A 379,550-nucleotide genomic window follows, 5' to 3' on the forward strand; every position below is an offset into this window, starting at 1 on the left:
CGGACCGCACGGGAGGCATAGAAAGGACGGAATCCTCGTCTCTTTTGGCGGCGCATGCGGGAACCCCTTCCCACCCTTCACGACAGATAGCTTGCGAAGAACCGCAATTTTGCCGGAAGAGCTCTTGCGAAACCCTCTCCGCCGGCTGTCAAAGCACCGGGCCGTGCTTTAGAAACGGCAAAAGAGACGCTTAGACATCAACCCGATTGCCCCAGGCCTGTTTGCATGACCAGAACGCCAGCCCATATAAAGATCGATCTGCCCGTACTTCCCGTCAGCGACGTTCTGGCCGAGATTGCCCAAGCGTTGGACGGGTCAAAGCGTGCCGTTCTATCGGCTCCTCCGGGTGCGGGCAAAACAACGCTGGTGCCGCTTCATCTCCTGCGTGAGGAATGGCGGGGCGACGGCAAGATCATTCTTCTCGAACCACGCCGGCTTGCCGCCCGGGCCGCGGCTGGACGCATGGCTGATCTTCTTCAGGAGAATGTTGGAGAAACCGTCGGCTATCGTATGCGGCTCGACAATCGCATCTCCTCAAGAACCCGGATTGAAGTGGTGACTGAGGGTGTCTTTGCCCGGATGGTTCTGGACGACCCGGAACTTGCCGGCGTTTCGACGGTGATTTTCGACGAGTTTCACGAACGTTCACTCGATGGCGATTTCGGACTGGCACTTGCGCTCGACGTTCAGGAGGGACTGAGAGACGATCTGCGCATCCTCGTGATGTCCGCCACCCTTGATGTGGAACGCATCAGTGCGCTGATGGGCGATGCCCCTGTCATTCAGAGCCTCGGCCGCACATATCCAATCGACATCCGCTACGAGGACCGCTGGCAGGGTGTGCCTGTAGACGAGAAAGTCACAAAGGCGATTACCGAAGCTCATGCATCGGAAACAGGCTCCATTCTTGCCTTCCTTCCGGGGCAGGCAGAAATTACTCGCACGGCCAACCGGCTGGAGGGGCGCTTTTCCGACGATACAGATATCATCCCGCTTTACGGCAATCTTTCGCAAAAGGAGCAGGATGCGGCGATCAAGCCGGCACCGGCCGGACGGCGCAAGATCGTGCTTGCCACATCGATCGCAGAAACATCTATCACCATAGATGGCGTGCGTGTGGTGATTGATAGCGGGTTGCAGCGACTACCGGTTTTCGAACCGGCAACGGGAATCACGAGACTGGAGACAGTGCGGGTTTCGCGCGCCTCCGCCGACCAACGGGCGGGCCGAGCCGGACGAACGGAACCCGGCGTTGCGATCCGCCTGTGGCATCCGGGACAGACGGCAGCGCTCAACGCCTTCACGCCACCGCAAATTCTGGCGAGTGATCTTTCCGGCCTTGCACTCGACCTCGCCCATTGGGGCGTTCATGATCCTTCCGCGCTTTCATTTCTGGATGCCCCTCCCGAAGCGGCATTGAAGGAATCGATCGCGCTTCTCAAAAATCTGGGCGCACTCGATGAAAGCGGCGCGCTGACGCGACGCGGCCACCTGATGCGCAGCCTCTCACTACCGCCAAGGCTTGCGGCAATGGTAATTGCAGCGGGGAGCGAAGGTGCGGGAAAAAAGGCGGCGATGCTCGCTGTCATGCTGACGGAACAGGGACTGGGCGGAACCGACATTGATCTCGATGAAAGATTGCGCCGCTTTCTTTCCGAGAGAAGCGAAAGAGCGCAAGCGGCACGCAAGCTGGCTTCGAGACTTCTAGATGCGATCGGCGATGCGCAGACTATGAATGAACAGCCAAGCGAGGCTGGCCCCTTGCTGCTCCACGCCTATCCGGACCGGATTGCGCTTCAGCGAGGAGCGCGCGGTCGTTATGTGATGGCGAACGGCCGGGGTGCAGAACTTGCCGAAACCGAACGGCTGGCGGCGAGCAGGATGCTGGTGGTTGCCGATATTACCGGGCGTGCGGCACAGCCGCGCATCCTTTCCGCAGCAAGCATCGAGCGCACCGATATAGAAGAGCGGATGCCGCATCTTATTGTGCAGCAGGACCAGCTGCTGTTTGACAAGGCAAGCGGTCAGGCGCGTGCACGCCGCGTCACGCGCCTAGGCGCCATCATCCTCGACGAAACGCCCCTGCCCCGCCCGGAGGGTGAACAGGCGGCGCAGGCACTTGCCAACGGCGTTCGGGAATTTGGTGTCGGAATTCTTCCGTTCACAAAAGAAACCCAGCAGTTGCGCGACAGGATAGGCTTTCTGAATGCCAGCATCGGCGACCCCTGGCCGGATGTCAGCGATGCTGCATTGCTTTTACGGCTGGATGAATGGTTCGTGCCCTTCCAGCACGGCGCCCGCAGCCTTCAGGATATCCGGCCCGGCAGCCTTTCCGAGGGACTTTTAGCCCTGGTGCCTTATGAGGTCGCACGCGATCTCGGCAGGCTTGCGCCGACGCATTTCGAAGCGCCGACGGGCCAGCGGCATCCTATTCGTTACGATGCCAGCGAACCGACGCTTTCCATTCGTGTGCAGGAGCTTTTCGGGCTGACGGCTCATCCCGCCATCGCGCAGGGGCGGTTGCCGCTGCTGCTGGAATTGACCTCGCCGGCGCACAGGCCGATACAGACGACACGCGATCTTCCGGGTTTCTGGGCAGGATCGTGGAAAGATGTGCGGGCGGACATGCGCGGGAGGTATCCGCGCCATCCATGGCCTGAGGACCCGGCATCGGCATTGCCGACCAGCCGCGCAAAACCGCGCGGAACGTGATGACGATCAAAAGCACAAAGGAGATGAAGGTGGCTGGCCATCCGATCGAAACAACAAGGCTTGGCCGCGCCAGCCGCAGGATAAGGCTGCAAACCATCGTATGGTTGCGCTGGCTGGCGGTGGCCGGGCAAAGTGCGACGATCCTGCTTGTTGCTTTCGGCTTGAACTTCCCCCTGCCACTTCTGGCTTGCAGCCTTTTGATCGGTGCACTGGCGCTTGCCAACCTGTTTCTCACTGCGCGTTTTCCCTCCACCTATCGTCTGGAGCCGTGGGAAGCGACATTGCTGCTGGCATTCGACCTGCTGCAATTGACGGCGCTCATCTACATCACCGGTGGTCTTTCTAATCCTTTCGCACCGCTGATCTGCGTGCAGGTCATCATCGCCTTCGCGTCGCAGCCGCTTCGGCACTCGCTTATTCTGCTCGCATTTGCCGTCATCTGCTCGACGGCAATCGCTTTTTCGCCGTTTCCGGTTCCGTGGTATCCCGGTGAGGTGCTGCCGATCCAGCTTCTGCTGCATGTGGGCACCTGGGTCGCGATCATTGCCACGACCTCTTTCGCGGCCTTTTATGCCTATCGCGTTTCACACGAGGCCAATCAGCTGGCCGATGCGCTGGCTGCGACCGAACTGGTGCTGGAGCGGGAAAAACATCTCTCGCAGCTAGACGGTCTGGCCGCCGCTGCGGCACACGAGTTGGGCACGCCGCTGGCGACAATCAGCGTCGTCGCCAAGGAAATGGAACGGGAACTCGGAAATGATGAAAGGTTTGGCGAAGACATAGCGCTGCTGCGCAGCCAGAGCGAAAGATGCCGGGATATTCTGCGCCGCCTTACATCACTTTCCACCGATGATGAAGAACATATGCGCCGCCTGCCGCTCTCCTCGCTGATTGAGGAGGTGATGGCGCCGCACCGGGAATTCGGCATCCGTCTCGATCTCGTCGAAAAGAACAACCGGATCGACGAGCCGGTTGGCATCCGGAATGCAGGCGTTATTTACGGGCTGGGCAATCTCATCGAAAACGGCGTGGACTATGCGCGGGAAAAAGTGACCGTGACCGTGGACTACGATTCGCAGAATGTCGCCGTCACCATTGAGGATGATGGACCGGGTTATGCCCATGACGTGCTTGCCCGCATTGGTGAACCCTATGTGACCGAACGTCACAACGATACCCGGGCGGGAGGGCTGGGACTCGGGCTTTTCATTGCAAAGACATTGCTGGAACGCTCCGGCGCCACCGTTACCTTCGAAAATCGCGGTTTGAGCGGAACCGGAGCGCGGGTCACAATCATCTGGCCTCGAGCGCTTATGGACGATAAAAGAGACCGTTGACTTTACCATCCACGTGGAAGCGGCGATAAGAAGAAAAAACCGACTAAGTTGCCGAAAGGCCTGAGACATGACGACAGAAGACCAGACCCCCATCAGCGCGACAACGGATGACGACGACCCGATCGGAGCTGACAGATCGCTGCTGATCGTCGATGACGACGGTCCCTTCCTGCGCCGGCTTGCCCGGGCCATGGAAACACGCGGATTTATCGTCGATACCGCCGAGACGGTCAGCGAAGGCATTGCCCGTTCCAAGGCTGCGCCGCCCAAATATGCGGTCGTTGATTTGCGGCTTACGGATGGCAATGGTCTCGAGGTCATCGAAGCCATCCGGCAGTACCGGGACGATACGCAGATTGTCGTCCTGACGGGCTACGGCAATATCGCAACCGCCGTTACCGCCGTGAAGCTTGGGGCGCTGGATTATCTTGCCAAACCGGCCGATGCGGACGATGTCTTCAATGCGCTGACGCAGCGCAAGGGAGAAAAGACTGAAGTGCCCGAAAACCCGATGTCGGCCGACCGGGTTCGTTGGGAGCATATTCAGCGCGTTTATGAAATGTGCGAGCGCAACGTCTCGGAAACCGCCCGCCGGCTTAACATGCACCGGAGAACGCTGCAGCGCATTCTGGCGAAACGCGCGCCGAAGTAGAGCATTTACAGTATAAGTGAGAAGCGGTTTTACGTCTGGATATGGTCTGGAACCGGGTATCACTCTCCGAAGCTGCGCCCGGTCGTCCACTCCGCCAGCATCAGCCGGGTTGCAGCGGTTCTCGAGAAATCCAGCATCACCGATTTGCGGGTTGCGGGCGGTAATTTATGCTCCGGCGCATCGCGAAGCATATGGGCGCCATAGCCATCCGACAGGATAAGCCCACATTCTTCCGGAAAGATTTCGACCGGCACTTCCGGATGGGTGGCAAAAAACAGCCGGTCGCAATGCAGGCGGTATTCCGGCCATTTGCGATCGACGCGGAAGTCCTCGATCGAGGATTTGATTTCGATAATCCAGATTTCACCCTTTGCCGAAAGGCTGATGAGATCGGCCCGTCGTCCGCTTGCAAGCGGCAGTTCCGGCAAAACCGAATGTCGCATCTCGTGCAAAAGCACCTGAACGCCGCGGCGCACCAGCATCGCCTTGTCCGACTGGCGACCGTCGATTAACGGATTATTGTTGGTAAGCGAAAGAATAGTCATGGATAAAGGCTACTGAGGCGTTTGGCCTATTGTTGCAAAAAGGCAATCAACCGGCAATTTTAAAGTCACATTCGTCCTGCAGCAGCGTATCGGCTTGCCAAGAACGGCTTAATGGAAAATAACCGATTTATCCAATTAAGCCTACTCCTTCGCACAATTTGGCGAATTTTCCGCGAGAACGATATGCGCATCCGTACCTCATTGACTGCACTCGGTCTGACGGCAGCACTGGCTCTGGCCGGCTGCGCCGAAACCACATCCCAATCATCCGGCCAGGTAGCGGCGTCAGTGCCGGTCGCTAACCCGGTTCCGGCAAAGGTCGAAACCGTCCAGATCTTCAACGATGTTTACGGCCCTGTGACCGACGCGGGCTATGCGCTGCCCGCCATCCCGATCAATCGTGTGAACGAGAAGTTCCGTCGTCAGATCGTCGAATTCCAGAATAACGAACGGCCGGGCACGATCATCGTCAATACGCGTGAGCGTTTCCTTTATTATATCCTGCCCGGCAACCGCGCAGTTCGTTACGGCATCGGCGTTGGCAAGGCTGGTTTTGCCTGGGCCGGCGAAGCCTATGTCGCCTGGAAGCAGGAATGGCCGATGTGGCATCCGCCGAAGGAAATGGCCGACCGCAAGCCGGAAGTCGCAAAGTATGTCGAGGCAGGCATGGGTCCGGGTCTTTCCAACCCGCTCGGCGCGCGCGCCATGTATCTCTTCAACGAAAAGGGACAGGACACGCTGTTCCGTATCCACGGTTCGCCTGAATGGGCATCGATCGGCACCGCCGCCTCTTCCGGCTGCATCCGCATGATCAACCAGGACGTTATCGACCTTTACAGCCGCGTCCGTCCCGGCCGCAGCACCAAGGTTGTCGTGATCCAGTAAGATCAGATACCAGACAAAGAAAAAGCCGCCGTGGAATTCCCGGCGGCTTTTTTGTTTCTGGAGCATTCCCAGTAAAAGTGCATAGCGGTTTTAAGGTAGAGCACGTCGAACATTGCGTTCAGACAAGACGTGCTCTGGAGTGCCTGTCGGCCTCAAGCCGCCTGCTTCGCCTTCAGTTCGAGGCGACGGCGGTGCAGAACCGGTTCCGTATAACCGTTAGGCTGCTCCCGGCCTTTCAGCACAAGTTCGACGGCGGCCTGAAAAGCGACCGATCCTTCAAAGTTGGACGCCATCGGCAGATAGGCCGGATCTCCGGCATTTTGGCTATCGACCACGGCGGCCATGCGTTTCATGGTCTCAACGATCTGCTCTTGCGTAACCACGCCATGGCGCAGCCAGTTGGCCATATGCTGCGCGGAGATGCGCAGCGTGGCGCGGTCCTCCATCAGTCCGACATTGTTGATATCAGGCACCTTGGAGCAGCCGACGCCCTGATCGACCCAGCGCACGACATATCCCAGAATACCCTGCGCGTTGTTGTCGAGTTCGCGCTGGATTTCCTCGGGCGTCCAATTGGGACGCGGCACGACCGGCACCGATAGAATATCGGAGAGTTTTGCCCGGCCCCGGCTTTTCAGGTCGTCCTGAACGGCTGCGACATCGACCTTGTGATAATGCGTGGCATGCAGCGTCGCAGCCGTGGGTGAAGGTACCCAGGCGGTGTTGGCGCCTGCCTTCGGATGCGCGATCTTCTGCTCCAGCATGGCGGCCATCAGGTCAGGCATGGCCCACATGCCCTTACCGATCTGCGCATGGCCGGAAAGGCCGCATTCCAGACCGATATCGACGTTCCAGTTCTCGTAAGCCGCAATCCAGGCCGCCTGTTTCATATCGCCCTTGCGGATCATCGGACCCGCTTCCATCGAGGTATGAATTTCGTCGCCCGTGCGGTCGAGGAAGCCGGTATTGATGAAGACGACCCGGTCTTTTGCCGCGCGAATGCTTTCCTTCAGGTTGACCGTGGTGCGGCGTTCCTCGTCCATGATGCCCATTTTCATGGTGTTCGGCGCCATGCCGACAAGCTTTTCGGCCCGCGTGAAAATCTCGTTGGCGAAGGCGACTTCCTCCGGCCCGTGCATCTTCGGCTTGACGACATACATGGAACCGGCACGGGAATTCTGGCGACGGCCGGAGGGGCCGACATCGTAAAGCGCAATCAGCGCTGTGACGACGGCGTCCATGATACCTTCCGGCACCTCGCGGCCATCCTTGTCAAGGATCGCCGGATTGGTCATGAGGTGACCGACATTACGCACCAGCATCAGGGACCGCCCCGGCAGAGTAAGTGCTCCACCATCGGGGGCGGTGTAATAACGATCCGGGTTGAGACTACGGGTGAAGGTGTTACCACCCTTGGACACCTTCTCCGTCAGGTCGCCGCGCATCAGGCCAAGCCAGTTGCCATAAACCAGCACCTTGTCCTCGGCATCAACAGCGGCAACGGAATCCTCGCAGTCCATGATGGTTGTCAGTGCCGATTCGAGAATGACATCCGAGATGCCCGCCTTGTCACCCTTGCCGATTTCCGTCGAGGGATCGATGACGATCTCGGTGTGAAGACCATTCTTGCCAAGCAGGATCGTTGCCGGCTTTTCCGCATCGCCGGTAAAGCCCTTGAATTGCTCGGCATCTTTCAGGCCCGTTTTGCTGTCACCGATTGCAAGCTGCAAGAGGCCGTCAACGATCTTGAATCCGGTCACATCCGACCAGCCTGCCGTTTCGAGCGGAGCTGATTCGTTGAGGAAGTTCCGCGCCCAGGCAATGACCTTTTCGCCGCGTTTCGGATTATAGCCCCTGCCCTTTTCCGCACCATCGGCGTCAGAAATGGCATCCGTGCCGTAAAGTGCATCGTAAAGCGAACCCCAGCGGGCATTGGCGGCGTTCAGCGCATAACGGGCATTCATGACCGGCACGACAAGCTGCGGGCCTGCGACAGCGGCAATTTCCGAATCGACGTTGCTGGTTTCGACCTTGAAGCCGGGTCCTTCCGGCAGCAGATAGCCGATTTCCTTCAGGAAGCCCTCATAGACATCAAAATCCGTCGGGGCGCCATTCTGCCGGTACCAGCCATCCAGTTTTTCCTGCAAGGCGTCGCGCTTTGCGAGCAATTCACGATTCTTAGGGGAAAGCTCGTGGACGATGGCGGAAAAGCCTTCGAAGAAGGTTTCTGCATCAAGACCCGTGCCCGGCAGAACGTCATCCGTCAAAAAAGCATAAAGCCTGTCATCAATGGAAAGACCGAATTTATTGGTGCGGCTCACATGCGCCTCCTCGTTATCTTAAGGGCGCAGATTGGACGCTGAGGCAGGCGCTCGTCAATTGCGAGAGGCAACCAAATATTATTTCCGTTTTGGAAATAATGCCGACGATAATCGTCTTTTTCTACAAAAGCGCCTGCAAATCCTTGATGCGATCGTTCACCAGCCAGCCGTAATAGTTTTCTTCCGGCAAAAGCGGCTGTTCTCCACCTGCGGCGCGCTGACGATTTTTCTGGGCGAGAGCGGCAGCGCGCTGCGCGGATCCGCCGACATTATAAAGCGTGGACGTTACACCAGGATTTTTGGAAACATCCATGTCGGCAATCGACCTGTAGTCGTCGATCGATTTGCGGATGGAAGCTGCCATGAAGGCGAGCGAGCGATCCGGGTCCATGATCGCGGTATAAACGGCGGTCGCATCGTTTTCGTCGAGCTTCTCATAACCTGAGGTTTTCGACACCATGTCGGACAACATCAATGCCGTGAGCGGATTGATCTGGCCGAGACCGAAGGTCTGTCCGGCATAAAAGGGCTGGAAAAATACAGCGCTGAAACGATTGTTCGGATAGGCAACGCCATCTACCGTCTTGCCGCGGAAGCTGTCGTCCCAGACGTCTTCCCGACAGTTCCAAAGGCTATAGGAATCCTTTTTCGACTGGCACCTGGCGAATTGCGAATGCGTCAGAAACTGCGCGATGGTTTCGTCCTTGTAGCCGAAACGGAAGCTGCTGCCGGCATAGGAGGCGGCCTTGACGTAGTAGGATTGCAGGCGGTCATAGGCGTCGACGTTATAGGTATGCTCGCCGACAATCGCCCCGATCATGTGGATCGGATCGATACCGTAGCGCCCGGCAGTAGACTTGATCTTGCCGATCAGTGCCTTGTCGGAAGACAGGAGGTCGATCACCTTCTGGTATTTACGCTCGAAAGACGTATTGGAACCCTTGGTTCGACGTGCGGAAGCCCCCGGAATGCCCGGCTGTTCGGCATTGCGATTGCCAGGCGGGACGACCGTCGCGGCCTCGGCATAAGAAGACGAGACAACGGTGAACGTCAAAGCGGCGGCAAATGCCAGAAGAGTTTTGCGCACGAGCGAATGCCTTTTCTCAAGCCGACCTCTCCCGAACCAAGAGAAAACCGGACCATTCCATAAAGCGGTTCCAACCGGAATGCAGCCTTTCCCATAAACAAAAAGGGGGCTGAATGCGAGACAAGGCCATAAAATAAAAGAGTGCGGCAAATGTGGCCGCACTCTCGTGTCGTTGCTCTCCAAGATATTCAGAGAATATAGCGGGACAAATCCGTATCGGCGGCAAGATCGCCGACGTGCTTTTTGACATATTCCTGATCGATCTTGACGGCAGAGCCACCACGATCGGGTGCGTTGAAGGAAATCTCGTCGAGAACACGCTCCATCACCGTCTGCAGGCGGCGCGCACCGATATTCTCGACCGACGAGTTGAGATGAACAGCCACGTCGGCCAGAGCGTCGATCGCATCGTCCGTGAAGTCGAGATCGAGTTCTTCCGTCGCCATCAGCGCCTTGTACTGGCGGATGAGGCTTGCTTCCGTCTCGGTCAGGATACGGCGGAAGTCCTCCTTCGTCAGCGGCTTCAGCTCGACACGGATCGGCAGGCGGCCCTGAAGCTCCGGCAGAAGGTCGGACGGCTTTGCCACATGGAACGCGCCGGAAGCGATGAACAGAACGTGGTCGGTTTTCACCGGCCCGTATTTGGTCGATACAGTCGTGCCTTCAACGAGCGGCAGAAGATCGCGCTGCACGCCTTCACGCGAGACGCCGGCACCCATGCCGCCATCGCGCGCAGCAATCTTGTCGATCTCATCGAGGAAGACGATGCCGTCATTTTCCACCGACTTCACCGCTTCGCGCTGGATCATGTCATTATCGAGCAGCTTGTCGGATTCGTCGCGAACGAGATCGGTATAGGATTTCGAGACGGTGGTGCGCACCTTCTTGGTACGTCCGCCCATCGCCTTGCCAAACATTTCCGACAGGTTGAGAACGCCGATATTGGCACCCGGCATGCCGGGTATTTCAAAGCCGGGCATGCCCGAACCGCTGTCGGCCACTTCGATGTCGATTTCCTTGTCGTCCAGCTCGCCATCGCGCAGCTTCTTGCGGAAGCTCTCACGTGTCGCGGGTGACGCGGTCGATCCGACCAGTGCGTCGAGCACCCGCTCTTCGGCGCTCTGATGCGCCTTGGCCTGTACTTCCGCGCGCTTCTTTTCACGCACGAGGCCAATGCCGATCTCGACCAGATCGCGGATGATCTGCTCGACATCGCGACCGACATAACCGACTTCGGTAAATTTGGTCGCTTCGACCTTGATGAAGGGCGCGCCGGCAAGCTTGGCGAGACGGCGGGAAATCTCCGTCTTGCCGACACCGGTCGGTCCGATCATCAGGATGTTTTTCGGCATCACTTCGTCGCGCAGGCTCTCATCGAGCTGCTGGCGACGCCAACGGTTGCGCAGCGCAATCGCGACCGCACGTTTCGCATCATGCTGGCCGATGATGTGGCGATCCAGTTCCGAGACAATTTCCCGGGGAGAAAAAGTGGTCATTCTGTCCTCTCGGCTTTCCTGTTCCGGCCGGCCATTCTGGCCCGGCCCACAGGACCCTTGGGTGAGAAATATGCTTACTCGGCGTCGAGGGTTTCGATGACGAGGTTATGGTTGGTGTAAACGCAGATATCGGCGGCGATATCGAGCGACTTGCGCGCCACCTCCTCTGCCGACTTGTCCGTATCCATCATGGCGCGGGCAGCCGCAAAGGCGTAGTTGCCGCCGGAGCCGATGGCGATCGCACCATGTTCGGGTTCCAGCACGTCACCATTACCGGTGATGGCGAGTGTCGTGGATTTGTCGGCCACCAGCATCATGGCTTCGAGGTTGCGCAGATATTTATCCGTGCGCCAGTCCTTTGCAAGCTCTACGGCTGCGCGCATGAGCTGACCGGGATATTGCTCGAGTTTCTTTTCGAGACGGTCGAGCAGCGTGAAGGCGTCCGCCGTTGCGCCGGCAAAACCGGCAATCACTTCACCCTTGCCAATGCGACGAACCTTGCGGGCATTGCCCTTCATGACGGTCTGGCCAAGACTTACCTGACCATCGCCAGCCATGACGACCTTGCCGCCCTTCCTGACTGTAATAATCGTTGTCATCAAACACCTGTCTGCCCTACCGGGCCTGCGGTTAACGGGCCGGCATCCGGCCCTTCTCGGCATCTATGTAAGTTTGCTTTTCACGATTGCAAATCCTGCCCGCACGGCACTGTTTTGCGCAGATCATTCAAGACGATGGAACAACTGGATATTTGTGTCTCGTGCTGATAAGGAACGGCGACATTTTCACGGAGCGGCCAAAGATGGCAGAACGTAAAGGCGAGATCATCCGCAAGACCAACGAAACCTCGGTTTCGGTGCGCGTGGATATCGACGGCACCGGCAAGTCGACAATTTCCACCGGGGTGGGATTTTTCGATCATATGCTGGACCAGCTGAGCCGCCATTCGCTGATCGACATGGATATCGAGGTTCAAGGTGACCTGCATATCGATGATCACCATACGGTCGAAGATACCGGCATCGCCATCGGCCAGGCCATCGCGAAGGCGTTGGGTGACAGGCGCGGCATTACCCGCTACGCCTCGCTCGATCTTGCCATGGATGAGACGATGACCAAGGCTGCCGTGGATATTTCCGGCCGTCCCTTCCTTGTGTGGAATGTCAACTTCTCCGCGCCGAAGATCGGCACATTCGACACCGAGCTTGTGCGCGAATTCTTTCAGGCGCTGGCCCAGAATGCCGGCATCACGCTGCATATCCTGAACCATTACGGCGCCAACAACCATCATATCGCCGAAACATGCTTCAAGGCCGTTGCCCGCGTTCTTCGCGCGGCAACCGAGATCGACCCCCGGCAAGCAGGCCGCGTTCCCTCGACAAAGGGCATGCTGGCCTGACCGCCAAAGCTGTCAGGAAGCCCATGACAAGCTATCTCGTTCTGGAAGCCCCCAACGGGCCGGACAGGGACCACAAGACGACCCGCTTCATAGCAGACCGTTTCGTCTGGCTGGCACTTATTGCGCCCTGGCTGTGGCTGGCCGTAAACCGGCTGTGGCTGGCCGCGATCGTCGTATTTGCAGTTCTCGTTCTGGCCGGTTTCGCATCAATGTTACCCGGATTCGAACCGGTGGGCATTTTGTGCAGCGTCGCCATTGCCCTCATCACTGCACTGGAGGGGCGCGATTTTCTCGTCCGGCACCTGATAGGCAAGGGCTGGAAGATGACCTCGGTCATTTCCGCCCCTGATCTTTCGAGTGCCGAAGAGATATATTTCTCCGATCTTTCCGAAAATACCGAGTCGTCGGGACAGCTGTCGCAGCCGGTATGGACCCCCTCGCCGCAGAAGAGCGGTGACAAAAACTTCGTCAACGATCCCTCCGGATCGTTTCTTTTCGACTTGAATGGAAGGCGCTGACATGCGCGTCGCGATTATCGACTACGGTTCTGGCAACCTGCGTTCGGCCACCAAGGCTTTCGAGCGCGCCGCCCGCGAAGCCGGCATCAATGCAACCATTGACCTGACCGATAAGCCGGATCACGTCGCATCTGCGGACCGCATCGTCCTGCCAGGCGTCGGCGCGTATGCCGATTGCCGCGCCGGTCTCGAAGCTGTGCCCGGCATGCATGAGGCGCTTATCGAAGCCGTCGAGAAAAAAGCTCATCCCTTCCTCGGCATCTGCGTCGGAATGCAGCTGATGTCTTCGCGCGGTCTCGAAAAGACTGTCAGCATGGGGCTTGGCTGGATCGAAGGCGATGTCATTGAAATGACGCCCTCCGATCCGGCGCTTAAAATCCCGCAGATTGGCTGGAATACGCTGGAAATCCGGCATCAGCATCCCCTGTTCGACGGTATCAGAACCGGCTCTGACGGCTTGCATGCCTATTTCGTGCATTCCTATCATCTGGCGGCGAAACATCCGGCGGATGTCATAGCTACCACCAATTACGGTGGCGCGATGACGGCTTTCGTTGGTCGCGACAATATGGCTGGCGCGCAGTTCCACCCGGAAAAAAGCCAGACGCTCGGCCTCGCCCTGATTTCCAATTTCCTGCGCTGGAAGCCCTGACATGATTCTTTTTCCCGCAATCGATCTTAAAGACGGCCAGTGCGTTCGCCTGAAACTCGGCGATATGGAGCAGGCAACCGTTTACAATACGGACCCCGGCGCACAGGCGAAGTCCTTCGAGGACCAAGGCTTCGAGTGGCTGCATGTCGTCGATCTCAACGGCGCCTTCGCGGGCCAGACGGTGAATGGCGAAGCGGTCGATGCCATTCTCAAGGCCACGACAAACCCGGTGCAGCTTGGCGGCGGCATCCGCACTCTCGATCATATTGAGGCGTGGCTCAGCCGTGGGCTTGCCCGCGTCATTCTCGGCACCGTGGCGGTGCGCGATCCCGTTCTGGTTATCGAAGCCTGCAAGCGTTTCCCCGGTCAGGTCGCTGTCGGCATCGACGCCAAAGGCGGCAAGGTTGCTGTTGAGGGCTGGGCGGAAGCCTCAGAACTCGGCGTCATCGAACTTGCCAAACGTTTCGAAGGTGCCGGCGTTGCCGCCATCATCTACACCGATATCGATCGCGACGGCATTCTGGCTGGCATCAACTGGGCCTCTACACTCGAACTGGCAGATGCCGTGTCGATCCCTGTCATCGCCTCCGGCGGCCTTGCTTCCATCGAAGACATCAAGCGCATGTTGCAGCCGGATGCCGCAAAGCTAGAGGGCGCAATTTCAGGCCGCGCGCTTTATGACGGGCGCATCGATCCTGCCGAGGCGCTCGCCCTCATCAAGGCTGCGAAGGAGATAAGCGCATGACCCTCAAAGCCCGCGTTATTCCCTGCCTCGATGTAAAAGACGGCCGAGTCGTCAAGGGTGTGAACTTCGTCGATCTTATCGACGCCGGCGACCCAGTCGAGGCGGCGAAGGCCTATGATGCGGCGGGAGCGGACGAACTCTGCTTTCTCGACATTACCGCCTCGTCCGACAATCGCGACACGATTTTCGACGTGGTATCGCGCACGGCCGACCATTGCTTCATGCCGCTGACCGTCGGCGGCGGCGTCCGCGCCGTGGCTGACATCCGCAAGCTGCTTCTCTGCGGTGCAGACAAGGTCTCCATCAATTCCGCAGCGGTGAAAGATCCTGATTTCGTCGCGCAGGCTGCCGACAAATTCGGCAACCAGTGTATCGTCGTCTCCATCGACGCCAAACGGGTTTCGAAGGACGGGGAAGACGGACGCTGGGAGATCTTCACGCATGGCGGACGTCAGCCAACCGGAATCGACGCCGTGGAATTTGCCATCAAGATGGTCGAACGCGGTGCCGGCGAATTGCTCGTCACCTCGATGGACCGCGATGGCACCAAAAGCGGATACGATATCGGCCTGACACGCAGCATTGCCGATCAGGTTCGCGTGCCCGTCATCGCCTCGGGTGGCGTCGGAACGCTGGATGATCTGGTAGCCGGCGTTCGCGATGGCCATGCGACCGCAGTGCTTGCCGCTTCCATTTTCCACTTCGGCACCTATTCGATCGGGCAAGCCAAGAGCTACATGGCCGAGCATGGCATCGCCATGCGTCTCGACTGATTGCAGGAACCTTTCCATGAGCGCATTTTCCCTTTCCGATCTGGAACGCATCGTCGCGACACGCGCCGCCGCCTCTCCCGATGAATCCTGGACGGCCAAACTTGTTGCGGCGGGCCAGGAACGTGCGGCGAAAAAACTGGGCGAAGAGGCTGTTGAGGCCGTGATCGCCGCCATCGCGAAAGACCGCGACGGGCTGAAAAACGAAGCCGCCGATCTGCTTTATCACCTGCTGGTGGTGTTGAAGATCGCCGACATTCCCCTTGCCGACGTCTTTGCGGAGCTGGAGCGCCGGACCGGACAGACCGGACTTGCGGAAAAGGCAGCGAGGCCGACATCATGAATGTGAAGGCAGGCAGCGGGGAGAGAGGCATGCCGAGCACACTCGATCATTTCCGCCCGGATGAATATTCGCCCTATCACTTCTTCAGCTCGGAAGAATGGGCAAAGTTTCGCGCCGACACACCACTCACCCTTTCCGCCGACGAGGTCAAAAGACTGCGTTCGCTGGACGACCCGATTGATCTGGACGAAGTGCGGCGTATCTATCTGTCGCTGTCGCGCCTGCTGTCATCGCATGTGGAAGCATCGCAGCTGCTGTTCGAACAGCGCAACCGCTTCCTGAACATGGCGGATGTCAACAAGACGCCCTTCGTCATCGGCATTGCCGGGTCGGTGGCGGTTGGAAAATCGACAACGGCGCGTATTTTGAAGGAGCTTCTGGCCCGCTGGCCTTCCAGCCCGAAGGTCGATCTCATCACCACCGACGGGTTTCTTTACCCGAACGAGGTGCTGCGGCGCGAAAACCTGATGGAGCGCAAGGGCTTTCCGGAAAGCTACGACATCGGTGCGCTGCTGCGTTTCCTCTCGGCGATCAAGGCGGGCCAGCCGAATGTGAAGGCGCCACGCTACTCGCATCTGACCTATGACGTGCTGCCCAACGAATTCACTGTCATCGACCAGCCGGATATCCTCATCTTCGAAGGCATCAACGTGCTGCAATCACGCGACCTGCCGGCGGGCGGGCGGATAGTGCCGATCGTTTCCGACTTCTTCGATTTCTCGATCTACATCGATGCGGATGAGGACTTCATTCACAACTGGTATGTGAACCGGTTCATGAATCTGCGACAAACCGCCTTCCGAGACCCGAATTCATTCTTCAATCGCTATGCGTCGATCAGCGAAGAGGCGGCGCTCAGCATTGCCGAGGGCCTCTGGCAGAACATCAACCTGAAGAACCTGCGCCAGAACATCGTGCCCACGCGTCCACGCGCCGATCTTATCCTGCGCAAGGGCAAAAACCACCTGATCGACACGGTGGCCCTTCGCAAGTTGTGAAAGATGCCGCAAAAGCGGCATCTCCATCGCAGCGGTTAAAATCCGTTATTAGGCAAGGTCAGGAATGCGCAGGACCTGACCGGGATAGATTTTATCGGGATGGGTCAGCATCGGTTTGTTGGCTTCGAAGATGATGTTGTTCTTGCCACCATTTGCCTTGCCGTACTGGGCCTCAGCGATCTTCCAGAGATTATCGCCCTTCTTGACCGTGTAGAAAACGGGTTCCTTCGCCGGCGCTTCTGCCACCGTCAGTTCGCCGGCCTCGACCTTGGAAATGCCGAGCGTATTGCCAACGGCGATGACTGCCTTTTCGAAAATCGACTGGTCGGCCACTTCGCCCTTCAGAACGACCTTATCGTTCACCACCTCGACCTGAACCTTGTCGGTGCCGAGATCGTGGGAAGCGAGTTCTTTTTTGACGGCTTCGACATCGGGGGCATCATCTCCACCGATACCAAGCTTCTTTCCCGCTTCCTTGATGAAATTGAACAGACCCATAGCACCCTCCTTGGTTGTAGGAGGTCTACCAGACGATATCTGGAGGTCTATGACAAGTGCGAAACATTTTGCCATCCAGCTGCGACCTAGTCGCCTGACGGCTTGCCACGCATTTTCTTGACATCCGACCGGCCGGATTTCGCCTTGAGGCGGCGCTCGACGGAACCCTTGGTCGGCTTGGTAGCCTTGCGCACCGGCGGCGGCGGCGCTGCCGCTTCAAGAATCAGTTCCTTCAGCCGTTCACGCGCGTCTTCGCGATTGCGCTCCTGGCTTCGAAACCGGCTCGCCTCGATCATGAGCACGCCTTCTTTCGAAACACGCCGCCCGCCCAGACGCAGGGCATTCGCCTTCACCCGTTCCGGCAGGGAGGGAGAATTGGCGATGTCGAAAAACAGCTGAACCGCCGTCGAGACCTTGTTGACATTCTGGCCACCCGGCCCGCCGGCAAGCACGAATTGCTCCGTCAGCTCCCAGCCGGCGATGGTAATTCGGTTGCTGATGTAAAGCGGGGCGCTGGCCATGTTTTTTCTCCGCGCCGGTGATGCCACAGATCGAGAAAAATGAAAACAAGGCACGAAACGAAAGAACCCGGCACAAGGCCGGGTTCCCCTCCTCATCATAAACGAGGCTTATTCATTCTGCAGCAAGCAGCAGACCCGGTGCTGCATCGCGCACCTTGCTGTCGACGTGATCTTCGAACTTGGTGAAGTTCGTAACGAACATCGACACAAGCTTCTTCGCCTGCGCGTCGTAAGCTGCGCCGTCGGCCCAGGTCGAACGCGGGTCGAGGATCGCGGCATCGACGCCTTCCAGCGACAGGGGCACGGCGAAACCGAAATTCGCATCGGTGCGGAATTCGGCACCCTTCAGCTCGCCGGTGAGGGCTGCCGTCAGAAGCGCGCGGGTCGCCTTGATGGGCATACGCTTGCCGATGCCGTAAGCACCGCCGGTCCAGCCGGTGTTGACCAGCCAGCAGTCCACGCCATGCTTGCCGATCAGCTCACGCAGCAGGTTGCCGTATTCCGCCGGGTGGCGCGGCATGAAGGGTGCGCCGAAGCAGGTGGAGAATGTAGCTTCTGGCTCAGTCACGCCCTTTTCCGTGCCGGCAACCTTTGCCGTGTAGCCGGAAAGGAAGTGGTACATGGCCTGTTCCGGCGTCAGCCGGGCAATGGGCGGCAGCACGCCGAAGGCATCCGCAGTCAGCATGATGATCGTCTTCGGATGACCGGCAATGCCCGTTTCCGATGCATTCGGAATGAAGTGCAGCGGATAGGCACTGCGGGTGTTTTCCGTCAGCGAGTTGTCGTTGAAATCCGGAACACGGTTTTCGTCCAGCACGACGTTTTCGAGAACGGTGCCGAAACGGCGGGTCGCGGCATAGATTTCCGGCTCGGCTTCGGCCGACAGCTTGATCGCCTTGGCGTAGCAGCCGCCTTCGAAATTGAAGATGCCGTGTTCGCCCCAGCCGTGCTCATCGTCGCCGATCAGCGTGCGCGACGGATCAGCCGACAGCGTGGTCTTGCCGGTGCCGGACAGGCCGAAGAACACGGCGGAATCACCCTCGGGACCGACATTGGCCGAGCAATGCATCGGCATGACGCCCTTGGCCGGCAGCAGGTAGTTCAGCACCGTGAAGACCGACTTCTTGTTTTCACCGGCATAGGAGGTACCGCCGATAAGGACGAGACCATTGGTGAGATCGCAGGCGATGACGGTTTCCGAACGGACGCCGTGACGCGCCGGATCAGCCTTGAAGCTCGGCAGATTGATGATGGTCAGCTTCTGTTTGAAGCCTGCCAGTTTCTCCCGCTTCGGGCGGATGAGCAGGTTGCGGATGAACAGCGAATGCCAGGCAAGCTCAGTGACGACACGGGTCGACAGGGCGTTTTCCTCATCGGCACCGCCGATCAGGTCCTGAACATAGAGCGTCTTGCCGGCGGCGTGCGCAAGCATGTCCTGACGCAGCAGCTCGAAGTTTTCCGGCGACAGCGGCTTGTTGTTGTCCCACCAGATAGTGTCTTCGGTGGAAGCGTCGCGGACGACGAATTTGTCCTTCGGAGAACGGCCCGTATGCTGACCGGTAACGGCACGAAGTGCGCCATCCGCCGTCAGCTCGGCTTCGCCGTTGCGGATCGCCTCTTCGTACAATTCGCTTTCGTTGAGGTTATAAAAGACGCGGGAGGCCTCGCCCAGTCCGAGTTCCGCAACTCCATTGGCAGGATTATGAACCCCAAGCTCGTTCATGACGCGTTCCTTGTAAATGACGATAAGGCCGTTGAAATTTTCACGGAAAATACGTGGCGGCTTTTAGAAACGCAAGAGTGAAACTTTAAATAACTTAGTGATTTCAATATATTAATCGATTTAAAAGATTTTATTTCTTTTTAAATCGGTTGAAGACGCATTAGAATCCAGCTGCGGCGTTTTCCCGGAATTGGCCTAGTCACACCAGGCGATTTGGTTGTGAGTTTTCCTTTGCCACAATTTGTTCCACCTTTATACTCATGAGAGTGGCTCGCGGCGCGCAACCTTGGCTGGGTGGATGTCGGGAGTTACGAGAAAATGACGATGGAGACCAACTACATGCAGACGATCGCGCTTGTCGACGACGACCGGAATATTCTCACTTCGGTATCGATCGCGCTCGAAGCCGAAGGCTACCGGGTCGAAACGTATACGGACGGCGCCTCCGCGCTTGACGGACTGATTGCCCGTCCGCCGCAGCTCGCCATTTTCGACATCAAGATGCCGCGCATGGACGGCATGGAGCTTTTGCGGCGTCTTCGCCAGAAATCGGATATTCCGGTTATCTTCCTGACCTCCAAGGATGAAGAGATCGACGAATTGTTCGGCCTGAAGATGGGTGCTGACGATTTCATCACAAAACCCTTCTCGCAGCGCCTTCTGGTGGAACGCGTCAAGGCCATCCTGCGCCGCGCCAGCAGCCGCGAGGCTTCCGCTGCGACCGGCGGCAGCACGCTGAAGCCGACGGCTGATCAACAGGCGCGTACGCTCGAACGCGGCCAGCTGGCCATGGATCAGGAACGCCACACCTGCACCTGGAAGGGCGAGCCGGTGACGCTGACCGTTACCGAATTCCTTATCCTGCATTCGCTTGCACAGCGGCCAGGCGTGGTGAAAAGCCGCGACGCGCTGATGGATGCGGCCTACGACGAACAGGTCTATGTTGACGACCGCACGATCGACAGCCACATCAAGCGCCTTCGCAAGAAGTTCAAACTGGTCGATGGTGACTTCGATATGATTGAAACGCTTTATGGCGTAGGATATCGCTTCCGCGAAGCGGCTTGAACGAGCCGCAATCGGGAGAGACCACCGGAATTGTGGTGGCGAGGACATAGACTTGTTGAAGAAAACGCCGGAAACCGTCTCGGACAGTGACGATGTCGAAGATCGCGGCAGCGAACGCCGCCATCGTATCCATCCGCTGACGATCGTCCGACGCATTTTTGGCAATGCGGTGTTTTCCAGCCTCACGCGCCGCATCCTTTTCTTCAACGTGGCCGCGACGGTCGTTCTGGTCGGTGGCATTCTCTACCTCAACCAGTTCCGCGAGGGGCTGATCGATGCGCGGGTGGAAAGTCTTTTGACGCAGGGCGAGATCATCGCCGGCGCCATCTCGGCCTCCGCCTCGGTGGATACCAACTCCATCACCATCAATCCGGAAAAGCTGCTGGAATTGCAGGCGGGGCAAAGCATCACGCCCGCCCCCAATGACGAGGACTTGAGTTTCCCGATCAATCCGGAACGGGTGGCGCCGGTGCTGCGCCGGCTGATTTCGCCGACACGGACCCGCGCTCGGCTTTTCGACGCCGATGCCAACCTGCTTCTCGATTCTCGCCATCTCTATTCCCGCGGCCAGGTCCTGCGCTTCGATCTGCCGCCGGTGACGCCGGAAACCCAGACCTGGGGTGAATGGTTCACCAGCATGTTCAACCGCATGCTGCAACCGAGCAGCCTACCGCAATACAAGGAAGCGCCAGGTGGCGACGGCTCGATCTATCCGGAGGTGATGAATGCGCTGACCGGCGTGCGCGGCGCAGTCGTTCGCGTTACGGAAAAGGGTGAGCTAATCGTTTCGGTCGCCGTTCCGGTGCAGCGCTTCCGGGCCGTGCTCGGGGTTCTGCTCCTGTCCACGCAGGCCGGCGATATCGACAAGATCGTGCATGCGGAGCGCCTCGCCATCATGCGCGTGTTCGGCATCGCCACGCTCGTCAACATCGTACTTTCCCTGCTGTTGTCCTCCACCATCGCCACGCCGCTCCGGCGGCTTTCGGCGGCTGCGATCCGCGTTCGTCGCGGAGCGAGAACCCGCGAGGAGATACCGGACTTTTCGGCGCGTCAGGATGAAATCGGCAACCTTTCCATAGCGCTTCGTGAAATGACGACGGCGCTCTACGACCGTATCGACGCAATCGAAAGTTTCGCCGCCGATGTCAGCCACGAGCTCAAGAACCCGCTGACTTCGCTGCGCAGCGCCGTGGAAACCCTGCCGCGTGCCAAGACGGAAGAGTCCAAACAGCGGCTGACAGAGATCATCTTCCACGATGTCCGCCGCCTCGACCGCCTGATCAGCGATATTTCGGATGCCTCGCGGCTCGATGCCGAACTGGCGCGTGTCGATGCATCGCCGCTGGATCTCGACGTTCTTATGAAGGGTCTGGTGGATATCTCCCGCCAGATCAGCACAAAGAAAAAGAGCGTGGCGATCGACTATGTCGCCGACCGGAAGGCGGGAGCCAAAACCTCCTTCGTCGTGAACGGTCACGATCTTCGCATCGGGCAGATCGTCACCAACCTGATCGAGAATGCGCGCTCTTTCGTTTCCGAGGAAAGCGGCCGCATCACCGTGCGCCTTTCCCGTCACAAGGACCGCTGCATCGTGCAGGTGGAAGACAATGGCCCCGGCATTCAGGCCGAGGATATCGACCGGATTTTCGAGCGCTTCTACACCGACCGACCGGCAAGCGAAGGTTTCGGCCAGAATTCCGGCCTTGGCCTTTCCATCAGCCGCCAGATCGCCGAAGCCCATGGCGGCAGCCTGAGGGCAGAAAACGTCGTCGACAAATACGGCGTGATATCAGGCGCGCGCTTCACCCTGTCGCTGCCGGCGGCCGAAACCCATGAACGCTGAACGCTTCAACCTGCACGCAACCGCCATTGTCGTCGACAACACCGGCATTCTCTTCACCGGACCGTCCGGCAGCGGCAAAAGCGAGCTTGCCTTCAGCTTTCTGACGGAGGCGCAACGATGCGGATTGCCGGCGGCACTGATCGCGGATGATCAGATTTTCGTGTATCGCGACGGCGAAAACATTATCGCCGAGCGGCCGGAAGCGATTGCCGGACTACTGGAATTGCGCGGCAGCGGCATCGTTAACGTCAACAGCGTCCCGAGCGCCGGACTAAATTTCGCTGTTACGACAGTTCTTTCACCGGAAAATCCAAGATTTCCGGAAGATGACGAGGTGTTGTTGCTGCCCTGCGGCGGGCATCTTCCGCTTCTGCGTATTCCGCTTTCCAGTCTTACGCCCTATGGAAAATTTGCTGCACTTGCTCAAAATCTTTTTAAAACGAACGTGAAGTGACCATGATTCAGGCGATTTTAGGCTTGCGATTCGCATTTTCCTCATCAAGATGAAATCCCACCGATGGACAGGATTGCCGCGTTGCGATAGTCGGCAATGAGAGTGCGTGTGCAAGGGAGCATTTCATGATCGGACTAGTGCTTGTCACCCATGGCAAGCTGGCTGAGGAGTTTCGCCATGCGTTGGAGCATGTCGTCGGTCCCCAGAAATTGATCGAGACGGTTTGTATCGGTCCCGAAGACGACATGGATCAGCGCCGGCAGGATATCATCGACGCCGTTACGCGCGTCAATGATGGAAATGGCGTCATTATTCTGACGGATATGTTCGGTGGCACACCGTCCAATCTTGCCATCTCCGTCATGAACAACGGCAATGTCGAAGTCATCGCCGGGGTCAATCTTCCCATGCTGATAAAACTCGCAGGCGTTCGCAGCGAAGACAACATGGACAAGGCGCTCCAGGACGCATCCGACGCCGGTCGCAAATACATCAACGTCGCCAGCCGCGTTTTAAGCGGCAAATAAGAAGTCAGCCCCATGTCGCCTCACTCCCGGGAATTGCCGATCATCAACAAGCGCGGTCTCCACGCCCGGGCATCTGCAAAATTCGTGCAGATGGTCGAGGGTTTCGACGCGACGATTACGGTGTCGAAGGACGGAATGACCGTTGGCGGCACCTCCATCATGGGTCTGATGATGCTGGCGGCCAGCCCGGGATGCAGTGTCTATGTCGAGGCGAGCGGCAACCAGGCGGAAGAGGCGCTCGCCGCACTCGAGGCACTTGTTGCCGACCGCTTCGGCGAAGAAGCCTGACCCCACCTCCATATAAAGACATAAAGACTTCTTTATATCGTTATTGCCAGATCGTTTTTGGCCTGCTAAACCGCTGCTACGTTTAAAAGCCGGGCCAGCAGGCATGGCATTTCTGATCTGGAGAACTTCATGAGCCTTGAGAAGGACTACATCATCGCCGATATCAACCTTGCCGCATTCGGCCGCAAGGAACTGGACATCGCCGAAACCGAAATGCCTGGCCTTATGTCCTGCCGCAAGGAATTCGGCGAGAGCAAGCCCCTGAAGGGCGCACGTATTACCGGTTCTCTTCACATGACGATCCAGACCGGTGTCCTCATCGAGACGCTGAAGGAACTGGGCGCGGACATCCGCTGGGCGTCCTGCAACATCTTCTCGACGCAGGACCATGCCGCAGCAGCTATTGCAGCGGCCGGCATTCCTGTTTTCGCGGTAAAGGGTGAGAGCCTGACGGAATATTGGGAATATACCGACAAGATCTTCCAGTGGACCGATGGCGGCCTCTCCAACATGATCCTCGATGATGGCGGCGATGCCACCATGTACATTCTGCTCGGCGCGCGCGCCGAAGCCGGTGAGGACGTTCTTTCCAACCCCGGTTCGGAAGAAGAGGAAATTCTTTTCGCGCAGATCAACAAGCGCCTCAAGGCTTCCCCCGGCTGGTTCACCAAGCAGCGTGACGCGCTGAAGGGCGTGACGGAAGAAACGACGACAGGCGTTCATCGTCTCTACGATCTTGCCAAGAAGGGCCTCCTGCCCTTCCCGGCCATCAACGTTAACGACAGCGTCACCAAGTCCAAGTTCGACAACAAATACGGCTGCAAGGAATCGCTGGTAGACGGCATTCGCCGCGCCACCGACGTGATGATGGCCGGCAAGGTTGCCGTGGTCTGCGGTTACGGCGATGTCGGCAAGGGTTCCGCCGCCTCGCTGCAGGGCGCTGGCGCCCGCGTGAAGGTCACGGAAATCGACCCGATCTGCGCGCTTCAGGCCGCCATGGACGGTTTCGAGGTCGTTCGCCTGGAAGACGTTGTGTCTTCCGCTGACATCTTCATCACCACCACCGGCAATAAGGACGTTATCCGCATCGAGCACATGCGCGAGATGAAGGACATGGCCATCGTCGGCAATATCGGCCATTTCGACAATGAAATTCAGGTCGCTTCGCTGCGTAACCTCAAGTGGACAAACATCAAGCCGCAGGTCGACATGATCGAGTTCCCGAAGGGCAACCGCATCATCCTGCTGTCCGAAGGCCGCCTGCTGAACCTTGGCAATGCCACAGGTCACCCTTCCTTCGTCATGTCGGCGTCGTTCACCAACCAGGTGCTGGGCCAGATCGAGCTTTTCACCAAGCCGGGTGAATACAAGAACGAAGTCTACGTGCTGCCGAAGCACCTCGACGAAAAGGTCGCACGCCTTCATCTCGAGAAGCTTGGCGTGCGCCTGACAGAACTTTCCGACCTTCAGGCTGATTATATCGGCATCTCGAAGCAGGGTCCGTTCAAGGCAGAACACTACAGATATTAATTTCATAGTTAATATCCACTGAAATTACACAATATGTAGATGCCGTGCGCTTGACAAAGCGCGCGGCATCTTTTTTGCGCGCTCCCTTTCCGCAGATTTATGAAGACGGTATTGTCATCGAACTTGATTCGGACACGCCAAAGGGCGGCGGGGACGAAATGGGATGTCTTGTCGAAGATGCGGCACATAGGACGGAGACAGACCGGGGATGACGGTTCACAATTCGGATCTGCGCGAGCAGACAGTTCAACGCGTTGAAAACACGCATGCTGGCGTGGCATTGGGCGCGGCCATGGCGCGTTGCCGGCTGGCGATCAGTGCTGTGCGGACAGGCTTTTCGCGGCTTCCCGTCCTGATGTCCGGCACGGTTCTCGCCGGCTCTGCAAATGTGGCGCTGGCGCAGGACGGTCTTGTCGCAAAGACCGGCGCGCGGCTGTTTTCATCCGGAGAAACCATCACCTATTCGCTTTTTGTCGGCATGCTTTCGGCAACGCTGTTTTCCGTCGTCTGGCTGGTGCGCCAGCGCGGTAATATCGAGGCGGAGAGCGGTGAATACCGCAAGGCGCTGGCAGAATCCCACCACAAGATCGCGAAATACGAGGCGCTTATCTCCGACAAGAGCCGGCGCATCGTCATCTGGGACGGCGTGGACAAGCGCCCCGAATTTCTGGGGCAGCTGCCCGTAGAGACGGGCGCACCGCAGGCGGATCACGATTTTCTGGCCTTCGGGCGCTGGCTGAAGCCATCATCCGCGAGCCAGCTTGAAAAATCCCTCGAAAAACTTCGCAGCCACGCACAGAGTTTCGATCTGACGATCGAGACGCAGCGCGGCGAAGTCATTGAAGTTCAAGGCCGGGTTTCCGGCGGCAATGCCTTCGCGCGTTTCGTCGCCCTCAACAACCTGCGCGCCGAACTGGCCGAATTGCAGGTGGAGCGCGAGCGCCTGATCGCCTCGGTCTCCACCTTTCAGGAACTTCTCGATTCGATCGAACAGCCCGTCTGGCGGCGCAATGGCGAAGGCGAACTCATATGGGTGAACCACGCCTATGCGCACGCTGTGGATGCGCGCGATGCCGAACAGACCATTCAGGAGAAACGCGAGCTTCTGAACACCGTTACCCGGCAGAAGATACGTGCGGCTGCCACGCCGAGTTCCCCCTACCACGATCGCATTTCGACGGTGGTTTCCGGAAACCGTACCTTCTTCGACGTTGTCGATATCAAGACGGCGGGCGGTTCTGCAGGCATCGCCATCGATGCCACCGAAGCGGAAACCACCCGCGAGGAAATGAAGCGGGTTCTGAAAAGCCACGCCGAAACGCTGGATCATCTCGCAACGCCCGTCGCCATTTTCGACGGCCGGCAGCGGCTGCAATTCTACAATCAGGCCTTTGCCACCCTGTGGGGCTTCGATCTGGTTTTTCTGGAATCCGGCCCAGATAATTCCGAGCTTCTCGACAGGCTGCGCACCGCCGGCAAATTGCCCGAGCAGCTGAACTGGAAAAACTGGAAAGAGACGGCACTCTCCGTTTACCGCTCTCTCGATACCAAGACCGATCTGTGGCACCTGCCCAACGGCCAGACGTTGCGGGTTATCGCGACCGCCCACCCGCAGGGCGGCGCGACATGGGTCTTCGAGAACCTGACCGAACAGGTCGATCTACAGATGCGTTACAACACCTTGGTGAAGGTGCAGGGCGAAACCATCGACCATCTGGCCGAAGGTGTCGCCGTGTTTGGTGCGGACGGACGTATTCGCCTTTCCAACCCGGCATTCAGGGCCCTCTGGGGCGTTACCGCCGAGCAGGCGGAAACTGGAACCCATATCCGCGCCGTTGAGGCCGCCTGCACGCAATCCTACGACAAGCCGGATGGCTGGCGCTCTTTCAGCCAGTTCATCACCAGCTTTGACGATGAACGCCCGTCGAGACAGGGAACGTTGGAGCTGCTCTCCGGCCTGGTCCTCGACTACGCCATTATTCCGCTGCCGGATGCGCAGACCATGCTGACATTCGTCAACATGACTGACAGCGTGCGGGCCGAGCGGGCGCTCAAGGAAAAGAACGACGCACTGCTCAAGGCCGACGAGCTGAAGAACGATTTCGTGCAGCACGTCTCTTATGAGTTGCGCTCGCCGCTGACCAATATCATCGGCTTCACCGATCTCCTGAAGACCCCGGGTATTGGAGAATTGACGGACCGGCAGGCGGAATATCTCGACCATATTTCCACCTCTTCCTCGGTTCTTCTGACCATCGTGAACGACATCCTCGATCTCGCGACCGTCGATGCTGGCATCATGCAGCTGAACTATTCGGAAAACGATCTCAACGAATTGCTCGACGACGTTTCGGTGCAGATTGCCGACCGGCTACAGGAAAGCGGTATTTCGCTCGAGATCGTCGCACCCGCGCATCTCGGCAGTCTGGTGGCGGATCACCAGCGCCTGAAGCAGATCCTCATCAAGCTCCTCACCAATGCAATCAATTTTGCGCCGGAAGGGTCTTCCGTTCAGCTTTCATGCCAGCGCAGCGAGGGTGACTTCCTGTTCTCGGTGGCGGACAAGGGACCGGGTATCCCCGAAGACATGCTCAAGGCCGTGTTTGACCGCTTCGAGACGCGCGGTAACGGCGGGCGGCGGACCGGCGCTGGCCTTGGCCTTTCTATCGTGGAAAGCTTCGTCAGCCTGCATCACGGCACTGTCAGCATCGACAGCCGGCCCGGCAACGGGACCATCGTCACCTGCCGCATTCCTTCGGGTGTGCACCCGCATTCCATCGCCGCAGAATGAGTGACGATATCCTGCCGATCACCCTTTCCCTCAATGGGGAAAAGGACACCATCCGGTTAGGCGAAGATCTGGCGCTGGCTTTGGGAGCTGGCGATTGCCTCGCGCTGATCGGAGATCTCGGCGCGGGCAAATCCACTCTCGCCCGCGCCTTCATCCGGGCGATGGCGGATGCACGTGATCTTGAAGTTCCAAGCCCCACATTCACGATCATCCAGACCTATCCAACACGTATTCCCGTTGCCCATCTTGATCTATACCGACTGTCTGACGTCTCGGAACTGGACGAACTCGGCATCGACGAGATGCTGGAAGACGGTATCTGCCTGATCGAGTGGCCTGATATCGCCGCCGAAATCCTCCCGCAAAACCAGACCATCAGCCTGCGACTGGAACACTCCGGTGACGGGCGTCGGGCTGTAATCGATGCTCCCGCGAAACAGAAAGCACGGCTTGAGCGCGTTTTCGCCATTCGCGATTTTCTTGCGAAAAATGGCAAGGGCGATGCGACCCGCCATTTCCTAAGCGGCGATGCTTCCACACGCGCCTATGAGACCATTTCCACCGATGGTCCGGACCTTATCCTGATGGACTGGCGACGCCCTTTGAGAGGTGCGATCGTTGCTGATGGCAAGACCTATGCGGAAATCGCCCATCTTGCCCAGGATGCCCGTTCCTTCGTGGCGATCGGCAATTATCTGCGAAATAGCGGCTTTCGCGCGCCTGAAATACTGGCGGCGGATACCGATCAGGGCATTCTTCTCCTGGAGGACCTCGGGCGGGAGGGGGTGCTTGCGCCCGACGGAACGCCGATTGAGGAACGTTATCTGCAAAGCGTCGCCTGCCTCGCCGCCCTTCATAAAGCTCCGACACCGCGCAAGCTGCCAGTTGGTGACGGCAGCACCTACGAAGTGCCTCCTTTCGATCGACCGGCGATGAAGATCGAGGTGTCGCTGCTGGTGGAATGGTATCTGCCCCACAAACGCGGCAAATCACTGTCCGATACCGAGAAGCGTGACTATTATGCTCTTTGGGACGGCCTGATAGACGCGCTCAGTGGCTGCGAAAGCGGGCTACTTCTGCGCGATTTCCATTCGCCCAACATTCTCTGGCAAGAGCATAATGCAGGCATCCGGCAAGTCGGACTGATCGATTTTCAAGACGCGATGATCGGCCCGACGGCCTACGATCTCGCCTCCATCGTGCAGGATGCGCGGGTTACCATTTCGCCCGAACTGCAGGAACGCCTGCTTTCGCACTATCTCGACATTAGACGAGACGAGCCGTCCTTCGATGAGGCGTCCTTTCTCAAGGCTTTCGCCATCATGTCGGCGCAGCGCAACTGCAAACTGGCCGGTATCTGGGTAAGGCTGTTGGAACGCGATGGCAAACCCGGTTATATGAAACATATGCCAAGGACGTTTCGCTATCTTTCCGCAGCGCTTTCGCATCCCGAACTTGCACCGCTCAAAGACTGGTGCGTCCATATGGGCATGGAATTTTAAAGACTGAAAGACGGTTGACCACGATGACGATCAAGAACGCGATGGTGCTGGCCGCCGGGCTCGGCACCCGGATGCGCCCGATCACGGATACGATCCCGAAACCGCTCGTCAAGATCGCCGGCAAACCGATGATCGACTACGCGCTCGACGCCCTTGTCGAGGCCGGCGCCGAGAAGATCGTCGTCAACGTCCATCACCATGCCGATCAGATGATCTCCCATCTTGAAACCCGTACCGACGCCGAAATCCTGATTTCCGACGAGCGGTCGCAGCTGATGAATTCCGGTGGCGGACTTGCCAAGGGCCTGAAACTTCTGGAGCCAGGTCCCGTCTTCGTCATGAATGCCGATCTTTTCTGGATTGGCGAGCAGCTGAATGCCGTCAGCAACCTGCGCAAGCTTGCACAATTCTTCGATGCGACGCGCATGGATATGGCGATGCTCTGCGTCGATATGGACCGTACCACCGGTCATAACGGCAAGAGGGATTTCAACCTCTCTTCGGATGGTAGACTGGCGCGGTATCGCGACGGGGACACGAACCCGGTGGTTTATGCCGGGGCCATTGCCATGGATTCGCACCTGCTGGACGATGCGCCGGGGGATGCTTTCAACCTGAATATCTATTTCGACAGCGCCATCGAGAAAGACCGGCTTTTCGGGCTTTCACTGGATGGCCACTGGATCACCGTCGGCACTCCCGATGCGATAGACGATGCCGAAAGTATCATCCGGCAATACAGGGAAAAGCGCTCTGCATGACTTTGACCCATCACGCAAAGCGCGTCCTGACGATCGCTGCGGGAACACCGTTCCTCAAAACGCTCGCGGAAACGCTGTGTGACGGGACACTGACAGCCGGCTATAAATACGACCCTGCGGATCCGCTTTCGCTTGCCAAGGTGACGATCTATGTTCCGACCCGGCGCTCCGCCCGCGTGCTGCGCTCAGAGTTTGTCGATCTTCTGGGCGGCCGTTCCGCCATTTTGCCACTGATCCGGCCGCTCGGCGAAACCGATGACGACAGCGGCTTCTTCGAGATCGAAAATCCTGAGATCATGGATCTGGCGCCGCCGATTTCCGGCACCGGCCGGCAAATCGAGCTGGCGCGCCTCATTCTGGCATGGCGCAACAGCCTGCCGGACGCCATCAGGGCCATCCATTCGGACTCACCACTTGTCGCCCCCGCCAGCCCTGCCGACGCCATATGGCTGGCGCGCGCGCTTGGCGAAGTGATCGATGCGATGGATACGGAAGAAAAGGAATGGGAGGCGCTCGCGCATCTCGATACCGGCGATCACGCCCAATGGTGGCAACTGACGGCGGATTTCCTGAAAATCGCCAGCGTGTTCTGGCCCGCCCGTCTTGCCGAACTCAATCGAACTTCCGCAGGCCGACATCGCAACGGCATCCTGAGGGCGGAGGCGAACCGGCTTGCCAACCTGCCGGACACCGGACCAATCATCGTTGCGGGCTCCACGGGCTCAATTCCGGCAGCAGCAGACCTTATCGCCTCTGTCGCCTCCCTGCCCCAAGGCGTCGTCGTGCTTCCGGGCCTCGATCTCACGATGCCGGAGGAGCAATGGGAGGCTATTGCCGAGGACCCTACCGATCCTTCAAGCCGCACCCATTCGCAATACGGGCTCTACATGCTGTTGCAGAAGCTCGATATCATGCGAGACGATGTCGTTCAGATTGGCGCTATCGATAGCGATCTTGAAAAACGCGCGGCGGTTTTTTCGGCAGCACTTGCTCCTGCCAAATCCACCAGTGACTGGAACCGCTGGCGTGAGGACAAGCAACCCGGATTTTTCGACGATGCTTTTGCGGCAGCGACCCTGATAGAAGCTGCCAACGAGCGCGAAGAGGCAACCGCAATTGCGGTGGCGCTGCGGCTGGCGCTTGAAGCGCCGGGCGCTGGCCGCCCGTCTCAGGCCGCGCTGATCACGCCCGATCGCGGACTGGCCAGGCGCGTGGCGACGGAATTGCAGCGCTTCGGTATCGAAGCCGACGATTCCGCCGGTACGCCGCTTTCCGCCACGCCGCAGGCCGGACTGACGCAACTCGCACTGGAAGCTATCCTCAGGCCCGGAGATCCGGTGCCGGTCATTTCCCTTCTGAAACATCCGCTCAGCCGTTTCGGGCTTTCGCTGGAGGCTTTTACAAAAGCATCAAAGGCGCTGGAATTGATCGCACTTAGAGGCGGCCGCGTCGAAACCGAAATCGGCAATCTGGAGGCGGTTCTCGATGCGCAACTGGCGGCACAGCGCGATGACCGGCATCCGCCTGCCTGGAGGCTGGCACTGCCTGAGGGAAGCGTAGACGCCGCGCGCGATCTGGCACGCCGGATCGCCGTTTCGACAGAGCCGCTTGGCAGCGCATTCGTTCGTCGCGACCGCTCAGGCCGGTCTTTCACGGACAAATTGCCGCTTTCCGATTGGGCCGAGCGGACGGGCCGGGTGATCGAAGCCATCTGCGCGGATGACAACAACGATCTTGCCACTCTCTGGTCCGGCGAGGCAGGCGACAAGCTTTCCGGCCTGTTTGGCGAATTGATGGAAAGCGGCGAAATCCTTGATGCGGATGGTCCGCAATGGGCTGATATCTTCGCGGCACTGGTTGCTGGCGAATCGATCAAGCCGCGATCCATGCGCCATCCGCGCATTTTCATTTTCGGTGCCCTTGAGGCACGACTGCAAAGCGTCGACACTGTCGTGATCGGCGGTCTCAATGAAGGGCTTTGGCCGGGCCAGACGGCAAACAACCCGTTTCTGTCCCGCAACATGAAGACAGCCATCGGCCTGGAACCGCCGGAACGGCGCATCGGCCAGCTGGCGCACGATTTCGAGATGGCGAACGGGACACGGCAGATTTTCTACAGCCGCGCGCTCAGACAGGGCTCGACACCCGCAGTCGCATCGCGCTGGCTGCAACGGTTGCTGGCACTCGGCGGCGAGGATTTTGCCGACCAGCTGAAGAAGCGCGGCGAGACCTATCGCCACTGGGCGGCACTGATGGATGCGAGCATCGACCAGGAAGCAGCAAAGCGCCCTGCCCCCAAACCGCCGGCTGACTTGCAGCCGAAGAGCTATTCCTTCAGCGAAGTGGGCAGGCTGCGCCGTGACCCCTATTCGATCTACGCGCGGCGTATCCTGAAGCTCAACCCGCTTGATGGCTTCAACCGCGATCCCAATGCCGCCGACCGTGGCACGCTCTATCATGCAATCATCGAGCGCTATTCCCGCGAGGGGCATATTCCCGGCACACCGGCATCGCTCGAGGCCATGCAGCGTATTCTGGATGAAAGTTTCGACGCGGAAGATCTTCCTGCACATGTCGATGTCATCTGGCGCCCGCGATTCGAGGCGGTGGCACGCGCCTTTATCGACTGGGAGAAAGAACGACATCCATCCATCCGCCGCAGCTTTTTCGAGGCGCGTGCCGGACAGGAAATCCCCGAGGCAGGCATAAGGCTGACCGGCATCGCCGACCGCATAGATATCAAGACCGGCGGTCAGGCGGATATTATCGACTACAAAACGGGGCTTGCGCCTTCAGTCAATCAGGCGCGCGCGCTGCTCGACCCGCAGCTCGCGCTGGAAGCGGCAGCACTGATGCGGGGCGCCTTCCGCGAGGCGGGTTCGCAGACGCCGGAGAACCTTATCTATGTGCGCCTGCGGCCGGGTACCCGTTTTTTTGCCGACCAGGTGAACAACGAACACTCCAACCGGGGTGGCAAAAAAGCACCGAAATCGGCAATCGAGCTGGCAACCGAATCAATCGATCAGCTGGCCAAGTTCGTGCGTTCGCTGCGTGATGGCGAAAACGGCTTTGCCTCGCGGCTGGTGCCGGAGGAGCAGCAATCCTACGGTGGGGAATATGACCACCTCGCCCGCGTTTCGGAATGGTCGACGGCAGAACCGGGAGACGGCGATGATGATTGACCCTATCGATCACGGGCCTGCCACGGACACCCCGCAAAGCTGGATAGACTGGACGAGCGATCGGCAGCGGCTCGCCTCCGATCCGGCAAGTTCCGCCTGGGTTTCGGCCAATGCCGGTTCCGGCAAGACCCATGTGCTGACCCAGCGCGTCATCCGTCTGCTTCTGGCCGGGTGCCGACCCTCCGCAATTCTGTGCCTCACCTATACCAAGGCAGCGGCGTCCGAAATGTCGAGCCGCGTTTTCGACCGTCTGGCGGAATGGGCTACGTTGCCGGATAACGATCTTGGGGATCGCGTCGCTGCCATCGAAGGAAAGATGCCGGATCGCATCAAGCTGGCCGAAGCGCGGCGGCTGTTCGCCAAGGCGCTGGAAACGCCCGGTGGGCTGAAGATCCAGACGATCCACGCCTTCTGCGAAGCCTTGTTGCATCAGTTCCCGCTGGAGGCCAATGTCGCCGGCCACTTCTCCGTCCTTGATGACCGCGCCGCAACAACCCTGCTGGCCGAGGCACGTCGGTCGCTTTTAACGGCGGTTTCGACGGAGGGAGACACCGATCTCGCGCAGTCTCTCGCTTATGTGCTTGATTTGGCGGACGAAAGCGGGCTCGAATCGCTACTCACCGCCATCATCGCCAATCGCAGCGCCCTTCGTGCCTTTTTGATCGATGCAAAACAGGCTGATGGCATCGATGCCCAATTGCGGCAGGCAATGCAGATAGACGCGGGTGAAACCGAAGAAACGGCAGCGGCGGCATTCTGGCCCTTGCCAGGTCTCTCGGGGCTTTCCCTCGATACCTATCTGACGCTTGCCGATGAAGTGGGCGGATCGCGCGTCATAGATGTCGCTTATGCCCTGCGGGAAGCGAAACGGCAGACGGATTCCGTGCGGCGCATGGAATTCATCGAAGCTGCGCTGTTGACAGCCAAGGGCGAGAAAAAATCCGATGCCTATGTCATCAACAAGGGCATGCAGAAATCCGCACCCGATCTCGTCGACGCGCTGACGCTTGCGCGGGACCATGTCGTGGCCTGTCGCAACCGCTATCGTCTGGTGCGAATGCTGGAGGCGACGAAATGCGCGCTTGTTCTGGCTGAGAGACTGATCGGCGATTTCGAGGATCTGAAAAAGCAGCGAAGCCAGCTCGATTTTGAGGATCTGATCGAGCGCGCCGCCAATCTCCTCAACCGCGATACGGCGGGCGCCTGGGTGCATTACAAGCTAGATCAGGGTATCGACCATATTCTCGTCGATGAGGCGCAGGATACCAGCCCTGTGCAATGGTCGATCATCCAGTCGCTGGCGGCGGACTTCTTCAGCGGCGAGAGCGCCCGCATGGGGCGGCGCACGCTTTTTGCCGTGGGTGATGAAAAGCAATCGATCTATTCGTTCCAGGGCGCACGACCGGAGCGGTTTTCGCAGGAGCGCGACGAGACCAAAAGGCGTGTCGATTCGGTGGAGCAGGCATTTCACCGCATCCGCCTGCCGCTGTCCTTCCGTTCCACGGAAGATGTGCTGGCCGCCGTCGATCAGGTCTTTTCGGACCCTAAAAATGCCAGCGGCCTCAGCGCCGATAACGAGCCAGTCGAACACCGCTCCAACCGCGCCGGCCACCCCGGCACCGTGGAAGTCTGGGATATGGTGGCGCCGGAAACCGCCGAGGACGAAGAAGACTGGACGGCACCTTTCGATGCACTTCGGGAAAGCGCGCCGGCCACCATCGTTGCCCGCCGGATCGCCGCGCGCATTGCCGGCATGATCGGCAACCAGACAATCATCGAAAAGGGCGTGGAACGCGCTATTGAGCCCGGCGATATTCTTGTGTTGGTCAGAAAACGCCATGCTTTCGTCAATGCGCTGACCCGTGAGCTGAAACGGCGCAAGAATATTCCAGTCGCCGGTGCCGACCGTCTTCGCCTGACCGATCACATCGCCGTGCAGGACCTTCTGGCGCTTGGCCGTTTTGTCGTGCTGCCTGAGGATGACCTTTCTCTGGCCGCGCTGTTGAAAAGCCCGCTTTTCAATCTCTCCGAAGACGATGTTTTCGATGTCGCTGCCACGCGATCCGATACGGAGAGCGTGTGGCAAAGATTGCAGACGCTTTCGCAAGACGAGAACAGCCGCTTCTTCGCAGTCGCCAACAAGCTTAAGAACTTTATCGGGCTTTCGAAAACGGCAACGGTGCATGATTTCTTCGCTGCGGTTCTGACCCTGCATGACGGGCGCAAAAAATTCCTGGGTCGTCTCGGCAACGAGGCGAGCGATGTTCTGGACGAGTTCCTGTCCTTTGCGCTTGACCATGAAAGGACCGGCTTGCCCGGCCTGCAAGCCTTCCTATCCGTTCTGGAAACGGATTCGCCGGAGGTGAAACGCGAACAGGACAAGGATCGCGGTGAAGTGCGGATCATGACCGTGCACGCCTCCAAGGGTCTTGAAGCGCCGGTCGTTTTTGTGGTCGATGGCGGTTCGAAGGCCTTCAACCACAGCCATGTCCCTAAACTGCGCTTCGTCGAAGCAGACGGGGACGCCTTCCCCGTCTGGCTGCCTGGCAGCGGTTTTTCCAATCATCTCATTCGCGCCGATGAGGAACGCCTGAAGACGGCCGCGGAAGACGAATATCGCCGGCTGCTTTATGTGGCGATGACACGTGCCGCCGATCATCTGGTCGTTTGCGGTTATCGCGGCCAGAAGGAAAATCCCGAATGCTGGCACGCCATCGTCAAGGCAGCACTCGCCGACAATGAAAAGCACTGCCAACCGCAACAGTTTATGGCCGATGGTGAAGAGTGGCAGGGGCTTGTCTGGCGCAAGTCCGATGCTCGTTCGACCCCCGCTCCGAAAAGGCTGCCTGAACCACAGACGCAAGAAGAATATGCTCTCCCGGCGGGGCTTCTTACCCCCTTGCCCGCCCTGCCATCATTGCCGAGGCCACTCAGCCCTTCCGGCGCGGGCACCATCATTGATGACGGTGCGGACGATCTTGCTGTGCGTTCGCCGCTTTTCGGCGAAAAAGCCGATGTCTCCTCACTGGCATTGCAACGCGGTCGGTTGGTGCATCGCATGCTGCAGGCCCTGCCGGATTTTGCCGAGAGTGAGCGGGAAGAGGCAGCCCGCCGCTATGCCGAACGCGCCGCACGGTTCTGGCCGACTGCCGAGCGCGAACATCTGATACGGGCGGTTTTGCGGGTCATGTCCGAACCAGCGGTGCAGCCGGCATTTTCGCCCAATAGCCGCGCAGAAGTTTCCACTATGGGGACCATGACGATCGGCAGGCAGCATTATGCGGTTTCCGGCCGTATCGACCGGCTGGCAGTGGATGGCGACCGCGTCATTCTGGTCGATTACAAGACGAACCGAGTTCCGCCGCGCGACGCGCACGAGATACCCTTCTCCCACACGGCACAGCTTGCCATCTATCGCGAAATTCTGTCACCGCTTTATCCCGGCAAGGAATTTGTCTGCGCGCTGATTTATACGGAAAATGCCGCTTTTATGACGGTTGGTGACGATGCCATGATGCAAGCCCTTGCCGCAATAAAGACAAAGTGAGATACCGGGGCATTGAAATTTCGACGCGCCCGCATCACATCGATAGTGGAAAAGATTCACTGAAAGGAGAGCCAGATATGGCTACCGTAAAAGTCGACGCCGCCAACTTCCAGTCCGAAGTCCTCGAATCCTCCGAACCCGTCGTGGTGGATTTCTGGGCCGAATGGTGCGGTCCGTGCAAAATGATCGCGCCGAGCCTTGAAGAAATTTCGTCCGAGCTTGCCGGCAAGGTCAAGGTCGCAAAGCTCAACATCGACGAAAACCCGGAACTGGCTGCCCAGTTCGGCGTTCGCTCCATCCCGACTCTTGCCATCTTCAAGAGCGGCGAAGTGGCTGACATCAAGGTCGGCGCTGCGCCCAAGACAGCGCTTTCGGCCTGGATTTCCGGCGCCGCGTAAGCAATTTTCCATGGAATAAAGAAAAGCCCGGCAGCGATGCCGGGCTTTTTTATTCGGGAGCCGTACCGTTCAATGCAAGCGCGTTTCCGGCAAGATAAAGCGAGCCGCCAATCAGGATGCGCGGCGGCGGCCCTTCGGGATCGAAGCGACGCGATAGCTCGTCCAGCGCCTCGGTCAGCGAAGATGTAGGTGCCGCAACCAGACCGGCATCAAAGGCCGCATGGGCAAGCACGACGGGATCGATCGCGGCATCTGTACCGCCGATTGGAACCGTGAAGACATACTCCGCGATATCGGCGAAAGCCTTGAAATAACCCACCGGATCCTTGGTGTTGATCATGCCGGCAATGATGAAGAGCGGGCGCGGTGTCTTTTCTTCAAACCCCGCCATTGCCTCGGCAATGACTTCGCCCGCGCCTGGGTTGTGACCACCATCGATCCAGATTTCCGCATCCTTCGGAGCGATTTCAGCGATTTTTCCGGTTAGGACACGCTGAAGACGGCCGGGCCATTCCACTGTTGTCATGGCCTTTTCGATCATCCGCTCCGTCACCTCAAAACCGGCAGCCTTGACGGCCCGGATCGCGGCAGCGGCATTGGCAAGCTGGTGGCGACCGGGAAGACGTGGCAGCGGCGCATCGGTCAGGCCGAATTCATCCTGGTAGACCATACGGCCGAATTCTTCATGGGCGGAAAAATCCTGCCCATAGACTGATGCCGGGCAACCAAGACGCTCAGCCGTGGAAACGAGGGTATCCAGCGCCGCATCATACTGCTGATGACCAATGACGACAGGGGAACCCGACTTCATGATGCCGGCCTTTTCAGCGGCAATCAATTCCACCCGGTCGCCGAGATAGGCCTGATGATCGAGCGATATCGGCATGATAACGGAAACGGCCGGGTTGTTGATCACATTGGTCGCATCGAAGCGCCCACCGAGTCCAACCTCGACCACGGCAGCATCTGCCGGATGCTCCGCGAAGAGCAGAAACATCGCGGCGGTCAGAATTTCGAAAACCGTTATCATCTGGCCGCCGTTGGCAGCTTCGATGCGGCGCAGCGCATCCGCAAAGACGGCATCATCGACATAACGGCCTTTTTCGCCGGAAACGCCGATGCGATAACGTTCATGCCAGTTCACGAGATGCGGAGAGGTGTGAACGTGCACGGAAAGTCCTGCCGCCTCCAGTAATGCGCGGCAAAAGGCCGTAACCGAACCCTTGCCGTTGGTGCCTGCGACATGAATAACCGGCGGCAACCTTTTCTGAGGGCTGCCTAGTTTTTCCAGAAGACGGGAAATTCTGTCCAGTGAAAGATCAAAACCCTTGGGGTGAAGCTGCATCAGCTTTTCGATGATCTGTTCGGCCTCGCCGATTGCGGGCTTCGTCATATCTTCTGTTCGCCTTTCAGGCGTTGTATTGGCCATTTGTCCGCCGCACCCGAGATGAAATCATGCAACGTGTAACGTCATCCCGAAGGCGCTTCCCGCCTCCGGGCGACATATTTTTCCGTCAGGCCGAAGCCGCAAGCGGAATGACCGCGTTTGCTTCTGCCGGAGCCTTCGTCATGATCTTGAGAAGGCTTGCCAGCGTATCGGGAATTTCGCGGCGATCGATCACCATATCCACCATGCCGTGCTCCAGCAGGTATTCCGATGTCTGGAAGCCTTCAGGCAGCTTTTCGCGAATGGTCTGTTCGATCACGCGCTTGCCCGCAAAGCAGATTTCGGCGCCCGGCTCGGCAATATGCACGTCGCCCAGCATGGCGTAGGAAGCAGTGACACCACCCGTCGTCGGGTTCGTCAGAACCACGATGTAGGGCATGCCTGCTTCTTTCAGCATATTGACAGCAACCGTGGTGCGCGGCAGCTGCATCAGTGACAGAATGCCTTCCTGCATGCGGGCCCCACCGGAGGCCGGGAACATGACCAGCGGGCAACGCTCGGAAATGGCGCGCTCGAACGCCTTGACGATGGCTTCGCCGGCCGCGATGCCGAGAGAACCGCCCATGAACTGGAATTCATGCACAACGGCAACGATCTTCAGGCCTTTCAGGAGGCCAACGCCGGCAAGGATAGTATCTTCCTGCTCGGTCTTCGTGCGGCTGTCGCGCAGACGGTCGGTGTATTTCTTGGAATCGCGGAACTTCAGCGGATCCTGCGCTACCTTCGGCTGCGGCAAGGCCTCATAGACGCCACCATCGAAAAGATCGACGAGACGCGCCTTTGCCGGCATCTTCATGTGGTAACCGGAAGCGGGAATGACCCACTTGTTATCTTCCAGATCCTTGTGGAAGACCATCTCGCCCGTTTCCGGGCACTTGATCCACAGGTTCTCAGGAACCTCCGGGCGGCGGCCAAGCATGGAATTGATCCGGGGCCGTACGTAATTGGTGATCCAGTTCAACTGACTACTCCTGACTGGGCCGCGCGCTTATTCCGCAGCGGCAAGGCGCGACGCACGCACGCCCGTTGAAAGTCCTTTTACCAGCGTCGTGACGGATGGCACGGTATCGGCGGTTGCCTGCCCGTCCTTCGTCAGACTGCCGGCAATCTGGTTGACGATGGCCGAACCGACCACCACGCCATCCGCCACGGCACCGATCGCTTTGGCATGATCGGCCGTCTTGACACCAAAACCGACGCAAACCGGCAGTTCCGTATGCGCCTTGATACGACCGACCGCGCCTGAGATCAACGAGGGATCGGGCAGTGCGGAACCGGTAATACCGTTCATCGATACGTAATAGACGAAACCTGAGGTATTTTTAAGAACGGTCGGCAAGCGCTTGCCATCCGTCGTCGGCGTGGCGAGACGGATGAAATTCACGCCGCGCGCCAAGGCGGGCACGCAAAGCTCATCATCCATTTCAGGCGGCAGATCGACCACGATCAGACCATCGACGCCAGCCGCCAACGCATCGTCCAGAAATTTGTCGACGCCGTAGATGTAGATCGGATTGTAATATCCCATCATCACGATCGGGGTCGCGTCGTCTTCCTTGCGGAACTCGCGGGCGAGATCGAGCGTGGTTTTCAGCGTCTGGCCGCCTTTCAGCGCGCGCTGTCCTGCCAGCTGGATCGCCGGGCCATCCGCCATCGGGTCGGAAAACGGCATGCCGAGCTCGATAACGTCGGCGCCTGCTTCCGGCAGGGCCTTCATGATGCCGAGCGAGGTTTCGAAATCCGGGTCGCCGCCCATGAAATAGGTAATCAGAGCCGGGCGGTTTTCAGCGCGCAGATCGGCAAAGCGCTTGTCCATACGTGCAGTCATGGTCTTACATTTCCATTCCGAGGAACTTGCTGACGGTGTGGACATCCTTGTCCCCACGACCCGAGAGATTCATCAGGATGATCTCATCCTTGCCCATCTTCGGTGCGCGCTTGATGACTTCCGCCAGCGCGTGACTTGGCTCCAGAGCGGGAATGATGCCTTCGAGGCGCGTCAGCATCTGGAAGGCGTCCAGCGCCTCGTGGTCCATGATCGGTACATATTCCACGCGGCCGATATCGTTCAGCCAGGAATGCTCAGGGCCGATGCCGGGATAATCGAGACCTGCGGAGATGGAATGGCCTTCCTTGATCTGGCCATCCGCATCCTGAAGAAGGTAGGTGCGGTTTCCGTGCAGAACCCCCGGCGAACCGGCCGTGATCGAAGCGCAATGCTCCTCACCCGAAAGACCCCTGCCGCCAGCCTCGACGCCGACGATACGGACACTCTTGTCATCAAGGAAAGGATGGAAGATGCCGATGGCATTCGAGCCACCGCCAACAGCCGCAATGACCATATCCGGAAGACGGCCCTCCGCCTCCATCATCTGTGCCTTTGCTTCCTCACCGATGACGGCCTGGAAATCGCGAACCATTTCCGGATAGGGATGCGGGCCGGCAGCTGTGCCGATCAGGTAATAGGTGTCATCGACATTGGTGACCCAGTCGCGCAGCGCCTCGTTCATGGCATCTTTCAGAGTGCCGTGGCCGGCCGTTACCGGCTTTACCTCAGCGCCCAGAAGCTTCATGCGGAAAACATTCGGCGCCTGACGGGCAACATCCGTCGCGCCCATATAAACGACGCAGGGCAGGCCGAAGCGCGCGGCGACGGTCGCCGAGGCAACGCCGTGCTGGCCGGCACCGGTTTCGGCAATGATACGGGTCTTGCCCATGCGCTTGGCAAGCAGGATCTGGCCAAGGCAATTGTTGATCTTGTGCGAGCCGGTGTGATTCAGCTCTTCGCGCTTGAAATAGATCTTGGCGCCGCCCAGTTCGGCCGTCAGGCGTTCCGCGAAATAAAGCGGGCTCGGGCGGCCAGTATAATGAGCGCCGAGATATTTGAGTTCTGCCTGAAATTCGGGATCGGTCTTTGCCTTCTCCCACTCCGCCTGCAAATCCAGAATAAGCGGCATCAGCGTTTCGGCAACGAAGCGGCCTCCGTAAATGCCAAAACGGCCGTCCTCATCGGGACCGGCGCGGAAAGAATTGGGTGTTGGCGCGTCGTTCACTTCAAGCTCCCTTTGGGCCTTTCGACCAATCATTCACCACATCGAAGAATGCATCAATCATCGCAAGATCCTTGACGCCCGGCGCGCTCTCCACACCGGACGACAAATCCAGTCCGCCAGCTCCGGTTTCGGCCAGAGCCTCCGCGACATTGTCCTTGTTCAATCCCCCGGAAAGCATGTAATCGATACTTCCGTCAAGAGAGCGCAGGATGGTCCAGTCGAAGGATACTCCGTTGCCTCCCGGCAAATCGGAACCCGCAGGCGCCTTGGCATCCAGCAGGAAACGGTCGGCTATGCCTATATAGGGATCAATCTTGGCAAGATCAGCGGCGTCGCGAACGGAAAGCGCCTTCATTACCGGAAGTCCGTAGAGTGCTTTGATGTTCAGCACCCTCTCCGGGCTTTCACTGCCGTGCAATTGCAGAATATCCGGTCTCAGCAGATCGACGATCTCGTCCAGATCATCATTGTCGGCATTGACGGTAACGGCGACAACCTTTGCGGCGCCACGGGCGGCTTCCGCCAGCCTGCCGGCGATATCGGGCTCGATGTTGCGGGGGCTCTTTTCAAAGAAAATAAAGCCGACATGGGAGGCGCCGCGCCTGACGGCACGCTCCAGCGCTTCCGGTGTCTTCAATCCGCAAATCTTGATATCCGGTTTCATACCCGCGACCTGACACGAAATGCGACAAGAGTCGAGCCAAATCGCACCCGTTTTCCATGGAATGTTTCACGTGAATCCAGATGGCGATGCACGCCTCCACTTTCAATCAAAATCGATAGCGTGGAGTTTAGAGCCGTGACGTTTCAGCCATTCCTTGGCTTCCTGCGTATGCGGGCAGAGTTTTTCGCACAGGGCCCAGAATTTCGGGCCGTGGTTCATTTCCCGCAGATGCGCAACCTCGTGGGCTGCGAGATAATCGATGACCTTTTCCGGAGCCATGACGATACGCCACGAGAAACTCAGATTTCCATCATGGGAACACGAACCCCAGCGGCTGCGGGTGTCCTTCATGCTGATGGATCGCACGGGCTTTCCGGCCGCGCTCGCGTGAACCGCAACAAGCCTCTCCAGATCAGCCTTCGCTTCCTTTTTCAAAAACATGGCCACCCGTCTGCGGAGGTGTTCGGGCGCTCCGCTGACTTTCAATACCGCCGTGCCGTCCTCGTCTTTGGAGATATGAGTCAGGCCACGCAGGCTGCCAGTGTGATGGATACGATGGGATACGCCGCGAATATCAACCGACGCACCATGACGCAAACCGTCATCTGGGGTGATTTTCGAAAGCTTGCCTTCAATCCAGCCCTGATGCCTTTCGAGAAAATCATCCACCTGGCCATGGTGAAGCCCCATCGGGATCGTCAGCTTCAGAGCCCGGCCGCCGGGTTCGATGCGCAAGGTGATGCGCGTGGCGCGCGGGTTTTCCTTCACCGTAATTGGCACATGACGGCCAGCCACCTCGACGGTGCGCTGGCTGGGCGCTACCTTTTTCGGCGCCGGCGACTTCACGGATTTTCTGAGGAACGAAAACATGGACTGTTCATAGCCGATTCGACACCGGCTTGGCCACGCAAATGCGCGGCATCGCCTGGCTTCCAGCGCTAGACAGTCTGATTCTTGCGGATGAATTCCACCATGCGCGGCACAATCTCCTTGCGGAAACGCGACCCGTTGAAAACGCCGTAGTGACCGACGTCGGGCTGCATGTAGTGCGCACGCTTTTCATCGGGGATGTTCCGGCAAAGATCGTGCGCGGCTTTGGTCTGGCCCACACCGGAAATATCGTCGTTTTCGCCTTCCACGGTGAACAGCGCGACGTTACGAATGGCAGCGGGATCGACCGCCCTGCCCCTATGCTGCATGTTTCCCTTGGGAAGCGCGTGTTCGATGAAGACGGTTTCCACTGTCTGCAGGTAGAACTCCGCCGTCAAATCCATCACGGCCAGATATTCATCGTAAAAATCGCGATGCTTCTCAGCGGAATCGCCGTCGTTCTTGACGAGGTTCAGGTAGAAATCCTTGTGTGCCGTCATGTGCTTGTCGAGGTTCATGGACATGAAGCCGGATAATTGCAGAAAGCCGGGATAGACATTCCGGCCAAAAGCCGGCTGCGGCCACGGTACCTGCATGACGACATTGTCGCGGAACCATTCGATTGGCTTGGCCGTGGCCAGACCGTTGACAGCTGTGGGATTGATGCGCGTATCGATCGGACCGCCCATCAGCGTCATGGATGCAGGCGCGAAACCGTCACCATCGGCTTCCATCAGGGACACTGCGGCCAGAACCGGAACCGAAGGCTGACAAACGGCGACCACATGGGCGCCGGGCCCGATCTCGCGCAGCATATCGATGACGTAGCTGATGTAATCGTCGAGATCGAATGTCCCTTCGGTGACTGGCACCATGCGGGCATCGATCCAATCGGTGATATAGATATCCGCCGATGGCAGCAGCGCCTCGACCGTTCCCCGCAGCAATGTGGCGTAGTGGCCTGACATAGGCGCCACCAGCAACACCTTCGGATCTGGTTTGCGGGCCGCATCGAGTTCTTTTTTGAAATGAACGAGATTACAGAAGGGACGCGACCAAATGATCTCTTCAGTGACGGCAACGGTCCGGTCATCGACGGTGGTAGTCGCCAAACCGAACTCCGGCTTGATGTAACGGCGCGTCAGCCGCTCGAATACCTCAAAGCCTGCATCGAGGCTTCGCCCGAAGGCGGTGCTGGAAAGCGGGTTCAAAGGATTGCTGCATGCCTGGCGCATCATATCGGCACCGGCGCGCAGTGGCGCCATCGCCGCATGGTTCATTTCATAGAGGTGGTAGAACACTGATTACGCCTCCTCGCGGATCAAGCTCTTTTTTTGACCATAGCAGCTTTTCGCAACTGCACAAAATCGAAGGCGCCGGTGGTTTCCCTCCGGCGCCTCAATTTCAGTTGAACGTTTGTTGATAATCAGATGTCGGCAACGAAGGTCTGTTTCTGGGAACCGAGGCCTTCAATGCCGAGTTCAACGACATCGCCGGTCTTGAGGTAACGCGGGGGCTTCTGGCCCATGCCGACGCCGGGAGGCGTGCCGGTGGAAATGACGTCGCCGGGATGCAGAGACATGAACTGGCTGAGATAGGAAACGACATGCGCGACGCCGTAAACCATGGTCTTGCTGGAGCCGTCCTGCATTGTCTGGCCGTTGACCTTCAGCCACATTCCGAGGTTCTGCGGATCGGTGATTTCGTCCTTCGTGACCAGCCAGGGGCCGATCGGACCGAAGGTGTCGCAGGACTTACCCTTGGTCCACTGTCCGGCACGCTCCGTCTGGAACGCGCGCTCAGAAACATCGTGCGAAACGCAATAACCGGCGACGTAGTCGAGAGCATCGGCCTCAGATACATATTTCGCGGTCTTGCCGATGACGACGCCGAGTTCGACTTCCCAGTCGGTCTTCTCAGAACCGCGCGGAATGACAACGTTATCGTTCGGACCGACGATTGCCGAGGTCGCCTTCATGAAAATGACCGGTTCCGGCGGTACGGTCGCACCGGTTTCAGCGGCGTGGTCAGAGAAATTGAGGCCGATACAGATGAATTTTCCGGTTCCGGCAACGCAAGCGCCAATGCGCTCTTCGGAGATTACGGGAAGAGTGCCGAGGTCGATGGCGGCAATCTTCTTCAGGCCTTCCGGAGAAATGGCTTCACCGCCGATGTCTTTGACATGAGCAGACAGATCGCGGACTTTTCCTTCCGCGTCGAGGATCGCAGGTTTTTCCTGGCCAGGCTGGCCAACGCGCATCAATTTCATGGAACTCTCTCCCGGTTGTCAGACAAGGTGATGCATATATGAACGATACATTCATACTTGTCACCCCTTGACTGCTTCGACTTTCGAAAAATACCTTTTCCCTCCCGACAATCAAAAGGACACGCCCGTGACAAATAGCAATTCCCGGCAATCCGAATATCCCGTCGATCCACTCTTCCTCGATCGCTGGTCTCCTCGCGCATTCGATGGAGATGCGATGCCAAACGAGCATCTGCTGACCATTCTCGATGCCGCGCATTGGGCGCCATCGGCATCCAACCAGCAACCGTGGCGGTTTGTCTACGCGCACAAAGATAGCGAGGATTGGCCGCTCTTCGTGGAACTGCTGATGGAAGGAAACCAGCGCTGGGCAAAAAATGCCTCAGTGCTGCTCTTCGTCCTTTCCCGCGACCACAATATTTCACGAGAGGGTGAGAAAAAGCCTTCAGCGACCCATTCCTTCGATGCCGGTGCGGCATGGTTTTCACTCGCCATGCAGGCGCATCTGCTCGGTTACCACGCCCATGGCATGGCAGGCATATTTAAAGACCAGATCGTGGAAAAGCTTGATGTTCCGGATGGATATAAGGTGGAGGCCGCAGTTGCCATCGGCACATTGACCGACAAGGCTGTTCTTCCTGACGATCTGGCAGAACGGGAAGTGCCCAGCAAGCGCCTCCCCCTTTCGGACGTAGCTTTCAAGGGGCGGTTCAGCGGCAAGGCCGATTGATATCCGACAACACAGATGACAAAAGGCCCGGCGGAAAATTGACCGCCGGGCCTTTCGTTAAAGTTTCGTTTCACGTGAATCGTCACGCGAGACGTCCCACAGGATTAAATGTCGAGATTGGCAACGCTGAGCGCATTTTCCTGAATGAAGTCGCGGCGCGGTTCCACCTCATCGCCCATCAGGCGCGAAAACAGGCCGTCGGCATCCGTGGCATCGTTGACCTTGACCTGCAGCAGCGAACGTACATTGGCGTCGAGTGTGGTTTCCCACAGCTGCTCGGCGTTCATTTCACCGAGACCCTTGTAACGCTGCATGGAAAGACCCTTGCGGCCGGCGGCGAAAATAGCATCCAGAAGCGCACGCGGTCCGGCCAGTTCCATAGTGCCGTCCTTGCGTTGCAGAACCGGCGGAGTGACGTAAATATCGCGCGTGCGGGCCGCGAGCTGATCGATATGACGGGCATCGACCGAACCGATCAGGCCCATATCGAGCGTCGAGATTTCCTTGACACCGCGTACCATGCGCTCGAAGCGCAAGCCGCCATCTTCCAGCACCAGGCCGGACCAGCCGCGTTCGGTTTCTTCCGCGATCATGTCCAGACGCCGGGCCACTTCGGCAACGGTTTCCTGGGCACGGGCAGCATCGGCCGAAAGCTCGGGGTTCAGGGCACCCGCAATGGCGGCCTGTTCCACGATGGAGCGGCTGTAGCGGGAATGCAGACCGTCGATCAGCGTGCGCATGCGCACCGCATCGAGAATGACCTCACGAAGGTCAGCGCCGATGCGTACTTCGCCGGAGCCGAGCGTCAGCGACGTATCCTCGATGCCCATCGAGATCAGATATTCTTCCAGCGCCTTCTCATCCTTGAGATACTGCACGGATTTGCCGCGCGTCACCTTATAAAGCGGCGGCTGGGCGATATAGAGATGGCCACGCTCGATCAGTTCCGGCATCTGGCGGAAGAAGAAGGTCAACAGCAGGGTACGAATGTGGGCGCCGTCGACGTCAGCATCCGTCATGATGATGATCTTGTGGTAGCGCAGCTTGTCTGCGTTGAATTCGTCCTTGCCGATCGACGTGCCGAGCGCGGTGATCAGCGTGCCGATTTCCTGGCTGGACAGCATCTTGTCGAAACGGGCGCGCTCAACGTTCAGGATCTTACCGCGTAGTGGCAGGATGGCCTGCGTTTCGCGCGAGCGGCCCTGCTTGGCCGAACCGCCTGCGGAGTCACCCTCGACGAGGAAGAGTTCGGATTTCGCCGGATCGCGTTCGGAACAATCGGCGAGCTTGCCGGGCAGAGAGGCGATATCGAGCGCACCCTTGCGGCGCGTCAGTTCGCGCGCCTTGCGGGCGGCTTCACGGGCAATGGCCGCTTCCACCACCTTGCCGACAAGAATCTTGGCGTCGGACGGATGTTCCTCTAGCCAGGTGGACAGGGCCTCATTGACGAGACTTTCCACGACAGGGCGCACTTCAGACGAAACGAGCTTGTCCTTCGTCTGCGAAGAAAACTTGGGGTCGGGAACCTTGACGGAAAGAATTGCCGTCAGTCCTTCGCGGCAGTCCTCACCCTGCAAGCTGACCTTTTCCCTTTTCATGATGCCGGAAGTCTCGGCATAGGATGTCATCTGACGCGTGAGCGCCGCGCGGAAGCCAGCCATATGGGTGCCGCCGTCGCGCTGGGGAATGTTGTTGGTGAAGCAGAGCACATTTTCGTGGTAGCTGTCGTTCCACCAGAGCGCGACCTCAACCGTGATGCCGTCCTTTTCGCCATGAATGGCGACCGGCTTGTCCACCAGCGGTTTCTTGGCCCGGTCGAGATAACGCACGAAGGCTTCAAGACCGCCATCGTAGAGCAACTCTTCCTGTTTGATATCAGAATGACGCTTGTCGGTGAGCACGATACGAACACCGGAATTCAAAAACGCCAGTTCGCGCAGGCGATGCTCCAGCGTACCAAAATCATAATCCGTCATGGTGAAGGTGTCGGGGCTCGCCAGGAAGGTGACTTCCGTGCCGGAGCGGCCCTCATATTCGCCAATGACCGAGAGCGGAGCATCGGCAACCCCATGGGTGAAGCCGATTTCGTGCAGCTTGCCATTGCGGCGGATTCTGAGCTTCAGCCAAACCGAAAGCGCATTTACGACCGAAACGCCCACGCCATGCAGACCGCCGGAAACCTTGTAGGAGTTCTGGTCGAATTTTCCGCCCGCATGAAGCTGGGTCATGATGACTTCCGCGGCGGAAACGCCCTCGGAAGAATGGATATCAGTCGGAATGCCGCGTCCGTTGTCCGTTACCGTCACCGAACCATCGGCGTTGAGCGTTACCGTCACCAGATCGGCATGACCCGCAAGAGCCTCGTCGATGGCGTTGTCGACCACCTCGTAGACCATGTGATGCAGACCGGAGCCGTCATCGGTATCGCCGATATACATGCCGGGCCGTTTGCGCACAGCATCAAGACCCTTCAGGACCTTGATCGAATCGGCTCCGTATTCAGTGTTGGCGCCGACTTCGCTTGACGATGTTTCGGTCATAAGTACTCTTTCCAAAATTTCCTGGCCAAGTTTCAGTGAGAAGGCCTGAAGCCCGCGAATCACTCAAATCCGACATACGACTATAGAAATTCTACACTCAATCCCAAAGGCCACATGCCTCAGAACGCTGCATAAAGCAGGGGATAGAGGGGTTTCAATCGCAAGAACGGCTTTTTTGTAGCACCGCTGACAGTTCCTCTATCACACTCAGCGGCAGCTTGCGAATATCCCGCGCCAGCCGATTGGCAAAAGCCGTATATTGCGGCGGCAGACCGACCGTGTCGATCGCCACCTTGGGGTCGGAGGAGCCGGCGAGAAAGAACAATTCCTCCGCCTCATCCCAGATGATGTTGAAATATCCGGCGATGCGCTGGAGGAGATCGAAGCTCGGTTTGCCGCGTTTGCCGTGCTCCAGTGCCGAGAGATAAGCGGGGGAAACGCCGATTGCCGCCGCCATCTCCTTCTGTGTCACACCCTTGCGCTCACGAAGCAGCCGCACGGCTTCTGCAAAGGGCGTCATGATTTTTCACCCTTGCGGCGCGCCAACCGGACATAGAGAGCGCCATCGCCGCCGTGATTGGCGGATGCATCCTCATAGGACGAAATCAAGTAACGATATTCCGGTTTGGCGAACCACATGGGCACGGCCCTTTTCAGCGCACCATCGCTGCCGATGGAGCGACCCTTGCCGGTGATGACGAGCACGTGCCGGAGGCCCCGTTCGTGCGCCCGCAATAGAAAGTCGAGCAGAACCGCATGGGCTTCGCTCTGAAACATGCCATGCAGATCGATACGTCCTTCCAGCGGCAACCGCCCGCGCGTCAACTTGCGCTTAATCGGCTTTTCCATCGGTTGATGAATTTTTGGCTTCTTGTCCGGCGTAAAGGGCGAAACGTCCACCGGCTCCGCGAGCATCCTAGGGAAGACGGCGTTTGCCGTTTGCGGGACGACAGGTTCCGCCGCGGCTTCCTCGATATCGTCGAAAGCCAGCAAATCCTCCAGCCTGCCGGAGATGGGTCGGGCTGTTCTTGCGACCTTACCCCACAGAATGCGTTCTTCCTTGCCAAGCTTTCGACTGCCCTTCATCGCCGATACCTTTTCGCAGCAACATGCGGCAGCAGCATATAGAAATCGGCGTCGTTGCGCACTGTGCCTGCAAGTTCCCCGGCTTCAAAACCCGAGCCGGTGAAAATGTCGCCGCGTGCCGGGCCAACGATGGCCGAGCCGGTATCGAGCGCCAGCATCAACCGCGCGAAGGGCTTGCCATTATCCAGGTGGGTCAATGACGGCGCATGGATAAAGAAGGGAAAACCGAAGGTGTGGATGAGCCTGTCCACCGCAAGCGCCCGCCCGGCGACCAGCGGCACCTTGGCGGCGGCGATCGGTCCCATATCCAGGCCGGCAACATCAGCCTCCCGGAAAAAAATATAGGAGCGATTATGCCATAGCACCCCATCCACCTCATCCGGATGGTCGGCGAGCCATTTGCGAATTGTCTGCATCGAGATCGTTTTCGGATCCAGTTCCCCACGATCCAGAAGCAACCGACCGATCGGCGAGAACGGATGCCCGGCCTTGGCGGCATAGGTGATGCGTTTCACCTCTCCATCAGGAAACAGAAGACGGGCAGCACCCTGAACGTGGACGAAAAACAGATCGACCTTCGATTTCGCCCAGGCAATCTCAAGCCCCCTGCCCTGCAGATATCCTTCGTCGATCGCGCGGCGATCGGGAAAATAGGAAATGCCGTCCTCACCCTCTCTGCCAAAAGCATAGGACGGATCGAAACCGCTCGGGCGATTTTCGTCGTCGATATCCACCAGCTCCGGTGGGCGGCGGTAGACCGGATACTTCCAGACATCGTCGCGGACGGACGATACCTCAAGCTCCGGTTCATAAAAGGCAGTTACAAAACCGCGTTTTCCGCCGGGTGGTGAAATTTTGAAAGGTACACAATTCGTCTCGAAAAACCGGCGGGCCTGCTGGGGACTATCCGCTTGTTCCTCATCGGCCAGTTCCAGAAGCGAGGCCAGTTCGCCGGCGGTGAGACCCAGCGCGCCGGTCCTGTAGGGTTTTGAATTCCGAAGATGTGACAGGATCGTCCGCATCGCCGGAAACAGCTTACGCGGATCGTCGTCCTGCCATCCCGGCAGATCACCGAAAGAAACTTCTTCGAACGAAAAGGGCGTGTTCATTGCTCGGATTCAGTGGCGATCAGCTTCCAGTTGGGATCGCGCGAGCGGACATCACGCGAGAAGGTCCAGATGTCGTCCACTTCCGCAACCGCATCGGGATCGCCGTCCACCAGCTTGCCATCCTTGTCATAGGTGGCCGAAATCAGCTGGCTGACTATTCTGAGCGTGATCTGCTCTTCGGAATCGCGGATACCGGCCTGGGTGATATCGGCCTTCTCTATTCCCACGAAAGTGGACTTGACCACCTCGCCGCGACTTTCCCGCTCGGAAATGGCCGCCTCGAACCCGTCGAAAACTTCCTTCGACAGAAGGTTCTTCAACGTCTTGCGGTCACCATCGGCAAAACCCATGACGATCATCTCATAGGCCATGCGGGCGCCGTTCAGGAATTCCTTGGGGCGGAAGGTCGGGTCCTTGGTCATCAGCTCGCGCAGGGATGTATTCAAGGCAGTATCGACGGGTGCCAGAGCATCCGCCTCGGCAAAGCGGTTTTCGTCCTCCGCCTCAGAGCGTTTGGGCAGGGTCACGACCTTGTTATCGTCCGTGACGGGGCCTTTCGCGACATCGCGCGGCGTGTAAGGGTCGAATGGCGGCTTCTCATTGCCGGTTCGGCGACCAAGAACGCTGCGCAGCTGAAGAAAGATCAGCACCGCTGCAACGAGAAAAAACAATGTGATAAAGTCGCTAAAGCCCATCTTTTACCAAAACCGCCATTTAAATTCAAAAACCTGAACATCATATAGTCTGCATCTTATCATCATTCAAATGTGCAGATTCAATCATCGGTGTTCTCGGGAACCGGCAATCTGCCAGAGATGCACACGCAAGGCTAGAAGATGCGTTTTTCCTTTCTCCCCATCGTCATCCTGATGATGCCAATCCTGGAAATTGCCGGTTTCATCATCGTCGGCAAGACAATCGGTCTGTGGCTGACATTGGCGCTCGTCCTGTTCACGTCGTTTCTGGGGTTGCTGATCCTGCGGCTCGGCGGCATCGGCATGGTGAGAAATCTTCAGGCCGCAGGTCGTACCGGCGCCCAGCCTGCCGATGAGCTGGTCAATGGCGCCATGCGCGTCGTGGCGGGCATCCTGCTGTTCATCCCGGGTTTCATCACCGATATACTCGGTCTCCTGCTTCTGTCGAAAACGGTGAGACGTTTTTTCTGGAAGATCCTCGGACCCCGCGTCGTCGTGGCCGGTTCTTTTCGCCAGTCGGGTCAACCCGGCGGCCAGACCGGGCCGCAACCCGGTGACTTTTCCGGGTTCAGCAATGGTCAGGGAAATAAGGGTAGCTCCAAGGTCGTGGACCTCGACGAACAGGAGTTTCACCGCGAAGGGCCCAAGGATTCTCCCTGGTCCCAAAAGCCGGATGATCGCAACCTGCCCAAACCCTGAAGCACGGCAAAGGGTTAGGGAGCCGAGAGCACGAGGGTTGTAAGGCTCAAGTCGAAATGATAGACCGCCTTCCACGAAATCACGCCGCGAGGAAACGTAATGACCGCTGAAAATGGCGCACAGGGCGCAGTTAGTCCTTCCCTCAACATTCTTACCCAGTACATCAAGGATCTTTCTTTCGAAAATCCGGGTGCTCCTCGTTCGCTTCAGGCTCGTGACAATGCGCCGTCGATCAACATCAATGTCAATGTCAACGCAAACCCGATTTCTGGTTCGGATTTCGACGTTGTGCTGACGCTGAATGCCGAAGCCAAGGATGGCGACAAGGTTCTGTTTGCAGCCGAGCTGGTTTATGGCGGCGTGTTCCGCATTGCCGGTTTCCCGCAGGAACATATGCTGCCGGTGCTGTTCATTGAGTGCCCGCGCCTGCTGTTCCCCTTCGCACGCCAGATCATCGCCGATGTCACTCGCAATGGTGGCTTCCCGCCGCTGATGATCGATCCGATCGATTTCGCGCAGATGTTTTCGCAGCGCGTTGCCGAGGAACAGGCCAGAGCCAAGGTTCAGGCCGTACCGAACTGAATTGCACGAGACGCCGCTCTTTTTAGAGTTCAGACAAAAAAAACCCGGGTTCAGCGCCCGGGTTTTTATTTGAGGTTGTCGTCATTTTTCAACGGCGCATCTAAGCGCCAGGCGCACTTAATTCTGGTAACGGTTCCAGATCGCCTTGTCGCCCATGCCGAGAACGAGCTTGCCGTGCGCCGCGATGGTCTCCGCATCCAGTCTTGATGGTAGAGGATGCGGCCTTTGCAACGGCTCATTTGGGACATCATCATCCTCGATAGTGACCGCTTGCTGTTTGGAGCCGGAACCGAAACCGAGCGCTGTCTGGCGCCCACCAATCATTTCTATGTAGACTTCGGCGAGCAGTTCGGAGTCGAGAAGCGCGCCGTGCTTGGTGCGGTGGGAGTTGTCGATCCCGTAACGCCGGCAAAGTGCGTCGAGGGAATTCGGACCCATCGGGTGCTTGCGGCGTGCAAGCGAAAGCGTATCCGTCACCAATTCAGATGAGACCGGCGCAATGCCGAGGCGGGCAAATTCCGCATTGATAAAACCCATGTCGAATGTCGCATTATGCGCCACCCATCGGGCACCTTCAAAAAATTCGCGGATTTCGTCGACGACTTCGGCGAATTTCGGCTTGTCTTTCAGGAAGTCGTCGGTGATGCCATGCACCGCAAGCGCGTCCGGGTGAACCTTGCGATCTTCCGGGTTGATATAAATATGCAATGTGCGGCCGGTCGGAAAATGGTTGTTGAGCTCGATTCCGCCGATTTCGATCACGCGGTCCAGTTTCGATTCAAGGCCTGTGGTTTCCGTATCGAAAATGATCTCACGCATTTTTCTCTCCGTTGCCCGAACCGGCACTTAGTCTCTGCAGAATTTCTCTTACCTGATCCCGCGCAGCTTCGACACCATTTCCGCTATCGATGATAAAATCGGCGCGCCGGCGCTTTTCGGCATCGGGCATCTGCCGGGCCAATATCATTTCGAATTTCTCTTCCGTCATGCCGGGACGGGACAAAACCCGCTGGCGCTGTATTTCCGGCGCGCAACTAACAACGACTACTTTATCGACCCTCGTTTCCGCGCCGGTTTCAAACAGTAGCGGGATATCGAGAACGGCGAAATTTTGATTTTCCTCTCTCGCCTTACGGAGAAAAGCTTCCTGTCTTTCACGAACAAGCGGATGGACGATTGCTTCCAGCATTCTAAAATTAGCCGGATTCTCCCTGAGGATGTTACCGAGTTCAAGACGGTCGACCGTGCCGGAAATGGTCGTGCCCGGAAAGGCGGCTTCGATCATCGGCACGGCTTCTGCTGAATAGAGGTCGTGCACAACCGCATCAGAATCGAGAACCGGTATACCTTCCGCGGCAAACAGTTTCGCCGTGGTCGTTTTTCCCATTCCGATCGAGCCGGTGAGACCGATGACGATCATCAATGTTTCTCCATATCCTCAATGATGAGGCAACGAAGAGTGTCATCAACTTCCGGCGTTTTGCCGAACCATTTTTTAAAGCCGGGTTTTGCCTGATGAAGGAGCATGCCAAGCCCATCGACCGTCGCAATACCCTGTGTCTGCGCCATCTGGAGGATGGGGGTTCTCAACGGCACATAGACGATATCGGTTACAACAGCACTTGCAGCGAGCGGCGAAAAATCAATCTCGGGCGCTTCCGTTCCGTCCATACCCAGCGATGTCGTGTTCACAAACAACCCGGCGTCCTGCATGACTTCATGAAGCGCGCCCTGAGGATGAGAAAAAACCCGTGCACCGAAACGGTCAGCCATTTCACGGGCACGTTCGACCGTGCGGTTCAGGACATGGATTTCGGCAATGCCGCGGTCCCGTAGCGACTGAACGACGGCCCTGCTTGCACCGCCGGCTCCGAACACCACCGCCCGGTCGGTTTTCTCCCATCCGGGATGGCGCTCATCGAGATTGGAAACGAAGCCATAGCCATCCGTGTTGGTGGCATGCAGCCTGCCCTCTTCCATCCAGACGGTATTGGCTGCACCCAGTTCCTCCGCCAGCTCGTCGGGACTATCCGCCAGCTTAAAGGCCGCTTCCTTGTGCGGAATGGTAACATTGCCACCCACCGCTGCACCAGGTCCCTGGTCCTTTAGTGCCGTGATGAAATCGGGGAAGTCATCGGGGGCAACCTCAATGGCCTTATAGGAGCCGGGTATCCCGAATTTCTTCAGCCAGTAGGAATGGATGATCGGTGACCGGGAGTGCTTGATCGGATAACCGACAACGAAGGCGTTTATAGTTAATGTTTCACGTGAATCAGCCATCGATGACATCCATGTCGCGCAGTTTCATTAAGAGAGGCAGAAGCGGCAGGCCAAGAATGGTGAAATAATCCCCCTCTATCGAAGTAAATAGCTGGATTCCTTCGCCCTCGAGCTGATAGGCACCGACACTGCTCAAGGCCTTTTCACCCACGCGTTGCAGGTGGCGAGAGACGAATTCGGCGCTCAAATTTCGCACCGAAAGCTCGGCACTGGAAATCGTCTGCCATACGACATCACCGCCGCGGGCAAGAACGGCTGCACTGTTCAGGCGATGAACCTTGCCGGATAATGAGAGCAGATGTGCTTCGGCTTCGGCCATGGTTTTTGGCTTGTGGTACACCCGGGCACCGAGCGCCATCGTCTGGTCGCATCCAAGAACGAGTGCTTGCGGATGCAGGGCACTTACCGAGAGCGCCTTCGCCTTGGCCAGTTCCAGCGCAACCTCTTCCGGCTTTGCGCCATTTTTTTCCAGCTGCTCGTCGAGCGCGCGCTCGTCAATATCCGCCGGGATCGCCGAAAAGGTCAGCCCCGCATTGCGCATCAACATCTGACGGGATGCGCTGGACGAGGCGAGGATCAACTCTTGTTTCATCGACTGTCTGCTCCGAATGTTGCGATCCGGATTATCGTGTCCTCGGGCGAAGGGCAAGGATTGCCGCGGCCGTTTCCTCTATGGAGCGGCGTGTAACATCGATCAGCGGCCAATTGTTACGGGCACAGAGCGCACGCGCATATTTCAGCTCTTCCATGATGGTAGCGCGATCCGTGTAGCGCCCGCTGTCAAATCCGCCGGTCGTGCCGAGTTCCCGGTTTTCACGTACCTGCGATATGCGGTCCGATGTCGCGACAAGACCAACGATCAGAGGACGGGTGGCGGCATAAAGGCTTTCCGGCAACGGCACGTTTGGAACGACCGGTATATTGGCGGTCTTTATGCCTCTGTTGGCGAGATAGATGCTTGTCGGTGTTTTCGACGTTCGACTGATCCCAATGATGACGATATCGGCTTCGTCATAGCTTTCCGGCATTTGCCCGTCATCATGGTCCATCGCAAAATTGAGCGCTTCGATCCGGGCGAAATAATCCGCGTTCAGCGCGTGCTGCGCCCCGACCCGCCGTCTCGAAGGTGCGCCGAGATAGGTCTGGAAAATGCCGATGATCGGTTCGAGGACGTTGACGCAGGGCACCCCGATCGCGTGACAGCGCAAATCCAGGAACTCGGCCAGCTGCTGATCCACGATCGTATAAAGAACGATGCCCGGTTCCTTGTCGATCAGATCCACCACCTGGGCGAGCTGCTTCTGGTTCCTGATCATCGGATAAACATGTTCCACCGGCATCGAAGCGTGGAACTGCGCCGAGACGGCACGACCGGCCGACATGAGAGTCTCTCCGGTTGAGTCCGAAATCAGGTGCAAATGGAAGAAACTTTTTTTGTTCTCCACGCTGTTTTTCTCTCGCTGTTGATAAACCGGGACAAACTTCCGAATTGTTCCGCGGGCCGAGCCGCCTCGTGGATAAAGTGGGTTTTTTCCACAATCCGCAAGTGGCGTCCTTGCTATCAGGCATGCCTGTGAATTGTCTGGAAACTCTGAACTTGTTCAAAACTGTCCACAGATGATCCACAGGCAACGGCTTCAGAGGATAGAACTTAAATAGCTGAAAATATTATATAAATATCTATTATCCCATTTATTGCGATGAAGCGATGAAATGTCGTGTTCAGGTCTTGGCGCTTACACCCGACTGCGGCATATCGACTGGAAAGATTTTAATCCTTGCTACTCACCGACTCTAAGAAATAGAAAATCTTTTAAATCTCTTAGATTTTATTTTTTGGAAGTTGGGTGGCATGAGCGAGCGTAAGGTTTTAAAGGTGTTGAACGGGCAGACGGTCACACCTCCGCCCATATGGCTGATGCGGCAGGCAGGGCGTTACCTTCCGGAGTACAGGGAAACGCGAAAGAACGCCGGCAGTTTCCTCGATCTCTGTTATAATCCCGAACTGGCAACCGAAGTGACCCTTCAGCCCATTCGCCGGTTCGGTCTTGATGCAGCTATCCTCTTTTCCGATATTCTGGTGATACCGGATGGGCTTGATCGCAATGTTTCCTTCAGCGAGGGAAAAGGTCCGGCCATGGATCCGATCGATGTGGATGGTATCGACAGGCTGGATGCGAGCAACGTGATTGCGCATCTTTCACCCGTTTTCGAAACCGTCTCACGTTTGCGCCAGACCTTGCCTGATGAGACGACGCTTCTCGGTTTTTGCGGTGCGCCCTGGACGGTTGCAACCTACATGATTGCCGGCCACGGAACGCCTGATCAGGCGCCGGCGCGGTTGTTCGGTTATCGGGAGCCGGCAGCCATGGAAAAGCTTCTTGCCTTGCTGGCTGAGGTTTCCGCCGACTACCTTGTGGCGCAGATTGATGCCGGGGCCGATGCGGTGCAGATTTTTGATTCCTGGGCCGGGGTGCTTGGCGAGAAGGAATTCGAGGAATATGCGGTAAAACCCGTCGCCCGTATCATCGCTTCGGTGCGCGCTCGCCGCCCCTCCGCGAAGATCATCGCCTTTGCCAAGGGGGCCGGTTATCTTTTGAAGGATTATCGCCGCAAAACGGGCGCAGACGCCATCGGGCTCGACTGGTCGGTGCCACTCGGTTTCGCAAGGGACTTGCAGAAGGGAGGCCCGGTACAGGGCAATCTGGACCCCATGCTGATGGTGGCGGGTGGCAAGGCTCTGGAGGACGGTATCGACGCTGTGCTGCAGGCTCTGGGACAGGGCCCGCTGATCTTCAATCTCGGCCATGGCATCACGCCGCAGGCCGATCCGGAAAACGTTGCAAGGCTGGTGCAGCGGGTGCGTGCCGGCGGAGCCGGGGCATGAGCGGCGAGAAGCAGACCTCCGCCCGCTCAGGAAACAGGGCTGCCCTTCGCGCAGGTATGGCGCTCGGTGTCTTTGCCGCTTTTGTCGCGCTGTTGTTTTACGCCGATCCGGCCGATCTCTATTTGTGGATCAAGGCGCTTCATATCATCGCGGTGATTTCCTGGATGGCGGCGATTTTTTACCTGCCGCGCCTGTTCATTTACCACACCGATGCACCCACCGGTTCGCAGCAATCCGAAACCTTCAAGGTGATGGAACAGCGGTTGATCAAGGTCATCATGAACCCGGCGATGATGATAAGCTGGATATTGGGGCTTTATCTCGCATGGTCGGTTTATGGTTTTTCCGGCGGCTGGCTACATGCGAAAATCGCACTGGTGGTGCTTCTAACCATCGCCCACGTCTATTTCACCCGCAGTGCCAAACGGTTCGCCCGGGATGAAAATATCAAGCCTGCCCGTCACTGGCGGTTGATGAACGAGGTTCCGACGGTACTGATGATCCTCATAGTCATACTTGTGGTTGTGAAACCCTTCGGTTAAGAGGTCGCAACGATAAATTTCGCGGAATTCGTGCTTTCCTCTTGCAGTAGCCCTATTCAATCGCTATTTTCGGACCACTCATCTCGTGGCATGTGAATTATTCAGTCATCTGCGGCTTCTCCCTCAGCATCTGATTCGCGAACACGCCCTCCCCCGACATTACATTATCAAACGGTCTTTCCTTCATGGCTGAAATGAAGCTTCAGGAACTTAAGAGCAAATCGCCTACCGACTTGCTAACTTTTGCTGAATCCCTGGAAGTTGAAAATGCGAGCACCATGCGCAAGCAGGAGCTTATGTTCGCAATCCTCAAGGTTCTCGCGAGCCAGGACATCGAAATTATCGGCGAAGGCGTCGTTGAAGTCCTGCAGGACGGTTTCGGTTTTCTACGGTCCGCAAATGCAAATTATCTGCCGGGTCCGGACGATATCTACATTTCGCCCTCGCAAATTCGCCGTTTCTCTCTGAAGACCGGCGATACTGTCGAGGGGCCGATCCGTGGACCCAAGGAAGGCGAACGTTATTTCGCGCTTCTCAAAGTCAACACGATCAATTTTGACGATCCTGAAAAGATCCGTCACAAGGTTCACTTCGATAACCTGACGCCGCTTTATCCGAATGAGCGGTTCAAGATGGAGCTGGAGCTTCCGACATCGAAGGATCTGTCGTCGCGTGTGATCGATCTGGTCGCGCCACTTGGCAAGGGCCAACGTGGATTGATCGTCGCCCCGCCGCGTACCGGTAAAACTGTTCTCTTGCAGAACATCGCGCATTCCATCACGGCTAACCATCCGGAATGTTACCTGATCGTTCTTCTGATCGACGAACGTCCGGAAGAAGTCACAGACATGCAGCGCTCGGTCAAGGGTGAGGTGGTGTCGTCAACCTTCGACGAACCAGCTGTACGCCACGTCCAGGTGGCCGAAATGGTCATCGAAAAGGCGAAGCGCCTTGTCGAACATGGCCGCGACGTCGTTATCCTGCTCGATTCCATCACCCGCCTCGGCCGAGCTTATAACACGGTCGTTCCGTCTTCCGGCAAGGTTCTGACCGGTGGTGTGGATGCCAACGCGCTGCAGCGGCCGAAGCGATTCTTCGGTGCCGCACGTAACATCGAAGAAGGTGGTTCGCTGACGATTATCGCGACCGCGCTGATCGACACCGGCAGCCGCATGGACGAAGTCATCTTTGAAGAATTCAAGGGTACGGGTAACTCGGAAATCGTGCTTGACCGTAAGGTCGCTGACAAGCGTATCTTCCCGGCGCTCGATATTCTCAAGTCCGGTACACGTAAGGAAGACCTGCTCGTGCCGCGTCAGGATCTCCAGAAGATTTTCGTGCTTCGTCGAATTCTCGCGCCGATGGGAACGATGGATGCCATCGAGTTCCTGATCGACAAGTTGAAGCAGACCAAGACAAATTCGGATTTCTTCGAATCGATGAATACCTGATCCGGAGTTTTACCGGTTCCATCGACAAAGCTTTAAAGCCGCATCCGTTCATTCGGATGCGGCTTGACTGTTTTAACCGAGGTGAATGATGCCAGCTTCCGCCGATACCATTTATGCGCTCTCCAGTGGAGCATTGCCGGCCGGCGTCGCTATTATCAGGATCAGTGGGCCCGCAGCCTTCCAAGCCTTTGTGACGTTGACCGGTCGTGACCTTCCCGCACCGCGGCAGGCGGTTTTGTGTTCGATTCGAAACCGAAACAATGAGATCATCGATCAGGCGCTGATGGTCGTTTTCCCTGGACCCAATTCCTTTACGGGTGAGAACTGCATCGAAATCCACAGCCACGGCAGCCGTGCGGTTGTCGCATCAATTTTTGCCGAGCTCGAACTGCTTGAAGGATTTCGGCCTGCGGATGCCGGCGAGTTCTCCCGCCGTGCGTTTGAAAACGGCAAGATGGATCTTCTCGAGATCGAAGGTCTGGCGGATCTGCTGCAGGCTGAAACGGAGATGCAGCGGCGGCTAGCGGTTGAGCAGAGCACTGGTAAGCTGTCAGCGCTCTACGATGGCTGGGCAGGCCGGTTGACGCGTGCTCGCGCCCTGATCGAGGCGGAGCTGGATTTCGCCGACGAGGAAGATGTGCCGGATTCCGTTGCCGCGCAGGTGTGGGACGCGATGATGCAACTTCATAGTGAAATTACCAGCCATCTCCAGAACGGCGGAAGCAGCGAGATCATTCGTGACGGGTTCAAGGTGGCGCTGGTAGGGGAGCCTAACACTGGCAAGTCTACGCTTCTTAATGCTCTGAGCGGCCGTGACGTTGCTATTGTCACTGACATTGCTGGTACGACCAGAGACGTGCTGAGCGTTGATATTAATCTCGACGGTTACCTGGTCCGCATATTCGATACGGCCGGAATTCGGGAGACGCAGGATTTGGTCGAAAAGGAAGGCGTAAGGCGGGCCGTTCTGACAGCGGAAACCGCGGATCTTATTTTGATATTGCAAGATAACGATTCGACTCCGAAACAATCGATCATTTCGCTGGAAAATGCTCGCCATTTGCATCTACGGACAAAAACCGCAATTTCCTCTTCTACAGTTGACGCTGTTTTTGATCTCGCCATCTCCGCCAGGGAAGGCGTCGGTCTCGACGAATTGCGTCTATTGATAAAGCGAGAGATTGAAAGCAGGGTTGGTGTTGCGCAGACATTGGTCCCTGCCCGCGCCCGGCACAAAAAACGACTTGAAGAGACGCTGAACTATGTTAGTGATGCGCTCAATTCCGAGACCATGGACCTTACGATAAGGTCGGAATATTTGAGACTCGCAGCAACATCGCTTGGACGCATTACTGGCCGCGTCGATGTGGAAGATTTGCTGGGCGTGATCTTCTCGGAATTCTGCATAGGAAAATGATTCACGTGAAACATTGGTGGCCAATACGGCAAAGCCGATGATTTGGGATAAGGCGCAGGGATATGCACCAGTCATTTGATGTCATTGTTATCGGTGGTGGACATGCCGGCAGCGAAGCTGCGGCGGCCGCTGCACGACATGGCGCTAAAACCGCTCTCGTTACCCATAAGCGAGAGACGATCGGGGTGATGTCCTGTAACCCGGCAATCGGTGGTCTCGGTAAAGGACACCTGGTCCGCGAAATTGATGCGCTGGACGGTTTGATGGGCCGGGTTGCTGATGCAGCGGGAATTCAATTCCGTATGCTCAATCGCAAAAAAGGCCCCGCCGTCCGCGGGCCGCGCACGCAGGCTGATCGACGGCTTTATCGCGAGGCGATGCAGCGGGAAATCAATGCGATTGAAAACCTTAGCATTATTGAAGGCGATGCATTCGATATTGACATGACCAATGGTCGGGTATCTGCCGTTAGAATGGCGAACGGTAGCCGGATTCCTTGTGGTGCTGTTGTGTTGACGAGCGGCACTTTTCTACGCGGCCTTATTCATATCGGCTCCGAAAAGATTCCCGCAGGCCGGGTTGGTGAAAAACCGTCTCTTGGCCTTTCCGAAACGCTTGGCCGTCTGGGCCTCGCCATGGGCCGGCTGAAGACTGGCACCCCTGCCCGGCTTGATGGTCGCACGATCGATTGGAACGCTGTGGATCGGCAAGCGGCCGATGAAGATCCTGTTCCGTTCTCCTTTATGACGGATCGCATTGTCAATCCACAGATCGAATGCGGCGTAACCCGAACGACGCCGGCTGGACACAAGATCATTCAGGATAATATTCATCTGTCAGCGATGTATTCGGGACAGATCGAGGGTGTTGGTCCGCGCTATTGTCCGTCGATCGAAGACAAGATTACACGCTTCGGTGAACGGGACGGTCATCAGATATTTCTGGAACCAGAAGGCCTTGATGACCACACAATTTATCCAAATGGAATTTCGACGTCGCTTCCTGCCTCAGTTCAGGAGCAGTTTATCCGCACCATCCCCGGCCTTGAGCAAGTCAACATCATTCAGCCCGGCTACGCGATTGAATATGACTATGTCGATCCGCGTGAGCTGAAGCCTTCTCTGGAATGCCGGAAAATTCCGGGATTGTTCCTGGCAGGGCAAATCAATGGCACGACGGGTTATGAAGAAGCAGGCGCCCAGGGTCTGGTTGCCGGGTTGAATGCGTCGCTATATGCAGGCAATGCAGACCCTATCCATTTCAGTCGTACCGAATCCTATATCGGTGTGATGATCGACGATCTCACCTCCAAAGGTGTCAGCGAACCCTATCGCATGTTTACGTCGCGAGCCGAATATCGGCTTTCACTTCGCGTTGACAACGCTGATCTGCGACTTACACCTATTGGTCAGATGGCTGGCATTATCGGGCATGACCGCCAAAAACGCTTCGCAGATTTTATCTCAGATCTGGATCGGGGTCGCGAGCTGATGAAGAGCATTTCCATCAGTCCCTCCCAGGCTGCTAAACAGGGATTGAAACTCAACCAGGACGGTCAACGTCGTTCGGTTTATGAAATGCTCGCCTACCCCGATATCACGATGGAAACTCTTACCACTCATTGGCCGGAGCTACGGGCGCTTAATACCAAGGTCGCTGAGGTTTTGGAAATCGAAGCGAGTTACGCTGTCTATATGCAGCGTCAAAACGCGGATATCGTCGATATCAAGCGAGACGAAGACAGAAAAATTCCCAATGATTTCGATTTTCAGTCTTTATCCGGTCTCTCCAACGAACTGAAACAAAAGCTGGAAAAGGCACGTCCAGAGAACATTGCCCAGGCTGCGCGTGTTGACGGTATGACACCTGCTGCGATATCGCTGCTTCTCGCACTTCTGCGGAAAGGCTCCGCATCAGGAAGTGAAAAATTGCGCATGCACCAATAGCGAGTCGGACCATGAAGATAAACGGCCAGAGTGTTTCACGTGAAACACAGGAGAGGCTCGAGCATTTCGTCGAGCTCTTCAAGAAGTGGAACAAAACCACAAATCTGGTTGCGCCTTCGACTCTCACTGAGCTCTGGAGTCGGCATGTCGCGGACAGCGCACAGATATTTCAGCTCGCCCCTCAACCGCAAAAGTGGATTGATCTGGGAAGCGGCGGCGGTTTTCCGGGCGTCATTACAGCGATTTTTCTCGCGGAACTGGGTGATGGTTGGGTCGATCTGGTAGAGAGCAACAATAAAAAGGCTGCGTTTTTGCGAATTGCGCTGAAAGAAACCGGCGCAAGAGGCGCGGTTCATCCAGTCAGAATTGAAAAAGCGCCTGAAATCGTTGAAAATTGCGATGCGGTTTCGGCAAGAGCCCTCGCCGAGATGAATTTACTTTTCGAATATATTCACCCGTGGGCGCAAAATAATCCAAATCTCAGGGCATATTTCAATAAAGGCAGGGATTATGAATCCGAACTGCAGAAAGCGCATGGCCGCTGGCAGTTTGATCTGATAAAACACCAGAGTGCCATTGAGGCAGATTCTGTTGTTCTTGAAATCAGTAACCTCACTAAGAGGCACTGACGAGCTGGTCAGGTGCGGTATGACTTCTGAAAAAAACCGGATTATCGCAGTCGCAAACCAGAAGGGTGGCGTTGGCAAAACAACGACGGCCATCAATCTGGCTACCGCGTTGGCGGCTATTGGAGAGCGTGTGCTGATCATTGATCTCGATCCGCAGGGTAATGCCAGCACAGGATTGGGAATCGACCGCAAAGAGCGCAAGCTTTCTTCCTATGATCTTCTGGTGGGTGATCATACCGTTGCCGAAGTTGCGGTTCCGACAGCAGTTCCGAACCTCGATATCGTCCCGTCAACGATGGATCTTCTGGGCTTTGAGATGCAGGTTGCGAATGTTGCCAACCGCGTCTTTCTGTTGCGTACCGCCATGGAGACGCAGGAAGCCAGAGACTATTCCTATATTTTGGTAGATTGCCCGCCCTCTTTTAATCTTTTGACGATGAATGCCATGACCGCTGCTCATTCTGTGCTGGTACCGTTGCAGTGCGAGTTCTTTGCGCTGGAAGGTCTCAGCCAGTTGTTGGATACGGTCAGCCAGATACGTGGTTCGGTAAACCCGCAGCTTGATATTCAGGGTATCGTTCTCACGATGTTCGATGCGCGCAACAATCTTGCGCAGCAGGTGGTTTCCGATGTGCGGATGCATCTGGGAGAAAAGGTTTACCACACTCTCATTCCGCGCAATGTTCGGGTTTCCGAAGCGCCGTCTTATGGTAAACCGGCAATTCTTTATGATCTGAAATGCGCTGGCAGCCAGGCTTATTTGCAATTGGCGTCCGAAGTGATCCAGAGAGAGCGTCTGCGCAAGGCGGCCTGACGTTTTGCCGGACTATATGGAGTAATATCTTATGAGTGATGATCTTTCCAAGCGTCGACTCGGACGCGGTCTTGCGGCGTTGATCGGCGAAATGGATCAGCCTGTGCCGGTGGGTGAACCGCAGCGCGCCGTTAGTGCGGATCGCGCCATCCCGATCGAGTTCATCGCTCGCAGCCAGAGAAACCCACGTCGACACTTTGACGAAAATGAGTTGCAGGATCTTGCCTCATCCATTCGTCAGCACGGGATTGTTCAGCCTGTGGTCGTGCGAACGATTGGCGTCAACCGTTACGAGATAATCGCTGGTGAACGGCGCTGGCGCGCGGCACAGCTGGCCGGTTTTACGGACGTTCCTGTCATCGTTCGGGATGTAGACGACCGCACGGCTCTGGAGCTGGCTATCGTCGAAAACGTCCAGCGTTCCGATCTGAATCCGCTTGAAGAAGCGATGGGCTATGAGCAGTTGATCGCCGAACATGGCTACACCCAGAACGACCTCGGTGAAATCATCGGCAAGAGCCGAAGCCATGTTGCAAACAGCCTTCGTCTTTTAAAACTTCCCGATCCGGTTCGGGACATGTTGGCGGATGGTTCGCTTTCCGCTGGCCATGCGCGCGCGCTTGTTTCCACTTCCGATCCGTCAGGTCTGGCTCGGACTATCGTTTCCAAGGGGCTTTCGGTGCGTGATGCCGAGCGCCTGGCGCAAAACGACATCAAGTCGCAGGGTGACGTCTTGGAGAAGCGGCCTTCGGCTGAGAAGGATTCCGATACGGTCGCGCTTGAACGCAGCCTCTCGGATGCTCTCGGTCTGGACGTGAAGATTAGCCACAAAGGCGGATCGGGACAAATCCGCATCGGATACCGCACGCTAGAGCAGCTGGAAGCCGTGTGCCGGCTTCTGGAGCAAAAATAAGCAAGTATCTGTTTTAATTGATAAAATACCCGCGTTTAGCGGGTATTTTTATGCCGTGGTGCTCAAAAGTCGATAGCGCGGCCGTTTATTTCGTAGTCACCGAAACGAACAGGTTCCGCGCCGCCGCGACCGCCGGTTTCCTGCGGCAATTGAAGATCCGCCTGTTGTTTGCGCCGTTCTTCCGCTTCCTTTAACGCACGTTCCGCCGCCGGCGAAAGCCGCTTGAGCATTTCTGCGCCGTTGTCATTATCCGCATCCTGCATGAGTAATCCTCCCTATGACGGGATATTGAAATATGTTTGCCGTTCACCAGATTATATAAACAGATGGGCTTTATAAACCCCGGAATATTTCCTGAGTGGTAACAAGGAGAATTTGACATATGAACATGATGCGCACGGCAATGCTTCTGGCCTTCATGACGGCATTGTTCATGGGTGTCGGTTTTCTGATCGGCGGTAAGGGCGGCATGATGATTGCCTTGCTTATTGCCGCTGGTATGAATCTTTTCTCCTACTGGAATTCGGACAAGATGGTCTTGTCGGCCTATCGTGCACGCGAGATCGATGAGGCGAATGCGCCTGAATTTTTCCACATGATCCGCGATCTCTCGCATAATGCCGATCTTCCGATGCCCAAGGTTTATATTTATGATAGCCCGCAGCCGAACGCCTTCGCGACGGGAAGAAACCCGCAGAATGCCGCTGTCGCCGCCTCGACGGGCCTGCTGGAGCGCCTCACCCCTGAAGAAGTGGCTGGTGTCATGGCGCATGAGCTGGCCCATGTGCAGAACCGCGATACGCTGACGATGACTGTGACCGCGACGCTGGCAGGCGCCATCTCCATGCTCGGCAACTTCGCATTTTTCTTTGGTGGCAATCGTGAAAACAACAATAATCCGCTGGGCTTTATCGGCGTACTGGTTGCGATGATCGTGGCGCCGCTTGCCGCGATGCTGGTGCAGATGGCGATCAGCCGTACCCGGGAATATTCTGCCGACCGGCGGGGAGCGGAAATTTGCGGCAATCCGCTCTGGCTTGCTTCCGCACTGCAGAAAATTTCGGGCATGGCGCAGAGCATTCATAATGAGGATGCGGAGCGTAACCCGGCGACGGCGCATATGTTCATCATCAATCCCCTGTCCGGTGAGCGCATGGACAACCTGTTTTCTACGCATCCGAATACGGAAAACCGGGTGGCGGCACTTCACGCTATGGCACAGGAGTTTTCCCCGCGAGGATCGACGCCAGCGCCATCGGGTGATAGACCTCAGCGCAAATCAGGCTCCGTTCCCAATACGGGCTGGGGACGAGGCAAAGAAAACGAGCGCAAGGGACCGTGGTCTTGACATCCGATACTCAAAATAAGCCGTCCCGGTCTAAAAAACCGGGACAGGACCATGCAAGGGGCCGCGAAGACGGCCCTTCGTCTTTCCAGGATAAACCCGGCCTTGCTGCACGCGTTGCCGCAACGCGCATTCTGGCGGCCGTTCTGGAAAAGAAAACCTCGCTGGACGGTATGCTGGACAGCGAAAACGGCAATCCCGTCTATCGCGCGCTATCCCTTGCGGACCGGGCGCTGGTGAGAGCGATCGTCAACAGCGCGCTTCGCCACCTTCCGCGTATCGAAGCCGCCTTGTCGATGCTGCTTGACGGACCGTTGCCGCAGGGCGCCCGGTCGCTTCATCACGTCCTTGTCGTTGGCGCAGCGCAAGTGCTTCACCTTGATGTCCCCGATCATTCTGCGGTCGATCTTGCCGTGGAACAGGCCCATCGCGACCCGCGCAACAGGCGTTTTGCCAAGCTGGTGAATGCCGTCCTCAGGCGATTGGGCCGGGAAAAAGCAGAAATCGAAAAGGCGATCGCGGATGTGCCCGTGCTGCCGGACTGGTTCTACGCTCGGCTTGTTTCAGCTTACGGAGATGAGGTTGCCAAACGGATTTCCGAAGCGCAGCTGACGCCCTCTTCCATCGATCTCACGGTGAAGAACGATCCGGCGGTCTGGGCGGAAAAGCTGGGCGGTACGGTTTTGCCGAATGGCAGTGTCCGTCTCGGTGAATTTGAAGGCCAGATTCCCTCGCTTGAAGGCTTTGCCGAGGGTGCCTGGTGGGTTCAGGATCTCGCGGCCAGCATGCCTGTCAAGCTGATGGGCGATATTTCCGGCAAACGTGTTGCCGATCTCTGTGCAGCTCCGGGCGGCAAGACCGCCCAGCTCGCGCTTGCCGGTGCGAAGGTGACTGCCCTGGACCAGTCCAGCAATCGTCTTCGCCGCCTCAGGGAAAATCTCGACCGGCTTGGTCTTCACGCCGAAACCGTTGAAGCCAATATGCTAAAGTACCAGCCGGAACAGCTTTTCGACGCCGTTCTTCTGGATGCCCCCTGCTCGTCTACCGGCACGTTGCGTAAACATCCCGATGTCTGCTGGACGAAGGACGAGGATGATATTGCCAAGCTTGCCGCTCTTCAGGGCCAGATGTTGCGACACGCGCTCACGCTGGTGGGAGCCGGCGGCATTGTGGTGTTTTCCAATTGCTCGCTCGATCCCTCTGAAGGGGAAGCGATGATTGCACAGGTCCTGGCGGAAAACCCGGACTTCGAGCGTGTTGCCGTTCGCAAGGACGATTGGCCGGGAATGGAAGCCGCCGTCACTGCCGAAGGCGATCTTCGTACAACGCCGGATATGTTCGGCGGCATCGATGGGTTTTTTAGCAGTGTCTTGCGTAAGAAGTAGAAAAAAGCCAAGCTTCCGCGAATCATTGGATAATTGCCGATACGTTCCGATCATCACGGTTCACTCATAAAAACAAAACATGTGAAACGGGAAACACAGCTTGTCAGGGTCCTTTGCAGGCAGCATCAATGCCGCCGGTCTTCTCTCGCGGATGGCGTATCGTCATCTGTGTGTGGGCCTCGCTCCTTTGCGCCTGCGCATATCCCGGTTTGCCAATCGCGTTCCCGATGTTCTCGTGGCGGCGCCGACTGATCTGAGGGCAATCGATCCGTATTTTGCCGAGGAATTGCTGCGGGGCCGGATTGCGCTCGCCGGCCGCGTCGTAGAAACCGGCGGTCTATCGCCATTTCAGGTGGACTATCCCTCGGTGGTTTTTGAAGAGCGGCTGCATGCATTCGGCTGGCTGCGGCATATCCGTTCCGACAGATCGAGTGAGGCCAGCAAGCGGGCGCGCCGTATCGTTGCCGAATGGATGACTATTCACGGCAAGCGGGTTGCGGGGATCGCCTGGTCTCCGGAGATCGCGGCACAGAGGCTGATTGCCTGGCTGTCCCATTCTCCCGTCGTTTTACATGAGGCCGATGCGGGTTTTTATCGTCGTTTCCTGAAAAGTCTTGCGTTTCACGTGCGTTATCTCGACAGGATCGTCAAACATGCGCCGGATGGCGAAGCGAGGCTGCGGATCAGGATTGCGCTGGCCGTCGCATCCATAGCCATGCCGACCCGCCTGTCCCATATTACTCGGCACGGAATGAAGCTGGCGCAGGAAATGGAACGCCAGATTCTTCCAGATGGCGGGCATGTTTCCCGCAATCCGAGGGTCATGCTGGATTTGCTGCTCGATCTTTTGCCGCTTAGGCAAAGCTACATCAATCTCGGTCACGATCTGCCCTCGGGGCTGGTGCCGGCGATTGACAGGATGTTTCCGGCCATCCGGTTTTTCCGCCATCAGGGCGGCGATCTGGCGCTGTTCAATGGCGCCACCGCCACGCTTGCCAATGAACTTGTGTCGGTACTTCGTTACGATGAGACAGCCGGCCGGCCGTCCAAAATGCTGCCGGATGTCAATTATCATCGTCTTGCAACCGATGAGACGGTCATCATCGTGGACACTGGTCATCCAGGCTCGGCGGAGCTTTCGCGTAACGCCCATTCGGGCTGCCTGTCCTTTGAGATGTCCTGTGGCAAGAGCCGGTTCATCGTCAATTCGGGCTTCCCGAAAAATGCAGCACCCGAATATCAGCGAGCGAGCCGCTCGACGGCGGCCCATTCAACGGTCACGCTGGCCGACACGTCGTCTTGCAGACTATCCCGCTCGAGACTGCTCGGGCCGATCATGGTTTCCGGTGTCAGTCAGGTGGAGAGCCGCCGCGGAACGGATGCAAATGGCAATGATGTCCTGTGGGCGTCGCATGACGGTTATTTGCAGAATTTCGGTTGCTATCACGATCGGGAAATTGAGCTGAATGTTGCCGGTACGAAGATAAAGGGCCGTGATCTGCTTCGGGCCGACGAGAATGTGGTGAAGGCGCAATTGCAATCCATATCGGCGGTATCGCGGTTCCATATCCACCCGCACATCCAGCTATACCAACAGGACGAGGAGTCGGTTTATCTGGAGGCAGCGGATGGAACGACCTGGCTGTTTTCGGCGCCGGGACTGGAGCTTTTCGTGACCGAGGATGTTTTTATGGCGGATGCATCCGGCATGCGGCCTTCGCAGCAGATCGAGCTGCCATTCAATCTGGCGAATACTCGGGAGATCCGCTGGATCATCGAACGCAAGGCGTAGAGGATTCCTGGCGAGTTTCAGGCAAAAACCGCCATAGTTTTCGCCGTTCCGCGTCCCCGCTGTTTATTAATATGGCAAGCTGTGTTAACGCGGCGGCAATTGCTGGATCAATCCCAGTCCAGCCTGTCCTCCCCGTTAAACGGAGTATGCCCGATGGCTGTCGTTTCCAAAAAAATCCCCGCTCCCGATAAAGTCAAAATCCGTACAGCCCTTCTTTCCGTTTCTGACAAGACGGACATTATCGAGCTGGCGACTGTCCTGTCCAAGCTTGGCGTCAAGCTGCTGTCGACGGGTGGCACGGCAAAGGCCATCGCTGACGCGGGACTGCCGGTAACGGATGTTTCCGATGTGACCAATTTCCCGGAAATTATGGATGGTCGCGTCAAGACCCTGCATCCCAACGTGCATGGTGGACTTCTGGCTATCCGGGATGATGCTGATCACGTCGAGGCAATGAAGGCTCACGGTATCGAGGCGATCGATCTCTCCGTCATCAATCTCTATCCCTTCGAGGAGGTTCGCGCCAAGGGTGGCGACTACCCCACGACGGTCGAGAATATCGATATTGGCGGCCCGGCAATGATCCGCGCTTCGGCCAAGAACCACGCCTATGTCACTGTTGTCACCGATCCGTCCGACTACCCTGCGCTGGTGGAAGCCCTGCAGGCCGATGACGGTCAAACCTCCTACGCGCTGCGCCAGACCTTCGCCGCCAAGGCATATGCCCGCACCGCCGCTTATGATGCGGTGATTTCCAACTGGTTTGCTGAGGCGCTGGCTATCGAAACGCCGGATTATCGTGCCATCGGCGGTGCGCTGAAGGAAAAAATGCGTTACGGCGAGAACCCGCACCAGAGCGCCGGTTTTTACCTGACCGGCGAAAAGCGCCCCGGTGTTTCCACGGCGACGCTTCTTCAGGGCAAGCAGCTTTCCTATAACAACATCAATGATACGGATGCAGCCTACGAGCTGGTAGCGGAATTCCTGCCGGAAAATGCGCCGGCTGTAGCGATCATCAAACACGCCAACCCCTGTGGTGTTGCGACGGGTCCTACACTTGCAGAAGCCTACCGGCGCGCGCTGGCATGCGATTCCGTTTCGGCCTTTGGCGGCGTCATCGCCTTGAACCGCACGCTCGATGCGGAAACGGCAGAAGAGATCGTCAAGCTCTTCACCGAAGTCATCATTGCACCCGATGTGACGGAAGAGGCAAAGTCCATTATCGCCCGCAAGCCCAATCTGCGACTGCTGGCAGCTGGTGGCCTGCCAGATCCGCGCGCTGCCGGCATTACGGCCAAGACGGTTTCCGGCGGTCTTCTGGTTCAGAGCCGTGACAACGGCATGGTCGAGGATCTGGAACTGAAGGTGGTCACCAAGCGTGTGCCGACACCTCAGGAACTTGAAGACATGAAGTTCGCCTTCAAGATTGCCAAGCACGTGAAGTCCAATGCGGTGATCTATGCCAAGGACGGCCAGACGGCAGGTATCGGCGCCGGACAGATGAGCCGGGTGGATTCCGCCCGTATCGCCGCCCAGAAGGCGGAAGATGCGGCCAAGGCACTCGGCCTTGCTGAGCCGCTGACGCGGGGCTCTGCCGTGGCTTCTGAAGCGTTTTATCCCTTCGCCGATGGTTTGCTTGCAGCTATTGCAGCAGGTGCCACCGCAGTCATTCAGCCTGGTGGTTCCATGCGCGACCAGGAGGTGATCGATGCGGCCAATGAGCACAATGTGGCGATGGTCTTTACCGGCATGCGTCACTTCCGCCATTAAGCAGAAACGGCGCACAGAATTTAAAAGGCCCGGAAAGTGATTTCCGGGCCTTTTGTTTCACGTGGGACAGTCCGATGCACATATTGGAAGCGGGTCAGGTAACCGCGCCCACCTGCCACGGCACAAATTCATTGTCGCCGTAGTCGTAAATCTCACTGACGGTCTTGTCTCCCGAAGCGACTGCAAGAATGTGCTCGAAAATTCGTTTGCCGGATTCCTCGATGGTTTCCGCGCCGGTAACGATCTCGCCGCAGTTGAGGTCCATGTCTTCCTTCATGTGTTCATACATTTCGGAATTGGTGGCGATCTTGATGCAGGGTGCCGGCTTGAATCCCGATACGGAGCCGCGGCCGGTGGTGAAACAGATGACGTTACAGCCGCCGGCGACCTGGCCGGTGACGGCAACAGGATCGTAACCGGGCGTATCCATGAAGACGAAGCCCTGCTCAGTAACGGTTTCCGCGAATTCGTAGACCGCTTTCAGTGGCATGGAGCCACCTTTGGCCACTGCGCCCAGCGATTTTTCCAGAATGGTGGTCAGTCCACCAAGCTTGTTGCCGTGCGATGGGTTGTTGTTCAGCTCATCGCCGTTGCGAGCGGTATAATCCCGCCACCAGTCGATGCGCTGCAAAAGCTTTTCGGCAACAGCAGGCGTGACGGCACGCTTCGTCAGCAGGTGTTCAGCACCGTAAATCTCCGGCGTTTCGGCAAGAACCGTTGTACCGCCGTTGCGGACGATGAGGTCTGATGCATATCCCAGGGCCGGGTTTGCCGATATTCCGGAGTAACCATCCGAACCGCCACATTCCAGCGCCACCTTCAGTTTCGAAAGCGGCTGTTCAGTGCGCTGGGCAGCATTGACCATTGGCAGCATCGCCTTAATCTCGGCAATGGCGGCATCGATCGTTTTTCGTGTGCCGCCGTGCTGCTGGATCGTCATGGTGCGCAGCCGTTCGCCCTCCTCCATCTTGTAATGTTCGAGGATGGGGGCGATCTGGTTGGTCTCACAGCCGAGGCCGATCAGCAGAATACCGCCGAAATTCGGGTGGCGGGCATAACCCTGAATGGTGCGGATCAGAAGACGATAACCTTCCGATTTCGTATTGAGCGCGCAGCCGCCGCCATGGGTCAGTGCCACAACGCCGTCGACATTGTCGAACCCTTCAAGGCCGCCCTGCTTGTTAAAATAATCGGCGATGTAACGCGACACGGTGGCGGAACAGTTCACGGATGCGATGACGCCGATGTAGTTGCGTGTGCCAACGCCACCGAGACCCCGGTCAAAACCCTTGAAGGTCCGGCGCTCGCCCTCGGGCAGCATGCCTTTTTCCTCGATATCGACACTGAACTGATGCGTGTGTTCGGAAGGCACCATGGCGAGATTGTGCAGATGCACATGCCGGCCAGGCTCGATATCCTGTGTCGCGATGCCGATCACCTGTCCGTATTTCAGGACCTCGTCTCCGGATCTGATAAACGTCAGGGCCACCTTGTGGCCGCGTCCGATCAGCTCCCGGGCTGTCAGATCGCCTCTGCCCGTCGCACCACCGGCCGGTATCGACCGGCGTGCCACCGCGACATTGTCGTTGGCGTTCAGCAAAATGGTTGCCTCGGAATTCTCACTCACGGGTTTTTCTCCTCCCCGGTACATTGCCTGCTATGTTTTGAATTCAGCCGTCTACCCAGCGTCTCTTGGAACCTTCCAGATGGGTATGCATGGCCGCCTGCGCCAGCAGCGGATCTTTCAACTCCAGGGCCGCCAAAATCGCCTCGTGCTCCTGAAGGGCGTGGGTCCAGGTATCGCGATCCTCAAATTTCACACGCAATTGTGCCGAAATCGGGCTGTGGCGCTCATCGAAGAGGTTTGCCACCAGCCGGGCCAGAACGCTGTTACCGGATTGTTCGGCAATGGTGACGTGGAAAAGCCGGTCCTGATCGAGAGGTTTGCGCGCGGCCTCGATTTCCTGCTGCATCGTGTTGAGAATCTGGCGAAGGTTTGCAATCGTTTCATCGGTCATGCGGCTCGCCGCCAGTACGATTGTTGCGCCTTCCAGCGCTGCGCGCGCTTGCATCAGTTCGGAGGGGCTGTCGCCCAAGGATTTGGTGTTGTGGGTTGTCTGAAGGGCCTCGGTGGACACATAGACACCGGAACCCATGCGGATTTCGACGGTGTTGTCGATTTCAAGCGCAATCAGTGCCTCGCGCAGTGATGGTCTCGAAACCCCGAGCTTCTGTGCCAGTTCCCGTTCGGCGGGAAGTCGTGTTCCAGGCAGAAACTCTCCCAGATCGATCAGCTCGCGTATCTGGTCCGCAATCTGCTGATAAAGCCTGCGTGGTTCCGCTATTTTGGCCTGACCATTCATGTGTTTTCTGACGAACCTTGTCTGTTATCTGAATTTGGCCTTACCGTAGCGCCAAGCGCATCAATACGCAAGAAATTACTTAAATACATGAATTCACAGTGTTATTTCAAGAAGTCTTTTGAGATGATTTTGCATGTACCAGACGCGGGATTCAAATTTTGGGCTAATTGGCTTGACCATTTTAAAAAAGCGGCCTAACCATTTGGCTCATTATTGCCCCCGGTGGAGCGGGGAGCGCGGGTGGAGGTTTCTTGATGTCGCAGGGCGCATCGACAATTCGAGGCGATTTTTCGCCTGAGGAGACGGCGCGCGGCCTTGGTTCAGGCCTCCTGCGTCTCGAAAACATCAGCAAGGAATTTCCGGGCGTCAAAGCGTTGTCGAATGTGCATTTCGACTTGCGCAGCGGCGAGGTTCACGCTGTCTGCGGCGAAAACGGTGCCGGAAAATCCACCCTGATGAAAATCATCAGCGGCGTTTACCAGCCAAGCGACGGAACCATCCTGCACAAGGGCGTCAAAGTGCAATATGCATCGCCGCTGGAATCCGAAGCCGCCGGCATCGCCATCATCCATCAGGAACTCAACCTCGTTCCGCATCTTTCCGTTGCCGAGAACATCTATCTCGCCCGCGAGCCGCGCCGTGGTTTCCTCGTCGACCGCAAGAAACTGCGGCTTGATGCAAAGCGCTGTCTCGATCGGCTGGGCGTCGATATCGACCCTGACCAGATTGTCCGAGGCCTCTCGGTCGCTCAATGTCAGATGGTGGAAATTGCCAAGGCGCTTTCCCTGGATGCTGAAGTCCTCATCATGGATGAGCCGACCTCCTCGCTGACCGAGCAGGAAACGCGGCTATTGTTCAAGGTGATCCGCGATCTCAAGGCTTCTGGCGTCGGCATCGTCTATATTTCCCACCGGCTCGATGAAATGGCCGAAATCGTCGACCGCGTGACGGTTTTGCGGGACGGGCGTTATATTTCCACCGACGATTTTGCATCGATCACCGTTGACGATATCGTCACGCGCATGGTCGGGCGTTCGCTGGAGGAGAAGTTCCCGGAACGCACGTCGCGCCCTACGGATGATGTTATTTTCTCTGTGGAAGGGCTGACGCGCAAGGGTGTGTTCCACGATGTCGGTTTCTCGCTGCGGCGCGGTGAGATTCTCGGCTTTGCCGGACTGATGGGTGCGGGTCGCACGGAAGTCGCACGGGCGATCTTCGGTGCCGATCCTCTGGATGCTGGCAAGGTCGTTTTCAACGGGCGGGAGCTTTCCATCAGTTCCCCGCGAGATGCCATCGAAGAGGGTATCGCCTATCTGTCCGAAGACCGCAAAAGCGATGGTCTTGCGATAAAGATGTCGGTTGCGGCCAATACGACGCTTGCCAATATCGGCGAGGTCTCCAACCGCTTCGGGCTGATCGACTTCAAGAAGCACGACGATGTCGCCAGACGTTACGTCGATCTCCTCAACATCCGTACCCCTTCGATCGAACAGACGGTGCGGCTGCTTTCAGGTGGCAATCAGCAGAAAATCATCATTGGCAAATGGCTGTTCCGGCAGTCGCGCGTGCTGTTTTTCGACGAGCCGACGCGCGGCATCGATGTCGGCGCAAAATTCGCGATCTACAAGATCATGGACGAGCTGGCTGCACAGGGCATCGGCGTCATTCTCATCAGTTCGGAACTGCCGGAAATTCTGGGACTGACGGATCGTATCGCCGTTTTCCACCAGGGCCGGATCACGGGCGTGCTTGAGACCGCCAAGACCAATCAGGAAGAAATCATGCGGTACGCGTCCGGTTACGGCCGGGCCGCGCAGTGAGGAACGACATGGCTAATATTGCAGAACCCAAGAAGAGCTTCGCTTTCAGCGACCGCCAGAAGGACATCATCCAGAAGTTTGCGGCTCTTGGCAGTCTCGTTGTGCTGGTTATGGTGTTTTCCGCCACCAGCAGCGCCTTCTTCTCCGTCAACAATGCCATGACCATTGCGCTTCAGGTGACCTCCATCGCCCTTCTCGGCATTGGTGCGACCTGCGTCATCATCACCGGCGGCATCGATCTTTCCGTTGGTTCGGTGCTTGCTCTGGCCGGTGTCGTTGCCGCGCTTGCGGTGAAGGAGTTGGGTATGCCGGTGCCGGTCGGCATGCTGCTTGGCATTCTGACGGGGTCGCTTTGCGGTCTCATCAATGGCCTCATGGTCACGCGCTTCAAGCTGCCACCGTTTATCGCGACACTCGGCATGATGTTGATCGCCCGTGGCGTGGCACTGCAGATCACCGGCGCGCGAGCGGTTTCCGGCCTCGGCGAATCCTTCGGTGAACTCGGCAACGGCGCCCTCTTCCGCATCGTCAATATCGGTGATGACGGTTTTCCGAACGTAGTGTTTCCGGGCATTCCCTACCCCGTCATCCTCATGGTGGTTATTGCGCTGGCTGTTTCCTTCATGCTCAACCGCTCCATCCTTGGCCGTCACATCTATGCCGTCGGTTCGAATGCGGATGCTGCGCGTCTGTCCGGGGTAAACGTCGCACGCGTCACCAATTTCACCTACATCCTGTCCGGTACGCTCGCCGGGTTGACCGGTTGCGTGCTGATGTCGCGCCTCGTCACAGCCCAGCCGAATGAGGGCGTGATGTATGAGCTGGACGCCATTGCCAGCGCCGTTATCGGCGGCACATCGCTCATCGGCGGCGTGGGTACGATTTCAGGCACGGCAATCGGTGCCTTCGTCATAGGCATCCTGCGCAACGGTCTCAATATGAATGGCGTGTCCGCCTTCACGCAACAGATCATCATCGGTCTTGTCATTCTGGTCACCGTCTGGATCGACCAGCTGCGCAACCGTCGCTGATACAGGGCTGCGGACCCTATCCGCAAACAAGATCGGCACGGGAGGCCCGGTATGCCGACATCACGGAGGAAGAAATGAACAAGCTTACGACCGCCCTTCTGACATCCGCAATCGCGCTGTGGAGCGTCTCCACCGTGCAGGCCGGCGAAATCGCCGTCATCGTCAAGACCGTCAACTCCACCTTCTGGCAGAACGTTCAGAAGGGCGCCGATGCGGCGATGAAGGACTCTGCCGGCAACACCATGACCTTCCAGGGTCCGGCTTCTGAATCGGCCATCGCCGATCAGGTCAACATGGTTGAAAACGCTGTAAACCGTAAGGTTTCGGGTATCGTTCTTGCTCCTTCCGATCCTGATGCGCTGGTTCCGGCTGTCAAGAAAGCCTGGGAAGCCCGCATTCCCGTGGTTCTGATCGACTCACAGCTCGCCAAGGGTTCCGAGCAATATTATCAGTCCTTCCTGGCGACCGATAACAAGAAAGCCGGCGAACTGGCTGCTCAGGCGCTGATCGACAAGGTTGGCAAGGAAGGCAAGATCGCCGTGATGTCCTACGTCGCCGGTGCCGGTTCGGAAATCGGACGCGTTGGCGGTTTCACCGACTATATCCAGATGCATTCAAACCTCAAGATCGTAGGTCCGTTCTATTCGCAGTCGCAGATGGCGACGGCGCTGAACCAGACAACCGACGTTCTGGCCGCCAATTCCGATCTCAAGGGCATCTTCGGCGCCAACGAACCCACCGCAATCGGTGTAGGCCGCGCGCTCGCCCAGGCCGGTAAGGCAGGCAAGGTTGTCGGCATCGGCTTTGATGGTAACCAGGACCTTCAGGGCTTCGTCAAGGACGGCACGCTGGCCGGCATCGTCGTTCAGGGTTCGTATCAGATGGGCGAAAAGGGCATCCAGACCGTTTCCAAGCTCATCAGCAAGGAAAAGGTCGAAAAGTTCGTCGACACCGGCGTTGTTGTTGTCACCAAGGACAATATCGAGAAGCCGGAAGCCAAGAACGTTCTTTATTAACGCATGACGGCGCGCCGCTCTTTGAGCGGCGCGCATCACAAATTTCAGAAGCGGGATTTCAGTCAATACCGCATACGGTTTTCAACATCCGCTCTACCGAAAAATTCAGGAAGCCCTTGCGATGAAAGTCTCCGATACACGTAAATTGCCGCGCCGTGCCGTTGAAGTCACGATCATGGGTCTTGGTTGCGCGCAGATGGGTAATCTCTACCGCGTTACGCCCTACGAGGAATCCAAAGGCGCGTTTGACAAGGCATGGGAAAGCGGCATTCGCTATTTCGATACCGCACCTTTTTACGGTTACACGCGTTCGGAGCGTCGTCTTGGAACCATGGTGACGGAGCATGACCGAAGCGAATACACCCTCTCCACCAAGGTCGGTCGCGTCATGGTTCCTGATGAAACTGTGGGCCCGGAAGAGGACGCCTATATTGCGCCGCTGCCTTTCCGCCCGGTCTATGATTATTCCTATGACGGTATTCTACGCTCCTTCGAAGCGAGCCAGCAGCGGCTCGGCGTTCTGAAGCCGGATATTCTCTATGTGCACGATATCGGCTCTTTCACGCATGGCGAAAAGCACCAGCACTACTGGGAGCAGCTGACCACCGGCGGCGGCTTCCGGGCACTCGGCAAGCTGCGCGAGGAAGGGTCGACGGGTGCTATCGGCCTCGGCGTGAACGAGTGGGAAATCGTCGGCGACGCCATGGATGTTTTCGACATCGACGTTGCCATGCTTGCCGGCCGTTATACGCTTCTGGAGCAGCAGAGCCTTGCCTTCATGAACCGCTGCGCGGAAACCGGTGTTGCGATCGTGGTCGCCGGTGCTTTCAATTCAGGCATTCTGGCAGGCAACCGCAAATTCAACTATGCCGATGCGCCTGCCGACATCATCACGCGGGTGAATGCGCTTCAGGGCGTTTGTGACGACGTTGGTGTTTCATTGCAGGCGGCTGCGCTGCAGTTTCCGCTCGGGCATCCGGCTTCGGTCACGGTCGTATCCGGCGCGCGCAATGCGCAGCAACTTGCCGCAAACATCGAATGGTTCGAACAGGTTGTTCCGGACGAATTCTGGTCGGAGCTGCAAAAGCGTGGCCTGATTTCCGAAGGCGCACCTGTGCCTGGCACAAAGGCCTGAAGCGATGATCATCGATGCCCACCAGCATTTCTGGCTGATGAAGGATCGTGCCGGGCAATGGCCGCCACCGTCTCTGGCTGCCATCTACCGGGATTTTCTTCCGCAGGATCTGTCTCCTCTGCTGGCAAAGGCCGGAGTTTCCGGAACGGTGCTGGTGCAGACGATGGAAAGTGCGGCCGATACGGATTTCATGCTCCATCTGGCTGGCAGCACCGATTTCATCAAGGGCGTTGTCGGCTGGGTGGACATGAAGTCCGTGGATGCTGCGGCGGAAATCTCCCGGCGGGCAAAACATCCGGCCTTCAAGGGCGTACGGCCGATGCTGCAAGGCATGGAAGATGTGACCTGGATCGACGATCCCGCGCTCGATGCCGCTGTGGATGCGCTGGTGAAACATGCACTGGTGTTCGATGCGCTGGTCCTGCCGCCGCATCTGTCGCATCTTCTCGCCTTCGCGCGCCGCCATCCGCAATTGCCTGTTGTCATCGATCACGGGGCGAAGCCGCTTATCGCCACGGGCCAATATGGCGACTGGCGCAGGGACATGGCAGCTTTGGCGGCCCTTCCCAACCTCCATTGCAAGCTGTCCGGCCTGTTGACCGAGCGTGGCGAGCAGAGACCGGAAGCCGTCAGGCCCTATGCCGAAACCATTTTGGAACTGTTCGGCGGCGAACGCGTGATCTTCGGCAGCGACTGGCCGGTATTGCGGCTGGCTGGCGACTATCAGGAATGGCTGGACTTCTGCCGCGAAATCGTGCCTGAGCACGACCATGCGGCCGTCTTTGGCGGCAACGCCGTTCGTTTTTATTCCCTTCCCAACAGGTGATGCATGCTGGCGATTTTCTGCGAGACCCCCGGTCAACTTGTCCCCAAGGAACTACCAAAGCCCGCCCGTGGCGAAGGTGAAGTGCTGGTGCGTATTCGTCGCATTGGTGTCTGCGGCACGGACCTGCATATTTTCACCGGTAATCAGCCTTATCTTTCTTATCCGCGCATCATGGGCCACGAGCTTTCCGGCACGGTGGAAGAGGCACCGGAAGGCAGCCATCTTTCGGCGGGCGATGTGGTTACCGTCATACCCTATATTTCCTGTGGTGAGTGCAGCGCCTGCCGTAAAGGAAAGAGCAATTGCTGCCGCAACATCGGTGTGCTTGGCGTTCATCGCGATGGCGGCATGGTCGAATATCTGAGCGTTCCGCAGCAATTCGTGCTGAAGGCGGAGGGCTTGAGCCTCGATCAGGCGGCAATGACCGAATTTCTGGCGATTGGCGCGCATGCCGTGCGTCGTGGGTCGGTGGAAAAGGGTCAGAAGGTCCTGATCGTCGGTGCCGGTCCGATCGGCATGGCGGTTGCGGTTTTCGCCGTTCTCGATGGCGGCGAGGTGACGATGATTGACGGGCGCACCGACCGGCTGGATTTCTGCAAGGACCATCTCGGCGTTGCCCATACGGTGACGCTTGGCGAGGGCGACAAGGATCGTCTGTCGGATATCACCGGCGGCGATTTCTTCGATGCCGTTTTTGATGCGACCGGTAATCCTAAAGCCATGGAGCGTGGCTTTTCCTTCGTCGGCCACGGCGGTTCCTATGTGCTGGTTTCCATCGTTGCCAGCGACATCTCCTTCAACGATCCGGAGTTTCACAAGCGCGAAACCACGCTGCTCGGCAGCCGCAACGCCACGCCGGAGGATTTCGAGCGGGTGCTGCAGGCGCTGCGGGAAGGCAAGGTACCGGAGGCACTCATCACTCACCGCATGACACTTGCCGATGTGCCTTCCAAATTCGCCGGGCTGACTGATCCGAAAGCCGGAGTCATCAAGGGCATGGTGGAGGTCGCATGACGACCGACACACCCATCCTGCAATTCGGTACCAGCCGCTTTCTTCTGGCCCATGCGGATTTGTTCATTTCGCAGGCGCTGGAAAAAGGCGAGGCTCTCGGGCGCATCGCAATCGTCCAGACGACCGGCAATGCTGAGAGCCTGAAGCGTGTGGCAGCATTGAACGATGGCACGCCCTATCCGGTGCGCATTCGCGGCATTCGCGACGGGCAAGAGGTGGATGAGGAAATTCCAGGTAAGGCTGTCGCGCGCGCGCTGACGGCGGCGGCCGACTGGGCCGAGGTGAGGCGCATCGCCTGCGGGGCAGGGGTCATTCTGTCCAATACGGGTGACCGCGGTTATGAGCTGGATTCGTTCGACGGGCCGGGTCTTGCCGACGACTTCACGCTTGTACCAAAGAGTTTTCCTGCAAAGCTCTGCCTGTTGCTGCTGGAACGTTTTCAGACCAATCCGGAAGCCCCTGTATCGATCTTTCCTTGCGAGCTTGTTCCGCGCAACGGCGACCGGTTGAAAGAGGTTGTTCGCCAGCTTGCCGACGAATGGCAGCTGCCGGCGGGTTTCGGCTTCTACCTGAATGAGAAATGCCGTTTTGCCAACAGCCTTGTAGACCGCATCGTTTCCGAGCCGATCGATCCGGTTGGCGCAGTTGCCGAGCCCTATGCGCTTTGGGCAATCGAGAAGCAGGAGGGCCTTGTTCTGCCCTGCACCCACCCTGCGGTGGTGCTGACTGATGATCTCGACCACTATGAAAAGCTGAAGCTGTTCCTGCTCAATCTTGGTCATTCCTATCTGGCGGAGCGATGGTTGCGGGATGCCCGTGCGAAAGACGAGACGGTGCGGCAGGCAATGGCCGACGATGCGCTTTCGGGAGATCTGGAAACGCTCTGGCGGGACGAGGTTCTGCCGGTCTTTGCCGCAGAAGGCATGGGGGAAGAAGCGCAAGCCTATATCCTTGCTGTGCGGGAGCGTTTCCTGAACCCCTTTCTCGCCCACCGGCTCGCGGACATTTCAGGCAATCACGATGAAAAGAAACGCCGTCGTTTTGTCCCGGTCATCGCAGCGGCGGAACGTCTGGGGTTAAACGTGCCGCAGCAGAAACTGCGTGCGGCGCTCGCCACCATCAAGCAATAACGGAGTTTTGTATGCAGCGCATGGGAATGGTCATCGGCGTCAAACCGGACATGATTGCGGAATATAGAAGACTGCACGCCGCCGTCTGGCCCGAAATTCTGGCGCTCATCAGCGATTGCAACATACGCAACTACACGATCTTCCTGCGCGAACCGGAAAATCTGCTGTTCGGATATTGGGAATATCACGGCACCGATTTCAGCGCCGATATGGCGAAGATGGCGGCAAGCCCAAAGAACCAGGAATGGTGGTCTTTCACCATTCCCTGCCAGCAACCACTCGAAAGCCGCAAGGAAGGCGAGTGGTGGGCAATGATGGAAGAAACCTTCCATCACGACTGAACGATTTCCTTTGACACTGACCGCGAGTGAACGGCCATGACCAAAATTACTGATCTGCGAGTTTTCGACCTGCGTTTTCCGACCTCCCAGAGCCTTGATGGTTCGGATGCGATGAACCCCGACCCGGATTATTCGGCGGCTTACGTCATTCTCGACACCGACGAACCGGAACTGAAAGGTCACGGGCTGACCTTCACCATTGGCCGCGGCAATGAGATTTGCTGCATGGCCATCAAGGCGATGCGCCATCTGGTGGTGGGAACCGATCTGGCGACGGTGACCGAGAACCCCGGCAAATACTGGCGCCACCTAACTGGTGATAGCCAGCTTCGCTGGATCGGCCCGGACAAGGGCGCGATGCATCTCGCCACCGGCGCTGTCGTCAATGCTGTCTGGGATTTGCTGGCCAAAAAGGCGGGTAAGCCGGTCTGGCAGCTTGTTGCCGATATGAGCCCTGAAGAAATCGCCGATATCGTCGATTACCGTTATCTAACTGACGTGCTGACGAAGGACGATGCGCTTGCGATCCTCAAAAAAGCCGAAAGCGGCAAAAAGGAACGTATCGAGACGCTGAAGAACGAAGGCTACGCCTGCTACACCACATCAGCCGGCTGGCTCGGTTATGACGACGCCAAGCTGCGCCGTCTTTGCCAGGAAGCGATAGATGCCGGTTTCAACCATGTAAAGATGAAGGTTGGCCGTGATCTCGAAGACGATATCCGCCGCCTCACCATCGCCCGCGAGGTGATCGGCCCCGACCGTTATCTGATGATCGACGCCAACCAGGTGTGGGAAGTGGATCAGGCGATTGAATGGGTCAAGCAACTTGCCTTCGCCAAGCCCTTCTTCATTGAAGAGCCGACCAGCCCGGACGATGTCGCCGGCCATCGCAAGATCCGTGCAGCCATCGGCTCCGTGAAGGTGGCAACCGGCGAAATGTGCCAGAACCGTATCATGTTCAAGCAGTTCATCGCCGAAGGTGCAATCGACGTCGTGCAGATCGACAGCTGCCGCATGGGTGGTCTCAACGAGGTGCTGGCGGTTTTGTTGATTGCTGCCAAATACAATTTGCCGGTCTGGCCGCATGCCGGTGGCGTCGGCCTTTGCGAATATGTGCAGCATCTGTCGATGATCGACTATCTCGTGGTTTCCGGCACCAAGGAAGGCCGCGTGATCGAATATGTCGACCATCTGCACGAGCATTTCATCGAACCCTGCGATATTCGCAATGCCGCGTACATGCCGCCGAAGCTGCCCGGTTTCTCCATTGAAATGAAGCCGGATTCTATTGCGACCTACACGTTCAAGGGATGATTGAAGGATAACAGCGCTTCCGTGAGGCGCTGCCACTCCGCTTCGCTGCCGGGAAGGCCGAAACGCATGTCGTTCGGCCTTTCATCAAAAATGCGCACCAGAATGCCGTGCAGGCCAAGGTGATCGAACAGTTCTTTGGCCCGGTGGTCCCGCACCAGGGTAAACAGGGACGTACCGCCGGCAATCTTCAGGCCCGCTTTTTCCAGCAATTCACTCATACGCTGTGCTTCTGCCGCAAGCCGGAGGCGCATGGATGATTGCCATTCCCTGTCCGCCAAAGCCTGCATCGCGATATTGAGCGCCGGCCCGGATACTGCCCAGGGGCCAAGCCTTGCCTCCAGTTCGGCAGCGATGTCGGGATGCGCAAGCGCAAAACCGAGCCGGACCCCTGCCATGCCATAGAACTTGCCGAAGGATCGCAGTACCACCAGCGCGTCGCGCCCTGCGGCATTTGCAAGGCTTTCCGTATGTCCCGTCTCGATAAAGGCCTCGTCTACGACGAGCAGGCCGCCTTTGCGGCGCATCGCCTCGGCCAGCGACAACAAAGCTTCTCGATCCGTGATGCGACCATCGGGGTTGTTGGGATTGACCACCACCGCATAGTCGTAAGCTGACAGACCACTGATATGGTCTACCTCGGTCACTGCCAGTCCGGCCATGCGCGCGGTTCGGGCATGTTCGGCATAAGCGGGGGAGAGCACGGCTCCGCTTTTCGCTCCGCGTTCGAGTGCCAGGTGAGCCAGCAATGGCATCAGCATCTGGGTGCCGGGGGACAGAGCCACATGCCCGGCTGATGGTGCGCCGAAAGAGGCGACGGCCAGCCTTTTCAATTCTTCGGCCGCGTCAGGCTCCGGCAGGCGGGCAAATGCGCTGGCGGGAACGGGAGAATGCGGGTAGGAGTGCGGATTGATCCCGGTCGACAGGTCGATCCACGGTTCCGGCGCTTCAGGAAACATCAGACGCGCCTTGCCGAGATTGCCGCCGTGACGGATCGTAGCCTGCGCCTTTTCCGGTACCTTATCGCCCATGTTCTTCGCTCTCGCTTTTCTGTCGCTCTTGATCGAACGCCTGACTGGATATCCGGACTGGCTGTTCAAACGCATCGGTCATCCCGTCACCTGGATCGGTTCGCTTATCGCGCTGCTGGACAAAAAATGGAACCGGGAGAGTGCTTCATTTTCGCAGCGCAAGGCGGCAGGCGTCGTGGCGCTTTCCGTTTTTCTGGCGCTGACGGTGCTTGTTGCATGGTTAGTGCAATCGGTTCTGCTTTTATTGCCCCTTGGTCTGTTGCTTGTTGCGGTGCTTGGGGCGTCACTTCCGGCCCAAAAAAGTCTGGAACAGCATGTGGAGGCCGTCGCCATTGCGCTGGAACGCGAGGGGATTGACGGCGGGCGCAAAGCTGTCTCCATGATCGTCGGGCGCGATCCGCAGGCGCTGGATGAGGCGGCAATCTGCCGGGCGGCGATTGAAAGCCTGGCTGAAAATTTCTCTGACGGCATTGTCGCCCCTTCCCTCTGGCTTGGTCTTCTGGGGCTGCCAGGCGGTGCGGGTTATAAGGCAATCAACACGGCCGACAGCATGATCGGTCATCGCTCGCCACGCCATGAGGCCTTTGGTTGTGCGTCGGCCCGGCTGGACGATCTGGTCAATTTGCCGGCATCGAGACTGAGCGGCGGTCTTTTCGTGGTCGCCGCGTTTTTCGTGAAGGGTGCATCACCGAAAGGGGCAATTGCCGCGATACGCCGCGATGCGCGGCATCACCGCTCTCCCAATGCCGGCTGGCCGGAGGCGGCATTGGCCGGGGCACTGGGCTTTGCGCTGGCCGGGCCGCGCTCCTATGGCGGGCAGATGATCGAGGCTCGTTTCATGGGCGAAGGCGGAAGAGCGACACTGGTTGCTGGCGATATTCGCACAGCGCTCAGGCTGGCGAGGATCGCAGACTTCCTGCTGATCGCGCTGTTCGGATTGCTGGCAATCCTTATCGCGCTATAGAAAGCAGTCTGTCGAGATCGAGGTGGTTCTCCATATGGGCCGCCAGGCGATCAAGAACGGCATCCACCTGCGCATCATAGTTCAATTCAGTGCCCTGCCCACCAAGCCGCTCAAGCCACGCCCCGCGTTGGCGGTCATCCGCAAACAGGCCGTGGATATAGGTGCCTAAGATGCGGCCATCGGGCGAAATTGCGCCATCGGCATGCCCGTCAATGGTCGAAAATGGCAGGTTGCACGCAGCACCCGTCGTCTCGCCAACATGCATTTCATAGCCGGATAAGGGAATTCCGTCGAAACTCTGTCCCTGCACGGAAACGAGCCTCTTGTCGCCGGTCAAAACCGTCGTCACATCCAGCAGGCCCAACCCCTCGACCGTCATTGGTGGTCCTTCGATGCCGTCAGGGTCGGCAACGGTTTTTCCAAGCATCTGGTATCCGCCGCAGAGACCGAGAACATAACCGCCGCGGCGCACATGTGCCTTGATGTCGATGTCGAGGTCTGCATTTTTCAGCACGGCGAGATCAGCTATGGTGGATTTCGAACCGCAGAGCAGAACCAGCCGGCAATCGGCGGGAATGGTCTCGCCCCGCCGCACTCGGATCAGTTCCACATCCGGCTCCATGTCGAGCGGATCCAGATCGTCGAAATTGGAAATATGCGGCAGGATCGGCACCGCAATGCGGATTTTCGCGCCGGGCTTTTGTTGCGCTGGGCCAGTAAGCCCAAGGGCGTCCTCCGCTGGCAATTTCGCAGCATCGGAAAAATGCGGCAATAGCCCGATGGACGCCCAGCCGGTCTTTTCCGCGATCATCCGCATGCCGTCTGAAAACAGCATAGGGTCACCGCGAAAGCGGTTCACGATGAAGCCCTCTATCATCGCGGCATCACCACGTTCGAGAACGGTTTTTGTGCCCACGAGGCTGGCGATGACCCCGCCCCGGTCGATATCGCCGATCAGAATCACGGGAGCATCTGCGGCGCGGGCAAAACCCATATTGGCGATGTCGTTAGCGCGGAGGTTGATTTCGGAAGCACTTCCCGCCCCTTCCACCAGCACCAGATCGGCCTGTTGTTTCAGGTGCTCGAAGCTCTCCAGCACACGCGGCATCAGCCCGGCTTTCATGTGCTGATAATCGGCAGCTTTGGCATTGCCGACAATTTTGCCCTGTACGACGACCTGTGCGCCGGTTTCGCTCTGCGGCTTTAAAAGCACCGGGTTCATGTGAACCGACAGCGGAACGCCTGCCGCCCGCGCCTGCAGCGCCTGCGCGCGACCGATCTCGCCGCCATCGGCGGTGACCGCCGCATTGTTCGACATGTTCTGCGGCTTGAACGGCATGACGGACAGGCCACGCCTGATGAAGGCGCGGGCAAGGCCAGCCACCATCAGCGATTTGCCGACATCCGAGCCGGTTCCCTGAAACATCAGCACACGTGCAGTCATGTCAGTATTCTATCCCGGCCTGCGCCTTTACGCCCGCCTTGAAGTGATGTTTGACGAGGGTCATTTCCGTCACCATGTCGGCAGCGTCGATCAACGGCTGTTTGGCGTTGCGGCCGGTAACGATGACATGCAGATCGGATCTACGGTTGGAAAGCGTTTCGACGACCTCTTCCAGCGGCAGGTAATCATAGCGGAGCGCAATGTTCAGTTCGTCGAGAACCAGCAATCCGATCGTTTCGTCGGCCATCAGTGCTTTCGCTTCCTCCCAGGCCTTTGTAGCTGCCGCGACATCGCGCTTCAGGTCCTGCGTGTCCCAGGTAAACCCCTCGCCCATGGTGCGCCATTCCACCCTGTCGCCGAACAAAGTCAGGGCCTGCTGTTCACCCGTCGACCATGCGCCCTTGATGAATTGCACGACGCCGACCCGCCGCCCGGTGCCGAGCATGCGCAAAGCAAGGCCGAAAGCGGCCGTGGATTTGCCTTTGCCAGGGCCGGTATTGATCATCAGCAGACCTTTTTCGATCGTCTTTTCCGCGACTTCGGCATCCTGAACCGTCTTGCGGTTGACCATTTTCTGCCGGTGGCGTTCGGCTTCGCTGTCGCTGATATCGCGTGTCATCGCGTTTTCCTTCTCGTCCAGCGGCGCGGGACCGTATGCCCCGCCATTCGGAGCGGCGACTATACTCAATTTGCCGCACCCGGCAATCGACAAGCCGGCAGCATTGACCGTCACGCCCGTTCAGCCTAAGGGTAAGGCACTGACGGTCTTTTCCCGGCAACGGGAAAAGCTAAGAGGGAACACGGTTCCACCCCATAACGGGTCATTCCGTGGCTGCCCCCGCAACTGTAAGCGGTAAGCCCGCACTATGAAGCCACTGGACCATAAAATTGGCCCGGGAAGGTGGTGCAGGGTGTTTTAAAGCCGCAAGCCAGGAGACCTGCCGTTTCAGGAAAAAACGTCTCCCGGGCGGGGTGCTCCGGTCAGCCGGTCGAATTGATTTGCAGCCGCGCTTTTCAGTGCGCTGTTTTCGACATCCGCACCCCGATGAGTTTAAAGGCGCGGAAAGCGGAACGGTTTGGATATTACCACAACATCTTCTTGTGCGGACGGGACAATGGAAGTCAACACAGCTTCCGGCGTGGTCGTTTTTGTCTGCCGAAGCTGTCGCGACGACACCGATCCCAATGCGGAGCCGCGCCCCGGCACCATCCTTGCGGAAGCTGCCATCGCAAAAGCGCGTGACTCCGGCATCGATGTTCGCTCCGTCAATTGCCTTGCCAATTGCAAACGAGGCCTCAGTGCCGTGCTGCGCGGTGCCGATGGCTGGTCCTATGTATTCGGCGGGCTGACGCCCAACGATGCGGAAGACCTGCTCACGGGCGCACAAATGCTGGCCGCCTCCGCAGATGGCCTGATGCCCTGGCGCTGCCGCCCCGACACATTGAAGCGCGGCATGGTGGCGCGCATTCCCCCATTCGATTTTACCGAGGAGAGATCATGAGCACCCTTCTGGACCGCGTTCCCTGCACCATCGTCACCGGCTTTCTGGGGGCTGGAAAAACCACGCTGCTGCGCGGTCTCCTCGAAAAGCTTGATGGCAAGCGGCTTGCCATCATCGTCAACGAATTCGGTGATATCGGCATCGATGGCGATATCCTCAAGGGATGCGGCATTGAGAGCTGCCCGGAGGAAAACATCGTTGAGCTGGCCAATGGCTGCATCTGCTGCACGGTGGCGGATGATTTCCAGCCGGCCATCGAACAGATTCTGAGCCGCCAGCCGAAGGTGGAGCACATCCTCATCGAGACCTCCGGCCTTGCCCTGCCCAAGCCGCTGGTGCAGGCATTTCAATGGCCGGCCATCAAGAGCCGCGTGACGGTTGACGCTGTGGTTGCCGTGGTGGATGGCGCTGCCCTTGCCGAGGGTCAGGTGGCGCATGACATGGAAGCCCTTGCCGCCCAGCGCGCAAATGACGAAGCCCTCGATCACGACGATCCGGTCGAAGAGGTTTTCGAGGACCAGATCGCCTGTGCCGATCTTATCGTGCTGACCAAGGCGGATCTGCTCGATAGCGCCGGTCTGGAAAAGGCGAAGGCTCATATTCTCGAGCATTTGCCGCGGGCCGCAAAGATCGTCGTCGCCTCGAATGGCGTCATCGATCCGGCCGTGCTGATCGGCCTCGGTCTTGCGGTTGAAGAGGATATCGAAAACCGCCGCACCCATCACGATGGTGAACTCGACCACGAACATGACGATTTCGACAGCTTCGTCATCGACCTGCCGGCCGTGACCGATCCGGAAGCGCTGGCGGCTCGTATCGCCGAGACGGCGGCTGCGGAAAATGTTCTGCGCATCAAAGGTTTCGTCGAAGTATCCACCAAGCCGATGCGCCTGCAGGTGCAGGCAGTCGGTAGCCGCGTCAACCATTATTATGACCGTCCCTGGGCGGCCGGTGAAGAGCGCCGCAGCCGCCTCGTCGTCATAGGCGAAAAGGGCCTCAACCGCGAAAAGATCGAACAGATGCTGGCCGCCTGATAGAAATGCACATTCTCGCCACCACATCTTCGTCTCTGGACGACCTGATCGAGCCGGTTGATCTCAACCAGCCGCGATCGGATGTGGTGATGCTGTCTTTTTCGGCAAGCGATCTTGCCGGGCTGGAACAGGCATGGCGGCAGGCAGAGGGCGCGCTTCCGTCCCTGTCCGCTGCCAACCTCTCCGAGCTTCGGCATCCGATGTCGGTCGATCTGTGGATCGAAAAGACGGCCGAACATGCCCGTGTCATCCTTATCCGGATTCTCGGCGGCGCGGAACGCTGGCGCTATGGCGTCGATCAGCTCAGCACGATGGCGCGGCGACGTGGCATAAAACTTATGCTCCTGCCGGGTGAATGCAGTGAGAGAGACGAAAAGCTCGAAGCGGCCTCGACTGTTGATCGCCAGACGTTGGCGTCCGTCCTCGCCTTCTTCCGCGAGGGTGGGCGGGAAAATATGGACCGGCTTGCCATTGGTCTTGCTGCCCTTGTAAGTGGTGGCGCATGGCCAGATATCGAGGCTCAACCGCTGCCGAAAGCCGGCTTTTACCGGCCGGGTAACGGCGTCGTGGATCAGGCGGAAGCCTGCGCCGGTTTTCCCGCCGGTGCAGCTGTCCTTCCCATTCTCTTTTACCGCTCCATGCTTCTTGCTGCCGATGCGGCGCCCGTGGATGCGCTTTTTCACGCGCTCTCTCAGCGCGGTTTTGCGCCATTGCCGATTTTCGTCAGCGGCCTCAAGGATGGGGAGGCGATCCGCTTTCTCGAAACCGTACTGCCCGAACTCCAGCCCGCCGCCATCGTTGCCGCCACGGCTTTTGCCAGTCAAATGGACGACAGCGGTAAAACCCTGTTTGACCGCCTCGGCGTGCCGGTGTTTCAGGTGGTTATGGCGACGACGCGACGGGACGGCTGGGCGGAAAATGCGCGCGGTCTCAACCCTTCCGATCTTGCCATGCATGTGGTTCTGCCGGAACTCGATGGCCGGATTCTTGCTGGCGCAATCTCGTTCAAGCAGGTGCGGACTGATGGCGGTATCAGCCTCATCAATGTACCGGAGGCTGATCGCGTCGAACAGGTGGCAAACCGAATCGCTGCCTTTCTGCAATTAAAACAGTCCACGCCACAGGAACGGCGGATCGTCATTCTGATGCCGGATTATCCCGGTGCTGCGCCGGGGCGCACGGGTTATGCCGTTGGTCTCGATGTGCCGCAAAGCGTGCTTGAAATGCTGCGCGATCTGGCCGCGGCAGGATATGTGGTTTCGGATATTCCCGAAACGGCGCGGGCTTTGCTGGATTGTGTCGAGCAGCAGGAAGCGGCTGTCGGACTTTTAGACTATCGTGATTTTCTTTTGGGTTTGCCTGAAGGGGTTGCCGCCTCCGTGGATAGCACGTGGGGTTCGGCCGAACAGGACGACGCACTAGCCGACGGCGCATTCCGTTTTCGCGTCGCCCGTTTCGGCCAGATATTCGTGGCCCTGGCACCGGATCGTGGGCGAAATGAGGATCGGCGGGTGGATTACCATGACCCTGCCCTGCCGCCACGTCATGCGTTGGTCGCTTTCGGCGCCTGGATGCAGCGTGTCGCAGGGGCGCATGCCATTGTGCATGTCGGTGCGCATGGCACGCTGGAATGGCTGCCCGGCAAGACAGTTGCGCTTTCCCGCGATTGTTTTCCTGAAATCGTCACCGGGTCTTTGCCGGTGGTCTATCCGTTCATCGTTTCCAATCCGGGCGAAGCGGCGGTTGCCAAACGGCGGATCGCTGCTGTCACGATCGGCCATGTTCCGCCTGTGCTGGTAGATGCCGGGCTTTCGCCGGAACAATCGGCTCTTGAACAGCTCGTCGACGAATATGCGCAGGCAGATGGGCTCGACCGCCGCCGCCGCGACCGGCTGGCGAAACTGATCGTAGAGAAGGCGCTGGAAACCGGTCTTGCGGCGGATGCCGGTGTCGGTGCAAAGGACGATGCCGATGCGGCGCTGTCGCGCATCGACGCCTTCCTCTGCGACCTCAAGGACTTCGCTATCAAGGATGGCCAGCATGTTTTTGGCCGCAGCCCCGAAGGCGAGACCGATCTTCTGAGGCTTGAAAGTGCTGCGGCGGAAAAAACGGCGCTGCTTGCCGCGCTCGATGGCCGCCATATTGTCCCCGGTCCTTCCGGCGCACCCGCGCGCGGGCGTCTCGATGTCCTGCCGACGGGCCGCAATCTTTATGCTGCCGATCCGCGCACCATGCCGACGCCGACGGCTTTCGAGCTGGGCCGCATGGCGGGCGAAGAAGCGCTTCGGCACCATCTGCAATCCCATGGCGACTGGCCGAAACATCTGGTTTTTGATCTCTGGGGCAGCGCCAGCCTGCGCAATGGCGGCGAGGATGTGGCGCAGGCGCTGCATCTGATGGGAGCGAGACCGATCCATGACCTGGCGACGGGCCGCGTCACAGGCATCGAGGTTCTGCCGCCGGCCAGTATCGGGCGGCCGCGTGTCGACGTCACATTCCGGATTTCCGGCCTGTTCCGCGACATGTTTCCGGCGTTGATCGCTCTTCTAGACGCCGCCGCCAAGGCTGTCGCGCGGCGGGATGAAGCGCCGGGTGACAATCCGCTGGCGGAAGAGGCGGTGGCACTCGGGCATATACCCGCACGCATCTTCGGTTCGGCACCCGGCACCTATGGTGCGGGCACTGAGGAGAAACTCGCCAGCGGAAAATGGGAAGAACGCGAGGAACTGGGCCAGGCGTATCTGGATGCGGCAAGCCATGCCTTTGGTGGTGCGGATGGGCTTGAGATTTTCGAGGATGCCGGTTTTGTCGAGCTGGTGCGCCGTGCCGATCTTCTCGTTCACACCGGTGACGATCCGGGCCGCGATCTTCTCGACGGCTCTTCCGATGTCGCCTTCATCGGTGGGTTTTCCGCCGCAAAAGCACTCCTTGGCGGCGTTGCCGATATTGTGGCGCTGGATACGACCGATCCCGCGCGTCCGCGCGCGCGATCCATTTCGCAGGCGCTGACGCGCGTTGTTCGGGCCCGCGCCGTCAATCCGCGCTTCATTGCCGGCCAGATGCGGCACGGCCCGCGCGGGGCGGCGGAATTTGCCGAGACGGTTGACCGGCTGATCGGTTTTGCGGAAACCACCCATGCGGTATCTTCCTCGCTGATCGAGGCGCTTTACGACGCCTATTTCGGCAATGAGGACGTGCGCGATTTCATCCTGCGGGAAAATCCGAAGGCGGCGGAGGTCATGGCGACGCGCTTTTTATCCGCCCGTCGTCGCGGGTTGTGGCACAGCCGCCGCAATGCGGTGGATGCGGAACTTGAAATGCTGATCCTGCCCCGTTCTGAAAGGGTCGGCGCATGAGGACGGCCCCTTCCGATCCGGTCCAGCCGTTTGGCCGCCGTGGGACGTGTCCGGCCTTATCGACCCCGATGCTGACCGGTGACGGATACCTGTCGCGCATCGCATTCGAGGCGGATATTGCGCCCCATGATATGATAGCACTTTGCGAACTTGCCGAGCAGCACGGCAACGGTCTGATAGACATCACGGCACGCGGCAGCCTGCAATTTCGCGGCCTGACGCGGGAAAGCGCCTGCGACCTGGAGAATGATGTTCTGGCGCTCGGTTTGCCGCTTCGCGACGGGCTGGCAGTCGAGACCTCACCTCTTGCCGGTCGGGACGATCGGGAAATCGCCGATGGCAGTGCCATTGCGGATGAGATTCGCAGAGAGGCTGCTGCGCTGGCGCTGCATGAAAAGCTCGCCGCCAAAATGTCCGTCATCATCGATGGGGGCGGCCGTCTTTCCATGTGCGATTTGCTGGCCGATATCCGTCTGAAGGCGGTGCGGCTCGATCATCGAGTTTTCTGGCAATTGCTTGTCGGAGGTCCGGAGAGCAAGGCGTTGCGCGCGGGATTTGTTGAGGCCGACAAGGCAGCCGATGTGGTCCTGTTGCTGCTCGTCCATCTGGCCGGCAAAGGACCGCTTGCCCGTGGCCGCGATCTGGATTTGCGGACGATAAAGGCGATTTGCGGAGACCGCCTGGTAGATAGCGAGAGCCAAGGCGAGATGCCTGCGCCTTCCTCGCCCCTGGGGCTGATGGCGGCCGGTGATGGTACCTTTGCTGCCGGTATCACTCCTGCTTTCGCGCAAGTTCGTGCTTCCGATCTGTCGCGGCTCTGTGGACTGGCGCGCGCATTTGATATCGAAACATTGCGGCCGTCGCTCAATCATAGCCTGCTATTTTTCGGGTCGCGGAATGCTTGCGATGCGCTGATGCAAACTGCGGACAGTGCCGGTTTCATCACAAGGGCAGGTGATGCGCGGTCTTCCATCGCTGTCTGTCCCGGCACGCCGGGATGCGCTTCGGCTTTCTTTCCCACACATGATCTGGCGGCCTTTGCATCGCGGGAACTAGCTTCCATGCTCGATGGCTCCTTCACACTGCATCTCTCCGGCTGCGGAAAGGGTTGCGCGCATCCCGCCCCCTCGTTTTTGACCTTTTCCGGCACCGCCGATGGTCTGGCCTTTTCGTTTTCGAGCCGCGCCTGCGACCCGCAGGACGGTATTTTACCTTTCGAGCAACAGAGGACGGCGCTTTCGCGGCTTGCCCGTCTTTGCGAAAAAGAACATAAGCCCGGGGAAAACGCTGCCGACCTGCTTGCCCGTCTGGGTAAGGAGGCAATCGTTGCCGCGCTTCGACAGGATGACCGATGACCGACCATGATTATATTCGCGACGGCAATGCGATTTACGAGCGCTCCTTCGCCATCATTCGCGAGGAAGCGGATTTGTCCGCCTTTACCGAAGATCAGGCGGATATCGCCATTCGCATGATCCATGCCTGCGGGCTGGTGGAAGCGGCCAGCCATTTCCGTTTTTCTCCGGATTTCGTTGTCGCTGCACGTGGTGCTTTGCTGGCGGGCAAGCCCGTTCTGTGCGATGCGGAAATGGTCGCCCACGGCGTGACCCGCGCCCGCCTTCCGGCCAATAATGACGTGATCTGCACCCTTCGCGATCCGCGCACCCCTGAGCTTGCGAAAACGATTGGCAATACCCGTTCCGCCGCCGCGCTCGATCTCTGGGCGGAAAAGCTGGACGGTGCTCTCGTTGCTATCGGCAACGCGCCGACAGCGCTGTTCTATCTTCTGGAGATGCTTGAAAAAGGCGCTCCACGTCCAGCTGCCATTATCGGCATGCCGGTCGGTTTTGTCGGTGCGGCGGAATCGAAGGATGCGCTGGAGGCTAGTTTGCTCGGCATTCCCTATGCCATCGTCAAGGGACGTATGGGTGGATCGGCCATGACGGCCGCTGCCGTCAACGCCGTTGCGAGGGCAGGTCTGTGAGCGCGGCTCTTTTCGAAAATTCCAGGGGTAAACTCGTGGGCGTCGGCACCGGCCCAGGCGATCCAGAGCTTCTGACGCTGAAAGCCGTGCGCGCCATCGAAAATGCCGATGTCCTCGCCTTCTTCTGCAAGAAAGGCAGCAGCGGCAATGGTCGCGGTATCGTTGAGGCCTTCATTCGTCCGGGCACACTGGAAATGCCGCTGGTCTATCCGGTAACCGTCGAGAGCGATAAAAATGGCGAGGATTATCGCGGTGCGATCGCCGCATTTTTTGATCAGTCGGCCATGGATATTGCCGCTCATCTTGATGCCGGGCGGAATGTCGCCGTGCTGTCGGAAGGCGATCCGCTGTTTTACGGTTCCTATATGCATCTTCATCTGCGGCTTGCGCCTTCCTATGAGGCGGAGGTCGTTGCCGGCATTACCGCCATGTCCGGCTGCTGGTCGATGGCCGGTCTACCGCTGGTGCAGGGTGACGATATCTTGAGCGTGCTTCCCGGCACGCTGGCCGAAGATGTTCTGACAGAGCGTCTGTCTGGCACGGATGGCGCCGTGATCATGAAGGTCGGGCGCAACCTGCCGAAGATCCGCCGGGCGCTGGAAAAGGCCGGCAAGCTTAATGAAGCGCTGTATGTCGAGCGCGGCACCATGGCGAACAGCCATGCGGTGCCGCTGATCGAGCGGGACGCATCGCCCGCCCCCTATTTTTCGCTGGTTCTGGTACCTGGCTGGAAAACCAGACCCGCTGGCGGTGAAGCGCCATGACCGGCAGGCTGGTCGTTGTTGGCCTTGGCCCTGGCAGTTCTGCGCAGGTGACACCGGAGGCGCTCGCCGCCGTTGAGGCGTCGGAGGATTTCTTCGGTTACATTCCCTATCTCGATCGGCTGTCGCTCAGACCCGACCAACGTCGCCATGCCTCTGACAATCGCGAGGAAATCTCCCGTGCCGAACAGGCTCTGCGGCTTGCAGCCGGGGGCGGCAAGGTCTGCGTGGTTTCGGGCGGCGATCCCGGCGTTTTTGCCATGGCGGCGGCTGTTTGCGAGGCGATTGAACATGGCCCGCGCGAGTGGCGCGAAATAGACTTCTCGGTCGTGCCGGGCGTGACGGCCATGCTTGCGGTTGCTGCACGAGCCGGCGCGCCGCTCGGGCATGATTTCTGCGCCATCTCGCTGTCGGACAATTTGAAGCCCTGGGGCATTATTGAAAAGCGGCTGATCGCGGCTGCGGAAGCCGGATTCGTGATGGCTTTCTATAATCCCGTCAGCAAGGCGCGCCCGCACCAGCTTGGCACCGCCTTCGATCTTTTGCGCGGACATTTGCCCGGCTCGGTGCCGGTGATCTTCGGCCGTGCGGCAGGCCGTGCGGATGAGCGCATCCGGGTCGTGCCTTTGTCGGAAGCATCGAGCGACATGGCGGATATGGCCACTTGCATCATCGTCGGTTCGGTGGAAACGCGTTTGATTGAACGTTCCGATAAAGACCCGCTGGTCTATTCGCCACGTTTTTCGAAAAGAGAAAGCTGATGGCGGATGGCGGTGAGCGCAGTCGTTATATCCGGCACGTTCGCGCCATTGAGGATTGCGGCGTTCAGCTGTGGCGGCCGCTCGATCATGATAACCGGCAGGCCAAGCCGCCTCGCCGCTTCGATCTTGCCGTAACTGGCGTTGCCGCCGGAGTTCTTGGAAACCACAGTGCCGATACGGTTTTCCTCCAGCATGCGGATCTCTCCATCCAGCGCAAAGGGGCCGCGCGCTGTAATATAGCGAGCATCCGGCACCTTCAGCGGCGGCTCTACCGGATCAACGCTGCGAATGAGATAGCTGTGTTGGGGTGCGGCCTCGAAAGGAAGAAGTTCCTGCCGGCCGAGCGCCAGAAACACCCGCTTGCCTTCATCGCCGAGCGCGATAACAGCCTGTTCGACGGTATCGACCCTCTGCCATTTGTCATCCGGTTGGCGGTCCCAGGCGGGGCGAGAAAGTGCTACAAGCGGAACTTTGGCAAGTCTCGCCGCCTCCACGGCATTTGCGGAAATCCTCGCCGCATAGGGATGGGTGGCGTCGACCAGAATATCGAAATTCCCTGTGCGGATGAAATCCGCCAAACCCGCAGCACCACCGAACCCGCCACTGCGCATCGGCACAGGCTGTTCCACTGGCGAAAGCGTACGCCCGGCCATGGAAAGCAGGATTCGGTAGCCGGAGTCCACCGCCAGCTTGCCGGCCAGAATGCGGGCATCCGCCGTGCCGCCAAGGATGAGTATGGAGCGTGTCATGACGTCTGAATATTCCGGAACGGGCAACGCTTCCACTCAAAAGAAGGCTTCCACTGAAAAGAAAGGCAAGCCATGGCTTTTCATCGTCGGCATTGGCGAAGATGGGCTGGATGGGCTCGGTCGCAATGCCGTGGCGGCAATAGAGGCGGCCGAGATTGTTTTCGGTGGCAAACGCCATCTGGAACTGGCGGCTGCAGCCATTCGTGGTGAGGCGCGCCCTTGGCCGGTGCCGTTCGATGCGGAGATGAGCGATGTCGTGGCGTTGCGAGGTAGACGGGTCTGCGTGCTCGCCTCCGGCGATCCGTTCTTTTATGGCGCCGGCGTCACACTTCTGCGGCGGATACCGTCGGAGGAGACAGTCTGCTATCCCTCACCTTCAGCCTTCTCCCAAGCCGCGGCGCGGCTTGGCTGGGCTTTGCAGTCGACCGAATGCGTGTCGTTGCACGGGCGTTCCATCGATCTTTTGCGACCGCATCTGCATCCCGGAGCGAGGATCATCGCGCTTACTTCTGATGAGCGCGCGCCCGCTCTCATTGCGGAATTGCTGTCTCAATCCGGTTTCGGCCAGTCGGAATTTGTCCTGCTCGAAGCTTTGGGCGGAAAGCGGGAGAGGCGGCGGCAAATCAGGGCGGTCGATTTTACCTTTGACGACATCGATCCTTTGAACGTCGTGGCTATCGATGTCCTCGCTGCTGAGGGCGCACGCGTCCTGCCTTTTGTGCAGGGGCTGGATGACAACCTGTTCGAACATGACGGGCAGATCACCAAGCGTGAAATCCGTGCCGTGACGCTTTCATCGCTGGCTCCGCGCCGGGGGGAGCTGCTGTGGGATATCGGTGCCGGTTCGGGTTCGATTGGTATTGAATGGATGCTGTCGCACTCCTCGCTCCGTGCCATCGCCATAGAGCAGCATCCCGACAGGGCAGAGCGTATCGCCCGCAATGCCGAGGCGTTTGGCGTTCCGGGGCTTGAAGTCATGATTGGTGCAGCACCTGCGGCTTTTGAAGGCCTGCCTCAACCGGATGCGATCTTCATCGGTGGTGGCGGCAGCGAAACGGGTGTGCTGGAAGGCGCTATGGAGGCCCTGAAACCGGGCGGGCGGCTGGTTGCCAATGCGGTGACGCTTGAAATGGAAGCGGTGCTGCTTGCGGCCCATGCCAGGTTCGGCGGTTCGATGATCCGTCTCGATGTGTCGCGCGTTGTTGCTGTCGGCTCCATGTCGGGCTGGCGTTCGGCCATGCCGGTGACGCAATGGAGCTGGATTAAGCCATGGTGACCGTGGCCGGTATCGGTTGCCGCAAGGGCACGGGTTCAGATGCAATTATTGCAGCCGTGCACGCTGCCGAGCTTGCTTTTGGCATGACCGTTGAATGCTTGGCGACTGCGCCGCTCAAGGCAAAAGAAGCTGGTCTTGTGGAAGCGGCGAAACGTCTGGCGCTGCCGCTTGAAATCGTATCGAAGGAACAGCTCGAGGCGGCTGCTTCGAAAACAATGACATTTTCACAGGCAAGCCTTGATCATGTCGGGACGCCCAGCGTCAGTGAAGCGGCGGCACTTGCTGCCGCCGGAGAAAATGCGCGGCTGGTCGCGGCGCGTCTCGTGGTTGGCGATGTGACGGTAGCCATCGCCACGACGAGCGACGCGCGAAATGGCCGCGCCATCGAACATGGAGAACAACAATGACGGTTCATTTCATCGGCGCCGGTCCGGGCGCCGCCGATCTCATCACGGTGCGCGGGCGCGATCTTATCGCTGCCTGCCCGGTCTGCCTTTATGCCGGCTCGCTGGTGCCGAAGGCGCTGATCGAGTATTGCCCGACGGATGCACGCATTGTCGATACGGCAGCACTGTCGCTTGATGAGATCGAGGCGGAATTCGTTGCGGCGGCAAAGGCCGGCAAGGATGTGGCACGGCTGCATTCCGGTGATCTGTCCGTCTGGAGCGCCATGGGTGAACAGATCCGCCGGCTGGAACGGCTGGGTCTCGATTATACCGTGACTCCAGGTGTGCCCTCTTTCGCTGCTGCCGCTGCCACCCTGCAGCGGGAATTGACGGTGCCGGAAGTGGCGCAAAGTCTTGTTCTGACCCGTATTTCGGGCCGCGCTTCGAAAATGCCCGAGGGCGAGACGCTGAAAGCCTTCGGTGCGACGGGGGCGACACTTGCCATCCACCTCGCCATCCATGCCATCGGCCAGGTGGTGGAAGAACTGACGCCGCTTTATGGTTCCGATTGCCCAGTCGCCATCGTTGTCCGCGCCTCCTGGCCGGATGAGCGGGTCATTCGCGGCACGTTGTTCGACATCGAAGGAAAACTGGCGGCCGAACCGGTGGAGCGGACGGCGCTGATCTTCGTCGGGCACGGGCTTGCCTCGACGGATTTTCGCGAGAGCGCACTTTATAGTACCGATTATGTCCGGCGGTTCCGCTCCCCGAAGGAAGATGCGAAGGGCTGATGCGACGGCGTGGAGGCGGTGCGTCCCTTCAGCGTTCCCTGACGATCGAACACCAGAATATCAAGCTCGATGCCGGGCACCTTCAAAGCGGCAGCCGCTGTTACCCAGGCTTTTTCCGCAACGATCGCGCCGAGGTCTATCCCCGCGCGTTCGGCCAGCTCAAAGGCGTGAGCAACCATGTTGGCCTGACGAATGGCGAGGGCAAGATTTTCATCTCCGCCAGCCTCGGTTGCGAGTACCGCCAGCGCATCAAGATCGGCCAGGCCTTTCTTGGAATGCACGTCCAGCATGCCCTGGGCGAGCTTCGTCATCTTGGCGACGCCGCCGGCAATGGTTACCCGTTCGACGGGGTGGCTGCGCAGATATTTCAGCATGCCACCGATAAAATCACCCATGTCGATCAGTGCGGTCTCTGGCAGGCCGTACACTGCCTGCCCCGCCTTTTCCGAGGTGTTGCCGGTCGCGCCGAGCAGATGGGTGCAGCCGGTGGCGCGCGCCACATCGATGCCGCGCCAGATGGAGTGGATCCATGCCGAGCAGGAAAACGGGATGACGATGCCGGTGGTGCCAAGGATGGAAATGCCGCCGACAATACCGAGCCTGCCATTCAGGGTCTTTTCCGCGATTTTCTCGCCGTCCCGAACGGAAATCTCGACTTCGAAATCGGCATCGTTACCGGCTACTTCGCGAATGGCGGTTTCGATCATCTTGCGCGGTACGGGATTGATCGCGGGTTCGCCCGGCGGAAGGGGCAATCCAGGCCGGGTTATGGTGCCGACGCCTTTTCCGGCCTTGAAGGTTATGCCGCTGCCGGGCTTTCCCCGTCGCACGGTGCTTTCGATCAGCGCACCATGGGTCACGTCGGGATCGTCGCCTGCATCCTTGACGACGCCGGCTCTTGCAAAGTTTTCACCTTTTTCCTCGGTGGCGAGAGAAAATGCCGGCCTCGCGCCGCTTGGAAGTTCGACTTCGACAGGGTAAGGAAACTCGCCGGTCAGAAGGGCAGCGCAGGCCGCCTTCGTGGCGGCTGCCGCGCAAGTGCCCGTGGTCCAGCCGCGGCGAAGGGTCTTTCCATCCGTTTCCATATGAATTCCTATAGCCGGGACGGCTATTTCCGTCATCGTTAAAAAAGCAGCCGAGAAGAATGTCGATAGCGCAGGTTTTGAACAGCATCGCCGCAAAAGGTCCGGTCTTTGAGGCCGGGCATGTCTGGCTCGCAGGCGCGGGTCCGGGCGATGTGCGTTATCTGACGCTCGAAGTGGCGCTCGCCCTTTCGCAGGCCGATGTGATCGTGCGCGACGCGCTGGTGAGCGACGATGTCGTTTCCCTCGGGCCCCAGGCTGAAATCGTGTTTGCCGGCAAGCGCGGCGGCAAGCCGTCGGCAACACAGGACGACATCACTGCCTCGCTGATTGATCTCGCCCGACAGGATAAGAAGGTGTTGCGGCTTAAGGGTGGCGATCCATTTATTTTCGGGCGTGGCGGCGAAGAGGCGGAGGCGCTTGTCCGCGCCGGCATCCCATTTCGTATCTTGCCGGGCATGACCTCGTCGCTTGCAGCCCTTGCTTCAGCGCGCATTCCCGCCACCATGCGCGGTATCAGCCGCGCTGTCACGCTTGCCACCGGCCATGCCGCCGGGACCGAAGAGGATCTGGATTGGCTGGCACTGGCGAAGACACAGGAACCCATCGTCGTTTATATGGGGCTTAAGAACATAGGCTCGATCGCGGGTCTTCTGATGCAGGGCGGTCGTTCAGGCAAGACGCCGGTCGCCGTCATCATGTCGGCAACGACCGCGCAGGAACGAATTTTCATCGGCACACTGGAAAGCATAGCTGACGATGCAAAACGGGAAAAATTCGAGGCGCCGGCGCTGATCGTTATTGGCGAGATCGTTTCGATGCGCGACCGACTTGGGGTGCCGACCTTATGACCACACGGGCAATCATCATCGGCGCACCGCGCTCTGGATCCGGCAAGACCAGCGTAACAATCGGCTTGCTCAGGGCCTTTGCCCGGCGCGGCATCAACGTGCGCGGCATCAAGACGGGGCCGGATTATATCGACCCCGGCTTCCATGCCTTCGCCACCGGCACATCCGGCCTCAATCTCGACAGCTGGGCCATGCAGCCGGAATTGCTTCGACACCTGTTGTTGCAACAGGCTGATGGTGCTGACCTCGTTTTGATCGAAAGCGCCATGGGCCTGTTCGACGGTATCCCCGTGGCGGAAAACCGCACTGGTTCTGCGGCGGATCTGGCCCGGCTGTTCGGCATTCCCGTGCTGCTGGTGCTGGATGTGTCGGGTCAATCGCAGACAGCCGCTGCTGTTGCCTATGGTTTTGCCCACTATGATCCTGTTGTCACCATGGCGGCGGTGGTGCTGAACCGCGCCGGCAGCGAAAGACACCGGACGCTGTGCACGGAGGCTATCGAAAAAATCGGTCTGCCTGTCGCAGGATGCGTCATGCGTGATCCGTCACTCATCCTGCCGGAACGGCATCTGGGGCTGGTGCAGGCCAGCGAACATCCGGAAATCGACGCGCATATAGAACGGCTGGCGGATGCGATGGAAAGGTCCATTGATCTCGATGCCTTGCTTTCGCTCGCTGCGCCTGTGGATGTGCCCTCCGGCTCGGTGGAGGCAGCGATTGCGCCGCCCGGCCAGCGCATCGCGCTTGCAGACGACGCGGCTTTCACCTTTCTTTATCCGCACCTCAAGAACCACTGGCATGCAGCGGGGGCGGAGATCGTGCCCTTCTCACCGCTGGCCGACGAGGCACCCGATGAGACCTGCGACATTTGCTGGCTGCCAGGTGGTTATCCCGAACTTTACGCTGGAAGGCTTGCCGATGCTGCCGGGTTTAAAGCGGGCATTGTCCGTTTTGCCGAGACGAAGCCGGTGCATGGCGAGTGCGGCGGCTATATGGTTTTGGGAGCGGCGCTGGAAGACGCCGATGGCGTCACCCATGCCATGACCGGGCTTCTGTCACATGCCACCAGTTTCGCCACGCGCAAGATGAACCTCGGTTACCGGCAGGCTGCAATCGTGGCAGATGGGCCGCTGGGCAAAGCGGGCGAGGTTCTGCGCGGCCACGAGTTTCACTATGCGCGTGTTATCGATCCGGGTCACGATGAGCCTTTCGCTCAGATTGCTGACGGGCAGGGTCGTCCGCTCGGCCCCTCCGGTGGCAGGCGGGGTCTTGTTTCAGGCACTTTCTTCCACGCGATAGCCAAAGCCGGGTAAGCAATTTGGCGTCCGGATGCGGGGTTGCGTCAAAGTGGAGCGGGCTGAGAAAGTTTGTAGTCTGGTGCGATAGGTAAGTGCTATATAGCCACTATCATCCCGAGTTTCCGAAACGCTATTTCAATGAAAAGACTGCGCCTATTCATTTCTGCCGCCCTTGCCGTGGCCATGATACCGGTTCCGCTCGAGATCGGTGCTGGTCAAATGCAGGCTCACGGCGGCGAAGATTATGCAACGCTTGAAAAACTCGGCGCGGCGCTGTTTGATGATGCCAATCTTTCCATGAACCGCACGATGGCGTGTTCCACCTGCCATATGCAGGCGGTGGGTTTTTCCGATGCGCGCGAAAGCGACAAGGTCGGCCGGGACGTCTCTCTCGGCGATGACGGGATGTCGTTGGGCGACCGCAATGCGCCGACTGCAGCCTATGCCCGGTTCACGCCGCCATTCGGCAGGAACGCTGCGGGAGAGTATGTCGGCGGGCAATTCTGGGATGGTCGTGCCTCCCTGCTGGAAGACCAGGCGGGTGGACCACCGCTCAACCCGATCGAAATGGGCATGCCGGATAAAGCCTCTGTCGTCAAACGGCTGAAGGAAAACCCTGATTATGTTGCGGCGTTCGGCACACAGTTCGGCAGCGATGTTTTCCAGAGTGACGAAGGCGCCTTTGCTGCGATGACCAAGGCGCTGGCGAGCTTCGAGCGTTCCGATGAATTCTCCACCTTCGATTCCAGGTATGACCGTTTCCTGCGCGGCGAAGAAAAGCTGACCGATCAGGAGGAGCTGGGCCGGGTTCTGATCTCCTCGACACAGTTCACCAATTGCAATACCTGCCATGAAATCCGTGGCGCCAAGGGTTTGGAAGACGGCCTCTTCACCAACCACAAATATTTCAACATCGGTGTTCCGGCCAACACGTCGGTCAGGGCAGCCAACGGCTCCAAGCCGGATGCGGTCGATCTCGGATTGGCGCAAAATCCCGCAGTGGCCGGCGATCCGGCTCAGCGCGGCAAGTTCAAGGTGCCTACCCTTCGCAACGTCGCTGTCACTGGTCCCTACATGCACAATGGCGTGTTTAAGGATCTGCGCACGGTGGTGCTGTTTTACGTGAAATACAAAAGCAAGAAACCCAGCCGGCAGATCAACCCTGAAACGGGTAAAACCTGGGATGCGCCGGAAGTGCCTGATAACATCGCCATGACAGAGCTGACTTCCGCACCGGCGCTGGACGACAAGCGTGTGGACGCCATCGTCGCCTTTTTGAAGACGCTGACTGACAAAAGATATGAACATCTTTTGCCAAAGGAAGATGGGCAAGCGACCGTGACGCCTGCCCAACCGGTTTCGGTGAGTGTTACGCCGAAAGCGCCTTGAATGCTGCGAGAACCGCGTCACCCATTTCGGAGGTGCTGACCTGACGGGAACCGTCGGACATGATGTCGGCGGTGCGGATGCCCTTGTCGAGCACGTTCGCAATTGCAGTTTCGAGCTTCGTTGCCTCATCAACCATATTGAACGAATAGCGCAGGCACATAGCGAATGACGCGATCATGGCAATGGGGTTGGCGATGCCCTTGCCGGCAATGTCAGGTGCCGAACCGTGCACCGGCTCGTACATGGCCTTGCGCTTGCCGGTCTTGGCATCCGGCGCACCAAGCGATGCCGACGGCAGCATGCCGAGCGAACCCGTCAGCATGGCGGCGACGTCGGAAAGCATGTCGCCGAAGAGGTTGTCGGTCACGATCACGTCGAACTGCTTGGGCTTGCGCACCAGCTGCATGCCGCCGGCATCGGCCAGCATATGCTCCAGCTGAACGTCCTTGTATTTCGCAGCGTGGGTTTCGGTGACGACCTGGTTCCACAAAACGCCAGATTTCATGACGTTGCGCTTCTCCATCGAGCAGACGCGGTTATCGCGCGTGCGTGCCAGTTCGAAAGCGACGCTGGCGATGCGCTCGATCTCGAAGGTGTCGTAGATCTGCGTGTCGATACCGCGCTTCTGGCCGTTGCCGAGGTCGATGATCTGCTTGGGCTCGCCGAAATAGACACCGCCCGTCAATTCGCGGACGATGAGGATATCGAGACCCTCTACCAGCTCCGGCTTCAGTGAGGAGGCTTCGGCAAGTGCCGGGTAGCAGATGGCGGGGCGCAGGTTGGCGAAAAGTTCGAGATCCTTGCGCAGGCGAAGCAGGCCGGCTTCCGGGCGGTGTTCGTAGGGAACGCCATCCCACTTCGGGCCGCCCACGGCGCCAAACAGGATCGCATCGGCGGCAAGGGCCTTTTCCATATCTGCGTCGGAAATCGCGACGCCATGGGCATCATAAGCGGAGCCGCCGACCAGACCTTCCTGCGTGGTGAAGCCGGCATTTTTCGCGCTGTTCATATAGTCGATCAGTTTGCGGACTTCGGCCATGGCCTCGGGGCCGATACCGTCACCGGGCAGAAGGAAAAGCGTGCGGACTGTCATGAGAACCCTCCTTGGGCGGCGCGCCGGAAACCATCATGAAGGGTTTTCGATTGCGGCGAGCGCGGCGTCAAACTCGTTTCCGTCCTGCCGCCTCACAAGTCACATCGCCAGCCGAACGGGATCGGGGGCTTCTTATCCCCGCCTCAACGGCTTTTCAAGCAAAGCAAAAGCCGATCCGGTACGGTTTTGTACGGGATCGGCTTTTAAAAGAGGATAGAAGTGCGGTCAGGCCCAGGGGCGGACCGAGGCATTTGCCTTTTCGAACGTGTCGATGGCGCCGGAATGCTCCAGTGTCAGGCCGATGTCGTCGAGGCCGTTCAGCATGCAATGGCGCTTGAATTCATCGATCTCGAAGGTGATCGTGCCGCCATCAGGGCCGCTGATCTCCTGACGTTCCAGATCGATGGACAGAACGGCGTTCGAGCCGCGCGAGGCGTCGTCCAGCAGCTTTTCGAGATTCTCGGGGCTGACGACGACAGGCAGAATGCCGTTCTTGAAACAGTTGTTATAAAAGATATCGGCGAAGCTGGTGGAGATCACGCAGCGGATGCCGAAATCGAGAAGCGCCCATGGTGCATGTTCGCGCGAAGAGCCGCAGCCAAAATTATCGCCCGCGACGAGGATCTGGGCGTTCTGGTAAGCGGGCTTGTTCAGCACAAAATCGGGATTGGGCGAGCCATCTTCGAGATAACGCGACTCGGCAAAAAGGCCGGTTCCAAGACCCGTGCGCTTGATGGTCTTCAGATAGTCTTTGGGAATGATCATATCGGTGTCGATATTGACGACCGGCATGGGCGCAGCAACGCCCGTCAGCTTGGTGAATTTTTCCATCTGTCGCTTCCCGTGTTTCCCTGGTCACAAAATCCGGCGTGGACTGACGCCCGCCGGATATTTTCTGTCGGGAAATACTGCAAAACGGATCGCTTTAGAAGCGCAAACCCGCATTCTTCGGTACGCCGCGTGCAGCGTTCTCGCATTTTGACAGGATTAACGATCTCAGAGATCGATGATCGTGCCTTTGCCGTCGTTCCAGACGCGCATGTCGCGCTGGTTGCGGGGCTTGACCGGAATGGGTGCCGGCTTCATACGCGCCGAAAGCAGACGGGCGGCGCTGAGAACGGCGAGCACGCCGATAAAAGCGACCGTAAGCGAGGCGGTAAAAAGAGCCACCAAAGCCAGAAGTGCGATGCCGGATGCGGCAATGAAAAATGAACGGATGCCTTGCATGATTCAACCTTTCTTTCCAGACGAATGTGGGCCTTCTTCTTCCGGCTTGCAAGAGGATTCAGTGGATTGTCGTGTTGCAGATGTCACAAAAGCTTGACACAAGTGCGGCATGACTAATTTTTTCGAAAATATTCCTGTGAGACCGCGCCGTTCACTGCTGTCGGTTCCGGCCATCAATGTCAGCGCGCTCGAAAAAATCCGCGATCTCGATTGCGATGGGGTTATTCTCGATCTGGAGGATTCCGTTGCACCCGATGTGAAGGGCGAAGCGCGAGAGAATCTGGGCAGGCTGTTTTCGGATGCGCCTTTTGCGGGACGCGAGATCATTATCCGTATCAATCCGCTGTCAACGCCGGATGGTATGGAGGATTTAAAGCTCGTGCTTTCCTGCCGGCCGGATGCGGTATTATTACCGAAGGTAGAGCAGCCCGCCGATATTAACGATGTGGCCGACCTTCTGGCGGAGGCCGATGCGCCCCAGGGCTTGAAAATCTGGGCGATGATCGAGACGCCGCTCGGTGTGTTGAACGCAGCGTCCATTGCTGACGCTGCCCATACGCCGGATGGACGGCTTGCCGCTTTCGTCCTCGGACTGAACGATCTGCGCAAGGAGACACGGGTTCCTTCCGTGCCCGGGCGAACCTACCTCGTGCCATGGATGATGCAGGTGGTGCTTGCCGCCCGCGCCTATGGGCTTGATGTCATCGATAGCGTGTCGAATGATTTTCGCGATATCGCGGCTTTTGGCACCGAGTGCGAGCAGGGCCACGCCATGGGCTTCGATGGCAAGATGCTGATCCACCCGGCCCAGATCGAGCCCGCCAATCGCCACTTCGGCCCCGATGAGGCCGCTGTCGCTGAAGCCAGGGCGATTATTGACGCTTTCGCAAAACCCGAATCTGTGGAATTGAACGTCATCAACATGAACGGGCGGATGATCGAACGGCTGCATGTGAGCCAAGCCGAAAGGCTGGTCGCCATGGCCGATATCATCGCACAACGAAAGGCGCAAAAGACGTGAAGGTCTATCGTTTCATTACAGGTCCCGATGACGCGAAGTTCTGTCACCGGGTCACCGAAGCTCTGAACAAGGGGTGGGAACTTGCCGGTTCGCCCAGCTACGCCTTCAACGCCGCAAGCGGCGTCATGCATTGCGGCCAGGCCGTGACCAAGGTGGTCGAGGGCAAGGAATACCACCCGGATATGAAGCTCGGCGAGCAATAAGAGGCGTGGCTGTCGGCGGGCTCAGCGCTCCGCCGCGGCCTCGTCGGCGCTTTCCTCGATCCGCTCCATGTCGTCGTCCGACAGGCCGAAGTGATGGCCGATCTCGTGGATGAGGACATGGGTGATGATGTCGCCCAGCGTTTCCTCATTCTCGGCCCAGTAGTCGAGAATGGGGCGGCGATAAAGCGTGATGCGGTTCACCATCTCGCCGGTTTCCATGGTGAAACGTTCGGAGATACCGCGCCCCTCGAACAATCCCAGCAGGTCGAACGGTGTTTCGAGCGCCATGTCCTCGAACACTTCGTCTGTCGGGAAATCCGAGATCTCGATGACGAGATCCTTGGTCAATGCACGGAATTCTTCTGGCAGGTGGCCATATGCCTCGATCGCAAGCGACTCGAAGGCGGAAAGTGTCGGCGCATGGCGGTCCCGCCAATCGTCGGTCTGGTCTATGCGGGCCATTTCTGCTCCTTGTTGAAGGCCCATATAAACACTTGCTGCGCAAATTTCGAGACCTGACTGCGTCGCTTGCCAAAAAAGTATGAAATTCTTGGCGTTAGAGTTACTTTTCAAACATCCGTCATCTTGACATAAACTGATGTCTCGCGTAATTCGCACCCAAATTGATGGCGTATTGCGCCTTCTGTTTATTCCGCCCTTCAAAGGCGGCTTCACCGGCAGACTTTCAAAAGGGCATTCAGTCCTGACGGATTTCCGCTACTCCGACTGATAAAAAGACGGCCAGCTTGCTTTGCGGGCAGAGCCGGAACGAACATGAAAGGATAACAAATGTTCGCAGTCATCAAGACCGGCGGTAAGCAGTACCGCGTAGCGGCCGATGCCGTGCTGACCATCGAAAAGCTGGAAGCAGAGGCAGGCGCAACCGTAGAATTCACCGAAGTTCTCGTGATCGGCGAAGGCGCCGACGCTCAGTTCGGTGCTCCCTTTGTCAAGGGTGCCATCGTCAAGGCTGAAGTTGTCGAGCACAATCGCGGCAAGAAGGTCATCGCCTTCAAGAAGCGTCGTCGTCAGAACTCCAAGCGTTCGCGCGGCCATCGTCAGCATCACACTGTCGTCCGCATCACGGACATCGTTGCTGCCTGATAGGCGCGACACGGGAAACAAGGTTTAAAGGAGAACTCCAATGGCACACAAAAAAGCTGGCGGTTCATCGCGTAACGGTCGCGATTCCGAATCCAAGCGCCTTGGCGTAAAGAAGTTCGGCGGCGAAGCTGTCATTCCAGGCAACATTATTCTGCGTCAGCGCGGAACCCAGTGGCATCCGGGCGCCAACGTTGGCATCGGCAAGGACCACACGATTTTCGCACTGACCGCAGGTAACGTGAACTTCCGTACGAAGGCCAACGGCCGCGTATTCGTATCCGTGGCCCCGAAAGCGGAAGCCGCAGAATAAGCCGGTAAGCGTCATATGCAGCCGGTGTCCCATCGACCCGGCTGAGACGTATCAGGTTCAGTCAAGAAAACAGGGGAGATGGGGTACCACCCAACTCCCCTTTTTCTTTAACCCCCAGGAGGGACTGAACCATGCAAGCTGAATTGTTGAGGGTTGACCAATCACGGTCACCCGAAGAGCGGCCGAGGCCCGATCGGTCGAGGAGCGATTGCCCCGTTTTACTGTCGCAGAGGCTGGTTTTACGCAAGCCTCACGAAGAAGACATCGACGCCCTTGCCCATCTTGCCAACAATGCCAATATCGCGACCATGGTGTCGCGTATGCCGCACCCGTACACGGCCAAAGACGCCGCGGACTTCGTGCGACGCACCAATGCTGGCGAGATCGGCAAGTGCGTCTATGCGATTACCCGCATGGACAATGGCGAGTTTCTGGGTTGCTGCGCGCTTGAGCCGCAGGAAGACGAAAAGACGCTGGAAATCGGTTACTGGCTGGGGGAACCCTACTGGAACCGGGGCTACATGACCGAAGCCACGCATGCGCTGATCGACATGGCCTTCCGCACGCGTGAAATCGACCAGATCGATGCCCGCTGCCGGGTCACCAACATCCCCTCGCGCCGGGTCATCCAGAAGTGCGGTTTCCAGTTCCAGGGCTCCGGCATGGTCGGTTCGCTGGCATTGGGCGGCATGGTACCGGTAGAATGGTACAGGCTGGACCGCAAGACCTGGGTTTCGCTAAAGAGCTGGGGGGACATGGGATGAGCACGATCGAGCTTATCCGTCACCGGGCAACTGCGACGGTCGCGCCGCCCGGCCCCTGCCCGGTCATCGAGACGTCGCGTCTGGTGCTGCGTCCGCAGCGGCTTTCCGATGCTGGCAGCATTGCGGAATCGCTTGGCGATTTTGCCGTGACCAGGATGCTTGCCCGTGTTCCCGCGCCGTATCATCGACAGGATGCGCTGGAATGGCTGGTCCTGCGTACTTCAGGCACCCTGCCCGATTGGGATTTCGCCATCACAAGCGGTGACGATACACTCATCGGCGTCGTCTCGGTCGAATTGCGGCACGGCGAGTGGCATCTCGGCTACTGGCTGAACCGGTTCTACTGGGGCAAGGGTTATATGACCGAGGCGGTGGCCGCCGTGGTCGAGCGGTTCTTCCGCCGCATGCCCGGTGTGGTTCTCCATTCCGGTGTGTTTGCGGATAATCCGGCTTCGCTGCGCGTGCAGGAAAAACTGGGCTTCCGGGTGACCGGCTGCCACCAGATTTACGCCACGGCGCGTGCTGCGATGGTGGCGCATATCGATACGGCGATCACGGCTGAGGATTTCGTTCAGCAGCACCGCTGACAATCAAAACAAGGCCGGTTTCCGCAAACCGGCCTTGTCTCACGCAGGCGCTTCCCGCACGATAGTCTTTGACCTTGTGGAGAAGCGCTTGTATTCGAAACGACGATATTTTTGTTTGGCACAACGCCTTGAGCTGATGTGCCCGCAAACCGACAGAACGGCAGTCCGATGAAATTTCTCGATGAAGCAAAAATCTATATCAAGTCCGGTGATGGCGGCGCGGGCGCCGTTTCCTTCCGGCGCGAAAAATTCATCGAGTTCGGCGGCCCTGATGGCGGCGATGGCGGACGCGGCGGCGACGTCTGGATCGAGGTGGTCAACGGTCTCAACACGCTGATCGACTTCCGCTTCCAGCAGCATTTCAAGGCCTCGATCGGACAGCACGGCATGGGTAAGACCCGCACCGGCGCCAAGGGTTCCGACGTGGTTCTGAAAGTGCCTGTCGGCACGCAGATTTTCGAGGAAGACAACGAGACGCTGATCGTCGACCTGACAAAGGAAGGCCAGCGTTTTCGTCTTGCCGCTGGCGGTAACGGCGGTTTCGGCAACGCCTATTTCAAGTCTTCGACCAATCAGGCGCCGACCCATGCCAATCCGGGCCTTGCGGGCGAAGAAAAGACGCTCTGGCTTCGCCTGAAGCTGATCGCTGACGCCGGTCTCGTTGGTCTGCCGAATGCAGGTAAGTCGACATTCCTCGCGACCGTGACGCGCGCGCGGCCGAAGATCGCCAATTATCCTTTCACGACCCTGCATCCGAACCTCGGCGTTGCGACCATCGATGGCCGTGAATTCGTGCTGGCCGATATTCCCGGCCTGATCGAAGGCGCGCATGAGGGTGTTGGCATCGGCGACCGTTTCCTCGGCCACGTGGAGCGCACCCGTGTGCTTCTGCATCTCGTCTCCGCTCAGGAAGAAAAGGTCGGGCAGGCCTATAAGACTGTTAAGGCCGAACTGGATGCCTATGGTGGCGGGCTGACCGACAAGCCAGAAATCGTGGCGCTTTCGCAGATCGACGTGCTGGACGAAAAAGAACTGAAAAAGAAGGCAAAGGAACTGGAAAAGGCCTGCGGCCGTCCTCCGCTCCTTCTGTCTGCCGCTGCCCACATCGGTATGACGGAGGCGCTGCGCGCCCTTCGCGATATCATCGTCTCGGCAAGCAATGGCGGCGAGACCGCCCTTCCCGACCGCTCAATGCCTGTGGATAGCGAGGCCGAGGAAGAGGACGATCGCCTATGAGCCTCACCCGCAAACCGCTGGGTAGCCACCACCGGATCGTTATCAAGATCGGTTCGGCACTTCTGGTGGACCGGAAAAGCGGGCTGAAGAAAGATTGGCTCGACGCCATTTGCGAGGACATCGCTGCGCTGAAGAAAAACGGCGCAGATGTTCAGGTGGTGTCTTCTGGCGCCATCGCGCTCGGCCGCACGGTGCTCGGTCTGCCCTCCGGCGCATTAAAGCTGGAGGAAAGTCAGGCAGCGGCGGCCGTCGGCCAGATCGCTCTGGCGCGGGCTTGGTCGGAAAGCCTGTCGCGGCATGAGATCGTCGCTGGCCAGATTCTGCTGACGCTGTCCGACACCGAGGAGCGCCGCCGTTACCTCAATGCGCGCGCCACCATCAACCAGCTGCTGAAGATCGGTGCCATTCCGATCATCAATGAAAACGACACGGTGGCAACCACCGAAATCCGCTACGGCGACAATGACCGTCTGGCCGCCCGCGTGGCCACCATGACCGGTGCCGATCTTCTGGTATTGCTGTCTGATATTGACGGGCTTTACACGGCTCCGCCGCATCTTGATCCGGATGCGAAGTTCCTTGAGACGATTGCAGATATTACGCCCGAGATTGAGGCCATGGCAGGCGGTGCGGCTTCCGAGCTTTCACGCGGCGGCATGCGCACCAAGATCGATGCTGGCAAGATCGCGACCGCTGCAGGCTGCGGCATGATCATCGCTTCCGGCAAGACGCTCAATCCGTTGAAGGCCATCGAAAACGGCGCCCGCTCCTCGTGGTTTGCGCCATCAGGCACACCGGTGACGGCGCGAAAGACCTGGATTGCCGGTCAGTTGCAGCCGGCAGGTGAGATTCATGTGGATGCGGGTGCGGAAAAAGCGCTCTATGCCGGTAAAAGCCTGCTTCCCGCGGGCGTGCGGGTGGTGAAGGGCAATTTTGGGCGCGGCGATGCGATTGCCATTATCGGCGTTGAAGGCCGAGAGGTCGCGCGCGGCCTTGCAGGCTACGATGCGGAAGAGGCGCGTCTTATCATCGGTCACAAGTCCAACGAGATCGAGGCGATACTTGGCTATGTGGGGCGTGCGGCGATGATCCATCGCGACGATCTGGTAATGACGGGTGCCGCCGTGAAAGTTAAAAATACTGAAAAGGATGAGGTCCATGCCTGAACAGGCCGTGAAGCAGAGCCATGATATTGATGCACTGATGATGACCATCGGTGCACAGGCAAAATCTGCTTCGCGACCGTTGTCCATCGCAGGTACGGATCAGAAAAACCGTGCGCTTCTCGCCATGGCGTCCGCCATCGAGGCGTCGAGGGAAACGATCCTTGCCGCCAACAGGAAAGATCTGGCGGCGGCGGATAATAGCGGCCTTGCCGCTTCCTTCATCGACAGGCTTACGCTTGAAGATGCGCGGATCGCCGGCATCGCCGAAGGCATCCGCTCGGTTGCCGCGCTGCCTGATCCGGTTGGCGAAGTTATTGCCGCCTGGGATCGCCCGAACGGTCTGAAGATCGAGCGCGTGCGCACGCCGCTTGGCGTCATCGGCGTGATTTACGAAAGCCGCCCGAATGTGACTGCAGATGCCGGCGCGCTCTGCCTCAAGGCGGGCAATGCGGTCATCCTGCGCGGCGGCTCGGATTCGCAACATTCATCGCGTGCTATCCATGCCTGCCTCGTCGAGGGCCTGAAGATCGCCGGCCTTCCCGAGCATGCCATTCAGCTGGTGCCGGTCACCGACCGCGCTGCCGTGGGCGCGCTTCTTGGTGGATTGAATGGCGCGGTTGACGTGATTGTGCCGCGCGGAGGCAAAAGCCTGGTTGCGCGGGTGCAGTCCGAGGCGCGTGTGCCGGTCTTTGCGCATCTGGAAGGTATTTGCCATATCTATGTCGACGGATCGGCCGATCTCGACATGGCGAAACGCATCGTCGTGAATGCCAAGATGCGCCGCACCGGCATTTGCGGCGCGGCGGAAACGCTGCTGGTGGATGTCGCTGTTGTTGCCACGCATCTTGAACCGCTCGTCAAGGGCCTGATCGAGGCCGGTTGTGAAGTACGCGGTTCGCAGGCCGTGCGTAATGTTGTCGAGGGCTTGAAAGCCGCAACGGAAGATGACTGGCGCACCGAATATCTCGATGCGATCATTTCGGTTGCTGTCGTGGACGGTATTTCCGGCGCGATCGAGCACATCAGCACCTATTCGTCCAACCACACGGAGGCGGTGATCGCCGAGGACCCAGGGGTGGTCGAGCGTTTCTTCAACGAACTCGATTCGGCCATTCTGCTGCATAACGCTTCCACGCAATTTGCCGATGGCGGTGAATTCGGAATGGGTGCGGAAATCGGCATCGCCACGGGCAAGATGCATGCACGCGGCCCGGTTGGTGTCGAGCAGCTCACCTCGTTCAAATACCGCGTGCATGGCACCGGTCAGACGCGGACCTGATAGTTGCTGGTCGAAACACGCCTCGACAGACGTTATCTCACCATGCCGCATGTGGAGCGCGGCATGGTCGTCGGGCTGTTTGGCGGCTCCTTCAATCCGCCGCATGCCGGCCATGCCCTTGTTGCCGAAATAGCGCTTCGCAGGCTGGGTCTAGACCAGCTCTGGTGGATGGTGACGCCAGGCAATCCGCTGAAAAGCCGCTCGGAGCTGGCATCTCTGGAGGATCGTATCGCTGCCTGCGAAAGGCTGGTCAGCGATCCCCGCATCAAGGTGACAGCTTTTGAAAAATCGCTGGGGATCAGCTACACGGCCAATACGCTTGCCAAGGTGAAAGCAAAAAATCCGCATGTTCGCTTCATTTGGATCATGGGAGCCGACAATCTGAAAAGCTTCCATCGCTGGCAACAATGGCGAAGGATCGCCGAGACCTTTCCGATTGCGGTGATCGACCGGCCGGGTTCCACCCTCTCCTACCTCTCCTCCACCATGGCGCAGGCCTATAGCCAGGCGCGGATCGATGAGGATGATGCGGGTGTTTTGTGGAAAAAAAAGGCGCCTGCCTGGGTCTTTATCCATGGTCCGCGTTCCACGCTCAGTTCGACGGCGCTCCGCAATAATCACAAATGATGTATGCGACAGCCGTTGAAGGCTCCATATCTTGAAAAGTTAATGCTTTGGTGCCACCTTAATCTGGTGACGCACAGATTCGCGTCGCCAGTGCCTGTTTTGTCATTCTTGGAAAGGGAAAACCTCTGACAACAGTACACGCCAAGGGAAGAGCATTTGTTGCTATCCCGAAGGGTCAGGACAGTGGCGCCGATGCCGCCGACCACGCCCTCGAAACCGTCCTCGCGAGCCTCGAGGACTCCAAGGCTGAAGATATCGTATCTCTCGACATTGCCGGAAAATCGGCGCTTGCGGACTACATGGTGGTGGTCTCCGGGCGATCGAACAGGCATGTCTCGGCGATCTGCGAGCATCTTCTCAAGGATATGAAGGATGAAGGGTTTGGAAGCGCCCGCGTCGAAGGTCTCGAGACCGGAGATTGGGTGCTGATCGATACCGGCGATATCATCGTTCATGTGTTCCGTCCGGAAATCCGTGTCTTCTACAACATTGAAAAAATGTGGGCGACGCCGGAAATGCCGGAAGACACGCTGCATTGATGCGGTGAGCCTTTGACGTCGCACATCGGGCCTCCCGAATATCATTTTTGATTTCGGGTCGATGTGTGTGGTCGGAAAGCAAGCCGGCCGCATAGGAATCCGTAGGCTATGCTGTTAAGAGCGTGACCCTGTTGGGTCACGATGGATGCAGGTTTGCGATGCGGATTTCGATTTTTGCGGTGGGACGGCTGAAATCCGGCCCGGAAAAGGATCTTGCGACCCGTTATATCGAACGCCTTGCCAAAACCGGCCCGGCGATCGGGTTGGAGTTTTCGCGCGTGATCGAGGTCGCGGAAAGCCGGGCATCGAACGCGGAGACGCGCAAGCGCGAAGAAGCGGCGATGCTGGAAAAACATCTGGCTGATGGTACCGTGCTTGTGCTGCTGGACGAGCGCGGCAAGGCGCTGGATAGCCCGGCCTTTGCCTCATTTTTTGGCGATCTGCGTGATAGCGGCAAGCGCGACCTCGTGATCGCGATTGGTGGCGCCGACGGCCTAGATCCTGCACTTTACGACAGAGCGGCGGCCGTTCTTAATCTCGGCAAGCTCACATGGCCGCACCAGATCGTTCGTATTCTGATCGCCGAACAGCTTTACCGCGCCGTCACCATCCTCTCCGGTCATCCCTATCATCGCGTTTGAGCGTGATCTTCATGTGGAAAATTGTCTCAATTTCAACATGAAGCTTCGCGAGACGGAAAGGCGTGGAAGGCTTTGAAGCCAGCCTGTTTCTGGCCTCTTGGAAGATTGGGGCAAAATCCCTAATATCGGCGCTCCTGCTTCGGCATCAAAGAAAGTTCAAATGGACAAGAGGTCTCAACGAAAACGCCACGCTGCCCTTGCGGGCGCGGTTTTCGCTGTCCTTGTCCTGGGGATTTCCCCCGTTGAACGCGCCTTTTCGCGCGACGATGCGGGTGCCGCGCCTGCTGGTGAGGGTGATTCGTCGCCGGAGGCGCTTCAGACGCTGGAAAAGCGCCGTGATCAGAACCGCCAGGATCTGGAAGAACTGGTCGACAGCATCGGACTTTCGGAAGACAAGACGCGAAATCTCGAGGAAAGCATTGCTTCCCTTAATCAGGATAGCGCCCGTATCCGCGACGAGCTGATAGCGTCGGCTGCGCGCCGCAAGGCACTGGAAACCAAGATCAGCGATGGCGAGGATCGTCTGGCCAAGCTTTCGGTCCGCGAAGATGGCGTCAAGGCATCACTGCGCGAGAGGCGTGGCGTGCTGGCGGAGGTTCTGGCGGCGCTGCAGCGTATGGGCAGAAACCCTCCCCCCGCCCTTCTCGTTTCGCCTGATGATGCGCTGGCTTCGGTGCGCAGCGCCATTCTTCTCGGCGCCGTCGTGCCCGGCATTCGCGGTGAGACCGACAAGCTGGTTTCTGCTCTCAAAGAATTGACCGACGTCAGGCAGGCAATCGCTCGCGAAAAGGACGATCTTACGGGTATGATGACGGCAAGTCTGGAAGAGGAAAAACGCCTCGACCTGCTGCTTGCTGAAAACGACCGCAGAAATTCGCAGACGGCCGCGGCGCTGGAGGCGGAACGTAAGCGATCCGAGGAGCTTGCAAGCAAGGCGACCAGCCTTGAGGGTCTGGTCGGTTCGCTTGAAAGTGAGATCAGTTCGGTGCGGGAAGCTATGGAAAGGGCGCGTGCGGAAGAGCAGCGCGTGGCCCGTCTTTCCGAAGCGGAACGTGAGAAGGAGCGTGCCGCAGCCGAGGCGGGAATGCCCGATAAAAACCGTATTGCGCCCGCATATCCCTTCGCGAGTTTGAAGGCAAAGCTGGACCTGCCGGTGGCTGGAGATGTGTTGCGCCGGTTCGGCGATGCGGATGGTACGGGCCACTTTTCCAAGGGAATTGTCGTCGCGACCGGACCTGAGGCCATCGTGACGGCACCCGCAGACGGCTTTGTTGTATTTGCCGGAGATTTTCGCAGTTACGGCCGAATGATCATCCTCAATACGGGTGACGGATACCATGTGGTCATGACGGGAATGGACAATGTGAGGACACGACAGGGAATGTTTGTGTTCTCCGGAGAGCCAATCGCCTCCATGGGTGCAAAAAGAGTAGCGAGTGCAGCAGCATTGGCGCTGGAAACCGACCGGCCAACGCTCTACATTGAGTTCAGGAAAGATGGTGTGCCGGTTGATTCCCAACCTTGGTGGACCGCAAAAAATACCGGAAGGGCGCACAATGATTCGTAAGGTTTCGCTTCTCCTTATCGGTGGGCTTATGGGCGCCACGGCGATGAGTGTGATTTATTCGGCGAGCATGCCGGCACAGGCGGCCGGGCCTTCGACCTATAAGGAACTGTCAATCTTTGGCGACGTGTTCGAACGTGTGCGTGCGCAATATGTGACGCCGCCGGATGACGAGAAGCTGGTCGAAAACGCCATCAACGGCATGCTCAGCTCGCTTGATCCGCATTCGAGCTTCATGAATGCCAAGGACGCCAACGACATGCGCACCCAGACCAAGGGTGAGTTCGGCGGTCTCGGCATCGAAGTGACCATGGAAAATGAACTGGTCAAAGTCATCTCGCCGATGGACGACACGCCGGCTTCGCGCGCAGGCATTCTTGCCGGCGACTATATTTCGGAAATCGACGGTACGCCGGTTCGCGGTCTGAAGCTGGAGCAGGCGGTCGAGAAGATGCGCGGCGCGGTCAAGACGCCGATCAAGCTGACGATCATCCGCCAGGGCGCCGACAAACCGCTCGAATTCACCGTCATGCGTGATGTCATTGCCGTACGCGCGGTCAAGTCCCGTGTCGAGGGCGATGTCGGTTATCTCCGCGTCATCTCATTTACCGAGAAGACCTATGACGATCTCGAAAAGGCGATCAAGAAGATCAAGACGGATGTGCCGGCTGACAAGCTGAAGGGCTACGTGCTCGATCTGCGTCTCAACCCCGGTGGTCTGCTCGATCAGGCGATCAATGTTTCCGACGCCTTCCTCCAGCGTGGCGAAGTCGTTTCGACCCGTGGCCGTAACCCGGACGAGACCCGTCGCTTCAATGCAACGGCTGGCGATCTGACCGATGGCAAGCCGGTTATCGTGCTCATCAACGGTGGCTCTGCTTCGGCGTCTGAAATCGTCGCCGGTGCGCTGCAGGATCTGCGTCGCGCGACTGTGGTCGGCACGCGCTCCTTCGGCAAGGGTTCGGTCCAGACGATCATCCCGCTCGGCGAGGCCGGCGCGCTGCGTCTGACCACGGCGCTTTATTACACGCCGTCTGGCAAATCGATCCAGGGCACGGGCATTACGCCTGATATCAAGGTCGAACAGCCGCTGCCGCCGGAATTGCAGGGCCGTGTCACGACCGAAGGTGAATCCAGCCTGACCGGCCATATAAAGGGCCAGAGCGAAACGGACGAAGGTTCGGGTTCTTCAGCTTACGTTCCGCCGGAAGCCAAGGACGATATCCAGCTGAATTATGCGCTGGACCTGTTGCGCGGTGCCAAGACCGATCCGTCGTTCCCGCCGAACCCGGACAAGGCTGTGGTCAACAAGCAGTAAGATGGATGCGCCGGCCAGCCGGCGCATTTTCTCGATTGCCTAACCGTTTGGACGGATCGTTCATTGCCTTCTGACCTGCGAAAACCGCTTCTGGGTCGACAGAAAAAAAGCGCCGGTATCAACCGGCGCTTTTCCGTCATTATGGTTCTGTCCGCGCTTGCAGTTCTGACGATCGGCGGGCTTTCCGTCTATACGGCCCTGTCGCCCGGCAATCTGCAGAAGACGGCTTCCGGGCCGGACACCCAGCCCCAGCTCCCCGAAGATGCTCCGAAAACGGCAGCAGCCGATGTGGCGGATCCCAACGATACGGCTGGTCTGAAGCCGGAAAGCGGCCGCTCCGGCGCGAATATAAATCGGGCGACGATGCCGGATGGCAATGTGGTATCGGTCTATTCTCCTCGCCCCCGTGACAGCGACGGACCGGTGCTGATGAGCGGCCAGACCTACGGTCAGGATCCGCGCATGGCCACGCGGCCGAATGATGCATTGCTGGAAGAAACCGCATTCGGCAGATTGCCGGTCGTCGGTGCCGATGGTTTGCGGCCGATGGAGCAATATGCCCGGCCATGGTCCGGCGCACGCGGCACCCGGGTGGCGATCGTGGTCGGTGGTCTCGGCCTCAGCCAGACGGGTTCGCAAAAGGCGATCCGGGAACTGCCGCCGGAGGTGACGCTCGGTTTTGCTGCAAGCGGTAACAGCCTGCAGCGCTGGATGCAGGAAGCACGCCGTGAGGGGCATGAAATCCTTCTCCAGATACCGCTGGAGCCCTTCGGGTATCCCGGCACCAATCCCGGCCCGGACACGCTGCTGGCGGGCGATCCCGCGAAGGTCAATATCGACCGGCTGCATCGCTCCATGGCGAAAATTACCAATTATACTGGCATCATGAATTATCTCGGCGGGCGTTTCCTTTCCGAGCAGGCGGCGCTCGAGCCGGTCATGCGCGATATCGGCAAGCGCGGGCTGCTTTTTCTGGACGATGCCTCTTCGGCGCAGTCGCTGAGCGGCGGGATTGCCAAAGCCATTTCCGCGCCGCAGGGCTTTGCCGATGTTCTGCTTGACGGTGAGGTCACCGAAGCCACTATCCTGCACAAGCTGGACGAATTGGAGCGGATCGCGCGACGTAACGGTCAGGCGATCGGCGTTGCCTCGGCTTTTGACGAAAGCATCGCTGCAATCTCGAAGTGGTCGCGGGAGGCGGGCGGTCGTGGTATTGAGATCGTTGGTGTTTCTGCGCTTGTTTCGCAGCAGGCGGGGCAGTAAACCTTCTGCGCGGCCATTCCTTAGCGCCTTTTCGGCGCGCAGACAGTGCGGGTTTCCAATGACAATCAAAGCAGAAGATTTGCCTTACCGTCCCTGTGCGGGGATTATGGTTCTGAACGCCGAAGGCCTTGTCTGGGCCGGCCGGCGCATCAGGGAAGGCAATTCGGAATATGACGGTTCACCGCAATTGTGGCAGATGCCGCAGGGCGGCATCGATGACGGTGAACGGCCTTTGACGGCCGCCATTCGCGAACTTTACGAAGAGACGGGGATGAAAACGGTGACGTTGCTGGCGGAAGCGAGCGACTGGATCCATTATGATCTGCCGCCCGAACTGATCGGCATCGGCCTGAGAGGCAAGTATCGCGGGCAGGCGCAACGCTGGTTTGCCTTCCGTTTCGATGGCGACGAAAGCGAAATCCAGATCGACCCACCTCCAACAGGGCATACGGCTGAATTCGACGCCTGGGACTGGAAGCCGATGGAAAGCCTGCCAGAGCTCATCGTGCCCTTCAAGCGCGCGGTCTACGAGAAAGTGGTTGCGGAATTCCGGCACCTTGCCGGCAAGTAATAAAAAAGGCGGCCACTGGCCGCCTTTTCTTTGGTCGATTGCGAAAGCTTATTCTGCCTCGTTGGCGGAATCGGCGTTGAGTTGGCCGTATTTTTCCGCACCGATCTTGCCGAGCAGTTCGAGCTGGGTCTCAAGGAAGTCGATGTGACCTTCCTCGTCGATCAGCAGTGCTTCGAACAGCTTCATCGAGACATAGTCTCCGGCCTCGGAACAGATGTCGCGCGATTTCTTGTAGGACGTCCGTGCGTCATATTCGCCCGCCAGATCGGCTTCGAGCACTTCCTTGACGTTCTGACCGATGCGCAGGGGAGCCAGGGTCTGGAGGTTGGGATGACCTTCCAGGAAAATGATACGATCGATGATCTTGTCGGCGTGCTGCATCTCTTCGATGGATTCCGCACGCTCCTTCTTTGCAAGCTTGGTGTAGCCCCAGTCATTCAGAAGTCGGTAGTGAAGCCAATACTGGTTTACCGCACCGAGTTCTAGAAAAAGGGCTTCGTTAAGCCGCTCGATGACTCTTGTGTCGCCTTTCAATGTCCGCTCTCCTGTTCTCTTCATGGAATCGCTTCAAGCGGGACATAAAATCAAAAACATCTGCTTCCGTCGAGTGGCGACGGGCGTGATATTCTTCAGTTGTCTGTATGATCAGGTCGACGACAGTCGGGAAACAGCCGCAGCAGCGGCCACGTTTTTCCATGGCATGATACACTTTTGCCGGAACGATAAGCTGCCAACAGTCCTCATCGAGGAGTTCGTTAATGACGTCCCGGATATCGTGGTCGGTGATGTAATTGCAGCTGCAAACCAGCATGATCGACTGCCTGTATGACGCAACACGTTGTTTTCGTTCTTAAACCAAAACAGGACACCCACTGTCAAGAAAAACCTCCGAGGATATCCGAAAGTGAACTCTGGATTCATTCTAAACTATACGAAAACTGTCGTATTTTCATTAGTTTAGCAGTTCCTATATTGCGGTATTTTTCGATCAAGTTTTTGTGCGTGGCGATATCATCAGGGCAAATATCACGAAAAGTTTACCTGCTTCCTTCCCGTTAGAAGGGTGCCGATCTCAGGCGAAATATTGCCCGCCATTTGCGGTCATCGTGGAGCCGGTTATGAAACCAGCCTCGTCCGACACGAGAAACAGGACGCAGCGCGCGATTTCTTCCGGTTCGCCCAGGCGCCCGACCGGGATTTGCGGCACGATCCGCTCGGCCAGCACTTTCTCCGGTATAGCCCTCACCATCTCCGTGCCGATGTAACCGGGGCAGATGGCGTTGACGGTAATGTTGCGGCTTGCGCCTTCCTGGGCGAGCGCCTTGGTGAAGCCGATATCGCCAGCCTTTGAGGCGGAATAGTTGACCTGGCCTGCCTGGCCCTTCTGGCCATTGATGGAGGAAATATTGACGATGCGACCGAAGCCGCGGTCGCGCATACCCGGCCAGACTGGATGCGTCATGTTGAAGACGCCGGTGAGGTTGGTGTCGATCACCTCGCGCCATTGCTGCGGTGTCATCTTGTGAAACATCGCATCGCGGGTGATGCCGGCATTGTTGACGAGAACCTCGACGGGGCCGAAGGCCTCTTCAACCTGGGCTATGCCTTTCACGCAGGCATCATAGTCTCGCACGTCCCATTGAAACGCGGGGATGCCGGTTTCTTTCTGGAAGGCCTCTGCCCTATCGGTCGTGAAGGCGTAATTGACGGCCACCTGGTAGCCGGCTGCCTGCAAGGCGCGGGCTATTGCTGCGCCTATGCCGCTTGTCCCGCCCGAAATTAACGCAACCCGGCTCATATGGCCTCCATTTCCTGAACTGTTTTAGCCGTGCTCAACGGCCACAGAAATGCGGCCAATGGGAGACCGCTTCTACCCTATTGGCCGCTGAACCGGAATTGCTTTTTGGAAGGCCGCACGGCGGTTTTCAGAGCGCCTCGATGCACATGGCAACACCCATGCCGCCGCCGATGCAGAGCGTCGCGAGCCCCTTCGATACGTTGCGGCGGCGCATCTCGAAAATCAGCGTGTTCAGCACACGGGCGCCGGATGCGCCAATCGGATGGCCGATGGCGATCGCACCGCCATTGACGTTGACGATATCAGGATCAAGACCAAGCTCACGCACGACAGCGCAGGACTGGGCGGCAAAGGCTTCGTTGGCCTCAACGAGGCCGATATCGCCGATCGACCAGCCTGCCTTGGCCAGCGCCTTGCGTGAGGCGGGGATGGGGCCGGTTCCCATGATCTGCGGATCGACACCCGCCGTCGCCCAGGAGGCGATGCGCGCCAGCGGTTTGATACCGCGCTTTGCCGCTTCCTGCTCCGACATCAAAAGTGTGGCAGCAGCGCCATCATTGAGGCCGGAGGCGTTGCCGGCCGTTACCGTGCCCTCCTTGTCGAAGGCGGGGCGCAGCTTTGCCATGATTTCCAGCGAAACACCGGTACGGATGTGTTCGTCAGCATCGATGATGATATCTGCCTTGCGGCCCTTGACCGTGAAAGCCACGATCTCATCCGCAAAACGGCCGGCGCTCTGCGCGGCTTCGGCCTTGTTTTGCGATGCGACAGCGAACTGGTCCTGTTCATCACGGGAAAGCTGCCATTGCCGGGCGATGTTCTCGGCGGTTATGCCCATGTGATAGCCGTAAAAGGCATCCGTCAGGCCGTCTTTCAGCATGGTGTCGATCATCTTGAAATCGCCCATCTTCACGCCGCCACGTAAATGGGCGCAATGGGGCGCCATGGACATGGATTCCTGACCGCCGGCAATGATGATGGCCGCGTCGCCGGTAACGATCTGCTGCATGCCGAGTGCGACAGCGCGCAGGCCGGAACCGCATAACTGATTGATGCCGAAGGCGGTTGCTTCCTGCTGAATGCCGGCTTTCATTGCCGCCTGCCGCGCCGGGTTCTGCCCTTCGCCTGCCGTCAACACCTGACCGAGGATGACCTCGTCGATTTCATGGGCTGCGACACCGGCGCGCTCCAGGACGGCGTTGATGACGGTTGCCCCAAGCTCGTGGGCGGGCGTATTGGCAAAGCCACCATTGAAAGAACCGACGGCAGTGCGCGCAGCGCTGGCAATCACGATTGAAGGCGTCATCTGTTTCTCCTCACTTGCGGGCGGAGACTGGCAAAGCTTTGAATACAAGTCAAATGCCGAAAGTTGCTTTAAAAGATGTTGCTAAATCAAGCCGGAATCTTGCGGAAAATTGCTGCGCAAAAAACAAACTGTTGCGATGCACAAAACATTTGTCACGAGGCTTGTTTTGCGCATACACTTCGCGCGGGAAGAGCAATAACACCAAAAAACAAGAAAATACCATCATCGCGAGGAGGCGGGCATGGCAAAACACGACGGCGAAACAATCATTAAAAAATATGCCAACCGGCGGCTCTACAACACCGGAACCAGCACCTATGTGACGCTGGATGATCTGGCGCAGATGGTTAAACGCGGCGAGGACTTCAAGGTTCAGGACGCCAAATCATCCGAAGACATCACTCATGCGGTTCTAACGCAGATCATTGTTGAACAGGAAGCCAAAACCGGCAATACGCTTTTGCCAACGGCGTTTTTGCGGCAATTGATCTCCTATTACGGTGACCAGATGCAGATGGTCGTTCCGACATTTCTCGAACATTCGATGAAAACCTTCTCCGATCAGCAGAGCCAGATGCAGGAGCATATGGCCAAGGCGTTCGGTGACGGGTCGCTTGCCCGGAATTTCCAGGCTCCATTGCAAATGATGGAAGAGCAGATCCGCCGCAATACCGAACTGTTCCGGCAGGCGATGCAGGGGTTCACGCCTTTTGCAATGCCGCAGGCGCCCAAGGAAACGCGCAAGCCGAATGCATCCGAAATCGATGAGCTGAAGTCGCAGCTGCGCGCATTGCAGCAAAAACTCGATCAGCTCTGAAGGAGGCTGGAGCATTTCGGGTGAGACCCCTCAAATGCTCTCTCCGGTTCTTTAGCTTGCCGCCCGTTCCGGGACGCGCAGCAACAGAACAAAGCCCAACCCCAGAAACACGATGAGGGTGGCCATGCCAATATGTGCGGAGCCACTGAGGTAGGTTGCTATTGAAAAGGACAGCGTCGCCATGAAGCTGGTGGCGCGGCCCGATAGCGCATAGATGCCGAAATAGCGTCCCGCCTCGGCAATGGTGATGTTGCGCGCCAGATAGGAACGCGACGAGGCCTGAACGGGACCGAAGGCGAGGCCAATCAATATGCCATAGAGCAGATAGGCCTTTTCCGCGCCGGTTGCGAAGATGCCGCCATTGTCCGCTGTGGGCAATTGGATCCAGCCAAACAGTGTCGAGCCCTTTCCTGTCGAGACGATGCCGACCGTCGCGATGAGCAGAAGAACCAGGCTGATGAGTATGGTGATCCGCGAGCCAAGTTTCTGATCGACGCGCCCGGCCGCAAAGCAACCCACGATGGCGACGACGTTGAGCAGGATGCCGAAGAGGCCGATTTCCATCGTCGCCCAACCGAACATTCCCGCCGCAAATACGCCACCCAGAATGAGCACGCCGTTGACGCCGTCCTGATAAAGCATACGTGCAATCAGGAACCGCAACAGGACGGGTCTGTCTCGAAGTTCGCGCAGGGTTGTCTTGAGCTCCGCAAGACCAGAGCGGATCGCCGCTCCGAAGGGTAGGCCCCTGTCCGCATCCGGGGTCAGCAGAAACATCGGCAGAATGAAGAGCAAATACCAGATTGCAGCTATCGGGCCGGTTATTCTGGCGTCCTCGCCGGTTGCGGGATCGAGACCGAAAAGCGGCTTGATACCGGCGATAGTCAGCCCTGTCTGTGGATTTGCGGCCAGAAGCGTCACCACGGCAATCAGCACCACCATGCCGCCGAGATAACCGAGCCCCCAGGCGAGATTGGAAATGCGTCCGACATTCTGCGGATTGGTCAGTCGCGGCATCATGGAATCGTTGAAGACGATCGAAAACTCCGCCGCGATGGATGCGAATATCATGCAGACGATGGGCAGGATGATCGGCGAACCCGGTGCTGCAAACCAGAGGAATAAAAGACTGACGATCTTGATGGCGGCAAAAAAGGCGATCCACGGTTTGCGCGCGCCGGACTGGTCGGCAATGGAGCCGAGGATGGGCGAGAAGAGGGCGATGATGATCGAGGAGACCGTCGCCATATTGCTCCATGTCGCCTGCGCCGAAATAGGATCATCGGTGAGGCGGGCGACAAAGTAGGGTCCGAAAACGAAGGTCGTAACGACCGTGAAAAAGGGCTGTGCCGCCCAATCGAACATGACCCAGCCCCAGATGCCGCGTTTGGCAACCACTGTTTCCGCATTTGGGGAGGGGACAGTCATTCATCGTCCTATCGGATATGGGGGATAAAATGCGTGATGCCGGCGCAAACGCTTCATTTATGGCCATCCGGGCCAGTCACCCGGATGGCGTTTGTCGAATGGTCGATCAGCGCGTCTGAACGATATCACCAAGCAGCCCTGCCGCCACTGTCAGGCGGGCGAGATTGGTATCGCCGCTTTCGCTCAGTGCACCGAGTTCCGAGACGATGCGATTGACGCGCACGCGGTCGGCCGCATACCAGGCCTGAACCGGGTCCTTTTCCTTCGCATACTCGGTGAGGGCCGAGATGACGATCCGGCGTCTCGACAAGGCGATCTGGTCCTGGCTGCGCAGAAGAGCCAGGCTCTCGTAGTGATCGGCCGGCGTGATGCGCTGGCTGGCATCCAGCAGCCGCGCGACACGGAAGGTCGAGGAGACCGTGGCGTAGCTTTCGGCGGCGCGGGCAAGCGTCGTGCCCGCATTTTCGGCGATACGCATGATCTCTGGCACATAGACCAGCAGGGAAAGCGTATCCAGCTCTTCCAGAAGGCCAGAGGGAACACCGTCGATTTCCGTGACCCCAAGCTCGCGGCGATATTTCGCCGCTGCCGGCGATAGCGTCTTGATGGCAGTTTTCAGGCGCTCGATTTCGGTTGCCATGTCGCTCGTTCCAGCGCCCACGCTCCCGGTTTGCAAATAAAGCCTGCTTGCATCGGAGTAGATGCGGGTGATCGTGGCATAAAGTCCGTTCTGGACTTCTCCGCCGATCTTTCCGTCAAGCGCGTCGACCTCGCTCCAAAGACGTTTGAGGCCGAAACCGTCCTCCACGATCACCGCTGCCTTGACGACATCCGCCGACAGGAGGCCGCTCGCATCGGCGAGTTTCTGCACGAAGCCAGGGCCGCCGCGGTTTACCACGGCATTGGCGAGCGCTGTCGCAACGATTTCGCGGTGCAGGCGATGCGCCTTGATATCGTCTGCATAGTTCTTCTGCATCTTGGCCGGGAAATAGTCTGCGAGCAGATGCTGGAGATAGGGTTCGTCGGGCAGCGGGCTTGCCACCAGAGCGTCGAACAGTGTCAGCTTGGCATAGGAAAGCAACACGCCGATTTCCGGCCGGGTCAGCGGCTTGCCGGTGGCATATCTTTCGCTGAGCTCGGCATTGCTCGGCAAGGTTTCGACCTTGCGGTTCAGTTGGCCGGTTGCCTCCAGCGCGCTCATCAGGCGGCCGAGTTCTTCCCGGTTTGCAAGCCCAAGCCGCTCCGTCAGCGAGATTGCCAGCGATTGCAGGTAGTTGTTGCGCAGCACCAGCTGCGCCACTTCCGGCGTCATGGAGGCAAGAAGCTGGTTGCGCTTCGGCATCGTCAGGCGACCGCTATTGACCGCGGAGGCGAGGGCGATCTTGATATTGACCTCGACGTCGGAGGAGTTCACGCCGGCCGAGTTGTCGATGGCGTCGGAATTGCAACGCCCACCCGCCAGCGCATAGGCGATACGGCCCTTCTGGGTAATGCCGAGATTGGCGCCTTCGCCGATGACCTTGGCGCGCAGCTCGGTGGCGTTGACGCGGATGGGGTCGTTCGCCCTGTCACCCACCTCGGCGTTGGTTTCCACCGCCGCCTTGATATAGGTGCCGATGCCGCCGAACCACAGAAGATCGGTTGGCGCCTTCAGAATGGCGGTCATGATCTCGAAGGGTGTAGCGACGGATTTGTCGATGCCGATGGCAGCGACGGCTTCCGGCGTCAGCGTCACCGATTTTTCGGAACGCGAGATGATCATTGCGCCTTTAGAGAGCGTTGAACGGTCGTAATCCTGCCAGCTTGAGCGTGGCAATTCGAAAAGCCGCTTGCGCTCAGCGAAGGATTTGTCGGTATTGGGATCCGGATCGATGAAGATGTCGCGATGATCGAAGGCTGCGATCAGCCTGATCTTTTCCGACAGCAACATGCCGTTACCGAAAACGTCGCCGGACATGTCGCCGACACCTGCCACTGTGAAGGGCGTGGTCTGGATGTCGGTGTCCATTTCGCGGAAATGACGCTTTACCGTTTCCCAGGCACCGCGTGCGGTGATTCCCATCTTCTTGTGGTCGTAACCGGCGGAACCACCCGATGCGAAGGCATCGTCCAGCCAGAAGCCGGCGTCGTGGGCGAGGCCGTTTGCCGTATCGGAGAATGTCGCTGTCCCCTTATCGGCGGCGACGACGAAGTAGGGATCGTCCCCATCAAGCCGCAACGTATCGGCCGGCGGTACGACGGCGTCGTCGACGATATTGTCGGTGATGGACAGAAGAGTGCGGATATAGGTCTTGTAGGCTTCACGGCCTGCATTGAAGACCTCGTCGCGGGAGCCGCCAACAGGCAGGTTCTTCGGGAAAAAGCCGCCCTTGGCGCCAACGGGAACGATCACCGCATTCTTGACCTGCTGCGCCTTGACGAGACCGAGCACTTCCGTGCGGTAATCCTGGCCGCGATCCGACCAGCGCAGACCGCCGCGCGCCACTTTGCCAAAGCGCAGATGCACGCCTTCTACTTCGGTTCCGTAGACGAAGATTTCGCGGAAGGGACGCGGATCGGGCAGGCCGTCCAGATGTTTGGGATCGAACTTGAACGCCAACAGGTCACGCGGCGTGCCATCGGTGTTTTTCTGGAAGTAGTTGGTACGAAGCGTGGCGTCGATGGCGTTGACATAACGCCGCAAGGTGCGGTCTTCGTCGAGATTGGGAACACCGCTCAATGCCGCTTCGATCGTCTTGTGCATCTCTGCCAGTTTCTTCAGCCGCTTCTTCTCGTCGATGGACGGATCGAAGCCAGTCTTGAACAGCGCGAAAATATTCCGTGAAATGGCCGGATATTTAAAGAGCGTTTCGGAAATATGCTCCTGGGAATAAACGATTCCGGTCTGGCGCAGATAACGCGCATAGGCGCGCAGGACGGACACTTCGCGCACGGTTAGGCCGCAGGCGAGGATCAGCCGGTTGAAGTTGTCATTATCGACCTTGCCCGAGAAGGCAGCAAGGAATGCTTCTTCGAGTTTCTGTCCGTATTGCGGCAGATCCAGCGTCACGCCCTTGGCGACGGCGAGTTCCATATCATGCAGCACGATGTCGCGCTTTTCGCCATCCGAGATGACGCCGATGTCGAAGGTGCGCTCACTGATGACGTTGAAACCGAGGTTTTCCAGCAGCGGCACACGGCGCGACAGTGGCAGATGGCCATCCCGATGGAAGATCTTCAGCGACAGCGTCTCAGCTGACTGGCCTTCCTGCTGGTAAAACTCGATGCGGACCGGCTCACCCTTCACGGTGGCCAGAATATCCGCCATGTCGCCAATCGCCTCTTCCGGCGTGAAGGCTTCCTGATAGGCCTGATCCACCTCCAGCACCGGTGCACCCGGTTCGGAAAGGGCAACGAAATGGTCTATCCAGCGTGCTGCGATATCGCTGACGGCATCCTCCAGCTTGTCCTGCGCGATACGCGGCGTCTTGCCTTCCGTGCGGCCGACGATGAAATGGACGCGGGCGACAGCGCCTTCGGGGAAGGCCGGGTAATAGGCGGAAATATGCCCGTCATAGACCTTGCTCAGATAGTCGCCGATCTTCTCGCGCACATAGGAATTGTATTCCTCGCGCGGCACGAAGATGATGGCCGAGACGAAGCGGTCGAAACGGTCGATACGTGCGAGGACGCGCACGCGTGGGCGGTCGCTCAGTTCCATGATTTGCTCGATGAAGCGGATCAGAAGATCCGTTTCGATCTGGAAGAGATCGTCGCGCGGATAGGCTTCCAGCGTGTTCTGCAGAATGCGGCCGGAGTGGCTGTTCGGATCAAAACCGAAATGCCGCTCGACATCCGCAATTTTGGCACGCAGCAGCGGGATGTGCTTTACCGAACGCGTATAGGCGGTGGCGGTGAAAAGGCCGACGATGCGCAATTCACCGATGACATTCCCATCCTCGTCGAAGCGCTTGATGCCGATATAATCCATATAAGCGCGGCGATGCACGATGGACTTCACATTTGCCTTGGTGACGATGAGGAAATCCGGACCGTCGAGGAAGGCGAGGATTTCAGGCGTCGTCGTCACGGCGTCCTTGCCAAGGCGCAGCACCCGCACATCCGGATCGCTCAAACTGCCGAGGCCGACGCCGTCACCGCGCTCGATTTTCGCGTTCTTTCCCGTTCCGGAATAGGTGTAATCGCGCATGCCGAGGAAGGTGAAATTGTCGTTGCGAAGCCAGTTGAGAAACTCGACGGCTTCCGCGCGCTCGGTCTTGCGCCGCGAGGAGCCGCGTTTTGACAATTCGTCTAGGGCTTCGTCGAGTTTCGACAGCATGGGCCGCCAGTCTCTGTAGGCGGACTGAACCTGCGCCAGCACGAAACGCAATCTTTCTTCCAGCGCCGTTGCGGCCTGCTGGGTCAGTGGGGCGATGTGCAGCTGGATGAGGCTGATATTCCCGGCGGGATCGTCATCAGGCTCCGCAAGGCGATAACCCGCCTGCGCCGTTTCATCCGGCACCAGAATGGGGTGGACCGCGAGATAGAGGCCGCGATAGCTGCTTGTGACCTCACCCATGACGGAATCGTAGAGGAAGGGCATATTGCGGCCGATAATCGTCAGAACCGTTACCGGAATATCTCGCGGGGTGACGCCCTCCACCTGGGCGATGCTGATATGGGGCGCGTCTCCAGTCCAGCGCGAAAGAGCCTCGAAACTGTGCGCCGCGCTTGCGGCCAGCATTTCGGCGGAATAATATTCTATGTCGTCGGCGCTTGCTCTTCCATAGAGTATACCCGGATCAAGAAATGGCGCGTTTTCGGCAATTGCCTGCTGTCGTGCTTTTTCGATCTGTTTTTCGCGTTTTGGATTATTTCTGTAGCCCATTTGATGTGGATTCCTCCAAAAATCACACTTTAACGTAAAAAAGCACCGTCAATTTGCGGATTTTGCCTTTTCATTCGAATCGGATATTGGCGTGTAATTACGAAGAGTTTAAGAGGCTTTCGTGTTTCTTCAGTTGGGAAGTGAAATTTTTTTGCTTCTTATACGGTAGGGACCGGTTACGAAGCATTTGACAGTATTCCGGTAGCCCATTTATAGGTGGTTCTTTGGCCGCCATGTGATGTTGCGGCCACGGTCGAAGCAAATTATTGATTTGTGCCTATTTTTGTGGTACACCAACGATACTGATCCACAGCGTGGCATTTGTGTGCCCAAAAACACCACGAAAGCAACACCTCTTTTGCACGCGGTTTCCGTGACATATCGAGCGTTTACGTTATCGAAGCCCGCAATGCGGGAAGGTGTGTTTTTGCGTGCACGGCTGGACCAGTGCGGAGTCACCTGACGGTTCCCCCGTCTCATCAGGGCCTGACCGACCCAACCCCGGCGTTGCCGGGTATGTAACAGGGAGTTTTTAGAACGAATGACGACCCAGCAGAAGAAATCTCCAGCACATCACGGTTTCAAAACCGGTGAAGCGATTGTGTATCCCGCTCATGGTGTCGGTACCATTTCTGCCATCGAGGAACAAGAAGTTGCCGGCATGAAGCTTGAGCTTTTTGTCATCGATTTCGAAAAAGACAAGATGCGTCTTAAAGTTCCCGTCGCTAAAGCCGTGAGCATCGGCATGCGCAAGCTTTCCGAAGGCGATTTTGTCGAGCGGGCGCTGAAAGTGGTGCAGGGCAAGGCGCGTGTGAAGCGTACCATGTGGTCGCGCCGCGCCCAGGAATATGATGCGAAAATCAATTCCGGCGATCTTATCGCGATTGCTGAAGTTGTTCGCGATCTTTACCGTGCGGAAAACCAGCCGGAGCAGTCCTATTCCGAGCGTCAGCTTTACGAAGCTGCTCTTGATCGCATGGCGCGCGAAATTGCTGCTGTCAACAAGATGTCTGAAACCGAGGCTGTCCGCCTGGTGGAAGTCAACCTTGCCAAGGGTCCGAAGCGCGGCAAGGCCGTCGAAGAGGACGATTCTCAGGAAGAAGCCGCGTAATCACCGGCTTTCTCTTTTTTTAAAAAAACCCGCCAAGAATGGCGGGTTTTTTTGTGCCTGATCTACAGGATGCGAATTTTCGTACCCTTGCGCATATGAGGCAGAATGCGCCTCATGTCGCGGGGATGGAGAGCGACGCAGCCGGCGGTCGGCTCATATCCCGGGCGGATCATATGCATGAAGATTGCCGAACCGCGGTTCCGACTTCTCGACGTGATGTTCCAATCGAGCACGAGGCAAACGTCATAAAGGCCGTCCTTTCGCATCATCTCCTCGTGGCTCAGTGCGAAAGGGGACTTGACCAACCTGTTGTAACTGGCGCTGCGTGGCTCGTCGCACCAAAGCATGGATTGCTGCGTCCGTTGCATCGGCAATGTCGTGGCGATGGCGGGGTTACGGTCGCCGCGATAAAATCCGTGCAGCAGGCGCGTGACGGAAATCGGTGACTTTCCATCTCCCTCGCGTTTGAGCACGGTACGGCCGTTGCGCCCGATCGCTGCGGGAAAGGTGAGATGCCCGAGCTGAACGATGGCCCGGCTTATTTTCAAAGGCGCCGGCCGAACCATGAGCGTCGATGCGCGTTTATGTTGCTTTACGGGCTGTCTGCTCATGTTTTTCACGAGATTTTGCTTTGCAGGTTATCTAACGTGAAGTCATAGCACTTCGTAATATCATGGCAATGGGTTGACCTTTTATCGGCAAACCGCTGAATTGGCTGACAATTAGAGCGCCGTGCCTTATTTCGGAGGCACAATGGATGCTCTAACTCTTTTAAACTACGCATTGCGCTTTCCGAAAATCAACGGCGATTTTTGGGCCGATGCGCTAAAGTAAGAAAGGCTGAGAATCCGAATGACGGCTCGCACTATCCTTTTGGTGGACGACGACGACGATCTTCGGGAGACGCTGACTGAGCAACTATCTCCCTATGAGGAATTCTCGCTTCTGAGCGGGGCAAACGCTGCGCAGGCGATGCAGACCGCAAAGACTGCCCAGGTCGATCTTCTGATCATGGATGTCGGTCTTCCTGACATGGATGGCCGCGAGGCGGTGAAACTGCTGCGCAAGGGTGGCTTCAAGGCACCGATCATCATGCTGACCGGGCACGATACCGATTCCGACACTATCCTCGGTCTCGAAGCGGGCGCCAATGATTATGTGACGAAGCCATTCCGCTTCGCCGTCCTTCTGGCCCGCATCCGGGCGCAGCTGCGTCAATACGAGCAGAGCGAGGATGCGGTTTTCACCGTTGGCCCTTATCAGTTCAAACCCAGCCAGAAGCTGCTGACGACTGAAGACGGCAAAAAAATCCGGCTGACGGAAAAGGAAGCGGCGATCATCCGTTATCTGTACCGCGCCGGGAGCGCCGTCGTTACCCGCGACGTCTTGCTGGAAGAGGTCTGGGGTTATAATTCCGGAGTGACGACGCATACGCTCGAAACGCATGTGTATCGTCTGCGCCAGAAGATCGAGCGAGACCCCTCCAATGCCGAAATTCTGGTGACCGAGAACGGCGGATACAAGATCGTTCCCTGAACGAACGCCCTTTCTGCGTCCGAGAGGACGCAGAATATTCTAACATCTTGTATTTTGAAGGCCGATATCCGAAAACCGCTGTAGTGGTGCAGGCGGTTTTCTGGAGTAGCAATCGACATGGCCTTGACGGATGACATCATGCTTCTGGGGCAAGTGCCGTTGTTTGCGGGCTTCAGCGACGATCAGTTGCGGCTGATCGCCTTCGGCGCGGAACGCCGCCGCGTGGCGGCGGGTCAGACTTTGTTCCGGGAACATTCCCCGGCCGAGTGCGCCTTTGCGGTGACGTCAGGCCATTTCGAGCTATTTACGGCCGGGCGGGATGGAAAACCCGCGTTGCAGGCGACACCGGGCAAGGGGGCGCTTCTTTCGGAGCTGGCGCTTTTCACGCTCTGTGAGAGGAAATTCACCGCCATTGCCGCGGAGGATTCCGAGGTCATCCGGATAACGCGCATTCTCTTTCACCGGCTGGTGGAGGAGTTTCCCGAGGTTGCCGATATCGTGACGGCACGCATTCGCGATAATATCGCCGCACTCGCGGCGGGCGCGGCACGTTTGCAGAACCGCTTCTCCTGATTTTAAAGAGCCAGCGCTTCAGAAACGGAAATGGGCCGTAACCGGAACGTGGTCGGATGGCCGGTTCCAGCCGCGTGCTTCGCGCAAGATATCGATCTTTTCAAGCGAAGGGCCGAGATCCTGCGACGACCAGATATGGTCGAGACGGCGGCCACGGTCTGCGGCTTCCCAATCCTTGGCGCGGTAGCTCCACCAGGTATAAATCTTTTCACTATCAGGCACGTTCAGCCGCATCAGGTCGAGCCAGTTGCCCTTCTTCATGATATCGAGCATGCCGTCAGTTTCCACCGGTGTATGGCTAACGATCTTCAGCAGTTGCTTGTGCGACCAGACGTCATTTTCAAGCGGCGCGATGTTGAGATCGCCCACGAGAATGGAAGAAGTGCCGGGCACGCCGTCGGCGCGAAGCGCCTTCATCTCTTCGATAAAATCCAGCTTGTGGCCGAATTTCGGGTTTATCGACCGGTCGGGTTCGTCACCGCCAGCCGGAACATAGAAATTATGCAGCCGTATGCGGCGCGATCCAACCTGAAAAATCGCGGAAATGTGTCGTGCATCGCCTATACCGCAATAGTCCTGACGGTGATCTTCTGTCAGCGGAATTTTCGAAGCGATCGCCACACCGTGATAGCCCTTCTGGCCATGGATGATGACGTGCTCGTAACCGAGCGCCTTCAGCGGCTTCATCGGAAACTCGCCATTCGGGCATTTCGTTTCCTGCAGGCAGAGAATGTCGGGTTTGTAACGCACCAGAAACTGCTCCACGATCGGCATTCTGAGCCTGACCGAGTTGATGTTCCAGGTGGTTATCGAAAACGACATGCATGTGCTCCGCTTCTATAGCCTCGAAGCCGATTGTTTCGAGGCATGTTTCCGGGGCGCAGGCTTATAACATCGCGATGAAAACGGGAATGCATTTTAGCGGCAAAATGAAAAAGGCGACCGAAGGGCCGCCTTTTGAACTGTCGCCGTGGACCGCCCGGCCTTTAGCCGCGTTTGCGGACTTCTTCGTAGTTGATGTTGAAAACGCGTTCGTCGAGGTTAACGCCCGTCTGCACGTTGAAGATCATGACAGTTGTGTCCTTGTTCTGGGCATCGGTCGTCGTCCATTGCCTCAGATCGAAGGTTTTCGGGTCAAACATCAGGGTAATGGTGGAATCGCCGAACACGCTCTTGTCACCCAGTACGATGGTGGTCAGGTCCGACTCTTCCTTCACGTTCCGGACCTTCTGGTTGCTCAGATCGATCTTGTCGGACAAAAGCAGGCTGAGCGGGGTCTTTGACAGTGGATATAAATCCCATGTCTTCAGCTTCATGTTGCCGATGACGACATTCTTGCCGTCGGAGATGACCCGCATGGGCGAGGGGTCTTCATAATTGAATCGAAGCTTGCCGGGCCGTTCTATGTAAAATTTGCCGCCGGTCTGTTCACCGCGCGGGCCAAACTGGACAAACTCTCCCATCATGGTTTTGACCGACGAGAAGTGATTGGCAATTTTCTGCGCGGTCGCGCTGTTACCGGCAGCCTGAGCAAATGCGTTGAGCGGCGACAGGCCGGCCATGACCGCAGCCATGGAAAACGCCGTCAGCACGCCACGTCGCGTCACGCCGTTCTCTGGTGTGTTTGCGGTGGCAATCTCGCCGGTGGTGAGGTCGTTCATTCTGTTCTCCTTCATCGCAGCGATTTTCCGCATAAAGGCGGCGGCTTCATGACGTTGAAAGCGTGTATTAACGCTTCTTCGCCCCGCTTGGTTGCCGTCTTCGCCTCACGCATGTCGTTATCCCGAAACCACGACAGCCTTTTGGGCGACGTGCATTACCGCTCGATGATGTCTGCTTCCGTTGGTACGAGTATTTCGCGTTTTCCGGCATGATTGGCGGGGCCGATGATGCCCTCCTGCTCCATGCGTTCGATCAGCGAGGCGGCGCGGTTGTAGCCGATGCCGAGACGCCGCTGGACGTAGGAAGTGGAGGCCTTGCCGTCCCTCAGCACGACAGCCACGGCCTGATCATAGGGGTCTTCCGAATCGGAGAAATTGCCGGCGCCGGCCGGGCCGCCGCCATTGCCTTCCTCATCGTCTTCCTCGGTGATCGCTTCCAGATATTCCGGCGTGCCTTGCGTCTTGAGATAGGCGACGATCTCTTCCACTTCATTGTCGGAGACGAAGGGACCGTGCACGCGCTGGATGCGGCCGCCACCGGCCATATAGAGCATGTCACCCATGCCGAGCAGCTGTTCTGCGCCCTGTTCGCCCAGAATGGTGCGGCTGTCGATCTTCGACGTTACCTGGAAGGAGATGCGGGTCGGGAAGTTCGCCTTGATGGTGCCGGTGATGACGTCGACGGACGGACGCTGGGTTGCCATGATGACATGGATGCCAGCGGCACGCGCCATCTGAGCGAGGCGCTGTACGGCACCTTCGATATCCTTGCCTGCCACCATCATAAGATCCGCCATTTCGTCGATAATGACGACGATATAGGGCAGGGGCTTCAGGTCGAATTCTTCCGTCTCGTACATTGCCTCGCCGGTCTGGCGGTCGAAGCCGGTCTGCACCGTGCGGGTGAGGATTTCGCCCTTGTCGATCGCCTGCTGCACACGGCTGTTGAAGCCATCGATGTTGCGCACACCGATCTTCGACATCTTCTTGTAGCGCTCCTCCATCTCGCGCACCGTCCACTTCAGCGCCACGACAGCTTTTTTCGGATCGGTAACGACGGGCGAGAGCAGATGCGGAATACCGTCATAGATCGATAGTTCGAGCATTTTCGGGTCGATCATGATCAGGCGGCATTGCTCTGGCGACATGCGGTAAAGCAGCGACAGGATCATGGTGTTGATGGCGACCGACTTGCCCGAACCCGTGGTACCGGCAACGAGAAGATGCGGCATCTTGGCAAGATCGGCGATGACGGGTTCGCCGCCGATGGTCTTGCCGAGCGCCATGGCGAGCTTGGCCTTGCTGTTTTCAAAGTCGCGGCTGCCGACCAGTTCACGCAGGAACACGGTTTCACGCGTCTGGTTCGGAAGCTCGATGCCAATGGCGTTGCGGCCAGGCACGACGGCAACGCGCGCGGCGATCGCGCTCATGGAGCGGGCGATGTCATCGGCAAGGCCGATGACGCGTGAGGATTTTATGCCGGGTGCTGGTTCCAGTTCGTAGAGCGTGACGACCGGGCCGGGGCGGACGTGAATGATTTCACCCTTGACGCCGAAATCCTCGAGAACCCCTTCCAGAAGGCGGGCATTCTGCTCCAGCACTTCCTCGTTCAGCGTATGGTCGCGAACGACGTTCTTGGGTTCCGCCAGAAGATGCACGGTGGGCAACTGGAAACCGTCTGCGGCAATAAAGGAGGCCTGCGCTTCCCTTGCCACGCGCTCGCTGGGCTTCGGGCGTGCGGAAGGGGCGGTTATTCTGGGCTGGCCGCGCCCAGGTGCCTGTCTTGCCACGAACTTCGGGTCGTTCTCGTCCAGGCTGTGGTCGTCCGAGAGAATGCCGTTGGGCAACCGCCGACCGTCTGCGTCCAACGACGGTTCGTCGTCCCCGTCCGCATCATGATCGGGCGCGATGGAGGGAGGCGACATCTGGCGACGGGATGCGGCGCGTTCTTCGAAAGACGGTTCCGCGCGCTGGTCGAGGCGGTTGATCGCCGTCTTGAGGCGGGAGGGTTCGTTCAGCGTGCCGAATTCATATTCGTTGAAATCGTAAGGGTGTTCGAATTCGCCGTGCAGGGATTTCGACTTCAGGCCGAACAGGCGGCGAAGGCGGGCCTGCGAGATGTACCAGTAATGTGCGATTGCGCCGAAGGCGAGAATATTGGCGAAGAAGCCTTCGCCCTCGTCATCGTCTTCTTCCTCGACCTGACGGGTGGCACGGGCCTTGTTTGCGACCGGCGCGCGTTCTTCCTGTTCCAGGTCATCTTCCGGGCGTCCCACGAGACCGGCGGCAAACAGCATCATCAAGGCGGCGGGAGCAGCGAATATAGCGCCCAGCACCGTCGCAATCGTGCCGGTGGGGTAAGCGCCGATGAAGAGAGCAGGGAAGCGCAGGATCATATCGCCGATGACGCCACCGATGCCGTTCGGCAGCGGCCATGTCACGGGCGCGGGAAAACAGCCGAGCGAGGCGGCGCAGACGATGGCGCCGGCGATCCAGGCGACGAGGCGGGCGGGTATCCGGTTGAACTTGCGACCGGCGATCAGGGCGATCGCCCAGGCAATCACCGGCAAAAGCGCGATGATTGCGGAAAGGCCGAGGAACTGCATCACGATATCGGCGAAGATTGCGCCGCCGTAACCGAGAAGATTGGTGGGTTGGTTGCCTGTTGCATAGGACAGGCTCGGGTCCGCCACGTTCCATGTGGCAAGTGCGGTAATCCCCAGCGCAATCGTGGCAAGCAAGGCAAAACCGGCAAGAGCCATGACCTGCCGCACGAAAAACGCCGTCAGCACGAAACGCGTGTGACGACCGTCGAATGTCGGAGAATTCATTCTGCCCATGTCCCTGAACCCGTAGTTTTTGTGGTTTCGGCAAGATCCGGCAGTTGACCAGATCCCGGATTGACAGGGAAAACTAACAGCTTGCTGGTTAATGTCGTGTTAACCATGCGGTTTTTTAAAAGCCGCTTCCGGATTTGCGGCAAAGAAAAGGCCCGCCGAAGCGGGCCTTCTTTTGGGAGAGGGGATGGAGAACCCCTTTTCCCGGATATCAGGAGTGGTAGGCGGCTTCGCCGTGGGTCGCAAGGTCGAGACCTTCGCGTTCCGCTTCGACCGGAACCCGCAGACCAACGATCACGTCGACGATCTTGTAGAGGATTGCCGAGACGACTGCGCACCATACGATGGTGATGGCGACGGCAACGAACTGCGTCCAGAGCTGCGAGGAGATGGAGAAGTCCGCCTTACCCGTGCCGCCAAGCAGCGGCGACGTGAAGATGCCGGTGCCGAGGGCGCCGATGATGCCGCCGATGCCGTGGACACCGAAGACGTCAGCTGTGTCGTCGTAGCCGAACTTGTTCTTCACAACCGAGACGAAGAAGTAGCAGATCGGCGAGACGATGAGGCCGAGAACGATAGCGCCCATGGGTCCGACGGAACCGGCCGCAGGCGTTACGGCGACGAGGCCGGCGATCATGCCCGAAGCTGCGCCCAGCATGGAAGCCTTGCCGCGGGTGAAGCTTTCAACCAGCGACCAGGAAACGATGGCTGCTGCAGTGGCGAGGAAGGTGTTCATGGTTGCAAGAACCGCACCGCCAGATGCTTCGAGGTTGGAGCCGGCGTTGAAGCCGAACCAGCCGAACCACAGCATGGCTGCGCCAACCAGCGTCAGCGTCATGGAGTGCGGGGCCATCATGTCCTTGCCGAAGCCAGTACGCTTGCCGACCATGATCGCGCCGATCAGACCGGCGATACCGGCATTGATGTGGACGACCGTGCCGCCGGCGAAGTCGAGAGCGCCCATGCCGAAGATCAGGCCATTCGCGTCCCAGACCATGTGAGCGATCGGGAAGTAGACGAAGGTGGCCCACAGGATGGTGAACAGGATGACTGCCGAGAACTTCACGCGTTCCGCAAATGCACCGATGATCAGCGCAGGCGTGATGGCCGCAAAGGTCATCTGGAAGGCGATGAAGGTGTATTCGTAGATCACGACGCCCTGGGAGAAGGTTGCCGAGGTGCTGTCAAGCGAAACGCCGGACAGGAACAGCTTGCCGAAACCGCCGAAATACGAGCCGGTGCCGCCGCCGAAGGCGAAGGAGTAACCGTAGATTACCCAGACGAGCATCATGACCGCGCCGATGACCGTGCACTGCATGAGAACGGAGAGCATGTTCTTGGTGCGCACGAGGCCGCCATAAAACAGGGCGAGACCCGGAATGATCATGAAAAGCACGAGGATCGTCGCGACATACATGAATGCGGTATCGGCTTTTTCCGGAACGGGGGCCGCCGCTGCTGCTGCCGGCGCGGCATCCTGCGCAAAGGCGATTGCCGGGGCCATCAGGGCCGCCACACCGGCACCCAGTTTGCCGAGCGTTGAAAACTTGTTGAGTTGCATAGCTAGAAAACTCCCTGTCAGCCGTGCTTCAAAGCGCTTCTGTGTTGGTTTCGCCGGTACGGATGCGCACGGCCTGTTCGATAGAGTAAACGAAGATCTTGCCGTCACCGATCTGCCCGGTTTTTGCAGCCGACGCGATTGCCTCGACAGCCTTGTCGACGACGTCTGATGCAACCGCGATCTCGATCTTCAGTTTGGGAAGAAAGCTCACCGCATATTCCGTGCCGCGATAAATCTCGGTATGTCCCTTCTGGCGTCCGTAACCCTTTACCTCGGTCACGGTCAGGCCTTGGATGCCGACGCCGGTGAGCGCTTCGCGCACTTCATCCAGCTTGAACGGCTTGATAATGGCCATCACAATTTTCATCTGGTTTCCCATCCTTTGTTTGTCCTCGGCACGGAGCCGACTCTCCTCGCGCTGGCAGATCAGTAACAGCGACTACGGACATACATTCAAAGGGCGTGCCAGTTTTGATGCGGCATCTAAGTTATTGAAATATAAAAATTATATGACGGGCGTCTGAAAAACGGGCATTGGGTGGCGCAATTTTCGTCTATTAAATGTGCGATTTTTCAAAAAAGCGCATTATTTAAGCATTTGCCCTTTTGCGGATCAAACCTTCCTGTGCGACGGAGGCGATCAGTTCACCCTGTCTGGTGAAAATATTGCCACGGGTCAGACCGCGTGCTCCCGAGGCGCTGGGGCTGTCCTGCGTGTAGAGCAGCCAGTCGTCCAGCCGGCAGGGACGGTGGAACCACATGGCGTGATCGAGGCTCGCCACCTGAATGGCCGGATCGAAGATCGTCGTTCCGTGGGCATAGAGCGACGTGTCGAGCAACGTCATATCCGAGAGATAAGCGAGAATGGCCGACTGGAAACGTGGATCGTCCGGCACATCGCCGACAGCGCGAACCCAGATATCCTGCTGCGGTTCCAGCTTTTCTTTCGAAATATAATGTGTCAGCGAAACCGGCCGGATCTCTATCGGGCGCTTGTTGCTCCAGTATTTTCGGATCGAAGCGGGTGCGTTGGCGAGGAAGGCCGCCTGCATCTCATCTTCACTCATCAGCCTTTCGGGCGGCGTCACATCCGGCATTTTTATCTGATGATCGAATCCGTCCTCGACGATCTGGAATGACGCCGACATGGAGAAGATTGCCTTGCCATGCTGGATGGCGACCACGCGCCGGGTGCAGAAGCTAGCACCGTCGCGAATGCGCTCCACCTGGTAGAGGATGGGCACCAGCGGGTCGCCGGGGCGCATGAAATAGGAATGCAGTGAATGAACGAAACGGTCGTCATCCACGGTTCGTTGAGCTGCGATCAATGCCTGCGCGATGACCTGGCCGCCGAAAACGCGCTGCCAGCCGATTTGTGGGCTTTCACCCCGAAACAGGTTTTCTTCCAGCTTCTCGAGATCGAGTGTGGATATCAGATTGGCCATCGGATCTGACGTTTGCGAGGGATGCGACATTTTTTCGGCCTGCTCCGGCTGTAGGAAGACGTCACATGGTCTATAGTGCGCCGATGATGCGTGCACAAGATTTGAGGAGAAGCGCGATGGTGGACGTGGTGGTGGCAGGCGGCGGTTATGTCGGCCTTTCCGTTGCTGTCGCAATTAAGCAGGCAGCCGGACATCTTAATGTGCAGGTGGTTGAAGCCGCTCCCGAGGATGTCTGGAAGAAGGACGTCCGCGCCTCCGCCATTATCGCGGCGGCCACGCGTATGCTCGACGTTTTCGGCATATGGAACGAGATCGAGCCGGAGGCCCAGCCGATCCACAAGATGATCGTCACCGATTCGAAGACCGCCGATCCGGTTCGCCCGGTGTTTTTGACATTCGACGGCGCGGTGGAGGAGGGCAGGCCCTTCGCTCATATGGTCCCGAATGTCGCGATGGTGGGTGCGCTGCGAGGCCTGTGTGAGCGCCTCGGCGTCGAAATCCGCCATGGTCTCAGTGTTTCCGGTTTTTCCGCCGGCCCGCAATCGACGGCTATTTCACTTTCCGACGGCTCGTCGCTTGAGGCGCGACTGCTCATAGCCTGCGATGGGGTCCGCTCGGCTTTGCGGGATATGGCAGGAATAAAAACCGTACACTGGAATTACGATCAGTCCGGGATCGTCACCACCGTTGAACACGAGCGGCCGCATGAGGGCTGCGCGGAGGAACATTTTCTGCCGTCGGGGCCTTTCGCCGTGCTTCCCTTGAAAGGGAACCGCTCCTCGCTTGTCTGGACCGAACGTACGGCCGATGCCGACAGGCTGGTTGCTGCCGACGATCTGGTGTTCGAGGAGGAACTTGAACGCCGGTTCGGCCACAAGCTCGGTCCGGTCCGTCCCGTCGGTCCCCGTCGCGCCTTTCCGCTGGGCTTGACGCTGGCGCGTTCCTTCGTCGCGCCACGTTTTGCACTTGCCGGCGATGCGGCGCATGGAATTCACCCGATTTCCGGTCAGGGCCTCAATCTCGGCTTCAAGGATGTTGCGGCACTGGCCGAAACCGTGGTCGAGGCCGACCGCCTCGGCCTTGATATCGGCTCTCTCAACGTTCTCGACCGTTACCAGTCCTGGCGGCGTTTCGACACGTTGCGGATGGGTGTGACGACGGATGTGCTGAACCGGCTTTTCTCCAATGATGTCGGTCCCATTCGCGTCATGCGTGATTTCGGTCTGGGTGTGGTCGATCGTTTGCCGGGTCTCAAATCCTATTTCATCGGTCAGGCTGCCGGTACGACAGATGCGGGCGCGCCGCGCCTGCTTGCCGGCGAGGCGCTCTGATACTGCCGTTCCTGCCTGTGCCGGAGCGGCTTTTCAGCGATTGCCGCTTGACAGTCGATTCCGGTATTTTCCGCCGGAAGCCGGTGCCGCAAAGCTGAATCCGGACAAGGACTTATCCGGATTCACAATCTGGTATAGGGCAGGCATCTGCCAACCAGATGTTGCGGAGAACAAAAGCTGAATCCATTGGAGTCAGCGATTCGTATTCGATTCGTTCGCAGACTGTTCCGTATCCGAATCAATTCCGGTTTCGCCGGATTCTTTTTAATATTTCAAGTATCTGAATCAAAAAGGAAAATTCCGGCGAGGAAGGACCTGTTACCACTTTGCGGACAAGGCCTATTGCCTTTGTCGGCGGGCATTGCCATGTGTGTTGCGTGTGCGGCCCGTATCAGTGAATGGCGGGCGGTACAGCAAGCAGATGAAGTCGATTCACGGATAGTACGTTGAATTTTCGCCCCATGATCCTGAGCGGCCGCGGTGTCACGGCCGTTCTCGGCCCCACCAATACCGGCAAGACCCATTACGCCATCGAGCGCATGGTGGCACATGGCAACGGTGTCATCGGCCTTCCGCTGCGCCTTCTGGCGCGTGAGGTCTATACCCGTCTTGTCGAAAAGGTGGGCGCGCCGAATGTGGCGCTGATAACCGGCGAAGAAAAGATCGCCCCTCCTAAAGCCAAATATTCCGTCTGCACGGTGGAAGCCATGCCGCGCGAGACGACGGCCGCATTCGTCGCCATCGATGAAGTGCAGCTGGCGGGTGATCTGGAGCGCGGGCATATCTTTACCGACCGCGTGCTGCATCTGCGCGGGCGGGAGGAAACGCTGCTTCTGGGTGCGGGCACGATGCGCCCGATCCTCGAAAAGCTGCTGCCGGGAATTACCGTGGTCGAACGTCCGCGCCTGTCGCAGCTTTTTTATGCGGGCCAGAAGAAGATAACCCGCCTGCCGCAACGCACGGCAATCGTCGCCTTTTCGGCTGAAGAGGTCTATGCCATTGCCGAGCTGGTACGCCGCCAGCGTGGTGGCGCAGCCGTTGTGATGGGCGCGCTTTCGCCGCGTACGCGCAACGCCCAGGTGGGGCTCTACCAGTCCGGCGACGTAGAATATCTCGTGGCGACTGATGCCATCGGCATGGGCCTCAACCTTGATGTCGATCATGTCGCCTTTGCGCAGGACCGCAAGTTCGACGGCTATCAGTTCCGCAATCTCAATCCGGGCGAGATCGGCCAGATCGCCGGCCGCGCCGGCCGCCATCTTCGCGATGGCACCTTTGGCGTGACGGGGCGCGTCGATCCATTTGACGACGAGTTGGTGGAGCGTATCGAAACCCATCAGTTCGACTCGGTGAAGGTGCTGCAATGGCGGACGAAAAATTTCGATTTTTCCTCCATCACCAATCTGCGTCTGAGCCTCGAAGCTGCCCCGGCGATCCAGGGACTGTCACGGGCCTTGCCGGCGATCGACCAGCAGGCGCTCGAATATCTGTCGCGCTACCCTGAAATCATCGACGTGGCGACGACGGAGGCGCGGGTGGAAAAACTCTGGGAGGCCTGCGCGCTTCCGGATTATCGCCGCATTGCGCCCGCTCAACATGCTGATCTGATCTCAACGCTCTATTTCGATCTGGTAAAACGTGGCACGGTGAACGAAGATTTCATGGGCGAACAGGTGCGCCGCGCCGATCGTACCGATGGAGAGATCGATACCTTGTCTGCAAGGATTGCGCAGATCAGAACATGGACTTATGTATCGAACCGCCCAGGATGGCTTGCCGATCCGACACACTGGCAAGAAAAGACGCGGGAAATCGAAGATCGATTGTCCGATGCTCTACATGAAAGGTTGACGAAACGCTTTGTTGATCGCAGGACATCTGTGCTCATGAGGCGCCTGAGAGAGAATGCGATGCTTGAAGCTGAAATCAGTGTAAATGGTGATGTCTTCGTAGAAGGACATCACGTCGGCCAGTTGGCCGGGTTCCGGTTCACGCCGGTGCCGGGAATGGAAGGGCCGGATCAGAAGGCCGTGCAGGCTGCTGCGCAGAAGGCGCTCGCGCTCGAATACGAGGCGCGTGCCGCGCGTCTGCACGCCAGCGGAAACGGTGATCTCGCTTTGAGCTCCGATGGTCTGGTTCGCTGGTTGGGCGAACCGGTGGCCCGCCTTTCGGCAGGCGACAATATCATGAAGCCGCGCGTGATCCTCTTTGCCGACGAGCAGTTGAGCGGCAATGCCCGCGATCATGCGCTGGCGCGCGTCGAACGTTTCGTCAATCATCAGATTGCGACCGTGCTGAAGCCGCTGGACGATATTTCGCGCGCCGAAGACCTTCAGGGTCTGGCGAAGGGGCTGGCGTTCCAGCTGGTCGAAAATCTCGGTGTCCTGTTCCGCCGCGACGTCACCGAAGACGTGAAGTCGCTGGATCAGGATGCGCGTGCCTCCATGCGCCGCTACGGCGTGCGTTTCGGCGCCTATCACGTCTTCCTGCCCGCGCTTCTCAAGCCCGCTCCGGCGGAGCTTGTCACGCTGCTCTGGGCGCTGAAGAACGATGGTCTCGGCAAGCCGGGTTACGGCGATCTCATTCCGGTGCTGGCCGCCGGTCGCACCTCTGTCGTGACGGACCCGACCTTCGAGCGGATGTTCTACAAGCTCGCCGGTTTCCGTTTCCTCGGAAAGCGCGCCGTGCGTATCGACATTCTCGAGCGTCTGGCCGATCTCATCCGTCCGCTGTTGCAGTGGAAGCCCGGTCAGCAGCCGCGTCCGGAAGGCGCTTATGACGGCCGCCGTTTCACGACGACGACCGCAATGCTTTCCATTCTCGGCGCAACGCTCGACGACATGGAAGAAATCCTCAAGGGTCTCGGTTATCGTGCCGATCAGGTAACGGCGGAAGAGGCGCAGGCCTTCCTCGCCAACCAGACCGGTGCTGCCGCTCCGGCCGCTTCTGAAGCGGTGACGGAAGACGAGAGCGCAGAGACCGAACACGAGGAACCGGCTTCGGAAGAGCAGGTTCCCGAGACGACCACTGTCGAAGCTGCTGAAGAAGCGCCGGTTGCGGAAGCTGTGGGCCAAGAGGCTGCTGTTAGCGAGGCTGCGCCGACGGAAAGCGCCGAGGCTGCCGAGCCGAAGCCTGTTCTTCTGTGGCGTCCGGGTGGTCGCAACGAAAACCAGCGTGGTGAAAACCGTCGTCCCGGCAACCGCGGTCAAGGCCGTGGCGAGGGTCGCGATCAGGCGCCACGCGAACAGGGTGAACGTCGTGGCGAAGGCCGTCGCGATAATCGTGACGGAGCAAATCGCGAGGCTGCCAATCGTGGCGGTGACGGCGAGCGCAAGCGTGATGGCGGACGTCCCGACCGTGGCAACAACCGCAATAATGATCGTCAGGATCGCGGGGAGCGCAAGGACAGGCCGGACCGCAACGACCGTGGCGGGAAACCGCAGGGTCAGCAGCGTTTCGAAGCCAAGCCGCCGCGTAAGGAAAAGCCGATCGATCCGGATTCGCCCTTCGCCAAGCTTGCTGCTCTCAAGGAGCAGCTGAAGAAGTAAGCTATGGGGAGCAACGAACAGCCACTCGAAAGCACGCGTCAGCGTCTGGACAAGTGGCTGTTCTTTGCCCGCATGGCCAAATCCCGTTCACTTGCCCAGAGCTACATTCAGTCGGGCAAGGTCAAGGTCAACGGTGTCTCCATTCGCCAGCCCAGCCATCTGGTAAAGGCTGGTGACAGGCTCGATATCGGTTTCGAGCGCATGGACAAGGTGCTTGTCGTCAAATCCGGGGGCGAGCGGCGCGGGCCCTATGAAGAGGCCAAACTTCTCTACGACGATCTGACGCCGCCGCGCGAGCCTTCCGACAGGCTGAGCCCGCTGGAGCAGGCGATACGTCAGCCGGGAAGCGGTCGCCCCACCAAAAAAGAGCGCAGGGCGCTCGACAGGTTCCTGTCGGACAGCGACGGAAACAAAGAATAGAATAAACCTTCAAGTCTTAGCGGTTTTTCAGAATTGTTTATCCTTGCTATCTGAAGGCAAAGGCATTACCTCACTTGCAAAATTGCCCTGTCTGAATTCCGGGCGACGGCTTGTGTTCCGAAGCCCACAGACCCGGCCTGCATATTCTGGAGTTCATCATGACATATGTCGTGACCGACAATTGCATCCGCTGCAAATACACCGATTGCGTTGAAGTCTGCCCTGTCGACTGCTTTTACGAGGGTGAAAATTTCCTCGCTATCAATCCTGACGAATGCATCGATTGTGGTGTGTGCGAACCGGAATGTCCTGCCGAAGCGATCAAGCCCGACACTGAGCCGGGTCTCGACAAGTGGCTGAAGCTGAATACGGAATATGCGGCGATCTGGCCGAATATCACCATCAAGCGCGACCCCTTGCCGGAAGCCAAGGAAATGGATGGCGTGACAGGCAAGCTCGAGCTTTATTTCTCTGCCGAGCCGGGTAAGGGCGACTGAGTTCTCAACGACTGGTGTCCTTGGTATCATGATTTTAAAAGCCCTCGCAGCGTCAGCGTGAGGGCTTTTTGCCGACCTTCAGCGAGTTATCCGCCGCGGCCTGATTGCAATGTGGTCGATAGCAGGGTCAAAAGCGCCACGCTGTCTTCCAGGCTTTGGCGCTGGCGGCTTTGCAATATGGCCGCTTGCAGGCGGTTCATCTCACGGGCGATCGCCGCTGGCTGCCAGGTTCGCAACGCTCTCTCGATCACCGGTTTCCTGCGAAAATGGATGTGGCGTCCAAGCGTTTGCATGACCTGCCCGGCCTGCTGCTTTTTCTCATCCATTTCGGCACGCATCTGATCCAGCAACTGAAATTGCTTGAGGCATCCCTGAAGCACGAGAAAGATCGGCGTCTTCGACGAGACGATCTTCTGGGTGGCGTGGAAAAAGGCGTTTCTGTCGCCCTTCAGGATGGCATCGACGGCGTCGTCAGCCGAAACCGTGCTGGCATCGCCGATGATTGCCAGCACATCATCTTCCTCGATCACCTCTGCGCCACGGCAATAGAGCGCAAGCTTGCGGATCTCGTTGCGCGAGGCAATCCGGTCGCCGCCCAACTGCTCGATCAGCCTCTGCCGTGCGGCCGGGGCAATGCGCAGATTGTCGGCAGACAGTTCCTGATCGATCAACGCATTCAACGAACGGGCGTCATCCGCATAACACGGGATTGCTGCGATAGAGCGAGCGGGTTCTGCGATCTTGCGCAGGCCCGTGCCTTTTTTGATGTCGCCGGCCTCGATGATGAGAAAGCTGGCTTCGGGCGGCGTCTCAGCCAGAATCTGGAGAGCATCCACCAGCGCCTTTTCAGCCGAGGCACTTTTGATCCAGACGAGTTTTTCGCCACCGAAAAGGCCGATGGCGTTCACCTCGTCGAGAAGGCGGCCGGGATCGCCCTGCAGGTCGGATGCGCTCAGCTTCAACGATGCAAAGGCGTCATCCGGGTCAATGCCGGTCTTTTTGGCGATGAGGTTGGCCCGCTCCGACACGAGGCCGCGATCCGGGCCGTAGAGCACGAAAACGCGAAAGCGCTCCGCCGGATTTTCGGCGAAGCGCTCAAATTCATGCGATTTTATCTCTGCCATGGCCGCCGCTCTCAGCGGCCAAGGGTGGCAGCGATATCGGTACGGATGATTTCAGCCAGTTCCCGGGCCGCACGGTTTTCTGCGTCGCGGATCGCCCTGATCTTGGCGAATTCCTGCTGTGGCAGATCCACCTGCGCCGTTACGCTACGCCGCGCGGAGCGCAGGATCTGGCCGTCGGAAATACGCGTCAGGACGTAATTACCGTTCATCACAACACGGCCTGGGTAAGGGCCGTTATAATTGCTGTTGGTACGGGTCGTCAGATCGTAGTTCTCGACTTCCGTGGACGTGGCGCTCGAGCTTACGGATAACTTGACGTTGTACTGAGCCGTAGCCGGTTCACCCGCACCGCCGGACACCAGGAAGATCAGCTGATTGCGCACTTCCTGCGTTATGCGGTCGCCGGCATTAGAGATGCTGACAGCCGCCAGTCTCTCCTTGGTTCCGGAAGCCTCGCCGTAAAGCGGGCGAACCTGGCAGCCTGCCAGAAGACCGGCCATCATCACGACGGAAACTGCTGCCGCAACGCGGCTCCATCTCGAAAAAACGTCAGACAACAATGTTCACAATCCTCTGCGGAACCACGATGACTTTTTTGGGCTCGCCACCGGCAAGAATGGATTTGACGGCATCCAGCGCAAGGGCAGCCGCTCGGACCGCATCTTGATCCGCATCGCGCGCGATTGTCAATTCGCCGCGCTTCTTGCCGTTGACCTGAACGGGCATGACCACATCGTTTTCCTCGACCAGCGAGGGTACAAAAGTTGGCCACGGCGTCTGGGCGACGAGACCCTCGTTGCCCAGCGCCGACCAGCATTCTTCGGCCAGATGCGGCGTCATGGGGGCAATGATGCGAATGAGGATTTCGACGGCATCACGCGCCGCCGCCTTGACGTCATCAGGCTTGCCACCAGCCGCGACATCCGCCAGCGGAGCTGCGAGCGCGTTGACCAGTTCGTAGATGCGGGCGATCGCCTTGTTGAAGGCAAGCTTGTCCAGATCCTCCTGAACGGCCTTCAGCGTCTTATGGGCCGCCTTGGATACTGCCAGGCCCTCGCCCTCGCTCGCGGGCTTCGGCGTGACGCTCTTCAGTTCGGTCGCGACTTCGCCGATGATGCGCCAGACGCGCTGTACGAAGCGGTTTGAGCCTTCCACACCGGCTTCGGACCAGATGACGTCGCGGTCGGGCGGGGAATCCGACAGGACGAAGAAGCGAGCGGTATCCGCACCGTAGGATGCGATGATGTCATCCGGGTCGACCACGTTCTTCTTCGACTTCGACATCTTCTCGATCGAGCCGATTTTCACTTCCGCGCCGGAGGACAAGAGGAATGCCCGGCGGGCGCCGTCAGTCTCTTCGATGCGCAGGTCGGCGGGCGCTACCCATTCACGGGTCAGGCCTTCACCGTGGCTGTAGGTCTCGTGCACAACCATGCCCTGCGTGAAGAGGCCCTTGAAGGGCTCCTTGACGCCGACATGGCCGGTCTCGCGCATGGCGCGGGTGAAGAAGCGCGAATAGAGCAAGTGCAGAATAGCATGCTCGATGCCGCCGATATACTGGTCCACCGGCAGCCAGTGGTTTGCGGCCTTCGGATCCGTCGGCTCATCTTCCCAAGGCGCGGTGAAGCGCGTGTAGTACCAGCTGGAATCGACGAATGTGTCCATCGTGTCGGTTTCACGGCGTGCGTCATGGCCGCATTGCGGGCAGGCAACGTGACGCCATGTGGGGTGGCGATCCAGTGGGTTGCCGGGCACGTCGAAGGTCACGTCGTCGGGCAGCTTGACCGGCAGGTCCTTCTTCGGAACCGGAACTACGCCGCAGACTTCGCAATGGATGACGGGTATCGGGCAACCCCAGTAACGCTGGCGGGAAATGCCCCAGTCGCGCAGGCGGAAATTGACCTTGCGCTCGGCCTGCGGCGTGTTGCCCAGCGTCTGGGCAGAGAGCTTCTGCACGACCGCCTCAAAGGCGTCAGTCGTGTTCATGCCGTTCAGGAAGCCGGAGTTGATCATCACGCCATCATCGGTGAAGGCGACGTCTTGAATGGTGAAGCTGGCAGCGTCGGGGCCTTCCGGTGCAACGACGGCCACCACCGGCAAATCGTATTTACGGGCGAAATCCAGATCGCGCTGGTCACCCGAAGGGCAGCCGAATATCGCGCCGGTGCCGTAGTCCATCAGCACGAAGTTGGCGACATAGACCGGCAGTTCCCACGTCGGGTCCAGCGGATGCACGACCTTGACGCCGGTATCGATACCCTTCTTTTCCGCTGTTTCCAGCGCTGCGAGAGACGTGCCATGGCGGCGGCACTCGTCGCAGAACTCGGCAATATCAGGGTTCTTCTCCGACAGCTCTCTTGCCAGCGGATGGTCGGCGGCGATTGCCAGGAAGGATGCGCCGAACAGAGTGTCGGGACGCGTGGTATAAACAGTGATGTCGGCAAAGCCTTCCGGCACTGTGCCAGCAACGGTCTGCCAGCGCAGCGAAAGGCCTTCGGAGCGGCCGATCCAGTTCTTCTGCATCAGGCGTACTTTTTCCGGCCACTGATCCAGCGTGTCCAGCTCGTCCAGCAGATCCTGGCTGAAATCGGTGATTCGGAAGAACCACTGCGTCAATTCGCGCTGTTCGACCAGCGCGCCGGAACGCCAGCCGCGGCCGTCGATGACCTGCTCATTGGCCAGAACGGTATGGTCGACCGGATCCCAGTTGACCTTGGACTGCTTGCGGTAGACCAGACCCTTTTCCATGAAATCGACGAACAGCGCCTGCTGGCGGTGGTAATATTCCACATCGCAGGTCGCAAATTCGCGGGTCCAGTCCAGCGACAGGCCCATGGATTTCAGCTGGCCACGCATGGTGGCGATGTTCTGATAGGTCCAGTCCTTCGGGTGAACCTTGTTCTGCATAGCCGCGTTTTCGGCAGGCATGCCGAAGGCGTCCCAGCCCATGGGGTGCAGAACGTTGAAGCCGCGCGCGCGCTTGTAGCGCGCAACGACATCGCCCATCGCGTAGTTGCGGACGTGGCCCATGTGAATGCGTCCCGACGGGTAGGGAAACATCTCTAGAACGTAATACTTCTCGCGCGGATCGCTGTTGTCGGTCACGAAAACCTTGTCTTCGTTCCATTTCTGCTGCCAGCGCGGCTCGGCGTCGCGAGGATTGTAACGTTCGATGGCCATTGTTTAGAATTCCGGGTATCGAGGGGAAAAATTTGCGCTGACCTTCACCATGAAACGACCGGGGCGTCAAGTTTGGCGGGGCCTCCGGGCGTTCAATCTTGGCCAGCGTGCCTCAAATGGTGCTAAACCCGCTTGGCATCAAGGCAATCGGCGTCTAGTTAGCGTTCAGAATGTTTCAAATAGAGGTCCTGTGATGGAAATCGAAGCACGTCTTGAGGATGTCAGGCAACGCATAGCGGAGACAGCGGAAAAGTCCGGCCGCAAGGCGACGGATGTTTCTCTCGTCGCCGTCTCGAAGACGTTCGATGCGCAAGAGATCCAGCCGGTGATCGACAGCGGCCAGCGCGTGTTCGGCGAGAACCGCGTACAGGAAGCGCAGGGCAAGTGGCCTGCGCTTAAAGAAAAGACATCGGGTATAGAGCTGCACCTGATCGGGCCGCTGCAATCCAACAAGGCGGCGGATGCAGTTGCGCTGTTCGACGTCGTACAGAGCGTTGATCGGGAAAAGATCGCCCGTGCGCTTTCTGAGGAATGCGTCAAACAGGGCCGCAGCCTTCGTTTTTATGTGCAGGTCAATACCGGGCTGGAGCCACAGAAGGCTGGCATCGATCCACGCGAGACCGTCGCCTTCGTGGCTTTTTGCCGGGACGAGCTGAAATTGTCGGTAGAGGGCCTGATGTGCATTCCGCCTGCGGATGAAAATCCCGGTCCGCATTTTGCGCTTCTGGCGAAGCTTGCCAGACAATGCGGCCTCGAGAAGCTTTCCATGGGCATGTCGGGGGACTTCGAGACTGCGATAGAATTCGGCGCCACCAGCGTGCGTGTCGGCTCGGCAATCTTCGGTGCCCGCTAGAGCATTTCCGGCAAAGCGCATAGCCGGTTTACTGGAAGTGCCCTGAAGCTCTGAAAACAAAAAACCCGGCACGACGGCCGGGTTTTCATAAACGGAAAGACTTTCGATCAGTAGTGATCGTCCTCGTCTTCGTCCTTCGGAGCCGATTTCAGCGAGCTGAGCTTCTTGAAGACGGCGTCCGCGTCGATCTGCTTTTCTTCTTCGTCGCGCTGGAAGTTGTAATCCAGACCTTCCGTCGCCGTTGCCGGCTGCAGCGTGTTGCCAAGCTCTTCTGCTGTCGGCAGCGGGCGGCCGCGCGATGCGCGTTCAACTTCAAGATCGAGATCGATCTGGCTGCAGAGACCAAGCGTTACCGGGTCCATCGGGGTGAGGTTTGCCGAGTTCCAGTGGGTGCGGTCGCGGATCTGCTCGATGGTGGATTTGGTGGTGCCAACAAGACGCGAAATCTGCGCGTCCTTCAGCTCAGGATGATTGCGGACCAGCCAGAGAATGGCGTTCGGACGATCCTGACGCTTGGAAACCGGCGTGTAGCGCGGGCCACGGCGCTTGGATTCCGGCACACGAACCTTTGGCTCGGAAAGCTTGAGCTTGTGGTTCGGGTTGCCTTCAGCGCGGGCGATCTCGTCGCGGGAAAGCTGTCCGGTCGCGATCGGGTCGAGGCCCTTGATGCCCTGCGCGGCTTCACCGTCGGCGATTGCCTTGACTTCGAGCGGATGCAGTTTGCAGAACGTGGCGATCTGATCGAACGACAGCGCGGTGTTGTCTACCAGCCATACAGCCGTAGCTTTTGGCATGAGCAATTGTTGAGCCATAGATACAGTCCTTCTGTCCGTCCGCGCCGGGGTCGCGGGCGTGGTATCAACCACTGATTTCCGGGATATTGGCGCTCTATAACCGGATTGCATCATAATTGCAATTCTTTGCGAAACAAATGCCTTTGTCTAATTGCCGTGTGCATTTGAACTGCTATGAATTCAACACATGCCTGAGGTGGGAGTCTCAAGGTCGCGCATATCAAGCCATATCTGGTTCCAGGAGGAGTTCATGTCTGCCAAAATCTACCCCGTGCTCAAATCGGCGAAAGCCCGCACGCTCATCGACAATGAGCGTTACCAGAAATGGTATCAGGAGAGCGTCGAGGATCCCGAGAAGTTCTGGGACAAGCACGGCCGGCGGATCGACTGGTTCAAGCCCTATACCAAGGTCAAGAACACGTCCTTCAAGGGAAGAGTGCCGATCAAGTGGTTCGAGGACGGCCTGACGAACGTCTCCTACAACTGCATCGACCGGCACCTGAAGACGCATGGCGAACGCACGGCGATCATCTGGGAAGGTGACAATCCCTATATCGACAAGAAGATCACCTACAATCAGCTCTATGACTATGTCTGCCGCCTGGCGAACGTGCTGAAGAAGCATGGTGTCAAGAAGGGCGACCGGGTCACCATCTATATGCCGATGATACCCGAGGCGGCCTATGCCATGCTCGCCTGCGCCCGCATCGGCGCCATTCATTCGGTCGTGTTCGGCGGCTTCTCGCCGGAAGCGCTGGCCGGCCGCATCGTCGATTGCCAGTCCACCTTCGTCATCACCTGCGATGAAGGCGTGCGTGGCGGCAAGCCGATCCCGCTCAAGGAAAATACCGACAAGGCGATCGATATTGCCGCCAAGCAATATGTCATCGTCAACAAGGTTCTGGTCGTGCGCCGCACCGGCGGCAAGACCGGCTGGGCGCCCGGCCGCGACATCTGGTACCATCAGGAAATCGCCACGGTGAAACCGGATTGCCCGCCGGTGAAGATGAGGGCGGAAGATCCGCTGTTCATCCTCTACACGTCAGGCTCCACCGGCAAGCCGAAGGGCGTGCTGCACACCACGGGCGGCTATCTCGTCTATACGTCGATGACGCATGAATACGTCTTCGACTACAAGGACGGGGAGGTCTTCTGGTGTACCGCCGATGTCGGCTGGGTCACCGGCCATTCCTACATCGTCTACGGGCCGCTGGCGAACTGTGCGACGACGCTGATGTTCGAAGGCGTTCCCAACTTCCCGGATCAGGGACGGTTCTGGGAAGTCATCGACAAGCACAAGGTCAACATCTTCTACACCGCACCGACGGCGCTCCGATCCCTGATGGGGGCGGGCGACCAGTTCGTCACGCGTTCGTCGCGCGAAAGCCTGCGGCTTCTCGGCACGGTGGGCGAGCCGATCAATCCCGAAGCGTGGGAGTGGTATTACCATGTGGTCGGCGAGGACAAGAGCCCCATCGTCGATACCTGGTGGCAGACGGAAACGGGCGGCATTCTCATCTCGCCGCTGCCGGGTGCGACGGACCTGAAGCCGGGTTCGGCGACGAGGCCGTTCTTCGGCGTGCAGCCGCAGCTGGTCGATGCCGAAGGCAACGTGCTGGAGGGGCCGGCCGACGGCAATCTCTGCATCATTGATAGCTGGCCGGGCCAGTCGCGATCTGTTTACGGGGATCACCAGCGCTTCGTCGACACCTACTTCTCGACCTATAAGGGCAAGTACTTCACCGGTGACGGCTGCCGGCGCGATGAGGACGGTTATTACTGGATCACTGGCCGCGTCGATGACGTGCTTAACGTCTCCGGCCACCGCCTCGGCACCGCCGAAGTCGAGTCGGCACTTGTTTCGCATCATCAGGTTTCGGAAGCGGCGGTCGTGGGTTACCCGCATGCCATCAAGGGGCAGGGCATTTATTGTTATGTCACGTTGATGGCAGGCCAGAGCGGCGACTATGCGCTGCGCGAGGAGCTGGTAAAGCACGTCCGCAACGAGATCGGGCCGGTTGCGACGCCAGACAAGATCCAGTTCGCGCCAGGCCTGCCGAAGACCCGTTCGGGTAAGATCATGCGGCGTATTCTGCGCAAGATCGCGGAGGATGATTTCGGCGCGCTTGGGGATACATCGACGCTTGCAGATCCCGCGGTGGTCGAAGATCTCATCGCCAACCGGCAAAACCGCACGGCGTCCTGATTTTCTGGAAGAGGCTGCTTTGGCAGCCTTTTTCTTTTCTGTATTCGCATAAACAAAAACACCCGGAGGCTGACCTCCGGGTGTTTTAATTTTATCCAGACAGGATTACTGGCCGCGGATCTTCTTCAGGTCCGCCAGAACGGCGTCAACGACGTCGGCACCGATTTCAGCCTTGTGCTTTTCGTAGACGACCATCGACTTTTCGCGGATACGTGCCTGCTCTTCCGCAGACAGCGAGTTCACTTCAAGTCCTGCAGCCTTGATCTTTTCCAGCGACTTCTGGTTCAGTTCGCGGATGACCTTGCGCTCTTCGTCACGGCCGACGACTGCGCATTCGCGCAGGGCCGTCTGTTCTTCGGGCGTGTAGCTGTCGAAGATCGGCTTGGAGAAGAGGAAGAGGAACGGCGTGTAGGCGTGGTTCGTCTCGGTGATGTACTTCTGCACCTCGTAGAACTTGGAGGTGTCGATCGTCACATAGGGGTTTTCCTGTGCGTCGATCGCGTTGGTTTCAAGTGCCGAGAACACTTCACCGAAAGCCATCGGCGTTGCATTGGCGCCGAGGTTCTGGAAGGTGTCGAGGAAGATGTTGTTCTGCATCACGCGAACCTTCAGGCCGGAAAAGTCTTCCCACTTGTTCACGGCGTGCTTGGAGTTCGAGAGGTTGCGGAAACCGTTTTCCCAGTAGGCCAGGTTTACGAGGCCCTGTTCTTCCAGCTTCTTGTTCATCATGTCGCCGAAGGCGCCATCCATCACGGCATCGGCTTCCTTGGCGTTGGAAAACAGGAACGGCAGGTCGAAGACGCCGAGCGACGGGATCAGGCCGACGAGCGGTGACGAGGACGTAACAACCGCTTCCTGAACGCCGGAGCGTAGGGCCTGCGTCGCCTGAAGGTCGCCGCCGAGAGCGCCGCCCCAGAATGCCGTCAGCTTCAGCTTGCCGCCCGACTTGTCGTCGAGGCAGGCCTGCATGGCCTTGATGCCGTTGCCGACCGGGTGGTCCTGGTTGATGCCGTTCGAAACGCGGATGTTGCGGCTGTTGAATTCAGCCATTGCCGGGGCTGCGGCGCCCACCGCGAAAGCGATGGCCGTGGTGGTCAGAAGAAGCTTTCTCATAATATCCTCCCTTGGATTTTGGTTGAGAAGTGGCGATTAACGAAGGTACTGCAGCGGAACCATCACGATGTCCGGGAAAATCACGAGCAACGCCAGAACGATGGTTTCTGCAACGAGGAAAGGCCATACACCGATCGTGACCTTGCCGAGCGGGATGCGTCCGACGCCTGAGACGACGTTCAGCACGACACCGACCGGCGGGGTAATCAGGCCGATGGCATTGTTGATGATGAAGAGGACGCCGAAATAGACCGGGTCGATGCCTGCCTGCTTGACGATGGGCATCAGAACGGGCGTCAGGATCAGGATGGTCGGTGTCAGGTCGAGCGCGGTTCCTACGATGAAGACCAGCACCATCATGGCAACCATCAGAAGCATCGGACGATCGATCAGCGGTTCGATATAACCGGCGACTTCGTTTGGAATGTTCGCAGCCGTGATGAGCCATGCGGAGACGAGGGCTGCGCAGACAAGGAACATGATGATCGAAGTGCTCTTGGCAGCGCGCAGAAGAACGTGGAACAGATCCGCCGGCTTCAGTTCGCGGTAGATCACCATGCCGACGAAAAGAGCGTAGCCGGCAGCGACAACGGCGGCTTCCGTCGGCGTCATGATGCCTGCCTTGATGCCGCCCAGAATGATGACCGGCATGCCAAGCGCCCAGCCGGCGCGGACCGTGGCAACCAGACGTTCCTTGCCCGAGGTCTTGGGCAGGGGCTTGATGTTATCCTTTCGGACCACGATCAGCCAGGCGATGATCAGCGAAATGCCCATCAGAATGCCGGGTACGATACCAGCAAGGAAAAGCTGGGTGATCGAAACGTTGGCGGCGACGCCGAAGACGATGAAGGCCATGGAGGGCGGAATGACCGGGGCAATGATGCCGCCTGCAGCGATGAGGCCGCCGGAGCGCGGAATGTTGTAACCGGCTTTCGCCATCATCGGGATGAGGATTGCGGCAAGGGCTGCGGTGTCGGCAGCGGCCGAACCGGAGATGCTGGCCATGATGATGGCCGCGACAATCGCCACGATGCCGAGACCGCCCCTGATATGGCCCACAAGCGCAATCGCAAAGTCGATGATGCGGCGGGAAAGACCACCGGAGTTCATCAGTTCGCCAGCCAGAATGAAGAAGGGGATGGCGAGCAGCGTGAAGGTGTCCGCGCCCGAAATCATGTTCTGGGCGATGATCGCGGTGTTGAACATGCCCATGTACCACATGAGCACGACGCCACAGAACATCAGCGAGAAAGCGACGGGAACGCCAATCGCCATGGCTCCGAGAAGAGAGCCGACAAAAACGAAAAGTGTCATGGTATCAGCGCTCCGAAAGCTGTTCGATCGTGAGGTTCTCGCCGGCGAACTGGGCGATTTCATCCTCTGTCACGCGGCCCGTCACATAACGGTAGAGGCGTTCCAGAGCGATGATGAACATCAGACCGCCGGTGAACATGCCGATGCCGTAGACCCAGATCATCGACAGCTTGGTGACAGGCGCATGCATGCTGGCGTTGATGGCAGACTGCTTCCATGTTCCCCAGAAGAAGATGGCGGAACAGCCCAGAATGATAATGTTCGACAAGACCATGCACACGACACGGGCGCGGCGCGACAGGAACATCACGAGAGTTTCGATGCCCATATGGCTGTTTTCACGGAAGGTCAGTACGGCGCCGATGAAGGTCAGCCATACGAAGAAGTATCGCGACAATTCTTCCGAGATATTGATGCCGGAATTCATGGTGTAACGCATGACAACGTTGACGAAGACCATGATCGACATGCCGGCGAGCAGCAGGACGAGAATGATTTCGAGAATCCGGTAAAAGAGATTGATGGTCTTTTGCATTTTCCCCTCCCGAAGAAATATCTGGAGCATTTTCGACGAAGGATCGCCCTCAATGCTCCACCTATGGGTTTTCGCAATTCTGGGCGCAAAACCGCGATGCAGTTTTGCTGGATTGCCTAGAGCAGCCCGCGTTTCGCTAGGTTGCGCATGAGGGCCGCGGTGCCGAATGTCCATTCCGGGCATTCGTCTGTCGTCGTGACCCAGTTGATCAGCTTGCCGAGCTTGGGCGTGGAGATTTCGACACGGTCGCCCTTGGAGTGGGTGAAGCCGAGACCCGGGCCATGGCGGTCCTTTACCGGCGCGAACATCGTACCAAGGAAAAAGACGGCGCCGTCAGGATACTGATGGTTGCGGTTCAAGAGCTGGGAAGCGAGGTTTTCCGGCGTGCGGCTGATCGCCTGCATTGCGCTTGCACCGGTCATGGTGAAGCCGTCCTCGCCTTCGACCAGAAGCGATATCTGCGCCTTCTTCACGTCTTCGATGGTAAAGCGTCCATCAAACAGGCGGATGAAGGGACCGATTGCGCAGGATGCGTTGTTGTCTTTTGCCTTGCTGAGCAGGAGGGCGGAGCGGCCCTCGAAGTCACGCAGGTTGACGTCGTTGCCGAGCGTCGCGCCAACGATACGGCCGTCGGAGGCAATGGCCAGCACCACTTCCGGCTCCGGGTTGTTCCACTGCGACTTCGGGTGAACGCCGATCAGCGCGCCGCAGCCGACGGAGGCCATGGCCTGCGCCTTGGAGAATATCTCCGCATCCGGACCGATGCCAACTTCCAGATATTGCGACCACAGGCCCATTTCCTGTAGCAGTTTCTTCACTTCCGCTGCTTTTTCCGAACCGGCCTCAAGTCCCTTGAGATTGTCGCCGAGAACCGGCGCCAGCCGTCCGCGTATTTCCTGCGCGCGAAGTGGATCGCCCTTGGCCTGCTCCTCGATCACGCGTTCCAGCATGCTGTCGGCGAAGGTCACGCCTGCAGCCTTGACGGCCTGAATATCGTTGGGGGCGAGAAGTTCACCAGCGGAGCCATCCAGAAAGGCCTCGAGCGCGCCAAGCGCCACGAATGTGCCGGTGTCTGCAAGGAGCTCCAACAGATCCGTCTTTTCCAGAAGTTCCGACATGGTCGGCGAAAGAGAGGTGAGGTCGTAAAGCACGCCGCCTTTGAGCAGAACGGGGCAGGGGCCGCCTTCGCTTTTCGACCATACGCGGCCGACGAGCAGGGCGTTTTCAAAGTCTTCAGGCAAAATAGCGGTAGCGTCGATGGACCTTGAGCCGGTCATATATATCCTCCCCTTCAGCCCTCCGACAGCCGCCTCCTGCGGTCATATTGTCTGGATGTCTGACAACCTAATCTCATTCTTCTTAGTATGACTTTTACAGCGAGTCTAGCGGCACCGCAGACAAAATTATCGTCTTTCGCCTCTGGATTGCCGGAAAGCAGCGAAACCTGTCCTATAGCTTTGCCGTTTAAGCTTCTGTTTGCGGCTCAGAAGATATCCAGTTCCAGATTGACCCGGCTTGCTGCCCCGAGCAGATGTTTGCGCATCGCATCCTTGGCCGCAGTCGCATCGGCGCGTTCGACGGCTTCGAAGATTGCCACGTGTTCGGCGATCGTCACCTCGAGGATTTCCCCGAAAATAGCACGGGAGAAGGCGATGTTGATAGCCGAGCTGATGCGTTCTGCGATAAAGCCGAGAAACATCAGGAAATATTCGTTCTGCGTCGCTTCCGCCAGAATACGGTGAAAGTCTAGATCGGCCGCAACGCCCTCCGTCGACCAGTCGTCGGTTGTTCGCATCTTTTCCAGTGCCGCCGCCAGCCGCGCCAGCTGCTGCGGGTTGCGGTGGAGTGCTGCCAGACCCGCCGCCTCGATTTCCATCGGCATGCGAAGCTGGAAGAGATCGCGGAAATTTTCCGGATCGTTCAGACGGGACCGCTCGATGCGAATGGACAGTCTCTGCCGGGGATCGGTAACGAAAGCGCCCACGCCTTGCCGTGTTTCGACAAAACCTTCGTTGCGCAATTGCGCGATCGCTTCACGGATGACCGAGCGGCTGACGCCGAAGGTTTTGGCCAGAACATGTTCCGTCGGCAGCCTGTCGCCCGGCCCGAGTTTCGAATCATTGATTTCGCGGGCGATCTCCGCGGCGATCCGGCCGGGCAGATGATCGTTGCGATGTATCTGACTGAACTCCAGCGTCATGATTGCTCCCGTTCCACAGAAACGATTGGTCCGTTTTTTCCCGCGGCAGGCGACTTCCTCCTTCGCCGTCAGCGGGGTTTTCAGAGGCGGCGTATTCCGCCGCCTTTGCTGTTTCTCGATTAGCTATCCGGTTGCAGGGTTATCTGGCAACCGGGATTCATCCGCAAATCGGGGTCAAAGGCATTTTTCAAACCCGTGATCATCCGGCGCTGCACATCAGATAGCCGGCTTTCGAAATCGGAGCGTTTCAGGCGGCCGATGCCGTGCTCGGCGCTGATGCTGCCGACGTAACGGTCAAGGACTTCGTTGACGAGGGTTTTCGATTTGTAGATGAAGGCTTCGCGCTCCTGCGGCGTTGCTCCGTTTGGCGGCAGCACGTTGAGATGGACGTTGCCGTCTCCGACATGGCCATAGGAAACCGCCAGGCATTCCGGCAGTTTTTCCGCCAGTTCAGCCTCTGCTTCGGCCACGAACGCCGCAAGTTTTGACAGCGGCACGGAAATATCGGTGCGCATATGGCTGCCGCGTAGCGCCTGACCCTCGTTCATGCCCTCGCGGAAAAGCCACAGCGATTGCGCCTGTGCTCGCGAGGAGGCGATGACGCCGTCCAGCACCAGACCGTCTTCCATGACGCCCTCGAGGAACCGTCCCATCAGGTCGGCAGTGTCTACTAGCCCCGAGCCGGAAATTTCCATCAGCACGTAGGCCGGATAATCTCCGGCGATCGGCATTTTAAGGTCGGGGATTGCTTCGATTGCGAGCGTGAAGGCGACGGGCGGCATGAATTCGAAGGCGGACATCAGGTCGCAGCATTCGCGGCGGGCGCGGCGATAAAGCTTGATGGCGTCATCCAGCGAATTGAGGCCGAGCAGTGCCGTCTCGACATGTTCTGGATTGGGGTAGAGCTTTACGGACACGGCCGTTATGATGCCGAGTGTTCCTTCCGCGCCAATGAAAAGCTGCTTCAGGTCAATGCCACGATTGTCCTTACGCAGCGTCGACAGGCCATTCCAGATGGTGCCATCAGGCAATACCACTTCGAGACCGAGCACCAGTTCGCGGGTCATGCCGTAACGCAGAACGTTGATGCCGCCAGCATTGGTGGAGACGTTGCCGCCGATGCGGCAGCTGCCCTGCGCGCCGAGCGACAGCGGAAAGAACATTCCCTTGTCCTGAACCGCATCCTTGAATTCCGACAGAATGCAGCCGGCTTCAACGACAGCCGAAAAATCGTCGCTGTCTATGGTGCGGATGGCGTTCATGCGCTCGAGGCTCAGCACGACCTGACGCTTTGGCTCATCGGGAATGCCGCCGAGCACCAGCCCGGTATTGCCGCCCTGAGGGATGATGGCGAGACCGAGTTCAGCGCAGGCGCGAACCGTATCGGAGACTTCCTTGGTCGAACGGGGGCGGATGACGGCTACCGCCGAACTGGTGACGTCGCCATGCCAGTCGCGGCAATAGCGCAGCATGTCTTCCTGCGATGTCAGCAGCAATGCCTCGCCCAGCCTGTTCTTCAGCGAGAACCGCAATTCCTCGATATCGTGTTCGCTCACGATCGTCATTCCACCCTCTCCGTCCAATCCGCCCTAAAATATCCGGGCAAAGGTCTTTCGCCCTTGCTTTTGCCGGTTTGTGAAAAAATACTATTTTCAATCAAACCATATAAGGTTATCAGACAACCTTACAAGCTAATTTATCGGTTCACGAGCCGATGATGTTTTTTCGGTCTCGGGAGAATGACCGGGCCAAAGAGGAGGAAGATATGCATATCGCAATCATCGGTGCTGCAGGCATGGTTGGCCGTAAGCTGACGCAGCGTCTCGTCAAGGATGGATCGCTTGGCGGCAAGTCGATTGACAGATTCACGCTTATCGACGTGTTTCAGCCTGAAGCGCCCGCCGGCTTCTCCGGTGCGGTTGATGCGCGCGCAGCCGATCTGTCCGCGCCGGGCGAAGCCGAAAAGCTGGTCGAAGCCCGCCCCGATGTGATCTTTCATCTTGCTGCCATCGTATCCGGTGAAGCCGAACTTGATTTCGACAAGGGCTACCGTATCAATCTCGATGGCACGCGTTATCTCTTCGACGCCATCCGCATTGCCAACGGCAAGGACGGTTACAAGCCGCGCGTGGTCTTCACCTCGTCGATCGCCGTATTCGGTGCGCCGCTCCCTTATCCGATTCCGGATGAGTTCCACACCACGCCGCTGACCAGCTACGGCACGCAGAAAGCGATCTGCGAGCTGCTGCTCTCCGACTATAGCCGTCGCGGTTTCTTCGACGGTATCGGCATTCGCCTGCCGACGATCTGCATTCGCCCCGGCAAGCCCAATGCGGCTGCTTCCGGCTTCTTCTCCAATATCCTGCGCGAGCCGCTGGTTGGTCAGGAAGCGGTTCTGCCGGTGCCGGAAAGCATTCGCCATTGGCACGCTTCGCCGCGTTCCGCTGTTGGTTTCCTTCTTCATGGCGCGACGATCGACGTGGAAAAGGTCGGTCCGCGCCGCAACCTGTCCATGCCCGGCCTCAGCGCCACCGTTGGCGAACAGATTGAAGCGCTGCGCAAGGTTGCCGGCGAAAAGGCCGTTGCCCTCATTCGCCGCGAGCCGAATGAGATGATCATGCGCATGTGCGAAGGCTGGGCGCCCGGTTTCGAAGCAAAGCGCGCCCGTGAACTTGGCTTTACGGCTGAAAGCTCCTTCGAAGAGATCATTCAGGTTCATATCGAGGACGAACTGGGAGGTTCACTGAAATGAGTGTCGGCGGGGAGGAGAAGAAGCGGTCGGTTGCCTTTATCGGCACAGGCCTGATGGGCGGGCCGATGGCCCGGCGTCTGCTGGGCGCGGGCTTTTCGGTTGCGGTGTGGAACCGCAGCGTCGAAAAGGCTGAGGCGCTGGTTGCCGATGGCGCGGTTCTCGCGGCATCGCCGGCCGAAGCCGCCAGGGGTGCCGATATCGTCATCACCATGCTGAGCGACGGCAAAGCCGTGGGCGAGGTGCTGTTCGAGGCGGGTGTGGCGGACGCGCTGGAAAAAGGCGCTGTTGTCATCGACAGCAGCTCCATTGCGCCGCCTATTGCGCGCGAACACTCCTCCCGGCTACGGGCAATGGGCATTCATCATGTCGATGCGCCGGTCTCCGGCGGTGTGCCGGGCGCAACGGCGGGTACGCTCGCGATCATGGCCGGTGGCGATGAGGCGCTGATCTCTGGTCTTTCGGATTTCTTCGCGCCGATGGGCAGGCTCACCTATGTCGGCCCCTCCGGTGCGGGCCAGCTTTGCAAACTCGCAAACCAGCAGATCGTCGCCATCACCATCGGCGCGGTTGCCGAGGCGATGATGCTTGTGGAAGCGGGCGGGGCATCCCGCGAAGGGTTCCGTAACGCCATACGTGGCGGTTTTGCCGAAAGCCGGATATTGGAATTGCACGGCGAACGCATGGTGAAGCGCGATTTCGCGCCAGGCGGACCCTCCAAGTTCCAGCTCAAGGATCTGAACGGGGTGCTGGCGACGGCGAAGGATTTGTCCCTGACGTTGCCTTTGACCCAGCAGGTAACGCGGGAGTTCGATGATTTCGTCAGCGATGGTGGAGCCGATATCGACCATAGCGGTATCCTGCTTTACCTCGAAAAACTCAACAACCGGGAACAGGGCTGAGGCGGTCTCATGAGCGACGACAAGACACCCGTGCGGCGGCTGCGATCCCAGGACTGGTTCGACAACCCTGACCATCTCGACATGACGGCGCTCTATCTGGAGCGCTTCATGAATTATGGCGTGACGCCGGAAGAGCTGCGTTCCGGTAAGCCGGTCATCGGCATCGCGCAGAGCGGCAGCGACCTGACGCCCTGCAACCGCGTCCATGTCGAACTGGTCAAGCGGGTGCGCGATGGTATCCGTGATGCGGGCGGCATCCCCATCGAGTTTCCGACCCATCCGATGTTCGAAAACTGCAAGCGACCGACAGCGGCGCTTGACCGCAATCTTGCTTATCTCAGCCTGGTGGAAGTGCTTTACGGTTATCCGCTCGATGGCGTCGTGTTGACCACGGGCTGTGACAAGACCACGCCTTCGGCGCTGATGGCGGCAAGCACGGTTGATATTCCGGCTATCGTCTTATCCGGTGGGCCGATGCTCGACGGATATCATGACGGCGATCTGGTTGGTTCCGGCACGGTCATCTGGCGCATGCGCCGCAAATACGGCGCCGGCGAAATCACCCGCGAGGAATTCCTGCAGGCGGCGCTCGAATCCGCTCCTTCGGTCGGTCACTGCAACACCATGGGCACGGCCTCTACCATGAATGCCATTGCCGAAGCGCTCGGCATGTCGCTGACCGGCTGCGGCGCAATCCCGGCCGCTTACCGCGAACGCGGCCAGATGGCCTATCGCACCGGCCGCCGTGCCGTCGAACTGGTTGTCGAGAATATCAAGCCTTCGGATATCATGACGCGCGAGGCGTTTTTGAACGCGATCCGCGTCAATTCGGCGATCGGCGGTTCGACAAATGCCCAGCCGCATCTGGCGGCGATGGCGAAACATGCGGGCGTCGAACTTCGCGAGGAAGATTGGCAGGTTCACGGTTATGACATTCCGCTCATCGCCAATGTCCAGCCCGCCGGAAAATGGCTGGGCGAGAAATATCACCGTGCCGGCGGTACGCCCGCCATCATGTGGGAGCTTCTGAAGGCAGGCAAGCTTGACGGGAGCTGTCCGACCGTGACCGGCAAGACCGTGGCGGAAAATCTGGACGGGCGGGAATCGACCGACCGCGATGTGATACTGCCTTACGATAAGCCGCTCAAGGAACGGGCCGGTTTCCTCGTCCTCAAGGGCAATCTGTTCGATTTCGCCATCATGAAGACGAGCGTGATCTCGGCGGAATTCCGGCAGCGTTATCTGAGCGAGCCGGGTCGTGAGGGGATTTTCGAGGGCAAATGTGTGGTTTTCGATGGTTCGGAAGACTATCACGCCCGTATCAACGATCCGTCTCTCGATATCGATGAGCGCACCATTCTCGTCATTCGCGGGGCCGGACCGCTCGGCTGGCCGGGTTCGGCTGAGGTCGTCAACATGCAGCCGCCGGACGCGCTGTTGAAAAAAGGCATAACCAGCCTGCCGACAATCGGCGACGGCCGGCAATCGGGAACCGCGGATAGCCCGTCGATCCTCAATGCCTCGCCAGAAAGTGCCGCCGGTGGAGGACTGGCATGGCTTCGCACGGGTGATGTAATCCGCATCGACTTCAATCAGGGCAAGTGCGACGCGTTGGTACCGGATGCAGAGCTTGCTGCCCGAAAGGCCGATGGCATTCCTGCGGTGCCTGCGGATGCCACGCCCTGGCAGCGCATCTATCGTCAATCGGTGACCCAGCTTTCGGACGGTGCGGTTCTGGAAGGGGCCGCGGATTTCCGCCGGATTGCCGAGAAGATGCCCCGGCACAACCATTGACCATTCATTTGCAAGCGCATGACGAAAGATCCCCGGCCAAGACCGGGGATTTTTCTTGTCCAGCCGGTTTCACTATTAATTGCGACCTCCTAATGTACACCCAACATCCGCATTACAGGGGCAGGGCATGACAGATATTTCGATGATTGAGGCAGCGCGCCAGCGCATCGGCGAACATGCGGTGCGGACACCGCTTCTGTCGTCGCATTTTCTGGATGAGATTGCCGGGCGAAAGCTGTTCGTGAAGGCCGAGTGCCTGCAAAGAACGGGTTCGTTCAAATTTCGCGGCGGCTGGTCGGCGGTATCCGGTCTGCCGGCCGATGTGCGCGCCCGTGGCGTGATCGCCTTTTCCTCGGGCAACCATGCGCAGGGCGTCGCGCTTGCTGCTCGTCTGCACGGCGTTCCTGCCGTCATCATCATGCCGTCCGATGCACCAAAAATCAAAATCGACAATACCCGCGACTATGGTGCGGAAGTGGTGCTCTACGACCGGGCGAATGACGATCGCGACGCCATTGGCGACCGCCTGTCGAGCGAGCGCGGACTGACCCTTATCAGGCCCTACGACGAACCGCTGGTGATTGCAGGGCAGGGGACTGTCGGGCTGGAAATCGCCGAACAGGGCTTGGAACTCGGTATCGATGCGGCCGAGGTTCTCGTGCCCTGCGGCGGCGGCGGCCTCACATCCGGCATCTCCCTTGCCCTTGCGGCGAAAGCGCCGAACTACAAGGTCAGGACGTCAGAACCCGAGCGGTTCGACGATGTGGCGCGCTCACTCGCAGCGGGCAAGATCGAGCGGAATGCAACGACTTCCGGTTCGATCTGCGATGCAATCGTCACGCCTCAGCCCGGTAACATCACCTTCCCGATTATGGTTGGGCTTTGCGGAAAAGGCATTGCCGTGACCGAAGAGGAAGCACTGCGGGCCATGGTTCTCGCCTTCAACAGGCTGAAGGTCGTCGTCGAGCCGGGCGGCGCGGTGGCCTTGGCGGCGGCGCTGTTTCACGGGAAAGAGCTGGAGAGCGAAACGGTGATTGCGGTTGCCTCCGGCGGCAATGTCGATCCGGAGATCATGGCGAGCGCACTGTCCCGTTTCGGCTGAGATCAGATGGGATCAGGCCTCGAGCCGAGCCGCAACCTCGTTGGCTATCGCCAGCGAGGCGGTGAGGCCGGGGCTTTCGATGCCGAAAAGATTGACGAGACCGGCAAGGCCGTGGCTTTCCGGCCCGTCGATGCGAAAATCCATGGCCGGTTCGTCGGGTCCTGAAATCTTCGGCCGGATGCCCGAATAGGCCGGGATCAGCGCGTGTTCCGGTAGGCCCGGCCAATAGCGGCGGATCGCGTCGCCAAAACCCTCCATGCGGCGGGGATCGACGGCATAATCAATGGTGTCGACCCACTCCACATCCGGCCCGAAACGGGCCTGACCGGCAAGATCCAGCGTCAGATGCACGCCAAGGCCGTGGGTGTGCGGAGCGGGGTAGATGAGCCGTGAAAAAGGCGACTTGCCGGTCAGCGAAAAATAGCTGCCTTTGGCGAAACGCGCCTCCGGGATTGTATGCTTCGGCAATCCCTCGATCTGTTTTGCCGCCAGCGGTGCCAGAAGGCCGGCGGAGTTGACGAGCAGCCGGCATGTCAGGCTGAGAGGTTCCTTGCCGCCAACGTGAACGCGGAAACCGTTGCCGGTCGTTTCCGCCCTTTCGAATGGTGCATTCAGGGCGAGGGCTGCGCCATGGTCTTGCGCGTCGCCGAGCAGCGCCAGCATATAACCATGGCTATCAATGATGCCGGTCGAAGGTGAAAGCAGGGCCGCTACGCAGGTGAGCGCAGGCTCGAGCGACAGCGCCTGCGTGGCATCGATCAGTTCGAGGTCGTCGCAGCCATTGGCGTTACCCTTTTCCTTGAGTGTCGCCAACAGAACCGTTTCGTCCGCATTCGCTGCCACGATGAGTTTGCCGCAGCGGCGGTGCGAAACGCCATGGCTCTGGCAGAACGTATAAAGCCGCTCCCTGCCTTCAACGCAAAGGCGTGCCTTGAGGCTGCCTTCAGGATAATAAAGCCCGGCGTGAATAACCTCGCTATTGCGTGAAGAGGTGGCGGAACCGAATTCCTTTTCGCCTTCGAGGATGATGACGGAAAGACCACGCATCACCAGCTCGCGGGCCGTCGCCAGTCCGATCACCCCGGCTCCTATGATGATGGCGTCTATATCCGTCATGGTCCTTATCCGAGCCTGCCAATGATTTTGAACGGAAATGCCGTCTGCGACGTTGATCCTGCGCAATGGGTAGATTGATGCTTGTCCGGCGGCAAGTCGCGATCCGTATTTTTCCCAATGCGCCGAACTTATGGAATTTTATCTCTACTGAAACAGTGGGGAATAAAGCTATTCTTTACGGGAAATAAGCAGTGCCCGCTTTGACGGGCCGAGCAAGGAAGGGAGTTGTACAATGTCTTATTCCAAGGCCGGAAAAGCAAAAGACTTTGTCTCGCAGCCCCAGTCGCAGCGAAACTGGAGAGATTCGGTTCACGCGGCTCTTGTCGGCGTGTGCGTGGCTTTTGTCGCGGCGGTCATACTCGGTCTCGTTCCCTGATCCTCCCAGATTTTCTCATCAGGAAACTTGAGAAAAAAAGGCCGGTCGCTCCTCCGACCGGCCTTTTTATATTCATTCACACCTTCAGATAATCCTCCGCCAGATCGACCCAGAAGGCGGTTCCGATTGGCAGGATATCGTCGTTGAAGTCGAATTTCGGATGGTGCAGCGGCGGGTCGTTTTCGGTGCGCGCGGTGCCGAGGAAGAAGTAGCAGCCGGGCCGTTTTTCAAGCATGTAGGCGAAGTCTTCCGCGCCCATGGACGGGCGCTGCATTTCAACCACCTTTTCCGCCCCGGCGAAACGACGGGCCAGACCGGCGACATATTCTGTTTCCGCCTTGTGGTTGACTGTCGCATTGTAGCCGCGCTCGTAATCGAGCGTGACACTCATGCCATAGCTGGCCGCCTGGCCTTCGGCTATCGCCCGGATACGCTTTTCCAGTTCGTCGCGCACACCCGCGTCAAAGGAACGGATGGTGAGCAGCATTTCCGCCTTCTCGGGAATGACGTTGCTCGCAACACCAGCATGGAATGCGCCAACAGTGACGACCGCCGACAGTTGCGGATGGATGTTACGGGACACCACCGTCTGCAAGGCCATGATGATACTGGCGCCCGCAACAATAGGGTCGGCCGCATCCTGCGGTTCGGCGCCGTGGCCGCCATATCCGTTGACGGTGATCCTGCATTCATCGACGGCGGCAAGGATCGGGCCGTCACGCAGGACGAATTGTCCGAAGGGCACGCCGGGATCGTTATGGAGGGCAAAAACCGCATCGCATGGGAAGCGGTCGAACAGTCCGTCCTCGATCATGATGCGGGCGCCGCCGAAATTCTCCTCCGCCGGCTGGAAGATCAGATGCAGGGTCCCATCGAAATTCCTGCGTTCGGCGATGATCTTCGCGGCTCCCAGGAGCATGGCCGTGTGTCCGTCATGGCCGCAGGCATGCATGACGCCATCATTGGCGCTTGCATATTCCGCTCCGGTTTCCTCACGGATCGGCAGGGCATCGATATCGGCGCGAATGCCGAGCGTGCGGGCACTGTCGCCATTGCGGAGCGTGGCGACGATACCGGTTCCGGCAAGTCCGCGCGTTACTTCGTAACCCATTTCCACCAGCTGCCCGGCAATGAAATCCGAGGTCTGGAATTCGGAAAGACCGATTTCGGGATGCCGGTGCAGGTGGCGGCGGATTGCCACCACATCCGGCATATGGTTGGCGAAGGAGGCAATGTTTGCGGTCTGTCTGGTCATTTTCGAAGTCCCTGGTTACGCCGCTTTTTTCCAGCGCTTTTTGCAAATTTCATAGCAGCATATACGCGGGCATGTAAGGGGCGTTCCCGGAGCCGGAATGCCTTGAAATTCATCGCTTGCATCGTATCGCGACAGGTGGCATGGAACTATAGACGTCCTGGGGCATTAGCGTTTCGGATGTGGCGCAGGCCTTCTCGGCCTCGCGTTGCCCTTCAGGTGTCAAAGGGGGACTATCTGACGTTGCGCGAACAATTTTCGCCGTGGGGGAAGGTGCGAAATCCGGTTGGAACGGCATTGCCGGGCCATAGGGCGAAATTTTCCTGTCGTCGAAAATCCATTGTCCGCAGAGATCCCCGGCTTTGCATGGTCGGAGGGATCGCGCAGCAAAACGCCGTGCTTGCGGATATTCGCCGTTTGACGATGCGTTGCACACAACGTCTGATCCGGTTCACCGAAGGTTCAGGATAAGTCATAAATATAGCGTGGCCCGATTTCGTGCGTATTCCCGCCACGGACGAAACGCCGGTCAAGTCGAACAATTCTCCATAAAGTTCAGAATACGAGCCGATGTCATTTCATATTACCCCGACCGCCGCCGCCCGTGATTCCGAGACGAAGCAGATCGATCACAATGATTCGATCCGCGCGTCCTATATGACGGTCGAGGAACTGCATGATGCCGGTGCCGCGCTTTCGCGCGACGGTGCCGATACCCTTCCCGGCTTCATGGAGTTCGACTTCTTCGAGCGCCACCGTGAGAACGAGAAGGAAATCCTGCGGGTCTACCGCACAACGGCCGTCGACGCGGAAAATGGCGCGACGATAACGCCGGCGGCGGAATGGCTGCTCGACAACCACTACGTCATCGAAGAGGCGATCCAGGAAGTCCGCCGCGATTTCCCGCGCAAGTTCTATCGCCAGCTGCCGACAATGACGGTGGGCGGCGTGACGATCCCGCGGGTCATGGCGCTCGGCTGGCTTTATGTCGCCCATACCCACAGCACGGTCTCGCGCGAGAATATGACGGCGCTGGTGGATGGCTACCAGACGTCGAAGACGCTGCAGATCGGCGAATTGTGGGCGCTGCCCTCCATCATCCGTTTTGTCCTCATCGAAAATCTTCGCCGCATCTCCATTCGCGTGGAACGCTCGCGCCGCATGCGCCAGAAGGCGAATGAAGTCGTCGACGAAATCATTCGCCTGAACGATGCGGAAGCCTCCGCGGCACTTCTCAAGCAGGTCGATTCGCTGGTCGATGACCCAACCTTTGCGACGCAGTTCCTCTATCGCCTCAGAAACGGCTCGCAGACTTCGGGTTTTGCGGTGGCCTGGCTTGAAGAGCGCCTGCATGCTGCGGGCACCGACGCTGAAAACGTCATGATGTCGGAACACAACCGGCTGGCCTCAGGCAATGTGACGATGGGCAATATCGTCAAGAGCCTGAGGGAAATCGACGATACCGAATGGTCGGTGTGGTTCGAGGAAGTCAGCCATATCGACAAGGTCCTGCGCGAGGAAACCGATTACGAGATTCTCGATTTCGGTTCTCGCAACACCTATCGCAACACGATCGAGCTTCTGGCGCGTCGCTCCCCCAAGACAGAGGTAGAGGTCGCGCGTGCCGCCGTGGAAATGGCGAGATCCGGCGAGCCTGCCGAGGTGTCTGAAAACCATCGCGTCAATGTCGGCTCCGTACTCGTCGGCGAGCGCCGGTTCGAGCTTGAAAAGGTGCTCGCTTACAGGCCGCTGGTCTCGCAGCATATCGTCCGGTCTATGCGCAAGTTCAACTGGCTCGCAATTGCGGCGCCAGTGTTTCTCATCACCGCGCTCGTCATGCTTGCCGTCGGCTGGTTCCTGGCCGAAGCTGGCATGCCCTGGTATGTGGTGACCGCATTCCTCTTGATGTTTGCATTGCCTGCTTCGGAAGGCGCGACCGGTCTGTTCAACACGCTCGTCACTTTCTTCGTGAAGCCGTTCCGGTTGGTCGGATACGAGTTCAAGAACGGTATTCCACAGGACGCCCGCACGCTTGTTGCCGTGCCCTGCATGTTGACCAGCCGCGACAGCGTCGACGAGATGATGCGCAATATCGAGGTGCATTATCTCGCCAATCCGCATGGCGAGATTTATTTCGCGCTGGTCAGCGACTGGCGCGATGCCCAATATGAGCAGTCCGGCGACGATCTCGAGATTCTCGAATATGCCAAGCGCGAACTGGCGGCGCTGAACAGCCGTTATGCCTTCGATGGCAAGACGCGTTTCTACCTGCTGCACCGCCGCCGCATCTACAACCCGTCCGAAGGCTGCTGGATGGGCTGGGAGCGCAAGCGTGGCAAGCTGCATGAACTGAACATGCTGCTGCGCGGCGACAAGGACACGACATTCCTCGGTGGCGCCAATATCGTGCCGGCCGATGTCAAATACGTCATGACGCTTGATGCCGATACGCGCCTGATGCGCGATGCGGTGACCAAGCTCGTCGGCAAGATGCATCACCCGATCAACCGCCCCGTCATCGATCCGGTCTCGGGACGTGTGGTTGAAGGTTATGGCCTGTTGCAGCCGCGCGTTACGCCTTCGCTGACGACGGGCAAGGATGCCTCCGTCTTCCAGCGTGTCTTCTCGATCAATCGCGGTATCGACCCTTACGTCTTCACCGTTTCCGACGTTTATCAGGACCTGACCTCCGAAGGCACCTTCACCGGCAAGGGTCTTTACGACGTGGATGCCTTCGAGGCGGCGCTTAAGGGCCGGATCGAGGAAAACTCCATCCTCAGCCACGATTTGCTCGAAGGATCCTTTGCGCGCTGCGCGCTGGTGACCGATGTGGAACTGGTCGAGGATTTCCCGACCCGCTACGAGGTGGAAGTCTCGCGCCAGCATCGCTGGGCGCGTGGCGACTGGCAGCTGCTTCCCTATATTCTCGACCGCGCCCGTGGTGTTACCGCGATCGGCCGGTGGAAGATGGTCGATAACCTGCGCCGTTCGCTGACGCCGATTGCCTGGTTCTTTGCCTCGATCCTCGGCTGGTATTTCATGGACCCGCTCGGTGCGCTGATCTGGCAGATCCTGCTGATCTTCTCGCTGTTCGTCGCTCCGACGCTCTCGCTGCTTTCCGGCCTCGTGCCGCGTTCCACTGATATCGTGCCTCAGGCGCATTTCCACACCATCTGGTCGGAAATCCGCGCCACCAATGCGCAGGTTGCGCTGCGTATCGTCTTCATTGCCGATTCTGCCTGCATGATGACGGATGCAATTGTCCGTTCGCTCTACCGTCTGCTCGTCAGCCACAAGCTGATGCTGGAATGGCGCACCGCCGCCAGCATGCAGTCTAGCGCCCAGGGCGGCATCACCTATTATTTCCGCCAGATGTGGCATGCGCCTGTTGTGGCCATGCTCGGCCTGTTGTTTGCGGCGCTGCCCGGTGACAACGCCTTCCTGATCGGCATTCCCTTCACATTGCTCTGGGTTCTGTCTCCCGCCGTTGCCTGGTATGTCAGCCAGTCGGCGGAAACCGAAGACCGGCTGTTCGTTTCGGAACACGTCTCTTTCGAGCTTCGCAAGATCGCGCGTCGCACGTGGCGTTATTACGAAGCCTTCGTGACGCCGCAGGAAAACCACCTGCCGCCGGACAACTTCCAGGAAACGCCGGAGCCGATTGTTGCCTCGCGTACATCGCCTACCAATATTGGCGTTTACCTGCTTTCCATCATTTCGGCGCGCCAGTTTGGCTGGATCAGCTTTGCCGATACGCTGGAGCGGATCGAGAACACGATCCAGACCGTAGAGAAGATGGAGAAACATCGCGGCCATCTCTACAACTGGTACCATACGGACACGCTGCAGACGCTTGGTCCCCGTTACGTTTCGGCGGTGGACAGCGGTAATCTCGCCGGTCACCTGATTGCGGTTTCGTCTGCCTGCCGCCAGTGGGCAGAAGCGCCTTCCGCGCATCTTCAGGGTAATCTCGACGGTATCGGCGATCTCGCCGGTATTCTGCGCGAAACGCTGAAAGCGCTGCCTGACGACCGCAAGAACCTGCGTCCGCTGCATCGCCGCCTTGAAGAACGCATCATCGGTTTTTCGAACGCTCTTGCCTCGGTCAAGCGCGAGCATGAATTCGCATCGATCCGCGTCATCAATCTTGCGGTACTCGCGCGCGACATCCAGAAGCTCGCTACCAATGTCGATCACGAAGTGAAGTCTGCGCAGAGCGCGGAAGTGACACGCTGGGCACAATTGCTCGTGGATTGCTGCGAGGCGCATATTTCAGACAGCGCCATCGACCTCACCAATATGGAGCCGCTACGCCAGCGTCTTGCATCGCTGCGTGACCGCAGCCGCAACCTCGCTTTCTCGATGGATTTCACGTTCCTTTATCGCAAGGATCGCCGTCTTCTGTCGATCGGCTACCGCGTCGAAAGCAAGGAACTGGACGAGGCCTGCTACGACCTTCTGGCGTCCGAATGCCGCCTGACCAGCCTGTTTGCCATCGCCAAGGGCGATCTGCCGACCGAGCACTGGTACCGTCTCGGCCGCCAGGTCGTGCCGATCGGTGCGCAGGGCGCGTTGGTCTCCTGGTCGGGTTCGATGTTCGAATATCTGATGCCTCCGCTCGTCATGCAGGAGCGTCAGGGTGGCATTCTCAACCAGACCAACAATCTGATCGTCAAGGAACAGATGAACCACGGCCGCCGTCTCGGCACGCCATGGGGCATTTCCGAAGCGGCGTTCAACGCCCGCGATCACAACATGAACTACCAGTACACCAATTTCGGTGTGCCGACGCTTGGCCTCAAGCGCGGTCTCGGCCAGAATGCTGTCATCGCACCCTATGCGTCGATCCTCGCAAGCCAGTACGATCCTGACGGTGCGCTGGAAAACCTCGACAAGCTGCGCAAGCTTGGCGCGCTTGGACAGTACGGCTTCCATGATGCCGTGGATTTCACGCCGACACGTGTGCCTGACGGCAAGGTCTGCGCGGTGGTCTACAACTATTATGCCCACCACCACGGCATGTCGATCGCGGCTGTCGCCAACGTCGCCTTTGACGGTGTGTTGCGCGAACTCTTCCATTCCGACCCGGTAATCGAGGCGGCCGAACTCCTGTTGCAGGAAAAGGCACCGCGCGAAGTGCCTGTCATGAGCGCCAAATACGAGCCGGAAACCCCCGGCAAGGAACAGGCAGACCTGCTGCGTGCGGAAGTGCGCTCCATCGCCGACCCGGCCGTGCGCGACCGCGAAGTGGTGTTCCTGTCGAACGGCCATTATTCGACGATGCTCACCTCAACGGGTGCTGGATATTCGAAATGGAACGGTCAGGCGATTTCCCGCTGGAAGGCCGACCCGACCGAAGATCGTTGGGGAACCTTCATCTTCCTGCGCGATACCACCAATGGACAATGGTGGAGTGCGACGGCTGAGCCGCGTGTCATCGAAGGCGAAAAGACAAAGACGATCTTCACCGACGACAAGGCCGAATTCCACAAGAATGTCGGCGATCTGCAGAGCGTCGTTGAATGCATCGTCGCCACCGAGCACGATGCCGATGGCCGCCGCGTCACGCTGCTCAATGTCGGTTCCGAGGATCGTTACATTGAAGTGACCTCCTATATGGAGCCGGTCATTGCGTCGGAAGACGACGACAACGCCCATCCGCTGTTCTCGCGCATGTTCGTGCAGACGGAGATCGGCCGGCGCGGCGATGTCATCCGCGCCTGGCGTAACCGCCGCAGCCCGAATGAGCCCGGAACGATCATCGCGCATCTTGCTGCCGATAACGCCGGCCCATCGCGCCCGACGGAGTTTGAGACGGACCGTGCCAAGTTCATCGGCCGCGGCAGATCGCTCGGTGAAGCGGCTGCATTCGATACCGGTGCCACGCTTTCCAACACCGATGGCTTCACGCTCGATCCAATCCTGTCGTTGCGCCGCACTGTGCGCGTACCGGCCGGCAAGAAGGTGAGCGTGATTTTCTGGACGATTGCCGCGCCGAGCCGCGAGGAAGTCGACAAGGCGATCGACCGTTATCGCCATCCGGACGCATTTGCCCATGAACTCGTGCATGCATGGACGCGCACGCAGGTGCAGATGCGCCATGTGGGTGTCACTTCGCAGCAGGCCGCCGCTTTCCAGCATCTCGGCCGTTATCTGACCTATCCGGACATGCATCTGCGCGCGGATTCGGAAACGCTGAAAACGGGCCTCGCTTCGCAGCGGGCGCTCTGGCCGCTTGCCATTTCGGGCGATTTTCCGATCTTCAGCCTGCGTATCAACGACGATATGGACATGGATATTGCCCGTGAGGCGCTCAGCGCCCACGAATATCTGCGTTCGCGCGGCGTGATCTTCGATCTCGTCATCGTCAACGAACGGGCCGCGTCGTATGCACAGGATATGCAGCATGCGCTGGATCATATTTCCGAGGCACAGCGTCGAATCAATCCCGCCGATGGTGGTAGGCCGCATGTGTTCTCCGTTCGCCGCGACTTGATGGACGAAGAGACCTGGAGCGCGCTTCTGGCGGCCTCCCGTGTCGTGCTGCATGTGAGGAATGGCAAGATTGTCGACCAGATCAACCGCGCCGTGTCGCTTTTTGCGGCGCATCGCGGTCCTGACGGCGCGACTGAGGCCGCGCAGGCTCGCCTGCCGGTGCCTGCGTTCCCCGTCGCTGAGGCTGTCGAGGATGCGGGCGATCTCGATTTCTGGAACGGTTTTGGTGGTTTCGCCAAAAGCGGAGAGGAATATGTCGTGCGCCTGCATGGTGGGCAATCCACGCCGCATCCTTGGATCAACGTCATCTCGAACGAAAGTTTCGGCTTCCATGTGTCGGCGGAAGGCGCTGGTTTCACCTGGAGCCGCAATTCCCGTGACTATCAGCTGACACCCTGGAGCAACGATCCGGTCATCAACCGGCCGGGCGAGGCCTTCTATGTTGCCGATGTGGAAACAGGAAAGCTCTATACGCCCTGTGCTGCCCTTTCGCGTGATCCGGAAGCCCTGTTCGAAACCCGTCACGGTCTCGGTTACTCCGTAATGACCGGCAAGACGGATAAGCTTGAAGTTGAGGTGACGCAGACGGTAGACCGTGAAAAGCCGGTCAAGTTCTCGCAGCTCATCGTACGCAACAAGGGTTCGAAAAGCCGCCGCCTGAAGGTCTATGCTTATGTGGAATGGGTGCTGGGCAATAATGGCCAGAAATCTGCGCCGTTCATCCTGAGCAGGCACGATGCCGGCAGCAATGCGATTTTTGCTTCCAACCCTTACAGCATCGACTATAGCACCCGCACTGCCTTCCTGACGCTCGACAGCGAGGCAAGCGGCTTCACCACCAGCCGCCGTGAATTCATCGGCCGCTTCGGTTCTGCACAGGCTCCGCAGGGCATTGTGTCCGGTGCGGCACTCAGTGGCAGCACCGAGGTGGACGGCGATCCCTGCGCCGCCTTGATGCAGGAAATCCACCTGAAGCCCGGTGAAGAACGGCATATGACCTTCATTCTCGGCGATGCCGACAATGCGGAGGAGGCGGCAACGCTGGTCGAACAAGTCCGTGCGGCGGATTTCCAGTCGGTGCTGGAGGGCAGCAAGGCGTTCTGGACTGGCTTTACCGGCCAGTTGCAGGTTACCACGCCCGATGCCGGCTTCAACCACATGGTCAATAGCTGGTTGCCCTATCAGGCGCTGGCGTGCCGCATCCTGGCGCGCACGGCCTTCTATCAGTCGAGCGGCGCCTTCGGCTTCCGTGACCAGCTTCAGGACACGCTGGCATTCCTGCTCTACCAGCCGGATCTCGCTCGCAAGCAGATCCTGCGTGCGGCAGGCCGCCAGTTTGCTGAAGGCGACGTCCAGCATTGGTGGCTGCCTTTGACCGGTGCAGGTGTCCGCACGACGATCTCTGATGACGTGGTCTGGCTCGCTTATGCGATCAACCAGTATGTCTCGGCTACGGGCGATGCGGCCATCCTTGATGAAAGCATCCCCTTCATCAAGGGACCGGCATTGATGCCGGGGCAGCACGATGCCTTCTTCCAGCCGGAGACGAGCGACAAATCCGCTAGCCTCTACGAACACGCGGCTCTGGCGCTTGATCTCGCGATCCATCGCACCGGCGAAAACGGTCTGCCGCTGATCCTCGGCGGTGACTGGAACGACGGCATGAACCGTGTCGGCATCGGCGGCAAGGGCACCAGTGTCTGGCTTGGCTGGTTCCTGGCCGGAGCGCTTCGCGACTTCATCGCGATCGCCGAAAAGCGCGGTGATACAGACCGTGTCGGCAGGTGGTCGGCGCATCGCGAAAAGCTTCGCAATGCTCTCGAAACTGCGGGTTGGGACGGCAGCTATTACCGTCGCGGTTATTTCGATGACGGCACGCCGCTCGGTTCCGCCACCAGCGAGGAATGCCAGATCGATTCACTTGGCCAGAGCTGGAGCGTTCTTTCCGGCGAGGGTGAGGAAGGCCGGTCACGGCAGGCGATGGACGCCGTCATTGAGCATCTGGTCGATGAAAAGGCCGGTATCATCCGTCTGTTCACCCCGCCATTCTCGCGGGCGCCGCATGACCCGGGTTATATCAAGGGATATCCGCCGGGTGTGCGCGAAAACGGCGGACAATATACCCACGCGGCGACCTGGGTAGTGCTTGCCCTTGCCAAGCAGGGGCGTGCGCAGGAGGCGTGGAACTGCTTCAAGCTGCTCAACCCCGTCAACCATGCGCTCGACGCGGCATCGTCCGAAACCTATCGGGTCGAACCCTATGTGGTGACCGCCGATGTCTATGGTGAGGGCGCTTATGCGGGTCGCGGCGGCTGGAGCTGGTACACGGGTTCCGCCGGCTGGCTCTATCGCGCCGCGATCGAGGGCATTCTCGGTATCATCCGAACCGAAGGCAAGCTTCACATCGCGCCGTCGCTGCCCGAAGACTGGAGCGGCTTCTCGGTGAAGATCACGCTGGACGGTAAAGCAAAGGACATCGTCGTCAGCCGTAAGGCCGGCACGGCGGAGGTCTCCGTGTCCGTTGACGGCAAGCCCCTGTCGGCTGACGATCGGGTGATCCCGTTCGACTGATACGACCGGCTCTACGTTTGCTTTTAAAATCAGGCTCCTGCGGTGACGCAGGGGCCTTAATTTTTATTGTGGCTGCCCTGGTATTGTTTGTCTGCACGGAGGCGCGGTAACAGCTTTGTCCTGGCGGGTATCTCCAGCATCATCTCATGAGAGAAATGACACAGCCTCGCGAAGGTCTTGCAAGCGCCAACGAGAATGTAAGCCGTGCTCCTCTCGACGTGGCACGCAGGCAGAGCAGTTTTACAGAGCCATGTTTCTGCGCTGTTGGATCGCTGAATGCTGATGGCTAAGGCTAAGGCTTGGCCCTTTCCTGCATTATCAAGGCACATGTCTGCTGCTTCGCAGACTTTGGAGAAAGGACAAAGAAAAAGGGCGGACACCACGGTGCCCGCCCTTATTATATTCCGTAAGCCAGAGTGTCAGGAGGCGATGGCTTTAGGCCGGGGCTGGCCCTCGTCCTCTGTCAGCAGGCCGCTGGTGCGCAGCAGCGAGGTGAAGCGTCCGCCACGCTGGCTGAGCTCGTCGAACGTGCCCTTTTCAATGATACGGCCCTGATCGAGGAACAGCACCTGATCGGCATCGCGCACCGTGGAAAGGCGGTGGGCGATGATGAAGGTCGTGCGGTTCATTCTCAGCGCGTCCACGGCGGCCTTAACCCGAGCTTCCGTTTCCACGTCCAGCGCGCTGGTTGCCTCGTCAAGGACCAGGATGGGAGCGTTCTTCAGGATAGCACGCGCAATGGCGATACGCTGGCGCTCGCCACCGGACAGGCGGTTGCCGCGTTCACCCACCTGGGTCAGGTAGCCGGTGATACGGCTGTCGATGAAATCCGTCGCAGCAGCAGCTGCTGCTGCTTCCACGACCTCCGCGTCGGTAGCAGATTCGCGACCAAGGCGGATGTTTTCGCGGATGGAGCGGTTCAGAAGGCCGGCATCCTGGAACACCGTGGCGATGGAGTTTCTGAGCGAGTTCTTCGTCACCGTCGAGATGTCGGTTCCATCGATCAGAATCTGGCCTGAATCCGGATCATAGACACGCTGCAGAAGATTGATGAGCGTGGTCTTGCCCGCGCCCGTCGGTCCGACGATGGCAATCGTCTGGCCGGCCTTGGCCGTAAACGAGATGTCGTGGACGCCCTGCTTGGTGTTGGCGAAACCGAAATTGACGTTGCGGAACTCCACGGTGCCGGAGACATTGGACAATTCGCGGGCGTCGCCCGGTTCTTCCCGTTCCTTGACGGAATCCTCCAGCACGAAGAAATCCTCGAGCTTTGCGCGCGCCTCGAAAATCTGGGTCACGAACTGACGCATCTGATCGAGACGGCCGATGAGAAGATTGGCGAAACCGATGAAGGCAATCACGTCACCGACGCGCAATTCGCCGTTCTTCACCAGCACGGTGCCGATGACGAGGATGATCATCATCGAAACGGTGGAGGCAGTGCGGTTCAAGGCACTTGCGAAGGCCCACCAGTCGAGCACCGGATATTGGGCGCTCAGCAGTTTTTCGGTGAAGGATTTCAGCGCCTTCGTTTCAGCCTCGATGCGGTTGTAGCTGTGCAGGACGGACACGTTGCTGATGGAATCGCTGACATGGGCAAAAACGCTGTGATAATGCTCCTCGACCGAAGCCTGGCCATCCTTGGTGCGGCCCATCACCCACTTGCCAATGAACCAGTAGACGATGCCAAGACCGATCAGGACGAAGCTGAGGCGCAGGTCCATGGCAATGGCTGTCGGAATAAGCAGTACGAGCGCGACGAAAGTCGCCAGATGCGTGCGCATGAATTCGAGCCAAAGGCCGAACAGCGTCTCGCTGGCGCGCAGAAGCGTATGCAGCGCGTTCGAGGTGCCTCGCAGATGGTGCCAGGAGAGCGGCATGGAGATGATCCGGCCGAAGGCTTCCGTCAGCAGGGTCGCGCGGCGACCATGGGCCAGCCGGTCGGCCTCGCGGGCGACAGCGACATAAGCCACGGTGTTGAAGACGCCGAAACCCGCCCACAGGATGAGGATGGACGTGACATCGGAGCCGGAGGAGATGGCGTCGATGATCCGTCCAAACAGCACGGGTTCGGCAATGGTGATCGCTGCAAGAATGATGTTGGCGATGACAACGATCAACACCCGCCATTTATGTACGGTCAGATAGCGCAGGGCGCGTGTGTAAACCTGAAACAAAGTCAAATTTTCAATCCAGTCCAGCGTCGGTTTCGAGCGGTTGATTGTTCGGTCTCAATACAATGCTGTTTTAGCAAGGTTGCATGAGACGGCGAAATTTGTGTAATTATCGCTCTTTCAGTCTGAATGGCGGCTTAACAAACCGAGCACGCGTGCGAACCGAAAAAAAACTGAACCCGATGTTTCTAGGGGACGCCGTCACAAGATTTTGCATGTTCGTTTCAGGGATTGCTAACGACGATATGTTCAGTCTGAACCGACCGGCGCCCGAGTAACATGACGTCCTCGCGGGACCATGTCCTTCATGTCATCCCTTCCAGCCAAGCTCCGGGCATGTGTCTTTATGCATGATATTCTTCACTTCATCTCTGCGTGCTACCAGGCGGGAAACGCTGATCGTGTTCGCTCCGAATTTGTAACACTTATTCGCGAATATGGTTTCGAATATTTCCTCGTCAGCCGGCGGATGACCGGGGAGCTTGCTTCCACCGGCCAGATTCTCGCACAACATCTCCCGGAAGGGTGGATCGAGGTCTACCGCGCCAAGAAATATAATCTCGTCGATCCCGTCCGTAAGGTGATCGGCATGGTGCACAAGCCGTTTCAGTGGAAAGAGGCGCTTGAGGGCCTGCCCCGCGCGATGCATCGAAAAAGGGCGAATGTGTTTTTTCACGATGCCGGCCGTTACGGTCTGCAGGGTGGGTATGCCTTTCCGGTGCACGGGCGCGCGGGATTCATCGGCGCGGTGTTCCTTGGCGGCGAGGACCGGCAATTGCCTTCGTTGCACGTTGAGCTGCTGGATGCGGCCACGCGCGCGGTGTTCTGGCGTCTGCTCGATCTTTCAGGCCAGGTCCATAACCTCAACAACGCGCCGAATGTTTCCGCTCTTGAACTTACAAGGCGGGAAATGGAAGTTCTGACGCTGATGGCTGATGGCATGACCTCAACCGAAATTGGACGCCAGCTATCGATCTCCAATCACACGGTCGACTGGTATATCAATGGAATCCAGCGTCGGTTCAGCGCCAAGAACAGGCAGCATACTGTAGCACTCGCCTTTCGCAACGGCCTGCTGAGCTAGTTACGACAGTACGCTTCTCTCCCGAATTGCCCTTTTCAAGACCGGGTTTTGCTGCTTAATTCCGCAGTGCAGCAGAAATTCTGTTTTGGCGTGTGGGGAGACCGTCTTGAAAATATCGAAAATACTTGTTGCCAACCGATCCGAAATTGCGATCCGAGTTTTCCGGGCAGCGAACGAGCTGGGGATAAAAACCGTCGCCATTTGGGCGGAAGAGGACAAGCTGTCTTTGCACCGCTTCAAGGCGGATGAAAGTTATCAGGTCGGCAGGGGGCCGCATCTCGCCAAGGATATGGGACCAATCGAGAGCTACCTCTCGATTGAGGAGGTCATCCGCGTGGCCAGACTTTCCGGCGCGGACGCGATCCATCCCGGTTACGGCCTTTTGTCCGAAAGCCCCGAATTCGTTGAGGCCTGTAACAAGGCTGGCATCACCTTCATCGGACCCACGGCAGATACGATGCGCCAGCTCGGCAACAAGGTTGCCGCCCGCAATCTGGCGATCTCGGTCAATGTTCCCGTTGTTCCTGCAACCAAGCCGCTGCCGGATGACATGGCCGAGGTGGAGCGGCTGGCCGAAGAGATCGGTTATCCCGTGATGTTGAAGGCCTCCTGGGGCGGCGGCGGTCGCGGCATGCGCGCCATCCGCAAAAAGGAGGATCTGGCACGCGAGGTCACCGAGGCCAAGCGCGAGGCGAAGGCCGCTTTCGGCAAGGACGAGGTCTATCTCGAAAAGCTGCTCGAGCGCGCCCGCCACGTCGAGAGCCAGGTTCTCGGTGATACCCATGGCAATGTCGTGCATCTGTTCGAGCGCGATTGTTCGATCCAGCGCCGCAATCAAAAAGTGGTTGAGCGCGCGCCGGCACCCTATCTCAGCGAAGCGCAGCGTCAGGAACTGGCCGCCTATTCCTTGAAGATCGCGGCTGCGACCAATTATATCGGCGCCGGCACGGTCGAATATCTGATGGATGTCGATACCGGCAAATTCTACTTCATCGAGGTCAATCCGCGCATTCAGGTGGAGCATACCGTCACCGAAGTCGTGACCGGCATCGATATCGTCAAGGCGCAAATCCATATTCTGGAAGGGGCCGCCATCGGCACGCCGGAATCGGGTGTGCCGAAACAGGAGGATATCCGCCTCAACGGCCATGCGCTGCAGTGCCGTATCACCACGGAAGACCCGGAGCACAATTTCATTCCCGACTACGGCCGTATAACGGCGTACCGCTCGGCGTCCGGCTTCGGCATTCGTCTGGATGGCGGGACGTCCTATTCGGGGGCGATCATTACCCGTTATTACGATCCGCTTTTGGTGAAGGTAACGGCCTGGGCGCCGCAGCCGGATGAAGCGATCAGCCGCATGGACCGCGCGCTGCGCGAATTCCGAATTCGCGGTGTTGCGACCAACCTGACCTTCCTCGAGGCCATCATTGGCCATGCGAGTTTCCGCAACAACACCTATACGACCCGCTTCATCGATTCGACGCCGGAGCTGTTTGCACAGGTCAAGCGTCAGGACCGCGCTACGAAACTGCTCACCTATCTTGCCGATGTGACGGTGAACGGGCATCCGGAAACCAAGGGCCGCGTTAAGCCACCGGCAAATGCGGCACAGCCGGTGGTTCCCTACATCGATGCGCCGACGCCTGATGGCACCAAGCAATTGCTCGACCGGCTGGGGCCGAAGGGCTTTGCCGACTGGATGCGCAACGAAAAGCGGGTGCTGGTAACGGACACGACGATGCGCGACGGCCATCAGTCGCTGCTGGCCACGCGCATGCGTACCCATGACATTGCCGGCGTCGCAAGCGTCTATGCCAAGGCCTTGCCGCAGCTTCTGTCTCTGGAGTGCTGGGGCGGCGCCACTTTCGACGTTTCCATGCGCTTCCTGACGGAAGACCCGTGGGAGCGCCTGGCGCTGATCCGCGAGGGTGCGCCGAACCTGCTGCTGCAAATGCTGCTGCGCGGTGCGAACGGCGTCGGGTACAAGAACTATCCAGACAATGTCGTGAAATATTTCGTCCGTCAGGCTGCGAAGGGCGGTATCGACCTGTTCCGCGTGTTCGACTGCCTGAACTGGGTGGAGAATATGCGCGTATCGATGGATGCGATCGCCGAGGAGAACAAGCTCTGCGAAGCGGCCATCTGCTACACGGGCGATATCCTCAATTCCGCGCGTCCAAAATACGACCTGAAATATTATACCAACCTCGCCGCCGAGCTGGAGCGTGCAGGCGCGCACATCATCGCCGTCAAGGATATGGCGGGACTTCTGAAGCCTGCCGCTGCCAAGGTGCTGTTCAAGGCGCTGAGGGAGGCGACCAGCCTGCCTATCCATTTCCACACGCATGACACATCCGGCATTGCGGCTGCGACCGTCCTTGCCGCCGTCGATGCGGGCGTGGATGCGGTGGATGCCGCCATGGATGCGCTTTCGGGCAACACGTCCCAGCCCTGCCTCGGTTCCATCGTGGAAGCGCTGGCCGGATCGGAACGCGATACGGGTCTCGATACCGAATGGATCCGCCGCATCTCGTTCTACTGGGAGTCGGCGCGCAACCAGTATGCGGCTTTCGAAAGCGATCTGAAGGGCCCTGCCTCGGAAGTCTATCTGCATGAAATGCCCGGTGGGCAATTCACCAATCTCAAGGAGCAGGCGCGCTCGCTCGGTCTTGAGAGCCGCTGGCACGAGGTCGCGCAGGCCTATGCCGACGCCAACCGGATGTTCGGCGATATCGTCAAGGTCACGCCGTCCTCCAAGGTTGTCGGCGATATGGCGCTGATGATGGTGAGCCAGGATCTGACGGTCGCCGACGTGGAAAATCCTGATCGCGAAGTGTCCTTCCCGGACTCGGTGGTTTCGATGCTGAAGGGCGATCTTGGACAGTCGCCAGGCGGCTGGCCGGAAGCCCTGCAGAAAAAGGCGCTGAAGGGTGACGCGCCCTATACGGTTCGTCCAGGCTCTTTGCTGCCGGATGCCGATCTCGATGCGGAGAGAAAGGCGATCGAGACCAAACTCGAGCGTTCCGTGAACGACTTCGAATTCGCATCCTATCTGATGTATCCGAAGGTGTTTACCGATTTCGCGCTGACATCCGAGACCTACGGTCCGGTATCCGTGCTTCCCACCCATGCGTATTTCTATGGCATGGAGGACGGTGAAGAGCTGTTTGCCGATATCGAGCGCGGCAAAACGCTGGTCATCGTCAATCAAGCCTCTTCCGGCACTGACGATAAGGGCATGGTGACGGTGTTCTTCGAGATCAACGGCCAGCCGCGCCGCATCAAGGTGCCGGATCGCGCTCATGGCGCATCCGGCTCTGCGGTGCGCCGCAAAGCGGAACTCGGCAATGGCACACATATTGGTGCGCCGATGCCGGGTGTCATCAGCCGCGTCTTCATCAATCAGGGTCAGGAGGTCAAGGCCGGCGACGTGCTGCTCTCCATCGAGGCCATGAAGATGGAAACCGCGCTTCACGCCGAACGCGATGGCAAGGTCGCCGAGGTTCTCGTGCGCCCGGGTGACCAGATCGACGCAAAGGATCTGCTGATCGCCTACGCGGAATGATGCCCACACGGCATCGCTAGCCGCGATATTTTGTCTTTCGTTATAAACGCCCGCCCTCCCGGCGGGCGTTTTGCTGTTGCACCTTCACTAAAACTCAAATATGCATGTTCGTGCACGTTTGTTCCTGTTTATGCATGAGTCCCGATGAGCGATCATTTTGTCAGCGAGCGGCAGGCGCTCATCCTTGCACAGTTGCGGCAAAGCGGCCGCGTGCTTGCACAGGATCTGGCCCAGAATTTCGGCGTTTCGGAAGACACGGTCCGCCGGGATCTGCGGGATATGGCGGCGCGCGGGGAGTGTCTGCGCGTCTATGGCGGGGCGTTGCTTTCCGATAGCAAGACGGTGCCGCTGAAGACACGGATCGCCGAGGATGCCGATCGCAAGGCTTCGTTGGCGCGGGCAGCAATTCCGCTTTTTGAGCCGGGCATGGTCGTCTTTATCGATGCCGGCTCCACCAATCTGGCCATTGCAAGAGCTATCCCCGCCGGTCTCAAATTGACGGTGGTAACGAATACGCCTGCTATTGCCGCTGAACTCACGGGGCGGGCCGATATCGATTTGATCATGATCGGCGGCAAGGTCGATCCGGCCGTCGGTGCGGCCATCGACGCCTTGGCGTTGCGGCAACTCGAGCTGATGCGGCCCGAACTGTGTATTCTTGGCGTTTGCGGTGTTGCGGCTGAGACCGGCCTGTCGGCGGATATTTTCGAGGATGCCGTGTTCAAGCGGCTTGCCTGCAGCGCCAGCCAGCGGATTGTTGCCGCCATCACCACGGAAAAGCTGGGCCTCAAGGCGGCGTTTCACGTGCACGACTTTTCTCCGCCTCTTTCCCTGGTGCTCGAACATGACGCCGACCGCACATTGGTCGAGGCGCTGTCGGCAAAAGGCGTACAAGTTCATTTCGGCGACGATGACGCCGTCCAACTCTCTCACGGTCAAGTCTGAAGGATATTACCGATGAACGGCCCCACGACATTTTCGCCGACGGTCAAGCGCTCGTCCTATCTGACGCGGCACAGGCTCGGTGTATCCCTGCTGTTTTTGATGAACGGTTTCATGATGGGATCGTGGGCGCCCAAAATACCGGAATTTGCGGCGCGCTTATCCCTCAGTGAAAGTGCGCTTGGCCTGATCATTCTGGTTTTCGGCGTCGGCTCGCTGGTTTTCATGCCGATCGCCGGTTCCCAGATCGCCCGTTTCGGATCGCGAACGGTCAGCCTTGCGAGTGCGGCTATTTTCTTGCCGACACTGCTTTTCATCTCCTGGGCAGACACGATCTGGGCAGGTGTGATTGCGGTTTTCCTGTTCGGCGGGCTGACAGGGGCGATGGATGTCGCCATGAACGCCAATGCGGTGGCGGTCGAGCGTGACATGCGCCGCGCCATCATGTCGTCGTGCCATGCTTTCTGGAGCCTGGGCGGCCTGATCGGTGCCGGTCTTGGCGGTTATCTCATCACGACCATTGGCGTGCAGGGGCATGCGATCGCGTTGACGGTCATCGCCCTTGTTTTGCTCGTCGTCGCGTGGCCGCGCGTTCTTGCGGATCGCCCGCATGCCGAGGAGGAGCGTCCGAAAGGTGGCTTGCCGCTGACGCCCTTGCCGTGGATTATCGGTCTGATGGCGCTGTTTTCGATGATTCCGGAAGGCGCGATCCTCGATTGGGGTGCCCTTTATCTGCGCAATGAACTCGGCGCTTCCGTGTCCCAGTCCGGTTTCGCATTCGCGGCCTTTTCCATGACCATGGCGGCCATGCGTTTTGCCGGCGATCTGGTGCGCGACCGGTTCGGCGCGGTCAATACCCTGCGGTTCTGCTCGGTCATGTCGATTGCGGGCCTTCTGATTGCGGGTCTTGCGGGAAATTCCACGTTTGTGATCATCGGCTTCGCTATTGCCGGCATCGGTATTTCCAACATGGTGCCGATCGCCTTTTCGGCGGCGGGGAACATGCCGGGATTGGCACCCGGCATCGGCCTGTCGGTCGTCACCACCATGGGTTATTCCGGGATTCTGGTAGCACCCTCGGCCATCGGCTTCATTGCCGAACATACCGGCCTGGCCAGCGTATTTCTCGCTCTGCCGTTGTTGCATGTGGTGGTTTTGCTGCTTTCGCGGCTCGCCCGGCATGCGGATGGTGCGGGCAAGGAATAGGCGTCTCGAATTTTGCCATGATTGCGGTAAAGTAGAAGCTCTTATGCGTTGGGTGTTGACAAGCAGGCCCCCTTGTTTCACCTCAATTGCCAGACCTTGCCGCAAGCTCCAGAGACCGCCATGACGTCACACGCCGATTACGATCCAAAGCCCCGCCGTGCATCCGTTGCCGTCGACGTAGGGGGCGTCATCGTGGGTGGCGGTGCGCCTGTCGTCGTACAATCCATGACCAATACCGACACGGCGGATATCGACGCCACCGTGCAGCAGGTGGCGGCACTCTTCCAGGCCGGTTCTGAAATGGTGCGCATCACCGTCGATCGCGATGAGAGCGCTGCCGCTGTGCCGAAAATCCGCGAGCGGCTGCTGCGCCTTGGCATGGACGTGCCGCTGATTGGCGATTTCCACTATATCGGCCACAAGCTTCTGGCCGATCATCCGGCCTGTGCCGAAGCACTGGCGAAATACCGCATCAATCCCGGCAATGTCGGCTTCAAGGACAAGAAGGACAAGCAGTTCGGCGAAATCGTCGAAATGGCGATCCGTTATGACAAGCCGGTTCGCATCGGCGTGAACTGGGGGTCGCTCGATCAGGAATTGCTGACGACGCTGATGGACAAGAACAAGGAGCAGGGTTTTCCGCTCTCTGCCCGTCAGGTCACCCGCGAAGCCATCGTCCAGTCGGCACTGATTTCCGCAGAGCTTGCCGAAGAAATCGGCCTGCCGCGCAACCGCATCATACTGTCTGCCAAGGTCAGCCAGGTACAGGACCTGATTGCCGTTTATTCGATGCTGTCGGAACGCTCCAACCATGCACTGCATCTCGGTCTTACCGAAGCCGGCATGGGTTCCAAGGGCATCGTCGCCTCGTCTGCTGCCATGGGTTATGTGCTGCAGCACGGTATTGGCGACACGATTCGCGTCTCGCTGACGCCGGAGCCGAACGGCGACCGCACCCGCGAGGTGCAGGTGGCGCAGGAATTGCTGCAGGTCATGGGTTTCCGCCAGTTCATTCCGGTGGTTGCGGCATGTCCCGGCTGCGGGCGCACCACCTCTACCGTCTTTCAGGAACTTGCCCAGAATATCCAGAATGACATTCGCAAGAACATGCCGATCTGGCGTGAAAAATATCCCGGTGTGGAAGCGCTCAATGTTGCTGTCATGGGCTGCATCGTTAATGGCCCCGGAGAAAGCAAACATGCCGATATCGGCATTTCACTGCCCGGAACCGGCGAAAGCCCCGCTGCACCGATCTTCATCGATGGCGAGAAGGCGCTCACCCTGCGCGGTCCCAACATCGCCGCGGATTTTGAAGCGCTTGTGATCGATTACATCGAAAAGCGTTTTGGCCGGAAAGATGCGGCGGAGTAAAAACTACCGTGAAAATGCCGAAATTCCACTGTCATACCGCCTGAACCCTTCGGAGCATCAAAACACATGATCAAAAAAATCGCGATCGTTGCCCTTTGCGGGACCTATCTTTCCGCGTGCACCACCACCGATCCCTATACGGGTGAGCAGAAGATGTCGAACACGGCGGGCGGCGCTGGTATCGGCGCTGTCGTCGGTGCTCTCGGTGGTCTGGCTGTCGGCGGTTCGCCGGTCGGTCGCCGCAACGCAGCCCTCATCGGCGCCGGCATCGGTGCACTCGCCGGTGGCGCAATCGGCAATTACATGGATGGTCAGGAATCCGAGCTTCGCGCCCAGCTTCAGGGCACTGGCGTTTCCGTTAGCCGCCGTGGCGACAGCATCGTTCTCAACATGCCGTCGAACATCACCTTCGCGACGGATCAGGATCAGGTCATCCCGCCCTTCTATCAGACACTCGATTCCGTCGCTATCGTGCTGAACAAGTTCAACCGCACGCTCATCGACATCAACGGCCATACCGACTCCACCGGCAGCCAGCAGCACAACCAGGCGCTTTCCGAGCGTCGTGCGGCGTCTGTTGCAAACTATCTCGGCGCACGCGGCGTCGACCAGCGCCGTATTTCGACTCTCGGCTTCGGCCCCTCGCAGCCGATCGCTTCGAACGCAACGCCGGATGGCCGCGCCCAGAACCGTCGCGTCGAAGTGCTGATTTCGCCGCTCAAGGGCTGATTGGCTGAAAAACGGTGAGCCGGGAAACCGGCTCAGCTTTTCCGTTCGGCGATGAATCTGGCGGCCGCGATGAGTATCGCGGCCTTTTCGCCGTAGGGGGCCAGAAGTTCGGAGGCTTCTGCCACCTGTTCCTGAAGCTTGAGGCGCGCCCAGTCTTCACCGCGTAGTGCCACCAGCGTTCCCTTGCCGCGTGCGGCGTCCTTGCCGGTTGCCTTGCCCATGGTGGCGGCATCGGCGGTCAGATCCAGGAGATCGTCGGCAAGCTGGAAGGCAAGGCCGATCTTTTCACCGAAGAGGCGCAGTCTTTGCCTTTCGGAAACATCGCTGCCGGCGATGATCGCGCCTGCCTCGCAGGCGAAGCGCAGCAGCGCACCGGTTTTCATAGCCTGCAATGTAATAATGCCGGTCTCATCAGGTGCGTTCTTTTCCGCAGCCAGATCGAGCGCCTGACCGCCCGCCATGCCGCCGATGCCTGCGGCGCGGGCGAGCGAGAGCACGAGAGCCGCCTTGCGGTCTGCCTGGAGAGGATTTTCGTCCGATGCGATAATGTCGAAAGCGAGTGTCAGCAGGCTGTCGCCTGCGAGAATGGCGGTCGCCTCGTCGAATTTGCGGTGCACTGTCGGCTGGCCGCGGCGCAGGTCGTCGTCATCCATCGCTGGCAGATCGTCGTGCACCAGCGAGTAACAATGCAGGCATTCCAGCGCGGCACCGACATGATGGGCTGCTTCGGCATTTCCGCCGAGCAAGGCCGTGCTTTCTATGACCAGGAAGGGCCGCAGGCGTTTGCCGCCGTTCAGTACACCATGACGCATGGCGTCGAGCAGGTTTTGCGGGCGCGTAATCTCATCCGCACGCGCCTCTGCGGAAAGCAGGCGACCAAGCAGGGATTCGGTCTGTGCCGCGTTATCGCGCAGCTTCGTTTCGAAATTCGTCATCTGAGCGTCCATGCCGCGCTCTTTGGCATGGCGCGCGGGGTCAGGCAACCTTTTCGTGATTCCTGAGGTCAACTGTTTGACCGGACTCGCCTTGAAGGCGGCAATGGAATATGAAAGGCTTCGATTGGTGCGGGGCTTTGACGAATATTGAGCAGTACGCCTGAAAGCGACGCAGATTACGCCGTGCTGGCGGAAGACCGGAGCAGTCCGAAGGTGGATTTTCGCACGTTGGCAAAGCGTATCATCATGACCTTGCTGGCTTTGCTGATCCTGCCCTATCTGCTGATCCCGGTTTATGCCCTGCCTTTCATGCGGCCGGTCTCGACGCTGATGCTTGCCGATCTGGTGACACTTCAGGGTTATGACCGGCGCTGGGTGCCGCTCGAGGATATTTCGCCGCGCCTTGTGCAATCCGTGATGATGTCCGAGGACGGACAATTCTGTTTCCACGGCGGCGTTGACTGGAACCAGATGCAGTCCGTGGTCAACAACGCGCTCGAAGGCGCGTCCACCCGTGGCGCCAGCACCATTCCCATGCAGACGGCCAAGAACCTGTTCCTCTGGAACGGTCGCTCGTTCTTGCGCAAGGGGCTGGAGTTGCCGCTGGCGATTGCTGCCGATTTCGTCTGGTCCAAAAAACGGATGATGGAGATTTATCTCAACGTTGCGGAATGGGGACCCGGCATTTACGGCATCGAGGCCGCAGCACAGCACCATTTCAAGGTACCGGCGGCAAAGCTAAGCTCCCGCCAAGCGGCACTGCTTGCCGTTTCCCTACCCAATCCCATCGATCGCGTTGCCAGCAAGCCGGGGCGTGGTTTGCAACGGCTTGCCGGCCTTATCGAACGGCGTGCCCGAGCATCGGGCGGTTATGTGGGATGCGTGCTGGACTGAGCCCAGCCCGCCGTCTCAACCCTTCTTGAAAATATAGTCGGTTTCCTGACGCAGGGTCTCGCCGGGACGCAGGATCGCGTAGGGGAAATCGGGATGATTGACGGCATCCGGCCATATCTGCGTTTCCAGACAGAAACCGGCAAAGGGGCCATAATGGCGGCCATCGAGGCCTGGAACGGGAACATTCAGCTTGAAGGCTGAATAAAATTGCACGCCGGGTTCGGTGGTGTGAACCTCAAGGGTAATGTCGGAGGCGGGCGAATAGGCGCGGGCAACCTTGCGCTTGGCGCGACGCTCGGGCGAAAGGCAGAAATTATGGTCGTAGAGCACCTGCTCGCCATCCTCCGTTCGCCGCATCGGCGTCGGGTGGCGCAGGTCGAAGACGGTGCCTTCGACGGAGCGGATTTCGCCTGTCGGGATCTGTTTGTCGTTGGTTGGCAGATAAAAGTCAGCGGCGATGCTGATCTCATGTCCAAGTGCGGTATCAGCACCGTCGAGGTTGAAATAGGAATGCTGGCAGATATTGGCGATGGTCGGTTGGTCGGTCACCGTTTCATAGACCACCGAAAGCACGCCGCCGTCGCGGATCGTATAGGTCGCGGTCACCGTGCAATTGCCGGGATAACCGGCGCGGCCGTCGGGATCGATGATCTGCAGAACCGCATGGCTTTCGCCGTGTTCCATCAGCATCCAGTTACGTTTGCCCATCCCGTCGCTGCCGCCATGCAGGTGGCTGACGCCTTTTTCGTTCAGTTCCAGCTGGTATTCGTGCCCGTCGATCGAGAATTTTCCGTCACCGATACGGTTGGCATTGCGACCGGGTGTGGCGCCGAAATAGGATGAATATTTGTAGTCCTCGAATGTATCGAAGCCGAGAACGAGCGGCGGCTGGTGCCCATCGAGGCGCAGGTCCTGAATGACGGCGCCCCAGGTGATAACCTTGGCCGTCAGCCCGCCCTTCGAGATGGTGACGCGCTCAACCTTTTCGCCGGTTGCCGTGAAACCAAAATTCTCCCGTGCCGCCGCGTCGCTCATTGCGTCATTCTCCCGATATCTTTGAATTGCCGGCGGACGTTGCGTCATTTTCCGGCAATTCGCAATCCCGCAATTTACGCCGCTAGTTTGCCGATTGCTTCGAGGTCATAAGGCGTCGTCTGATATATCTCGTTGATCCAGTTGCCGAAAAACAGATGGGCATGGCTGCGCCAGCGGTTGAGCGGGGCAAGCTCCGGATCATTGTGCGGAAAATAATCATGCGGCAGCTTGATTGGGACGCCCGAGTTCACATCGCGGAAATATTCATCCGAAAGCGAGGTTGAATCATATTCGACGTGGTTGAACATATAGAGGCGGTTGCCCTCTTTTTCATGCACCAGACATACGCCCATTTCCTCTGACTCCATCAGGATTTCGAGTTCCGGGTGTTTTTCGATGTCGGCGCGGCGCACTTCCGTCCAGCGTGAGACCGGAACCTGAAAGTCGTCGGAAAAACCGTTGAGATATATCGACGAGGGGCAGAGATTGCGGTGACGATAGACACCGAAAGCCTTTTCCTTCAGTTCGTATTTCGGCACACCATGGAAATGATAGATGGCGGCCATCGCGCCCCAGCAGACGTTCAGCGTCGAATGGACGTTGGTTTGCGTCCAGTCGAAAATCTTTTGCATCTCGTTCCAGTAGGTCACGTCTTCATAATCAAGCATCTCGATGGGCGCGCCTGTGATGATGAAACCGTCGAACTTGCGGTGGCGCACTTCCTCCCATGTCTCATAGAAGGACAGAAGGTGCTCTTCCGGCGTATTCTTGGCACGATGGCCGCCAATGCGGATCAGCGAAAACTCCACCTGCAGCGGCGATGCGCCGACGAGGCGCGCCATCTGCACTTCCGTCTTGATCTTGTTCGGCATGAGATTGAGAAGCCCGATCTGGAGCGGGCGGATATCCTGCCGGATGGCCGCCGTTTCTGTCATGACCCGCACGCCCTCATGAACGAGGGTGTCGAAGGCGGGAAGCGTATCGGGAATCTTGATCGGCATGTCGAACTCTCTTTTCGGATGACGTAAAGAACGTTGCGAAAACAAAAAAACCGGCAGCGAAATCGCAGCCGGTCCCAGGAAATTACCCTTTTCCTCGACCCTTTAGCGACTTCTTTAAAGTGGCTGCAAGCCGGTCGGCAAATCACCACTGAGGCGTTTCATAATCCCGAAGCCGACGAAAATCAATATCGGCTTATTTCATCGGGTTTCTGCCTTTCCATTTTTGCCTGAGGTGCGATAAGGCAGGGCATGGATAGAGAACGCTTCACCATTCTGCTTGGCGGCGATGTCACCGTTACCGACCGCCTCAAAGCGGCGGTTGAGGGTAGCCGTGTGATTGCGGCCGATGGCGGCATGCGCCATGCCGCACCGCTCGGGCTCACACCCGAGCTCTGGGTGGGGGATTTCGATTCCACCGACAAGGACCTGCTGGACGCCTGGCCCGATGTGGTGCGACAGCCCTATCCCGCTGCAAAGGCTGTGACCGATGGCGAAATTGCGGTGTCGGAGGCACTTGCCCGCGGCGCGCGTTCTCTGGTGCTTGCCGGTGCGCTTGGTGGAGCGAGAAGCGACCACGCACTTCAGCACCTTCTTTACGCGGTGGCGCTTACTGAGCGTGGTCTCAACGTTACGCTGACCTCCGGCGAAGAGGAGGCCCGCCCGCTGCTGGCAGGGTCGTTCGACCTTGATCTGCCACCCGGTGCGCTGTTTTCCGTTGCCGGGTTTACCGACCTTGTGGGGCTCGATATCGGCAATGTGCGTTATCCTCTCAAGGATTTCCCGCTTGCTTTCGGCTCTTCCCGCACTATTTCCAATGTCGCGAATGGCGGCCCTGTGCATTTCTCGCTGAAAAGCGGAAAAGCCATCGTGCTCGCCCGCCCTTATGATCTGACCGGAGCCTGACGCCTTGGCACCCCCAATTTTGAAACTCGATGACATCAAGCTGACCTTCGGCGTGACCCCGCTGCTCGACGGCGCCAATCTTCAGGTGGAGCCGGGCGACCGCATCTGCCTTGTCGGACGCAACGGTTCGGGCAAGTCGACCCTGATGAAGATCGCCGCTGGTCTGGTCGAGGCGCAGTCTGGCGAGGTTTTCCGTCACCCCTCCGCCACCATCCGTTATCTGGAACAGGCGCCGGATTTTGCCGGTTACGACACCGTGCAGGCCTATGCCGAGGCGGGGCTGGGACCTGGCGACGATCCCTATCGCGTTACCTATATTCTCGAGCATCTGGGCCTGACGGGACAGGAACATCCGGATAGCCTGTCCGGCGGCGAAGCGCGGCGCGCGGCCCTTGCCCGCGTCATGGCGCCTGAACCCGATATTCTGATGCTGGACGAGCCGACCAACCATCTGGACCTGCCCACCATCGAATGGCTTGAAGGCGAGTTGCAGCAGACGCGTAGCGCGCTGGTGCTGATCTCGCACGACAGGCGTTTTCTGGAGAAGGTTTCGACCTCGACCGTGTGGCTGGATCGCGGCCAGTCCCGTCGTCTCAATCGCGGTTTTGCGCATTTCGAGGAATGGCGCGACAAGGTGCTGGAAGAGGAAGAGCTGGAGCAGCACAAGCTCGGCAAGGCCATCGAGCGTGAAGAACACTGGATGCGTTACGGCGTGACCGCGAGACGCAAGCGCAACATGCGCCGCGTGGGCGAGCTTCAGGCAATGCGTGCGGACTATCGCGGCCACAAGGGACCGCAGGGCAGCGTGCAGGCGACGGCTGCGGAGGTGCGGGAATCCGGCAAACTGGTCATCGAGGCAGACGCAATCACCAAGTCTTACGGCGAGCGCGTGATCATCGCGCCGTTTTCGCTACGGGTGCATCGCGGTGATTGCATCGGTCTCGTCGGGCCGAACGGTGCCGGCAAGACAACGCTTTTGAAGATGCTGACCGGCCAGCTTCAGCCCGATAGCGGCACGGTAAAGCTCGGCACCAATCTGGAAATCGCGACGCTTGACCAGAAGCGCGAGGATCTCAATCCAAACGATACGCTCGCTCATTACCTCACCGACGGTCGCGGCGACAATTTGCTGGTCAATGGCGAGTTGAAACATGTGACGGGTTACATGAAGGACTTCCTGTTCCAGCCGGAACAGGCCCGCACGCCCATCCGCAACCTCTCCGGTGGTGAGCGCGCCCGTCTTATTCTTGCGCGCATTCTGGCGCGGCCTACCAACCTGCTGATCCTTGACGAGCCGACCAACGATCTCGATATCGAAACGCTCGATCTGTTGCAGGAAATCGTTGCGGGCTTTTCCGGCACGGTCATTCTCGTCAGCCACGACCGCGATTTCCTCGACCGTACCGTCACCTCCACAATCGCGCCCGCCAATCCGGACCAGCCGGATGGACGCTGGATCGAATATGCCGGCGGCTATTCGGACATGATGGCGCAACGCAAGGGTGCCGCAGAAGAAAAGCGCAAGGCGGAGAAGCAGGAAAAGGCAAAGACCACCCCTTCCGCCTCCGCGTCGCAGGACCCTTCAAAGGCCAAGGGCAAGCTTTCTTTCAAGCAAAAATTTGCGCTCGAAAACCTTCCAAAGGAGATGGAGAAGGCGCAGGGCGAAATCGCCAAGCGTGAGCAGCGCATGGCCGACCCCAATCTGTTCACCAAGGACCCGGCTACCTTCAATACGCTGGCGCAGGAAATGACAAAGCTGCGCGAAAAGCTCGAAGCCATGGAAGAGGAATGGCTGGAGCTGGAGATGCTGCGCGAGGAAATTGAAGGGTGACTTGGTCGCGATTTCTTGACTGAGGTCTCATCCACCTTTGACAGGGAGGCGGAATTGCCGTTTCCTGTGCGGGTTCGGAGGAGTTCAGAAAATGCGCATGATCTTCGTCAATCTGCCGGTCAAGAATATCGAGACATCGAGAAGCTTCTTCACGGCTCTCGGTTTCACCTTCAATCCGGAATATTCGGATGACCGCACGCTCTGCATGATCGTTGAGGAGAACATCTTCGTGATGCTTCTTCAGGAGGAGCGTTTTCGCGATTTCATCAATGGCGATATCGCCGACGCCACACGCAGCACCGAGGTCCTGACCTGTCTCACAGCGGGAAGCCGTGAGGAAATCGACCGGATGATCGAAACGGCGCTTGCCTCCGGTGGCAACACCTGGAAACCGGTTCAGGATCACGGTTTCATGTATGCCGGTAGTTTTCAGGATCCCGACGGCCATGTCTGGGAACTGGTGCACATGGTGCAGCAGGCCTGACGGCAGCCATCTTGCCAATCAGAGACAGCGGGACTACATCATCATCTTGATCTAACGGGGTGTCTTTTGTGCTTGCGTGCAAAAGGCTGAGAGGCTTGCCAACCCGAAGAACCTGATCCGGTTCATACCGGCGGAGGGATTAGACGGCTTAAGGCAAGCGGCTATTTCCCTTTTCGTTTTTTGAGGAGATACCCGTGCGCCGTCGTCTTTTCCTGAATTCCCTCGTTGCCGTTTCGTTGTTTCTGCCCGGTCTTGCCACTGCTCAGGACAGACAGGAACTGACTGTCTACACCTATGAAAGCTTCGTTTCCGAATGGGGTCCCGGCCCCAAGGTGAAAGAGGCCTTCGAGAAAGTGTGCAATTGCACGGTCAATTTCGTCGGTGTGGCGGATGGCGTGGCGCTGCTCAACCGCCTGAAGCTTGAAGGGGCGGCGTCGAAGGCGGATGTCGTTGTTGGTCTCGACACCAATCTGGTCGCGGAAGCGAAACAGACCGGCCTCTTCGATATCAGCGGTATCGATGCATCGGCGGCCAAGGTGCCGGGCGGTTACAAGGACGACGTTTTCGTCCCTTACGACTACGGTCATTTCGCCGTTGTCTATGACACGCAGACGATAAAAAATCCGCCGACGAGCCTGAAGGATCTGGTGGACGGCGATCCTTCACAGAAAATCGCCATTCAGGACCCGCGCACCTCCACGCCGGGGCTTGGCCTGCTGCTCTGGGTGAAGTCCGTTTACGGCGACAAGGCACCGGAAGCCTGGGCGAAGCTCCGGAAGCGCATTCTCACCGTCACGCCGGGCTGGTCGGAATCCTATGGCCTTTTCACCAAGGGTGAGGTGCCGATGGTGCTCTCCTACACCACGTCGCCTGCCTATCACATGGTCTCGGAAAAGACGGATCGCTATCAGGCCGCGGGTTTTTCCGAGGGGCACTACATTCAGATCGAGGTTTCCGGCCTTCTCAAAAACGCGCCGCACAAGGAACTGGCGAAGCAGTTCCTCGCTTTCACGCTCACATCAGGATTTCAGGATGCCATTCCGGAAAACAACTGGATGATGCCGGTCGCGGCAACGTCCACGCCCCTGCCCGAGGCATTTTCCAAACTCGTCGTACCGCAGAAGACCTTCCTGATGGACCCGGAAGAGGTGGCGAAGAACCGCAAGGCCTGGATCGATGAATGGCTTGCGGCCATGAGCATGAACTGAGCAAGAGGCACGCCCGCGCATGATGCTGCGTCGCGACTACAGATGGTCGATCATTGGCGGAACGGCGGCGTTTGCCGCCGTTTTCCTGTTCATGGCGCTTGCTGTCTCAGCACTCCTGTCTTTCGATGCCGGCACATCCGCCGCCGGAATCGTGGATGCCTACACGCTGCGCATCCTGCGCTTCACGCTCTATCAGGCAACGTTGTCCACTGTTCTTTCCATTGTTCTCGGCCTGCCGGTGGCGCTTGCGCTCTCCCGCAGACAGGATTTTCCGGGGCGGATTTGGATTATCAGGTTGATGGCTGTGCCGATGGGGCTGCCGGTCATCGTCGGCGCCTTCGGCATCATCACGATCTGGGGCAGGCAGGGTGTTTTGAATACTGCCCTTGTTTTTGCCGGTGCGGAGCAGCCCTTCAGTATTTACGGCCTCTCCGGCATTCTCGTCGCCCATGTGTTTTTCAATCTGCCGCTTGCGGTGCGGCTGATGCTGGCCGGGCTGGAGCGGATTCCGGGCGAATATTGGCGGATGGCGGCAAGTCTTGGCATGGGGCCGGTTTCGGTTTTCCGCTTCATCGAGTGGCCGGCCGTCTCGCGGCTTGTTCCCGGTATTGCCGGGCTTGTCTTCATGCTGTGCGCCACCAGCTTCACGCTAGTGCTTCTGCTGGGCGGTGGACCGGCGGCAACGACACTTGAGGTCGCAATCTATCAGGCGCTGCGGTTTGATTTCGATCCGCAACGGGCAATCGCGCTTTCGGTTTTGCAGATTGCAATCACAGCAGTTCTGCTCGGCCTTCTTGCCTTTTTGCCATTGCCCGAGGCGGAAATTGCCTCGCTTGGCCGCCCTGTTCGCCGTTTCGACGGCAAGCGTGTTGGCGCGCGCCTGTGGGACGGAGCGGCAATCATTTTTGCGGTTCTGCTGGTCGGCCTGCCGCTTGTTGCCATAACCGTCTCGGGTTTGGGGGCCGATCTGCCGCGTCTTTTGTCCGCGCCGATCTTCCTGCGTGCGGCGGCGACCAGCCTTGCAATCGCTGCGCTCTCCGCAACTCTCGTCGTGCTCTGCTGCTTTGCGATCATCGGTGCGCGACAGGCCGTGGGTTCCAAACGGCGCGCGGCTCAACCCTTGCGCCTTTTGTCCGCCACGCTCGGGGCGGGGTCATCGCTGGTGCTGCTGGTGCCGCCCGTCGTGCTGGGAAGCGGGTGGTTCCTGTTGCTGCGGCCCTTTGGAGATGTCAGTTTTTATGCTCCCGTTCTCGTGGCGCTCATCAACATGCTGATGGCGTTGCCGCTTGCCATGCGGGTGCTGGAGCCAGCCTTCACCAGCCATTTTTTACGCACGTCCCGGCTCTCCGCCAGCCTTGGGCTTCAGGGACTGACGCGGCTGCGGTTCGCCGATCTGCCGGTACTGCGGCGGCCGCTGCTGATGGCGTTTTCCTTTGCCATGGCTCTGTCGCTCGGTGATCTCGGGGCGGTCGCCCTGTTCGGATCGGAAAATTTCGTCACGTTGCCATGGCTGGTCTATAGCAATATGGGCAGCTACCGCTCCAATGATGCAGCCGGATACGCGTTCATCCTTGGCGTCGTCTGCCTGCTGCTTGCCGCGGGCGGCGTTTCACGGCAATCCCAATCAGCAAGGGCGAGCATATGACGGGTGACGAATTTGCCGTGGGGCTGGACAAGGTCAGGCTGCGGCTCGGGACGCAGGATTTCGATCTCGATTGTACATTCCCGCAAGGCCAGATGACCGCCGTTGTCGGTGCCTCCGGTTCTGGCAAGTCGACGCTCCTCAATCTCATCGCCGGTTTTGAATTGCCCGATTCCGGGCGCGTCCTGATCGGCGGGCGGGACATGAAGGCGCTCGATCCTTCCGAACGACCGGTCTCCTCGATCTTCCAGGATAATAATCTTTTCGCCCATCTCGATATCTTCACCAATGTCGCGCTCGGCATCAGCCCCGGGTTGAAGCTGCGGGCGGAAGACAGGCAGAGGATCGACGTGGCGCTCACACGCGTTGGTCTTGCGGGTTTTGACAAACGTTTGCCGGGCACGCTTTCCGGCGGGGAAAGGCAAAGGGCGGCGCTGGCGCGTGCGCTGGTCCGGAAAAAACCGGTCATGCTGCTGGACGAGCCTTTCGCGGCGCTCGATCCGGGGCTGCGGGCGGGCATGACCTCCCTGCTTCTCGACTTGCATGCCGAAACAAAAAATACGGCGATTATTGTTACGCACCATCCAGACGACATAAAAAAGCTGGCGCAGCGGGTGGTTTTTCTTGATCGTGGCCGCGTTGTCTATGCTGGCTCGACCACAGATTTCTTCGCCACACAAAATGTGAAGGCGGTCGACAGTTTTCTGAACGGCTGATCGCCTTATTTTCGACGCGTGCCGCTGGCAATCGCTTTAGATAACTTCAATGGCGTTAATTTGCACTTGCCAGTTTCAAGTCGTTGCCCGAGAAAAGACGAGAATTATTGCGTTCTTAAGGAATATTCCGGACTTGATGGATCGTTTTTACCGTTTCGACATTCATGGCTCGTTGGGGCGAATCTGTTATTCTGGTCTGCAATTAACGGATGATCAGGAACGTTAGGGGCAGGCATAGAGAATGAGAAATAGCATGACTGCGCAGTGGAGGCTTTTCTCCCGTTCAGGCCTTCGCCGTTCGGGCAGGATGGCTGCCGTGTGTTCCGTGCTGACGGCGTCTGCCGTATTCCTGTCATCGTGTCAGTCTCTTTTCAGCCCGGCCTACCAGTCCACCTTGCGGCCTTCGGACAATCCGCAGACCGTGGAAGAGGTGCAGAAGAACGATCCCCGTGCGCAGATGGGCGCGCGCGAACATCCGCGTATTGTGGCGAGTTATGGTGGCGAATATCGTGATGCCAAGACGGAGCGGCTTGTCGCCCGTATCGCCGGCGCGCTGACGGCTGTTTCGGAAAATCCGCAGCAATCCTATCGCATCACCATCCTCAACTCGCCTGCTATCAACGCTTTTGCGCTGCCGGGTGGGTATCTTTACGTGACGCGCGGGCTTCTGGCTCTCGCCAACGATGCCTCGGAAGTGGCCGCCGTGCTTTCGCATGAGATGGGCCACGTTACCGCAAACCACGGCATCGAGCGCCAGCGCCGGGAAGAGGCGGAGGTGATTGCAAGCCGTGTGGTCGCCGAGGTTCTGTCGAGCGATCTCGCCGGCAAGCAGGCGCTTGCGCGCGGCAAGCTGCGGCTTGCGGCTTTTTCGCGCCAGCAGGAATTGCAGGCAGACGTGATTGGTGTGCGCATGTTGGGTGAGGCCGGCTACGACCCCTTCGCATCGCCGCGGTTTCTGGATTCCATGGCAGCCTATGCGCGTTTCTCCTCGGCTGATCCCGAAAATGACCAGAGCCTCGACTTTCTTTCCAGCCACCCCAACACGCCGCAGCGCATCGAGCTTGCACGCCGGCATGCCCGCGCCTTCGGTCAGGACGGTCAGGTCGGGGATCGTGGTCGCGACTGGTTTCTGGATGGCATAGATGGCCTGCTTTACGGCGACAGCCCGCAGGAGGGTTATGTCCGGGGCCAGACCTTCCTGCACGGAACGCTCGGTATCCGTTTCGATGTGCCGGAAGGTTTCGTCATCGACAACAAGGTCGAGGCCGTTCTTGCGACGGGTCCGGGCGATGTGGCGATCCGTTTCGACGGCGTGGCCGATCCGAAACAGACCACTCTTGCCAATTACCTTACCAGCGGCTGGGTTGCCGGCCTGATGCCGGAAACCGTGAAGGAAACGCAGATCAACGGTCTGGAGGCTGCGACAGCCCGTGCGACGGCGGACAAATGGGACTTTGACGTTACCGTCATCCGTGTTGGTCAGCAGATATTCCGCTTCCTGACGGCCGTGCCGAAGGGTAACACGCAGCTCGATTCCATCGCCAACGTATTGCGCACGAGTTTCCGCAAGATGACGCCGCAGGAGATCGCATCGTTAAAACCTCTGCGCGTGCGCGTGGTGACGGTCAAGCCCGGTGAAACCGTGGCAACGATTGCCGCACGTATGATGGGGACCGACCGCAAGCTCGACATGTTCCGCATGATGAATGCGATGAGCGCCACCGCCACGCTTCAGCCCGGCCAGCGGGTGAAGATCATTGCGGAATGAGATGCTAACAAAAAACCCCGGATTGTGATCCGGGGTTTTTCGCTTCAGACGTTATCGATAATTACCGCCACTCGCGAACATCGACGAAATGGCCGGCGATTGCCGCCGCCGCTGCCATGGCGGGGGAGACGAGGTGGGTGCGGCTCTTATAGCCCTGGCGGCCCTCGAAGTTGCGGTTCGAGGTGGAGGCGCAACGTTCGCCAGGCTTCAGGCGGTCGTCATTCATGGCAAGGCACATGGAGCAGCCCGGTTCGCGCCATTCGAAACCGGCTTCGAGGAAAATCTTGTCCAGACCTTCCTTTTCCGCCTGTTCCTTCACGAGACCGGAGCCGGGCACGATCATGGCCGAGACGGTGGGCGCGACCTTGCGGCCGTCGACGATCTTTGCCGCTGCGCGCAAATCCTCGATACGGCCATTGGTGCAGGAGCCGATGAAAACGCGGTCGATGGCGATATCGGTGATGCGTGTACCGGGTTTCAAGCCCATATAATCCAGCGCACGCCACTTGGAAGTACGCTTGTTTTCTTCCTCGATATCATCCGGATTGGGAACGATGCCCTCGACGGACGTCACGTCCTCAGGCGATGAGCCCCAGGAGACGATCGGCGGCAGATTGGCGGCGTCCAGCACCACGATCTTGTCGTAATGGGCGCCTTCATCGGATTTCAGCGTTTTCCAGTAGGCGATGGCCTGTTCCAACGTCTCGCCCTTTGGCGCGCGCGGCTTGTCCTTGATGTAGTCGAAGGTGGTCTCATCAGGCGCGATCAGACCTGCACGGGCGCCGCCCTCGATGGTCATGTTGCAAACCGTCATGCGGCCTTCCATGGAGAGCGAGCGGATCGCCTCGCCGGCAAATTCAATCACGTGGCCGGTGCCGCCTGCTGTGCCGATCTCACCGATAATGGCGAGGATGATGTCCTTGGCGGTGACGCCTTCCGGAACCTTGCCATCGACACGCACCAGCATGTTCTTGGCCTTTTTCTGGATCAGCGTCTGGGTCGCCAGCACATGCTCCACTTCCGACGTGCCGATGCCGTGCGCCAGCGCGCCGAAAGCACCATGGGTGGAGGTGTGGCTGTCGCCGCAAACAATCGTCATGCCCGGCAGGGTGAAGCCCTGTTCCGGGCCAACGATGTGGACGATGCCCTGACGCTTGTCGCGCTCGGAATAATATTCGACACCGAAATCCTTGGCATTCTGCGCAAGCGCTTCCACCTGGATACGGCTTTCCTCGTTCTTGATGCCTTCCAGCCGGTCGGCTGTGGTTGGCACGTTATGATCGACGACGGCAAGCGTGCGGGTGGGCGAATGAACCGGACGGCCGGCGATGCGCAGGCCTTCAAAGGCCTGCGGGCTCGTCACCTCATGGACCAGGTGACGGTCGATATAGAGAAGACAGGTTCCGTCCGGGTCACGATTGACGACGTGGTCGTCCCAGATCTTGTCGTATAAGGTGCGGGGTGCGCTCATGGCTCTATGCCTTGTCATGGAAAGGTAAAATCAGGGTTCAGTAAGGCGGTGGACAGCGGGTGCTGTCAGGCGAGCCTAAGTCGGCTGTTGAGCGCCCCGGAAATGCGCGCAAAAAACCGTGCCGGCAGACGCTTGTGGTCCTGCAGCACATAAACATTCTGCGCGAGACATCCGAATTTAGATCCCATAGCGGTCTTCATAGCAGATTGCCGGTTTCGCGGCAATATGAATGCACGCAGCCCGTAAAATGGTGACCCGGCGGCTTTGATGTGCGCCGCATCATGCACTCAGAGCTCTAAAATGCCGGTTTCGCAGCCTTTTCGGCATTGGTTATGATGCAATGCAACTTGCGTATCTTGCGGCGCACATATAGATGGGTCCCCTTATCATTTGCATTTCGACGAGCAATCGAAGGGAGGGAAAAGCACATGGTATCGGAAAAATCCCTAATCTCGAAGATCACCTGGCGGCTGATGCCGTTTCTTGGCCTTCTCTATCTCATCGCCTATATCGACCGGCAGAATGTCAGCTATGCCAAGCTGCAGATGGTCGATGCGCTGAGCCTCAGCGAATATGCCTACGGACTTGGCGCTTCGCTGTTCTTCATCGGCTATTTCCTCTTTGAGGTTCCGAGCAACCTTTTCCTCAACCGTTTCGGCGCCAGCAAATGGTTCGCCCGCATTCTGGTGTCCTGGGGTGCCGTCACCATCGCGCTTGCCTACACGCAGAATGCGACGATGTTCTACATCCTGCGCTTCCTGCTCGGGCTTTGCGAGGCCGGTTTCTTCCCCGGCGTGCTGTTCCTGATGACGCTGTGGTTCCCGCGCGATTATCGCGGCCGCATGATCGGCCTGTTCATGATCTTCAGTGCGCTTGCCAATGCCATCGGCGCACCGCTTGGCGGCATGCTGCTCGATCTCGATGGTTTCCTCGGTTATGCCGGCTGGGAATGGGTGTTCCTGGCGACGGGTATTCCCGCCGTGATCGCCGGTATTGTTACCTTCTTCTATCTGGACGATACGCCGGAAAAGGCGAAGTTCCTGACGCAGGCCGAGAAGGACTGGTTGAAGAACCGCCTGGCCGAAGAAAACAAGGGCATGGAAGAGCATGCGGAGGACGGCTTCAAGGCGCTGATCAATCCGCGCGTGCTGTTCATGGCGCTTTGCTATGTCGGCTTTCCGCTGGCGGCCTATGGTCTCAGCTACTGGCTGCCGACGATCGTAAAGAGCTTCGGCGTTTCCAACACCGCCAACGGCTTCATCAACATCATCCCCTGGGTGATCGTGGCCGTCGCTCTCTTAGTCGTGCCACTGGCGGCTGACAAGGCAAAAAACAAAACGCCTTATATCGTCGGCCCTGCCTTCGTCGGCGCGTTTTGCCTGCTGATGTCGGCGCTGCTCAGCGATCCGGTATTGCAGTTTGCCTTCCTTTGCATCGCCGCTGCGGGCATTTTTGCCGGCCAGCCGGTGTTCTGGAGCCTGCCCGGCCGCTTCCTCAAGGGAGCCGGTGCCGCTGCCGGCATCGCCGCCATCAATTCCGTCGGCAATCTCGGTGGTTTCGTGGCGCAGAACGTGGTGCCCTGGATCAAGGACCAGACCGGCAGCACCATTGCGCCGATGTTCTTCCTTGCCTTCTGCCTGGCGCTGGCAGGTGTGCTCGTCATCATCGCGGCGCGAAAAATGGGCAATCAGGCCGAGGCCGCCTGATCTGCAAGATTGCGGCAGCCGGCATAATTTCCGAACCGCCGCATATGTAAAAAATCATGGCCCGGATATGTCCGGGCCATGATCCATTTAAACGGTAACCGATGAAATTCTCTTCGAGAGAAATTACGCCGTAAACCAATCGCTGCCGGTCAGGTGAACGCCGGAGAGAATGATCTTCTCACCCTTGTGCTCGCCAGTAACGTTGTAGCTGAGGACGGTATCGTTATCATAGGTCGAAACCGCCCAGTTATCGATCACTGTACCGACCAGCTTGAGCTTGTCCATGGAGGCGTTGAAGCCTTCGATGGTATCTGTGGCAAAGCTCTTCGCCATGTCACCCAGATTGAAGACGAAGGTATCGGCGCCACCGCTTGCGATGATGTGGTCGATGCCCTTGCCACCGGTGACCAGCGACGAAGCGAGCTTTACACCGCTCAGGTCGATAGAGTCGTTACCCGCACCGGCATCGATCTTGACGGAGGTGTAGCTGCCGTCGGTGATACCAGCACCACCATTCACAGCGCCGGTATTGGCGGCAAGACCGCCCGTGCCCGCAGCCGACGTGTCATTGAAGGCAGCGCCGGCCTTGACGGTGATCGTGTCGTTGCCTGCGCCGGTGTCGATGTTGAAATTGTTGACCCAGGTCTTTTCGTTCGAAACGACAGATACGGTAACCGTGTCGTTGCCTGCGCCGGTCGTGATGTTACCGCGCTTGGCATTGAGAACTTCAACGGTGGACGAACCGGTGCCGCCGAGGTGAACGTCTACCTGTACGAAATCCTTGAACTTAAGGTTTTCAGAGGTGTCAGACTGGGCGAGAGCGTTCTTCACCGAATTCCATGCCGAGGATACGTCAAATGTGAAGCCGTTTGCGTTGGGGTCGTAGCCGACATCGACAGTGCCACCAGCACCGGTACCGGCAACCGCCACAGCGCCAACACTGACAGCGCCTGAATCGAGCGTAGAGCCGTTTTTGACCTGTGCTGTGGATTCCGTGAGGAGCTTATATGCTTCCTGATCGATCAGGCTGGTGAGCGACGAAACCGATGCCGCGCCGCCATTACCGAAAGTTACTTTTAACGCCATTTTACTCTCCTATAAATTTTTGAGAATTCGATGTATCGAAATTAAATTTAATAAATATTGCGGGTGATAATTAGTACATTATAAATGGCAAGACAATATGAGAAATTGTTTTTTTTGGAAAAATTCTCGCTCTTGGTGTATTTTCGAATCGTTTCTAAGAAAACATGTAATGTAAGTCTTTTATTCCTGCAGGAACGTCTTTCTAAGCCTGTCCTGGAACGGTTTGACAAAATAGGAAAGAACGCTTCTTTCGCTTGTCTGTATGAAGACTTCGGCCGGCATGCCCGGATACAACCGTCCACCTGGTATATGGTCCATTCCAGTTTTGCTCGGCTTGATGCGCAGTGCGTAAAATGACGCCCCGCTTCGGGAATCTGTCTGCAAGTCCGGGGCGACGACTGCGACTTCAGCGCTTACATCCGGCGTCGTGCTCTGATTGAAAGCCGTGAACCGAATGGTCACTGGCTGCCCGACATAGATTTGGTCTATGTCGTTTGGAAGAACATTGGCGTCGATTGCAAGATCTTCCTTTGCCGGCACCACCAGCATAAGCACTTCGCCCGGCTGGATGACGCCGTTTATGTTGTGTACCGACAGCTGGTAGATACGCCCCGCAATCGGCGAGCGAATATCGAGGCGGTCGAGCTGGTCGCGTGTTGCCGCAAGCCGTTCCTCGTATTCCGCAACGGTGGCTTCGATTGACGTCAGATCTTTTGTGACCTCGGACTTGCGGTCCTCGTCAAGCTGAAGCGACTGCAAGTCCATTTCGCTCAGCTTGCCTACCGTCTGCGCACGCGCGGCCATATACTGGCCCTGCTGACCTTCGAGATTGGAAAGCTGCCGCTTGAGAAGGTTGAGGCGCTGAAGCGTTACCAGCCCCTTGGCATATAGCTCCCGTGTCTTTGAGACGTCTTCCCTTACGATAGCAAGTTCATTGTTGGTCGCCTCAATCTGCACGTCCATGCCCCGCGCTTCATCGGCTAGCTGATCCTTGCGCGTTACCAATTGCTTCTTCATGCCGATCAGTGCACTGCGACGGCTGTTGAAAAGGTTCTGCTCACTGTCGATGAATGTTTTGGCAGCTTTCGAATTGGTCAAGACGGCCAGATCTTCCGGCGTTGTGAAAGAGGTGGCGTCGGAGATTTCGGCACGCAGACGCGCGCGGCGTGCATAAAGCTGCGCGAGCGTATTTTCGACAATGGACAGGTTTGCCTGAACGATCGTGCCACTCAGCCGCAGCAAAACCTGACCGGCCTCCACCGTGTCACCTTCCGCAACATTGATCTGGCTGACAATACCGCCGGAAAGGTGCTGAATTTTCTTGGAGTTGCCTTCGACAACGACCCGGCCCGTGGCGACGACCGCCCCCGAAAGCTTCGCGAGAGCCGCCCAGCCACCCAGGCCGAAAAGAAGGCCGGCAGCAAGAACGACTACGGCGGTTGAGTGTTTGACGATAGATGTTTTCGTCACGCCGGTTTTTTCTCCCTCAACCATTTTCACCCACCCGGCTTTCCAGCTTACGTACTTCTTCTTCTGTTTCCGGCACCTGGCGAATATTTTGACGCAGGATTTGCGCAAGCACCTCTTCCTTGGTGCCGAAGCGAAGCATGCGGCCATTGCTCATCACCATCACAAGATTGACGCTTTCGATGGCGCTCGGACGATGGGCAATGACGACCACGATGCCGCCTCGCGCCCTTATGTCGCCAATGGCGTTGCGCAAGGCTGCCTCGCCTTCGCTGTCCAGATTGGAGTTCGGCTCATCGAGGATGACAAAGAAGGGATCCCCGAAAAGCGCCCGCGCCAGGCCGATGCGCTGTTTTTGCCCGCCTGACAATGCCTCTCCTCGGTCGCCGATATAGGTGTCGTAACCGTGGGGCAGGTTCAGGATGAGATCATGAACCTGAGCGGCCTTGGCTGCCGAAACGATGGCTTCCGCCGTTGCGTCACGGTCGAAGCGCGCGATATTTTGCGCGACCGTGCCTGGCATCAGCTCCACCTGCTGGGGCATGTAACCGATGGATTTACCGAGAACCTCGAAATCCCACTGGTTCAGTCCGGCGCCATCGAAGCGCACGGAGCCGCGCTCATAGGGCCAGATACCGGTTATCAAACGTGCCAGCGTGGATTTACCGGAAGCGCTCGGCCCAATGATGCCAAGGCCATCGCCCGCGTTCAACGTGAAGGAAATATCGGCCACGGTATCTCGCGCACCATTGGGCGGACCGCCGGTCACGCGATCGATGGCAACGGTATATTTCGGTGGCGGCAGGGAAAGCGGCTGTGCGGGTTCCGGTACGAGTTCGAGAAACTCGTTGATGCGTTTCCAGCCCTGTCGCGCAGTCATGAAGCTGCGCCAGTTTGCAATTGCGTGTTCGACAGGGCCCAGCGCTTTGGCCGAGAGGATGGAGCCTGCGATGATGCTACCCGCTGACGCATGCCCCTCGATAACCAGCAGGGCGCCGATTGCCATCACACCCGACTGTAACAAAAGGCGGAATGTTCGGGAAATTGCGGCGAGCATGCCCGCCGTGTCCGACGTCGAGAGTGTGACGGCGCGGTAATTGGAGTGCAGATCGTCCCACATCGACGTCACCGCATTCATCATGCCCATGGTTCTTATGGACTCGATGTTGCGCTGGCTGCTGCCGACGAGTGCATTTCTCTGTCCGCGCACGGTGTAGGCCTGTTTGGTCGCCCTTTCGGTCAGCCAGTTGGTTATGAGCGTCAACACGACAAGGACCAGGGCGCCGCCAAGCACGGCAAAACCGATCCAGGGATGCAAGGCAAAACAGATCAGCAGATAGATGGGCAGCCAGGGAATATCAAAGAAAGCTGCTGGTCCCGGCCCGGACAAGAATTGACGTATCTGATCGAGATCGCCGACGATCTGCAGCCCGTCTACCTTGCCATAGGCGGCAAGTGGTGCGCTGATTGATGCCCTGAAGAGCTTCTGATTGAGCTCGTCGTCCATATTGTCCGAGATGCGAGCCAATATCCGGCCGCGCAGAGCATCGAACCCCACGAGAAAGGCATAGAGAATAACCAGCAGAACAACGAGAGCGACAAGAGAAGGAATACTCTTGCTCGGCAGAATCCGGTCATAAACCTCCAGCATGAAAAGTGAGCCGGAAAGGTTGAGAATATTCATGAGTGCGCTGGCAAGGCCGACAGCGAAGAAAGCGCGCTTATTTTTTGTTAAAAAAGAATTAAAAAAAAACATATCAACACCTAAAACTGCGCGAAAATTGCACAATAAGTGAAACTAGGCAATGCTATTAGAGAATGTTCTAAATAAATTAGGCAAAGAGATAAGTGGCAATACGACTTTGATCTTGATCTGTCGATACGGAGATGGGGTCGAAGGCTGGACGTGACGCTATGTCGCCCACCAGAGTGTTATGGCGCATCGATGCAACAAAAAAGGCGGTCCAAAGACCGCCTTCTCCGTAAATCCATCAAAATGGAAATCTTATTCCGCTGCAGTTTCCGCAGCCTTTGCTGCTTCTTCCGCTGCCTTGGCTTCTGCTGCTTCGGCTGCTGCCTTTTCGGCGGCGAGAGCCTGTGCTGCTGCTACCTTTTCAGCTTCCAGACGTGCCTTTTCTTCGGCGACTGCCTGGCGCTCGGATTCGTTCAGCTTGCGGGCGCGCGTACCGGTGTTTTCAACGATACGGGCAGCCTTGCCGCGACGATCGCGCAGGTAGTAGAGCTTCGCGCGGCGAACCTTACCGCGGCGAACGATTTCAACGCCTTCGACCAGCGGGGAGTAGATCGGGAATACGCGCTCGACGCCTTCGCCGTAGGAGATCTTGCGAACGGTGAAGCTCTCGGAAAGGCCGCCGCCTGAACGGGCGATGCAAACGCCTTCGTAAGCCTGAACGCGGGTACGGTTACCTTCGGTAACGCGCACGTTGACGCGCAGCGTGTCGCCCGGAGAAAACTCAGGCAGGGTGCGCTTCGCTTCGATCTTGGCAGCCTGTTCGGCTTCCAGCTGCTGAATGATATTGGTCATGTTAACCTCTGATTTCTTCTGAAACAGCCAGAGCGCTCAACGTTTCGTCTGTCGGTCAATGCCTTCAGACCATGCCGTGCGGCAGGAGCGGGTTCGCCATTCTTTGCTTGCGGTTAAAGGGGAAAACCCCAATTCCACGCGGGCACATACACGAGGCAGCGGCATTTGTCATCCCTTCATGACAATATTTTATCAATTGTGGGCGACGTACGGGCTGTTGCGAAGGTGCGTTTCCCCGGTTATGGCATGGAAACCTTGGGAGGGGCCATGTCCGTACTTATTATCATGATGCTGTTTGCGACCGGCTTTCTATCTGGCGTGGTCAATGCGATCGCCGGTGGCGGCACCTTTTTGACCTTCGGGGCGATGACGCTTGCAGGCCTGCCGCCGATTGTCGCCAATGCCACGTCGGCGATCGTGCAGTTTCCCGGTTACATCACCTCCGTGATCGCCTACGGGCCTGAAATCCGCGCCCACTGGCGCGAGGCGATCCTCCTGTCGGCCGTCTCCATCGTCGGCGGGCTGGCGGGGTCGCTTTTGCTCCTGTCGCTCGACAACCCCTCCTTCCGCCAGCTTGTGCCATGGTTGCTTCTGGCCGCAACCGTTGTTTTTGCCGCTGGCCCGTGGCTGCGACCGAAGGCCAGTGCCGAGCGTTCACCCGGTAATGTGCCGAGCCTCTTCTTTCAGTGGCTCGCCTCCATCTATGGTGGTTTTTTCGGGGCGGGCATGGGCATCATGATGCTGGCCATCCTCGGAATGACCTCGGGTGGCAGCTATCATCATCTGAATGCCCTGAAGAACCTGCTCTCGGTGGTGATCGCGATCATCGCCATTACGATCTTCGTCAGCGGCGGCGTCGTTTCCTGGTGGGCCGCCCTCATCATGTTCCCGGCGGCCGCGCTTGGCGGATATGTGGGAGTGCACACGGCAAGGCGGGTGCCGCAGTGGATCATCCGCTGGCTGGTCATTGCAGTCGGGCTGGTGCTGACGGCCTATTATTTCGTCTCGGTTTAAACCTTGGCCTTTTCCAGCAGGTCGGGCCGTCTTTCCTTCGTCAACGCCAGCGCCTGCTCGTGCCGCCATTTGTCGATGACGGCGTGATTGCCCGAGGTGAGAACGGCTGGGATGTCGCGGCCTTCCCAGACCTGCGGACGGGTGTAGTGCGGATGCTCCAGAAGCCCACCCTCGAAGCTTTCATGCACGCCTGAGAGATCGTTGCCCATGACGCCCGGCAGAATGCGGACAATGGCGTCCAGAAGCGTCAGCGCGGCCGGCTCGCCGCCGGAGAGAATGTAATCGCCGATCGACACTTCCTCCAACCCGCGCGCATCTATGACCCGCTGGTCGACGCCTTCGAAGCGTCCGCACACGATAATCGCGCCGTCGCCTGCCGCCAGTTCGCGCACTCGGTCCTGCGACAGTGGCCTGCCGCGCGGGCTCATCAGCAGACGCGGTCGCGTATCTCCATCTGAAACATTGTCGATGGCTGCGGCCAGAATGTCGGGTTTCAGCACCATGCCGGCGCCGCCGCCTGCCGGGGTGTCGTCCACGCTTCTGTGCCTGTCGGTGGCGAATTCACGGATCTGCACGGCCTCAAGCGACCATTGCTCGCGCTCCAGCGCCTTGCCCGCCAGCGAATATCCGAGATGCCCGGGAAACATTTCCGGGTAGAGCGTCAGAACTGTAGCCTTGAACGTCATGGCCTTATTTCTTGCCGAAAGGCGATGCGCCGGTTTCGTCTTTGTCGTCCGGATTGTCGATCAGGCCGGCAGCCATGGGATCGATGAGAATGCGTCTCGCCTCCAGATCGATTTCAAGCACGGCTGCTTCCGAAAAGGGGATTAGGGAGGGACGGCGGCCCGCACCTTTCAGCTCCAGGAGATCGCCTGCGCCGAAATCGTAAACGGCGCTGACGGCGCCATAGCTTTTGCCTTCGGCATCGACGGCTTCCAGCCCTTCGAGGTCGGCATAATAAAATTCGTCGTCGTCCAGCTCGTCATCCGGCAGATTGTCGCGTTCGATGAACAGTTCGAGCCCGTTCAGGCTTTCCGCCGCATTGCGGTCGTTGATACCCCTGAAGCGGACGACAACCACATTCTTGCCCTCGCGCACTTCCAGAATTTCGAAGACACGGCCATCGGCGCTCACCAGATTGCCGTAATCGCCGAGCGCCATCGGTTCGTCCGTATAGGTGCTGACGCGGACTTCGCCGCGCAATCCCTGTGCGCCGCCGATCTTTGCCATGAGTATCGGGTTTTCCAGCTTTGCCATCGGGCCGTCCGTCTTCTGGTGTTGGTTGCGTCTGGTTTACAGCATCAGCGTGAAAATCGGAATCGATTTTCACAGGGCACGATGCGCAGATCCAACGCGTTAGAGCATAGTTCCTGACGCTCTAAAGTTTGTTGATACCAAAATAAACAAAAAACGGGCGGCATGGAAAACCACGCCACCCGTTCTCTAAAATTCTATTGCAGATTATTCTGCAGCAGAAGCTTCTGCTGCGGCAGCAGCTGCGTCTTCAGCCTTCTGCTTCTTTTCTGCAACGCGTTCCAGAGCGCGCTTGCCCGGCAATGCCTTTTCCGGGTTGCTGCGAGCGGCGCGATCGGCAAGGCCTGCCTCTGCGAGGAAGCGCAGAACGCGGTCGGTCGGCTGTGCGCCCTTGGCGATCCATTCCTTGATGAGGTCAGCCTTCAGCTCGATGCGCTGCGGGTTGTCCTTGGCGAGCATCGGGTTCCAGGAACCGACCTTCTCCAGGAAACGGCCGTCGCGGGGCGAACGGGCGTCAGCAACGACGATCTGGTAGTACGGGCGCTTCTTGGAACCACCGCGTGCGAGACGAATTTTAAGTGCCATGTTATTTACTCCTTGAGATAGCTTGTCCGCCGGTTAGGCGGTCTTTTCATTACCGCCATGTTCGGCGGCTATTGCTTCATGATGCCGGATGACTTCCTTGATGACGAAGTTTAGAAACTTCTCGGCGAAATCCGGATCCAGATTTGCATCCTTTGCCAGACGGCGAAGGCGTTCGATCTGGTATTCCTCGCGCGCCGGGTCCGCCGGCGGCAAATTGTATTTTGCCTTCAGCACGCCCACCGCCTTGGTACAGCGGAAACGTTCGGCAAGAATGTGAACCAGTGCGGCATCGATATTGTCGATCGACTGGCGGTATTCGGAAAGCTGGGCTTTCACTTCTGCGTTGTTCACTGGCGTCGCCCTCACTTCTTTTTCGGGAAGCCGGGCAGGCCCGGCATGCCGCCGAGACCCGGCAGCTTTGTCCCGCCCAGACCGGGTAGCCCGCCTGGCAGACCACCGAGACCGGGCATTGCGCCCGGCTTGCCAAGACCGGCAGCTTCAGCCTGCTTTTGAAGTGCTTCGAGCTGCTTCGGGTCGATGTTCGACAGATCAGGCATGCCGCCGCCCATCATGCCACCAAGCCCCATCTTGCCCGCAAGGCCGCCCATCATCTGCTTCATGATGCCGCCCTTGCCCTTGCCGCCCATGGCTTTCATCATGTCGGCCATGCCACGGTGCATCTTCAAGAGCTTGTTGATTTCGGCGGCATCGGTGCCGGAACCGGCGGCGATGCGCTTTTTGCGGCTGTGTTTGAGGATATCGGGATTGGCGCGTTCGGCCTTGGTCATCGACGAGATGATGGCGATCTGGCGGTCGAACATCTTGTCGTTGAGGCCTGCGGAAGCCATCTTGTCCTTCATGCCGGCCATGCCGGGCATCAGCCCCATGATACCGCCCATGCCACCCATCTTCTTCATCTGGGCAAGCTGGTCGGAGAGATCGTTGAGGTCGAACTTGCCCTTGGCCATCTTTTCGGCCATGGCGCGGGCTTTTTCGGCATCGATATTCTCGGCGGCCTTCTCGACCAGCGAGACAATGTCGCCCATGCCAAGAATACGGTCGGCGATACGGCGCGGATGGAACTCGTCGAGTTCGTTCATGCGCTCGCCGATACCGATCAGCTTGATCGGCTTGCCGGTGACGGCGCGCATGGAGAGGGCCGCACCGCCGCGTCCGTCGCCATCCATACGGGTGAGCACGAGGCCGGTGATGCCGACGCGTTCATCGAAGTTGCGCGCGAGGTTGACGGCGTCCTGACCGGTCAGCGAATCCGCGACGAGCAGGATTTCATGCGGGTTGGACTTCTTCTTGATGTCGGCCATTTCCAGCATCAAGGGTTCGTCGATATGGGTGCGGCCGGCGGTGTCGAGAATGACGACGTCATGGCCGCCAAGCTTTGCGGCCTGCACGGCGCGCGCGGCGATATCTGTCGGCGACTGGCCGGCGATGACCGGCAGCGTGTCGACGCCGGTCTGCACGCCCAGCTGGCGAAGCTGTTCCTGTGCGGCCGGACGGCGCGTGTCGAGAGATGCCATCAGCACCTTCTTCTTGTCGCGGTCGGTCAGGCGCTTGGCGATCTTGCCTGTGGTCGTGGTCTTGCCCGAACCCTGCAGACCCACCATCATGATGACGACGGGAGCGGCTGCATGCAGGTCGATCGAGACGCCTTCGGTGCCGAGCATCTCGACAAGTTCGTCATGCACGATCTTGACGACCATCTGGCCGGGCTTGATGGATTTCAGAACGGCTGCGCCGACAGCCTTTTCACGCACCTTGTCGGTGAAGGAACGCACGACTTCCAGCGCAACGTCCGCTTCCAGAAGCGCACGGCGAACCTCGCGCAGGGCGGCGGCAACATCGGCTTCCGTCAGCGCGCCACGGCCGGTCAGTCCATTCAGAATGGAACCAAGGCGGTCCTGGAGGTTTTCAAACATCGTTTCTTCCTTCTTCGTTCCGGGATCTCCGAAACGTCGGTGCTTTCGCTGCCAAAAACAAGACGCAAAGCCAAAAAGCACCCGAGGGCGCATCGCGCTGTCGGGTGTTGACCTCCGGGATCTCTTTATACCTTTGCGGGTCCCGGTCGGCGGCTTGGAGTCGTGAAACTGCCAGCTGATTGGCCGCGATAAACAGGAAAGTGCCGTGAAAGTCAAGACAGTGCCGGTTTTCATGCGGCAAAGCATGCCTTGTCATCTTTACGTGATCAGACGAAAGCTGCGATGGCGGTGCTTGAACGGCGTCGCCTGGCTTCTTATACCTTTCACATGAAACGTCGAAACTTCTTTCGTTTTTCCGCACTTGGTCTGCTTGCTCTTGCGGGCGGCGGCCTGTTTGCGCGCCGCTCTAACGCCAGCGCCTATTATAGTGGGCCGGTCTCCGATCATTTCGACGGGGTGCGTTTCTTCAATCCCGGCGGCTCGCCGCCCGGCAATTTCATGGGCCTCCTGAAATGGCGCTTCAACGGCGAGCGCGCCACGTGGCCGGAAAACTATCCCAGCCCGTTTCCGTTCGCAAAGCCGGAGCCCCGCATCGACGGCAAGGACATTCGCGTCACCTTCGTCGGTCACGCCTCCTTTCTCATCCAGACGGCAGGGCTGAATATTCTCATCGATCCGGTGTGGTCGCAGCGTACCAGCCCGTTCAGCTTCGCCGGTCCCAAACGCGTCAACCCGCCGGGCATCCGTTTTGAGGATTTGCCGCCGATCGATCTGGTGCTGGTGACGCATAATCACTACGACCATCTGGATATGGAAACGCTGAAGCGCCTGCATGTCGCGCACAAGCCGCTTTTCATCACGCCGCTTGGCAATGACTCCATCATCCGCACCGGCGTCGAGGCAGCGCGCATCAAGGTGGGGGACTGGGGCGATGTCCTTGAGATTGGTTCGGTCAAAATTCATTTCGAGCCGTGCCACCATTGGTCGGCGCGTGGGCTGAATGACCGGCGCATGGCGCTGTGGGCGGCCTTCGTCATCGAAACGCCTTATGGCAAGATTTATCATATAGGCGATACCGGCTTCCACGACGGCCTCAATTATCACGCCGCGCGCAAGAAACACGGTGAGTTCCGTCTCGCCAACCTGCCTTTCGGCGCCTATGAGCCGCGCTGGTTCATGAAGGGCCAGCACCAGAACCCGGCGGAAGCCGTGGAAGGCATGAAGATCTGCGGTGCGGCACATGTCTGCGGCCACCATTGGGGCACTGTGCAACTAACCGATGAAGCGGTCGAAGCTCCTCTTGTCGCGCTGAAGGCAGCGCTTGCTGAGCAGGGGATAGACGAGAGCCGCTTCCAGCCCATGCGGCCCGGCGAAGTCTTCGACGTACCTTCCGCCTGAGCGGCTCAGCGGTTTGCGCCGCAACAGTCTGGTAATTTGCCGTCCTTTCCGCCATATAGAGCGAAAGTGCGGGCAAAGCCCGTCTTTATTCCGGTTTCAGGTGGTTTTCAGGTTCAGTACGATGGCGGATACGGTCGAATTTGCGAAGATGAACGGGCTTGGCAACAAGATCCTCGTTGTCGACATGCGCGGCCGCAGGGATATGGTGACGCCTTCGGCGGCCATCGCGCTCAATGCCGATCCCGCCACGCAGTTCGATCAGATCATGGCGATCCACGATCCGCGTGTCGGCGGCACCGATGCATTCATCGATATCCTTAATTGCGACGGCACGAAGGCGCAGGCCTGCGGCAACGGCACGCGCTGCGTGGTGCAGGCGCTGTCCTCTGAAACCGGCAAGACCACCTTCACCTTCCAGACGGTGGCGGGCATCCTGAACGCCGTTGAGCATGAAGACGGCATGATTTCCGTTGATATGGGCCTGCCGCGTTTTCGCTGGAGCGACATTCCGCTTTCTGAAGAGTTCCACGATACGAGCCGCATCGAGTTGCAGATCGGGCCGATCGACGCGCCAATCCTGCATTCGCCCGCCGTCATGTCCATGGGAAACCCGCACGCCATTTTCTGGGTGGATCGCGATCCGATGGAGTTCGATCTGGAGCGCTTCGGCCCGCTTCTGGAAAACCACCCGATGTTCCCTGAAAAGGCCAATATCACCCTGGCGCAGGTTATTTCCGACAGTGCGCTTCGCACCCGCACCTGGGAGCGCGGCGCCGGGCTGACGCTCGCCTGCGGTTCTGCCGCATGTGCCGCTGCCGTTTCCGCTGCGCGCACCGGCCGCACGGGCAGGAAAGTCACCATCGATGTCGCCTCCAGCCCCGTGCGTGTGCCGCTGACAATTGAATGGCGCGAGGACAACCACGTCATCATGACGGGGCCGGCCGAATGGGAATGGTCCGGCATGGTCGATCCCATCAACGGCACCTGGTCGCGCGATGCCGTGGCTGAGCAGGGGGCCATATGAGCGGCGTCGAGGTCATAACCTTCGGCTGCCGTCTCAATACCTATGAATCGGAAGTGATGCGGGGGGAGGCCGAAAAGGCCGGGCTCAACAATGCCGTCTTGGTCAATACCTGCGCGGTGACGGGCGAGGCGGTGCGCCAGGCGCGCCAGGCCATCCGTCGGGCAAGGCGCGACAATCCGCATGCGCGCATCATCGTGACCGGCTGTGCTGCCCAGACTGAAAAACAGATCTTTGCCGAGATGCCCGAAGTGGATGCGGTGCTGGGCAATGAGGAAAAGCTGAAAAGCGCCTCCTATCGCGCACTGCCGGATTTCGGCGTTTCGGCGGAAGAAAAGCTGCGCGTCAACGACATCATGAGCATCAAGGCGACGGCGCCGCAGATGGTCAAGCACATTGACGGGCATGTCCGTGCCTTCATTCAGGTGCAGAACGGCTGCGACCATCGCTGTACCTTCTGCATCATTCCCTATGGGCGGGGCAATTCCCGCTCCGTGCCGATGGGCGCTGTGGTCGAGCAGGCGCGCAGGCTGGTGGAAAGCGGCTATTGCGAAATCGTCCTGACCGGGGTGGATGCTACCAGCTACGGTGCCGACCTGCCGGGCGAACCTTCGCTAGGGCTTCTTGCCAAAACATTGCTGAAGCAGGTGCCGGAAATCTTGAGACTTCGGCTATCCTCGATCGACAGCATCGAGGCCGACCACCATCTGATGGATCTGATTGCCGGTGAGGCGCGTTTCATGCCGCATCTTCACCTGTCCCTCCAGCATGGCGACGACATGATCCTGAAACGCATGAAACGCCGTCATTTGCGGGCCGATGCCATCCGTTTCTGTCACGAGGTGCGGTCGCTCCGGCCGGATATCGCATTCGGTGCTGATATGATCGCAGGTTTTCCGACCGAGAACGAAGAGATGTTCGAAAACGCCGCGACGCTTGCGGAAGAATGCGGCATTTCCAGCCTGCACGTATTTCCCTACAGCCCGCGTTCCGGCACGCCGGCGGCGCGTATGCCGCAGCTCGACCGTGCGCTGGTGAAGGAGCGGGCGGCGAGGCTTCGCGAACGTGGCGAGGCACTCAGGCTCGTGCATCTGCAAAATATGGTTGGTTCGACGCAAACGATCCTCGTTGAAAACACCGGTTTTGCGCATACCGACAATTTCACGCTGGTGGCGGCGCCCGATCTTCTCACGCGCACTCTTGCGCAGGTTGAGATTACCGGCCACAACGGCAAACATCTGAACATGAAGCTTCTCGCAGCGGACGCGGCCTGAAGCGGCACAGGAAAAGACACGGGAACGACCATGGCCCTCGGCTTCATCAAAAAAGTCTTTTCTTTCGGCAAGGACAAGGCCGGGACTGACGGCAAGCCGCAAGAGGATTCCGCGCTTGAACGCGCCAGAGAAAATGTCTCTTTCGATGAGGCGCTGAGCGAAGCCGAAGCGCATCCCATTGTCGAAAAAGACCCTGTTTCCGAACTCGAGATCGAGACGGCCGGTGGGCCCGCTCCGGATGCCGATGCGGCCCTTTCCGATGACCAGGAGGAAGAGGACGCGCCACTTCTGCCCGGTGCCGAGCAGGCCGGAGACATCGGCGTTGTTCCGCTGTCGCTGTTGCAGGCCGAAGCCGCCGCCGAAGAACAGGCCGAGGTTTTGCCCGAAGCTGCCGATGCCGTGCTCGATGCAGATGCGATGGATGCGCTGCTCGATGAGGCGGAGGCTGCCGGTGCCGTTGAGCCCTCTGCCGTTTCGCCGATCTTGCCGAAAGGTTTTGCGGCGGCAAGCGAGCGCGAAGAGCCTGTCGCCGAAGCGCCGCAGCCGAAGCTCAGCTGGTTCCAGCGCCTGCGGGCCGGGCTTGCGCGCACCTCCTCGCAACTTACCACCCAGATTTCGGCGCTGTTCACCAAGCGCAAGCTGGATGAGGATACGCTCGACGAACTGGAAGACCTTCTCATCCAGTCGGATCTGGGTGTCGAGACCGCCATGCGCATCACCGGCGCCCTGTCTTCGGAACGTTACGGCAAGGATGTCAGCGGCGAGGACGTGGCGCGCATCATGGCAGGTGAGATCACCAAGGTCCTGAAACCTGTCGCCAAGCCGCTGGAACTCGATCTTTCACACAAGCCGCATGTCATTCTCGTCGTCGGCGTGAACGGCACCGGCAAAACCACGACCATCGGCAAGCTCGCCTCCAAGCTCTCGGGCTCTGGCCTCAAGGTCATGCTCGCGGCCGGCGATACGTTCCGTGCGGCGGCAATCGAGCAGCTCAAGATCTGGGCGGATCGCACCGGCTCGCAATTCATCGGCACCAAGCTCGGTGCGGATGCCTCGGGTCTCGCTTACGACGCCTATGAGCAGGCGCGTGCGCAAAAAAGCGATGTGCTCATCATTGATACTGCCGGCCGTTTGCAGAACAAGACGGAGCTGATGGCGGAGCTGGAAAAGATCGTGCGCGTGCTCGGCAAGCTCGATCCCGATGCGCCGCATACCGTGCTTCAGACACTGGACGCCACGACCGGGCAGAACGCCTTGAACCAGGTGGAGATATTCCGCAATGTTGCGGGTGTTTCGGGCCTGATTATGACAAAATTGGATGGCACGGCGCGGGGCGGTATCCTCGTGGCCATTGCCGCCAAACACAAGCTGCCGGTGTATTTCATTGGTGTGGGTGAAGGCGTGGACGATCTGGAGCCCTTCGAGGCGGAAGATTTCGCCAAAGCCATTGCGGGAGTTTGAGTATGGATATTGAAAGCAATTCCAAGGAAAGCGAAAAGATGGTGGCGGAAATCAGCCCGCTCCTGAAATTCGTGCTCGAGCTTGGCCCGCTTATGGTGTTCTTTTTCGCCAATTCCCGCGGCGAATGGCTGGCCTCCACTTTTCCGGTACTGACGGAGTTCGGCGGGCCGATCTTCATCGCCACCGGCCTGTTCATGATCGCAACCGCAATTGCGCTTTCCGTCTCATGGATGCTGACACGCAAGCTGCCGATCATGCCGCTGATATCAGGCATCGTGGTTCTCGTGTTCGGTGCGTTGACGCTGTGGCTGCAGAACGATACCTTCATCAAGATGAAGCCAACCATCGTCAATGCGCTGTTCGGCGTCATTCTGCTGGGCGGCCTGTTTTTCGGCCAGTCGCTGCTTGGCTATGTCTTCAATTCGGCCTTCAGGCTGAACGATGAGGGCTGGCGCAAGCTGACGCTGCGCTGGGGCGTGTTCTTCCTCTTTCTCGCCGTGCTGAACGAGGTGGTCTGGCGCATGTTCTCAACCGACGCATGGGTTGCGTTCAAGGTGTGGGGCACGATGCCGATCACGATCATCTTCACCATGGCGCAAATGCCGCTCGTCATGCGTCATTCGCTCGAACCGCTGAACAAGGACGAAAAATGACAGTTGCAGAGATGCCGGCTTCCCGTCCGCGCTCGTTCAAATGGTTCGGTGTCGCCGCCGGACTTCTTCTCCTGCAGATCGTCATCCTCTATGCCATGGGCCGCATTCCCATTTGCGAATGCGGTTATGTGAAGCTGTTCGAACCCGGTGTGAACACGCCGGGCAATTCCCAGCATCTTGCCGACTGGTACACGCCCTCACACATTATCCACGGCTTCCTGTTTTACGGGCTCGCCTGGCTGCTGTTTCGCAAGAAACCCCTTTCCATGCGGCTTTCTTTTGCGGTTTTGATAGAGGCAGCGTGGGAAATTCTCGAAAACTCGCCGCTCATTATCGATCGTTACCGCACGGCGACCATGGCGCTGGGTTATACCGGCGACAGCATCCTGAACTCCGCTATGGACACCGTTTTCATGGCGCTGGGTTTCCTCTTCGCCGCCCGCGTGCCGGTGTGGCTGACGGTTGTGATCGCCATCTTCTTTGAAATCTTCACCGGCTGGCTGATCCGCGATAATCTGACGCTGAACGTAGTGATGCTTGTCTGGCCCGTCGAAGCGATCAAGCAATGGCAGAACGCGCTCCCGCCAATGTGAAGATATCTGCCCGTACGTGCGTCGGAAAGGCACGAAAACCCTGCGTTATATGCAAGTTTTCTTAAGGGCATTGCGGTAGTGTCCGGGCTCAAAGGCTCGTCTTTCCGTCCGGCAGAACACTGTGCAAGATAATTTCGCCTACCTTCTCCCCTTCATCATGCTGACATTCGGTGTGGTATTCCTGTTCCTGCAGAGGACCGGCCACGCTTCGGCGCGATATTGGGGTTTCGGATATCTTTCGGCGGCGTTTGGTTTTGCCGCACCTCTGGTGCTTGGCGGCTTGCCCTTCGAAGTACAGGCGATCGTCTCGAACCTGTTGTTTTTCTCTGCCTTTTTTCTCTACGGCCATGCGCTGCTTACCCATTTCGGACGGCCGCTTTATACGACGACGCGACTGTCGATCGTGGCTGCGGCGGTTTTGCTGGTCTCGTTCCATGTCTTCGTCACACCGGATCTGAAACGTGAGCTGGTCATCGGTGATCTTGTCTGCGCCCTGCTGCTCGCCATCCCGGTCTGGATCGTGCGGAAGCGACCCCTGGCGCTTGCAGACAGGCTGATGGTGGCGATTGCGTCACTCGTGGTGCTCGAAACGCTGGTGCGCATCGGCATGTTGCTGGTGATGACGCCGAACGGTTCGATGATCGAACTCAGTGAATTCTTCGAATCCGATTATGCTTTCTACATGCAGCTTGCCGCGAGCATATTCGGCTTTCTGCTTGCGCTATCCGTACTCGCGAGCCAGATTTCCGTGACTGTCGACCGGCACCTGCAAGCGGCTGAGCACGATCCGCTGACGGATGTGCTGAACCGCCGTGGATTCGACCGGCGCGTTCCCGATTTTCGCAGCGGGACACCGATAGGCGCAGTAATTGCGTGCGACATAGACCATTTTAAGCGTATCAACGATGACTATGGCCACGCCGCCGGTGATATCGTTCTCATCGGCCTTTCAGACCTTCTCAGGAAAAGCGCGCGTAGCGACGCTCTGGTGGCGCGTTTCGGTGGCGAGGAATTCGTGGTTTTCCTGCCCGGCCACACCGCCGCCGCGGCCGGTCACCTTGCCAATGCCATGCGTTTGAACCTTCTGTCGCTGGATTGGCGTAGCCGTGGCGTGGCCACCAAGGTCACGGCGAGCTTCGGCGTTTCAGCTGTCGCGAGAGGAGATCATTCAATTCACGATGCGATCAAACGCGCCGATGACAGCCTGTATGCGGCAAAGCGTGGTGGCCGCAATCAGGTCGTGCTTGAAGGGATGGGTTTGCAGGCGACAGCCGAAGGGCCGTCGCTAAGGGTGATTTCCAAGGTATAATACCGTTCGGCGCGCGGGCTACTTTCCGGCCGCAGCGGTGATCGCCGGCAATAAATCCCGCTCGACGCTGCGGGCATCGAAGGGGCCGACCTTTTTGTAGAGGATCGTGCCGTCGGCGCCGACCAGATAGCTTTCAGGGATACCATAGACACCCCAGTCGATCGCGGCCTTGCCGTTCGGGTCGACGCCTATCGCGGCAAAGGGATTGCCGAGTTCGCCGAGAAAACGAAGCGCGTTGTCCGGTTTGTCCTTATAGTTGATGCCGACGACGGTGATGCGTTTGTCTTTCGCCAATTCCTGAAGGATGGGATGCTCCTGACGGCACGGAATGCACCAGGAGGCGAAGACGTTGACCAGCGTCAGCTTACCCTTGACGGCGGCCTCGTTGAGGGCCGGCAGGTTTGAGCCTTCCAGCGGCGGCAGCGACAGTGCGGGCGCCTTGGTTCCGATGAGCGCCGATGGAATGGCGCTGATATCCAGCCCGTTGACGTCCTGATCGTAGAGCATCTTGCCGGCGATAATGGCAAAACCGCCGAAAAGCAGAAGCGGCAGAAGCGCCAGGGCATATCGTGTGCGCCCCGTGCTTTTGGCTTTGGTGTTCTGGTCCTGGCTGGCCTGCGTCATCGGGTTTCACCCGCAGAAGCGGCTTTTGCCCTGCGGCGCACGCCGGATGCTTCCAGTTCTTTCAGTTCCCGTTTGCGCGCCTGACCATCCAGGATGACCCAGGCGATGAGACAGAGGACAACAAGGCCGGTCGCCGCATAGGACATGCCGATATAAAAGGCGTGTGTCATGTTGTCATGCCTCCCGGTTTGCCATGCGGGCGGCAAGCCGCCGTTGGGCTGCCACGCGCCGGCGCCAGATTTCGTTACGCATTGCGGCGATGTGCAACGTGAAGAACAGTAGCGTGAAGCCGATCGCCATGGTCAGAAGCGGCCAGAGAAACTCCGAATCGATTGCCGAGCCGCCCATGCGGATGACGCTTGCCGGCTGGTGAAGCGTGTTCCACCATTCAACTGAAAACTTGATGATGGGAATATTCACAAAACCAACGAGGATGAGCACGGCGCTGACACGGGCGGCCCTGGAAGGGTCGTCCATGGCGCGGTTGAGCGCTATCAGGCCAAGATACATCAGAAAAAGCACAAAGACGGACGTCAGCCGCGCGTCCCATACCCACCAGGTTCCCCACATGGGTTTACCCCAGAGCGAGCCGGTAACAAGCGCAATCAGCGTGAAGGCGGCGCCTATGGGTGCGGCCGCCTTGTGGCTGACATCCGCAACCGGATGACGCCAGACGAGCGTGCCGATCGCTGAGACCGCCATGACCGTATAACACATCATCGAAAGCCAGGCGGAGGGGACATGCACATACATGATGCGCACGGTATAACCCTGCTGGTAGTCGCCATCTGTCGTGAAAGACAGATAGAGACCGGCGGCCAGCACCAGTGCCGTCAGGACCGCAAGCCAGGGCAGAATGCGTGCCGAGAGCGCCAGAAACCGCGTGGGATTGGCGAGATCACTGAATTTGGTGATGGTGAAAGTCTGCTGGTTCATGCCGTTTGTGTAACCCGAGAATGGCTGCCCCGCAATTGATCGCCGTCAATCGTAGATCGGCAATTGCGGTTTCATCAATCCATAACATTGCGCAATGCCAAAGCGGCAAAGAAAGGACCGGTCACGGCTGAAAATAACGTGATCGCGCAGAGAATGAGGAAGGGCGGCAGAAAGGGTGCCGGATCCTGCACCGCCGCATAGGACGCGCTGACGCCGAAGATCAGTACCGGAATGGCCAATGGCAGCACAAGGATGGAGACCAGAAGGCCGCCGCGCGGCAAGGCAACGGCGACAGCGGCACCCACCGCGCCGATGAAGGTAATGGCGGGCGATCCGACAAGGAGTGTGAGCATCACCGCGCCGATCGCCACTTCGTCCATGTTCATGAACAGGCCGATGAGCGGCGAGGCGATGACCAGTGGCAGACCCGTTCCCACCCAATGTGCCAGGCATTTGACGAGCACGGTCAGCACAAGCGGGTTTTCCTGCATGAGTATGAGGTCTAGCGAGCCGTCATCCCGCTCTGCCTGAAACAGCCTGTCGAGGCCGAGGAGGGTGGAGAGCAGCGCGCCGATCCAGACAATGGCTGGGCCGATGCGTGCAAGCAGATTGAGATCAGGCCCGACACCGAAGGGGATGACGGCGACAACGGTCATGAAGAACAAGACGCCGATCAGCGCGCCACCGCCGGCGCGGATGGAGAGTTTCAGGTCGCGGAGGAAGAGGGCGGTCATTGGAGGCGCCTCGGTAGGCGGGCATACCCCGCACACGCACCCATCACGCCCAAGCCTCCACACCTGCAAAGCCCGTCATCTGCAATTCCCGCGCATTGTCGAGCCCAAGCGGCTGATGGGTCGCAGCCATGACGATGCCGCCTCTCCTCAGGTGGCTCTTGACCAGATCCGTAAACATGCCGTCCGCTGCTTTGTCGAGCGCCGCTGTCGGCTCGTCGAGAATCCACACCGGCCGCCACGCGATCAAAAGTTTTGCCATGGCAAAACGTCGCTGCTGGCCTGCGGACAGGTAACCGAAGGGCAGGTGGGTGATGCCCGCAAGGCCGACGATGTCTGCCGCCTCATCGATATCGACACCGGCGCCGCCGGTGAAGTCACCGAGAAAGTCTTTCCAGAACCGCAGATTCTCCGAAACCGTCAGTTCCGTTTTCATTGCGTTGCGATGGCCGAGATAATGGCAGGCCTCCGATGGACGCATGTCCGCTTCTATTCCTTTGCCGGCTATCTTTACCCAGCCCTGCTCGGGGCGCAGCAGGCCGGCTACAGTGCGCAGAAGCGTGGATTTTCCCGAGCCGTTGCGGCCGGTCAGCACCAGCGCTTCGCCGTCACTTAACTTGAAGGAAATGTTCATGAATATGAAATCTTCGCCGCGTCGCACGCCAAGATTTTCCGCGGTCAAATCCATGCTGCGTTTCCGTATAAGATTTTCATCGTCTCGCATAAAAAAATCGATTTGATTTCCTGAATGGTCTGGCACGTTTCTGAGAAATTATCTATATGGGTGTCAACCACGCCAGCGGCCGGCGTGAACATCATCTTGCGCCGGACTTGACGATTGCGAGGAGCAATTTTCACGTGCGGACAGCGGAAATGGTCGTACCCGCATCCTGATGTGCATGAGTGCATAGGTGTCCGCACGCACGTGTTGGCTATCAGAGTAAGCGGGGTTTTTTATCCATGCCCAAATCACTCGACAGTTTTCATTGTCGTTCCGTCCTTACCGTTGATGGTAAGGACTACGTCTATTTCAGCCTTCCCAAGGCTGAGGCAAACGGCCTGAAGGGCGTTTCCAAGCTCCCCTATTCCATGAAAGTTCTTCTGGAAAACCTGCTTCGTTTCGAGGACGGCCAGTCCGTCACCAAAGAGCATATTCTGGCCGTTGCAGAGTGGCTGAACAATAAGGGCCTGACCGAAAACGAAATCGCTTATCGTCCCGCCCGCGTTCTCATGCAGGACTTCACCGGCGTTCCGGCTGTGGTCGATCTCGCCGCCATGCGCGATGCCATGGTGTCGCTCGGTGGCGACCCGGAAAAGATCAATCCGCTCGTTCCCGTCGACCTCGTGATCGACCACTCTGTTATCGTTGACGAATTTGGCACGCCGACGGCGTTTGCCCGAAACGTCGAGCTTGAATATGAGCGCAATGGCGAGCGTTACCGCTTCCTGAAGTGGGGCCAGCAGGCATTCAAGAACTTCCGCGTGGTTCCGCCCGGTACCGGCATCTGTCACCAGGTAAACCTCGAATATCTCGGCCAGACCATCTGGACCAAGGAAGAGGACGGCGAAACGATCGCTTACCCGGATACCTGCGTCGGCACCGACAGCCACACCACCATGATCAACGGTCTTGGCGTTCTCGGCTGGGGCGTTGGCGGTATCGAGGCTGAAGCAGCGATGCTCGGCCAGCCTGTCTCCATGCTCCTGCCCGAGGTCATCGGCTTCAAGCTGACCGGCAAGGTGAAGGAAGGCGTGACTGCGACCGACCTCGTGCTGACCGTCGTGCAGATGCTGCGCAAGAAGGGCGTGGTTTCCAAATTCGTCGAATTCTTCGGCCCCGGCCTCGATTCGATGACGCTGGCCGACCGTGCCACCATCGGCAATATGGGTCCCGAATATGGCGCTACCTGCGGCTTCTTCCCGGTTGACGGCGAGACCATCAACTATCTGACCATGTCCGGTCGCACCAAGGACCGTATCGCGCTTGTCGAAGCCTATTCGAAGGCGCAGGACATGTGGCGGACGGGCGACGGTTCCGACCTCGTCTTCACCGACACCCTTGAACTCGACCTCGGCGACGTCGTGCCATCCATGGCCGGTCCGAAGCGTCCGGAAGGCCGTCTGCCGCTCGAAACCATTGCACCGAATTTCGCGGCGGCTCTCGAGAACGACTACAAGAAGCCCGGCCAACTCCACAGCCGCTATGCGGTTGAGGGTGAGGAGTTCGATCTCGGCCATGGCGATGTGGCGATTGCCGCCATCACCTCCTGCACCAACACGTCCAACCCTTCCGTTCTCATCGCTGCCGGCCTTCTCGCCCGCAATGCGGTTGCCAAGGGTCTGAAGTCCCAGCCGTGGGTGAAGACCTCGCTGGCGCCGGGGTCGCAGGTCGTTGCCGAATATCTCGACAAGTCGGGTCTGCAGAAGGATCTCGATGCGATTGGCTTCAACCTCGTCGGTTTCGGCTGCACCACCTGCATCGGCAACTCCGGCCCGCTGCCCGCACCGATCTCCAAGACGATCAACGACAAGGGCCTGATCACGGCCGGCGTCCTCTCCGGCAACCGCAACTTCGAAGGCCGTATCTCGCCCGATGTTCAGGCGAACTATCTCGCCTCGCCGCCGCTCGTCGTGGCCTACGCGCTTGCCGGCACAGTCCAGAAGGACCTGACGAAGGAGCCGATCGGCGACGACCAGAACGGCAATCCGGTCTATCTCAAGGATATCTGGCCGACTTCGCAGGAAATCCAGGAATTCATCCTGAAATACGTCACACGCGAACTTTACGAATCGAAGTACGCTGATGTCTTCAAGGGTGACGCGAACTGGCAGGCCGTTCAGGTTCCCCCGGGCCAGACCTATGCCTGGGACGACAAGTCGACCTATGTTCAGAACCCGCCTTACTTCGTGGGCATGGGCAAGACTGGTACGGGCCTTACGAACATCAAGGGCGCCCGCGTTCTCGGTCTCTTCGGCGACAAGATCACAACCGACCACATTTCCCCGGCCGGTTCGATCAAGGCTGCTTCGCCCGCCGGCGCCTATCTGACGGAGCACGGCGTGGGCGTTGCCGACTTCAACCAGTACGGTACGCGTCGCGGCAACCATGAAGTCATGATGCGCGGCACCTTCGCCAATATCCGCATCCGCAACCACATGCTCGGCCCGAACGGCAAGGAAGGTGGCTACACCATCCACTATCCGTCGAAGGAAGAGATGTCGATCTACGACGCTGCCATGAAGTACAAGGCGGAGGGCGTTCCGCTCGTCATCTTCGCCGGTGTCGAATATGGCAACGGTTCTTCCCGCGACTGGGCGGCGAAAGGCACCAACCTGCTCGGCGTCAAGGCAGTCATCGCACAGTCCTTCGAGCGTATCCACCGCTCCAACCTCGTCGGCATGGGCGTCGTTCCCTTCGTCTTCGAGGAAGGCACGACCTGGGCAAGCCTTGATCTCAAGGGTGATGAAGTCGTCGAGATCGATGGTCTCGAAGGTGAAATCAAGCCGCGTGAAAAGAAGATCGCCAAGATCACCTACAGCGACGGTTCGGTGAAGGAAGTTCCGCTTCTTTGCCGCATCGATACGCTGGATGAAGTGATCTACATGAACAATGGCGGCATTCTGCAGACGGTTCTTCGCGATCTGGTTGCCTGACAAAGCTCAGACCAGCAAAGGACGCCGGGATTTTTCCCGGCGTCTTTGCGTTTCATCATCTCTTTTTTTGTGATTGCCACTCACCCCTTCGTGACTTTCTATTGAAGTGGAATAGACGTTATTTTCCGGTTTGAATCCGGTTGGGTTGATCGCATCAATTCGTCTGGATATCTGCTCCGGACAAAGGTTCTTGTAATGCCGCTGAAATTGCCCCTGTCGATATGTCTTCTCGGCACGTTCCTCGTCACATCCGCGCATGCGCAGGAAGCTGTGAAGGGCGTTGTCGAGTTGTTTACATCGCAGGGATGCGCGTCCTGCCCGCCGGCGGACGAAGCGTTGCGCAAGATGATCCAGAAGGGTGATGTGGTCGGCCTCTCCTACCATGTCGACTACTGGAATTATCTTGGCTGGACAGATTCCCTGGCATCGAAGGAAAATACAGAGCGGCAATATGGCTACATGCGCGCCCTCGGCCGCAACGGTGTCTATACGCCGCAGGCCATCCTGAACGGTCGCGACCACGTCAAGGGTGCGGATGTCCGCGGGATTTACGACAGGCTGGATGCTTTCAAGCGGGAGGGCCAGGGGCTGAACGTGCCGGTCGCGTCCAAATTTGCCGGTGACGAGGTGGAGATCGATATTGGCGCCGGTAGCGGCAAGGCCGATGTCGTGGTCGCCTATTTCACGCGCGAACAGACGGTGGATGTGCAGAAAGGCGAAAACCAGGGGAAGAAAATGTCCTACTGGCACAGCGTCTATGACGTGCAAACGGTTGGAATGTGGGATGGTTCACCGATGACGGTGAAGCTCCCGGCGAGCGTGGTGGCAAAGGTGAAAAAGGGCGGCTGCGCCGTGCTGTTGCAAACGGCAAATGCCAGCGGCGATCCGGCGGCAATCGTCGGCGCAAGTATTTTACTGGGGAATGAAACACCCTGATCGCCTGTCTGGCGATGGAAGATCCGATCCGGGCATTGGGGGCTGGGGGTAAAGGGTCAATGCACCGGATCGGGTCATCTTGGTGCCTAGGCATCAATTGACAATAGGACTATTCCATTCAATTCGGGCCATGGTTTGACCGAAATACGGCAGGCCGTGCTAAAATGGCTGCCTAAATGGTTACCTTTTTTACCCCTGCTTTTTTCTAAGGCAACGTCCTTATGGGCATCGGAGGGCGTCTTTCTGCGTCGCAGACGCCGGGTTTCGCTGCCGTCCTAAGACCGTAAAACCCGCCTCCAAAGTTGCGATCTCATGTTCAATGGCTGTTCGAGACTTGCAATTTTGTCTTCTCCGGCTCACATTAATCGGACGACTTGGGTGGAATCGGAGGTATTGGATGACCGATCAACCGGATGTGCAGCAGGTTCAGACCGCTTCACGCGACAGTTCCACCGTTGTCGATCTCCGCGAGTACAAAAAAGATAAAGACCCTCTGCCAATTACATTCCACCGGCGTGAGCTGGATGCGATCCTGCGCATCTATGGCCGCATGGTGGGAGAGGGCGAGTGGCGCGACTATGCCATCGACCACTTGAAGGAAAAGGCGGTATTTTCAGTCTTTAAACGCTCGGGTGAAATGCCGCTCTACAGGATCGAGAAGAACCCCAAGCTGGCGGCGAAACAGGGGGCCTATTGCGTGGTGAATACGGATGGCCGCATTCTCAAACGTGGCCACGAGCTGCCGCAGGTTCTCAAGGTTTTCGACAAGGTCCTGAAGCTCATCGAGTGAGATGAGACGGGACGAGCTACCCTGCCGCAGCTTCGTGCGGACACGCGGGTGGAGAGGCGATCAAGTCTCGAATTTCGGTAAATAAAAAGGCGGCCGAATGGCCGCCTTTTGCATGTTTGCCAGTTGGGTTGCTGCCCTTACTTGTCACGGTTGCCCATGAACTGCAGGAGGAACATGAACAGATTGATGAAGTCGAGATAGAGCGTCAGCGCACCCATGATCGCCTTGCGGCCAGCCACGGCAACTTCGTCGCCATCGAAATACATTTCCTTGATCTTCTGCGTGTCATAGGCGGTGAGGCCAGCGAAGATCAGCACACCAATCGCGGAGATCGCGAACTGCAGCGCGGAAGAGGCGAGGAAGATGTTGACGATGGACGCGATGATCAGGCCGAACAGACCCATGATCAGGAACGAACCCATGCCCGAAAGGTCTTTCTTCGTGGTGTAACCGTAAAGCGAGAGCGCGCCGAACGAGGCAGCGGTCACGAAGAACGTCTGTACGACGCTCTGGCCGGTATAGACCAGGAAGATCGAAGACAGGGACACGCCCATCAGCGCCGCATAGACCCAGAAGGTCATCTGGGCGGCAGAAACGCTCATGTTCTGGATACGGAAGCTAAGAAAGAACACCAGTCCGAGCGGTGCGAGCATCACAACCCAGCGCAACGGCGATGCATAGAGCAACTGGGCGAAAGCCGGATTGGTGGTCGCGAGCGTGAAGGTAGCGAACGCCGCAACACCGGTGATGACCAGAGCCAGTGCCATAAGGTTGTAAACCTTGAGCATGTAGGCACGAAGACCTTCATCGATCATCGCACCAGTCTGTGCACGGGTCTGGGCCATGCGGTTCTGGTAGTTATTGAAGTCAGCCATTGTTTCCTCTTTTGAGCTCCGTAATTGCTACGGTGTCGGGATACCTCCCGGGCGCCGCTGCGGAGCTTCAGCAAGCCTGCCCAAGAATATGATGGCAGAACGTGTCCGATACAAGGCCTTTTGCAGTCGAAAAGACACCATATGCGCGAAAAGCGCTCACGTTTCAGCGATCATTACAAAGAATTAATCGTTAAAGTTAAGCAGCGCACAACCGAAGATTATTCACCCGCCTGCCGCAAAACCGGAGCGGCCTTCTGCCCGAGAATTCGCCATGTACCCATGAGGCCGATGCCTACCGTCATGACGAGGGCGACGACGACCGTGCCGATCGCCACATCCGGCAGGAAACTGGAGGGCAGCTTCATGATGCGGGAAATGACGAACCAGGCGGAGACGCCGCCGGCAAAAAGCGCAAAAACGGCGGTGGCGAGACCGAGCATCATATATTCATAGGAGAAGGCGCGGATCAGCAGGCTGCGTGTACCGCCCAGTGTTTTCAGGATCACCGCATCATGGGTGCGGGCACGGTTTCCGGCGGCAAGAGCGCCGGCGAGAACGAGGACGGAGGCTATGAGCGCAACGGCCGCTGCTGCGCGTATGGCGGTGGCAAGCTGGCCGACCAGCCGGTTGACCACATCGAGCGCGTCCTTCACGCGTACGCTTGTTATCGTCGGGTAGGCGTTGGTGACGGCGCGCAATATCTGGCCCTCCTCGCTTGCGGATGCGGAGGGGTCAGCGAGTGTGGCAAGCCAGGTATGTGGTGCGCCACGGAAGGTATTGGGTGAAAACACCATGACGAAATTGATCGACAGCGATTCCCATTCGACATTGCGCAGATTGGCGATCTTTGCCGTGATGCTGCGGCCGAGCACGTTGACGGTAACGGTGTCGCCGATCTTGAGGCCCAGTTCCTGCGCCTCTTTCGCCGCAAAAGAGACCAGCGGCTCGCCGCTATAATCCGGTCCCCACCATGTTCCTTCGGTCAGCTTGGCGTTTTCGGGAGCATCCTGCGAATAGGTTATGCCCCGATCACCGCGCAGCAGCCAGCGACCGGATGGCGGCACGTCTATCTTCGTCACGTCCTCGCCATTGAGCGCCAGAATGCGGCCGCGCAGCATCGGCACCTCGGTCAGCGTGCCCTGAGGCGCTTCTTGCCTGAGAAGATCGCGGAAACCCTGCAACTCGGTGCCCTGAATATCCACGAAGAAGAAATTCGGCGCTCGTTCCGGCAGGCTGTCGGTCAGTTCGCGGCGCAGATTGCCGTCGATAAGCGTCAGGGTCACCAGCAACGTCAGCCCGAGGCCGAGGGAGAGAACGACGGAGGGGGTGAGCGCACCCGGCCGGTGAATATTGCCGATCGCCAGGCGAAGGGCGGCGGAATGAACGCGCGGGCTGCGTTTGGCGATGGCCTTGACGCCCGACGCCACCAGTCGCAGCACCACAAACGCGAAGGCGATGGCGGCAAGGAAAACCGAGGCGATGAAACGTTCTTCTGCCGAAAAGATGGCAAGTATGGCCAGCGCAGCCAACAACAAGCCCGTCACTGCGAGATAAGGCCAGGACGGCCAGCTGCCCTCCTCGAACCCCTGCTCTCGAAAAAGGGCGGTCGCGGGAACTTCGCGCGCCTGGCCGAGTGGCACGATGGCGAAGGCAAGTGTCGTCAAGATGCCGAACAGGGCGGCAAGACCAAGTGCTGCCGGATAGAAGGCAAGCTCTTTCGGTACCGGAAGCACACCCTCCAGAAACCGCATGGCGATCAGCGGGGCGATGGCGCCCACAGCGAGGCCTATGATGATGCCAACGGCGGCAATGAACACGATCTGGAAGAGATAGGTCATGGTGACCACGGAAGCCGGCGCGCCGAGGCATTTCAGCGAGGCGATCGTGGTGCGCTTGGAATCGAGGAACGCGCGAACGGCGTTCGCAACGCCGACGCCGCCAACGATGAGGGCAGTCAGGCCCACCAGCGTCAGGAATTGCGAGAAGCGGTTGACGTTTTCGGTAAGCGATGGCGCTGCCCGGTCACTCGTGCGGATGGACCAGCCGGCATCGGGAAACGTCTTGTTGGCCGCATCGGTCATCGTTGCCCGCGCTGCAGGATCGTTCAGCATGATCTTGTAGGCGTGTTCGACCAGACTTCCGTTCTGAACGAGGCCTGAGGCGAAAAGCGCATCGCGGCTGACCATCAGCCTTGGGGCAAAACCGAAGCCGTCGGACAGGGCATCCGGCTCGTCGACAACCGTGCCGGTCAGTTTCAGCTTCACATTACCGAGAAGGATGTCGTCGCCGACCTTGATGCCCAGCCGCTCCAGGAGAAGCGGCGCGGCCACGGCGCCATAGGTATCGCCGTTCGCAGCCAGAAGCTCGCTCAGAGGCCGGTTTGGATCTGCCACGAACGCGCCGTAAAGCGGATAGGCGCCGTCTACGGCCTTCACTTCCGTCAGCGTCTGTTCGGAACCATCGGCAAGGCGCGCCATGGAGCGCAGCCCGGTGGAAACCGCAATTTTGCCGAGGCCATCGAGGTAGGCCCGTTCCTCTGCGGTTGCCTCCCTGTTGCGCAGCTCGAAGCGCACATCGCCAGCCAGTATCGATTGGCCTTCCGTCGCAATCGCGCTGGTGACGGCACGTGACACGGAGTTGACGGCGGCAATGGCGCCGGTTCCGAGCGCGATGCAGGCGAGGAAAATATAGAAGCCACGAAGGCCGCCGCGAATTTCGCGCCGCGCGAGCCTCAATGCGTTTTTGATGTTGGCAACAGACGGGAGAATGGAGCCGATCATGCCGATACCGCCCTGGCCATATGGGCAGCGGCGCTGTCACCCTCTATCTCGCCGGAGCGCACTTTGATCTGTCTTGAACAACGAGCGGCCAGTGACGGATCATGGGTGACAAGGATCATCGTCATGCCGCGTTCGGCCTGTTTTGAGAAAAGAAGATCGGCGATCTGCTGGCCCGTATCCGCATCCAGATTACCGGTCGGTTCGTCTGCAATCAACACGGCGGGGGAGGGTGCAAGCGCGCGGGCGATCGCAACACGCTGCTGTTCGCCACCGGAGAGCTGGCCGGGATAATGGTTGAGGCGTTCGCCGAGACCGACAGCAACGAGTTCCCGTTTGGCGATCTCGAAGGGGTTCGGCACGTTGGCCAGTTCCAGCGGAACGGCTACGTTTTCCAGCGCCGTCATATTGGCGATGAGGTGGAAAGACTGGAAAACGATGCCGATATTCTTGCCGCGGAAATCCGCGAGAGCATCCTCGCCGAGCTTATGCAATTCCGTGCCCGCTATGACGATCTCGCCGCTATCCAGCCTTTCGAGACCGGCAAGCACCATGAGAAGTGTCGATTTTCCCGAACCGGAAGGGCCGACGATGCCCACCGCCTCGCTTTCGCCAATGGCAAGATCGATGCTCTTGAGAACGTGAACGGAGGCGGCGGCGTTGCCGAGCGTGAGGTCGGCCTTCTTAAGCTCTATGATGCTTTTCGTCACAATTCTCGTTCCTATATATGATGAAAACAGTCTGGCGGTGTCGATGCGCACGGTATTTCAGACAATGCAAACCAAGTTAGGAAAGCCGTGATGAGATTTAAAGCTGCCCTGTTTCACTTCATCGTCATTTTCGCCGCCGCCTTTTCCGCCTCGGCGGCCATGGCGCAGGAGCGGACATTGCAACTGGTTGGCCTGGGCGACAGTCTCATGGCGGGTTACCAGTTACCCCCCACCGATGGCTATACGGCACAGCTTGAAGCTGCATTAAAGGCCAAGGGCATCAATGTTACCGTCACCAATGCCGGTGTGTCCGGCGATACGTCCTCAGGCGGTCTGGCTCGGGCGGAGTGGTCGGTTCCCGATGGCACGGACGGGGTCATTCTGGAACTCGGCGCCAATGATGCGTTGCGCGGTATTGCGCCGGAACAGACGGAAAAGAACCTCGACGCCATCATTTCCGGCTTTCAGAAACGCAACATAGCGGTGCTGCTAGTCGGCATTATGGCTCCGCCGAACATGGGTGACGATTACGCCAAGCGCTTCAACCCGATCTATCCGAAGCTTGCAGAAAAATACAACCTGCCGCTTTATCCGTTTTTTCTGGATGGCGTGGTGACGGATGATAAGTTGAAGCTGGAGGACAAGATGCATCCCAATACGCAGGGTGTGGCGATGATGGTGGAGAAATCTTTGCCGGCTGTTGAAAGCTTCATCAAGACAATCGGTGCGCAAAAAAAATAAGCACTTGCGCCCGCCTGCATTGCATGATTCGCTATGCTTGTTCTGCCAAGAGATTCGGGGAGCTCGCCATGCCGAGACTGTTTATCGCCCTCGAAATTCCGCGCAATGCGGCTATGAGCCTGTCATTGTTGCGCGGTGGTCTGCCGGGAGCCCGGTGGATCGATGTGGAGAATTATCACATAACCCTGCGTTTTATCGGCGATATCGACGGGAGAACCGCCGATGAGGTCGTTGACAGGCTGGACCGGATCGACAGGCCGGAATTCCAGCTCAGTCTCAACGGGATGGGTTCCTTCGGCTCCAAGAAACCGCATTCGATCTGGGCGGGGGTTTCCCCCTCGCCGGAAATGAATGCGCTTCAGGCGGAGGTCGAAAGAATCTGTCAGAGGATCGGCCTGCCGCCGGATCCGCGCAAGTTCATGCCGCATGTGACGCTGGCCCGGTTGCGCTCTTCACGGCTGGACGATGTGGTGCAGTATCTTTCCGGGCGCGGCAATTTCCGCACATCCGCCTTCACGGTCGGTCGTTTCGTGCTGATGTCGTCCAAGGAATCGGTGGGTGGCGGACCCTACATCGTGGAAGAGGTGTTCCCGCTTCACGAAGCGCGGTCCAGCGCCATCTTCTCGAGCAACGAGCTGCATCCTGCAAAAAGCATGTTGTAGACGGCCAGAAATCCGTCGTCGCCACCGAAGTAGGGATCGGGGACGTTTTCGTGGCGTCCCGAAGCGTAGTCCAGGAACAGGTGGATTTTGTGCTTCCGGTTTTCGGGCGCCTTTCGGAGCAGTTTCGCGAGATTTCCTCCGTCCATGGCAAGGATGAGATCGAAGGTTTCGAAATCGGCCTGGCTGACCTGCCGCGCACGCTGCAGGGAAATATCGATGCCATGCTTGCGGGCGATTGCGATGGATCTGCGATCCGGGGCGGTACCGGTGTGCCAACCGCCGGTGCCGGCGGAATCGACAGTGAGTTGGCGAGACAGGCCTCCGGTTTCGGCAAGGTTTGTCAAAATGCCTTCGGCAAGCGGTGAGCGGCAGATATTGCCCATGCAGACAAAAAGAACGGCTGTATGTTTCATTGAATATGCGTCGATCCGGTCGTTGAGGCGTTAATGTTTGTCCGAAACAGCGGATCGCATGTCAAGCGGAGGCAAGATGCATGAAATATCCCAGACTTGAACCGGAAGCCGTCCGGCAGGCGCTTTTAAAACTCGAAGGCTGGTCCTTGCGCGAGGACGGGGCTGCAATCGTCCGGTCGTTCAAATTTGCGAGTTTTGCGGAGGCTTTTGGTTTCATGGCGGAGTCCGCACTCGTGGCAGAAAAGCTCAATCATCATCCAGAATGGTCCAACGTCTATTCGCGCGTCAGGGTCTGCCTCACCACCCACGATTCGCAAGGCGTGACCGAGCGGGATTTCCTGCTCGCGGAGGCCATGCAGAAGGCGGCAACGGGCCGTGGGAATTGAACGGCGGGCTTTAACTCCCATATAATAACCGTGACCGGAGGACCGTCGATCATGGATGATGTGAAAATCGGTGAAATTCTTTTGCCCGGGGAAACGGGCAGCCAGGGCGAACGCGAACGCGTCGTGCGCGCCAAATTCTGGCCGAAGCTTAAGCGTGTGATGACCAAGGTGCCCTTCGCGCGCGATGCGGCAGCAGCCTATTATTGCGCGATCGACCGGGATACGCCGCTGCGTGCCAAGGGCATTATTCTGGCCGCGCTCGCCTACTTCATCATGCCGTTTGATGCCATACCGGACATGCTGGCGGTCGTTGGTTTTACCGACGACATCGCGGTCATTACGGCCGCGCTTGCGATGATCCGCGCCCACATCAAGATGGAGCATTACGATGCAGCGGATGCTATGCTGAAACGGCAGCAGGAGGCCGAATAACACGTCTGTGATGACGAGGCTCCTCGGAGCCGGGCAGGTGACAAATTGTTGCCTGAATTTGTGTGTCATAGACATGACGGGGAGGGCGTGCCACGCCTTTCTTCTCAGGGCGCGGGCGTAGCCGATCTGTAACACTTCAAGACGTTTTCGGCATTTTATACGTGTTGTTGACGGTTTGGTAACCGCTTCCTGACCACAATGAGAAAAGACGATCCGCACCTGAACGTGGCCGATCCATAAACATGGAGCCCGCCGCTGCTTCGGGCCAATGGAAGACAATAACCCGGCAGGAAATTCTATGTTTGTAAGAAGTGTAGCAACCGCAGTGGCCATTTTGCTGACCAGCGTCGGCGTAGCATCTGCACAGTCGCCCACGCGCATCCAGCAGTTTAATGCATGGGGCGCCTATTCGTACAAATCGGGCAACAGCACCGTCTGCTACGTTCTTTCCATCCCCACTTCCAAGGAACCGGCGAGCGTCGATCACGGCGATATCTTCTTCATCGTGTCGCAGCGTCCGGGCCAGAATATTTCCTACGAGCCGCAGGCCATGGTGGGTTACCCACTGAAGCAGGGCTCCAAGGTCAATGTCACGATCGACAACAAGAACTTCGTGATGTTTACCAAGGACAAGGCTGCCTGGGTTGAAAATGCTGCCGAAGAACCCGCTCTCGTGGCCGCGATGAAGGGCGGCAAGTCGATGACGGTGAAGGCGGTGTCCGGCCGCGGCACTGCGACTTCCTATTCCTATTCGCTTTCTGGCATTTCGGCTGCTTTCAAGCAGATCGAAAGCTGCAAGTAATCCTGACGCTTCGTCAGCTTCGTGATTGGCCGGTCATCGACCGGCCATTTGCGTTTTTGCTTGTTTGATGCTAAAGGCGCGGCAACATTGACAGGCGGATGCGCGAAAAGTGCTCCGCCTTTGATTTTCTCGACATGCAGACGATTTTCCGCCTTTCCTAAAGGCCGGTCGTGCGATGCATTGGATGATGGGATAGCGTGATGTCCGTATTGCATGCCCCTGCCGGTCTGGCAGTCAAAACTCCCCTGATCGCCAATAGCGATCTCATGTCCGGCAAGCCGTCGCTGATCGGCATGACGCGTGAGGAAATGGGCGAGGCGCTGGCCGAGATCGGCGTGCCGCAGAAGCAGGTGAGGATGCGTGTCAGCCAGTTGTGGAACTGGCTATATGTGCGCGGCGTCTCGGATTTCGACAACATGACCAATGTTGCCAAGGAACTCAGGGAAAAGCTGAAAGCAGCCTTCACCATTGCCCGCCCGGAAATCGTCGAGGAGCAGATTTCCAACGACGGCACCCGCAAATGGCTGATGCGTTTTCCGCCGCGCGGTGCGGGACGTCCTGTCGAGATCGAGACGGTCTATATTCCCGAAGAAGGACGCGGCACGCTTTGCATTTCGAGCCAGGTGGGCTGTTCGCTGACGTGTTCCTTCTGTCACACCGGCACGCAGCGTCTGGTGCGGAACCTGACGGCCGAGGAAATTCTCTCCCAGCTTCTGCTCGCCCGCGACCGGCTCGGCGATTTTCCTGACGGTTCGACGCCGGTCGGCGCCTACGTGCCGAGTGAAGGCCGCAAGGTCTCCAACATCGTGATGATGGGCATGGGCGAACCGCTTTACAATTTCGAGCATGTGAAGACCGCACTTCTGATCGCCACCGATGGTGACGGCCTGTCGCTCTCCAAGCGTCGCGTGACCCTGTCCACCTCGGGCGTCGTGCCGGAAATCTTCCGCACGGGCGATGAGATAGGCGTCATGCTGGCAATTTCACTGCATGCGGTGCGCGACGATCTGCGCGACATGCTGGTGCCGATCAACAAGAAATACCCGCTGAAGGAGCTGATCGAGGCTTGCCGCAACTATCCGGGTGTCTCCAACGCCCGCCGCATCACCTTCGAATATGTGATGCTGAAGGATGTGAACGACAGTCTGGAAGACGCCAAGATGCTGGTGCAGCTTCTGAGGGGCGTTCCAGCCAAGATCAATCTCATTCCTTTCAATCCGTGGCCAGGCACGAATTACCAGTGCTCCGAATGGGCGCAGATCGAGAAGTTCGCGGATTTCATCAATCAGGCGGGTTACGCTTCGCCGATCCGTACGCCGCGCGGCCGCGATATTCTCGCTGCCTGCGGCCAGCTGAAATCGGAATCCGAGCGCATGCGCAAAACCGAAAGGCTGGCTTTCGAGGCGATGATGATTGCCAACCACGGTGCAGACGACTGAATCGACGCCAATCGCGGCAGAAAGCTTGGTTCGTTACGGTTCTTTGATTGATTTCGGGCGGTCTTGTTTCTAATAAGACGGCAATAAGAAACCAACTGGAGGATACCTATGCGTGCATTCATTCTGGCGCTCGCAGCCGCGAGCGCCCTCGTTCTGCCGGCCAAGGCTGAAAACGTCACCGTTGCCGTCACCGCCATTGTAGAACATCCGGCGCTTGACGCCGCACGTGACGGCGTCAAGGCAGCGCTTGCCGAAGCCGGTTACAAGGAAGGCGAGAACCTCAAGTTCCTCTACGAGTCCGCGCAGGGTAATCCAGGCACCGCAGCGCAGATTGCGCGTCAGTTCGTGGGCGAAGCCCCCAATGTCATCGTGCCGATCTCCACACCGTCCGCTCAGGCCGTCGTCGCGGCGACGCGCGACATTCCGGTTGTCTTCACGGCTGTTTCCGATCCGGTTGGTGCACAGCTCGTCAAGGACATGCAAAAGCCCGGCCGCAACGTGACCGGACTTTCCGACATGCTGCCGGTTGCTGAGCATCTGGCGCTGATCAAGGAAATTTCGCCCAACGCCAAGTCCATCGGCTTTATCTACAACTCCGCCGAGGCCAACTCCGTCTCGACGCTTGCAGCGCTGAAGGCTGAGGCTGAAAAGGCCGGCCTGAAGGTCGTTGAATCTGTCGCCACAAAATCCGCCGAAGTGCAGGGCGCGACGCGCGCACTGGTCGGCAAGGCCGACGTGATCTACGTGCCGACCGACAATACCATCGTTTCCGCTTTCGAGGCGGCAGCTGGCGTTGCGAGTGAGGCGAAAATTCCGCTTTATGCCGCCGATACGGATTCCGTTGCGCGCGGTGCGGTTGCGGCTCTCGGCTTCAATTATTACGACGTTGGCAAGCAGACCGGTGCTGTCGTTGTTCGCATTCTCAAGGGTGAGAAGCCCGGCGACATTCCGGCAACCGTTGCCGTCGGCACCGATCTGGTGATCAACAAGAAGGCTGCTGAAAAAGCTGGCGTCACCTTCCCCGAAAGCGTGACGAAGCGCGCCACCAAGGTCATCGACTAAACCGGACTTCGGGCGGCGGTCACTCGCCGCCCGCTTTGCGCGGCACGCAACGGTGCCCGTATCCGCCGACGCGGCGGCAATAACAAGGACATTACCGTGAGCCAAATCGCTTTCTGGGGTGCCGTGGAACTGGGACTGGTCTTCGCCTTCGTGGCGATCGGCGTCTATCTCGCTTTCCGGGTACTTGATTTTCCTGATCTGACCGTTGACGGTTCCTTTCCGCTCGGCGCAGCCGTTGCAGCCGTGATGATCATCGCCGGTCTCAATGCCTGGGTCGCGACGGCGATTGCAATGGTTGCGGGCGCCGGTGCTGGCATCGTTACGGCCACGCTCAACGTTCGGTTCAAGATACTCAACCTGCTTGCGTCGATCCTTACGATGATCGCGCTATTTTCGGTGAACCTTCGGGTGATGGGAAAACCGAATGTGGCGCTGCTCAATCAGGATACGATGATCTCGCCGTTCTACGGGCTCGGTCTTTCCGAATATCTCGTGCGGCCACTCTTTATCGGCGTTCTGGTATTGCTCGCTGTCATTCTCGTCTGGCGTTTCCTTGAGAGCGACGCGGGCCTTGCCATGCGGGCGACGGGCGCGAACGCGCGGATGGCGCGCGCCCAAGGGGTGAAGACCGACAACCAGATCTATCTTGGCATGGCGCTTTCGAATGCACTGGTCGCGCTCGGCGGCGCGCTTTTTGCGCAGACCAATGGCTTTGCCGATGTGACTGCCGGTGTCGGCACCATCGTCGTCGGGCTTGCGGCCGTCATCATCGGCGAAACGCTGTTTGGCTCGCGGGGCATTCTGATTGCGCTCATCGGCTGTGTTTTCGGCTCCATCGCCTACCGCCTTGCCATCCAGCTCGCTTTGTCGAGCGATGTGCTGGGTCTCAAGGCCTCCGATCTCAATTTCGTTACGGCGGTACTGGTAGCCATCGCATTGATCCTGCCTCGACTGCGCCGCGGGGGAGCAACATCGTGATTTCCCTTTCCGACATTCAGGTCATCTTCGGGCGTGGCACACCGCTGCAAAAGCAGGCGCTGGCCAAGATCGATCTTACCATCGAGGATGGTTCCTTCGTTACTGTGATCGGCTCCAACGGTGCCGGCAAATCCACACTTCTCGGCGTTCTCGCGGGCGATGTCCTGCCGACGGCCGGAAAGGTGATGGTTGGTGGCGCCGATGTCACACGCAAAACGACCGCCAGCCGGGCTGGGCGGGTGGCGCGCGTGTTTCAGGACCCATTGGCTGGCAGCTGTGGCGCGCTCACAATTGAGGAGAACCTTGCGCTTGCGGCGTCTCGCGGAGAGCGTCGCGGCTTGTTGCCGGCGCTTGGGCGCGGCAGGCGGGATTTCTTCCGAGAGCGTATCGCTTCGCTCAATCTCGGTCTGGAAAATCGTTTGAAGGACCGCATGGATCTGTTGTCCGGCGGGCAAAGGCAGGCGGTCTCGCTTGTCATGGCAACGCTTTCCGGTTCGGACGTGTTGCTGCTTGACGAACATACGGCAGCACTCGATCCCGGCATGGCGGAGTTCGTGATGGAGCTGACCCGCAAGGTGGTTTCCGAGCGCAAGCTGACGACGCTGATGGTTACCCATTCCATGCGTCAGGCGCTGGACTATGGCGACCGCACGATCATGCTGCACGCCGGTGAGATCGTGCTCGATGTGTCCGGCGAAAGCCGCAAGGGTCTTCAGGTCGAAGATCTTATCGACATGTTCCGCAAGATACGCGGCCAGACGCTTGATGACGATGAGCTATTGATCGGCTGATGAGTTATCCGAAAGGCGCCTGCGGGCGCCTTTTTTATTTGTGCGTCATCGCGTCTGGGTGAGGAAAATCTTGACGGCGAAAAGCGAAAATACACCGGCGATCGTATAATCCAGCCCGCGCAGAACCTTCTTGTTGCGCTGGAGCCAGGCCGACAGCACATCGGCGGCAACGACGATGCCGATGCCGATCGGCAGCGCCACGATGATTGACCAGAGCCCAAGGAAAATAAGCTTGCCGGTGACATGCGGATCGGATGCGCTGACGAATTGCGGCAGGAAGGTCATGAAAAAGATGATGACCTTTGGATTGAGCAGATTGACCCAAATACCGTTCAGCAAGGCGGATTTAAGTGAGAATTGCTGTTTTTCGCCCGTGGTCTTGACCATCACGAAATCCGAGCCCTTGCGGATCGCCTGAATGGCGAGCCAGACAAGATAGGCGGCCCCGCCGGTCTTCAGGATGAGGAAGGCTGTCGGCGATGCGACGATGAGGGCCGCGACGCCGAAGGCAACCAGCATTGTATGCACGGTAATGCCGAGATTGGTGCCCACAAGGGTCATGAAACCCGCTGCCCGGCCCTCGCGTATTGACCGGCTGATCCATAGCGTCATGTCAGGCCCGGGCGTGACCGCCAGAAGCAGGATGGCGACGGTGAAGGCGGCAAGTGTTGGCAGGCTCGGAACGAAATCCATCGCGGCACCCGTAAAGCTGGAGACTGCCGTTGCTTAACGCGAATTCGCGTTTCTGCCAATGTTTTTGCGCGCCGGGACATTGGTACGAAAACCGGGGATGATCAAAAGTGGATAGCCGCCGCAACTTTCAAAGTGCGGCGGCGTCGGGCGATCAGTTTTTGAGGAAGCTGGTGAAGGCGGCGGAATATTCGGTGTGCCAGCGCGACAGTGGCGGACGATTTTGGACGATGTCTTGAGCTGCCCACAGAATGCGTTTCTCGTCCGTCGGGCGATCCACTTCGCCATCCGGGCAGAGAATGTAGAAATCGCCCCTGGCGATGCTCTCGATCATGAAATCAACGGTTTGCTCGCCGGTCCAGGCTCCTGCTGGTTTTTCCGTCCTGCCATTTGCCGTGAGGCCGGTAAAGACGAAACCGGGGATCAGGAGATGGGCGGAAACCGCGCTGTTCGGAATATTGCGCAGCTCGTGCTGTAGCGCTTCCGTGAAGGCTTTGACGCCGGCCTTCGAGACATTATAGGCCGGATCGCCCGGCGGGGTGGTGATGCCCTGTTTCGAACCGGTATTGATGATGAGCGCGGCCTCGCCATGGGCGACCATGCCCTGCCCAAACACCCGGCTGCCGTTCACGACACCCATCAGGTTGACGTTGATAACTTTTTCCCAGTTGGCCTGAGCGCCGAAGATGGCGCTGCCCGGCTGGATGCCGGCATTGTTCATCAACACATGAACCCGCCCGAAACGCTGGATGACAGCGCGTTCCAGCGCCTCCAGCTCATCGAGTTTCGACACGTCGGTCGGTATTGCAACGATCTGTGCTTCGCCGTCCTTTGCGATGGTCAGAATATCAGCATGCGCTGCGGCAAGCTTGTCACCGTCGAGATCGACGAGGACGACGCTCATGCCGAAACCGGCGAATTTCCGGGCCGCGGCAAGTCCGATACCGGAGGCCGCGCCGGTGATGACGGCGACATTATCTTCCTTGAATGCGGGGTGGATGGTCGTCATAGGTTTTCCTTTCGCGTCGTTTTGTGCTGTTTCCAGCCGTTTGCAACGTTGCCTGAACCCTGAGTGGCTTCATTCACGGTCTTCAAGTTGATCGCGCCGCTTCATGTTAAAGCGCGAAATCGCATAATGCATGTGACAATTCGTTCGTTCCAGTCATGACGCGCTGTTGCGGGGATCTGACCTTTCGCAAATGCCTATTGCCCTTTCGTCCTATTCGTTGTTTTGTCGGGCATCTTTTCCGAAAATCGCTTCACAGTTTTCGGGTTGCACTGTAAAAGTGCCGAAATCCCAAGGAAATGGCGGTACCCCGATGCCGTCATCATGCAGATGGACATCATAATGGCACTCCCGAAAGACGTTAAGAAAGTCGTTCTCGCCTATTCCGGCGGCCTCGACACCTCGATCATCCTGAAGTGGCTTCAGACGGAACTCGGCGCTGAGGTCGTGACCTTTACCGCCGATCTCGGCCAGGGCGAAGAGCTTGAGCCGGCGCGCAAGAAGGCCGAGTTGCTGGGCATCAAGGAAATCTTCGTCGAGGACGTCCGCGAAGAGTTCGTGCGTGATTTCGTTTTTCCGATGTTCCGTGCCAACGCCGTTTATGAAGGTGTCTATCTGCTCGGTACCTCCATCGCCCGCCCGCTGATTTCCAAGCACCTGATCGAGATCGCCAAGAAGACCGGTGCCGATGCCATTGCGCATGGCGCCACCGGCAAGGGCAACGACCAGGTCCGTTTCGAGCTTTCGGCCTATGCGCTGAACCCGGATATCAAGATCATCGCCCCATGGCGCGACTGGACTTTCAAGAGCCGGACCGACCTTCTGGAATTTGCCGAAAAGAACCAGATTCCCGTGGCCAAGGACAAGAAGGGCGAAGCGCCGTTCTCCGTCGACGCCAACCTGCTGCACTCCTCGTCCGAGGGCAAGGTTCTGGAAGACCCGGCTAAGGAAGCCCCGGAATATGTGCACATGCGCACCATTTCCCCGGAAGCAGCGCCTGACAAGGCAACCGTTATCAAGGTCGGTTTCCGCAAGGGTGATGCCTGCTCCATCAACGGTGTGGAAATGTCGCCTGCCACGCTTCTGGCGACGCTCAACAATTATGGTCGCGAAAACGGCATCGGCCGTCTCGATCTGGTCGAGAACCGCTTCGTCGGCATGAAGTCGCGCGGCGTCTACGAAACGCCCGGCGGCACCATCCTGCTGGCTGCGCATCGCGCGATCGAATCCATCACGCTCGACCGGGGTGCCGCGCATCTGAAGGACGATCTGATGCCGCGTTACGCCGAACTCATCTATTACGGCTTCTGGTTCTCGCCCGAGCGCGAGATGCTGCAGGCCCTGATCGACAAGAGCCAGGAGCATGTGGAAGGTGAAGTGACGCTGAAGCTCTACAAGGGCAATGTCATGGTGACCGGCCGCGAGAGCGCGAAGTCGCTCTATTCCGACGCGCTGGTGACGTTCGAGGACGACCACGGTGCTTATGACCAGAAGGACGCAGCTGGCTTCATCAAGCTCAATGCCCTGCGCCTGCGCACCCTTGCGAAGCGTAATCTCGGCAAGTAATTCTGCTTAAGTATGAATTGGAAAAACCCGCAGGTGGCAACGCCTGCGGGTTTTTTCATGTCTCTCTTCTGGAAACGGCGCGAAAGCCGATGTAGCTGGCAACGGCCACGAATTCCATAACCGGAATGATGATGCCGAAGCTGGTCAGCGGGGAACCTATGAGCGAGGCCATTGCCCCACCCGCAAAGCCAGATCCCATCTGGATGAAACCCATCATGGCCGATGCCGAGCCGGCGATATGCGGGAAGGGGGCGAGGGCCGCCGTGACCATCGAAGGCGTCAACAGCGCGATCCCGACGGTCGCCACTGCGACGGGGCCCATGATGGAGAGGAAGGATGGCGGCACGAGGAAAACCAACAGCATGATGAGAAGACCGCCCGTGCCGGAAAAACAAAGGCCAAGCACGACGGAACGCCGGTCGCCCAGTCTCGGCGCGATGTAACGCAACGCAATCGACCCGAAGAAATAGGCGCCTGTTTGCATCAGCATGCCGACACCGAAGGCCGTGGGGGACATGCCGACTTCGTTGATAAGGATGAAGGTCAGCATGGTGGCTTGCGCATAAAGTGCGCCGATGGAGCCGCCGAGCACGAGGGCGGCCAGAAGAAAACGCGGCTGCTTCAGCAATGTGCCATAGGCCGACAGAAGGTGTCGGGGTCGGATCCTGGTTTTGTCAGGCACCGTCGTTTCACGCAGAAAAAGCACCACCGAAAGGATGGCGATAGCTCCGAGACCGGCCATGAGGAAAAACACCGATTGCCAGCCAAAAGCCGCAAGTGACAGACCACCGATCGTCGGCCCCATCGCAGGGCCGATCGCCAGCATGATGCCGATGAGGTTCATGATGCTGGAGGCTTCCGGGCCGGTGAACTGATCGCGCACCACGGCGCGCGCAACAGTCATGCCGACGGAAGCGCCGATGCCCTGAACGAGGCGCGCGAACAGCAGCACTTCGATGGTTGGGGCCAAGAGGGCGAGCACACCACCGCCCAAAAAGATCGACAGGAAGACGAGGCTCGCCTTGCGCCGCCCGAAGGCGTCGGATGCCGGCCCGGCAAGCAATTGGGCAAAGGCAAAACCGGCAAAATAGAGCGACAGGCTGAGTTTTATGGCGGAGTCGGTGGTTGCGAAAACCCGTGTCAGTTCCGGCATGGCCGGCGTGTAAATCGACATGGAAATGGGCGCCAGCGCTGTCAGCAATGCTCCGAGCAAAGCCGTGCGTTTTCTGGACATGATCGTTTTCGACATTGCGATCAGCCGTTCTGGCCCTGCTGTTCCGGTTGCAGATTGTTGCGAAGCGTCTGCAGGAAGCTACGGAAAAGCGCGACTTCCTCTTCGTTCAGTCCCTGTGTGGCCTGAAGAACGAGCTGGTCGATTTCATGACCGACAGCTTCCAGCATGTCCGCGGAGGTTTTCGTCAGGACGATACGTTTGGAACGCCTGTCCTGCGGGTCCTGCTGGCGTTCTATCAGATTGAGTGACTGCAACTTGTCGAGATAGGCGCAGATCGTCATGGGTTCGATGCCGAGACGGGCGGCGATGTCAGCCTGTTTGCTGCCATCGATAACCGCAACTGTCAGCAATGCTCTTGCTTCGCCGGGGGTAAGGCCCAGTCCGGCTTCCGAGATACGGCGCTCAAATGCACTGTTCAGCAGGCGTGCGCCGCTGTTCAGCAAAAATGCCAATGAATCTTTTTCGCGTGTGCCCATGCTTCGCCTTTTGGTAAGTCAGCCTTACTAAGTTTCGGACGATAAGCAATGGCGCATAAATCATATTATCGAAAATTGCGTAAAGTATTCGTCAGTTTGATTGCGGGACGTCCAACAACATTGCCTGTCATCGTCACGTCGAAGCAAAAAAAGACAATACGTCCTGCATTTTTTCCACTTCATCCGTCGTGCCAATGGAACGGGCAATCTCGATCCGGTCAGAAAAATACGTCACAAAGTCGAAATCCGTGTCGTCGGTCACGTCGGCAATGTCAATCACCTCGCCATTGGCATTCAGCGTTTGTGCCGGAAGTTCGGACGAAAGCTCAAGCCAGGTATCGTGGCTGATTTTTCCGGTATCGTAATATGCCTGCGCGATTTCCCGCAATTGCCGGGGGCTGACACTGGTGAAATCGATGCGGTCTATCGTTTCTTCAAAGCCGGTGGCCGTGTCGGATGGGGATGCCTTGCCGAAATCGGGGCTTCCCACGGGTCTGCTGTTTTTGGGATTGTCCCTGAAAAGGAAACTATTGGCAGACCTTAAAGAATAAATCTCCATAATACATATCTCCATCATGGGATATTATTGCGAGAAATCAAAACATGCCGTCGCCATGCCGGTCAATACTTGGCGGTGTTGACGATCATGTCTTCCACACCAAATTCCGGCATATTGAATTGGCGGTGGAGGCATGCCCATATGGGCGTAAACCGGAATTGTACAAGGAAGATGAAATGCCATCCACGACCGCGCCCTATCCCGCACTCGTTATCTGGAACGGTCAGAACGGTCTGCCGAAATTCGATGCGGTCAAGGATGAGGATTTTGCTCCGGCCTTTGAAGCCGCCCTTTTGTCCCATGAACAGGAAATCGATGCGATTGCCGGCAATCCGCAGGCGCCGACCTTCGAAAACACCGTGACCGCGCTTGAAATCGCCGGCGACGAACTCTCGCGCATTTCGGCGCTGTTCTGGAACAAGGCGGGTGCCCACACCAACAGTGTCATTCAGGCACTGGAGCGGGAAATCGCGCCGAAAATGTCACGGCACTATTCCAAGATCGGCATGAACGAGTCGCTGTTCAGACGCATCGACACTCTATGGGAAACGCGCGATGCGCTTTCCCTGACCGGCGAGGAAAAACGCGTTCTCGAACGGCACTGGAAGGGTTTCGTGCGCTCCGGCGCAAAGTTGCAGAAAGACCGTCAGGAGCGTCTGGCTGCCATCAATGAAGAGCTTGCCGGTCTCGGCGCCAAATTCGGGCAGAATGTTCTGGCGGATGAAAAGAGCTGGAAACTTCTGCTTTCTACCGACGACGAGCTTTCCGGCATTCCCGGTTTTCTGCGTGATGCCATGGCAGGCGCCGCGCGCGAACATGGCGAAGACGGCAAATTTGCCGTTACCCTTTCCCGCTCCATCATCGAGCCATTCCTGACCTTCTCCGAACGCCGCGACTTGCGCGAGCAAGCCTTCAAGGCCTGGGTGGCTCGCGGCGAAAATGGTGGCGATACCGACAACCGCGCGACCGTCCGCCGTACGCTGGAACTGCGTGAGGAAAAGGCACAGCTTCTCGGCTACAAGAATTTTGCTGCCTACAAGCTGGACGACACGATGGCTAAAACGCCGGATGCCGTGAACGGTCTTCTGGGCCAGGTCTGGGAAAAGGCCGTGCTGCGCGCAGGTGAGGAGGAGGCTGAACTTGCCGCCATCATCGCCGCGGAGGGCAAGAACCACGAGGTGATGCCCTGGGACTGGCGCCATTACGCCGAAAAGCTGCGGGCACAGAAATTCAGCTTCTCCGAGACTGAATTGAAGCCGTATCTGCAATTGGAAAAGATCATCGATGCGTGTTTCGATGTGGCCAACCGGCTCTTTGCAATTCGTGCCGTCGAGATCAAGGGTGTCTCCGCCTATCATCCCGATGTGCGGGTTTTTGAAATCCGCGACGACAAGGGCGACCTGAAGGCCATGTTCCTCGGCGATTATTTCGCCCGCCCGTCCAAGCGTTCCGGCGCGTGGATGAGTTCGTTCCAGTCGCAGCACAAGCTGCCTTTGAAGAACGGCACTGTCGGTGAAATACCGATCATCTACAATGTCTGCAATTTTGCAAAACCGGCAGAGGGAAAGCCTGCGCTGCTTTCGCTCGATGATGCGCGCACGCTGTTTCACGAATTCGGCCACGCCCTGCACGGCATGTTATCTGATGTCACCTATCCTTCCGTTTCCGGAACGGGTGTGTCGCGCGATTTCGTCGAGTTGCCGTCGCAGCTTTACGAACACTGGCTGACCGTGCCGGAAATTCTGGAGAAATATGCCCTGCATTATGAAACCGGGGCACCGATGCCAAAGGCGCTGCTGGACAAGGTTCTGGCAGCACAGACCTTCAATGCCGGTTTCAGCACGGTGGAATTCACTTCTTCGGCCATCGTCGATATGGCGTTCCATACCCGTGACAGCGTCGGCGATCCCATGGTCGTACAAGGTGAGGTGCTTTCCGCCCTGAACATGCCGAAGTCCATCGTCATGCGGCATGCGACGCCACATTTCCAGCATGTGTTTTCCGGTGATGGTTATTCGGCCGGTTATTACTCCTACATGTGGTCGGAGGTGCTGGACGCCGACGCGTTTTCTGCCTTCGAGGAAACCGGCAACGCCTTCGATGGTGAAATGGCGCGCAAGCTGAAAGAGAATATCTATTCAGTCGGTGGCTCGATCGATCCGGAGGAGGCCTATCTCGCTTTTCGCGGCAAGATGCCAAGTCCCGATGCCATGCTTTTGAAGCGCGGCCTCGTATAAAAGACTGTCATATTCTTGAGCTAGAACCTGAGCGCAGGGGGCATATGACAATGCCCCCCTTTCGCATTTGCAAAAAAAAGGTTATGAGCGCGCCAAACTAAATTGGCGCATCTCACGACGGTAGCGCCCAACCTCAGAGATTTTGAACAATGGCAATTCGCAACATCGCGATTATCGCGCACGTTGACCATGGAAAAACGACGCTCGTTGACGAGCTTCTGAAGCAGTCCGGCTCGTTCCGCGACAACCAGCGCGTTGCGGAACGCGTGATGGATAGCAACGATCTCGAAAAGGAACGCGGCATCACCATTCTTGCCAAGGCGACTTCGGTGGAGTGGAAGGGTGTTCGCATCAACATCGTCGACACCCCCGGCCACGCCGATTTCGGCGGCGAAGTTGAGCGTATCCTGTCGATGGTGGATGGCGCGATCGTTCTGGTCGATAGTTCCGAAGGCCCGATGCCGCAGACGAAGTTCGTCGTCAGCAAGGCGCTGAAGGTTGGTCTTCGCCCGATCGTCGCGATCAACAAGATCGACCGTCCGGATGGCCGCCATGAAGAGGTCATCAACGAAGTTTTCGACCTTTTCGCAAACCTCGATGCTACCGACGAGCAGCTCGACTTCCCGATCCTTTACGGTTCCGGCCGTGACGGCTGGATGAACGTCAACCCAGAAGGTCCGAAGGATCAGGGTCTTGCACCGTTGCTCGATCTGGTTCTCGAGCATGTTCCGGAGCCTACGGTTGAAGAAGGTCCGTTCCGTCTGATCGGTACGATCCTCGAAGCCAACCCCTTCCTCGGCCGTATCATCACCGGCCGTATTGCTTCCGGTTCGATCAAGCCAAACCAGGCCGTGAAGGTACTTGGCCAGGACGGCAAGACGATCGAAACCGGTCGTATTTCCAAGATCCTCGCATTCCGCGGCATTGAGCGCACATCCATCGATGAGGCCCATGCGGGTGACATCGTCGCCATCGCTGGTCTTTCCAAGGGCACTGTTGCCGATACCTTCTGTGACCCTTCCGTCACCGAGGCGATGACCGCGCAGCCGATCGATCCGCCGACCGTTACCATGTCCTTCATCGTCAACGACAGCCCGCTTGCCGGCACCGAAGGTGACAAGGTCACGAGCCGCGTCATCCGCGACCGTCTGTTCAAGGAAGCCGAAGGCAACGTCGCGCTGAAGATTGAAGAGGCTGAAGGCAAGGATTCGTTCTTCGTTTCCGGGCGTGGCGAATTGCAGCTGGCAGTTCTCATCGAAACCATGCGTCGCGAAGGCTTTGAGCTTGCAGTTTCGCGTCCGCGCGTTGTCATGCACAAGGATGAGAACGGCGCTATGATGGAGCCGATCGAAGAAGTCGTGATCGACGTCGATGAAGAGCATTCCGGCGTCGTCGTTCAGAAGATGTCCGAGCGCAAGGCTGAAATGGCTGAGCTCCGTCCGTCCGGCGGTAATCGCGTTCGTCTGAAGTTCTACGCTCCGACCCGCGGCCTGATCGGCTACCAGTCGGAACTTTTGACTGACACGCGCGGCACGGCGATCATGAACCGTCTGTTCCACGACTATCAGCCGTACAAGGGTGCGATTGCTGGTCGCGTTAACGGCGTTCTTTTGTCGAACGGTTCGGGCGAAGCTGTCGCCTACGCCATGTTCAACCTGGAAGATCGTGGCCCGATGATCATCGAGCCGGGTGAGAAGGTTTATGCCGGCATGATTATCGGCATTCACTCTCGTGATAACGATCTCGAAGTGAACGTGCTGAAGGGCAAGCAGCTGACCAACATCCGCGCCGCCGGCAAGGATGAAGCCGTAAAGCTGACGCCGCCGATCCGCATGACGCTCGACCGCGCGCTTTCCTGGATTCAGGACGACGAGTTGATGGAAGTGACGCCGAAGTCCATCCGTCTGCGCAAGATGTTCCTCGACGCCAACGATCGCAAGCGCTTCGAAAAGGCGAAGCTCGCAGTTTGATTGCGGCTTCCCGTCAAGAATTGAAAAAACCCGGCCGCGAGCCGGGTTTTTTTATGCGCATGTTTTATTTGTGCATGAGTCGAAAGACCCTTGTGTCAAAGGTTAAGGATGCGTTAATTTTTCTCGGTCGTCCACATGAATAGGCTGTGGGTAAGCTTGCTGTCGTTAACCTTTATGGCTGGCAAGTTTTCATGGTCGGGGCCAGAATCGCGTTATGAAAACGTTATCCATAGATGTTCGCCGAGCCGAACCGCAAGATGCGCGCGCAATAGCCGAAGCGCACCGTCTGTCATGGCAACAGGCCTATGCCGGGCTGATCCCGCACCGACCGCTGACGCAGATGCTGGAGCGCCGCGGCGAAATCTGGTGGAAGAAGGCGACCCGGGGTTCCGCAACCATGCTGGTGGTTGAAGTGAAGGGCGTGGTTGCCGGATATGCCACGCTGGGCTTAAGCCGTGCGCGTGGGCTGCCGCATGACGGCGAGATCTACGAGCTTTATCTGCGGCCGGAATATCAGGGCATCGGGCTTGGCTCGCTGCTGTTCACGGAAGCTCGCCGGCTGCTGACCTCGCTCGGCTGCAACGGTGTTGTGGTCTGGTGCCTCGAAGATAGCGAGGTCGCCAATCGGTTTTTCCGTTCCCATGGCGGCCGGGACATCGCCGAGGGCATGGAAGATTTCGGCGGCAGGTCGCTGCGCAAGATCGGTTTCGTCTGGAACTAAGTACGCAGCCGGGTGATTTCACGCCGGTTTCATTTTTTCCGGTCGGCCATTCACAATCCCGATGCCCTCAAATTCGGCATTCTGCCTTATCCGCCTAAAGCCATGTTGCAATACGGCGACTTTCCCAGTATCGAAAACCAAATCCAACCCCGTCGAATGAGGGAAGCGAATGCGTATCGATGCAATTTCCATTGGCAAGAATCCGCCGGAAGACGTGAATGTTATTGTCGAGGTGCCGGTTGGCGGCCAGCCGATCAAGTACGAGATGGACAAGGACGCCGGTGCGCTGATCGTCGATCGCTTCCTCTACACGCCGATGACCTATCCGGGTAACTATGGCTTCGTGCCGCACACGCTTTCCGACGATGGCGACCCGATCGACGTTCTTATCTGCAATACCCGCCCGCTGGTTCCCGGCTGCGTGATCAATGTGCGCCCCATCGGCGTCATGATCATGGAAGACGACGGCGGCAAGGACGAGAAGATCCTCGCCGTTCCGGTTCCGAAGCTGACGCGCCGTTACGACAAGGTCCACAACTACACCGACCTGCCGGAAATCACGCTGAAGCAAATCGAGCACTTCTTCGAGCACTACAAGGATCTGGAGCCCGGCAAGTGGGTGAAGATGGGCGGTTGGCAGGATGTCGACGTTGCCAAGAAGCTGATCGTCGAAGCCATCGAGCGCTACAAGACGCAGGGCTGATTTCAGCCCGTTGCCTTAGACTTCCAGCTTTCTAAAAAGCTTTTCGAAATCCTCCGGGTCGGTATCGATCCGGAGGATTTTTTTACGCGCTGTTTCACCTGAAATGAAGGTGATGGACGATTTGGGCAGGCCGAATTTTTTCGCCAGCAAAATGACCAGGGCCTTGTTCGCCTTGCCGCCTTCAGGCACTGCGCTGACGCGGGCCTTTAGATGGGCATTTCCGGCAGCATCCTGCTCCACGCCGTCAATGGCATCGCGTCCCCCGTTCGGGGTGAGGCGAACGGACAGGCGTATGTGATCGCCGTGTCTTTGCCAGAGGTCGCTCAAGCGACCATGGGATAGAGCGTATTCCACATGAAGGAGCGAATGAAGAAGATGATCAGCAGCAGGATGATCGGCGAAATATCGATGCCGCCGAGATTAGGCAGAATGCTACGGATTGGGCGCAGAACCGGCTCGGTGACGTTGACCAGAAAGCTGCCGATGGCATTCACGAACTGGTTGCGGGAGTTGATGACGTTGAAGGCGTAAAGCCAGGAAAAAATGGCGCTGGCGATCAGCACCCACGTATAGAGGTTCAAAGCCAGATCGATGGTCTGAAACAGGGCAAGCATCAATATCTCCGTATCTTGATTGCAAGACATTTAGACATTCGCTCGTGAACCGGCAAGTGTTGCGCCTATAGGGCTGGCGATTCTTGTCGTATCGCTCTATTGCAGACTTCTCATATTGTCTCGAGAGCACCCAGCCGATGTCCCTGCCTTCTGCCGAAAACCGCTTCGGTGCATTCCGGCATAGTTCCTATCGCCGTTTTTTCAGCGCCCGGTTTTTTTCGGCCTTCGCAATCCAGATCGTCAGCGTTTCCGTGGGCTGGCAGATGTATGAGGTCACCGGCAATGCCTTTTATCTCGGCTTGATCGGTCTTTTCCAGTTTCTGCCATCGCTGCTTTTGATCCTCGTCACTGGAACGGTGGCGGACAGGCACAATCGCCGGCGCATTATGGCCGTATGCCTTCTGATCGCGGCCGGTTGCGCGGCGGCTCTGCTTGGCCTGACGCTGGCACACAGCTTTTCTCCCTGGCCGGTCTTTGCCATTCTCGTCGTGTTCGGCATAGAGCGGGCTTTCATGGGGCCGGCGGTGCAATCGCTGGCTCCCAATCTTGTGCCTGTCGAGGATTTGCCGAACGCCATCGCCTGGAACTCCTCTTCATGGCAGATGGCGTCCATTCTTGGCCCTGTCGCCGGTGGCCTGCTTTATGGTCTCGGCGCTTCCGTGGCCTATAGCGTGGCGCTCGTGCTGTTCATCGTGTCCGCTATGCTGGCGGTGACGATCCGCAAACCGGAGCAACGGGGCCCGGCAAAAGCGATCAGCCTCGAGACCATGCTGGCCGGGTTCAAATTCATCTCGCAGGAAAAAGTGGTTCTCGGCGCCATCTCGCTCGATCTTTTTGCCGTGTTGCTCGGCGGCGCTGTCGCCCTGATGCCGATTTTCGCCAAGGAAGTGCTGACACTCGGGCCTTGGGGGCTTGGGCTTCTGCGCGCGGCACCCGGTATCGGCGCCATAACCGTCGCGGTCATTCTGGCGTTCAGGCCCATCCGCCACCATGCCGGCCTGCTGATGTTCGTCGGTGTCGGGTTTTTCGGCATTTCCACCGTGGTATTCGGACTTTCTCAAACCGCATGGGTGTCGATTGCCGCTTTGGTGGTCATGGGCGCATCGGACATGGTGTCGGTTTATGTGCGGGAAACGTTGATTGCGCTCTGGACGCCGGATGAGGTGCGCGGGCGCGTGAATGCGGTGAACATGGTGTTTGTCGGGGCGTCCAACGAGCTAGGTGAGTTCCGCGCCGGCACCATGGCCCATGTAGTCGGGGCCGTGCCAGCAGTCGTCATCGGCGGGGCGGGCACGCTTGCGGTTGCGGTCATCTGGGCACTCGGCTTTTCGAAGCTGCGCAGGATCGATAATCTCGACGCACCACGCTGACGCTGACGCGCATCAGCGCTGCGGTTTGCCTTCGAAAACCAGATCAAGGAAATTGCCAAGCCAGGACCGGAGCGGTGTGTCGAACAACATGCGCCCCTCCAGATGCTGGCTGCCGACCTGCGCATTGGGCATGCCGAAGCGCTGTGCGCCACGCACCACCCAGCTGTGCATCATAGCGCGGGTCAGTTCTGCGTGAAACTGAAGGCCCCAGGCGTTTTTTCCGTATCGGTAAGCCTGGTTGGGATAGGTTTCGCCCGATGCCAGAAGCTCCGCTCCCCGCGGCAAATCGAACCCTTCGCGGTGGAAATGATAGACCATCTTCGGCCAATGCGGCATCAGCAATCGCCCGTGTTCGGTCGCATGAAGCGGATACCAGCCGATTTCCACCTTGCCTTCACGGTCGGCCTCTACCTTACCACCCAGATGTTTGGACAGCATTTGTGCGCCGAGGCAGATACCGAGAAAGGGTTTGTTTTCCTTCAGCGGCACTTTCAGCCAGTCAATTTCGGCTTTGATATAGTCATGCGGGTCGTTGGCGCTCATCGGGCCGCCGAAGATAATGGCGCCCGCATGTTTCTCCAGCGTTTGCGGCAGATCGTCTCCAAGCGCGGGGCGCCTTATATCCAGCCGATAACCTTTTTCCACCAGCATCTGGCCGACGCGGCCGGGCGTGGAACGTTCCTGATGCAGGATGACGAGCAGCGAAGGTTGTTTTCTCTGTTGCCTGGAGGGGTCAAACAGCATCGTCTTCGTTTTCGCTTTCTTCAGCGGGTCCTGACCTGGTGGCGGCCTGCTGACGTTGCAGAACCCTGTCGCGCACGGAAACACCGAGTAGATCGGCCACGCGCCAGATCACATGATCTTCCATCTCGCTTCGTTCGCCGTCAGCGTAAACAATATCCCAGAGGATGCCAACAAGCTCCACGCGCTGCTCATCATCGAGATGGCGGCGGATATCGGTGGTGAAGCGATAATAGTCTACCGCTTCCTTGCCTGCCTCCTGGCCGGCGGCAAGAAGCGCGTCCAGCTTGCCGGCATCGAGATGATAATAGTCGTGGAGGATCTCACGAAGGCGATCACGCTCGCTTTTGGAGACCGTGCCGTCCGCTTCCATCACCTGAAAACAGAGGGCGGCCACCGCGACCCTCAGATCATCGGGGCTGAATTCATCCGCATGCTGGCCAACGAGGTTTTGTATAAACGACTGGATCTGGTTGAACATCGATAGCCTGTCAGAAGAGTTTTAGCCGGGTTTTGGGTTCGGCTTCCACGCCGGGTTTCTTGACGCCGGGATCATCCGGTGCACCACCGAAAAATGGCACTGGTTCTGTCTTCGCATCCGCTGGCCTGGCTTCCACCGGAACTTCATTTGTTGCCGGCTTTTTCTCCTTCGGGGCAGATACGTCCGGCTTGACCTCGATGGGTGCGGGTTTCGTCACAACAATGGGCTGAGGTGCCACTTCAACAACGATCGGGGTCGGAGCCTGTTCGGTCCTTGCCGGTGCTGCCGCAATCGCATTTTCGATTGTCAGGTCTTCGACAGGTCCTTCAAGCTGGCCAAAAGGCGCCTTCCACTCGAAGGCGTCGAGACGGCCCGTCACGGGCGAAACCGGAAGCCATTTTTCCGAAGTGACACCATCTGCCACCCAGACGGGATCACGCGGTGCGCGCAGCGCCTGCGCCATCCAGTAACGCACCCGCCCCTGATCGCCGGTTTCGGCTTCCTCGATGTCGGCCATCAGCAGGAAGATGCTTTCGCGCGGCTCGATCCGGGCGGCGGCTTCCGCTTTGGCACGCGCCTTGGCAAATTCCTTGGCGTCAAGAGCTGCCTGCGCCACGGCAAACAGGGATTCGATGTTGTTAGGTTTCAGGCTCTCAAGCCGTTCGGCACGTTTAAGGCGATCGATGGCCGTATCGCCGCTGCGCGCCCGAACATAGAGATCGGCGATCTGCGAGTGGGGATCGTTCTTCCATACCGGTTCCAGAACCGCTGCGGCCTTGCGCAGATTGTCTTCGCGCAGATAGGATTTTGCTGCGATCAATGCTGCGGGCACAAGGCTTTTTGCAAGCTTCAGGGCTTGTTTTGCGTCTTCGCGCGCGCCCACCGGGTCGCTCTCCAGTTTTTCACCGGCCTTTGCGGTAAGAAGCACAGCTTTCAGCCGCTCCGCCTCGCCGCGTTGGATGACGCCTGCTGCTTTTTGCTGGTCGAGCAGGCGGATCGCGTCATCCCACTCGCCGTTGCGGCAGCGGGTTTCCAGCGTCGCCTGTGCTGCCCAAGGCAGGTAGGGGGCTTTTTCGGCTGCGTCCTCGGCATATTGCTGGGCTGCTTCATGGGCTCCCTGTCGGCGCGCCTCGATATAAAGGCCGCGAAGGCCAAGTTCGCGGGTTTCAGGATCGCGGGCCATCGCCTCGAATTTGCGCCGCGCCTCGTCATATTTGCCTTCGATGAGGTCGGCCTGCGCATCGAGCAGGTGGATCAGCGGCTCCTGATCAGCACTGAGAAGCCCCTGCGTGCGGGCCGTCATCTTGCGGGCCAGAATGGCATTGCCGGCGCCGGCAGCGATGAGGCCGGTGGAGAGCGCCTGATAACCTCGGTCGCGCTTGCGGGCGCGAAAATAGCGTCGTGCCGCGTTCGGCGATGTCCATATGGCATTGACGACCCACCAGACCAGCATGACGGCCGCAACCAGTGCAGCAACGATGGAGGCGGCGACCATCAGGCTCATTTCGATCAGCTGGCCCTGCCAGACGATTGAGAGGACACCGGGCCTATCCGCCAGCCAGGAGAAACCGAAACCGAGCGCCAGAACGATGAGGACGAAAGTCAGAATTCTGGTCATGCCTTACCCCTGCTTGCCGGTGCTGGTGATGGCGCGGTTTAACGTGCCTCCCACCAGGTTTTCGACCTCGATGCGCGCATCCAGAGATTTTTTATAGTCGGCGGATGCTGTCTTGGCGGCCTCGGGAAGCCCATTCCATTCAAGTGCCGCACCCTGCAGATCTCCGTTGCGCAACTTGTTTTCCATGCGCGCGATCATGGCGTCGGGGGTCTCGCCTTCGATGTTTCCGACGGGGCGGACCTTCACCAGCGAAAAGGCGCTTTCCGTCAGACGTTCCATGATGCCCTGATTGGGGTCGGGCCGATTGATCGCCGAGAGCATCGCATTCGCAACGTCGGGGAATTTCTGCATCAGCTCCGAGCGCGACGGCACGCCGGTTGCGGCGAAAGACTGCAAGGATGCGATTGCCGGATCGTCCGGGGTTACCTTAGACAATGTGTCGAGTTCAGTGAGGAACGGCCCACCGCGATCGATCGCGGCTTTCAGTGCGGCCGACGCAATGGCGCGGGCGACTTCTATATCGTCGCGCGGTTCATTGATCTTGGTTTCCGCGTCAGTCAGGCGGCGTGTCAGCTCCGCCGTTGCTGAGGCCTGCGCGGAACGCTCTGACGTGAGCGCGGATTCCAGCGCGGTTATTTTTTCCGAAAGTGCGTCCACCTGCGGGGCTTCGCCCTTTGCGCCCTCAAGAGCGGCGATGCGCTGTTCCAGCGCCGAGGTATCCCCTCCTGCCGCGGGAACATTGGCGAGCTGCTGACGCAGGCTCCCTAGCTCGGTTCTCAATGCGGCAATCTCATCGCTTCCGGTCTTGCTCACATTAAACGAGGGCAGAATGCCGGCATATTGCATGCTGCCGGCAGCTGCGAGCGCCACAAGGCCACCCACGATACCCGCCGCGATCACACCGGAGGTTGCCGCCTGTTTGCGCTCGGGGTGCTGTGGCGTGGATGGCTTGGCCGGTCCGGAGGATGACGCGCCTGTCGATGGCTTTGCACCAGTAGTCGCGCTTCCGGATGCTGCGGACGACGATGTGGAAGCAAAAGTCGCAGGCTTTGCGCCCGCCGCGGAAGCGGAAGCAGCGTTTGCGTCAGTCGCGCTGGTCACCGGTTTCGCTTCGGCTTTTGGCGAAGTTGTCTCGGGCTGTTTGTCGGCAGGTTTTTCCACCTGGGGCTTGCCGGTTGCCGGTTCTGCCTTGTGAACGTTCGGTGCAGGCTCCATGGGTGTTTTATGCGTCTGTTCCCAAACGGGAGCCGGGCTGGACGTTTCGGCTGCTTCTGGCTTGGGAGGAACGTTTGGCTGAGCTGCTGCCGGTGTCGTCTCGCCGGTCTTGTCATCAGTCTTCGCAGCATCCACGTCGGCGGAAATTGCTTTCACGTCTTTTGCGTCCAGGTCGATGGTGACCGGTTCGGCGTTTGACTTGGAGTGGCGTGGCGGCTTTCCCGATACCATGACAACCTCATTTCTGCCTGCAATAGTCTAAACCTAGTCAGTGACGGCGGCAAAGGAAAGAGGCGAGCCTGAATTAGGTTCCAGACTTTCGGTGGAGAAGTTCAAACATGGCTGCCTCGTTTGCCCCTTCGGCGGCTGCGGCGTTCGCGCGGAAGATTTCCGGAACCAGTGAAAGCACATTGCGGCTGATGCAGACGAATTGTGTGGTGGTCAGCGCCGCCACATATTTTTCCGACGATGCGTGGCGGAAAAAGGCCCGTGCGGCTTCCGACGAATAGAGCAGGACCACATCGGCAGCTGTCTTCACAAGCGCTGTCTCGAGCATATCGTCTGAAAGATCTGACGGCTGCATTTCGTAACAATCGACGGTTCGGAAGGAAATTCCCGCAGCGGCAATGCCGTCCTCGAACACGGCGCCTCGCGGCGTGCCGGCAAGATAGAGCAATGGATCTGTGCTCTCCGTTAGGGGGCGATGCTCCGAGACAAGCCCCGCGAGAGCCACCGCATCGCCAGATCCGGTGAGGATGTTTTGGAAGCCAACTTCCCTCGCCGCTTCCGCCGTCGCCTCGCCGACGGCGAAAAGCGGTTTCGAAAGATGGGGCGCAAGTCGGTGGCGGAAATCTCTAAGCGCCCGCAAGGCCTCGGCGCTGGTCACGGCGATGGCCGACAGCGGCTCCGATAGCGCTGATATTGCGCGCTCGCCGTGGTGGACAGGATGAAACAGCGGAAGAAGCACCGGCTCGTGACCGAGGGCTTCAAGCTTTGCGGCCGTCTTTTCGCCCGAACGAAGCGGCCGGGTGACGACGATCCGCATCGGCTCAGCTCCAGCCGTCAAAGAAGTTGCTGCCTGCCCTGGCGCGCACGTCTTCACCGGCCTTGCGACCCAAGTCCTTGGCATCCTTGCGAGCACCGGAAATCTCGACGCTGTGGCTCGTCTGTCCGTCCGGTGTGAGAATCAGGCCGGAGAAATGAAGTTCCTCGCCGTGGCAGGTAGCAAAGCCTGCAATCGGGGTGCGACATGAACCATCGAGGGCGGCCAGAAAGGCGCGCTCGCAGGTAACGGCATCGGAGGTGGGTATGTCGTTGATAGGTGAAAGCAACTCGTCCATGCGTGTGTCGCGAATACGACTCTCGACGCAGATCGCGCCCTGCGCGGGGGCTGGTGGAAATTCCTTCGGGTCGAGAATGTCCGTCGGGACGTTCTCCATGCCCAGCCGTTTCAGGCCGGCAAAGGCGAGAAGCGTGGCATCCGCCTGGCCTTCCTCCAGTTTGCGCAGGCGGGTTTCGACCTGGCCGCGAAAGATGATGACGCTCAGGTCCGGACGCAGGCGGCGGATCAGCGCTTGGCGGCGCAAGGATGCGGAGCCGACAACGGCGCCCTGCGGTAGTTCCAGAAGCTTTGGTGCGGTGCGACCAATAAAGGCGTCGCGCATATCCTCGCGCGGTAGGAAAGCGGAAAGATAAAGGCCCTTCGGCAAAACGGTCGGCATGTCCTTGGAGGAATGCACGGCAATATCGAGCTCGCCGGAAAGAAGCTGGCTCTCCAGTTCTTCCGTGAACAGACCCTTGCCGCCGATCTCCGACAAAGCGCGGTCGGTTATCCGGTCACCCTTGGTGGAAAGCACGACGATTTCGAACATATCTTCCGGCAGACCGTGTGCCGACATCAGCCGGTTACGGGTCTCGTAAGCCTGTGCGAGCGCCAGAGGGCTGCCGCGCGTGCCGATTCGGAAAGGTTTTGTTTGCATCCGCGTCTATCCATTGTTACCGGAGTTGTCTTAGACCAACTCAGCGCATGATCGCAATGAACGAACAGAATTGATGACCCCCTTTCTTCGTATCCTCGGCATAGAGACAAGCTGTGACGAAACCGCTGCATCCATTGTGGTTCGGCATGCGGACGGACGTGGCGAGATCGTGTCCGACGTCGTTTTGTCGCAGCTTGAGGAACACAGCGCCTATGGCGGCGTGGTGCCCGAAATTGCTGCCCGCGCCCATGTCGAGGCGCTGGACACGCTGGTGGAAGAAGCGCTGGAACAGGCGGGTGTCACCCTTGCGGACGTCGATGCCATCGCGGCCACATCCGGCCCCGGCCTCATTGGCGGTCTGCTGGTGGGCCTGATGACCGGCAAGGCGATTGCGAAGGCTGCAGACAAGCCGCTTTACGCCATCAACCATCTCGAAGGCCATGCGCTGACGGCGCGTCTGACCGACGGTCTTTCCTTCCCCTATCTGATGCTGCTGGTCTCCGGCGGCCACACCCAGCTTGTGCTGGTTCGCGGTGTGGGTGAATACGAGCGCTGGGGTACGACCATTGATGACGCGCTTGGGGAAGCCTTCGACAAGACTGCGAAGCTTCTGGGATTGCCCTATCCCGGCGGGCCTGCGGTTGAAAAGGCAGCAGCGAAAGGCAACCCTGACCGTTTTGCACTACCGCGCCCGATGGTCGGCGAGACGAGACTCGATTTTTCCTTCTCCGGTCTGAAGACAGCGGTGCGGCAGGCGGCAACCGCGATCGCTCCGCTTTCGGATCAGGATATTGCCGATATCTGCGCCTCCTTCCAGAAGGCGGTGTCACGCACGCTCAAGGACCGTATCGGCCGTGGCCTTGCCCGCTTTAAGGAAGAGTTTCCGCATCTCGAGACGGAGCCCGCTTTGGTCGTGGCCGGCGGCGTTGCCGCCAATACGGAAATCCGCCAGACCCTCCAGGCGCTTTGTGATGCCCACGGGTTCCGCTTTGTCGCACCGCCGCACCGGCTCTGCACCGACAATGCCGCGATGATTGCCTGGGCCGGGCTGGAGCGGATGGCATGCGGCCGGGAACCCGATGCGCTGGAGATCGCGCCGCGCTCGCGCTGGCCGCTTGATGGCAGCGCGGAGACATTGATCGGTTTCGGCAAAAGGGGAGCCAAGGCCTGATGCAGCGGGAGAAAATCGTCGTCATCGGCGCTGGCGCCTTCGGAACCGCGCTCGCCGTCGTCATCGCGCTGGAGAACCGGCATGACGTGACCCTGCTCGGCCGTGATCCGTCCCTGATGGCCGATCTCAGGGCTGATCGTATTCACGAGGCTGTCCTGCCGGGTGTAGACCTGCCGGATGCGCTGGAATTTTCCGTTGAGCCGGATGTACTGGCCGATGCAGGCATCGTGTTGTTTGCCATGCCCTCTCAGGCCCATGCCGATGCGGCGCGCCATTACGGTCCTTATCTGGCTAATGATTGTATCATCGTTACCTGCGCCAAGGGCATCGACCGGGTGTCCGGCCGGCTGCTGACGGAACTTCTGGAAGCGGAACTGCCGCATCATCCAATCGCCGTTCTCTCCGGTCCGGGGTTTGCGGCCGATATCGCGCGCGGACTGCCGACGGCGATGGCGATAGCGGCGGAAGACGCTGTCATCGCCGAGCGGCTGGCGACCACGATTTCCGGCAGAACCTTCAGGCTTTATGCCTCGACCGACCGCACGGGCGTGCAGCTTGGCGGAGCGCTAAAGAATGTGCTCGCCATTGCCGCCGGCATCGTTGAAGGTGCGGGCCTCGGCGATTCCGCACGGGCGGCGTTGATTTCGCGGGGGCTTGCCGAGATGTCGCGTCTGGTCGTTGCCATGGGCGGCAAGGCCGATACCGTGCGCGGTCTTTCCGGCCTTGGTGATCTCGTGCTGACCGCCACAAGCCACCAGTCGCGAAACCTGCGTTTCGGCATCGCGCTTGGCCGGGGCGAAGGCAAGGACATGTCCGGCGGGCTGGTGGAGGGCGCCTTTGCGGCAGCCGTTGCCGCCCGGCTCGGCGAACATCACGCTGTCGACATGCCGGTGACCGAGGCGGTTGCGGCCATCATCGACGGCAATCTGGACGTGGCGAGCGCCATGCAACAATTGATGACAAGGCCCATCACCACTGAATGAGTGTGGCCTTCGAATAGTTTTTACGCATGTCCTGGTCCCAAAACCGCTTACACTTTTGGGAGACATGCGCCAGCGAGGAGACGAAAATGCTGTTTGCCTTTATCTGCAAGGACAAGCCCGGCCATCTGAACGTGCGCATGGACACGCGCCCGGCTCATCTGGAGCACCTGAACAAATTGAACGCCGAAGGCACGCTGAAGATTGCCGGACCGTTTCTGGATGCCGAAGGCAAGCCGAATGGCAGCCTTGTCATCGTGGAAGCTGCCGACATCGATGCGGCCAAGGCCCTTGCCGATGCCGATCCCTATGCAAAGGCCGGCCTGTTCGAAAGCGTGGATGTGAAGCCCTATAACTGGGTCTTCAACAATCCGGGGGCGTGACCGGCCATGGCGAATTACTGGCTTTACAAGTCTGAGCCGTTCAAATGGTCCTGGGAAATGCAGAAGGCCAAGGGCGAGGCCGGCGAAGAATGGACCGGCGTGCGCAATTATCAGGCCCGCAACAACATGCGCGCCATGAAAATCGGCGACAAGGGTTTTTTCTACCACTCGAATGAAGGGCTTGATGTCGTCGGCATCGTCGAAGTCTGCGCCCTTTCGCACCCGGATTCGACCGCAGAGGGCGATCTGAAGTGGGATTGCGTGGATATCCGCGCTGTTTGCGACATGCCTAAACCGGTTTCGCTGAAGGATGTGAAGGCCAATCCGAAACTCGAAAAGATGTCGCTGGTCACATCCATGCGGCTTTCGGTGCAGCCTGTGACGGAAGAGGAATATCTCGAAGTCTGCCGCATGGGTGGCCTTTCCAATCCACCGAAATCTCCGGACTGAGCTTTCGGTGAGGACCGATCCCGAACGCTTCATTCTCGACAATACCGGCATCATGCATCCACCACATGTGCCGGAATTGCGCCTTCATCTTGCGACCGAAGCGCATGAGCTGTGGCTGAAGACGGAGGAGGAGTTGGAAGAGATCGGCCTGCCGCCGCCATTCTGGGCTTTCGCCTGGGCTGGTGGACAGGGGCTTGCCCGCTACGTTCTCGATCATCCTGAAAGTGTCTCCGGCAAACGTGTGCTGGATTTCGCCAGCGGTTCCGGACTGGTCGCCATTGCCGCCGTAAAGGCGGGCGCCGCGGCTGTTGTCGCCGCCGATATCGATCCGTGGACGGAAACGGCCATTCGGCTTAATGCGGCTCTCAATGGTGTGGCCATCGATTTTACCGGCCGCAATCTGGTTGGGACGCCGGTTGAGGCGGATGTTCTGCTGGCGGGCGACGTGTTTTATGATCGCGCCTTTGCCGATCTCCTCGTGGCTTGGTTTCTGGAGCTGGCGGATAGGGGCGTGACCGTGCTCGTCGGCGATCCGGGACGGGCCTACCTGCCCAAACAGCGCCTTTACGCCGAGGCAACCTATCAGGTGCCGGTGACGCGGGCTCTGGAAGACAGTGAAGTCAAAAAGACCACCGTCTGGCGTTTTGTCTGATTATATCAGGGCCTGATGATGCAGACGCCGTGCTGGTAATCGCAGGCGTCGCCTGCCGTTTCGGCGCGGACGTTGATGATTTTCGCCTTCGGTGCCAGCTGCGCGCCCATATTGACGGTTGCGCCTTGTCGCGAAAGCCCACCATTGATCGCGAAATAATTGCCGTTCCCACGGACCCTCAAGGCGGATATTCCACCCACATAAGTGCCGCCGGTAAGGGTTGAGGGCAGTCCGTCCGTGGAGAAGCTCAACTGTGACTGACGATGCTGATAATGGTGGCGACTATAAAAATCACCTGCCGCAGCAGGAGGCAGTGCCGTGAAAATAATGCCTGCAGTCATCACCGCAAGAGCTGCGATTCGACGCTGTAACATGAGCCTCATTCTCCGGATTTTTTTCGGTTAACGAATAGTAAATTACATGATTTCGAAATTACGTAAAGGTAAATATTTTGAAGGCGTAAATCTTGGAAATGCTCGTTTTTTTATTTTCGAGCAAAAAAATTCCAAAAAAAATTCGTGAACCAATCGATTAAATTGGAATCGGTCATGAAATGTGCTTGTCGTGATGCTCCCATGTGATTAAACGTCGCGGTTGGTGCAATGCACATTCTTTCGTCATGTGCTGTTGCTTGGGGGCGCCCGATCTGACGGGTGCACGGGAAAACGCCGCGAGGTTCTGATGGCGAACGTGACAAATAACCGGCCTCTGTCGCCGCATCTTCAAATTTACAAGCCGATTCCGACGATGGTTGCATCCATCGTGCACCGCATCACGGGTGCGGCGCTTTATTTCGGAACGCTTCTTGTCGCCTGGTGGCTTATCGCACTTGCTTCCGGCCCTGCCTATTACGACTGGGTCAGCTGGGCAATGGATACGATCATCGGCAAGCTTATCCTGATCGGATATACCTGGGCTCTCGTTCACCACATGCTGGGCGGCCTTCGCCACTTCATGTGGGACCTCGGCCATGGCTTCGAGAAGAACTTCAACACGAAACTCGCCAAGGCGACCTTTGTAGCGTCGATCTGTCTGACCGCGCTGATCTGGGTCATCGCCCTGATCGTGCGCTAAGGAGATAGCCTGTCATGGATATGCGTACACCTCTCGGAAAGGTTCGTGGCCTCGGCTCCGCCAAGGAAGGCACCGACCATTTCTGGCGCCAGCGCCTTACGGCCGTCGCCAACGTGCCCTTGCTGATCTTCTTCGTGGTCTTTCTCATCAAATATGCCGGCGCTCCCTATCCGGAAGTTGCGGCGGCGCTTTCCAACCCTCTCGTTGCGGTCATCATGGGTCTGGTGCTGGTTTCCGGCCTCATTCACATGAAGCTCGGCATGCAGGTCATCATCGAAGACTACGTGCACGGCGAGGTTTCGAAGCTCGTTCTTCTGATGCTCAATACGTTTTTCGCGGTTCTCATTGGCGGTCTTTGCATCTTCGCCATTCTGAAAATCGCATTCGCAGGATAAATCGGCCATGGCATCGATCAGTTCACCTTCCCAGAATGGCAAGGCTTACACCTACGTCGATCACTCCTATGACGTGATCGTGGTGGGCGCCGGCGGCGCGGGTCTGCGCGCAACGCTCGGCATGGCGGAACAGGGGTTCCGCACGGCCTGCATCACCAAGGTTTTCCCGACGCGCTCCCACACGGTCGCGGCGCAGGGCGGTATCGCCGCTTCTCTCACCAACATGACACCCGACTGTTGGCAGTGGCACCTTTACGACACCGTAAAGGGCTCCGACTGGCTGGGCGACGTCGACGCGATGCAATATCTCGCCATGGAAGCGCCAAAGGCGGTCTATGAGCTGGAGCATTACGGCGTGCCCTTCTCGCGTAATGCCGAAGGCAAGATCTACCAGCGCCCGTTTGGCGGCCATATGCAGAACTACGGCGAAGGCCCGCCGGTGCAGCGCACCTGTGCCGCTGCCGACCGTACCGGCCACGCCATTCTGCACACGCTTTACGGCCAGTCGCTGCGTAACAATGCGGAATTCTTCATCGAATATTTCGCGCTCGACCTCATTATGGCGCCCGATGGCCGCTGCACCGGCGTCGTGGCGTGGAACCTTGATGACGGCACGATCCATCGCTTCTCCGCCAAGATGGTGGTGCTGGCGACCGGTGGTTACGGCCGCGCCTATTTCTCGGCAACGTCTGCCCATACCTGCACCGGCGACGGCGGCGGTATGATCGCACGTGCCGGCCTGCCGCTTCAGGATATGGAATTCGTTCAGTTCCACCCGACCGGCATTTACGGCGCGGGCTGCTTGATCACCGAAGGCGCGCGCGGCGAGGGCGGTTATCTCGTCAACTCCGAAGGCGAGCGCTTCATGGAGCGTTATGCTCCTTCGGCGAAGGACCTTGCTTCGCGTGACGTGGTATCTCGCTGCATGACCATGGAAATCCGCGAGGGTCGTGGCGTCGGCAAGAACAAGGACCACATCTTCCTGCATCTCGATCACCTTGATCCGGCGATCCTGCATGAGCGTCTTCCGGGCATCTCCGAAAGCGCCAAGATTTTCGCCGGCGTTGACGTGACGCGCGAGCCGATCCCGGTCCTGCCGACCGTTCACTACAATATGGGCGGCATTCCGACCAACTATTGGGGCGAAGTGCTGAACGCCAACGCCGAGAACCCGGAACGCATCGCTCCCGGCCTGATGGCCGTTGGCGAAGCCGGTTGCGCCTCGGTTCACGGCGCGAACCGTCTCGGCTCCAACTCGCTGATCGACCTTGTGGTCTTCGGCCGTGCTGCCGCCATCCGTGCAGCCCAGGTCATCGACCGCGATGCGCCGGTTCCGGCTCTCGACACGGCTGCCTGCGACAAGATCATGGATCGCTTCGACAGCCTGCGTTATGCCAACGGCTCGACGCCGACGGCGGTGCTGCGTGACAAGATGCAGCGCGCCATGCAGGACGATGCCGCCGTATTCCGGACACAGGAATCGCTGGAAAGCGGTTGCCAGCGCATTTCCGCCATCTGGAAGGAACTGCCTGACGTCAAGGTTACCGACCGGTCGATGGTCTGGAACTCCGATCTGGTGGAAACGCTCGAGCTGCACAATCTGATGGCCAACGCGATCACCACGGTCTACGGCGCGGAAGCGCGCAAGGAAAGCCGCGGTTCGCATGCCCGCGAGGATTTCGTCGATGGTCCGTTCGGCGGTCGCGACGACGTGAACTGGCGCAAGCACACGCTTGCCTGGGTCAGCCCTGAAGGTGATGTCAAGCTCGACTACCGCCCTGTTCACACCGACCTGATTGCCGACGGCATCGATCCGAAAAAGATCGAGCCGAAGGCTCGCGTCTACTGATTTGAGGAACTGGATATGGTTGAACTCGCTCTCCCCAAGAATTCCCAGATCAGCGAAGGCAAAGTCTGGCCGAAGCCGGATGGTGCCAAGAACGTTCGCGAATACCGGATCTATCGCTGGAACCCGGATGATGGCCAGAACCCGCGCATCGATACCTATTATATCGATATCGACGATTGCGGGCCGATGGTTCTCGATGCGCTGCTGTACATCAAGAACAATATCGACCCGACGCTGACGCTGCGCCGCTCCTGCCGTGAAGGCATTTGCGGTTCCTGCGCTATGAACATCGACGGCACCAACACGCTCGCCTGCACCAAGGGCATGGAAGAGATCAAGGGAACGGTGAAGGTCTATCCGCTGCCGCATATGCCAGTGGTGAAGGACCTCGTTCCGGACCTATCGAACTTCTACGCGCAGCACCGCTCCATCGAGCCGTGGCTGAAGACGGTTTCGCCGGCGCCTGCCAAGGAATGGAAGCAGAGCCATGAGGACCGCCTGAAGCTCGACGGTCTCTACGAGTGCATTCTGTGCGCCTGCTGCTCCACTTCCTGTCCCAGCTACTGGTGGAACGGCGACCGTTACCTCGGCCCCGCCGTTCTGCTGCAAGCCTATCGCTGGCTGATCGACAGCCGCGACGAAGCGACCGGCGAACGTCTTGATGATCTCGAAGATCCGTTCCGTCTTTATCGCTGCCACACCATCATGAACTGTGCGCAGGCTTGCCCGAAGGGTCTCAACCCGGCCAAGGCGATCGCGGAAATCAAGAAGATGATGGTCGAGCGTCGCGTCTGAAGACGATTCGTTTGGACAGAAAATCTATCGGGCCGCGGTTTGGACTGCGGCCCTTTTTTACAACCGGGCGCGGGAAATTTCGGTAAAAATCGACCGAAATGGTAATTATCCCAGCCATCGCTTGCGCAAGATAAGGCTTTGGTAATAATTCAGCCTTCTTGTTTGATCATGGTCTTTCCGGAAGCGAGAGAATCGGGAGCTTGATATGCAATTCAGATATGTGGTGACGGGTCTTGCGGTTGTAATGAGCCTGGCCGGTTGCCAACGTACCTCCTACGATTACAACAACAACACCAGCAACAATCCCGGTTATACGCCGCCGTTGCAGGCACAGCCGGTTCCCTCCGTTCAGTCTGGCGCCCTGCCGCCACCCGGTGGTGCTTCCGGCAGTCAGTTCCCGTCGGCACCCGCTTCTGCGACGCCTGGCGGCACTGATATGGCGTCGGCCGCTCCGCCGACAACGGCGCTTGATGTCACCAAGGAATCCATGGTCGGCAACTGGCGCGTTTCCAATGGCGGCGCCAATTGCGACATGTTCCTGACGCTTACCAATCTCGGCAGCGGTTCTCGTGGCGGCACGCGTGGCTGCTCCGGCGAACTCACGGCGATGGGGTCATGGGAAGTGTCCGGCAAGATGGTCCTCTTCAAGAACCGTTCCGGCGATACGATCGGCCGCGTCTACAAGAGCGCCGATGCGCGTTTTGACGGCACGACGAATAGCGGCCAGCCGCTGAGCCTCAGCCGATAGAGCATCTCCGGTGCATCCGGATCGCCTCGCCTGTTTCAAGCCATTCCATTCGTCGCGGGCGTCCGTCCGCGACCGGGGCGCTTTTCCATGAAGCCATTGCCTGACTACAACCATAGTGTCGTTGAACAGCTCAACGCATTGACGGCAGCTGGCACCTTGCAGGCGGATGCCGCGCAACGCGGCGTTGCGGCCCACCTCGACCGTATCCTTGCCGATTTGAAAGCGCGCAAACCCGCCAGGAAAAAAAGCGCACTCGGCTGGATGTTCGCTCGCAAGGCTGGCCCGGCCGCCTTCGTCAAGGGACTGTATGTCCATGGCAGCGTTGGCCGCGGCAAGACGATGCTGATGGACATGTTCTACGAGATGGCGCCCGTCTCTTCCAAACGGCGCTGCCATTTTCACGAATTCATGGCTGATGTCCATAATCGCGTGCACGCGCATCGGCAGAAGCTCAAGAATGGCGAAACCAAGCAGGCCGATCCCATTCCTCCAGTGGCAGCCCAGCTTCTGGCGGAAGCGGAGCTTCTTTGCTTCGATGAGTTCACCGTCACGGATATTGCCGATGCGATGATCCTCGCCCGGCTGTTCAGCGAGCTTTTTGCCAATGGCTGCACATTGGTAACAACGTCCAATGTTGTGCCCGACAATCTTTACAAGGACGGGCTTAATCGCGGCCTGTTTCTGCCGTTTGTCGATTTGCTGAAGAAGCATGTGGAAGTGGTGACGCTGGACAGCCCCACCGATTACCGCATGGAAAAGCTGGAAAGCCTGCCGGTCTATGTCACGCCACTCGACGGTGCGGCGGATCAGGCGATGGATATGGCATGGCGGCACATGACCGGCGGCCATCTTGTCGCGCCGACTGAAATACCGATGAAGGGCCGCTCCATTCTGGTGCCGCGCGCCAGCGGCCGTGTGGCCCGCTTTTCCTTCTCCGACCTTTGCGAAAAGCCGCTCGGCGCTTCTGATTTTCTCGCGATAGCCAATCGTTTCGATACAGTCTTCATTGACCACATCCCGTTTCTCAATGCCGACAAACGGAACGAAACCAAGCGTTTTATCATTCTCATAGACGCGCTGTACGATCACAGCGTCCGCCTCTTCGCCTCCGCTGCGGCCATGCCCGAAGACCTGCTCGGCAAGCGCAAGGGCACCGAAGGTTTCGAGTTCGATCGCACCGCCTCGCGCCTGTTTGAGATGCGCAGTGCAGATTATCTGGTGCTCCACCATGAAAAACGGCAGAAAGTTTGACACTTTCGTGACGCATTCTCTTACGTTTACGTAAGAAAATAATGATCTAAACGATTGAAAATATTCATGCCAAAAGAATCTGTTGCCAATTTTGGTCAATGGGGCTAATCGAAGTGCGACAATTTGGCTGCCGGTGGCGTGGTGAAATTGAATTGAAGCTCTAGAGGAAGCATTCGATGGCTCGCAAAAAGATTGCACTTATTGGTTCTGGCATGATCGGCGGCACGCTGGCGCATCTCGCCAGCCTGAAGGAACTGGGCGATATCGTCCTCTTCGATATTGCCGACGGCATCCCGCAGGGCAAAGGTCTGGATATTGCCCAGTCCGGACCGGTTGAAGGTTTCAATGCCAAGCTCACTGGCGCGTCCGACTACGCTGCCATCGAAGGCGCTGATGTCTGCATCGTCACCGCAGGCGTCGCCCGCAAGCCCGGCATGAGCCGCGACGATCTTCTCGGCATCAATCTCAAGGTCATGGAGCAGGTCGGCGCCGGCATCAAGAAATATGCCCCGAACGCTTTCGTCATCTGCATCACCAACCCGCTGGACGCCATGGTCTGGGCGCTTCAGAAGTTTTCCGGTCTTCCGAAGAACAAGGTCGTCGGCATGGCCGGCGTTCTCGACAGCGCTCGCTTCCGCCTGTTCCTCGCCGAAGAGTTCAACGTTTCGGTTCAGGACGTAACAGCATTCGTTCTCGGCGGCCACGGCGATACGATGGTGCCTTTGGCGCGTTACTCCACCGTTGGCGGCATTCCGCTGACCGATCTCGTCAAGATGGGCTGGCTCACCGCCGAGCGTCTCGAAGAGATCATCCAGCGCACCCGCGACGGCGGTGCGGAAATCGTCGGCCTGCTCAAGACCGGCTCGGCCTATTACGCGCCAGCCGCTTCGGCGATCGAAATGGCTGAATCCTACCTCAAGGACAAGAAGCGCGTTCTGCCCGCTGCTGCCCATCTGTCGGGCCAGTACGGCGTGGACGATATGTATGTCGGCGTGCCCACCATCATCGGCGCCGGTGGTATCGAGCGCATCATCGAGATCGAGCTGAACAAGGATGAAGAAGCCGCCTTCCAGAAGTCCGTCGGCGCTGTTGCCGGTCTTTGCGAAGCCTGCATCAACATCGCTCCGTCGCTGAAGTAATAGCCTGACGCATCGGCGCAAAACCGGATTGGATTTTTGGAAGGCACGATGCGTAGATTCAACAGCTTGAAGCGCCCTGCGTCAGATAAGGATGCAGGGCGCTTCAAGCGGCTCCAAACAGGGATTATTCCATGAATATTCACGAATATCAGGCCAAGGCTCTTCTGAAGGGCTATGGTGCGCCGGTCGCTGAAGGCGTCGCCATCCTCAAGGTCGAAGAAGCCGAAGCCGCCGCAAAGCAGCTTCCCGGCCCGCTCTACGTCGTCAAGAGCCAGATTCACGCCGGCGGCCGCGGCAAGGGCAAGTTCAAGGAACTCGGCCCCGACGCCAAGGGTGGCGTTCGTCTCGCAAAGACGATAGAAGAAGTCGTTTCCCACTCGAAGGATATGCTCGGCAACACGCTGGTAACGGCGCAGACGGGCGATGCCGGCAAGCAGGTCAACCGCCTTTACATCGAAGACGGTGCGGACATCGCTCGCGAGCTTTACTGCTCGCTGCTGGTCGATCGCTCGGTCGGTCGCGTTGCTTTCGTGGTTTCCACCGAAGGCGGCATGGATATCGAAGCTGTTGCCCACGACACGCCCGAGAAGATCCACACCATCGCCATCGACCCGGAAAAGGGTGTGAGCGACGCCGACGTTGCCGCGATCTCCAAGGCGCTCGAGCTTGAGGGTGTTGCTGCGGAAGACGCTAAGGCGCTGTTCCCGATCCTCTATAAGGCCTTCAACGAGAAGGACATGGCTCTCCTCGAGGTTAACCCGCTGATCGTCATGGAAAACGGTCATCTGCGCGTTCTCGATGCCAAGATGTCCTTCGACGGCAACGCGCTGTTCCGCCATGACGACGTCAAGGCGCTGCGCGACGAGACCGAAGAAGACGCCAAGGAAATCGAAGCCTCCAAGTGGGACCTCGCTTACGTTGCGCTCGATGGCAACATCGGCTGCATGGTCAATGGTGCCGGTCTCGCCATGGCGACGATGGACATCATCAAGCTTTACGGCAAGGAGCCGGCAAACTTCTGTGACGTCGGCGGCGGCGCCGGCAAGGAGAAGGTTGCTGCAGCTTTCAAGATCATCACTGCTGACCCGAAGGTCGAGGGTATCCTCGTCAACATCTTCGGCGGTATCATGAAGTGCGACGTCATCGCCGAAGGTGTTATCGCCGCGGTGAAGGAAGTCGGTTTGCAGGTTCCGCTCGTTGTTCGCCTCGAAGGCACCAACGTCGAACTTGGCAAGAAGCTCCTGAACGAATCGGGCCTTGCGATTACGGCTGCTGACGACCTGGACGACGCAGCCAAGAAGATCGTCGCGGCGATCAACGGCTAATTGAGGGACCGGAAATAATGTCTATTCTCGTTAATAAAGACACCAAGATCCTCGTTCAGGGTCTGACCGGCAAGACCGGTACCTTCCACACCGAACAGGCGCTTGCTTATTACGGCACGCAGATGGTTGGTGGTATTCACCCGAAGAAGGGTGGCGAAACCTGGACCGGCTCCAAGGGCGAAAGCCTGCCGATCTTCGCAACGGTTGCAGAAGCCAAGGAAAAGACCGGCGCAGACGCATCCGTGATCTATGTTCCGCCGGCAGGTGCAGCCGACGCCATCATCGAAGCCATCGAGGCTGAGATCCCCTTCATCACCTGCATCACCGAAGGTATTCCGGTGATGGACATGGTGCGCGTCAAGGCTCGCCTCGACCGTTCGAACTCGCGCCTGCTCGGTCCCAACTGCCCGGGCATCATGACGCCTGAAGAATGCAAGATCGGCATCATGCCGGGCTCGATCTTCCGCAAGGGTTCGGTCGGTATCGTTTCGCGCTCCGGCACGCTGACCTATGAAGCCGTATTCCAGACATCCAACGAAGGCCTCGGCCAGACGACGGCTGTCGGCATCGGCGGCGACCCGGTCAAGGGCACCGAGTTCATCGACGTCCTGGAAATGTTCCTGGCCGACGAAGCCACGCAGTCGATCATCATGATCGGCGAAATCGGCGGTTCGGCTGAAGAAGATGCGGCACAGTTCCTGATCGACGAAGCCAAGAAGGGCCGCAAGAAGCCGATGGCTGGCTTTATCGCGGGCCGTACGGCTCCGAAGGGCCGCACCATGGGCCACGCCGGCGCTGTCGTTTCCGGCGGCAAGGGCGATGCGGAATCGAAGATCGCGGCAATGGAAGCTGCAGGCATCAAGGTATCGCCTTCCCCGGCGCGCCTCGGCAAGACGCTGGTTGAAGTCCTCAAGGGCTGAGACCACATGAGACCGGTAACGGGCGGTGCGGCTTTAACGCCACGCTGCCCGAAGCCGCAAAGAACGACAGACAGACGGCATGCCGCCCCGGCGGCAGACAGCAATAATCAAGCGGCAGGCCGATAAACGGCCCTAACGGCATCGAGGAGGCGGACGGACAAGTCCGCAAGAACACAATGGCAAGGCAAGAAGCGAACGAGCAGTTTCAGATCACGTCGTTTCTGGACGGCGCGAATGCAGCCTATATCGAGCAGCTCTATGCCCGGTACGAAGAGGATCCATCTTCCGTGTCGCCGGAGTGGCAGAGCTTCTTCAAGGCGTTGTCCGACAATCCGGAAGACGTGAAGAAGGCAGCCAAGGGCGCCTCTTGGAAGCGCTCCAACTGGCCGATCCCGGCAAACGGCGACCTGGTATCCGCGCTTGATGGCAACTGGGCTACGGTCGAGAAGGCCATCGAGAAGAAGGTTCAGGCGAAAGCCGAGGCCAAGAGCGCCGATACCGGCAAGGCCGTCAGCCCAGCCGAAGTGCTTCAGGCGACCCGTGACAGCGTCCGCGCCATCATGATGATCCGCGCCTACCGCATGCGTGGCCATCTGCACGCCAAGCTCGACCCGCTCGGCATCGCTAGCGCCGTTGAGGACTATAACGAGCTTTCGCCGAAGTCCTATGGCTTCGAGGAAAGCGACTACGACCGCAAGATTTTCATCGATAACGTCCTCGGTCTCGAATACGCGACCGTGCGCGAAATGGTCGATATTCTCGAGCGCACCTATTGCTCGACGCTCGGCGTCGAATTCATGCATATGTCCAACCCGGAAGAAAAGGGCTGGATCCAGGAGCGCATCGAAGGTCCTGACAAGGGTGTGGACTTCACGCCGGAAGGCAAGAAGGCCATTCTGTCCAAGCTCGTCGAAGCCGAAGGCTATGAGCAGTTCCTCGACGTGCGTTTCAAGGGTACCAAGCGTTTCGGCCTCGATGGTGGTGAATCGCTGATCCCGGCACTTGAGCAGATCATCAAGCGCGGCGGCCAGGACGGTCTGGAAGAAGTCGTGCTCGGCATGGCTCACCGCGGCCGCCTGAACGTTTTGACCAACGTGATGGGCAAGCCGCACCGCGCCGTGTTCCACGAGTTCAAGGGCGGTTCGTTCAAGCCTGATGACGTCGAAGGTTCCGGTGACGTGAAGTACCATCTCGGTGCCTCCTCAGACCGCGAATTCGACGGCAACAAGGTTCACCTCTCGCTGACGGCCAACCCGTCGCACCTTGAAATCGTCAACCCTGTCGTCATGGGCAAGGCCCGCGCCAAGCAGGACCAGCTTGCCAAGACATGGGACGGCGACATCATTCCGCTGTCGGAACGCGCAAAGGTGCTGCCGCTCCTGTTGCACGGCGACGCCGCTTTTGCGGGTCAGGGCGTGGTTGCCGAAATTCTCGGCCTCTCCGGCCTGCGCGGTCACCGCGTTGCCGGTACCATGCACTTCATCATCAACAACCAGATCGGCTTCACGACGAACCCGGCCTTCTCGCGCTCGTCGCCCTATCCGTCCGACGTTGCCAAGATGATCGAGGCGCCGATCTTCCACGTTAACGGTGATGATCCGGAAGCGGTGGTTTATGCGGCAAAGGTTGCAACCGAATACCGCATGAAGTTCCACAAGCCTGTCGTCATCGACATGTTCTGTTACCGTCGCTTCGGCCATAACGAAGGCGACGAGCCTGCGTTCACGCAGCCGAAGATGTACAAGGTCATCCGTGGCCACAAGACTGTTGCCCGCATCTATGCTGACCGCCTGATTGCGGAAGGCCTGATCACCGAAGGCGATTTCGAGAAGATCAAGGCCGATTGGCGCGCCCATCTCGAGCAGGAGTTCGAGGCAGGCCAGTCCTACAAGCCGAACAAGGCCGACTGGCTGGATGGTCAGTGGTCCGGTCTGCGCGCCGCCGACAATGCCGATGAGCAGCGTCGTGGCAAGACCGGCGTGCCGATGAAGCAGCTGAAGGAAATCGGCAAGAAGCTGTCGACCATTCCGGAAGGCTTCAGCGCACACCGCACGATCCAGCGCTTCATGGAAAACCGTGCTCAGATGGTCGAGACCGGCGAGGGGCTGGACTGGGCGATGGCTGAGGCTCTGGCCTTCGGTTCGCTGGTCGTAGACGGCCACAAGATTCGTCTGTCCGGTCAGGACTGCGAACGCGGCACCTTCTCGCAGCGCCACTCGGTTCTCTATGATCAGGAGACTGAAGAGCGTTACATCCCGCTTGCCAATCTTTCGCCGACGCAGGCCCGTTACGAAGTCATCAACTCGATGCTTTCGGAAGAAGCGGTTCTTGGTTTCGAATATGGCTATTCGCTTGCCCGCCCGAATGCACTGACGCTCTGGGAAGCCCAGTTCGGCGACTTCGCCAACGGAGCCCAGGTGGTATTCGACCAGTTCATCTCTTCGGGTGAACGCAAGTGGCTGCGCATGTCCGGTCTCGTCTGCCTCCTGCCGCATGGTTATGAAGGTCAGGGTCCGGAACATTCGTCCGCCCGTCTGGAACGCTGGTTGCAGATGTGCGCCGAGGACAACATGCAGGTTGCCAACGTTACGACGCCGGCTAACTACTTCCATATCCTGCGCCGCCAGATGAAGCGTGACTTCCGCAAGCCGCTCATCCTGATGACGCCGAAGTCCCTGCTGCGTCACAAGCGCGCCACCTCGTCGCTTGCGGAGCTTGCAGGCGAGTCCTCCTTCCACCGTCTCCTGTGGGACGATGCGGAGGTCATCAAGGATGGTCCGATCAAGCTGCAGAAGGATTCGAAGATCCGCCGCGTCGTCATGTGCACGGGCAAGGTCTATTACGATCTGCTCGAGGAGCGTGAAAAGCGCGGTATCGACGACATCTACCTGCTGCGTGTCGAACAGCTCTATCCGTTCCCGGCCAAGGCGCTCATCAACGAGCTTTCCCGTTTCCGTAACGCGGAAATGGTGTGGTGCCAGGAAGAGCCGAAGAACATGGGTGCGTGGTCGTTCATCGATCCTTACCTTGAATGGGTTCTGGCGCATATCGACGCCAAGTACCAGAAGGTCCGTTACACGGGCCGTCCGGCTGCCGCCTCTCCGGCGACCGGCCTGATGTCCAAGCATCTGGCGCAGCTTGCTGCGTTCCTGGAAGACGCGCTGGGAGAGTGAGAACTCTCCCGCATCGCCCCGCAAAAAAGACACCCGAATAACGGAACTAGATCATGGCCACTGAAATCCGCGTACCAACCCTCGGCGAATCCGTCAGCGAAGCGACCGTCGGCACCTGGTTCAAGAAGGTCGGCGATACCGTCAAGGCCGACGAACCTCTCGTTGAACTCGAAACCGACAAGGTTACCGTCGAAGTTCCGGCGCCCGCCTCCGGCGTGCTGACCGAAATCGTCGTGCAGAACGGCGAAACCGTCGGTCTCGACGCCCTTCTCGGCCAGATCGCCGAAGGTGCTGCCGGCGCTGCAACTTCTGCACCCGCAGCAAAGCCTGCTGCGCCTGCTGCTGCACCGGCACCTGCCGCAGCCGTGGCCGCCGCTCCGGCTGGAAGCGCCATGCCGCCGGCACCTGCCGCCGGCAAGCTGCTCGCTGAAAACAACCTTTCCGCCGATCAGGTCGACGGTTCGGGCAAGCGTGGCCAGGTTCTGAAGGGCGACGTTCTCGCCGCTGTTGCCAAGGGTGTTTCGGCACCTGCCGCCGCTCCAGTCGCTGCTGCTGCTCCCCGTCCGGTTTCGGCCGAGCAGGATCAGGTTCGCGAAGAGCGCGTCAAGATGACCCGCCTGCGCCAGACGATCGCACGTCGCCTCAAGGATGCACAGAACACGGCCGCCATGCTGACCACCTATAACGAGGTGGACATGAGCGCCGTCATGGATTTGCGCAACCGCTACAAGGACGTTTTCGAGAAGAAGCACGGCGTCAAGCTGGGCTTCATGGGCTTCTTCACGAAGGCCGTGACCCACGCGCTGAAGGAACTGCCCGCGGTTAACGCTGAAATCGACGGCACGGACATCATCTACAAGAACTATTGTCACGTCGGCATGGCTGTCGGCACCGACAAGGGTCTCGTCGTTCCGGTCATTCGCGATGCCGACCAGCTCTCCATCGCTGGTGTCGAAAAGGAACTCGGCCGTCTCGCCAAGGCAGCGCGCGACGGTTCGCTCGGCATGGCCGACATGCAGGGCGGCACCTTCACCATCACCAATGGTGGCGTCTACGGCTCGCTGATGTCCTCGCCGATCCTTAATGCGCCGCAGTCGGGCATCCTAGGCATGCACAAGATCCAGGAGCGTCCGGTCGCCATCGGTGGTCAGGTCGTCATCCGTCCGATGATGTATCTTGCGCTCTCCTACGATCACCGTATCGTTGACGGCAAGGAAGCCGTGACCTTCCTCGTTCGCGTCAAGGAAAGCCTCGAAGATCCGGAACGTCTGGTTCTCGATCTCTGATCGGTCTTGCTTTTCGTTTCAGCGGGGTTTCAAGTCGATCCCGCTGAAATGCCATCAGGAGAGCGAAAGTGCAGCCGACATTTCTTGCCGCGTCACCCTTTTTGCCGCTGATCGGGCTCAGCGTCCTGCTGCTGGCCGCCCACATTGCGCTGCAGGGAATGACGGCAACGCGGGAATTCGGGCTGGACTGGAATGCCGGTCCGCGGGATGCTGAAAAGAAGCCGCAGGGCAGGGTTGCCGGACGCGCCGCGCGTGCCTCGGCGAATTTTCGCGAGACCTATCCCGCTTTCATTGCGCTCGCCTTCGGTGTCATCATGGCCGGCGATCCGTCCGGGCTGGCCTTCACCGGCGCTTTGATCTGGCTGATCTGCCGGGTGGTCTATATTCCACTTTATCTCGCTGGTGTGCCCTATATCCGCTCGCTGGTCTGGCTCGGTTCGATGCTCGGTCTTGGGCTGATGCTTTTCGTGTTGATGTTTTAGAGGTTGATTTTCCCATGCATCAGTATCTGATCGAACTTGCATCCCTGATGGCGATCTTCTTTTTCGCGATCGTTTCTCCCGGCGCGGATCTGGCGATGGTCATGCGTCAGGCCATGGTGCATGGGCGCAAGCAGGCCATCATCACCAGCTTCGGTGTTGGCACATCCCTGATGTTCCACGTCACCTATACGATCCTTGGACTTGGTCTCATCATTTCCCAGTCGATATATCTCTTTAACATCGTCAAGTGGTTGGGTGTCGCCTATCTGATCTATATCGGCATCAAGGCGCTGCGCGCAGGCAAGACCGAATTGCCGGCTGCGGAAGGCGAAGATGGCGTTCGGGCAAGAAGCGGCCAGACTGCATTGAAGGCCTTCACGCTCGGTTTTGCCGCCAACGCGCTTAACCCCAAACCGGTGTTTTTCTTCCTGTCGATCTTTTCGACGGTGGTTCACGCGCATACGCCTGTTGGCATTAAGTTCGGATATGGGCTCGTCATGGCAAGCTGCCTTATCCTGTGGTTCGTCGGCGTCAGCCTGTTCATGACGACACCTCGCATGCGCGCAGCTTTTCAGCGCGCCAGCCAATGGATCGACCGCACCAGTGGCGTGGTCTTCATCGCTCTCGGTATAAAACTCGCAACGGAAAAAGCGGCCTGAGTTTCAGGTCAAACGGAAGCAGGGCGGTTCAAAATCCTGCCCGCAATCAATCAGGAACAGAAACATGGCATATGATGTAGTGGTAATCGGTACGGGTCCCGGCGGTTATGTTTGCGCGGTCAAGGCGGCACAGCTTGGCTTGAAGGTCGCAGTGATCGAAAAGCGCGCGACCTATGGCGGCACCTGCCTCAATGTCGGCTGCATTCCTTCCAAGGCATTGCTGCACGCTTCCGAAACCTTCGCGCATGTGGCCCATGGCGTTGATACGCTTGGTATCGAAGTCGCCGCTCCGAAGCTGAACCTCGAGAAGATGATGGGGCACAAGGACAGCGTGGTGAAAGCCAATGTCGACGGCGTTGCCTTCCTGTTCAAGAAGAACAAGATCGATGCCTTCCAGGGCACAGGCAAGGTTGTATCCGCCGGCAAGGTCTCCGTCACCAATGACAAGGGCGAGAGCCAGGAAATCGAAGCCAAGAACATCGTCATCGCCACCGGTTCTGATGTTGCTGGTATTCCCGGCGTCGAGGTGGATATCGATGAAAGCGTCATCGTTTCCTCCACCGGCGCGATTGCGCTCTCCAAGGTTCCGGAAAAGCTCATCGTGGTGGGCGGCGGTGTCATCGGCCTCGAGCTTGGTTCGGTCTGGTCGCGTCTTGGCGCGAAGGTCACCGTCGTCGAATATCTCGACACCATTCTCGGCGGCATGGATAGCGAAGTCTCCAAGCAGGCTCAGCGTCTGCTCGCCAAGCAGGGTCTCGATTTCAAGCTCGGTGCCAAGGTGACGGGCGTTGAAAAGACGGGAACCGGCGCAAAGGTGGTGTTCGAGCCGGTCAAGGGTGGCGCGGCTGAAACGCTGGAAGCCAACGTTGTGCTGATCTCCACCGGTCGCAAGCCCTACACCGAGGGTCTCGGCCTTGCGGAAGCCGGTGTCGTGCTCGACAGCCGCGGCCGTGTCGAAATCGACGGCCACTTCAAGACCAATGTGGATGGCATCTACGCCATCGGCGACGTGGTGAAGGGCCCGATGTTGGCACATAAGGCGGAAGACGAGGGCGTCGCTCTTGCGGAAATTCTTGCCGGCCAGCGCGGCCATGTGAACTACGATGTCATTCCGGCCGTGGTCTATACGCAGCCGGAAGTCGCTTCCGTCGGCAAGACGGAAGAAGAACTGAAGGCCGCTGGTGTCGCCTACAAGGTCGGCAAGTTCCCCTTCACCGCCAATGGTCGCGCCCGCGCCATGCAGGTGACTGATGGGTTCGTGAAGATCCTCGCTGACAAGGAAACCGACCGGGTTCTCGGCGGCCATATCGTTGGTTTCGGCGCTGGCGAAATGATCCACGAGATCACCGTGCTCATGGAATTCGGTGGTTCCTCGGAAGATCTCGGCCGTACCTGCCATGCGCATCCGACCATGTCGGAAGCGGTGAAGGAAGCGGCGCTGGCAACTTTCTTCAAGCCGATCCATATGTGATTGTAGCCAATATTAAATTTCAGCCATAAAGCGAACCCCGGCTTGCAATGCAGGCCGGGGTTCAGCATATTTGCGCCATAGCCTGTCTAACCTTTTGATAAAAGGCAATAAAATGGCGTCCTCTACTCAAGTTTCCTTCTCCGCTCCGCAGCGTATCCTTCACTGGACGATGGCGCTTCTGATCTTCTTCAACCTTCTGTTTCCAGATGGCATGGCCCATGCGTATCGGTTGATGCGGCGGGGTGAAACGCTGACGCCGGACCAGATCTCCTCGGCCAATATTCACGCGTATGTCGGCTTTGCCGTCCTGTCCCTTGCGGTTCCGCGCCTCTGTCTGCGGTTTTTCCAGGGGGTGCCGCCGCATCCCGCCAATGAACCGCGCGCTTCTCAAATCGCCGCGAAGGTCGCGCATTTCACCTTTTACGCGCTGTTTTTTGCCCTGCCATTGTCGGGCATTGCGGCCTATTATTTCGGCGCGCGAGTAGCAGGAGAATTGCATTCCGGGCCGTTCAAGGGGCTGATGTGGGTGTTGATCGCCGGCCACGTCGCCGCAGTTCTGGTTCACCAGTTCTACTGGCGCACCAATGTTTTGAAGCGTATGACGCACGGCTAAAGCACTACGCTTTTCCAAAAGTGAAAACGCTCCATGTGTCTGTCTCTTCGTATTTTCTGAAGCTAAACCCGCTCGAATTGCCATTAGCGGCGGTTTGTCACGTTCCCGGATGATCGGAAATAGTGATGATGAGCCTCGCCACACAAGGCGGCAATGAGGTTATGGGATGCGGGATAGCGAAGACATATTGCCGGGCGCGGACTGGCGGGATTGCTTTGAAGGAGAGATGGTGACGGCCGCATCGAGTTCACTCGACGTGAGCAGACTTCTCCTCGATCATCCTCCGGCATGGATCAGCGGCCTTATGGCGCTTCGAAACCGTCTCGTATCGCTTTTCGGTCTCAGAACGGTCGAGCTGGCGGCGGGTACTTCGGCGGGCGGATTTCCCGTGCTGTCGTCTACTGCGGACCGGACAGTGCTCGGCTTTGACGACAACCATCTCGATTTCCGTATCGTCGTCGATGTGGAACAGGAGCCTGGTCGGCAGATCGTGAAGGTCACGACTATCGTCCGGCGCAAGAACCTGTTCGGGCGTCTCTATCTTTTCGTCGTCGGTCCGTTTCATCGTCGCATCGTGCCGGCGACGATGCGGCCGTTTTGCGCCAATGTCCGCCCCGTCAAGGCCGGAGACGAGTGGATCAGTCGACCCGTGTGAGGGTAAAGCCCTGCGCACGCAGGAGTTCAATTACGCCTTCTTCGCCCGGCAGGTGCAAAGCGCCGACGGCCATGAAGACATTGCCTTTGGCAAGCTCAGGGGCCGATCGCTCCGCCATGACGTGGTTGCGATCGGTGATGATGCGTTGCTCGAAGGCGGCGTAGCCCTGGTCATTTTCAGACGCTTTCTTGGGATCGATGCTCTTCAGCATGGGCATGGTCATGCCGATGTCACCGCTGACATAAAGATCGGTCATGGTCGTCATGATGTCGTCCATGCGGTCGCCCAATTCGAGCGTTTCGATCAGCGCCTGCAGATGAAATTCCATTGGCAGCTCAGACATGGCCGCAAGCTGCTCCACCATGGTCTCCAGCCCGACAAGGTGCTTTCCATCCGCGACCGCATCTTCAGCGAGCTTCTTATCCAGGAAAGACAGGCCTGTGGCCTTGCGGGCAAATTCGCAGGCGGGAAGGGCGACGAAACTCGACAGCATCCATGGCTTCATGCGCGAAACGGCACTCAGCGGAATGCCGCGCTCCTTAAGACCCTTTTCAAGGCGTGCGACATTTTCGGGTGACAGGATGTCGGTGATCGACTTGCCGTCCAGAAACATGGTGAGGTCGGGTCTTGTCAGCAGCGATGCCGCAATTTTCTTGTCATCGACGATTTCGTCCGATTCCACGATGACCGTCGCGGCTTTTTCAAATGCGGGTGTTGCGGCCGCTGGCATGCCAAGAACACGTGGATCGGTGACATGCATGGTGCCGAGAAGAAAGGACGGTGCCGTTCCAGCTTTTTCGATGCGCCAGAAGTTGCCCTTGCCGTTCGGTATAGCTGCCGCTTCCTGTTCGATCTTCGCGAAGCTCTGCGGGTCGCTCTTGCGCATCTCCACGAGAATATCGCTGCCCGTGCAGCTTATCTCCTGTTCGGCGGCTTGCGCCTCACCCAACGATAGCAACGTCGCGAAGAGGATTGCGACAGCAGTGACGTGCAGCGCGGCGAGCAACCAGAGCAGGGTGTCGCCGGTCTTGCCCATCAGGGTGGCGGTGAGATTTTGTGGCTTTATCAGGCTTTGCATAGGTACCATCCGGTTCTAGTCCACTTATAGAACGGCGGCTTGGACGTCTGATTAATGACTATGGTTAAGCATTTCCTGCTTCATGCGCGCGGGTGGGCATTATCGTAGATTTCCAGCAATCTTGCGGTATCGACGCCGGTATAGATCTGCGTGGTGGAGAGGCTGGCATGGCCGAGCAGTTCCTGAATGGTGCGCAGGTCGCCGCCGCCGGCCAATAGATGGGTGGCGAAGGAGTGGCGCAGCGCATGCGGTGTGGCGTTTTCCGGCAGGCCGAAAGCGCCACGCAACTTCTGCATCTCGCGCTGGATGATGGCAGGTTGCAGCTTGCCGCCGCGCGCGCCGAGGAATAGCGGCTGGTCGGCAGCCAGATGATAGGGGCAGAGCTTTTTGTAGGCCTCAACCGCTTCCGTTACCACCGCCAGCAAAGGCACCATCCGGGTCTTGTTGCCTTTGCCGGTGATGCGAAGGCTGCGGGCGTCGGGCGTGAAATCGGCCGGAGCCAGCCCGAGCGCCTCGGAGATGCGAAGACCGCAGCCATAAAGAAGCGAGAGAACCGCAGCGTTACGGGCGGCAATCCACGGCTCTTCATTCAATTGCGCCTCGGTGGTGGTTATTTTCAGCGCCTGCCGGTCCGTCAGCGGTTTCGGCAGAGATTTCGGCTGTTTCGGCGAGCGCATGGCGGTGGCCCCGGCCGCATTCACCAGACCTTTCTTTTGCAGATAGTGCAGAAAGGAACGCAGGCCCGCCAGATGCCGCCCCAGCGAGCGTGCGCCGGCGCCTTCCCTGCGACGACTGGCCAGAAAGGCGCGAAGATCGACCGGGCGCAGATCGGCGATATCGGCGATTGAAGCTGGCTTGCCGATATAGCCGGTGAGGAATGTCAAAAACTGGCGAGTGTCGCGCTCGTAGGCCTCGACGGTATTGTCCGCAAGGCGGCGTTCACCGGCAATCGCGGCAAGCCAGGATTGGCGCTCGTTCAAGAGATCGGGTGTGGCAAAAGTCAGAATTTCGGTCACGGGGCGCTCCATTCCTCTCCCAACGCTATGCCCTTATGGTCAGTATTTGGTTAAGGCTTGCGCCTGGGTTTTGCATCTGGCGTGGACTTTACCGGGGTCTGCCATTACATCCGGGCGGTTTCCTTTTTCATTCCGCCGGGGCATGTTCGCCACATCATGGCAAAAGATTCGTCCGATCTGTTTGGGGCTCTGTTCGACCCGCCGTCGCTCACGCGCACGGTGCCCGTTCTCGTGCCGATGCCGGCGCCTGGACCCTACAGTTATGCCGTGCCTGACGATATGGTGGTGGAGACCGGCTCCATCGTTCAGGTGCCGCTTGGACCACGGCAGGTCTTCGGCGTGGTGTGGGACGATGCAGGAGAGAAGAGCGTCGATCCGAAAAAGCTGCGGCCCATCACCAAGAGTTTCGAGTGCCCGCCGCTGAAAGCGGAAATGCGGCGCTTCATCGACTGGGTTGCCGCTTACACGCTTTCTCCGCCCGGCCTTGTGGCGCGCATGGCCCTACGCGCCCCCGCCGCCTTCGATCCCGAACCTATGATCGAGGGGCTGCGGCTGACCGAAGGCAGGCCGGAGCGGCTTACTCCCGCCCGCGAGAGAGTGATGGAACTGGCGGCCGAGGGCCATGGCTGGACGAAGAGTGGCCTTGCCCATGCCGCCGGCGTTTCTACCAGCGTTGTCGATGGTCTGGTCAAGCAGGGCGTATTCGAGACGGTATTTCTGCCCGCGCCGCCCGTTGTGGCCGAGCCTGATCCTGACTATGCCGAGCCGCGACTGGAAGGCCCGCAGAAACAGGCGGCATCGGAAATTCTCGAGGATGTGCGCAAGGGTGGTTTCCATGTTTCACTGATTGATGGTGTGACCGGCTCCGGCAAAACCGAGGTCTATTTCGAGGCGGTGGCGGAAACGCTGCGACAAGGCAAGCAGGTTCTCATCCTGTTGCCGGAAATCGCGCTGACGGCGGCCTTCCTGGATCGCTTTCACGACCGCTTCGGCGCTAAGCCGGCGGAATGGCATTCTGACCTGTCGCCGCGCATGCGCGAAAAGGTCTGGCGACAGGCGGTGACGGGTGAGGTGAAGGTGGTGGCCGGCGCGCGCTCGGCGCTGTTCCTTCCCTTCGACAATCTCGGCCTCATCATCGTCGATGAGGAGCATGACCCGGCCTACAAGCAGGAAGACCGCGTCTTTTACAACGCCCGCGACATGGCGGTCGTCAGAGCCCGGATCGGGGATTTCCCGGTGGTGCTGGTCTCCGCCACGCCGTCAGTGGAAAGCCAGGTCAACGGCAGTTCTGGCCGCTATAACACCATCCATCTGCATACGCGCTTCGGCGATGCGGCGATGCCCGATCTGCATCTGATCGATATGCGTCGCCATCCGCCGGAAAGGGGAGGGTTTCTTTCGCCGGTTCTCCTGCGCGGCATCGGCAAAACCATCGAAAAGGGCGAGCAGTCCCTGCTCTTTCTCAATCGTCGCGGTTACGCGCCGCTGACGCTCTGCCGGGTCTGCGGTCACCGTTTCCAGTGCCCGCAATGTTCGAGCTGGCTGGTGGAGCACCGGTTCCGCAATCAACTGCAATGCCACCAGTGCGGTCACAACGAGCCGACGCCGGACCATTGCCCGGAATGCGGCACCTTCGATCATCTGGTGGCCTGCGGGCCTGGGGTAGAGCGGATCGCCGAGGAGGTGGAGAAACACTTTCCCGAGGCCCGCACCATCGTGCTCTCCTCTGACCTGATGGGCGTCAAGCGGCTGCGTCTGGAGCTGGAGGCGATCGTCAAGGGAGAGGCGGACATCGTCATCGGCACGCAGCTGGTTGCCAAGGGGCACAACTTCCCCCTTATGACGCTTGTCGGTATTGTCGACGCCGATCTCGGGCTTGCCAATGGCGATCCGCGCGCAGCGGAGCGAACGTTCCAGCTGCTCTCGCAGGTGACCGGTCGCGCCGGGCGAACCGGGCTGAAAAGCCACGGCCTGTTGCAAACCTATCAGCCGCAACACCCTGTTATGCAGGCAATCGTCTCCGGCGATGCATCTGCCTTTTACGAAAGGGAGATCGTGGAGCGGGAAAAAGCCGTTCTTCCGCCTTTCGGACGGCTTGCCTCAATCATCGTTTCCGCCGATACGCGTGCGGAGGCCGAAACCCATGCGCGGGGTTTAAGGGCAGCAGCACCGCAGGTTACGGGCATCATGCTGCTCGGCCCGGCGGAAGCGCCGCTGGCGCTTATCCGTGGCCGGCACCGTTTTCGCCTGCTGGTGCATGGTCGGCGCAATTCCGACATGCAATCCTTCCTTCGAACGCTTATGGCCAATGGCCCGAAGGAACGCGGCAGCGTGCATGTGCAGCTCGATATCGATCCGCAAAGTTTCCTTTGAACTTTATCAATGGGGACGTTTTCCCGCTGTCATGACCGTGTCATAACGCAGCAGGCAAAAATGATTTGGGGAACGAGATGGAGTTTTATTTTCCCGCCGAATTCGGCGAGCAGCTGGCCTTCGGCGCTGCGGTGGTGTCGGTCGTGATCGGCCTCTTTTTCATGTTTGCACCAGGCGTTACTCTGCGTGCCTTCGGTCTGCAGGCGATCGGCGAGCGCCGGGATGGTTACGCGCTTGTGCGCTCGTCGCTTGCCGGTTTTTATCTCGGCCTCGGTGCTTCCGCCCTGCTTCTGGCGCAGCCCATGGTCTATCTCGCCTTCGGTGCGGCTTTCGGTCTCAGCGTGTTCGGCGGCATTCTCTCCATTCTCTCGGATGGAGGCGCAACAGTGCGGAATTTCATACTTCTGGTTGTACACCTTCTGTTGTCTGCACTGTCGTTGAGCTACGTGTTCGGACTGGTCTGAGACGGGCTTTTTGGCTTTTGTGCCGCACCTGCGGCGCATCCTGGGCGGAATCGGAAAATTTAAACGCATTCCCCCTTGCCCAAACGGCGCTTTCCGCTATTACGCGTGTTGCGAGTCCCGGCGTCCTATGCTAGACGGACCGCGAAATTGGGAAAAGGCAGGGGGGAATTCCGGTCTTTTTCGGGGAAATTGAAACGATTTCAAGAATTTGATGCGGAGGATCCCCCTCGCTGATGTTCTTGGACGATTAGCAGGGAAAAAGTGCCCGTGGCAGATACCTCCCATGGAACATCCGGTGTAGCCGAAAGGTATGCATCGTCGCTTTTCGAGCTTGCTTTGGAAGCGGGTGCGGTCGAGGCAGTTGGAGCCGATCTGGACAGGTTCGGCGCACTTCTCGATGAAAGTGACGATTTGAAGCGTCTGGTTGCGAGCCCGGTGTTTTCCGCCGAGGATCAGTTCAAGGCAATCACCGCAATCTGCGAGAAGGCCGGTATTGCCGGTCTTGCTGTCAATTTCCTCAAGGTCGTTGCGAATAACCGCCGTCTGTTTGCCGTTCCCGGCATGATCCGCGCCTATCGCTCCATTGCTGCTGCCCATCGCGGCGAAATTACCGCCGAGGTCACCTCGGCACATGCGCTCGACGAAGCGCAAGAAACTGAACTGAAGGCGGCGCTGAAGAGCGTTACCGGCAAGGATGTGACGGTTTCCGTTACCGTTGATCCTTCGATCCTCGGTGGCCTGATCGTCAAGGTTGGTTCTCGCCAGATCGATACGTCTCTTCGCACCAAACTTTCCACCCTTAAGCTTGCACTGAAAGAGGTTGGCTGATGGATATCCGCGCCGCGGAAATTTCCGCAATTCTGAAAGATCAAATCAAAAATTTCGGCAACGAGGCGGAAGTCTCGGAAGTCGGTCAGGTGCTTTCCGTCGGTGACGGTATCGCCCGCGTCTATGGTCTCGACAATGTTCAGGCCGGCGAAATGGTCGAGTTTCCTGGCGGCGTTCGCGGCATGGCGCTCAACCTCGAAGCCGACAACGTCGGTGTGGTTATCTTCGGTTCCGACCGTGCCATCAAGGAAGGCGACACCGTAAAGCGGACTGGCGCTATCGTTGACGTTCCGGTCGGTCCGGAACTGCTCGGCCGCGTCGTTGACGCCCTCGGCAACCCGATCGACGGTAAAGGCCCGATCAACGCCGCCAAGCGTTCGCGCGTTGACGTCAAGGCTCCCGGCATCATTCCGCGTAAGTCGGTTCATGAGCCGATGTCGACCGGCCTCAAGGCTATCGACGCCCTCATCCCGGTTGGCCGCGGCCAGCGCGAGCTCGTCATCGGCGACCGCCAGACCGGCAAGACCGCGATCATTCTCGACGCGATCCTGAACCAGAAGGCCATTCACGACAATGGTCCGGAAGGCGACAAGCTTTATTGCGTCTACGTTGCTATCGGCCAGAAGCGTTCGACCGTTGCCCAGTTCGTAAAGGTTCTGGAAGAGCGCGGCGCCCTGCAGTATTCGATCATCATTGCTGCCACGGCTTCCGACCCGGCTCCGATGCAGTACCTTGCACCGTTTGCCGGTTGCGCCATGGGCGAATACTTCCGTGATAACGGCAAGCACGCCCTCATCGGTTATGACGACCTTTCCAAGCAGGCCGTTGCTTACCGTCAGATGTCGCTTCTGCTGCGCCGTCCTCCGGGCCGCGAAGCTTATCCGGGCGACGTCTTCTACCTTCACTCCCGTCTTCTGGAGCGCGCTGCAAAGCTCTCCGACGAAATGGGTGCTGGCTCTCTGACGGCTCTGCCTGTCATCGAAACCCAGGGCAACGACGTTTCGGCCTTCATTCCGACCAACGTGATCTCGATCACCGACGGTCAGATCTTCCTTGAAACCGACCTGTTCTACCAGGGTATCCGTCCGGCCGTTAACGTCGGCCTGTCGGTTTCGCGCGTTGGCTCTGCCGCCCAGATCAAGGCGATGAAGCAGGTCGCCGGTTCGATCAAGGGTGAACTTGCCCAGTATCGCGAAATGGCCGCCTTCGCCCAGTTCGGCTCGGACCTTGACGCTTCCACGCAGCGCCTGCTTAACCGCGGTGCCCGCCTGACCGAGCTTCTGAAGCAGCCGCAGTTCTCTCCGCTCAAGACGGAAGAGCAGGTCGCGGTGATCTTCGCCGGTGTCAACGGTTATCTCGACAAGATTCCGGTCGCGCAGGTCGGCAAGTTCGAGCAGGGTCTGCTCTCCTACCTCCGCTCGGAAGGCAAGGCGATCCTCGACACCATCCGCACGGAAAAGGCAATCAGCGACGATACCAAGAGCAAGCTCAAGGGCGCTCTTGATAGCTTCGCGAAGTCTTTCTCGTAATTAGGGCTCTTTTACTCGGACGGATAACGGATGCCTTCACTAAAGGATCTGAAAAACCGCATTGCCTCCGTAAAGGCGACGCAGAAGATTACCAAGGCGATGAAAATGGTCGCCGCGGCGAAGCTTCGGCGCGCCCAGGAAGCTGCGGAGGCCGCCCGGCCTTATTCTCAGCGCATGGGCGCCGTTCTTGCCAACATCGCCAAGGCGGTAGAGGCGGACGTCGCTCCGGCGCTGATGACCGGCACCGGCAAGGACAACGTGCATCTGCTCGTTGTCTGCACGGCTGAACGTGGTCTTTGCGGCGGTTTCAACTCGCAGATTTCCCGTTTTGCCCGCGATCAAGCCCGCAAGCTGATTTCCGAAGGCAAAACGGTCAAGATCATCACGGTCGGCAAGAAGGGTTACGACAGCCTTCGTCGCGAATTCGCAGCTAATATCATCGAGCGTATCGAACTGCGCGAAGTGAAGAAGGTCGGTTTCGAAAACGCCGACCAGATCGCCAAGAAGGTGATCTCCCTGTTCAATGCGGGTGAATTTGACGTCTGCACGCTGATCTACTCGGAATTCAAGTCCGTCATCAGCCAGATCCCGACCGGTCTGCAGCTTATTCCTGCCGCAGTCCCTGTTGTGGAAGAGGTTGAGGCAACGCAGAGCGCCGTCTACGAATATGAGCCTGATGCGGCTTCTATTCTGGAAGACCTTATTCCGCGCAACATTTCGGTTCAGGTTTTCCGGGCTCTGCTCGAAAACGTTGCCGGTGAAATGGGCGCCAAGATGAGCGCGATGGACAACGCAACGCGCAATGCCGGTGATATGATCAACAAGCTGACGCTTTCCTACAACCGTCAGCGTCAGGCTCAGATCACCAAGGAACTCATTGAAATCATTTCGGGCGCGGAAGCGCTCTGAGGTAAGGAAAGAGGGTAAGGATAATGGCTAAGGCAGCTACCCCCAAGAAAACCGCAGCGGTGAACGGCGCGGGCAAGGTTACCCAGGTTATCGGCGCTGTTGTCGACGTGGCGTTCGAAGGCGAACTGCCTCCGATCCTCAACGCGCTCGAAACCGATAACAACGGCAACCGCCTCGTTCTGGAAGTCGCTCAGCATCTCGGCGAAAACGTCGTACGCACGATCGCCATGGACTCGACCGAAGGTCTCGTCCGCGGTCAGGTCGTCGCTGATACGGGCGCCCCGATCGAGGTTCCGGTCGGTCTGGAAACGCTCGGCCGCATCATGAACGTCATCGGTGAGCCGGTTGACGAAGCAGGTCCGATCGTAACGGCCAAGAAGCGCGCCATCCACCAGGACGCACCGTCTTACGTCGAGCAGTCGACTGAAGGCCAGATCCTTGTTACCGGGATCAAGGTCGTTGACCTTCTGGCTCCTTACGCCAAGGGCGGCAAGATCGGCCTGTTCGGCGGCGCTGGCGTTGGCAAGACGGTTCTCATCATGGAACTGATCAACAACGTCGCCAAGGCGCACGGTGGTTACTCGGTATTCGCCGGCGTGGGTGAGCGTACCCGCGAAGGTAACGACCTCTATCACGAAATGATCGAGTCGAACGTCAACAAGCTTGGCGGCGGCGAAGGTTCCAAGGCAGCTCTCGTTTACGGCCAGATGAACGAACCGCCGGGCGCCCGCGCTCGCGTCGCTCTGACCGGTCTGACGATCGCTGAAAACTTCCGCGACGAAGGCCAGGACGTTCTGTTCTTCGTGGACAACATCTTCCGCTTCACGCAGGCTGGTTCGGAAGTGTCGGCTCTTCTCGGCCGTATTCCTTCGGCTGTGGGCTATCAGCCGACGCTCGCAACCGACATGGGCCAGATGCAGGAACGCATCACCACCACGAACAAGGGTTCGATCACCTCGGTTCAGGCGATTTACGTTCCCGCCGACGACTTGACCGACCCTGCACCGGCCACTTCGTTCGCGCACCTTGACGCAACGACGGTTCTGTCGCGTTCGATCGCAGAAAAGGGTATTTACCCGGCTGTTGACCCGCTCGACTCCACCTCGCGCATGCTCGACCCGATGATCGTCGGTGAAGAACACTACGAGGTTGCCCGTAAGGTTCAGTCGACCCTGCAGCGCTACAAGTCCCTTCAGGACATCATCGCCATCCTCGGCATGGACGAACTGTCGGAAGAAGACAAGCTGACGGTTGCCCGCGCCCGTAAGATCGAGCGCTTCCTGTCGCAGCCGTTCTTCGTTGCCGAAGTCTTCACCGGTTCTCCGGGCAAGCTCGTCGCACTCGAAGACACGATCAAGGGCTTCAAGGGCTTGGTCAACGGCGAATACGACAGCCTGCCGGAAGCAGCTTTCTACATGGTCGGTTCGATGGAAGAAGCCATCGAAAAGGCAAAGAAGCTGACTGCTGAAGCTGCCTGATTATGAATTGGCGGGCGCGTGGTTCGACCACGCGCCTTGCCGACGGTGACGGTGAAACCGGAACGGCTTTGCCGGCGTTTTAATAAACAAGTCCGTGACGCCCGCGTAATTGAAAAGAAGTGAATAGCCATGGCTGACAGTTTCAAATTCGATCTCGTTTCCCCGGAACGTCTGCTGGTTTCCGAAACGGTTACGGAAGTCGTCATTCCGGCTACGCTGGGTGAGATGACGGTTCTGGCGAATCACGCGCCCACCATGACGACGATCAAGCCGGGCCTGGTGACGGTGAAATTCGCCTCTGGCGAAACCCATAAATACGTCGTTTTCGGTGGTTTTGCCGATATTCTTCCGACAGGTTGCACGCTTCTCGCCGAATCCGCTGTTTCGGCTGACGATATGTCCCCTGACACGCTGCAGAAGCGCATCGATTTGGCCAAGGCCGAAATCCAGGAAGGCAATCATCACCACGAACATCTGACCAAGCTTGAAAAGCATCTCTACGAACTGACGAACCTGCATGAGGTTCTCGTCGCCGCTTGAAAGCACCGGGCGGGTTCGAAAGAATGACTGTCCACACAATACCGAAAACAAAAAAGCGGCCGTTTCGGTCGCTTTTTTGTTTTCGGCCACTGCCTGTTTTCTTAAGCAGGCAGAAAAATCTGAGTTCTCGTTCCAGTAAAAGCGTCTCGGTCCGCTCATTACGTTTGCGGAAATCGATTCCGATTTTCAGGGCGATAGGCTAGACATGAGGGTGAAAAGTAACATCGCTGTTGTCGATCGAGAGCAGACGAGAAGTCATGTTTCTTGTCATGGAGGGATGATCGCCGTGTCGATAGAAGCCAGTTATCGAAGGGTCGCAAGATCCGCGCTGCGACAGGGCGCCCTCAGCACGGGGGAGCGCGCCGTGCCGGAGGAGGTGCCGGTTGCCTTTTCTTACGGCGGCAGCACCCATGCCGTGATGATGGCTAGTCCCGCTGATCTTGTCGATTTCGCCGTCGGCTTCAGCCTGACGGAGGGCATCATATCGGCACGCACCGAAATCCGGGCGATAGAGGTCATTGAAGCCGGGCAGGGCTATGATGTCCAGGTGGATCTGATGGATGCCGAGGCTGATGCCCTGCGGGCGAGACGGCGGCATATGGCGGGTCCGGTTGGTTGCGGTCTGTGCGGGATCGAATCCATAGAACAGGCGGTTCGCGTGGTCCCCGATCTCAGCGGCGCGAGAATGTCGATCCACGGTGATGATATCGTTGCCGCGGTGAAAGCACTGAGCGACGCACAAAGCCTCAACCGCGAAACGAGAGCCGTTCACGGTGCGGGTTTTTATAGTCCTCAAGATGGTTTGCTTGCGGTGCGCGAAGATGTCGGTCGCCACAATGCGCTGGACAAGTTGGCCGGTGCTGTCGTGAATGCCGGTATTTCCGCCAAGACAGGCATTGTTGCCGTCACCAGTCGCCTGTCGGTGGAGATGGTTCAGAAGACAGCGATCCTTGGTAGTCCGGTTATGGCAGCAATTTCGGCTCCTACCGCGCTTGCCATCGAAACCGCCGAGAGTGCGGGCATCACGCTTGTTGCGCTGGTGCGGGGTGAAGACTTCGAAATCTTCACCCGTGCGGACCGCGTCATTTTATAATGCCAGTTGCCGGCCGGCATTGGCATCCGGGCTTCGAAGCATACTAAAACTCCGCCCATTCGGGCGCAGCATTTCCGTGAGACCTTGCCGTTGTGTATCGCGGCTGTGGTGCTGTCAGCCTCGTTATTGCAGCGGGTCTTTTATTGATCGGCTGGGCGGATGATACCTGTCCTTCGCGCGATATTCTGAACTGCCGCAGCAATTCGTGCAGGTTGTCCGCTTCATTGGCGAGGCCGTGGCTGGCGGCAGTGGTTTCTTCCACCATGGCGGCGTTTTTCTGGGTCGCCTGATCCATAACGTTGACGGCCTGGTTGATTTCTCTCAGACCGTTGGCCTGTTCGCGCGAGGCCTCGACGATGGCCGAGACGTTGGCATCGATTTCGCCCATTTGCGATTGAATATCCCGCAGCGCACCGCCGGTTCTGCCAACCAGATCGACGCCATTGGCGACCTGTTCGCGGGAGGTGTTGATGAGGGACTTGATTTCCTTGGCAGCAACGGCGGATCGTTGCGCGAGTTCCCGCACCTCTTGGGCGACCACCGCGAAACCCTTGCCCGCTTCACCGGCACGAGCAGCTTCCACGCCCGCATTCAGCGCCAGTAGATTGGTCTGGAATGCGATGTCGTCAATGACGCCGATGATGTTGGTGATTTCACCGGAGGAGCGCGAAATCGCGTCCATGGCGGAAATTGCCTGCTGAACGACTTCACCGGAATGTTCGGCATGTTCTCTCGTGCGCAACACCAGTTTCCCGGCCTCGCCGGCGCGCTGGCTGGCATCGGTCACGGTGGTGGTGATTTGCTCCAGCGCCGCTGCTGTTTCTTCCAGCGAGGCCGCCTGCTGTTCGGTTCGCTGCGACAGCTGATCGGCGGCTATGCGGATTTCACCCGAGCCGGATGCGATTGTCGAAGCATTGTGAGCGATCGTCTGCATGGTGGACTGAAGCTTGCCGACCACGTCGTTGAAGTCCTGGCGCAATTTCTCCATGCTGGGCACGAAGCTGCTATCGAGGCGCTGCACCAGGTCACCCTCGGCCAGTGCCTGCAAGGCATCGGCGAGAAGGGTGATGGCGCTCATACGCGGCGTCACGTCGGTTGCGAATTTCACAACCTTCACCACCTTGCCTGTCTCATCCAATACCGGGTTGTAAGCGGCCTGGATCCATATCTCCTTGCCGTTCTTTCCATAACGAACAAATTCGTCCGAGATGAATTCTCCGGATGCCAGCCGCGGCCAGAAATTGGCATAGGCTGGCGATGCTGCATAGGCCGGATCGCAGAACATACGGTGGTGCCGGCCTTCGATTTCCTTGAGGTCGTAGTTGACAGTGGCGCAGAAATTCGGATTGGCGGTAATGATCGTGCCATCCGGCAAAAATTCGATGGTGGCCTGGGAGCGTGAAAGCGCTTCGAGTTTGCCAGCATCTTCTACAGCCTTGATCTTCTTGGCTGTGATGTCGGTCGCTATCTTGACAACCTTATAGGGTTTGCCTGACCTGAAGACGGGGTTGTAGGAGGCCTCGATCCATATGGTCGATCCATCCTTGCGTATGCGGCGATATTCCTTGCCCTGAAATTCGCCGCGCGCAAGAGATTCCCAGAATTCCTGGTATGCGTGCGATGCGACAAATTCCCGGTCGCAGAAGATACGATGATGCTTGCCGACGATCTCCGCGAGATCATAGCCCAGCGTCACACAGAAATTGCTGTTTGCCGTAAGAATATTGCCTTTAAGATCGAATTCTATGACTGCCTGCGATCTGGATATCGCATCGAGCATATTTCGATTGTCTGCGCTTTTCCCTAACCCCAGCATTAACGTCCCCCAAATAGCGGCCTCGGCGCGCGCTGCCGCACAGGAGGTGTGGTCGGCGCCGTATCATGTTGAACAACGAACAGGTTCTGCCGCCAAAGGCAGCAATGCAGGCACTTGCGACTTGTCTGCCTCGGTCAGGTATCGGACCCCGCGTGATGTGATGTAGGCGCGATACTGTTCGTCGGCTTTTAATATTAGATATCTATAATATTAAAATGTTCTTATTTAATAAAAGAGACGGTCATGAAAACAAAAACCGCCGGGCAGGTGCTCCGGCGGTTTGGTTCAATGGTCAATAGTCTCGTATTTGAGCCTTTGTTCTTAGGTTGCCTAAGAACGCGAACCGGCCGTCATGCAAAGGAATTGCAACGATCAGGCGGCGAGATCTTCCGCTTCGGTTCCCTTGAACATCTTTGCAAGGTTCAGGAAGCAGATCATGCCATGTTCGTTGGCAATGATGCCTTCGGAGTAGGACTTGTCGAAAGAGGCCGAGATTTCCGGAACCGGCTGGACCTGATTTGCCGGGATCGTCAGAATGTCCGAAACGCGATCGACGAGCATGCCGATGACCATGTTGTGCACTTCGGCCACCACGATGGCGCTTCTTTCATTTGCGACGGTGCTTTTCATTCCGAGTTTGTGTGCGAGATCGATGATCGGAATAACCGAACCGCGCAGGTTCATGACGCCGATGACGTCTTTCGGCGCGTGGGGAATGGGCGTTGAAGGCGCCCAACCGCGAATTTCGCGGATAGTCGTCGTCTTCACGCAGAATTCCTGATCATGCAGGCGGAATGCGATGATTTCGAGCGTCTCGCCGCCAAAGTTGGTAGAGTTTATCATTGCCATCAGAATTCTTCCCAATGCTCGCTGTGGAGGCCAGCGCAAGTGCACCGACACTTGCATATGCGAATTTGGCGTTCTGCCTGGTGCCTGAACAGCCGGAAACAATATTTTCCGCCTTCAATGGAAGATTCGTAGCATGAGATGGTTTCGCAAACCTAAATGCGAAGACTTCAATATTCTTTCTCGTAAAATATACCGGCTGCACCTTCGCCATTACCGCCCGCTTCACCGCGCAGCTTCACGCCGCGCCCGACATCGAGGTTGATGATGGCCTTTGCGCCGGAATCGCCGCTTTGCTGCAGTTCGAGATAGGTTCGCTCGTTGAGATATTTTCCGGCGGAAACGCGGGCCTGGCCTTCCGAATCCGTCGAGATGTCGAGATCGTCGACGCCGAGATTGCTTCGGAGCTTGTCGAACAACGATGTGGAGCGCCCGCCGGCAAGCTGGGCTGCCGCATCCGCCAGCCGCGCGATCTGCAAGGCCGAGAGCTTGGACATGGATTGGCCGAAGATCAGCTGTGCCATAACCTCATCCTGCGGCAGAGCCGGGGTTGAGGAGAAGGCGAATGTCGGGTCGTTGGCATTGCCGGAAACCGCAACCGTGATGGTGGCGGAACCAGCGGTGGACTGCGCCTCCATATCCAGAACCGGCACGAGGCCGCCGCCGAAGGTTATCTTGCCCGTATTGAAATCGAGACGGCGGGTGAGAATTTCGAGCCGTCCACGGCGCATTTCAAAACCGCCGGAGATGACGGGAACAGCCGCCGTGCCGCGAATGGTCAGGTTGCCCGTCAGTTCGGCATCGACGCCCCGCCCACGCACGAAAATGCCGCTCGGTGCGCTCACCTGCAGATCGAGATTGATGGTCGATGAACTACCACTGCCGCCCTGATCGTTGCCGAGTGCCTTTACCTGCGCCCGCACCTGCGGCGGGGCGTTCTTGTGCTTGACGTCGATTTCCGTCAGCGAGGCTGGAAGTTTCTCCGGGATGGTGATGGCGCTTCTGTCCAGCGTCAGCTTGCCGCCAAGCACGGGCGAATTCAGAAGCGGACCCTTCAGCGTCAGCGTGCCGCTTACGATGGTCGTCACCAGCGTGCCATCATTGTAACCGGCGCGGTCCAACGTGATCGTGATGTCGGCTGGAAAGCCCGAACCGCCCGTTATACCGACGCTACCCGTTCCCGAGATCGTTCCACCGCCAGCAAGCTTTCCCGTCAGCCGGGAGATGACGGCGCGATCACGATCGAAGGTGACCGTTGCTGCCAGCCCGTTGACCGTGAGGTTACGGCGCACATCGGTCAGGCGCGTACCATCGGTGGTGATGCTGCCGGTAACGACAGGCGCGGAAGCGCTGCCGGAAATCTTCACATCGATGGCGGCGGTGCCGTCCACATCGAGGCCCTGTGCTGCGGTTTGTGCGGCAACGGCGGAGAAGGGCAACCTCCCGGAAAAGGCCATGGAAAGCGGACGGTTACCGGCGATGCCGAGGGAGCCGCCGCCCGAAAGCGACATGCCGCCCTGACCGGTCACATTCGTATCGATCTGCAAGGTGCCGCCGGCGAAACGGCCGTTTGCCTTGATGCCGAGCGCTGCAAGCCCTGCCGCACGCGTCTGGGCAACCTCGGCATTCGTCCAGTTCAGATTATAATCGACCGCTGGATCTGAAGCCGTGCCCTTGGCGCTGACTGTCCCGGATATACTCCCCGCCGCATCCAGCCCGATGGCGAAGGCATTTGCGAGGTTCGCGGGCAGCGAGCGGATATTGGCGTTGATGTCGAGTGTCGAACCCGCCGTGCCGTTTACCTCGACTCGCCCGTCGCCGGTGATGATAGTCAGACCGGAGATGCGGGCCGTGCCGTTCTCGATCGCAATTGTACTCGGCTTTTCGAGCCGTACGGCAATGCCCTTGGGGGCGGCCGAGAAGGCATCGAGCCGCACGGTCATCGGCGATCCTGCGGTATTGGCGCTGCCCTTTACCACGAGCGGCGCATTGTCGTAGCGTCCGTTGACATCGAAGTTGGTGGTCGTGCCGGAATGGCCAATGGTCGCATTCAGCGCCGAAATCGCCGCGGTGCCAGCATTGACGCTGTCGGCGCTGACCTTGCCGTTGATGGCGAGCGCCCGAAGGTCGTCAATGGAGATATCGGCAGCGAGCTTCGAAATAACCGTTGTGCCCTGGCGGATGCTGCCGCCATTCGCCTTTATCGTCGCGGCAATCCGGCCGTTATCGTTACTGAGTACGATGTCGCCGGCAATATCGCCATCTGCCTGTTGCGCGGCAAGTGCCGCCAGCAGGGCCAAGTCCGGGAAATTGAACGACAGATTGCCAGATGGCAGGAATTGTTGCGAGAATTGCAGCTTGCCGTTCAAGATGTTGCGACCCACTGCCACATGAAGCTCGGGTATTGCCGTGCCGTTTTCTGTCTGCACCACATTGGCGTTGGCGTCGATCTTCTGCCGGTCGAGGCTGCCGCTGGCGGTCAGTTTTGCCTGCGGTGCGGCCGGATCGGCCTTGCCTGCGGCATTGACCTTGAGGGCTTCAAGCTTCCGTCCGGCAAGAGTGGCACTTTCGGAGCTTAAGGTGACATTGAAGTCGGGCGCGGCAAGCGCGCCGCTGGCTTCAATTGCAAAATCGGCAACGCCCTTTGCCTGTGGCGTCAGTTTTTCGAGAGCGGGAAACTTGCCCGTCAGATTGGCGCTCAACGCGTCGTCTTCGAGACTGACATCACCTGTCGCTTCAATTGTTCCGGATTTGACCACGAGGTTCTGAACGCTTGTGCGCCCGCCAATGATCAGGTCGATATCGCCCTGCAAAGCTATGGTGGTATCGAATTTTTCCGCCAGCGCTGGCGGCAGGGTGGCGGGCAACGCGAAGAGCTGCACGCTGGATGTCAGGCGATTGTTGGCGAGGTCGAAACTGCCGTTCAGCGTTCCGCCGACACTGGCGCTCTCCAGCGTCGCGCCGTCAAAGCCGATCGTCGAGGAGGTAAGGCTGACCGGCGCCTTGATGGTGACCGGCGCACGCACCAGCCGGTCGATATCCGGGCTGACGAAGGACGATTGTGCCACGGAGAGAATGGTGTCGATGGTGCCGCTGCGATCGGCAATGTTGAGATTGCCGCTCCTGGCCGTCAGCTTGACATCATCAAGCCTACCCTGTGGGAGGGAAAGGCTGCGCAACGATGCCGTGGTGTTGAGATGAGCGGCATCAGCGTTGCCTTTCAGGGAAAGATCAATGCCATTGATGAGGGCCTGGATCTCGCCATTGTTCAGCGGCCAGCGGAAATCCACTGACCCGGCGGTGCCGATGAGGTTGGCACTAAGATCGTTCTGGCCGTTCGGATCCACGGTGCCCGAGGCCGTCAGCAGCAATGTGCCGGTTTCCAGCGTGCTGCTGCCGATTTCGATGCGGCCCTGTGGTGAGAGCGTGGCGTTTGCATCAAGTTTCGTCTCGCCTGCAAAAAGCTGTCGGAAAGCGGGGGGCAGAAGCAGATCGGGCTGGCCGCCGCCTGCGACCTCGATACGCCGCGTGCCGTCGTCTCCTAGTAGATGGTGGCCGGTGACGTTGAGCACGGGGTTGCCGGCGACGTTGCCGCGCAGAGTGCCAGTCCAGTCAGAAAGCGGACCTTCACCGTTCACATCGATCGCCACGGCGGGTGTGCCCGGAAGCGAGAGCAGCGTGGCCAGAAGCCCGCCCTCGGGCTCCTTCATCTCCGCTTTCAACTTCAAGACATTTTCATTCGGCAGAAACGCGATGTCTGCATTGACCGCAGCGTCCGGCGTGCTCTGCCGGTGGGCAGTGAGCGATAGCCTGATATCGTCCTGCGCGGCCTTGAGATTGCCCTCGGCGGTCAGCTCGAAGTCGCGGCCAAGAAGGGATTGTCCGAGGCTAATATCGGGGAAATCGAAACTGTCGATGTCGATTTCAATCGGCAGGGACGAACTGCCGGAGCTTTTGGTCGATGTTTGCTCAGCGGGAAGCGGTTTGCGATCGACATCAATCGATCCGGCCGACACCCTGTCGGCGTGGAAGGTTCCGGCAAGAAGCGAGAGCGGCGACCAGTCAACGGCGATCTGGTTCACACGGGCGTAAGGTCCCTGCCGATCCGCAAGAGTGACATTGTCGAGCCGCAGGCGACCGGTCAAAAGACCGCTGGGTGGAGAGATTTCGATTGTCTGGTCGGGCGTGGAAACGAGCGATGAAATCTGCTTTGCGGCAATTCTTGCACCCATCGGGGTGAGACCGACGAACAGAACCGCAAGCAACACCAGCACCACGCCGCAAAGAGCAGCGTAGCCCAGCCATTTCAGCAATCGAATCAACGTTGTCATCAAGCGTAATCTACACTCTGTTGCTAGGGTGTTCGATGGCGGCGTTTAAAAAGACTGGCCGATGCCAGCATAAATGCCGAAATTGTTGCCACCATCATATTTTTCAAGCGGCATGGCGACATCAAGACGCAAAGGCCCAAAGGGCGTTGCGTAACGCAAACCAATACCGGCGCCAGCCCGGATATCGGAGAAATCAGGGGTTACGCTGTCGGATACCACACCCGCATCGATGAAGGGCACGATTCCGATCGTATCGGTGACCTTGATACGGGCTTCGATGGAGCCAACCACGTAAGAGCGGCCGCCAGTTGCATCACCGGCTGCATTATAGGGCGATATTTCCTGGTAGCTATAGCCGCGGACGGATCCGCCGCCGCCGGCATAAAAGCGCCTTGTGGTCGGTATGTCCTGCAGATTGCTGCCGCCGACGAGCACGCCGCCGGAAAGCTTTCCGGCCATGATCAAGCGATCTTCGGCGCCGAGTCCCTTATAACCCGAAATAGAGCCTTCAAAGGAGGAAAAGAAAGTGCCGTTCAGCGCTTCATAGCTGGGCTTGGCGGCCACCGATGCACGAAAGCCTTCAGTGGGGTTGAGCTTGTCGTCGCGCGTATCGCGAACGAATTCCAGCGGTATGGAGGTGGTCAGATATTTGTTCTTGCCGAATGCGTCTTCGGTATCTGCCCACTGCACCTCGAGACCGGCGGCTGCGGTATCGGTGTCGTTCAGCTCATAACTGAAACCGGCGGCTCCCGTTATGGTCTTGGCCTCATAGGTATCGGGATGTTCGGTCTTGGCGATCAGGCTGGTCTTGAATGTGGTGCGCGGGTTGAACATGCCGGGCTTTGTGAAGGTGATGCCCGCCGAATAGTCCATGCCTTCGACGCTCGATGCTTCGGCGATGCGTGAAACCGAACCCTCGATCCGCAGCGATTCCGCCTGCCCGAACAGGTTCCTGTGGCCCCAATACCCCTGGAGGCCAATGCCTTCCGTGGTGGAATATTGTGCGCCGACGCCGAAATAACGGTGCTTGCCCTCTGACACCTCGATGGTGAGCGGAATGGAGCCATCGCGTGACAGCGTTCCTGCTTCCTTGATTGTCAGGCTGGAAAAGACGCCGAGCTGGCGTAGCCGGTCGGCGGCCTTGCGCAGTTTTTCCGGGGAGTAGGGTTCGCCGCCATTGAGGCGCGAATAACGGCGGATGAAGTCGCCGTCGACGGTTTTTTCGCCGGTGACGGTGACCGCGCCGAGCGGTGCCACGGGGCCACCTTCGGCAGCCATGGTAATATCGACCGTGTTCGTCGCGTGGTTTGCAACGGCCTCGCGTTTCGTCAGCTTCGCAAGCGGGCGGCCTTCGGCTTTCAGATCATCGATCAGTTTGTTGCCGGCGCGGATGATTGCCAGAGATCCGGCATCGCCGCCGGTGACGAGACCGTATTCTTCAAGGTTGCGGCCCGTCACATCACCCTCGAGCCTGATATTGCCGAGCGTGAAGACCGGGCCGGGTGTGACGGTTATGACCACCGGCACCGGAGCGGAGTGATCGAAGACCGGATTGGGTGGCAGATCGTCCACATCCTTGCCGGCGACCGTGACCTTGACGATGCCGCCATATCGGGCGTTTTCGTAAAGCGCTGCGATCAGCCTGTCCCTGTCATCACGCGCCTTGATCAGGAGGCCGAGATCGCCGGAGGCCGGTTTGTCCTTGTCGGCCAGAAGAAGCGAGCTGTTTTCCAGGCTGTCTTTGAGAGATTTGTCTGCATCGGCAGCATTCAGCGTCACGGCATATTTGACCGGATTTATAACTTCGATCTCCGGTTCTTCCGAACCCCAGAGACGCACGCCGAACAGCTTGAAAGCAAAAGCATCGCGAGTAAACGCCGGGTACAGGGCGAACGTAACGGCAACCGCAAGAGCGGTGCCAGCTTTCCCATACGCAATACCTGTCTTCGGGTTAGTCCGTGTTCTTCGCATAAGCTGCTTTATGGTTGAGCATTTATTATGGCTCTGACCCGTTTCCTGTCCGTTAACAGTGCAGTTTAATCATAAATAAACGGCGTTGAGGACCCTTCGGACTGTGTTTTGCCCGCCTTAACGCAAAAAGCCCCGGATGACCGGGGCTTCTGTGCAACGGTATCTCGTGCAGCTATTAACGGCAACGCGCCGTGTAACGCTGACCGTACTGGTCGCGATAATAGCAATAGCCCGGTTCGGATGCATTGCCGATCAACGCGCCGCCAACGCCACCGATCGCCGCGCCCACTGCCGCGCCACGAACGTTGCCCGTGATAGCGCCGCCCAGGACCGCACCGGAAACGGCACCGATCGAAGCACCCTTTTCAGTCTGCGTGCAGCTTGCAAGCGACAGGCCGACCAGCGCAAATATGATTGCCTTTTTCATGAAACTCTCTCCAACGTTACAATGAGCTCTTCGGCTCGGTAGGCGTCCCATATTTATCTGCGGCGACTGCTACCTCCGACCGCCACAGATAACTAACAATTCGATACCGTTTAGGGAAGCCTCCTCTTTCAGGCGTTCTTCCGCGCGTAAATCGATTGCGTCCCAAACAACGGCGCCGTTTGAAAAAGGTTCCAAATTTCCGGGTTTTTTGATGTGAATCAATTTTGTACTTTTCATCGGCGTCTATAAACGGTTTATTGGAATGGTTCAAAACAACGGCGAATTGACGCAGACGTGGTTAAAGCAGCTCGCAAGGGTTGACGGTCCCGGTGTCGAGGCAGAAAACGATCTGGTCAATTCTGGAGCATGGCATGGACTTCGAGGCATTTTTTACGACGGAACTGCAGAGCCTGCATTCTGAGGGACGCTATCGCGTTTTTGCGGATATCGAACGCCAGCAGGGCAATTTTCCCCGCGCGACACGGTACAACGCCAATGGCGAGCGCAAGGACGTAACCGTCTGGTGTTCCAACGATTATCTGGGCATGGGCCAGAACCCCAAAGTCATCGAAGCCATGAAAGCCGCCATCGATCACTGTGGCGCGGGTGCGGGAGGCACCCGGAACATTTCTGGGACCAACCATCATCACGTCCTGCTCGAACAGGAACTTGCCGATCTGCACGGCAAGGAATCGGCGCTGATCTTCACGTCGGGTTACGTTTCCAACTGGGCGACACTCGGCACACTTGGCCAGAAAATTCCGGGCCTCATCATTTTCTCCGATGCGCTCAACCATGCCTCGATGATCGAAGGCATCCGTTACGGCCGTTGCGAGCGGGTGATCTGGAAACACAATGATCTCGAAGATCTCGAGGCAAAGCTCAAGGCAGCCGATCCAAGCGCGCCGAAGCTCATCGCCTTTGAATCCGTCTATTCGATGGATGGCGATATCGCCCCGATCAAGGAAATCTGCGATCTTGCCGATCGTTATGGCGCCATGACCTATCTCGACGAAGTCCATGCCGTTGGCATGTACGGACCGCGCGGCGGCGGTATTGCCGAGCGCGAAGGCCTGATGGATCGCCTGACGATCATCGAGGGAACGCTCGGCAAGGCTTTCGGCGTGATGGGCGGTTATATTGCCGGGTCCACGGCGGTCTGTGATTTTATCCGTTCTTTCGCCTCCGGTTTCATCTTCACGACGGCCCTGCCGCCGTCGCTCGCTGCCGGCGCAATCGCCTCGATCCAGCATCTGAAGGCAAGCCCCTTTGAGCGCGCCCGCCATCAGGACCGGGTGCGCAAGCTGCGGGGGCTTCTGGATGCACGCGGCATTCCGCATATGGACAATCCCAGCCATATCGTACCGGTCATGGTGGGCGATGCCGCCAAGTGCAAATGGATTTCGGATATCCTGCTCGACAATCACGGCGTCTATGTGCAGCCGATCAATTATCCGACCGTGCCGCGCAAGACCGAGCGTCTGCGCATCACCCCGACACCGCTGCACACCGATGCCGACATCGAACAGTTGGTCGGCGCGTTGCACCAGCTCTGGTCGCATTGTGCGCTGGCGCGTGCCGTGGCTTAAGGCCGCAGTTCAAACAAGAGAAAATCTGGCCGCGTTTACGCGGCCTTTTCTTTGCTGGCGATCAGTTCCCGCGCGTGATTGCGGGCTTCCCCGTCCGCCGAAAATACGTCTTCGATGCTGTTGGCTGATCGGCCGTCATGCATGCGGTCCATGACCGTTTCGACGATTTCGGCCATATCGAGAAAACCGATGCCGCCTTCGACGAAGGCGTGAAAGGCGGTTTCTTCGGCGGCATTCAGAGCCGCGCCCTGCAAGCCTCCGCGCTCCAGCGCCGTGCGCGCCAGTCGGAGTGCTGGAAACCGGGTTTCATCAGGCGCTTCGAAATCGAGCCGCGCCAGTTTGGCGAAATCCAGGCGTTCGACATTGAGATTGCCGCGCTCAGGATAGGTGAGGGCATAAGAGATGGCGGTTCGCATATCGGGCGAGCCGAGCTGGGCGATATAGGAGCCATCCGTATAACCCACCATCGAATGTATGATCGACTGCGGATGAACGATCACCTCCACCTGCTCGGGCTTGAGATCGAAGAGATATTTCGCCTCGATCATTTCCAGCCCCTTATTGAACATCGAGGCGCTGCCGATCGATACCTTCAACCCCATCGACCAGTTGGGATGTGCGCGGGCGATATCTGCCGTGACATTGGCCATCTGCTCACGCGACCAGGTGCGAAAGGGTCCGCCGGATGCGGTGAGTACGATGCGCTCCACGGCCTGTTTGTGATCGCCCGTCAGGCACTGGAAGATCGCACTATGTTCGCTATCGACCGGGATCAACCTGCCACCGCCCTGTTTGACCGTGCGCAGGAAAACATTGCCTGCGGAAACGAGGCATTCCTTGTTTGCAAGCGCTATGTCTGCGCCGCGCCGTGCGGCTGTCAATGTCGGGGCAAGACCAGGTGTTCCGGCAATCGCTGCCATTACCCAGCCGGCCTCCATCGAGGCCGCTTCTTCGAGGCCGGATTTGCCTGCCGCAACCTCAATGCCGGTGCCGGCAAGGGTCGCTTTCAGCGCTTCGTATTTGCCATCCTCGGCGGTTACCGCAAGCTGTGCGCCGAATTCACGCGCCTGTTGCGCCAGAAGATCGATGTTTCCGGCGCCGGTGAGCGCCAAAACCTCGAATTGTCTGCGACCACCCAGCTGACGGACGACATCCAGTGTGTTCGTACCGATCGAACCCGTCGAACCCAATATCGTCAGCCTGCGTGGCATTTCACTGGTATCTGTCATCTTCCGTCCGTCGGTCGTTTCCGGTTGCCCGAAACCGATGCATAGTTTCTGGCGACATGCACTAGCCTCTACTCGTGAAAACCCGTCATAACAAGGACACAGCCGGGCTATTGTTTTTGCGGATGGCAAAGCCATATGCAAGAAAAACGATGAGAGAATATTGATGCGACGTTTTCTGGTTTCCAGCGGTTGGATTTTTGCGGCAAGCCTTGTGCTGGTTCTGGTCTTTATTCCTTTCGACCCACGCCTTTCGGAACATGCTCAAGCCCTGCCGGGAAGGATAGTTTCCTTCAATCGCTCCATTACCGATTTCGGTACTTTCAGCTGGATGCTTTATTCCACCGGCGCTCTTGCCATCCTTGCCTATGTCGGCGCGCGTGTCCTGCAGGCGCGGACCTATGCCGGCCGGCTGAGAACGGCATGGCGGCTTCTCGCTTACTTCTTCCTGACGATCGGAACGGCGAGCATATTGGTCCACACGCTGAAATTCCTGATCGGGCGGGCGCGGCCGGAGCTTTTTCTGGAAATGGGTGCCTATAGCCTCACGCCTTTTACCGGTGACAATCTTTATGAGAGCTTCCCGTCAGGCCATTCGACGGCTGCCGGGGCGTTTTTCGGTGTTTTCGCCATGCTGATGCCGCGCTTCCGCTGGGCGTTCCTGCTGCTTGCCCTTGTCATTGGTGTTTCGCGCGTCATCGTCGGCGCGCATTATCCAAGCGATGTGGCCGCCGGGCTGTTGCTTGGCATGTGGACGGCCATGGCCTTCGCCTTTATCTTTGCCCGGTCCGAAATGCTTTTCCGTTTCGATGCACATGGTTGGCCACAGCCGAAAAATGCAAACCTGCCGGCGACGGATGCACGATAGAGACGTTTAACGGACAGGGGGGCGGTGATGGAAGAAGCGAAAGTCGTGCCGGAGAATGACGGCAGGGCCGTTCAGCACATCCGCACGTCCGTTGTCGTGGCGGGTGGCGGGCCGGCCGGCCTGATGCTCGGCCTTTTGCTTGCCCGCAGCGGTATAGACGTAACGGTTGTCGAGAAACATGGAGATTTTCTGCGCGATTTTCGCGGCGACACCATTCACCCCTCCACGCTTGAACTGATGGAGCAGCTGGGTTTCGCCGAGGAGTTCCTGAGCCTCCCGCATACGCGTGCGCCACGGCTGAACGCAGTCATCGGCGGCGAGCGTATCACGATCGCGGATTTTTCGCGGCTGCCGGTCCATCATCGTTTCATTGCCTTCATGCCGCAATGGGATTTTCTCAATTTTATCGTCGGCAAGGCCGGGCAATATGAGAATTTTCGGCTGCTGATGAATGCGCCGGTAACCGGCCTGATCGAGCGCGACGGGCGTGTTGGTGGCCTCATGGTCAATACGCCGGAAGGCGCAATCGAGATCGCCGCTGATCTGGTGGTGGGCGCGGATGGCCGCAACTCCATCGTCCGCGAGGCGGCGGAGCTTGAAGTACAGCGCTTCGGCATCCCGACCGAGGTGCTTTGGATGCGCCTTTCGAGACAGCCGGGTGATCCGGCCGACACCATGGGCCATGCGGGTTCGCGGCAGGGTTTCGTGATGATCAACCGCGGTGACTACTGGCAATGCGGGTACGTGGTGCGCAAGGGCTTTTTCGCTGACATGAAGATTGAGGGGCTTGAAGCCTTCAGGAACCGGGTTGCGGAAATCTGCCCTTTCCCGCGCGAGAGGCTCGACGAAGTTACGAGCTGGGATGACGTGCATCTGCTCACCGTCCGTATCGATCGGTTGAAGCGCTGGTGGAAGCCCGGCCTGATCTGCATCGGCGATGCGGCCCATGCCATGTCGCCCGTCGGCGGTGTCGGCATCAATCTTGCCATTCAGGATGCGGTTGCCGCGGCCAATGTTCTGGTGCCGGTATTCACATCCGGCCGGACCATTGCCGATGACCACCTTGCCGCCATAGAGAAACGGCGATCCTTTCCAACCAAGGCCACGCAATTCTTGCAGCGGATGATGCGTGTCGGTCGCAAGAAAGAGCAGACGGAAACGGCGGAAAAGCCGAAAGGCCCACCCGCCATCGTTAGGGCGATCATGCGGTTTCCACTTTTTGCCCATCTGACCGGCAGGCTGGTGGGGCTGGGCTTTCGTCGGGAAAAGATCGAGACGGTGTGACGCGGCTTAAGCCGCGTTTACGATTTCCTTGGCATATTTCAGTCCAATAACGGCGGAACCAATCAGCCCCGGCTCGATCCGGCAAATGGCAGGCACGACGAGCGGCCTGTCGAAGCGCCTGAGAATGCGACCCCTGACGGCTTCGTCCAGAGCTGTCACGAGTTCCCTTGAATTCGAAAGCCCGCCGCCGACGGGCACGATGGTTGCGCCGGTGACATTGATCACCATCGCCAGCGGTGAGGCGAGAATATCAATGAGTACATCGATAGTTCTTGCGGCTTGCGCATCGCCTGCCTGCCAGGCGGCAATAATATCCTCACTGGTCATATCCTGCCCGTGAAGATGCAGATGCAGCTTTTCCATGCCGCGCGCGCTGCCGATCGCGTCGACACAGCCGGTGAGGCCGCAACCGCATTCGAATCGCGGCAGCGATACCGGTGGATTGCCGGCCAATGTCGCGGCCACTGGCCCATGTCCCCACTCGCCAGCGAAGCCGCCGTCGCTGTTGATGAGCTTGCCGTCAATCACCAGCCCGCCGCCGACACCTGTTCCAAGGATAACGCCGAAGACGACGCGATGTCCTTGTCCGGAGCCGATTTCCGATTCGGCGATCACGAAACAATCCGCATCGTTCGAAACGATAACAGGAAGGTTCAGGGCTTTTTCCAGATCGTCTTTTAACGTTCTGCGGTGAATGCTGGGAATATTGGCGACTGTCGCCTTTCCCGTATCAAGATCGATGACGCCCGCGATCGACAGTGATACGCAGTCGGGTGTGCCGCCGCTGTTGTCGATGACGGATTTCAAGCCGGCAGCGAAGTCTTCGAAGCTGGTTTTGGGCGTTGGTATACGCGGTACGGGGCGAATATCGTCCGGGGCATGGGCAATCGCGCCCTTGATGGTCGTTCCGCCGATATCGAAACAAACGATCATGGTTCAGACTCCGGAACGTGTGGCATCGTAGATTTTTTCTCCGCCAATCCATGTTGAATGCATCTGGAGGTCTGGTGTCAGCATCACGAAATCAGCATCGAAACCGGGCAGGAGTTTTCCCTTGCCGGAGGCGCCGATTGCCTGCGCCGGATAGGCGGATGCCATTCGCAAAGCTTCTTCCAGCGGCATTTCCATCTTCTCACGCATGAAACGGATGCAGGAGAGCATGTCTATATCCGCTCCCGCCAGCGTGCCGTCGGCCAACGTTAGCCGTCCACCGTTGCGATAGACGCGCCGGCCGTTCAGTTCGAAACCGTCATCATCCGTGCCGATGGTGGACATGGCGTCGGTGACAAGGAAGATGCGGGCCGGGCCATTCTTGGCGCGCAGCGCAATGCCGATTGCGGCCGGATCGACATGGAATCCGTCGGCTATAAGCCCGCAATGCAACTTGCCGTTCGAAAGTGCGGCCCCGACCAGCCCCGGCTCGCGGTGGCCAAGCGGGCTCATGGCATTGAAGAGATGCGTTACCATGGATGCGCCTGCATCAGCATAGGCCGTCGCAACATCGAGACCGGTGTCGGTATGGCCGAGGCTGACGACGATGCCGGCGTCGCTGAGTGCTGCAACCTGCTCGACAGTAACATTTTCCGGGGCAATGGTTGTCAGCACGAAGGGGAGTTCCGCCCTGCAGCCGGTTAGGACTGCGAGGTCGTCTATCTCCATCTTGCGGATCAACGCCGGATCATGCGTGCCCTTGCGCGCGACAGAAAGATGCGGCCCCTCGAAATGCAGGCCGAGGAAACCGGGCACATGCTGCTTGCCCGCGGCAATCCCCGCCTGCGCCGCCCTGAAAGTCACGTCCGACCGGTCGGTGATGAGCGTCACCATCAAAGCCGTCGTGCCGAACTGGGCGTGGGCGGAGCAGATGCGGGCAATGCCAGCCACATCCGGCTGGTTGTTGAACATGACGCCGCCACCGCCATTGACCTGAAGGTCGATGAAGCCCGGCGCGATCAACAGCCCATCTGTATCGATCACTTCGGCGTCGGCAGGCACGCTGTCCAGGACAGCGGCAACGCGCCCTTCGCGGATCAGGAGCACCTTGTCATCATGCCATTCGGCGCCATCGAAAATGCGGGCGCCGACAAATGCCTTTATGCCGCTCATTGGGTCTCAGTCACCTTTTTCAATGCCACTGGAGCATCCGGGTTGAAGCCTCTTGCGCGCGACAATTGCTCGATGAAGCCGTAAAACGGTGCGATAAGCAGCAATGCATCGGTCAGGGGATGGTTGGTTTCCACGAAGGGCAAGGGCTTGGCCGGGCTACCCTTGGCAGATGTGACGAAAACATTGGCGCCTTTGTGGGCAAGGCTTGCGGCAATATCCGTAACGGAGGTCTCGGCGCGGTCGCGCGCGGCAAAGGCGATTACCGGAAATTTCGGTGCGACCAGCGAAACCGGGCCGTGCATGACTTCTGCCGACGAATAGGCTTCCGCGTGCAGCTCGCAGGTTTCCTTGCATTTCAGCGCGGCTTCCGCGGCAATCGCAAGGGCGGGGCCGCGGCCCAGCATATAAAGTGAATCCTCACCCTTCACAGCCTCGCCAATATGGCTCCAGTCAAGTGCGATTGCCTTGGCGAAATTCTGCGGCAGGGTGCTGACGGCCTTCGCGAGCAGGCTGTCTTCCGTCCATTCGGCAAGGATGGCCAGACCGGCGACAATGGAGTTGACGAAGGACTTGGTTGCGGCAACTGCCTTTTCCGGTCCCGCCTGGATGTCGATGGCGTGATTGGCTGCGTCTCCAAGGGGGGAGGGCAGGGTGTTCACGAGGGAGAAGGTAAGCGCTCCGCCCTTGCGGGCACTTTCCGCCAAAGCGACGATGTCAGGGCTTTTGCCCGATTGCGATACGGCGAAGGCTGCCGCCCGTTCCAGCCGCAATTTCGTCTGGTAGATCGAGGCGAGCGAAGGGCCGAGCGAGGCGACTGGAAGCCCCGTCTGTAACTCGATCGCATATTTCAGGAAATGCGCGGCGTGATCGGACGATCCGCGCGCAATGGTGACGATAACGGCCGGGTCACGGGCTTTCAGCTTGTCTCCGGCCTGCCGGAAGTCGGCACTGGTATTGTCCAGCAGACGGGCGACGGCATCGGGAATCTCGTTGATTTCCTGGCGCATCAGGGTTGTCATCGTTTTCTGTCCTTGGTCGATGTGTTTCAGTCGGAGGTCATCGTCAGTTCGGCGACGAGGTCGTAGGCGTCGCTGCGATAAAGGGCGCGCGATATTTCCATGAGGCGGCCGCTTTCGAGATAGGCCATGCGCTGGACGGAAAGTGCAGCAGACCCGGGGGGAACTCCAAGCAGCATCGTTTCCTCATCCGTAAGGTTGCGCGCGGAGATGCGCTGGATGGCGCGGACGGGGCGAATATCGCTTTTCGCAAGCTCCTGATAAAGCGAGTTTTCCACCAGCTGTGGGTCCGGCAGAATATCGCCCGGCAGGCTCGTGACTTCGAGCGCGATCGGCTGGTCGTTGGCAAGGCGCAGTCGCGTCAACCGGGCAACCATGGCGGATTGGGAAAGGCCGAGAGCCATCATCTCGTCACCGGTCGGGTAAAACAGGCCTCTTTCAAGCCAGCGCGTGCTCGCCACCATTCCCCGGCGGCGCATATCCTCTGTAAACGAGGTAAGCTTGGTCAACGGCTGCTGCATACGGGTGATGGGTTTGACTACAAAGGTGCCCGACCCATGCCTGCGCACGAGAAGTCCGTCGCGAACGAGATCGTCCACAGCCTTGCGCACCGTGACGCGGCTGACGCAGGCGCTTTCGGCAATGTCGCGCTCGGGCGGCAGTGCATCGCCATGTTTGAGTCGGCCGCCATTGATGGCGTCTTCAATCGTCTGACGCAGTTTCAGGTAAAGCGGGCCGCCGCCTCCCGATTGCAGGTCGTCCAGATTAAGCGCTGCCCCGTTCATCCATAACCTCTGTCACAATCGATGTGGCGAATTCCGGCTATACCATATGCGTCACAATCGGCAATACCAAAATAGAACCATTAGTGGATTTGTACGATTAATCGGTGGTTTTTTCGATCATTTGCCGAATAATAAGGCGTCGTGCTTGAAATTTCCGCATTAACCAAAAAAAATTTCCGGCAATTGGAATTGCTATAGACGATTGGCATTTTTTTGGTATTGTTTTTGTATCAGTGGCTGACGGCGCTCTATCTTGCGCCTGTCTCCGCTGGGGAAATCGGTCTCCGGTCCTCACTAGAATTTGCGAGATCGAATTTAACTTGACCGTTATGAAAATTAATTTCATCGTGGCGGAAAATTATCGCAGATATCAGGATAACCAGCACAGAAATGGTTGCTTCTGCGAAAATGAATTACGAATGAACAGGGAACAAAGTTCATGAAGGTGGGAATTATCGGACTCGGATTCCGTCTCGGTTATCTGGGCTACGTTTTTCACGAGATCGACAAGGATTTCGAGATCGTCGGTTATGTCGATCCTGCCCCGGCCGGTCTGCCGGGTCTTGAGGAAAAGGGCATTTCGGCTGGCAAGGCCTATGACAGCCCCGAGGCGCTGATTGCCGGCGAGACATTCGACCTTTTGATGATCGGCTCACCGAACCATATGCATCTGGAGCATATCCGCATCGGGCTTGAAGCCGGTTGCACCATCTTCTCGGAAAAACCCATCGTCGTCAGCATCGAGGAAAGCCTCGAACTCGCCCGGTTGCTCAACAAGCATGGACATGAGCGGCTGCTGGTCGGTCTGGTCCTGCGTTACTCGCCGCTTTACCGCGATCTGCGCGCCGCGCAGGCCGAAGGCAAGCTGGGTGACGTCGTCTCCATCGAGGCTTCGGAACATATCCCGCCCTATCATGGCGCGTTCTTCATGCGCGACTGGCGGCGTTACGAGAACTATTCCGGCTCCTTCATGCTGGAAAAATGCTGCCACGACCTCGATCTCTATAATGGCGTGGTGGGTGCCCGGCCGCGTTTCGTGTCGAGCTTTGGCGGGCGCAAGAGCTTCACGCCTGCAAATGCTCCGCAAAATGACGGCATCAACGACATGGAAGTCTACCATCGCAAGCCGAGCGGCTGGATGGGTTCCGACAAGGTTTTCGACAGCGACGGTGATATCATCGACTACCAGACCGCGATCGTCGAATATGAAAACGGCGCATCGCTCGCCTTCCATACCAATCTGAACGTTCCCGACGATTTCCGCCGTTTCTGCGTCATCGGCGCCAAGGGCATGGCCGAGGGCGATTTCGTGCGCGGCTTCGTGAACGTGCACAATGCCCGCACCAACGAAAAGACCGTTGCCAAGACCTATTCGGCGGCAACCGTGCTCTCCCAGCATTATGGCGCGGATGAGCAGATGGCCGAGGACGTGATCAACCATGTCGTCAAGGGGACGCCCCTGCCGGTTTCCGCGCTCGATGCGATCGAGGCCGGTATTCTGGCGCTCGCCATGGACGAGGCGCGCCATGGCCGCAAGGTGGTCGATCTCAAGCCGGTGTGGGAGGAATATGATCTGGCACTCCACGGGCAGTTGAAGTCGCCCGCCGTGAAATCGGCTTAAGGGGGCGCTGCGATGGATGCGAAACGCAGCGCGGTCATCTTTGCCTGGCTTCTTCTTTTGCCGGCGCTTTTATACATCACTGTTATTGTTGCTTATCCGCTCGTCGATACCTTCATCCTGTCCTTCACGGACGCGTCGTTGAAAAAGACGACGAACTGGGTGGGTTTCATCAATTACGAGAAGATCTTCAACGAGACTTTCGCCGGGGTCATCACGCGGACCTTTATCTGGACGTTCTTTTCCGTCTCGATAAAGATGATCATCGGCACCTTCGGTGCGGTGTTGCTGAATTCGGCCGTTCCCGGTCGGGCCCTGTTTCGCATCCTGACGATGCCGCCATGGATCGTGCCGATGGCTATCGGCATCTTCATGTGGGGCTGGATGTATAACGGCCAGTTCGGCATGATTTCCGGTGTTCTCCAGAACCTTGGCCTGGTGGACGGTCCAGTCGCCTTCCTCGCCTATGGCAGCACGGCTTTCTGGGCGACCATCATCACCGACGTATGGATCGGCGTGCCGATGGTGACGCTTTATCTGCTGGCGGCAATTCAGGCCATTCCGCAGGATCTTTACGAGGCAGCCTGGACCGACGGCGCCAGCCGCACCTACCGCTTCCGCCGCATCACGTTGCCGCTGATGCTGCCGGCCATGATTACCATGTCGATGATCTCGCTGATTTCGACCTTCAATTCCTTCGACATCATCTGGATCCTGACACAGGGCGGACCGACGGGCCAGACGACGACCATGATCATCGACACCTACAAGACGGCGATCGGTTCCTACAAATACGGTGAGGGCGCGGCGCGTGCAGTGCTGATCTGCATCTTCCTGTCCATATTCACCTACTTCTACTTCCGCATCACCAGCCGTATCTCGCAGGAGACCAGCCGATGACCGACAAAAATGCGATGATCAACCGTTACAGATGGTATGAGATCGTCGGGATTTATTGCGGCATCGCCGTATTCCTGACCTTCGTGCTGGCGCCGTTTGTCGAAGGGTTTCTGGTTTCGCTGAAACCGCTCAGCCTGCTTTTTTCGTCACCGTATAAGTTTTGGCCGGAAAACGGCTCCTTCGAAGCTTACCGGACCATGTGGGTCAGCGTTCCCGGCTTTGCCCGCTACGTCTTCAACTCCTTCTTCATCTCGACGATATCGACGATCATCGTTCTGCTTCTGGTGGTGCCGGCGTCCTATGCTTTCGCGCGGTTCCAGTTTCGCGGTCGCGGGCAATTGCTCGGCGCGTTTCTTGCGATCAACATGTTCTCCGGTGCGGTGCTTCTGATCCCGCTTTACCGGCTGATGCGCAATATGGGCGTCCTGAACACCTATCTGGCGATGATCATTCCCGGCGCCGCCTTTTTGATCCCCACTGCCATCTGGCTTTTGCGAACCTACATGCTGCGTATTCCGCGCGAACTGGAAGAGGCGGCCTATGTGGACGGCGCGAGCTATTTCTATACCTTCCGCCGGGTGATCCTGCCGCTTGCGATGCCTGGCATCGCCGTCGTGTCCATCACCACCTTCATCGGTGCTTATGCGCAGCAGTTCATCTTCGCGCTCACCTTCAATTCCAAGACCGAATATATGCCGCTGCCCATCGGCCTGTTTGCCTATTTCGGTCGTCAGGAAGTCGTCTGGAATGAGTTGATGGCGGCCAGCTTCGTCGGCATTGCGCCGGCCATGGTCGTCATCTTCTTCATGCAACGCTATCTCGTCAGCGGGCTTACCGCCGGCGCGGTGAAATAATCAACAATAGGAACGACCACCAGAAAACGGGAGACTATCTATGGCACTGAAACATTACGGATTGGCGCTTTGCGCCTTCGCATTTGCCGGTTCCACTGCCCTTGGCACGGTGGCGGCACACGCCGCCGACAAGGAGATCAGCTGGATCTATTGCGGCGACAAGATGGACCCCATCCATGAAAAATACATCAAGGAATGGGAAGGCAAGAATGCCGGCTGGAAGGTCGTTCCTGAAGTCGTCGGCTGGGCGCAGTGCCAGGACAAGGCAACCACGCTCGCAGCCGCCGGCACTCCGGTCGCCATGGCCTATGTCGGTTCGCGCACGCTGAAGCAGTTCGCACAGAACGACCTCATCGTTCCGGTGCCGATGACCGAAGACGAAAAGAAGACCTATTATCCTAACATCGTCGACACGGTTACCTTCGAGGATACGCAGTGGGGCGTGCCCGTCGCCTTCTCGACCAAGGCGCTCTATTGGAACAAGGACCTCTTCAAGCAGGCCGGTCTCGATCCGGAAGTGCCGCCGAAGACCTGGGCTGAAGAGATCGCCTTTGCCAAGCAGATCAAGGAAAAGACCGGCGTCGCCGGTTATGGTCTGCCCGCCAAGACCTTCGACAACACCATGCACCAGTTCATGCACTGGGTTTACACCAATAACGGCAAGGTCATCGACGGCGACAAGATCACCGTCGACAGCCCGCAGGTTCTTGCAGCTCTGAAGGCCTACAAGGACATCACGCCTTACTCCGTCGAGGGTCCGACGGCCTACGAGCAGAACGAAATCCGCGCCATCTTCCTCGATGGCAAGGTTGGCATGATCCAGGCGGGATCGGGTGCTGCAACCCGCCTGCAGGAAACCAAGATCAACTGGGGTATCGCAACCCTGCCGCTCGGCCCTGAAGCCAAGGGTCCCGGCACGCTGCTCATCACCGACAGCCTCGCAATCTTCAAGGGAACCGGTGTCGAAGAAAAGGCGACCGAATTCGCCAAGTTCATCACCTCTCCCGGCCCGCAGGGCGAATACGAACTGCAGGGCGGCGCTGGCCTGACCCCGCTTCGTCCGTCGCCGAAGGTTGATGAGTTCATCGCCAAGGACCCCTTCTGGAAGCCGCTGATCGACGGTATCGCCTATGGCGGTCCCGAGCCGCTCTTCACTGACTACAAGGGCTTCCAGGACACGATGATTGAGATGGTGCAGTCTGTCGTTACCGGCAAGGCGACACCGGAAGATGCCGCAAAGAAGGCATCTGCCGCTCTCGAGCAGTACAAGTAATCCACATTTATACGGTTGCGGGCGCAGGTCGCCCGCAACCTCATAATTCGTTGCGAGAATACCCGCCGCTATGACGGCAGGAGCTTCTCGTGTGTTTTAACGGTTCCGATAAGGCGCGATTTTTCCGTGTCGCGGAACGTCTCTGAACGCAGCCTGATGTCGGCTGGTGACGGGAGAGGCAAGTTTTGGGTCAGCTTTATCTCAACAACGTCCGCAAGAACTATGGACATTTCGAAGTCATCAAGGGCGTTCAGCTCGACATCAGGGATGGCGAGTTCGTCGTTTTTGTCGGCCCCTCGGGATGCGGTAAATCCACATTGCTGCGCATGATCGCCGGCCTTGAGGATATTTCCGCCGGCGACATCGTCATCAACGGCGTGAAGGTCAATGACTTGCCGCCGGTTAGACGCGGCATCGCCATGGTGTTCCAGTCCTATGCGCTCTATCCGCATATGACGGTTTTTGAAAACATCGCTTTTCCCCTCCGAGTCGAAAAGATGGAAGAGGGCAAGATCAAGGAAAAGGTGGAGGCCGTCGCCAAGATCCTGCAACTCGACCAGCGCCTGCAGCAGCGTCCCGGCATGTTGTCCGGCGGCCAGCGCCAGCGTGTAGCGATCGGCCGCGCCATCGTTCGCGAGCCGAAGATATTCCTGTTCGACGAGCCGCTTTCCAACCTTGACGCCGCACTTCGCGCCGACATGCGTATCGAGCTCACCAATCTGCATCGGACGCTGAAGGCGACGATGATCTACGTGACGCATGACCAGGTGGAAGCCATGACCATGGCTGACCGCATCGTGGTGCTGAATGCGGGCGAAATCTCCCAGGTCGGCGCGCCGCTGGAACTTTACCACAAGCCCGCAAACCTGTTCGTCGCCGGTTTCATCGGCAATCCGAAAATGAATTTCCTGAAGGTCACCTGCAAATCCGTCAGCGCCGATGGTGTGACCGTGGAGTATGAGGGCCAGACAATCACCGTGCCGGTGGAGCCGCGCGCCGGTCTTGAAGGCACGCAACTGACGCTCGGCATTCGCCCGGAACACACCGGTCTCGAAACGGCCGACCTGAATATCAAGGTCGCGCCCAGCGTTATCGAGCGGCTGGGTGTGAATACGATCGCTTATGGCGTCGCGCCCACGGGTGAAAATTATTGCGCGCTTCTTTCCGGTTCTGCGCCTGTTGTCGTCGATGAAACCATCGTCACCGGTATCAAGGCGTCGGATTGCCATCTGTTTGATGAAAGCGGCACATCGCTCGAACGGCGTGTCGATCTTTCTGTCCTCAAACTGATACAATAAAGGGCGGGAACCGGGCCATGAAATCTGTCTCGCCATGCCCGGTTTTCTGCGACGCTATCGGTTTTCAGCGGTCTTCGTCTTCCAGACGAAAAAGCAACGCCGGGCTTTCGGCCCGGCGTTCAAAACCGTCTCGCAGGTCCGCTGGATCACGGCATGGGATTGGGCATGTATCCGGTGAAACCGCTGATTTTCCAGCGGCCCTCATGCAGTCGGCAATAATAGAGCGTCTGCCATTTCATGACGTCGAAGCTGCCATCGGCCTTGCGAAGCCCGCCGTCGAACTTCTTGCGAACCAGCGCGGTCTCACCTTCCACTTCGATTTCTTCCAGCGTGGTGGTGGTGAAGATCGCATTGCGCGGGTCTTCAGCCAATTGCTGGGTCTGGAAATCCTGCGCCTGTCGCAGCCATTCGTCGCGATAGGCGTCAAGCGAGGGGAAGGACAGGCGCCAGTTGTCCGGGTTTGCATCCCGGTTGGCGTTGATGCCGAGAAAGCCGTCCTTTACGAAATCATCCGCGACTTTCGACCAGTCGGCAGTGAGGAAGGCGTCGATATCCCGCGTTACCAGCATGTCCCAGATGGAGTGGCGGGCGACGTCTGTTTCGGGAAAAGGGTTTTTGAATGGGTCGCGCATGATTCAGGTCCGTTGTTGAAATTATTTTCAAGATTTGGATATTTCTCTGGCGAAGATTGTTGGCATATGCTCATCCCGCAATCAACAGAGAAAATAATTTTCAGATCAAAGGTGTCCGGCGTGTCGTCAACGGGGCGAAACATGGTCGATTCATGGGTGTGTACGGTTGACGGGCGTCTCGGATTAAGGTGCATCGGAAACGGGGCCAAGCCTTAAGTTTTGGCGGAACGGAGACCGGTGAGCATGGATATTTTCGCAAAGATTCAAGACGACAGGGGACAGTTCTCGCAATCGGAGCGGCGGATCGCCGATATTCTGGTTTCGGACTTCGAGTTTGCGGTCAATGCATCGATCATCGAGCTTGCCGCCCGCGCCGAGGTTTCCCCGCCAACCGTGACGCGGTTCTGCCGCCGTCTGGGTTGCCAGAGCTTTTCGGATTTCAAGGTCAGCCTTGCCAAGACCGCTTATGTCGGCATCCGCTACCTCACCTCGGAACCGACAAGCACAGGCCCGTCGGACGTCGCCGAGGAAGTGCTTGCCAAGGCGCAGGAGGCGCTTTTCCTGCTGCACAAGACGCTCGATCCCGCCCTCGCCGACGAAGCGGCCGTCCGGATTGCCAATAGCGGCATGATCTACGCGTTTGGAGCCGGTGGTAATTCCTCGATGATCGCCTCGGAAATTCAGAACCGGCTGTTTCGCCTTGGCCTGCGCGTTTCGACCAGCGCCGATCACAGCATGCAATTGATGATGACTGCCGCTGCGCGGAAGGAAGACGTCATCATCGGATCCTCCTTTTCCGGCCGCAACATGGAATTGGTGAAGTGCTTCAGGCTGGCGCGGGAAATGGGGGTCACCACCATCGCGCTGACCCAGAGCGATACGCCCGTCGCCTTGGCCGCCGATATGGTGGTGGCCGTCAACGTGCCTGAGGGAAACAATATCTTCCGCCCAACATCATCGCGTTATGCCTATCTGGCGGCGGTTGATGTTCTGGCGACGCTAGCTGCCTATCACCACCGGCAGCGGTCGATGGTGACCCTGCGGCACATCAAGCAGCAGCTTGTGGAGCATCGTGATCCGGACGACCGGCAATTGCTGGGTGACTAGAGCATTTCCAGTGAGCCGCGTAGCGGTTTCACGCCCGGAAAATGCATAAAAACAAAGATGTAGAGCGGCTTGACCTCAAAACCCGCTCTGGAAAGCCTCGAAGGAGTAGCATGACATGCAGGACAGGAAAGACCAGGTCGCCGTCGTAACGGGCGCGGCGGGCGACATCGGCCGGGCAATTGCCGCGGCGCTTTCTGAAAGCCACGCGAAGGTGGTGTTGGTCGATATCGATCCCGACGCCCTTTCCAATGCGCTTTCCCTGCTTTCCGGTTCCGCCTTCGTTTCGAAAACCTGCGACGTCACCGATCCGCAGGATCTTGCAAGGCTGGCCTTGGAGGTTGGGGAGCTGGGTGATGTCGCGACCCTCGTCAACAATGCTGGTGCTGCAAGGGCCGTCAGCCTGCACGACACGACCGCAGAGATATGGCGCAAGGACAATGCCCTTAACTTGGAAGCACCGTTTCTCTGCTTCAGGGCTTTCGAGGACGCGCTTAAGCGCACGCAAGGGTCTGTCATCAATATCACCTCCGTCAACGGCATGGCTGTGTTCGGCCATCCCGCCTATAGCGCGGCAAAGGCAGGCTTGATCCATCTGACGAAGCTGATCGCTGTCGAATACGGTAAATTCGGCATCCGTTCCAATGCTGTTGCTCCAGGAACCGTGCGCACGCAGGCTTGGGAAGCGCGGGCGGCAGTCAATCCTCAGGTCTTCGAGGAAGCGAAGCACTGGTATCCGTTGCAGCGCATCGTGAGGCCTGAGGATGTCGCCAACGCCGTCGCTTTTCTAGCCGGGCCACAGGCAGCGGCCATCAGCGGCGTGTGCCTGCCGGTGGATTGCGGCCTGACGGCAGGGCAGGCGCCGCTCGCCCGCACTTTCTCACAATCCGAACACTACTGACCGAAGTCCTCTCGGGCTTGAAGCACAATAAAGGGGAGCATCATGGCGCTCGCACAATTTCGTCTCGAAAACTCATGGCATCCGCTCGACGATTCCGCATCGGGTGGCTTCACCTTCACCCTGTTCAATCTTTCCAGCGAGCCGGTGAAGGATTTCCGGATCGTCTATACGTCGCTGACGCGGACCATCGACAAGCCCGTCTGCGGCAATGCCGTCTATCTGCGCCGCAATGCCAATTTCCATGAATTTGCGCCGCCAACGGGTTTCGTGCTCGAAGCCGGGAAATCGTGGCGTTTCACCGTTGACGGCCTGCTCAGGCCTGCCCGCCATCGCACAGACGGTGCGAAATCCGCCTATATCAGCCTTGCCGACGGCACACATCGCGCGGTTGATGTCGCTGACCTGATGCTTGACGGGCGCCATAGCGAGCCGGCGCCAGCCCTGCTTCCTGAAGGAAAGCTCGATCTGCCCTTCGCCATCCAGCCCTGGCCTGCGGAAATCGATGCCGCGCCGGGCGAAGACTTTCCCGTCGCACTCTTCCCGACGGAAGAGGCAGGCAAGGAAGAAGTGCTTGCGGTGGAAACTGTTTCGTCGCTGTTCCGCAGGCTTTTTGCCGTTGGTCACGTGCCTTTCAGCCTCGCGCCTGTTCATGAGGGCAAACCGCTTCGTTTCAAGCAACATAGCGGTCTGGAAGCTGAAGGTTATCGCCTGTCTTTCTCTGATGACGCCGTCGTCGTGGAATATTCGGCCGCTGCAGGTCTGCAATACGGCCTGACTGTGCTCGCGCAATTGCTGCACGGCGCGCGCACCGATACCAAATTCCGTTTCCCGGTTTCCGGCACCATCGCCGATGCGCCGCGTTACAGCTGGCGCGGTTGCCATCTGGATGTCTCGCGACAATTCTATCCGGCCGGTGATGTCGTGCGGCTGATCGACATTCTTGCATGGCTGCGCATGAACCGGTTCCATTGGCACCTGACGGATGACGAAGCTTGGCGTCTCGAAATCAAGGCTTACCCGCTGCTGACGACAGTCGGCGCGACGCGCGGCCCGGATGCGCCGCTTCTGCCGCAGCTCGGCAATGGGGCTGAGCCGGTTTCCGGTTATTACACGCAGGATGATGTTCGCATGGTCGTCGCGCATGCGGCGGCACTGAACATCGAAATCGTGCCGGAGGTCGATATTCCCGGCCACAGCACGGCAGCTCTCGTTGCCTATCCGGAGCTGACGGATGGGCAGGAAGCGCCGGACAGCTATCGCTCCGTACAGGGCTATCCCAACAATGCGCTCAATCCCGCCATCGAGCCGACCTATGAATTCCTTGGCAAGATATTCGACGAGATGGTGGAGCTTTTCCCCTCGCGGCTGATCCATATCGGCGGCGACGAGGTAGCAGATGGCTCCTGGCTTGCCTCGCCGCTTGCCAAGTCGTTGATGGAAAAGGAAGGCCTCGACGGCACCTTCGGTGTCCAGTCCTATTTCATGAAACGTATTCAGGGGATGCTGCATGAGCGCGGCCGCCAGCTTGCCGGCTGGGACGAAGTTTCGCACGGCGGCGGCGTCGATCCCTCGGGAACATTGCTGATGGCCTGGCAGAAGCCGGAAGTTGGCCTGGAGCTTGCAAAGCAGGGCTACGACGTCGTGATGACGCCGGGACAGGCCTATTATCTCGACATGGTGCAGGATGAAGCCTGGCAGGAGCCGGGCGCAAGCTGGGCCGGCACCGTTCCGCCGTCGCACACATATGCTTACGAGGCAGTCGGTGAGTTTCCCGAGGAATTGAAGGAGCGAATGAAAGGCGTTCAGGCCTGCATCTGGTCCGAGCATTTCCTCAATCGCGCCTATTTCAACCATCTGGTTTTCCCGAGGCTGCCCGCCATTGCCGAAGCGGCGTGGACGCCGAAAGCGCAGAAGGACTGGCTGCGTTTCTCCGCCATCGTCCGCTTGAGCCCGGTCTATTGAGAGGAAGGCGAGATGCGTATTGCCGTTGGTGGAATTCATACCGAATGCAGCACCTATTCGCCGGTGCTGATGCGTCAGGAAGATTTTCGCGTCTTTCGCGGCGCGGAGTTGCTGGAAGCAGAGTATTTCAATTTCCTCGGCGAAGGCGGAGCGGAAGTGTTGCCGCTTCTGCATGCGCGGGCGGTGCCGGGTGGTCCCGTGTCGCGCGCGGCCTATGATGTGTTCAAGCAGGAATTCTTGGAGCGTCTCAAGGCTTGCCTGCCGCTCGACGGGCTTTATCTCGCCATGCATGGCGCGATGAATGTCGAGGGAATGGACGATGCGGAAGGGGACTGGATTTCCAGCGCCCGCGCCGTAGTCGGACCGGATGTGATCATTTCCGCCAGCTACGACCTGCACGGCAATGTCAGCCAGTCGATCATCGACCAATTGGATATTTTCGCCGGCTACCGAACTGCGCCGCATATCGATGTGCGCGAGACGATGGTGCGGGCGTGGACGATGCTCATCAAGGCTCTGAAAACGGGCGAGAAGCCCGGTGTGGCATGGGCGAAAATCCCCGTTCTCCTGCCGGGTGAAAAAACCTCCACGGAAGATGAACCGGCCAAAAGCCTCTATGCCGTCTTGCCGGACTACGACGCGCGGCCCGGCATTTGGGATGCGAATTTCATGATCGGCTACGTCTGGGCCGATGAACCAAGGGCGACGGCCTGCGCTGTCGTTACCGGGACGGACAGAGAGGCCGCGCAGGCGGTCGCCTCGGAGATTGCGCAATCCTACTGGAATGCCCGACAGGATTTCCGTTTCGGTCCCGTGACCGAACCGCTCGAGGTCATCATGGATATTGCGGAAAAAACAACAACCGGGCCGATCATTCTGGCGGATTCCGGCGACAATCCGACCGGCGGCGGGGTGGGCGATCGCGCCGATGTTCTGGCGGCGTTGATTGCGCGCAATTGGCAGGGCGCGTTGATCGGCGGCATCACCGACAGGCCAGCGGTCGAGGCTTGTTTTGCGGCGGGCGAGGGCGCGGCGCTTTCCCTGAAGATCGGCGGCAGTCTCGATCCCGAAAGCCCTTCCATCACTGTCGAAGCCAAGGTCCTGAAACTGGACGATCCAGGTGCTTCCGATCAGCGGCAAGCGGTAGTCGTCATCGATGGCATTACCGTCATTCTGGCTGCAAGGCGCAGGCCCTATCACATGATCGCGGATTTCACCCGTCTGGGCTTCGATCCGAAGGCGGTAAGGCTGCTGGTCGTCAAGTCAGGTTATCTTTCGCCGGAGCTTGCGCCCATCGCCAATCCTAATCTCATGGCGTTGACGGAGGGGGTTATCAATCAGGATATCGAAAACCTCCCCAATCGCCGCCGGGATGGCGATTTTTACCCATGGAAACCGCATTTCAACTATATCCCGAAACCCATCCTTTCGGCCCGCTGGCGATGACAGCGGTTCGATAGCATTTCATTCAGCGATCCGGCCGTGCCGGATCATCTCAGGCGAACCTTCATGCCGTCGGCTCTTTCCATCGTTTTCAACAATCCGTCGATCCGCATCGGGGCGCTCGCCATCCTGTTCTTCGGATTTTCGAATGCCGCCACCGCCCCCTATCAGGCGGTGATCGGCATTCGCGAAATCGGGCTCAGCAACACCGTCTATTCCCTACTGATGCTGTTTGCCGCCATCATCAATGTCAGCGCCAGCGTCCTGATGGGCATCGTTGCAGACCGGCTCGGCGAATATCGCAAACCCATGCTGCTGATCGCGCTTTTCGGCGTCAGCGGCTATTTGCTGGTTTATCTTGTTGGCAATGCCACCGCCTTCGTGACCGCGAAGCTGCTGCTCCTGCCGATTTTCGGGGCAATGAACTCTCTGATTTTCGCGCATGTGCGCGCCGATGCCCGCAATCTTTCGACGGGCGACATGATCGCCGTGAATTCGATCATGCGGGCCACGATTTCGCTTTCATGGGTGCTGGTGCCTGGTATCGTCGGTATTTTTCTGGTAAATTCCGGCAATATGCTGATGGCTTTCCTGTTTTCAGGCATCTGCGCGCTTATCTGCTTTCTGCTTGTCGCTTTCTGCCTGCCGCGCACGGCGACGCCGGCATCGGTGAACACGCAGGCACGCTTCGGTGTCCGCGCTTCACTTGCGGAAATCGGGGAGCGACGGGTGCTGCTGCGGATCATCGCCATCGCGCTCATCTGCTCGATGCTGCATCTCAATGATTCCATCCGCTCGCTCATCATAACGGGTCAGGCAAAGGGAACGGTCGCGGATATCGGTATCGTCGCTGGCATCGTTGCCGCGCTGGAAATCGTCTTCATTCTGCTGTGGGGCTGGATCGAAAAAAAGGTGCCGCAAACACTGACCCTTGCGGCGGGAGCGGGGCTTTATGCCATCTACCTCATCCTGCAGGGTCTCGCGACGGCACCTTGGCATATCTACGCGCAGACCTTGATCAGCGCGCTCGGCGCAGCCGCCATCATCAGTATCCCGATCACCTATCTGCAGGAACTGATTGCGGATCGGCCGGGGCTTGGAAGCTCGCTGATTGCCGTCAACATCTTCCTCGGCGCGGGCTTGGGTGCGCTGATTTTTGCCGTCGGCACGCTCGTCACGAGCTATTCAGGCACTTCAATCCTGGGAGCGATTGTGGGTCTCGGCGGCGTTTACATGCTCTACGCGCTTGATGGGAAGGGCCGCCGCAGGTAGAGCGTCGGACCGAAAAGTGTGGGCGGTTTTCGGATAAGCCGGCGCGAAAACACGGCATGTTCAAAAGAAAGAGGTTACGATGATTCTCGAGATTTGCGTGGACGACGTGGCCGGTCTGGAAGCGGCGGTCAGGGGTGGGGCCGACCGAATAGAACTTTGCGCGGCATTGTCCGGTGGCGGTGTGACGCCGTCTGCGGGTTTCATGCACCGGGCGGCGGCCTACGCCCTGCCGGTGAGCGTGATGATCAGGCCGCGCGCCGGGGATTTCGTGTTCACGCGCGACGAAGCCGATGTGATGAAACGCGATATCGATGCGGCGCGCGCGGCGGGGCTTTCCGGCGTGGTGCTCGGTGCCTCGCTTGGCGATGGCTCGCTTGATATTCCCCTGCTCGAAGAACTGCGCCGCCACGCCGACGGGCTCGATATGACGCTGCACCGGGCGATCGACGTTGTTCCCGACATGGATGAAGCATTGGAGGCCGCTATCGCGCTGGGGTTCCCGAGAATTCTGACCTCCGGGGGCGCGCGTTCGGCGCTTGAGGGCATCGAGACCTTGGCGCGATTATCCGAGCTTGCCGCCGGGCGGATTGTCATCATGCCGGGGGCCGGGGTGCGTCCACCCGTCGTGCAGACATTGCTGGACCGCTTTCCCATTACGGAGATCCACGCATCCTGTTCCGCCATTCCGTTTTACGATCCGGAAAGCCGGGTGGCGAAACTCGGTTTCACCGGCGCGGGGCGCAAGGGCACGGATGAAGAGGCCGTTCGAGAGTTAAAGGCGATCCTCACCGCTCATCAAAAAGGCGGCGCAAAGCTCTAGCCGTTCCTGCGGCGCCATCGAGATCGAGGTGGATCACGTCCGGTCCCGGCAGGGCCAATGCCGCCCTGATGGCATCGGCCATGGATTGCGCAGAGATTTCCTTCTCTTCCAGAACCTGTGCCAGTCCCAGCCGCGCCAGCCGTTCGGCGCGGGCGCTCTGTTCCGTTTCGCCATCGGCCGCAAACGGGATCAGAAGCGAGCGGCATTTTGCCTGTAGAATATCGCAGACGGTGTTGTAACCGGCCTGCGAAACCGAAAGCCGTGCGCCGGCAAGCAGGCTTGCGAAATCCTTGCGGAAGCGGAAGATGGACACATTTTCGGGCGCCTGCGCCGAGATCGCATCGAAATCTGCCTGCGGCATGTTGGGGCCGGTTATGAGGCACCAGCTTTTGATCTCTTCCAGCAGAGGCGATGCCTCAAGTGCGGCCCGGATAAGGGCTGCACCAACGGCACCTCCGCCAGCGGAAACGACGATATCGAATTTTTCCGCCGGTTCCGGCGATGGCAGCGGCGCGACGAGGCCGGTATAGACAACGCGCTGGCTGATTTCGCCGGCAAGGGGAAAGGTCTCCTCCAGCCGGACGAAATCCGGATCTCCGTGGACCAGCACCGCGTCGAAATGTTTCTTCACCAGCGACACGGTTTCTTCGTCCCGGCCGGGTTTGGTTTTTTCCTGCAGAATATCGCGCAGCGACGTCATGACGAGCGGGCGTGGTTCACTGTCCTCGATCTCGTGCAGAAGCGGCAGCAATTCGAAACGCACCTGCCTGCGGCCGAAGGGGAAGGCCTCTATGATGACGATATCCGGCTTTGCGCCGTGATAAGCGCCGATCAGCATATCCGTTCGCAGCTTCTTGAAGTCGTCATCGACCGGTTTGCCGGAACTATCGACAAGGCCGGAAAAGCTGCCGTCGCTAACGGCGATCGGCGGCAATTCGACATGGCGGATGCCTTCGCCCGGAAAGCCGGGAACCGGGGTGCCACCTGTCACCAGAACGACATCGAAACCATCAGCCTGAAGGGCATTGGCAACGCGGCTGGCGCGGGCGATATGGCCGATGCCCAGAAGGTGCTGGACGTAGAAGAAAACGGAAGGGCGCTTTTCCGTATCGGTCATGGCGTTTTTTCCCACTCGGTTTCGAACAGCGTCTTCAACTCGGCAATGCTGGTGCGGTTGTCGAAGGCGGTTCGCACACGGTTTTCCGCCGCACTACCCAGACGCTCACGCAATTGTGGATCGGTAATCGCCGTGCGCAGAGCCTCGGCGAAGGCAACCGGATTTTCGGGCTCCGTCAGCAGGCCGTTTTCACCGTCCACGAAGAATTCCGGAATGCCTGATATATTGGTGGAAATGCAGGTCAGCGCCTGGCTGGCGGCCTCGACCAGCACATTGGGAAGACCGTCGCGGTCACCATCGCTGGTGATGCGGCAGGCAAGGGCGAAGAGGTCGGCCTCGCGGTAATTCTCCAGCACCTGTTTCTGTTCCATGGCGCCGGTCCAGACGATCCTGTCGGCGATGCCAAGCTCGTCGGCGAGTTTTTTCAACCCGGCAAGTTCGTCGCCGCCACCGATATGGGTGAAACGCCAATGGATGTCCTGTGGAAGCGAGGCCAAAGCCTGCAACAGAATATCGATGCCCTTTTTCTTGACGGCCCGTCCAACACTCAAAATCCTGACTGGATCATGAGCGTCCGATCCATCTCTTTGCGGACGCGGCGTGTCGAAATGCGGGAAGCGGGTGAGATCAAGACCGTGATAGCTCAAATGCACATTCTGTTTGACGCCGGAAAGGGTGCGAAGATGCTGAAAGCCGCTTGCGGTGCAGGTCACGGCCCAGCGGGCGCTTTCCAGCTTTGCGGCAAGGTCCCGGTCGCTGGAGGTCCAGATATCCTTGGCGTGGGCCGAAATCGTCCAGGGCGTGCCGGTGATAAGATGGGTATAGGCGGCGACCGAGGCGGGTGTGTGGATGAAGTGGACATGCAGCCACCCGGCATCTACAGGCCATTCGTGCGCCAACACGGCCGCCTGCCCGAAACGGCGGAAGCGGTTGCGGCTGAGATCATGCGGCAGATCGCTGAAAAACCGACGCAGCGCCTTGGTGAAGCCTGGCTTTTTGCGGCATGCCCACAGGGCCTTCAGCACGCGGATGGGCTCGTCATGCAGATATTCCGGCAGGTAGGTCACGGGTGCGCGGATTTCATCGTGAACGGGGTGGCGTTTTTTATCCGTCGGGCGGCGCATGGACATGAGTTCCAGCTTAAGGCCAGCCTTTTCAAGCCCCAGAAGTTCCTGGGCGATGAAAGTCTCGGACAGGCGCGGATAGCCCTTGAGGAGCACCACGATTTTTTTTGTGTCGGTCACGTTGCGCGTGTCTCTTTTGAAGCGGTGGTTGTCGGGGAGCCGGTCACGCCGTCAGCGTTATTGGCACCTTGTCGCCCTCGGGCGGCAGCCATTCGGCTATCCGTTTCGAAATGTTTTCCAGACCATCGAGCTTCAGGTCCTGCGAATTGACGGAAGGCGGCGCGCGATTCGGCAGCGCTTTAAGAGCTGCCGCCATTTTTGCCGGATTCTCGGCATCCTCAGGTAAAAGCATGTCGAAAAGGCCGAGCTCCGACGCGCGGCTTGCGCGGATAAGCTGCTCCTCTCTCGGCACCGTGCGCGGCACGACGAGGGCAGGCTTGTCGAACGACAATATCTCGCAGACGGTGTTGTAGCCGCCCATCGACACGACGGCCTGAGCGCCGGCAACGAGGTCTTCCATGCGGTTGTCGAATTCGATGATCTCGATGTACGGAATATCGGCAACACTGCTCATGAATCGCTGGCGCTGGTCTGCCGGCATGTAAGGGCCAAGCACCACGAGCGCCTTGTGTGTCAGTTCGCTATCATGACGGTAGGCGTTGATGACGTCATCGATCAATTCGCTGCCGTCACCGCCGCCGCCAGTGGTGATGAGAAGATAGTCGCCCTCCGGCCGGTGCGCCACGGTTTCCGCCTGCGTTTTGGAGCGTTGCAGGAAGCCGACGAAATCCATCTTGTCGCGAACGGTCTGGGGAACGTCGAGCCCCGTCAAGGGGTCGTGGAAGTCCGGCGGGCCATAAATCCAGACGTGGTCATAGAACTTGCCGATCTTGGTCATCACGTCATTGCGCTTCCACTCCGCTTCAAGCAGCTGCGGTGCATCCATGACGTCACGGAGGCCGATGACAAGCTTGGTTCCCTGTCCCTTGAGATACGCAAGCGTTTCCTCCACCTCGCCACGAAGACCCATGGGCTCCTTGTCGACGATGAAGATATCCGGCTGGAAGCTTTCGGCAGTGTGATAGATGATGGAGCGGCGCATCTTCAGTGTTTCCTGAAGATCGATATGCCGGTCCATGGAGGTGTATTCGCCGTTGCGCAGCTTGATGACGCTCGGGATTTTCACGAAATCGACACGAGCGCGATAATCGAAGGCGCCGGCGATAGTCGCGCCCGAAATGATAAGCACGTTGAGGCCGCGATAATCCTCCACCAGCGCGTGAGCGATCGTGCGACAGCGCCGCAAATGTCCGAGGCCGAAGGAATCGTGGCTGTACATGAGGATGCGTGCGTCGTTCAGACGGGAGGTCATCGGCCACACCTCTTTTTGCCTTTCCCAAAAAAGGCGATGGCGGAAGAGCAGTTTATCAAGGCGTGTTCCATTTTATCTGAAGGGATCCGCAGCATCACGTAGTCCGTCACCGAAGAAATTAAAGGCCAGAATGACGAGAACAACCGGAATCGTCGGGATGAGAAGCCACGGATATAGCGCAATGACGCTGACGCTGCGCGCCTCCGTGAGCAGAATTCCCCAACTTGTGATCGGCGGCCTGAGGCCGAGACCAAGGAAGCTCAGCGCGGTTTCGCCGAGAATCATGCCCGGTATCGTCAGCGTCGCCGAGGCGATCAGATGTGACATGAAGCCGGGGATAAGGTGCCTGCCGATGATGCGCGGTGTGCCGGCGCCCATCAGTTGTGCAGCCAAAACATAGTCTTCCTCGCGCAATGCCAGCAATTTGGAGCGCACGGCGCGCGCCAGTCCCGTCCAGTCCAGCATGCCGAGAATGATGGTGATGCCGAGATAGACGAGGATCGGACTCCAGGTCACCGGCATGATTGCTGCGAGTGCGAGCCACAGCGGAATGCTCGGAATGGATTGCAGGACTTCGATGATACGCTGGACGATGAGATCGAAAGTGCCGCCGCGATAACCTGCAAGTCCGCCGATCACAATGCCGAGAACGAAGCTCATGGCGACACCGAGAAGGCCGATCGTCAGAGAGATGCGCGCGCCGTAGATGATTCGCGACAGCACGTCTCGTCCAAGCCGGTCGGTGCCGAGCAGGAACATTTCACCACCTTCGGCCGGACATACGAGGTGGGTTCTAGCCTCGATCATGCCCCAGAAATGATAGGTATCGCCCTTGCAGAAGAAACGCAGCGGCTGGATATCCGTCGGCACATCCCGGTAGACGCGCCGCAGATTGTCCATGTCGAGCGTCATTTCCCGACCATAGACGAAAGGCCCGACAAATTTTCCGTCATTGAAAAGGTGAATGGCCTGGGGTGGGGCGTAGATATGCTCGATATTGCGGGTGTGAAGATTGTAAGGCGCGAGGAACTCGCTGATCAGGATCGAAAGATAAAGCACCACCAGAAAGGCGCCGGACCAGACGGCGATCTTGTGCTGGCGGAACTGCCACCACATGAGCCGCAGCTGCGACGCCTTGCTGAAGGCCGCCATTCCGGACGTATTGGGTTCGATGAGCGACGGGTCGAACGGCGCCGTCGAAACGTAGTGGGGCAGCGCTTCGCCGGATGTCGGGATGGATGAAGTCATTTGACGTTACCACCTCCGAAGCGGATTCTCGGGTCAAGTATGGCAAGGGCGATATCCGACACAAGAACGCCGATCACCGTGAGGAAAGCAAGGAACATCAGGAAGGAGCCGGCCAGGTACATGTCCTGGCTTTGCAGCGCCCGGATGAGCATCGGACCGGTTGTTTCGAGTGACAGCACGACGGCGGTGATTTCCGCGCCTGATATGATGGCGGGCAGGATCGAGCCGATGTCCGAGATGAAGAAATTCAGCGCCATGCGCAGCGGATATTTGATCAGCACTTTGAAAGGGTGAAGCCCCTTGGCGCGGGCGGTTACGACATATTGTTTCTGCAACTCGTCCAAGAGGTTGGCGCGCAGGCGGCGGATCATGCCGGCCGTGCCCGCCGTTCCGATGATGAGGACGGGTATCCAGATATGTTCGAGAATCGATTTGAACTTTGGCCAGCTCATCGCCTGGTTCAGATATTCCCGATCCATCAGATGGCCGATGGAGATACCGAACCAGATATTGGCGAAATACATCAGGATCAGCGCCAGCATGAAGTTGGGGATGGCGATGCCAAGCAGACCGAGGAAGGTCAGGCCGTAGTCGCCCCAGCTATATTTGTGCGTGGCGGAGTAGATGCCGATCGGGAAGGCAAGAATCCAGGTGACGATGATGGTGACGAAGGACACCAGAACCGTCAACCACAGACGGTCTCCCACAACCTCGTTTACCGGGAGCTGATATTCGAAAGAATAACCGAAATCGCCAACCAGCATGCCGGTTGCCCAGCGGAAGTAACGGATCGGCGCCGGCTGGTCGAAGCCATAGCGGACGCGCAACTCCTCGATTTCGGCAAGGTTTGCGGTCTCGCCCATGGCGCGCAGTTCGGCGACGTAGCTTTCGAAATAATCGCCCGGCGGCAATTCGATGATGGTGAAGACCAGCATCGAGATCAGGATCAGCGTTGGGATCATGACGAGGATGCGCTTGAGAATATACCGCAGCATATCAGGCGTCTCCGTCATACCAGAAGGCATCCGGCATGTAGATGCCGAGATACGATGTGGGTTCAAAGCCGAAAAGCGCCTTTTCCGGCACGTTTCGCATGCGTTTGACATGGACGACGGGTTGCAGCGCGCCGTTGACGATGCCGATGGAAAATACCTGCTGCGTGTAGATACCAAGCATTTCCAGCCAGATTGCCTCGCGCTCTTCCTCGGTGACGCTTCGGCGCCATTTTTTCAGGAGATCGAGCAGATGCGCTGCTTCCGGCAGGTCAGGCTCCTTGCCCTCGCGCCCGCCGGACAGATAGTGGATGCCCCAGACCGGCCATTGCAACTGGTCGTCGCCGGTGGGCGCAAGGCCCGAAGGCAACATGTCGGGGGTCGGCACGCCATTGTCCATGCCCATCCACACCGACATCAGCACCTCGCCGCCCATGGCACGCTTGCGGAAGACATCGCGCTGGGTCGGGCGGACCGAAACCGCAATGCCGATATGCCGCCAGTGGTCCGTGACCAGTTCCATCACGTCCGTTTCGAGCGTGCTTTCGCCTGTGGTCTCGACGATGATATAGGCTGGACGGCCGTCCGGCAGAAGCCGGTAGCCGGCGCTGTCGCGCTTATCGAGACCTGCTTCGTCAAGCAACCTGTTGGCCATCGCCCGGTCGAAGGCACTCCAGGCCTCGGCAAATTCCGGTCGGTAAAGCGGGCTTTCCGGCAAGACGGTGTCGGCGCTTTCCTTGGCCAGCCCGTAAAAGCAGACCATGTTGATTTCGTGCCGGTTTATAGCGAGCGACATTGCGCGGCGCACGCGCACGTCCTGGAAACAGCTCCGCCATACAGGATCGGCGCAGTTCAGATTGGGCAGAAGCGCAATGCGCGACCCTTGAGAGCGTTTGTAGAGGTTCACCTTCAGAGGAAAGCGCTTTTCGGCATCCTTCAGGAAGGTGTAGTCGGCGAAATCGAGGCCGAAATATTGCAGATCGCTGTCACCCGACGCCGTCTTGGCCGAGATGATGTCGGAGGAGGTGACGTTCAGCAGGAACCGGTCGAGATAGGGCAGTTGAAGGCCGTTTTCGTCGACACGGTGATAATAGGGATTGCGTTCGAAAACGAACTGTTCGGCCGGTGGCGAAGTCGTATTGCGCCAGGCGTCCAGCGTCGGCAGAGCGGGATTTTCTGGACGGACCTGCCGCGACATCTTGATATGCAGACCGCTCCAGTCATCCGCCTTGTTCTTCTTGATGAGCTTGGCGAGGTTTTCCGCGGTCTGATATTTGATGTGGAACTGCTTCATATAGGCGGCGGGCAGGAAAAGCCGCGCGGGCGATGCTGCTGCGAGCTTTGCCAGAAAATCGGGGTTCGGACCTTCCCAGGTATAGCGCACCGTCAGCCGGTCAATGACTTCGATCTGGGGAGGATTGTTGTTGACCAGCAGTTCGATTGGCGGGCCGCCCTTGTGAATTTCCTTGTTGAGAGCAACATCCTCCCAGAAATACCGGAAATCCTCGGAGGTTAAATCGCTGCCGTCGGACCATTTGTGGCCTTCTCGCAGCTTGAAGGTGAAGATGCGTTCGTCCTGAACGTCGTAGCTTTCCAGAATGTCGGGATGAAGCTCGAATTTTTCGTCGTAACCAACCAGGCGGGCATAGTTGCTGATGGGCATAAGCCGGATATCGCGCTGGCCGCCGATCAGCATGCGCACGGAACCGCCGTGTTTTCCGGGCTCCCGGCCGAGCGCCTTCATATCGATGACGCGCGGGTTTTTCGGCAAGCGCTCGGCAATATCAGGCAGCTCACCTTTTTCCCTCTTTTCCTTGAAGTAGGCGGGGTCGGTATAGGCAGCGCGCGCATAGGTCGGCAAAAAGACGGAGGCCATCAAGGCAAGGGTGGTGCGGCGCGTAATCACGAGCGAAGCTCCCTGATGTCGGCATTGCCATTTGCGAGAACGAAATGGCCATCGCCAAGATCGGCAGAGATCATTTCGCCGTCACCCTCGTCGCGGAATTGCTTGCCCCAGTCGAACTTGCCCGTCGCGCTGATCTTGCCGATGGTGCGGAAATCGAGCGGACGGTCGAGATCGGGAAAAGGCACGGCCGCCAGCAACGATTTTGTATAGGGGTGAACCGGAGAGCGCATCATGATTTCCCGCGGCGCCAGCTCGACGATGCGGCCCTCGCACATCACCGCCACGCGGTCCGCCATGTAATCCACCACCGCCAGATTGTGCGAGATGAAGAGGTAGGTAAGTCCGAGGTCCTTCTGCAAATCCTTGAGCAGGTTGAGGATTTGCGCCTGCACCGAGACATCTAGGGCAGAAACGGGTTCGTCGCAGATCAGCAGTTCGGGACCCAACGCCAGGGCTCTGGCAATGCCGATACGCTGCCTCTGGCCGCCTGAGAAACTGTGCGGATAACGGTTCAGCGCGCTTTCTCCAAGGCCGATTGCCTTGACGAGATTACGGACTTTTTCCGCGCGGTATTTCGCATCGCCCCGTCCATGGATTTCAAGTGGCTCGCTCAAAATATTGCGCACGGTCATGCGCGGTGAAAGCGATGAGATCGGGTCCTGGAAGACCATCTGTATCTTCGACCGCAATTCCTTTAGATCGCCGTCCCTAGCATTGAGGACGTCGATATCGCCCTGCGGCCGGTGAAATGTCACGGAGCCTTCATCCGGGCGAACGGCGCGCATGAGGATTTTGCTGACGGTTGTCTTGCCGCTGCCGCTTTCGCCGACGAGGCCAAGGCATTCTCCCCGGCGGATTTCAAAACTGACGCTGTTCACCGCCTTGGTGGCATTGGCATCGCGGCGGCTGAACCAGCTGGACTTCCGGGTCGTGAAGGTCTTGCTGATATTCTCCACGGTCAAGAGCGGGCCGGGGGTCTTGTTCACTGCGGCGGTCTTCTTGCCGACAAGGCTTTCGTGGTCGACGGTGATCTCACGAAGCGCCTTCAGCCTCTCACCCGGCTTCATGTCGAAATGCGGCACGGCGGCCATCAGGCCCTTGAGATAGGGGTGGCTCGGTGCCTTGAAAATATCGTCGACCGTTCCGGCTTCCATGATCTCGCCCTGATAGATCACGGCAACCTCGTCGGCGATGTTTGCCACCACGCCGAGATCGTGGGTGATGAGCAGCATGCTCATGTTCAGCCGGCTCTGGAGATCGCGCAGGAGTTTGAGGATTTGCGCCTGTATGGTTACATCAAGAGCCGTCGTCGGTTCGTCGGCGATCAGAAGCGCGGGGCGACAGATCAGTGCCATGGCGATCATGGCGCGCTGGCGCATGCCGCCCGACAATTCGAAGGGATACATGTTCACGACCTTCTTCGGGTTGGAAAACCCTACAAGGTCGAGCGTCTCATACATTTTTTCCGCGCGCTCGGCCGGCGACAGGATGCTGTGGATTCTCAGCGCTTCGTCAATCTGGTTGCCGATCGTATGCAACGGCGAAAAAGACGTCATGGGTTCCTGAAAAATCAGCCCGATGCGATTTCCGCGTATAGCGCGGATTTCCCGGCCGTCCTTCGGCAGTTGCAGCAGATCGACGGGGCCGGCTGCGGCATTTGCGGGATCGGTAAACAGCACGCGGCCGTTCACGCGCGCCGTCTTGGGGTGGATGCCCATGATGGTCTGGCCGATGACGGATTTTCCGGAGCCGGATTCTCCGACAAGCGCGGTCACTTTTCCCGGAAGAATGCGAAGGCTGGCACCCCTCACGGCGTCAATCGTGCCACCCATAAGAGAAAACGAGACCCGCAGATTTTCAATACGGAGCAAATCTGCGCCTGCGCTCATGCTAAAGGGTTCCTTGCCGTCTCTCTTTATCGTTGTCTTGTGACAATTTGCTCAGGAGGGCTTAAAGGCACGTTATCGTAGGGTTTGTTGTCTGTCTATGCCTCTGAAACATCGAATTGTTTAGCAAATTCAAAGCCGGCTTCCAAATTGCAATGGCTTGCCTGATGGCTTGTGTTTGGCGATATGTTAACGAACGTTCCCGGGTGAGGATCCATGTCCGACAAGAAATATTACGATGCCCAGCTGGATAGAGCCCGGCAGTTGCAAAACCAAGGACAATATGCGGAAGCGCATGCGCTTCTCTTATCGCTGGTTGCAGTAAAAGACGGGCACCTGATGGGTGAACGGACAGTGCTCGGTCTGCCGCGCCGGCTGCATGCGGCACGGCTGCGTCTTGCCAAGGCTGAAGGCGATGTGGTCGCGAGGATCGGCTATCAATATACGCTGGTTCCGCCGCCGCAGGTGCTTGCAAAATATGCGCATTTTTCCCTGGAGGAACACCGCGCTATCAATCTGAAAAGCAGGGAGGACGTGCCCAGGCGCATCCACCAGATTTGGATCGGAGACAAGGCCCCGCCCGTATCGGTCAAGGCCTGGGCCGCCCATGCCGCCTCGCATGGTTACGAATATCACCTCTGGCGGGAGGCCGATCTTGAGCGGGAAGGCGTGTTTTCGAATGACGTCTTCAGGACGATGCTGGAAGATGGCGATTATCCCGGCGCTGTCGATGTGGCCCGCTATGTCGTGCTGGAGCGTTTTGGTGGCATCTATCTTGATTGCGACTGGTATCCGGCGCGGGATGATGCGAGTTTCGATGCTTTCCTGCCACTGGTAGGGCTGACGGCGTTTGATGAAGAAACACCGCGCGATACCGGGCAGGGCAGCATGCTTCTTGCCAACTCTTTCATTGCGACACCTGCTGGCCATCCGGTCTTCCGCAGGATGCTGGAGGCGTTTCCGAGGATTCTTGAGGAAATGCCGCGTGCGCCAGCCTGGTGGTCGACGGGTCCGCTGATCTTTACCGTTATCGCTCGGGCTGGGAGCATCAGCCTTGCGCCAGCGGGGTTTGTTGCCGCTTCTCTTGCCGATCGCGCCGCGTTGCAGGAGGTCGAAGCTGTCAGGCGCGAACTTGCCACCAAGACGGGTGGTTTGCTGATTGCCTGGAAGTCATGGTGATATCTGGTTGATGAGTTCCGCCGAGGAACGCCAGCGCGCGGCAGGATGTTTGCCGGTAATTTCGAACAGCCGTTTCAGAAAACGCCAGACGTTGTCATCATGCACGAGATGATGGGTGAGGATGCCGGTCGTGCCGCCGTGCTCCGCAGTCTGCAGGATGCGGGCGGCGGTCTCGGCGAAAAGGATGTCGTCTTCGCGCCCACCGCGGCTGCCGTGCCAGTCAATCACGTCGACATGGGTGTTCAGGCAAGGTGGCACGGCGTCTTTCTCCGGGCCGAAAACCGAAAGCGCTCGATATCCGAGGTCTGCCAGTCCCTGCACCACATTGGCATCTATGCGGTTCCACGGCGGAACGAGCATAGGCACGAAACGCCTGCCATGCAGATCGTGCAGTTTTTCCAGCCCGGATTGCAATTCGTCGAGAACGATGGACAGGTCACGGTGTGATCCGAGTTCCTGTTTCTTTTCTTTCTCGGTGGCATAGTTCGTATGGGACCAGCCATGCACGGCGACATGGGCAATGTCAGTCGTATCCAGGTGCTGCGCGAGCTTGTCCGTCGTCATCTCGGGGATAACCGCAAGCGTGACCGGCGCGGAAAAGCTGCTGCAAAGATCGAGCAGCGTGTCGAGCGCCGGTGTCGGTTCCACCGCATCGTCGTCCCTGAGCCAGAGATCGGCCGTTATGCCGCGTCGTCCACATTCATCCAGTGCCGCTACGAGTGTTTCCAGACTCATGATGTTCGTGCCTTTGCTCGCAACAGGATATCGTTCAGTTCTCTTGCGGCGTTTTCCAGAGATCGTTCATTTTTTACGAACTGGCGGGCTGCACTTGCCAATTCCTCACGCCGCTTGTCGTCGCCGAGCAGAGTTTCGATTGCTCCAGCATAGGCGGCTGTATCATTTTCCGGTGTCAGTAATCCGGTGGTTCCGGATTTTACCACTTCGGGGACGCCGGCCACCGCTTCGGCGATAACCGGCAGGCCCGCAGCCTGTGCCTCGAGATAGGCGAGACCGTAGGCTTCGCCATGCCCCGGCCAGACGTAAACCGATGCTTTTGAAAGAAGTTCTGCGATTTCGTTTGCGTTTTTTTCTCCGTGCCAGACAAGACGGCGATCGGGGAAAGAGCTGAACATGGCTTGCACGGCAGCGCGTTCCGGCCCGTCGCCGATGATATCCAATGTCCAGTTCAAATCCTGCGGCAACAGCGCAAGCGCTTCGCGAAGCGCGCGATAGCTGTCGAACTTGTCGCCCGCCCGCATCATGGCGACGGTGATGAGTTTTCCCGGTGTGGGGCGCGGAGCAATTTCAAGAAAATTACTGGCATCGATAAAGGGCGCCAACATCGCCGAGCGGAGTGCGGGAGAGGCGCGGACAAGCCCGTCGCGATCACGCACGGTGAAGCAGATATTGATGGCGGCAGCGTTCAATGCGGCCAGTAACTCGTTCTGAACCGCCTGCCAGCCCATGCCATTGCGCTTGGGGGAATAGGAGGCCTCGGCGGTGACGTAGGCAATACCGAAACGTCTGCTTATTTCCGGCCCGAGCAAGTCCGGGGCCTTGTAATAGGGGTGATAACAAAACCACAGATCCGGCGCGCCTTCCCGCTGCCAGCGCTCCGTGATGGTCTCGATTTCGTGCGTCGCAGCATCGGCAAGCAAGGACCGCGCCGGATCGTCAGCCTGTTTGAGAAAGCTGCGCAGCTCGGAAGCGACGGAAACATCGTGGCCGCCCATCGCCATCGCCCGCATCAGCAGGCGGGCCATCAGCCGGTCTCCGGAGGGAACGGGATGGTTGGGCGATTTGAGCGGTGAATAAAAAGCGATCCTCATCCGGATGGTTGTGCGTCGCCCATGGCTCCGGCGTCAACCGGAATTTGAGAGGGCCGAGCCTTGACAGCCTGACCATTCTTGCCCAACTGAAAGGCATCTTTTGCACATGCGCGGAGCGTGACACGCTTTGACTTCCCCAGTCGTTTCCCAGAACCTGCTTTCCAGCATCGAAAACAAAAGCGCCAAAGCGGCGGTGATCGGCCTTGGCTATGTCGGCCTGCCTCTAGCCATCACGATCGCCAAGGCCGGTTTCAAGGTCGTCGGTTTCGATATCGATCCCAGCAAAATGGTCGCGATCGATGCCGGCCGCAGCTATATCGAGGCGGTTTCGGACGAGGTGCTGGCAAGCGTCAGGCGCGATGATGGCTTCATCGCAACGTCTGATTTTTCCAGACTGGCTGAATGCGATGTGATTGCCATTTGCGTGCCGACGCCCCTGACGAAATATCGCGAGCCGGACCTCTCCTATGTCGAAAAGACCTGCCGGGACATTGCCGCGCATCTGCGCAAGGGGCAGCTTGTGGTGCTGGAATCGACCACCTATCCCGGCACGACCGACGGAGTTGTGAAGACCATTCTGGAAGCTACCGGACTTGTCTCCGGCGTCGACTTCTTCATCGGTTTTTCGCCCGAGCGGGAAGATCCCGGCAATCGCGACTTCGAGACCTCGACCATTCCAAAGGTCGTTGCAGGCGATGGCGAGGCTGCCGGAAAACTGATGGCTGCATTCTACGGCTCAGTGGTCAAGAAGATCGTTCCGGTCTCGACAAACGCCACGGCCGAGGCGGTGAAAATCACCGAAAACGTCTTCCGTGCTGTCAATATCGCGCTCGTCAATGAACTCAAGGTCGTCTACGAGGCCATGGGCATCGACATCTGGGAAGTGATCGACGCGGCGAAAACCAAGCCGTTCGGTTTCATGCCGTTTTATCCCGGCCCGGGTCTTGGTGGCCACTGCATACCGATCGATCCATTCTATCTCACTTGGAAATCGCGGGAATATGAGTTGCCGACGAGGTTCATCGAGCTCGCCGGCGAGATCAACACCGGCATGCCGCGTCATGTCATCGGACGGGTTGCGGAAGCCCTCGACATCCGTTCCGGCAAGGCGCTCAGCCGCTCCAAGGTGCTGGTGGTCGGTCTCGCCTACAAGAAGAATGTGCCCGATATTCGTGAAAGTCCTTCGCTGAAACTCATAGAACTTATTCAGGAGCGCGGCGGCGAAGCGGCCTATTATGATCCGCACGTGGCAGAAATCCCGAAAACCCGGGAATATAGCCACCTGATGGGCATGAAATCCGTGGCTTGGGACAAGCAGACCGTCAGCGCCTTTGACGCTGTTCTGGTCGCGACCGATCACGACAATGTGGACTATGCCGCTCTTTGCGAATGGTCGCCGCTGATCATCGATACGCGAAACGTCTTCGCACGTCGGGATATCGCCGCAAAACACATCATCAAGGCCTGATCGGCTTCTCCCGGACATTTCCAGCAAAGTCGCCATACGCTTTTACTGAAAATGCCCGGCATTCATGAACGGACGGACTATGAGCAGATTGGACAGTTTTATTCGCCGGCTGACCGCGCAGCGCGATATCCTCAACCACGTCAAGGCCGATCTTGATCTGCCTGACGAAGGTGCGATCATGGAAATAGGCCTTGGAAACGGGCGCACGTTCAATCATTTGCGGGAACTGTTTCCGCAACGCCGTATCGTTGCCTTCGACAGGGCCATGGGTGCACATGCCTCTTCCGTTCCGGCGCAGGAAGATCTCGTCATCGGTGAAATATCGGAAACCGCTCCGGCCTTCATCGGTGTGGAGGCGGCCATGGTGCATGCCGATATCGGCACGGGCTACCCCGAAAAGGATGCCATTACCCTGACATGGCTGCCGGACCTTGCCGCGGGCATGCTGGCAAAAGGCGGCGTTGCGGTCAGCGGTCTGCCTCTGGATCATCCCATGCTGAAGCCTCTGCCGGTGCCGGAAAGCGTGCCGACCGACCGTTATTTTCTCTATCGCAAGATTTGAGGCCGGATGGCCCGTCAGCGAGCGCGCCGGTATTGCCCTATAGGTAACGCTCGCTCTCTTCTTTCGAGAGCAGGAAAACTTTCATTTGCGAGTTTCTCCCGCGAATGGCGATTTTTTCGCTTCGCAGATCGGCAATCTCTTGTCCCGCCTGAATGATGGCGGGTTCGGAAACGACAATGGCGGCGCCGAATTCCTTGGCCTTGGATTCCAGCCTGCTCGCCACATTCACGGTGTCGCCGATGGCGGTCAGGGTTTTCGCTGCGCCATAGCCCATGACGCCGACTATCGTCGGGCCGGCGTGGATGCCTACTACCACTTCCAGCCGGACGGCAAATTGTTTTTCCAGTCCCTCATTCAGGATTGAAAGCTCCCGCAATATGATAGCGGCGGCCTTCATGGCGTTGCGGCAGGCATTTTCTGCATCGTCGCCAAGTCCGAAAAGAGCCATGGCGCCATCACCGATGAATTTGTCGAGATGTCCTCCGGCCTGTTCTACGGCCTGCCCGACGATGGTGAAGTAGCGGTTCAGAAGAAACACGACGTCATATGGCAGTTTCGCCTCGGAAAGCGCGGTGAAATTGCGGATATCACAAAAGAGGATGGCGATCTCCTCTTCCTTGCCCGGCCGTGCCGGTTGCGCATCCGCTGGCAGGTCGCTCTGTTGGGGCGGCGATACCAGAAGCGCTATTCCAATATCCTGAGTGGGCCGCAACTGGCAGCCGAGCCGCACATCTGAATCGGCATGGATGCGCCTCAAAGTGGTTTGTTCGATATCTCCGGGAGGCGGAAGCGGGCCTTTGCTTTCGACAATCCTGACCCGGCAGGTCGAACAGCGTCCTTTGCCGCCGCATACGGAATAATGCGGTACGCCCGCGAGTCTGCTGGCCTCCAGAATGCTGAGCCCGGCAGGGACGCGCGCTTGCGCGCCATGCTCATAACGGATTTCGATAGCCGTCGATCTCTGTCGCCAGCTGCGCACGCCGCGCAAGACGAACACCAGCATGACCGCGCCGACAAAAATCGCTTCCGTTGCGTCGGTAACGAAACGGATACGCGTCTCCATCTCCCGTTGTAACGGTATGTCGTCTCTTTGAACGGTGGTATCTGCAAGCCCGGGAGGAAGTGAGTATTTTCTGTCCACCTCCTCCAGCCAGCGGCCGGCATCGCTGAAGCCCAGAAGCGCCAACAAAGGCAGCATCACCGCCACAGTCATGAATATCCCGGCAATTTTGGGATACCAGTCCCGGTAACGCAACCAGAAAAACAGGCCGATACACCCGTGGGTCCAGATCACGATCAATGCGAGGCTTTGCCACGCGCCGGCCATCGGGTTGTTGATCCAGAGCCGGCGAACGACCGAGTAATATCCCACGTCGATGTTGTAGATCATGTGCGACACGCGAATATTGACGGCGTGGCTGATGATCAAAAACGGGATCGACAGGCCAAGTATGGCTTGCAGCGCTTCGCGAAGCGGCATGCGCAATGTCCGGCGCTGATAAAGCGAGCGCAGGACAAGACAGACATGCACCACAACCGACCCATAAAACAGCAGGCTGCTGACGGGATTGAGCCAGATCAGGCTGAACCATTTTCGCGCCCGCTCGGCGGTATCGATGGAGATGAGAGCGAGCGAATGGTTGAAAAGATGGGAAAATACAAAGGCAAAAATGATGAGGCCGGACAAGATCCGGGCGCGTCTCAAATTGGTCTCCGAAAAGAAACGGATCATGCAAATCCCATCATGCGGTCATTTGGCGCAGAATCATCATTAAGTGTGCTCTGGTGTCTTTAATGCAGGGTATCTCGTGGCAATATCGTGGAGCAATGGGCCGGCGATGGTCAATTGTGCGTGTTCGAACGTCGGTTCGCCGCATGATACAAATCAGGCTTCAAAAAAGCGTCAAACGCACGCCAGCAACACGAGATTGGTGACCGCGATCAGAGGTCGATGATCTGGCCGTCCATTGTCGCGAATGCACCGCTGAACTGGGCTTTTGCCTGTTTTTCGATGTCATCCAGCTCATCGTCGCTGCGGCTTGGGGCGTGGTGGATGAAGCCGACATTTTTTGCACCTGCCAGTTTGGCAAGGCGGATCGCCTCCTGCCAGGACGAATGGCCGTAACCGCGATAAAGGCCCATCTCCTCATCGGTAAACATGGCGTCGTAGAGGAAGAGATCGACGTCCTTGATCAGATCAAGCACGTTCTTGTCGATATTGCCCGGTTCATGTTCGGTATCGGTGATGATGGCGAATGACTTTCCCGCCCAGTCCAGGCGATACCCGATGGCGTTGCCCGGATGATTGAGCATTCCAGTTCGGATCGAGAGGCCCGGATGAACATTCAGGACGTCGCCCGGCATAAAGTCACGGGTTGCCATTTTTGCGCAGCAGACTTCCAGCGGTACGGGGAACCATGGCGGGCTCATGAAGTCCTTGAGCATTTCCCGCGTTGTCATGGTGCCGGCTAGATGACCCGACCAGATGGCGACATCGTTGGAGCTATTGTAGAACGGCTTGAAATAGGGAAAGCCGACGATGTGGTCGTAATGGCAGTGAGAAAAAAACAGGTTGACGTCGGTAATACCTTCCGCCCGCAACGCTAGACCAGCGGGATGTAACCCCGAACCCGCGTCGAACAAAAGAACATGATCTCCGCATCGTACCTCGATGCAGATGGTATTCCCGCCATATTTTCGGAAGTTTTCACCTGAAACAGGAAGCGTTCCCCGCGCACCCCAGATCTTTACCCGAAAATCTTTATTACCTTCCCGACTTACTATGTCGGAATCGAACGCCATGACACACCCCGATTACAACGGAATCTTGCACGCTTCCTCCCATGAAGCCCGTTGTCTTTACAGATTATTATATCCGCTCTCTTTTGGCGGACGCCCTTACCCTTATTCAGTCAGCATTTCATTTATATTGCAATGGTGCGACATTTATTTTTCCAACATCGCCATCCACGGTAGCAAGAAATTGCGGCTCATGTTCTCGCGTTTGCACGCGCTTTGCTAAGCTCCGTCGTCGTCTGGGTGAGACGTTCGGCAAGAACGCGCATGACCTTGATGGTAATGTCAGGGAAATCGGACATGAGCTTGAAGAACTGTTCCTTGCCGATACGCAGGGCTTCCACGTTGGTGGAGGCGCGCACGGTTGCGGTTCTGACGCTGTCGCAGAGAATGGCGATTTCACCGACGATCGCATTGCCGGTCATTTCGGCCACTTTTAACGTGCCCGACGGAGAATCGACCAGAACATCCACTTTGCCGGTCAAAAGGACGTAGGCCGCATCGCCGACATCTCCCTGCCGGAACAGCATGTCGCCGGTGTGATAGGACACGCGGTCGGATGCGAATGCGAGAAGTTTGAGCTTCGACGGTTCCATTTCCGAAAAAAACGGGACGCGTTTCAGCATTTGAATTTCGTCTTTGAAAAGCATTGCCTTACCCTGTTCTTGTTCCACCTCGGTCACTTTCTTGGATTTATGTTGCGACCATATCCTTGAATGTACCGTTTTCCTGCGCAAGAGTCTCGTAACTTCCATCAGCGCTGATAAGGCCCTGATGGACGACGATGACCCGGTCGAACATGCGCGAGAGCGTCGCATTCGACAGAACCCACACGATCGCCGGGTTATTATTGTTCTGTTTCAGGAATGTGATGACCCGTTCGACAATTTCCTCCTGTTGCCGCGGATCGAGGCCGGGAAGGGGGCGATTGAAGACGTAATAGTCGGACTTGCGGATGAGCGCCCTTGCGAGATTGAGCTTCTGCCGCTGGAGTGGCCCGAGCCGCTTGCCGCCGGCGCCGAGGTTGAAATCCAGACCCACCGCAAGCACACGCTCATAGACGCCCTGCTTGCGCATGACCTCGGCCACGATGTGGGTGATGCGCCGTGATGCGTCGGTATAACGATGGCTGACCTTGCCGAAGAGAATATTGTCCAGAAGGCTGGTGGCACTCATGTATTTCGTCGGATCGTAGATTTCGATCACGTTCTTCAGGCTGTCCGGCAGGTTTTCATGGAACATATGCCGGACTTCAACGATCCGGTTCATGATTTCCGGTGACAGCAGGCCGAAACGCTGCCGGGGCTCGATGTAGAAGAAGCTCAGCCGCAGCATCGCGCGTCTTTCGCTTTCATTGGCCTCGTCGAAACTCCGGCTCTGAAGACGCTGCAGCATTTGCTGATAGACCGGAACATCGTCGGGCGTCATGAATGTCAGCTGCTGGAAGAAGGGGTGGTCACCCGGCAGGTCGGCGAAGATTTCCACGATGTTTTCGGCAATCGTATACCCCATTTCGAACAGGGTTTTGACGAGGCCTGTTTCGCGCATCAGCGAACGGAAATATTCGCTTTCGATGACGGTCCTGATCGACTGTGATGAGTCGCGCATGGTGCCGAACAACAGGTTCTCGCCCACGGTAGCCTCGCTGTTGTAGCTCTCCAGCTCAAACGGAGCGATGAGGCCGCTCAGGTTCTCCTTTTCCAGTTCGGCGCGCAGGACATGTCGCAGTTCCACAATGCGGGCCGCAAGATGCAGGTCGGTCAAAGGGTCGATCGTCGAGCGCAACGCGAATTCCAGAATATCCTGTGAAAGTTCCACGCTGTCGAGCACAGCCAGAACGGCCTGGATGAGGTTTTCCGGCTTGCCGTCACCGGCCGGGCTTGAAGCGTAGTCGATCCATTCGCTGTTGATGTCGATCGTCGGATTGCCCGCAAGCTTGGCTTCGCGGATCTCCCATTTGCGGTGTTCCAGCGCTGCACCTTCGTATTGCTTTTCGACAAGCGGTGCGTGCTTGAGACCGTAAAGCAGATTGTCCTTCAGGCTGGCGTGGAAAAAATAGCTGTCCGAGGACACGTAGGAGATGCGACGGCCCGTCAGCGATTCAGGCAATTCCAATATGTCGACGTCGTTGATGCTCACCTTGCCGGAGGTCGGCCAGAGCGTGCGGCCGATAGCGTCCGCGAGCGCCTCTGCTCCCGATCCACCGACGATGGCGATCACCTCGCCTGCCTCGATCTTCAACGATGCCTGTTCCAGAAGCCGGCTGCCGCTATCGTCTTCCAGCGTCAGATTGCTGACGACGATCGGTGCGGCAATTGCCGCGACTGCTCCCGGTGACAGTTTTTGCACCTTGTCATCGATCATGTTCGACGCATCGAACTGCTCGAAGACCTGCTCGTATTTTACCTGGACATCCTGACGCGCCTGATCCCAGTCGATCAGCTCCTTCAGCGGTCCTGGCAGTTCCTTATAAGCGTTGATGACGGCAACCAGCTGCCCGACATCGAGGCTGCCCTTGAGCGTGAGATAACCGCCGAGTGCATAAAAGAAGAAAGGGGTGAGCTGCGCGAGGAAGTTATTGATGAATTTGACCAGAAACTTCCACTGGTAGAGATCGTAGCGGATCCTGAAGATGTCGCCGAGCCGGTGCGAGGCATCGGCACGCTCGAAATTGGAGGTGTCATAGGCGTGGATGGTGCCGATGCCGTCGACCATTTCGCCGATGCGCCCGGCAAGCTGGCGTGCGCTCAGCTGCCGCTGACGCCCGAGTTCGATGAGGCGACGGCGCATTTTGGGGATGATGCCGACCTGGATGGCGGCCATGAAAGCCGCAATCAGACCCAGCCAGAAATTCTGCACGAGAATGAAGAAGAGTGCCGAGAGCGCCTGACCGCCGAGAAGCGCCGGCTGCACAAAGGCGTCGCCGGTAAATCCGCCCAGCGGCTCGACCTCGTCCTTCACCATGCTGGAGATTTCAGCACCCTTGACCCGCTTGAAATGCGTGGGCGGGAACCGCAGGATCCGATCGATAAGTTCGAAACGGATACGCCTGAGAAGCCGCTCGCCAAGGCGGCCCTTGAAGGTGTTGATATAATATTTGAAAAGCCCGTTGATGACGACAAGCGCAAGGAAGGTGAGGCTGAGCGCCATCAGCATCGACATGCGGTTGAGTTCGAGCCCGGGGAAGAGCGTCACGGTGCCCCAATAGGGAATATCGACCGTGAGATGCATGAAAAGCTGTGTCGCGTTTGCCCCTTCGAAGCCGTCTCCCTGAATAGGCCCGTTGACGATCTGTTTGGGCAGATCGAAGGCGAGGAAATAGGGGATCATGGACAGGGCGACGATCAGCAGAATGAAAAGCTGCTGCCGCTTCGTATGCGACCAGATATAACGCGTAAGGCTTTGTTCCATATAAAACTTCTATGACCTGTCGGGCAGGGCCCGGCGTGTTGGTTTGCGCGGTGTCAAGACGGTCAGGCTGCCGGGTGGCGGGATCCCCTCCTGCAAATAGGTATGTGACTCGCTATTTATCAGTATATTCAAGCGGTTTCGAGCAAAATAGCGCCCGTGCCGAGGCTGGCCCACGATCCCCGATATTTGTTTTTGTAACGTGCATTCCACATTCGATATTGAGACGACTACATTTTTAGACTTCCCTAATGTTATTGGTTTTACTGTAGAACAGGACGTTAGGACGCTCCGGTATAGTTATCCCGCGAATGGTTGAGCCGACACAGGCGTAGTGATTGCAAGGTCGATGGCGATAGATATTTCAGAGCGTGCAAGCGGTGAACCGTCCCCTGACATGTTGTCGCTCTCGGGCATTGCATCCGATGGGTCGATCGCACATCCGGTTTCTTTTCAAGGATGCACGGGTGTTTTTCACCCGGCGCGCAAAGAGGTCAAACAGGATCATGCGGTTCTTTTCGTCAGCCCCTGGGGCATGGAGGAACTGTGCACTCGCAAGTTTCAGCGGGTTGTGGCTGAACGGCTGGCGGCGGCCGGCGTCGCCAGCCTGCGATTCGACTATCATGGCGCCGGGGATGCGCTCGATCCGGAGGATGTCGACCGTGCGGCGGATTGGCTTTCCGACACGCGAGCGGCGCTCGATTATCTAAAACGTCTTTCCGGCTGTTCCAGGGTGGTCGTCATCGCTCAGGGTCTCGGCTGTCTGATCGCCATACAGGCGCTCGCCGATGCGGCGGCCGTCGGTTCCATGGCGCTTCTCGCGCCCGTCGTCTCCGGACGGAGCTATCTTCGCGAACTGGCGATGTGGTCGTCCATGATTGACGATGGCCTTGGTCTTCGTCCCGGGCAGCGCATGGCGGAGGCGGGGGCAATTGCAGGCATGGCCATGCCGGTGGGTGTTGCTGATGCTATCAAGAAGGTCAATCTTGCAAAGCTGGATACCGCTCCTGGGCGCAGCATTCTGGTGCTGACGAGACCGGGCCGGGCGAGCGACAGCGATTTTGCCAAACAACTCGCCGCGATTGGTGCCGAGGTGGGGGAGGCGGAATTTGAGGGATATGACGATCTCGTATCCAGTCCTACACTCTCGAAAATACCCGGCGATGTGGTGAAGCGGCTTCGGGATTGGGTCCTGTCCAAGACCCAGACCACGGATGCGGCGGATCCGCAGGAGGACTTCATCGTCAACGCTCCGCAGCGCGGTCGCGGTTTTCTGGAACAGCCGGTGCAATTTGGCGAAGCCGGTCGGCTTTTCGGTGTTTTTTGCGAGCCTGACGATCGGCCGGCGGTCTCCTCGGTCCTTCTGCTGGGCGCGGCCTACGACCGGCATGCGGGTTGGGGCAGGCTTTCCGTGCAAACGGCCCGTTTGCTCGCACGGGAGGGTATCGCTTCGCTGCGGTTCGACGCGGCCAATATTGCCGACAGCCCCCCGGTCAAAAACGCGCCCGATCAGGTTCTTTACGATGCGGCGCAGAATGACGACGTGGCCGCTGCGCTCGATTTTCTCAGTCGGCGTGGCAAAGGACCCGTCGTTGCTGCTGGGCGCTGCAGTGGCGCCTACCTCGCCTTCAATGGCGCGCTTGCCGATGACCGGATCAGCGGGGTGGTTGCGGTTAATCCGGTTGTGTTCCACTGGCGAAAAGGCCGCTCTGTCGATGAAGCGCTGCACAAACCGCCACGGTCCTTTGGGGAATACAGCCAGCGTTTTCGCCAGGGCGCTACGTTCAAGCGTCTCGTCAGCGGCGATGTCGATGTGGTGAGCGCCGGTCGCAATATCGCCAAGGCGACGCTCAAGAAGCTTTCGATAAAAACGGCAAGGCTTTCCCGCCGGGGGAGCGAGGAAGGGCGTGCCGTCTACGGTGCTTTCGACAAGCTCAAGACAAGGGATGTGTCCATCAGCCTGCTTTACAGCGACAATGACGACGGGCTTGAGCATTTCCGGTATTATTTCAACGCCGATGGCAGGGGCCTGTCGGCCTATCGGAATGTGTCGCTGACGATTATTCCTGACGCCGACCATAATCTTTCAACGCCGGAGGCCAGAAAAGCCTACATCGATGCGGTGAAGCTAATGGCTCTAAAAGGAAAAACGCCGGCTGGAGCCTAGCGAGACGACATCGCCGGAAGGGGGCGTTTCGGATGTTGCTGTCTCCGGCATAAGGTCGATTTTTCTGGTTTCACCGGGTGCGAGATGGAACCAGCTTTCCGAGGCGCGGTAATCTTGCGCCGTGATATGGACGGATTGCGCCAGCCGGTCCGTGCCGATCTCGAGCGACCAGATGCCGTTCGCCTCGCTCACCCCCACCTGAAGGTTGGCGGCGTGCAGTGCTTTTTTCCGACCGAGAGGAAAATGGAATGCGTCTGCGATGACAGATCCGGTCGCGACATCGCGGAGCCGGGCTACCGTCACATCATGGGAGGGCGGGCCGAAACGATAGGCATAGGTCGTATCGAAAAAGGCGCCGAACAAATCGGTTGCGGCGATGGTCTGGCTCTGTCGCGGCGAGAGCGTGAGCGGCCGTTTGGCATGGACGACAGGTTGCGTGCCATCGCGCAGGCAGGTCAGTTCCAGCATGGCGTCAAGGTTGTCGCCGGTTTCGTTGATGATATGAATGTCCAGCCCGTTGGTGCCTTCATCGGAAAGGCTGACCTGGATGGGACGAAACGCTCTTTTCAGCGCATGCCAGACGGATTTGGGTCTGCCGGTGGCATCGATGATACCCCAGCCAGCGCCGGGAACGAGATCCTGCAAGGTCCAGACCAGGGCGCCCCGGCAAGAGGACGCGTCGCGACGCCATTCGGCGAAGGTTGCTTCCATGACCTCGGTAGTGACGGCACGAGACATGTCGAGATAGAGGCCGCCATCCTCCCGACGCAGCACGTCCGGCTCAACGTCGTAAAGCAGTTTCAGATAATGGTCGCGAATATCCTCGAAATCCCAGGAAGCGCCGCGATCGCGTGGCGTGCGCGCCTTCCAGCGCGGATCATGCACCGCCAGAGCGGGAAGATGTCTGTCCAGCGTTTCCTGTTCGGGAATATTGGCGAAGGCCAGGCACTCTGCAGCAAAGCGGAGATCGGCCCGGCGGGCATCTTCCAGCGGACGGCAATAGGCGCCCACACCGTAATAATGACCAACTCCGGCATTGGGAAAGAAGGGCAAGGCGCCGCCTGAAGGGGAATTCGCCACATAGGCCGCGTCTGGCCGTTTTTCGGTCAGGACTTCGGGCAAAATTGTCTCGGTGAGCGTTCCCTTCCATATCTGTTCCGGCAGACCGAGCATCGCGCCCTGCTGGTACATTTCGCTACCACCGCAAAAAACGATCAGCGAAGGGGAAAGGGCGGTAGCCTCGAGGAACTGCGAGACTTCCGTAACGATGTGCTGGCTGAGCGCCTCATCCTTTGCTGGATAATCAAAATTGGCAAGCATGGCGTCCTGCCAAACCATGATGCCGAGTTCATCGCACAGCGTGAAGAACTCCGGCGTTTCATAGGCCATCGTGCCGCCGATGCGGATCATGTTCATACCGGCTTCGGCAGCTTTTCGAAGCCAAGGCTCATAGTCCGGTCTTGTTCCCGGCAGGCGCACGATGTCGGCGGTCGTCCAGACTGCGCCCCGGCAGAAAACGGGGTGCCCGTTTATCTGGATGCCGAAACCGTTTCCGTCTTCGCCGTAATCCACCTCCACGCGCCTGAAGCCGGTGCGCCCGAGCCTGTGTTGCTTACCATCCAGTTCCAGAACGACTTCATGAAGCGCCGGTCTGCCGTGGGTATGCGGCCACCAAGTCTCGACATCGGGTATCCGGAGTTCGCCCAAGAATTCGCCGTTTTCACCTCTGGAAAGATCGGTGCTGTAACCGGCGCAGGTGAGCCGTGCGGATGGAATGTCGTGGTTCGCCTCCAGGGCGATGTTGACCGTTCCCGTCCCGGTTTCGTCGAGTGAGGACCGGACTGAGCAACGCACGCCTGCCTGTCTTATAAGGCTGATCGGTCGCCATGGTCCGGCGGCATGGATTTCCGGGCACCAGCCTGGCATATATCCGAGCGCCGTGGTGCGGATCAGCCGCAGACCTTGGGTGTTCATCATCTGCGGACGCCAGCGGGCGCGCGGACCGGTTTTTTCAAGCCTTGGCGAAAGTGCCCGGAAGCAAATCGAAAGTTCGTCCGCGCCTGTCAGTTCAACCGGCACTTCCAGCCTTTCGAACATGCTCTGGCTGGCGGCGATCAGTTCGCCGTTGAGGAAGATTTCTGCAATCGTCGACAGGCCGTCGAAGCGCAGGATCGCCCGCTCCCGCACATCGGAAATCATCGTCAGACGGTACCAGGCATCCCTGTCGTTCAATGGTGTCGGATTGAAACGGTCGAATTTCCCGGCCAGTTCCAGAGCTTGCGCCACTGTTCCGGGAACGGACACGTGAAGGCTTTCAAGAGTTGCGGGGATTTCCGAGGGCGTTTCGCAGGCATTGGCGGACGTCAGTGTCAGCGTCCAGCCTTCACTCAGCAATTTTTCGCTTTCGCGCGGAAGATAAGTCCTCACGCGGCCTCGCTGGTGTTCGACAATTTTGCCGCAAGGGCTTCCATCACACCATCCCATGCTTCCGCAGCCGGATCGAGCACCGAGGCGAGCGCGTCGAATTTACGGCGTGTGACGGCGCGAGCAAGCTGGAACTGCACGGTCTTGGCGACCTCGGATATGCGCAGCGCGTGGTCTCGCGCTTCAGCAAATTCGCTCTTGTCCAGCCATTCGAGGTGGCTCGCCGCCAGTTCGAAATTGGCGCCGAGCTGGCGCAGCGTATTGAAGGCATATTTGTGGAAAAAGCCGAACGGCCGGTCTGCCACCTTCTCGACCTGAGCCGGAAACACGGCTGCAAAAGACCTGACCGGATTGTCGGATGGTCGCCGTGAAAAATGAAACTTCAGCAGCCGTTCGGCCGTTTTGCGGATATGCGCCGGCGAAGGGTTGCTGTCTGCAAATTTCGCAAATTCCGTATAGGGCAGGAAGGGCGGCTCGCTCTCTGACAGGTGATGCTGGAACAGGCCGTCGAAATCTTCGCCCGACAGGTGGAAAAAGCCTGCATTATGAAAATAATCGAGTTCCCGGTTTGCAAGGTCCAGCCGGTTGATGGCGATGGTGGTCTTGCCATGTTCCTTCCGGTAGCCCACCCCGTGGGTATCGGGCATATAGAAGCTGTCCATCTCGATCAGGCAGATGCGACCGCGCTCCAGCTGCGCTTCGATATGGTTTTCCACCCGGTCGAAGATCGCAAGTTCGGTGGCGCGAACGCCATAAAGTGCTTCCAGATCTTCCAGCGGCACCTTGAAGAAGGTGAACTGGTCGCCTTCGAAATCCTGCGTCAGTGTGAAGCCAAACATGGCCTCAGGCGGCAACCCTTTCGAGGCCAGCACCTCGATCCACAAATCGATGTAGCAATTGGTCTCCGGCCACATTCTTTCCGACGAATGAAGCGAGTGCTGCACATAGTTTTTGGGATCGAGACCGGGGAAAATCTGCCGCATGAATGGTTAGCCCCAGAGTGTTTTCAAGGCCTTTTCGGGCCACGTTTTTACATCCAGTCCGTGATGCGCAAAAAGTGCCAGCGCAATGCGCTCAAGGCCGAAACCGACGCAGGCGGTGTGAGCCGCATCACCATTGTCGAGGTTCAATCCCCATTTCTGGCCAAAGGCGTCCTGATGGTAATTGAAGCTCATGCAGGCCGTCGGGTTGGTGGCGGATGTGACGGGGATCAACAGTTCGAATTTCAGGTTCTGGTCGCGCTGGTTGTTGGCGAGCATTTTGCCCGCGCGGCCGAAGAAGGGATCGTTTGCCACGTCGATGGTCACATCAAGGCCCACGGCTTCCATCATCGCCACGCCGCGATCCATCCATGTCTGGCGGAATTCGGTCACATCGCTCTCCGTGCCCATGCGCACATATTCCCGCATGCGGAAAAGCTGCTGACGTGCCGGGTCCTTGGAGGGCTCATGGCGGAAACAATAGGACTGGATGTCGTAGAGACCGCCGCCGGAAGGCAATGCGCCGCGCTTGGCGATGGTCGGATAAAGAGGGTAGCAAGCGGCCGGCGTCAGCACGATATCGGTTGCTTTCTGGTCCTTTGTCCAGTCGCCGCCCTCATCCATGGATTTGAGAAGGCTGACATGGTCAAGTTCGCAACCGCAGAAGGAATGCACCGTGCCCGCAAGCTGCGGGAAGCTTTTCATGTAACCGCTCTTTTCGAAATAGGCGCGGTTGATGCCGGGCGGGAAGCGGATCGCCTCTGCACTGTCCGGGCCGCCGGTGCGGTCGATCAGGCGTTCGAATGCGGCAATGACATCCTCGAACTGGCCGCTGCGTCCGTAAAGACCATCGACACCCGTTTCAATCAGCAGGCCTTCTTCGAACAGTCGATCGAGAAACGATGTTTGCATATCCATGGTCTTATCCCAAGAGGCTGGTGTCCTGCTTGTGAACCAGCAGGAGATTGGCGGAATTGCCGAGAATACGGTCGTTGGAAATCATCAGGCGCGCGGAATGCGCGTCGCGCAGGTGTCGGCCAAGGCTGTAGGGCGTGCCGTTCTTGTAACCCATGATGCCGCAGACCAGCATCGCTTGGTCGATGATCTCCAGAATGGTTTCCGAAGAACAGATCTTCACATTGTTCATGGCAACCGCGAACGCCATGGACATCAGCTTGTCCGGGTCGCTCTTGGTGTCTTCGTAAGCCTTTACGCCCGCAATGACGTTGGATTTGACCACCTGTAATTTGGTGGAAATTTCGGCAATGTGGATAGCGCCTGGCGGTGTGACACCGGGCGACTTGCGTGCTGCCGTCCTGACGAAGGATTGCGCGCGCAGCACCGCATCCGACGCGATGCCATACCAAACGGCGCTCCACAGAAGATGCGAGCTTGCAAGCATGGATTGCGCGGCGATTTCCGCAAAGGGTTTTGGGAATATCTGCACCGCCGGCGCCTCGCCGCGGAACAGGAAACCGTCCGAACAGGTGCCGCGCATGCCGAGTGTGTCCCAGACATGGGTCTTCTCGAGCCTGTACTGATCTTTCAGGAAGACGGTCATCACCTGATCGGCCGGGGCGGCATCCTTGTGGGCGCGCGAGGTGATGAGGATGGCATCCGCATTGCTGCCGTAGGAAATGACGGTGGCGTCCTTCTCCAGCCGGCAGATGTCTCCTTCGACCTCAATCGCGCAGATGGAATTGCGCAGATTGCCGCCGATTCCGCCTTCGGTCGTGGCCGATGCGAGCAGAAGCTGTTCGCTTGCGATGCGGCTCATGAAGCCCGCATGCCATGGGCTTGTCTCGCCGTGTTCCACAAGGCTCGATGCCTTGATGTGGTGCATGGCGAAAATCATCGCGGTTGCCGAACAGGCCTGGCCAAGCCGGGCGCAGATATCGGCGATTTGCTGTATGGATGCGCCTTCGCCACCAAGAGAGGACGGGACCTGAATGGCGAGAAGGCGCTCTTGTCTCAGCGCCTTGACGGCTTCCTCCGGGAAGCGACCGGTGACGTCCACCTCGTCCGCGTGTTTGGCGGCAATTGCTGCGACGCGGCTTGCGCGCGCGGACAGCGTTTCATCCTGCGGCGCAACGGTCACATTCATCAGGCTGCCTCTTTACCATCCAGAATGAGCTTAACGGTGTCTTCAATGGCCTTGATGCTGGCAAAGGACTTGCGGTTCAAGAGGTTGTCGGGGAATTCGATATCGAAAGCTTCCTCGATACCCAGCATCAATTGCACCGAGGCAAAGGAAGAAAGACCTGCTGCATAAAGATCTGCTTCGTTTTCAATCGTATCGACGGGGGTAGGAAGCTGGCCGAATTTTGCCAGTATTTCACGAATAGTCGCATTCATTCCGACTTATCTCCCATGAATTTAACATCAGGATGGTTTGTGCTTATCGTTAATTTGAAAACGATAATATTCGCCTAAACCGTTAGGTTAATTACCGCTAACGGCGCTTTTGTTGTTCGTCCACCTTTGCCAGCCATCAGCAGCACCCTTGACAAATGTCGGGCGGTGTTTTCTCTTGTGTCCATTCACCAGGGGTGTCCCGTCAAGGGGCTGAGATTCTGCTTTTATGCGCAGTGACCCGTTGAACCTGATCCAGTTCATACTGGCGTAGGGACGGTGCAAAGACCGAAGGTCGGATTGCGTGTAACTTGCGCTGCCGACGCGTCGGTATTTTCCATCATTCCGGCTCGAACTGGGTCTCCACTGTCAAACTTTGGAGCCTCATGATGAATATCGTTGCCAAGAATATCCCGCTTGTCGTCACAACCGGGCCGCATCCCGCCTCCACGAAAATCCACAAAACCGGAATTTTGCATCCGCAAATTCGCGTGCCGATGCGCGAAATCGCCGTCCACCCGACGGCGGGAGAACCGCCGGTCACGGTCTATGATTCCTCAGGCCCCTATACCGATCCATTGCATAACGTTCTGATCGAAAAGGGTCTGCCGCGCCTGCGTCGCGACTGGGTTGTAGCGCGCGGCGATGTCGCGGCTTACGACGGTCGGCACGTCAAACCGGAGGATAACGGCTTTGCCACTGGCGAGCGCCTGACGCCGGAATTCGCCGTGCGCCACCAGCCGCTGAGGGCCACGGAAGGAAAAGCCGTAACGCAGCTTGCCTATGCGCGGGCAGGCATCATCACGCCGGAAATGGAGTTCATCGCCATCCGCGAAAATCTGGGGCGCGAAGCGGCGAAGGAGAAGCTGGCTCGTGATGGCGAGAGTTTCGGTGCGCAGATACCCGATTATGTGACGCCAGAGTTCGTCCGTCAGGAAGTCGCATCGGGTCGCGCCATCATCCCGGCCAACATCAATCACCCCGAGCTTGAGCCGATGATCATCGGCCGTAATTTTCTGGTCAAGATCAACGCCAATATCGGAAATTCCGCCGTCACCTCCTCCATGGCCGAAGAGGTGGAGAAGATGGTCTGGGCGATCCGCTGGGGTGCCGATACCGTCATGGACCTTTCGACCGGGCGCAACATCCACAATATCCGCGAATGGATCATCCGCAATTCGCCGGTACCGATCGGCACAGTGCCGCTTTATCAGGCGCTGGAGAAGGTCAACGGCATTGCAGAGGACCTGAACTGGGAAGTGTTCCGCGACACGTTGATCGAACAGGCGGAGCAAGGCGTGGATTATTTCACCATCCATGCCGGTGTTCGGCTGCATTACATTCCGCTTACCGTCAACCGTGTCACCGGTATCGTCTCACGCGGCGGGTCGATTATGGCCAAGTGGTGTCTGCATCATCACAAGGAAAGCTTCCTCTACGAGCATTTCGACGAGATCTGCGACATCTGCCGTGCCTATGATGTTTCCTTCTCGCTGGGTGACGGGTTGCGGCCCGGTTCGATTGCCGACGCCAACGACGCCGCGCAATTTGCCGAGCTGGAGACGCTCGGTGAGTTGACACAGATCGCATGGGCGAAGGATTGCCAGGTCATGATCGAGGGCCCCGGCCATGTGCCGATGCACAAGATCAAGGAGAACATGGACAAGCAGTTGAAGACCTGCGGTGAGGCGCCCTTCTATACGCTTGGGCCGCTAACGACCGATATCGCCCCCGGTTACGACCACATCACTTCCGGCATCGGGGCAGCGATGATCGGCTGGTTTGGCACGGCGATGCTCTGCTATGTCACGCCGAAGGAACATCTCGGTCTGCCTGATCGTAACGACGTGAAGGTCGGTGTCATCACCTACAAGATCGCGGCTCACGCGGCCGATCTCGCCAAGGGCCATCCGGCAGCACAGGTGCGGGACGATGCGCTGTCGCGTGCAAGGTTCGAGTTCCGTTGGGAAGACCAGTTCAACCTGTCGCTGGATCCGGACACGGCGCGCTCCTTCCATGACGAGACCCTGCCGAAGGAGGCGCACAAGGTCGCGCATTTTTGCTCCATGTGCGGGCCGAAATTCTGCTCAATGCGGATTTCCCACGACATCCGCGCCGAGGCGCAGAAGGAAGGGCTGGAGGCCATGGCCGCGCGCTTCAAGGAAGGTGGCGAGCTTTACATGCCGCTCGCGACCCCGGCAGACGGCCAGTAGCATGCGTGTCCTTGTTAAGGGAACGGGGGTCGCCGGTCTGACGGCGGCCTTCGAACTGGCGCGGCGCGGCGCAACCGTGGAGGTTTCGGAGCGCAATGCTGAAGCCTCGCGCGGCGCATCCTTTTATGCGGGCGGAATGCTGGCACCCTGGTGCGAGCGTGAAAGTGCGGACGAGGCGGTACTAACGCTCGGCCAGGCGGCTCTCGACTGGTGGGATGAGGCGACCCCCGGCCTTGTCATCAGACACGGCACGCTGGTCGTCGCGCCCGCCCGCGACAAAGCCGAGCTTTCGCGTTTCGCATGCAGAACAACTGGATACCAGTGGGTGGATGAGGGTGAAATCGCCGCTCTGGAGCCTGACCTTGCCGGGCGGTTCCGCTCCGGGCTTTATTTCGCGGGCGAGGGGCATCTCGATCCGCGCCTTGCGCTCAAATCGCTGCATACGCGGCTTTGCGGCTTGGGCGTGCGGTTTCATATGGGTATTCCGGTGGATGAGCAGCCGTTCGATCGGGTGGTGGATTGCACCGGCGCTGCGGCGGTGGGCGAGATTGCCAATCTTCGCGGCGTGCGGGGAGAAATGCTCTATCTAGCCACGTCAGAGGTTTCCCTGTCGCGCGCCGTCCGGCTCTTACATCCGCGCATTCCGCTTTACATTGTGCCGCGTGAGCCGGGTCGCTTCATGGTGGGGGCCACGATGATCGAGACAGAGGATGCCGGAGCCATTTCAGCGCGCTCGATGATGGAGTTTCTGAACGCCGCCTATGCCGTACATCCGGCCTTCGGCGAAGCGGAAATCATCGAGACCGGAACGGGCGTGCGCCCCGCCTATCCCGACAATCTGCCGAAAGTTACGCAGGACGGCCGGACCGTCTTCATCAACGGCGCCCACCGGCATGGCTTCCTGCTGTCGCCGGCGATGGCGCGGCAGGCGGCTGAAATCGTCTGCCAAGATATCTCTGGAAAGGAACAGGATCATGAAACTTCTGGTGAATGGCGACGAGCTTGATCTCGCCACCGAGACGCTGGCCGGGTTACTCACCAGCCTCGATTATGAAGGCGAGTGGCTGGCGACGGCGGTCAATGGCGATCTGGTGCATTCGGAAGAGCGCGCCGATTATCGATTGAAGGCGTTCGACCGTGTCGAAATCCTTTCGCCGATGCAGGGAGGTTGAGGCCATGCTGACGCTTTATGGCCGTGAGGTCTCGTCGCGCCTCCTGCTCGGCACGGCGCGTTATCCGTCTCCCGCCGTACTTGCCGATGCAGTGCGGGCCAGCAACACGGATATTCTGACGATTTCGCTGCGTCGGGAAACGGCAGGCGGCAAGAAGGGTGGCCAGTTTTTTGAGCTGATCCGCGAGCTGGATCGTTCCATTCTGCCCAATACGGCTGGCTGCCATACCGTGAAGGAAGCGGTGCTGACGGCGAAGATGGCGCGTGAGGTTTTTCACACCAACTGGATCAAGTTGGAGGTCATCGGCCATCACGACACCTTGCAGCCCGATGTGTTTGCGCTCGTCGAAGCGGCGAAAATTCTCTGCGACGATGGTTTCGAAGTCTTTCCGTATACGACTGATGATCTTGTCGTGGCGGAAAAGCTCCTGGATGCGGGTTGCAAGGTGCTGATGCCCTGGTGCGCGCCGATCGGCAGCGCCATGGGGCCGCTTAATCTGATGGCGCTGAAATCCATGCGGGCGCGTTTTCCGGATGTGCCGCTGATCGTCGATGCCGGTATCGGCCGGCCGTCACATGCGGTGACGGTGATGGAGCTTGGTTACGATGCCGTTCTGCTCAACACGGCGGTCGCGGGGGCGGGTGACCCGGTCGGCATGGCGGAAGCTTTCGCCCGCGCCATTGAGGCCGGGCATCAGGCTTTTGTGGCGGGGCCGCTGGAGCCGAGAGATATGGCCATTCCCTCGACACCGGTGATTGGCACGGCGGTATTTTCCTGATTCACCTTTTGCGTTGACAGTGCCCCGTGGCGGCGGGATACCGGGAGAAAAGGGGAACGGCATGGCGGCACGCAATAATCTTCTGACGGATATCAATGGGATTTTGGTCGGCAATGTCACCGATCTTGCACTCGGCTCCGGCGTCACCGCAATCGTTTTCGAAAAACCCGTAATCGCCTCCGGTTCGGTTCTTGGCGGGGCGCCCGGTGGTCGTGATACCGGCCTGCTCGACCCGGCGATGACGGTGGAAACCGTGGATGCCTTCGTACTTTCAGGCGGTTCGGCCTTCGGGCTGGATGCGGCGGGTGGTGTTCAGGCCGGTCTGCGCGAGATCGGGCGTGGCCTGCAAGTCGGTTCCACCCGTGTTCCCATTGTGCCGCAGGCGATCCTCATGGATCTGTTGAATGGTGGCAACAAGGAGTGGGGGCTGCATTCGCCCTATCGCGAGATGGGCTATGCAGCTTTCAGGGCGGCGCGTGCGGAGCCCTTCGGGCTTGGAACAGTCGGCGCGGGAACGGGGGCGACCACCGCCACCTTCAAGGGCGGACTTGGTTCGGCAAGCGCTATCAGTTCCGGCGGTTACAAGGTGGCGGCCATCGTCGCCGTCAATGCGCTTGGCTCGGCAACCGTTGGCGCCAGCCGCCATTTCTGGTCTGCGCCTTTTGAAGAGCAGGGCGAGTTCGGCGACTGCGGTTTTCCTGATCGTTTCGAACCGGATCATACCGCGCTTCGTCTCAAGGGCGTCAACCTCACCGCGACGACCATCGGCGCCGTGGTCACCGATGCCGTCCTTACCAAAGCGCAGGCGCACCGCCTTTCCATCATGGCGCATGACGGGCTGGCGCGCGCCGTGCTGCCCGCCCATCTGCCGAGCGACGGCGACACCATGTTTTCGGCTGCGACCGGTGAGAAGCCGCTTGAGGGCGGCGCTCATTTCGCGGAACTCTGCCATCTCGCTACCATCGTTATGGCACGCGCGGTGGCGCGCGGTGTTTACGAGGCGACGGCTCTGCCGCAGCACGGTGCGCAGAAAGCCTATCACGATCTTCATGGCCGGGGTTTCTAGCCGATGAGCAATATACATCAGCCACTGAAGCCCGTTCTCCGCATCGATTTTCCGCCCGGAGATCGTCTCGGCCACGGTAAGATCGAGTTGATGGAGCTGATTGTCGAGACCGGCTCGATATCGGCCGCCGGGCGAGCGATGGACATGTCCTATCGCCGTGCATGGCTGCTTGTGGATGCGCTGAACCATATGTTCAGGCAGCCGGTGATCGAATCCCAGCGGGGCGGCAAGCAGGGTGGTGGGGCCGCGCTGACCGCATTCGGTGCCGAATTGCTTGAACGGTATCGCAGCATGGAAAAGCGGATGAATGAGGCCCTGCGCAAGGATATAGACTGGCTTGAGGCCAACCGCAATCCGGATGCCGCCATCACTAATATGGATCGAGAGCCGCCGACTTTATGATCGCGTGTACCGGTTTCCCGGGTTCCAGCTGGAGACGTTCGCGCGACAGATCGGTGATGCGCGACTGGATAATATCGCCGCCGCAATCCACCTGAACGGTTACCATGCCATCTTCGCTGGCGGAGATACCGGCAATATGGCCTTCGAGGATGTTAAGTGCGCTCAGGCCTTCGGGTTTTGCCGTGGCAAGCATGACGTCACGCGCTGGTATCAGCACGCGTGCCGGGGTGCCGCGTGTTCCTCTTTTTGCTGGAACCTGCAGGAGCGACGAGCAGAGCCTTACGGCAGCAAGCCCGTGACTTTCATCGAAGCTTTCGATGTGTCCCGAAAGGATGCTGCCCGCTTCTCGTCGCTCAAGATGTGCGCTGAAATCCGACCGTGACAGCACGTCGGCCGCTTTTCCCTGTGCCTCCACCTTGCCGTCCTTCATAACAACTATGCGGTCGGCAAGGCGGGCGACTTCCTGGATGGAGTGGCTGACATAGACGATCGGGATTTTCGTCTCGTCGCGCAGCCGTTCCAGATAAGGGATGATCTCGGCCTTTCGTTCCTCGTCCAGTGAGGCGAGCGGTTCGTCCATCAACAGTAGTCTGGGCGATGACAGGAGTGCGCGGCCGATGGCGACCCGCTGTTTTTCACCGCCGGAAAGCTTGTTCGGACGACGCTGGAGAAGATGGCCGATGCCAAGCATATCGATAATGCGGTTTTCATTCGCCCGCTCAGATTTTTCCGTAGCGAACCATTTGCCGTAGTTCAGGTTCTGGGCAACGCTGAGGTGAGGAAACAGCCGCGCGTCCTGAAAAACATAACCAAAATGGCGCCTGTGCGCCGGCAGGAACAGGCGCTTTCCGCTATCGGCCAGCACTTCGCCATCGAGCGATACCTGACCACTATCTGGTCGCATCAGACCTGCGATGATGCGGATCATCGACGTTTTACCGGAGCCGGAGCGTCCGAAAAGCGCCGTGATGCCGCCATCAGAGGTGAATGACGCGTTGAGTTCGAAGGAGCCGAGGCGGTGGCGGGTGGAGACAGAAAGCGTCATTCCATGCTCACCCGTTTGCCAATGATGCGGGCCAGAAACTCGGAGACGAGCAAGGCCAACATGGAAATCACGACGGAAACGATGGTCAGCCGCAATGCGCCTGCATCGCCGCCCGGAACCTGCGTGAAAGTGTAGATGGCAGCGGACAGCGTCTGGGTTTCGCCGGGAATATTGGAAACGAAGGTGATGGTCGCGCCGAATTCGCCCATGGCCTTGGCAAAAGCGAGGATCATGCCCGCGATGATGCCGGGCAGGATCAGGGGAAGCGTGACGGTGAGGAACACCCATAGGGGGCTTGCACCCAGGGTTCCGGCCGCCTCTTCCAGCTTGCTGTCCACCGCTTCGATGGAGAGGCGGATGGAGCGCACCATCAGCGGAAACGCCATGACGGCGCATGCGAGCGCCGCCCCCGTCCAGCGAAAGGAAAAGACGATGCCGAACCAGCTGTCTAGAAACTGGCCGATGGCGCCTCTGCGGCCGAAGAGGACGAGCAGCAGAAAGCCGGTGACGACGGGCGGCAGAATGAGCGGCAGGTGGACGATGCCGTTGAGCAGCGACTTGCCCCAGAAGCGCCCGCGCGCCAGCGCGACGGCAACCGCAATGCCGAAGGGCAGGCTGGCGAACATGGCGATGGAGGACACCCACAGGCTGAGCCTGATCGCCGTCCATTCTTCAGGGCTGAGTGTCCACCAATGCAAAGCCATATCCTACAATCGTCATCTCTCGCGGTCCCGCACGGGATCGGGCCGCGAGACGCAGTTTATTTCAAAACGGTAAAGCCTTGCTTTTCGAAGAAGGGCGTAGCTTTGGCGGACTTCAGGAAATCCAGATAGGATTTTGCCGCCGGAGATTTTGCTTCCGAGAGAATGGCGACGGGGTAGATGATCGGCGGATGGCTGTCTTCCGGGAAGGTGCCGACGATCTTCACGCCCGGATCGGCGGCCGCATCGGTCTGGTAGACGATGCCATAGGGCGCTTCGCCGCGCGACACGAGCAGCAACGCTGCGCGCACGCTTTCCGCGCCGGCGACTTTCTTTTCCACGGATGACCAGACGCCGAGCTTTTCCAGCGCAGCCTTGCCGTATTTACCCGCCGGAACGGAATCGACCGCGCCCATGGCCAGTCGGCCATCGCCCACCAGTCCGGCGAGATCGAAGTCCTTTTTGATATCGACCGGCTTGGCCTTGTCGGCCGGGGCGACGAGAACGATGCGATTGCCAAGAAGATTGGAGCGGCTTTGGACGTCGATCAGCTTCTTTTCGGCAACATAATCCATCCAGGCGAGGTCGGCGGAAATGAAGATATCCGCCGGTGCACCCTGCTCGATCTGTTTGGCGAGTGCGGAGCTTGCGGCGTAGGACACGGTCGCTTCATTGCCGCTTTCCTTCGCCCATTCGGCATTGATCGCATCAAGTGCGTTTTTCATGCTCGCGGCAGCAAACACCGTGACTTTTTCGGCGGCATGGGCGGGAACCACAGCAAAGGATGCAGCCACCCAGAAGGATGTTGCTGCGGCGATGGTTTTGAAGAAGGTGCGGCGTAAGAGTCTCATGGTGTGTTCCCCCGGCTCGAGATATCCTGATGAATATATCGATAGGCCTATAGGGCAATCATTATATTTTCAAGAATATATCGATGCCGTTTAAAAAAGCCGCCACGACCGGCGGCTTTCGGCCTGGTTGATCAGAAGCGTTCACCGGTGAAATGGGCAATCTGTGCGCCCGCCTCGTAATAGGCTTCCTTCACTGCCCGGAAGGCCAGCGCTTTTGGTTCGGTCACGGGAAGAGGCAGGTCGTTTTCGGCGATATCACCGAGAATATGTTGCGCAATCACCTTGCCGAAGGCAGTACCGGGTGCGATGCCGCGGCCATTATAACCGGAAAAACCGACGACATTTTCCGCGAATTTATGGAAACGCGGCACGGCATTGTCCGTCATGCCGATCTGGCCGTACCATTCGCATTCGAATTCCGTCTCGCCCAATTGCGGGAAAAGCCGCTTCAGCGATCGTTTGGCCCATGCCCGGTGAATGGCGGCACCCGTGCTGCGCAAGGCGCCGACGCTGCCGAAGACCAGCCGACCCGCTTTGTCCATGCGGAACGAGGAGAGGATTTCCTTTGTATCCCAGCAACCTTCTCGGTTCGGCAGGATACTCTTTTGCAGATTGTCGCTAAGCGGTCTGGTCGCGAAGTTGAAGTAGGGCAGGTAGGTCTGTTCGTCGCGGACGATCTGCCACGGCCCGGTGCTGTATGCTTCGGTGGCGACCACGATCCAGTTGGCGGTCACCGATCCCTGCGGCGTTTTTACCACCCATTTTCCACCACTACGTTCGGTCGCTACGACGGGGCTGGCGGTGTGCAGCCGTGCTCCTGCCTTTTGCGCGGTGGCAGCCAGACCACGAACATAGGCAAGCGGCTGAAGCGTGCCCGCGCGCGTATCGAAAAGTGCGCCGGAATAGGCGGTGCTGCCGGTGTGTCTTGCCGTTTCATCGGCATCGAGAAGGCGGACGGGAGCGCCTCTGGCTGCCCATTGTTCGCAGCGCTCGCGAATTTCGGCGAGCCCTTTTTCACCGACGGCGCAGTGCAATGTGCCATTCTTTTCGATCTCGCAGGGAATCGCGTGTTTTTCCACCAATTCGCGCACCAGCAACGGCGCATCACCCAGAAGGCTGAGAAGCCGTTCCCCGTAGGTTTCGCCCAGCACGCCGGGCAACTCCCTCGGCATGACCCACATGCCGCCGTTGATGAGACCGACATTGCGGCCGGCGCCGCCGAAGCCGATTTCCCTGGCTTCGAGAAGAACGACATCCATGCCCTTTTCAGCAAGATGAAGGGCGGCGGATTGTCCGGTGAAGCCGCCACCGACAATCACCACATCGGCAACCGCCTCGCCTTGCAGAGCAGGCGTTGCGGGCGGCTGCGGCGCGGTCTTTTCCCAGAGGCCGTGCGAGCGGGGGTCATTATACATCGTTCCACCATTTTCCGGGCGAGTTCATTTGTTTTCCGTATGAGTCACAAGCCCTTGTTTATGAGACTTTACAAGCGGCCTCACCTGTTGAATATCGACATATCGTCAAGAGTTCATTCCGTGAGGGAATATGGTTCTGCCGCCTCGGCGCTTCTTACCGTCGCTTTCACTTCTTGCGGCCTTTGAAGCCGCCTCGCGCACGGGCAGCGTGACCGCGGCTGCGAGAGAACTCGGGCTTACTCAAGGCGCGGTCAGCCGGCAGATCCTCGCGCTTGAGGAGCAGCTTGGCGTGGCGCTGTTTCTGCGCGAGCGGCAGACAATCCGGCTCACCCGGGCGGGAGAGGGTTATGCGCGGGAAATCCGGGAGGCCCTGCGGCGAATATCGACCGCGTCGCTCAATCTGCGCGCCAATCCAGATGGCGGCACGCTCAATCTCGGTGTTCTGCCAAGCTTTGGTACGCGCTGGCTGGTGCCGCGTCTTCCCGATTTCATTGCCCGACATCCGGGCGTTTCGGTCAATCTTCTTACGCGTTCGTCGCTGTTCGATTTCCGTACCGATACAGTCGACGCGGCGATTCATTTTGGTTTGCCGCATTGGCCGGGTACCGAACTCGTTTTTCTGATGCATGAAACAGTCATTCCGGTGTGCAGTCCCGCTTTCAGGGAGCGCTACGGGCTTTCACAGCCGGGCGATCTGCTGCATGTGCCGCTGCTGCACATGACGACTCGGCCGGACGCCTGGGAACAATGGTTTCGCAGCCATGATGTGGTTTTCGACAATGTGCATGGCATGCTTTTCGATCAGTTCACGACGATTGCCGAGGCGGCGAGCGCCGGGGTCGGGGCATCGCTCATTCCGTCCTTCATGATCGAGGAGGAGTTGCGAAGTGGCCGGCTTGTCGCGGCGGTTACCGGCGAGGTGGAGAGCGAAGAGGCCTATTATCTCGCCTGCATGCCCGATCGCGCCGGTTACGCTCCGCTTGAAAGTTTTCGAAGCTGGATCGTTTCTCAGGCCGCGATCGGGGCTGGTAGCAGCGGATGAGACTTTTCTGCCTAAACCGGCAGGCGGTCTTGCAAGACCGGCGCGGCTAAGCCAATAGTGCGCCATGACGCATGGCGAAGAGCCACGCACCACAAGTTCCAATACGGGAGATGTCCGTGAAGCCCATTTTTGTCCAGCTTCAATGCGAGCCCGGCAAGACCTATGATGTCGCCGATGCCATCTATAAAACGGAGCTGGTTTCCGAGCTTTATTCCACCAGCGGCGAATATGATCTGATGCTGAAGATCTATCTTCCACAGGAAGAGGATATCGGCAAGTTCATCAACCAGAACATCGTCAACATTCCGGGCATCGTCCGCTCGTTGACGACGCTGACCTTTACCGCGTTCTGACGCGCGTCTGGGCGGCGAGAGAGTCTTTTCAGCACTGGGATCTGGGCTGGCTGGTTTCCTGTGACAAGCACAGAAACGAGGAGAGGTGGGAGTTCTAGGAGCGCGTGGCTTTTGCACTCCAATCCGGATTTGAAAAAGCTATTTCACCTTAGTGCAGGGCGTATTGATACACCCGGTCGTGGTTTATGACAGACCAGTGGACGGATTGTCAGGCAATAGAAAAGCGCGCCATCGACCCGGTATTCTGGATCCGATATTGGGCGCACTTTGGTTTTGAAAGGTCCGTGAGCGGGTGATGGGTTTCCCGCATCAGGCCGCGGCCAGGTTCCGGCTGCGCACGAGATTGCGAATTGCAATCCGCACATCGTCGGCGCTGTCGAACTTCTGTTCGTCCAGGTCGTGGACGTGGAACTTCACCGCGATGAACTTCAGCCGGTCGTTGTCCGGTATGACGATGCCGACGGGTTCGCCAGCGAATTCAATAACTTGCTTTTGCATAGGTATACTCCCGCTGTGGCTCATTAACACAGCATGTCGTCGAACTGATTTTCAGAAAATTGAGACCGTCAGGTCACATTCGACAGCAGCGGGAACACGTGGATTTAAATCCAGCATTCCAGGACTCAAGACCAAGGATTGCGTTGATGCGAATATATTTTGACATGACACACTCCCTGTATTGGTGTTGATCCGGAATCAGGAGACTCGCTCTCCAGTTCCACACTGATAATCCAGACCACCATTAAAATCAATGCTGATTGTTATAGGTAGAATATTTTTCTTTATGATGACAGGAGGGGGGCGGAAATGTGAAATTTTTGTTTTCGTTCGACGCCGCTTTGAAAAGCCCGGCACGGCGGGCTTTTTACGCTTTTTTTAAACGTCGCCGGATGCAGGCGGCGGGTAAATATGATCGTTTCCGTTGAAGTCCGAGACGGAGTAGCAGCCATCGCGGGTTTTTTCGGCCGCATTCGGGCCGATCGTGGCCTTGCCGTGACCGCCCGGAATGTCGAGAACGTAGGTCGGCTGGCAAAGACCGGAGACATGCCCGCGCAACGCGGAAACGATTCGCTGACCTTCTTCTATCGTCAGCCGGAAATGGCTGGTGCCGGGCGCAAGGTCGGGGTGGTGCAGGTAGTAAGGCTTGATACGGTTCTCGACAAAGGCGCGCATCAGTTCGGCGAGAATTGCCGAATCATCGTTGATGCCCTTCAAAAGTACGGTCTGGCTGACCATGGCGATGCCGGCATCGATCAGGCGCGCGCAAGCACTTCTGGCTGCTTGCCCAAGTTCGCGTGCGTGGTTGGCGTGCAGGGCCACATAGGTGGTTTTGCCGCTGGCCTTCAATGCTTCGATCAGCGGCCCGTCGATTCGTTCGGGATCGACGACCGGTACACGGGTGTGGAAGCGAACGATCTTGACGTGCGGTACGTCTTTCAGCCGCGTCATCAGGTCGGACAATCGCCGCGCCGAGAGTACCAGCGGATCGCCGCCGGTGAGGATGACCTCCCAGATGGCCGGGTTGGCTTTTATATAGTCGAATGCGGCGTCCAGCTCTTCCGGGCTCATCATGCCGTTGCCTTGCGGCCCGACCATTTCGCGGCGGAAACAGAAACGGCAATAGACGGGGCAGACATGCACCGCCTTCAAAAGCACCCGGTCCGGATAACGGTGGACGATGCCATGGACGGGACTATGTGCACCGTCGCCGATCGGATCGTCCCGTTCTTCGGGAAGGTGGACGAGTTCGGCTAGGTCCGGCACGAATTGCCGCGCGATGGGGTCCTGCGGATCGCCGCTGTCCATCAGATCGGCCATTGTCGCTGTGATGGCTAACGCGTAACGCTGCGTCACCGCGCGCACGTCCTCGAGCGCCTCGGTCTTGATCAACCCCGCCTCAACAAGTGCTTCGGGTGTCTTGATGGTTTCAAGCCTTGTCATCGTCCGTATTCCGCGACGGGTGCCCACATGACCAGATCGATTCGGGGCGCGCCGGTTGCCAGCATCACTAGTCGGTCGAAACCGAGTGCTATGCCGCTTGCCGGCGGCATGATCGCCAGCGCCGCCAGAAAATCCTCGTCCAAAGGATAGGTCTCGCCGTAAACCCGCTGCTTCTCAACCATCTCCATTTCGAAACGCCGTCTCTGCTCAGTAGCGTCGGTCAATTCGCCAAAGGCATTGGCAAGTTCCACGCCACACGCATAAAGCTCGAACCGTTCCGCCACCCGCGCATCCCCAGGCGATTTGCGGGCAAGCGCAGCCTCGCTTGTGGGGTATTCATCGAGAATGGTGGCGCGGCCGAAGCCCAGTTCTGGTTCCACCCGCTCCACGATAACGCGGCTGAACATATCCGCCCAGGTGTCGTCCTTAGCCACACGAATTCCGGCATTGGTGAGGCTCGCGGCAAGGTGCTGGCTATCCGTCTCGCCGTTTCGGTCAATCGTCGCCAGAAGATCAATTCCCGCATAGCGATCGAAGGCTTCCGCGACGCTCAGACGTTCCGGTTCGAGGAACGGATCGACGCTGCGGCCACGATAGGTGAAATTGTTTGTTTTGGCGGTTTCCGCCGCCAGCGCCAGAAGATTGGCGCTGTCCTTCATCAGGATCTCGTAGGTTTCTCCTACCCTATACCATTCCAGCATCGTGAATTCTGGGTGGTGCAGGGGGCCTCTTTCCCGGTTTCGATAAACATGGGCGAAACAGAAAATGCGTTCTTCACCGGCCGCGAGCAATTTCTTGCAGGCGAATTCGGGCGAGGTGTGGAGATAGAGCGGAGCGGCGTCGCCGGCCGGCGTCAGTCCCTGGGTGGCGAAGGCATGCAGATGTGCCTCGTTGCCAGGAGAAATCTGCAATGTGGCGGTGTCGACCTCTAGAAAGTCCGCGCGCGCGAAATAGCTGCGAAATTCCGACTGGATCGCGTTGCGTCCAAGCAGAAAGGGGCGGCGGTCGGCATGGACGTCGGGCGTCCACCAGGGCGACATTGTCTCGTTGCTTGAGCCCATCTCTTTTTTCTTTTCCGTCTTACCTGCTGGCCTTGTTACGGATAAACGGCCCGCAAAACGCCTGATCGCATCATTTAAAGCAATTCCGGGCGGAAAACCGCTAGGCACTCTTCCGCGAATTGCTGTAGAAGGCTGGCAATTCGCGCGGATTTAAGGTAGTTGCGCCCCAGAAAAAAGACAAAACGTCTGCCGGGCCGGTGCTATCGCGCAGTCCTTTACGACGCATTTCATCGAGTTACAAGGAAGTCATATGGTCAAGGTTATCGCCTCATCCGTCCGCAAGGGCAATGTTCTCGACGTGGACGGCAAGCTCTACGTTGTTCTCACCGCGCAGAACTTTCACCCGGGCAAGGGCACGCCGGTCACGCAGGTTGACATGCGCCGCATCGTTGACGGCGTGAAGGTCTCCGAGCGCTGGCGCACGACCGAACAGGTTGAGCGTGCTTTCGTCGAAGACCTGAACTTCCAGTTCCTTTATGAAGATGGCGAAGGCTTCCACTTCATGAACCCGGCAAACTACGATCAGGTCGTTGTCGATGTCGAGACGATGGGCGACCAGAAGGCCTATCTGCAGGAAGGCATGACCTGCGTTCTTTCCATTCACGAAGGCAATCCGCTGGCTGTCGAACTGCCGCGCCACGTCACGCTGGAAATCGTCGAAACGGAACCGGTTGTGAAGGGCCAGACGGCTTCTTCTTCCTACAAGCCGGCAATTCTTTCCAACGGCATCCGCACCATGGTGCCGCCGCACATCGACGCCGGTATCCGCGTGGTCATCGCGACGGAAGACAATTCCTACGTCGAGCGCGCCAAGAACTGAGCCTGACGGCAGGTTAAACAAAAAGCACCGGGCGACCGGTGCTTTTTTGTGTCTGGAATACAAAAAAAGCCCGCGTCTCGACGCGGGCTTTTCATTTGCCTTGAGGCGTTTCTTACATGCCCTTTGCAGCGACCACGGTTGGGCCAGCGGACTTCTTCGGGACAGGCTGGCCAACGGCATAACCGCCGCCGAGAGCCACGTTGAGCGATACATAATCCTGCGCGGTCGTCTGGATCGCCGTTGCAAGGTTTGCCTGCGCATCGGAGACCGACCGCTGGGCATCCAGAACGTCGAGCAGAGACGACGCACCGTCACGATAGCTGGCTGTCGAGAGCTGCAGCGCTTCCTGGTAGGATGAGACAGTCTTTCTCAGCGCGTCGACGGTACGCTGGTCGCGATTGATGGCGGCCAGGGCGTTTTCGACTTCTTCAACCGCGTTGAGAACGGTTGCCTTCCAGACGAGATATTGCTCGCGTGCTTGCGAGTTCGCGATGTCGACATTGGCGCGCAGTCTGCCACCATCGAGGATCGGGAGAGTGAGGCTCGGACCGAAGGACCAGCTATTGGCCGTTCCCCTGCCGCCGCCACTCAGGAAATTGTAGCTCGGGGTGATCGCGCCACCAAGCTCGATGCTTGGATAAAGCTGTGCCTCGGTTACACCGATCGTGGCGACCGCAGCGGCGAGATTGCGTTCAGCGACGCGGATGTCCGGACGGTTGCGGATCAGGTCGGCCGGGATGCCGGTGCGGGGAACTGCGCGCGCAACAGGCTGGCGTGCGCCCTTCTGCAGCTCGGCGATGAGCGACGAGGCCGGCATGCCGAGCAGGGTCGCGATGCGGTGGGCTGACTTGCGGAAGCTGGTTTCGAGGCCGGGTATCTGCGACAGCGTTGAATTGACCAGACCTTCGGACTGGACGACATCGAGACGCGAGGCCGCACCCGCTTCGAGCTGCAGCTTCGTCAGATCGAGCGTTTCGCGGCGTGAACTCAGGTTCTGGCGGGCAATCGCCAGGCGCTCCTGATAATAGCGCACGTCGATATAGGCCGCGGCGACTGAGGAAATCAGCGTCAGGCGCTGAACGTCGACGGTGGAGTACGCGGCGTCGAGCGAAGCATCGGCGCTTTCCGTTGCCCGGCGATAGCGACCGAAAAGGTCGAGGAACCAGGAAACGCTAAGGCTGCCGTTGGACACGTTGGTGACGGGAACGTCACGGTAGCTGCCCTTGGTCTCGCTGGTCGTGTGGCTGCCACTGCCAGTCAGGCTCGGCAGGCCGCCGGCGCCGTCCACGATCACCTGGGCCTGCGCCTGATTGATGCGCTCGATTGCCTGCATCACGGTGAGGTTCTGCGCAAGGCCGGTGGAGACGTAACCGTTCAGGCGGTTGTCGTTAAAGGCCGTCCACCATGCAACGCTGCTGATGTCGCCATTACTGGTTTTTCCGGCTTCCGCGAACTTTCCCGGCAATTGAATTTCCGGCGTCTTGTGGTCGGGTCCGACAACGCAGCCCGAAAGCAGTAGCATTGTCAGGGGAATAGTAGCGCGAATAGACAGCATATAATTTTCCCAATTCTCTGGTTGGCTTACCAAGCGCGGCTTGCTGACAAATGGGCTGCGCGGTCGATATGCCCTAGAAACGTGCGTTTGCCAAATCGGCCATATTTCTAGCAGCGTATTAACGGTTGGCACAGCCCATTTTTGTTTTGTTAACGCCTTGAAAGGCGACGAATGATGACGAAAAAGGACGGAACGAAGAAAATTCCGAGCAGTGTTGCAGAAAGCATACCACCCAGCACCCCGATACCGATTGCATTTTGCGCGGCAGAACCCGCTCCGGTTGCGATCGCGAGAGGCACGACGCCGAGGATGAAGGCGAGCGACGTCATGATGATCGGACGCAGGCGCAGCTTCGCCGCCTCCAGTGCCGCCTCCACCAGACTTAACCCGTGCTCCTGCCTCTCCTTGGCGAATTCAACGATCAGGATCGCGTTTTTCGCGGCAAGGCCGATGGTCGTCAGCAGGCCCACCTTGAAGTAGACGTCGTTCGTCTGGCCGAAGAAATGGGCCGCAGTCAAAGCGCCGAGGACACCCACCGGGACAGCCAGAATGACCGAGAACGGGATCGACCAGCTTTCATAAAGGGCAGCCAGGCAAAGGAACACGATGAGAACCGACAGCGCGTACAGCATGGGCGCCTGCGAGCCGGAAAGGCGTTCCTGATAGGAGATACCCTGCCATGCCACGGTGTAACCGCCTGGCAAGCTTGCCGTCAGACGTTCCATCTCGTCCATGGCTTCGCCGGAAGCAACGCCTGCGCCGGCGGTGCCTTCAAGCGAGATCGCGCCCGTACCGTTGTAGCGTGCCAGTGACGGCGGCGCGTTGATCCACTTCACCTCGCTGAAGGAGGAGAAAGGTACCATTTCGCCGCTGGTGTTGCGGGCATACCAGAACTTCAGGTCGTCCGGCTGCATGCGATAGGGTGCATCGCCCTGAACATAGACCGGCTTGAGCTCACCGTTCAGGGTGAAGTCGTTGACATCCCGGCCGGCAAAGATCGTCGACAGCATCAGGTTCACGGAGGAAAGATCGACGCCCATGGCCCCCATCTTTTCCTGATCGAGAATGATCTTCATCTGTGTTTCGTTGTCCTGGCTGTCGCTTCGCAGAGAGCTGATTTTTGGATTGCTTGTTGCAAGCGCAATCAGGTCCTTGGAGGTTGCGGTCAGAGCGTCGGTGCCGTTGCGGCCGCTATCCACGAGATACATGGAGAAACCGCTCGACGTGCCCATGCCCTGAATTGCCGGCGGCAAAAGCGGGAATACCTGTGCATCGCGGAAGCCGAAGAACGTACCCATTGCCCGCTGCACAATGGCGGCGGCGTGTTGATCGGGTGCGGTTCGCTCGGAAAAGTCCTTGAGCTTGGTGAAGACGATCGCGTTGTTCTGACCCGAACCGCTGAAGCTGAATCCAAGCACGCCGAAAACCGATTCGACATTGGCTGCTTCTTTTTCACGGAAGTAGCTTTCGACCTGTTTTACCACCTCGTTGGTGCGTTCGATGTTCGAACCGGTCGGTGTCTGGATGATCGTCAGCAGCACGCCCTGATCTTCCTGTGGGAGGAAGGAGCTTGGCAGTTTGGTGAAGAACCAGGCGCAGCCGCCGACGACGATCAGGAAAAGAATCGTCACGCGCAGGGGCCGTTTCAGCAGATAGCCGATCGACGAGACATAGCCGTCCGTCGTCTTGCCGAAGCCGCGGTTGAACCAGGCACCCGGTCCACGCTGCTTTTTGGTATGGTCGATGGGCTTCAGCATTGTGGCGCACAGCGCCGGCGTCAGAACGATGGCGACCACCGCCGAAAGCAGCATGGCCGAAACGATCGTGATAGAGAACTGGCGATAGATGATACCAGTCGATCCGCCAAAGAAGGCCATGGGAATAAACACGGCGGTCAGGACGAGCGCGATGCCGATGATGGCGCCGGTTATCTCGCCCATCGATTTTTCCGTCGCCTCGACCGGCGACAGGCCCTCTTCCGACATGATGCGCTCGACGTTTTCAACAACGACGATGGCGTCATCCACGAGAAGGCCGATCGCCAGAACCATGGCGAACATGGTCAGCGTGTTGATGGAATATCCGGTTATTGCGAGGATGCCGAACGTGCCGAGGAGCACGACGGGCACGGCGATCATCGGAATGAAGGTGGCGCGCAGGTTTTGCAGGAAGACCAGCAGCACGACGAAGACGAGGATGATCGCCTCGATCAGCGTATGCACCACTTTCTCGATCGACAGCTTCACGAAGGGTGTCGTGTCGTAGGGATATTCGATCGAGACGCCTGCAGGCAGCGAGCCCTCAACGGCGGTAAGCGCGGACTTGACACGTGCTGCAGTATCGAGCGCGTTGGCGCCCGTGGCGAGGTTGACCGCGAAACCGGCGGAAGGACGGCCGTTCGAGCGGGAATCACCGCCATAGGTTTCCTGGCCGATTTCGATGCGGGCCACGTCGCTCAGGCGAACGGTTGCGCCGTCCTTCTCAACCTTCAAGATGACCGATTCGAAATCGGCGACGGTGGTGAGCTGGCTCTGCGCCGTCACCGTCACATTGAGCTGTTGGCCCTGGACGGCGGGAACGGCACCGAGGGAGCCGACCGAAACCTGGGTGTTCTGGCTTTCGATGGCGCCGGTGACGTCAGCCGTGGTCAGCTGGTATTTGTTGAGCTTGAACGGATCGAGCCAGATGCGCATCGCATATTCGGAACCGAAGACGTTGATGCTGCCCACGCCTTCAAGGCGCTTGATCTGGTCTTCGACGCGCGAAGAGAACACGTCGCCGAGATCGGCCGAATTGCGCTTGCCGTCCGTCGAGATCAGCGCACCCACCATCAGAATGCTCGATGTGGAGCGGCTGACCTGAATACCGCGCTGCTGCACGGTGTCGGGCAATTGCGACTGCACGAGCTGCAGCTTGTTCTGCACCTGAACCTGCGCAATGTCAGGCAGGATGCTGTTACCGAAGGTCAGTGTCACTTCGGCGCTGCCGGTCGAGGAAGACGAGGTCATATAGGTGAGATCGTCGAGGCCGGTCATGCCGTCCTCAATGATGGTCGTCACCGATTTTTCGACCGTCTCCGCGCTAGCGCCGTTATAGGTTGCGCTGACGCGGACCGTCGTTGGGGCAATATCGGGATATTGCGAGATGGAGAGCGTCACAATTGCCAGAGCGCCGCCCAGCATGATGACGATGGCGATAACCCATGCAAAAACGGGGCGCCTGATAAAGAAATGGGCCATGGCAGTCCTGCCTTACCTTTTACGAGCTTCGACCGAGGGTTTCGTGCTCATGTTTATTTCGAGGGGGCGGCGGCAGGCGGAGCTTGCTGCGGCAGAACGACGATACCGCGATCGTCGATGGTCACTTCCACGGGCGCGACCGTCGCGCCGTCGGCAATCCACTGGAAGCCGTCAACGATGAGTTTGTCGCCATCCTTGACATTTTCCGTCACCAGCCAGGCATTGCCCGACTGCTGGCTGGACGGGAAGGTGCGCGTTTCCACCTTGTTTTCCGCGGTGACAAATTTTGCGGTCAGTTCGCCATTGGCGTTCCGGCTCGCTGCGCGCTGCGGGATGCGGAAACCCGTTTCCTTACCGATGGTCAGCGTTGCGCGAACATAGGTGCCGGGAAGCAGAAGATCGTCCGGGTTATCGAAGAGAGCACGGATGGAGAAGGTGCCCGTGGTTTCGCTCACCGCCATGTCCGACATGTCGATCTTGCCGTCATGCTTGTATTCGGTGCCGTCTTCCAGCGTCAGGTGAATGCCGGTTTCCTTGGTATCGCCGCCGAGCTGGCCCGACGAGATCGCCTTTTTCAGACGCAGAAGATTGATGCTGGATTCCATCAGATCGATGTAGATCGGATCGATGCGGCGCAGCGTCGTCAAAGCCGTCGTCTGGTTTGCCGTCACCACGTTGCCGATGCTGAAAGCGGTTGCGCTGGTGATGCCATCGAAAGGCGCGCGGACCTTGGTGAGATCGAGATTGATCTCAGCCGTTTCCAGCGCAGCCTTGGTCTGGGCTACGTCGGCTTCGGCCTGAAGCAGCGTCACCTTGGCGTTTTCATATTCGATCTGCGTTGCGCCGCTGTTGACCAGCCGCTCGTAGCGGGCAAGGTTCGCCTGGGCGCTCGGAACGCTTGCTTCGGCTTTCGCTACGCTTGCCTTGGCCTGTGCCACTTCTGCCAGATAGGTGTTGTCTTCAATCTGGTAGAGAATGTCACCCTGCTTGACCTCGCTGCCTTCCTTGAAGGGAATGTCGCGGATGATGCCAGTGACGCGCGGGCGGATTTCCGCCGTCTGGAACGCGCTTGCGCGGCCGGGAAGAACGGTGGTCAGGGGATATTCGCTCGTCTTCATCACAATGATGCTGACCGGAGACGGGGGACGCGCGGCGCCCTGGCCGGCGGTCTGGCTGCTTTCGCCGCCATCGCTGCATCCCGCGAGAACTGCGGTCATGCACAGAGAAGCAAATAGGGGTAAAATACGTCGGCTCATTGTTCTTCCCTGCGTATCGGTCGCATTCAACTATAAGCGCAGTGTCGCTCGGCGGATGCTGGTCCGGGTACAGGGACGATGGGTAAAGGCCCTATGGGGACCTTCTTCGTTCAATCTGCTCGGACCGCCATTCGCATAGAAGCGCAGGCTTTCACGCTTCGCAAGCAATTGCGAGAAGGTGACGTAAGTTGAGAATCGTCACTTAGCAAGCGGATTGCGCAATCCTGCCTCGATTAAATCAACCAGTTGATCGCAACGTGTTGCTAAATTGCCGATATCTTCCCGTGCGATGAGGACGGGATGGATGACGCTCGCGAGTGCGTGGAGGACGGTTTCCGCCAGAGGCGGGATGTCGGCGGGGGCGTAAATTCCCTTATCTACGCCATCGCGAATAATGTCAGCCACCAGGTTTGCTATGACGGATTTGTAATAGTCACCGCACTTCATGTCCTGCTTGGCCGTCATCAGGATCATTTCGAATATATAGGGATTGTCGTTGAGGTTCTGATGGTGTTGTTCCATCAGGGTGCGGGCGAGATGGCGCAGCCTTGAAACTGGTGCATGACTTTTATCGAGCGGGTGGATTTCCCGCTCGAATGCACCGATCTGCTCAAACCCGATGGCATCGACGAGCGCATTCTTCGAATTGAAGTTCTTGAAGACGTTCGCGGGCGACATGCCGAGTGCTGCGGCGATATCGGCAATCGCCACTGCATTGAACCCACGCTCGCGAAAAAGTTCTTCGGCTTTGGCAAGAATGTCCCGCCGCGTCTCTTCGGCGGAACGGCGAGGCCGGCGCTTGACAGGAACGTCGTTCTTCCTGTCACCCTTTCTCGCCTGTTCGATCGTTTTGCTCAAGGTCAGACTCCGGGGAAAAATTGCTCCAGGTTCCGGCGTACTCTTGCCAGCGGCGTCTCACCGCTATCGTCGGGAACGAAGCTTTGTCCGGTGATGCGTTCGTATGCATCAATATATACCCTTGACGTCTGCAATACGAGTTCCCGCGGAATTTCCGGAACGTCGTCCTTATAGGGATCGCAGCGTTCGGCAACCCAGGCTCTCACGAAATCCTTGTCGAAGCTTGCCGGCCGTGCGCCGTTGCGGAAGCTCTCTTCATAGGTTTCAGCCATCCAGTAGCGGCTGCTGTCAGGCGTGTGGATTTCGTCGGCCAGAATGATCGTGCCGTTTTCATCCGTGCCGAATTCGTATTTCGTATCGACGAGGATGAGGCCCTGCTTTGCGGCAATCTCCTGTCCGCGCTTGAACAGTGCGAGCGCGTAACGGGAAAGCGTGTCCCATTGCTCCTGCGTCAGAAGTTTCTTCTCCACTATCTCGGCCGGCGTCAACGGCTCGTCGTGACCACCATCGAAGGCCTTGCTCGTCGGCGTGATCACCGGCTCGGGCAAGATCTGGTTGTCCTTCATCCCGTCCGGCAGGCTCATGCCGTACATCTGTCTCTGGCCTTTCTTATAAAGGGTCAGGATCGATGTGCCGGTGGTGCCGGCCAGATAACCGCGAACCACCACTTCGACCGGCAATATTTCAAGCCTCTTGCCGATGACGACATTAGGATCGGGATAGCTGACCACGTGGTTGGGGCAGATATCCTTCGTCTGCTCGAACCAGTAGCGTGCCGTCTGGGTCAATACCTGCCCCTTATAAGGAACACAGGTGAGGATGCGGTCGAATGCGCTGAGGCGATCGGTTGATATGATAATGCGGTTGCCGTCGGGCAGATCGTAATTTTCACGCACCTTACCACGGTAGTAATTCGGCAGCTCGGGAATGACGGCTTCATCGAGAATGCGCACGGGCTCTCCAATTCTTAAGGCTATAAGGGGCGTCGGACGCCCCAGTCTGGCTGAAACTCTTATCCGTTCCTATTGCATGTTTCCCGAAACAGAACCAGTCGGCACATACAGGAGGCTCCTCTTGCCCTCCCTGGCGGTCCA

At 58.6% G+C, this 379,550-nt stretch carries 331 protein-coding genes, 1 pseudogene and 4 riboswitches; of the genes and pseudogenes, 189 read left to right on the forward strand and 143 right to left on the reverse strand.

What is annotated here, in order from left to right; translation table 11 throughout:
• The first annotated feature begins 225 nt into the window (after nt 1-225).
• From hrpB to ACQZ6D_RS23370, 3 genes are all read left to right on the forward strand, one after another.
• Entirely contained in the window at nt 226-2,712 is a 2,487-nt protein-coding gene (hrpB, locus tag ACQZ6D_RS23360; RefSeq protein ID WP_065705017.1) for an ATP-dependent helicase HrpB, read from the forward strand.
• Between the two features lie 29 nt (nt 2,713-2,741).
• Nucleotides 2,742-4,049, forward strand: coding sequence for an ActS/PrrB/RegB family redox-sensitive histidine kinase (locus tag ACQZ6D_RS23365; RefSeq protein ID WP_080800691.1), 1,308 nt, complete (start codon nt 2,742-2,744; stop codon nt 4,047-4,049).
• Between the two features lie 67 nt (nt 4,050-4,116).
• On the forward strand, nt 4,117-4,701 hold the full coding sequence (locus ACQZ6D_RS23370; RefSeq protein WP_003516258.1) for an ActR/PrrA/RegA family redox response regulator transcription factor: 585 nt from the start codon (nt 4,117-4,119) through the stop codon (nt 4,699-4,701).
• Between the two features lie 59 nt (nt 4,702-4,760).
• On the opposite strand, the gene ACQZ6D_RS23375 is transcribed toward ACQZ6D_RS23370, so the two are convergent.
• Entirely contained in the window at nt 4,761-5,246 is a 486-nt protein-coding gene (locus ACQZ6D_RS23375; protein ID WP_013635204.1) for an MmcB family DNA repair protein, read from the reverse strand.
• Nucleotides 5,247-5,429: 183 nt separating this feature from the next.
• Here ACQZ6D_RS23375 and ACQZ6D_RS23380 point away from each other — a divergent pair, with 183 nt between their 5' ends.
• Nucleotides 5,430-6,131 carry a L,D-transpeptidase gene (locus ACQZ6D_RS23380; protein ID WP_003516268.1) on the forward strand — a complete coding sequence of 234 codons (702 nt, stop codon included), beginning with the start codon at nt 5,430-5,432 and terminating at the stop codon, nt 6,129-6,131.
• Between the two features lie 152 nt (nt 6,132-6,283).
• On the opposite strand, the gene ACQZ6D_RS23385 is transcribed toward ACQZ6D_RS23380, so the two are convergent.
• The 4 genes from ACQZ6D_RS23385 to hslV form a co-directional block, all read right to left on the reverse strand.
• On the reverse strand, nt 6,284-8,452 hold the full coding sequence (locus ACQZ6D_RS23385) for a malate synthase G (RefSeq protein ID WP_065705021.1): 2,169 nt from the start codon (nt 8,450-8,452) through the stop codon (nt 6,284-6,286).
• 121 nt (nt 8,453-8,573) lie between these two features.
• Nucleotides 8,574-9,539, reverse strand: a complete 966-nt coding sequence (locus tag ACQZ6D_RS23390) for a DUF1402 family protein (protein ID WP_003516272.1) — start codon at nt 9,537-9,539, stop codon at nt 8,574-8,576.
• Nucleotides 9,540-9,727: 188 nt separating this feature from the next.
• Nucleotides 9,728-11,035 carry an ATP-dependent protease ATPase subunit HslU gene (gene hslU, locus ACQZ6D_RS23395; RefSeq protein ID WP_003516274.1) on the reverse strand — a complete coding sequence of 436 codons (1,308 nt, stop codon included), beginning with the start codon at nt 11,033-11,035 and terminating at the stop codon, nt 9,728-9,730.
• 74 nt (nt 11,036-11,109) lie between these two features.
• Nucleotides 11,110-11,634, reverse strand: a complete 525-nt coding sequence (gene hslV / locus ACQZ6D_RS23400) for an ATP-dependent protease subunit HslV (RefSeq protein WP_003516283.1) — start codon at nt 11,632-11,634, stop codon at nt 11,110-11,112.
• Between the two features lie 203 nt (nt 11,635-11,837).
• Here hslV and hisB point away from each other — a divergent pair, with 203 nt between their 5' ends.
• Genes hisB through coaA form a run of 7 tightly spaced genes read left to right on the forward strand, consistent with a single transcriptional unit; the run spans nt 11,838 to nt 16,460 of the window.
• Nucleotides 11,838-12,434, forward strand: a complete 597-nt coding sequence (hisB, locus tag ACQZ6D_RS23405; RefSeq protein ID WP_003516285.1) for an imidazoleglycerol-phosphate dehydratase HisB — start codon at nt 11,838-11,840, stop codon at nt 12,432-12,434.
• A gap of 23 nt (nt 12,435-12,457) precedes the next feature.
• Nucleotides 12,458-12,952, forward strand: a complete 495-nt coding sequence (locus tag ACQZ6D_RS23410) for a DUF2628 domain-containing protein (protein ID WP_065705024.1) — start codon at nt 12,458-12,460, stop codon at nt 12,950-12,952.
• Between the two features lies 1 nt (nt 12,953).
• Nucleotides 12,954-13,604, forward strand: coding sequence for an imidazole glycerol phosphate synthase subunit HisH (hisH, locus tag ACQZ6D_RS23415; RefSeq protein ID WP_065705026.1), 651 nt, complete (start codon nt 12,954-12,956; stop codon nt 13,602-13,604).
• Between the two features lies 1 nt (nt 13,605).
• The gene (gene hisA / locus ACQZ6D_RS23420; protein WP_013635199.1) at nt 13,606-14,349 is read left to right on the forward strand and encodes a 1-(5-phosphoribosyl)-5-[(5-phosphoribosylamino)methylideneamino]imidazole-4-carboxamide isomerase; all 744 of its coding nucleotides are present in this window, start codon (nt 13,606-13,608) and stop codon (nt 14,347-14,349) included.
• Complete coding sequence (hisF, locus tag ACQZ6D_RS23425) at nt 14,346-15,122, forward strand: imidazole glycerol phosphate synthase subunit HisF (RefSeq protein ID WP_003516294.1); 777 nt, start codon at nt 14,346-14,348, stop codon at nt 15,120-15,122. The genes hisA and hisF overlap by 4 nt, the downstream gene beginning before the upstream one ends.
• Nucleotides 15,123-15,138: 16 nt before the next feature.
• The gene (locus ACQZ6D_RS23430) at nt 15,139-15,462 is read left to right on the forward strand and encodes a phosphoribosyl-ATP diphosphatase (RefSeq protein ID WP_003516295.1); all 324 of its coding nucleotides are present in this window, start codon (nt 15,139-15,141) and stop codon (nt 15,460-15,462) included.
• A complete protein-coding gene (gene coaA / locus ACQZ6D_RS23435) occupies nt 15,459-16,460 on the forward strand; it encodes a type I pantothenate kinase (RefSeq protein ID WP_019565929.1) in 1,002 nt (333 codons plus the stop codon). Before ACQZ6D_RS23430 ends, coaA begins: the two co-directional genes overlap by 4 nt.
• A gap of 48 nt (nt 16,461-16,508) precedes the next feature.
• Here the strand turns inward: coaA and lysM are convergent, their stop codons facing one another.
• The 3 genes from lysM to ACQZ6D_RS23450 all read right to left on the reverse strand — a co-directional run bounded on the left by lysM (nt 16,509) and on the right by ACQZ6D_RS23450 (nt 19,202).
• On the reverse strand, nt 16,509-16,958 hold the full coding sequence (lysM, locus tag ACQZ6D_RS23440; RefSeq protein ID WP_003516300.1) for a peptidoglycan-binding protein LysM: 450 nt from the start codon (nt 16,956-16,958) through the stop codon (nt 16,509-16,511).
• 86 nt (nt 16,959-17,044) lie between these two features.
• On the reverse strand, nt 17,045-17,479 hold the full coding sequence (gene arfB / locus ACQZ6D_RS23445) for an alternative ribosome rescue aminoacyl-tRNA hydrolase ArfB (RefSeq protein ID WP_019565930.1): 435 nt from the start codon (nt 17,477-17,479) through the stop codon (nt 17,045-17,047).
• A 112-nt stretch (nt 17,480-17,591) separates the two neighbouring features.
• Complete coding sequence (locus tag ACQZ6D_RS23450; protein WP_003516305.1) at nt 17,592-19,202, reverse strand: phosphoenolpyruvate carboxykinase; 1,611 nt, start codon at nt 19,200-19,202, stop codon at nt 17,592-17,594.
• Between the two features lie 339 nt (nt 19,203-19,541).
• On the opposite strand from ACQZ6D_RS23450, the gene chvI reads away from it, so the two are divergent.
• The 12 genes from chvI to trxA all read left to right on the forward strand — a co-directional run bounded on the left by chvI (nt 19,542) and on the right by trxA (nt 37,093).
• The gene (gene chvI, locus ACQZ6D_RS23455) at nt 19,542-20,270 is read left to right on the forward strand and encodes a two-component system response regulator ChvI (RefSeq protein WP_003516307.1); all 729 of its coding nucleotides are present in this window, start codon (nt 19,542-19,544) and stop codon (nt 20,268-20,270) included.
• Nucleotides 20,271-20,322: 52 nt separating this feature from the next.
• Complete coding sequence (chvG, locus tag ACQZ6D_RS23460; protein WP_065705032.1) at nt 20,323-22,113, forward strand: two-component system sensor histidine kinase ChvG; 1,791 nt, start codon at nt 20,323-20,325, stop codon at nt 22,111-22,113.
• On the forward strand, nt 22,103-22,567 hold the full coding sequence (locus ACQZ6D_RS23465; RefSeq protein ID WP_065705034.1) for an HPr kinase/phosphorylase: 465 nt from the start codon (nt 22,103-22,105) through the stop codon (nt 22,565-22,567). Before chvG ends, ACQZ6D_RS23465 begins: the two co-directional genes overlap by 11 nt.
• A 125-nt stretch (nt 22,568-22,692) precedes the next feature.
• Complete coding sequence (locus tag ACQZ6D_RS23470) at nt 22,693-23,094, forward strand: PTS sugar transporter subunit IIA (RefSeq protein ID WP_003516318.1); 402 nt, start codon at nt 22,693-22,695, stop codon at nt 23,092-23,094.
• 12 nt (nt 23,095-23,106) lie between these two features.
• Nucleotides 23,107-23,382, forward strand: a complete 276-nt coding sequence (locus ACQZ6D_RS23475; RefSeq protein ID WP_003516321.1) for an HPr family phosphocarrier protein — start codon at nt 23,107-23,109, stop codon at nt 23,380-23,382.
• A 129-nt stretch (nt 23,383-23,511) separates the two neighbouring features.
• Entirely contained in the window at nt 23,512-24,912 is a 1,401-nt protein-coding gene (gene ahcY, locus ACQZ6D_RS23480; RefSeq protein WP_003516323.1) for an adenosylhomocysteinase, read from the forward strand.
• Between the two features lie 208 nt (nt 24,913-25,120).
• Nucleotides 25,121-27,703 carry a sensor histidine kinase gene (locus ACQZ6D_RS23485; protein ID WP_003516327.1) on the forward strand — a complete coding sequence of 861 codons (2,583 nt, stop codon included), beginning with the start codon at nt 25,121-25,123 and terminating at the stop codon, nt 27,701-27,703.
• Entirely contained in the window at nt 27,700-29,205 is a 1,506-nt protein-coding gene (gene tsaE, locus ACQZ6D_RS23490; RefSeq protein WP_065705037.1) for a tRNA (adenosine(37)-N6)-threonylcarbamoyltransferase complex ATPase subunit type 1 TsaE, read from the forward strand. Before ACQZ6D_RS23485 ends, tsaE begins: the two co-directional genes overlap by 4 nt.
• 23 nt (nt 29,206-29,228) lie before the next feature.
• Nucleotides 29,229-29,966 carry a nucleotidyltransferase family protein gene (locus ACQZ6D_RS23495; RefSeq protein ID WP_065705241.1) on the forward strand — a complete coding sequence of 246 codons (738 nt, stop codon included), beginning with the start codon at nt 29,229-29,231 and terminating at the stop codon, nt 29,964-29,966.
• Complete coding sequence (addB, locus tag ACQZ6D_RS23500; protein ID WP_065705039.1) at nt 29,963-33,148, forward strand: double-strand break repair protein AddB; 3,186 nt, start codon at nt 29,963-29,965, stop codon at nt 33,146-33,148. Before ACQZ6D_RS23495 ends, addB begins: the two co-directional genes overlap by 4 nt.
• Nucleotides 33,138-36,695 (forward strand): double-strand break repair helicase AddA, encoded by a 3,558-nt coding sequence (gene addA, locus ACQZ6D_RS23505; protein WP_448730131.1) that lies wholly within the window; start codon nt 33,138-33,140, stop codon nt 36,693-36,695. Before addB ends, addA begins: the two co-directional genes overlap by 11 nt.
• Before the next feature lie 77 nt (nt 36,696-36,772).
• Nucleotides 36,773-37,093, forward strand: coding sequence for a thioredoxin (gene trxA, locus ACQZ6D_RS23510; RefSeq protein WP_003516334.1), 321 nt, complete (start codon nt 36,773-36,775; stop codon nt 37,091-37,093).
• 49 nt (nt 37,094-37,142) lie between these two features.
• Here the strand turns inward: trxA and ACQZ6D_RS23515 are convergent, their stop codons facing one another.
• The 8 genes from ACQZ6D_RS23515 to ACQZ6D_RS23550 form a co-directional block, all read right to left on the reverse strand.
• A complete protein-coding gene (locus ACQZ6D_RS23515) occupies nt 37,143-38,522 on the reverse strand; it encodes a bifunctional folylpolyglutamate synthase/dihydrofolate synthase (protein WP_174002930.1) in 1,380 nt (459 codons plus the stop codon).
• Between the two features lie 85 nt (nt 38,523-38,607).
• Nucleotides 38,608-39,501, reverse strand: a complete 894-nt coding sequence (gene accD / locus ACQZ6D_RS23520) for an acetyl-CoA carboxylase, carboxyltransferase subunit beta (protein WP_013635186.1) — start codon at nt 39,499-39,501, stop codon at nt 38,608-38,610.
• A 27-nt stretch (nt 39,502-39,528) separates the two neighbouring features.
• Complete coding sequence (gene trpA / locus ACQZ6D_RS23525; RefSeq protein ID WP_003516338.1) at nt 39,529-40,368, reverse strand: tryptophan synthase subunit alpha; 840 nt, start codon at nt 40,366-40,368, stop codon at nt 39,529-39,531.
• Nucleotides 40,369-40,372: 4 nt separating this feature from the next.
• Nucleotides 40,373-41,593 carry a tryptophan synthase subunit beta gene (trpB, locus tag ACQZ6D_RS23530; protein WP_448730132.1) on the reverse strand — a complete coding sequence of 407 codons (1,221 nt, stop codon included), beginning with the start codon at nt 41,591-41,593 and terminating at the stop codon, nt 40,373-40,375.
• Between the two features lies 1 nt (nt 41,594).
• Nucleotides 41,595-42,257, reverse strand: a complete 663-nt coding sequence (locus ACQZ6D_RS23535; RefSeq protein ID WP_038489227.1) for a phosphoribosylanthranilate isomerase — start codon at nt 42,255-42,257, stop codon at nt 41,595-41,597.
• Nucleotides 42,258-42,359: 102 nt separating this feature from the next.
• The gene (locus tag ACQZ6D_RS23540) at nt 42,360-43,127 is read right to left on the reverse strand and encodes a M48 family metallopeptidase (RefSeq protein ID WP_013635183.1); all 768 of its coding nucleotides are present in this window, start codon (nt 43,125-43,127) and stop codon (nt 42,360-42,362) included.
• Nucleotides 43,128-43,195: 68 nt separating this feature from the next.
• Nucleotides 43,196-44,428, reverse strand: a complete 1,233-nt coding sequence (locus ACQZ6D_RS23545) for a polyhydroxyalkanoate depolymerase (protein ID WP_019565942.1) — start codon at nt 44,426-44,428, stop codon at nt 43,196-43,198.
• A gap of 125 nt (nt 44,429-44,553) precedes the next feature.
• Nucleotides 44,554-45,396 carry a fumarylacetoacetate hydrolase family protein gene (locus ACQZ6D_RS23550; protein WP_019565943.1) on the reverse strand — a complete coding sequence of 281 codons (843 nt, stop codon included), beginning with the start codon at nt 45,394-45,396 and terminating at the stop codon, nt 44,554-44,556.
• A gap of 127 nt (nt 45,397-45,523) precedes the next feature.
• Here ACQZ6D_RS23550 and ACQZ6D_RS23555 point away from each other — a divergent pair, with 127 nt between their 5' ends.
• Nucleotides 45,524-46,126: a nitroreductase family protein gene (locus ACQZ6D_RS23555; RefSeq protein WP_111790434.1), complete on the forward strand. Its 603-nt coding sequence runs from the start codon at nt 45,524-45,526 to the stop codon at nt 46,124-46,126.
• A gap of 104 nt (nt 46,127-46,230) precedes the next feature.
• On the opposite strand, the gene gyrB is transcribed toward ACQZ6D_RS23555, so the two are convergent.
• From gyrB to ACQZ6D_RS23580, 5 genes are all read right to left on the reverse strand, one after another.
• Nucleotides 46,231-48,666, reverse strand: a complete 2,436-nt coding sequence (gene gyrB, locus ACQZ6D_RS23560) for a DNA topoisomerase (ATP-hydrolyzing) subunit B (protein ID WP_013635179.1) — start codon at nt 48,664-48,666, stop codon at nt 46,231-46,233.
• Nucleotides 48,667-48,820: 154 nt separating this feature from the next.
• Complete coding sequence (locus tag ACQZ6D_RS23565; protein WP_003516346.1) at nt 48,821-49,186, reverse strand: helix-turn-helix domain-containing protein; 366 nt, start codon at nt 49,184-49,186, stop codon at nt 48,821-48,823.
• On the reverse strand, nt 49,183-49,752 hold the full coding sequence (locus tag ACQZ6D_RS23570; protein ID WP_065705049.1) for a Smr/MutS family protein: 570 nt from the start codon (nt 49,750-49,752) through the stop codon (nt 49,183-49,185). Before ACQZ6D_RS23570 ends, ACQZ6D_RS23565 begins: the two co-directional genes overlap by 4 nt.
• Nucleotides 49,749-50,861 carry a murein transglycosylase A gene (gene mltA / locus ACQZ6D_RS23575; protein ID WP_065705051.1) on the reverse strand — a complete coding sequence of 371 codons (1,113 nt, stop codon included), beginning with the start codon at nt 50,859-50,861 and terminating at the stop codon, nt 49,749-49,751. The genes ACQZ6D_RS23570 and mltA overlap by 4 nt, the downstream gene beginning before the upstream one ends.
• Nucleotides 50,858-51,556, reverse strand: a complete 699-nt coding sequence (locus ACQZ6D_RS23580) for a Tim44/TimA family putative adaptor protein (RefSeq protein WP_003516349.1) — start codon at nt 51,554-51,556, stop codon at nt 50,858-50,860. Before ACQZ6D_RS23580 ends, mltA begins: the two co-directional genes overlap by 4 nt.
• 141 nt (nt 51,557-51,697) lie before the next feature.
• Between ACQZ6D_RS23580 and ACQZ6D_RS23585 the strand changes: the two genes are divergently transcribed.
• Both ACQZ6D_RS23585 and secB read left to right on the forward strand, forming a co-directional pair.
• Nucleotides 51,698-52,255, forward strand: a complete 558-nt coding sequence (locus ACQZ6D_RS23585; protein WP_065705053.1) for an FxsA family protein — start codon at nt 51,698-51,700, stop codon at nt 52,253-52,255.
• A gap of 99 nt (nt 52,256-52,354) precedes the next feature.
• On the forward strand, nt 52,355-52,837 hold the full coding sequence (gene secB, locus ACQZ6D_RS23590) for a protein-export chaperone SecB (protein WP_003516359.1): 483 nt from the start codon (nt 52,355-52,357) through the stop codon (nt 52,835-52,837).
• 117 nt (nt 52,838-52,954) lie between these two features.
• Here the strand turns inward: secB and dnaQ are convergent, their stop codons facing one another.
• From dnaQ to ACQZ6D_RS23615, 5 genes are read right to left on the reverse strand one after another with little or no spacing between them, the layout of a single operon-like run.
• Complete coding sequence (dnaQ, locus tag ACQZ6D_RS23595) at nt 52,955-53,656, reverse strand: DNA polymerase III subunit epsilon (protein ID WP_003516361.1); 702 nt, start codon at nt 53,654-53,656, stop codon at nt 52,955-52,957.
• On the reverse strand, nt 53,649-54,257 hold the full coding sequence (gene coaE, locus ACQZ6D_RS23600) for a dephospho-CoA kinase (RefSeq protein WP_065705055.1): 609 nt from the start codon (nt 54,255-54,257) through the stop codon (nt 53,649-53,651). Before coaE ends, dnaQ begins: the two co-directional genes overlap by 8 nt.
• Nucleotides 54,257-55,117 carry a shikimate dehydrogenase gene (locus ACQZ6D_RS23605; protein WP_065705058.1) on the reverse strand — a complete coding sequence of 287 codons (861 nt, stop codon included), beginning with the start codon at nt 55,115-55,117 and terminating at the stop codon, nt 54,257-54,259. The genes coaE and ACQZ6D_RS23605 overlap by 1 nt, the downstream gene beginning before the upstream one ends.
• A complete protein-coding gene (locus tag ACQZ6D_RS23610) occupies nt 55,110-55,709 on the reverse strand; it encodes a Maf-like protein (RefSeq protein ID WP_065705061.1) in 600 nt (199 codons plus the stop codon). The genes ACQZ6D_RS23605 and ACQZ6D_RS23610 overlap by 8 nt, the downstream gene beginning before the upstream one ends.
• A gap of 31 nt (nt 55,710-55,740) precedes the next feature.
• Nucleotides 55,741-56,562 (reverse strand): pyruvate, water dikinase regulatory protein, encoded by an 822-nt coding sequence (locus ACQZ6D_RS23615; protein ID WP_003516369.1) that lies wholly within the window; start codon nt 56,560-56,562, stop codon nt 55,741-55,743.
• A gap of 407 nt (nt 56,563-56,969) precedes the next feature.
• Between ACQZ6D_RS23615 and hemE the strand changes: the two genes are divergently transcribed.
• The 8 genes from hemE to ACQZ6D_RS23655 all read left to right on the forward strand — a co-directional run bounded on the left by hemE (nt 56,970) and on the right by ACQZ6D_RS23655 (nt 65,716).
• Nucleotides 56,970-58,004: a uroporphyrinogen decarboxylase gene (gene hemE, locus ACQZ6D_RS23620; RefSeq protein WP_448730133.1), complete on the forward strand. Its 1,035-nt coding sequence runs from the start codon at nt 56,970-56,972 to the stop codon at nt 58,002-58,004.
• The gene (gene hemJ / locus ACQZ6D_RS23625; RefSeq protein WP_111803846.1) at nt 58,001-58,546 is read left to right on the forward strand and encodes a protoporphyrinogen oxidase HemJ; all 546 of its coding nucleotides are present in this window, start codon (nt 58,001-58,003) and stop codon (nt 58,544-58,546) included. The genes hemE and hemJ overlap by 4 nt, the downstream gene beginning before the upstream one ends.
• A gap of 185 nt (nt 58,547-58,731) precedes the next feature.
• Entirely contained in the window at nt 58,732-59,997 is a 1,266-nt protein-coding gene (gene rho, locus ACQZ6D_RS23630; protein ID WP_013637014.1) for a transcription termination factor Rho, read from the forward strand.
• 85 nt (nt 59,998-60,082) lie between these two features.
• Complete coding sequence (gene mnmE / locus ACQZ6D_RS23635; protein WP_065705066.1) at nt 60,083-61,414, forward strand: tRNA uridine-5-carboxymethylaminomethyl(34) synthesis GTPase MnmE; 1,332 nt, start codon at nt 60,083-60,085, stop codon at nt 61,412-61,414.
• A 62-nt stretch (nt 61,415-61,476) separates the two neighbouring features.
• On the forward strand, nt 61,477-63,360 hold the full coding sequence (gene mnmG, locus ACQZ6D_RS23640; RefSeq protein ID WP_065705068.1) for a tRNA uridine-5-carboxymethylaminomethyl(34) synthesis enzyme MnmG: 1,884 nt from the start codon (nt 61,477-61,479) through the stop codon (nt 63,358-63,360).
• 11 nt (nt 63,361-63,371) lie between these two features.
• The gene (gene rsmG, locus ACQZ6D_RS23645; RefSeq protein ID WP_448730134.1) at nt 63,372-63,989 is read left to right on the forward strand and encodes a 16S rRNA (guanine(527)-N(7))-methyltransferase RsmG; all 618 of its coding nucleotides are present in this window, start codon (nt 63,372-63,374) and stop codon (nt 63,987-63,989) included.
• A 19-nt stretch (nt 63,990-64,008) separates the two neighbouring features.
• A complete protein-coding gene (locus tag ACQZ6D_RS23650) occupies nt 64,009-64,803 on the forward strand; it encodes a ParA family protein (RefSeq protein ID WP_013637010.1) in 795 nt (264 codons plus the stop codon).
• A 31-nt stretch (nt 64,804-64,834) separates the two neighbouring features.
• The gene (locus ACQZ6D_RS23655) at nt 64,835-65,716 is read left to right on the forward strand and encodes a ParB/RepB/Spo0J family partition protein (protein WP_013637009.1); all 882 of its coding nucleotides are present in this window, start codon (nt 64,835-64,837) and stop codon (nt 65,714-65,716) included.
• 62 nt (nt 65,717-65,778) lie between these two features.
• Here the strand turns inward: ACQZ6D_RS23655 and ACQZ6D_RS23660 are convergent, their stop codons facing one another.
• Nucleotides 65,779-65,979, reverse strand: a complete 201-nt coding sequence (locus ACQZ6D_RS23660) for a DUF1674 domain-containing protein (protein WP_003516384.1) — start codon at nt 65,977-65,979, stop codon at nt 65,779-65,781.
• A 119-nt stretch (nt 65,980-66,098) separates the two neighbouring features.
• On the opposite strand from ACQZ6D_RS23660, the gene htpX reads away from it, so the two are divergent.
• From htpX to purH, 4 genes are all read left to right on the forward strand, one after another.
• Entirely contained in the window at nt 66,099-67,064 is a 966-nt protein-coding gene (gene htpX / locus ACQZ6D_RS23665) for a zinc metalloprotease HtpX (protein ID WP_013637008.1), read from the forward strand.
• Complete coding sequence (locus ACQZ6D_RS23670) at nt 67,061-68,446, forward strand: RsmB/NOP family class I SAM-dependent RNA methyltransferase (protein WP_065705246.1); 1,386 nt, start codon at nt 67,061-67,063, stop codon at nt 68,444-68,446. The genes htpX and ACQZ6D_RS23670 overlap by 4 nt, the downstream gene beginning before the upstream one ends.
• Nucleotides 68,447-68,597: 151 nt before the next feature.
• On the forward strand, nt 68,598-70,238 hold the full coding sequence (locus ACQZ6D_RS23675; protein WP_083211686.1) for a heparinase II/III family protein: 1,641 nt from the start codon (nt 68,598-68,600) through the stop codon (nt 70,236-70,238).
• Nucleotides 70,239-70,391: 153 nt separating this feature from the next.
• Complete coding sequence (gene purH, locus ACQZ6D_RS23680) at nt 70,392-72,008, forward strand: bifunctional phosphoribosylaminoimidazolecarboxamide formyltransferase/IMP cyclohydrolase (protein WP_065705073.1); 1,617 nt, start codon at nt 70,392-70,394, stop codon at nt 72,006-72,008.
• A 94-nt stretch (nt 72,009-72,102) separates the two neighbouring features.
• Here purH and ACQZ6D_RS23685 read toward each other — a convergent pair whose 3' ends face one another.
• Complete coding sequence (locus ACQZ6D_RS23685) at nt 72,103-73,635, reverse strand: UxaA family hydrolase (RefSeq protein WP_025594703.1); 1,533 nt, start codon at nt 73,633-73,635, stop codon at nt 72,103-72,105.
• Between the two features lie 43 nt (nt 73,636-73,678).
• Complete coding sequence (locus tag ACQZ6D_RS23690; RefSeq protein ID WP_013637003.1) at nt 73,679-74,371, reverse strand: FadR/GntR family transcriptional regulator; 693 nt, start codon at nt 74,369-74,371, stop codon at nt 73,679-73,681.
• Between the two features lie 254 nt (nt 74,372-74,625).
• On the opposite strand from ACQZ6D_RS23690, the gene ACQZ6D_RS23695 reads away from it, so the two are divergent.
• The 9 genes from ACQZ6D_RS23695 (at nt 74,626) to ACQZ6D_RS23735 (ending at nt 83,998) form a co-directional block, all read left to right on the forward strand.
• Entirely contained in the window at nt 74,626-76,191 is a 1,566-nt protein-coding gene (locus ACQZ6D_RS23695) for a sugar ABC transporter ATP-binding protein (RefSeq protein ID WP_013637002.1), read from the forward strand.
• A gap of 8 nt (nt 76,192-76,199) precedes the next feature.
• The gene (locus tag ACQZ6D_RS23700; protein WP_003516396.1) at nt 76,200-77,222 is read left to right on the forward strand and encodes an ABC transporter permease; all 1,023 of its coding nucleotides are present in this window, start codon (nt 76,200-76,202) and stop codon (nt 77,220-77,222) included.
• Between the two features lie 74 nt (nt 77,223-77,296).
• Nucleotides 77,297-78,238 carry an ABC transporter substrate-binding protein gene (locus ACQZ6D_RS23705; protein ID WP_003516397.1) on the forward strand — a complete coding sequence of 314 codons (942 nt, stop codon included), beginning with the start codon at nt 77,297-77,299 and terminating at the stop codon, nt 78,236-78,238.
• Between the two features lie 121 nt (nt 78,239-78,359).
• On the forward strand, nt 78,360-79,373 hold the full coding sequence (locus tag ACQZ6D_RS23710) for an aldo/keto reductase (protein WP_112153934.1): 1,014 nt from the start codon (nt 78,360-78,362) through the stop codon (nt 79,371-79,373).
• 4 nt (nt 79,374-79,377) lie between these two features.
• Nucleotides 79,378-80,199: an amidohydrolase family protein gene (locus tag ACQZ6D_RS23715; RefSeq protein ID WP_112178785.1), complete on the forward strand. Its 822-nt coding sequence runs from the start codon at nt 79,378-79,380 to the stop codon at nt 80,197-80,199.
• A gap of 3 nt (nt 80,200-80,202) precedes the next feature.
• Complete coding sequence (locus ACQZ6D_RS23720; protein ID WP_025594697.1) at nt 80,203-81,213, forward strand: zinc-binding alcohol dehydrogenase family protein; 1,011 nt, start codon at nt 80,203-80,205, stop codon at nt 81,211-81,213.
• Nucleotides 81,210-82,343: a mannitol dehydrogenase family protein gene (locus ACQZ6D_RS23725; RefSeq protein WP_448730135.1), complete on the forward strand. Its 1,134-nt coding sequence runs from the start codon at nt 81,210-81,212 to the stop codon at nt 82,341-82,343. The genes ACQZ6D_RS23720 and ACQZ6D_RS23725 overlap by 4 nt, the downstream gene beginning before the upstream one ends.
• 11 nt (nt 82,344-82,354) lie before the next feature.
• Complete coding sequence (locus ACQZ6D_RS23730; RefSeq protein ID WP_003516404.1) at nt 82,355-82,684, forward strand: L-rhamnose mutarotase; 330 nt, start codon at nt 82,355-82,357, stop codon at nt 82,682-82,684.
• Between the two features lie 36 nt (nt 82,685-82,720).
• Nucleotides 82,721-83,998, forward strand: coding sequence for an L-fuconate dehydratase (locus ACQZ6D_RS23735; protein ID WP_003516405.1), 1,278 nt, complete (start codon nt 82,721-82,723; stop codon nt 83,996-83,998).
• Here the strand turns inward: ACQZ6D_RS23735 and cobD are convergent.
• Nucleotides 83,980-85,026: a threonine-phosphate decarboxylase CobD gene (gene cobD / locus ACQZ6D_RS23740; RefSeq protein ID WP_065705077.1), complete on the reverse strand. Its 1,047-nt coding sequence runs from the start codon at nt 85,024-85,026 to the stop codon at nt 83,980-83,982. The genes ACQZ6D_RS23735 and cobD overlap by 19 nt on opposite strands.
• Between cobD and cbiB the strand changes: the two genes are divergently transcribed.
• On the forward strand, nt 85,025-85,990 hold the full coding sequence (gene cbiB / locus ACQZ6D_RS23745) for an adenosylcobinamide-phosphate synthase CbiB (RefSeq protein WP_065705079.1): 966 nt from the start codon (nt 85,025-85,027) through the stop codon (nt 85,988-85,990). The genes cobD and cbiB overlap by 2 nt on opposite strands.
• Here the strand turns inward: cbiB and ACQZ6D_RS23750 are convergent.
• A complete protein-coding gene (locus ACQZ6D_RS23750; protein WP_065705080.1) occupies nt 85,977-87,434 on the reverse strand; it encodes a cobyric acid synthase in 1,458 nt (485 codons plus the stop codon). The two genes, cbiB and ACQZ6D_RS23750, sit on opposite strands and share 14 nt — an antisense overlap.
• Nucleotide 87,435: 1 nt before the next feature.
• Complete coding sequence (cobO, locus tag ACQZ6D_RS23755) at nt 87,436-88,053, reverse strand: cob(I)yrinic acid a,c-diamide adenosyltransferase (protein ID WP_035252400.1); 618 nt, start codon at nt 88,051-88,053, stop codon at nt 87,436-87,438.
• A 126-nt stretch (nt 88,054-88,179) separates the two neighbouring features.
• Nucleotides 88,180-88,394: riboswitch (cobalamin riboswitch) on the forward strand.
• Between the two features lie 155 nt (nt 88,395-88,549).
• Here cobO and ACQZ6D_RS23760 point away from each other — a divergent pair.
• Genes ACQZ6D_RS23760 through ACQZ6D_RS23790 form a run of 7 tightly spaced genes read left to right on the forward strand, consistent with a single transcriptional unit; the run spans nt 88,550 to nt 96,832 of the window.
• Nucleotides 88,550-88,936, forward strand: coding sequence for a DUF1636 family protein (locus tag ACQZ6D_RS23760; RefSeq protein WP_065705082.1), 387 nt, complete (start codon nt 88,550-88,552; stop codon nt 88,934-88,936).
• Entirely contained in the window at nt 88,933-89,970 is a 1,038-nt protein-coding gene (cobW, locus tag ACQZ6D_RS23765) for a cobalamin biosynthesis protein CobW (RefSeq protein ID WP_013636993.1), read from the forward strand. Before ACQZ6D_RS23760 ends, cobW begins: the two co-directional genes overlap by 4 nt.
• Nucleotides 89,971-89,975: 5 nt before the next feature.
• On the forward strand, nt 89,976-93,326 hold the full coding sequence (cobN, locus tag ACQZ6D_RS23770) for a cobaltochelatase subunit CobN (protein ID WP_112153926.1): 3,351 nt from the start codon (nt 89,976-89,978) through the stop codon (nt 93,324-93,326).
• Nucleotides 93,323-94,681 (forward strand): precorrin-3B synthase, encoded by a 1,359-nt coding sequence (gene cobG, locus ACQZ6D_RS23775; RefSeq protein WP_112153925.1) that lies wholly within the window; start codon nt 93,323-93,325, stop codon nt 94,679-94,681. The genes cobN and cobG overlap by 4 nt, the downstream gene beginning before the upstream one ends.
• Nucleotides 94,678-95,310 (forward strand): precorrin-8X methylmutase, encoded by a 633-nt coding sequence (locus ACQZ6D_RS23780; protein ID WP_003516424.1) that lies wholly within the window; start codon nt 94,678-94,680, stop codon nt 95,308-95,310. Before cobG ends, ACQZ6D_RS23780 begins: the two co-directional genes overlap by 4 nt.
• Complete coding sequence (locus ACQZ6D_RS23785) at nt 95,307-96,074, forward strand: precorrin-2 C(20)-methyltransferase (RefSeq protein WP_025594680.1); 768 nt, start codon at nt 95,307-95,309, stop codon at nt 96,072-96,074. Before ACQZ6D_RS23780 ends, ACQZ6D_RS23785 begins: the two co-directional genes overlap by 4 nt.
• Nucleotides 96,071-96,832 carry a precorrin-3B C(17)-methyltransferase gene (locus tag ACQZ6D_RS23790; RefSeq protein WP_111782535.1) on the forward strand — a complete coding sequence of 254 codons (762 nt, stop codon included), beginning with the start codon at nt 96,071-96,073 and terminating at the stop codon, nt 96,830-96,832. Before ACQZ6D_RS23785 ends, ACQZ6D_RS23790 begins: the two co-directional genes overlap by 4 nt.
• Here the strand turns inward: ACQZ6D_RS23790 and ACQZ6D_RS23795 are convergent.
• The gene (locus tag ACQZ6D_RS23795; RefSeq protein WP_448730136.1) at nt 96,799-97,581 is read right to left on the reverse strand and encodes a cobalt-precorrin-6A reductase; all 783 of its coding nucleotides are present in this window, start codon (nt 97,579-97,581) and stop codon (nt 96,799-96,801) included. The genes ACQZ6D_RS23790 and ACQZ6D_RS23795 overlap by 34 nt on opposite strands.
• Between ACQZ6D_RS23795 and cbiE the strand changes: the two genes are divergently transcribed.
• The 3 genes from cbiE to cobM are packed head-to-tail and all read left to right on the forward strand — an operon-like array spanning nt 97,580 to nt 100,034.
• Nucleotides 97,580-98,857: a precorrin-6y C5,15-methyltransferase (decarboxylating) subunit CbiE gene (gene cbiE, locus ACQZ6D_RS23800; RefSeq protein WP_448730137.1), complete on the forward strand. Its 1,278-nt coding sequence runs from the start codon at nt 97,580-97,582 to the stop codon at nt 98,855-98,857. The two genes, ACQZ6D_RS23795 and cbiE, sit on opposite strands and share 2 nt — an antisense overlap.
• Nucleotides 98,851-99,264, forward strand: coding sequence for a cobalamin biosynthesis protein (locus ACQZ6D_RS23805; RefSeq protein ID WP_448730138.1), 414 nt, complete (start codon nt 98,851-98,853; stop codon nt 99,262-99,264). The genes cbiE and ACQZ6D_RS23805 overlap by 7 nt, the downstream gene beginning before the upstream one ends.
• Nucleotides 99,261-100,034, forward strand: a complete 774-nt coding sequence (gene cobM, locus ACQZ6D_RS23810; protein ID WP_038492561.1) for a precorrin-4 C(11)-methyltransferase — start codon at nt 99,261-99,263, stop codon at nt 100,032-100,034. Before ACQZ6D_RS23805 ends, cobM begins: the two co-directional genes overlap by 4 nt.
• Here cobM and ACQZ6D_RS23815 read toward each other — a convergent pair.
• Nucleotides 99,989-101,119 (reverse strand): cobalt-precorrin-5B (C(1))-methyltransferase, encoded by a 1,131-nt coding sequence (locus ACQZ6D_RS23815; protein ID WP_162995218.1) that lies wholly within the window; start codon nt 101,117-101,119, stop codon nt 99,989-99,991. The genes cobM and ACQZ6D_RS23815 overlap by 46 nt on opposite strands.
• 59 nt (nt 101,120-101,178) lie before the next feature.
• Between ACQZ6D_RS23815 and cobA the strand changes: the two genes are divergently transcribed.
• The 3 genes from cobA (at nt 101,179) to ACQZ6D_RS23830 (ending at nt 104,654) form a co-directional block, all read left to right on the forward strand.
• On the forward strand, nt 101,179-101,967 hold the full coding sequence (gene cobA / locus ACQZ6D_RS23820; RefSeq protein ID WP_111803859.1) for a uroporphyrinogen-III C-methyltransferase: 789 nt from the start codon (nt 101,179-101,181) through the stop codon (nt 101,965-101,967).
• Nucleotides 101,964-103,280 (forward strand): cobyrinate a,c-diamide synthase, encoded by a 1,317-nt coding sequence (locus ACQZ6D_RS23825; RefSeq protein WP_448730139.1) that lies wholly within the window; start codon nt 101,964-101,966, stop codon nt 103,278-103,280. The genes cobA and ACQZ6D_RS23825 overlap by 4 nt, the downstream gene beginning before the upstream one ends.
• Before the next feature lie 123 nt (nt 103,281-103,403).
• Nucleotides 103,404-104,654 carry a cytochrome-c peroxidase gene (locus ACQZ6D_RS23830; protein WP_174047491.1) on the forward strand — a complete coding sequence of 417 codons (1,251 nt, stop codon included), beginning with the start codon at nt 103,404-103,406 and terminating at the stop codon, nt 104,652-104,654.
• On the opposite strand, the gene leuB is transcribed toward ACQZ6D_RS23830, so the two are convergent.
• The 3 genes from leuB to ACQZ6D_RS23845 form a co-directional block, all read right to left on the reverse strand.
• Complete coding sequence (gene leuB / locus ACQZ6D_RS23835; RefSeq protein ID WP_174047490.1) at nt 104,635-105,747, reverse strand: 3-isopropylmalate dehydrogenase; 1,113 nt, start codon at nt 105,745-105,747, stop codon at nt 104,635-104,637. The genes ACQZ6D_RS23830 and leuB overlap by 20 nt on opposite strands.
• Before the next feature lie 225 nt (nt 105,748-105,972).
• Complete coding sequence (gene leuD / locus ACQZ6D_RS23840; RefSeq protein WP_025594665.1) at nt 105,973-106,578, reverse strand: 3-isopropylmalate dehydratase small subunit; 606 nt, start codon at nt 106,576-106,578, stop codon at nt 105,973-105,975.
• 165 nt (nt 106,579-106,743) lie between these two features.
• Nucleotides 106,744-106,974, reverse strand: a complete 231-nt coding sequence (locus ACQZ6D_RS23845; RefSeq protein ID WP_003516445.1) for a hypothetical protein — start codon at nt 106,972-106,974, stop codon at nt 106,744-106,746.
• A gap of 109 nt (nt 106,975-107,083) precedes the next feature.
• On the opposite strand from ACQZ6D_RS23845, the gene ACQZ6D_RS23850 reads away from it, so the two are divergent.
• Complete coding sequence (locus tag ACQZ6D_RS23850; protein ID WP_174047489.1) at nt 107,084-107,995, forward strand: HpcH/HpaI aldolase/citrate lyase family protein; 912 nt, start codon at nt 107,084-107,086, stop codon at nt 107,993-107,995.
• The gene (locus ACQZ6D_RS23855; RefSeq protein WP_003505258.1) at nt 107,992-108,198 is read left to right on the forward strand and encodes a DUF1737 domain-containing protein; all 207 of its coding nucleotides are present in this window, start codon (nt 107,992-107,994) and stop codon (nt 108,196-108,198) included. The genes ACQZ6D_RS23850 and ACQZ6D_RS23855 overlap by 4 nt, the downstream gene beginning before the upstream one ends.
• 21 nt (nt 108,199-108,219) lie before the next feature.
• Here the strand turns inward: ACQZ6D_RS23855 and ACQZ6D_RS23860 are convergent, their stop codons facing one another.
• The gene (locus ACQZ6D_RS23860) at nt 108,220-108,660 is read right to left on the reverse strand and encodes a metallopeptidase family protein (RefSeq protein WP_003516449.1); all 441 of its coding nucleotides are present in this window, start codon (nt 108,658-108,660) and stop codon (nt 108,220-108,222) included.
• A gap of 327 nt (nt 108,661-108,987) precedes the next feature.
• Here ACQZ6D_RS23860 and rplU point away from each other — a divergent pair, with 327 nt between their 5' ends.
• From rplU to ACQZ6D_RS23930, 14 genes and pseudogenes are all read left to right on the forward strand, one after another.
• A complete protein-coding gene (rplU, locus tag ACQZ6D_RS23865) occupies nt 108,988-109,302 on the forward strand; it encodes a 50S ribosomal protein L21 (RefSeq protein ID WP_003516451.1) in 315 nt (104 codons plus the stop codon).
• A gap of 40 nt (nt 109,303-109,342) precedes the next feature.
• A complete protein-coding gene (gene rpmA, locus ACQZ6D_RS23870) occupies nt 109,343-109,612 on the forward strand; it encodes a 50S ribosomal protein L27 (protein ID WP_003492686.1) in 270 nt (89 codons plus the stop codon).
• Nucleotides 109,613-109,743: 131 nt separating this feature from the next.
• Nucleotides 109,744-110,376 carry a GNAT family N-acetyltransferase gene (locus ACQZ6D_RS23875; protein WP_003516453.1) on the forward strand — a complete coding sequence of 211 codons (633 nt, stop codon included), beginning with the start codon at nt 109,744-109,746 and terminating at the stop codon, nt 110,374-110,376.
• On the forward strand, nt 110,373-110,963 hold the full coding sequence (locus tag ACQZ6D_RS23880; protein ID WP_448730140.1) for a GNAT family N-acetyltransferase: 591 nt from the start codon (nt 110,373-110,375) through the stop codon (nt 110,961-110,963). The genes ACQZ6D_RS23875 and ACQZ6D_RS23880 overlap by 4 nt, the downstream gene beginning before the upstream one ends.
• A 168-nt stretch (nt 110,964-111,131) precedes the next feature.
• On the forward strand, nt 111,132-112,199 hold the full coding sequence (obgE, locus tag ACQZ6D_RS23885; RefSeq protein ID WP_003516456.1) for a GTPase ObgE: 1,068 nt from the start codon (nt 111,132-111,134) through the stop codon (nt 112,197-112,199).
• The gene (gene proB, locus ACQZ6D_RS23890) at nt 112,196-113,365 is read left to right on the forward strand and encodes a glutamate 5-kinase (protein WP_003516458.1); all 1,170 of its coding nucleotides are present in this window, start codon (nt 112,196-112,198) and stop codon (nt 113,363-113,365) included. Before obgE ends, proB begins: the two co-directional genes overlap by 4 nt.
• A complete protein-coding gene (locus ACQZ6D_RS23895; RefSeq protein WP_065705109.1) occupies nt 113,358-114,644 on the forward strand; it encodes a glutamate-5-semialdehyde dehydrogenase in 1,287 nt (428 codons plus the stop codon). The genes proB and ACQZ6D_RS23895 overlap by 8 nt, the downstream gene beginning before the upstream one ends.
• A 42-nt stretch (nt 114,645-114,686) precedes the next feature.
• A complete protein-coding gene (locus tag ACQZ6D_RS23900; protein ID WP_083211690.1) occupies nt 114,687-115,271 on the forward strand; it encodes a nicotinate-nucleotide adenylyltransferase in 585 nt (194 codons plus the stop codon).
• A 94-nt stretch (nt 115,272-115,365) separates the two neighbouring features.
• Nucleotides 115,366-115,810, forward strand: a pseudogene (rsfS, locus tag ACQZ6D_RS23905) (ribosome silencing factor).
• 158 nt (nt 115,811-115,968) lie between these two features.
• On the forward strand, nt 115,969-116,451 hold the full coding sequence (gene rlmH / locus ACQZ6D_RS23910; RefSeq protein ID WP_003516464.1) for a 23S rRNA (pseudouridine(1915)-N(3))-methyltransferase RlmH: 483 nt from the start codon (nt 115,969-115,971) through the stop codon (nt 116,449-116,451).
• Nucleotides 116,452-116,611: 160 nt separating this feature from the next.
• Complete coding sequence (locus ACQZ6D_RS23915; RefSeq protein ID WP_065660031.1) at nt 116,612-118,018, forward strand: murein hydrolase activator EnvC family protein; 1,407 nt, start codon at nt 116,612-116,614, stop codon at nt 118,016-118,018.
• Nucleotides 118,008-119,333, forward strand: coding sequence for a S41 family peptidase (locus tag ACQZ6D_RS23920; RefSeq protein WP_003516467.1), 1,326 nt, complete (start codon nt 118,008-118,010; stop codon nt 119,331-119,333). Before ACQZ6D_RS23915 ends, ACQZ6D_RS23920 begins: the two co-directional genes overlap by 11 nt.
• A gap of 63 nt (nt 119,334-119,396) precedes the next feature.
• The gene (locus tag ACQZ6D_RS23925; protein ID WP_065705111.1) at nt 119,397-120,596 is read left to right on the forward strand and encodes a divergent polysaccharide deacetylase family protein; all 1,200 of its coding nucleotides are present in this window, start codon (nt 119,397-119,399) and stop codon (nt 120,594-120,596) included.
• A gap of 58 nt (nt 120,597-120,654) precedes the next feature.
• Nucleotides 120,655-121,167: an RNA pyrophosphohydrolase gene (locus tag ACQZ6D_RS23930; RefSeq protein ID WP_013636972.1), complete on the forward strand. Its 513-nt coding sequence runs from the start codon at nt 120,655-120,657 to the stop codon at nt 121,165-121,167.
• Between the two features lie 48 nt (nt 121,168-121,215).
• On the opposite strand, the gene bfr is transcribed toward ACQZ6D_RS23930, so the two are convergent.
• From bfr to ACQZ6D_RS23950, 4 genes are all read right to left on the reverse strand, one after another.
• Complete coding sequence (gene bfr / locus ACQZ6D_RS23935) at nt 121,216-121,701, reverse strand: bacterioferritin (protein ID WP_003516472.1); 486 nt, start codon at nt 121,699-121,701, stop codon at nt 121,216-121,218.
• Nucleotides 121,667-121,978: a (2Fe-2S)-binding protein gene (locus ACQZ6D_RS23940; RefSeq protein WP_013636971.1), complete on the reverse strand. Its 312-nt coding sequence runs from the start codon at nt 121,976-121,978 to the stop codon at nt 121,667-121,669. The genes bfr and ACQZ6D_RS23940 overlap by 35 nt, the downstream gene beginning before the upstream one ends.
• Nucleotides 121,979-122,239: 261 nt before the next feature.
• Complete coding sequence (phbB, locus tag ACQZ6D_RS23945; protein ID WP_013636970.1) at nt 122,240-122,965, reverse strand: acetoacetyl-CoA reductase; 726 nt, start codon at nt 122,963-122,965, stop codon at nt 122,240-122,242.
• A 127-nt stretch (nt 122,966-123,092) separates the two neighbouring features.
• A complete protein-coding gene (locus ACQZ6D_RS23950) occupies nt 123,093-124,271 on the reverse strand; it encodes an acetyl-CoA C-acetyltransferase (protein WP_065705113.1) in 1,179 nt (392 codons plus the stop codon).
• Nucleotides 124,272-124,512: 241 nt separating this feature from the next.
• Here ACQZ6D_RS23950 and phaR point away from each other — a divergent pair, with 241 nt between their 5' ends.
• On the forward strand, nt 124,513-125,088 hold the full coding sequence (gene phaR, locus ACQZ6D_RS23955; protein WP_003516476.1) for a polyhydroxyalkanoate synthesis repressor PhaR: 576 nt from the start codon (nt 124,513-124,515) through the stop codon (nt 125,086-125,088).
• A 51-nt stretch (nt 125,089-125,139) separates the two neighbouring features.
• Here phaR and ACQZ6D_RS23960 read toward each other — a convergent pair whose 3' ends face one another.
• Together ACQZ6D_RS23960 and ACQZ6D_RS23965 are read right to left on the reverse strand one after the other, a co-directional pair.
• A complete protein-coding gene (locus tag ACQZ6D_RS23960) occupies nt 125,140-126,516 on the reverse strand; it encodes an MFS transporter (protein WP_111782544.1) in 1,377 nt (458 codons plus the stop codon).
• 106 nt (nt 126,517-126,622) lie between these two features.
• Entirely contained in the window at nt 126,623-131,383 is a 4,761-nt protein-coding gene (locus tag ACQZ6D_RS23965; RefSeq protein WP_065705117.1) for an NAD-glutamate dehydrogenase, read from the reverse strand.
• A 541-nt stretch (nt 131,384-131,924) separates the two neighbouring features.
• Here ACQZ6D_RS23965 and ACQZ6D_RS23970 point away from each other — a divergent pair.
• Entirely contained in the window at nt 131,925-132,494 is a 570-nt protein-coding gene (locus ACQZ6D_RS23970; RefSeq protein ID WP_003492641.1) for a CarD family transcriptional regulator, read from the forward strand.
• A gap of 62 nt (nt 132,495-132,556) precedes the next feature.
• Here ACQZ6D_RS23970 and ACQZ6D_RS23975 read toward each other — a convergent pair whose 3' ends face one another.
• A complete protein-coding gene (locus ACQZ6D_RS23975) occupies nt 132,557-133,060 on the reverse strand; it encodes a L,D-transpeptidase family protein (RefSeq protein ID WP_041694570.1) in 504 nt (167 codons plus the stop codon).
• A gap of 286 nt (nt 133,061-133,346) precedes the next feature.
• Here ACQZ6D_RS23975 and ACQZ6D_RS23980 point away from each other — a divergent pair, with 286 nt between their 5' ends.
• Both ACQZ6D_RS23980 and ACQZ6D_RS23985 read left to right on the forward strand, forming a co-directional pair.
• Nucleotides 133,347-134,030 (forward strand): response regulator transcription factor, encoded by a 684-nt coding sequence (locus tag ACQZ6D_RS23980; RefSeq protein ID WP_003492637.1) that lies wholly within the window; start codon nt 133,347-133,349, stop codon nt 134,028-134,030.
• Between the two features lie 117 nt (nt 134,031-134,147).
• Nucleotides 134,148-134,603: a cyclic nucleotide-binding domain-containing protein gene (locus ACQZ6D_RS23985; RefSeq protein ID WP_013636965.1), complete on the forward strand. Its 456-nt coding sequence runs from the start codon at nt 134,148-134,150 to the stop codon at nt 134,601-134,603.
• Between the two features lie 18 nt (nt 134,604-134,621).
• On the opposite strand, the gene ACQZ6D_RS23990 is transcribed toward ACQZ6D_RS23985, so the two are convergent.
• The 6 genes from ACQZ6D_RS23990 to tesB form a co-directional block, all read right to left on the reverse strand.
• A complete protein-coding gene (locus ACQZ6D_RS23990) occupies nt 134,622-135,425 on the reverse strand; it encodes an exodeoxyribonuclease III (RefSeq protein WP_013636964.1) in 804 nt (267 codons plus the stop codon).
• A gap of 164 nt (nt 135,426-135,589) precedes the next feature.
• Nucleotides 135,590-136,264: an outer membrane lipoprotein carrier protein LolA gene (locus tag ACQZ6D_RS23995; protein WP_013636963.1), complete on the reverse strand. Its 675-nt coding sequence runs from the start codon at nt 136,262-136,264 to the stop codon at nt 135,590-135,592.
• A 155-nt stretch (nt 136,265-136,419) separates the two neighbouring features.
• A complete protein-coding gene (locus ACQZ6D_RS24000) occupies nt 136,420-139,095 on the reverse strand; it encodes a DNA translocase FtsK (RefSeq protein WP_019565992.1) in 2,676 nt (891 codons plus the stop codon).
• A 217-nt stretch (nt 139,096-139,312) separates the two neighbouring features.
• Complete coding sequence (locus tag ACQZ6D_RS24005; protein ID WP_065705119.1) at nt 139,313-140,662, reverse strand: ammonium transporter; 1,350 nt, start codon at nt 140,660-140,662, stop codon at nt 139,313-139,315.
• Nucleotides 140,663-140,690: 28 nt separating this feature from the next.
• A complete protein-coding gene (locus ACQZ6D_RS24010) occupies nt 140,691-141,041 on the reverse strand; it encodes a P-II family nitrogen regulator (RefSeq protein ID WP_019565993.1) in 351 nt (116 codons plus the stop codon).
• Nucleotides 141,042-141,252: 211 nt separating this feature from the next.
• The gene (gene tesB / locus ACQZ6D_RS24015) at nt 141,253-142,137 is read right to left on the reverse strand and encodes an acyl-CoA thioesterase II (protein WP_026330899.1); all 885 of its coding nucleotides are present in this window, start codon (nt 142,135-142,137) and stop codon (nt 141,253-141,255) included.
• Here tesB and ACQZ6D_RS24020 point away from each other — a divergent pair.
• The 4 genes from ACQZ6D_RS24020 (at nt 142,086) to fdxA (ending at nt 147,903) form a co-directional block, all read left to right on the forward strand.
• A complete protein-coding gene (locus ACQZ6D_RS24020; RefSeq protein ID WP_410170277.1) occupies nt 142,086-143,438 on the forward strand; it encodes a ubiquinone biosynthesis hydroxylase in 1,353 nt (450 codons plus the stop codon). The two genes, tesB and ACQZ6D_RS24020, sit on opposite strands and share 52 nt — an antisense overlap.
• A gap of 461 nt (nt 143,439-143,899) precedes the next feature.
• Complete coding sequence (locus tag ACQZ6D_RS24025) at nt 143,900-146,986, forward strand: helicase-related protein (RefSeq protein WP_025594635.1); 3,087 nt, start codon at nt 143,900-143,902, stop codon at nt 146,984-146,986.
• 3 nt (nt 146,987-146,989) lie between these two features.
• Nucleotides 146,990-147,406 (forward strand): RNA-binding S4 domain-containing protein, encoded by a 417-nt coding sequence (locus tag ACQZ6D_RS24030; RefSeq protein WP_003516506.1) that lies wholly within the window; start codon nt 146,990-146,992, stop codon nt 147,404-147,406.
• Between the two features lie 158 nt (nt 147,407-147,564).
• Nucleotides 147,565-147,903, forward strand: coding sequence for a ferredoxin FdxA (gene fdxA / locus ACQZ6D_RS24035; RefSeq protein WP_003516508.1), 339 nt, complete (start codon nt 147,565-147,567; stop codon nt 147,901-147,903).
• 86 nt (nt 147,904-147,989) lie between these two features.
• On the opposite strand, the gene holA is transcribed toward fdxA, so the two are convergent.
• The 3 genes from holA to leuS are packed head-to-tail and all read right to left on the reverse strand — an operon-like array spanning nt 147,990 to nt 152,207.
• Nucleotides 147,990-149,027 (reverse strand): DNA polymerase III subunit delta, encoded by a 1,038-nt coding sequence (gene holA / locus ACQZ6D_RS24040; RefSeq protein ID WP_003516510.1) that lies wholly within the window; start codon nt 149,025-149,027, stop codon nt 147,990-147,992.
• An 11-nt stretch (nt 149,028-149,038) separates the two neighbouring features.
• Nucleotides 149,039-149,530: an LPS assembly lipoprotein LptE gene (gene lptE, locus ACQZ6D_RS24045; protein ID WP_003516512.1), complete on the reverse strand. Its 492-nt coding sequence runs from the start codon at nt 149,528-149,530 to the stop codon at nt 149,039-149,041.
• 46 nt (nt 149,531-149,576) lie between these two features.
• The gene (leuS, locus tag ACQZ6D_RS24050) at nt 149,577-152,207 is read right to left on the reverse strand and encodes a leucine--tRNA ligase (RefSeq protein ID WP_065662957.1); all 2,631 of its coding nucleotides are present in this window, start codon (nt 152,205-152,207) and stop codon (nt 149,577-149,579) included.
• Between the two features lie 193 nt (nt 152,208-152,400).
• Between leuS and ACQZ6D_RS24055 the strand changes: the two genes are divergently transcribed.
• Nucleotides 152,401-153,060, forward strand: coding sequence for a YggS family pyridoxal phosphate-dependent enzyme (locus ACQZ6D_RS24055; protein WP_003516516.1), 660 nt, complete (start codon nt 152,401-152,403; stop codon nt 153,058-153,060).
• Nucleotides 153,061-153,167: 107 nt separating this feature from the next.
• On the opposite strand, the gene ACQZ6D_RS24060 is transcribed toward ACQZ6D_RS24055, so the two are convergent.
• Nucleotides 153,168-153,872 (reverse strand): DUF1013 domain-containing protein, encoded by a 705-nt coding sequence (locus tag ACQZ6D_RS24060; protein WP_003516519.1) that lies wholly within the window; start codon nt 153,870-153,872, stop codon nt 153,168-153,170.
• 232 nt (nt 153,873-154,104) lie between these two features.
• Between ACQZ6D_RS24060 and acs the strand changes: the two genes are divergently transcribed.
• Nucleotides 154,105-156,060, forward strand: a complete 1,956-nt coding sequence (gene acs, locus ACQZ6D_RS24065) for an acetate--CoA ligase (protein ID WP_003516521.1) — start codon at nt 154,105-154,107, stop codon at nt 156,058-156,060.
• A gap of 105 nt (nt 156,061-156,165) precedes the next feature.
• Here the strand turns inward: acs and ACQZ6D_RS24070 are convergent, their stop codons facing one another.
• The 6 genes from ACQZ6D_RS24070 to ACQZ6D_RS24095 all read right to left on the reverse strand — a co-directional run bounded on the left by ACQZ6D_RS24070 (nt 156,166) and on the right by ACQZ6D_RS24095 (nt 162,787).
• The gene (locus ACQZ6D_RS24070; protein ID WP_003516523.1) at nt 156,166-157,173 is read right to left on the reverse strand and encodes a TRAP transporter substrate-binding protein; all 1,008 of its coding nucleotides are present in this window, start codon (nt 157,171-157,173) and stop codon (nt 156,166-156,168) included.
• A gap of 36 nt (nt 157,174-157,209) precedes the next feature.
• On the reverse strand, nt 157,210-158,487 hold the full coding sequence (locus tag ACQZ6D_RS24075) for a TRAP transporter large permease (protein ID WP_003516526.1): 1,278 nt from the start codon (nt 158,485-158,487) through the stop codon (nt 157,210-157,212).
• A 4-nt stretch (nt 158,488-158,491) separates the two neighbouring features.
• Entirely contained in the window at nt 158,492-159,022 is a 531-nt protein-coding gene (locus ACQZ6D_RS24080; protein ID WP_003516529.1) for a TRAP transporter small permease, read from the reverse strand.
• Nucleotides 159,023-159,138: 116 nt separating this feature from the next.
• Nucleotides 159,139-160,299 carry a fumarylacetoacetate hydrolase family protein gene (locus ACQZ6D_RS24085; RefSeq protein WP_065705126.1) on the reverse strand — a complete coding sequence of 387 codons (1,161 nt, stop codon included), beginning with the start codon at nt 160,297-160,299 and terminating at the stop codon, nt 159,139-159,141.
• Nucleotides 160,300-160,505: 206 nt separating this feature from the next.
• Nucleotides 160,506-161,222, reverse strand: a complete 717-nt coding sequence (locus tag ACQZ6D_RS24090; protein WP_003516533.1) for a FadR/GntR family transcriptional regulator — start codon at nt 161,220-161,222, stop codon at nt 160,506-160,508.
• A gap of 119 nt (nt 161,223-161,341) precedes the next feature.
• Complete coding sequence (locus tag ACQZ6D_RS24095) at nt 161,342-162,787, reverse strand: FAD-binding oxidoreductase (protein ID WP_003516535.1); 1,446 nt, start codon at nt 162,785-162,787, stop codon at nt 161,342-161,344.
• 200 nt (nt 162,788-162,987) lie between these two features.
• On the opposite strand from ACQZ6D_RS24095, the gene denD reads away from it, so the two are divergent.
• From denD to ACQZ6D_RS24115, 4 genes are all read left to right on the forward strand, one after another.
• Nucleotides 162,988-163,974 carry a D-erythronate dehydrogenase gene (denD, locus tag ACQZ6D_RS24100; protein WP_003516536.1) on the forward strand — a complete coding sequence of 329 codons (987 nt, stop codon included), beginning with the start codon at nt 162,988-162,990 and terminating at the stop codon, nt 163,972-163,974.
• Nucleotides 163,971-164,873, forward strand: a complete 903-nt coding sequence (locus tag ACQZ6D_RS24105) for an NAD(P)-dependent oxidoreductase (RefSeq protein WP_013636953.1) — start codon at nt 163,971-163,973, stop codon at nt 164,871-164,873. The genes denD and ACQZ6D_RS24105 overlap by 4 nt, the downstream gene beginning before the upstream one ends.
• A gap of 9 nt (nt 164,874-164,882) precedes the next feature.
• Entirely contained in the window at nt 164,883-166,667 is a 1,785-nt protein-coding gene (locus ACQZ6D_RS24110) for an IlvD/Edd family dehydratase (RefSeq protein ID WP_003516539.1), read from the forward strand.
• Nucleotides 166,668-166,794: 127 nt separating this feature from the next.
• Nucleotides 166,795-167,769 carry a threonine ammonia-lyase gene (locus ACQZ6D_RS24115; protein ID WP_013636952.1) on the forward strand — a complete coding sequence of 325 codons (975 nt, stop codon included), beginning with the start codon at nt 166,795-166,797 and terminating at the stop codon, nt 167,767-167,769.
• 12 nt (nt 167,770-167,781) lie between these two features.
• Here ACQZ6D_RS24115 and ACQZ6D_RS24120 read toward each other — a convergent pair whose 3' ends face one another.
• Both ACQZ6D_RS24120 and ACQZ6D_RS24125 read right to left on the reverse strand, forming a co-directional pair.
• The gene (locus tag ACQZ6D_RS24120) at nt 167,782-168,885 is read right to left on the reverse strand and encodes an NAD(P)/FAD-dependent oxidoreductase (RefSeq protein WP_448730141.1); all 1,104 of its coding nucleotides are present in this window, start codon (nt 168,883-168,885) and stop codon (nt 167,782-167,784) included.
• Between the two features lie 452 nt (nt 168,886-169,337).
• Nucleotides 169,338-170,516, reverse strand: a complete 1,179-nt coding sequence (locus ACQZ6D_RS24125; protein ID WP_448730142.1) for a M20 aminoacylase family protein — start codon at nt 170,514-170,516, stop codon at nt 169,338-169,340.
• Between the two features lie 567 nt (nt 170,517-171,083).
• Between ACQZ6D_RS24125 and ACQZ6D_RS24130 the strand changes: the two genes are divergently transcribed.
• Nucleotides 171,084-179,579, forward strand: a complete 8,496-nt coding sequence (locus tag ACQZ6D_RS24130; protein ID WP_448730143.1) for a GH36-type glycosyl hydrolase domain-containing protein — start codon at nt 171,084-171,086, stop codon at nt 179,577-179,579.
• A gap of 419 nt (nt 179,580-179,998) precedes the next feature.
• Here ACQZ6D_RS24130 and ACQZ6D_RS24135 read toward each other — a convergent pair whose 3' ends face one another.
• On the reverse strand, nt 179,999-181,762 hold the full coding sequence (locus tag ACQZ6D_RS24135) for a glucan ABC transporter ATP-binding protein/ permease (protein WP_013636948.1): 1,764 nt from the start codon (nt 181,760-181,762) through the stop codon (nt 179,999-180,001).
• Between the two features lie 337 nt (nt 181,763-182,099).
• Here ACQZ6D_RS24135 and ACQZ6D_RS24140 point away from each other — a divergent pair, with 337 nt between their 5' ends.
• The 6 genes from ACQZ6D_RS24140 (at nt 182,100) to ACQZ6D_RS24165 (ending at nt 190,653) form a co-directional block, all read left to right on the forward strand.
• Nucleotides 182,100-182,837: a LuxR family transcriptional regulator gene (locus ACQZ6D_RS24140; RefSeq protein WP_003516548.1), complete on the forward strand. Its 738-nt coding sequence runs from the start codon at nt 182,100-182,102 to the stop codon at nt 182,835-182,837.
• 106 nt (nt 182,838-182,943) lie between these two features.
• Entirely contained in the window at nt 182,944-186,405 is a 3,462-nt protein-coding gene (gene pyc, locus ACQZ6D_RS24145; protein ID WP_038492474.1) for a pyruvate carboxylase, read from the forward strand.
• Between the two features lie 144 nt (nt 186,406-186,549).
• Entirely contained in the window at nt 186,550-187,350 is an 801-nt protein-coding gene (locus ACQZ6D_RS24150; RefSeq protein ID WP_065705138.1) for a DeoR/GlpR family DNA-binding transcription regulator, read from the forward strand.
• Between the two features lie 12 nt (nt 187,351-187,362).
• The gene (locus tag ACQZ6D_RS24155; RefSeq protein WP_065705140.1) at nt 187,363-188,553 is read left to right on the forward strand and encodes an MFS transporter; all 1,191 of its coding nucleotides are present in this window, start codon (nt 187,363-187,365) and stop codon (nt 188,551-188,553) included.
• 120 nt (nt 188,554-188,673) lie between these two features.
• Entirely contained in the window at nt 188,674-189,924 is a 1,251-nt protein-coding gene (gene ispG / locus ACQZ6D_RS24160; RefSeq protein ID WP_038492469.1) for a flavodoxin-dependent (E)-4-hydroxy-3-methylbut-2-enyl-diphosphate synthase, read from the forward strand.
• A 66-nt stretch (nt 189,925-189,990) separates the two neighbouring features.
• On the forward strand, nt 189,991-190,653 hold the full coding sequence (locus tag ACQZ6D_RS24165; RefSeq protein ID WP_019566011.1) for an OmpA family protein: 663 nt from the start codon (nt 189,991-189,993) through the stop codon (nt 190,651-190,653).
• Nucleotides 190,654-190,685: 32 nt separating this feature from the next.
• On the opposite strand, the gene ACQZ6D_RS24170 is transcribed toward ACQZ6D_RS24165, so the two are convergent.
• Entirely contained in the window at nt 190,686-191,600 is a 915-nt protein-coding gene (locus ACQZ6D_RS24170; RefSeq protein ID WP_065688696.1) for a polyprenyl synthetase family protein, read from the reverse strand.
• Between the two features lie 135 nt (nt 191,601-191,735).
• Between ACQZ6D_RS24170 and mtgA the strand changes: the two genes are divergently transcribed.
• Complete coding sequence (gene mtgA, locus ACQZ6D_RS24175; protein WP_003516563.1) at nt 191,736-192,482, forward strand: monofunctional biosynthetic peptidoglycan transglycosylase; 747 nt, start codon at nt 191,736-191,738, stop codon at nt 192,480-192,482.
• A gap of 15 nt (nt 192,483-192,497) precedes the next feature.
• Here mtgA and ACQZ6D_RS24180 read toward each other — a convergent pair whose 3' ends face one another.
• The gene (locus tag ACQZ6D_RS24180) at nt 192,498-193,517 is read right to left on the reverse strand and encodes an aldose epimerase family protein (protein WP_065705144.1); all 1,020 of its coding nucleotides are present in this window, start codon (nt 193,515-193,517) and stop codon (nt 192,498-192,500) included.
• Nucleotides 193,518-193,591: 74 nt separating this feature from the next.
• The gene (gene metA, locus ACQZ6D_RS24185) at nt 193,592-194,518 is read right to left on the reverse strand and encodes a homoserine O-acetyltransferase MetA (protein WP_003516567.1); all 927 of its coding nucleotides are present in this window, start codon (nt 194,516-194,518) and stop codon (nt 193,592-193,594) included.
• Nucleotides 194,519-194,600: 82 nt separating this feature from the next.
• Nucleotides 194,601-194,677: riboswitch (SAM riboswitch) on the reverse strand.
• A 90-nt stretch (nt 194,678-194,767) separates the two neighbouring features.
• Here metA and ACQZ6D_RS24190 point away from each other — a divergent pair.
• From ACQZ6D_RS24190 to ACQZ6D_RS24220, 7 genes are all read left to right on the forward strand, one after another.
• Nucleotides 194,768-195,421 carry a thiamine diphosphokinase gene (locus ACQZ6D_RS24190; RefSeq protein ID WP_025594605.1) on the forward strand — a complete coding sequence of 218 codons (654 nt, stop codon included), beginning with the start codon at nt 194,768-194,770 and terminating at the stop codon, nt 195,419-195,421.
• 4 nt (nt 195,422-195,425) lie between these two features.
• The gene (locus ACQZ6D_RS24195; RefSeq protein ID WP_065705146.1) at nt 195,426-197,252 is read left to right on the forward strand and encodes an ABC-F family ATP-binding cassette domain-containing protein; all 1,827 of its coding nucleotides are present in this window, start codon (nt 195,426-195,428) and stop codon (nt 197,250-197,252) included.
• Nucleotides 197,253-197,343: 91 nt separating this feature from the next.
• Nucleotides 197,344-197,736, forward strand: a complete 393-nt coding sequence (locus tag ACQZ6D_RS24200; RefSeq protein ID WP_065705148.1) for a VOC family protein — start codon at nt 197,344-197,346, stop codon at nt 197,734-197,736.
• A gap of 45 nt (nt 197,737-197,781) precedes the next feature.
• A riboswitch (TPP riboswitch) is annotated at nt 197,782-197,892 on the forward strand.
• A gap of 38 nt (nt 197,893-197,930) precedes the next feature.
• A complete protein-coding gene (gene thiB, locus ACQZ6D_RS24205; protein ID WP_065705150.1) occupies nt 197,931-198,944 on the forward strand; it encodes a thiamine ABC transporter substrate binding subunit in 1,014 nt (337 codons plus the stop codon).
• Nucleotides 198,945-198,963: 19 nt separating this feature from the next.
• On the forward strand, nt 198,964-200,589 hold the full coding sequence (gene thiP, locus ACQZ6D_RS24210) for a thiamine/thiamine pyrophosphate ABC transporter permease ThiP (RefSeq protein ID WP_421415106.1): 1,626 nt from the start codon (nt 198,964-198,966) through the stop codon (nt 200,587-200,589).
• Nucleotides 200,586-201,302: a thiamine ABC transporter ATP-binding protein gene (locus tag ACQZ6D_RS24215; RefSeq protein WP_038492451.1), complete on the forward strand. Its 717-nt coding sequence runs from the start codon at nt 200,586-200,588 to the stop codon at nt 201,300-201,302. Before thiP ends, ACQZ6D_RS24215 begins: the two co-directional genes overlap by 4 nt.
• A gap of 307 nt (nt 201,303-201,609) precedes the next feature.
• Complete coding sequence (locus tag ACQZ6D_RS24220) at nt 201,610-203,070, forward strand: M48 family metalloprotease (protein ID WP_025594597.1); 1,461 nt, start codon at nt 201,610-201,612, stop codon at nt 203,068-203,070.
• Nucleotides 203,071-203,131: 61 nt separating this feature from the next.
• Here the strand turns inward: ACQZ6D_RS24220 and leuC are convergent, their stop codons facing one another.
• Nucleotides 203,132-204,541 (reverse strand): 3-isopropylmalate dehydratase large subunit, encoded by a 1,410-nt coding sequence (leuC, locus tag ACQZ6D_RS24225; RefSeq protein ID WP_019566018.1) that lies wholly within the window; start codon nt 204,539-204,541, stop codon nt 203,132-203,134.
• 428 nt (nt 204,542-204,969) lie between these two features.
• Here leuC and ACQZ6D_RS24230 point away from each other — a divergent pair, with 428 nt between their 5' ends.
• On the forward strand, nt 204,970-206,247 hold the full coding sequence (locus ACQZ6D_RS24230) for an MFS transporter (protein WP_448730144.1): 1,278 nt from the start codon (nt 204,970-204,972) through the stop codon (nt 206,245-206,247).
• A 123-nt stretch (nt 206,248-206,370) separates the two neighbouring features.
• Here ACQZ6D_RS24230 and ACQZ6D_RS24235 read toward each other — a convergent pair whose 3' ends face one another.
• The 4 genes from ACQZ6D_RS24235 to rplS all read right to left on the reverse strand — a co-directional run bounded on the left by ACQZ6D_RS24235 (nt 206,371) and on the right by rplS (nt 211,345).
• The gene (locus ACQZ6D_RS24235; protein ID WP_019566020.1) at nt 206,371-207,333 is read right to left on the reverse strand and encodes a hypothetical protein; all 963 of its coding nucleotides are present in this window, start codon (nt 207,331-207,333) and stop codon (nt 206,371-206,373) included.
• Nucleotides 207,334-207,513: 180 nt separating this feature from the next.
• Nucleotides 207,514-208,827, reverse strand: coding sequence for an HlyD family type I secretion periplasmic adaptor subunit (locus tag ACQZ6D_RS24240; RefSeq protein WP_019566021.1), 1,314 nt, complete (start codon nt 208,825-208,827; stop codon nt 207,514-207,516).
• Nucleotides 208,820-210,484, reverse strand: coding sequence for a type I secretion system permease/ATPase (locus ACQZ6D_RS24245; protein WP_236761808.1), 1,665 nt, complete (start codon nt 210,482-210,484; stop codon nt 208,820-208,822). The genes ACQZ6D_RS24240 and ACQZ6D_RS24245 overlap by 8 nt, the downstream gene beginning before the upstream one ends.
• A 321-nt stretch (nt 210,485-210,805) precedes the next feature.
• A complete protein-coding gene (rplS, locus tag ACQZ6D_RS24250) occupies nt 210,806-211,345 on the reverse strand; it encodes a 50S ribosomal protein L19 (protein ID WP_003492508.1) in 540 nt (179 codons plus the stop codon).
• A 267-nt stretch (nt 211,346-211,612) separates the two neighbouring features.
• On the opposite strand from rplS, the gene ACQZ6D_RS24255 reads away from it, so the two are divergent.
• Complete coding sequence (locus ACQZ6D_RS24255) at nt 211,613-212,359, forward strand: sulfite exporter TauE/SafE family protein (RefSeq protein ID WP_065705158.1); 747 nt, start codon at nt 211,613-211,615, stop codon at nt 212,357-212,359.
• Here the strand turns inward: ACQZ6D_RS24255 and trmD are convergent.
• The 5 genes from trmD to ffh form a co-directional block, all read right to left on the reverse strand.
• Nucleotides 212,356-213,045: a tRNA (guanosine(37)-N1)-methyltransferase TrmD gene (trmD, locus tag ACQZ6D_RS24260; protein ID WP_065705160.1), complete on the reverse strand. Its 690-nt coding sequence runs from the start codon at nt 213,043-213,045 to the stop codon at nt 212,356-212,358. The genes ACQZ6D_RS24255 and trmD overlap by 4 nt on opposite strands.
• A 4-nt stretch (nt 213,046-213,049) precedes the next feature.
• Nucleotides 213,050-213,616: a ribosome maturation factor RimM gene (rimM, locus tag ACQZ6D_RS24265; RefSeq protein WP_174047486.1), complete on the reverse strand. Its 567-nt coding sequence runs from the start codon at nt 213,614-213,616 to the stop codon at nt 213,050-213,052.
• A gap of 204 nt (nt 213,617-213,820) precedes the next feature.
• Entirely contained in the window at nt 213,821-214,198 is a 378-nt protein-coding gene (gene rpsP, locus ACQZ6D_RS24270) for a 30S ribosomal protein S16 (RefSeq protein WP_003516612.1), read from the reverse strand.
• Nucleotides 214,199-214,231: 33 nt separating this feature from the next.
• Entirely contained in the window at nt 214,232-214,549 is a 318-nt protein-coding gene (locus ACQZ6D_RS24275) for a chorismate mutase (RefSeq protein WP_013636924.1), read from the reverse strand.
• An 11-nt stretch (nt 214,550-214,560) separates the two neighbouring features.
• Complete coding sequence (gene ffh / locus ACQZ6D_RS24280; protein ID WP_003516616.1) at nt 214,561-216,132, reverse strand: signal recognition particle protein; 1,572 nt, start codon at nt 216,130-216,132, stop codon at nt 214,561-214,563.
• 282 nt (nt 216,133-216,414) lie between these two features.
• On the opposite strand from ffh, the gene ACQZ6D_RS24285 reads away from it, so the two are divergent.
• From ACQZ6D_RS24285 to ACQZ6D_RS24315, 7 genes are all read left to right on the forward strand, one after another.
• A complete protein-coding gene (locus tag ACQZ6D_RS24285; protein WP_174047485.1) occupies nt 216,415-217,530 on the forward strand; it encodes an MBL fold metallo-hydrolase in 1,116 nt (371 codons plus the stop codon).
• Between the two features lie 121 nt (nt 217,531-217,651).
• Nucleotides 217,652-218,554 carry a diaminopimelate epimerase gene (dapF, locus tag ACQZ6D_RS24290; protein WP_065705164.1) on the forward strand — a complete coding sequence of 301 codons (903 nt, stop codon included), beginning with the start codon at nt 217,652-217,654 and terminating at the stop codon, nt 218,552-218,554.
• Nucleotides 218,551-219,825, forward strand: a complete 1,275-nt coding sequence (mtaB, locus tag ACQZ6D_RS24295; RefSeq protein ID WP_065705166.1) for a tRNA (N(6)-L-threonylcarbamoyladenosine(37)-C(2))-methylthiotransferase MtaB — start codon at nt 218,551-218,553, stop codon at nt 219,823-219,825. The genes dapF and mtaB overlap by 4 nt, the downstream gene beginning before the upstream one ends.
• Nucleotides 219,826-219,855: 30 nt before the next feature.
• Nucleotides 219,856-221,286, forward strand: coding sequence for a signal recognition particle-docking protein FtsY (gene ftsY / locus ACQZ6D_RS24300; protein WP_065705167.1), 1,431 nt, complete (start codon nt 219,856-219,858; stop codon nt 221,284-221,286).
• Nucleotides 221,287-221,288: 2 nt separating this feature from the next.
• Nucleotides 221,289-221,939 carry a septation protein A gene (locus ACQZ6D_RS24305; protein WP_003516625.1) on the forward strand — a complete coding sequence of 217 codons (651 nt, stop codon included), beginning with the start codon at nt 221,289-221,291 and terminating at the stop codon, nt 221,937-221,939.
• Complete coding sequence (locus tag ACQZ6D_RS24310) at nt 221,936-222,532, forward strand: DUF2585 domain-containing protein (RefSeq protein WP_003516627.1); 597 nt, start codon at nt 221,936-221,938, stop codon at nt 222,530-222,532. The genes ACQZ6D_RS24305 and ACQZ6D_RS24310 overlap by 4 nt, the downstream gene beginning before the upstream one ends.
• 121 nt (nt 222,533-222,653) lie before the next feature.
• Entirely contained in the window at nt 222,654-223,841 is a 1,188-nt protein-coding gene (locus tag ACQZ6D_RS24315) for a GGDEF domain-containing protein (RefSeq protein WP_065705169.1), read from the forward strand.
• A gap of 18 nt (nt 223,842-223,859) precedes the next feature.
• Here ACQZ6D_RS24315 and ACQZ6D_RS24320 read toward each other — a convergent pair whose 3' ends face one another.
• The 5 genes from ACQZ6D_RS24320 to ccmA all read right to left on the reverse strand — a co-directional run bounded on the left by ACQZ6D_RS24320 (nt 223,860) and on the right by ccmA (nt 226,820).
• Nucleotides 223,860-224,465 carry a DsbE family thiol:disulfide interchange protein gene (locus tag ACQZ6D_RS24320; protein ID WP_065688687.1) on the reverse strand — a complete coding sequence of 202 codons (606 nt, stop codon included), beginning with the start codon at nt 224,463-224,465 and terminating at the stop codon, nt 223,860-223,862.
• A complete protein-coding gene (gene ccmD / locus ACQZ6D_RS24325; protein WP_003516630.1) occupies nt 224,462-224,635 on the reverse strand; it encodes a heme exporter protein CcmD in 174 nt (57 codons plus the stop codon). Before ccmD ends, ACQZ6D_RS24320 begins: the two co-directional genes overlap by 4 nt.
• Nucleotides 224,636-224,639: 4 nt before the next feature.
• Nucleotides 224,640-225,401, reverse strand: coding sequence for a heme ABC transporter permease (locus ACQZ6D_RS24330; RefSeq protein WP_025594583.1), 762 nt, complete (start codon nt 225,399-225,401; stop codon nt 224,640-224,642).
• 74 nt (nt 225,402-225,475) lie between these two features.
• Complete coding sequence (ccmB, locus tag ACQZ6D_RS24335) at nt 225,476-226,135, reverse strand: heme exporter protein CcmB (protein ID WP_003516632.1); 660 nt, start codon at nt 226,133-226,135, stop codon at nt 225,476-225,478.
• A 43-nt stretch (nt 226,136-226,178) separates the two neighbouring features.
• The gene (gene ccmA, locus ACQZ6D_RS24340) at nt 226,179-226,820 is read right to left on the reverse strand and encodes a heme ABC exporter ATP-binding protein CcmA (protein ID WP_065705171.1); all 642 of its coding nucleotides are present in this window, start codon (nt 226,818-226,820) and stop codon (nt 226,179-226,181) included.
• Nucleotides 226,821-227,092: 272 nt separating this feature from the next.
• Between ccmA and acnA the strand changes: the two genes are divergently transcribed.
• From acnA to ACQZ6D_RS24355, 3 genes are all read left to right on the forward strand, one after another.
• Complete coding sequence (acnA, locus tag ACQZ6D_RS24345) at nt 227,093-229,786, forward strand: aconitate hydratase AcnA (RefSeq protein WP_065705173.1); 2,694 nt, start codon at nt 227,093-227,095, stop codon at nt 229,784-229,786.
• A gap of 195 nt (nt 229,787-229,981) precedes the next feature.
• Nucleotides 229,982-230,722: a DUF1223 domain-containing protein gene (locus ACQZ6D_RS24350; RefSeq protein WP_003516643.1), complete on the forward strand. Its 741-nt coding sequence runs from the start codon at nt 229,982-229,984 to the stop codon at nt 230,720-230,722.
• Between the two features lie 397 nt (nt 230,723-231,119).
• Nucleotides 231,120-231,512, forward strand: coding sequence for a DUF2794 domain-containing protein (locus tag ACQZ6D_RS24355; protein WP_065705175.1), 393 nt, complete (start codon nt 231,120-231,122; stop codon nt 231,510-231,512).
• Nucleotides 231,513-231,649: 137 nt separating this feature from the next.
• Here ACQZ6D_RS24355 and ACQZ6D_RS24360 read toward each other — a convergent pair whose 3' ends face one another.
• From ACQZ6D_RS24360 to ACQZ6D_RS24370, 3 genes are all read right to left on the reverse strand, one after another.
• Complete coding sequence (locus tag ACQZ6D_RS24360) at nt 231,650-232,387, reverse strand: Bax inhibitor-1/YccA family protein (protein WP_013636912.1); 738 nt, start codon at nt 232,385-232,387, stop codon at nt 231,650-231,652.
• 218 nt (nt 232,388-232,605) lie between these two features.
• A complete protein-coding gene (locus ACQZ6D_RS24365; protein WP_065705177.1) occupies nt 232,606-235,167 on the reverse strand; it encodes an ABC transporter permease in 2,562 nt (853 codons plus the stop codon).
• Nucleotides 235,164-235,874: an ABC transporter ATP-binding protein gene (locus ACQZ6D_RS24370; protein ID WP_038492408.1), complete on the reverse strand. Its 711-nt coding sequence runs from the start codon at nt 235,872-235,874 to the stop codon at nt 235,164-235,166. The genes ACQZ6D_RS24365 and ACQZ6D_RS24370 overlap by 4 nt, the downstream gene beginning before the upstream one ends.
• 90 nt (nt 235,875-235,964) lie before the next feature.
• Here ACQZ6D_RS24370 and ACQZ6D_RS24375 point away from each other — a divergent pair, with 90 nt between their 5' ends.
• A complete protein-coding gene (locus ACQZ6D_RS24375) occupies nt 235,965-236,615 on the forward strand; it encodes an arylesterase (RefSeq protein ID WP_003516653.1) in 651 nt (216 codons plus the stop codon).
• Between the two features lie 68 nt (nt 236,616-236,683).
• Nucleotides 236,684-237,277, forward strand: a complete 594-nt coding sequence (thpR, locus tag ACQZ6D_RS24380; protein WP_003516655.1) for an RNA 2',3'-cyclic phosphodiesterase — start codon at nt 236,684-236,686, stop codon at nt 237,275-237,277.
• Here thpR and ACQZ6D_RS24385 read toward each other — a convergent pair.
• A complete protein-coding gene (locus ACQZ6D_RS24385) occupies nt 237,211-237,690 on the reverse strand; it encodes a low molecular weight protein-tyrosine-phosphatase (protein WP_035198797.1) in 480 nt (159 codons plus the stop codon). The genes thpR and ACQZ6D_RS24385 overlap by 67 nt on opposite strands.
• Before the next feature lie 80 nt (nt 237,691-237,770).
• Between ACQZ6D_RS24385 and ACQZ6D_RS24390 the strand changes: the two genes are divergently transcribed.
• The 7 genes from ACQZ6D_RS24390 to ACQZ6D_RS24420 all read left to right on the forward strand — a co-directional run bounded on the left by ACQZ6D_RS24390 (nt 237,771) and on the right by ACQZ6D_RS24420 (nt 243,580).
• Nucleotides 237,771-238,076 (forward strand): 4a-hydroxytetrahydrobiopterin dehydratase, encoded by a 306-nt coding sequence (locus tag ACQZ6D_RS24390; RefSeq protein WP_025594571.1) that lies wholly within the window; start codon nt 237,771-237,773, stop codon nt 238,074-238,076.
• A gap of 51 nt (nt 238,077-238,127) precedes the next feature.
• Nucleotides 238,128-238,508: a YkvA family protein gene (locus ACQZ6D_RS24395; RefSeq protein WP_003516660.1), complete on the forward strand. Its 381-nt coding sequence runs from the start codon at nt 238,128-238,130 to the stop codon at nt 238,506-238,508.
• A gap of 298 nt (nt 238,509-238,806) precedes the next feature.
• On the forward strand, nt 238,807-239,310 hold the full coding sequence (locus ACQZ6D_RS24400) for an invasion associated locus B family protein (protein ID WP_003516662.1): 504 nt from the start codon (nt 238,807-238,809) through the stop codon (nt 239,308-239,310).
• 266 nt (nt 239,311-239,576) lie between these two features.
• Nucleotides 239,577-240,749: a 23S rRNA (adenine(2503)-C(2))-methyltransferase RlmN gene (gene rlmN / locus ACQZ6D_RS24405; protein WP_448730157.1), complete on the forward strand. Its 1,173-nt coding sequence runs from the start codon at nt 239,577-239,579 to the stop codon at nt 240,747-240,749.
• Nucleotides 240,750-240,857: 108 nt separating this feature from the next.
• On the forward strand, nt 240,858-241,811 hold the full coding sequence (locus ACQZ6D_RS24410; protein ID WP_065688681.1) for an ABC transporter substrate-binding protein: 954 nt from the start codon (nt 240,858-240,860) through the stop codon (nt 241,809-241,811).
• A gap of 96 nt (nt 241,812-241,907) precedes the next feature.
• Complete coding sequence (locus ACQZ6D_RS24415; RefSeq protein WP_448730145.1) at nt 241,908-242,789, forward strand: ABC transporter permease; 882 nt, start codon at nt 241,908-241,910, stop codon at nt 242,787-242,789.
• The gene (locus tag ACQZ6D_RS24420; RefSeq protein ID WP_019566037.1) at nt 242,786-243,580 is read left to right on the forward strand and encodes an ABC transporter ATP-binding protein; all 795 of its coding nucleotides are present in this window, start codon (nt 242,786-242,788) and stop codon (nt 243,578-243,580) included. Before ACQZ6D_RS24415 ends, ACQZ6D_RS24420 begins: the two co-directional genes overlap by 4 nt.
• Nucleotides 243,581-243,625: 45 nt before the next feature.
• On the opposite strand, the gene ACQZ6D_RS24425 is transcribed toward ACQZ6D_RS24420, so the two are convergent.
• Nucleotides 243,626-244,273 (reverse strand): LysE family translocator, encoded by a 648-nt coding sequence (locus ACQZ6D_RS24425; protein ID WP_448730146.1) that lies wholly within the window; start codon nt 244,271-244,273, stop codon nt 243,626-243,628.
• Nucleotides 244,274-244,424: 151 nt separating this feature from the next.
• Nucleotides 244,425-245,279, reverse strand: coding sequence for an SDR family NAD(P)-dependent oxidoreductase (locus tag ACQZ6D_RS24430; RefSeq protein WP_065705190.1), 855 nt, complete (start codon nt 245,277-245,279; stop codon nt 244,425-244,427).
• A gap of 339 nt (nt 245,280-245,618) precedes the next feature.
• On the opposite strand from ACQZ6D_RS24430, the gene ACQZ6D_RS24435 reads away from it, so the two are divergent.
• Complete coding sequence (locus ACQZ6D_RS24435; protein WP_003516677.1) at nt 245,619-246,842, forward strand: argininosuccinate synthase; 1,224 nt, start codon at nt 245,619-245,621, stop codon at nt 246,840-246,842.
• A 55-nt stretch (nt 246,843-246,897) separates the two neighbouring features.
• Here ACQZ6D_RS24435 and ACQZ6D_RS24440 read toward each other — a convergent pair whose 3' ends face one another.
• From ACQZ6D_RS24440 to ACQZ6D_RS24450, 3 genes are all read right to left on the reverse strand, one after another.
• Entirely contained in the window at nt 246,898-248,076 is a 1,179-nt protein-coding gene (locus ACQZ6D_RS24440; RefSeq protein ID WP_083211697.1) for a multidrug effflux MFS transporter, read from the reverse strand.
• A 20-nt stretch (nt 248,077-248,096) separates the two neighbouring features.
• Nucleotides 248,097-248,552 (reverse strand): MarR family winged helix-turn-helix transcriptional regulator, encoded by a 456-nt coding sequence (locus tag ACQZ6D_RS24445; protein ID WP_003516681.1) that lies wholly within the window; start codon nt 248,550-248,552, stop codon nt 248,097-248,099.
• 133 nt (nt 248,553-248,685) lie between these two features.
• Entirely contained in the window at nt 248,686-249,111 is a 426-nt protein-coding gene (locus ACQZ6D_RS24450; RefSeq protein WP_065705195.1) for a hypothetical protein, read from the reverse strand.
• A gap of 176 nt (nt 249,112-249,287) precedes the next feature.
• Here ACQZ6D_RS24450 and ACQZ6D_RS24455 point away from each other — a divergent pair, with 176 nt between their 5' ends.
• From ACQZ6D_RS24455 to ppa, 4 genes are all read left to right on the forward strand, one after another.
• Complete coding sequence (locus tag ACQZ6D_RS24455) at nt 249,288-251,348, forward strand: M3 family metallopeptidase (RefSeq protein WP_174047482.1); 2,061 nt, start codon at nt 249,288-249,290, stop codon at nt 251,346-251,348.
• A 149-nt stretch (nt 251,349-251,497) separates the two neighbouring features.
• Complete coding sequence (typA, locus tag ACQZ6D_RS24460) at nt 251,498-253,318, forward strand: translational GTPase TypA (RefSeq protein WP_003516684.1); 1,821 nt, start codon at nt 251,498-251,500, stop codon at nt 253,316-253,318.
• Between the two features lie 214 nt (nt 253,319-253,532).
• Complete coding sequence (locus tag ACQZ6D_RS24465) at nt 253,533-254,039, forward strand: GNAT family N-acetyltransferase (protein WP_003516685.1); 507 nt, start codon at nt 253,533-253,535, stop codon at nt 254,037-254,039.
• A gap of 169 nt (nt 254,040-254,208) precedes the next feature.
• Complete coding sequence (gene ppa / locus ACQZ6D_RS24470) at nt 254,209-254,742, forward strand: inorganic diphosphatase (protein ID WP_003516686.1); 534 nt, start codon at nt 254,209-254,211, stop codon at nt 254,740-254,742.
• Nucleotides 254,743-254,757: 15 nt separating this feature from the next.
• Here the strand turns inward: ppa and ACQZ6D_RS24475 are convergent, their stop codons facing one another.
• A complete protein-coding gene (locus ACQZ6D_RS24475) occupies nt 254,758-255,069 on the reverse strand; it encodes a DUF167 domain-containing protein (RefSeq protein ID WP_019566041.1) in 312 nt (103 codons plus the stop codon).
• Entirely contained in the window at nt 255,066-255,356 is a 291-nt protein-coding gene (locus tag ACQZ6D_RS24480; RefSeq protein WP_003516688.1) for a YggT family protein, read from the reverse strand. The genes ACQZ6D_RS24475 and ACQZ6D_RS24480 overlap by 4 nt, the downstream gene beginning before the upstream one ends.
• A 137-nt stretch (nt 255,357-255,493) precedes the next feature.
• Here ACQZ6D_RS24480 and ACQZ6D_RS24485 point away from each other — a divergent pair, with 137 nt between their 5' ends.
• Nucleotides 255,494-256,726: an MFS transporter gene (locus tag ACQZ6D_RS24485; protein ID WP_003516689.1), complete on the forward strand. Its 1,233-nt coding sequence runs from the start codon at nt 255,494-255,496 to the stop codon at nt 256,724-256,726.
• 12 nt (nt 256,727-256,738) lie between these two features.
• On the opposite strand, the gene ACQZ6D_RS24490 is transcribed toward ACQZ6D_RS24485, so the two are convergent.
• The 6 genes from ACQZ6D_RS24490 to hemC all read right to left on the reverse strand — a co-directional run bounded on the left by ACQZ6D_RS24490 (nt 256,739) and on the right by hemC (nt 262,760).
• Nucleotides 256,739-257,470: a glutamine amidotransferase gene (locus ACQZ6D_RS24490; RefSeq protein ID WP_003516697.1), complete on the reverse strand. Its 732-nt coding sequence runs from the start codon at nt 257,468-257,470 to the stop codon at nt 256,739-256,741.
• Nucleotides 257,460-257,948 carry a tellurite resistance TerB family protein gene (locus ACQZ6D_RS24495; protein ID WP_448730147.1) on the reverse strand — a complete coding sequence of 163 codons (489 nt, stop codon included), beginning with the start codon at nt 257,946-257,948 and terminating at the stop codon, nt 257,460-257,462. The genes ACQZ6D_RS24490 and ACQZ6D_RS24495 overlap by 11 nt, the downstream gene beginning before the upstream one ends.
• A 10-nt stretch (nt 257,949-257,958) precedes the next feature.
• A complete protein-coding gene (locus tag ACQZ6D_RS24500) occupies nt 257,959-259,566 on the reverse strand; it encodes a heme biosynthesis protein HemY (RefSeq protein ID WP_025594560.1) in 1,608 nt (535 codons plus the stop codon).
• A gap of 3 nt (nt 259,567-259,569) precedes the next feature.
• Nucleotides 259,570-261,012 carry a COG4223 family protein gene (locus ACQZ6D_RS24505; RefSeq protein ID WP_065662991.1) on the reverse strand — a complete coding sequence of 481 codons (1,443 nt, stop codon included), beginning with the start codon at nt 261,010-261,012 and terminating at the stop codon, nt 259,570-259,572.
• A gap of 73 nt (nt 261,013-261,085) precedes the next feature.
• The gene (locus ACQZ6D_RS24510) at nt 261,086-261,826 is read right to left on the reverse strand and encodes a uroporphyrinogen-III synthase (RefSeq protein ID WP_065705210.1); all 741 of its coding nucleotides are present in this window, start codon (nt 261,824-261,826) and stop codon (nt 261,086-261,088) included.
• Nucleotides 261,827-261,830: 4 nt separating this feature from the next.
• Complete coding sequence (gene hemC, locus ACQZ6D_RS24515; RefSeq protein WP_065705212.1) at nt 261,831-262,760, reverse strand: hydroxymethylbilane synthase; 930 nt, start codon at nt 262,758-262,760, stop codon at nt 261,831-261,833.
• A 73-nt stretch (nt 262,761-262,833) separates the two neighbouring features.
• Between hemC and tsaD the strand changes: the two genes are divergently transcribed.
• The 5 genes from tsaD to ACQZ6D_RS24540 all read left to right on the forward strand — a co-directional run bounded on the left by tsaD (nt 262,834) and on the right by ACQZ6D_RS24540 (nt 266,396).
• On the forward strand, nt 262,834-263,931 hold the full coding sequence (tsaD, locus tag ACQZ6D_RS24520; protein WP_013636893.1) for a tRNA (adenosine(37)-N6)-threonylcarbamoyltransferase complex transferase subunit TsaD: 1,098 nt from the start codon (nt 262,834-262,836) through the stop codon (nt 263,929-263,931).
• Nucleotides 263,931-264,914, forward strand: coding sequence for an NAD(P)H-dependent glycerol-3-phosphate dehydrogenase (locus ACQZ6D_RS24525; RefSeq protein ID WP_065705214.1), 984 nt, complete (start codon nt 263,931-263,933; stop codon nt 264,912-264,914). The genes tsaD and ACQZ6D_RS24525 overlap by 1 nt, the downstream gene beginning before the upstream one ends.
• 86 nt (nt 264,915-265,000) lie before the next feature.
• On the forward strand, nt 265,001-265,294 hold the full coding sequence (locus tag ACQZ6D_RS24530; RefSeq protein WP_003516711.1) for a YciI-like protein: 294 nt from the start codon (nt 265,001-265,003) through the stop codon (nt 265,292-265,294).
• Between the two features lie 6 nt (nt 265,295-265,300).
• Complete coding sequence (locus ACQZ6D_RS24535) at nt 265,301-265,744, forward strand: EVE domain-containing protein (protein WP_003516712.1); 444 nt, start codon at nt 265,301-265,303, stop codon at nt 265,742-265,744.
• Nucleotides 265,745-265,751: 7 nt separating this feature from the next.
• Complete coding sequence (locus ACQZ6D_RS24540) at nt 265,752-266,396, forward strand: class I SAM-dependent methyltransferase (protein WP_448730148.1); 645 nt, start codon at nt 265,752-265,754, stop codon at nt 266,394-266,396.
• A gap of 5 nt (nt 266,397-266,401) precedes the next feature.
• On the opposite strand, the gene ACQZ6D_RS24545 is transcribed toward ACQZ6D_RS24540, so the two are convergent.
• Entirely contained in the window at nt 266,402-266,770 is a 369-nt protein-coding gene (locus tag ACQZ6D_RS24545; protein WP_065705220.1) for a hypothetical protein, read from the reverse strand.
• A 307-nt stretch (nt 266,771-267,077) separates the two neighbouring features.
• Between ACQZ6D_RS24545 and sdhC the strand changes: the two genes are divergently transcribed.
• From sdhC to ACQZ6D_RS24625, 16 genes are all read left to right on the forward strand, one after another.
• Nucleotides 267,078-267,470: a succinate dehydrogenase, cytochrome b556 subunit gene (gene sdhC, locus ACQZ6D_RS24550; RefSeq protein WP_065705222.1), complete on the forward strand. Its 393-nt coding sequence runs from the start codon at nt 267,078-267,080 to the stop codon at nt 267,468-267,470.
• A gap of 14 nt (nt 267,471-267,484) precedes the next feature.
• Nucleotides 267,485-267,865, forward strand: coding sequence for a succinate dehydrogenase, hydrophobic membrane anchor protein (gene sdhD, locus ACQZ6D_RS24555; RefSeq protein WP_003516716.1), 381 nt, complete (start codon nt 267,485-267,487; stop codon nt 267,863-267,865).
• 7 nt (nt 267,866-267,872) lie between these two features.
• Nucleotides 267,873-269,714 (forward strand): succinate dehydrogenase flavoprotein subunit, encoded by a 1,842-nt coding sequence (gene sdhA, locus ACQZ6D_RS24560; RefSeq protein WP_013636888.1) that lies wholly within the window; start codon nt 267,873-267,875, stop codon nt 269,712-269,714.
• A 15-nt stretch (nt 269,715-269,729) separates the two neighbouring features.
• On the forward strand, nt 269,730-270,509 hold the full coding sequence (locus ACQZ6D_RS24565) for a succinate dehydrogenase iron-sulfur subunit (RefSeq protein WP_111782585.1): 780 nt from the start codon (nt 269,730-269,732) through the stop codon (nt 270,507-270,509).
• A 205-nt stretch (nt 270,510-270,714) separates the two neighbouring features.
• The gene (locus tag ACQZ6D_RS24570) at nt 270,715-271,257 is read left to right on the forward strand and encodes a protease inhibitor Inh/omp19 family protein (RefSeq protein WP_003516719.1); all 543 of its coding nucleotides are present in this window, start codon (nt 270,715-270,717) and stop codon (nt 271,255-271,257) included.
• An 87-nt stretch (nt 271,258-271,344) separates the two neighbouring features.
• Nucleotides 271,345-272,508, forward strand: coding sequence for a cell division protein ZapE (zapE, locus tag ACQZ6D_RS24575; RefSeq protein WP_013636887.1), 1,164 nt, complete (start codon nt 271,345-271,347; stop codon nt 272,506-272,508).
• A 176-nt stretch (nt 272,509-272,684) separates the two neighbouring features.
• A complete protein-coding gene (gene mdh / locus ACQZ6D_RS24580) occupies nt 272,685-273,647 on the forward strand; it encodes a malate dehydrogenase (protein ID WP_003516723.1) in 963 nt (320 codons plus the stop codon).
• Between the two features lie 131 nt (nt 273,648-273,778).
• Nucleotides 273,779-274,972, forward strand: a complete 1,194-nt coding sequence (gene sucC, locus ACQZ6D_RS24585) for an ADP-forming succinate--CoA ligase subunit beta (RefSeq protein WP_003516725.1) — start codon at nt 273,779-273,781, stop codon at nt 274,970-274,972.
• 17 nt (nt 274,973-274,989) lie between these two features.
• Nucleotides 274,990-275,892, forward strand: coding sequence for a succinate--CoA ligase subunit alpha (gene sucD, locus ACQZ6D_RS24590; protein WP_003516727.1), 903 nt, complete (start codon nt 274,990-274,992; stop codon nt 275,890-275,892).
• Nucleotides 275,893-276,068: 176 nt separating this feature from the next.
• On the forward strand, nt 276,069-279,065 hold the full coding sequence (locus ACQZ6D_RS24595) for a 2-oxoglutarate dehydrogenase E1 component (protein WP_065705226.1): 2,997 nt from the start codon (nt 276,069-276,071) through the stop codon (nt 279,063-279,065).
• Between the two features lie 53 nt (nt 279,066-279,118).
• Nucleotides 279,119-280,351: a 2-oxoglutarate dehydrogenase complex dihydrolipoyllysine-residue succinyltransferase gene (odhB, locus tag ACQZ6D_RS24600; RefSeq protein WP_019566052.1), complete on the forward strand. Its 1,233-nt coding sequence runs from the start codon at nt 279,119-279,121 to the stop codon at nt 280,349-280,351.
• Between the two features lie 68 nt (nt 280,352-280,419).
• Nucleotides 280,420-280,833: an MAPEG family protein gene (locus ACQZ6D_RS24605; protein WP_013636885.1), complete on the forward strand. Its 414-nt coding sequence runs from the start codon at nt 280,420-280,422 to the stop codon at nt 280,831-280,833.
• Nucleotides 280,834-280,847: 14 nt separating this feature from the next.
• Nucleotides 280,848-281,492 carry a LysE family translocator gene (locus ACQZ6D_RS24610; protein ID WP_003516732.1) on the forward strand — a complete coding sequence of 215 codons (645 nt, stop codon included), beginning with the start codon at nt 280,848-280,850 and terminating at the stop codon, nt 281,490-281,492.
• Nucleotides 281,493-281,556: 64 nt separating this feature from the next.
• Nucleotides 281,557-282,963 (forward strand): dihydrolipoyl dehydrogenase, encoded by a 1,407-nt coding sequence (gene lpdA, locus ACQZ6D_RS24615; RefSeq protein ID WP_065705228.1) that lies wholly within the window; start codon nt 281,557-281,559, stop codon nt 282,961-282,963.
• A gap of 112 nt (nt 282,964-283,075) precedes the next feature.
• Entirely contained in the window at nt 283,076-283,576 is a 501-nt protein-coding gene (locus ACQZ6D_RS24620) for a cytochrome b (protein ID WP_448730149.1), read from the forward strand.
• Nucleotides 283,577-283,742: 166 nt separating this feature from the next.
• Nucleotides 283,743-284,231 carry a DUF2867 domain-containing protein gene (locus tag ACQZ6D_RS24625; protein WP_038492351.1) on the forward strand — a complete coding sequence of 163 codons (489 nt, stop codon included), beginning with the start codon at nt 283,743-283,745 and terminating at the stop codon, nt 284,229-284,231.
• Here the strand turns inward: ACQZ6D_RS24625 and ACQZ6D_RS24630 are convergent.
• Complete coding sequence (locus tag ACQZ6D_RS24630) at nt 284,215-285,309, reverse strand: TraB/GumN family protein (protein ID WP_065705232.1); 1,095 nt, start codon at nt 285,307-285,309, stop codon at nt 284,215-284,217. The two genes, ACQZ6D_RS24625 and ACQZ6D_RS24630, sit on opposite strands and share 17 nt — an antisense overlap.
• 80 nt (nt 285,310-285,389) lie before the next feature.
• Nucleotides 285,390-286,337, reverse strand: a complete 948-nt coding sequence (locus ACQZ6D_RS24635; RefSeq protein WP_035252387.1) for a tyrosine recombinase XerC — start codon at nt 286,335-286,337, stop codon at nt 285,390-285,392.
• A 144-nt stretch (nt 286,338-286,481) separates the two neighbouring features.
• Between ACQZ6D_RS24635 and ACQZ6D_RS24640 the strand changes: the two genes are divergently transcribed.
• From ACQZ6D_RS24640 to fdhD, 8 genes are all read left to right on the forward strand, one after another.
• Nucleotides 286,482-288,698 (forward strand): primosomal protein N', encoded by a 2,217-nt coding sequence (locus tag ACQZ6D_RS24640; RefSeq protein WP_065705254.1) that lies wholly within the window; start codon nt 286,482-286,484, stop codon nt 288,696-288,698.
• Nucleotides 288,699-288,775: 77 nt separating this feature from the next.
• Complete coding sequence (locus tag ACQZ6D_RS24645) at nt 288,776-289,162, forward strand: AGROH133_08824 family phage infection protein (RefSeq protein WP_019566060.1); 387 nt, start codon at nt 288,776-288,778, stop codon at nt 289,160-289,162.
• A gap of 261 nt (nt 289,163-289,423) precedes the next feature.
• Complete coding sequence (locus tag ACQZ6D_RS24650; RefSeq protein ID WP_026330904.1) at nt 289,424-289,990, forward strand: F0F1 ATP synthase subunit delta; 567 nt, start codon at nt 289,424-289,426, stop codon at nt 289,988-289,990.
• Nucleotides 289,990-291,519, forward strand: coding sequence for a F0F1 ATP synthase subunit alpha (gene atpA, locus ACQZ6D_RS24655; RefSeq protein ID WP_003516747.1), 1,530 nt, complete (start codon nt 289,990-289,992; stop codon nt 291,517-291,519). The genes ACQZ6D_RS24650 and atpA overlap by 1 nt, the downstream gene beginning before the upstream one ends.
• A gap of 30 nt (nt 291,520-291,549) precedes the next feature.
• Nucleotides 291,550-292,428, forward strand: coding sequence for a F0F1 ATP synthase subunit gamma (locus ACQZ6D_RS24660; RefSeq protein WP_003516748.1), 879 nt, complete (start codon nt 291,550-291,552; stop codon nt 292,426-292,428).
• Between the two features lie 23 nt (nt 292,429-292,451).
• On the forward strand, nt 292,452-293,906 hold the full coding sequence (gene atpD / locus ACQZ6D_RS24665; RefSeq protein WP_003516750.1) for a F0F1 ATP synthase subunit beta: 1,455 nt from the start codon (nt 292,452-292,454) through the stop codon (nt 293,904-293,906).
• Between the two features lie 129 nt (nt 293,907-294,035).
• Nucleotides 294,036-294,446 (forward strand): F0F1 ATP synthase subunit epsilon, encoded by a 411-nt coding sequence (locus ACQZ6D_RS24670; protein WP_003516751.1) that lies wholly within the window; start codon nt 294,036-294,038, stop codon nt 294,444-294,446.
• 277 nt (nt 294,447-294,723) lie between these two features.
• Nucleotides 294,724-295,539, forward strand: a complete 816-nt coding sequence (fdhD, locus tag ACQZ6D_RS24675; protein ID WP_080800154.1) for a formate dehydrogenase accessory sulfurtransferase FdhD — start codon at nt 294,724-294,726, stop codon at nt 295,537-295,539.
• A gap of 43 nt (nt 295,540-295,582) precedes the next feature.
• Here the strand turns inward: fdhD and ACQZ6D_RS24680 are convergent, their stop codons facing one another.
• The 5 genes from ACQZ6D_RS24680 to ACQZ6D_RS24700 all read right to left on the reverse strand — a co-directional run bounded on the left by ACQZ6D_RS24680 (nt 295,583) and on the right by ACQZ6D_RS24700 (nt 304,930).
• Nucleotides 295,583-297,355: a methyl-accepting chemotaxis protein gene (locus tag ACQZ6D_RS24680; protein ID WP_038492338.1), complete on the reverse strand. Its 1,773-nt coding sequence runs from the start codon at nt 297,353-297,355 to the stop codon at nt 295,583-295,585.
• A 372-nt stretch (nt 297,356-297,727) separates the two neighbouring features.
• Nucleotides 297,728-298,204: a chemotaxis protein CheW gene (locus tag ACQZ6D_RS24685; RefSeq protein ID WP_003504949.1), complete on the reverse strand. Its 477-nt coding sequence runs from the start codon at nt 298,202-298,204 to the stop codon at nt 297,728-297,730.
• A 167-nt stretch (nt 298,205-298,371) separates the two neighbouring features.
• Nucleotides 298,372-302,532 (reverse strand): translocation/assembly module TamB domain-containing protein, encoded by a 4,161-nt coding sequence (locus tag ACQZ6D_RS24690; RefSeq protein ID WP_448730150.1) that lies wholly within the window; start codon nt 302,530-302,532, stop codon nt 298,372-298,374.
• Between the two features lie 45 nt (nt 302,533-302,577).
• The gene (locus ACQZ6D_RS24695) at nt 302,578-304,503 is read right to left on the reverse strand and encodes an autotransporter assembly complex protein TamA (protein ID WP_065705239.1); all 1,926 of its coding nucleotides are present in this window, start codon (nt 304,501-304,503) and stop codon (nt 302,578-302,580) included.
• Nucleotides 304,504-304,678: 175 nt separating this feature from the next.
• Nucleotides 304,679-304,930 (reverse strand): YMGG-like glycine zipper-containing protein, encoded by a 252-nt coding sequence (locus tag ACQZ6D_RS24700; protein WP_003492347.1) that lies wholly within the window; start codon nt 304,928-304,930, stop codon nt 304,679-304,681.
• 371 nt (nt 304,931-305,301) lie between these two features.
• On the opposite strand from ACQZ6D_RS24700, the gene hemA reads away from it, so the two are divergent.
• A complete protein-coding gene (hemA, locus tag ACQZ6D_RS24705) occupies nt 305,302-306,519 on the forward strand; it encodes a 5-aminolevulinate synthase (RefSeq protein WP_003516756.1) in 1,218 nt (405 codons plus the stop codon).
• A 35-nt stretch (nt 306,520-306,554) separates the two neighbouring features.
• On the opposite strand, the gene dxr is transcribed toward hemA, so the two are convergent.
• Nucleotides 306,555-307,748 (reverse strand): 1-deoxy-D-xylulose-5-phosphate reductoisomerase, encoded by a 1,194-nt coding sequence (gene dxr / locus ACQZ6D_RS24710; RefSeq protein ID WP_065703393.1) that lies wholly within the window; start codon nt 307,746-307,748, stop codon nt 306,555-306,557.
• Nucleotides 307,749-307,911: 163 nt separating this feature from the next.
• Between dxr and ACQZ6D_RS24715 the strand changes: the two genes are divergently transcribed.
• Together ACQZ6D_RS24715 and ACQZ6D_RS24720 are read left to right on the forward strand one after the other, a co-directional pair.
• Complete coding sequence (locus tag ACQZ6D_RS24715; RefSeq protein WP_065703394.1) at nt 307,912-308,613, forward strand: phosphatase PAP2 family protein; 702 nt, start codon at nt 307,912-307,914, stop codon at nt 308,611-308,613.
• A 27-nt stretch (nt 308,614-308,640) separates the two neighbouring features.
• Nucleotides 308,641-309,897 carry an FAD-dependent oxidoreductase gene (locus ACQZ6D_RS24720; RefSeq protein ID WP_065703395.1) on the forward strand — a complete coding sequence of 419 codons (1,257 nt, stop codon included), beginning with the start codon at nt 308,641-308,643 and terminating at the stop codon, nt 309,895-309,897.
• A 6-nt stretch (nt 309,898-309,903) separates the two neighbouring features.
• Here ACQZ6D_RS24720 and ACQZ6D_RS24725 read toward each other — a convergent pair whose 3' ends face one another.
• The 4 genes from ACQZ6D_RS24725 to ACQZ6D_RS24740 are packed head-to-tail and all read right to left on the reverse strand — an operon-like array spanning nt 309,904 to nt 313,801.
• The gene (locus ACQZ6D_RS24725) at nt 309,904-310,830 is read right to left on the reverse strand and encodes an ROK family protein (RefSeq protein ID WP_065703396.1); all 927 of its coding nucleotides are present in this window, start codon (nt 310,828-310,830) and stop codon (nt 309,904-309,906) included.
• Between the two features lie 3 nt (nt 310,831-310,833).
• Complete coding sequence (gene nagA, locus ACQZ6D_RS24730) at nt 310,834-312,000, reverse strand: N-acetylglucosamine-6-phosphate deacetylase (protein ID WP_065703397.1); 1,167 nt, start codon at nt 311,998-312,000, stop codon at nt 310,834-310,836.
• Nucleotides 311,997-313,019: an SIS domain-containing protein gene (locus ACQZ6D_RS24735; RefSeq protein ID WP_003516766.1), complete on the reverse strand. Its 1,023-nt coding sequence runs from the start codon at nt 313,017-313,019 to the stop codon at nt 311,997-311,999. The genes nagA and ACQZ6D_RS24735 overlap by 4 nt, the downstream gene beginning before the upstream one ends.
• 26 nt (nt 313,020-313,045) lie before the next feature.
• On the reverse strand, nt 313,046-313,801 hold the full coding sequence (locus tag ACQZ6D_RS24740; RefSeq protein ID WP_003516768.1) for a GntR family transcriptional regulator: 756 nt from the start codon (nt 313,799-313,801) through the stop codon (nt 313,046-313,048).
• A gap of 439 nt (nt 313,802-314,240) precedes the next feature.
• Here ACQZ6D_RS24740 and ACQZ6D_RS24745 point away from each other — a divergent pair, with 439 nt between their 5' ends.
• From ACQZ6D_RS24745 to ACQZ6D_RS24765, 5 genes are all read left to right on the forward strand, one after another.
• A complete protein-coding gene (locus tag ACQZ6D_RS24745) occupies nt 314,241-315,422 on the forward strand; it encodes a Gfo/Idh/MocA family protein (RefSeq protein WP_448730151.1) in 1,182 nt (393 codons plus the stop codon).
• Nucleotides 315,423-315,434: 12 nt separating this feature from the next.
• Nucleotides 315,435-316,319, forward strand: a complete 885-nt coding sequence (locus ACQZ6D_RS24750; protein WP_003516771.1) for a carbohydrate ABC transporter permease — start codon at nt 315,435-315,437, stop codon at nt 316,317-316,319.
• On the forward strand, nt 316,316-317,173 hold the full coding sequence (locus ACQZ6D_RS24755) for a carbohydrate ABC transporter permease (protein WP_003516772.1): 858 nt from the start codon (nt 316,316-316,318) through the stop codon (nt 317,171-317,173). Before ACQZ6D_RS24750 ends, ACQZ6D_RS24755 begins: the two co-directional genes overlap by 4 nt.
• A 40-nt stretch (nt 317,174-317,213) precedes the next feature.
• A complete protein-coding gene (locus ACQZ6D_RS24760; RefSeq protein ID WP_003516773.1) occupies nt 317,214-318,446 on the forward strand; it encodes an extracellular solute-binding protein in 1,233 nt (410 codons plus the stop codon).
• A gap of 185 nt (nt 318,447-318,631) precedes the next feature.
• Entirely contained in the window at nt 318,632-319,744 is a 1,113-nt protein-coding gene (locus tag ACQZ6D_RS24765) for an ABC transporter ATP-binding protein (RefSeq protein WP_003516776.1), read from the forward strand.
• Nucleotides 319,745-319,890: 146 nt separating this feature from the next.
• Here ACQZ6D_RS24765 and ACQZ6D_RS24770 read toward each other — a convergent pair whose 3' ends face one another.
• Nucleotides 319,891-320,376, reverse strand: a complete 486-nt coding sequence (locus ACQZ6D_RS24770; protein ID WP_065703400.1) for a hypothetical protein — start codon at nt 320,374-320,376, stop codon at nt 319,891-319,893.
• Between the two features lie 243 nt (nt 320,377-320,619).
• On the opposite strand from ACQZ6D_RS24770, the gene ACQZ6D_RS24775 reads away from it, so the two are divergent.
• The 6 genes from ACQZ6D_RS24775 to ACQZ6D_RS24800 all read left to right on the forward strand — a co-directional run bounded on the left by ACQZ6D_RS24775 (nt 320,620) and on the right by ACQZ6D_RS24800 (nt 327,878).
• Nucleotides 320,620-321,483, forward strand: coding sequence for a MurR/RpiR family transcriptional regulator (locus ACQZ6D_RS24775; protein WP_003516783.1), 864 nt, complete (start codon nt 320,620-320,622; stop codon nt 321,481-321,483).
• 115 nt (nt 321,484-321,598) lie between these two features.
• Nucleotides 321,599-322,381 carry an SDR family oxidoreductase gene (locus tag ACQZ6D_RS24780; RefSeq protein WP_065703402.1) on the forward strand — a complete coding sequence of 261 codons (783 nt, stop codon included), beginning with the start codon at nt 321,599-321,601 and terminating at the stop codon, nt 322,379-322,381.
• 42 nt (nt 322,382-322,423) lie between these two features.
• Entirely contained in the window at nt 322,424-324,343 is a 1,920-nt protein-coding gene (locus tag ACQZ6D_RS24785) for a beta-N-acetylhexosaminidase (protein WP_065703405.1), read from the forward strand.
• Between the two features lie 12 nt (nt 324,344-324,355).
• Entirely contained in the window at nt 324,356-325,789 is a 1,434-nt protein-coding gene (locus ACQZ6D_RS24790; RefSeq protein WP_065663006.1) for a M81 family metallopeptidase, read from the forward strand.
• Between the two features lie 63 nt (nt 325,790-325,852).
• Nucleotides 325,853-327,058 carry an MFS transporter gene (locus tag ACQZ6D_RS24795; RefSeq protein WP_065703407.1) on the forward strand — a complete coding sequence of 402 codons (1,206 nt, stop codon included), beginning with the start codon at nt 325,853-325,855 and terminating at the stop codon, nt 327,056-327,058.
• Between the two features lie 79 nt (nt 327,059-327,137).
• Entirely contained in the window at nt 327,138-327,878 is a 741-nt protein-coding gene (locus ACQZ6D_RS24800; RefSeq protein WP_025594519.1) for a copper homeostasis protein CutC, read from the forward strand.
• Here ACQZ6D_RS24800 and ACQZ6D_RS24805 read toward each other — a convergent pair.
• The 7 genes from ACQZ6D_RS24805 to ACQZ6D_RS24835 all read right to left on the reverse strand — a co-directional run bounded on the left by ACQZ6D_RS24805 (nt 327,844) and on the right by ACQZ6D_RS24835 (nt 337,526).
• The gene (locus ACQZ6D_RS24805; RefSeq protein WP_065703409.1) at nt 327,844-328,995 is read right to left on the reverse strand and encodes a glycosyltransferase family protein; all 1,152 of its coding nucleotides are present in this window, start codon (nt 328,993-328,995) and stop codon (nt 327,844-327,846) included. The genes ACQZ6D_RS24800 and ACQZ6D_RS24805 overlap by 35 nt on opposite strands.
• Entirely contained in the window at nt 328,992-330,239 is a 1,248-nt protein-coding gene (locus ACQZ6D_RS24810) for a glycosyltransferase family 4 protein (RefSeq protein WP_065703411.1), read from the reverse strand. The genes ACQZ6D_RS24805 and ACQZ6D_RS24810 overlap by 4 nt, the downstream gene beginning before the upstream one ends.
• A 43-nt stretch (nt 330,240-330,282) precedes the next feature.
• Nucleotides 330,283-331,491: a glycosyltransferase family protein gene (locus ACQZ6D_RS24815; RefSeq protein WP_003516795.1), complete on the reverse strand. Its 1,209-nt coding sequence runs from the start codon at nt 331,489-331,491 to the stop codon at nt 330,283-330,285.
• A 72-nt stretch (nt 331,492-331,563) separates the two neighbouring features.
• Nucleotides 331,564-332,739 carry an ABC transporter permease gene (locus ACQZ6D_RS24820; RefSeq protein ID WP_003516796.1) on the reverse strand — a complete coding sequence of 392 codons (1,176 nt, stop codon included), beginning with the start codon at nt 332,737-332,739 and terminating at the stop codon, nt 331,564-331,566.
• Complete coding sequence (locus ACQZ6D_RS24825; RefSeq protein ID WP_003516797.1) at nt 332,736-333,734, reverse strand: ABC transporter permease; 999 nt, start codon at nt 333,732-333,734, stop codon at nt 332,736-332,738. Before ACQZ6D_RS24825 ends, ACQZ6D_RS24820 begins: the two co-directional genes overlap by 4 nt.
• 1 nt (nt 333,735) lies before the next feature.
• Nucleotides 333,736-335,637: an ABC transporter substrate-binding protein gene (locus ACQZ6D_RS24830; RefSeq protein ID WP_019566081.1), complete on the reverse strand. Its 1,902-nt coding sequence runs from the start codon at nt 335,635-335,637 to the stop codon at nt 333,736-333,738.
• Complete coding sequence (locus ACQZ6D_RS24835; RefSeq protein WP_025594512.1) at nt 335,634-337,526, reverse strand: ABC transporter ATP-binding protein; 1,893 nt, start codon at nt 337,524-337,526, stop codon at nt 335,634-335,636. The genes ACQZ6D_RS24830 and ACQZ6D_RS24835 overlap by 4 nt, the downstream gene beginning before the upstream one ends.
• 213 nt (nt 337,527-337,739) lie before the next feature.
• On the opposite strand from ACQZ6D_RS24835, the gene ACQZ6D_RS24840 reads away from it, so the two are divergent.
• Complete coding sequence (locus ACQZ6D_RS24840; RefSeq protein WP_065703414.1) at nt 337,740-338,702, forward strand: glycosyltransferase family 32 protein; 963 nt, start codon at nt 337,740-337,742, stop codon at nt 338,700-338,702.
• On the opposite strand, the gene ACQZ6D_RS24845 is transcribed toward ACQZ6D_RS24840, so the two are convergent.
• On the reverse strand, nt 338,694-339,437 hold the full coding sequence (locus tag ACQZ6D_RS24845; RefSeq protein ID WP_065703416.1) for a polysaccharide deacetylase family protein: 744 nt from the start codon (nt 339,435-339,437) through the stop codon (nt 338,694-338,696). The two genes, ACQZ6D_RS24840 and ACQZ6D_RS24845, sit on opposite strands and share 9 nt — an antisense overlap.
• The gene (locus ACQZ6D_RS24850) at nt 339,434-340,531 is read right to left on the reverse strand and encodes a glycosyltransferase family 4 protein (protein ID WP_448730152.1); all 1,098 of its coding nucleotides are present in this window, start codon (nt 340,529-340,531) and stop codon (nt 339,434-339,436) included. The genes ACQZ6D_RS24845 and ACQZ6D_RS24850 overlap by 4 nt, the downstream gene beginning before the upstream one ends.
• A gap of 127 nt (nt 340,532-340,658) precedes the next feature.
• On the opposite strand from ACQZ6D_RS24850, the gene ACQZ6D_RS24855 reads away from it, so the two are divergent.
• Both ACQZ6D_RS24855 and ACQZ6D_RS24860 read left to right on the forward strand, forming a co-directional pair.
• Nucleotides 340,659-341,999 carry a nucleotide sugar dehydrogenase gene (locus ACQZ6D_RS24855; RefSeq protein WP_065703420.1) on the forward strand — a complete coding sequence of 447 codons (1,341 nt, stop codon included), beginning with the start codon at nt 340,659-340,661 and terminating at the stop codon, nt 341,997-341,999.
• 79 nt (nt 342,000-342,078) lie between these two features.
• A complete protein-coding gene (locus ACQZ6D_RS24860) occupies nt 342,079-342,561 on the forward strand; it encodes a class I SAM-dependent methyltransferase (RefSeq protein WP_003516804.1) in 483 nt (160 codons plus the stop codon).
• A 37-nt stretch (nt 342,562-342,598) separates the two neighbouring features.
• On the opposite strand, the gene ACQZ6D_RS24865 is transcribed toward ACQZ6D_RS24860, so the two are convergent.
• From ACQZ6D_RS24865 to ACQZ6D_RS24880, 4 genes are all read right to left on the reverse strand, one after another.
• Nucleotides 342,599-344,293, reverse strand: coding sequence for an adenylate/guanylate cyclase domain-containing protein (locus tag ACQZ6D_RS24865; RefSeq protein ID WP_003516805.1), 1,695 nt, complete (start codon nt 344,291-344,293; stop codon nt 342,599-342,601).
• Nucleotides 344,294-344,502: 209 nt separating this feature from the next.
• Nucleotides 344,503-345,363 carry an MBL fold metallo-hydrolase gene (locus ACQZ6D_RS24870; RefSeq protein ID WP_065688652.1) on the reverse strand — a complete coding sequence of 287 codons (861 nt, stop codon included), beginning with the start codon at nt 345,361-345,363 and terminating at the stop codon, nt 344,503-344,505.
• A gap of 188 nt (nt 345,364-345,551) precedes the next feature.
• Nucleotides 345,552-346,007 (reverse strand): cyclic nucleotide-binding domain-containing protein, encoded by a 456-nt coding sequence (locus ACQZ6D_RS24875; protein WP_003516807.1) that lies wholly within the window; start codon nt 346,005-346,007, stop codon nt 345,552-345,554.
• 43 nt (nt 346,008-346,050) lie between these two features.
• Nucleotides 346,051-348,768, reverse strand: coding sequence for an ABC transporter ATP-binding protein (locus ACQZ6D_RS24880; RefSeq protein ID WP_003516808.1), 2,718 nt, complete (start codon nt 348,766-348,768; stop codon nt 346,051-346,053).
• A 346-nt stretch (nt 348,769-349,114) separates the two neighbouring features.
• On the opposite strand from ACQZ6D_RS24880, the gene ACQZ6D_RS24885 reads away from it, so the two are divergent.
• The gene (locus ACQZ6D_RS24885) at nt 349,115-350,932 is read left to right on the forward strand and encodes a serine aminopeptidase domain-containing protein (RefSeq protein WP_448730153.1); all 1,818 of its coding nucleotides are present in this window, start codon (nt 349,115-349,117) and stop codon (nt 350,930-350,932) included.
• Here ACQZ6D_RS24885 and ACQZ6D_RS24890 read toward each other — a convergent pair.
• The 5 genes from ACQZ6D_RS24890 to ACQZ6D_RS24910 are packed head-to-tail and all read right to left on the reverse strand — an operon-like array spanning nt 350,903 to nt 356,691.
• Nucleotides 350,903-353,359, reverse strand: coding sequence for a glycoside hydrolase family 2 protein (locus ACQZ6D_RS24890; RefSeq protein WP_448730154.1), 2,457 nt, complete (start codon nt 353,357-353,359; stop codon nt 350,903-350,905). The genes ACQZ6D_RS24885 and ACQZ6D_RS24890 overlap by 30 nt on opposite strands.
• Complete coding sequence (locus tag ACQZ6D_RS24895; RefSeq protein ID WP_448730155.1) at nt 353,356-354,339, reverse strand: DUF1839 family protein; 984 nt, start codon at nt 354,337-354,339, stop codon at nt 353,356-353,358. The genes ACQZ6D_RS24890 and ACQZ6D_RS24895 overlap by 4 nt, the downstream gene beginning before the upstream one ends.
• Before the next feature lie 6 nt (nt 354,340-354,345).
• Nucleotides 354,346-355,254, reverse strand: coding sequence for an amino acid--[acyl-carrier-protein] ligase (locus ACQZ6D_RS24900; RefSeq protein WP_448730156.1), 909 nt, complete (start codon nt 355,252-355,254; stop codon nt 354,346-354,348).
• A gap of 4 nt (nt 355,255-355,258) precedes the next feature.
• Nucleotides 355,259-356,440, reverse strand: a complete 1,182-nt coding sequence (locus ACQZ6D_RS24905; RefSeq protein WP_065703427.1) for an acyl-CoA dehydrogenase family protein — start codon at nt 356,438-356,440, stop codon at nt 355,259-355,261.
• Nucleotides 356,440-356,691, reverse strand: a complete 252-nt coding sequence (locus ACQZ6D_RS24910) for an acyl carrier protein (protein ID WP_003492279.1) — start codon at nt 356,689-356,691, stop codon at nt 356,440-356,442. The genes ACQZ6D_RS24905 and ACQZ6D_RS24910 overlap by 1 nt, the downstream gene beginning before the upstream one ends.
• 180 nt (nt 356,692-356,871) lie before the next feature.
• Nucleotides 356,872-356,983: riboswitch (TPP riboswitch) on the forward strand.
• 94 nt (nt 356,984-357,077) lie between these two features.
• Here ACQZ6D_RS24910 and thiC point away from each other — a divergent pair.
• The 6 genes from thiC (at nt 357,078) to ACQZ6D_RS24940 (ending at nt 362,319) form a co-directional block, all read left to right on the forward strand.
• Nucleotides 357,078-358,901 carry a phosphomethylpyrimidine synthase ThiC gene (gene thiC, locus ACQZ6D_RS24915; protein WP_065703455.1) on the forward strand — a complete coding sequence of 608 codons (1,824 nt, stop codon included), beginning with the start codon at nt 357,078-357,080 and terminating at the stop codon, nt 358,899-358,901.
• Nucleotide 358,902: 1 nt separating this feature from the next.
• Nucleotides 358,903-359,907 carry a glycine oxidase ThiO gene (gene thiO / locus ACQZ6D_RS24920; protein WP_065703429.1) on the forward strand — a complete coding sequence of 335 codons (1,005 nt, stop codon included), beginning with the start codon at nt 358,903-358,905 and terminating at the stop codon, nt 359,905-359,907.
• Nucleotides 359,876-360,073: a sulfur carrier protein ThiS gene (gene thiS / locus ACQZ6D_RS24925; RefSeq protein ID WP_003516823.1), complete on the forward strand. Its 198-nt coding sequence runs from the start codon at nt 359,876-359,878 to the stop codon at nt 360,071-360,073. Before thiO ends, thiS begins: the two co-directional genes overlap by 32 nt.
• 4 nt (nt 360,074-360,077) lie before the next feature.
• On the forward strand, nt 360,078-360,851 hold the full coding sequence (locus ACQZ6D_RS24930; protein WP_065703431.1) for a thiazole synthase: 774 nt from the start codon (nt 360,078-360,080) through the stop codon (nt 360,849-360,851).
• Between the two features lie 61 nt (nt 360,852-360,912).
• Nucleotides 360,913-361,917: a P1 family peptidase gene (locus tag ACQZ6D_RS24935; protein ID WP_065703433.1), complete on the forward strand. Its 1,005-nt coding sequence runs from the start codon at nt 360,913-360,915 to the stop codon at nt 361,915-361,917.
• 3 nt (nt 361,918-361,920) lie between these two features.
• A complete protein-coding gene (locus tag ACQZ6D_RS24940; RefSeq protein ID WP_065663020.1) occupies nt 361,921-362,319 on the forward strand; it encodes a winged helix-turn-helix domain-containing protein in 399 nt (132 codons plus the stop codon).
• Here the strand turns inward: ACQZ6D_RS24940 and modC are convergent.
• From modC to ACQZ6D_RS24960, 4 genes are all read right to left on the reverse strand, one after another.
• Nucleotides 362,288-363,364 (reverse strand): molybdenum ABC transporter ATP-binding protein, encoded by a 1,077-nt coding sequence (gene modC, locus ACQZ6D_RS24945; RefSeq protein ID WP_065703439.1) that lies wholly within the window; start codon nt 363,362-363,364, stop codon nt 362,288-362,290. The two genes, ACQZ6D_RS24940 and modC, sit on opposite strands and share 32 nt — an antisense overlap.
• A complete protein-coding gene (gene modB, locus ACQZ6D_RS24950) occupies nt 363,361-364,068 on the reverse strand; it encodes a molybdate ABC transporter permease subunit (protein ID WP_003516834.1) in 708 nt (235 codons plus the stop codon). The genes modC and modB overlap by 4 nt, the downstream gene beginning before the upstream one ends.
• Before the next feature lie 56 nt (nt 364,069-364,124).
• Nucleotides 364,125-364,916, reverse strand: a complete 792-nt coding sequence (gene modA, locus ACQZ6D_RS24955) for a molybdate ABC transporter substrate-binding protein (protein WP_065703441.1) — start codon at nt 364,914-364,916, stop codon at nt 364,125-364,127.
• A gap of 131 nt (nt 364,917-365,047) precedes the next feature.
• A complete protein-coding gene (locus ACQZ6D_RS24960) occupies nt 365,048-366,331 on the reverse strand; it encodes an NAD(P)/FAD-dependent oxidoreductase (protein WP_065703443.1) in 1,284 nt (427 codons plus the stop codon).
• Between the two features lie 130 nt (nt 366,332-366,461).
• Here ACQZ6D_RS24960 and ACQZ6D_RS24965 point away from each other — a divergent pair, with 130 nt between their 5' ends.
• Together ACQZ6D_RS24965 and ACQZ6D_RS24970 are read left to right on the forward strand one after the other, a co-directional pair.
• Nucleotides 366,462-367,373: a LysR family transcriptional regulator gene (locus tag ACQZ6D_RS24965; protein WP_013636833.1), complete on the forward strand. Its 912-nt coding sequence runs from the start codon at nt 366,462-366,464 to the stop codon at nt 367,371-367,373.
• A 116-nt stretch (nt 367,374-367,489) separates the two neighbouring features.
• A complete protein-coding gene (locus ACQZ6D_RS24970; RefSeq protein WP_003516842.1) occupies nt 367,490-367,726 on the forward strand; it encodes an Lrp/AsnC ligand binding domain-containing protein in 237 nt (78 codons plus the stop codon).
• A gap of 309 nt (nt 367,727-368,035) precedes the next feature.
• On the opposite strand, the gene ACQZ6D_RS24975 is transcribed toward ACQZ6D_RS24970, so the two are convergent.
• The 3 genes from ACQZ6D_RS24975 to epmA all read right to left on the reverse strand — a co-directional run bounded on the left by ACQZ6D_RS24975 (nt 368,036) and on the right by epmA (nt 370,728).
• Nucleotides 368,036-368,224: a hypothetical protein gene (locus ACQZ6D_RS24975; RefSeq protein WP_003516843.1), complete on the reverse strand. Its 189-nt coding sequence runs from the start codon at nt 368,222-368,224 to the stop codon at nt 368,036-368,038.
• A 378-nt stretch (nt 368,225-368,602) separates the two neighbouring features.
• Nucleotides 368,603-369,667 carry a lysine-2,3-aminomutase-like protein gene (locus ACQZ6D_RS24980; protein ID WP_065703445.1) on the reverse strand — a complete coding sequence of 355 codons (1,065 nt, stop codon included), beginning with the start codon at nt 369,665-369,667 and terminating at the stop codon, nt 368,603-368,605.
• Nucleotides 369,664-370,728, reverse strand: coding sequence for an EF-P lysine aminoacylase EpmA (gene epmA, locus ACQZ6D_RS24985; RefSeq protein WP_111828571.1), 1,065 nt, complete (start codon nt 370,726-370,728; stop codon nt 369,664-369,666). The genes ACQZ6D_RS24980 and epmA overlap by 4 nt, the downstream gene beginning before the upstream one ends.
• 250 nt (nt 370,729-370,978) lie before the next feature.
• On the opposite strand from epmA, the gene efp reads away from it, so the two are divergent.
• Nucleotides 370,979-371,548: an elongation factor P gene (gene efp / locus ACQZ6D_RS24990; RefSeq protein WP_003516849.1), complete on the forward strand. Its 570-nt coding sequence runs from the start codon at nt 370,979-370,981 to the stop codon at nt 371,546-371,548.
• A 112-nt stretch (nt 371,549-371,660) separates the two neighbouring features.
• Here efp and ACQZ6D_RS24995 read toward each other — a convergent pair whose 3' ends face one another.
• The 5 genes from ACQZ6D_RS24995 to ACQZ6D_RS25015 all read right to left on the reverse strand — a co-directional run bounded on the left by ACQZ6D_RS24995 (nt 371,661) and on the right by ACQZ6D_RS25015 (nt 379,409).
• Nucleotides 371,661-373,103: an efflux transporter outer membrane subunit gene (locus ACQZ6D_RS24995; RefSeq protein ID WP_065703449.1), complete on the reverse strand. Its 1,443-nt coding sequence runs from the start codon at nt 373,101-373,103 to the stop codon at nt 371,661-371,663.
• 149 nt (nt 373,104-373,252) lie between these two features.
• Nucleotides 373,253-376,342, reverse strand: coding sequence for an efflux RND transporter permease subunit (locus ACQZ6D_RS25000; protein ID WP_065703451.1), 3,090 nt, complete (start codon nt 376,340-376,342; stop codon nt 373,253-373,255).
• Nucleotides 376,343-376,395: 53 nt separating this feature from the next.
• Nucleotides 376,396-377,598, reverse strand: a complete 1,203-nt coding sequence (locus ACQZ6D_RS25005) for an efflux RND transporter periplasmic adaptor subunit (protein WP_003516855.1) — start codon at nt 377,596-377,598, stop codon at nt 376,396-376,398.
• A 198-nt stretch (nt 377,599-377,796) separates the two neighbouring features.
• A complete protein-coding gene (locus ACQZ6D_RS25010) occupies nt 377,797-378,456 on the reverse strand; it encodes a TetR family transcriptional regulator (protein WP_013636828.1) in 660 nt (219 codons plus the stop codon).
• Between the two features lie 2 nt (nt 378,457-378,458).
• Nucleotides 378,459-379,409, reverse strand: coding sequence for a phosphoribosylaminoimidazolesuccinocarboxamide synthase (locus ACQZ6D_RS25015; protein ID WP_065703452.1), 951 nt, complete (start codon nt 379,407-379,409; stop codon nt 378,459-378,461).
• Nucleotides 379,410-379,550 lie beyond the last annotated feature (141 nt).

Source organism: Agrobacterium sp. 22-3639C2 (genome assembly GCF_053522105.1).

Bases quoted from the DNA above. Each gene is read 5' to 3' on its own strand.
- ACQZ6D_RS24725 (WP_065703396.1), bottom strand. From the start codon at position 310,830: ATGATCGTTTGTTTCGATATCGGCGGAACGACCATCAAGGGCGCGATT.
- ACQZ6D_RS23825 (WP_448730139.1), top strand. From the start codon at position 101,964: ATGACCACACGGGCAATCATCATCGGCGCACCGCGCTCTGGATCCGGC.
- ffh (WP_003516616.1), bottom strand. From the start codon at position 216,132: ATGTTTGAAAACCTCCAGGACCGCCTTGGTTCCATTCTGAATGGACTG.
- thiS (WP_003516823.1), top strand. From the start codon at position 359,876: ATGAAACTTCTGGTGAATGGCGACGAGCTTGATCTCGCCACCGAGACG.
- acs (WP_003516521.1), top strand. From the start codon at position 154,105: ATGTCTGCCAAAATCTACCCCGTGCTCAAATCGGCGAAAGCCCGCACG.
- ACQZ6D_RS23375 (WP_013635204.1), bottom strand. From the start codon at position 5,246: ATGACTATTCTTTCGCTTACCAACAATAATCCGTTAATCGACGGTCGC.
- hemJ (WP_111803846.1), top strand. From the start codon at position 58,001: ATGAGCGGCGAGAAGCAGACCTCCGCCCGCTCAGGAAACAGGGCTGCC.
- epmA (WP_111828571.1), bottom strand. From the start codon at position 370,728: ATGGGCTCAAGCAACGAGACAATGTCGCCCTGGTGGACGCCCGACGTC.
- ACQZ6D_RS24845 (WP_065703416.1), bottom strand. From the start codon at position 339,437: ATGAGTCTGGAAACACTCGTAGCGGCACTGGATGAATGTGGACGACGC.
- ACQZ6D_RS24795 (WP_065703407.1), top strand. From the start codon at position 325,853: ATGCCGTCGGCTCTTTCCATCGTTTTCAACAATCCGTCGATCCGCATC.
- lpdA (WP_065705228.1), top strand. From the start codon at position 281,557: ATGGCATATGATGTAGTGGTAATCGGTACGGGTCCCGGCGGTTATGTT.
- ACQZ6D_RS24090 (WP_003516533.1), bottom strand. From the start codon at position 161,222: ATGACGCTGGAGTTCAGTCAGATACATCGCAACGATCATCTGCCCGGC.
- ispG (WP_038492469.1), top strand. From the start codon at position 188,674: ATGACGTCACACGCCGATTACGATCCAAAGCCCCGCCGTGCATCCGTT.
- ACQZ6D_RS24870 (WP_065688652.1), bottom strand. From the start codon at position 345,363: ATGGCGTTCGATTCCGACATAGTAAGTCGGGAAGGTAATAAAGATTTT.
- metA (WP_003516567.1), bottom strand. From the start codon at position 194,518: ATGCCGATCAAGATTCCCGATACGCTTCCCGCCTTCGACACCCTCGTT.
- ACQZ6D_RS24320 (WP_065688687.1), bottom strand. From the start codon at position 224,465: ATGACGCAGGCCAGCCAGGACCAGAACACCAAAGCCAAAAGCACGGGG.
- hemA (WP_003516756.1), top strand. From the start codon at position 305,302: ATGGACTTCGAGGCATTTTTTACGACGGAACTGCAGAGCCTGCATTCT.
- ACQZ6D_RS24815 (WP_003516795.1), bottom strand. From the start codon at position 331,491: ATGACCTCCCGTCTGAACGACGCACGCATCCTCATGTACAGCCACGAT.
- ACQZ6D_RS24645 (WP_019566060.1), top strand. From the start codon at position 288,776: ATGGAGTTTTATTTTCCCGCCGAATTCGGCGAGCAGCTGGCCTTCGGC.
- ACQZ6D_RS23650 (WP_013637010.1), top strand. From the start codon at position 64,009: ATGACTTCTGAAAAAAACCGGATTATCGCAGTCGCAAACCAGAAGGGT.
- ACQZ6D_RS24865 (WP_003516805.1), bottom strand. From the start codon at position 344,293: ATGATCCGTTTCTTTTCGGAGACCAATTTGAGACGCGCCCGGATCTTG.
- lysM (WP_003516300.1), bottom strand. From the start codon at position 16,958: ATGGGTCTGTTCAATTTCATCAAGGAAGCGGGAAAGAAGCTTGGTATC.
- ACQZ6D_RS24485 (WP_003516689.1), top strand. From the start codon at position 255,494: ATGTCCCTGCCTTCTGCCGAAAACCGCTTCGGTGCATTCCGGCATAGT.
- ACQZ6D_RS25000 (WP_065703451.1), bottom strand. From the start codon at position 376,342: ATGGCCCATTTCTTTATCAGGCGCCCCGTTTTTGCATGGGTTATCGCC.
- ACQZ6D_RS24150 (WP_065705138.1), top strand. From the start codon at position 186,550: ATGAGCGATCATTTTGTCAGCGAGCGGCAGGCGCTCATCCTTGCACAG.
- cobG (WP_112153925.1), top strand. From the start codon at position 93,323: ATGAGGACGGCCCCTTCCGATCCGGTCCAGCCGTTTGGCCGCCGTGGG.
- ACQZ6D_RS24595 (WP_065705226.1), top strand. From the start codon at position 276,069: ATGGCAAGGCAAGAAGCGAACGAGCAGTTTCAGATCACGTCGTTTCTG.
- ACQZ6D_RS24935 (WP_065703433.1), top strand. From the start codon at position 360,913: ATGGCGGCACGCAATAATCTTCTGACGGATATCAATGGGATTTTGGTC.
- ACQZ6D_RS23900 (WP_083211690.1), top strand. From the start codon at position 114,687: ATGCCGCATGTGGAGCGCGGCATGGTCGTCGGGCTGTTTGGCGGCTCC.
- ACQZ6D_RS24905 (WP_065703427.1), bottom strand. From the start codon at position 356,440: ATGAATGTGACCGTTGCGCCGCAGGATGAAACGCTGTCCGCGCGCGCA.
- ACQZ6D_RS23960 (WP_111782544.1), bottom strand. From the start codon at position 126,516: ATGACTGTCCCCTCCCCAAATGCGGAAACAGTGGTTGCCAAACGCGGC.
- ACQZ6D_RS24980 (WP_065703445.1), bottom strand. From the start codon at position 369,667: ATGACAAGGCTTGAAACCATCAAGACACCCGAAGCACTTGTTGAGGCG.
- ACQZ6D_RS24330 (WP_025594583.1), bottom strand. From the start codon at position 225,401: ATGAACCAGCAGACTTTCACCATCACCAAATTCAGTGATCTCGCCAAT.
- ACQZ6D_RS24140 (WP_003516548.1), top strand. From the start codon at position 182,100: ATGCATGATATTCTTCACTTCATCTCTGCGTGCTACCAGGCGGGAAAC.
- mnmE (WP_065705066.1), top strand. From the start codon at position 60,083: ATGATGCCAGCTTCCGCCGATACCATTTATGCGCTCTCCAGTGGAGCA.
- ACQZ6D_RS25005 (WP_003516855.1), bottom strand. From the start codon at position 377,598: ATGAGCCGACGTATTTTACCCCTATTTGCTTCTCTGTGCATGACCGCA.
- ACQZ6D_RS24445 (WP_003516681.1), bottom strand. From the start codon at position 248,552: ATGGGCACACGCGAAAAAGATTCATTGGCATTTTTGCTGAACAGCGGC.
- ACQZ6D_RS23720 (WP_025594697.1), top strand. From the start codon at position 80,203: ATGCTGGCGATTTTCTGCGAGACCCCCGGTCAACTTGTCCCCAAGGAA.
- tsaD (WP_013636893.1), top strand. From the start codon at position 262,834: ATGACCCCCTTTCTTCGTATCCTCGGCATAGAGACAAGCTGTGACGAA.
- ACQZ6D_RS24285 (WP_174047485.1), top strand. From the start codon at position 216,415: ATGGCGGTGCTTGAACGGCGTCGCCTGGCTTCTTATACCTTTCACATG.
- ACQZ6D_RS23980 (WP_003492637.1), top strand. From the start codon at position 133,347: ATGACGGCTCGCACTATCCTTTTGGTGGACGACGACGACGATCTTCGG.
- zapE (WP_013636887.1), top strand. From the start codon at position 271,345: ATGAAGCCATTGCCTGACTACAACCATAGTGTCGTTGAACAGCTCAAC.
- ACQZ6D_RS23690 (WP_013637003.1), bottom strand. From the start codon at position 74,371: ATGAATGGTCAGGCCAAAATAGCGGAACCACGCAGGCTTTATCAGCAG.
- ccmA (WP_065705171.1), bottom strand. From the start codon at position 226,820: ATGGATTTGACCGCGGAAAATCTTGGCGTGCGACGCGGCGAAGATTTC.
- addA (WP_448730131.1), top strand. From the start codon at position 33,138: ATGATGATTGACCCTATCGATCACGGGCCTGCCACGGACACCCCGCAA.
- ACQZ6D_RS23675 (WP_083211686.1), top strand. From the start codon at position 68,598: ATGGCGTATCGTCATCTGTGTGTGGGCCTCGCTCCTTTGCGCCTGCGC.
- ACQZ6D_RS24430 (WP_065705190.1), bottom strand. From the start codon at position 245,279: ATGACGACCATCCACCCCGCATTCAAGGAAGATAATGTCGCCGTCATC.
- ACQZ6D_RS24410 (WP_065688681.1), top strand. From the start codon at position 240,858: ATGCGTGCATTCATTCTGGCGCTCGCAGCCGCGAGCGCCCTCGTTCTG.
- ACQZ6D_RS24565 (WP_111782585.1), top strand. From the start codon at position 269,730: ATGGTTGAACTCGCTCTCCCCAAGAATTCCCAGATCAGCGAAGGCAAA.
- ACQZ6D_RS24625 (WP_038492351.1), top strand. From the start codon at position 283,743: ATGCGGGATAGCGAAGACATATTGCCGGGCGCGGACTGGCGGGATTGC.
- ACQZ6D_RS24995 (WP_065703449.1), bottom strand. From the start codon at position 373,103: ATGCTGTCTATTCGCGCTACTATTCCCCTGACAATGCTACTGCTTTCG.
- ACQZ6D_RS24700 (WP_003492347.1), bottom strand. From the start codon at position 304,930: ATGAAAAAGGCAATCATATTTGCGCTGGTCGGCCTGTCGCTTGCAAGC.
- ACQZ6D_RS24200 (WP_065705148.1), top strand. From the start codon at position 197,344: ATGCGCATGATCTTCGTCAATCTGCCGGTCAAGAATATCGAGACATCG.
- ACQZ6D_RS23805 (WP_448730138.1), top strand. From the start codon at position 98,851: ATGGTGACCGTGGCCGGTATCGGTTGCCGCAAGGGCACGGGTTCAGAT.
- leuC (WP_019566018.1), bottom strand. From the start codon at position 204,541: ATGAGCGCACCCCGCACCTTATACGACAAGATCTGGGACGACCACGTC.
- ACQZ6D_RS24155 (WP_065705140.1), top strand. From the start codon at position 187,363: ATGAACGGCCCCACGACATTTTCGCCGACGGTCAAGCGCTCGTCCTAT.
- ACQZ6D_RS24500 (WP_025594560.1), bottom strand. From the start codon at position 259,566: ATGACCAGAATTCTGACTTTCGTCCTCATCGTTCTGGCGCTCGGTTTC.
- fdhD (WP_080800154.1), top strand. From the start codon at position 294,724: ATGATCGCCGTGTCGATAGAAGCCAGTTATCGAAGGGTCGCAAGATCC.
- ACQZ6D_RS24680 (WP_038492338.1), bottom strand. From the start codon at position 297,355: ATGCTGGGGTTAGGGAAAAGCGCAGACAATCGAAATATGCTCGATGCG.
- rsmG (WP_448730134.1), top strand. From the start codon at position 63,372: ATGAAGATAAACGGCCAGAGTGTTTCACGTGAAACACAGGAGAGGCTC.
- dxr (WP_065703393.1), bottom strand. From the start codon at position 307,748: ATGACAGATACCAGTGAAATGCCACGCAGGCTGACGATATTGGGTTCG.
- modB (WP_003516834.1), bottom strand. From the start codon at position 364,068: ATGGCTTTGCATTGGTGGACACTCAGCCCTGAAGAATGGACGGCGATC.
- ACQZ6D_RS24640 (WP_065705254.1), top strand. From the start codon at position 286,482: ATGGCAAAAGATTCGTCCGATCTGTTTGGGGCTCTGTTCGACCCGCCG.
- ACQZ6D_RS23705 (WP_003516397.1), top strand. From the start codon at position 77,297: ATGAACAAGCTTACGACCGCCCTTCTGACATCCGCAATCGCGCTGTGG.
- holA (WP_003516510.1), bottom strand. From the start codon at position 149,027: ATGGCAGAGATAAAATCGCATGAATTTGAGCGCTTCGCCGAAAATCCG.
- ACQZ6D_RS24695 (WP_065705239.1), bottom strand. From the start codon at position 304,503: ATGCGAAGAACACGGACTAACCCGAAGACAGGTATTGCGTATGGGAAA.
- odhB (WP_019566052.1), top strand. From the start codon at position 279,119: ATGGCCACTGAAATCCGCGTACCAACCCTCGGCGAATCCGTCAGCGAA.
- ACQZ6D_RS24125 (WP_448730142.1), bottom strand. From the start codon at position 170,516: ATGACCAGACAGACCGCAAACATTGCCTCCTTCGCCAACCATATGCCG.
- ACQZ6D_RS23915 (WP_065660031.1), top strand. From the start codon at position 116,612: ATGGACAAGAGGTCTCAACGAAAACGCCACGCTGCCCTTGCGGGCGCG.
- thiP (WP_421415106.1), top strand. From the start codon at position 198,964: ATGATGCTGCGTCGCGACTACAGATGGTCGATCATTGGCGGAACGGCG.
- trmD (WP_065705160.1), bottom strand. From the start codon at position 213,045: ATGACGTTCAAGGCTACAGTTCTGACGCTCTACCCGGAAATGTTTCCC.
- thiC (WP_065703455.1), top strand. From the start codon at position 357,078: ATGAATATCGTTGCCAAGAATATCCCGCTTGTCGTCACAACCGGGCCG.
- ACQZ6D_RS23830 (WP_174047491.1), top strand. From the start codon at position 103,404: ATGAAAAGACTGCGCCTATTCATTTCTGCCGCCCTTGCCGTGGCCATG.
- ACQZ6D_RS23940 (WP_013636971.1), bottom strand. From the start codon at position 121,978: ATGCTGGTTTGCAGCTGCAATTACATCACCGACCACGATATCCGGGAC.
- ACQZ6D_RS24620 (WP_448730149.1), top strand. From the start codon at position 283,076: ATGGCGTCCTCTACTCAAGTTTCCTTCTCCGCTCCGCAGCGTATCCTT.
- hslV (WP_003516283.1), bottom strand. From the start codon at position 11,634: ATGACAACGATTATTACAGTCAGGAAGGGCGGCAAGGTCGTCATGGCT.
- hslU (WP_003516274.1), bottom strand. From the start codon at position 11,035: ATGACCACTTTTTCTCCCCGGGAAATTGTCTCGGAACTGGATCGCCAC.
- ACQZ6D_RS23875 (WP_003516453.1), top strand. From the start codon at position 109,744: ATGCAAGCTGAATTGTTGAGGGTTGACCAATCACGGTCACCCGAAGAG.
- ACQZ6D_RS23570 (WP_065705049.1), bottom strand. From the start codon at position 49,752: ATGAAGGGCAGTCGAAAGCTTGGCAAGGAAGAACGCATTCTGTGGGGT.
- ACQZ6D_RS23725 (WP_448730135.1), top strand. From the start codon at position 81,210: ATGACGACCGACACACCCATCCTGCAATTCGGTACCAGCCGCTTTCTT.
- ACQZ6D_RS24850 (WP_448730152.1), bottom strand. From the start codon at position 340,531: ATGAGGATCGCTTTTTATTCACCGCTCAAATCGCCCAACCATCCCGTT.
- ACQZ6D_RS24570 (WP_003516719.1), top strand. From the start codon at position 270,715: ATGCAATTCAGATATGTGGTGACGGGTCTTGCGGTTGTAATGAGCCTG.
- ACQZ6D_RS24860 (WP_003516804.1), top strand. From the start codon at position 342,079: ATGAGCAGATTGGACAGTTTTATTCGCCGGCTGACCGCGCAGCGCGAT.
- ACQZ6D_RS24755 (WP_003516772.1), top strand. From the start codon at position 316,316: ATGACCGACAAAAATGCGATGATCAACCGTTACAGATGGTATGAGATC.
- ccmD (WP_003516630.1), bottom strand. From the start codon at position 224,635: ATGACACACGCCTTTTATATCGGCATGTCCTATGCGGCGACCGGCCTT.
- ACQZ6D_RS24525 (WP_065705214.1), top strand. From the start codon at position 263,931: ATGCAGCGGGAGAAAATCGTCGTCATCGGCGCTGGCGCCTTCGGAACC.
- ACQZ6D_RS24450 (WP_065705195.1), bottom strand. From the start codon at position 249,111: ATGGAGATTTATTCTTTAAGGTCTGCCAATAGTTTCCTTTTCAGGGAC.
- acnA (WP_065705173.1), top strand. From the start codon at position 227,093: ATGCCCAAATCACTCGACAGTTTTCATTGTCGTTCCGTCCTTACCGTT.
- ACQZ6D_RS24820 (WP_003516796.1), bottom strand. From the start codon at position 332,739: ATGACTTCATCCATCCCGACATCCGGCGAAGCGCTGCCCCACTACGTT.
- cobW (WP_013636993.1), top strand. From the start codon at position 88,933: ATGAGCACCCTTCTGGACCGCGTTCCCTGCACCATCGTCACCGGCTTT.
- obgE (WP_003516456.1), top strand. From the start codon at position 111,132: ATGAAATTTCTCGATGAAGCAAAAATCTATATCAAGTCCGGTGATGGC.
- ACQZ6D_RS24750 (WP_003516771.1), top strand. From the start codon at position 315,435: ATGGATGCGAAACGCAGCGCGGTCATCTTTGCCTGGCTTCTTCTTTTG.
- dapF (WP_065705164.1), top strand. From the start codon at position 217,652: ATGGCGGATACGGTCGAATTTGCGAAGATGAACGGGCTTGGCAACAAG.
- ACQZ6D_RS24085 (WP_065705126.1), bottom strand. From the start codon at position 160,299: ATGACCGGCTCAAGGTCCATCGACGCTACCGCTATTTTGCCTGAAGAC.
- ACQZ6D_RS24825 (WP_003516797.1), bottom strand. From the start codon at position 333,734: ATGCTGCGGTATATTCTCAAGCGCATCCTCGTCATGATCCCAACGCTG.
- ACQZ6D_RS23565 (WP_003516346.1), bottom strand. From the start codon at position 49,186: ATGACGCCCTTTGCAGAAGCCGTGCGGCTGCTTCGTGAGCGCAAGGGT.
- sdhC (WP_065705222.1), top strand. From the start codon at position 267,078: ATGGCGAACGTGACAAATAACCGGCCTCTGTCGCCGCATCTTCAAATT.
- ACQZ6D_RS24390 (WP_025594571.1), top strand. From the start codon at position 237,771: ATGAAATATCCCAGACTTGAACCGGAAGCCGTCCGGCAGGCGCTTTTA.
- ACQZ6D_RS24240 (WP_019566021.1), bottom strand. From the start codon at position 208,827: ATGGTTGAGGGAGAAAAAACCGGCGTGACGAAAACATCTATCGTCAAA.
- ACQZ6D_RS23585 (WP_065705053.1), top strand. From the start codon at position 51,698: ATGCGTTTTTCCTTTCTCCCCATCGTCATCCTGATGATGCCAATCCTG.
- ACQZ6D_RS24770 (WP_065703400.1), bottom strand. From the start codon at position 320,376: ATGCGCGACCCATTCAAAAACCCTTTTCCCGAAACAGACGTCGCCCGC.
- ACQZ6D_RS24835 (WP_025594512.1), bottom strand. From the start codon at position 337,526: ATGAGCGCAGGCGCAGATTTGCTCCGTATTGAAAATCTGCGGGTCTCG.
- ACQZ6D_RS24785 (WP_065703405.1), top strand. From the start codon at position 322,424: ATGGCGCTCGCACAATTTCGTCTCGAAAACTCATGGCATCCGCTCGAC.
- ACQZ6D_RS24685 (WP_003504949.1), bottom strand. From the start codon at position 298,204: ATGGCAATGATAAACTCTACCAACTTTGGCGGCGAGACGCTCGAAATC.
- ACQZ6D_RS24780 (WP_065703402.1), top strand. From the start codon at position 321,599: ATGCAGGACAGGAAAGACCAGGTCGCCGTCGTAACGGGCGCGGCGGGC.
- tesB (WP_026330899.1), bottom strand. From the start codon at position 142,137: ATGTCGCATCCCTCGCAAACGTCAGATCCGATGGCCAATCTGATATCC.
- ACQZ6D_RS23380 (WP_003516268.1), top strand. From the start codon at position 5,430: ATGCGCATCCGTACCTCATTGACTGCACTCGGTCTGACGGCAGCACTG.
- ACQZ6D_RS24545 (WP_065705220.1), bottom strand. From the start codon at position 266,770: ATGTTACAGCGTCGAATCGCAGCTCTTGCGGTGATGACTGCAGGCATT.
- hisH (WP_065705026.1), top strand. From the start codon at position 12,954: ATGCGCGTCGCGATTATCGACTACGGTTCTGGCAACCTGCGTTCGGCC.
- ACQZ6D_RS24190 (WP_025594605.1), top strand. From the start codon at position 194,768: ATGGATAGAGAACGCTTCACCATTCTGCTTGGCGGCGATGTCACCGTT.
- ACQZ6D_RS24005 (WP_065705119.1), bottom strand. From the start codon at position 140,662: ATGCAACTCAACAAGTTTTCAACGCTCGGCAAACTGGGTGCCGGTGTG.
- ACQZ6D_RS24255 (WP_065705158.1), top strand. From the start codon at position 211,613: ATGTCCGTACTTATTATCATGATGCTGTTTGCGACCGGCTTTCTATCT.
- leuD (WP_025594665.1), bottom strand. From the start codon at position 106,578: ATGGAAAAATTCACCAAGCTGACGGGCGTTGCTGCGCCCATGCCGGTC.
- ACQZ6D_RS23475 (WP_003516321.1), top strand. From the start codon at position 23,107: ATGTCGCCTCACTCCCGGGAATTGCCGATCATCAACAAGCGCGGTCTC.
- cobO (WP_035252400.1), bottom strand. From the start codon at position 88,053: ATGACACGCGATATCAGCGACAGCGAAGCCGAACGCCACCGGCAGAAA.
- ACQZ6D_RS23975 (WP_041694570.1), bottom strand. From the start codon at position 133,060: ATGGTTCGGCCGGCGCCTTTGAAAATAAGCCGGGCCATCGTTCAGCTC.
- ACQZ6D_RS24895 (WP_448730155.1), bottom strand. From the start codon at position 354,339: ATGCGGCAGATTTTCCCCGGTCTCGATCCCAAAAACTATGTGCAGCAC.
- ACQZ6D_RS23795 (WP_448730136.1), bottom strand. From the start codon at position 97,581: ATGACACGCTCCATACTCATCCTTGGCGGCACGGCGGATGCCCGCATT.
- sucC (WP_003516725.1), top strand. From the start codon at position 273,779: ATGAATATTCACGAATATCAGGCCAAGGCTCTTCTGAAGGGCTATGGT.
- htpX (WP_013637008.1), top strand. From the start codon at position 66,099: ATGAACATGATGCGCACGGCAATGCTTCTGGCCTTCATGACGGCATTG.
- ACQZ6D_RS24965 (WP_013636833.1), top strand. From the start codon at position 366,462: ATGGTTCTGCCGCCTCGGCGCTTCTTACCGTCGCTTTCACTTCTTGCG.
- ACQZ6D_RS24375 (WP_003516653.1), top strand. From the start codon at position 235,965: ATGAGATTTAAAGCTGCCCTGTTTCACTTCATCGTCATTTTCGCCGCC.
- leuB (WP_174047490.1), bottom strand. From the start codon at position 105,747: ATGACAGTCCGCACGCTTTTCCTTCTGCCCGGTGACGGTATCGGCCCC.
- ACQZ6D_RS24490 (WP_003516697.1), bottom strand. From the start codon at position 257,470: ATGCTGTTTGACCCCTCCAGGCAACAGAGAAAACAACCTTCGCTGCTC.
- ACQZ6D_RS24400 (WP_003516662.1), top strand. From the start codon at position 238,807: ATGTTTGTAAGAAGTGTAGCAACCGCAGTGGCCATTTTGCTGACCAGC.
- ACQZ6D_RS24025 (WP_025594635.1), top strand. From the start codon at position 143,900: ATGATCCTGAGCGGCCGCGGTGTCACGGCCGTTCTCGGCCCCACCAAT.
- ACQZ6D_RS23965 (WP_065705117.1), bottom strand. From the start codon at position 131,383: ATGGGCTACAGAAATAATCCAAAACGCGAAAAACAGATCGAAAAAGCA.
- ACQZ6D_RS23465 (WP_065705034.1), top strand. From the start codon at position 22,103: ATGAACGCTGAACGCTTCAACCTGCACGCAACCGCCATTGTCGTCGAC.
- ACQZ6D_RS24395 (WP_003516660.1), top strand. From the start codon at position 238,128: ATGGATGATGTGAAAATCGGTGAAATTCTTTTGCCCGGGGAAACGGGC.
- ACQZ6D_RS24790 (WP_065663006.1), top strand. From the start codon at position 324,356: ATGCGTATTGCCGTTGGTGGAATTCATACCGAATGCAGCACCTATTCG.
- ACQZ6D_RS24690 (WP_448730150.1), bottom strand. From the start codon at position 302,532: ATGACAACGTTGATTCGATTGCTGAAATGGCTGGGCTACGCTGCTCTT.
- ACQZ6D_RS24660 (WP_003516748.1), top strand. From the start codon at position 291,550: ATGCCTTCACTAAAGGATCTGAAAAACCGCATTGCCTCCGTAAAGGCG.
- ACQZ6D_RS24745 (WP_448730151.1), top strand. From the start codon at position 314,241: ATGAAGGTGGGAATTATCGGACTCGGATTCCGTCTCGGTTATCTGGGC.
- ACQZ6D_RS23535 (WP_038489227.1), bottom strand. From the start codon at position 42,257: ATGAAACCGGATATCAAGATTTGCGGATTGAAGACACCGGAAGCGCTG.
- cobA (WP_111803859.1), top strand. From the start codon at position 101,179: ATGTCGATAGCGCAGGTTTTGAACAGCATCGCCGCAAAAGGTCCGGTC.
- ACQZ6D_RS24365 (WP_065705177.1), bottom strand. From the start codon at position 235,167: ATGATCGGCTCCATTCTCCCGTCTGTTGCCAACATCAAAAACGCATTG.
- ccmB (WP_003516632.1), bottom strand. From the start codon at position 226,135: ATGACCGCCCTCTTCCTCCGCGACCTGAAACTCTCCATCCGCGCCGGC.
- ACQZ6D_RS23995 (WP_013636963.1), bottom strand. From the start codon at position 136,264: ATGAACGACCTCACCACCGGCGAGATTGCCACCGCAAACACACCAGAG.
- ACQZ6D_RS24120 (WP_448730141.1), bottom strand. From the start codon at position 168,885: ATGACGGATATAGACGCCATCATCATAGGAGCCGGGGTGATCGGACTG.
- ACQZ6D_RS24360 (WP_013636912.1), bottom strand. From the start codon at position 232,387: ATGGCTGACTTCAATAACTACCAGAACCGCATGGCCCAGACCCGTGCA.
- coaA (WP_019565929.1), top strand. From the start codon at position 15,459: ATGAATGTGAAGGCAGGCAGCGGGGAGAGAGGCATGCCGAGCACACTC.
- ACQZ6D_RS23950 (WP_065705113.1), bottom strand. From the start codon at position 124,271: ATGACGCCTTCAATCGTGATTGCCAGCGCTGCGCGCACTGCCGTCGGT.
- ACQZ6D_RS23540 (WP_013635183.1), bottom strand. From the start codon at position 43,127: ATGTTTTCGTTCCTCAGAAAATCCGTGAAGTCGCCGGCGCCGAAAAAG.
- hemC (WP_065705212.1), bottom strand. From the start codon at position 262,760: ATGCAAACAAAACCTTTCCGAATCGGCACGCGCGGCAGCCCTCTGGCG.
- ACQZ6D_RS23450 (WP_003516305.1), bottom strand. From the start codon at position 19,202: ATGAACGAGCTTGGGGTTCATAATCCTGCCAATGGAGTTGCGGAACTC.
- ACQZ6D_RS24170 (WP_065688696.1), bottom strand. From the start codon at position 191,600: ATGGACGCTCAGATGACGAATTTCGAAACGAAGCTGCGCGATAACGCG.
- ACQZ6D_RS24440 (WP_083211697.1), bottom strand. From the start codon at position 248,076: ATGTCCAGAAAACGCACGGCTTTGCTCGGAGCATTGCTGACAGCGCTG.
- ACQZ6D_RS23710 (WP_112153934.1), top strand. From the start codon at position 78,360: ATGAAAGTCTCCGATACACGTAAATTGCCGCGCCGTGCCGTTGAAGTC.
- tsaE (WP_065705037.1), top strand. From the start codon at position 27,700: ATGAGTGACGATATCCTGCCGATCACCCTTTCCCTCAATGGGGAAAAG.
- ACQZ6D_RS23920 (WP_003516467.1), top strand. From the start codon at position 118,008: ATGATTCGTAAGGTTTCGCTTCTCCTTATCGGTGGGCTTATGGGCGCC.
- ACQZ6D_RS24030 (WP_003516506.1), top strand. From the start codon at position 146,990: ATGGGGAGCAACGAACAGCCACTCGAAAGCACGCGTCAGCGTCTGGAC.
- gyrB (WP_013635179.1), bottom strand. From the start codon at position 48,666: ATGACCGAAACATCGTCAAGCGAAGTCGGCGCCAACACTGAATACGGA.
- ACQZ6D_RS23660 (WP_003516384.1), bottom strand. From the start codon at position 65,979: ATGCAGGATGCGGATAATGACAACGGCGCAGAAATGCTCAAGCGGCTT.
- ACQZ6D_RS24455 (WP_174047482.1), top strand. From the start codon at position 249,288: ATGCCATCCACGACCGCGCCCTATCCCGCACTCGTTATCTGGAACGGT.
- ACQZ6D_RS24535 (WP_003516712.1), top strand. From the start codon at position 265,301: ATGGCGAATTACTGGCTTTACAAGTCTGAGCCGTTCAAATGGTCCTGG.
- ACQZ6D_RS24720 (WP_065703395.1), top strand. From the start codon at position 308,641: ATGGAAGAAGCGAAAGTCGTGCCGGAGAATGACGGCAGGGCCGTTCAG.
- efp (WP_003516849.1), top strand. From the start codon at position 370,979: ATGGTCAAGGTTATCGCCTCATCCGTCCGCAAGGGCAATGTTCTCGAC.
- mnmG (WP_065705068.1), top strand. From the start codon at position 61,477: ATGCACCAGTCATTTGATGTCATTGTTATCGGTGGTGGACATGCCGGC.
- typA (WP_003516684.1), top strand. From the start codon at position 251,498: ATGGCAATTCGCAACATCGCGATTATCGCGCACGTTGACCATGGAAAA.
- ACQZ6D_RS23730 (WP_003516404.1), top strand. From the start codon at position 82,355: ATGCAGCGCATGGGAATGGTCATCGGCGTCAAACCGGACATGATTGCG.
- ACQZ6D_RS24840 (WP_065703414.1), top strand. From the start codon at position 337,740: ATGTCCGACAAGAAATATTACGATGCCCAGCTGGATAGAGCCCGGCAG.
- ACQZ6D_RS24735 (WP_003516766.1), bottom strand. From the start codon at position 313,019: ATGACAACCCTGATGCGCCAGGAAATCAACGAGATTCCCGATGCCGTC.
- fdxA (WP_003516508.1), top strand. From the start codon at position 147,565: ATGACATATGTCGTGACCGACAATTGCATCCGCTGCAAATACACCGAT.
- ACQZ6D_RS24975 (WP_003516843.1), bottom strand. From the start codon at position 368,224: ATGCAAAAGCAAGTTATTGAATTCGCTGGCGAACCCGTCGGCATCGTC.
- phaR (WP_003516476.1), top strand. From the start codon at position 124,513: ATGGCAAAACACGACGGCGAAACAATCATTAAAAAATATGCCAACCGG.
- ACQZ6D_RS23760 (WP_065705082.1), top strand. From the start codon at position 88,550: ATGGAAGTCAACACAGCTTCCGGCGTGGTCGTTTTTGTCTGCCGAAGC.
- ACQZ6D_RS24800 (WP_025594519.1), top strand. From the start codon at position 327,138: ATGATTCTCGAGATTTGCGTGGACGACGTGGCCGGTCTGGAAGCGGCG.
- ACQZ6D_RS23470 (WP_003516318.1), top strand. From the start codon at position 22,693: ATGATCGGACTAGTGCTTGTCACCCATGGCAAGCTGGCTGAGGAGTTT.
- ACQZ6D_RS24880 (WP_003516808.1), bottom strand. From the start codon at position 348,768: ATGGAACAAAGCCTTACGCGTTATATCTGGTCGCATACGAAGCGGCAG.
- ACQZ6D_RS23750 (WP_065705080.1), bottom strand. From the start codon at position 87,434: ATGACTGCACGTGTGCTGATGTTTCAGGGAACCGGCTCGGATGTCGGC.
- ACQZ6D_RS24115 (WP_013636952.1), top strand. From the start codon at position 166,795: ATGACAGATATTTCGATGATTGAGGCAGCGCGCCAGCGCATCGGCGAA.
- sdhD (WP_003516716.1), top strand. From the start codon at position 267,485: ATGGATATGCGTACACCTCTCGGAAAGGTTCGTGGCCTCGGCTCCGCC.
- rlmN (WP_448730157.1), top strand. From the start codon at position 239,577: ATGTCCGGCAAGCCGTCGCTGATCGGCATGACGCGTGAGGAAATGGGC.
- hisA (WP_013635199.1), top strand. From the start codon at position 13,606: ATGATTCTTTTTCCCGCAATCGATCTTAAAGACGGCCAGTGCGTTCGC.
- ACQZ6D_RS24715 (WP_065703394.1), top strand. From the start codon at position 307,912: ATGCGACGTTTTCTGGTTTCCAGCGGTTGGATTTTTGCGGCAAGCCTT.
- ACQZ6D_RS24180 (WP_065705144.1), bottom strand. From the start codon at position 193,517: ATGAGCGACGCGGCGGCACGGGAGAATTTTGGTTTCACGGCAACCGGC.
- rplS (WP_003492508.1), bottom strand. From the start codon at position 211,345: ATGACCAATATCATTCAGCAGCTGGAAGCCGAACAGGCTGCCAAGATC.
- proB (WP_003516458.1), top strand. From the start codon at position 112,196: ATGAGCCTCACCCGCAAACCGCTGGGTAGCCACCACCGGATCGTTATC.
- cobD (WP_065705077.1), bottom strand. From the start codon at position 85,026: ATGGGCGATAAGGTACCGGAAAAGGCGCAGGCTACGATCCGTCACGGC.
- thiO (WP_065703429.1), top strand. From the start codon at position 358,903: ATGCGTGTCCTTGTTAAGGGAACGGGGGTCGCCGGTCTGACGGCGGCC.
- rho (WP_013637014.1), top strand. From the start codon at position 58,732: ATGGCTGAAATGAAGCTTCAGGAACTTAAGAGCAAATCGCCTACCGAC.
- ACQZ6D_RS24530 (WP_003516711.1), top strand. From the start codon at position 265,001: ATGCTGTTTGCCTTTATCTGCAAGGACAAGCCCGGCCATCTGAACGTG.
- denD (WP_003516536.1), top strand. From the start codon at position 162,988: ATGCATATCGCAATCATCGGTGCTGCAGGCATGGTTGGCCGTAAGCTG.
- ACQZ6D_RS24075 (WP_003516526.1), bottom strand. From the start codon at position 158,487: ATGACACTTTTCGTTTTTGTCGGCTCTCTTCTCGGAGCCATGGCGATT.
- atpD (WP_003516750.1), top strand. From the start codon at position 292,452: ATGGCTAAGGCAGCTACCCCCAAGAAAACCGCAGCGGTGAACGGCGCG.
- ACQZ6D_RS23495 (WP_065705241.1), top strand. From the start codon at position 29,229: ATGACGATCAAGAACGCGATGGTGCTGGCCGCCGGGCTCGGCACCCGG.
- ACQZ6D_RS24930 (WP_065703431.1), top strand. From the start codon at position 360,078: ATGCTGACGCTTTATGGCCGTGAGGTCTCGTCGCGCCTCCTGCTCGGC.
- ACQZ6D_RS23860 (WP_003516449.1), bottom strand. From the start codon at position 108,660: ATGGCCCGCATAGACCAGACCGACGATTGGCGGGACCGCCATGCGCCG.
- ACQZ6D_RS24610 (WP_003516732.1), top strand. From the start codon at position 280,848: ATGCATCAGTATCTGATCGAACTTGCATCCCTGATGGCGATCTTCTTT.
- ACQZ6D_RS23655 (WP_013637009.1), top strand. From the start codon at position 64,835: ATGAGTGATGATCTTTCCAAGCGTCGACTCGGACGCGGTCTTGCGGCG.
- ACQZ6D_RS24740 (WP_003516768.1), bottom strand. From the start codon at position 313,801: ATGAACGGGGCAGCGCTTAATCTGGACGACCTGCAATCGGGAGGCGGC.
- cobN (WP_112153926.1), top strand. From the start codon at position 89,976: ATGCACATTCTCGCCACCACATCTTCGTCTCTGGACGACCTGATCGAG.
- modA (WP_065703441.1), bottom strand. From the start codon at position 364,916: ATGAGACTCTTACGCCGCACCTTCTTCAAAACCATCGCCGCAGCAACA.
- ACQZ6D_RS23790 (WP_111782535.1), top strand. From the start codon at position 96,071: ATGACCGGCAGGCTGGTCGTTGTTGGCCTTGGCCCTGGCAGTTCTGCG.
- ACQZ6D_RS24480 (WP_003516688.1), bottom strand. From the start codon at position 255,356: ATGCTTGCCCTGTTTCAGACCATCGATCTGGCTTTGAACCTCTATACG.
- nagA (WP_065703397.1), bottom strand. From the start codon at position 312,000: ATGAGCGGCATAAAGGCATTTGTCGGCGCCCGCATTTTCGATGGCGCC.
- sdhA (WP_013636888.1), top strand. From the start codon at position 267,873: ATGGCATCGATCAGTTCACCTTCCCAGAATGGCAAGGCTTACACCTAC.
- ACQZ6D_RS24220 (WP_025594597.1), top strand. From the start codon at position 201,610: ATGGCTGCCGTGTGTTCCGTGCTGACGGCGTCTGCCGTATTCCTGTCA.
- rplU (WP_003516451.1), top strand. From the start codon at position 108,988: ATGTTCGCAGTCATCAAGACCGGCGGTAAGCAGTACCGCGTAGCGGCC.
- addB (WP_065705039.1), top strand. From the start codon at position 29,963: ATGACTTTGACCCATCACGCAAAGCGCGTCCTGACGATCGCTGCGGGA.
- ACQZ6D_RS24070 (WP_003516523.1), bottom strand. From the start codon at position 157,173: ATGAGAAAGCTTCTTCTGACCACCACGGCCATCGCTTTCGCGGTGGGC.
- cbiB (WP_065705079.1), top strand. From the start codon at position 85,025: ATGTTCTTCGCTCTCGCTTTTCTGTCGCTCTTGATCGAACGCCTGACT.
- ACQZ6D_RS23605 (WP_065705058.1), bottom strand. From the start codon at position 55,117: ATGGCTGATTCACGTGAAACATTAACTATAAACGCCTTCGTTGTCGGT.
- ACQZ6D_RS23430 (WP_003516295.1), top strand. From the start codon at position 15,139: ATGAGCGCATTTTCCCTTTCCGATCTGGAACGCATCGTCGCGACACGC.
- ACQZ6D_RS24960 (WP_065703443.1), bottom strand. From the start codon at position 366,331: ATGTATAATGACCCCCGCTCGCACGGCCTCTGGGAAAAGACCGCGCCG.
- ACQZ6D_RS24095 (WP_003516535.1), bottom strand. From the start codon at position 162,787: ATGACGATCGTGAGCGAACACGATATCGAGGAATTGCGGTTCTCGCTG.
- ACQZ6D_RS23700 (WP_003516396.1), top strand. From the start codon at position 76,200: ATGGCTAATATTGCAGAACCCAAGAAGAGCTTCGCTTTCAGCGACCGC.
- arfB (WP_019565930.1), bottom strand. From the start codon at position 17,479: ATGGCCAGCGCCCCGCTTTACATCAGCAACCGAATTACCATCGCCGGC.
- ACQZ6D_RS23815 (WP_162995218.1), bottom strand. From the start codon at position 101,119: ATGGAAACGGATGGAAAGACCCTTCGCCGCGGCTGGACCACGGGCACT.
- cbiE (WP_448730137.1), top strand. From the start codon at position 97,580: ATGACGTCTGAATATTCCGGAACGGGCAACGCTTCCACTCAAAAGAAG.
- ACQZ6D_RS24495 (WP_448730147.1), bottom strand. From the start codon at position 257,948: ATGTTCAACCAGATCCAGTCGTTTATACAAAACCTCGTTGGCCAGCAT.
- ACQZ6D_RS23985 (WP_013636965.1), top strand. From the start codon at position 134,148: ATGGCCTTGACGGATGACATCATGCTTCTGGGGCAAGTGCCGTTGTTT.
- rimM (WP_174047486.1), bottom strand. From the start codon at position 213,616: ATGGCAAAGCTGGAAAACCCGATACTCATGGCAAAGATCGGCGGCGCA.
- ACQZ6D_RS24310 (WP_003516627.1), top strand. From the start codon at position 221,936: ATGACAGTTGCAGAGATGCCGGCTTCCCGTCCGCGCTCGTTCAAATGG.
- ACQZ6D_RS23895 (WP_065705109.1), top strand. From the start codon at position 113,358: ATGCCTGAACAGGCCGTGAAGCAGAGCCATGATATTGATGCACTGATG.
- ACQZ6D_RS24505 (WP_065662991.1), bottom strand. From the start codon at position 261,012: ATGGTATCGGGAAAGCCGCCACGCCACTCCAAGTCAAACGCCGAACCG.
- ACQZ6D_RS23485 (WP_003516327.1), top strand. From the start codon at position 25,121: ATGACGGTTCACAATTCGGATCTGCGCGAGCAGACAGTTCAACGCGTT.
- ACQZ6D_RS24235 (WP_019566020.1), bottom strand. From the start codon at position 207,333: ATGGCGTTAAAAGTAACTTTCGGTAATGGCGGCGCGGCATCGGTTTCG.
- rpmA (WP_003492686.1), top strand. From the start codon at position 109,343: ATGGCACACAAAAAAGCTGGCGGTTCATCGCGTAACGGTCGCGATTCC.
- hisF (WP_003516294.1), top strand. From the start codon at position 14,346: ATGACCCTCAAAGCCCGCGTTATTCCCTGCCTCGATGTAAAAGACGGC.
- hemE (WP_448730133.1), top strand. From the start codon at position 56,970: ATGAGCGAGCGTAAGGTTTTAAAGGTGTTGAACGGGCAGACGGTCACA.
- rlmH (WP_003516464.1), top strand. From the start codon at position 115,969: ATGCGGATTTCGATTTTTGCGGTGGGACGGCTGAAATCCGGCCCGGAA.
- ACQZ6D_RS24910 (WP_003492279.1), bottom strand. From the start codon at position 356,691: ATGAATGCGACTATTCGTGAAATACTGGCAAAATTCGGCCAGCTTCCT.
- trxA (WP_003516334.1), top strand. From the start codon at position 36,773: ATGGCTACCGTAAAAGTCGACGCCGCCAACTTCCAGTCCGAAGTCCTC.
- ACQZ6D_RS23850 (WP_174047489.1), top strand. From the start codon at position 107,084: ATGACTAATTTTTTCGAAAATATTCCTGTGAGACCGCGCCGTTCACTG.
- secB (WP_003516359.1), top strand. From the start codon at position 52,355: ATGACCGCTGAAAATGGCGCACAGGGCGCAGTTAGTCCTTCCCTCAAC.
- ACQZ6D_RS24080 (WP_003516529.1), bottom strand. From the start codon at position 159,022: ATGCAAAAGACCATCAATCTCTTTTACCGGATTCTCGAAATCATTCTC.
- ACQZ6D_RS23370 (WP_003516258.1), top strand. From the start codon at position 4,117: ATGACGACAGAAGACCAGACCCCCATCAGCGCGACAACGGATGACGAC.
- ACQZ6D_RS24775 (WP_003516783.1), top strand. From the start codon at position 320,620: ATGGATATTTTCGCAAAGATTCAAGACGACAGGGGACAGTTCTCGCAA.
- ACQZ6D_RS24425 (WP_448730146.1), bottom strand. From the start codon at position 244,273: ATGGATTTCGTTCCGAGCCTGCCAACACTTGCCGCCTTCACCGTCGCC.
- thpR (WP_003516655.1), top strand. From the start codon at position 236,684: ATGCCGAGACTGTTTATCGCCCTCGAAATTCCGCGCAATGCGGCTATG.
- ACQZ6D_RS24305 (WP_003516625.1), top strand. From the start codon at position 221,289: ATGGATATTGAAAGCAATTCCAAGGAAAGCGAAAAGATGGTGGCGGAA.
- purH (WP_065705073.1), top strand. From the start codon at position 70,392: ATGGCTGTCGTTTCCAAAAAAATCCCCGCTCCCGATAAAGTCAAAATC.
- rpsP (WP_003516612.1), bottom strand. From the start codon at position 214,198: ATGGCACTTAAAATTCGTCTCGCACGCGGTGGTTCCAAGAAGCGCCCG.
- mdh (WP_003516723.1), top strand. From the start codon at position 272,685: ATGGCTCGCAAAAAGATTGCACTTATTGGTTCTGGCATGATCGGCGGC.
- ACQZ6D_RS24245 (WP_236761808.1), bottom strand. From the start codon at position 210,484: ATGAATATTCTCAACCTTTCCGGCTCACTTTTCATGCTGGAGGTTTAT.
- ACQZ6D_RS24885 (WP_448730153.1), top strand. From the start codon at position 349,115: ATGGCGATAGATATTTCAGAGCGTGCAAGCGGTGAACCGTCCCCTGAC.
- ACQZ6D_RS23610 (WP_065705061.1), bottom strand. From the start codon at position 55,709: ATGAAACAAGAGTTGATCCTCGCCTCGTCCAGCGCATCCCGTCAGATG.
- ACQZ6D_RS23515 (WP_174002930.1), bottom strand. From the start codon at position 38,522: ATGGCCAATACAACGCCTGAAAGGCGAACAGAAGATATGACGAAGCCC.
- ACQZ6D_RS23715 (WP_112178785.1), top strand. From the start codon at position 79,378: ATGATCATCGATGCCCACCAGCATTTCTGGCTGATGAAGGATCGTGCC.
- ACQZ6D_RS24635 (WP_035252387.1), bottom strand. From the start codon at position 286,337: ATGGAGCGCCCCGTGACCGAAATTCTGACTTTTGCCACACCCGATCTC.
- ACQZ6D_RS24230 (WP_448730144.1), top strand. From the start codon at position 204,970: ATGGTATCGGAAAAATCCCTAATCTCGAAGATCACCTGGCGGCTGATG.
- ACQZ6D_RS24000 (WP_019565992.1), bottom strand. From the start codon at position 139,095: ATGAATTCTCCGACATTCGACGGTCGTCACACGCGTTTCGTGCTGACG.
- ppa (WP_003516686.1), top strand. From the start codon at position 254,209: ATGCGTATCGATGCAATTTCCATTGGCAAGAATCCGCCGGAAGACGTG.
- trpA (WP_003516338.1), bottom strand. From the start codon at position 40,368: ATGACTGCACGTATGGACAAGCGCTTTGCCGATCTGCGCGCTGAAAAC.
- ACQZ6D_RS24875 (WP_003516807.1), bottom strand. From the start codon at position 346,007: ATGCTTTTCAAAGACGAAATTCAAATGCTGAAACGCGTCCCGTTTTTT.
- ACQZ6D_RS24165 (WP_019566011.1), top strand. From the start codon at position 189,991: ATGATCAAAAAAATCGCGATCGTTGCCCTTTGCGGGACCTATCTTTCC.
- ftsY (WP_065705167.1), top strand. From the start codon at position 219,856: ATGGCCCTCGGCTTCATCAAAAAAGTCTTTTCTTTCGGCAAGGACAAG.
- ACQZ6D_RS23880 (WP_448730140.1), top strand. From the start codon at position 110,373: ATGAGCACGATCGAGCTTATCCGTCACCGGGCAACTGCGACGGTCGCG.
- coaE (WP_065705055.1), bottom strand. From the start codon at position 54,257: ATGATCGTCATCGGTCTCACCGGCTCGATCGGAATGGGAAAAACGACC.
- cobM (WP_038492561.1), top strand. From the start codon at position 99,261: ATGACGGTTCATTTCATCGGCGCCGGTCCGGGCGCCGCCGATCTCATC.
- ACQZ6D_RS24055 (WP_003516516.1), top strand. From the start codon at position 152,401: ATGGAAATCGAAGCACGTCTTGAGGATGTCAGGCAACGCATAGCGGAG.
- ACQZ6D_RS24010 (WP_019565993.1), bottom strand. From the start codon at position 141,041: ATGGGAAACCAGATGAAAATTGTGATGGCCATTATCAAGCCGTTCAAG.
- ACQZ6D_RS24760 (WP_003516773.1), top strand. From the start codon at position 317,214: ATGGCACTGAAACATTACGGATTGGCGCTTTGCGCCTTCGCATTTGCC.
- ACQZ6D_RS23990 (WP_013636964.1), bottom strand. From the start codon at position 135,425: ATGTCGTTTTCGATAACCACCTGGAACATCAACTCGGTCAGGCTCAGA.
- ACQZ6D_RS24130 (WP_448730143.1), top strand. From the start codon at position 171,084: ATGTCATTTCATATTACCCCGACCGCCGCCGCCCGTGATTCCGAGACG.
- ACQZ6D_RS24355 (WP_065705175.1), top strand. From the start codon at position 231,120: ATGACCGATCAACCGGATGTGCAGCAGGTTCAGACCGCTTCACGCGAC.
- ACQZ6D_RS23970 (WP_003492641.1), top strand. From the start codon at position 131,925: ATGACGACCCAGCAGAAGAAATCTCCAGCACATCACGGTTTCAAAACC.
- mltA (WP_065705051.1), bottom strand. From the start codon at position 50,861: ATGAACACGCCCTTTTCGTTCGAAGAAGTTTCTTTCGGTGATCTGCCG.
- ACQZ6D_RS24630 (WP_065705232.1), bottom strand. From the start codon at position 285,309: ATGCAAAGCCTGATAAAGCCACAAAATCTCACCGCCACCCTGATGGGC.
- chvI (WP_003516307.1), top strand. From the start codon at position 19,542: ATGCAGACGATCGCGCTTGTCGACGACGACCGGAATATTCTCACTTCG.
- leuS (WP_065662957.1), bottom strand. From the start codon at position 152,207: ATGGCCATCGAACGTTACAATCCTCGCGACGCCGAGCCGCGCTGGCAG.
- ACQZ6D_RS23580 (WP_003516349.1), bottom strand. From the start codon at position 51,556: ATGGGCTTTAGCGACTTTATCACATTGTTTTTTCTCGTTGCAGCGGTG.
- mtaB (WP_065705166.1), top strand. From the start codon at position 218,551: ATGAGCGGCGTCGAGGTCATAACCTTCGGCTGCCGTCTCAATACCTAT.
- ACQZ6D_RS23695 (WP_013637002.1), top strand. From the start codon at position 74,626: ATGTCGCAGGGCGCATCGACAATTCGAGGCGATTTTTCGCCTGAGGAG.
- ACQZ6D_RS24060 (WP_003516519.1), bottom strand. From the start codon at position 153,872: ATGGCTCAACAATTGCTCATGCCAAAAGCTACGGCTGTATGGCTGGTA.
- hisB (WP_003516285.1), top strand. From the start codon at position 11,838: ATGGCAGAACGTAAAGGCGAGATCATCCGCAAGACCAACGAAACCTCG.
- ACQZ6D_RS24465 (WP_003516685.1), top strand. From the start codon at position 253,533: ATGAAAACGTTATCCATAGATGTTCGCCGAGCCGAACCGCAAGATGCG.
- ACQZ6D_RS24435 (WP_003516677.1), top strand. From the start codon at position 245,619: ATGGCACTCCCGAAAGACGTTAAGAAAGTCGTTCTCGCCTATTCCGGC.
- ACQZ6D_RS24215 (WP_038492451.1), top strand. From the start codon at position 200,586: ATGACGGGTGACGAATTTGCCGTGGGGCTGGACAAGGTCAGGCTGCGG.
- atpA (WP_003516747.1), top strand. From the start codon at position 289,990: ATGGATATCCGCGCCGCGGAAATTTCCGCAATTCTGAAAGATCAAATC.
- ACQZ6D_RS24510 (WP_065705210.1), bottom strand. From the start codon at position 261,826: ATGCGGATCGTCGTCACCCGGCCGCTTCGTTCGGGCGAAAAGACGGCC.
- ACQZ6D_RS23930 (WP_013636972.1), top strand. From the start codon at position 120,655: ATGACAATCAAAGCAGAAGATTTGCCTTACCGTCCCTGTGCGGGGATT.
- ACQZ6D_RS23780 (WP_003516424.1), top strand. From the start codon at position 94,678: ATGACCGACCATGATTATATTCGCGACGGCAATGCGATTTACGAGCGC.
- ACQZ6D_RS24110 (WP_003516539.1), top strand. From the start codon at position 164,883: ATGAGCGACGACAAGACACCCGTGCGGCGGCTGCGATCCCAGGACTGG.
- hrpB (WP_065705017.1), top strand. From the start codon at position 226: ATGACCAGAACGCCAGCCCATATAAAGATCGATCTGCCCGTACTTCCC.
- ACQZ6D_RS24940 (WP_065663020.1), top strand. From the start codon at position 361,921: ATGAGCAATATACATCAGCCACTGAAGCCCGTTCTCCGCATCGATTTT.
- ACQZ6D_RS23735 (WP_003516405.1), top strand. From the start codon at position 82,721: ATGACCAAAATTACTGATCTGCGAGTTTTCGACCTGCGTTTTCCGACC.
- ACQZ6D_RS24350 (WP_003516643.1), top strand. From the start codon at position 229,982: ATGCCGCTGAAATTGCCCCTGTCGATATGTCTTCTCGGCACGTTCCTC.
- ACQZ6D_RS24105 (WP_013636953.1), top strand. From the start codon at position 163,971: ATGAGTGTCGGCGGGGAGGAGAAGAAGCGGTCGGTTGCCTTTATCGGC.
- sucD (WP_003516727.1), top strand. From the start codon at position 274,990: ATGTCTATTCTCGTTAATAAAGACACCAAGATCCTCGTTCAGGGTCTG.
- ACQZ6D_RS24805 (WP_065703409.1), bottom strand. From the start codon at position 328,995: ATGACCGATACGGAAAAGCGCCCTTCCGTTTTCTTCTACGTCCAGCAC.
- ACQZ6D_RS23550 (WP_019565943.1), bottom strand. From the start codon at position 45,396: ATGAAATTGATGCGCGTTGGCCAGCCTGGCCAGGAAAAACCTGCGATC.
- ACQZ6D_RS23845 (WP_003516445.1), bottom strand. From the start codon at position 106,974: ATGCAAGGCATCCGTTCATTTTTCATTGCCGCATCCGGCATCGCACTT.
- ACQZ6D_RS24670 (WP_003516751.1), top strand. From the start codon at position 294,036: ATGGCTGACAGTTTCAAATTCGATCTCGTTTCCCCGGAACGTCTGCTG.
- phbB (WP_013636970.1), bottom strand. From the start codon at position 122,965: ATGAGCCGGGTTGCGTTAATTTCGGGCGGGACAAGCGGCATAGGCGCA.
- lptE (WP_003516512.1), bottom strand. From the start codon at position 149,530: ATGATGGCCGGTCTTCTGGCAGGCTGCCAGGTTCGCCCGCTTTACGGC.
- ACQZ6D_RS24385 (WP_035198797.1), bottom strand. From the start codon at position 237,690: ATGAAACATACAGCCGTTCTTTTTGTCTGCATGGGCAATATCTGCCGC.
- ahcY (WP_003516323.1), top strand. From the start codon at position 23,512: ATGAGCCTTGAGAAGGACTACATCATCGCCGATATCAACCTTGCCGCA.
- dnaQ (WP_003516361.1), bottom strand. From the start codon at position 53,656: ATGCGTGAGATCATTTTCGATACGGAAACCACAGGCCTTGAATCGAAA.
- ACQZ6D_RS23410 (WP_065705024.1), top strand. From the start codon at position 12,458: ATGACAAGCTATCTCGTTCTGGAAGCCCCCAACGGGCCGGACAGGGAC.
- ACQZ6D_RS24900 (WP_448730156.1), bottom strand. From the start codon at position 355,254: ATGGATATGCAAACATCGTTTCTCGATCGACTGTTCGAAGAAGGCCTG.
- modC (WP_065703439.1), bottom strand. From the start codon at position 363,364: ATGACGCTTTCTGTCTCCACCCGCCACCGCCTCGGCTCCTTCGAACTC.